The sequence below is a fragment of the Streptomyces sp. SL06 genome (assembly GCF_058244745.1).
Map to the genome: position 1 here is coordinate 2,972,278 of NZ_JBSYOT010000002.1, position 457,670 is coordinate 3,429,947.

The window sequence follows — 457,670 nt, forward strand, 5'->3', positions numbered from 1 at the left end:
GGACCAGGCCGCCGTAGCCGGAGGTGTCGCCGCCGTTGTTGGCGCCGAACATGCCGCGCTGGACGCGGATCTCCTCGCCGCCCCGGCCGCGCTGGCCCGGGAGGTTCTCGGCGGAGAGGTCCTTGTCGGGGTTGACTCCGTCGCCCGCGCCGCCGGTGCCGTTCGCGCCGCTCATCGCAGGAGCCCCTTCATCTCGATGGTGGGCAGGGCCTTGAGTGCCGCTTCCTCCGCCTCGCGGGCCGCCTCCTCGGCGTTCACTCCGAGCTTGGAGTTCTGGATCTTGTGGTGGAGCTTGAGGATGGCGTCCATCAGCATCTCGGGCCGCGGCGGGCAGCCGGGGAGGTAGATGTCGACCGGGACGACGTGGTCGACGCCCTGGACGATGGCGTAGTTGTTGAACATGCCGCCCGAGGAGGCGCAGACCCCCATGGAGATCACCCACTTCGGGTTCGGCATCTGGTCGTAGACCTGCCGCAGCACCGGCGCCATCTTCTGGCTGACCCGGCCCGCGACGATCATCAGGTCCGCCTGCCTCGGAGAGCCACGGAAGACCTCCATGCCGAAGCGCGCCAGGTCGTAGCGGCCGGCGCCGGTGGTCATCATCTCGATGGCACAGCAGGCGAGGCCGAACGTGGCGGGGAAGACGGACGACTTGCGCACCCAGCCCGCGGCCTGCTCGACGGTGGTCAGCAGGAAGCCGCTCGGCAGTTTTTCTTCGAGTCCCATGTCAAAGGCCCCTCAGTCCCATTCCAGGCCGCCGCGCCGCCATACGTACGCGTACGCGACGAAGACGGTGAGCACGAAGAGCAGCATCTCCACGAGCCCGAAAATCCCCAGGGCGTCGAAGGTGACGGCCCAGGGGTAGAGGAAGACGATCTCGATATCGAAGATGATGAAGAGCATCGCCGTCAGGTAGTACTTGATGGGGAAGCGCCCGCCGCCGGCCGGCGTGGGGGTCGGCTCGATGCCGCACTCGTAGGCCTCGAGCTTCGCCCGGTTGTACCGCTTCGGACCGATCAGCGTGGCCATGACCACGGAGAAGATCGCAAAGCCTGCCCCGAGGGCTCCCAGTACGAGGATGGGCGCATACGCGTTCACCGCTCCTCGCTCCTCTCAGTCGGCACTGACTGCTGGCGGTTGCACTGGACTCACAGCCGCCCCGGCAGACCCACGAACCTCGCTGGTCCGGCGAAGATCGCGAACATGTGAAGCGGGTCACAAGCCCAACTGCCTCGCATCCTATGCCTGTCGCTCTGTGATCTGCGACACGGGGTATTGCTCAAGCTTTGTGATCTCCACCACCTGACGAACGATCATGAAGTCGGATGAGCGGTGATCTTCACACAAGAAGCGTTCAGGTGATCACCAGAGGTGACATTTTCGCTCGTCGCCGCTGGCCAGAGGGCATGGACGGAAGGCGTCTCCATATCAAGATGCTTCCCTTGCATGCAAATTGGTGCTGGACACGATCCCTTGATAGAGGACGCGTTCACACATCGGGGGGAAGATCGGGGTGCGATGTGGACACGTGCACGCGTTCACGAGCGCCGCGGGTGACGCGGGCGCCGACGCAACCGTTCCGTGACCTGCACCACATCCGCGAGAGCGTCCGAGAACCGGGCTTGGCCAACCGTCCCAACCAGTGGTAAGCGCGGGGCAATTCGGGCGTAACGATCAAAGTACGTGATCACAGGCCGATTACAGCGCGTCCGCAATGTCCGTTACGGCGTCAATAAAGAGCGACACGCCCGGGATTCGTAGATCCGATTGAACAACTGTGGCACAGCACACGTTTCTTGAAGGTATGGAGGAGCTACTGATACCGGTTGTCCCTATGTCCCACACCGCTCACATACGCAGCCACCGGAAGCCCCGCCGCAGCGCGTCGACCATCGCGATGCGGGCCGGAGTTGCCGGTGGCGTCCTCAGCACCCTGGCAGTGGCCGGTGCGGCGGGTTCGGCCAGCGCGGCCGAGCCGGTCACGCAGACCCTCGAACTGCCCACCCTGACGACCGACCTGGCCGCTCAGGTCGCCCAGTCCGCGGACGTCACCCAGCAGGCGGCGGCGAGCTACCAGCTCCAGGCCGAGCGCGACGCCGCGGCCACGAAGGCCGCCAAGCAGGCCAAGTCGGACCTCGCCGAGGCCAAGAAGAAGGCCGCGGCCAAGAAGAAGGCCCAGGAGACCGCGCGCAAGGCCGCCGCCGAGCGCGCCTCGCGCACCGCCGAACGCACCGCCCTCACCGCCTCGGTGAACACCGGCTCGTCCGGCGGCACGGGCGGCGGCGTCAGCGCCGACACGTCCGCGTCCACCGCTCCGTCCACGTCCACGGCCACCGGTTCGGCCGCCGCGGTCGTCTCCTTCGTGCAGGCCCAGGTCGGCAAGGCGTACGTCTCGGGTGCCACCGGCCCCTCCGCCTACGACTGCTCCGGTCTGGTGCAGGCCGCCTTCAAGCAGGTGGGCATCAGCCTCCCCCGGGTCTCCCAGGACCAGTCCACCGCCGGCACCCAGGTGTCGCTGAGCAATCTCCAGCCGGGCGACATCCTGTACTGGGGCGGCGCGGGCAGCGCGTACCACGTGGGCGTCTACGTCGGCGACGGCATGTTCGTCGGCGCGCAGAACTCCTCCACCGGCGTGGTCATGAAGCCCCTGTCGTACGACCCGCCGAGCGGTGCGGTGCGCGTGCTGTAGTCCACGCCCACGCACAACACGGACACTTCGGTACGAACGGACACTTCCGTACGAAGGGCCGCGACCGCTCGGGGGGCTGCGGCCCTTCGGTCTCTCCTGGCATGCTCGGCGCGGGCCGGTCTCCCACCGGCCCGGCCACGAGCCCGAGGAGAGAACGTCATGCCCAGTGTGTTCGTACAGGGACGGCCCGCCGCCGCGTATCCCCCGCTCGCGCCCGAGGCCCGGCGCGGGTCGGTGCGGCGTGTCACCGAGGTGGGCGAGGAAGTGCTGCACCGGCCGTGCCGGGACGTCACCGAGTTCGGACCCGACCTCGCCGCGCTCATCGACGACATGTTCCGCACGATGTACGTCGCGGAGGGGGCCGGGCTGGCGGCGAATCAGGTAGGCGTCGACCTGCGCCTGTTCGTCTACGACTGCCCCGACGACGACGGTGTCCGACATGTCGGGCACATCGCCAACCCGGTCATCGAACCCCTCGACCCGGCCGGGCGGCGGCTGCTCGACGAGGGCGAGGGGTGCCTGTCGGTGCCGGGCGCCGTCATGGCCGTACCGCGGCCCGACCGGGCCGTCGTGCGCGGCCTCGACAAGGACGGCGAGCCGCTTCTCGTCGAGGGCACCGGCTACTTCGCGCGCTGCCTCGCCCACGAGACCGACCACGTGAACGGGCACGTCTACCTGGACCGGCTCTCCGCGCGCGACCGGAAGGCGGCGCTGCGGCAGTCGGCGGACCGGCGCGAGGAGGTCTTCGCGCGCCGGTCCGCCAGAGCCGCGGCCCTCGCCTGATCAGGCCTTCGGCGCGACCTTGCTCAGTCCGTTGATGATGCGGTCCATCGCGTCGCCGCCCGTCGGGTCCGTCAGGTTGGCGAGCATCTTCAGGGTGAACTTCATCAGGATGGGGTGGGTCAGGCCGCGCTGGGTGGCGATCTGCATGACCTTCGGGTTGCCGATGAGCTTCACGAAGGCGCGGCCCAGCGTGTAGTAGCCGCCGTAGGTGTCCTTGAGGACGCGCGGGTAGCGCTGCAGGGCGATCTCGCGCTGGGCCGGCGTGGCCCGCGCGTGCGCCTGGACGAGGACGTTGGCGGCGATCTGGCCGGATTCCATGGCGTAGGCGATGCCTTCGCCGTTGAAGGGGTTCACCAGGCCGCCGGCGTCGCCGACGAGGAGCAGGCCCTTGGTGTAGTGCGGCTGGCGGTTGAAGGCCATGGGCAGGGCGGCGCCGCGGATCGGTCCCGTCATGTTGTCCGGGGTGTAGCCCCAGTCCTCCGGCATGGACGCGCACCAGGCCTTGAGGATCTCGCGCCAGTCGAGTTCCTTGAAGGCGGCGGAGGTGTTCAGCACGCCCAGGCCGACGTTCGAGGTGCCGTCGCCCATGCCGAAGATCCAGCCGTAGCCCGGCAGCAGGCGGTCCTGGGCGCCGCGCCGGTCCCACAGTTCCAGCCAGGACTCCAGGTAGTCGTCGTCGTGGCGGGGCGAGGTGAAGTACGTGCGGACCGCGACGCCCATCGGACGGTCCTCGCGGCGGTGCAGGCCCATCGCCAGGGACAGCCGCGTGGAGTTGCCGTCGGCGGCCACGACCAGCGGGGCGCGGAAGGTGACCTCCTGCTTGTCCTCCCCCAGCCTGGCGTGCACACCGGTGATGCGGCCGGTGTGGTCGTCGACGACCGGGGCGCCGACGTTGCAGCGCTCGTACAGGCGCGCGCCCGCCTTCTGGGCCTGCCGGGCGAGCTGCTCGTCGAAGTCGTCGCGTTTGCGGACGAGTCCGTAGTCCGGGAAGGAGGCGAGATCCGGCCAGTCGAGCTGGAGGCGGGAGCCGCCGCCGATGATGCGCAGGCCCTTGTTGCGCAGCCAGCCGGCCTCCTCGGAGATGTCGATGCCCATGGCCACGAGCTGTTTGACCGCACGCGGGGTCAGACCGTCACCGCAGACCTTCTCCCGGGGGAAGGCGGTCTTCTCCAGCAGGAGGACGTTCGAGCCCTGCCTTGGCCAGGTGGTAGGCGGTGGTGGAGCCGGCTGGCCCCGCGCCCACGACGATCACATCGGCGGTGTTGTCGGAGAGGGGCTCGGTCACGGCGGGATCTCCCCAGAGTTCGAAATGTGCGTGCCGACGGGCACTGGACATGGGCAGTCTATTCAGCGTCACCGATCACCCGGCTGAAGGGCTGCCCCGTGAACCGACCTCTCCCCGTTGTGCGGTTGCGCGTCCCCACCGACGAGGACGCCGTCGCCTGGCACCGGATCTTCGACGACCCGGACGTCATGGAGTTCCACGGCGGAAGGCCCGCGGAGCTGTCCGTCTACGAGGAGCTGACCGCCCGGCAGCGCCGGCACGACGCCGAGCACGGCTTCTGCCTGTGGACCATGGTGGACGAGTCCGGACAGGTGGTGGGCTTCACCGGCGCCCAGCCCTGGCCGCGGGACTGGGGCCCCAAGGGGGAGATCGAGATCGGCTGGCGCCTCGGGCGGGCGCACTGGGGCAAGGGGTACGTCACGGCGGCGGCCCGGCAGACCCTGGAGCGAGTGCGTGCCTCGGGCGTGGCGGAGGTGGTCGCGATGGTCGACGCCCGCAACACCCGGTCCATAGCGGTCACTCAACGGCTGGGCATGCGGCTCGCCGAGGTCTTCACGATCCCCTCCGCCGAGCAGCTGGGGCACTGCTACCGGCTCTCCCTGCCCGCTTCGTGACGCACCCGCCGTGACGGGGAGCCGCCCGGCCGCGCCGCGCCCGCTCAGCCGGTCTTGAACCCCCGGTGCAGCGTCACCACTCCGCCGGTCAGATTGCGCCACGCCACCTTGGACCAGCCGGCCCCGCCCAGCCGCTTCGCGAGCGCCGGCTGGTCGGGCCAGGCGCGGATGGACTCGGCGAGATAGACGTACGCGTCGGGGTTGGACGAGACCGCGCGGGCCACCGGCGGCAGGGCGCGCATCAGGTACTCGGTGTAGACGGTCCTGAACGGCGCCCAGGTCGGGTGCGAGAACTCGCAGATGACGACCCGGCCGCCGGGCCGCGTCACCCGGTGCATCTCGCGCAGCGCAGCGTCCGTGTCCTGTACGTTGCGCAGCCCGAAGGAGATGGTGACGGCGTCGAAGACATCGTCCTTGAAGGGCAGCCGGGTCGCGTCGCCCGCGGTGAACGGCAGCCAGGAGTGCCGCTCCTTGCCGACCTGGAGCATGCCGAGGGAGAAGTCGCAGGGGACGACGTAGGCGCCGGTGCGGGCGAAGGGCAGGGAGGAGGTGGCCGTGCCCGCCGCGAGGTCCAGGATCTTCTGCGCGGGGCGGGCGTCGACGGCTCGGGCGACCTCCTTGCGCCATGCCCGGTCCTGGCCGAGCGACAGCACGGCGTTCGTCAGGTCGTACCGTTGCGCGACGTGGTCGAACATCGAGGCGACTTCGTGCGGCTGCTTGTTCAGGGAGGCGCGGGTCACCGGCCCATTGTTGCAGCACCGGTCCACGGCGGCGGGCACGGCCTCTTCCGCACGGCGGCACGAACGCCGCCCGCGCCCGGTGGGAGGGGGAGCATCATGGGTCCGACGACGAGAACGGGAGCGTGTTCGATGAGCACTGTCCGCAGGCCGGTGGCCCACCTCGCCCTGCTGCTCGCGGCCCTGGTGACCGCGGGATGTGCCGGGCAGGACGGCGGCACGGCGGACGCGGCGCCCCCCTCGTCCGCGTCCGCCGCGCCGGGCGGCACCGCGTACGCCCCCTACGTCAGCGCCACCACGGCGTCCGCGAGCGACACGGCGGGCTCCCCGGCGGCGTACAACCTGGCGTTCGTCATCGCCTCCGGCGACGACTGCGTCCCGAGCTGGAACGGCGTCCAGGACATCGGCGACGCCTCCGTCGCCTCGCGCGCCGAGCGGCTCGGGAAGTCCGGCGCCGCCGTCCGCGTCTCCTTCGGCGGCGCCTTTGGAACGGAGCTGGCGGCGGCCTGCGACAGCGCCTCGGAACTGGCCGCGGCGTACGGCGAGGCGCTGGACGCGGCCGGCTCCGCGCGGGCGGACTTCGACGTTGAGGGCGAGGAGTTGGCCGACGCGGACTCCGTCGCCCGGCGCTCGGAGGCGATCGCGCTGCTCCAGAAGCAACGGAGCGACCTCGACGTCACCTTCACCCTCCCGGTCATGCCCTCCGGCCTGGACGGCGCCGGTCTGGCGCTGCTGGCGTCCGCCAACGACCACGCCGTACAGGTCTCCACGGTCAACCTCATGACCATGAACTACGGCGAGTCCTACACCGCAGACATGGGCGAGTACGCGCTCACCTCGGCGAAGGCCGCGCACACCCAGCTGAGGAAGGTCTTCGGGACCTCGGCCGCGGACGCCTGGCGGGGCATGGCGCTGACGTCGATGCTCGGCGTCAACGACGTCGCCGGCGAGACGTTCACCCTCGCGGACGCGGCCGAGGTCCGGGCGTTCGCCGAGGAGAAGGGGATCGCCTGGGTGTCGATGTGGGCGGCCTTCCGGGACCGGCAGTGCGCCCAAGACGCCTCGGCGGACGCCGCGTCGACCGAGTGCAGCGGGGTCGAGCAGGAACCCGGCGCGTTCGCGAAGGCGTTCGGGGCGTAGGGCCGTTCAGCGCCGCCGGTACACGAGTCGGCCCGCGACGACGGTCGCCACGCAGGTGCCGGCCCCCGCCTCGGCGAGCGCGCTCTCGTGCGGGACGTCGAAGACCGCGAACCGGGCGGCGGAGCCGGGCTGCCTCGGCGGCGCGAAGGTCACCGGCCGCCCGGAGGCGTACGGGTCGAGCGAGGGCACCCCGTCGGGACGCCCGAGCCGGCCCACCACCCCCACACCGGAGCGGCGTACGGCGTCCCGCACGGCGCGGACGCGCAGTTCCCCGCAGGCCACCGCCACCGTGCCGTGCGCCAGCATGCGTTGCAGCCCGCGCCGGGCACTCGCGCCCCGGCGCGCCTCGTCCGGTGCCAGGGCCGCGAGCGCGTCTCCGGTCAGCGGCTCGGTGCCGAGCGCGTCGGCCTCGCGCGGATCGGGGTGGTAGGACTCCTCAAGCAACTCGTCGCCGTACATGTTGACCAGGCCCGGCGTGAGGATGCCGGGCCACTGCCGCAGCCGGGCGCGCGGATGGGCCGCCGTGAGGTCCTCCAACGGGCCCGCCGCGCGGATCCGTTCGCCCTCGACGGCGAACGCCCGGTCCCTGGAGTCGGCGTGGATCGTGAGCACGGGCCGGTCAGTTGGAGGTGAGGAGCTTCAGCTCGGGATGCGCGGTGCCGCCCTCGATCGCCGTGGACGAGATGTGGGAGACGACCCGCTCGTCGACCGGGTCGTTCGCCGGGTCGTCGTGCACGACGAGGTGCTCGTACGTCGTGGCGCGCTGCGCCGGGACGCGTCCGGCCCTGCGGATCAGGTCGATGATCTCCAGCCGGTTGGAGCGGTGCTTGGCACCGGCCGAGGACACCACGTTCTCCTCCAGCATGATCGAGCCGAGGTCGTCGGCGCCGTAGTGCAGGGAGAGCTGGCCGACCTCCTTGCCCGTCGTCAGCCAGGAGCCCTGGATGTGGGCCACGTTGTCGAGGAAGACACGGGCGATGGCGATCATCCGCAGGTACTCGAAGAGCGTGGCCTGGGTGCGGCCCTTCAGGTGGTTGTTCTCGGGCTGGTAGGTGTACGGGATGAAGGCGCGGAAGCCGCCGGTGCGGTCCTGCACGTCCCGGATCATGCGCAGGTGCTCGATGCGCTCGGCGTTGGTCTCGCCGGTGCCCATGAGCATGGTGGAGGTCGACTCCACGCCCAGGCCGTGCGCGATCTCCATGATCTCCAGCCAGCGCTCGCCGGACTCCTTCAGCGGCGCGATGGCCTTGCGGGGGCGGGCGGGCAGGAGTTCCGCGCCCGCGCCGGCGAAGGAGTCGAGACCGGCCTCGTGGATGCGGCGGATCGCCTCGTCCACGGACACCTTCGAGATCCGGGCCATGTGCTCGACCTCGCTCGCCCCCAGGCTGTGGATGACGAGCTGCGGGAACTCCTTCTTGATGGCGGCGAAGTGCCTCTCGTAGTACTCGACGCCGAAGTCCGGGTGGTGGCCGCCCTGGAACATGATCTGCGTGCCGCCCAGCTCGACCGTCTCCGCGCAGCGGCGCAGGATGTCGGCGAGGTCGCGGGTCCAGCCCTTGGCGGTGTCCTTGGGCGCGGCGTAGAAGGCGCAGAACCGGCACGCCGTGACGCACACGTTCGTGTAGTTGATGTTGCGCTCGATGATGTACGTGGCGATGTGCTCGGTACCGGCGTACCTGCGCCTGCGTACGGCGTCGGCGGCGGCGCCCAGCGCGTGCAGCGGGGCGTCGCGGTAGAGGTCGAGCGCCTCTTCGGGGGTGATCCGCCCACCGGCGGCGGCGCGGTCGAGGATGGGCTGAAGGTCGGCCTTCTCGGTCACCGGCGTCCCTTTCGCAAGCTTCGTAAGGGTTGTGGACGGACCGCACCAGCCTACGCCAGCGGTTTTCCCCCGTGGCCGTCAGGCCGCGCAGGCCCCCGCGAGGACACCGAGGAACGCGCCCGCGACGAGGAACGGCCCGAACGGGATCGCGGTCTTGCGCCCCGCCCGGCGGGCGACGACGAGTGCGCCGCCGTAGAGCGCACCCAGCAGGAACCCGGCGAAGGTGCCCAGCATCACCGTCGGCCAGCCGTACCAGCCCAGTACGGCACCGGCGCCGAGGGCCAGTTTGACGTCGCCGAAGCCCATGCCGGCGGGGTTGACGAGGAACAGCACGAGATGGCCGGCGCCGAGCGCGAGGGCGCCCAGCAGGGAGGTGGTCCACCGCCCGGCGTGCTCGGGCACGAGCGCGGCGAGGCCGAGCAGCACGAGCGCGGCGCCGGCCAGCGGCAGGGTCAGGGGGTCGGGCAGCCGCCGTACCCGCAGGTCGACGGCGGCCAGCAGCACCCCGACCGGCGCGAGCAGCAGCCAGACGGCCAGCTCCGGGCGGGTCCCGGTCGCGGCGGCGAGGGCGGCGCACACGAGGGCGGTGACGGCGGCGAGGGCGCCGGCACGGGGACCGTACGGGGCGGCGCCGGACGCGCACCGCCCGCACCTGGCCCGGCCGAGCCAGCCCCGGACCGGATGCTCCCGGGGGCACCGCTCGCGCCACGCCTCGCCCGACGGGGCGGAGAACCGGTAGACCGCGCGGGGCAGCAGCGCGCCCGCCGCCGCGCCCCAGAGCGCGGCGGCGAGGACGACCAGCAGGTCGGGGCTCATCCGGCAGCCCGGATCAGCCCGCTGCCGCGACGCCGTCGCGCCAGGTCGGCAGCAGTTCGTCGAGCAGGGCCTCGGTGCGCGGGGGCAGACCGCGCGCGCCGCTGCGGCCGATGAGGTCGGCGGCGAGGGTGCGGAGCCGGTCGGCGTCGTCCGTGGCGTGCGTGGCGCGCAGCAGCTCGTGCCACAGGCGTTCGTCGGCGGGGGCCGTGCGCAGCGCCGCGTCGAGCGCCTCGATGGCCTTCTCCGCGCGGTTCTTCTCCAGGTGGAACTCGCAGAGCGCCAGGCCGGTGTCCGCGACGAGCAGCGGGAGCTGGGCGTCGATGATCTCGTGGGTGAGCCAGCGGTAGCGCCCCTCGGGCCGGTCGGCGAGCAGCGGCCCGCGCACCAGCACCAGCGCGTCGGTGAGCAGCCGCCCGCGCACCTGGCGGCTGTCGACGCCCCGGCCCTGCGTGGCCTCGTAGTACAGGGAGCGCAGTACGTCGAGGTCGGAGACGACGGACTTGGCGAGCGTGAGCCGTCCGGTGGCGTCGGTGCCGAGCCTCGGCGTGCCGTCGGCGTCGGTGCCGAGCCAGGCCCGCAGCCGTTCGAGCAGCGCGTCGCGCACGTCCGCCGTCGCACCGCGCGGCCACAGCGCGGAGGAGAGCACGCGCGGGTGGACGCCCTCGCGGTGCAGCAGGAGCAGCGCCAGCGCCTCGTGGAGCTGGGCGCTGCGCTCGCCGTCGGGGGCGTCCAGGCCGATGATCTCGTACGACCCGACGAGGCGGGCGTAGACCGCGGGCCGTCCCTGCTCGCTGATGTCGACGAGGAACGGCGGGGTGTTGGCCGGTGCGCCGGGCCCGCGCTCGGGGTCGGCGTCGGTGAACAGCTCGACGACGGCCCGCTGTTGCGCCGTCGGCAGCAACTGGGCGTCCAGTTCGAGGCCGAGGAGCGGGGCGAGCAGCTTGCCCTCGCCGGTGATCTCCATCTCCCAGGCGGCGCCGGGCAGATCGGTGCCCTCGGTGCCGACGAGGTAGCCGATGCCCAGGCGGCCCGCGTCGGCGGCGAGTTCGGCGAGGCGGAGCGCGTCCTCGTCGGAGGGCTGGGCGGCGAGCAGCACGAGGTGCGGGGCCCAACGCGTGTGCTGGGCGGGCCCGGTGCGGCCGGTGAGCACGGAGTCGTGCCCGGCGGCCCCGAGCGCGCCGCGGCGCTGCCGGGTCTCGGCGGACATGGTCTCGAAGAGGTCCTCGAACCCGTCGAGGTGGCGGATCCGGTTGGGCGCGAGGGGCGTGAGGTCGTCGCCGAACCCGACCAGGGTGATGGTCATGCGGTCCGACCAGCCGTTGGTGGCCAGTTCGGCGGCGACCGACGCGAACACGGCGGCCCGGTCGGCCTCGGTGCCGCTGAGCGAGACGAGGCCGGGCACGGCCTCCAGGTTGAGCAGCAGCCGGGAGTCGTCCATGGTGCCGAGGCTGACGAGACCGGGGTACGGCGCGGCGGTGTCGGCGTCCTCGTACCGCTCGGCGTCGGCGCGGGCCAGCATCCAGAAGGTCTGGTCCTGCCCGACCTGCCAGGGGGCCGGCGGTTTCCCGGCGGGCTGGGCCAGTTGCAGGTGCAGGTCGCCGTTGCCGCTCATCCAGGCCGCGTAGACGACGGGCAGCGCGCGCGACTCGGCGGTGAGGGAGGAGGCGAGCCCGCGCAGCGACCGGTCGAGCAGGCGTACGCCGTCGGGGTCGGCGCCGACGAGCAGCGCGTCGTGCACGTCCTGGGCGTCGCCGGCCGGTGTGGGCGGCTCCATGCCGCGCCGGCCGCCGACGGCTCCGAGCGCCGACTGCCACAGGGCCTGCCGGCGCCGGCGGCCGAGGGCGCCGAGGAGACCGGCGGCGAGGAGAGGGGCGGCGAGCAGGGCCTCGGGGAGCCCGAGGGCGTGTCCCGACTGAGCGGGGGCGGCATGCTCCTGGCCGGGGCCGGTCGTGGCGCCGGGGGCCGGGGTCGCGGGGGCGGGCCGCTGCTCGGGCAGGGAGACGTGGGCGTCGCCCTGTGCTCCGCCGCCGCCCCGCGCCTGGTCGCCGGTCCGGGCGTAGTCGTGTATCTGCTGTTGCACCTGCTCGGAGACGCTCGGCGCCTCGTCGGGCATCTCGACGAGTTCGCCGCCGCGGGCGTCGCCGGGCATCTCCATGATCCAGCCGGGCCGGATGAGGCTGGCCTCGGACAGCCGGGAGCCGTCGGGCTGCACGCGGTCCTTGTTGAGTTCGAAGATCTCCTTGTACCGGCGTCCGTCGCCGAGGTGCCGCTCGGCGACCTCCCAGAGGGAGTCGTGGTGACGCCCCTCGGGCGGCTGGATCCGGTAGTACTTCGTGTCGCCGTGCTGTGCGGGGCCGCTCTCCGCCCGGCCCGCGGCCTGCCCGGCCTGTCCGGCCTGCTCGGCGAGGGCGCCCGCGGTGGCGGCGGCCTGCTCCTGCTGCTGGGCGAAGATCCCCGGCGTCTGCTGGGCGGCGGCGACGGACGGCCGCTGGTTGCCCTCCAGGTTCTGCCCGAGCTGCGACAGTCCCGGTGTGAGGCTCGCCGCGGTGGCGCCGACGAGCAGCAGGGCGGCGACGAGCTGCCGGGCCAGCAACTGGCTGGGCCCGGATCCGGGCACCCGTCCCGGCACCCCGACGCCGGACAGCGCGGCCTTGACCTCGACGAGCACGCAGGCGGTGAACTGGGCCCAGGCGAGCCAGACGATGACGGTGAGGATGTGCAGGAAGGTCTGCACGGTGATCTCGCGCTGCAGCCAGTCGAGGCCGGGCGCGCCGTGGGGCAGCGGCCAGCCGATCTGGGTGGCCAGCGCGAGCGGCACGCCGAGGACCAGTCCGGCCAGCACGACGAAGGCCAGGAGCGCCTTGACGAAGTCCCCGAACGACCGCCGCCGCACCCGCACCGGCTGGGGCGTCCGGTTCCTCGGTGCCGAGGGAGCCGTCGAGCTTGCGGAGCTTGAGGTGCGGCGTCGCGGCATGGGCGGAGTCCTGGGTCGTGTGTCGTGTGCGGGCCGGTACGAGGGGTGTGCTGAGCCTACCGAGATCTTATGGACTCCGACCGACAGCGGCGAAGGCACCGGGCTGTCCCGTCTCACAACTCCCGCCCGCTTCACGCCCTTTGCCCGCTTCTGCCGCCCGCCCCTTCACACCCCGCACACAATCCCCGAAAACCGGCCAGAGCGCGTGCACGGGCCCCTGATAACTTCGTCTCCCGTCGCACACGCCGCACTTCGGGGGAACACCAGTGGCCCGCAGCACCCTCACGATGACCGCCGCCACCTTCACCACCACGGCGGCCCTCCTCCTGACCGCCTGCGGCGACGACTCGTCGCCGGACGACATCAAGGGGGCGGGGGCGGGGGCGAGCAGTCCGTCCGCCACGGCGTCGGACGCGTCCGACGCGGACCGGCCGGATGTGAGCCTGCCCGCGGACCTGAAGCTGGTCTTCGACTTCGAGAAGCCGGGGGACCCGGATGCTTCTGCCGCGCTGGACGACGCCGCCAACTACATCAGGGCGTTGAACCACGGCGTCACCGAGCAGGACGCGAAAGACCCGGCGTACGGCTTCTACTCGGCATCCGGGGCAGCCCGGTACGCCGAGTCGCAGATCAAGGAGTACATGGACGGCGGCTGGACCCTCACGGGTGAGGACCGGTACTACCGGGCGGGCACCAGCCCGGTCGGCGAGGCGAAGACGGCCAAGTCGATTCTCGTCACGTTCTGCGAGGACCAGTCCAAGGTGTACGGCAAGGAAGTGAAGACCGGCAAGGTCCACCGCACCGAGGAAAGCCTGGCCAGTTACCAGAAGTTCAGCATCCTCATGGCCTCGCAGCAGGACTCGCCGGTGTGGCGGGCTCAGCAGATCACCGTCGAGGGGAAGGCCGCGGAATGCCGAGGCTGATCGCTCCCTGCCGTGCGAAGTGGGCCGTGGCACTGGCCGCGTGTTCGTTGCTGTGGACCGCGGGAGTGGCTCACGCCGACAAACCCGTGGGCGGCACCACTCCGTCAGCGGGCGGCAGCGACGATCAGAAGGGCGGAGCGGACGGCAGCACCCTGCTGGCCTCGGTGTCACGATCCAGGATCCAGATCACCTACCCCGGCGGCCGGACCGCCACCGCCTCCATGGAGGACCTGACCTCGGTGGACCCCAACTGGGAGCCGCCCGTCTGCTGGTACGAGCCGGTGTTCACTCCGGAGGCGCTCAAGTCGGCGGTCGCCGACCTGAAGAAGAACGGCGGCCTGGGCGCCGTGAACGCCCACGAGTGGTGGACCTCGGGACTCTTCGTGGACCACTACGAGGAGGGCGAGGACCAGGACAACTTCGACATCAACGCGTCCAGGAACACCACGGCCAAGGGCTACGAGGACTACAACACCGGCAAGGACGGGATGTTCTGGCGCAGCGTGGTCCGCAAGGGCCACGAGAACGACTCCAAGGCCTGGGACTGCGGCCGCATCATGTTCTGGCAGGACGCCGGCACGATCCCGGACGACGAACACGCCCCGACCCCCGAGACGCTGGCCGCCTACGCGTACGACCAGATCGACGTGCCCAAGACCGAGGTCGAACTGAAGCCCCAGGCAAGGTCCACGGTGAACCTGCCGACCTGGGTCTGGCTGGACAAGGGCACCTTCAAGGAGGTCGAGGTCCGTGCCGAGTTGCCCGGGACGGGGCTGTGGGCGGAGACGACCGCGAAGCCCGTCGCCCTCCATCTGGAGCCCGGCACCGCCGACGCGGAGACCTTCCCCGCCTCCGGCGACTGCGAGATCAACGCCGACGGCTCCATCGGCACGCCGTACGCCAGGGGCAGGGCCGACCAGACCCCGCCCTGCGGCATCCGCTACCTCCGCGCATCGAGCGGCGAGCCGTACCGGCTCAAGGCCTCGCTCACCTGGGACATCTCCTGGGAGGGCACGGACGGCGCCCAGGGGGACCTCCCGGACGGCACGTTCGAGACGACCCAGGACATGGACGTCCAGGAGATCCAGTCCATCAACCGCTGACCCGCCCCCGGCCGCGCACGCCGATTCCCCGCGGGGCCTCAGCCACACCCTTCGGCGAACAGGTCCTCCGCGCGCCTGACCTGAACCGCCCGCTGGGACCAGACCTTGAGCTGCTCCAGATCAGTGCAGGCAAGCACCCGCTCCCGCACGGCGCCGGACACCGGGATGCCGCGCCACTCCAGGATCTCCAGGGTGATCTGGGAGCGGTCCTCGGCCCGCCCTTCCTCACGACCCTCCTCACGCACCTTCTCGGCCACCGGATTGTTGAAGAAGTAGCGGATCTCCGACATCAGGTCCCTCCAGATCTCCTTGGCCCGGGAATCGCCCAGGCACGATTCGATGAGCTGCCCGAACACCGCCGCGCTCTCGCCGTCGATGGTTCGCAGAGCGAAAGCCAACGGTTCCAGTATGGCGGGGGCGTGTGCGCCCCGCCCGTGTGTCATGGCCGAAAGGACGGCAAGCGGGACATCCCTCTCGGCCTCCCGCTCACTCGTGACCACCGGCACGTTGTCCGGGCCGATCACCAGGGGTCGCACAGTGAGCGAATCCCAGCCGGGCAGCCCCCGCCGGATGGGCTGCGCCGCCCAGCGTGCCGTCGCGCTGCTCTGCGTGATCACGACGAGCACCGGCTCGCACCGGTACTTCGCATAGAGATACGAGAGGTAGTACGGCCAACTCGCCCGCTTGTCGTCGTCCTTCTTCCCCTGCGCCTCGACAACGAGGAGGTACGCCCCTTCGTCCGTCTCCACCCGCATCAACGTGTCCACACGCCGTTCGACGGGCTCGATCTCCGTGACGTCGGTGTTCAGGACCGCGAAGTCACGCGGTTCCGGGAACGGAACACGCAGCACGTTCTGGAACGCCCGCGTCAGCAGTGCGGGGTCCTTCTGGAAGACCCAGTGCAGCGCCTCATGCGACGAGCCGACCATCAGCTCTCCCTCCTGTACGACGTGATCAACGAGCTACGCCGCCACAAGGTCACACCACACGTACTTGCCGCGGTTCCCGTCCCTGGCCAGCGGCTGCCAGCCCCACAGGTCGGCGCAGGCTCGCACCAGCGCGAGCCCTCGTCCTTCCTCCGCCTCGTCGAGCGCCTCGAACTTCCCGGGCGGCTCGGGCGGTTCCGGGTCGGCGTCCCACGCGCCGACCCGCAGCACCCCTGCCGCCCACCGCACCCGCAGCGCGGCGGGGCCCTTGGTGTGGCGTACGGCGTTCGAGATCAGCTCGGTCGCGAGCAGTTCGGCGGTGTCCACGAGGCGGATGAGGCCGTGCATGGTGAGGATCAGCCGCAGGGTGCGGCGGCAGACGGTGACGGCGCGCAGGTCGTTCGGGATGTAGAGGGTGTATTCCCATGAGGTCGTCGGGGCGACGGGTTCGCTTTCGGGCATGGGTGAACTCCACTTGGAGAGGGGGACGTTGACCGGTGGCATCGCCGCAGCCGTCATGGACGGACGGCACGGTGCACTTCCAGACCGTGCGAACACAGGGTGTGCGTCGCATTACTGAAGGTAGAGCAAAAATTTTTGCCCGCGCAAGTCACTGCTCTAATCTGACCCCGTAAGCGGTACAACGGCGGATGAGTTGAGGTCCGGAGGGGACACGTGGCGCCAAGGAGCCGGCCGACGGCGCGGCAGGTACGTCTGGGCACGGAGTTGCGCAGACTGCGGGAAGCCGCCGGGCTGAAGGCCCGTGAGGTAGCGGGACTCCTCAGCTCGACTTCGGCGCAGATGAGTCAGGTGGAGGCCGGATTCGCCGGAGCGAGCGAAGAGCGCGTGCGCCGACTGGCCGCGCACTACGCCTGCGCCGACGAGGCCCTTGTCGATGCCCTGGTGGCGATGTCCACCGACCGCACGACGGGTTGGTGGGAGGAGTTCCGGGGAGTCCTTCCTCCGGTGTTCCTGGACGTCGCGGAACTGGAGCACCACGCGACGTTCCTGCACGAAGTCGTGATCACGCACGTGCCGGGACTGTTGCAGACTCCCGACTACGCCCGCGCGGTCTTCGGCTACATGGTGCCGGAGTTGCCCGACAGCGAGCTGACACCGAGGGTGGAACACCGCCTGAGACGCCGAGTCGTCATCGAGCGCGATCCGCCAATCCCGTACGAGACCGTCGTCCATGAGGCCGCGCTCCGCATCCGCGTGGGTGACCGCAAAGTGACCCGGGCACAACTCCACAGAATCCTGGACGAGTCGGAAAGGAAACACGTCACGGTACGGGTCATCCCGTTCGACACCGACCATTTCGCCGGTGCCAGCGCCGCCATGATGCACATGGGCGGGCCCGTGCCCCGGCTGGACACCGTGCTCCGCGACTCCCCCAGCGGCACGGCCTTCCTGGACGCCCAATCTCAACTGGACCGCTTCCGGACCCTGTTCCTTAAGGTGAAGAAGGCGTCACTCGACCCCACCCGGACGCGGGACTTCATCCACCATTTGGCCAAGGAACTGTGAGGCACGCGGCGTGACCGGAAGCATCCACTGGCGGAAGTCCTCGTACTCGGAGGGCGGTGACGGCAACACCTGCGTGGAGATAGCCCCGCTGCACTGCCAAGTGGCGATACGCGACTCGAAGGCCCCGGCCCACGGCACGGTGACCGTTCCGCTCGGCGCCTTCACCGCCCTCGTCCGGAGTCTCAAGGCGACCTCCGTCCGACCGGCGGCGCAGTCGCTCGTGCGATAAATTCGTACGCGCGTTCCGGGCGAGGGCATCGCGGGTGTACGAGGGGGAGCACGGTGTCGCACAGGCCAACGGACTGGCACGTACTCGATCTGGACAAGGACCCGACGCCGGGTGATCCGGACCGCATTCGCAAACTCGCCGGTACCCTGCACGACTTCGCCGACGACGTGTCCGACGTGCTGCGCGATCTGAAGGGCATCGCCAAGGAGGACGAGATCCTCTCCTGGGCGGGCAAGACGGCGGACGTGTTCGCCGAGGAGTTCGAGGACGCCCCGAAGAAGCTGCGGAAGCTGCGGAAGTCGTACGACCTGGCGGGCGACGCGCTGGCCACCTTCTGGCCGGATCTCCGGGACGCCCAGGAGAAGGCCGACAAGGCGCTGCGCGACGGCCGCAAGGCACGCGAGGAACTCACCACTGCCCAGACCGCGTTGACCGGGGCCGACGACTGGGTCCGCAGGGCGACCGAGAAGGCCGACTCGTACGACCCGGCCAAGAACGGCGGCAAGGACGTACCCCAGCCCGATGAGGACGACGTTCGCCGTGCCACCCGCGACGCCCAGCACGCGAAGGCCCGCCAGGCCGCGGCGGCGCGGGAGGTCGGTACCGCGCAGAGTGCCCTCGACGCGGCCAGGCGGCTTGCCGGGCAGGCGAAGGGCCTGCGCGAGGAGGCCGCCCGACGGACGGTGACCAAGCTCCACGAGGCCTCCGACGCCGGTATCCCGAACCGGCACTGGTGGGAGGAGATCGGCGACTGGGTCTCCGACCACTGGGACGAGATCGTCACCGTCTGCAAGTGGGTCGTGACCGTCGTCGGCATCATCGTGATGATCGTCGGCGGCCCGCTGGGCTGGCTGGTCTTCGCGGCGGCGCTTGTCGTGATGGCCGACACGACAAGAAAGGTCATCAAGGGAGAGGCCGGCTGGGGCGATCTCTTATGGGCCGCACTGGACTGCATACCCGCCACCAAGGGCTTCACCAGCCTCGCCAAACTCGGCAAGCTCTGGAAGGCGGGCGGCCTCAAGGCTCTCGGCGCCGGGTTCATGGGCGGCATCGGGGGTGGCCTCAAAGGGCTCGCCAGTGGCATCCGCTCCGGATCTGCCAATATTGCCTCAGTCGTCAAAGGGCTTGGGGCCCGCGGCAACAAACCACTTTCATTCAAGATTGAACCTTTCAAGGACGGCCGCCCCGGCATGCTGGTATTCAAGCCGGGAGACCCTCTACTCAAGAGCATGAATCGAGTGAAAAACAATGGGACCTTCGACGTGGGAATCCACGGAACACCCCACTCGGTGGGCTACCAAGTGAAGGACGGCGCCGCCCATCTGGCCGAGAACTGGCACAGCTTCAATCATCGCGAGATAGCCTCACTGATGCGTGCACAGGGATGGAACGGAGAACCCGTGAGGCTGCTGTCCTGTCAGACCGGCATGAAATCGGACGGATTCGCACAGAACTTGGCAAATACTCTCGGCGTAAAGGTCGAGGCCCCTAACGATTTTCTTTGGGTCTGGCCCAACGGAAAGACAGCCGTGGCCCCCTTCAATGATGCCGGAACGTACATGCACTCGAACATTCGCGGCGCATTCGAGACATTCACCCCCAATGGAGGCGCGTAACAAATGGCCAAGGTCCCTGTACCTCACCGCGTCGGTGAGCCTCAACTGGAGGCCGACTTCACCCCCGGCACGCTCGACGAGGAAGTGGCCGATCGGCTTTCCAGCTTCCTTGAAGAGGCGGAGCCCGTACTCTTCTCGCCCGGGACTGTCCCGGACCCCTTCTCCGATTCGTCGGACATGCATGTGCGTGTTGGAGTCATGACCGATGGAACATGGGTCTGGCAGCTCGCATGGGCCGACTACGTCAAATATCATCGGGTGGCTCCGCCGCGCGAGTTCGTCGAGCATGCGGCTTCACTCGAATTCACCGCACCAGAGGTCAGCGTCGAGCGAGCGCTTGAAATCGCCGAGTCCGAGGGCATCCCCCTGCCCGATTAGAGAAAGCAATAAGCCGTGTGTACCGGATCAGGTTGGACGATGTGAATCATGAGCGAGGCACAGTCAGCAGGCGCAGAGCACCAGGACGCTCCGTTCGGCGTATCGGTCTCCGTACCTGAGTCGTGGTGGGAGTTCGAGGTCCGCCCGGAAGGCCGCGAGGGAGCCATCCGATCCCTGGTGAACGAGCGGATCCGGGCCGTGCCCGAGCTGGCCCCCTACCGCGCCGACCTGACCGCCATGCTCCGCAAGATGGCCAAGGACGCCCACGACTCCGGTGCGCTGTACCTGGGTTGCATGGCCGAGAACTTCGACGGTGTGCCGCTCTCCGCGACCGTCACCGTGTCCGTTCTCGGTGCCAGGAACAGGCAGGGGGTTGTGCTGTCCACCGACCCCCGGGCCATCGCCGACAGCCTGCGTACGATCACCGCGCGGCGGGAGGGCGACGCCTGGCGCGAGGTGACGACCGTCGACATCCCCGAAGTGGGCCCGGCCGCGCGGACGTACGGCGTGGAGGACGTGCCCGTCGCGCACGGCGACAGCCGTACCCTTCGTATGGTGCTGACGCAGACGTACATCCCCGTCCCGGGAACCGCCGACCAGGTCGTCCTCGTCTCCGGAGCCAGCCCCGTGCTGGATCTCGCCGAGGCGTTCCACGACATCTTCGACGCTGTGACCGGCACCTTCCGTTTCGTCTGATCCGCAGAGAGGACTTCGGGCCATGTCCAAGAGCGACCTCGCACTGCCGCTGACCGAACTGGAGGACTACGGGCGCCGACTGCGGTCGCTCAAGACGCGGCTGAACCACACCAAGAAGCTCTTCGCGTCGTACAAGGACGACATCGGCGACGGCAGCGTCAACGACGCGCTGGACGACTTCGAGTCCAACTGGGAGGACGGCCGCGAGGACATCACCCAGCAGCTCGACGCCCTCGCCAGCATGTCGGACGCCGTCGTGCGCGAGTTCAAGAAGCTCGACGACGAACTCACCCGGCAGGTCAACAAGGCCGTCAAGACGCAGGACAAGCGCAAGGGCGAAAAGGGCGGCGGCGACAAGTAGGCCGTCAGGACGGCTGGACCCGGTCGAAGACGGCGAGGGCCTGGGCCGGGTCCGGGCTCACGAGGCGTTCCAGGCCGGCCGTCGTGATCTCCGCCCACCTGGTGGCCCGTGCCCACATGCGTTCCTCGAAGGCGCGGACGGTCTCGTCCGGGTCCGCGGAGCCGGTGGCGAGGGACTCGGCGAGTTCGGCGCCCTCCAGCATCGCGAGGTTCGCGCCCGCCCCCAACGGCGGCATCAGATGGGCGGCGTCGCCCAGGAGCGTCACCCCGGGGACGTGCGTCCAGGTGTGGGACACCGGCAGAACGTAGAGCGGGCGGTGGGCGAACTCGCCGCCCCGGCGCAGCAGTTCGAGGACGGGAGCGGCCCAGCCCGCGAACAGGGCCGGCAGGCTCGCTCGCACCGCCTCGGCGTCGGCCAGGTCCAGGCCGAGGTCCGTGTGCCAGTCCAGCGGCGCGCGGAACTGGGCGTACACCTTGACGTGGCCGCCGCTGCCGCGCTGGGCGACGACGGCGCGGTGCACGCCGTACACGGCCACGGAACCGCCGCCGATCAGCCGGGCGAGGTCGGGGTGGCGGGTGTCGACGTCGTCCAGGGAGGTCTCGACCAGGGTGACGCCGGTGTAGTGCGGCGTCACCGGCGAGAGGGCCGCGCGGGTCCGGGACCAGGCGCCGTCCGCGCCGACCACGAGGTCGTACGTCTCCTGCCGCCCGTCGGCGAAGTGGACCCGTACGCCGTCCCGGGCCCCCGGCACCACCCGTGTCACGCCGCGCCCCCACCGTACGTCGAGCGGGCCGAGCAGCAGGTCACGGAGTTGCCCGCGGTCGATCTCGGGGTTGGCCCGCTCGTCCGGAGCGGGCCGCCAGTCCCGCAGAACGCTCCCGGCCGGGTCCAGGATGCGCATGGCCTGCCCCTCGGGACGGGACAGCTCATGGAACCGATCCAGCAACCCGGCCTTTTCCAGGGCGAGTTGGCCCATCCCTTCCTGCAGGTCGAGCGTGCCGCCCGGCGGGCGGGCGTCGGGGGCGGCATCGCGTTCGAGGACGGTGACGGGGTGGCCGTGGCGGTGCAGGACACGGGCGAGGGTGAGGCCGGCGGGGCCGCCACCGACCACGGCGATACGTAGTCTCATATCGATACACTGTATTTCCCTGCCGCTGCGGACCGCAACAGTACGGTTGGACCATGACTGTGTGGGACCGGCCGCAGCCGCCGACTCGACCCGTGCCGCTCGACCGGGAGCGGATCGTCGCCGCCGCCATCGCGCTGGCCGACGAGGGCGGTCTCGATGCGGTGTCGGTGCGCAAGGTCGCCGCCCGGCTGAACGCCGGCCCGATGCGGCTGTACGGGTACTTCGCCACCAAGGAGGAGCTGTTCGACCTCATGGTGGACGAGGTCCAGGCCGAGATCCTCCCCGAGGAGCCGCCCGCCGACTGGCGCGAGGCGCTGCGCGGGCTCGCCGAGCGCACCCGGCAGGCCGCGCTGCGGCACGAGTGGCTGGCCGACCTGCTCGGCGGCCGTCCGGCCCTGGGTCCGAACGGCCTCGCCGTGGCCGAGTCCACGCTGTCCGCCCTGGACGGCGTCGCCGGCCTCGACACCGCCGTGCGCGCCGTGGAGACGGTCAGCGCCTACGTCACCGGCGCGGTCAGGCGCGAGATCGCGAATCTGCGGGCCGAGCGCGCCACGGGCCTGTCCAAGCGCGAATGGCAGCGCGCCTCCGGCCCGTACGTGACGAGAATGCTGGACACGGGCCGTTTCCCGGCGCTGTCCAGGTTCGTGCACGACGGCACGGACGTGGACGCCGGGACATCCTTCGCGACCGGCCTGGACTGGGTCCTGGACGCCGTGGCCGCCAGACTCGCCGGGCCGCCGGCCTGACGTTCGGCGCGGTCGTCCCGTCCCGCGTCACAGGTGCAGGGTTCGCGCGATGCCGTCCACGATGTTCTCCAGGGGTTCGTCCAGCACCGGTTCGGTCCAGGAGACCAGCAGGGTGACGGCGATGTCCGTCGCCGGCGGGCGGACGCCGTAGAAGAGGGTGTGGATCACCGGGCGGGGGCCGAGGAGGCGCTTCTTCTCCTCGACGAGGTTCTGGCGGATGCGGACCGCGTCGCCCAGGGGCAGCCGTACCTCGCGGACATCCGGTTCGCCGAAGTCCCGCGCCGTCATGTGCTCGGTGAGCAGCGGCAGGGTGACCTCGGGGAACGTGTCGTCCGGATGGATCGCGTCGAGTTCCAGGATTGCCGCGACCGTCTGGTGGCCGCTGACGTACCAGCCGAAGGCGCCGAGGGGTTCGCGCGTACGGCTGTCGGCCGCCGCGCGTTTGAGGTCGCGGGCCAGCAGGCGGGCGCTGCCCTTCTCCCCGTCGCGCGCGTACCGTTCGACAAGGTCCTCCGCCTGGTGCCGGGCCCAGTAGTCCAGGTCCAGGGTCCCGGCGACGGGGAACGGCACCCAGTCCTCCGAGCACTCGAGACCGAGGTTCGACAGATCGTCGGTGGTCATGTCCGTGGTCACTCCGTCCCTGTCGACGAACAGCGGTTCGCCGCGTAGAGGTTGTCGGCTCCGTGGCCTTCCCTGTGCCGCGCGGCGAGCCGTTCCGGGTCCGGCGGTTCCGCTAGTCGTGCCATGTCAGCGAGCCGGCGATGGCGTCGAAGAGGCTGGTCATCGCGTCGGCGATCGGTTCCAGGGGGGTGGAGAAGGTGAGCAGGAGGTACGCCGTCGTGCCGGGCACGGGCAGGTGGTACTCGACCAGGGCGGAGGTGTGGTCCGGGTCCGGGCCGTTCTCGCCCGGCTGGCGCGCAAGTCGGCGGACCCGCACCGCTGTTCCCGCCGCCAGTTCCTCGACGGTGACCTCCGGTACTCCGCCCGGGGCCGCGTCGTCCGCGTCCTCGGCGAGGGAGCGTGCCAGGTCCTCCGGCGGCAGCGGCTCCGGGTGGCGCAGCGGTGCGAGCGTGACGAGGAGGGAGGCGGGAACGGTGAAGGGCCCCACGGCCTGGAGGCTGAGGTACAGCTCGATGCCGCCGTTGCGGTACGCCTTGGCGGCGCGGCGGCGCAGGTCCCCGCGCAGCTCCTCCTTGAGGTGCGGGGCATTGTCGACGCCGTGGAACTGCCGCTCCACCAGAGCGTCGACGGACCTGTCCCGCCGGTCGGGTTCCAGGAGGATCCGGAACCAGCCCTCGGGCAGCAGCAGACGGTAGTCGGCGGGGGGCGCGGGGTTCTCGGTCGGGTTCACTTGGCATCCTCCCGGGATGTGGGTTCCGGGGCCGGCCGGTCGAGCCGGAGGCGGCCGCGCAGTTGGTGCACCGCGTACGGCGTGCCCTGGAGGACCAGGCCGAGCGCCCCCATGAGCACCGCGGCGAGCGCCGGGCCGGGGTGTTCGTCGGTGATCCGCAGGCCCTGGACCACGGAGAAGACGGAACCGAAGGCCATGACGGCGGTGGACGAGACCCCTGCGATCGTGCCGGGGAAGCGCGACATCCGGCGGGCCGCCGCACCGGACTCCGGCAGCAGGAGCAGGCCCAGCACCGGTCCCTTGGGCCAGGTCGCCTTTCCGCTCAGCCGGCGTTCGGCCACCGGCAGCCCGGCCGCGCGGCGCAGCCGTGACCACCCGTCGGCGCCCTGCTCGCCGCCGAACCAGAGGTCCCACGGGAACACGGCCCGCAGCTGCTCCCCCGGCCCCCGCAGTTCCACCCCGAGCACGGCGCCCGTGCGGTCGCTCACCCGGACCAGCGAGTCCACGGCGTGCGCGCCGGCCAGCGGGAACCAGTACTCCTGCCCGCCCAGGTCCCGCAGGACCAGGTCGCGGTCCTGGACCCGCACCTCGGTGTCCCGGCAGAACCGGACCGTCGCGCCGAGGCCCTTCGCCGGCGAGGGACGCACGCGCTCACGGACGACGGGCTCGTGACGTCCGAGGCGCAGCCGGGTCCGGGCCCGCAGCGCCAGCCGCGCCACGGGGGCCGTGAGGGCGAACACGGCCAGCGCCAGGACGGCCCAGGGCGCCGTCGTGTCGGAGAAGACGACGGCCGTGAACGCGGCGAACCACGCGCCGCCGGCGACGGCGCGGACACCCCAGTACCAGTACGGAAAGGCGCCGCCCGGCCCGAGCGCGGCGCCCTTGCCGCCCGGAGCCACCAGCGGATCGTTTCTGTCCCGCACCACGTGCAGGGGGACACCCGCCGCCTTGAGCAGGGCCGCCACCCCCGAGCGGCCGAGGAGCTGCTCGCCCCGGACGGACCGTTTGGGCAGCGCGGACGACTCGGGCAGCCAGTCCTCGATGTCGAACCGGCCGATCAACGCGCCTTGCCCGTCCTGCAGTTGCACCTCTCCCCAGGAGCCGGGGAGGGCCGGGCCCATGCGCTCCCGGTCCTCGCCGGGCACGTCGACGAACACGGCGCGGGCGATGCCGTTCGCGCCCACCGCGAAGCGGTCGGTGCGGCGGCGGGTGCGCAGCACGAGGGCGCCGTCCTCGGCGTAGAGCCGGGCGGAGCGGCACCGTTCGAGGCCGGGGCCGCGCGAGGCGGCCGGCCGGAGTGCGGGCTCGGGGGGCGCGGTCATCCCGTGGCCCCGTCGTACAGGGAGGTGACGGTCCCGTAGGCCCCCTCGGCGCCCGCGACCACCCCGGTGCCGGTGGCGCCGGCCCAGACATTGGTCTGCCCGGAGAAGTTGCTCAGCGCGCCGCTGACCGCGGGCATCCGCGTCGCGGCCGGAGCGATGCCGTCGAGGTCGGCGGCGGCCCTCGCCAGGTCGGGGTCGAGCGTGCCCGCCGAACGGGGCGCGGCCATCCCCTTGAGGCCGTCCCGCCAGCCCTGTCTGGAGAACGCGTTGGAGATCGACTTCACCCCGTCGACGCTATCGCGGTACATGGACACGGGGCTGAAGCCTTCCTTGATGTTGCTCCAGGTGGGCAGCTTCCCCTTGGGCATGTTCGCCATCGCCCGCGCCGCGTCCTTGCCCCGAACGGTCCCCTGGGCACCCCGGTTGGCGAGGTTCCAGGCCTTGTTCGTCTTCATGCCGGAGGCGACGGCGTTCTTGTAGAGGCCGCTCCGGGCGAGCGCCTTGCTGCCGGCGGCCGTGCCCTTGGCACCCGCCATCGCCGCCCGGCCGAGGCCGAAGGTGGCGACACCCACTGCGTCCAGGATCACCGACTTCCAGCTGCCCTCGCCGCCCAGCGCCAGCACCAGGTCCGTGGCGAGCGCGACCACGCTGGCCAGCAGGGCGACCACGTTGGCGACGGCGGCGATGGCCTGTCCGATGACGGGAATCCAGCCCAGGGCGAGCGCCGCGACCCCCGCCCACAGGGCGATGCGCCCCGCCCATTTGGAGATCTGCGTGAGCCAGCCCGCGTTCTCGTGGACCCAGTTCTTGAACTTGTCCTTCCAGCCGTCCTTGAGCCCGTCGTTCTCGATGACGTCGTGGATCGCGTCGGCCGCCCGGCGCGCGGCAGCGTCCCGGATCTCCTTGGCGGCCTGGAGCGCGCCCCTGGCCGCGGACAGGGCCGACGACGCGTTCTCCTTCCGCTCCTTGTACTTCTTGGTGTCCGGGTCGTCCTTCGGGGTGTCGTCGGGCTGCCCGTCCAACGACCGCTGGGCGGAACCGAGATCGTCGTCCGCCGCCTCCGCGTCGCGCAGCGCCTGGTCCGCCATCTGCTGCGCCCGGTGCAGCTCCGAGGCGAACTCCGTGCCGCACACCCCGTCCACGACCCGGGTGCCGAGCGCGTCGGCCGCCTCGTCGTACCGCTTGAACGCCTTGCGGAGTTTGTCGCCCGCGCCTTCGGCGGCTCCCCGGAACTCGGTGGCGGCCTTGCCCTTCCAGTTCTCGACGGAGGCCAGCTCCTTGATCTCGCGGGCCTCCTTCTCGATGGCCTCGGCGGTCCTGCGCAGTTGCCGGCCGAGCCTCGCGACCTCTTCCGGGTCGCCGGGCACCGGGTCGGAACTCTCGTCGAGCACCGCCCAGCGATGGGCCGCGGGACGGGTCATTCGCCTGCCCCTTTCTTCCCGGACTTCCCCTGCCCGTCCGAGCGCCTGAGCGCCTCGGCCAGTTCGTGGTCGATCTTGTCGTACGAGTCGGCCGCGGCCTTGGTGATCCCGTGCAGCTTCTCCAACTCGTCCGTCAGCTGCCTGCGGTGGATCTTCCAATTGCTGCCGAACTTGTCGAAGGCGTCGAGGATCTTCTGCGAGCCGATCTCGCCGACACCGTATCCCTCGGCCGGATTGGCCCGCTCCGCGAAGGTGCCCCGGATCCGCTTCAGCGCCCGCGCGCTCTCCCTGATCCGTTCGATGTCCGCTTCCTGGTCGCCCATGGCCGCGTCCTCCTGCCCGCTCGTGCGTCGTGTCCGCCTGCTGCGCCGGGGGTGGTCCTCACCCCACCTCGTTCTCCGCCACCGCCCGGCCGTGGACCACCACGTCGCCGCCGTAGAACAGGCCCGTGAAGACCGGGGCGTAGGTGAGCTGGACCTCGACCTCCACCTGTGCGGCGTCGGCCGTGACGCAGTGGGTGGCGGCGATGTCCCGGCCGGTCATGTCCATCTCGGCGGCGAAGGCCTTGACCCTCGCGTCGCAGTTCTCGTAGTTGATGGGGGCGGGGCCGCCCACGTCGTCGTAGAGGGCCTCGCGGTCGATGTCCTGGGCGGCGTAGCGGGCGGCCTGTTCGGCGATGTCCGCGGCGCGTTCCCGCTTGGAGATGGACATGCCGCCGTCGATGACGAAGGCCGAGAGGGAGAGGAAGACCAGGGCGAAGACGATGACCGCGCCGGCGCCGGAGCCGCGGTCGTCCAGACGCGCGCGCCGGTGCGCGAGCCCACCCGCGAGCCGGTCCGCACAGCGCCCCACGCGCTGCTGCCCTACGGAAGATCTCACGCCGTCCTCCGGTACGGGTCCAGCGGGGAGCTGAAGCTCGCCGACAGCGTCGTCGGGATGTTCAGGCCGATCGAGGCCAGGCCGCGCACCTGGCAGCTCACCTCGACCGTGAAGAGGGTGTCCGGTTCGAAGCCGGCGCTCTTCTGGACGACCGAGACCGGTCCCGAGCAGACGTCCGCGAGGTTGGACTCGGCCGCCTTCCTCGCCTCCGCCATGGCCGTGCCGTGGTCCTTCTGGATCGAGCCCGCGCGGGCCGCGTCCCTGGCCGCGCCGTCCAGGGCGCCCCGGCCGTCGACCAGTTGGCCGAAGGCCACCAGGACGAGGATGAAGAGGATCATCACGGGGGCCAGGATGACCACCTCGACGGTGGACAGGCCCGCGTCGCCCGCGGCGGGCCGGTCGCGCTCGCTCGCGACGCCGGAGAGGTCCATCTAGTTCTCCCCCTCCGGCACGAACCGCTCCACGGGGCCCGCCGACCGCGCGTGCACCGTCAGGTCCAGGCCCGGGAACACCGTCGGGATCCGTGCCGTGATCTCCACCCCGACCGTGCCCTGCTCCGGCTGGAGCGTCTTCACATCGGGCGACAGGACCAGTTGCGGGCCGAGTTGGCGGATGTAGCTGTCGACCACGTCCCGCGCCTCGCCGCGCCACGCGCCCGGCCGGGCGTCGGCCGTCGCACGGGCCTTGCGCGCGCCCGCCTGGGCCGCGGCCTGCGCCACGTGGTCGGCGAAGAAGTAGAGCCCGAACTGCACCGTCGCGAAGATCATGAAGAACAGGACCGGTGTCAGCAGCACGAACTCGATCGCGGTCATGCCGGAGTCGTCGCCGTGGGTGGCCGCGGCCCTGCGCGCGGCCTCCACCCTGCGGCGCACCCGTCCGATCACACCGCGCACGCCGGCCGGCATCCCCGTCAGTCCCGTCACGTCATCCCCGTAAGCGCCGTACGTACGGCCGGTCAGCAGGTCTTGCCCGCGTCCGCGCCCTTGATGCAGTCGCCGACCTTGTTGGCGCCCTCGCTGAGCGCGGCGTTGATGATGGCGGCCACCACGCCGACGATCGCGACGACGACCGCGGAGATGATGACCCACTCGACCGCGGACGCGCCACGGTCCAGTTCGCCGGAGCGGGCGCGCTCCACCCGGGCCCGAAGGAAGGTGATCAGGAAGTCCACGGGCACGATGCCCGTGGTGCCGGTGCGGAAGTTCCGTCCGTTCATGGTGAGTTCTGTCCTCTCGTGTCAGTTCTGGGAGCGAAACGGCTCGGAGCGGTCGGATTCGAAGCTGCTCTCTCGAAGCCGAGAGGGCCACGTCATACGCGTCATGCGCGTCGTACACATCAATCGCGTCACACCTGAAACACCCGCATCGCCGCCGGATAGATCAGGAACACCAGGAACCCCGCGCACAGCAGGAGTTGGGCCACGAGCATCGACTGGGACTTCTCCCCCGCGCTGCCCTCGATCTCGGCGAGTTCGCGGTGCCGCATGGTCTCGGCGCGGGAGGCGAGGGACTCGCGGACCTTGGCACCGTCGTCCGCCACCAGGGCGAGCGAGGCGGAGAGGTCCTTCAGTTCCTCGACACCGAGGTCCTCGCCGAGCTGGCCCAGCGCCTGCCACTGGCTGATGCCCGTGATGCGCGCGTCGGCCAGGGCGTTGCGGATGCGGTGGGTGGCCCAGCCGTCCGACACCTCGGCCGCCGCCATCAGGGCCTCGGGCAGACCGCGTCCGCCGGCCAGGCTCATGGACACCAGGTCCAGATAGGCGCCGATCACACGCCGCAGGTCACGGCGCTTCTCGGCAGCGTCCCTGCGCACCTCAAGGTCGGGCAGGAAGAAGAAGAGCACCGCGCACAGCAGCGCCAGCCAGACCGGGATGATCGGGCCGGAGCCGAAGCCGAGCTGCCAGACGATCGCGAACAGGAACGGGCCGAAGAACAGCCCGCCCGCGGCCAGCAGCGCCTTCGTCGCCAGGAAGTTCTCCCAGCTGCGGTCGAGCACCGCCAGATCCGCGCGCAACGACCGCTGCTCCCAGCCCTGTTGCAGATACAGCTCGGCGACCCGCGCGCCGACCCGGGCGCGCAGCGTGCCCAGGCGGCTGGTGTCCTTCGCCGCCCGGGACGACTCGTACGCCGCCCCGCGCGCCCGCATCGCGTCGATCCGGGCGACCTGCTGGATCGGGCTGCGCCTGCTCGGCATCAGGGCGCGGACCAGCGCGTAGATTCCCAGGCCGATGACCGCGCCGACCAGGACCGGCATCGTCAGGTTCATCGTCGTACCCCCTCGTCCCCAGACGCCTGCGACGGCTGGGACGGTTGCGGCAGACGCTGAGCGGGCTGCCCGGGGTGGCCGGGCTGACCCGGTGTGCGGGGGCGCACGAACTGGACGCCGGCGCCGTCCCGGACCAGGAAGCGTTCCGGCGTCTCGATGGTCGACAGCTTGCGCAGCCACCAGAAGCCCAGCGCGAACAGGCCGCACACGCAGGCCAGTACGAGCTGGCCGACGGGCGAGCCGTACGGCTCCACGAAGTCCCGGTTGAAGATGGACAGGCCGAGCACGAACAGCACCGACACCGCCACGACGATCTGCACCGACCGGCGGGTCGAGGCGCGTTGCGCCATCACGCGCTGACGCATGTCGACCTCCTCGCGGGCCGACTTGGCGAGCGCGCCGAGCACCTGGCGCAGCCCCGGGCCGCGCAGCCGCGCGTTGAGGATCAGCGCGGCCACGATGATGTCGGCGGACGCGTCGTCGATCTCGTCGGCGAGGTGCTGGAGCGCGTCGGGCAGCGGGGTGCGCGAGCGCAGCCGGTCGACCAGCGCGTCCAGATGCGGGCGCAGTACGGGGGCGGCGGCGCGGGCGGAGGCGGGGATGGCCTGCTCCAGGCCGACCGCGCCGGCGATGGTGTCGCGCAGTGACTCCGTCCAGGAGGCGAGCGCCTCGACCCGCTTCATGGCGGCGCGTTCCTCGGAGGCGCCGCCGAAGAGGCGGTCCCAGAAGAACACGAGGATGCCGGCCGCGATGCCCAGCACCGCCCAGCGGGTCAGGAGCAGGACGACGAGTCCGACGATGGCGGCGAGCGAGCCGCGCCGGCCCGCCCAGCGGATCAGTTCGCTCGCCCGCTCGCCCGCCTGCCGCTTCTCGTGCTCCGGCTTGGCGGGCAGTCCGCGTACGGCGACGAGGAACAGGGCGAGGCCGCCGCCGACGGCGACACCGCACACGAGCGCGTACAGCACCGTGGTGGAGAACAGGCCGCCCATGGAGCCTGCCGACTCCAGTGCCGCGAGCGGCACTTGCGGGGTGTATGTGGTCATGTCCCTCACCCCCACATTCCGTTGGGCCGGTAGCCGTAGGCGATGAGTTCCTCCAGGCAGGCGATGGGGGCGTGCGGGACGATCTGGCCGTCGGGCGTCTCGGCGAACACCTCGCTGGACAGCACGCGTCCGTCGACGCCGTTGACCTCGCGGACCGAGGTGACCGTGCGCTGGAGCCGGCCGCCGCTCTGGAAGTCGTTGCGCCGCTGGACGAAGACGACGAAGTTGACGGCGCCGGCCACCAGCATCTGGCTGGCCTCGATCGGCAGCCGCTCCGTCGCCTGGAGGGCGTAGGTGGAGATGCGGTTGAAGACCTCGTGCGAGCTGTTGGCGTGGATCGTGGAGAGCGAGCCGTCGTTGCCCTGCGACATCGCGTTGAGCATGGTCACGATCTCGTCGCCGAGCACCTCGCCGACGATGACGCGGGAGGGGTTCATGCGCAGGGAGCGGCGGACCAGCTCCGCCATGCTGATGGCGCCCTGGCCCTCCGAGTTGGGCAGCCGCTCCTCGAACGCCACCACGTTGGGGTGGAGGTCGGGGAAGGTGTCGAGGCCCAGTTCGAGTGCCCGCTCGACGGTGATCAGGCGCTCCTGCGGCGGGATCTCGTTGGCGAGGGCGCGCAGCAGCGTCGTCTTGCCCGCGTTGGTGGCCCCGGCGATCATGATGTTCTTGCGGGCACGGACCGCGCAGGCCAGGAAGTGGCCCAGTTCGGGGGTGAGGGTGCCGTTGCCGACCAGGTCGGAGATGAAGACCTTGCCCATGCGGGCGCGGCGGATGGACAGCGCCGGGCGGCGGGCGACGTCCATGACCGCCGACAGTCGCGAACCGTCCGGGAGTCTGAGGTCCAGCTGCGGGTTGGCGGAGTCGAAGGGGCGGGAGGACAGGCCCGAGTAGGCGCCGAGGATCTGGATCAGCTCGATGAGTTCCTCGTCGGTCTCGGCGACCGGCTCGCCGCGTGCCTCGCGCCCGTCGGAGTAGCCGACGAAGACGTGGTCGCAGCCGTTGATGTCGATGTTCTCGACCTCGGGGTCGTCCAGGAGCGGCTGGAGCCGTCCGACGCCGAACAGCGCGGCGTGCACGGCGGCGGCGTACGCCTCCTCCGTCTCCGCGTCCAGCGGCGTACGCCCGGCGTTGATCTCGGCGCGGGCGTACTCCTCAAGTATCTGCGCGATGACGGCGCGCGCGTAGTGCCGTTCGTCCTCGGTGGACATCGGCGTGACGCCGCCGGCCTGGTCCTGGCGGCGCTGCTCGGCGATGCGGTCGCCGGCCTCCTGCCGGAACCGCTTGACCAACGAGTGGTCGACAGCGGTCATCTCCCGGCCCCCGCGCGGCCGGCCAGACCGGCGCCGCCGTCGGGCCCGGCGGCTCCGCCGAGTCCGGTGGGTACGGTCCAGGCGGCGCCGAACTGCTTGTACAGGTCCGAAGTGACCTTGCGGGCCGAGCGGATGAGCAGCGACTTCTCCAGACGCCCGCGTCTGCGTCCGGCCAACTGCTCGGCGCCGGCCGGGTCGTCGGCGATCGTGCCGACCACGCGGGCGCCCGTCTGGGCGTGCACCAGCATGTCGTCGACCTGGCCGGAGAGCTTGGCGGCGGTGTTCGTGTCGGTGACCAGGACGACACCGATCAGCGGTGTGCCGGGGCTCCCGGCGCCGCGCGGGCCGCCGTGCAGCCTGGTCGACAGGGCGGCGGCGCGGTCCCGGACGCGGGCGATGGCCTCCGGTTCGGTACGGGAGATCAGCAGCACCAGGGCGGCGTGCGGGAACAGCTCGGTGGCCGGGGTGTCCCCGCTGACGCGGCCGCAGTCGGCGATGACGTCGGCGGGCGCGTGCGGGGAGTCGGCGAGGGAGGCGAAGGCCCGGCCGAGGGTGGGCCACAGGCCCGCGAGTCCGGCGGCCTGCTCGGCGATGCCGAGGCCGACGAGGACTTCGAGGCCGCCGCTGAGCGGCTGTACGTGGTCCCAGAGCTGGTCGGGTACGAGGCCGCGGCGGGCGGTGGCGGCGATCGACAGCATGCCGGTGTTCGGGTTCAGCGGACCGCCGTGCGCGGCGGCCGACCGGTACACGAGGTCGCCGCCGGCCGGGTCGGTCTCGGCGAGCAGGACGCGGCGCGGCCAGACCGCCGCGAGGGCGACGGCGGCGGTGGTGACGCCGGGGGAACCCTTGTCGGCGGCGAGGGCGATGAGGGCCATGGCTTGGGGGCCGCCTTCTACTTGCCGGGGATCAGTACGACGGCGACCTCGCCGGCGGCCGCGGCCTGCGCCAGCGCCGGGGCCTCGGCGGCGTCGACGGTCAGCGTGACGGGGAGGTTGGTGCTGCTGATGGTGTCACCGCCGGCCGGCCGGGCGGACTCGACGACCGCGCGCTCGACCAGCAGGGAGTTGTCGGCGCCGGCCGAACCGGAGGTGCCGTCCTGGTCGCCGCCGGAGGTCTTGCTGCCGACGCGGTAGACGGCGACGTTGTCACCGGCGTCCAGACCGGCGGGGTACTGGCCCTCCTTGAGGGCGACGCCGACGGTGGCCTTGCCCTGCTCCATGCCGGACTTGTCGGCGAACATCTCACCGACGACGACGGTGCCGGAGTAGAGGGTGGACTTGGCCTGGAGCTTCATCAGGCCCTCGCGCTGGGACCAGGCGACGAAGTTGGCGCCGGAGTCGTCGTTCACCATGACGGACTTGATGTTGTCCTTGGTGATGGACTCGCCGGCCTTGACGTCGGCCGTCAACTGGATGGCCTCCACCCGGTCCCCGGCCCGCAGCACCAGCATGGTCGCGCCCAGCGCGCCGACCAGGATCAACAGCACCGCCAGCGCGGCCAGCGCCGGTTTGCGCTCGCGCGGGGGGCTGGGAAGCCGGTCACCGACCGGCGGCTGAGCCGGAGCCGCGGAACGTCCCGCGCCCGCCCCCGTACGCTCCTGGATCTTCACGCAACCGCTCCCCGTACACCCAAGAAATTGTCTGCCACGTCTGCTGTCTGCCGACTCGGGCACGCACTGTCCAAGTACACGCCGAGTACCCGCCAAGTACGCGAATCATCCGCACATTCGGACACTCCACCCGTGCCCGCCCGATCTGGGCATATAGCCAGCGGCGAGGCGGGTGTCAAGCCATGGCACCGTATCAGCCGCACATAAGCCCCTCAAGGCGCCTTCGCCCCTCGCCCGCTCACCCCGTGCGGCGTTACTCATCTGCAACTTCGGGACCGCGCAACCCTCTTGAGCACGCCTCCGTGAACGGGGGAGGAACAGCTGCGGGGAGGGGAGGCGCTGGAGTACGTCAGGACGCTGGAGGCGGCACGGGGGGGGCGGGGCACCGGTGCCGGAGTTGTCGCCGCAGCTGCGCAAACTGGCCAACGACGACCGACATCCAGGCACCGGCTTCGGAGAACAGGCTGATTCGAGCCGGTTCTCGAAGTGGTTCGCTCTGGTGAAACCGAGAACGCCACAGATACCGTCAGTGCCTTCGACCGCACCTCTGTCTCACGGGGAGTTCACTGTGAAGCGCCGCTCTTTGCCCGTTGCTGCCGCGCTCGCCGCCTCAGCAGCCTTGATGCTGACGGCTTGCGGCGGCGACAAGTCCGAGGACAACGACAAGATCGCCGGCGCCGATCAGGGCTCGGAGACGGCGAAGGAGTCGGCGACACCCTCGGGGGCGTCGGCGGAGGATAAACCGGACGGTGTGGACCTTTCCCTTCCCAAGGACATGAACCTGGTCTTCGACTGGGACGAGTCGACGGACAAGAATGAAGCGGCCGCCATGGATGACGCCGCGAACTACCTCCGCGCCATCTACCGCGGCGTCGACAAGCGCACGTCCAAGGATGCTGCCGTGGCCGCGTACGCCACGGGCGAGGGACTGACCTACGCGAAGACTCAGATCGACAGCAGAATCGACGGCGGCTGGACCGCGACCGGCACCCGGCGCCACTATCAGGCCACCACCCGGTCAGCGTCGAACGGCAACTCGGTGGAGGTCGCGTTCTGTGTGGACTCCAGCAAGTTCTACGGCAAGGAGGTCAAGACCGGGAAGGTCCTGAAGAGCGAGCCCAGCATCGCGGACTTCGACTACTTCAAGATCATCATGGTCAAGTACCCAACCGCCGAGAGCCTGTGGCAGGCCTCCAAGGTGTTCGTCGAGACGAAGGCGGAGAAGTGCCGGTGAACGGGGCACGACGTACGGCACTCGGTAGCGCCGCTGCCACCCTGACGCTCGCCTTCGGCATCGTCACCGTGGCGACGCCGGCCCACGCGGCAGAACCGACGGCCAACGACAAGGGTGCCAGCACGGAGCAGGAGGGCGGCGGCGACAGCACCGGCATCTACGCCACCGCCCGCATCCAGTACTCCGGATCCGTCGCCCCGAACGGCGGCAAGGGAAACGTGACGTTCCGCAGACGTCAACTGGAGTCCCCCGCCCTGCTGGTACGCCCCTTACCTCGGCGCCAAGGATTTCAAGAAGAAGATGTCCGCCGACATCGAGAAAGCCGCGACCGCACCCGGCATGACAGGCACTCCCTCGGCGGCGATCGGCCAGACGAAGGCCCACTACGAAGACGACTTCGGCTGGGAGGACCACCCCGGCTACAAGGACTACAACGTCGAAAAGGACGGCGAAGGGATGTTCTGGGCCGGTGTCGAGAATCCCGACGAGCCCGACGTACTCAAGCGGAGTTCCTGCACCGAGCTGCCCTTCTGGGTCGACAACGGTGAGGCGCCACCGCCCCAGTACGAGCAGGCCATCACCCCGGAGATACTCGCCGCCCTCGCCTACCAGCACATGGAACTCCCCGACACCGAGGTCACCCTCGCCCCGGCGCAGACCACGAAGGTGAACCTGCCGACCTGGGCCTGGCTCGACAAGGCCGACTTCCACGAGGTCCAGGCCACGGCGGCGATCAACGCCCCGGGCTTCGCCCTCCAGGCCACCACGACCGCGAAGCCCGTGTCCCTCAAGCTGGAGCCGGGAACCAAGGACGCCGAGACCTACCCGGCATCCGGCGCGTGCGTCATCGACGCCGACGGTTCCATCGGGGAGCCCTACGCCAAGGGCAAGGCCGACCGGACTCCGCCCTGCGGAATCAAGTACCTCCGCTCGTCCGGCGACGACACCTACGATCTCCGGGCCACCATCACCTGGGAGATCGCCTGGACCGGCACCGGCGGCGCAGGCGGGGACCTGCCCGACGGGACGTTCGGGACCACGCAGGCGGTCACCGTCCAGGAGATTCAGGCTGTCAACCGCTGATGGGACACGCCGGCCTCGCAAGAACGCGTCGCCGCTCACGGACTGGACCAGCTCTTCGACGGGGACTGGGCGGCGGCCGGGCGGTTCCTGGTGCGTTGGTACGGGCACTCGTCGCACCCCGAACGTCTGCTGGTACTGACACCGGACCGCATCGTGCCGGCCGCTCCTCCCAAACGGGTGTCCGTCCGGCGGACGGAGCGCATGGTGGTCGTTGCCGCGATTCCCGCGTCACAGGCCCGCGTGGAGGACCCGCTGCTCGGCGTCCACCCCAGTGACAGGCTCCGCGTCGTGTTCTCCGACGGGTCCTGGCTGACTGTCGTCACCGAAGAAAAGCGCAGCGAGATCCACAAGCATCCGATGCGGCTGCCCCCGTCCTGACCTGTTCGCGCTGGCGAAAGTCGGCAACTGGTCGATACGGTCGGTGAGCTTGCCCCAATGCCCGGAGGGAACCGGAACGCCGCATGAGCGACCTGACACTCGACGACACCATCTTCCAGCACCTGAAGGAGACGTTCTCCTCCATCAGCGACCGCATGGAAGCAACGCGCCGCACCTTGCGCGGCACCGACGCCTCGGCCGTCGGAGAACCCGGGCTCGTCGAGGACGTACAGGACTTCGCCGATGAATGGGGCTACGGCGTCAAGCAGTTGGGCAAGCACACACAGGGCGCCGTGAAGATGATCAACCACATCGGCGACACCTTCGGCAAGCTCGACCTGGAACTGGCCGAGTCCCTCAAGACCGCCAGGGCGAAGAAGGGCAAGTAGACGTGGCCGGTACGCGCCCCGCGTTCCCCAACATCGGCTGGGATCCCACCCCGGGAGACGTCGAGGACACCCGCGGCCTCGCCAAGAAGCTCGGCAGCCTGGCCAGTGACCTGGGCACCGCGGTGCGGGAACTCGAGCGCATCGAGTGCGGCGCCTGGAAGGGCAAGACCGCGGTCGCCTTCACGGAGTACATCGGCGAGGACGTCACCCCGCTCATCCGCAAGAGCTTCGAGTCCTTCGACAAGGCCTCACGCGCACTCCACCGCTGGTCCGACGAGCTGAAGGATTTCCAGGACGAGGCGAACCGGCTGGAGAAGTCGGCCGGGGAGAAGCTCGACGAGAGGGCCGACGCCGAGGCGAAGGCGGAGGGCAAGGGCAGCAAGGAACTCGGCGAGGCGTCCAGCGCGGTCGACGGGGTCGTCCAGAAGGTTCACGACCTTGAGGAGCGCTTCAAGGAGGCGGCCCGCCGCATCGGCAAGGAACTGGACAAGGCCGCCGGCCTCGCCCCCGACGAGCCCGGCTTCTGGGACAAGCTCGGCAAGGGCATCGCCGACGCCTGGGACGCCACCGGCGACTGGCTGAAGGAACACGCCGATCTGATCAAGGCGATCGGTGACCTGCTCAGCGACATCACGGCGGTGCTGGGCATGCTGGCCATCGTCACCCTCCCGTTCCCGCCCCTGGCGGCGATCTTCGGCACGGCCGCTCTCATCGGCGCCGGGTTGTCACTGGCAACCCACGCAGTGGCGAAGGCAGCGGGCGCCAACGTCGGCTGGGCACAGCTCGGACTCGACGCCGTGGGGCTGCTGCCGGGCATCGGCATGTTCGGCAAGGGCGTGAAGGTGATCGGCGCGGCCAAGGCGGCCACCACCGCAGGCAGACTGGGCAAGGGGTTCCAGGCCACCGGCGTCGGACGTGCCCGCATCATGCTCTCCTTCGGCGAGGAATCAGCCAATATCGCCGGCGGCCTGGGGAAGGCGGGCCTGGTGAAGATCGGCGGGATGTCCGACAACGTCTACGAAGTCGCCCACGCGACCAGCGGCCTGATGTCACGGATGGGTGGTCTCTCCGTCGCGGGTTACCACCAGGGGCAGTTGATCGGGACCAAGGGCGCCAACCTCATCCCTGGGGTGAGCATGAATCCGTTCGGCGCCACCGGCATAGCCCTGGATGCCGGACTCAAGGTCGCGCCGAAGATCTACGGACATGTGACCGCCGACTGAATCTTCTGCAGGAGAACATCACTCTCGTGTCCGCCGCGAAGGAAGACCCACACCCATGAAGCTCTGGCTGCCCCCATCGGGTGAGACGCTCCTCGCCCGTGCCCCTGTCGTGTTCGCCTCGGGTGCGGCCATGCGCGTCAAGGGAATGCGCTGGTTTCGCGACACAGAACGGCACGACATCCAGGACCGGCTGGAACAGGCCGGCTGGCCGCAGGGACCGACGTACACGGCCCGCTCCGTACCGGGAGCGGCAGCACTGAACACCCTCAAGGGCACGGCCATCGCCGCGGGGGCCCTGATCTGGGGCGCGCTCTCCTCCCAGGGCGGCAGCGTCGGCGGCCCGTCGGGGCGTGCCGGTTCGGACGTCCCTCTCGACCGGGCGGACGAGGTGGAGGACTTCCCGGTCGTCTGGGCCGCTCCGGGTACGACGGCCCGCACCCTGCCCTGGCAGTTGGACCCGGCCCGTTCCTCCTCGGACGACTACCGCACCCACGCGGTCGTCACCGACCGCCGACTGGTCGTCGTGGGTTTTCCGTACGTGAAGGGAAACGACTCGCTCATCGAGGACGAGCACCTGTGGGAGGTCCCCCGGTCCGCCATCGCGAACGTGGAGTTGCGTGATTTCAAGACCGGTCAGGACGTCAAGGTCGTCTTCACGGACGGCTCCTGGACCAGGCTCAGCAGCACCAATCGGGAGAGACTCACCCGCTACCTGATCGAACCCCCCGATTTCATTCCGCTGGAGTCGCTGACGCCCGCTCAGCGGGAGACGGCGGAGCGGTTCGCCTCGGCACAAGCACCGGACGCGCGGCCACCGCTCGTCAAGTCGCATCCCTGCGGCTGTTACCGCGTCGAGGTCCTGGCTCCGAGCACGATCCACGCATTCTTCGGGCACTCCGGTCTTCACACCGTCATGAACGGCGACGGCGTCGAACTCAAGCTGACCGAGTATCACCCGGACGACTTCCTGACCTGACATCTGCTTCGCACCGGACGAGAACGGCCCACGACGTCACATGACCTCTGCCACACCCACTCCGCACGCCGTCTTCGCGGCCGACGGCCTTCCGCCCCTCTGGTTCATCGCCCCGGAAGGGCTCTTCGCCCTCCCGCTGGCCGCCACCCCCGAGGAGCGAAGCCGGGCAGCCTCGGCATTCGTGCGGGAGCTGTACTCACGGGGCGACGAGCGCATCTGGGATCCCGCCGCTCCCTACTACGCGGCCATAGCGGAGATGATGGGGAACGCGGGTCTCTCCTACGCCGCGTTGGGCCTGTTCTCCACCGCGGAGGACGACGGCGCCTCAAGTGCCGATGTGAATCGCCACGAACCCGCCGAAGGCGTTGCGCAGTGCGCCTTCACGGTGGGAATCGTCCCCACGGACCAGGCCGCGGGCGACACGGACATCGTGGCGCAGGGAATTCTCGCGACCCTGGCCGCCGACCCGTACAACGACGTCATCTGGGTCGATCTTCCCTGCGGGCCCGCAGTGTCCTGCGTCACCCTTCGGGAGTACACCTTCGGCCCGGACGTGACCGCCAACTCCGAAGAGGTGAAACTCCTCACCGGCCAGATACAGGCGCACGTCCCTTTTCCCACGGGGCCGTACACCGCGGTGTTCACCCTCCACACGGCGTCCATGGACCACTGGAGCGACATCTACCACCTGATGTCGGCCATTCTCCGGACGCTCTCCTTTCATGACCCTGCCGAGGCGGCCGGAGAACAACCAGAAGCCGGCCGGCCATGAAACCCGGAGGACCCGGCGTCCGCCCGGCGCGCGCGGTAGTTTCGGCGTGCCGGGCGAACCGTCGTACGTCCGGCCCTACTTGCTCCGCGCCTGCTTGGCCAGTTCCTCGTCGATCTGTTCGAACTTGTCGGCGGCCGTGGTGAGGTAGTCGCCCATGCCGTCGAGGCCGTCGAGGGTTTCCTTCGCGCCCTTGGTGAAATCGTCGAAGTTCTCGTCGAAGGCCTTCGAGGAGGACTTCGTGACATAGCCCCCCTCGACCAGGTTGGCGATGTACTTGCGGAGGCCGTCGAGCTTCTCCTGGAGCTTTTCCTTCTCCTTCACGACATGCTTGGCAGCTTCCCGCATGTCCTGGTATGTGATGTCAAGGTCCTTGGCCATGAAGCCGCTTCCTCTCACAACGCCGCAGGGCCAACCCCCGTGGCTCCTTGTTTGCGGACCGAACCGACGCACCGGTCAAACCGGGCGCACCCGACGACCGGTGTGATCGTCCGCTCTTGAGGCAGCAGCTTACGGGGGTGACTTCTGGTGTCACATCCCCGCGTTGCCATCGGGAACGTCCGGTCACCGCCCTGTTGCCCGACCGCGACACCCAACGGATATCGTCGCCTGGGACTGTGCGCCGCGTTGCGGAAGCGGACACGGGGGCCGCCTGGGGGAGGACAAGCGTGCGACTGACTCTGACCGTCGTCGACCCGTTCGGCGGGGGCGCCGCCGACGTCGTGCTCGACGCCGATCCCGAGTCCACCGTGGGGGACATCGCCGAGGAACTGGCCAAGCAGGTCGGGGTATCGGGCGCGCAGGTCATCCCCATCGGACAGCAGCGCCGGGCACCCGCGGGCAACGCGCCCCTCGTCTACGTCGACGGGTACGCCGTCGATCCGTCCGCCACGGTCGTCGGGTCGCCGTTGCGGGAGGGGGCCGTCGTCTCCCTCCAGGATCCGTCCGGTTGCCTGCCCGGGGAGCCCACCGGACTCGTGGAGCTGCGGGTCGTCGGCGGGCCCGGCGCCGGGTTCGTGCACCGGCTCGGCGTGGGCAAGTACGACATCGGCAGCGGACCCGCGGCATACGTCCGTATCGACGATCCGGAGGTCGACGCCCGCGCCCTGACCCTCTCCGTGTCCACCGACGGCACCTGCGAGGTCGCCGTGCACGCCGACAAGGAGGGCGTCACCCTCGACGGCGAGAGCGTGAAGGACCGGGACGGCGACGAGTGGCCGCTCGGCGCGCAGATCGGCGTCGGCAACTCACTGGTCGAACTGGCCCGGTACGCGCCTCCCAACGCCGCGCTCAAGTGGTCCGAGGACGGGGTCGGGCTGGACTACAACCGGCCGCCCCGGCTGCGCCCGCCGCAGCGGCAGACCAACTTCCGGCTGCCGTCGCCGCCCCGCGAGTACGAGGCCCGGCCGCTGCCCTGGCTGATGGCGCTGACCCCGCTGGTCGGCTCCGTCGTGGCCGTGCTGGTCTTCCAGCGCTGGTACTACCTGATCATGGCGGGCCTCAGCCCGATCCTGCTCTTCGCCAACTACTTCAACGACAAGAAGCACGGGCGCAAGTCCCATGCCAAGCAGGTCAAGGAGTACGAGGAGCAGAAGACGCGGATCGAGAAGGACGCGCAGGACGCGCTGGTCGCCGAACGCGACGACCGGCGGCACGCGATACCCGACCCGGCGACCGTGCTCTCGGTGGCGACCGGGCCCCGCACCCGGCTGTGGGAGCGGCGCCGCACGGACCGCGACCACCTGCTGCTGCGCGTCGGCACCGGCCAACTGCCCTCCGAGGTCGTGCTCGACGACCCCGAGCAGGACGACCACCGCAGGCAGGTCACCTGGAAGATCGAGGACGCGCCCGTCGCGCTCAACCTGCGTTCGCTCGGCGTCGTCGGCATCGCGGGCCCCGGCGACAGCGCACGGTCCCTCGGCCGGTGGGCCGTCGCCCAGACCGCCGCGCTGCACAGCCCCATGGACGTGCAGTTCTACGTGCTCAGCGAGAACTCCGCCCAGCCCGAGTGGGACTGGGTCCGCTGGCTGCCGCACTCCCGGCCCTCCGGCGGCCAGGACGTCAACGTCCTCATCGGCACCGACGCCGAGACGGTCGGCGCCCGCGTCGGCGAACTCACGCAGCTCCTCGACGCGCGCAAGAAGGCCGCGGAGCAGAAGGGCGGCGGGCAGGCGTCGAGCTTCAGCGACCCGGACATCGTCGTCGTATGGGACGGGTCGCGGCGGCTGCGGTCGCTGCCGGGTGTCGTGCGGCTGCTGCGCGAGGGGCCGTCGGTGTCCATCTTCGCCGTCTGCCTCGACGCCGAGGAGCGCTTCCTGCCCGGCGAGTGCCAGGCCTTCGTCGTCGCCGAGCCCAAGGCCGAGGAGACCGGGCAGCGGCAGAACGAGCAGCGGCCCCAGCAGGTCTCCGGCGGGTTCCCGTCCTTCCAGGCCTGGCACACCGGTGCCACCGTGGAGAGCGAACAGCGGGCGCCCACCGAGAAGTTGCGGCTGCGCGTCGAGGAGGCGGGCGCCGAGCGGATCGCGGACGTACGGCCCGACCTCGTCACCCCCGCCTGGTGTCTGCGCCTGGCGCGCGCGATGTCCGCGCTGCGCGACATCAGCGGCGAGACCGAGGACTCCGCGCTGCCCGGCTCCAGCCGGCTCCTCGACGTGCTCCAGCTGGAGCCGCCGACGGCCGACGCGATCAGCGCCCGGTGGCGGATGGGCGGGCAGTCGACGATGGCCGTCATCGGTGAGTCCTACGACGGTCCCTTCGGCATCGACATGCGCAAGGACGGCCCGCACGGGCTCATCGCCGGTACGACCGGTTCCGGCAAGTCCGAGCTGCTGCAGACCATCGTGGCGGCCCTGGCGGTCGCCAACACGCCCGAGAACATGACCTTCGTCCTCGTCGACTACAAGGGCGGCTCCGCGTTCAAGGACTGTGTGAAGCTGCCGCACACCGTCGGCATGGTCACCGACCTCGACGCGCATCTCGTCGAACGGGCCCTGGAGTCGCTGGGCGCCGAGCTGAAGCGGCGCGAGCACATCCTCGCCGCCGCCGACGCCAAGGACATCGAGGACTACCAGGATCTGGTCAGGAGGGATCCCTCGCACGTCTCCGTGCCGCGACTGCTCATCGTCATCGACGAGTTCGCGTCCATGGTGCGCGACCTGCCCGACTTCGTGACCGGCCTCGTCAACATCGCCCAGCGGGGCCGTTCCCTCGGCATCCACCTGCTGCTGGCCACCCAGCGGCCCAGCGGTGTCGTCTCCCCCGAGATCCGCGCCAACACCAACCTGCGGATCGCGCTGCGCGTGACCGACGGCAGCGAGTCGAGCGACGTCATCGACTCCCCGGAGGCCGGTCACATCTCCAAGAGCACCCCCGGCCGCGCCTACGTCCGCCTCGGCCACTCCTCCCTGGTCCCCTTCCAGTCGGGCCGGGTGGGAGGCCGCAGGCCGGGTGCCGCCGACCCCGCCGCGCTCGCCCCCTGGGTGGGCCCGCTGGACTGGGCGGACCTCGGCCGGGCCGCGCTGGCCAAGCCGAAGTCCGAGTCCCGCGAGGACGACGAGATCACCGACCTCAAGGTGCTCGTGGACGCCGTGCGCGACGCCAACCGGTCGCTCGGCATCCCCGCCCAGCACAGCCCCTGGCTGCCGGCGCTCGACGAGACGCTGCTGCTGGACGAGATCGAGGTCCCGGCCCTCTCCGGCGCCGCCCCGGGCAAGCTGCCGCCCGCCCCGTACGGCATCGAGGACCTGCCCTCCGACCAGGCCCGCCGCCCGGTCGTCGTCGACTTCGCGAGCTTCGGCCATCTGATGATCGGCGGCGCCCCGCGCAGCGGCCGGTCCCAGGTGCTGCGCACCATCGCGGGCTCGCTGGCCCGCACCCACTCCGTCGCCGACGTCCACCTGTACGGCATCGACTGCGGCAACGGCGCGCTCAACGCGCTGACCCGGCTGCCGCACTGCGGCGCGGTCGTCGGCCGCAACCAGACCGAGCGCGTGGTACGGCTCGTCAACCGGCTCAAGGGCGAACTCTCGCGCCGCCAGGATCTGTTGGCCGACAAGGGCTATGCCGACATCGGCGAGCAGCGGGCGGCGGCCGGCGAGGACGAGCGGCTGCCGCACATCGTCGTCCTGCTGGACCGCTGGGAGGGCTGGGTGCCCACCCTCGGCGAGGTCGACCACGGCTCGCTGACCGACGAGTTGCAGACGATGATGCGCGAGGGCGCCAGCGTCGGCATCCACCTGGTCCTCACCGGTGACCGCACCCTCCTCGTCGGCCGCATCGCGACCCTCACCGAGGACAAGTACGGCCTGCGCCTTGCCGACCGCAGCGACTTCTCCTCCCTCGGCATCCCGACCCGCAAGGTGCCCGAGGAGATCCCGCCGGGCCGCGCTTTTCGCAACGAGGCCGGTACGGAGACCCAGTTCGCGCTGCTCGCCGAGGACACCACCGGGCAGGGCCAGGCGGCCGCGCTGACCGCGATCGGCGAGGCCGCGGCGGTGCGCGACGCCGAAGTGCCGCGCGCCCGGCGCCCGTTCCGCGTCGACAGCCTGCCCAGCCGGATCTCCTTCACCGAGGCGTGGGAGCTGCGCGACCCGGAGGCGTCCCGCTCCAGGCTGTGGGCGCTGGTGGGCATCGGCGGCGACGAGATCGTCGGCTTCGGCCCCGATCTCGCGGACGGCGTACCGGCGTTCGTCATCGCGGGTCCGGCCAAGTCGGGCCGCTCCACGGTGCTGATGAACGTCGCGAACTCCTTCCTCACCCAGGGCACCCGCCTCGTCGTCGCCGCGCCCCGGCAGTCGCCGTTGCGTCGACTGGACGGCGCGGACGGCGTGCTGAAGGTCTTCACCGGCGACGACATCGACGAGGACGAGTTCGAGGAACTCATCGACGGGGCGAGCCCGCAGGAGCCGATCGCCGTCCTGGTCGACGACGGCGAGATCCTGGAGGACTGCGATGCCGAGAGCCAGCTGAAGAAGATCGTCTCCCGGGGTGCCGAACGCGGCCTCGCCCTCGTCATCGCCGGTGACGAGGAGGACGTGTGCAGCGGCTTCTCCGGCTGGCAGGTGGACGCGAAGAAGGCCCGCCGGGGCATCCTGCTCTCCCCGCAGGAGTCCTCCAGCGGCGACCTCATCGGCCTGCGCGTCTCCCGCGGCATGGTCGGCGGCCAGATCACCCCCGGCAAGGGCATGCTGCACCTCGGGGACGGAGAGCTGCGCACCGTCGTCGTGCCGGGGTGAGCGGGGGATCGGCACGGCCGAAGCGACGGAAGGCGATGGGGCCCGCCCCGCGCTACGAGCACCGGCCCGGCCGGCCGCGCAACGCCGGGCCTCCCGACACCAGCCGCCGGGACCGGGTGTTGGGACGCCGACCGCCACCGCGTGGGCGAGGCCCGCTGGGTGCACGAGGCTTCCCGGGTCTGTCGGGCGTCGGCGTGCTCGCCACCGTGGCCGTGGCCGCCGTACTGATCACCCTGCTGGTGAGGCACCTCTCCCGGCGCGAGGCGGAGGAGGCCGAGGAGGCCGCTCCGCCGGCTACTTGATCTTCGACAACCGTGCCTCGGGCCGTCCCGACTCCTCGCTGTCGGAGGCGTAGTCGAGGTCGTCCCCGACCGGGGTGAAACGGACGGTCGTGAGCGCAGGGTTGCAGCCGTCGTGGTTGCCCTTCGCGCCGACGGACGCGGCGACGATCTGCTTGCCGGTGACCTTCTTCAGCGTCAGTACGTCGACACAGACGCCGCCCAGTACGTCGGTCTCGTGCAGTCTGCCCAGCTCCTGGCCGATGTCCGCCTGTTTGATCGTGATGCGGAAGGTGCCCAGCGGCAGCTTGCCGTCCAGGGCGGCGGCCCGGCCCTCCCAGGTGCCGAGGTAGCGCTCGGGCACGCGGCCGGGGGTGGACGGCGCGTGCGTGGCGGCGTCGCCGGCGCCGGGGGTGCCCTCACCGCTCTCGCCCGGCAGCAGGTCCATGAGGAACACCGAGCCGACGGTCACCACCGCCAGCGCTCCCGCCACCGCGAGTGCCACGGTGCAGCTGAGCCGCCGCCCACGGCCACCGGCGCCCCGCGTGGACGCCGCCGCCACGGACAGGGCGAGCCCGCCCGGCGGGCGACCACCGTCCCGCGGTCCGGGCACGGGCGCGGGAGCCGCCCCGGATGCCGGCGCCACGCCCGGCGGCGGCATCACCGGTGGTGGTCCGAAGGTGCCCGCGAGGGGTGCCGGGGTGCTCTCGCCGGGCGCTGTGACGGACGGCCGGCTGAATCCGACCGGGCCCGAAGCCGGCTCCTGCGAGGCCTCGGCGCCCGGGGCCGACCGCGCGGCGTCCAGGTTCAGCAGGTGTACGGCGCTCCGGCTGACCCGCTCCACCAGCGCCCCCGGCAGCCAGCCGCCGCTCACCAGTCGCGCCGCGCCCTCGGGAGCGAGCCGCCGGGCCGCCTCGCCGGGGGCCGGGCGGGCGGCCGGGTCCTTCGCGAGGCAGGCCGCGACCAGCTCGCGCAGCTCCCCGTCCAGGCCGTCGAGCCGGGGCTCCTCGTGGACGACCTTGTAGAGCAGCGCGGCCGAGGAGTCCCCGGCGAAGGGCGGGCGCCCCGTCGTCGCGTACGCCAGCACCGCGCCCAGCGAGAAACGTCCGCCGCGCCCGTGACGCCCCGGCCGAGGATCTGCTCGGGCGACATGTAGCCGGGTGAGCCGATGGAGACGCCCGTCGAGGTCAGGGAGGCGGTGCCGTCGGTGGCGCGGGCGATGCCGAAGTCGATCAGGAGGGGGCCGTCGAGGGTGAGCAGGACGTTGGACGGCTTGACGTCCCGGTGGACGAGGCCCAGCTCGTGGACCGCGGCCAGCGCCTCGCCGAGGCCCGCGCCGAGTGCCCGTACCGAGTGGACGGGCAGCGGGCCGTCGTCCGCGACGGCCCCGGTCAGGGACGGTCCGGCCGCGTACGCCGTGGCGACCCACGGCACCCGTGCCCCGGGGTCCGCGTCCAGGACGGGGGCGGTCCAGGCGCCGCCCACCCGGCGCGCGGCGTCCACCTCCCGGCGGAACCGGGCCCGGAACTCCTCGTCCAGCGCGAAGTGCGGGTGCACGATCTTCACCGCGACCGTGCGGCCCCCGGCGCTGCGTCCCAGGTAGACCCGGCCCATCCCGCCGGAGCCCAGTCGGCCGAGCAGCCGGTAGGGCCCCACGACGGTGGGTTCGTCGACTTCGAGCGGCCGCATGGCGTCCACCCCTCCCCCGTACGCCGGTACCTGCCAGCAGGGTAGTGGGCCGCCCGCGAAAGGCCCGCGGCGCGGATCAGGGCCGGAGCAGCTCGACCCGCACGTCCGCCGGGAATCCGGTGGTGGGGCCGACGCGGCGGGCGAACTCGGCGACCGCCTTCAGTTGCGGGGCGCCGAAGCGGAAGTCGAGGGTGGTGAAGTAGCGGGCGAGGGTCTGCTCGTCGAAGGCCTCCCAGCGGGCCGCCTGCTCGGCGACCTTCTCCACCTCTTCAAGGGAGAGGTTGCGGGAGGCGAGGAAGGCCTCGTGCACCTTGCGGGTGATGACCGGCTCGCGCTCCGCGTAGTCGCGCCGGGCCGCCCAGACCGCGAAGACGAACGGCAGGCCGGTCCACTCCTTCCACAGCGTGCCCAGGTCGTGCACGTCGAGGCCGTAGCGCGGGCCGTCGATCAGGTTGGCGCGCAGGGCCGCGTCGCCGATGAGGACGGCCGCGTCGGCCTCCTGCATCATCAGGCTCAGGTCCGGCGGGCAGGTGTAGTAGTCCGGCTGGACGCCGAAGCGGTCGGCGAGCAGCAGCTGGGCCAGCCGCACGGAGGTGCGCGAGGTCGACCCGAGGGCGACCCGGGCGCCGTCCAGCCGGTCCAGCGGGACCTGCGAGACGATCACGCAGGACATCACCGGGCCGTCGCAGCCGACGGCGATGTCGGGGAAGGCGACCAGGTCGTCGGCGTTCTTGAGGAATTCGACCAGGGTGACGGGACCGATGTCGAGATCGCCGCGCACCAGTTGCTCGCTGAGCCTCTCCGGGGTGTCCTTCGTCAGCTCGAAGTCGAGAAGCGTGCCTGTTCTCGCGAGCCCCCAGTACAGGGGCAGGCAGTTCAGGAACTGGATGTGGCCGACGCGCGGCCGGTTGCGAGAATTGTCCACATCGCGAGGCTAGCCCTCCCCCGGTATCCGCCCGGCGCCGACCCCCGCCGTCGGCCGAACGGCGCAGACGTTCAAACGTCCGGGTGAAGTGATCTTGACCTCTGTTGCGCCCGGGGGCCTGCGTGCTAGGCTCACAGCAAGTTGCAGTTTGGTTTCCCTTGCAGTACAGAGCCTGCGGAGCATGTGACCGCGGGCTCTCGTCGTTCTCAGACATATGCAGTTGTGCAGCATTCCAGTCTTCACACTTGCTGGTTCTGGAGCAGGGCAACCCTTTGGGCCCAAGGAGGGCTTATGGCTACCGGAACCGTGAAGTGGTTCAACGCCGAAAAGGGCTTTGGTTTCATCGCCCAGGAAGGCGGCGGCCCCGACGTCTTCGTCCACTACTCCGCGATCAACGCGACCGGCTTCCGGTCCCTTGAGGAGAACCAGCAGGTGAACTTCGACGTCACGCAGGGCCCGAAGGGCCCGCAGGCGGAGAATGTCACTCCTGTCTGATTGACAGCAGTACCCAAGGAGCCCCGCGCCATCTTCGGCGACGGGGCTCCTGCCCTTTTGCTCCCCGGCGGAGACCGGCTGTCGGTGCCCGCCGCTAGGGTCCCCGCCATGACCGACGCCACTGGACACGACACCGCACACGACACCGGCTTCCTGGACGCCACCCGGACCTTCTACGACACCATCGCCGAGGACTACGCCGACCGCTTCGGCTCCCTCGGCGCGGGCACCGCGCTGGACCGGGCCCTGATGGGCGCCTTCGCCGAGCTGGTGGGGCCGCACGGGCAGGTGGCCGACCTGGGCTGCGGGCCCGGCCGGGTCACCGCGCATCTCGCCTCCCTGGGGCTGCGGGTCTTCGGCGTCGACCTCTCCGCCGCCATGCTCGCGATCGCACGCCGCGAGAATCCCGGCCTCCGGTTCGAGGCGGGCTCCATGCTGGAGCTGGACCTGCCCGACGGCGCCCTCGCGGGGGCCGTCTCCTGGTACTCGTCGATCCACACGCCGTGGGGGCGGCTGCCGGACCTCTTCGCGGAGTTCCACCGCGTGCTGGCCCCGGGCGGGCATCTGCTCCTCGCCTTCCAGGTCGGCGACGAGCCGCTGCGCCTCGATGGGCCCTTCGGCCACCGGGTCGCCCTGGACTTCGAGCGGCGGCGGCCCGAGCCGATGGCGGAGCTGCTGGCGGCGGCCGGGTTCACGGTGCTGTCCCGGACGGTGCGGGCGCAGGAGGCGGACACCTCCTCGAAGGTCCCGCAGGCCTGCCTCGTCGCCCGCCGCTGAGCGCCCGTACCCGTACCCCGGGCTATGTCTCGTACAGCGCCTCCACCGCTCCCGCGAAGTCCCGCATGATCGCCGCGCGGCGCAGCTTCATGGAGGGGGTCAGATGGCCCTCCCGCTCCGTGAAGTCCCGGGGCAGGACGGCGAAGCGGCGGATGGACTCCGGGCGGGAGACCAGCTTGTTGGCCTCGTCGACGGCCCGCTGGAGCACGGCCAGGATCTCGGCGTCCTCGGCCAGCAGCTCCGGCGGCACCGGGTGCTTGCCGTTCATGCGGCGCCAGTGGTCCACGCCGTCGGCGTCGAGGGTGAACAGGGCCGAGACATAGGGGCGGCGGTCGCCCACGACGATGCACTGGGAGATCAGGGGGTGGGAGCGCAGCCAGTTCTCCAGCGGGGCCGGGGCCACGCTCTTGCCGCCCGCGGTGATCAGCAGCTCCTTCTTGCGGCCGGTGATCGTCAGATACCCCTCGTCGTCCAGGCTGCCGATGTCGCCGGTGGGGAACCAGCCGTCGGAGGTGGCGGGGACGATGCCGCCCGCCTGCGGATCCCAGTAGCCGTGCAGGAGCTGGCCGCCGGCGATGAGGATCTCGCCGTCGGCGGCTGTCCGGATGCGGGTGCCGGGCAGGGGCCAGCCGACCGTGCCGAGGCGCGGCTTCAGCGGGGGCGTCACCGTGGCGGCGGCCGTCGTCTCGGTGAGGCCGTAGCCCTCGAAGATCTCGATTCCGGCGCCTGCGTAGAAGGCGGCCAGGCGGCGGCCGAGCGGGGAGCCGCCGCAGATGGCGTACTTGACCCGGCCGCCCATGGCGCGCCGGATCTTGCGGTAGACGAGGGGGTCGTAGAAGGAGCGGGCGGTCCGCAGGCCGCGGCCGGGGCCGCCGCCCGTGCCCGTCTGGCGGGCCTCCAGGGCCTCGCCGTAGCGCACCGCGACCGAGGCGGCGCGGTCGAAGGACGAGGCCCGGCCGCCCGACTCGGCCTTGGCGCGGGCGGTGTTGAAGACCTTCTCCAGCATGTACGGGATGGTCAGCAGGCAGGTCGGCCTAAAGGCGGCGAGGTCGGGCAGCAGGTCCGCCGGTTTCAGGCTCGGCGCGTGGCCGAGGCGGACCCGGGCGCGGACGCAGGCCACGGCGACCATGCGGCCGAAGACGTGGGACATGGGCAGGAAGAGCAGGATGGAGGGCTCCACGCCCGTCTCCGCCTTGAAGACGGGGTAGAGCAGCTCGATCGCGTTGTCGACCTCGGCGAAGAAGTTGCCGTGGGTGAGCACGCAGCCCTTCGGGCGGCCGGTGGTGCCCGAGGTGTAGATCACGGTGGCGAGGGTGCTCGGGCCGAGCATGCCCCGGCGCACCTCCACCTCCGCGTCCGCGGTCCGCATGCCCAGCTCCGCCAGCCGGTCCACATGGCCCTTCTCCATGACCCACAGGTGCTTGAGGTCGGGGATGCGGTCCAGCTCGGGGCCAAGGGCCGCGGCCTGCGCGGCGGTCTCGGTGACCAGGGCGACCGCGCCGGAGTCCTGGAGGATCCAGCGGGTCTGGAAGAGGGAGGAGGTCGGGTAGACGGGGACGGTGACCAGGCCGGCCGCCCAGGCGGCGAAGTCGAGCAGCGTCCACTCGTACGTCGTCCGCGCCATGATCGCGACGCGGTCGCCCGGCGTCAGGCCCTCGGAGATCAGGCCCTTGGCCACCGCGAGCACCTGTCCGGCGAAGGCGGCCGCCGTCACGTCGGACCAGTCCCCGTCCGGCGATCTGCGGCTGAGGACCACCCGGTCCCCGGCCGCCGCCGCGTTGTCGAAGGGCAGGTCGGCCAGGGAGCCGCGCCGCACCGGCGGGGCGAGCGGCGGTACGTACGCCTCCCGTACGGCCCCGTCCAGCCGCCGTGTCTCGGGCGCCACCAGGGTGGGGCCGGGCGAGTCCGCGTAGGCGGCGGACGCCGCGAAGGAGGGAAGGGGGGTGGACACGGGGCGGCTCCTGGGACCGTGCGGCGGCGAGGTCGCTGCTGTCACTGCTTGCCGCATGACGTACGTGCCTCGGGCGCCGAGGCGTTCAGCGCCGGGTTCCGCGGACCTGGGTCACCGGCGGTCGGTCCCGGGATCGTACGGCGCCCGCGTGGGGAGTTGGTGCGTGTTCGGGGATGGTCCCGCGCCGGGGGTGTGCAGTGTCGGCGGCTGCTCGGGCGCGGGTCACGTTCGTTCCAGTACGGCCGTGACGCCCTGACCGCCGGCCGCGCACACGGAGATCGGTCCGCGCCCCGGCCCCCGCGCTCGGCGAGCAGCTTGGCCAGGGTCGCCACGATCCGGGCGCCGGTCGCCGCGAAGGGGTGGCCGGTGGCGAGGGAGGAGCCCGCCGCGTTGAGGCGGGCGCGGTCCACCGGGGCGAGGCCGCGCTTCTCCCAGGCCGCCGGCGTGGCCGGCACCTGGGAGGCGAAGGCCTCGTGGATCTCGACGAGGTCGAAGTCCTCGATGCCGGGCCCGGCCCGCCCGAGCATGCGCGGGACCGCGTACGCCGGGGCCATCAGCAGCCCGTCCTCGCCGTCGGCCACGTCACCGCCGGCGAAGTCGACCGCCGCCGTCTCGTACGCCGTCAGATACGCCGGCGGCTCCAGCCCCCGCCCCTCGGCCCACTCCCCGCTCGCAAGGAGCACCGTCGCCGCGCCGTCGTCCGTCAGCGGCGTCGAATTGCCCGCCGTCATCGTGGGGTCGGCACCGGACAGGCCGAACACCGGTTTCAGGGCGGCCAGTTGCTCCGCCGTCGATCCCGGGCGCAGGTTCTGGTCGCGGGCCAGGCCCCGGAAGGGGACCACGAGATCCCGGAGGAGGCCGCGTTCACAGGCCGCCGCGAGCCGCCGGTGGCTGGTCGCCGCCAACGCGTCCTGTTCCTCGCGGGTGATGCCCCGGGCGCGGGCGGTGACCGCGGCGTGCTCGCCCATCGACAGGCCGGTGCGGGGCTCGGCGTTGCGCGGGATGTCGGGGACCGGGTGACTCGGGCGGACCTTGGCCGGCGCCTTCGCCCGGCCGCCGGGGGACTTCGCCCGGCGGGCCGCCGGCAGGATGCGGCGCGGGCGGTCGTTGACGCCGAGCGGGGCGTCGCTCGCCGTGTCGGCGCCGCCCGCGATCGCCGACTCGGTCTGGCCGAGGGCGATCTTGTTGGCGGCGGCGATCACGGCCTGGAGCCCGGTGCCGCAGGCCTGCTGGATGTCGTGGGCGGGGGTGCGCGGGTCCAGTGCCGAGCCGAGGACCGTCTCGCGGGCGAGGTTGAAGTCGCGGCTGTGCTTGAGGACCGCGCCGGCGACGAACTCGCCGACCGCGCCCGGGTCCTGGAGGCCGTGGCGCTCGGTCAGGGCGTCGAGGGCGGCGGTGAGCACTCCTGGTTGGAGGCGGAGGCGTACGGCCCGTCGGAGCGGGCGAAGGGGATGCGTGCGCCGTCCAGGACCGCGACGCGCCGCACCTGCGACGGCCTCGCGGGTGTCGTGGGGCTCATGGGGCTCATGGGTCTCATGGGGACCTCACCTCGACCTGCTCCTCGCCCGTGACATAGGCTTACCTCCGGTAACCTTACTCCAGAGTAAACAAGTGTGGGCATCGTCCGGAGTCTCATACGGAGCTGGGAGAGTCACCCATGGCCGACCGCTATCTGCGCTTCACCGGCACCGCGCCCGGCCGCTTCCTGACCCGCCGGCTCGGCCTGCCGCAGCCGGTCGGGCTGGTCCGCCGCTCGGCGCGGCACCCGCGCCTCACCGGAGGGCTGCTGAGTCTGACGGCCGGCCCCACCGACCTGGACCTGGCACCCGTCCTCGCCCGCACCGGCCTCGGCCCGGACGACGAGGGCCGCCCCGCAGCGGTCGTCCTCGACGCCACCGGGGTCCGCGACGTCGACGCCCTCGCCGGGGTGCACGCCGCGCTGCACCCCGTCGTACGGTCCGTCGCGGTGAGCGGCCGGGTGGTGGTGCTCGGCGCGCCGCCCGACCCCGCCGACCACCATCAGGCCGCCGCCCAGCAGGCGTTGGAGGGCTTCACGCGCTCGCTCGGCAAGGAGATCGGGCGCGGCAGGACGGTCAACCTCGTACGCCTCACCGACGCCCCCGCCGCCGAGTCCACCCTGCGCTTCCTCCTCTCGCCCGCCTCCGCGTACGTCAGCGGCCAGGTGATCGAGGTCGGGGGCGGGAGCGGGAGCGGGGCCGGGGTCCGCGTCCCCGACGACTGGGACCGCCCCCTCGCCGGGCGCACCGCGCTGGTCACCGGCGCCGCGCGGGGCATCGGCGCGGCGGTCGCCGAGACGCTGGCCGGGCAGGGCGCCGAGGTCGTCGTCCTCGACGTGCCGCGGGCGGAGCAGGACGCGCGCGGGGTCGCCGAGCGCATCGGCGGCAGCGCGCTCACGCTCGACATCACGGCCGCCGACGCGGGCGGGCGCATCGCCGCCGCGCTGCCCGGCGGACTCGACGTACTGATCCACAACGCGGGCGTCACCCGTGACCGGCGCCTGGTCAACATGCCCGCCGACCACTGGAGTTCGGTGCTCGAACGTCAACCTCGCGAGCGTCCTGCGCAGCACGGACGCGCTGCTGGCCGCGGGTGCGGTGAACCGGGGCGGCCGGATCGTGGCAACCGCCTCGATCTCCGGGCTCGCGGGCAACGCGGGGCAGACCAACTACGGCGCGAGCAAGGCGGGCGTCGTCGGCCTGGTCCGTTCCCTCGCGCCGCGCGCGCTCGCCGAACACGGGGTGACGGTGAACGCGGTCGCGCCGGGGTTCATCGAGACCAGGATGACCGCGGCGGTGCCGCTGTTCATCCGCGAGGCCGGCCGCCGCATGAACTCCCTCGCCCAGGGCGGCCTGCCGGTCGACGTGGCCGAGACGAGCGCCTGGCTCGCGCATCCGGCCTCGGGCGCGGTCAACGGCCAGGTCGTACGGGTCTGCGGCCAGAGCCTGCTGGGGGCGTGATGAGCACCGCGTCCACGACGACCGCCCTGACCGGCGTCCCCACGCTGCCGCCGCTCCTCGCGCGCGGCGCGCTGCTGTCGCCCCTGAAGCGGCCCCGCCCCAACGCCGGCTTCCCGCGCACCCGGCTGGTGCTGCCCGGCCTGCGGGTGGACCTCGCGCGGCTGGCGGCGTACGAGCGGGTGTGCGGGTTCGCCACCGGGGCCGACGCGCTCCCGGTGACGTATCCGCACGTGCTGGGCTTCCCGATGGCCATGCGCCTGATGAGCGGCCGGGACTTCCCGCTGCCCCTGCTCGGGCTCGTCCACACGTCGGTAGACATCACCCGGCGGGCGGCCATGCCGGCGACCGCCGGGTACGAACTCACCGCGTACGTCGAGGGCCTGGCCCCGCACCGGCGCGGCACCGAGGCCACGGTGGTGACGGAGGTACGGGCCGGGAGCGGCCTCGTGTGGGACTCCCGCAGCACCTACCTGGCCCGCCACCGCACACCGGCCGCCGCCACCGCCCCCGCCCTCGGCCCGGACGGCGGCCCGGACGGCAGCGGCCCGGACGGCGGCGGCCCGGTGTCGTCCGGCCCGCCGTCCGAGGGCGCCGCGCCCCTCCCCGCCCGCGCCGAATGGCGGCTCGCCGCGGACCTCGGGCGGCGGTACGGTGCCGTGTCGGGGGACCGCAACCCGATCCATCTGCATCCGCTCACCGCCCGCCTGTTCGGCTTCCCGCGGGCCATCGCGCACGGCATGTGGACCGTGGCCCGGTGCCTCGCCGAGCACGGGACACCGGAGGCGGCCGTGGTGCGGGCGGAGTTCCGGGCGCCGGTGCCGCTGCCGGGGAAGGTGACGTACGGGGCCGCGGACGGCCGCTTCGAGCTGCGCGGCGACGAGGGGCGCCGGCCGCACCTGTCGGGCGGGGTCGGGCCCTACCCGGCGGCCTGAACAGGGGCGGCCCGCGCCACCCGTGGCCCCGGGCCCGGCACGGGCTCCCGTGCGTCCGGCTCGGGCTCCGGCGGCTCGGAGTCCTGCGGTGGGGACCACGGGCGGCCCGTCATCAGATTGCCCAGGCCCGCCCAGGCGAAGTTCATCAGGGTCGCCGCCGCCTGTTTCGCGGTGACGCCCTCGGTGGTGCCCGCCCAGTCGGCGAGCGACTCCGCCGCGCCGACCAGCGCCTCGGCCAGCCCGGCGACCTCGCCCTCGGGCAGGTGCGGGTCCTGGTGCGCGTCCCGCGCCGCCGCGACGATCAGCTGCGTCACGAACGCGACGATCTCCGCGCGCATCGCCGCCACCTCGACCGCGAACCGCTCGCCGTGGATGCGGGCCTGGAGGTGCAGCACCCGCCAGGCGTCCGGGTTGCGCGCGGTGTGCGTGAAGAACGCCCGCAGCCCCGACCAGAGTTGCCCGTCGGCGGACAGTCCCGGGCGCACCCCCGCCCGGACCGCCTCGGTGAGGGCCCGTGCCTCGCGGCGGATGCAGGCGGTGAACAGGTCGTCCTTGGAGTTCAGGTAGAGGTACACCAGCGGCTTGGAGACACCCGCCAGTTCGGCGATCTCGTCCATCGAGGCCGCCATGTACCCGCGTTGCCCGAAGATGCGCACGGCGGCGTCCAGCATCTGCTGCTCACGGACCGCTCGCGGCATCCGCTTGGTCTTCCCAGCACCCATGCGGATCAGCGTACGGTCCGTACGACCGTACGCAGGCCGAGCCACAACGATCAGTTGTACGGGCCTAGGATGAGCCCGTGGACACCGAGGCGTTGCGATCGTTCGTCCGGGCGGCCGAACTCGGACAGTTGCGGCACGCGGCCGATGAGCTGGGCGTGACCCAGCAGGCGGTCTCCAAGCGGATCGCCGCCCTGGAGCGCGAGTTGGAGGTCCGGCTGTTCACACGGACCGCCCGCGGGGTCGAGCTGACGCTCGACGGTCAGGCCTTCCTGCCCCACGCGCGAGGCGTGGTCGCCGGTCTCGACCGCGCCGTCACCGCGGTCAGGCCGGGCTCCCGGGCCCTGCGGATCGACGTTCTCGGCCTGCGGAGCGCGCAGGCCGTCGTCCTGCACGACTACTGGCGGTCGCGTCCCGGGACCGACCTCGACGTGGTGACCCTCCGGGTCGCGGATCCACGCGTGGCCGTCGCCGCGGTCGAGGCGGGCGATGTCGACGCCTCGTTCCGCACCGTCACCGACCCGGCCGCGCTGCCGCCCGGCGTGCGCATGATCCACGCGTTCGACTCGCCGCTGGAACTCCTCGTCGGCCCCGGGCATCCGCTCGCCGCCGCGCGGAGCGTGACACCGGCGCGGCTGCGCGGGCACCGGATCTGGGTGCCCGGCATCGCGCCCCGCAGCGAGTGGGCGGAGTTCTACGAACAGCTCGCCGCCGGCTTCGGGCTGCGCGTCGACTCGACGGGCCCGCACTTCGGGGACGAAGTGCTCCTGGACACCCTCGCGGACTCCGCGGACGTGGCCACCCTGGTCGGGGCGCGCGACCGGTACCTCTGGCCCGCGACCCACGACCTGCGCCGCATCCCGGTCGTGAACCCGACCCTCGCCTACCCGCTCTCGCTGCTCCTCCCCCGTACGAATCCGCATCCGGGGCTCCGGGGGATCATCGCCCACCTCGGGAACCTGCCGGGGCCGACCGGGACGGTCTGGCTCCCGTCCTGGGCGACGGCGGCGGGAACCGCCCGCGGTTCGTCCACGTCGAGGGGGGCCGACGAGAAGAACGCGGGGAGGCAAAGGCCTTAGCACCCAGACTTTGATAGGCAGGAGGGGACTACTGCCCGTAAAACGCAAAGGACCCCGGTTTCCGGGGAATTCGGAAACCGGGGTGCGTGCAGGCGTGACGGACGTTACGAGGTCTGGCCCCGCGCCCGTGCCGCGTCGTCGGCGACATCCTCCTGGCCGCGGTTGGCCTCCAGGTTGGACTTCATGCGGTCCACGCGCCGCACGACCTGCATCGAGGCCCGGTCCCGCTCCTTGCGCAGCGCGACATAGCTGATGGGGGCCGAGATCACCAGGGAGAGCAGAAGGATCCACATGCCGTTGGAGTCGCCGAGACCGCGCGGGAAGACGCCGGCGTAGACGAGCCCCCAGACGGCCACGAGGCAGGCCACGAAGATCCCGAGGCGCATCAGCGTGTAGCGGAGCATCTCAATCCACTCTTCCGTTTCTGGCACAAAGAGGCACCGTCCAGTGAAACATGCCCGGACGCCGGTCCCGGCGGCGGGGGTCGGGCCCCGGCCGCGCGGGGCGGGCTCAGGCCAGCGGCAGCAGCATGAAGATGTCGTCCCGGTCGTCACCCGGCGCCACCCGGATCGCGCCGGGCACCCGGCCGACCTCCTTGTAGCCGCAGGACTCGTAGAACCGTTCGAGGCCGAGGCCGCCCCGGCAGGTCAGCCGGATCGCCTCGACGCCCTCGCAGGTGCGGGCCGCGTCCGCGGCGGCGGCCATCAGCTCCCGGCCGCGGCCCCGGCCCTGGTGGCGCGGGTGGACCATCACCGTGTTGAGCCACAGCCAGTGGATCATCAGCCGGTGCGTGTTGAGGGTGAGGAACGCGGTGGCGGCCACCCGCCCCTCCTCGTCGTGGCCGACCAGCAGGCGGGTGCGGCCCTCGGCCATGGCGACCATGTGCTTGACCAGCTCGGGACGCACGTCCTCCCTCGTCACGGGCGGTACGAAGCCCACGGAGCCGCCCGCGTTGGAGACGTCGGTCCACAGGTCGAGGACGCCGTCACGCAGTGCGGGGGTGACGGGCGGTTCGAAAGTGAAGGTAAGGGACACGGTGCCATCGTAATCCTTACGCGAGGACCCGTGCGGCCACTTTCAGGTCCGCGACCAGTCCCCGGTACGCCTCCTCCCGGTCCTCGGCACGCAGCACGGCGGACGGATGCACGGTCGGTACGAGCCGTTCGGGGTGCCCGTGGATCCGCTCCTCAAGGATCGTGCCGCGCACCCCAGTGACCCGGAACGACGATCCGAGCAGGGCCTTTCCGGCCGTGGCGCCGAGTACGACGATCAGTTCGGGCCGTACGCGGTCCAGCTCGGCGGCCAGCCAGGGGCCGCAGGCGGCCGTCTCGCGCAGGGTGGGCGCCTTGTGGATACGGCGCTTGCGGGGCTCGGCCCGGGTGAACTTGAAGTGCTTGACGGCGTTGGTCACATAGGCCTCGCCGGCCTCGATGCCGGAATCCGCGAGCGCGCGGTCCAGCAGCCGGCCGGCCGGTCCGACGAAGGGCTCGCCCTGCCGGTCCTCCTGGTCGCCGGGCTGCTCACCGACGAGCATGACGCGGGCGGTCGCCGGGCCGGCCCCGAAGACCGTCTGGGTGGCGTTCCTGTGCAGGGGGCAGCCGCGGCAGCCGGCGGCGGCTTCGCGCAGGGCGGGGAGGCCGCCGCGCCGGGGTACGAAGGGTTCGGCGGTGTAGGCGTCCTCGGGTGCGGGAGTGGACATGCGGGCCGGGTACCCACCGTGGGGGCCGTTCGCGCAGACGTGCACCGGACGCCCCCGAAAGGGGCGCGGGGAACTGCGCGACCGGCCACAGACCACCCGCACCCGGCGAACAACCGAAAAAATCACACCCGCATCGGCTGCGGCGACTCCCGGCGCGCCGGGTCGGGGCCCTCGTACTCCCGAAGGATCTCGTACCGCGTGTTCCGCTCGACCGGCCGGAACCCGGCGTCGCGGATGAGGTCGAGCAGATCCTCACGCGTGAGCTTGTTCGGCGTGCCGAAATCGTCCGCGTCGTGCGTGATCTTGTACTCGACGACCGACCCGTCCATGTCGTCCGCGCCGTGCTGAAGCGCGAGCTGCGCGGTCTGCACGCCGTGCATGACCCAGAAGACCTTGACGTGCGGGACGTTGTCGAACAGCAGCCGCGACACCGCGAAGGTCTTCAGCGCCTCCGCGCCGGTCGCCATCTGGGTCCGCGCCTGGAGCCGGTTGCGGACCTTGCCGTCCTTCATGTCCACGAAGTCGTGCTGGTAGCGCAGCGGGATGAAGACCTGGAAGCCGCCCGTCTCGTCCTGGAGTTCACGCAGGCGCAGCACGTGGTCCACGCGGTGGCGGGGCTCCTCGATGTGGCCGTAGAGCATGGTGCACGGGGTCTTGAGCCCCTTCTCGTGCGCCAGGCGGTGGATGCGGGACCAGTCCTCCCAGTGGGTGCGGTGGTCGACGATGTGCTGCCGCACCTCCCAGTCGAAGATCTCGGCGCCGCCGCCGGTCAGCGACTCCAGGCCGGCGTCGATCAGCTCGTCGAGGATGTCGGAGGCGGACATCCCGGAGATGGTCTCGAAGTGGTGGATCTCGGTGGCGGTGAACGCCTTCAGGGACACGTCCGGCAGCGCGGCCTTCAGCTCCCGCAGCGAGCGCGGGTAGTAGCGCCACGGCAGGTTCGGGTGCAGGCCGTTGACGATGTGCAGCTCGGTGAGGTTCTCGCCCTCCATCGCCTTGGCGAGCTTCACCGCCTCCTCGATGCGCATCGTGTACGCGTCCTTCTCCCCCGGCTTGCGCTGGAAGGAGCAGTACGCGCAGGAGGCGGTGCACACATTGGTCATGTTGAGGTGGCGGTTGACGTTGAAGTGGACGACGTCGCCGTTCTTCCGCGTCCGCACCTCGTGTGCCAGCCCGCCCAGCCAGGCCAGATCGTCCGACTCGTACAGCGCGATGCCGTCCTCGCGGGTCAGCCGCTCCCCGGAGCGGACCTTCTGCTCCAGCTCCCGCTTGAGCCCGGCGTCCATGCGATACCTCTTTCTCGGTTTCCCCGGTTCTCCGGCCGACCCGTCAGACTCCGTAAACCGTACGCCCCGGCGGCTACGCCTCTTCCGGCAGCTCGCCCACCCGGTTCTCCCACTTGGTGGAGAGCACGATGGTGGTACGGGTGCGGGAGACGCCCTTGGTGCCGGAGAGCCGGCGGATGATGCTCTCCAGGCCGTCCACGTCGGTCGCGCGCACCTTGAGCATGAAGGAGTCGTCGCCGGCGATGAACCAGCAGTCCTCGATCTCCCGCAGCTCCTTCAGCCGCTGTGCCACGTCCTCGTGGTCGGCGGCGTCGGAGAGCGAGACGCCGATCAGGGCGGTGACGCCGAGGCCGAGCGAGGCGGCGTCCACGGTGGCCCGGTAACCGGTGATGACGCCGGCCGCCTCCAGCCGGTTGATGCGGTCGGTGACACTGGGTCCCGAGAGTCCGACGAGGCGCCCCAGCTCCGCGTAGGAGGCCCGGCCGTTCTCTCTCAGGGCCTGGATGAGCTGCCTGTCCACCGCGTCCATGCGATCGAAGCCTTCCACTGAAGAGTTCTGAAGATGTGGGGTAACAAACGTGTGGGGAGGGGTGGTGCTCAGGTGGTGGGGCGCGCCCCGCCGAGGTCGCCGCGCCAGCGGCGGTAGAGACCGTGCTCGACGCCCACCGCGTCGAGCACGCGTCCGGCGACGAAGTCCACCAGGTCCTGGATGTGCGTCGCCCCCGCGTAGAAGGCCGGCGAGGCGGGCACCACGGTCGCGCCCGCGTCGTCCAGGGTCACCAGGTGCCGCAGTGTCCGGCCGTCCAGCGGGGTCTCCCGTACGGCCACGACCAGTCTGCGGCGCTCCTTCAGGGTCACGCTCGCCGACCGCTGCAACAGGTCCTTCGACAGCCCGAGCGCGACACCGGCCACGCAGGCCGTGGACGCGGGCACGATCAGCATGCCCTTGGCCGGGTACGACCCCGAGGACGGCCCCGCCGCGAGGTCGCCCGCGCTCCAGTGCCGTACGCCCTCCAGGTCGACGTCGAAGGTGCCGGGCTTGCCGTCGGCGCCCCGGGACAGCCAGGCGCGCAGGTCGGTACGCCAGTGGGCGTCCCGGAAGGAGACGCCGGTCTCGTCGAGCAGGGTGAGCCGCGAGGCCCGGCTGACCACCAGGTCGACGCTCTCTCCGGCGGCGAGCAGCGCCCGCAGCACGGCGGCGGCGTATGGAGTGCCGGATGCTCCGGAAACCCCCACGATCCAAGGCGCGCGCTGCGTTTCTCCTGGGTTCACATCTTGAGCCTATCCGGCCGCCCCCAGTGGGCGTCGGGCGGCCGGACAGCGGCACCCGCGTGTGCGGGGAGCGGGGCCGAGCAAGGCCCGGTCAACGTCCGAGCCTCCGGCGGGCGGGCACCGCGAATCCGCCGATATCACCCGAAGGAGCTAGACCGTGAGCCCCCGCACCAGCAGATCGATCAGCGCGCAGACGAACAGGCTGATCCCGATGAAGCCGTTGACCGAGAAGAACGCCCTGTTCAGGCGGGTCAGGTCGTGGGGGCGGACGATGGTGTGCTCGTAGGCGAAGGCGCCCGCGACGATCAGCAGGCCGAGCCAGAAGAAGGCGCCGGCGCCGGTGGCCACGGCGTACCAGACGAACAGGGCCGTGGTGATCGTGTGGCAGGCGCGGGCGCCCCGGACCGCGGCCGGGACGCCGAAGCGGGCCGGGACGGACTTGACGCCGACCTCGCGGTCGGTCTCCACGTCCTGGCAGGCGTAGATCAGGTCGAAGCCGCCGATCCAGATGCCGACCGCGAGGCCGAGGATCACCGCGTCCCAGGACCAGCTTCCGGTGATCGCCAGCCAGCCGCCGATCGGCCCCATCGCCTGGGCGAGCCCCAGGATGGCCTGCGGGAAGTTCGTGAACCGCTTGCCGTAGGGGTAGACCACCATCGGGATCACCGCGACGGGGGCGAGGGCGAGGCAGAGCGGGTTGAGCAGGGCCGCCGCGCCGAGGAAGACGACGAGGGCGACCACCGCGCCGGTCCAGGCGTGCCGGACCGACATGGCGCCGGTGACCAGCTCGCGGTGGGCGGTGCGGGGGTTGCGGGCGTCGATCTCGCGGTCGATGATCCGGTTGACGGCCATCGCGAAGGTCCGCAGGCCGACCATGGCGACGGTGACCAGGAGCAGCCGGCCCCAGTGGATGTTCTCGTCCCACTCGTACATCGCGGTCAGCGCGGCGATGTAGGCGAAGGGCAGCGCGAAGACCGAGTGCTCGATCATCACCAGGCGCAGAAACGCCCTGGTGCGCCCCGGCTGCTGCGGCAGGGCGGCGGAAGCCGACGTCACAGTCCGTACTCCTTCCAGCGGCGGTCGACCTTCGCCGCCGTCTCGGGGTCGGACAGCACCATGTCCGGCCAGCCCCCGTCGCGCGTATACCCCTCCTCGGGCAGTTTCCGCGTCGCGTCGATGCCCGCCTTGCCTCCCCAGAACTGCTGGTAGGAGGCGTGGTCGAGGTGGTCGACCGGGCCTTCCACGACGGTCAGGTCGCGGGCGTAGTCGGTGTTGCCGAGCGCGCGCCAGGCGACCTCGTGCAGGTCGTGGACGTCGCAGTCGGCGTCGACGACCACGATGAGCTTGGTCAGGGACATCATGTGCGCGCCCCAGACGGCGTGCATCACCTTCTGCGCGTGCTTGGGGTACTTCTTGTCGATCGAGACGATCGCGCAGTTGTGGAAGCCGCCCGCCTCGGGGAGGTGGTAGTCCACGATGTCCGGGACGATGATCTTGAGCAGGGGCAGGAAGAAGCGCTCCGTCGCGCGGGCCAGCGGGCCGTCCTCGGTCGGGGGGCGGCCGACCACGATGGACTGGAGCAGCGGGCGCCTGCGCATCGTCACGCAGTCGATCTTCAGGGCCGGGAAGGGCTCCTGCGGTGTGTAGAAACCGGTGTGGTCGCCGAAGGGGCCCTCGGGGAGCAGCTCGCCGGGCTCCAGCCAGCCCTCGACGACGACCTCGGCCTGCGCGGGCACCTGGAGCGGGACCGTCTTGCAGTCGACCATCTCGATCCGCCTGCCCTGCACGAACCCGGCGAACAGGTACTCGTCGATGTCGCCGGGCAGCGGCGCGGTGGAGGCGTAGGTCACCGCGGGCGGGCAGCCGAAGGCGATCGCGACCGGCAGGCGCTCGCCACGCCGGGCGGCGACCTGGTAGTGGTTGCGGCTGTCCTTGTGGATCTGCCAGTGCATGCCGATGGTGCGCCGGTCGTGGCGCTGGAGCCGGTACAGGCCCAGGTTGCGAATGCCCGTCTCCGGGTCCTTGGTGTGGGTGAGGCCCAGGTTGAAGAAGGAGCCGCCGTCGTGCGGCCAGGTGAAGAGCGCGGGGAGCCGGTCCAGGTCCACGTCGTCGCCGCGCAGGACGACCTCCTGGACGGGCGCGCTGTCGGACTTCACCTTCTTCGGCGGTACGTGCGTCATCGCGCCGAGCTTGCCGAAGGCCTCGCGCAATCCGACGAAGCCCTGCGGCAGTTCGGGCCGCAGCAGTCCGCCGATCCTGTCGGAGATGTCGTCGTACGACTTCAGGCCGAGGGCCTTGAGCAGGCGGCGGTCGGTGCCGAAGACGTTCATCGCGAGGGGCAGGTCGGAGCCCTTCACGTTCTCGAACAGCAGCGCGGGGCCGCCGCTCTTGTTCACCCGGTCGACGATCTCCCCGACCTCCAGGTGCGGATCCACCTCGGCCTTGATGCGCTTGAGGTCGCCCTCGCGCTCCAGTGCCCTGAGCAGCGAGCGAAGATCGTCGTAAGCCATGCCGTCCAGTATCCCCGAGCGGCTACCCTGGCCCTGTACCTGGGGGCCGTGACGCGTCCCCACCCCCGCTTCCGCTGGAGAAGAGGCCCCATGCTCCGGGTGCTGATGTTCCTCGTGCCACTGGCGTTGAGCGTCTACGCGTTCATCGACTGCATCAGCACGAAGGACGCCGACATCCGCCATATGCCCAAGCCGCTGTGGGCGATCCTCGTGCTGCTCTTTCCGCTGGTCGGATCGATCTCCTGGATCATCGCCGGCAAGAAGCGGGCGGCGGTCGGCGCGGCCCCCTGGCAGGGCGGCGGACGGCGGCAGTGGGTCGCGCCGGACGACAATCCCGACTTCCTGAAGTCCCTCGGCAAGGACGGGGACCAGGGCGAGGAGGACCGGCGGGACCGCAGTCCCGACGGCGAGAAGGACGGGGACGACCAGCCCGGGGGCGGGCGCGGCGGAGCCTGACCGGCCTCACGTCAGCATTCTGATCCCGGCTTCGTCCAGGGCCCGGTCGAAGGCCCGTACGTCCCTGATGTCGCCGGGGAAGAAGTCCCGGGGCTCGCCGCCGTAGGTCGCCCGGCCGATCATGAGGGGGCCGCCGGCGGGGGTGGGGTTGGTGTCCTCAACGTCGGCCTCCCGTACGCCGTCGACGTAGAGGCGCAGTCTGCGGGCCTGGCCGTCGCAGACGCCGGCCAGGTGGGTCCAGGCGTTCGCGGCGGGCTCGGTGCGGCCGACGGCGCGCAGGTCGGGGCGGGCGAAGGCCCAGCGCCTCTCGGTGGCGGCGTACTGGAGGTAGAAGCCGCTGACCGACTCCCCCTCCTGGCTGACCGCGGTGGCGAAGGCGCCGGGCAGGACGGCCGGGCGGACCCAGGCCGCGACGGTGAAGCTCCGGCCGGCCTCGGTCGCCAGCACCGGTCCCAGGGTCACTATCCGGCTGCCGGCCCCGTCGAAGGCGGCCCCGTCCGCGCCGCCGTGCCAGGCGACGCCGGTCGCGGTGCCGTCGTTGCCGCCGACGGTGTCCCGGGCGGTCTCACCCTCCGTCTCGTCGAGCGGCCAGTGCCCGACGGGCCGCGGGGGCTCCGGAGGCAGCGGGGTGCCTCGCGGGGCCGTGGGCGCGGGCGCCGCCGCGGGCGTGGCGCGCGGCTCCCTCGGGGCGGCCGACCGGGTGAGGAGGAACCCCGTCTCGACACCGAGTGCGACGACCGCGCCGGCGCCGGAGAGCAGGAAGGCCCGCCGGCCGCTGTCGTCCGGGGCACCGTCCGGCTCCGTCGCTGACACAGCTGCCTCCCGGTGTGCGCTCCCCGCCCGCTCTCTCCGTACGGGCGGGCCAAGCATATGGGCAGCCGCGCACCGGTGTTGAGGCTCCGTCCGTCCCTCCGGCGAGCTACGGGCGGGTGTCCACCACGGGGTGACGATCCGGAGCCGCGGCGTCCCTAGAGTTCTCATCAGTCGCCGGGCGGCAGCACCGGCGGGAAAGCCCCCGAGACTCCGCGCCTCAGCCCACCCACGCCTTCTGGAGGCCCTCATGTTCCGCACCCTCGTCAAGGCGACGGCCGTCGCCGCCGTCGTCTGCACCGTGGCCGGCGCGGGACTCGTCCTCAACGAGGAGTACGCCAGGACGGGTTCCGGCCCGACGGACTCGGTCACGGCCGTGGGCGCCTCCCTGGGCGACCCGTTCACCGGCACGAAGAAGATCCGGGTCGACGGCCACTCGGTCAACGTCTCCTGTTCCGGCCGCGCCTCGGCACCCGGCCCGCTCGTCATGCTGATGGCCGGCGGCGGCGAGGGCCTGGACAACATGGCCCCGCTCCAGAAGTCCCTGAGCGAGAAGTCCCGGGTCTGCTCCTACGACCGGCTCGGCGAGGGCGCGAGCGACGCGCCCGAGGGCCTCCAGACCGTCGACGACAGCGGCAGGATCCTCACCTCCGTCCTCGACCGCCTCGCCGGTGACCGCCCCGTGGTCCTGGCCGGCCACTCCCTGGGCGGTTACATCGCCGCCCGGTACGCCCCCGACCACCGGGACCGGATCAAGGGCCTGGTCCTGCTGGACGCCACCGTCCCGACGCTGACCGCCGGCATCTCCAAGGCGGTCCCCGCGTCCGCCACCGGTATGGCGGCCGAGCTGCGCGACGGGGCGATCGCGGTCAACCAGGGCCAGAACCCTGAGCAGTTCGTCATCGCCGACGGCAGGGTCCGCTCCGCGGGGAACATCCCCGTGGAGATCCTCAAGCACGAGTCCCAGTACGCCGAGGTCCCCGAGTACGGCCCCGCCCTGGAGCGGATGTGGACCGAGGGCCAGCGGAAGTGGCGCGCGCTGTCCCACCGCAGCACGCTCGCCACCGCCCCCGGCAGCGGCCACTACATCCACGTCGACCGCCCCGACCTCGCCCTCGACGCCGTCCGGAAGGTCACCGCCCGCGTCACCCACCGGCACTGACCGACCCCACGAACCGGCTCCGGGCCGCGGCTTCCCCCGCCGCGGCCCGGGGCCTTCGCCGTCGTTCCGGATCCGGGCCGTCCGACCGGGCCGGCGGGCGCCGCAGTGGTGCGTATCGGCGTTCGAGAGGCCATCCGTTCCGTTGAACCGTGCCGACACACCAGGTGCGCGGTCGCGGACACGGCATTCCCTTGGTCGGGTCTGCTACATCTGCGAACGGAGACCCCCCTCGTGCGAATGACCGACATCCAACGCTGCGAGATCCGGCCCGGACGCCTCGTCGAATGGACGCTCAGTCCCCGGACCCTCGACATCGCGGCGGCGCTGCCCGAGGACGCGCGGCCTCCGGCGTACATCCAGGAGTCGCACATCCGGACGGCCCGGTCGGTCCGCGAGAGCGGGCTGTTCGTGCCGACCTGGCTCGGCGCGGCCTTCGACATCCCGGGCCGGGTCGACCTCGACGTGCTCCAGGAGGCGCTGCGTGCCTGGACGTTGCGGCACGAGACGCTGCGCAGCGGCTTCCGCTGGAGCGGCGAGAGCGGTGACACCATGCGCCGGTTCACCCTGGACGCGGACTCGGTGGCCCTCCAGCGCGAGGACGTGGGCGACTTCCCGGACGCGGCCGATCTGGCCCGCCATCTGCAGAACCGCTTCGACAGCGTCGCGGACGCGCTGCGCTGGCCCAACCTGATCTACACGGCGGTCGTCCGCGACGACGGCGTCAGCGTCTACATGGCCTTCGACCACAGCAACGTCGACGCGTACTCCATCTACCGCATCCCCGCCGAGATCGGCGAGCTGTACACCGCCGGGATCGAGGGCCGGACCGTCGAGGGGCCCCGGGTGGGCAGCTACGTCGACTTCTGCGAGGCCGAGCGCGCGGACGCGGACCGGATCGACGGCGCCCACGACATCGTGGCCCGGTGGCGGGAGTTCATCCGGCGGTGCGACGGCCGGCTGCCCACCTTCCCGGTCGACCTCGGCGTCGAGCGCGGCGGCCCGCTGCCCGAGCAACGGCTGCTGCGCGAGCCGCTGGTGGACGCGGCCGACGCCGCCGCCTTCGAGGCGTACTGCCGTCCCTACGGCGGCAGCCTGGTCGGCGTCCTGGCCGCCACCGCGCTCATCGTCCACGAGATCGGCGGGGAGCCCGTCTACCGTACGGTCGTGCCGTTCCACACCAGGTCGCGGTCCCAGTGGTCGGAGTCCGTGGGCTGGTACGTGGGCGGCGCGCCCCTTGAGGTGCCGGTGAGCGGCGCCCACGACTTCCCGGGCGCCCTGCGCACCGTGCGCGCCGAACTCCAGGCCAACCGGCGGCTGTCCCGCATGCCGATCGACCGGGTGCTGCGCCTGCTCGGCACGGACTTCCGCCCCGACTCGCCCGACCTGTACTCGATCGTGTCCTACGTCGACGCCCGCGGCGTACCCGGCTCCGGGCAGTGGCCGGACCAGAGGGCGTACGCCATGCTCCGGGTGTCGTACGGCGACCAGGTGTGCGCGTGGGTCACCCGGCTCCCGGAGGGCCTGTGGTTCGCGAGCCGCTACCCGGACACGGACGTCGCGCACAAGAACCTGCGGCTGTACGTCGAGCGGCTGCGGGACATCGTCACGAGCGTCGCCCGCCCGGACTCCGCGGCCGGTTGACCCCCCTCAGAAACCGACCGACCGCAGGACGCCCAGGCCCACGTCCGCGTAGGAGTGCTTGCCGGAGATGAAGATGTTGACGCCGTAGTAGTTGAACAGCCAGCATCCGAAGGCGGCCAGTGCCAGGTAGGCGGCCCTGCGGCCCTTCCAGCCGGCGGTGGCGCGGGCGTGCAGATAGCCGGCGTAGGCGACCCAGGTGATGAAGGACCAGGTCTCCTTGGGGTCCCAGCCCCAGTAGCGGCCCCAGGCGTCGCCCGCCCAGATCGCGCCCGCGATGATCGTGAACGTCCACAGCGGGAAGACGGCGGCGTTGACCCGGTAGGCGAACTTGTCGAGGGAGGCGGCCGCGGGCAGCCGGTCCAGGACCGAGTTGGCGAAGCGGCCGGGCCTGCCGCCGCTCGCGAGCTTGTTCTCGAAGCTGTCCTTGAACAGGTACAGGACCGCGGCGACCGCGCCGACGTAGAACACCGCGCCGCAGAAGATCGCGGTGGAGACGTGGATGTACAGCCAGTACGAGTGCAGGGCCGGTACCAACTGGTCGCTGGCCGTGTACAGGACCGTGACGGCGAGGCCGAGGTCGAGCAGGACCGTGGTGATCAGGGGGAGCCCGAGCCAGCGGACGTTCTTCCGCAGCGCCAGCAGCACCAGGTACACGCCGACGGCGACCGTCGTGAACGTGAGGTTGAACTCGTACATGTTGCCCCACGGCGCCCGCTTCACCGACAGGGCGCGGGCGAGCACACCGCCCGCCTCGATGGCGAAGGCGAGCACGGTGAGCGAGATGGCGATCCGCCCGTACAGGTCCCCCTGCACGGTGCCGCCGTGCGCGCCGGGACCGTCCGGCACGTCGCGGGAGCCGGAGGCCGCGCGCACGACGACCTTCGGCCGCTCCAGTACGGCGGTGGCGCCGGCCTTGTTCACGGTGACCGCAGGCCCGGACCTCGCCCCGCCGCCCGCGGTGAGCGCGGCCGCGGTGCGGCCCACCTTGCTGCGGCTGCCGAAGAGCCACTCGGCGATGTAGGCGAAGAACGCCAGGGTGTACACGGCCATCGCGGAGTAGATCAGCGTGTTGCTGAGATTCGCGAGATGCTCGTTGGTCGCGGCGGCCAGATCGGTTGCGGCGGCGAGAGTCACTTCTCAGACCCTTCGGCAGGTACGACGTGGGTGTCGGGGGAATCGGGGGTGTCGTCGTTCTTCGGCGCGTCGGGCGCCTGCTCGTACAGGATCCCGGCGAGGTCGCCGAGTTCTTCGGGGACCTTCGCGGACTCGCTGCGCCCGAGGCCGGCCATCTCGACGACCGTGACCCCGTCCTCGCCCTCGACGGCCCGCACCCAGACGCGGCGGCGCTGGATGAACAGGGAGCCGGCCAGGCCGAGGACGGCGGCGACGGCGCCGGCCAGCGCCCAGCCGCTTGCGGGCTGCTCGGTGACCTGGAAGCCGGCCCACTCCTTGATGCCGTCGAAGGTGACCGTGCCGGCGCCGTTCGGGAGCGTCATGGTCTCGCCGACCTTGAGCTGCTTCTTGAACAGCTCGCCGTCGGAGTCCTTGAACTCCTTCAGGTTGGTCCTGTCGAGCTGGTAGATGCTCTTGGCGAAGCCCGCGTCCACGCCGAGGTCGCCGTGGTAGGCGGAGAGCGCGAGCATCGGGTTCAGCAACGCGGGGAAGGTCGACAGCATCGTGCTGCCCTCGCCGCCGTAGGCCGGCAGGAAGAAGGCGTTGAAGCCGAGCTGTTCCTTCTCGCCCGCGGCGTTGCGGTAGCCGTCGCGGACCATGACGGCGCCGGACGAGGTGACGTTGGAGTCCAGCGGCAGCAGGGCGGTCGCCTCGTGGTCCATGACGACCTTGCCCCGGGCGTCCTTGACGGTGAGGATCGGCGCGTAGCCGTGGCTGACGAGGTAGACCTTCGAACCGTCGATCTCCAGCGGCTTGTTGACCTTGATGGTCTTCGTCCGCTCGGTGCCGTAGGCGCCCTCGCTGTAGGCGACCTCGGCCTCGTAGACGCGCGGGGTGCCGCGGTTGGGGCCGGTCGCCTCGTAGGTGCCGTGGAAGTCCTTCAGGGTGAAGCTGAAGGGGGCCAGGTCGTGGTCCGGGTCGAAGAGGTTGCCGGACTTGAAGTCGTCGTACTGGGTGAGCGTGTTGGAGAAGCCGTCGCCCTCCAGGATCAGCTTGTTGCCCTCGTACTTGAACAGCTGGCCCCAGGCGAACGAGGTCAGCATCACGATCAGCGCGATGTGGAAGGCCAGGTTGCCGGCCTCGCGCAGATAGCCCTTCTCGGCGGCCACGGCGTCACCGACGACATGGGCGCGGAAGCGGCGCTTGCGCAGCAGGGCGAGCGCGGCCTCGCGGACCTGCTCGGGCTCGGCCCCGGTCCGCCAGGTGGTGTGGGCGGGCAGCCGGTTCAGGCGCCGCGGTGCGCCGGGCGGACGGCCGCGCAGTTGGCCGACGAACTGCCAGGTGCGCGGGACGATGCAGCCGATGAGCGAGACGAACAGCAGGATGTAGACGGCGGAGAACCACACCGAGCTGTAGACGTGGAAGAGGCCGAGCTTGTCGTAGAGCGGCCCGAGGACCTCGTGGCCGGCGCGGAACTCCTCGACCTTCGTCTCGTCGACACCGCTCTGCGGGATCAGCGAGCCGGGGATCGCGCCCAGCGACAGCAGCAGGAGCAGCAGCAGCGCCACCCGCATCGAGGTGAGCTGCCGCCAGAACCAGCGGGTCCAGCCGATGACGCCGAGGGCGGGGAGGTTGGGCGGCTCTTCCCGGGGGGCGGTGGAGAGCTGGGAGCCTGCGGCGCCCAGTTCCCGCTCCTCGGCGGCCGTCGGGGTCTCGCCCGTGGTGGTGTTGCTCATCGGTCAGATCCCTACAGTGAAGCCGTTGGACCAGGTCTGCATGTCCTGCACGATGCTGTCCCAGGCGCCGGTCAGCAGCAGCAGGCCGGTCGCGATCATCATGACCCCGCCGACGCGCATCACCCACACGTAGTGGCGCTTGACCCAGCCGAAGGCGCCGAGTGCCTTGCGGAAGGCGACGGCGGCGAGCACGAAGGGGACGCCGAGGCCGAGGCAGTAGGCGACGGTCAGTACGGCGCCGCGGCCAGCGGTGCCCTGGTCGGCGGAGAGCGCCAGCACGGAGGCGAGGGTCGGGCCGATGCAGGGCGTCCAGCCGATGCCGAACAGGGCGCCCAGGACGGGGGCGCCGGCCAGGCCGTTCACGGGCCTCTTGTGGAAGCGGAACTCGCGCTGGGTGAGCCAGGGCATCAGGCCCATGAAGAAGACACCCATGAGGATCATGAACACGCCCAGCACCTTGGTCAGCACGCCCCGGTTGGCCTGGAGCGTGTCGCCGAAGTAGCCGAACAGCGCGCCGCTGGAGACGAAGACGACGGTGAAGCCGAGGACGAAGAGGGAGGCGCCGGCGACCATCCGGCCGCGCCGGGCCTCGCCGAGGTCGGTGCCGGTGACCCCGGTCACGTACGACAGGTATCCGGGGACCAGCGGCAGGACGCAGGGCGAGAAGAAGGAGACGAGGCCGCCGAGCAGGGCGACGGGCAGCGCCACCAGCAGGGCGCCGTTGAGCACCGTGCCGTTGTAGCCCTCCGCGGCGAGCGTGGTCACTGCGGACACGTCACTTCTCCGGCCCGGCCGACGCGCCCGGCTTGCCCGCCGCGCCCGGCTTGCCCGGCTCGTCGGTGAGGTACGGCGCCAGCATCTTGCGGAGCTTCTCCTCGCTCAGCGCCTGGAGGGTGCGGGCGGCGACCCTGCCCTCCCGGTCGATGACGAGCGTGGAGGGGATGGCCTGCGGGTTGAGCGTGCCCTTCTCGAAGCGGAGCATCAGCTTGCCGGTCGGGTCGTACAGGCTCGGGTAGCTGACCCCGAACTCCTCCTCGAAGGCGCGGGCCGGCCCGGTGGACGTGTCGCGGGTGTTGATGCCGACGAACTGGACGCCCTGGTCCTTGACGTCCTGGTAGACCTTCTCGAAGTTCTTGGCCTCGGCACGGCAGGGCGGACACCACGAGCCCCACACGTTGAGGACGACGACCTTGCCCCTGTAGTCGCCGACGTCGAGCCGTCCGCCGTCGACCGTCTCGCCCGACAGGTCGGGGGCGTCGGCCCGCGCGCCCTTGTCGGCGGTGGAGATGCCGTCCGCGCCGGTGACGAAGCCGGTGTTGCCGCCGCCGCCCGAGGTGCCGCCCGATCCGCACGCGGTGGCGAACAGCGCGACCGCGACGGCGCCGGCGGCCAGGACGCCACGGCGACGGGCGCGGGCGGTGGTGCTGGCGCGGTTCGAGTGGTCAAAGCGGTTCGAGCGGTTCGAGCGCAGGGGGGCGCGGCTGGCGGCACTCATGTGAAAAGTTTCGCATGTCCGTTCCGGGGATCTTGCGCGCCCCCCTCACGGGCGGAAACCCCCATTTCAGGCGGCATTTCCGGAGACCGTGGAGGTGCCCGTCGGAGTGTCCGCCGGGGTGTCCGTGCCGGTCTCCTTGAGGAAGGCGTGCCAGCCGCCGGCCGGCCGCTGCCCCACCTCGACGGTCTGGAGCCTGGCCAGCGTCTGCGGCCTCTGCGCGTCCAGCCAGTCGGTGAACTGGCGGAAGGAGACGAGCCGGATGTCCTCGCCCTTCTCCTTCTCCCGCGCGATGTGCTTGAGGGCCTCCTCGACGGCGTCCATGTAGATGCCGCCGTTCCACTGCTCGAAGTGGTTGCCGATGAAGAAGGGCGCCCGGTTCGACTCGTATGCCCGCTTGAAGCCGGATATGTACGCCTGGGTGGCCTGTTCGCGCCAGCCCGGGTAGTTGTGGGCGGGGGCGTTGGTCGAGTTGACCGACTGGTTGGCGAGGATGTTGTAGTCCATCGAGAGGACCTCGAAGGAGTGTCCGGGGAAAGGTATCTGCTGCAACGGCAGGTCCCAGATCCCGTTCCTCTTCACCGGCCACACCTGACGGCCGCCGGGCGAGGAGGCGTCGTAGCGCCAGCCCAGCTCGCGGGCGGTGGGCAGCAGGTTGTCCTGGCCGAGCAGACAGGGTGTGCGGCCGCCGACGAGTTCCTTGTCGTAGTCGAAGGGCAGGGACGGCAGGTCGGTCCAGCCGCTGTTGGTCCGCCACTCCTTCACGAAGGACTTCGCCTGGTCGATCTCGCTGCGCCACTGCGCCGGGGTCCAGTTGCCGACCGTGCCGCCGCCCGAGCAGAAGTGCCCGTTGAAGTGGGTGCCGATCTCATGGCCGGCCAGCCAGGCCCGGCGGACGTTCTGGAGGGTGTCCTTGATGTGGGCGTCGGTGAGGTAGCCGATGTCGGAGGCGCCGCGCGGGTTGTTCGGCGGTTCGTAGCAGCGCTTCTTCGACTCGGGCAGCAGGTACAGGCCCGACAGGAAGAAGGTCATGTGCGCGCCGTGCTCCTCGGCGAGGTCGAGGAAGCGCGGGAAGAGCCCGTTGCCGACCTCCCCCGCCCCGTCCCAGGAGAAGACGACGAACTGCGGCGGGGTCTGGCCGGGCTCCAGCGGCACGGGTGCGTCCGGCTGGTGCGGCTGCTTGCCGGTGTACGCCGTGGAGCCGTCGCCGATGGGCCGGGCCGAGGGCCCGCCGCCGGAGGGCGAGGGCTTCGTGGAACCGCCGGCCTGCCGCGAGCCGTCCGACGACGTGTGGGAGCCGTCCGATGCCGGGTGGGAGCCGGTGCCGCAACCCGCGAGCCCGGCTGCGGCCGCGGCACCCGCGCCGAGTCCGAGCATCCCCCTGCGGGTGAGAGTGCGGTTGGAAGTGCGCATCGCAACCTCGTTCGTCGCGTCCTTCGATGGTCACTGGGTCAGAGGACGCGACGAACGAGCGGGTTCCGGAAATTTGTGCGGATTAAGTAACGAGCACCGCAAAACATCGGGGCGGGCGGGCGTCGGGCCGTACGTCTGCGGGCACCGGCCGCCCGGCCGTCTCAGGCCCCGTACGCCTTGCCCTGCCCCTTGGCCGGCCGGGCCCCCGCGAGCAGGTGGGCCGGCACGAGGTCGCGGGCGGGCTCGCTGTAGCCGACGGAGACGATCCGGTCGCCCCGGTACGTGAACGTCGTCAGGGACGCCAGCGTGCACTGCCGGTTGCGCGGGTCGTGCCACAGCCGCCGCCGCTCGACGTACGACCGCAGGATCCAGATCGGCAGCTGGTGGCTGACCATCACGGCCTCGTGCCCGCGGGCCCGGTCCCGGGCCGCGTCCAGCGCGCCCTTCATCCGCACGACCTGGTCGACGTACGGCTCGCCCCAGGACGGCTTGAACGGGTTGACCACGTGCTTCCAGTTGGCGGGCCGGCGCAGCGCGCCGTCCCCCATGCCGAAGGTCTTGCCCTGGAAGACGTTCTCCGCCTCGATGAGGCGCCCGTCGGTGGCGAGGTCGAGCCCGTGCGCCTTGGCGATCGGTGCCGCCGTCTCCTGCGCCCGCTCCAGCGGGGAGGCCACGACATACGTCACGTCACGGGGGGCGAGGTACTCGGCGACCCGGTCGGCCATGCGCCGGCCCAGCTCGGAGAGGTGGAAGCCGGGCAGCCGGCCGTAGAGGACGCCGGTGGGGTTGTCCACCTCGCCGTGCCGCATGACGTGGACGACGGTCAGCTCTTCGTCGCTCTCGTGGCTCATGCCGTCGCCTCCGCCGCCGCGCGGGCCGCCGCCGGGAGGGCGTCTGCGATGCGCTCGACGGCCCGCTCGTCGTGGGCCGTGGACACGAACCAGGACTCGAAGGAGGACGGCGGCAGGTAGACGCCGTTCGCGAGCAGCGAGTGGAAGAAGGCGGTGAACCGGAAGGACTCCTGGGCCCTCGCCCCGTCGTAGTCGGTGACCGGCCGGTCGGTGAAGAACACGGAGAACATGTTGGAGGCGCTCTGCACCGTGTGCGCGACGCCCTCCTTGGTGAGCGCCTCGGTGACCAGGCCCTGGATCCGCGCGGACACGGCGTCGAGGGTCTCGTACGCGGCGTCGTCGAGGAGCCGCAGCTGGGCGAGGCCGGCGGCGGTGGCGACCGGGTTCCCGGAGAGGGTGCCGGCCTGGTAGACGGGCCCGGCCGGGGCGAGGTGCGCCATGACGTCGGCGCGCCCGCCGAACGCGGCGGCGGGGAACCCACCGCCCATGACCTTCCCGAAGGTCATCAGGTCGGGAACGACCCCTTCCACCCCGTACCAACCGGCGCGGCTGGTGCGGAAGCCGGTCATGACCTCGTCGGAGACGAACAGCGCGCCGTCGGCGGCGCAGGCGTCCTTGAGGCCCTGGTTGAACCCGGGCAGCGGCGGCACGACGCCCATGTTGCCGGGGGACGCCTCGGTGATCACGCAGGCGATCTCGCCGGGGTGGGCGGCGAAGGCGGCGTGCACGGCCGCCAGGTCGTTGTACGGCAGCACGATCGTGTCGCTCGCCTGGGCGCCGGTGACACCGGGGGTGTCGGGCAGCGCGAAGGTGGCGACGCCGGAGCCGGCGGCGGCCAGCAGCGAGTCGACGTGACCGTGGTAACACCCGGCGAACTTGATCACCTTGGTGCGCCGCGTGAACCCGCGGGCGAGCCGGATCGCCGACATCGTGGCCTCGGTCCCGCTGGAGACCAGCCGCACCTGCTCCAGCGGGGCGACCCGCTCGGCCATCGCCTCCGCGAGGGCGACCTCGCCCTCGCCGGGCGTGCCGAAGGACGTGCCGCGCGCGACCGCGTCCTGCACGGCGGCGATCACCTCGGGGTGGGCGTGCCCGAGGATCATGGGCCCCCAGGAGCAGACCAGGTCGACGTACTCGCGCCCGTCGGCGTCCGTCAGAAAGGGCCCGGCGCCCGACACCATGAACCGGGGCGTGCCGCCCACGGCGCGGAAGGCCCGCACCGGGGAGTTCACGCCGCCGGGTGTGACGGCCGCCGCACGGTCGAACAGAGCCTGCGAGGCCGGTGCTTCGTGTGGATATTCCAGTTCGCTCATGACCTGCGACTACTCCGACCTTCTCGACCTTCTCCGACGTATCGGACTCTGCTCGGGTCCCGCTCGCCCTCTGGTTGCCCAGGGTGGCCTCATCAGGGTAGACAACCGCCCCGATCGCCGTGCGGTCTGCCAGACTGGAGGCCGTCCACGCAGCTCACGCGTACCACGCGGACACGGGCTGCAGGCGTCCCGCGGACATATGTCTCACCGCACGTTTCGGCGAGCGACCGTGGGGGAGGTCACTGACACGATGATCGGGTTGCGCGGCGGGGGCCGCGCGTCCTAGAAAAGCAGTCGGGTGGAGATATGCATCGCGGTGGCGGACTGGGCGAGGGGACCGATGACCTGGGTCCTCGACGTGCCCGGCGGGGAAGGCACCGACGCGAGGCGGAGGAAGCGACCGAAGCACGTCAGGGACACGGCACACCGGGAGAGCCCGAAGGGCTCGGCGGGCGTGCCGACCGGCTGGGGGCGGGGAGCAGGAATGGTGGTCGGGTGGGGGTGACCTACAAGTACTTCGGCGCGCCCGACGGCGCGACCGCGGCCCGCGTCCCGATCTCGATGCGCCCCGAGGAACTGGGCGGTGACGAGCTGGGGATGAACGGCATGTTCACCAAGATCAAGCCGGAGACCATGGCCGCCATGGTCCTCACCGGCATAGAGGGCGTCCCCCTGCACAAGGTCCCGCCCCTGGAACTGGTCGTCCTGCACCCCGACTACGCGGTCGTGAAACTCCCGATGACCGTCGTCGACCCGCTGCGCGGCATAGGCGAGGAGGCGGTCGGCGCGGCAGCCTTCATCTGGTCGACGGTCCCGGACCGGGGCGGGCCTCGGGATGCGTTCAATGTGTACCAGTTGCTGCACGAGTGGCAGGACTTCAGCCATCGGTTGCATGAGGCGGGGCATCAGCCTTATTGCCTTGTTTGGCCCTGAGTCTGGGGTTTCGGTGGTGACACGGGCGGGGCCTTGGGGCCTCGCCCTTTTCCGTGCCGGAGGGAGCCGCGGGGGAGGGTTGAGGGCGCGTTGGTTTCGCTGGAAGTGCTGATGTGCCCTGGGCGCCGGGTGGGCCGCCTTCCGTCTCGGCTTCCGTGACGTCGACCGCCTTGCGGGTGCGAGGATCGCCGGACGGCAGCAGGTGCGGGTACGTCCGGCCCTTCAGGGTCTGCAGCCTCAGCTCGCGCCATCGGTCGTCAAAGTCGTGGCCAGCTGCTCCGGATCTCCGCCGTAGACGAGGACGTCCTCACCCTCGGCCGGGGTTTCGAAGCGGGCGAAGAAGTCGTCGAGGGCCTCCGGGGTGACAGTGAGGGCGTTGGCGTCCTCACGCTGGTTGCGTTCGGCCAGGCGCTGGAGCAGTACGTCGCGGTCGGCCGGGAGGTGGACGACCCGCGGGTGTCCGCCGGCCTGGCGGGCTGCTTCCCGCCAGGCGTCGCGTTCGTCGCGACTCCAGAGCCCGTGGTCGAGGACCACGTCGTTTCCGGCGTGCAGTTCCTTGATGAAGCAGGCCCGGATCGCCTCGACGATGGGGCGTTCACGCTCGAAGTAGGTGTGCTCGGGGTAGTCCACGCCGTAGCGGCCGTGCAGACGGTGGACTTCCTCGTCGACGGAGAGCCGGGTGAAGCCGTGCGCCGAGAGAGCTTGGGCAACGGTGGTCTTCCCGGAACCGGTCAGCCCGGTCAGGAGAACGGCGAGGGGCACGGGGCGTCCCTTCTGTGGCGCGTGTGCGCAAGCGGGCATTGTCCCTGACCGCGGTGGGCTCTCGCGTGTGGCGGTCACCCGGCGGAAGGCGAACCGCGGGTCACTGGGAGTCGCGGTCTTCTGCAATACGCCCACAGCAGGGCCAGGGGGCTTTGGGCTCGCTGGGTGCGCTGATGCGTCGGCGGGTGCGGGGTTCGCCGGGCGGCGATGACGATTCAGGGTTTTCTGAATTCAGGAATCCCTGTACTGTCGTGCCGTGCTGACTGTTGCTTCCGACATCGAGGTGCTCGTCCGGTTCGGTCGGGCGCTTGCCGATCCGATTCGCTGCCGGATTCTGCTTGCTCTGCGGGAGGAGCCCGCCTACCCGGCGGACCTCGCCGACGGGCTCGGGATCTCGCGTACGCGGCTGTCCAATCATCTGGCGTGTCTGCGGGACTGCGGGCTGGTCGTCAGCGTGCCCGACGGCCGCCGCACCCGGTACGAGCTGGCCGACGACCGGCTCGGCCATGCCCTGGACGATCTGCGTACCGCCGTCGTGGCCGTCGAGACCGACCGCACCTGTGTGGACGCCGACGAGAAGGGGTGCTGCTGATGGCCGCCGAGGTGGCGATGCCCCTCGGGCCGGGGCCTGCCCGCCGGGAGGCGCTTGCCCGGCGGATCCGCCTGCTGGTCGCCGCCACCATCACGTACAACGTGGTCGAGGCGGTCGTCGCGGTCACCGCCGGCACGATGGCCTCCTCCACCGCTCTGATCGGCTTCGGGCTCGACTCGGTCATCGAGGTCTCCTCGGCCGCCGCCGTCGCCTGGCAGTTCTCCGCCCGTGAGCACGCCGTGCGCGAGGCCCGGGAGAAGGCGGCCCTGCGGATCATCGCGGTCTCCTTCTTCGCGCTCGCCGCCTACGTCGCCTTCGATGCCGTACGCGCCCTGACCGGCACGGGCGAGGCCGAGCGTTCCATCCCCGGCATCGTCATCGCCGCGCTCTCCCTGGCGATCATGCCGTTCCTGTCCGCCGCCCAGCGCAGGGCCGGGCGCGAACTCGGCTCCGCCAGCGCCGTGGCGGACTCCAAGCAGACCCTGCTGTGCACGTACCTGTCCGCCGTGCTCCTGGTCGGCCTGGTCCTGAACGCCACCCTCGGCTGGTCCTGGGCCGATCCCGTCGCCGCCCTCGTCATCGCTGCCATCGCCGTCAAGGAGGGCCGCGACGCCTGGCAGGGCAAGGGGTGCTGCGCGGTCCCGGCCGCCGGTGACGACACGGACGCCTGCGGTTGCCGTACCGGCTGCGACTGCTGCGGCTGACCGGGTATCCCGGGTCCCGCGGCATCGCCCTCACCCGGCCCGCGGAGCGTCGTAGGAGAACCTGTAGCCGGTGAAGTCGGCGATACGGGCGTAACCGATGCGCCGGTAGAGGGCGTTGCTGGTGGGGTTGTCCGGGTCCGTGAACAGCACGACGTCCGTCGCGCCCTCGGTCAGCGCGGCCCTGCTCGCCGCTGCCGTCACGGCTCCCGCGTAGCCCCGGCCGCGGAGGTGGGGCGGGGTGTACACCGGGTCCACCCGGACCATGCCGCCGACGACCGGGGTCGCTGCCGCCATCGAGACGGGGGTGCCGTCCGGGGTCTCCCAGAACGTGAAGTGCCTGTCGCCGAACCGCGAGTCGTCCCAACGGCCGGTGTCGATCAGGTCGATGGAGGGCCGTTCCCCGACCTCGACACAGAACTCACGGCACCAGCGCACGACTTGCTCACGGTCGCTACCGCGCGTCATACGCCCCTGTCCCGCTGGGCGCGGCTGCGGTGCGGTGAGCGTGCCGAGGCGGTGGAGATGCGTCCGCCAGAACCGTACCGGCGTCGCGCCCACGTGCCGCTGCCATGACTTGGCGAAGGCGCCGGCGGTGTCGTGGTCCGCGACGACGTTGGAAGGGGCACGGCCGAGGTCTGCCAGGTGGGCGGCGAGGGTGTCGGTCTGCTCGGCGGCGAGCGGCGTGAGGCCCAGGCGGCCACGCGGGGTGAGATAGAAGATCCCGCGAACCTCTCCCCCTGACTCCAGTCGGCCGAAAACGGCGGCTTCGGCGTCGCATTCGACCGCCCCGCGTAGCCGCAGTGTCTCGATGTCCGTGAGTGGGGTGTTGTGCAGCGCGGGGCGCGAGCACAGGAAGTCCCCGGCTCGGACGAGGAATTCGTCGATCTCTTGGGTGAGGTGCCAGTCGTCCGGGAGCATGCCTCATGGTCCCGGATGTTCCGGGCCGCCGCTCGGGCCCTGCCAAGCAGGGTTGGGGCAACCGAGTGGTTCGCGGGGGCCGATGCCGCCAGTCTGCGGTCGGTCAGGTCGAACAGGAAGTCGATCCAGTGGGACAGGGGGGCGCAGTGCCGAGGGCTCCCGCCGTACGGGAGCCCGTACCTGTAGGTCTCGAAGCACGGCCGCGAGGTCCGCTGCCAGCAGGGTGACGACCGACGGCGTATCCGCCCAGGCGTGCAGGGCCTCCGCCGCCCGCCGCGACAAGGTCCAGATCCCAACGGGCCGCGATTTAACGGACCTTGGCGCGACGCAGGCCAGCTCTCTCATCACGCCCCCGCGGGCAGTCGATGCAGCGCCCGCGCACCCTACGAGTGCCGGCGAGTCGACGCCGCCCCGCCCGTCAGGAACCCGCGCATGTAGCCCGCCACCGTGTCCAGGTGGCTTTCGAGGAGGAAGTGGCCCGCTCCCGGGATCAGGTGGATCTCCGCGTCCGGCAGGTCCCTGGTGAAGGCGTGTGCTCCGGGCGGGCCGAAGATCTCGTCGGCCGCGCCCCAGACGGCGAGGAGGGGGACGCGGCGGTCGCGGAAGTAGGCGTGCACCCGGGGGTAGAGGGGCGGGTTGGAGGCGTAGTCGCGGAACAGGGCCAGCTGCACGAGGTCGTTGCCCGGTCGGTTGACCTCGCGGTGGTCGGCGGCCCAGGTGTCGGGGTCGACCAGCTCGGGCCGGTCCACTCCGTGCAGGTACTGCCAACGGATGGCGTCGAGGGAGAGGGCGGCGCGGACGGCCGGCTCGGTCTGCGGGCCCGGGTTCTCGGCGTACGCCCATACGGGCTTCCAGAACTCCGGTACGAAGCCCTCCTCGTAGGCGTTGCCGTTCTGCGTGATCACGGCGGTGATCGCGTCCGGGGTGCGCAGGGCCAGCCGCCAGCCGATGGGTGCGCCGTAGTCCTGGACGTACACGGCGTAGCGGCCGACGCCGAGCCGGGCCAGGAGGGCTTCGGTGATGTCGGTCAGGGAGTCGAAGGTGTAGGTGAACGCGTCCGCGGGCGGGGCGTCGGAGTTGCCGAAGCCGAGGTGGTCGGGGGCGATGACGTGGAATCGGTCGGCCAGCGCCGGGATGAGGTGGCGGAACATGCGTGAGCTGGTGGGGAAGCCGTGCAGGAGTACGAGTGCGGGGGCTCCGGGGGCGCCTGCCTCGCGGTAGAAGACGCGATGTCCCCGCACGGTCGCGTAGCGGTGGTGGACCTCAACCATGGCTAACCCCTTCAGTGGCGCGTGACGGTTATCCCTCGGGGTCCAGTAGACGACCCTTGGGGTAACCTGTCAAACCACTTGATGCAGTTAGCTGGAAGGTGAGGTCCGTGCTGGACGACCAGGCCCTCGTGCAGGCGCTGAACAGCACCCCTGTCGTGGACGGCCGACGCCGGGACCTGTGGCGTGACGACGACCGGGTGGACGCGTGGGCGCGGGAGCACGGGGGTGCCGGCGGCGAGGACGAGCGCCGGTGGCTGCGTACCGCCCGGGACGCGCTCCAGGCGGTGGAGTCGGGCAGGCAGGCCGAACCCCGGCTGCGCCGGGTCCTCGCAGGTGTGCGCAAGGTCCCGCGGCCCGACCCGGCGGGCGTCGACTGGCACCTGGAGGTGCCGCCGGAGCGCGCGCTCGCCGTGGCACTCGTGCTCGCGTGGGCGGACGTCAAGGAGCGGATGCCCGGCCGTCTGCGGCCGTGCGAGAACCCCGAATGCCGCCTCTTCCTGCTGGACCGCAGCCGTGCCAACACCGCGCGGTGGTGCTCGATGAAGACCTGCGGGAACCGGCTCAAAGCCCGTCGGCATCAGGCTCGGACCCGGGAGACCCCCCGAACCGAGCGGCCCGGGTAACGCGCGAGGCGGCGGCTCCCGTTGGAACCACCGCCTCCCGACCGTCCGTTCAGCCCGGCTCGGCTCAGTTCAGTGAGCCGTACAGCCAGTTGCCGGCCGCGTCCGCCTCGGGGCTCACGTAGTACTGGCGGACGGCGGCGAGGAGTTCGTCGACGCTCAGTTTTCCGTTGCCGTCGGTGTCCAGTTTCCGGAAGGCGTCGGCCCGGTCCTCGGGTGCGGTGCGGAACACCTCCTGCCAGGCGGTGAACTCCCGTTCGTCCACCTCGCCGTCCCCGTCGGTGTCGAGGAGCCCGCACACCGCCTGCGCCAGGGGGCGGAAGGAGGTGTCGAAGCCTTCGGGCGCGTCGATGAAGGCCCCGGTCATGCAGTTCCGGTATTCCTCGGGGGACAGCCGCCCGTCCCCGTCCTGGTCGGCGGCGACGACGAGGGCGTCCCAGAAGCGGGCCATCCCGTCCATCAGCGCGGTCCCCTTGGGAGAGGTGGCGGGCTCCCCGAACCTCGACAGCAGTTGGGCGCCGAGGGTCAGCAGGTCCTCGCGGTCGATGGAGCCGTCGTCGTCGGTGTCGAAGTGCCCGAAACAGAGATCGATCTTGCGGTGGAGCAGGGGCGTGCCCGAAAGCGTGGTCACAGGTCGGCCTTTCTGGTGGTGCCGGACTGCTCCGGCAGGATCTTGGTGGGAGGCGCGGCCGGCCCGGCGTCCGCGGGGAGCCCGGCGGCGGCGAGGTGGTCGAAGGGGGCCGTGGTTCCGGTGCCGAGGCTGATCCCCTGGAGGCGGGTGGTCCGCAGGAAGGGGATGTTGGCCTCGCCGAACACTCCGCCCGAGAGCCCCGTGCCTCCGACGATGGGCAGGACGGGCAGGGTTCCGATGTGGCTGTCGTTGACCTTCAGCACACCGCCGTTGCTCACCTCGTCCGTGAACCGGTGGATGACGTGCGGATCGCGTGCCCACAGCGAATTGCGCAGCCCGTACGGATTGGCGTCGACGAACGCGAGGACCGAGTCCAGCACCTCCTCGTCGGCGGCCGGTGCGGGCGCGTTGCCTGCGGCCACGACCACGCACATCAGTGGAAAGAACGTCTCCTCGGTGACCGCGCGCATCGACGCCGCGGCCTCCAGGCTCCCCACCCGCAGCAGGGCGGGCCGGATGAAGGGGCCCCGGAGCGACGGGCGGTCGCGTACGTCGACCAGCTCTCCGCCGCAGAGCAGCTCGGCGCCCTGGGCCACGGCCTCGTCGAGGACTTCCTTGCAGTGGGAGCGTTTGATCACCGGCGTGAGGACGACCTCGGGGTCCTCGGGCGGTCCCACCCGCAGTGCGGCCACCCGGCGGTGCAGCCGCTCGGTGAACTCGTCGGCGACGGCGGGGTGGACCAGGGCGAACTTCGGTGCGAGGCACAGCTGTCCGGAACCGAGATAGCGCTCAAGTGCCGCTTCCACCGCCCCTTCGAGGTCGGCGTCCCGCCAGACCACCAGGGCGTCGTTCCCGGCCAGCTCCATGATGGGCTTCTTGCCGTGCTCCAGGCAGGCCCGGGTGAGTTCGGCGCCCTGGGCGGCGCCGCCGAAGAAGAAGATGTCGTCGCAGTGGGGCGAGGCGAGCCAGGTGCGCAGCATCGGGCGGGCCGGGGCGCAGAGCACGCTCAGGGTGCCGGGCGGGGCGCCGTGCCGGGTCAGCAGCGGGGCGACCAGTTCGTGGAAGAGGTGGGCGACGCCCAGCGGGACCGTCGGCGGGACGTTGACCACGAGGGCGTTTCCCGCCGCGAGTGTCGGGACCCCGGCCAGGGCGGTGAGCATCGGGGCGTTCCGCGCCGGGTCGAGGCACACGACCCCGTCGGGCTTGCGCACCAGGCGCACCAGCCGGCCCGCCTGGTGGCCCTCCCAGGCCATGGCCGCGTGGGCGTGGTCGACCGAGTCGGGGTGGGTGAGGTTCAGCGCCGCGGACAGGGCCCACCGCGCCACCCGCACCGGATGTCCCTCGGCGACGAGGACCGCGAGGACCTCGTCGGCCCGCTCCCGCAGGAGGTGGTGGAAGGCGCGGACGAAGTCCAGCCGCCGGGCGAGCGGGACCCGCGCCCAGGCCGGCTGTGCCTCGCGGGCCGAGGCGAGCGCCGCGAGGGCCTGCTCCGCGGTGGACCGGGCCACCCGTCCGGACAACCGGGGGTCCGCGTGGTCCTCCGGATTCTCCCGGGCGTGGTCCAGGCGGGCCTTGAGGGCGAGGACCTCGTAGGTGTCGTCGAGCATGGCGCTGCTTCGGGGCCAGTGCACCCAGCTCTCGCCGGGCCTCGGCTCTCCGGCCAGCAGGACCGGGTAACTGCGGGACAGGACCCCGGAAGTACGGTTCACGCTCCGTATTCTTCGCACCCGGCGGCGGATCCATCCGCCGCCGGGCGGCTTCCGACCTGAACAGGTGATGTCCTCTCATATCCGGTCGGAACAGCAGTGGTTCATGCTAGTGCGGTGATCGCACCGGTCCGGTGCGGCCGTGGGGCCTCACTCGTGTTCGCGCGGGAAACGGTTCCGGTGGGAGTGGGCACGGCGGCCGGACTCGGGCAGGGCCCGGGTGGCGGCGGCCTCGACGGGCGGGCCGTCGGCGGACGGGTCCATCCGCCGGCGGTCCCGGCGGACCAGGACCGCCGTGTTCAGCGCCACGATCGCCAGGACCACCACGAGGGGGCCGAGGAAGTAGACCATCACTGCTCCGTTCCGCCGGCGGCGTGCCGGGCTTGGGGACTGGCCATGAGATGGCGGGGGTCGGCGGCGCGGGTGATGGCCGACTCGACGGCGGCGACCCGGTCGGCGAGCAGGCCCAGGGCGGCGACGGCGCGCACGAGCGGGTCGTCCTCGGGGCCGCCGAGGGTGCGGGCGCGCACGTGGGTGGTGCGCACCTCGGCCCAGCGGTCGGCCTGTTCGGGGGTGAGCGTGCCGCGCAGCTCGGCGAGCTTGAGGAGGTTGGCCTCGGCTCCGTGGGCCAGGGCCTGGGCCTCGGCGGTGTAGTGGTCGTCGAGTACGGCGTCGCGCTCGCCGTCGTTCATGACCGGGCGGATGCGCTGGGCGATCTTGTTCATGTTGCGGTAGGAACCCTGGAGTTGGAAGGGCGGCTCGGTACGGGTGGCGTCCGCCTGGGCCGCGGAGGCGATGTAGGCGGCGTTGACGGCGAGCACCGTCTCGCGGGCCGCGATGAGGTGGCGCAGGACGGAGAGGACGCGCTCCAGTTCGGCGGGCGGGCAGGCGTGGGTGAGGCGGTCGGCGTGGGCGGTGGGGTCGCCGGTGGCCAGGCGTACCAGCAGTTCCAGGTCGGCCCGGTCGCGGCCGGCGAGCGGGGCCAGGACCGGGTTCGCGGTGAGCGCGTTCTCCAGGAAGCTGAGGGCGAAGGCCTCCTCCTTGCCGGTCAGTACGTCGCCGAGGTTCCAGAACGTCGGCCCGGTTGGCGAGCATGTCGGGTACCCGGAAGCGGGCGCCGGCCTCGGTGTAGGGGTTGCCCGCCATGCAGACGGCGAAGCGCTTGCCGCGCAGGTCGTAGGTGCGCGGGCGGCCGTCCCGGACGCCGTCGACGCGGCGGGTGGCGTCGCACAACGGGATGAACTTCTGGAGGAGTTCGGGGGAGGTGTGCTGGATGTCGTCGAGGTGGAGGAGGGTGTTGTTCGCGGCGGCCAGCGCGAAGTTGATCTTCTCTATCTCCTGGCGCGCGGTGGCGTTCGGGGCGTCGGCCGGGTCGAGTGAGGTGACGCCGTGGCCGAGCGCGGGGCCGCTGATCCGCACCAGCATCAGGCCGAGGCGGTCGGCGACGTACTCGACCAGGGTCGTCTTGCCGTAGCCGGGCGGGGAGAGCAGCAGCAGGAGGCCGCCGGTGTCGGTGCGCTTGGTCCCGCCGGTGGTGCCGAGCTGTTTGGCCAGGCTGTCGCCGATGAGCGGGAGGTACACCTCGTCGACGAGCCGGTTGCGGACGAAGGCGGACATCACGCGCGGGCGGTGGTCGTCCAGGCGCAGGCGGGTGCGTTCGGCCGTCACCAGGGCCGTACGGCTGTGCTGGTAGGCGCGGAACGCGGGTACGTCCCGGGTCGCGAAGCGCGCGGTGCGGGCGAGGAACTCGTCCAGGCGCAGGGGCAGTCGGCCCGCGGTGATGCGCGGGTGGGCGCCCAGCAGGCCTTCGGCCGTGGCCGTCGGCGCGGTGTCGCCGTCGTAGCGGGGCAGGTCCGGGCAGAGTTCGGCGGCGACCGCCTCGGCCAGGTCGCCGGGGGTGAGGTCGGTGCCGGTCGCGGCGGCGTACGACGACAGCCACGCCTCGGCGAGTTGCCGGCGGGCGGCCAGGTCGTCGAGGGCGGCCAGGTCCTCGTCGTAGGCCGGGGTGCCCACGGTGCGGCGGAACTTCTCCAGGAGCGTGCGCGTGCCCGCGCCGAGCACGAAGCCGTCGGGGGCGGTGGTCAGTTCGTGGAAGAGGTACGAGGCGGCGGCGCCGGCACCGGCCGTGTCGGCGGCGGAGTCGGCCGCCGCCCCGCCGGAACCGGCCGCACCCGTGACGGCGCCGGGCACCGCAACCGCGGCCCCGGCCGCCCCGTTCGCGCCTCCGACGGCACCGACCGGGTCCCCCGCGGCGCCGTTCGCACCGGCGGCGGCACCAAACGACGGCCCCCCGGCACCGTTCGCACCCCCACCGACGCCGACCGGGACCCCCGCGAAGCCGACCGCGCTCCCACCGGCACCGGCCCCGCCCCCCGCGCCACCGACCGGAACCCCCGTGGCACCGACCGGGCCCCCCGCCGCGCCGGTCACCGCCCCCGGCGCACCATGCCCGCCCCCGGCCCGGCCCCACGCCTCGACGGCATGTGCCAGTTCCTCCTCCAGGTCCCGGATCGCCGAGGTGAGGCCGAACGTGTCGCGGGCGCGGGCCAGGGACGCCGCGCGTCGGGTCCAGGTCTGGCGTGCCTCGGGGGTGGTGCCGTGGGACCAGAAGAGCTGGGCGGCGGCGCGGGCGGCCGGCTCGTGGCGCAGGGTGCCGGCCTGCTCGTACAGGGGCAGCAGCGTGGTGAGGAGGACCGTCGCGTCGTGGTCGTGCACGCCCCGCTCGTAGCCCTCGTCGTACGCCTCCCGCGCCGCCTCGCGGACGAGTCCTGGCAGGTCGGCCGAGGCGAGGGCGCCGGGGCCGTGTTCGCGCAGCAGCCGGCCGGCGAGGTGCTCGGCGCGGTAGACCTCGGGCGACTCCGAGGGCAGGGAGCGGTCCCAGTACGGGCGGGTGGCCGCGAAGCCGGGATCGGTGACCGGCGCGCGGTAGTCGGTGCCGGTGAGGGCGAAGGCGAGTCCGTCGCCGTCCGGGACGAGGGTGAGGTCGAGGGGCTGGGTGTTGACGGCGAAGCGGTGGGTGCCCAGGCGCAGGGTGCGGCCGTCGTCGGCGTACAGGTCGGTGCGGTCGCGCAGGGCGCGGGAGGCCTCCTGGCGGGCCGACTTGAGGCGGCCGTCGAGTTCCTCGGCCCGTACGGTGTCGCCCAGGGCGCGCAGTTCCCCGGCGGTGCGGCGGACCTTGGTGACCATGGGGTCGGAGGCGAAGTAGGTGCTGACCGCGTCGGTGTCGGCGAGCGTGGCGCAGCGCCTGGTGATCGTCTCCAGGATCCGGGCGGCGGAGGCGGCGAGTTGTTCGGCGCGGCGGGCCCGGGTGTCGGCGAGGGACTGTTTGCGGGCGGCGAGCGCCTCGTAGATCTCGGCGCGTTTGTCCGCGAGTTCGCCGAGGAAGGCGTCGAACTCCGCGAAGCGGGACTCCAGATCCTCAAGGCGGGCCATGAGCCCGGCCAGTTGGTCGTCGCAGCGCTCGGGGGTGTCCGCGGCGGCGAGCGCGGCGGTGACCGCCTGGCCGAGCAGGGCGGTCTCGGCCGCGAACTCGGCGCGTCCCTCGTGGTCGAGGAGGGCACGGCGGCGGGCGTCGAGGGTGGCGCGGGCGCGGTTGACCCCGCCGAGTACGGCGGCGACGCGCTCCAGCAGGGAGGTGCGGACCGTGGCGTCGCCCATGTCGAGTTCGGCGACGACATCGGTCACCGTGCGCAGCCCGTCGGCGAGTTCGTCGAGCCGGGCGGCGACGGGTCCGGCCTCGGCGACGGTGCCGATGGCCTGCGCGTCGGCGACGAGCCGTTCGGCCTCCTCGCGCTGGGCGTCGAAGGCGTCCTCGCGGGCGAGGAAGGTCACGGCGCGCCGGGCGAGGTCGGCGAGGGAGGCCTCCGCCTGCTCGGCGAGGGCGTCGATGCCGGGGCCGTCGGCGTACCGCATCTCCTTGACGTTCAGCAGGTGCCCGTGGGCGTGCCGGAGTTCGGTGAGGCCCCGGACCCAGGCGGCGGCCTCCCGCGGTGCCTCGCCGCGCAGCCGGCGGACCACGGCGGCGGCGCGCTCGGCGGCCTCGTCGCGGGCCTCGGCCGCCCGCCGGGTCAGGGTGCGCACGGTCTCGAACTCGGCGAGTACCTGCTCGGCGGTCTCCCGTACCGCCGCCAGGGTGCCGGCCAGGTCGCCGAGGTCGTCCTCGCCCAGCCAGTGGTGGCCGTCGGCCGCGCGCACGCAGGCGGCGGCCAGCGCCCGGTAGCCCTCGGCCGTCGTGATCCCCTCGCCGACGGCGCCGGCGACGGACAGACAGGCGGAGATGCCGCGTACGAGGTCGGCGTTGCCGACGCGGGCCAGCGGGCCGGTGCCGGTGGGCGCGGCGGCGGCGTGGGTGTCGCAGGCGTAGGGCGAGTGCCACAGCTGCACCGGATGCACCTGGGCCGGTTCGTCGCCGTCGGCGCGCAGCACCGCGAAGGTGCCGTCGCCTGCCAGCGCCCAGCCCCGGCACGGCAGCGGGTTCGCGACCTCCTTGCGGATCGTGTTGTACGACAGCAGCAGGCCCCGGCTCTCGCCGCGCGCGTGGAAGGCGTACAGCACGTCCTCGCCGTTGGGCGAGCGCACCTCCCGCTCGAACTCCAGCCCGTCGGCGTCGAGTTCGTACGCCTTGTGGGTGCCCGTGGCCAGGCAGTAGCCGCCGGGGAAGACGATGCCCTGGTCGTCGGGCAGGCGGCGGCAGGCGAGGCCGATGCCGTCGAGGCGTACCACCGCCCTGGTCAGGGTGTTGAACACCAGGTAGCGGTCGGTGTCCTCCTTGTAGGGCCGTACCCGCAGCAGGACCAGGGCCCCGACCCGGGCGTGCGCGATGTCCGCGTCGGCAAGCGCCTGCAAGGGCTCGTCGACGGGTTCGCTGTGGATGCCCTCGGGCGTCTCGGTGTCGTTGTCCAGTTTGACGGTGAGGGCGCCGCCGACGGCGGTGACGAAGAACTCGCCGCGGACGGCCACGTGCGGATGCCGGCCGAGGACGTGGTCCTCGCGGGTCGCCTCGGTCCACTCGAAGTCGTGGGACGGGGGGAAGACGTCGTCGCGTTCGCCCCGCGCGTCCAGGAAGGCCGCCTGCCCGTCCTCGGTGAGCGTCCAGCGCAGTACGCGGATGTCGTCGGCCTTCTCGCCGGTGCGGAAGACGGCCAGCAGCCTGCCGTCGACGGGGCGCAGCCGCAGCAGCCGGGCCTGCCGGTAGTAGCGGTGCAGTTCCGCGAACTCCCGTACGAAGGAGGGGTCGTCGAGCAGTCCGGGGACGGCCGAGGCGGGCAGCCGGTTCAGTTCGCGGTCGTACAGCGTGAACACGTCGGCCACCGCGGTCTCGCCGCGCGGGCCCGGCCGGCCGGTGGAGCCCAGGAGCAGGGCGTGGTCCCCGACGGCGGCGATGTCGCACGGCACCCCGGGGTGCTCCGTGCGCAGCCGCTCGGTGCCGGCCAGTTCGAGCCGTGCGGTGCCGAACTCCGTCACCCGGCGGGTGTTGAGGAGTTCGGTGCGCCGGGTCAGCTCGGCGGCCTGCGCGGCGAGCCGGTCGCGCAGCACCTCGTAGGCGCCGGCGTCGGCGGCGTCGTACGTACCCGTCTCCTGGGCGGTGGCCATGAGAGGTTCATCCCTTCGAGAAGCCGGGTGCCGAAGCCGCCGTCCCCTGTGCGGCGGCTTCGGCACCCGGTGGTGATCAGACCCGGGCCGTGCCGTTCAGGGCGGTGAGCGGCGTGTCGGCCAGGCCCAGTTCGCCCGCCCGGTCCAGGAGCCGCTGCACCTGTCCGGAGTCGGTGGTGCCCGACTTCATCAGCTTCATCAGCAGCGCGGAGACCGTCAGGTTCTGCACGTCGGCCGTGGAGAGCGAGCCGAGGACGCGGGTCAGGTCGTCGGTGAAGCTGGACGAGCCGTCCAGCCAGGGTCCGGCGAGGGCCTGGGCGGTCTCGGAGTGCTTCATGAATCCGTCGACGCCCTTGCCGAGCGCCACCGAGGACATCAGGCGGTCGAAGAACACCGTGTCGCCGCCCACGATGTCGATGTCGGCGTTCTCCAGACCGGTGGCGAGCACCGTGGCCTGGGCCTCGGCGACCTGCCGCTGCACGTCCAGGCCGGCCAGCCGGATGTCCTTCTCGGCCTCCAGGCGCAGCCGGTACTCCTCGTGGCCGCGCGAGGCGTCGTCCAGGGCTGCCATCGCCGCGGCCTTCTCGGTCAGTCCGGCGGCCTCCGCCTTCAGCTTGCCGCCGATGGCCTCGGCCTCGGCCAGCGCCTTGGCCCGCGCGCCCTCGGCCTCGGCGCGCATCCGGGCCTCGGTCGCGCCGGCCTCGGCGCGGCCGGCCTTCTCGATGACCTCGGCCTCCTTGTCGCGGACCTGCACCGCCGCGAGGCCCTCCGCCGCGGCCTCGGCCTGGAGTCCCTCGGCCATCCGCAGCTTGGCCCGCGCGTCGAGGTCGGCGCTCTTCAACCGGGCCTCGGCCAGGGTCAGTTCCTCGGCGGCGCGGTGGGTGGCCGACTGCTCGGCGGCCTCGGCGGCCTTGATGTCCTTGACGAGCCGCTCCTGTGCCTCGGCCTCGGCGGCGATGACGACGGCCTGCCGCTGCCGCTCGGCCTCCTCCACGGTCCGCAGCTTCTTGATGGACTCCTCCTGCTCGGCGACCGTGCGGTCCACGGCGACCCGCTCGCGGATGACCTCGGCGATGTCCCGCCGCTCCGCCTCGACCTCCTTCTCGGCGGCGATCCGGGTCAGTTCGGTCTCCCGCTCGCGGCCGATGACCTCCAGCATGCGGTCCTTCTCGATGCGCTCGTTCTCGACGGCGATGACCCGCTCGCGGTTCTTCGCGGCGACCGCGACCTCACGGGCCTGGTTCTCGCGCTGCACACCGAGCTGCTCCTCCGTGCGCAGGAAGGCCGCCTGCGCCCGCAGCCGCTCCTCCTCCATCACCCGTGCCGTCTCGGCCTCCTCGCGGGCCCGGGTCGTGTCGATCTCGCGCTTCTGCTTGATCTCGGCGTCCGCCTGACGGCGCTCCAGCTCCAGTACGGCCTCGCGCGCGTCGACGTTCTGCCGGGTGATCTCCTTCTCCTCGGTGCGCCGGGCCTCGTTGGTGCGTACGTGCTCCACGGCCGTCAGCTCGGTGATCTTCCGGATGCCCTGGGCGTCGAGGACGTTCGCCGGGTCCAGCTGGGTGAGCGGCGTCTGCTCCAGGTAGTCGATCGCCGCGTCCTCCAGGTGGTACCCGCTGAGGTCGACGCCGATGACCTCGATGATCCGGTACCGCAGCTCCTCGCGCTTGGTGTAGAGGTCGGTGAAGTCCATCTGCTTGCCGACGGTCTTCAGCGCCTCGGAGAACTTCGCGTGGAACAGCTCCTGCAAGGTGTTCCGGTCGCTGGCCCGCGCCGTGCCGACCGCCTGGGCGACCTTGACGACATCCTCGACGGTCTTGCTGACCTTGACGAAGAAGGAGATGCGGATGTCCGCCCGGATGTTGTCCCGGCAGATCAGCCCTTCCTTGCCGGCCCGCGTGATCTCGATCGTCTTCACCGAGATGTCCATCACCTCGGCCTTGTGCAGCACCGGCAGCACCACCTGGCCGGTGAAGGTCACGTCCACCTTGCGCATCTTCGAGACGATCAGCGCCTTGCCCTGCTCCACCTTGCGGAAGAGCCGCGAGACGGCGAAGAGCGCTACGGCGACGACGAGCAGACAGACGACGGCGAGGACACCGATGACTTCCATGGCATACGTCCTTACGGCATGAGACGGCGTGGGACGGCACAAGTCGGTCGCGGCTGCGGCTTGTTGCGGCAACGAGCGGTGGGTCGCGACTGTGCGCGGTCACGGCGGTGACTGATTACGGCGGTGACTGATTACGGCAGTGACTGGCTTACGGCGGTAACTGGCTTACGGCGGTGGGGCGGTCGCGGCAGGCGCGGCGGCGGGCCGCGGTCGTGCCGCGTCGGCCGGGAGTCCGGCCGGGGTGAGGTGCGGGGTCAGACGGCGCGGCGGCGGTGTGCCGCGGCGCGGTCGCCTTCGGGGGCGCGGCCGGGTTCGTCCGGGCGGAGCCGGTGCAGTGGGCGGACGAACAGCAGGTTCGTCGACATCTTCCGCCCCCTCCCGTGCACGGCCGCTGTGAACGGGACACTCCCGGCGGGCCCGGTCCGATGCCGGACGCCCGCGGCAGTGCTCCCCGTGCCCCCATGATGAACGATCGTGCCGGTGTCGCGCATTGCCGGTTTCCGGCAACGTTCACCGGGGTTTGCATGCCGGACGGCCCCCGGGAACACGGCAGTTGGGCCGGGAACCCGCTGTCCGGGGCGGCGGGTCAGTGGTGCGCGTGGACGACGGCGTGCCCCTTGCCGCGGCCGATCATCCACTTGTTGACCGGGGTGGTGAGGACGAAGGCGACGGCGAGTCCGCCGAGCAGGGTGGCCCAGAACAGACCGTCCGACAACTGCGCGTCCATCGCGCCCGGCGTGAGGGCGACGATTCCGTTGTCGACCAGTTCCATCACCACGATGGAGACGGTGTCGGCGGCCAGCGCGACCCTGATCGCCGGCCCGAGGCCCAGGCCGGCCCGGATCACCGCGGACAGCGTCAGCGAGTAGCCGAAGAGGAAGGCGAGGGCGATCGCCAGGGCCGTGGTCGGCACGTTGCCCCAGCCCAGGGCGGTGCCGATCACCATGCCGAGGATCTCGCCGACGGCGCAGCCGGTCAGGCAGTGCAGGGTGGCCTGCGCCGCCATGCCCCAGGACGCCGGGCCGTGCGCGGACCCGCCGTGCCCGCCGTGCCCGCCGTGTCCTTCGTCTCCCGCGTGCGGGACGTGGTCGTCCATGCCGCTCGTCCCCGTTCCCGTTCGGTGGCGCCTCGGTCTGCTACGCGTCGGCCACCCTATACCCCTAGGGGGTACATCGAACCGTCGTCGGGATCAGCACGCGGCGAGCACCGGGCAACGGACCCGCCCCCACGCTCAGCCCGAGTCGCCGGCCGACGGTTCGTCCGGTGCCGGTCCGCCCACCGTGAACCCGATCACCGAGCCGCCCCCGTCGCGCCGGCCGGCGAACGGCGCTCCCCCGTGTTCGAGCGCCACCTCCCGCACGATGGACAGGCCAAGGCCCGAGCCGGGCCGGGAGCGGGCGTCGGCGGCGCGGTAGAAGCGGTCGAAGACCCGGGCCAGGTCGGCTTCGGAGATGCCGGGGCCGCGGTCCAGGACCTCGACCCGGACCGGTCCCGGCAGGTCGGGCCCGGTGACGGCGACCTCGATGGGCGCGGTGCCGCCGGGGTCGAACTTCGCGGCGTTCTCGACCAGGTTGGAGATCGCGCGGGTCAGCATCGCGGGCCGCCCGTCGGTCACCGTCTCGCCGTGGGCCCGTACGTCGATCTCCCGCCCGGTACGGCGCCGGGCCAGGGCCGCCACGTCGTGCGCGATCTCGGTCAGGTCGACCGGCTGCGGGGGCTCACCCGCCGACTGCCCGGCCGCCAGCTCGACCAGTTCATTGACCAGGTCGGTCAGCTCACGGGCCTCCTGCCCCAGGTCGGCGACGAGTTCCTCGCGGGCGGCGGGCGGCAGTTCGTCGATCCGGCGCAGCAGCGAGATGTTGGTCCGCAGCGAGGTGAGCGGCGTACGCAGCTCGTGGCCCGCGTCCTGGACCAGGCGCCGCTGGTCCTCCTCGGACTGGGCGAGGCGGCCCAGCATGAGGTCGAAGGCGCGGCCGAGGCGGCCCACCTCGTCCGGGCCGGTGACCGGGACCTGGATGCCGAGCCTGCGGGTGCGGGCGACGTTCTCGGCGGCCGAGGTGAGGACGACCAGGCGGCGGGTGATGCGGCGGGCCAGCCACCAGCCGAACAGGCCCGCTGCGGTCACCACCGCGGCCATCAGGACCAGCGTGCGCCGTTGCAGGGCCCGCAGCAGATCCTCGGTGTCGCTGAACTCCTGCGCCACCTGCACCGCGCCCCGGCCGCCGCCGAGCGAGACGGTGGCGACCCGGAAGACGTCGTGGCCGACATCCACGTCCTCGTGCTGGACCAGCAGCCCCGCCCGGCCCGCGCCCGCGGTCCGCCGGTCGGCGTCGGTGACCGGCAGCCGGGGCCCCTCCGGGTCGAAGACCGCGCCGTCCGGCCCGAGCACCTGTACGTCGGTACGGGCCGGGCGCACGATGTCGTGGCCGGGCGCGGCGGAGGAGAAGTCGCCGGGCGACAGCCGCTGCCGGCGCACCTCGGACCGCAGATCCTGCACGACCTGCGCGAAGACGGATTCCTGGTCGACCCGGACCAGCCGGGCGGCGGCGTTGTAGGACAGCACCCCGACCAGGACGGTGACCACGGCGGTGATCGTCGCGAACGACACGGCGAACGTCGTGCGCAGCGACAGCAGCCGGGGCCGGTGCCCGAGCGGGGAGGCGCCCACTCAGTCGGCCCGCAGGACGTAACCCACCCCGCGCACGGTCTGGATCAGCTGCGGGGCGCCCGGCTGGTCGAGCTTGCGGCGCAGATAGCCGACGTACACGGCGAGGTTCTTGGAGCCGGGCCCGAAGTCGTAGCCCCAGATGCGGTCGTAGATCGTGGAGTGGTCGAGGACGATGCCGGCGTTGCGGACCAGCAGTTCGAGCAGCTCGAACTCGGTGCGGGTCAGTTCCAGCTCGCGTCCGCCGCGCCAGGCACGGCGGGCCCGCGGATCCATGCGCAGCCCGGCGGCCTCCAGATACCGGCCGTCCTCGTCCTCCGGCTCGGCGCCCTGATCGGCGGCGTCGGGTTCCGCGCGGCCGGTGCGGCGCAGCAGGGCGCGCAGCCGGGCGAAGACCTCCTCGACGTCGAAGGGCTTCACGACGTAGTCGTCGGCGCCCGCGTCCAGGCCCGCGATGCGGTCGGCGGTCTCCACCAGCGCGGTCAGCATCAGGATCGGCGTGGGGTCGCCCTCGGCGCGCAGCACCCGGCAGACCTGGAGGCCGTCGACGCCCGGCATCATCACGTCGAGGACGAGGACGTCCGGGCGGCTGCGGTGGGCCTGGGCCAGCGCCTCGACGCCGTCGGCGACCGCGGTGACCCGGTATCCCTCCAGGGTGAGGGCGCGCTCCAGGGCATGCCGGATGGCGCGGTCGTCTTCGGCGAGCAGAACAGTGCGGGCCACGGGGCCCAGTCTGCCAAGCCGGCCGGGGTCCCGGCCCGACGGCCCGGCTTCTTACCCACATCTCACCCGCGGGGCCGCGGCGCGGCGCGCCGCTCCTCGAAGGGGGTGACCTCCGCGAAGGAGTCCCGCCGGGGCCGCGGTCGGGCCGTGGACCGGCCCGCCATCAGGGCCGCCAGCTCGCCCGCGGCGCGCTCCACGCGGGCGTCGAGCCCTTCGGCGCCCCAGTCCTCGGGGGCGGCGTACACGCCGGTGGGGACGACGACGGCCTTCGGGTGGGCGAAGAGCGGGCGCAGCGCGTGGTCCAGCACCAGGGAGTGCCGGGCGGTGCCGCCGGTCGCGGCGATCAGCACCGGCTTCCCGGCGAGGGCGTCCGCGTCGCTCACGCTCGGCGCGTCGAAGAACGACTTGAACAGCCCGCTGTACGACGCCGAGGCCGCGTCGAGGCGCGCCTCCGGCACGACCGGCGTGACCACGATCAGCCGTCGGCCGCCGCGACCTGGTCGAACGCGTCGGCCGGCTGCCGGGCCGGGAACCCGTTGGTGAAGGTGTGCGCGATGTCGACGGCGAGATCGCGCAGCTCGATCACCCGGACCTCGGCGGGAGCAGGCTCGGGGGCGGTGGCGGCCGGGGCGGCGACCGCGGCGAGGCGGTCGGCGAGGCGGTCGGCGAGCGGCCGGGTGGAGGACGGGCCGCTCAGTCCCGCGCAGACGACGAGTTTCCTGCGCGGGCTCCTTCCTGGGCGGTGTCCCGGGCCGTGTCCTGCCGGCCGGCCAGCAGGGAGGCGTGGGTGGGCTCGTCCGGCACGTGCGCCGGGCGGTTCTTGGCGAACTCCTCGCGCAGCACCGGTACGACCTCCTCGCCGAGCAGGTCGAGCTGTTCGAGGACGGTCTTCAGGGGCAGCCCGGCGTGGTCCATCAGGAACAGCTGGCGCTGGTAGTCGCCGGCGTACTCGCGGAAGGCCAGCGTCTTCTCGATCACCTGCTGCGGCGAGCCGACGGTCAGCGGGGTCTGCTCGGTGAACTCCTCCAGCGAGGGACCGTGTCCGTAGACCGGCGCGACATCGAAGTAGGGGCGGAACTCACGTACCGCGTCCTGCGAGTTGCGCCGCATGAACACCTGGCCGCCGAGGCCGACGATCGCCTGCTCGGGCGTACCGTGGCCGTAGTGGGCGTACCGGTCGCGGTACAGCTCGATCATGCGCTTGGTGTGGTCGGCGGGCCAGAAGATGTTGTTGTGGAAGAAGCCGTCGCCGTAGTACGCGGCCTGCTCGGCGATCTCCGGGGAGCGGATCGAGCCGTGCCAGACGAAGGGCGCGACGCCGTCCAGCGGGCGGGGCGTGGACGTGAAGCCCTGGAGGGGGGTGCGGAACCGGCCCTCCCAGTTCACCACCTCCTCGCGCCACAGGCGGTGCAGCAGAGCGTAGTTCTCGACGGCGAGGTTGATGCCCTCGCGGATGTCCTTGCCGAACCAGGGGTAGACGGGGCCGGTGTTGCCGCGCCCCATCATCAGGTCCACCCGGCCGTCGGCCAGGTGCTGGAGCATCGCGAAGTCCTCGGCGATCTTCACCGGGTCGTTGGTGGTGATGAGGGTGGTGGAGGTGGAGAGGATCAGCCGCTCGGTGCGGGCCGCGACATAGCCGAGCATCGTGGTCGGCGAGGAGGGCACGAAGGGCGGGTTGTGGTGCTCCCCGGTCGCGAAGACATCGAGGCCGATCTCCTCGGCCTTGAGCGCGATGGCGACCATGGCCTTGATGCGCTCACGCTCGGTCGGCGTACGGCCCGTGGTCGGGTCCGGCGTGACATCGCCGACGGTGAAGATGCCGAACTGCATGATCGCTCAACCTCCGGGTTGTTTACTGTTCAACTATATCCGGAAACGGAGGTTCCCCCGTCGTTATTCCACGGGGGTGTGAAGGGCGCGCTCGCCCGGCCGTGATCACGCGGGCGCCGCGCGCCGGGGGCTGACTACCCTGGGCACGACCAGTGGTACCGACCAAGGAGCAGCTCATGGCCACCGCAGCCGCCTCGTCCGCCGCCTCCCGCATCGCCGTCGTCACCGGTGCGAGCAGCGGCATCGGCGCCGCCACGGCCCGGCAGCTCGCCGCGGCCGGATACCGCGTCGTGCTCACCGCCCGCCGCAAGGACCGCATCGAGGCGCTGGCGCGGGAGATCGAGGCGGCCGGCCACAAGGCGACGGCGTACCCCCTGGACGTCACCGACCGCGAGGCGGTCGACGAGTTCGCGACCGCGTTCAAGACGGTCGGCGTCCTCGTCAACAACGCGGGCGGCGCGCTCGGCGCCGACCCGGTGGCCACCGGCGACCCGGCCGACTGGCGCCGCATGTACGAGACGAACGTCATCGGCACCCTCAACCTCACCCAGGCCCTGCTCCCCAAGCTGGAGGCGAGCGGCGACGGCACGGTGGTGGTCGTCTCCTCCACCGCCGGCCACGGCACCTACGAGGGCGGCGCGGGCTATGTCGCCGCCAAGCACGGCGAACACGTCCTCGCCGAGACCCTCCGCCTGGAGATCGTCGGCCGCCCGGTCCGCGTCGTCGAGATCGCCCCCGGCATGGTCAAGACCGACGAGTTCGCCCTGACCCGCTTCAACGGCGACCAGGACAGGGCGGCCAAGGTCTACCAGGGCGTCGCCGCCCCGCTCACCGCCGACGACGTGGCCGACACCATCACCTGGGCGATCACCCGCCCCTCCCACGTCAACATCGACCTGCTGATCGTCCGCCCCCGCGCCCAGGCCTCCAACACGAAGGTGCACCGCGAGGGCTGAGCGGCACCGCGCGCGCATGTCCGGACCGGTGGCCCGCCGGACGCGCTAGGCGGGGGCGAGCCGGCCGGCCAGGTCGGTCAGGTCGGCGGCGTACAGGTCGAATCCGTCCGAGGGGGCGGGCGGGTCGCCGACGGGGCGGGCGACGTAGGCGGTGCGCAGGCCGAGGCGCTGGGCTCCGCGCAGGTCCCAGGCGTGGGCGGCGACCATCAGGAGCCGCTCGGGCGGGCATCCGGAGACGGTGACGGCCAGTTGGTAGACCGCCGGGTCCGGCTTGCAGGTCCGGGCGTCCTCGGCGGACAGGGCCTGGTGCCAGCGCAGCCCGGCGTGGGCGTTGAGCCCCAGCAGCGCCGTCCGGCTCGCGTTGGAGAGTCCGATCAGCGGGAACCGTTCGGCGAGCCGGGCGAGCCCCGCCACGGTGTCGGGCCACGGCGGGAGCCTGCGGCCCGACCGGGCCAGCGCCGCCACGGCGGCCGGGTCATCGGTCCCGGCGGCGCCGGCGACGGTCCCGGCGGCCTCCAGGTCGAGGACATCGCTGGTGACGTAGGGCCTGGCGCCGTCCAGGATGCGACGCTGCTCGCCCTCGATGTGCCGCTGCCACAGCGACAACAGCCGCTCGACCCCGGGTTCGCCGAGCGACGGGTCGAGTGCGCGGATGCCGGCGCGGATACCCGCGGGTTCGTCGACGAGCGTACCGAGCACGTCGAACACGAGGGCGTCGATCTCGGGCTGGGGCATGGGAGGGCCTCCTGGTTCCGCCCGCGATCCGTCGGACGGGAGTCGGTCGGACGGACGTCAGGGGTGCAGCACGATCTTTCCCACGTGCCGCCTGCGGGAGAGTTCCTCCTGCGCCCGCGCGGCCTCGTCCAGCGGGAAGACCGCGGCGACGACGGGGTGGACCTCGGCCCGCCGGGCCAGGTCCACGAGGAGGGCGAAGTGGGCGGGCGTGTGCATCGAGGACCCGATGACCTGGGCGTTGTGCAGGTACAGCCGGCGCACGTCGAAGGTCACGCCGTATCCGCCGAGTGCGCCGGCGACGACCCACCGGCCCCCTTCGCGCAGCAGCGGCAGCCCCTCACTCAGCAGGTCCCCGGCCACGACGTCGAGGGCCACGTCGATGCCCTCGGGGGCGGCGGCGCGGATCTGCTCGGTGACATCCCCCGCGCGGTCGACGACTTCGTGCGCGCCCGCCTCGCGCACCGCGTCCGCCTTGGGTCCGCCGCTGACGGCGAGCACCCTCGCGCCGCGCGCCCGTGCGATCTGCACCAGCGCGAGGCCGACGCCGCCGGACGCCCCCGAGACCAGGGCCGTCTCCCCCTTCCGCAGCCGGCCCCGCTCGATCATGCCCAGCGCGGTGCCGTAGGCGGTCGGCAGCGCCGCGAGCTGGTCGTCCGTGAGCGGGGACCGCGTCACGTCGTGCACGCGCTCGGCGGGCGCCGTCACGTACTCGGCGTATCCGCCGTCGCGTTCGCTCCCCATCAGGCCCACGGGGTTGGCGTCCGGCCCCTCGCCGTCGTAGATCGCGGGGTCGACTACCACGCGGCGTCCGACGAGACTCCCCTCCACCCCGGGCCCGACGGCCACGACCCGGCCCGCCACGTCGGCGCCCTGGATACGCGGGAAGTCGATCGGTCCGCGCCAGCCCGAGAGCGCCTTCGGGTCTCCCGGACGGCCGTAGGCGCCCTCCCGGGTCCACAGGTCCGTGTTGTTCAGGGCCACCGCGCCGACCCGTACCAGCGCCTCCCCCGCCCGTGGCACCGGGACGGGGACCTCCACCGGCTCAAGGACTTCCGGCCCTCCGTGCCCTGTGACGCGCACCGCTCGCATGGACTCGGACACGCTCATCCCCCTGAAACCCCCAGTAGGTATACTGATCGGTGAACATCTGCCACCGTACACCGTCCAGTACACCGATCAGTGAAGGAGCCCGCAGTGCAGGAAGCGCGGCCTTTGACGCCGGCCGGCCGCCGCATCGTGGCGACTGCGGAGGAGTTGTTCTACGAGCGCGGGATCACGGCGGTCGGCGTGGATCTGATAGCCGAGCACTCCGGGGTGACCAAGCGGACCCTGTACAACCAGTTCGGTTCGAAGGACCACCTGGTGGCGGCCTGTCTCACCGCCCGCGACCAGCGCTGGCGGTCAGTCGTCCGGGCCGCCGTCGACGACTGCGGCACTCCCGCCGAGGCCGTCACCGCGCCCTTCGAGGCGCTGCGGACCTGGAGCGGGACCAACACCCGCGGATGCGCCTTCATCAACGCGCTCGCCGAACTCCCGGACCCCTCGCACCCCGCGCACCGCGTCGCCACGGACCAGAAGCGCTGGCTGCTGAACCTGTTCGGGGAACTCGCCGAAGCGGCGGGCTGCCCGCACCCGGCCGCCCTCGCCACCCGGCTCCTCGTGCTGCACGAGGGCGCCGTCGCCACCCGGCCCCTCCCGTTCGACACCCTCACGCAGAGCGTCGAGCTGGCGCGGGCCCTGGTCCGGGCCGGCACGTCGCCCGGTCACCGGAGCGCTCCCCAACCGCCCCCGCGCTCCTCGCTCAGCCCTTCACACACACCACCTGCTTCAGCCTCGCCACCACCTCCACGAGGTCGCGCTGCTGGTCGATGACCTGGTCGATCGGCTTGTAGGCGCCCGGGATCTCGTCCACGACACCCGAGTCCTTGCGGCACTCCACGCCCCGCGTCTGCTCCTGAAGGTCCTTCGCGGAGAAGCGGCGCCTGGCCGCGTTCCGGCTCATGCGCCGGCCCGCGCCGTGGGAGGCGGAGTTGAAGGACTCGGCGTTGCCGAGGCCCTTGACGATGTACGAACCCGTGCCCATGGAGCCCGGGATGATCCCGTACTCCCCCGCACCCGCGCGGATCGCGCCCTTGCGGGTCACCAGCAGGTCCACGCCCTCGTAGCGCTCCTGCGCCACGTAGTTGTGGTGGCAGGAGATCTCCCGCTCGAAGAGCGGCCGGGCCTTTTGGAACTCCTTGCGGACCACGTCCTTGAGAAGCCCCATCATGAGGGTGCGGTTGTACTTCGCGTACTCCTGCGCCCAGAACAGGTCGTTGCGGTACGCCGCCATCTGCGGGGTGTCCGCGACGAACACCGCGAGGTCGCGGTCGATCAAGCCCTGGTTGTGCGGGAGCTTCTGGGCGACGCCGATGTGGTGCTCGGCCAGTTCCTTGCCGATGTTGCGGGAACCGGAGTGCAGCATCAGCCACACGGAACCGGTGGTGTCCGTGCACACCTCGACGAAGTGGTTGCCGCTTCCGAGCGTTCCCATCTGCTTTCCGGCCCGCTCGCGGCGGAACCTCACCGCCTCCGCCACCCCGTCGAACCGCCCCCAGAAGTCGTCCCACCCGGCCGTCGCCAGCCCGTGGACGCGGCCCGGCTCGACCGGGCTGCCGTGCATCCCCCGCCCCACCGGAATCGCCTGCTCGATCTTCGAGCGCAGCCGCGACAGGTCGCCCGGGAGGTCGTTCGCCGTCAGGGACGTGCGCACCGCCGACATCCCGCAGCCGATGTCGACGCCCACCGCCGCCGGGCACACCGCGCCCCGCATCGCGATCACGGAGCCGACCGTCGCGCCCTTGCCGTAGTGCACGTCCGGCATGACCGCCAGGCCCTCGATCCACGGCAGGGTCGCGACGTTGCGCAACTGCTGGAGCGCGACCTCCTCGACCGTCGCCGGGTCGGTCCACATCCGGATCGGTATCCGCGCGCCCGGCATCTCCACATACGACATGTCGCCCTCATTCCCCCGGAAAACAAACAGAAGCCTCGAAACGCACAACCGGCGCACAAGCCGACCAAAGAGACAGTCGACCGGCGTTCACGGCAGCGTGTGCGGTACACATTGTCTGCGGCGGGCGCCCCCGTGCGGCAAGCGAATAACCAGCGGGGACACTGGAGTCCCGAACCACAGCCACCCCGGCGAGAGGAGCCGCACCGTGCAGCGGAAGGCCTACGTACCCGGCGTCGCCGCCCTTCTGGCGGCGTTGCTGGCCGGCTGCACCGGCGGCTCCGGCAACGGCGCCACGGCGGACGACTCCAACCCCGGGCAGCCCGGCGCGGCCACCGAGGCGGCCCAGCCCGGCAAGTACCGCACCCTGCCGGAGCCGTGCGGCGCGGTCGGCCACAAGACGCTCGACTCGCTCCTGCCCGGCATCCAGGAGATGCCGGACGAGCAGCAGCGCGAGAAGGCGTACGCGGGCGAGGCGACGCTCGCGTACGACACCGACCGCAAGGTCGGCTGCCGTTGGAAGGTCGAGTCGGCGGACGCCACCGACCATCTCCTCGTCGACTTCGAGCGGGTGGTGTCGTACGACAACTCCGTGAGCGACGACAGCCAGGCCCAGCAGCTCTTCGCGCGGCAGGTGGACGCGGCCGACCTGCCCGAACCGCTCGTCTCGGGGTCGGCCTCGGCGTCCGGTTCCGCGTCGGATGCCGCGTCCCCCTCCGAGAGCGCGTCGGCCGGTGCGCCCTCCGCCCCGGCCTCCGGTGCCGCGTCGTCCACCGCCCCCTCGTCGAGCCCGTCCTCCGACGCCCCGGCCGCCGAGGTGCAGCCCCGCCTCCTCGACGGTCTGGGCGACGAGGCGTTCGTGGACGACCGGCTGAGCAGCTCCGGTTCGACGGCGAAGCGGCGCACGGTGACTGTGGCGTTCCGCACGTCGAACGTCGTGGTGACCATCGAGTACGCGGAGCAGTCGGCGACGCTCGGAGTGGTGCCGGACAGCGAGGAAATGCAGGACATGGCGCGGAAACTGGCGTCCCAGCTCGCGAATTCGCTCGGCGGCTGACCCCTCCCCGGGCTCCCCGGCGCCCTCGCGCGAAGCGCCCGAAGCGGGGCCGCGCGGTTTTCCCACCGCGTACCGTGGCCCCTCGGACCCGTTCCGACCGCAGGAACCACGAGTGCCATGAGTGAAGGAACCATGCAGCGACGAGCCCAGCGTGATCAGCGAGAGCAGCGAGCGAAGCGACTCACCCGCGTCCTTGTCTGCGCGGCCGCCGTACCCGTGATGCTGGTGGCGGCCGGCTGCTCCTCGGACTCCGGCGACGGCAAGGACAGGGCCGCCGACGAGACCTCCGCTTCCGCGTCCGCGAGCCCCTCACCGACCGTGCAGGCGGCGGCGTTCCGGAAGCTCCCCGAGTCGTGCGCGGTGCTGTCGAAGAAGACGCTGAAGGACCTGGTGCCCAAGGGCGGATCCGGCGACGAGGGCGCCTCCGACGACACGGCCAGGCGCGCCAGTTGCTCCTGGGACAGCCTGGACGACAACGGTGTGAAGGGCTCTCAGTTCCGCTGGCTGAGCGTGTCGATGCTGCGCTTCGAGTCGGACGTGACGCGCGGCGCGGGCGACAAGCTGGCGCGCGACCACTACACGAAGCAGCTGCGGGACACCCAGGCCGTCCAGGGCGCCAAGAGCCTCACGACCACGCCGCTCTCCGGCACGGGCGACGAGGCCGCCGTCGTGCGCTACGACCTGAAGAAGAAGGAAGGCACCTTCAAGCAGCAGACGGTCGTCGCACGCGTCGAGAACGTCGTCGTCACCGTCGACTACAACGGCGCCGGGCTGGCGGGCGACAAGACGCCGGACGCCGACGACCTGGTGAAGGACGCGCAGAAGGCGGCCAAGGAGGCGGTGGCCGCGGTGACGGCCGCCAACGGCGGTGCGGCGGGCGGCGCCACTGGGAGCGGCTCGCCGTCGCCCTCCGGGTCGGAGTCCGGATCGGGGTCCGGACAGAAGCTCGATTCGCCCTCGGAGTCGCCGTCCGAGGCGGCGTCGAAGGCGGCCTGACGCATCTCACCGGCCTCCGGCCACCCGTCCCCCGTACACATGTGCCACTCTATTGCGCGCAACAACAGGCACTGGGAGGGGAGTACGGGTGGCCGCGCCACTACAGCTGACACGGACGCATCGCGTTCTCATCGGCATGGTCGTCTTCGGTGCCGTGATCATCGCCGGGATCGGCTTCGCGGGTTCGTATGCGGCGGTGCGCGAACTGGCCCTGCAGAAGGGCTTCGGGAACTTCAGCTACGTCTTCCCGATAGGCATCGACGCGGGCATCTGCGTACTGCTCGCCCTGGACCTGCTGCTGACCTGGATCCGCATCCCCTTCCCGCTGCTGCGGCAGACGGCCTGGCTGCTGACGGCGGCCACGATCGCGTTCAACGGCGCGGCGGCCTGGCCCGACCCGCTGGGCGTGAGCATGCACGGCGTGATCCCGATCCTCTTCGTGGTCTCCGTCGAGGCCGCCCGGCACGCGACCGGCCGCATAGCCGACATCACCGCCGACAAGCACATGGAGGGCGTCCGGCTCACCCGCTGGCTGCTCTCGCCGCTGCCGACGTTCCTGCTGTGGCGCCGCATGAAGCTGTGGGAGCTGCGCTCCTACGACCAGGTCATCAAGTTGGAGCAGGAGCGGCTGGTGTACCAGGCCAGGCTGCGTTCCCGCTTCGGCCGTGCCTGGCGCCGCAAGGCTCCCGTCGAGTCCTTGATGCCGCTGCGGCTGGCCCGCTACGGCGTCCCGCTCGCGCAGACGGCCCCGGCGGGCCTGGCGGCGGCGGGCATCGAACCGGCGCTGCTGCCGCCCGCCCCGCGGCCGGAAGCGGTCGAGCAGGGCGCGGCGGCGGCCGGTACGGCGCCCTCCCCGCGGCCGGCGGAGCCCGCCGCGGAGCAGCGCCCCCAGCTGCCGGGGAACCGGGAGCCCGAGCCGGTGCGGGAGGAGCCCGCGGTGGAGCAGAACCCGTGGCTGCACGCCCGGGATCCGCAGTCCGTCGAGTACCACGGCGACTACGACCCCGGGTACGACCCGGACGAGTACGAGCGGTGGATCGCGGAGCAGCAGCAGGCCGACGAGTACCGCCAGCAGTTCGAGGAGGTGCCGCCCGTCCAGGAGCCCGCTCCGGAGGACACCGGCAGCTTCCCCATCCCGGTCGGCCCGCGCCGCACCCGGGAACTGGGCGAGGGCGGCGGCGTCCCGGAGCCCGAGGCGCCGGGCGAGGAGGCCTACTACCAGGTCTTCAAGCAGTCGATAAACGACAGCTTCCCGACCCCGCGCGAGTTCGGCGAGAACATCGAGGCGACCTTCGGACTCTCCCTCCCGGACGCCGAGGCCAAGCGCATGGTCGCCCGCCTGTCCAACCGCTTCAACGCGGAGCTGGAGGAGAACCACATCGCGTGAACGCGGACGGTGACCGGCGCCGCCGGGAGGTGCCGGCGGCGCCGCGTCCCGCGGGGCCTACTCCCCGAGCAGGGTCCGTACCCGGTCCTGTCCCACCGCCAGCAGCAGCGTGGGCAGGCGGGGACCCGTGTCGCGGCCGACGAGCAGGTGGTACAGGAGCGCGAAGAAGGTCCGCTGGGCGGTCTTGATCTCCGGCGGCAGCTCCTTGGGCGTCGCGTCGGCCGAGAAGCCGGCCTGCACCTTGGGCACGCCGTAGACGAGGTGGCTGAGCCCGTCCAGGGACCAGTGGCCGGCCAGTCCGTCGAGCAGCAGCCGCAACGACTGCCGATCCGACTCGCCGAGGGACTTCAGCAGCTCGGCGTCGGCCTCCTCGCGCACGATGGTCCGCTGGTCGGCGGGGACATGGGTGTTGATCCACGCCTCGGCCTTGTCGTACCGCGGCCGGGCCTCGTCCAGCGACCGCAGCGGGTCGGCCGGGTCCAGCTCGCTGAGGATCCGCAACGCCTGGTCCTCGTGGCCGGCGGTGATGTCGGCCACGGACGCGAGCGTCCGGTACGGCAGCGGCCTGGGCGTCCGCGGCAGCTCACCGGCGGCCGTGCGCACGGCACGCGAGTGCGCGGCGATGTCGGCGGGCAGCGCCTCGCCCCCGGTCACCTTGGCGTCGAGGCGGTCCCACTCGTCGTACAGCCGCTGGATCTCCTGGTCGAAGGCGATCTTGAACGACTGGTTGGGCCGGCGCCTGGCGTACAGCCAGCGCAGCAGCTGCGGCTCCATGATCCTGAGCGCGTCGGCCGGGGTGGGCACACCGCCCTTGGACGAGGACATCTTGGCCATGCCGCTGATGCCCACGAACGCGTACATCGGACCGATCGGCTGCTTGCCGTCGAAGATGCCGACGATCTGCCCGCCCACCTGGAACGACGACCCCGGCGACGAGTGGTCGACACCGCTGGGCTCGAAGACGACCCCCTCGTAGGCCCAGCGCATCGGCCAGTCGACCTTCCAGACCAGCTTGCCCCGGTTGAACTCGCTCAGCCGGACCGTCTCGGAGAAGCCGCAGCCGGCGCAGGCGTACGTCAGCTCGGTGGAGTCGTCGTCGTAGGCGGTGACCGTCGTCAGGTCCTTCTCGCAGTTGCCGCAGTACGGCTTGTACGGGAAGTACCCGGCGGAGCCCGAGCCGTCGTCCTCGGCCGCCGCGCCGGAGCCCTCGGCGGCCTCCAGCTCGGCCTCGTCGACGGGCTTCTGCGACTTCTTCGCGGGCGCGGGAGCCTTCCTCGTCCGGTACTGGGCGAGGATCGCGTCGATGTCCTGCCGGTGCCTCATGGCGTGCAGAATCTGCTCGCGGTAGACACCGGAGGTGTACTGCGCCGTCTGGCTGATCCCGTCGAACTCGACGCCCAGCTCGGCGAGCGAGGCGACCATCGCGGCCTTGAAGTGCTCGGCCCAGTTCGGGTACGAGGAGCCCTTCGGGGCCGGCACCGAGGTCAGCGGCTTGCCGATGTGCTCGGCCCAGCTCTCGTCCACCCCGGCGACCCCGGCGGGCACCTTGCGGTAGCGGTCGTAGTCGTCCCAGGAGATCAGGTGCCGGACCCGATGGCCCCGGCGGCGCACCTCGTCGGCGACCAGGTGCGGGGTCATGACCTCGCGCAGATTGCCGAGGTGGATGGGGCCGGACGGGGAGAGCCCGGACGCGACGACGACCGGTTTGCCCGGGGCACGACGCTCCGACTCTGCGATGACCTCGTCCGCGAAACGGGAGACCCAGTCGGTGGTCTCTGTGCTCTGAGCCACGATCGGCACGTCCTCTTTCCCTGATTTCCCTGAGAATTGCGCTGAGCAGCCGGCCCGGTCGCACGGCTGGCCACTCCATTCTCCCAGCCCGGCCCGTATCCGCGAAAACCGCTTTTCACCGCGTGGGATACTCGGCTTCTGCAGTACTCCAGGAACCCGAGCAGAACGGCAGCCACTCCATGGCCTCGGTCACGTCCCTCAGCGACTCCGTCCAGCAGCACCTCGCGTCCGCCCTCACGGCCACCCGGCCGGAGGCCGCCGGCGCGGACCCGCTGCTGCGACGAAGCGACCGGGCGGACTACCAGGCCAACGGCATCCTCGCGCTGGCCAAGAAGGCGAAGTCGAACCCCCGGGAGCTGGCGGCCGAGGTCGTCTCGCACCTCGTCACCGGTGAACTGATCAAGGACATCGAGGTCTCCGGACCCGGCTTCCTGAACATCACCGTCGGCGACCGGGCGATCACCGAGAACCTCGCCGCGCGGTACGCGGACGACACCGGCCGCCTCGGCGTCCCGCTCGCCGCGCACCCGGGCACCACGGTGATCGACTACGCCCAGCCGAACGTGGCCAAGGAGATGCACGTCGGCCATCTGCGCTCCGCGGTGATCGGCGACTCCCTCGTCCAACTGCTGGAGTTCACCGGCGAGACGGTCGTGCGCCGCCACCACATCGGCGACTGGGGCACCCAGTTCGGCATGCTCATCCAGTACCTGGACGAGCACCCTCACGAGCTGGACCACCGGGCCGACGAGGTGAGCGGCGAGGAGGCGATGTCCAACCTGGGCCGCCTCTACAAGGCCGCGCGCGGACTCTTCGACTCCGACGAGGAGTTCAAGACGCGGGCCCGGCGCCGGGTGGTCGACCTCCAGGCCGGGGACCCGAAGACGCTCGCGGCATGGCAGAAGTTCGTCGACGAGTCGAAGATCTACTTCTTCTCCGTCTTCGAGAAGCTGGACATGGAGATCCGCGACCCCGACATCGTCGGCGAGTCCGGCTACAACGACATGCTCGCCGAGACCTGCCGCCTGCTGGAGGAGTCCGGCGTCGCGGTCCGCTCCGAGGGCGCGCTGTGCGTCTTCTTCGACAACGTCAGGGGCCCGGACGGCAACCCGGTCCCGCTGATCGTGCAGAAGTCGGACGGCGGCTACGGCTACGCGGCCACCGACCTGTCCGCGATCCGCGACCGCGTCTTCAACCTGAAGGCGAACACGCTCCTGTACGTCGTGGACGCCCGCCAGTCCCTGCACTTCAAGATGGTCTTCGAGACCGCCCGCAGGGCCGGCTGGCTGAACGACGACGTGACGGCGCGCCAGCTCGCCTTCGGTACGGTCCTCGGCAAGGACGGCAAGCCGTTCAAGACCCGGGAGGGCGAGACGGTGCGCCTGGTCGACCTCCTCGACGAGGCGATCGACCGCGCGTCCGCCGTCGTGCGGGAGAAGGCGCGGGACCTCTCCGAGGAGGAGATCGCCGAGCGCGGCACCCAGGTGGGCATCGGCGCGGTGAAGTACGCGGACCTGTCGACATCGGCGAACCGGGACTACAAGTTCGACCTGGACCAGATGGTCTCGCTGAACGGCGACACGTCCGTCTACCTCCAGTACGCCTACGCCCGGATCCGCTCCATCCTGCGCAAGTCCGGCGACGTACGCCCGGTCGCGCACCCCGAGTTGGAGCTGGCCGAGGCCGAGCGGGCGCTGGGCCTGCATGTGGACGCGTTCGCGGAGACGGTGGCGGAGGCGGCGAAGGAGTACGCCCCGCACAAGCTGACGGCGTACCTGTACCAGGTGGCTTCCCTGTACACGTCCTTCTACGACAAGTGCCCGGTCCTGAAGGCCGAGACGCCCGAGCAGGTGGAGAACCGCCTGTTCCTGTGCGACGTCACGGCCCGCACCCTGCACCGGGGCATGTCCCTGCTGGGCATCCGGACGCCCGAGCGGCTCTGAGGCGTCCGCCCTCGGACCCGGCCCGCGGTCCGTCCCCTCCCCCGAGCGGGGACGGACCGCGGCGGGTTCGTACGCCCGCCGGACTAGCTGGGGTTGCCGTTGGCGAACCGCTTGAAGGCGGCCTGGGTTCCCGAGCCGGCAATGCCGTCGATCGCACCGGTGTAGCCCCAGTGCGCCTTGAGCAGCCGCTGGAGAGCCTTCACCGTGTTGGGCCCGACGATGCCGTCGATCGCGTCGTTGTAGCCCCAGTACACCTTGAGGCCGCGCTGGAACGCCTTCCAGCTCTCGGGGCCGAGCGCTCCGTCCCGTGCGCCGGTGTAACCCCAGTGCTGCCGCAGCCAGTCCTGGACCTTCTGGGCCTCGGCGGTGCTCAGGCCGAGGTTGACCACCGCGAGCGTGCCGACATCGGCGCTCGCCACCGCCTTCGTCTCCTGCGCCGGTGCCGCGACGGCGGTACCCGTGGTCGCCAGGCCTCCGGCGGCGATCCCCACGGCGGTGCCGACACTCACGAGTGTCTTGGTCAGAGTGCGCATTCTGTCCCCTCCGATGGTGCTGATGACGATGCCCCCGATGGGCGGTCCGACCGCACCGGCCGGCTCCGCTACGAGACTGCGGCTGCGGCGCGCCGGGACGCCACAGTTGACGCAGAAGTGACGTCATCGCGGGACGACCCCCACACTGACCTGCTGGGATGCCACCGGCCGAGTCCCTGCGGCGGGACGGCCGACGTAGCGGGATGGCCGATTCCACCCCGGTGGGCGGACCGGCTCCCGGTAAGGCTGTTGACCCCTGATGCAGAATGACCGCGGGGGAACACGCCCGAAACAGCCGGCCCGAACGCGAGTGGGGGAAACATGTCGCGTTGGAGAGAGCTGCCCACCGAACTGCATCCACACGTACGCCGGTTGATCGTGGACCTGCGCAGGCTCAAGGACCACGGCGGACTGAGCACGCGGCAACTGGCCGCGAAGACCGGGTACAGCGAGAAGTCCTGGCACCGGTATCTGAACGGCAGGGCACTGCCGCCCCGGGAGGCCGTCGAGGCGATGGCCCGCATCGGGGGCGCCGACCCGACCCGGCTGCTGGCGTTGTACGAGGTCGCCGCGGAGCGGTGGGACAGGCCCTCCGGTGAGGCGCCCGCCGACGCGGACACCGACACCGGGCCCGGCCCGTCGTCCGTTGCGGAACGGGAACCCGGGACCGGACCTGAGCCCGTGCGACGGACCCGCTGGGCACGCGCGAAAAGGCGTGTGCGCCAACGGGGCCCGCGCGTCGCGATCATGGCCGGGACGGTGGCCGCGGTGCTGGCGGTGTCCGCGGCGCTGCTGCTGACCGCACGGTTCACCGGCACGTCGGGCGAGGGCGACCGCGCCGCCGACTCGACGGCCCCGCTGGCCCCGGCCGCCGAGTCCTCGACCTGGCCGACGGGCCCGTACGCCTGCCGCCCGGAGCGGACCGGAGGCCTCTGGTACGCGGGGTACAGCCGCACCCGCGACGCCATCGTGGCCTACGGCCACGGCGGTCCCGAGGTGGTCGAGGCGCAGTGTCTGCTGCGGCGTGCGGGCATTCCGCCCGGCGACATCGACGGGATCTACGGTCCGCGCACGCAGCGCGCGGTCATCCGCTTCCAGGAGCAGGCCGAACTGGTCGCGGACGGCATCGTCGGCCCGCACACCTGGAAGGCCTTGCGGGGATGAGACCGGAGCACCCCCGACTCGTCGTCGTCCTCCGTGAGTTGAGGTCCCGCACGGGGCTGAGCCTGGCGGCGCTGGCGGCCCGGACGGCGTACAGCAAGTCGTCGTGGGAGCGGTATCTCAACGGCAAGGCCCTGCCGCCGAAGGAGGCGGTGCGGGACCTGTGCCGGCTGGCCGGTGAACGGGACGAGCGGTGCCTGGCGCTGTGGGAGATCGCGGAGTCGGAGTGGAGCGGGCGCGCGGCGACGGCATCCGCGTCCGCACCGGCCCCGGCGCCCGGGGCGGTCTCCTCCGGCGCGGACGTGGACGTGGGTGCCGGGAGCGTCCCCGAGGCCTCTCCACCGTCCGGAACGGCGTCCTCCAAGGCCGCGTTGTCCAAGGCTTCTCCGCCTTCCAGGGTCCCTCCGTCCCCCGAGGCCGCGCGGTCGGCCGGGACCCCGGCGCCGGGGCGTGGTGCCGTGCTCGCGGCCGTGCTCGCGGCGGTGTGCACCGTGGGGGCGGGCGGCGTCGCGGCGGCGCTGCTCCTGCTGCCGGACCGGCACGGCTCCCCTCCCCCTGGCCGCTCCGCCGCCACGCTCCCGCACACCGAGCCCTCCGCCGGCGCCCTGTGCCACCGGGCCGGCTGCGAGGGCCTGGACCCGATGCACATGGTCTGCGGCAACGCGCCCTCCACCCTCGCCCGGCACCGCACCACCACGGGGGCCGAGGTGGAACTGCGCTACAGCGAGCAGTGCGGCGCCGGTTGGGCCCGGATGTGGCACACGGACATCGGCGACCGGCTGGAGCTGACGGCGGACGGCCCCACTTACGACACGCGGGTCGCGGACGAGATCGACGAAGAGATCTACGTCTACACCGTCATGACCGCGGCCGGCCCCGGCACCGTCCTCCGGGCGTGCTTCCGCCCCGCGGCCGAAGGCGAACAGGAGTGCGTCGACGCCCGGGTGGACGAGGCGGCCACCACGTCCCGCACGCTGTCGCCCCAGCAGCCCGCGCCGGGCACTGGCACCCGTACCTCCCCCGGCCGCTACCGCAGCCCCGCCCCCAGCCTCCGCAGCCCCTCCGCGATCTCGTCCGGCGTCTGGGTGACGAAGCACAGCCGCAGCGTGGCGCGGTCGGGCTCACCGGCGTAGAAGGGCGCCCCGGGCACGTACGCCACGTCGTGCCGGACGATGTCGGGAAGGAGGGCGGTGGTGTCGTACGAGCCGGGCAGGCGGACCCACAGGAACATGCCGCCCTCGGGGCGGGTCCACGTCGAACCCGCCGGGAGCGCGTCCGCCAGGCCCGCGAGCATGGCGTCCCGCCGGGCACCGTAGACCGCGGCGACCCGCGCGACGTGCGCGTCCAGGTCCCGGTCGGCCAGGTACCGGGCGGCGGCGAGCTGGTTGACGGTCGGGGTGTGCAGGTCGGCGGCCTGCTTGGCGACCGCGCAGGCGCGGCGCAGTTCGGCGGGGCCCCGCAGCCAGCCCAGGCGCAGGCCGGGAGCCATGACCTTGGAGAAGGAGCCCAGCAGTACGGTGCGGTCGCGGGCGCCGTCGTAGGAGGCGAGCCACGGCACCCGCTCGCCCTCGAAGCGCAGCTCCCCGTACGGGTCGTCCTCGACGATCCACAGCCCGCACCGGCCGGCGGCCTCGGCCACCGCGGCGCGGCGGGCGGCGGGCATGGTGCGGCCGGTGGGGTTCTGGAAGGTGGGCACGGTGTAGAGCAGCTTGGGGCGCTCGCGCACCACCAGTTCCTCAAGGGCCGCGGGGTCGATCCCGTCCTCGTCCCCGGGCACGGCGACGACCCGGGCGCCCGCGAGGCCGAAGGCCTGGAGCGCGGCCAGGTAGCAGGGGCTCTCGACGAGGACGGTGTCGCCGGGTTCGAGCAGGGCGGTGGCGAGGAGCGAGAGGGCCTGCTGGGAGCCGGTGGTGACGAGGAAGTCGTCGGGGTCGCAGGCCAGCCCGCGTGCCGAGGTGCGGACGGCGAGCGCGGACCGCAGGGCGGGTTCGCCCTCGGTGGTGGAGTACTGCAGGGCCCGCGCGGGCGCCTCGGCGAGTACGTCCCGGTACGCGGCGGCGATGCCCTCGGCGTCGAACAGCTCGGGGGCCGGCAGCCCGCCCGCGAAGTTGATCACCTCGGGGCGGGCGGTGACGGCGAGGATGTCCCGTACCGGCGAACCGCCGATCGACCGGGCACGCGCGGCGAGCGGGGGCAAAGGGGCGGTGTCGGCGGACGCGGTCTCAGTCACGGTCATGTGCGCAGCCTAGGGAAGTACCTGCCGCGTACAGGCGGGTTTCCGGGATGCGGGCAGCGCGTCGACCGGCTCCCGGTCCTACCGTTCGTTCTCGACCAGCTCCCAGGCGTCGCTGCCGAGCGGGTACGCGTAGTAGGAGTCGTCCCGGGAGGCGCTGGTGCGGAACGGCTTGCCGTGGTCGTCGACGCGCGTCGTGCCGCTCCGGCCGCCGCTGGACCACTCCAGCTCCAGGTACCAGCTGACGTCGTGGCCACTGGTGTGCGCGTTGACGTAGAAGACCTCGGGGTCGGACTCGCTGACGCTGTACGGGAAGTCCCGCTGTCCCCCGATCGGCGTCGCCGTGGGGGTGCCCAGGTCGAGCGAGAACGTCGAAGGCCTTGGTGTCCACCTGGCCGCCGCAGCCGTTGCCCATCACGTACTGGTTCCAGTCCAGCGCGGGACCGCTGCTCACCACCCGCACGTGCAGGTCCTTCAGGACCACCGTCTCCGGCCCGGTGCCCTGCACGGTGAGGACGGCCGTCTGGCGGTTGGCGGAGACCGCCCGGAGAGGAGTGGCCCAGCCGACGGCGTCCTGCCGGGCGGGCGGCTCGGGCACGTTCCGCGGGCTGCGGTCGACCAGGAAGGCGTGGTCGCAGGGGAGGTCCCAGTAGTACGGGGTGGTCGACACGGTGAGCACGGGTCCGGCGGCGGGTGCCTCGCGGGTCGGCGTGGCGGTGCCCGGCCCCGGCGGGGAGGGGGAGGGGGAGAGGGACACGGGCGGCGACGAGGAGAGGGACGGTGACGGGGAGACGCCGCCGCTCGGGGACGCCGGGGCGCCGGCCGTGCCGGACACCGGCGCGGAGGTCTGCGCGACGGCACCGGCCGGACCGTGCCGGCCGTCGTCGCCCGTACCCGACACGAGGTTGGCCACGAGCGCCACGGCGGCACTGACGGCGACGACACCGGTCACGGCGTAGAGCGCGGCGCGCGGGACGCGACGGCGGGGCGGGGCGGGTTGGCTGGTGGCGGATGAGGTGCCCGGGGTGCCCGGGGTGCCCGGGACGGGCGTCGCGGGCGGTGCGTGCGGCGTGCCTTCCGCCGCGGCAGGAGCGGCGGCCTCCCCCTGCTCCTTCTCCCCGGCCCCCTCCTTCTTCAGGCCGCGCAGCGCGTCCGCGCGGATCCAGCGGCGGTGGAGTTCGAGCAGTTCCTCCGGCGTCGCCCGGCACACGCGGGCGAGGCGTTCGACGGAGGCGAACTCGACCGGAACCACCTCTCCGCTGACGTACCGGTGCAAGGTCGAGCCGCTCATGTGCAGCCGTTTGCCGAGTGCCCCGTAGCTGAGTCCGGACCGCTCCTTCAGCTCCCGCAGCAGTCCGGCGAAGTCGTCCCCCGCCACCGTTCCTCCCTCTCCTCGCGTCCCCGCACACCATCCCAGAGGAACTCTGTTCCCGCAGCTCAGAGCGTTCCTGGCGTCCCATCGTCCCGCATGTTCCCCCGTCGCCGGCGGCCGGGACGGACACGACCGCAAGCTGTGGTCATCCAAGCAGCCGCTCCCGGTGAACGGTCGAGCGGCTCACCCCGCTCCCACATCCGAAGGGGAACTTCCATGTCCGCACGCACCACCCGTGCCCGCCTGCTCGCCGCCACCACGATCGCGCTGGCCGCGCTGTCGCTGACGGCCTGCGAGGGCGACGGGTCCGACACGGGCGCCTCGACGGCGTCCTCCACCGCCTCGGCCGCCGAGAACAGCCCGCCGTCGGCCGACCGGGGCACGGCGGGCGACGCGAAGGGCGACGGCGAGGAAGGAACCACGGGTTCGAACGGTTCCGCAGGCAACGACAACGCGTCGGCCTCCGGCGCGGGAGCCGGGGACGGGTCCGACGCGGACCTGCCCGGCAAGTGCTCCGCGTCCGACGTGCGGATCACCGCGGCCGACGCGCCCCGCCCGATCAACCACCTGCTGCTGACCGCCACCAACACCGGCTCGAAGACGTGCGCGCTGCCGCCGTACCCGGCGGCGCGGTTCGGCGAGGCCCAGTCGGTGCCGCCGGTCGCGGAGAGCAGCAGGCCGCAGGCGCTGACGACGCTGGCCCCCGGCGAGTCCGGCTACGCGGGCGTGCGCCTGTCGTCCGGCGACGGCAGCGGCGAGAACGGCTACCGGACGAGCGCCCTCACGATCCCCTTCGAGGACGGCTCCATCGCCAAGGTCACCCTGCCCGCCGGCGGTGTGTACGTCGACACCGCGCTGACGGTCACCTACTGGCAGACCAGCGCGGCGAACGCGCTCGAATACTGAAGGAGGGGTCCGCGGACACGCGGCCCCTGCGTGCGGGGCCGGCCCAGGTCGCTCAGCGCAGCGTGCGGGCGACCTCGGTCGCCCAGTACGTCAGGATGTTGCGCGCGCCGGCCCGCTTGATCCCGGTGAGCGTCTCCAGGATGGCCCGGTCGCGGTCGATCCAGCCCTTCTCGGCGGCGGCCTCGATCATCGAGTACTCGCCGGAGATCTGGTAGGCGGCGACGGGCACGTCCGAGGCCTCGGCGACCTTGGCGAGAATGTCGAGGTAGGGGCCGGCCGGCTTGACCATCACCATGTCGGCGCCCTCCTCAAGGTCCAGCGCCAACTCCCGCAGCGACTCCCGCGCGTTGGGGGCGTCCTGCTGATAGGTCTTGCGGTCCCCCTTGAGCGAGGAACCGACGGCCTCGCGGAAGGGCCCGTAGAAGGCGGAGGCGTACTTGGCGGTGTACGCGAGGATCGCGACATCCTCCCGCCCGATCTGGTCGAGCGCGTCCCGGACGACGCCGATCTGCCCGTCCATCATCCCGCTGGGGCCGACCACATGGGCGCCCGCGTCGGCCTGGACCTGCGCCATCTCGGCGTACCGCTCCAGCGTGGCGTCGTTGTCGACCCGCCCCTGGGCGTCGAGCACACCGCAGTGCCCGTGGTCGGTGAACTCGTCGAGGCAAAGGTCGGACATGACGAGCAGCTCGTCCCCGACCTCGGCGCGTACGTCCCGCAGCGCGACCTGCAAGATCCCGTCCGGATCGGTACCGGCCGTCCCGGCCGCGTCCTTCTTCTCCTCCTCCGGCACGCCGAACAGCATGATGCCGGAGATCCCGGCCTCGACCGCCTCGGCAGCGGCCTTCTTCAGCGTGTCCCGGGTGTGCTGGACGACGCCGGGCATCGCCGCGATCGACACCGGCTCGCGCACGCCCTCGCGCACGAAGGCGGGGAGGATGAAGTCGGCGGGGTGCAGCCGGGTCTCGGCGACCATCCGACGCATCACGGGGGTGGTCCGCAGCCGCCGCGGCCGGGTGCCGGGAAAGGATCCGTACGTCGTCATACCACTACGCTACGCCCGCCTCAGCGCCGCCTTTGCCGACGTGGAGTCGGCCCGCGCGGCACCGGCGCCCCGGTGACGGAGCGCGTCCCGGCCTGGCGCGCCCCGTCATGCGAGGGCCTCTCAGCGGACCCAGACCTCCCAGACCGGGGCGTTCCAGCGGCACTGGAACTCCCGGTACAGGCCCTCGTCGAGGAGGGCCTTCCCCTCGACCTGGCACACGTGGTGGTCCGTGAACCCACCGACCCGGTTGAACCCGTCGGGGTCGGCGGCGGACGCCGATCCCGCGGTCAGCGGAATGGCCACGGCCGCGGCGCCTGCGACGACGACGGCGGTGACACGGGAACGCCAGGACTTCATCTACGTCTCCTTATGGACTGCGGTGGGAACTCGATGGACAGCAAACCATCAACTGCCTTGCTTCGTAGGCAAGTTGGCCAATGCTTCACGCTCCGTGTCCGAAGCCCGGCGTCGGGCCGCGGGTCGTGCCGTTCAGCTGAAGGGGACGGCGTCGGTCGGGGCGGTGTGCCAGTTGGTGACGACCGGCTTGTCGACGGTGATGGTGTCGACCTTGAGGGAGACCGGGTCGGGATCTTCGTCACCGACACTGAGGATGATGAAGTCCAGTTCCTTGCCACCGTCGGTGTTGGTGGTCTTCGGGTTCACTCCGGCATACGCGACCTTGCTGCCACTCAGCTCGATCTCGTCGCCCACCGACTGCTCCGCGGGACCCGCCTGAGTGCCGTCGGAACCGAAGGACACGGTCGGAAGCGCGGCGGGCAGGGTGCAGGTGATCCCCGACTTCGCCCTGGCCATGACCAGGACGTAGCCGCCGGCCTGGCTCTCGGACCTGGAACTCCAGGAGATGTCGTTGGCGCCGCAGACCTGCCCGACCGGCGCCCGCCCGCCGTCCCCCGTGTCGGCGCCGGAGCCGTCCGCCTCCCCGGAGTCCTCACCCGGGCCGGCATCCTCGCCGCCGCTCTGGTCGTCGCCCGCGGCCGACGGAGCGGAGGCCGCGGGCGACGGGGAGTCCGCGGCGTCCACGTCCCCGTCCTCGCACGCGGTCATCAGCAGCGCGCCGCTCACCACGGCTGCGGAGACGAGTAAGGCCTTGCGACGGTTGCTGAACATGAAAGCCCCTCAGTGCAAAGGTAGTTGGTGCCGCGGAGCCCCGCGGCGGCTTCTTGATCACTATGACGGGCCCCGGAGCCGGAGGGTCACCGGCGTCGCGACTCCAGGACCACGCCGTCACCAACCGGTGACATGGCCACGAAGACCGTCGCCGTCCTAGGGCGCGGGCGGCGGCCAGGGCACGTCCGCCAGCAACGGGAGCAGCGCCTCCTCCTCGTGGTCGAGGTGTGCGCCGAGCCGGGAGGACATCTCCGTCAGTTCGGCGCGGAAGCGCTCCGGATCGGCGACGGCGATACCGGCCGGCAGGGCCGCCAGCTCCTCCTGGATGCGGGCGATCGTGCGGTGTTCGTCGCCGAGCCGGTCGAAGACGTTGGTCAGGTGGGGGTGGTGGCGGGCGATCCCGGGGAACAGGTGCCCGTCCTCACTCATGTGATGGAACTCCAGCGCCTGGCAGAACGCGAGGCAGCGCTGCCGGATCTGGAGCCCGAGACCCGGCGGCGTACCGGCGCCCCCGACCGCGAAGTGGGCCTCGGTCCCTCCCACCCCTCGGGCTCGGCCCGCTCCAGCACCACGACCGGCAGCGGCCTGCCGGCCCGCGCCTGGTAGTCGGCGTAACCGGGCGCCGCCCGCACGACGTGCGCGAACAGCTCCTCGCGCCGAGCCCCTTCGGCGGGGACGGCCAGCGCCCGGAAGCTCGACGTACCCACCTCCACCCGGACGACGGGATGGGCGAGCAGGTTGTGATACCAGCCGGGGTGACGCGGCGCCCCGAGGTTGGACCCGACGACGAGAAGGGAGTCCCCGTGGCGGACATGGCCGAGCGGGGTGGTCCGCGAGGCTCCCGTCCGGGCGCCGGTGGTGGTCAGCAGGAGCAGGTCCCCGCCTTCGAAGGGACCGCCGACCTTCCCTCCGTTGGCGCGGAACTCGTCGATGACGGACTGATGGAAAGACGTGGGCATACGGTTCTGTGTCTCCATGACGGCAGACCTGCGGCAGGCGCCGCGGTGCCGGAAAAGGTGAGGCGAGGGGAAGGACGACGTGCGGACGCGCTACGTCGTGTCAGGGCGCGGAGTGGGAACTCATCACGTACCCCTTGGGTGCAGGGCGCTCGCCCGATCGCCGGCCGGCCCACTGCTCTTTGACCGGCGCCACGCGGCACCGCCCTCATTACACGCACCCGCCCACGGGGCTGTCAACGCCCGCCGTCTTCCCGCCCCCTGCCCCCTGCCCCCGGGCGACCAGTCGAGCGGAGCCGAAGCGTTCACGGGCGGTACGCGCCCACCAGCAGGCTGTCGGCCGAGCGGGGACCCCGGCCGCCGGGCAGTACGTCGACGGTGATCCGGGTGAAACCCGCCTCGTCGAGCAGCTTGGTCCACACCTGTTCCCGAAGCACCCACCGGCGCATCGTGGCCGCTTCCCCGTCCGGCGTTCTCGCCGGGATGTCGGCGTGCCGTGCGTCGGGCCGCGCGGGCTCGCCGTCGAGGTAGTGGCCGAGGGTGGAGAACACCAGCCGTCCACCGGCCCGCAGCGCGGCGTACGCCGTCGGCAGGAGTTCGCGGGGCTCGGTGAAGTCCACCGCCCCGAACACGCTGTACAGCACGTCGTACGTCCCGCGCCCCGCACGGAGATGGCTCACCGCGACGACTTGGGCCGGCCGGTGACGGGTGGTCAGGTGCGCGGCATGCCGAGCGGCCCCGGCACCGAGATCACCGACACGGAGCCCGCTCAGGTCACCCAGGACACCGGCGCCCGGCCCGCCGTCCTGGTCCCGGCTCCAGCCAAAGCCGCCGGGCACGGACCGGTCGGTGGCGTGGCGCGCGCGGCCGTAGTGATGCCAGAGGTCTGCGGGGGAGGTGGTCACCCGCGCCATCCTGACGAGCACGGTGGGGCCACGGGCCTGTTCGGCCGGATCTCACCCGATCGCCTCGGGGCCCGGACCGACGGCTGCCGAGTCCCCGGCACCGTGGGCAACCGTCACGGGACGAGCCCCAGCTCCGCCCACACGGTCTTCGACGGCGCCGGCCCGCACCGCACACCCCACCGGTCCGCCAACTCCTCGACGAGCAGCAGCCCGTATCCCGACTCCGCGGGCCGGTCGGGGGTGGTCCGGGGGCCGGTCGGCAGCCGGTCGCCTCGGGTGTCGGTCAGCTCGATGCGGAGGGTGGCCGGCGGGAGCACGGAAAGGGCGAGGCGGAAGCTCCGGCCGGGGACACGGCCGTGGAGCGCGGCGTTCGCCGCCAGCTCGGCCACGATCAGCCTGGCCGGGTCCAACGGCAGACCCCACGCCTCCAGTTGCTCGACCGCGAGCAGCCGGGCCAGCCGGGCGCCACGGCGCGTGGCCGACAGGGGCACGGAGAACTGGTGCAGCGGAACGCGGTGGGTGGAGATTCCCTGATTCATGTGACCCAGCGTGTTCATGCGTGCCTACGCTGTGAAGACGGTCAGCCCGTGCGGGCACCGGCTGTCCGCCTCCCGCACGGTTCCGTCCGGGTTGCCCGGGGTGACCGGTCAAGGACACCGGAGGTTTGCCGGAAAGGAGAGGACTGCGGACATGAACGAGTGGGAAGCGGGCCCGGACGACGAGGAGGCCGGGGCGGTGATGCGGGCCGTCGTACGGCAGTTGAAGCTGTGGCGCGAGTCGGCCGGCCTCACCCAGGCGGAGTTCGGAGCGGCCATCGGCTACGGAGAGGAACTGGTCTCCTCGGTGGAACGGGGCCGCCGGATCCCCCGCCCCGAGTACCTGGACGCGGCCGACGAGGCATTGAACGCGGGCGGGAGGATCGCGGCGATGAAGGGGGACGTGGCGGAGGCCCGGTACCCGAAGAAGGTCCGCGACGTGAAGCGCCTGGAGGCGGAAGCCGTCGAGATCTGCTCCTACAACAACTCCGTGATCGACGGGCTGTTGCAGACCGAGACATATGCGCGGGCCGTGTTCAGCTCACGTCGGCCGCAGTTCACGGAGGAGGAGCTGGAACGGCGGGTGGCCGCTCGGCTGGCCCGCCAGGAAATCCTCTGCGCGCCAACAGGGCGCCCGCTCCTCAGCTTTGTGCTGTGCGAGGCGACGCTGCGTCGCATGATCGGGGGCAATATGGTGATGCGTGATCAGATCGAACGGTTGTTGGAAGTGGCCCGGCTGCGAAACGTCGATCTCCAAGTGCTGCCACTGAGCCGGGAAGAGAACTCCGGTCTCGGCGGACCCTTCCGACTGCTCAAGCTCAAGGATGGGATGGCGGTGGGTCTGAACGAAGTGCAGCTGACCAACCGCGTGATCATCGAGCCGAAAGAGACCACGGTCCTCGACATGCGCTATGGGATCATCCGCGCGCAGGCTCTCACGCCCCGAGAGTCGCTGGCCTTCATCGAGACAGTGCTGGGAGAGTCATGACCCTCAAGCCCTCTGCCGGAGCCGATGGCACCCCGGAGTGGATAAAGAGCAGTTACAGCTCGGACGACGGTCCTTCTTGCGTCGAGGTCGCCAACACTCTGGCGGCCGTCCTCGTCCGCGACTCCAAGAACCCGTCCGGCCCCCGCCTCACCCTCGCCCCCGCCACCTGGGCGGCGTTCGTCGAAACGACCGCGGGGCGCCCCGCACAGGGCGCCCCGTCTCACCTCACGTAGAAGACCGCCGCCTGCGCGACCCCGGTCGCCGTTCGCTCGGCCGGGTCACCGGGTCCCCGGCCTCGATGGCCGCCGCGCGGCGGCGCAGGCCGAAGTCGGCGAGGGCCTCCGCCAGCCTCAGTGCGGACGGTTCGGGGGCCATGACGTCGACGCGCAGGCCGTGTTCCTCGGCCGTCTTGGCCGTCGCCGGGCCGATGCACGCGATCACCGTGACGTTGTGCGGCTTGCCCGCGATGCCGACCAGGTTGCGGACCGTGGACGACGACGTGAAGAGCACCGCGTCGAAGCCGCCGCCCTTGATGGCCTCCCGGGTCGTGGCCGGGGGCGGCGAGGCGCGCACCGTGCGGTAGGCGGTGACGTTGTCGACCTCCCAGCCCAGCTCGATCAGACCGGCGACCAGGGTCTCCGTGGCGATGTCGGCACGGGGCAGGAAGACCCGGTCGATCGGGTCGAAGACCGGGTCGTAGGGGGGCCAGTCCTCCAGCAGACCGGCGGCGGACTGCTCACCGCTCGGCACCAGGTCCGGCTTCACACCGAAGGCGATCAGGGCCTTGGCCGTCTGCTCGCCCACCGCGGCGACCTTGATGCCCGCGAAGGCACGGGCGTCGAGACCGTACTCCTCGAACTTCTCCCGGACCGCCTTGACCGCGTTGACCGACGTGAACGCGATCCACTCGTAGCGGCCGGTCACCAGGCCCTTGACCGCCCGCTCCATCTGCTGGGGCGTGCGCGGCGGCTCGACCGCGATGGTCGGCACCTCGCTCGGCACGGCCCCGTACGACCGCAGTTGGTCGGAGAGCGACGCCGCCTGCTCCTTCGTACGCGGCACGAGGACCTTCCAGCCGAACAGCGGTTTGGACTCGAACCACGACAGCTGGTCGCGCCGGGCGGAGGCGGAACGCTCGCCGACCACGGCTATCACCGGACGGTCGCCGTCCGGGGACGGCAGCACCTTCGCCTGCTTCAGGGTCTGCGCGACCGTGCCGAGCGTCGCCTCCCAGGTGCGCTGCCGCGTCGTCGTACCGGCGATCGTGACCGTCATCGGGGTGTCCGGCTTGCGGCCCGCCGACACCAGCTCACCGGCGGCCGCGGCCACCGAGTCCAGCGTCGTCGACACGACGACCGTCCCGTCGGAGGCGCCCACCTCGGTCCAGCAGCGGTTCGACGCCGTACGGGCGTCCACGAACCGCACATCGGCGCCCTCGGCGTCCCGCAGCGGTACACCGGCGTACGCGGGCACGCCCACGGCGTTCGCGATACCGGGGACGACCTCGAAGGGCACCCCGGCCGCGGCGCACGCCAGCATCTCCCCGGCGGCGTACGCGTCGAGCCCGGGATCCCCGGTCACCGCACGCACGACCCGCCTGCCGCCCCGCGCGGCCTCCATGACAAGATGTGCGGCATCCCGCACAGCGGGGACGCCCACGGTTGTTGACGCACCGTCAACAACCGTCAGCTGGGGCGCGCCTGTGCCCGGATCCGACGGATCGGCATCCGTGTGCACTTCCGACACGCCCTGCCGCGCATGCGTGCGTACGACGTCGAGCACCTCGTGCTCGGCGACGAGAACGTCCGCGTGCGCCAGCGCCTCCACGGCGCGCAGAGTCAGCAGTCCCGGATCTCCGGGTCCGGCACCCAGGAAGGTGACGTGCCCGTGTTCCGGACCGGCGGGAAAGGTGGTGGGGCTCAATGTGCTCGCTCCCCCATCAGACCGGCCGCGCCCTGGGCGAGCATCTCGGTGGCGAGTTCGCGACCGAGTGCCAGCGCCGCCTCGTGCGTCTCGGGCACGGGACCGGTGGTGGACAGCTGCACCAGCGTCGAGCCGTCGGTCGTGCCGACGACGCCGCGCAGGCGCATTTCCTTGACAGTCTGCCCGTCGGCCAGAAGGTCGGCCAGCGCGCCCACAGGTGCGCTGCAACCGGCCTCCAGGGCGGCGAGCAGTGACCGCTCGGCCGTTGTGGCGACCCGCGTGAACGGGTCGTCGAGTTCGGCGAGCGCGGCGGTCAGTTCCGCGTTGTCCGCGGGACATTCGACCGCCAGTGCCCCCTGGCCGGGGGCCGGCAAAACCGTGTCGACCGACAGGAAGTCGGTCACCTCGTCGATGCGACCGACCCGGTTGAGTCCGGCGGCGGCCAGCACGACGGCGTCCAGCTCACCGCCGCGGACGTATCCGATGCGCGTGTCGACGTTGCCCCGGATCGGGACCGTCTCGATCTCCAGCCCGTGGGTGCGGGCGTACGCGTTGAGCTGCGCCATGCGACGCGGCGCGCCCGTGCCGACGCGCGCCCCGCGGGGCAGGTCGGTGAACTTGCGCGCGTCCCGGGCGACGAGCACGTCCCGCGGGTCCTCGCGCACCGGCACGGCGGCCACCACCAGTGCCTCGTGCCGCGCGGTGGGGAGGTCCTTGAGCGAGTGAACCGCGAAGTCCACCTCCCCCCGCAGCAGCGCGTCGCGCAGCGCGGCCACGAACACGCCCGTGCCGCCGATCTGCGCCAGATGCTCTCGCGACGTGTCGCCGTACGTGGTGATCTCGACCAGCTCAACGGGCCGACCGGTCACCTGGCTCACGGCGTCCGCCACCTGGCCGGACTGGGCCATGGCGAGCTTGCTCCGCCTGGTCCCCAGCCTCAGTGCCTTCTCAGTCATGCCGGCCCTCGGTTCTTCTCAGTGCTGTTCCCGGCGCGGGAGACGGAGGCCACCGTCTCCTGGTCGAGGTCGAACAGGGTGCGCAGCGCGTCCGCGTACCCGGCACCGCCGGGTTCCGCGGCGAGCTGCTTGACCCGCACCGTCGGCGCGTGCAGCAGCTTGTCGACCACACGCTTGACGGTCTGGGTGATCTCGGCGCGGTGCTTGTCGTCGAGGCCGGGCAGCCGCCCCTCAAGCCGGGCGATCTCGCCGGCCACGACATCGGCGGCCTTGCTGCGCAGCGCGACGACGGTGGGCGTGATGTGCGCGGCCCGCTGGGCGGCGCCGAACGCGGCGACCTCGTCGGCGACGATCCGGCGGACGGTCTCGACGTCGGAGGCCATGGGCGCGTCGGCCGACGCGTCGGCGAGCGACTCGATGTCCACCAGCCGCACTCCGGCCAGCCGGTGCACCGCGGTGTCGATGTCGCGCGGCATGGCGAGGTCGAGGAGGAAGAGCACGGGCTGCGGGCGCGGCACCTCGGCGACCGGCTCGGGCCGGCGGCGCTCGGGGATCCGGCCGGCGCTCACGGCGGTCGCGGCGAGCGCGCCGATCAGCTCGGCGTCCGCCTCGGCGCCCGGCCGCCCGCTCTCGCGCGCGCGGTCCACGGCCGTGCCGCCCGCCGCCCAGGCCCCGTGCTGCTCCAGCGTCGCCGCGTCCATGCCCGCCACGGCGGCCTCTCCCATGACGGAGAAGCCGGAGGGCACCGAGGACAGGTCCAGGGGGCAGTTCTCGTCGCCGCCGGTGCCCGGCGCGGACGTCTCGGCGCTCCGCGTCGTGTCCGGTACGCCGGTGCCGCGGCCCTCGGCGGTACCCGCCCCGCCGGTCTCGGCGACGGGGGCGCCGGTACGGCCCTGGACCGTCGCCGCCACGGCGTCGGCCGTGAGGACGAGACCGGTCGCACCGGTGCAGGAGACGGCCACGTCGGCACGTGTCAGCTCGTCCGGCACCGAGTCCATCGGTACCGCGCGGGCCAGCACGTCCGTGTCGTCGCCCTCGGAAAGGATCTGCGCGAGGCGCTCGGCGCGCTCGAAGGTGCGGTTGGCGACCACGATCTCGCAGACACCGGACCGCGCCAGCGTGGCGGCGGCCAGCGAGGACATCGAACCGGCGCCGATGACCAGGGCCCTCTTGCCCCGCGCCCACTTCTGGACGCCGGCTCTCGCGGACAGCTGTTCCAGTCCGAAGGTGACCAGGGACTGCCCGGCGCGGTCGATGCCGGTCTCGGAGTGGGCCCGCTTGCCGACCCGCAGCGCCTGCTGGAACAGGTCGTTGAGCAGCCGCCCGGCGGTGTGCAGGTCCTGCGCCCTGGCCAGGGAGTCCTTCATCTGGCCGAGGATCTGCCCCTCGCCCACCACCATCGAATCGAGCCCGCACGCCACCGAGAACAGGTGGTGGACGGCCCGGTCCTCGTAGTGCACGTAGAGATGGGGGGTGAGTTCCTCCAGGCCGACCCCGCTGTGCTGGGCGAGCAGCGTGGACAGCTCGGCGACACCGGCGTGGAACTTGTCCACGTCGGCGTACAGCTCGATGCGGTTGCAGGTGGCCAGCACCGCGGCCTCGGCGGCCGGTTCGGCGGCGACCGTGTCCTGGAGCAGCTTGAGCTGGGCCTCCGCGCTCAGCGAGGCGCGCTCAAGGACGCTGACGGGGGCGCTGCGGTGGCTCAGCCCGACGACGAGAAGGGTCATGCCGGCATCACGGCGGGTACGTCCCCCTCCGGTCCCTTGTCGGTGGGGTGCTGCTTGCGGGCGGCGGGCGGCGCGACCCCCTCGGCCGCGGCCTCCTCGCCGGCCTTGCGCTGCTCGTGGAAGGCGAGGATCTGCAGCTCGATGGAGAGGTCGACCTTGCGCACGTCGACGCCCTCGGGGACGTTCAGCACGGTCGGCGCGAAGTTCAGGATGGAGGTGACACCGGCGGCCACGAGCCGGTCGCAGACCTGCTGGGCGGCGCCGGCGGGGGTCGCGATCACGCCGATGGAGACGCCGTCGTCCTGGATGATCTTCTCCAGCTCGTCGGTGTGCTGCACCGGGATGCCGGCGACGGGCTTTCCGGCCATCCCCGGATCGGCGTCGATGAGCGCGGCGACCCGGAATCCGCGGGAGGCGAAGCCGCCGTAGTTGGCGAGCGCGGCACCGAGGTTGCCGATTCCCACGATCACAACCGGCCAGTCCTGGGTGAGGCCGAGTTCGCGGGAGATCTGGTAGACGAGATACTCGACGTTGTAGCCGACGCCCCGGGTGCCGTAGGAGCCGAGGTAGGAGAAGTCCTTGCGCAGCTTCGCGGAGTTGACTCCCGCCGCGGCCGCCAGCTCCTCGGAGGAGACCGTGGGCACCGAGCGCTCGGAGAGCGCGGTGAGGGCGCGGAGGTACAGCGGAAGCCTGGCGACGGTGGCCTCGGGAATCCCTCGGCTGCGGGTCGCCGGTCGATGTGTTCGGCCAGTTGCCACGGTGCTCCTGCGGGTAGAGCGGGGCTGTAGGCGGTCATACGTCCCTACATGACCGCCCCGTCGAATGCAGGCTATGTCTTTGTGAACGCGTGCACAAAGATGGTGTCCGATTTGCCCGGCCAACGTGACCGGGGTCACGCGCCCCCGGCGCACGGGTCGGGAACCGGCGCATACGCACGCACGTTCCTCACTCATTGGGGGCAAAGCCGTACACGCTCCTCACGATCAACGCCCCCGAGACCTGGTCACCATCGATCCTAAGCGACCATACGGACTACTTGGACTGGTCGGTCAGTACCTTGCGCAGTCTTTCCTCGTTCACACGCCAGAAGGTGTGCTGCCTGCCGTCGACGAGGACGACCGGGATCTGCTCCCAGTACTCGTCGTAAAGCCGGCGGTCCTGGGTGATGTCCTTCCCCTCCCAGGGGACACCGAGGTCGCCGCACACCTTCTCGACGACGAGCTGTGCGTCATCACACAGATGACAGCCGGGTTTGCGGATGAGGGTGACGAGATGGTTCTCGGAGTGCTCGGGGGACTGCGCGGGCCGCGGGGCCCCGGAGGTCTGCGCGGGCTTCCGGCGGAAGAGGGGACTCATGCCGGCCATTCTCGCGCGCGGGGCGGCGCGGGCCGACCCCTCGGCGGCGGGCGGATCGCCTGCCGGACCGGCGGGCCGGCGCGCCCGCGGGGGCGGTCCTTTAACGACCCGGTCGCCGAGAGTTCACAGCCCGCGAACCTCTCGGCTCCGAAGCCTCCGAACAAACTGGCTATGCTCACGGGCATGGCCGCTCTTCGATGGCTCACCCCCCGCAGGCGCTCAGCCACCGCGCGGAGCGTGTTGGCAGGCGAGGCCTCGGCGGAGGCCGCCCGCAAATCCGCCCAGGACACCGCCCCTGCCGACCCGGGCGAGGAACCGGAGTTCCCGGTCCACGGCGACGACCGGGCCGCCGCCTTCTTCGACCTGGACAACACCGTGATGCAGGGCGCCGCGATCTTCCACTTCGGGCGCGGCCTGTACAAGCGGAAGTTCTTCGAGACCCGCGACCTGGCCCGGTTCGCCTGGCAGCAGGCGTGGTTCCGGCTCGCCGGGTTCGAGGACCCCGAACACATGCAGGACGCCCGCGACTCCGCGCTGTCCATCGTCAAGGGCCACCGCGTCTCCGAGCTGAAGTCGATCGGCGAGGAGATCTACGACGAGTACATGGCCGAGCGGATCTGGCCGGGCACCCGCGCCCTCGCGCAGGCCCACCTGGACGCGGGGCAGCGGGTCTGGCTGGTCACGGCGGCCCCGGTGGAGATCGCCCAGGTGATCGCCCGCCGCCTCGGACTGACCGGCGCGCTCGGCACGGTGGCCGAGTCGATCGGCGGCGTCTACACCGGCAAGCTGGTCGGCGAACCGCTGCACGGCCCCGCGAAGGCCGAGGCGGTGCGGGCGCTGGCCGCGGCGGAGGACCTGGACCTGTCCCGCTGCGCCGCCTACAGCGACTCCCACAACGACATCCCGATGCTGTCGCTGGTCGGGCATCCGTACGCGATCAACCCGGACTCCAAGCTGCGCAAGCACGCCCGGGAGCTGGAGTGGCGCCTGCGCGACTACCGCACCGGCCGCAAGGCGGCCAAGGTCGGCATCCCGGCGGCCGCGGGCGTCGGGGCGGTGGCCGGCGGCACCGCGGCGGCCATCGCGCTGCACCGCCGCCGCCGGTGACCCAATCGGGGTGACGTACCCGCGGGACACCCCCTCCAGTCCCCATGGCCCACATCGAGCACAACACGCTCTGTAGTCACCAAGATTCCGAACCGTTCCGGTCATCAAGCGATCACTCTGTCGCACCTGATCGAGCGTCAATCGGGCACAGAAGCGACGTAATCGATGATTTGAGCAACTGGGCGTAGCGGCGTCTGCACGAAGCGTTATTCTCCTCAGACGCATTCCGGTGCCCCACCTTCGCTACGACGGGTGAATGGTTCCGTACTGCACGTGATGGAAGCTCTGCCTCTGGGAGTCCCGTGTACCCACACGTCGGGGTTGACGCCTCGGGCCTGGCTACGCTGCGCGCAACGGTCAAATCAGCCCAAGACCTCTTGCGCGGCTTCGTCCCCACCGCCGCGTATGCCGTCCCCGCCCTTGCCATCGCCCCCGTCGGCCCGTGCTACGCGCTGGCCGAAGGGAGCGCCGCCGTCGGCCGACGCGCGCGGTCGTCCTCGTCCGGGGCCGCCACCACCCACCGCCGCCCCGCCGCGGACAGCGACAGCGCCCGCATGATGGACCTGGTCGAACGCGCCCAGGCCGGCGAGGCCGACGCCTTCGGCCGGCTCTACGACCAGTACAGCGACACCGTCTACCGCTACATCTACTACCGCGTGGGCGGCAAGGCGACCGCCGAGGACCTCACCAGCGAGACCTTTCTGCGGGCCCTGCGGCGCATCGGCACCTTCACCTGGCAGGGCCGCGACTTCGGCGCCTGGCTCGTGACCATCGCCCGCAATCTGGTCGCCGACCACTTCAAGTCCAGCCGCTTCCGGCTGGAGGTCACCACCGGCGAGATGCTCGACGCCAACGAGGTCGAGCGGTCCCCCGAGGACTCCGTCCTCGAATCGCTCTCCAACGCCGCCCTGCTGGACGCCGTACGACGGCTCAACCCGCAGCAGCAGGAGTGCGTCACCCTGCGCTTCCTCCAGGGCCTCTCGGTCGCCGAGACCGCCCGCGTCATGGGCAAGAACGAGGGCGCCATCAAGACGCTCCAGTACCGGGCCGTACGCACCCTCGCCCGGCTGCTCCCGGACGACGTTCGCTGATCTTCCGGCACCCCCGGGGCGCCGCAACCCTCCGCATTCCCCAAGTCACCACCGGTGAGAGTCTGTTGAGTCCGCGGTCCGATCATCCACCATCCGTAACCCAAGTGCCGCGCCGCTCGTTGTGCGGGATGCAGGCTCCCTGTGGTCACTCCCTGGCCGACTCCGATCACACGATCGGATGGTTCCGATCAGGGCGTGCAACCCTCAGGACCCCCTGGGGAGTCGACCGTCATGACGAGAGGAGGTGCCGCCAGTGATCGCGAACGTATCGGCACACCGGCGGGCGAACGCCTTCGCCCAGGCTCTGGAGGAGCAGCCCGATCCCGGGGCGGCGGCCGAGCAGTCCGGAGGACCGGCCACCGCCGGGGCCATCGCGGAACCGACCGAGCGGGGTCGTCTGACGACCCTCGCCCGCGGTCTGGAGTCGCTGCCCCGGCCTCAGCTGGATCCCGAGGTCAAGGTCGTCCAGCGGGCCCAGCTCGTGGCCGCCTTCGAGGCCATGCTGCAAGAGGGCACCGCGGGCGGCGGGGCGACGGACACGTCGGTACCGGAACAGCGCCGGGCGCGCGGCACCCACCGGGCGGCCCCACTGCGCAGGTTCCGGCCCCGCTCGCGGCTGGCCAAGGGCCTCACCGCGGGCGGACTGAGCGTGAGCGTGGCCGCCGGAGCCTTCGGCGGAGTCGCCGCCGCCAGTTCGGACGCCCTGCCCGGCGACTCGCTCTACGGCCTCAAGCGCGGCATAGAGGACTTCCGCCTCGGCCTCACCGACGGGGACGACGAGCGCGGCCGGGCCTATCTGGACCTGGCCTCGACCCGGCTGAGCGAGGCACGCCGGCTGATGGAGCGCGGCCGCAGCGGGCCCCTCGACCACGAGTCCCTCGGCGAGGTCCGCCGCGCCCTGTCCGGCATGCGGCACGACGCGTCCGAGGGCCACCGCCTGCTCAGCGCGGTCTACGCCCACGACCCCGAGTCGCTGGCACCCATGCAGGCCCTCTCCACCTTCTCCCGCTCCCACCGGGACACCTGGGGAGCACTGCGCGAGCAGTTGCCCGTGCAGCTGGGGGACGTCAGTGAGCAGGTGTCGTCGGTGTTCGACGCCATAGACGACGACGTGGCCCCGCTGCGCTCCATGCTGCCGCAGCCACCGTCCCGGGACGACGACAAGGGAGACGGCGGCCGGCCCGGCGGCTCCGAGTCGGCGACCACCGACACCCCCGGCTCCGACCGTCCGTCGGCGCCCGGCACCGGCAGTGACGGCACGTCCGAGCGCGGGCGCACCGACAGCGGCAGCCCCAGTGAGTCGGCCGACACCGGCCAGGAGCACGAGGGCCTGCTCGGCGGCGGCACCGGCGGCCTGCTCGACCCGCCGAAGAACACGGGCAACGCCTCTCCGTCGACGGGCGACAACACCCCGCCCACACGGCCGGACGTCACCCTCCCGCCCCTGCTCCCTGGTCTCCTGCCCGGCCTGGGCATCGACGCGGAGGACGCGGACTGAGCCGACGACGGCATACGACGGTGGGTGCTCCTTGCGCAGGGGGCACCCACCGTCGTACCGCGTCGCACCTCGGAAGAAGGCAGGCCGTCAGAAGAACACCGACCGGCGCTGCACCAGCAACTTGTAGAGCGTGTGCTGGATCTGCTCCCGCACCTGGTCCGTCAGGTTGAACATCAGCATCGGATCCTCGGCCGCCTCCGGTGCGTAGCCGTCCGTCGGAATCGGCTCCCCGAACTGGATCGTCCACTTCGTCGGCAGCGGCACCGCGCCCAGCGGACCCAGCCAGGGAAAGGTCGGCGTGAGCGGGAAGTACGGGAAGCCGAGCAGCCGCGCCAGCGTCTTGGAGTTGCCGATCATCGGGTAGATCTCCTCCGCCCCCACGATCGAGCACGGAATGATCGGCGCGCCCTGCCGCAGCGCCGTGGACACGAAGCCGCCGCGCCCGAACCGCTGGAGCTTGTAGCGCTCGCCGAACGGCTTGCCGATGCCCTTGAATCCCTCCGGCATCACCCCGACCAGTTCCCCCTGCGCGAGCAGCCGTTCGGCGTCCTCCGCACAGGCCAGCGTGTGGCCGAGCTTGCGGGCCAGCTCGTTGACCACCGGCAGCACGAACACCAGGTCCGCCGCCAGCAGCCGCAGATGCCGGTCGGCCGGATGGTGGTCGTGCACGGCGACCTGCATCATCAGGCCGTCGAGCGGCAGCGTCCCGGAGTGGTTGGCGACGATCAGCGCACCGCCCCGCGCCGGGATGTTCTCCACGCCCTTCACCTCGACCCGGAAGTACTTCTCGTACATCGGGCGCAGCAGGGACATCAGCACCTGGTCGGTCAGTTCGGCGTCGTAGCCGAAGTCGTCGACCTCGTACTCACCGGTGAGGCGCCGGCGCAGGAAGGCAAGGCCGCTCGCGACCCGCCGCTCCAGACCGCCGTCCGCGCCGTCCGCGTCCTGCGGCCCCACCCCGGACGCCCCGGACGCGTCATCGGTCGCGGGGACATCGTCGTGCGCGGCCCCGCGCGTGGGCAGCGGCTGTACCTCGCGTACCGGCACGGACTCGGCCGCGCCCTTGCGCCGGCTCCCCGCGCCACGGCGCCGCGACGGGCGCTGTGCCGCGCTGCCGCCGCTCGTGCCGCTCCCCCGCGACCGGTCGTCGTCGAACGGAATGACCTTGGCGTCCGCCATCGTTGATGCGCTCCTCAGTTGGCGCTCTGCGTCGGGAGGTGGCCACTGTCCCGCAGGGACAGCTCCGCGATCCGGTCGACGGCCCCCGCGAGGGCCTCGGGCGGCAGCAGGCCGGCACCGCGGCCGCGCGCGAACTCCGCGAACGCCCCGGCCGTCGTGTACTTCGGCCGGAAACCGAGGGTCTCGCGCATCTGCGTGGTGTCCACCACCCGTCCGTGGGTGAGCAGCCGGATCTGCTCCGGGGAGAAGTCCGTCATCCCCAGCGTACGCACGAGCGAGCCCGCCCAGGTGACCGCGGGCAGCAGCAGCGGCACCGTCGGGCGGCCCAGCCGGCGCGAGCACTGGGAGAGCAGCAGCACACCGTCGCCCGCGATGTTGAAGGTCCCGCTGTTCAGCGTGCCCCGGCGCGGCTCGTGCGAGGAGAGCCGCAGCACCTCGATCACGTCGTCCTCGTGCACGAACTGCAGCCGCGGGTCGTAGCCGAACACCGTCGGCAGCACCGGCAGCGCCAGATACGAGGCGAGCGGCGTGTCCGCGGCCGGGCCGAGGATGTTGGCGAACCGCAGCACGGTCACCGCGACATCGGGCCGACGGCGCGCGAAGCCCCGTACATACCCCTCGACCTCGACGGCGTCCTTGGCGAAGCCGCCGCTGGGCAGGGACTTGGGCGCGGTGGTCTCGGTGCAGACGGCCGGGTCGCGGGGCGCGGACCCGTAGACGTTCGTACTGGACTTCACCACGAGCCGCCGCACGGTCGGCGACTTCTGGCAGGCACCGAGCAACTGCATCGTGCCGATGACGTTGGTCTCCTTGACCGACGTACGGCTGCCGCTGCCCAACGGCGTGCCCGTGACGTCCATGTGGACGACCGTGTCGGCGCCCGACTCGGCGAGCACCCGCCCGATGGCCGACTGCCGGATGTCGGCCCGGACGAACTCGGCGCCGCCCAGATGGTGCTGGGGCGCGACCGCGTCCACGCCGACGACCCGGTCCACGTCGGGATCACGCTGGACGCGCCGCACGAAGCGGCCTCCCAGCGGACGGGCCACTCCGGTCACGAGCACGACCTTGCCCAAGATCAGCGCCTTCCTTCCGCCCCGCTCCGTACCTGCCGCGTTCCCCGTCTGCGGGCCAACTTAGCCGGTCGGTGTTGCGCGGTGACGACCCTCGGGCGCGCCAGGTGACGGAAAAACGCGGCCGAACGACCGCGGCCCCCCACCGGACGCGGTGGGGGGCCACAGGACACGCTGACGGCGCGGCGTCGCCTACTTCTTGTTGCGACGCTGAACGCGCGTGCGCTTCAGCAGCTTGCGGTGCTTCTTCTTGGCCATCCGCTTGCGCCGCTTCTTGATAACAGAGCCCACGACTACCCTCGCTCACTTCTCATCACTCGGTTGTTGGGCGCCATGGGCCCACACGACCTACGAGGGGCCAGCCTACCCGCCCGAGCGCTGAGGTCGTAATCGAGGGATGTCAGGCCGTTTCCACCCCCACGTAACTCTCGCGGAGGTACTCGTGAACCGCTTGCTCCGGGACACGGAACGACCGTCCCACCCGGATCGCGGGCAGATGACCGCTGTGCACCAACCGGTACACGGTCATCTTGGACACGCGCATCACCGAGGCGACTTCCGCCACGGTAAGGAACTGAACCTCGTTCAGAGGCCTTTCGCCAGCTGCAGCCATGACACACCTGCACCTTCCGCACTCGACGGCCACCGGCTTCCCCTTCCGGTGACTCTTCGTCGCTGCGTGCTCACTCCCCAATGTAGGGGCGGGTGATGCGAATGGGGAAGAGGTGCACCCATCGCCTCCCTACCGTGACAGACACGCCCGATTGAGTACGTAGCGGGTAAGCGGCCGGTAGTACTCGGACCGCACGGCGTCATCAAGTGGAACGGCGACGGACACGAGCCCCTCGGCCTCACCCACGAAGAGCGCGGGATCGTCGGTATCGGCCGGACCGATGGCCTCGAACCCCAGCTGACCTGCTCCGCAGACCCAGCCGTGATCCCCGATCACCAGCTCGGGCAACGGCCCGCCCGCCGCCGCGGCGGCGGCCAGCGCGGTCCGAACCGGCAGCGGAGAGTGCGTGTGCGCGCCGGGCTCACCACCGGCGTGCCCGGCGCCGGGTTCCCGCACCAACCCGACTCCCCGGACGTAGTCGAGGTTGTACGTGCGTAGACCGAACCGGGTCGTTATGTCGATACGGCGACCCTGCGCCGGGCGGAGGACAGTACATCCCGCCGCCGACAGCGCACCGGCCAAGGTGGCGTAGAACCCGAGCAGCCGGTGGGGATGTCCGGTGCCGAGGAGGACGGGACCGCGACGCTGAGCGACGGCGGCGAGCCGGTCGGCGAAGGCGTCCAGGGCCGCGAGCGTCCGGTCCGGGTCGATCACGTCCTGGCCCGAATTGTCGCGCGGATCGGCCGAAACGCCACACCTCTCGGCCATCAGCCCGAGCAGCTCCCGGTGCCCCCAGTCACCTTCCGGGTCGATCCCGAGCATCACCCGCGGATCCCGCGCCGCGAACAGCCGGTAACTCCGCAGACTCACCTCCCGGGCGGTCGCCACCACCCCGGCAAGCCGAACATCCAGAAGATGAGCCCGAAGAGCCCCACGGTTCAGCACACCCCGATGCTGCCGGGCCGAACGCCAGGACACCGGGGAACACGAAAACTACCCACACTCGGCGCACGCCCGCCGAGCCGCGACACCCACCCCCGGACCGCCCGGCACCGGCTCAACTGCAAACAAGCCCCACACCAACCCCGGTCACGGCAAAAGCCCCCGCAACGGAAACACCGCCCGCCGAGCCGCCACCACCGCCTGATCCAACCGGTCCGCAGGGTCGTACCCCGCCTCCCACTCCGCCCACGACACCGGCCACCGCCCGTCAGTCATCCGCTGCGGCCCAAGCTCCCGCGTCCACGCGTACGCCTCCTGCCGCCACCCCTCGGGAATCACCGTCTCCGGCTCCACCGGCCGCCCCACCGCGATCCCCACCAGATGCGTCCACGACCGCGGCACCACCTCCACCACGGCGTATCCACCCCCGCCCAGCGCCACCCAACGCCCCTCGGCGTACTCGTGCGCCAGCTCGTGGCACGCCACCTGCACCGCCCGCTGCGCGTCCAAGGACACCGCCAGATGCGCCAGCGGATCCTCGAAGTGCGTGTCCGCCCCGTGCTGCGTCACCAACACCTGCGGCCGAAAGTCCGCGACCAGCTCCGGCACCACCGCGTGGAACGCCCGCACCCAGCCCGCGTCCCCCGTCCCGGCCGGAAGCGGCACGTTCACCGCCGTACCCTCCGCACCGTCGGCGCCCGTCTCCTCGGGCCACCCGGTTCCCGGGAACAGCGTCCGCGGATGCTCGTGCAGCGAGACCGTGAGAACCCGCGGGTCCTCCCAGAACGCCGCCTGCACCCCGTCCCCGTGATGCACGTCGACATCCACATAGGCGACCCGCTCGGCCCCCAGCTCCAGCAGCCGCGCGATCGCCAGCGCCGCGTCGTTGTAGACGCAGAAACCCGAAGCCGCGCCCGGCATCGCGTGGTGCAGCCCGCCCGCGAAGTTCACCGCGTGCAGCGCGTCCCCGCGCCAGACCGCCTCCGCCGCCCCCACCGACTGCCCGGCGATCAGCGCGGACACCTCGTGCATCCCCGCGAAGGCCGGATCGTCGATGGTCCCGAGCCCGTACGACACGTCCGCCGCGCGCGGATTCACCGACGCCGCCTTCACCGCGTCGATGTAGTCCTCCCGGTGGACGAGCCGCAGCGTCGACTCCCCGGCCGACCGCGCCGCGACGACATCCACCCCCCGGTCCAGCCCCAGGGCACCGACCAGACTTCGCGTCAGGGCGAGCCGGACCGGATCCATCGGATGGTCCGGCCCGAAGTCATAGCCCGTTACCGCCTCGTCCCACATCAGCTGTGCGCGACCGCTCATGCCCGCCACCGTATCGGTCCGGCCCAGCCTCGAACGATCTGGCGTACACGACCGTCACCAGCACCAACACCATCGGCACAAGCATCGCCCCGCGGTAGCTCCAGGCGTCCCCGAGCGCTCCCACCAACGGCGAGCCGATCAGAAACCCGACGTAGTTGAAGACGTTGAGCCGCGCCACCGCCGCGTCGGAGGCCCCGGGGCGCCCGTCCCGCTCGGCGGCGAGCCGCCCCGCAGCCGCGAACGTCTGCGGCACCAGCACACACAGCCCCAGCCCCAGCAGGGTGAACCCGAGCATCCCCACCCACGCCCCGGGCGCCCCCGCCACCACGGCGAACCCGCCCGCCGCGACGACCGCCCCGCTCCGCACCACCGCCACGGCCCCGAACCTCCGCACCCCGAAGTCCCCCAGGGCCCGCCCCACCAGCGTGGTCACCATGTACACGTTGTACGGCACGGTGGCCAGCTGCTCCGAACTCCCCAGCACGTCCTGGAGGTACTTCGCACTCCAGTTGGAGACGGTCGAGTCCCCGATGTACGCGAACGTCATCACCAGACACAGCGGCAACAGCACCTTGAAGGCGATCCCCGCACCGCCACCGCCCTCCCGCGACGCCTCCGCCGCGTCGGCCTCACCGGCGCGGTCCCCGTCGACGTACCACCGGCTCCCCACCAGCGCGGCCGGCAACAGCACGACGACCGGCAGATACGACACCCACAGCGCGAGATCCCAGTGCGCCCCCACCCAGGCCAGCGAGGCCCCCAGAATCCCGCCCAGGCTGTACGCCGCGTGGAACCCCAGCATGATGCTGCGCCCGTACGACCGTTGCAGGCTCACCCCGAGCATGTTCATCGACGCGTCCAGCGCGCCCACGGCCAGCCCGAAGACGGCCAGCGCGACGGCCAGCACGGCCACCCGGTCCCCCGCCCCGACGCCGAGCAGGGCCAGGAGCACCACCGGCTGGGACCAGCGCAGCAGGCTGCTCGGCCGCACCCGCCGCACCAGACGCTCGGTCACCACACTCCCGACGCCGGCCAGGATCGGCACGGCGGCCAGGAAGACGGGCAGCAGCGCGTCGGAGATCCCGTACCGGTCCTGGATGGCGGGGATGCGCGTGACAAGCAGCGCGAAGGCGACGCCCTGGGCGAGGAAGCCGAACGCGAGCGAGGCCCTGCCGCGCCGCAGCACATCAGTCATGGCGGCGAGCGTAGGGCCCCGGCTTACCCGTGGGTAGATCCAGCCAAAGATGAATTCTTCTCAGCTTCCCGGGCGTCGCGGCACAGCCGGTCCGATGTCAGTCCGCCAGCAGACCGGCCAGTTCCCCCATGTCGCCGAACAGCCGAGTGGCCCCGGACAGTTTCGCCGCCGGTGTCATCGCGGTGAACCCGTACACGTCCATCCCGGCCGCGACTGCGGCCCGCACACCGAGCGGGCTGTCCTCGATCACGACGCACACCTCCGGCGGAACACCCATCCGCTCGGCCGCGTACAGGAAGAGGTCCGGCGCCGGCTTGCCCCGGCCCACGTCCTGGGAGCTGAAGATCCGCCCGTCGTCGAACCACCGGTCGAGCCCGGTCTTGCGGTGCCCCACCCGAATCCGCTCGTGGCTCCCCGACGACGCCACGCAGTACGCCACCTCGTCCGCCGCGAGCTTCTCCAGCACGTCGACGGCCCCGGGCACGGGCTCCAGGTCCCGTTCGAAGGCGGCGAACACCCGCGCGTGGAAGACATCGTCGAAGTCCTCGGGCAGCCGCCGCCCGGTCCGCTCCAGGACGAGGTCGTGCACCCGGTGCAGGGCCGCACCCATGTAGTCCCGCAGGGAGTCCTCGTACGACGTTGGGTGCCCCAGCTCGGTCAGCCAGCCGGCGAGGAGCCGGTTGGAGATCGGCTCGCTGTCGACGAGGACGCCGTCGTTGTCGAAGATAACCAGGTCGTAGCGCATACAAAGACAGTAAACGCAGAAAACCCCGCACCGTTTCCGGTGCGGGGTTTCCTCGCAATAATTGTTCGGCGGCGTCCTACTCTCCCACAGGGTCCCCCCTGCAGTACCATCGGCGCTGTAAGGCTTAGCTTCCGGGTTCGAAATGTAACCGGGCGTTTCCCCTACGCCATGACCACCGAAACACTATGAAACAGACAACCAACCGGTGACCAACACAGTCAGATTGTTCGTGGTTTCAGAACCAACACAGTGGACGCGAGCAACTGAGGACAAGCCCTCGGCCTATTAGTACCGGTCACCTCCACACCTCACGGTGCTTCCAGATCCGGCCTATCAACCCAGTCGTCTACTGGGAGCCTTACCCCATCAAGTGGGTGGGAGCCCTCATCTCGAAGCAGGCTTCCCGCTTAGATGCTTTCAGCGGTTATCCCTCCCGAACGTAGCCAACCAGCCATGCCCTTGGCAGGACAACTGGCACACCAGAGGTTCGTCCGTCCCGGTCCTCTCGTACTAGGGACAGCCCTTCTCAAGACTCCTACGCGCACAGCGGATAGGGACCGAACTGTCTCACGACGTTCTAAACCCAGCTCGCGTACCGCTTTAATGGGCGAACAGCCCAACCCTTGGGACCGACTCCAGCCCCAGGATGCGACGAGCCGACATCGAGGTGCCAAACCATCCCGTCGATATGGACTCTTGGGGAAGATCAGCCTGTTATCCCCGGGGTACCTTTTATCCGTTGAGCGACGGCGCTTCCACAAGCCACCGCCGGATCACTAGTCCCGACTTTCGTCCCTGCTCGACCCGTCGGTCTCACAGTCAAGCTCCCTTGTGCACTTACACTCAACACCTGATTACCAACCAGGCTGAGGGAACCTTTGGGCGCCTCCGTTACTCTTTAGGAGGCAACCGCCCCAGTTAAACTACCCATCAGACACTGTCCCTGATCCGGATCACGGACCCAGGTTAGACATCCAGCACGACCAGACTGGTATTTCAACGACGACTCCCCCTGAACTGGCGTCCAAAGTTCACAGTCTCCCAGCTATCCTACACAAGCCGAACCGAACACCAATATCAAACTGTAGTAAAGGTCCCGGGGTCTTTCCGTCCTGCTGCGCGAAACGAGCATCTTTACTCGTAGTGCAATTTCACCGGGCCTATGGTTGAGACAGTCGAGAAGTCGTTACGCCATTCGTGCAGGTCGGAACTTACCCGACAAGGAATTTCGCTACCTTAGGATGGTTATAGTTACCACCGCCGTTTACTGGCGCTTAAGTTCTCAGCTTCGCCACACCGAAATATGACTAACCGGTCCCCTTAACGTTCCAGCACCGGGCAGGCGTCAGTCCGTATACATCGCCTTACGGCTTCGCACGGACCTGTGTTTTTAGTAAACAGTCGCTTCTCGCTGGTCTCTGCGGCCACCCCCAGCTCAGACCGTAAAGATCATCACCAGGTGTGGCCCCCCTTCTCCCGAAGTTACGGGGGCATTTTGCCGAGTTCCTTAACCATAGTTCACCCGAACGCCTCGGTATTCTCTACCTGACCACCTGAGTCGGTTTAGGGTACGGGCCGCCATAAAACTCGCTAGAGGCTTTTCTCGACAGCATAGGATCATCCACTTCACCACAATCGGCTCGGCATCAGGTCTCACCCACATGCCACCCGGATTTACCTGGATGACGGGCTACACCCTTACCCCGGGACAACCACCGCCCGGGATGGACTACCTTCCTGCGTCACCCCATCACTCACCTACTAACCGCTCGGTTCAGCGGCTCCACCACTCCCCTTCACCCGAAGGCTCCAGGGCGGCTTCACGGCCTTAGCATCACGATGCTCGATGTTTGACGCTCTACAGCGGGTACCGGAATATCAACCGGTTATCCATCGACTACGCCTGTCGGCCTCGCCTTAGGTCCCGACTTACCCTGGGCAGATCAGCTTGACCCAGGAACCCTTAGTCAATCGGCGCAAACGTTTCTCACGTTTGTATCGCTACTCATGCCTGCATTCTCACTCGTGAACCGTCCACAACTCGCTTCCACGGCTGCTTCACCCGGCACACGACGCTCCCCTACCCATCACAGCCAGCGTTAGCCGTATTGCTGCAATGACACGACTTCGGCGGTACGCTTGAGCCCCGCTACATTGTCGGCGCGGAATCACTAGACCAGTGAGCTATTACGCACTCTTTCAAGGATGGCTGCTTCTAAGCCAACCTCCTGGTTGTCTGTGCGACTCCACATCCTTTCCCACTTAGCGTACGCTTAGGGGCCTTAGTCGATGCTCTGGGCTGTTTCCCTCTCGACCATGGAGCTTATCCCCCACAGTCTCACTGCCGCGCTCTCACTTACCGGCATTCGGAGTTTGGCTAAGGTCAGTAACCCGGTAGGGCCCATCGCCTATCCAGTGCTCTACCTCCGGCAAGAAACACACGACGCTGCACCTAAATGCATTTCGGGGAGAACCAGCTATCACGGAGTTTGATTGGCCTTTCACCCCTAACCACAGGTCATCCCCCAGGTTTTCAACCCTGGTGGGTTCGGTCCTCCACGACCTCTTACAGCCGCTTCAACCTGCCCATGGCTAGATCACTCCGCTTCGGGTCTTGAGCGTGCTACTCAAACGCCCTCTTAGGACTCGCTTTCGCTACGGCTACCCCACCCGGGTTAACCTCGCAACACACCGCAAACTCGCAGGCTCATTCTTCAAAAGGCACGCAGTCACGAGACACCAAGCAAGCTTGACGTTCCGACGCTCCCACGGCTTGTAGGCACACGGTTTCAGGTACTATTTCACTCCGCTCCCGCGGTACTTTTCACCATTCCCTCACGGTACTATCCGCTATCGGTCACCAGGGAATATTTAGGCTTAACGGGTGGTCCCGCCAGATTCACACGGGATTTCTCGGGCCCCGTGCTACTTGGGTGTCTCTCAAACGAGCCGCTCATGTTTCGACTACGGGGGTCTTACCCTCTACGCCGGACCTTTCGCATGTCCTTCGCCTACATCAACGGTTTCTGACTCGTCTCACGGCCGGCAGACCGTAAAAGAGAGATCCCACAACCCCGCACACGCAACCCCTGCCGGGTCTCACACGCATACGGTTTGGCCTCATCCGGTTTCGCTCGCCACTACTCCCGGAATCACGGTTGTTTTCTCTTCCTGCGGGTACTGAGATGTTTCACTTCCCCGCGTTCCCTCCACACTGCCTATGTGTTCAGCAGCGGGTGACAGCCCATGACGACTGCCGGGTTTCCCCATTCGGACACCCCCGGATCAAAGCCTGGTTGACGACTCCCCGGGGCCTATCGTGGCCTCCCACGTCCTTCATCGGTTCCTGGTGCCAAGGCATCCACCGTGCGCCCTTAAAAACTTGGCCACAGATGCTCGCGTCCACTGTGCAGTTCTCAAACAACGACCAACCACCCATCACCCTGCCACTCACGGCAAGTTCACTGGGGCCGGCAACTGAGGCAGCCTCACGGCCATACCCTCAGACACCCAACAGCGTGCCCGACACCGGCCGTCCTCCAGAGTCACGTTCCACGCCGAAGCAGTACTAGTGATCCTTCAAACCGACCGTGCCGAATAGTCAACGTTCCACCCATGAGCAACCGTGCAAGACATGCGCTTGCAGTCGGCCATGTGCTCCTTAGAAAGGAGGTGATCCAGCCGCACCTTCCGGTACGGCTACCTTGTTACGACTTCGTCCCAATCGCCAGTCCCACCTTCGACAGCTCCCTCCCACAAGGGGTTGGGCCACCGGCTTCGGGTGTTACCGACTTTCGTGACGTGACGGGCGGTGTGTACAAGGCCCGGGAACGTATTCACCGCAGCAATGCTGATCTGCGATTACTAGCGACTCCGACTTCATGGGGTCGAGTTGCAGACCCCAATCCGAACTGAGACCGGCTTTTTGAGATTCGCTCCACCTCACGGTATCGCAGCTCATTGTACCGGCCATTGTAGCACGTGTGCAGCCCAAGACATAAGGGGCATGATGACTTGACGTTGTCCCCACCTTCCTCCGAGTTGACCCCGGCGGTCTCCCGTGAGTCCCCAACACCCCGAAGGGCTTGCTGGCAACACGGGACAAGGGTTGCGCTCGTTGCGGGACTTAACCCAACATCTCACGACACGAGCTGACGACAGCCATGCACCACCTGTACACCGACCACAAGGGGGCGACCATCTCTGGCCGTTTCCGGTGTATGTCAAGCCTTGGTAAGGTTCTTCGCGTTGCGTCGAATTAAGCCACATGCTCCGCCGCTTGTGCGGGCCCCCGTCAATTCCTTTGAGTTTTAGCCTTGCGGCCGTACTCCCCAGGCGGGGCACTTAATGCGTTAGCTGCGGCACGGACAACGTGGAATGTTGCCCACACCTAGTGCCCACCGTTTACGGCGTGGACTACCAGGGTATCTAATCCTGTTCGCTCCCCACGCTTTCGCTCCTCAGCGTCAGTATCGGCCCAGAGATCCGCCTTCGCCACCGGTGTTCCTCCTGATATCTGCGCATTTCACCGCTACACCAGGAATTCCGATCTCCCCTACCGAACTCTAGCCTGCCCGTATCGACTGCAGACCCGGGGTTAAGCCCCGGGCTTTCACAACCGACGCGACAAGCCGCCTACGAGCTCTTTACGCCCAATAATTCCGGACAACGCTTGCGCCCTACGTATTACCGCGGCTGCTGGCACGTAGTTAGCCGGCGCTTCTTCTGCAGGTACCGTCACTTTCGCTTCTTCCCTGCTGAAAGAGGTTTACAACCCGAAGGCCGTCATCCCTCACGCGGCGTCGCTGCATCAGGCTTCCGCCCATTGTGCAATATTCCCCACTGCTGCCTCCCGTAGGAGTCTGGGCCGTGTCTCAGTCCCAGTGTGGCCGGTCGCCCTCTCAGGCCGGCTACCCGTCGTCGCCTTGGTGAGCCATTACCTCACCAACAAGCTGATAGGCCGCGGGCTCATCCTGCACCGCCGGAGCTTTCGACCCCCACAGATGCCCGTGGAGGTCAGTATCCGGTATTAGACCCCGTTTCCAGGGCTTGTCCCAGAGTGCAGGGCAGATTGCCCACGTGTTACTCACCCGTTCGCCACTAATCCCCACCGAAGTGGTTCATCGTTCGACTTGCATGTGTTAAGCACGCCGCCAGCGTTCGTCCTGAGCCAGGATCAAACTCTCCGTGAATGCTTTCCAACATCACGGGAGCGGAACAGTCGGAGGAATAATCCGACCGTTCACAGCGTCCTCGCTGTTGTATTTCAAAGGAACCTCAACCCGATCGGATCAACCGATACAGGTCGGGGTATCAACATATCTGGCGTTGACTTTTGGCACGCTGTTGAGTTCTCAAGGAACGGACGCTTCCTTTGTACTCACCCGAGAAACTCTCTCAGGCTTTCCTCCGGGCGCTTCCCTTCGGTCTTGCGTTTCCGACTCTATCAGATCCTTTCGGGCTCTGATTCCCCGTCAGAAAGGGGGTTGCCGTCCCGGCTGTTGGGCCGTTTCAACGAGATGAGACTCTAGCGGATTCCTGACTCCCGAGCTAATCGGGAGTCGCGTTCTTTCGAACATGGATTCCTCATTCCGCGAATACACGCACCGACACGACGACGAAGCCGACAACGCGACTGTTCGTCGAAGAGTGGTGGGTACTTGCGGAATCGCTGCCCGGGGACCGACCGGAGTCGGCGCTCACGTCGGACAACTCGGAGAACAGTACGAGTGCGGGTCCGGCCTGTCAAATCCAGGGCCGCGAGGCTCGTCAGTCCTTGGTGCCGGAGGCCAGTTCGCGGCTGCGGTCGCGGGCTGCTTCCAGGGCCGCGATGAGGGCGGCGCGGACGCCGTGGCTCTCCAGTTCGCGGATGGCGTTGATGGTGGTGCCGGCCGGGGACGTGACGTTCTCGCGGAGCTTGACCGGGTGCTCGCCGCTGTCGCGGAGCATCTTCGCGGCGCCGATCGCGGACTGGACGATCAGGTCGTGGGCCTTGTCGCGGGGCAGTCCGAGGAGGATGCCGGCGTCGGTCATGGCCTCGACCAGGTAGTAGAAGTACGCCGGTCCCGAGCCGGACAGTGCGGTGCAGGCGTCCTGCTGGGACTCGGGGACGCGGAGCGTCTTGCCGACGGCGCCGAAGATCTCCTCGGCGTGGGCGAGGTGGGCCGCGGTGGCGTGGGTGCCGGCGGAGATGACGGACATGGCCTCGTCGACGAGGGCGGGCGTGTTCGTCATGACGCGGACCACCGGGGTGCCGGCGGCGAGGCGGTCCTCGAAGAAGGCGGTCGGAATGCCCGCGGCGCCGCTGATGACCAGGCGGTCGGCGGGGAGGTGCGGGGCGAGTTCGTCGAGGAGGGCGCCCATGTCCTGCGGCTTGACCGTGAGGATCAGGGTGTCGGCGGTCTTGCCGGCCTCGGCGTTGGTGACCGGGGTGACTCCGTGGCGGGTGCGGAGTTCGTCGGCCCGCTCCTGGCGGCGGGTGGTGACCAGGAGGTCGGCGGGTGACCAGCCGGCTCCGATCATTCCGCTGAGCAGGGCTTCGCCGATCTTGCCGGTGCCGAGGACTGCGACTTTCTGGGTCATGGGTTTTCGGTGCCCTCCGGTGCCCTGTCTGGGGTGCGTCGTCCGTCGTCGTCATCCTCGCACTCCGGGGACGGGCGGGGCCGACGCGTCCAGTGGGCGGAACGTGCAGGCCCGCTACGCCGTACGGCGTCTGAGGGTGGCCGCGCCCAGGGCGAGGACGAGGAGTGCGCAGCCGGCGACGACCAGGGCGTCCCGTACGAAGGTGGCGGTCGTCTCGGTGTGGCGGAGGACCTCGTTCATGCCGTCGACCGCGTAGGACATGGGCAGGACGTCGGAGACGGCCTCCAGGGCCGGGTGCATGGTGTCGCGCGGGGCGAAGAGGCCGCACAGGAGGAGCTGGGGGAAGATCACGGCCGGCATGAACTGCACCGCCTGGAACTCGGAGGCCGCGAAGGCCGAGACGAAGAGGCCGAGAGCGGTGCCGAGAAGGGCGTCGAGCAGCGCGACCAGGAGCAGCAGCCAGGGGCTGCCCGTCACGTCCAGGCCGAGGAACCAGACCGCGAGGCCGGTGGCGAGGGCGGACTGGACGATGGCGAGGGCTCCGAAGGCGAGGGCGTAGCCGGCGATCAGGTCCCCCTTGCCGAGCGGCATGGCGAGGAGGCGTTCGAGGGTGCCCGAGGTGCGTTCGCGCAGGGTCGCGATGGAGGTGACCAGGAACATCGTGATCAGCGGGAAGATCCCGAGGAGCGAGGCGCCGATGTCGTCGAAGGTGCGCGGGCTGCCGTCGAAGACGTAGCGCAGCAGGAACAGCATCACGCAGGGGATCAGCATCAGCAGCGCGATGGTGCGGGGGTCGTGGCCGAGTTGGCGCAGGACGCGGGTCGCGGTGGCCGTGGTGCGGGAGAGGCTCAGGGCGCGGGTGGGGGCCGGGTCGAGTGGGGTGGGGGTCATCGGGAGGTCTCCTTGGTGCGGGCCGCCGCCGTGGCCTCGTCGACCAGGTGCAGGAAGGCCTCCTCGACGGTCGCGGAGCCGGTGCGGGTGCGCAGGGCGTCGGGGGTGTCGGCGGCGAGGATCCGGCCCTCGCGCATCAGGAGGAGGCGGTGGCAGCGCTCGGCCTCGTCCATGACGTGGGAGGAGACGAGCAGGGTGGCGCCGCGGTCGGCGGCGAGGGAGTGGAAGAGGCCCCACAGGTCGCGGCGGAGGACGGGGTCGAGGCCGACCGTCGGTTCGTCGAGGACCAGGAGTTCGGGGGCGCCCAGGAGGGCCACGGCGAGGGAGACGCGGCTGCGCTGGCCGCCGGAGAGATTGCCGGCGAGGGCGTCGGAGTGGCTGGTGAGGTCGACGTCGGTGATGACCCGGGTGACGTTCTCGCGGCGGCGGTCGGAGGCGGCGCGGCCGGGGGCGAGGATCGCGGCGAAGTAGTCGAGGTTCTGACGGACGGTCAGGTCGTCGAAGACGGAGGGGGCCTGGGTGACGTAGCCGATGCGGGTGCGCAGGGCCGGGTGGCCGGCCGGGCGGCCGAGGACGTCCAGGGTGCCGGTGACCTTGGCCTGGGTGCCGACGATCGCGCGCATGAGGGTCGACTTGCCGCAGCCGGAGGGGCCGAGGAGGCCGGTGATCCGGCCGCGCGCGACGGTGAAGTCGAGGCCGCGCAGGACGGTGCGGGGGCCGCGGGTGACGGTGAGGGCCTCGGCGCGGACGGCTGGTGGGGCGGGGTCGTCGCCCTGTTCCTCGGGTTGTTCTTCGGGAGGCCGGGGGGAGTAATTCATCATGTGATGAATACTCCTCCCGGGCGTGGGTCGCGTCAAGCGGCCGGGGTCCGCGGCGTTGTCGGTGTCGCCGGTGTTGTCGGTGCTGCCGGTGCCGTCGCGAGCAGGAGGCGGACCTCGTACGTCTCCTCGACGATCCCGTCCGGGAAGACGGCCAGGATGTGGCGGCGCTCCGCTGCCAGGAAGGCCTCGCGGCGTTCCTCGGTGTCGGTGAGGAAGACCGAGTGGCTGCCGAGGTTGGCGAGGTGGGTGTCGAGGGGGACGCGGCGGCTCCAGCGCACGTCGCGGTGGGTGAAGTCGAGGCGTCCTGTGGGGTCGACGGCGCGGGCGTCGAGGTTCCGTTTCTCGGCGGAGAGCTGCGCCCCGAAGTGCCGGTCGGCGCGTTCGGCCGCCGCCGCGATCCAGGGCACGTCGAGGGCGCTGGTGTTCCACCACAGCGCGAGCGCGCCGCCCGGACGCAGTACGCGCAGCGCCTCCGGGACCGCCTGGGCGGGGTCGGTCCAGTGCCAGGCCTGGGCGTAGGTGAGGAGGTCGGCGCAGTGGTCGGTGAGGGGGAGCGCGTTGCCGTTGCCCCGGACCACCGGCACGTCGGGGAGTGTGCGGCGGAACTCGGCTGCCATGCCTGCGCCGGGTTCGACGGCGATCACGTCGGCGCCGCGCGCGTGCAGGCGGGCGGTCGAGATGCCCGTACCGGCGCCAACGTCCACGACGCGGGAACTGGCCAGGGGGCGGCCGGTCAGCTCCTCCAGCGTGTCGAAGAGGGCGGGCGGGTACGAGGGGCGGTTGGCGGCGTACTGGGCCGCGGCGGCGTTGAAGGAGCGGGCTCGGGCGGCGCGGGTGGCCGGCGCGCGGGACGGAGTGGCCTCGGGTGTCGGAGGTGTCGGAGGTGTCGGAGGTGTCGTCATACGGCCATGGTGGCCGGTTCGGCGCGGTGCCCAGAAATCTCGGGGCGGGGTTCCGGGGCGGGCGCACCGGGGGCGCGACGGAGTGCCCAGGCCGATCGGGGCGTCCGGATCGCGCCTACCGTGCCTCCCTGCGGCGGCGTTTCTTCGTCGGGTTGCCCGAGCGGCGGGTGGTGCGCTTCTCGTACTCCGTGCGGGCCTTCTCGTACTCCGCGCGGTGCAGTGTCTCGCCCGGGGCCTCGGTGAAGGTGCGCAGGAAGTAGGCGAGGAGGGAGCCGACGAAGCCGATGGCGAGCAGGCCGCGCAGGGAGGCCTGGCGGTCGGGGTCGGGGCGGCTGGTGAAGCCGGACCAGGTGTGCCGGAAGGCCAGGGCGCTGCAGACCGCGAACATCACGACCATCAGCAGCGAGACGAAGCCGCCGATGTCGGCGATCTGAAGGCCCTGGTAGGCGATGCGCAGGACGAGGCAGGCGGCTGCCGCGGCGACGAGGGAGCCCGCGGCCGCGGCGGCGCGGCGGCCGGTGTAACCGCCGGAGTGGTCGACCCAGGTGGTGCCGAAGAAGCGGATGGGCTCGGGCCGAGGACCGGCGGGGGCGCCCGGGGTGCCGTTCGTTTCGTTCTCTGCTGCGCTCACGCGTCGATTGTGGCTCCTCCCCCGCGTGAACGCGGGAGCGCCCCCGCTGCGCCGGCGCCCTCCGGTCTTCCCTCTCGTACCCGGTCCCCGTCGCGGGTGGACCGAGCCTGCCCGTGCCCCGGGGCTCAGGACGAAGCCCCGGGACGCGGTCGAACGGCGACAGCTCAGCGGATCTCTTCGACGGCGTACCCGACGAACGTCCCCCAGGCGGTCCGGCCGACAGCCGGCCCTGGACGGGCGACATCCTTGGAGTCCCGTACCCGGACCGCGTGAGAACAGGCGGCGAGCAGGATGTGTTCCAACTGCCCTCGATGGACCTCCGCTCCGCCGACGGGGCGGCGCAGCACGGCCTCCTCGATCACGAAGCTCAGCAGCGGCGCGGGCCGTCGCGAGAGGATCTCCTGCCTGCGCAGCCGGGCGGCCAACCGCTGCTCGACCGCCTCCGCCTCCAACCGGGCCGTGTCCCGGAAGAACGCCGGGAACTCCGAGGGGGTCCTGTGCCTGTTCGCTCATCCGACCGCTCCCCTCCGCCGTCCACTGACAACTGCCGGTCGTGCCACGTCGGATCACGCCCGGCGGGGGTCACACTGGGAAGCACGGAGGTTCCCGCCACCGACGATTCCCGGGAGTTCACCGGAACGGGCGGGCGGCACCGGGCCGGCGTGAACGGTCGGGCGCCCGGCTAGCAGGGCGGAGCCACGTAGCCGTCGCTGCCGGTGTAGACGTACGTGTCGGAGACGTACTGGCCGCTGCCGATGCAGTCCCAGATGGTCGATGTGCCGTACGGGCCCGTCACCCGCTGCCCCGGGCGCTGGCAGCTGATGGTGACCTTGGCGCCCAGGGGCAGGACCCGTACGACGGAGTAGTTGGTGCCCGGACCGCTGCGGACGTTCAGCCGGTAGCCCGGCGCGACCGGGTAGGCCGCCGTGGTGACGGCCTTCGCGACCGCCGTCTCGTCGCCGCCGCCCTCGATGCCCGGAATCTGCTCGACAGACATGGAAAAACCTCCCCCGTTGCACCCCACGACTTCCGTGGGATCACGTTGATTCCCCAGAAACAAGCCACGAAACACCGGTTCGCGCCTCGCACCCGACGGCTGGCAGGCCGCCTCGGTCCCGTACAAGCCATCGACTAGGCTCCGAGCGTCGCGCGCGCGGACGAACAGCACGGGGGTGGTTCCATGGCGCCACAGGGGAACACCGGAGCGGGCGCGGAAGCGGAATTTCCCGAGTACGCCGGTCACTACCGTCTGGAGTCCTGCCTGGGCTCGGGTGGCATGGGCGTCGTGCATGTGGCGCGCAGTACCTCGGGCATGAAGCTCGCGGTGAAGGTCGTACACGCCCCGTATGCCAAGGACCCCGAGTTCAGGGGCCGTTTCCGGCAGGAGGTGGCCGCGGCGCGGCGGGTGAGCGGGGCCTTCACGGCGCCGGTCGTCGATGCCGATCCGGAGGCCGGGCGGCCCTGGATGGCCACCCTGTTCATCCCCGGTCCCACGCTCTCGGAGCATGTTAAGCGGAACGGTCCCATGGACGCGGAGCAGTTGCGTCGGCTGATGGCCGGGCTGGCCGAGGCGCTGCGCGACATCCACCGGGTCGGGGTCGTGCACCGGGATCTGAAGCCGAGCAACGTCCTGCTCGCCGAGGACGGGCCGAAGGTCATCGACTTCGGCATCTCGCGGCCGAAAGACAGCGAACTGCGCACCGAGACCGGAAAGTTGATCGGGACGCCGCCGTTCATGGCGCCCGAGCAGTTCCGGCGGCCCCGCGAGGTCGGTCCCGCGGCCAACGTCTTCGCGCTCGGGTCGCTCATGGTGCACGCGGCGACCGGACGCGGGCCGTTCGACTCCGACAGCCCGTACGTCGTCGCCTACCAGGTCGTGCACGACGAGCCCGACCTGACCGGCGTACCGGAGACGCTCGCGCCGCTGGTGCTGCGGTGTCTCGCCAAGGAGCCCGAGGACCGGCCCACGCCGGACGAGCTGATGCGGCAACTGCGGTCGGTGGCGGCGGCGTACGACACTCAGGTGTTCATACCGGCGCAGCGGACGCAGGAGGAGGGCCCCGAGGAGACGCCGGAGCCCGGGGCGGACGCTCCCGCTCGGCGGCCGGCGCGGCGGATCGGCGGGCGGGCGGTCCTGGCGGCCGGCGCGGTCTGCCTCACGGTGATCGGCGGGCTCGCCTCGGCCCGGCTCTTCGACGGTGGCGACGCCGCCGGACCGGCGCGGGAGGCGACCGCCGCGCGGAGCACGCCGGGAGGCTTCGGCGCGTGGGAGGCGGTGTCCGCGCCGAAGGAGGGTGGCATGCCCCAGTGCGCGTACGCGGCGCCGCGGCTGCTGTGTACGCGACCCGGTGTGGTCTTCGCCCTCGATCCGGCCGACGGCAAGACGCTGTGGCGGCACGAGGTCCCGGAGACGACCGCGAGCGAGCCGCCGGTCGTCTCGGGCGGCCTCGTCCAGCCCTCCCTCGCCCTGATCGGCGACCAGGAGGGGCTCGACCCCGCCACGGGCGAGCCGGTGTGGCACGAGGAGATGCCCGAGTACGAGGGGCTGCGGTGCGCGGGCGACATGCTGCTGCTCACCGGCGCCGACGGGACGGTCACCGGTGTGGACAGCTCCTCGGGGGCGACCAGGTGGTCCCACCGGATCGCGGGGCAGGCCGTGCCGTACTTCACCTCCTTCGCCGGGGATCCGTCGGCGTACACGACGAGTGAGTCCGGGGACGGCACCCGTACCCGGGTGACCTCGGTGGACCCGGTGACGGGGGACGTGCGGTGGGACGCGGAGCTGGACGGGGCGCTGACGCCGGTGGGGTCGGCGGACGGGTCGGTGTACCTGCTCGCCGGCGGTGACTCCTACGGGGACGCGAAGGCCGTGCTCCGCTACACGCCCGGCACCGGGGAGACCCGCCGGGTGAGGCTGCCGGTGCCGGTCTCGCAGGCGGTGGCCGGGGTACGCGGGGACACCGTGTATCTCATGGGCGGGGGCGGCTCGCTGGTGGCCGTGGACATGGCGGCGGGCAAGCAGGTGTGGCGGCTGGAGACGGGCGTGAGCCGGGGCTCGGCACCCGTCTCGGACGGCCGGCGCGTGTACGTCACCGCTCCCGACGGGCGGCTGCTGGGCGTCGACGCCCGCGAGGGCAGGCTCCTCGGGCAGACCCGGCCGCGGCTCGGCACCGACTCCGACCGCGTCCCCGCCTCGCTCCCCGCGCCCGTGCTCGCGGGCGGCCACGTCTACGCCGGGGCACCCGACGGAACCGTGTTCGGAGTCGCGGGCCGGGACCCGGCCACCTGGTAGCCCCCGCCGGCGGAGACAGCCTCCCCCGGCAGACGGAACAACGGCACGGCCCCGACCCCGCCGGACGCACCGGGCTCAGCCCAGCCCGGTGCCGCCCGGTAGCCCCGCCCGCGAAACCAGACGCCCCGGACAGAGCGGCCACAACACGGCACCGCCCCCGACCGGACCGAGGCACCCGACCTGACCGGACCCGGCCGTCTGGCAACCCCGACCCCGCCGAAGGCGGACGTGCCGGGCTCAGCCCAGCTTGCTGACGTCCCGTACCGCGCCCTTGTCCGCGCTCGTCGCCATCGCGGCGTATGCCTTCAGCGCGGCGGAGACCTTGCGGTCGCGGTTCTTGGGGGCGTACACGCCGTTGAGGGCCTGCTCGCGGCGGGTCAGCTCGGCGTCCTCGACCAGGAGGTCGATGGAGCGGTTCGGGATGTCGATGCGGACCCGGTCGCCGTCCTGGACGAGGGCGATGGCGCCGCCGGAGGCCGCCTCGGGAGAGGCGTGGCCGATGGACAGGCCCGAGGTGCCGCCGGAGAAGCGGCCGTCGGTGACCAGGGCGCAGGTCTTGCCGAGGCCGCGGCCCTTCAGGTAGGAGGTCGGGTAGAGCATCTCCTGCATGCCGGGGCCGCCCTTGGGGCCCTCGTAGCGGATGACGACAACGTCGCCCTCCTTGACCTGTTTGGTGAGGATCTTCTCGACGGCCTCCTCCTGCGACTCGCAGACGACCGCCGGGCCCTCGAAGGTCCAGATGGACTCGTCGACGCCGGCCGTCTTCACGACGCAGCCGTCGACCGCCAGATTGCCGCGCAGGACCGCGAGGCCGCCGTCCTTGGAGTAGGCGTGCTCGATGGAGCGGATGCAGCCGCCCTCGGCGTCGTCGTCCAGGGTGTCCCAGCGCTCGGACTGGGAGAACGCCTCCGCGGAGCGCACGCAGCCGGGGGCCGCGTGCCACAGCTCGACGGCCTCCTGGGACGGGGAGCCGCCGCGCACGTCCCAGGTCTTGAGCCAGTCGGCCAGCGACGGGCTGTGCACGGAGTGCACGTCCTCGTTGAGCAGGCCGGCGCGGTGCAGTTCGCCGAGGAGGGCGGGGATGCCGCCGGCCCGGTGCACGTCCTCCATGTAGTACGTACGGTCCTTGGCGACGTTGGGCGCCACCTTCGCCAGGCACGGGACGCGGCGCGAGAGGGCGTCCATCTCGGTGAGGCCGAAGGGGACCTCGGCCTCCTGGGCGGCGGCCAGCAGGTGCAGGATCGTGTTGGTCGAGCCGCCCATCGCGATGTCGAGGGCCATGGCGTTCGCGAAGGCCGCGGCGGTGGCGATGCTGCGCGGCAGGACCGTGTCGTCGTCCTGCTCGTAGTAGCGGCGGGTGAGGTCGAGCACCGTGCGCGCGGCGTTCTCGTAGAGCGCCTTGCGGGCGGTGTGGGTGGCCAGGACCGAGCCGTTGCCGGGCAGGGAGAGGCCGATGGCCTCGGTGAGGCAGTTCATCGAGTTGGCGGTGAACATGCCGGAGCAGGAGCCGCAGGTGGGACAGGCGTTCTCCTCGATCCGGAGGATGTCCGCGTCGGAGATCTTGTCGTTGACCGCCTCCGCCATCGCGTCGACCAGGTCCAGGGTGCGGACCGTGCCGTCGACCAGCGTGGCGCGGCCGGACTCCATGGGGCCGCCGGAGACGAAGACCGTGGGGATGTTCAGCCGCAGGGCGGCGTTGAGCATGCCCGGGGTGATCTTGTCGCAGTTGGAGATGCAGATCAGGGCGTCGGCGCAGTGCGCCTCGACCATGTACTCCACGCTGTCCGCGATCAGGTCGCGGGAGGGCAGGGAGTAGAGCATGCCGCCGTGGCCCATCGCGATGCCGTCGTCCACGGCGATCGTGTTGAACTCGCGCGGGATGCCGCCGGCCGCGACGACCGCCTCGCCGACGATCCGGCCGACCGGGGCGAGGTGCGTGTGGCCCGGCACGAACTCCGTGAAGCTGTTGGCGATCGCGATGATCGGCTTTCGGCCGATGTCCGCACCGGGTACACCGGAGGCACGCATCAGGGCGCGGGCGCCCGCCATGTTGCGGCCGTGGGTGACTGTGCGGGACCTCAGCTCAGGCATCGTCGCTCGCTCCTTCGGAAAACAATGACTGCCGTCGAGCGTACGCCGGTCATCCAGGGGTCGGGACGAGGTGTCCGGAATGCGGGATGCGCGTCTCGCCCGCGAAACCCCCGGCCGCCCGGCTCAGGGGCCGGTGAGGTGGCCCTGTACGACCGGTGCCAGGCGCGCGATGATCCGCTCCGGGTCCGCCGAGGCCAGCGGCTCCGCCTTGATCACGTACCGGAGCACCGCGCATCCCACCAGTTGCGCCGCCGCCAGCTCGGCGCGCAGCGCCGCGTCGGGCGGGTCCAGCCGGGCGGCGATGCGCTGGAGCAGCTGGGTGGCGATCAGGCGGCGGAGGATGGCGGCGGCGGTGTCGTTGTTCACGGCGGAGCGGACGACGGCCAGCAGCGGGGTGCGGGTGGCCGGGTTCTCCCAGAGGCCGAAGAAGAAGCGGGTGAGCCGCTCGCCGACCCCGTCGAGGGGGCCGTCGCCGATCGCGTCCGGGGCTCTGAGGGCGGGTGCGAAGGCGACCTCGATCGCCGCCTCGAAGACCTGTTCCTTGGTGCCGAAGTAGTGGTGCACGAGCGCCGGGTCCACGCCGGCCGCCTTGGCGATGCCGCGCACCGACGTCTGCTCGTAGCCGTGCTCGGAGAACTCCTCGCGGGCCGTGGTGAGGATGCGGTCGCGGGTGCCGGCGGATTCCGTACGCGGAGGGCGGCCGCGGCGGCGGTTCCGCCCGGCGGCCTCGCTCACCGCCGGCGCGCCTTCGCCGCCGGGGCCGGCGACGCCAGGTGGCGGCGGGCGAAGGCCAGCGCCTCGGCGAGATCGGCCTCGCGTTCGGCGCCGGACATCGCGCGGCGGGTGTTGACCTCGATGACGACGTGGCCGTCGAAGCCGGTGTGCGCGAGGTGTTCGAGCACCTCGGCGCAGGGCTGGTTGCCACGGCCGGGAACGAGGTGCTCGTCCTTGGCGGACCCCTTGCCGTCGGCGAGGTGGACGTGGCCGAGGCGGTCGCTCATGCGGTCGATCATGTCGAGGGCGTCGGTGCGGGAGGTGGCGGCGTGGCTGAGGTCGATCGTGAAGTGGCGGTAGTCGTCCTTCGTCACGTCCCAGTCGGGGGCGTACGCCTGCATCTCGCGGTCGCGGTAGCGCCAGGGGTACATGTTCTCGACGGCGAACCGCACGTCGGTCTCGTCCGCCATCCGCCAGACGCCCCTGACGAAGTCCCGGGCGTACTGCCGCTGCCAGCGGAACGGCGGGTGGACGACGACGGCGGACGCGCCGAGCTTCTCGGCGGCGGCGCGGGCGCGCTGGAGCTTGACCCAGGGGTCGGTGGACCAGACGCGCTGGGTGATGAGCAGGCAGGGCGCGTGCACGGCGAGTATCGGCATGCGGTGGTAGTCGCTGAGTCTGCGCAGCGCGTCGAGGTCCTGGCTGACCGGGTCGGTCCACACCATGACCTCGACCCCGTCGTATCCGAGGCGTGCGGCGATCTCGAAGGCCGTCGCCGTCGACTCCGGATAGACGGAAGCCGTCGACAGGGCGATCTTCGCGTCCGGGGTGCGGACTGCGTCCCTTGGTTCTGCCACGGGGGTCAGGTTACGGGGTGGGGTCGGGTGGGTGCGGGGTCGCTGGTCGCCGTTGTGGTGAGTGCCATACCTGGCGGGGGCGGGTCCGTCGTGGTCGCTCGCGCCGTCCCTCGCCGCTCGGGGGCGCTATCCCTGGCCCATGCCGTCCAGGCGGCGCAGGATGACGCCCTCCCTGAGCGCCCACGGGCAGATCTCCAGGCTCTCCACACGCAGGAGGTCCATCGCGGCCTCGGCGACCAGGGCGCCGGCCAGGAGCTGGTTCGCGCGGTTCTCGCTGACGCCGGGGAGTTCGGCGCGCTCGGCGCTGGTCATGGCGGCAAGCCGGGGGACCCAGGCCTCCAGGGAGGCCCGTTTCAGTTCGCGCTGGACGTAGAGGCCCTCGGCGGAGCGGGCGGCGCCGGTGATGCGGGCCAGTTGCCGGAAGGTCTTGGAGGTGGCGACGACGTGGTCGGGGGCGCCGAAGCGGCTGAACTCGCCGACCGTGCGGGCGATCTCGGTGCGCACATGGCGGCGCAGCGCCCTGACGTCGTCCGGGTCGGGCGGGTCGCCGGGCAGCCGGGCGGCGGTCAGCCGGCCCGCGCCGAGCGGCAGGGACACGGCGGCGTCGGGCTCCTCGTCCATGCCGTAGGCGATCTCCAGGGAGCCGCCGCCGATGTCGAGGACCAGCAGCTTGCCCGCGGACCAGCCGAACCAGCGGCGGACGGCGAGGAAGGTGAGCCGGGCCTCCTCGGCGCCGGCGAGGACGGTCAGCTCGATGCCGGTCTCGGCCCGCACGCGCGCGAGGACGTCGTCGGCGTTGGTCGCCTCGCGCACGGCGGAGGTGGCGAACGGCAGGAGGTCCTCGACGCCCTTGTCCTCGGCCGCCTGGAGCGCCTCCCGGACGACCCCGACCAGCCGGTCCACGCCGTCGGGGCCGATCGCCCCGTCGTCGTCGAGGAGCTGGGCGAGGCGCAGTTCCGCCTTGTGCGAATGGGCGGGCTGCGGGCGCGCGCCGGGGTGTGCGTCCACCACCAGCAGATGCACCGTGTTCGAACCCACGTCGAGGACACCGAGTCTCATGTACGGAACGCTACTGCCGGCGGGAGGCGTGCGGCGGTGCCGTCTTCCGGTCCGGGCGACTTACCCTGGTTCCGTGCCAAAGACGAAAAAGGCGAAGGACGAAAAGCCGGCCAAGAAGGACAAGAAGAACAAGGGGGGCGTGCTGGTCGCTCTGGCGGCCCCGGGTTCTTCGGCGGGCGACGAGAAGGGCCTCGACTTCGCGCGCGCGTGGGTGGAGTTTCCGGATCCGGCGGACGACGAGCAGGTCTTCCGGTGCGACCTGACCTGGCTGACCTCCCGTTGGAACTGCATCTTCGGCAGCGGCTGCCAGGGCATCCAGGCGGGCCGCGCGGACGACGGGTGCTGTTCGCTGGGCGCCCACTTCTCCGACGAGGACGACGAGAAGCGGGTCGCCGAGCACGTGGCGAGGCTCACTCCGGACGTCTGGCAGCACCACGCCGAGGGCACGGAGCACGGCTGGGTCTCCGAGGACGAGGAGGGCTCCCGGCAGACCCGGCCCTTCCAGGGCTCGTGCATCTTCCAGAACCGGCCGGGCTTCGCCGGGGGCGCGGGCTGCTCACTGCACATCCTGGCCCTGAAGGAGGGCCGGGAGCCGCTGGAGACCAAGCCGGACGTGTGCTGGCAGCTGCCGGTGCGGCGGACGTACGAGTGGATCGACCGGCCCGACGACACGCGCGTGCTCCAGGTGTCGATCGGTGAGTACGACCGGCGCGGCTGGGGTCCGGGCGGGCACGACCTGCACTGGTGGTGCACGTCGGCTTCCTCGGCGCACGGCGGGGGCGAGGCGGTGTACGTCTCCTACCGGCCGGAGCTGATCGAGCTGATGGGCAAGGCGGGCTACGACCGGCTGGTCGAGCTGTGCGAGGAGCGGCTGGCCTCGCGGATGCCGTTGCCGGCACCGCATCCGGCGGACCCCGCGCGCTGAGGCGACCGACCGCTACGAGGTGGTCGGACTCGGGTCGCCGCTGCCGCTCGGTGGCGGCGACGAGCCGTCCGGGCCGCCGGTCGGGGACGGCTCGGTGGCTGTCGGGTCCGGGTCGGGCGACGTGGGCGGCGGGTCGTCGGTGGGTGTCGGGTCGGGGGACGGTTCCGAAGTGGTCGGGGACGGGCCCGGGTGCGACGGGGACGGCGTGCCGCCGGTGGGCCCGGGGCGCGGGCCCGGATGGGAGGGGCCAGGCGCGGTGCCGTAGCCCCTGATGGATACGACGGCGCCGGCGGGCGCGACGGCCACCCGGGCGGTCCAGTGGCCGGACGGCTCGCGCAGATGGTCGACGTACACCTTGACGGTCAGGGTCTCGCCGGGCCGCAGGGTGCCCGACGACTGGCTCAGATAGAGCCAGGGGGCGCCGGCGGACGCGGACCAGCGCACCGGGGTGTCGCCGGTCGAGGCCAGGGTGAGCAGCGTGGTGTCCCCGTCGTGGCCGGCCGCCACCGCGAGGTGTCCGGCGCCCTTGTCTCCGGTGCCGGGGACGCCGACGACCTCCACGGAGACGTCGGCACCGCCGTTGCCGCCGAAGCCGGTGCCGGGGGTGGTGCTCGCGTTGCCGGCGTTCTCGTACCCCTGGCCGCCGTCCGTCCGCTCGCCGGCCGGGCCGTCGGGGCTCTGCGCTTCGCTGGTGGTGGCCGAGCGGCCGTCCTCGCCCTCACCGGCCGGGGTGCCGCGGTGGGCCGCCCACAGGGCGAGCACGGGGGCCGCGACGACGGTGGCGACGACCGTGGTGGTGACGGCACGCGCGCGGATGCGGTCCCGCCGGGCGGCCCGGTCCTTGGGGTCCATCGGGAAGCCGCGCCGGTCGAAGCGGGGTGCGGTGCCCCCCGCGCGCGGGAGATGCGCCATGGCGGCGTGCAGCGCCGCGCGGGGTGCCTCCAGGACGGGCAGTTCGACCGGGGTGACGCTGGTGCCGGGCCAGCGGCCGGGGATCGCGCGCTCGGCGGCCCGGCGGCAGCGCGGGCAGTCGTCCACGTGCCGGACCAGCTCGCGGCGCAGGGTGGTGCTCAGCACATAGCGGTTGTCGCCGGTGAGACGGGCGACGCCGGAGCACGTGCCGGTCTCGACGACGGCCAGGGCGGCGCGGGTGCGTTCGACCTCGCAGGCGGCGGAGGCGAGCAGTTCCCGGGCGGCGGGCGGGTCCATGCCGAGGACGGCGGCGACCTCGTGGGGGGCGAGGCGGTGGCGCACGGCCAGTTCGAGGGCCTCGCGCTGCTCGGGGGTGGTGCCCGCGGCCTCCGGCCAGGCGAGGAGGGCGAGTTCGCCGCGGTCGCGCTGCCGGGCGGCGTCGGTCCCGGCGGTACCGGCGGTCCCCGCGGGGGCGGTGGGCCGGGGCGCGGGCCGCCGCCGTGCGGTGCGCGGGCGGCCGGTGTCGGGGCGGCCCGCCGCGTGGGCGCTCGGACGTTTCTGCCTGGCCTCGGCCAGCTTGCGCAGGCACGCCCAGCGGGCCAGCGCGTACAGCCAGGCCCTGCGGTCCCCGGCGGCCCCGGGACCGCGGTGGCCGCGCCGCTCGGCGAGCGCGAGGACATCGCCCAGGGCGGCGGTCGCGGCGTCGCGGTCGCAGAGCACGGACAGGCAGTAGGTGAACAGGCCGTCCAGATACGCGTCGTACGCGGCGTGGCGCGCGGGCGGCCGTTGGGCCGGCGGGCGCGCAGCGGTTCGGTCGCGCGCTTCCCGGTGCGCCCGGTGTGCGCCGGTCGTGCGGGTCGTGGTCTCCGGACTGCTCCTCATCACTCGGCGACCGTAGGGTGCCATGGGTGGCGCGAACTGGCGCGTTGGCCACTTTTAATTCGTACGGGTGAAACGATCCCTCATAAGGGGACAGGAAGCCCTGATTCCGCCGCCGGTACGGGTCGGACGGAGCCGGATCCACAGGGGTGCCGGGGCCGTGGCGCCCGTTGTCAGTGGTGACGGCTACGGTTCGTGCATGGCTGCCCGTGCGAAGTCCACCAAGGAACGGCCGTCCTACCGCTGCACCGAGTGCGGCTGGCAGACGGCCAAGTGGCTCGGCCGCTGCCCCGAGTGCCAGGCCTGGGGCACGGTCGAGGAGTACGGCGCGCCCGCGGTCCGCACGACGACGCCGGGGCGCGTCACCACCTCCGCGCTGCCCATCGGCCAGGTCGACGGCCGTCAGGCCACCGCCCGCCCCACCGGCGTGCCCGAGCTGGACCGGGTGCTCGGCGGCGGTCTGGTGCCCGGCGCGGTGGCGCTCGTCGCGGGCGAACCGGGCGTCGGCAAGTCCACGCTGCTCCTCGACGTGGCGGCCAAGTCGGCCAGCGAGGAGCACAAGACCCTCTACATCACCGGTGAGGAGTCGGCCAGTCAGGTGCGGCTGCGCGCCGACCGCATCAAGGCCATCGACGACCACCTTTATCTGGCCGCCGAGACCGACCTCGCCGCGGTCCTCGGGCATCTGGACGCGGTCAAGCCGTCCCTGCTGGTCCTGGACTCCGTGCAGACCGTGGCCTCCCCGGAGATCGACGGCGCCCCCGGCGGCATGGCGCAGGTGCGGGAGGTGGCGGGCGCGCTGATCCGCGCCTCCAAGGAGCGCGGCATGTCCACCCTGCTCGTGGGCCACGTCACCAAGGACGGCGCCATCGCGGGACCCCGCCTGCTCGAACACCTCGTGGATGTCGTCCTGCACTTCGAGGGCGACCGGCACGCCCGTCTCAGACTCGTGCGCGGCGTCAAGAACCGCTACGGCACCACCGACGAGGTCGGCTGCTTCGAGCTGCACGACGAGGGCATCACGGGCCTGACCGACCCCAGCGGACTGTTCCTCACCCGCCGCGCGGAGCCCGTGCCCGGCACCTGTCTGACCGTCACCCTGGAGGGCCGCCGCCCGCTGGTGGCCGAGGTGCAGGCGCTCACCGTCGACTCCCAGATCCCCTCCCCGCGGCGCACCACCTCCGGCCTGGAGACCTCCCGGGTGTCCATGATGCTGGCCGTCCTGGAGCAGCGCGGGCGCATCAGCGCCCTGGGCAAGCGGGACATCTACTCCGCGACGGTCGGCGGTGTGAAGCTCTCCGAGCCGGCCGCCGACCTCGCCATCGCGCTCGCGCTGGCGAGTGCGGCGAGCGACACCCCGCTGCCCAAGAACCTCGTCGCGATCGGCGAGGTCGGCCTCGCCGGTGAGGTGAGACGGGTCACGGGCGTGCAGCGCAGGCTCTCCGAGGCGCACCGCCTGGGCTTCACCCACGCCCTGGTACCGACCGATCCCGGCAGGGTCCCCGACGGCATGAAGGTCCTGGAAGTCGCGGACATGGGGGCCGCCCTGCGGGTGCTTCCGCGCTCGCGTCGGCGAGAGGCCCCACGGGAGGACGAGGACCGCCGGTAGACTTTGCCCTGGTCTCGCCCGTCCGTACGACCGAGTGTGCGACACGGGAGCGCCTGAAGAACCTGCGACCGGAGGAGTGCAGTGGCAGCCAACGACCGGGCAGCAGCTCCCGGAAAGTCCGGTGGGAGTGCCGGTGCCGATGGCCTGATGCGCGCCTCGCTGAGCGCCGTGGCGCCCGGCACGCCCCTGCGGGACGGCCTTGAGCGCGTTCTCCGCGGCAACACCGGCGGTCTGATGGTGCTGGGCTCGGACAAGACCGTCGAGTCGATGTGCACCGGCGGCTTCGTGCTGGACGTCGAGTTCACCGCGACCCGGCTGCGCGAGCTGTGCAAGCTCGACGGCGGCATCGTGCTGTCCTCCGACCTGTCCAAGATCCTGCGGGCGGGCGTGCAACTGCTCCCGGACCCGACGATCCCCACGGAGGAGACCGGCACCCGGCACCGTACGGCGGACCGGGTCAGCAAGCAGGTCGGCTTCCCCGTCGTCTCCGTCTCCCAGTCCATGCGGCTCATCGCCCTCTACGTCGACGGCCAGCGCCGCGTCCTGGAGGACTCCGCGGCGATCCTGTCCCGGGCCAACCAGGCCCTGGCCACCCTGGAGCGCTACAAGCTCCGCCTCGACGAGGTCGCGGGCACGCTGTCGGCGCTGGAGATCGAGGACCTGGTCACCGTCCGGGACGTCTCGGCGGTCTCCCAGCGCCTGGAGATGGTCCGCCGCATCGCGACCGAGATCGCCGAGTATGTGGTGGAGCTGGGCACGGACGGGCGTCTGCTCGCCCTCCAGCTGGACGAGTTGATCGCCGGTGTGGAGCCGGAGCGCGAGCTGGTCGTACGGGACTATGTGCCCGAGCCGACGGCCAAGCGCTCCCGCACGGTCGACGAGGCGCTCGCCGAGCTGGACAAGCTCAGCCACGCCGAGCTGCTCGAACTGTCCACGGTGGCCCGCGCGTTGGGCTACACCGGCTCTCCGGAGACGCTGGACTCGGCGGTGTCGCCGCGCGGCTTCCGGCTGCTGGCGAAGGTGCCGCGGCTGCCGGGCGCGATCATCGACCGGCTGGTGGAGCACTTCGGCGGCCTGCAGAAGCTGCTCGCCGCCAGTGTGGACGACCTCCAGACGGTGGACGGCGTCGGCGAGGCGCGGGCGCGCAGCGTGCGGGAGGGCCTGTCACGGCTGGCGGAGTCGTCGATCCTGGAGCGCTACGTCTGACCGGCGCCGTCCGCCCCGGAACACCGCGTCCGGCCGACGGCTGTCCGGCCCGCGTCAGTCGCTCTCCAGCACGAAGGACGTCCGTACCTTCTCGAACCCGGCCGCCTTGGCCTCCACCAGATAGGTCCCGGCCTTGGCCGAACCCGCCGGGGGCGTCCCGCACTCGGGGGCGCTCGGCTTGCGGTCCCACTTCGCGGTGTAGGCGATGCCGCTGCCCGCGGCCACCCGGTACGGCAGGCTGCCGGTGCCCTTGACGCAGTCGTCCGAGGACCAGTACGCGTCGTCGGCGCCGGTCGGAGTGATCGTCAACACCGCGTGCTTGGGGCCGAGATCGACCTTGCAGTCGCTGCCCGAGGTGTTCCGCGCGGTCAGTTCGAAGGTGGGGGTCTGTCCGGGCGAGTAGGTGTTGCGGACGCTGCGCAGGCTCAACTTCACCGCGCCCGGTGTGCAGTTGGGCAGACTCGACCCGCCCGGCAGCGCGTCGCCCGCGCCCACGCCGGTCGCCGCACCTCCCGCGGAGCCCCCGCCGCCGGCACTGCCCGAGCCACCGGACCCGGCACCGTCACCCGACTCGCCGCCGCCGGAACCGGAACCGTCGCCGGACCCCTCGTCCGAACCGTCACCGCCGCCGGAGCCCGACCCCGGACCGCTGGACTCCCCGCTCCCCGACTCGTCGCGCCCGCCCGGCGCCTGACTGATCGCCGGCCCGGAGTCCGAGGGACCCGGAGTGATCGACGGCGCGGGATTCTTGCCGTTGGCGCCGTCCTGGCGGCCCTGCCCCCCGCCCCCGCCGCCGGAGACCACGATCCACGTGATCAGCAGCGCCAACAGGGCGAACAGGGACAGCAGTACGGCCCTCCTTCGCCAGTAGATGGAGGAGGGAAGCGGCCCGACCGGATTGCGCAGAGATCCCACGGCGCAAACTGTACGAGAGATCCGCGCGTTCCCTTGTCCCACCCGCCGTTCAAGCCCGCAACTTTTACGGATCATCATTCCGGAGCCGGCCCGGACCCCCTGCCGATCGCCGGGTGACCCACGTGCCGATCGCAGGGCGTGACCGTATCGGCCGATCGCCTACCGTCCGTGAGTACGAGACACCGATCTGGGTTCGACCCCGTGCGGCCCTCGGATGTTCGCGATCGCGGCCCTTGCACCTGTGGCCATGGCTGCGGCTCGCGGGCACGCGGACGGTGTCACCGGGTGGCGATGCGCCCGTGGGGCGGTCCCGCCGTGGGAGGATCGCAGGGTCATGACTGTGCCCACGAAGCCCCCGCACAACGACGGCCCCTCCGACCCCACCCCCACCGCGCCCTCGGCCACCGCCGCCGTGTCCGGTGTGCCGCTGCACGCTCCCGTCATCGACTGGTTCGACGAGCACGCCCGCGATCTTCCGTGGCGGCGCCCGGAGGCCGGCGCGTGGGGCGTGATGGTCAGTGAGTTCATGCTCCAGCAGACACCGGTGAGCCGCGTCCTGCCCGTCTACGAGCAGTGGCTCGCCCGCTGGCCGCGCCCCGCCGACCTCGCCGCCGAGGCCCCCGGTGAGGCCGTCCGCGCCTGGGGCCGGCTCGGCTATCCGCGCCGCGCCCTGCGACTGCACGGCGCCGCTGCGGCCATAGCGGAGCGGCACGGCGGCGACGTACCGGCGGACCACGCCCAGTTGCTCGCGCTGCCCGGCATCGGCGAGTACACGGCCGCCGCGGTCGCCTCCTTCGCCTACGGCCAGCGGCACGCCGTACTGGACACCAACGTCCGCCGGGTGTTCGCCCGCGCGGTCAACGGCGCGCAGTACCCGCCGAACGCCACGACCGCCGCCGAACGGAAGCTGGCGCGTGCGCTGCTGCCCGAGGACGAGGCGAGCGCCGCCCGCTGGGCCGCCGCCTCGATGGAGCTGGGCGCGCTGATCTGCACGGCGAAGAACGAGTCGTGCCACCGCTGTCCGATCGCGGCCCAGTGCGCCTGGCGGCTGGCCGGCAAGCCCGCGCACGACGGACCGCCGCGGCGCGGCCAGACCTACGCGGGCACCGACCGGCAGGTGCGGGGCCGGCTGCTCGCGGTGCTGCGGGAGTCGCACGGGCCGGTGCCGCAGGCCGCCCTCGACCAGGTGTGGCACGAACCGGTCCAGCGCGCCCGCGCCCTGGACGGCCTCGTCGCCGACGGTCTGGTGGAGCCGCTGGCGGACGGGCTGTACCGGCTGCCGCTGAGCTGACGTACAGCCGGAGTACAGCGACGGCGGCGCGTCCGTGACAGTCCACCTGTCGGGCAAATCATCCCTTACCATCCCCAAGTGGTCCGTCGTTTTACCCGGTTCCTCCTTCCGTTACACAACCGACGGACAGCCGAGGGTTGGCCGCAGGCTGCTTCGCACAGCGCCGTGACAACGCTTCCCTACCTTCGTTCACGTGCCCCGCGGGCACAGCACGAGCAGGACCACAGACAGTGGGCCGGCGGCGGTCGAGCCGTCGGAATACGGGGATCGGAAGGCGGTCGACCATGGCGCAGGGCGAGGTGCTCGAATTCGAGGAGTACGTCCGCACCCGGCAGGACGCGCTGCTGCGCAGCGCCCGCCGTCTGGTCCCGGACCCCGTCGACGCCCAGGACCTCTTGCAGACGGCGCTGGCGCGGACGTACCGCCGCTGGGAGACCATCGAGGACAAGCGGCTGGCCGACGCCTACCTGCGCCGGGTGATGATCAACACGCGGACCGAGTGGTGGCGGGCGCGCAAGCTGGAGGAGGTGCCGACCGAGCAGCTCCCGGAGCCCTGCGTGGAGGACGCCGCCGAGCAGCACGCGGACCGCGCCCTGCTGATGGACGTGATGAAGGTGCTCGCCCCCAAGCAGCGCAGCGTCGTCGTGCTGCGACACTGGGAGCAGATGTCGACGGAGGAGACGGCCGCCGCCCTCGGCATGTCGGCCGGAACCGTCAAGAGCACGCTGCACCGGGCGCTCGCCCGGCTCCGTGAGGAGCTGGTCGCCCGCGATCTGGACGCACGGGCGCTGGAGCGTGAGGAGCGGGAGCGTTGCGCGGCCTGACCGGCGGCCGGACACCCGGAGGAAACCGGGCGACCGGGGGGACCCGGAGAAGCACGCGGGCGGCGAGTACGGCGGTGGCCGTGTTCGCCGCCGTCGGCGTCTGCCTCTCCGGCTGCGGGACCGGCGGCACCGGCGCCCGTGACGAGGGGCCGGCCCACGCCGAGGCGGTGGGCGGCGTCGCCGCCGCCTCCTCGCCCGCGGCCTCCCCCTCGCAGGCCCCCGCCCGCGTGGACCCGGTGCGGCTCGTCAAGGCCGACCCCGCCGTCTCCGCCGAGGTCAAGCGCGAGCTGAAGCCGTGCGTCGCCGACGAGTACCCCGTCGACGTGTCGTACGGGGAGCTGACCGGCGGATCGGCGCAGGACGTCGTCGTCAACGTGCTGACGTGCGGTGACGCGGTGGGTGTGGGGAGTTACGTGTACCGCGAGGAGGGCGGCGCGTACCAGAATGTGTTCAAGGCCGAGGAGCCTCCGGTCTACGCGGAGATCGACCGCGGCGACCTGGTGGTGACCAAGCAGGTGTACGAGAGGGGCGACCCGGTGTCCAGTCCGTCCGGCGAGAACGTGATCACGTACCGCTGGGCGACGGCCGGGTTCGTCGAGAAGTACCGCACCCACAACGACTACAGCAACGCCGTGGGCACCGCGCCGACGCCGGTGCCCGCGCCGGGCACCTGACGCGCGGGGCCGGCGTGCACGGCGCGTGAACCGATCGGGCCGCCCGTACCGACGGCCCGCTGAACGCGGTGCGCGCTCCCGGCGTCTGCCCAGGAGGACGCGGGTGAGTGCCGCCGCGTCCGGCGATCGCACCCGACCATCACCACGAGGACTGAGAGCACCGGGATGGCAGACCAGACCCACGTCCTGTTCGTCGAGGACGACAACGTCATCCGCGAGGCGACCCAGCTCGCCCTGGAGCGGGACGGCTTCGCGGTGACCGCGATGCCCGACGGGCTGTCCGGCCTGGAGTCGTTCCGGGCCGACCGCCCCGACATCGCGCTCCTCGACGTGATGGTCCCCGGCCTCGACGGCGTCAGCCTGTGCCGCCGGATCCGGGACGAGTCCACGGTGCCGGTGATCATGCTGTCGGCGCGGGCGGACTCCATCGAACGTCGTACTGGGCCTGGAGGCCGGCGCCGACGACTACGTCACCAAGCCGTTCGACGGGGCCGTCCTCGTCGCCCGGATCCGGGCGGTGCTGCGGCGCTTCGGCCACGCCGGGGGCGGTGACCGGACGGAGGGGCCGGGCGGCGCGGACACCGGGGGTGTGCTCACCTTCGGCGAGCTGGAGGTCGACACCGACGGCATGGAGGTGCACCGGGCCGGGCGGCCGGTGGCACTCACCCCGACCGAGATGCGGCTGCTGCTGGAGTTCTCCTCCGCGCCGGGCACGGTGCTCTCGCGCGACCGGCTCCTGGAGCGCGTGTGGGACTACGGCTGGGGCGGAGACACCCGCGTCGTCGACGTGCATGTGCAGCGGCTGCGCACCAAGATCGGCCAGGACCGTATCGAGACGGTCCGCGGCTTCGGCTACAAGTTGAAGGCCTGAGCGGGGACACGGGGACATGCGGGGGTACTTCCGACGCCTGACCGCCTCGCCACCGGGGCGGTGGAGCATCCGTACCGGGCTGCGCTGGAAGCTCAGCGCGGCCATCGCGCTGGTCGGCGCGCTGGTGGCGGTGGCGCTGAGCCTGGTGGTGCACAACGCGGCCCGGGTGTCGATGCTGGACAACGCCCGTGACCTCGCCGACGACCGGGTCCTGATCGCCCAGCGCAACTACGAGCTGTCCGGGCGGCTGAACTTCCCCAACACCCGGATCGACGACCCCGAGCTGCCGGCCGAGCTGCGCCGCAAGGTCGAGGCGGGGCGGCGGGCGACGTACGTCACCGAGCGGCGGAACGGGGTGACGGACATCTGGGCGGCCGTGCCGCTCAAGGACGGGCACGTGATGTCCCTGCACTCAGGCTTCACCGACCGCAGCGCGGACATCCTCGGCGATCTCGACCAGGCCCTGGTCATCGGCTCCATCGCGGTCGTCCTCGGCGGCAGCGCGCTGGGCGTGCTGATCGGCGGGCAGTTCTCGCGCCGGCTGCGCAAGGCCGCGAGCGCCGCGAACCAGGTCGCCAACGGCGAGCACGACATCCGGGTGCGGGACGCCATCGGCGGCGTCCTGCGGGACGAGACGGACGATCTCGCGAGCGCGGTGGACGCGATGGCGGACGCGTTGCAGCAGCGGCTGGAGGCCGAGCGGCGGGTGACCGCCGACATCGCGCACGAGCTGCGCACCCCGGTGACCGGACTGCTGACCGCCGCCGAGCTGCTGCCGCCGGGCCGGCCGACCGAGCTGGTGCTCGACCGGGCGAAGGCGATGCGCACGCTCGTCGAGGACGTGCTGGAGGTGGCCCGGCTGGACGGGGCCTCGGAGCGGGCCGAGTTGCAGGACATCATGCTGGGCGGCTTCGTGAGCCGGCGGGTGGCGGCCAGGGACCCGGCCGTCGAGGTGCGGGTGGTCCACGAGTCGGAGGTCACCACCGATCCGCGCCGGCTGGAGCGCGTGCTGTTCAACCTGCTCGCCAACGCCGCCCGGCACGGCCGGCCGCCCGTCGAGGTGAGCGTCGAGGGCCGGGTGATCCGGGTCCGCGACCACGGGCCGGGCTTCCCCGAGGATCTCCTCGCCGACGGCCCGAGCCGCTTCCGCACCGGCAGCACGGACCGGGCGGGCCGCGGACACGGGCTGGGCCTGACCATCGCGGCCGGCCAGGCGCGGGTCCTGGGCGCCCGGCTCACCTTCCGCAACGTACGCCCCGCCGGGGCCCCCGGCCATGTACCGGCCAAGGGCGCGGTCGCCGTCCTGTGGCTCCCGGAGCACGCTCCGACGAACACGGGGAGCTATCCGATGATGCCGGACAGGTCGTCCAGGGGAGAGCCCTGACGGCCGAGGCCCGCAGCGGCGGCGCGCTTCCGGGGCCGGGCCTGCGCGGGTCGCCCACGTCCCCTCTCATGGCCCGCAGGACTGCTCGGGGTCGGCACCCGCAGGCGGGGCGGCACCGACGCCCTCGCCGCGGCCCGTACGACGACGCGGCCGACCCCCGCGCGGGCAGGCCACCGACCGGTCGACGACGATCCCGGCCCTCTCGCGTCCCACCCGGGCGGACGACAACGACGAGGGCCCCCGGGGAGCACCCCCAAAGGCCCTACGCCCACGCACCGCAGGTCACCAGCCCCTTCACCGCAGCCCGCCACCTCACCACCCGCCGCCGAGACATCCCCCGCCTGCGAGCCCGGCGACCAACGACAAGGGCCTCCGGGGGAAGCACCCCCAAAGGCCCCACGCCCACGCGACGCGCCGCACCGGCATCACACCGACTCGGTCACCGGTGCCTTCGCCGTGGCCGCGTCGCCGTCGTCGCCGGTCGGGGCGTCCTTCGTCTGCGGGCTCGCGCCCTTCAGCGGCACCTCCTTCACGAAGACCGCCGCGACCAGCGCGAGCACCGCCACCGCCGAGCCCAGCAGGAAGGCTCCGTGGGTGCCGGAGGAGACCGCGTGCTGGTAGGCCTCGCGGGCCGCGTCCGGCAGCTTGGCCAGGCTCGCCGCGTCCAGCTGCGCCGACTTCTCGGTCACCCGGGAGCCCAGCGCGCCCGCCTGCTCGGTCATGGCGGCCTGGACGCGGTGGTTGAAGAGCGCGCCCATGATCGCGACGCCGAAGGAGGAGCCGAGGGTGCGGAAGAGGGTGGTGGACGAGGACGCGACGCCCATGTCCTTCGGCTCCACGCTGTTCTGCGCCACCAGCATGGTGATCTGCATCAGACAGCCCATGCCGAGACCGACGACCGCCATGTACAGCCCGGAGGTGAGGCGGCTGGTGTCCGTGTCCATCAGGGACAGCAGGAACAGCCCCACCGTCATCAGCAGGCCGCCAGCCACCGGGAAGACCTTGTAGCGGCCGGTGTTGGTGGTGACCCGCCCGGCGACCATCGACGTGACGAGCATCGCGCCCAGCATCGGCAGGAGCAGCAGCCCGGAGTTGGTGGCGGACGCGCCCTGCACCGCCTGCTGGTACAGCGGCAGGAAGAGGGTGGCGCCGAACATCACGAAGCCGACGATGAAGCCGATCAGGGACATCAGCGTGAAGTTGCGGCTGCGGAAGATGTGCAGCGGCACGATCGGCTCGGCCGCCCTGGTCTGCCAGAACACGAACCCGACCAGCGCGGCGACGCCGATGCCGATCAGCTCCATGATCCGCGCGGAGGTCCAGGCGTACTCGGTGCCGCCCCAGGTGGTGACGAGCACGATGGCCGTGATGCCGACGGTCAGCAGCGCGGCGCCCAGATAGTCGATCCGCGCCTGGCTGCGCTTCTTCGGCAGGTGCAGTACGACGCTGATGGCGATGAGCGCGATGGCGCCGAGCGGCAGGTTGATGTAGAAGGACCAGCGCCAGCCCCAGTGGTCGGTGATGGTGCCGCCGACCAGCGGGCCGCCGATCATCGCCAGCGCCATGACGCCGGCCATCATGCCCTGGTACTTGCCGCGCTCCCTGGGCGGGATCAGATCGCCGATGATCGCCATGACGCCGACCATCAGACCGCCGGCGCCCAGGCCCTGGACGGCGCGGAAGCCGATGAGCTGGCCCATGTCCTGGGCCATGCCGCTGAGCGCGGAGCCAGCCAGGAAGATCACGATCGAGGCCATGAACGAGCCCTTGCGGCCGTACATGTCGCCGAGCTTGCCCCACAGCGGGGTGGAGGCCGCGGTCGCGAGGGTGTAGGAGGTGACCACCCAGGACAGGTGCTCCAGGCCACCCAGTTCACCCACGATCGTCGGCATCGCGGTGCCGATGATCATGTTGTCGAGCATCGCGAGCATCATCGCGATCATGAGGGCGAGCAGGACGACCCGCACGCTCCTCGGCTGCTTGCCGGCACCGGCGTCGCCGGTCGCCGCCTCCACTGTGTCCGCCATTGCTCCTGCTCCCCCAGCTACCGCTGTTTCCGCCGCCTACTTACTTGCCGCCCGGCAAGTTGACTACACTCGGGAAGGTAGACGCGTAACTAGCCGGGCGTCAAGTAAGTTTTTCGGAAAGCGCGGGGACCAGGCAAAGTACGGGACACCAGGCAAAGTGCGCGGAGCAGGAGGTGTGCGGGAGGATGGGCGGCACGATGAACGGCACCAAGCAGCAGCGACGCCGGGGTGACACCCGCCAGCGCATCCAGGACGTGGCACTCGAACTCTTCGCCGAGCAGGGGTACGAGAAGACCTCGCTGCGCGAGATCGCCGAGCGCCTGGACGTCACCAAGGCCGCGCTGTACTACCACTTCAAGACCAAGGAAGAGATCCTCGTCAGCATCTTCGAGGACCTCTCACGGCCGATGGAGAACCTGATCACCTGGGCGCGGGAGCAGCCGCACTCCCTGGAGACGAAGCAGGAGATCATCCGCCGCTACAGCGAGGCGCTGGCGGGCGCGGCGCCCCTGTTCCGCTTCATGCAGGAGAACCAGGCGACGATCCGGGACCTGCGCATCGGCGAGATGTTCAAGACCCGCATGCTCGGCCTGCGCGACGCCCTGATCGACCCGGAAGCGGACCTGGTGGACCAGGTCCGCTGTGTGAGTGCGCTGTTCACGCTGCACGCCGGGATGTTCGTCCTGCGGGATCTGGAGGGCGACCCCGAGGAACAGCGCGCGGCCGTTCTCGAGGTCGCCACCGACCTGGTGACCCAGGCCCACCGGGGCGCGGGCGGCTCCTAGACCCCCCGGCCGTCACCGTCAGACGGTGACGCCCTTGGCGCGCAGGAAGGCGACCGGGTCGATGGCCGAGCCGTAGTTCGCGGTGGTGCGGATCTCGAAGTGCAGGTGCGGGCCGCTGGAGTTTCCGGTGTTGCCGGACTTGGCTATGGACTGGCCGGTCTTCACGATCTGGCCGATCTTCACGTTGACCTTCGACAGGTGGGCGTACTGGGAGTACGTGCCGCTGCCGTGCTTGATGACGATCGCGTTGCCGTAGGCGGGGCCGTCACCGGCGCCGTTGCCGCCGGCCTTGACGACGGTGCCGCCGTGGGCGGCGACCACGTTGGTGCCGACCGGCACGGCGAAGTCCTGGCCGCTGTGCTTGTGCGCCCACATGCCGCCGCTCTGGGCGAAGCCGGCGCTGAGCGAGTACTTCTTCACCGGGTCCACCCAGGAGACGGCCTTCTTGGTGGCCGCCTTCTTCGCGGTGGCGGTGCCCTTCGTGCTCGTGGCGGCCTTCTCGGCCTTCGCCGCCTTGGCCTGCGCCGCGGCCTGGGCCTCGACGGCGGTGGCGGCGGTGGTGGTGCTGGAGGCCGCCGTGGTGCCAGTGGCGGCCGCGACCCCGGCTCCCAGTGCGACCGAGGCTCCGAGGCCGGCGGCCATCACCGCGGCGCGAGTGCGGAGGGTCGTACGGGAAGAACGGGACGTGACACGCGAGAACATTCGAACCTCATGGGGACGGGGACAGAGGGATGCCCCTCCGGCGGGACGCACAAGGCGCTCGTCGGGCGGGCTCCACCTTGGTAACGCGATGACCCCGAACCACACAAAGGTGTGACCTACGACCGTATTTAGTACTTCAACGGGATACTTTCCGAGCCACAACAGAGGCGCCATTTTGGACAAAACCTGCTCAGGAACCCGGAAACCGGCCCTCTCGACGTAGAGATATGTCCGTTTTCGCACTTCTTGCGGCTTCCACTATTCCCCGTAGTACAGGGCGAACGGCCTGTGCGGCATGTCACCGGCGGCCATGGTCGAAGGGCCGGTGAATGTGACCGGGGCTACTCCCGTCCCGGCTAACCGGCCCCCCGCGCAAGGGGGTTCACCTAGGCTCGGAGCATGGTCGACGTCACAGCACTCGGGGCCCGTGTGGCGTCCAGCGCGGTCGCGCCACTGGTCCGCAGCCTCTTCGTCCGGGACGGGCCGGGAGCGGGGCTCGTGGACCGGCCGGTGCGGATATCGGCGCTGGTGTCCTTCCGGGGCGAGAAGCGCAGCGTCACCCCCAAGGACGTCGACAGGATCGCCGAGGAGCTGGTCCGCAGGGCGCTGGCGGCGGCAGGCCCCGGGGAGCTGCCCGTCAACGTCGCCGAGGCACCGGCCGTCAAGCACGCCCTGGCCCGCACCCTCGCCCGGCTCGGCGAGACCACCGTCGAGGACTACGAGGCCGTCGGACTCGGACCCGAGGGCTTCGCCCGCCGGCTGCGCGCCAACGTGTCCCTGTCCCCGTACGGCCTGAGCGAGGACGGCCTGCTGCTGTACGAGCGGCTGCTGCACACCGCCTCGCTGCACATCCTGAACTTCCTCACCCAGCGCTCCACCTACGTCGCCCGCCAGCAGACCGTCCAGACCCGGCAGCTGGCCCGGCTGGTCCGGGCCGTCGACGTACTGCTGGAACGCCTGCCGGCCCAGTCGGCCGAGGACGCCGGGTTCGAGGAGCGCTACGCGGACCACATCGCCGCCCGCCACGGCACGCTCACCATCTACGGGCTGGACGCCGGGACCCGCGAGTGGCCGCTGGACACCGCCTATCTGAGCCTGGAGGCGACCCGGCCGCCGTCGGGGCGTGCCGACGGCGGCCGGGACCCGGAGCACCCGACCGTGGCCGCCGAGCAGGTGCTCGCCGGTCACGACCAGGTCTTCCTGCGCGGCGTCGCCGGATCCGGCAAGACGACCCTCGTGCAGTGGCTCGCCGTGACCACCGCGAGCCGCGCCTACGACCACGGGCTGACCCACCTCGTCGGCCGGGTGCCGTTCGTGCTGCCGATGCGCCGCATCGTCCGGCCCGGTGCCGAGCTGCCCCTTCCCGGCGACTTCCTGCGCGCGGTCGGCTGCCCCGTCGCCGGGGAGCAGCCGCCGGGCTGGGTGGAGCGCGTCCTGCGGGCCCGGCGCGGGGTGCTGCTGGTCGACGGCATCGACGAGATCGCCGGCGAGCGCCGCGCCGCCGCCCGGCGCTGGCTGCGCGAGCTGGTGCGGGCCTTCCCCGGCAACCTGTGGCTGGTCACCTCGCGCCCCTCGGCCGTGCCGGAGGACTGGCTGGCCGCGGAGGGCTTCGGCGAGCGCGTGCTCGCCCGGATGTCGCAGGACGACGTGGCCACCTTCGTACGGCGCTGGCACCGCGCGGCCGGCGCGGACCCGGCCACCGGCGAGGCCCTGCTGCGGTCCGTGCGGACCACCGCCGAGCTGAACCGGCTGGCCACCAATCCGCTCATGTGCGGCATGCTCTGCGCCCTGCACCGCGACCGGCGCGGCTTTCTGCCCCAGGACCGCAGATCCCTGTACGAGGCGGCCCTGACCATGCTCCTCGAACGCCGGGACCGGGAGCGGGAGCTGCACGACCCCGACGGCGCGCGGCTGCCGTACGCGACCCAGGTGCAGCTGTTGCAGAAGCTGGCGTGGTGGCTGATCCGCAACAGCCGCCTGGAGATGGACCGGACCGAGGCCCTGCAGATCATCGGCCGTGCGCTGCCCGCACTGGACCTGGCGGACACCGGAGAGGAGCCCGTCTACCGCTCGCTGCTGGTGCGCTCGGGGCTGCTGCGCGAGCCCGCCGAGGGCCGGGTGGACTTCCTCCACCGCACCTTCCAGGACTATCTGGGCGCCCGGCTGGCCGTGCAGGACATGGACTTCGACCTGCTGGTCAACCACGCCGGCGACGACACCTGGGAGGACGTGATCCTGCTCGCCCTCGCGCACGCCCGGCCCAGGGAGGCGGAGCACATGCTGCGCCGGCTGACGGACCCGGGAGCGCCTCGCGGCACCCTGCTGGCGGCGGCCGGGCTGCGGTACGCGGCGGAGGTGGAGCCGCGGGTGCGCAAGCGGGTGGAGGAGGGGCTGGCGCGGCATGTGCCGCCGGCCGGCTCCGCGGCGGTGCGTGAGGTGGCGCGGGCCGGCGGGGACCTGGTGCTGGGGCTGCTGCCGGGGCCGGGGGCGGCCGACTCCGCCACCGCCGCGTCCGTGGTGAGCACGGCCGTCGAGGTGGGCAGCGAGGCGGCCCTGCACTTCCTGGCCCGCTTCCGGGACCATCCCGACCACCGCGTCCAGCAGCTCCTGGCCGCCGCCTGGCGCCGGTTCGACCGCGACCTGTACGCCCACGAGGTCCTCGCCCACCTGCCCGAGCAGTGGCAGGTCGAGGTGGCCGCGGCCGACGACCTGCGGGCGCTGCGCGCGCTGGGCGGCTGGAAGCGCATCCTGGTGCTCGGCGCCTACCGAGCCGAGGACCTGACGGAACTGATCGTGCCCGAACGCCTGGTCCACCTCTCGCTGGACGCCCCGCACCCGGTCGAGGGACTGACCTGGCTGTCCGCCTTTCCCGCGCTGCGGACGGTCACCGTGTACACGGACGTGGACGCGGACGTGGCCCGGCAGCTGCCCGCCGGAGTGGAACTGCGCGGTCCGGCGCCCCGCGAGCACTCAGACCACCAGGGGTGAGCCGCCTCCATGGATACCGTCGTCCACACGCCCTCCGACCTCGCCGCGCCCCTCGTCCGCAGACTCTTCCGCGTCCCCGGCCGACCGCCCACCGGCCCCCGGCCGATCCCGGCCCTGACCACCTGGCGGGGTCCCGCGGACGACGTGCACCGCACCGCCGCCGACCTGGTGCACCTCGCCGCCGAGCGGCACACCGCGCCCACCGCCGAACTGACCCCGGTCGTCGACGTGCTGGCCCGCACCCTGCTCGCGATCGCCGAGGTCGACGTCACCGACGCCGACGCGGTGCGGCTCGGGCCGCAGGACTACGCGCGGCGGCTGCGGGGCGCGGTGCAGGGCGCGGACCGCGAACTGTCGCCGGACGCCGCCTGGTTCCACGACGCGCTGCTGGTCTCCGTGTGCCTGCACGTGCTGCACCATCTGGTGCGGCGCTCCCCCTACCTCCAGCGCCAACTGCCGGGCCGGGCCAGCCGGATCGCCCAGCTGGTGGACCTCGGCGACGCGGAGGCGGCGGCCCGGCAGCCCGAACGGTCCGCCGAGGACGCGGCGTTCGAGGCCGAGTACGCCCAGTGGGTGGCCCGGCGGCACGGCTGGCTGACCATCGTCGGCGTGGACTTCCCCAACGCGCCCGACCGTTGGCCGCTGGAGGAGACCTACCTCAGCCTGGAGGCGGAGGAGCGCAGCGGGGGCGTGGGCGGCGCCGAGGACGAGCAGCGCACCGTACTGCTCGCGGACCGCGCCCTGGAGGACCACGAGCGGGTACTGCTGCGCGGCGGCGCGGGCTCCGGCAAGACGACCCTGGTCCAGTGGCTCGCCGTGGCCGCCGCCCGGGAGGGCTCCCGGGTCCCCTTCGTGCTCCCGGTACGCCGCTTCGCCCGGGAGGGCTTTCCGGCACCCGACGACCTGCTGCACGCGGTCCGGCACCCGCTCGCCGACCGGGCGCCGGAGGGGTGGGTGGTGCGCACGCTGCTCGCGGGCCGCGCCCTGCTGCTGGTCGACGGCGTCGACGAGGCGCCGGAGAAGACGCGCGGCGAACTGCGCGACCGGCTGCGCCGGCTGCTGCGCGTCTTCTCCGGCAACGGCTGCCTGGTCACCTCCCGGCCCTCCGCGGTGTCCGACGGCTGGCTCTCGGGGGGCGGGCTGGCCGAGGAGGACTTCGTCGAGCTGTCCCTCGCGCCGATGTCGCGGGAGCAGGTGACGCGGTTCATCCGGGACTGGCACTCGGCGGCCCGGCTGGACGAGCAGAGCCGGTCGCGGGGGCCGCGCGAGCTGGGCGCGCTGGACGAGTACGAGCAACGGCTGCTGCACTCCGTACGGATCTACCGCGAACTGCGCCAGCTCGCCACCAACCCCCTGATGTGCGGCCTGATATGCGCTCTGAACCGGGACCGGGCCGGCTCCCTGCCCAGCGGCCGCAAGGAGCTGTACGACGCCGCCCTGGAGATGCTGCTCCAGCGCCGCGACCCCGAACGGGACGTGCTCTACGCCGACGACGTGCGGCTCCAGCAGAGCACCCGGGAACGGCTGTTGCAGAAGCTCGCCCACGCCATGCTGGAGGAGGACGCCTCCGAGCTGACCCGCGAGCGGGCGGTCGGCATACTGGACGCCGCGCTGCCCGCCATGCCCGCCGCCCGCGCGCAGGGGGACGGCGCGAAGATCTTCCGCCATCTGCTGCACCGCACCGGCCTGTTGCGCGAACGGTCGGGCGAGTCGGTCGACTTCGTCCACCGCACCTTCCAGGACTACCTGGCCGCCAAGGAGATCGTGGCGCGCGGCCGGTTCCCCACGCTGGTGGACCACGCCCACCAGTCCGAGTGGGAGGAGGTCATCCGCATGGCCGCCGCGCACGCCCGTCCCGAGGAGTGCGCCCAGTTCCTGGAGCGGCTGCTCGCGGCGGCGCCCGGACTGCGCCGCCCGCAGATCAACCACCGCCGGCTGATGGCCGCGGCCTGCCTGGACCACGTCACCGAACTCGACCCGTCCGTCCAGCGGCTCGTCCACGACCGTACGAAGAACCTGGTACGCCCCACCACCGAGCCGGCCGCCCGGGGGCTGGGCTGGGTGGGTCCCATCGTCCTCGAACTGCTGCCCGACCCGGGGCAGGTCCCGGACGACCGGCAGGCGCTGCTGCTCGCCATCACCGCCACTCGGGTCCAGGACGACGCGGCGATCGACTACCTGGTCCGCCTGCGGTCCCGCACCGCCCTGCCGGTCCGTACCGAACTCGCCCGTGGCTGGCGGCACTTCGACACCGAGCGATACGCCCAGGAGATCATCGCCCACCTGGACCCGGACGGCCTCTACTTCCCGGTCTCCGACGCGGCCGAACTGGCGGCGCTGCGCGAACTCGGCGGTCGTCCCCGCATCCAGGTGGCCGGTGTGATGCGCGCGGAGGAACTGCTCGCGGGTCTGATCCCCGGTCAGCTGACCCACCTCTGGCTCAACGCGGAGCTGCCCGACACGGATGTCTCCTGGCTCGCCGGCTTCCCCCGGCTGCGGGTGCTGCGGGTCAACCCGCGCCTGCCGCGGGTGCGGAACGTGCCGAACGGGGTGGAGATCACGGCGTGACGGCGGCGGTACCGAGCTGACTACTGCCCAGTAACCCAATCGTTGCCGTCCGGCCACTTGTTGGGGCAAGCATGCACGCGACAACTTTGGTGCCGTCAGGCATCCGCGCAGGCATGAGAGGACCTTGACCCCCCCCATGACCGAACAGACCGGACCGAGCAGGCGCCGTACCTGGACGTGTGCCCTCGGCACCGCCGCCGTCACCGCCGCGGCGCTCACGGCGACGCTCACGCCGGCCGCCGCCGCCCCGGCCGAGACACCGCGCACCGCCGTGACGGCGGCCCCAGCCGCGGCCGCGAACGTCGACTACGACACCTGGCAGCGGGACTGCCGGGCCGTGATGGACGGAGCGCTGCCGTATCTGAGGCAGCGGATCGCCGACGCCCGCCCCGGCGAGAAGCAGGCGATCGTCCTCGACATCGACAACACCGCTCTGGAGACCGACTTCGGCTTCCGCTACCCGCAGCCCGCCAACCGGCCGGTCCTGGAGGCCGCCGAGTATGCCCAGGAGCACGGTGTCGCCCTGTTCTTCGTGACCGCCCGGCCCGGCATCGTCGGGGCGCCCACCGAGTGGAACCTCGCCCACGCCGGCTACCGGTCCTCCGGCCTCTACGTCCGCGGCCTCCTCGACCTGTTCCGGAACGTCGCCGAGTACAAGACCGCACAGCGCGCCACGATCGAGTCCAACGGCTACACGATCATCGCGAACATCGGCAACAGCGCCACGGACCTGTCCGGCGGCCACGCCGAGAAGACCTTCAAACTCCCGGACTACGACGGTCAGTTGTCCTGACGCCGGACAGGCTCCCGTGGACGGCGGCCGACCACGGGGGTAGCGCATGGACCCGGCGGTACTCGGCGGGAAGTTGGCGTCCGGCCTGGTCGCCCCGCTGGTGAGGAAGCTGTTCGCGCCGGGCGGTCCGGGCGCCGGGCTGGTCGACCGGCCGGTGCGGCTGGACCGCCTGGTGTCCTTCCGGGGCGAGCGGCGCCATCTCGGCGGGGCGGAGGTGCTGAGGCTCGCCGAGCGGCTGGTGGGGGCCTGGTCCTCGCCGACGGCCTGGACGAGATCCCCGCCGCCGAACGGCACCGCACCCGCGACTGGCTCCTGGCCCTGATCCGCGCCTTCCCCGGCAACCGCCGGCTGCTCATCTCCCGCCCCACCGCCGTACGCCCCGACTGGCTGGCCGCCGAGGGCTTCCGGGACTGCCTCGATGCGGCAGTCGCCCTCCCCCAGGTCGTGGAGCCCCGTCTCGACGTACACCCGGTTCCAGGCCCTCTTCCCGGATGCCGACGTGCGTCTGCACACGGGCTGAAGAGGGCAGAGAAAAGGGCCGGCCCGGGACCGAAGTCCCGGGCCGGCCCTTTTCCGGGCTCACCCCGCAGGGCTACGCCTCCTTGCTCAGATTCGGGCCGGGGCCGCCGGCCGCCTGCTCGATCGGCGGAGCGTCGGGGAGGGCCGACTTCTCCTCACCCCGGAAGGTGAAGATCTTGGCCTCGCCCTCGCCCTCGGTGTCCACGACCACGATGTGACCGGGGCGCAGCTCGCCGAAGAGGATCTTCTCCGAGAGCGTGTCCTCGACCTCGCGCTGGATCGTGCGACGCAGCGGACGCGCGCCCAGCACCGGGTCGTAGCCCTTCTGGGACAGCAGCTCCTTGGCGGACGAGGACAGCTCGATGCCCATGTCCCGGTCCTTGAGGCGCTCGTCGACCTTGTCGATCATCAGGTCGACGATCCGCAGGATGTCCGCCTGGCTCAGCTGCGGGAAGACGACCACGTCGTCGACGCGGTTGAGGAACTCGGGCCGGAAGTGCTGCTTCAGCTCGTCCTGGACCTTGTTCTTCATGCGCTCGTAGTTGGTCTTCGTGTCACCCGCGGCGGCGAAGCCGAGGTTGAAGCCCTTGGAGATGTCCCGGGTGCCGAGGTTGGTCGTCATGATGATGACCGTGTTCTTGAAGTCCACGACCCGGCCCTGGGAGTCGGTCAGGCGACCGTCCTCCAGGATCTGCAGCAGCGAGTTGAAGATGTCCGGGTGGGCCTTCTCGACCTCGTCGAAGAGGACGACCGAGAACGGCTTGCGGCGCACCTTCTCCGTCAGCTGACCGCCCTCCTCGTAGCCCACGTAACCGGGGGGCGAACCGAAGAGACGGGAGACCGTGTGCTTCTCGCTGAACTCCGACATGTCGAGGGAGATCAGCGCGTCCTCGTCACCGAAGAGGAACTCCGCCAGCGCCTTGGACAGCTCGGTCTTACCGACACCGGAGGGACCGGCGAAGATGAACGAGCCACCCGGACGCTTCGGGTCCTTCAGGCCGGCACGGGTACGGCGGATCGCCTTGGACAGCGCCTTGACGGCGTCGACCTGGCCGATGACCCGCTTGTGGAGTTCGTCCTCCATGCGCAGCAGGCGGGACGACTCCTCCTCCGTGAGCTTGAAGACCGGGATGCCCGTCGCCGTGGCGAGAACCTCGGCGATCAGCTCGCCGTCGACCTCGGCGACAACGTCCATGTCGCCGGCCTTCCACTCCTTCTCGCGCTTGGCCTTGGCGGCCAGGAGCTGCTTCTCCTTGTCGCGCAGGGAGGCGGCCTTCTCGAAGTCCTGCGAGTCGATCGCGGACTCCTTGTCGCGGCGGACACCGGCGATCTTCTCGTCGAACTCGCGCAGGTCCGGCGGCGCGGTCATCCGGCGGATGCGCATCCGCGATCCGGCCTCGTCGATCAGGTCGATCGCCTTGTCCGGCAGGAAGCGGTCCGAGATGTAGCGGTCGGCGAGCGTCGCCGCCTGGACGAGGGCCTCGTCCGTGATGGAGACACGGTGGTGGGCCTCGTAGCGGTCCCGCAGGCCCTTGAGGATCTCGATGGTGTGCGGCAGCGAGGGCTCCGCGACCTGGATCGGCTGGAAGCGGCGCTCAAGGGCCGCGTCCTTCTCCAGGTGCTTGCGGTACTCGTCCAGCGTGGTGGCGCCGATGGTCTGCAGCTCGCCGCGGGCCAGCATCGGCTTAAGGATCGACGCGGCGTCGATGGCGCCCTCGGCGGCACCCGCACCGACCAGCGTGTGCAGCTCGTCGATGAACAGGATGATGTCGCCGCGGGTGCGGATCTCCTTGAGCACCTTCTTCAGGCGCTCCTCGAAGTCACCGCGGTAGCGGGAGCCGGCGACCAGCGCGCCGAGGTCCAGGGTGTAGAGGTGCTTGTCCTTGAGGGTCTCGGGCACCTCGCCCTTGACGATGGCCTGCGCGAGGCCCTCGACGACGGCGGTCTTGCCGACGCCGGGCTCACCGATCAGCACCGGGTTGTTCTTGGTGCGGCGGGACAGCACCTGCATGACCCGCTCGATCTCCTTCTCGCGCCCGATGACCGGGTCGAGCTTGGACTCACGAGCGGCCTGGGTGAGGTTCCGGCCGAACTGGTCGAGGACCAGGGACGTGGAGGGCGTGCCCTCCGCAGGACCGCCGGCGGTGGCGGTCTCCTTGCCCTGGTAACCGGAGAGCAGCTGGATGACCTGCTGCCGCACCCGGTTGAGGTCGGCGCCCAGCTTGACCAGGACCTGGGCGGCGACGCCCTCGCCCTCACGGATCAGGCCGAGCAGGATGTGCTCCGTGCCGATGTAGTTGTGGCCCAGCTGAAGGGCCTCGCGGAGCGACAGCTCCAGGACCTTCTTGGCACGGGGGGTGAAGGGGATGTGACCCGACGGGGCCTGCTGGCCCTGCCCGATGATCTCCTCCACCTGCTGGCGGACCGCCTCGAGCGAAATCCCGAGGCTCTCAAGGGCCTTGGCGGCGACACCCTCACCCTCGTGGATCAGGCCCAGGAGGATGTGCTCGGTGCCGATGTAGTTGTGGTTGAGCATCCGGGCTTCTTCCTGAGCCAGGACGACAACCCGCCGCGCGCGGTCGGTGAACCTCTCGAACATCGTTAATCGCTCCTCAGAGCGGTCAGGCAGTAAGGGGAACTTCCCCTCCCTGTCCTTCCGCAGCTTAGTCCCGCAAGCGGGGACCGCTCATTCCAACTGCCGACACCGTCGATGGCCTCCTGACCCCTGACGCCGACATCTGCCACAACCCGATGGTGCGAGACGATGTTCCCGCAGGCCAGGCACTTACCCCACTCGCCAGTACGCCGATGGCGAACGTAAGACGGCCGGATCTGCGTGTCGCCCCCTCCCACTAGGGATGTCTTACCCGCTGGGACCGACACTCCATGCCGCGCGCACCGATTCCCTCCGCTACGGGCGAACAACCTTGCGCCACGCCGCACCCCCGCGCGCTCCCATTTTCCGTACTGTGCGCATCCATCGCGCCACCCAGCGTAACTCTGGTGCGCTTTCGGCTGTTGCACTTGGCATGGTCGGCGCCCCGCCCTCGGTTCCCGTCGTTCCCCTCCCCCGTCGGCCGCCCGGTACGGACGGTACGGACGGTGCGTGGGAGCGGCTGCGGGGCTGGTACGAGAACGCGCTCGGCTGGCCGACGGCGCCCGGGACTCCGGTACGGCTGCGCACGGGCGTCCGCTTCGAACGTCCTGGACGTCCCGGCCGAGGCCGGTCACACGGCGCTGGAGCGGCTGGCCCGGCCCGAGCCGCCCCGCTTCCCGGTCGCCGTCCGGGGCGAGCGGATACTGCTGCTCGTGGCGGCGGGCGGCGCGCAGGAGCTGCCCGGACTGCTGGAGTGGCTGGAGTGGGGCTCGCTGCCGCTCGACCTGACGGCGGCCGGCGCGGGCGGCCTGCTGGACGCGCCCCTGACCGCGGAGCCCGGTTCGGCCGGGACACCGCCGCGTCCCCGGCGTCCCCCGGGGCACGACGGCCCGCGGGGTACCGCCGTATGGCTGCGGCCACCGCAGCCGGGGTGCGAGGTCGAGGCCTCGCTGCCGGCGCTGTCGGCCCTGGGGAGCGCCGGCACCGCCCCCGATCTCGCACGGCTGGTGCACACCCTGGCGACGCAGTGCCACCGGGTCCGGCTGCGCGCCGGCGCGGCCCGTGGCGGCGCGGGTCGGGTGGTCAGCCGTTGGCCTTCTCGTACGCCTCACGAATGATCGCGGGCACACGGCCGCGGTCGTTGACCTCGTAGCCGTTCTCCTTCGCCCAGGCGCGGATCGCCGCGGTGTCCTGGCTGCCGCCGGAAGAGGCGCGCGCCTTGCCGCGACCGCCCGAAGCACGGCCCCCGGTACGGCGGCCACCCTTCACGTAGGGCTCGAGAAGACCGCGGAGCTTGTCCGCATTGGCAGTGGTGAGATCGATCTCGTACGTCTTGCCGTCGAGCGCGAACGTCACGGTCTCGTCTGCCTCGCCGCCGTCGAGGTCATCGACAAGAAGGACCTGAACCTTCTGTGCCACCGGATTTCCTTTCATCGATAACTTCAGGGCCGGAGGTCCGCCGGCGTCCGCCGTATCGCCGCCCCTTGTTATATGCAGTACTGCAGTACGCCGGAAAGCAAACCGCTTTTGCCGGAAAAACACAAACCCTCGGCCGAGACCGGCAGCCGGTCTCCGGGCCGGAAACATGCGCGTATCGGACATAGGGCACCGTCGAACGGCCCGTCGTTGGAATAAACCTCGCGAAGGACTGCGGATGCCTGCCGCTGTCCGGGGATCACAGATGCAGAAGCATCCGGCTGTTGCCCAAGGTGTTCGGTTTCACCCGTTCGAGACCCAGGAACTCTGCTACGCCCTCGTCATAGGAACGCAGCAGCTCCGCGTAGACATCGGTGTCGACCGGCGTCTCCCCGATCTCCACGAAGCCGTGCTTGCCGAAGAAGTCCACTTCGAAGGTCAGGCAGAAAACCCGGCGAACACCGAGCCAGCGCGCGGTGTCCAGCAACTTCTCCAGCAGCCGATGTCCGACGCCCGCGCCCTTCAGGCCGGGCTTCACCGCGAGAGTCCGGACTTCCGCGAGGTCTTCCCACATCACGTGCAGGGCACCGCAGCCGACCACCTCGGCGTTGTCGTCCCGTTCCGCGACCCAGAACTCCTGGATGCTCTCGTAAAGCGTCACCATCGCTTTGTCGAGCAGGATACGGTCGCGGACGTACGTGTCGAGGAGCCGGCGTACGTCCGGGACATCCCTGGTACGGGCCCGCCGGACGGTGATGGCATTTGACATGTGGGGACGCTATCGCTCGCCGTGGTCCGGTACCGAGCCGGGGTTGGGCGCCGGGGTTTCCGGTCCCTGCGCGATGCGGATGGCGTCTCTGAGTGCCTGCCGCTGTTCCTCGCTCATCATGCCGAAGAAGGCGATGAGGGCGGCGGCGGGGTTGTCGCTCTGGGACCAGGCGTCGTTCATCAGCGCGGCGGCGTAGGCGGCGCGGGTGGAGACCGCCTCATATCGATAGGCCCGGCCTTCCGCCTCGCGGCGCACCCAGCCCTTCTGATGGAGATTGTCCAAAACGGTCATCACCGTGGTGTACGCGATCGACCGTTCCTGCCGCAGATCTTCCAGGACTTCTCGAACGGTCACGGGGCGGTTCCACTTCCACACCCGCGTCATGACCGCGTCTTCGAGTTCTCCCAATGGGCGAGGCACGCTCCGAACGATAGTGGGAGATACGGTTGATCGCGTGCCAGAGGGCCCGCTTGCTGGCAAACGGGCCCAAAAGGGGTGTACGGCTCGTTGTGGTGCCGGGGGTGTGGCGCCGCCGGGTCGGTCAGGCCTCCGGGTGCGGGGGCGTCTGGCGGGCGCCCTCCGCCCGCGCGAGGGCGGCGTCGACGGCCGCGTCCTCCTTGGCCTTGTTGGCGCCGCCCTGGGTCTTCACGATCACCCTGATCACACCGATGAAGAACACGGCCATGACGGCCGGGGGCACGAGCGCGGAGACGTATTCCATGCGCCCAGGGTAGCCAGGCCCCGTCAGCCGGCGGCGAGGTGGTGCCGGGAGCCGGGGGCGGGCGGGGCCGGCTTGCGGCGGGGGAAGACCTCGCCCGGGGTGGGGACCGGGCGCCTGGGGGCGGCGGGGGCGGGGCGCGGGGCCGGTTTCTGGGCCGGCTTCTGCGCGGGCTGCTTGTCGGGCTGCTGGCCGCCGGGAAGGGCGTGCAGGCGGGTGCGGGCGGCGGGGAGCGTGACCGTGACCGTCGTTCCCGTTGCCGTCGTTCCCGTCGTCGCCGTCGTGGGGCGCGCGGGTGCGCAGCGGGCCAGGAGGGCGGCCGCGGCGGGGTTGCCGCGCAGGGCGCCCAGGGCGGCGAGGTCGTCCGCGTCCGGGCGGTGCCCGGCACCCAGCGCCTCGTCCAGGAGTGCGAGGTAGCCGGTGGCGGTGCCGGGGAGGGCGGCGCGGTACCGGGCCAGGTCGGCCACCAGGAAGGCGCGCAGCCGGGCGCTCTCCCGCATCGCCTCGTCGAGCGACTCTGCCAGGCGGAGGCAGTCGTGGGCCTCCTCCGCCGAGACGGGGCTGGGGTTCAGGGCGAGGGCGAGGGCGCGCCGGAGCACACGCAGCTCCTGAGCACCGAACGCCATGCCGCCGCGGGATCCGTAGGGCGTGGGCATACCGCGACGATACGCGCTAATCAGACAAACTCGGCATAGCGGGTGGGTGTGGCGTGGGGGCTTACCCGTATGCCGGTGCCTCCGGCGGTTTCGCGCGGGTGCCGGGTGCCTGCGGCGGCCTGTGCGGGTTCGGTGGGGGTACGCGTAGCGCGTTCGGTTCGGTGGGGGGGTCGGGGGCGTGCCGGGGGGGGTGTCCGTCCTCGGAACGGCGCGGAATCGGTCACTTACGGAGGCGCGGGGCGCGGACGCGCCAACCGCTGCGGGCGAACACCCCCCCCGACCCACCCCCTCCTCGCCGTACGCGGCTGTCCGTCGCCCCGGGCCGCTCCCCACTCCCGCCGTACGCGGCTGCCGGTCCGTCGCCGCGCCCCCCGGCCCGCACCCACGCCGGGTGCCTCTGCGGCGCCGGACCGCTACATGCGGGAGATGTTGCGTTCGTAGACCAGGCGGAGCCCTATCAGGGTCAGCCACGGCTCGTGTTCGTCGATGACCGAGGACTCGCCCAGGACCATCGGCGCGAGCCCGCCCGTGGCGATGACCGTGACGTCGTCGGGGTCGGTGGCCAGTTCGCGGGCCATGCGGTGGACGACCCCGTCGACCTGGCCGGCGAATCCGTACACGATGCCGGACTGCATCGCCTCGACCGTGTTCTTGCCGATCACGCTCCGCGGACGGGCCACCTCGATCTTGCGGAGCTGCGCGCCCTTGACGCCGAGTGCCTCGACCGAGATCTCGATGCCGGGGGCGATGACCCCGCCGACGTACTCCCCGCGCGCGCTGACCGCGTCGAACGTCGTCGCCGTGCCGAAGTCCACGACGATCGCCGGACCGCCGTACAGCTGCACCGCGGCGACCGCGTTGATGATGCGGTCGGCGCCGACCTCCTTGGGGTGGTCGGTGAGGATCGGGACGCCGGTCTTGACGCCCGGTTCGACCAGGACCGCGGGTACGTCGCCGTAGTAGCGGCGGGTGACCTCGCGCAGTTCGTGCAGGACCGAGGGGACGGTGGCGCAGATGGCGATGCCGTCGATGCCGTCGCCCAGTTCCTCGCCGAGCAGCGGGTGCATGCCCATCAGGCCCTGGAGGAGGACCGCCAGTTCGTCGGCCGTGCGGCGCGAGTCGGTGGAGATGCGCCAGTGCTCGACGATGTCCTCGCCGTCGAAGAGGCCCAGGACGGTGTGTGTGTTGCCCACGTCGATCGTCAGCAGCATCGCTCTACTCCGCCGCTCGCAGGTCCAGGCCGATGTCCAGGATCGGGGAGCTGTGGGTGAGGGCGCCCACCGCCAGGTAGTCGACGCCCGTGCCGGCGTACGCCTTGGCGTTGGTGAGGCTCAGGCGGCCCGAGGCCTCCAGCGCGGCGCGGCCGGCGACCAGGGCGACCGCCTCCTCGCACTCGGACGGGGTGAAGTTGTCCAGGAGGATCAGGTCGGCGCCCGCGTCCAGGACCTCGCGGAGCTGGTGCAGGGTGTCGACCTCGACCTCGATGGGCACGTCCGGGAAGCGTTCCCGGACGGCCTCGAAGGCCTGCGCGACGCCGCCCGCGGCCACCACGTGGTTGTCCTTGACCAGGGCCGCGTCCGAGAGGGACATACGGTGGTTGACGCCGCCGCCGCAGCGGACCGCGAACTTCTCCAGGGCGCGCAGACCTGGCGTCGTCTTGCGGGTGTCGCGGACCTTGGCCTTCGTGCCGTCCACGACGTCCACCCACGCGCGCGTGGCGGTCGCGATGCCGGACAGGCGGCACAGCAGGTTCAGCGCGCTGCGCTCCGCGGTCAGGATGTCGCGGGTGCGGGTGGTGACGGACAGGAGCTTCTGGCCGGCTTCCACGCGGTCGCCGTCCTCGACATGCCGCTCCACCTCGAACTCGTCCGCGCAGACGATCGACATGACCGCCTCGGCGACCCGGAGACCCGCCACCACGCCCCCCTCGCGCGCGGTGAAGTCGGCGGTGGCCACGGCGTCCTCGGGGATGGTGGCGACGGTCGTCACGTCCTCGCCGCCCGCCAGGTCCTCCTGGACGGCGACGTTCGCGATGTCCTCGACCTCCACCGGGTCGAGGCCCGAGTCGAGCAGGAGTGCCGCGAGCGCGGGGTCGAGGCCGCACTCCATGTAGGTCTCTTCGTCGGTCTCCGCGCCACAGGCGCAGCCGTCGCCGCAGCCTCCGGCGGAGGCGAGGGGAAGGTCGGGGGAGTTCACTGCTGTCACTGCTCCTGGGGACGCTGCGTCGGCTGAGGACTGGGGCTCGTCGGGGGAAAATCCGGGGTGTCCGAGGTGTGCACGGCGAGGGAACGGTCCGGGTTCAGGCGTACGACGATGTGGCGGCGCCATGCCGTGTCGTCCCGGTCCGCGTGGTCCTCGCGCCAGTGGCAGCCCCGAGTCTCCTCGCGCCGCGCCGCCGCGGCCACCAGGACGCGGGCCACGCACAGGAGGTTGGTGGCCTCCCAGGCGTCGACGCCGGGCTCGGCCGTCTTGCCGTGCTCGTGCAGGGCGTCGCGGGCCTCCGTGTGCAGGCGGTGGAGCCGGTCGGCGGCCCGGGTGAGGGAGTCGGCCGAGCGCAGGACGCCGGCGCCCTCGGTCATGATCCGCTGGACCGTGAGGCGGGCCTCGGGCGGGAGGAGGGGGTACGCCGGCTTCTCCGGGTGCTCCAGAGGTGCGGGCACGCGCGCGTGGAGGGTGCCGTCCGCGTGGCTCGCCGCGATGTCGGCCGCGATGCGTTCGGCGTAGACGAGGCCTTCGAGGAGCGAGTTGGAGGCCAGGCGGTTGGCGCCGTGCACGCCTGTGCAGGCCACCTCGCCGCACGCGTACAGCCCGGGGACCGTGGTGCGGCCGCGGGCGTCGGTGCGCACGCCCCCGGAGGCGTAGTGGGCGGCCGGGGCGACCGGGACCGGCTCGGTGACCGGGTCGATGCCGTGCGCGCGGCAGGCGGCGAGGATGGTCGGGAAGCGGTGCGCCCACATGTCGGCGCCGAAGTGCCGGGCGTCCAGGTACATGTGCTCGGCGCCCTGCTCCTGCATGCGGCGCGTGATCCCCTTGGCGACGATGTCCCGGGGCGCCAGTTCGGCCAGCTCGTGCCGGCCCACCATGAAGCGCACGCCGTCCGCGTCCACCAGGTGGGCGCCCTCGCCGCGTACCGCCTCCGAGACCAGGGGCTGCTGGCCCTCGGCGTCCGGGCCCAGGAAGAGGACGGTGGGGTGGAACTGGACGAACTCCAGGTCGCTCACCTCTGCGCCCGCGCGCAGGGCGAGTGCCACGCCGTCGCCCGTGGAGACGGCCGGGTTGGTCGTCGCCGAGAAGACCTGGCCCATGCCGCCGGTCGCCAGGACGACGGCCGGCGCGTGGACCGCGCCCACGCCGTCGTGCTGGCCCTCGCCCATGACGTGCAGGGTGACACCGGCGGTGCGGCCCTCGGCGTCGGTGAGGAGGTCGAGGACGAGGGCGTTCTCGACGGTGCGCACTCCACGCGCGCGTACCGCCTCGACCAGGGCGCGGGAGATCTCCGCGCCCGTGGCGTCGCCGCCGGCGTGGGCGATGCGGCGGCGGTGGTGGCCGCCCTCGCGGGTGAGTTCCAGGCCGCCCTCGGCGGACTCGTCGAAGTGCGCGCCGGTGGCGATGAGCCGTCGTACGGCGTCGGGGCCCTCGGTGACCAGGATGCGGACCGCTTCCTCGTCGCACAGGCCCGCGCCGGCGACCAGGGTGTCGTCCAGGTGCTGTTCGGGGGTGTCGCCCTCGCCGAGGGCCGCGGCGATGCCGCCCTGCGCCCAGCGGGTGGAGCCGTCGTCGAGGCGGGCCTTGGTGACGACGACCGTCGTCAGGCCGGCCGCCTCGCAGCGCAGGGCGGCGGTGAGACCGGCGACGCCGGAGCCGACGACCACCACGTCCGCGGCGAGGGCCCAGCCGGGCGCGGGGGCGTGCAGTCGTATGCCTGTGCTGGTCACGAGGCGGCTCCGAAGGTGAGGGGGATGTTGTCGATCAACCGGGTCGCGCCGACCCGGGCGGCGACGGCGAGCACGGCCTCGCCGGTGTGGTCGTCGCCGATCTCGGTGAAGTCGGCCGGGTCGACCAGGGCGAGGTAGTCCAGCTCCAGCGGCGGATCGGCGCGCGCCGCGTCGTCCAGCACCAGGCGCGCGGCGGCCCTCACCGCCGTGGCGCTGCCCGGGGCGGACGTGGCGACGGCGTGGGCGTCGGCCGCCGCGCGGGACTCGCCGAGGGCGCTGAGCGCCTCGGCCCGCGCCCGGGTGGCGGGCACCTCTCGGGCCCGCGCGCACAGTGCCTCCTGCGCGGCATGCCGGTCCAGGCCGGCGAACAGCGCCTGGGAGAGCGCGAGGGCGGTACGGCGTTCCCGGGCCGAGAGGAAGCGGTTGCGGCTGGACAGGGCCAGGCCGTCCGCCTCGCGCACGGTGGGTACGCCGACGATCTCCACGCCGAAGTTCAGGTCGCGGACCATACGGCGGATCAGGGCGAGTTGCTGGGCGTCCTTCTGGCCGTAGAGGGCGAGGTCGGGGCGGGTGAGGTGGAGCAGCTTGGCGACGACGGTGAGCATGCCGTCGAAGTGGCCGGGGCGGGAGGCGCCCTCCAGGCGTTCGCCCATGGGGCCCGCCGTGACGCGCACCTGGGGTTCGCCGCCCGGGTAGACCTCGTCGACGGAGGGCGCGAAGACGGCGTCGGCGCCCGCCTGCCCGGCGACCTTCAGGTCGGTGTCCAGGGTGCGCGGGTAGCGGTCGAGGTCCTCGCCTGCGCCGAACTGCAGCGGGTTGACGAAGACGGTCGCGACGACCTCACCGTCCGGGCCGACGATCCCCCGCGCCGTGCGGATCAGGCTGGCGTGCCCCTCGTGCAGAGCACCCATCGTCATCACAACGGCCCGCCGCCCACGCCCCACGCGCGCGTGCAACTCATCGGCGGTGCGCAGGAGGACGGGGAGGGATGGGGTGACGGTCATCATCGAGCATCTCCGTCGGGGGCGTCGGGGGTGGCGGGGCCGTCGGGGGTGGCGGGTTCATCGGGGGCGGTGCCGTCGGGGCCGCCGGTGTCCGTGACCCGATCGCTCTCCCCGGGACCCGCGACATCCCGGGGGCCGACGGCTCCGGCGGGACCGGTGGCCCCGGTAGGCCCAGCAGTTCCGCGAGGGCCTGTGGGTCCTCCGGAGTCGCCGGTGCCCGTGGCCCGATCGCTGTCCTCGGGGCCAGCAGGACCGCCACGGCCGCCGGTCCCGCCGGAGCCGTCGGTGTCCGGGGTGTCGTCGGGGTCCTCCGGGGCGGCGGATCCCTCGGGGCCTGGGATGTCGCGGGCACCGAGGGTGTCCGCGGCCCTCGTGCGGGCCCCCGTGTCGGTTTCGGCGGCGAGTGCGACCAAGAGGTTCTCGGCGAGGTCGGGCTTGAGCAGGCCGTGGGACAGGGCCCGGTCGGCGGTCGCGCGGGCCATTGCCAGGTAGCCGGCGACGGACTGCGGGGCGTGCTCGCGCAGTTCCGCGATGTGCGCGGCGACGGTGCCCGCGTCCCCGCGCGCGACGGGGCCGGTGAGGGCCGCGTCGCCGGAGCGCAGGGCGTTGTCGAGGGAGGCGCCGAGGAGCGGGCCGAGCATCCGGTCGGGGGCCTCGACACCGGCCGTGCGCAGCAGCTCCATGGCCTGGGCGACCAGCGTGATCAGGTGGTTGGAGCCCAGGGCCAGCGCCGCGTGGTACAGCGGACGCCTGTCCTCGGCGATCCACTCCGGTTCGCCGCCCATCTCGATGACCAGGGCCTCGGCGGCCAGCCGCAGTTCCTCGGGCGAGGTGACGCCGAAGGAGCAGCCGGCCAGGCGCTGGACGTCCACGGGCGTGCCGGTGAAGGTCATCGCCGGGTGCAGGGCCAGCGGCAGGGCGCCGGCCCGCAGCGCGGGGTCCAGGACCTTCGCGCCGTACCGTCCGGAGGTGTGCACGAGCAGTTGGCCCGGCCGCACCGCCCCGGTCTCGGCGAGCCCGGTCACCAGGCCGGGCAGGGCGTCGTCGGGGACGGTCAGCAGGACCAGCTCGGCGCGTCGCAGCACCTCGGCGGGCGCCACGAGCGGCACGCCGGGGAGCAGCGCGGCGGCCCGCCGCCGGGAGGCGTCGGAGACCCCCGAGACGGCCACCGGACGGTGCCCGGCGAGCTGGAGGGACGCGGCCAGCGCGGGGCCCACGCGTCCGGCGCCGACAACACCCACGGTGAGCCGCGCGGGGCGGTCCCTGGGGTCTGGCTGTGAGGTTGTGTTCACGCGACGACGGCCTTCCCGTTCCAGTCCGCTCGGGGTACCGGACGATTTCTCGTCATGTTAACGCGATTGGTCCGAGGGGCGTCCGGCTGTCCACAGGCTGTGGGTACCGTGCGGCGCCGGAGCACACGCGCGGAAAAACCCGGATGCCCTCCGCGACACCCGCACGGCATGATCCGCACATGAGCGATACGGCGGGACAGGCGGAGCAGCCGGAACCGGACGGGCGGCCGGCCGGGGACGCGGCGGAGTCGGCGCAGGAGCGGCACCGCCGGCTGCGTCGGCGACGCGTGGCCGTACACCGCGGCGCACGGCGCCTGCTCGCGCACCCGGCTCACCTCACCACCCTGCGCGAGCGCGTCGCCCTGCTGGACGGGGCGGCCGACCTGTACGACCTCGACGAACCGTCCGACGTGTACGGAAACGGCATCGTGGAGGCCCTGGAGGAGAAGGTCGCCGCCCTGCTCGGCACCGAGGCCGCCGCCTTCTTCCCGACCGGCACGATGGCCCAGCAGGTGGCCCTGCGCTGCTGGGCGGGCCGCACCGGCGACCCGGCCGTCGCCCTGCACGGACTCGGCCACCCCGTGACGCACGAGCGCGACGCCTTCGGCCGGGTCGGCGGGCTGCGCCCGGTACGGCTGACCGGCGAACCCCGGCCGCCGACCGCCGACGAGGTGCGCGGCTTCGAGGAGCCGTTCGGGGCGCTGATGCTGGAGCTGCCGCTCAGGGACGCCGGCTTTCTGCTGCCCACCTGGGAGGAACTCACCGAGGTCGTGGAGGCGGCACGGGAGCGCGACGCGGTGGTCCACTTCGACGGGGCCCGTCTGTGGGAGTGCACCGTCCACTTCGGCCACCCCCTGGCCGAGATCGCGGGCCTCGCGGACAGCGTCTACGTCTCGTTCTACAAGTCCCTCAAGGGCTACGGCGGCGCCGCCCTGGCCGGCCCCCGGACGCTGATCGAGGAGGCCAGGGCCTGGCGGCACCGGTACGGCGGCCTGGTGTTCCAGCAGTTCCCCACCGTGCTGTCGGCGCTGGCCGGCCTGGAGCGCGAGCTGCCCCGGCTGCCGGAGTACGTCGCCCACGCGCGCGTGGTGGCCGCCGCGCTGCGCGAGGGCTTCGCGGCGGCCGGGCTGCCCTGGGCGCGGGTGCACCCGGAGGTGCCGCACACCCACGAGTTCCAGGTCTGGCTGCCCTGCGACCCCGACGCCGCGGGCGAGGCCGCGCTCCGGCAGGGCGAGGAGACCGGGACGGTGCTCTTCTGCCGCCCGTGGGGCACCGGCGGCCCCGGAATCGCCGTCACCGAGGTCGGGGTGGAGGCGCCGGGCCTGGAGTGGACGGCGGACGACGTACGGGCGGCGGTCGCCGATTTCGCCGCCAGGCTGCCGGGCTGACCGGCCGCGCACCGGCCGCCGGGGTCAGCCGAGGCCGCGCGCCCGCCACCGGCGCAGGGCCCGCCGTACCCGGCCGTGCGCCGGGCGGGCGGCGAGAGCGGCCTGGAGCCGGCGCCGGTCGCGCCACTCGCGGACGACCTGCCAGTCGTGGGCGCCGGGCGCGGGCGGCGCCGGCTCGCCGAGCCGCCGGGTGCGGTAGGTGTCGAGGAGGTACTGCTGCGTGATGCTCATGCGGATCGCCTTCTCGGGGGAGACGCGGGCGGGGAGACGTAGGAGTGGGAACGGGCTCCGCGGCGGCCCGGCGGGTTCCAGACTGCTGCGGTACGACCGCGCGGTCGCGCCGATTGACGGCGGTGGTCAATCGGCGGCGGCGTTGTCGGTGGTGGCGTGCACCATGGGGTCATGAGCGTGCGCATCGACATCGCGGGGCTGCGGCCGGAGCGGGTCGCCGTCGTGCCCTCGCCCCTGGCCGAGCTGGGCATGGCGCTGCACGCGCTGTCCGAGCCGGGGCACCATCCGGGGCTGCAGGGCTGGGCGACGGGCGTGACCGCCCGGCTCGACCCGCATCTGGCCGACCGGATGTGCGACGCCGACTTCCTGTGGCGCACGACCTTCTCGGACCTGTTCATGCCGTTCGCGGGCGTGCCGGGCCGCAGCACGCTGCCCGGCGCCACTCTCGCCGACGACCTGGACCTGCTCGACAAGCTGTCCGACGAGCAGTTCGTGGACGCGGCACTGGAGTTCACCTGCGCGCTGCCGTACAGCACCGGCGGGGTCTGCGCGCTCGTGGACCCCGAGGTGCGCCGGCGCGTGCTGGACCTGGCCGCCGCGCGCGGGCCGCGGCAACTGCGGTTCACCGAGCGGCTGCTGGCCGACCCGCCGTGGATCCGGAGCTGGCTGCGGCGGTTCGCGCACGACTGCGACGAGGCGTTCTTCGCGGAGGCCTGGTCCCGGCTGCGCCACCAGCTCGCCGCGGACGCCCGCCACAAGACGGACCTGCTGCGCCGCAGGGGTCTCGCCGAGGCGCTGGCCGCCGTGTCACCGGCGGTGGCGCTGGACGAGGGCGCCGCGCGGATCACGGTCGACAAGCTGGGCGAGGGCCGCTCGGCGACGGCGGACGGCGGCCTCCTGCTGGTCCCGACCAGCCTGGGCCGGCCGCACCTGATGGTCCTGCACCGGCACGACTGGCAGCCCGTGCTGCACTACCCGGTCGGCTCCCCCGAACCGGCCGCGCCGCCCTCGGTCGAGCAGCTCACGCTGCGGATGACGGCGCTGTCCCACCCGGTCCGGATGCGGATCTGCCGGTATCTGGCCCGCAGCGCGTACACCACGAGCGAGCTGTCGCAGGCGCACGGCATGACGGCCCCGGAGATATCCCGGCACCTGGGCGTGCTGAAGAAGGCGGGCCTGATCACCACCCGTCGCCGCGGGCGCTACGTACTGCACCAGCTGGACGTGACGGCGGTGGCCCGGCTGGGCAGCGACTTCCTGGAGGGAATCCTCCGGTAGCCGCCCCCGTGCGACCGGCCCCGACGGGCCCCGACCGGCCCCCGGCCGCCCCGGCGGGTCAGTCGGCCCTGATGTGCCGCAGGCCGACCCCCACCTGACGCAGCCGGGTGCGCAGCGCGCCCTCGTTGTTGGGCTTGAGGGTGAGTCCCGACAGGACGGCGATCCGGTCCGCGGTCTTCGGGACGGTCGTGTGGTCCGTCCACAGGTGCTCGGCGAACTCCGGCTCCGCCAGCCGCTCCAGGCAGTGGTCGAGCTGTCGTACGGCCCAGCTCTCGCGGCGCAGCCGGGACTCCTTCCCGCGGACGTACCGCAGGAGGTGGCCGAGACCGCGTTCGCGCAGCCGCCGCAGGACGGTGTCGCGTTCGGCGAGGAGGGCGAAGTGGCGTACGTCGTGGCCCAGTTCGCGCAGCCGGCCGACGGTCTCGGCGAAGTAGCGGGAGTCGGTGACCGTCATGGGCGCGATCACCACGCCGTCGTGCCGGGTGAGGGCCAGGTCCAGGACCTCCACGACACCCTGCCGCCAGGCGGCCAGGTCCTGGAAGTCTCCCCGCAGCTCGGGCGGCAGCATGCGGCGCAGGCCGAACCCCGCGTCCTCGGGATCGCAGATGACGCTGCCGGGCAGCCGGCGCCGTATCTCGTGCGCGGTCTGTGTCTTGCCGCCCCCGAAGGGGCCGTTGATCCACAGGAGCATGCGCAGACCCTACCGACGCGGGGCCCGTGCCGGGGCCGGGTCAGCCCGGTCCGCCGCCGGCCCGCACCAGCCCGGTCTCGTAGGCCAGCACCACCACCTGCACCCGGTCGCGCAGGCCCAGCTTGGTCAGGATGCGGCCCACGTGCGTCTTCACGGTCGCCTCCGACAGCACGAGCCGCGCCGCGATCTCGCCGTTGGACATGCCCTGCGCGACCAGTCCCATCACCTCGCGCTCCCGCTCGGTGAGCCGCCCGAGTTCGCTGTGCCGGGGCTCCTGGCCGGTGTCGGGCAGCATCGGCGCGAAGCGGTCCAGCAGCCGGCGGGTGGTCGAGGGGGCGACCACCGCGTCGCCGCTGTGCACGGAGCGGATCGCGGCGAGCAGCTCGCCGGGCGGCACGTCCTTGAGCATGAAGCCGGAGGCGCCCGCCTTCAGCGCCGAGAAGGCGTACTCGTCGAGGTCGAAGGTGGTCAGGATCAGCACCTTCGGCGCGTCCGGGTCCGCGCAGATCCGGCTGGTGGTCTCGACGCCGTCGAGCTTGGGCATGCGGACGTCCATCAGGACAACGTCCACGGCGGTGGAGCGCAGCACCTGGAGGGCCTCGACGCCGTCGCCCGCCTCCGCGACGACCTCCATGTCCGGCTGGGCCGCCAGCACCATCCGGAACCCGGTGCGCAGCAGCACCTGGTCGTCGACGAGCATTACGCGGATCGCCATCGGCCCTCTTCCGTTCTCCGGCAGTCCAGGTCTGCCGGGTTGTTCCGCCGGTTGTCCGCCGGAGGTCCCGCCGGATGTGACAGGTGTCAACGTCGTGCGTGCGTGCGAGCGCCGTCGTCAGTGTGCGGGCTTCAACGGCAGCAGCGCGCTGATGCGGAATCCTCCGCCCGGACGCGGGCCCGCGTCCAGGGTTCCGCCGACCATGCCGATGCGCTCGCGCATGCCGATCAGGCCGTGGCCCTGGCCGTCGAAGCCGCCCTCCTCGTACAGCTCGTGCGGGGCGCCCTTGCCGTCGTCCTCGATGAGCAGCCCGAGCCCGTCGTCGAAGTAGACCAGGCGCACGCTCGCGCCCGCGTTGGGGCCGCCGTGCTTGCGTGTGTTGGTCAGCGCCTCCTGCACGATGCGGTACGCGGTCAGCTCCACGCCGCTGGGCAGTTGCCGGGGGGTGCCCTCGACCTTGAAGTCGACGGGCAGCCCGGAGGTGCGGCACTGCGCGACGAGGTCCTCGATCTGCTGGACGTCGGGCTGCGGGACGTACTCGCCGGCCTCCTTGTGCTCGCCGGTGCGCAGCACGCCGAGCAGGCGGCGCATCTCCGCGAGCGCCTGGCGGCCGGTGGAGGAGATGGTCTCCAGGGCGTTCTTCGCCTGGTCGGGGGCCGCGTCCAGGACGTAGGCGGCGCCGTCGGCCTGGACCACCATGACGGAGACGTTGTGCGCGACGACATCGTGCAGCTCGCGTGCGATCCGGGCGCGCTCGGCGGCGACCGCGACCTTGGCCTGCGCCTCGCGCTCCTTCTCCAGCCGGGCGGCCCGCTCCTCCAGCTGCGCGAAGTAGGCGCGGCGGGTGCGGACGGAGTCGCCGAGCACCCAGGCGAGGGCGAAGGGCACGGCCTGGAAGACCGTCACGGCGATGACGGTCCCCAGGCCCAGTTCGCTGTCGGACCAGCGCAGCTGGGCGAGGGGCGACGCGCACAGGCCGGTGGCCAGCGCGGTCCGGGAGGCCCAGCGGGCGCCGGTCGCGGCCACGGTGTAGATGATCACCAGGAAGGCGAAGTCGGCGGGCATCGTCGAGACGTCGAGGACCAGTTGCCCCACGCCGAGTGCGACGGCGAGCAGCAGCATCTTCTCCGGCGTCCGCTGGCGCAGCGCGATCACGACGCTGAGCAGCACCACGAAGGGGAGGATCAGCGCCATGCGGTCCGTTCCGTCCACCCGCGTCCCCGGGTTCGCCGCGGACACCACGGAGAGACCGAGCACGACGAGGGCCCAGAAGGAGTCGACCCCGGTCGGGTGTCTGCGGAGGAAATCGTAGAGGCGCTGCACGTAACCCAGCGTAGGGAAGCGGAATAGGTGCAGGGGTCAACCGGAGGGCCGATCCGCGTCCCCCGCGCATACTCCGCAAGGTGGAGGCCCCGATCTTCTGTGCGCCTAGCCTGGGCCTGTGATGCCAGGGACGCCAGGGACAACAGGAACAACAGGGACGAGCGGGGCGGCAGAGGCGGATGGGGGCCGGCAGGGCTGGAGGGCGGCCATGCGGGAGGCCCTCTACGGACCGGCGGGGTTCTACCGCGGCGGGTCCGCGGGCCCGGCCGGTCACTTCCGCACGTCCGTGCACGCCTCGCCGCTGTTCGCCGGGGCCGTGGCCCGGCTGCTGTGCCGGGTCGACGCGGCGCTGGGGCGGCCCGCGCAGCTGGAATTCGTGGACATGGCGGCCGGACGGGGCGAACTGGCCAGTGGGGTGCTGGGCGCGCTGCCCGCCGACGTGGCCGCCCGCACGCGCGCGTACGCCGTCGAGGTCGCCGACCGCCCCGAGGGGCTGGACCGCCGGATCCAGTGGCTCGCCGAGCCGCCGGGCGGCGTCACCGGGCTGCTGTTCGCCAACGAGTGGCTGGACAACGTACCGGTGGAGGTGGCGGAAGTGGACCGCGCGGGCGTGGCGCGCAGGGTGCTCGTCCGCGCCGACGGGAGCGAGCGGCTCGGGGAGCCGGTGGCCGGGGCGGAGGCCGAGTGGCTGGCCCGGTGGTGGCCGCTGCCCGGCGAGGAGGGGCTGCGGGCCGAGATCGGGCTGACCCGCGACGACGCCTGGGCGTCCGCCGTTGCGGCGCTGGACGGCGGGCTCGCGGTGGCCGTCGACTACGCGCACACCGCGGCCGCCCGCCCGCCGTTCGGGACGCTCACCGGGTTCCGGGAGGGGCGGGAGAGACCGCCGGTGCCGGACGGGTCGTGCGACATCACCGCGCATGTGGCGCTGGACGCGTGCGCGGCGGCCCTCACCGCGAGGTGCGCGCCGCAGCGCACGCCCCACAATGCCCTTCTGCGCCCCCAGCGCGAGGCCCTGCGCGCCCTCGGTGTCACGGGCGCACGCCCCCCGCTCGCGCTGGCCGCCACGGACCCGGCGGCGTACGTGCGCGCTCTCGCGGGCGCCTCGCAGGCCGCCGAGCTGACCGCGCCGGGCGGGCTGGGCGACTTCGTGTGGCTGCTCCAGCCGGTGGGCTCGGTGGACGCCGCCGCGCTACTTGTCGATGTCCCCGACCACGAAGAACAGTGACCCCAGGATCGCCACCATGTCCGAGACCAGCGTCCCGGGCAGCAGCTCCGCGAGCGCCTGGATGTTGTTGTAGGAGGCCGAGCGCAGCTTGAGCCGGTACGGGGTCTTCTCGCCCTTGCTGACCAGGTAGTAGCCGTTGATGCCGAGCGGGTTCTCGGTCCACGCGTACGTGTGGCCCTCGGGCGCCTTCAGCACCTTCGGGAGCCGCTGGTTGACCGGACCCGGCGGCAGCTCGGCCAGGCGGTCCAGACAGGCGTCGGCGAGGTCGAGGGCGTTGTGCGTCTGCTCAAGGAGGACCTCGAAGCGGGCGAGACAGTCGCCCTCGGTCCGGGTGACGACCCGCAGGGTGTCCTGGAGTTCGCCGTAGGCGAGGTACGGCTCGTCGCGGCGCAGGTCGAAGTCGACGCCCGAGGCGCGCGCGATCGGACCGCTGACGCCGTAGGCGTGCACGGCCTCGGGGGACAGGGCGCCCACGCCCCGCGTACGCCCCCGGAAGATCTCGTTGCCGAGCACCAGGTCGTCGAAGACGCCCATGCGCGAGCGCACGGCGGCGACGGCGGCACGCGCGCGCGTGGCCCAGCCGGCCGGTAGATCCTCCTTGAGGCCGCCGACGCGGTTGAACATGTAGTGCATACGCCCGCCGGAGACCTCCTCCATGACGTTCTGGAGGACCTCCCGCTCCCGGAAGGCGTGGAAGACCGGCGTGATGCCGCCCAGCTCCAGCGGGTACGACCCCAGGAACATCAGGTGGTTGAGCACCCGGTTCAGCTCCGCCAGCAGCGTGCGCGTCCACACCGCGCGCGGGGGGACCTCCATGCCGAGCATCCGCTCGACGGCGAAGACCACGCCCAGCTCGTTGGAGAACGCCGACAGCCAGTCGTGGCGGTTGGCGAGCACGATGATCTGACGGTAGTCACGGGCTTCGAACAGCTTCTCCGCGCCGCGGTGCATATAGCCGATCACCGGCTCCGCGCTGGTGATGCGCTCGCCGTCCAGGACGAGCCGCAGCCGCAGCACACCGTGCGTGGACGGATGCTGGGGCCCGATGTTGAGCACCATGTCGGTGCTCTCCGCGGCACCGCCGATACCGACCGTGGTCTCCGTCGTGGGAGTCATGAACACAGTCTCCCCTACGTACGCTGGCCCCATGGAGACGGGGAGCCCTGACGACACGGGCAACGCCGGGGCGACAGAGGCGACGCCGCACGAGCCGGTGTGGACCGGGCTGCCGCCGGGGCTGCTGCGGATGCGGCGGCTGTTGCTGGTGGTGTGGCTGGGACTGCTCACGCCGGCCGCGGGAGTGCTGCCCGGCCTGTTCCTCGGCCCCTTCTGGGCGGCCCTTGCCCTGCTGCCGCTGGCCCTTGCGGTCTGGGGCTGGGTGATGCTGGGGCGCAACTGGCGCTCCTGGCGGTACGCCGAGCGCGCCGACGACCTGCTGATCAGCCGGGGTGTGCTGTGGCGGGAGGAGACCGTCGTCCCGTACGGGCGCATGCAACTGGTCGAGGTGACCTCCGGGCCGGTCGAGCGGCACTTCGGCCTGGCCAGCGTGCAACTGCACACGGCCGCCGCCGCGACCGACGCGACCATCCCGGGCCTCGACCCCGGCGAGGCGGAACGCCTCCGCGACCGGCTCACCGAGCTGGGCGAGGCCCGATCGGCGGGCTTGTGACCACGCCCGGGGCGGAGGGCGGCACGTCGCGCGGCGGTGGCGGCGGGGCGACGGGCTCGGAGAACGACACGAACACACGCGGAAACGGCACCGCCGGGAACGGAGACGGCCCCGTCCGGAACGAAGACAGCCCCGTCCGGCATGAGGGCAGTACCGCCCGCACCGGCGACGATGCCGCCCGCAACGGCTCCGCCCCGGCCGAGGCCAAGCCCGGGAGCGGCGGCGTCCCGGCAGTGGACGTCCCGCCCGGCACCGGACCCACCCCGCCGGGCGCCCGGCACGACACGGCCGAGGCCGCGGACCGCCCGGCGGAACCCGGGCCACGGAACGGCGCCGCGGGCACCGAGCAGGACAGCGCCCCGGACGCCGGACGTGCCGGATCCCCGGCCGATGACGGTGTCGTCGAGCGGCGCCTGCATCCCATCACGCCCTTGCGGCGGGCCTGGGCGCCGGTCGCCGTGCTCGTCGGGTGGGCCGTGCACGATCCCGACCAGGCGCAGCGCCAGCTGACCCGGCTGACCACCACCCACCTGCTGATCGGCCTCGCCGTACTGATCCCGGCCGCCGCCCTCTACGGCTTCATGACCTGGTGGTTCACCCACTTCGCGGTGACCGACACGGAACTGCGCATCCGTACCGGACTGCTGTTCCGACGCACCGCGCACATCCGGCTGGAACGCATTCAGGCCATCAACGTCACACAGCCGCTGCTCGCCCGGGTCGCGGGGGTCGCCAAGCTCAAACTCGAGGTCATAGGCACCGGCAAGAAGGACGAACTGGCCTTCCTGGGCGCCGGCGAGGCACGTGCGCTGCGGGCCGAGTTGCTCGCACGCGCGGCCGGCTTCGCGCCGGAGACCGCGCACGAGGTCGGCGAGGCACCCTCCCGGCAACTGCTGCGCGTGCCGCCCGGCGTCCTCGCCGTCTCCCTGCTGCTGACCGGCGCGACCTGGGGCACGCTGATCGGCGCCGTCGTCGTACCGACACTGCTGTGGCTGGCCACCCACAACGTGTGGTCGGTGCTGGCGACCGCCCTGCCCCTGCTGGGCGCCGCGGGCGCGAGCAGCGCGGGCCGGTTCGTCGGGGAGTACGACTGGACGGTGGCCGAGTCCCCGGACGGGCTCCGCATCGACCACGGCCTGCTGGACCGCACCCACGAGACCGTGCCGCCCGGCCGGGTGCAGACCGTGCGGCTCGTGGAGCCGCTGCTGTGGCGAAGGCGCGGCTGGGTCCGGGTGGAGCTGGACGTGGCCGGGTCGTCGAACTCCGTGCTGCTTCCGGTCGCCCCGCGCGACATCGCCGAGTCGGTCGTCGCGCGGGTGCTGCCCGGGGTGACCGTGCCGACGGGCGCGGCGCTGATCCGCCCGCCGAGGCGGGCGGGGCGGTGCAGGCCGCTGTGGTGGCGCGGCTACGGGCTCACCGTCACGGACGCGGTCTTCGCCGCCCGGTACGGACTGCTGCGCCGCAGCCTCGCGCTCGTGCCGCACGCCAAGGTCCAGAGCGTCCGCCTGACGCGGGGGCCCTGGCAGCGGGCGCTGCGGCTGGCCGACGTACGGGTGGACACCGGGGCGAACAAGACGGTGACCGCGCGGCTGCGGGACGCCGACGAGGCGGCCGGGCTGCTGCGGAGCCAGGCGGAACGGTCCAGGACCGGGCGCCGGGACGCGCTGCCTGACCGCTGGATGGCCTGATCCCGTCGCAGGGGTCAGGACACCGCGCTGCGCAGCCCCTCCATGTCGATGCGCTCGGTCTCGTCGTGGGCCGTCAGGTCGATCACCTGGCCCACGCCCCGGGACTCCGCGCCGGCCGGCTTGAAGGAGGCCTCGGCCTCGGCCTTGTGCAGGGCGAGGGCCTCCTGGCCGACCACGTCGGCGAGGTCCTCGTTCTGCACGGCGTCCAGCGTCTCGGGCGAGGAGGCTCTCTCGGAGCCGTCCTTCGTGCCGAAGAAGTCGAAACCGCCCTCGACCAGTGGACGCCGTACCGGGGTCGCCGGTGCGACGGCCACCGCGGTCGGCACCGTGAAGTGCCCGGAGGCGTGCCGGGTGGACTGGCTGGGCTGGGCGGGCCGTTCGGACGGAGCCGCCGCCGGGGAGGCGGCTTCGGTGCGCTCGTGCCCGTCGGCCGCCTCGGGCTGCCCCGACGCCTCGTCCTCCCGCGCGGCCTCGGCCGCCGTGTCGCTCTCACCGCCGCCGCTGCCACCGCCGTTGCCGCCGCCGTCCCCGTCGTCGCCGCCGTCGTCGTCGGATCCGTCGGAATCGTCGGCGTCGTCGGCGTCGTCGGCGTCGCTGCCCGCGTCGCGGTCGTCGTCGTCCGGGCCGGCGGGCTCTTCCTCGTCGAGGCGTGCCAGTGCCGCGTTCGCACGCAGGAACAGCCGGGAACCCTCGGGCGAGAAGACGGCGGTGGCCTCCTCGGACGCCTCGGTGTCCTCGTCGGTCCCGGTGTCCTCGGCGGCGGTCTCCTGCGAGGTCTCCTCGGCCGCCGGCTCCTCGCCGGTGTCCTCGGCCGCCGTCTCCTGCGCCGGGGCCGTGCGTGCCGCCGGCAGTGCGGGCGCCTGCGGCACCGCCTCTATCTCCAGCAGGCGGCGGCCCTCCAGCGCGCTGGCGCGCTCGGTCTCCGCGGTGGCGTAGCGCCGCAGCAGCGAGGCGTGCTCGTTGCGCAGCCCCGCCAGCTCGGTGCGCTTCGCCCGCAGCCGCTGTTCCAGCTTCACGCGCAGCTCGCGCGACTCCTCCAGGTCGGACTCCAGTTCGGCGACCCGTTCCTCGGAACGCCACTCGTCGCTCACCCGCGCGCGCGTGAGGTCGGCGACGCGCCTGCCCGCCTGTACGTCCCAGTGACGCATGACGACCGCGCCGACGAGAGCCGTCACCGCGGCGGCCGCGGCGAGTACGCGAAGGATCACGGTTTCGCTGAACACCCAGGGGCCGAGGGCGCAGACGACGGAGACGCCTGCGATCGCCGACGGAGGAAGCAGCCTGTGCAGAGGCGGGGAATGGCGGTGACGTCCACGTGGCATGGCCAGAAACTTACCGCGCGTAGGCGAATCTTGGCGCCCCGCCCCGTAAAATCAAAGCCATCTCCGAAGCGTTCACACGGCATCAGGAATCCACACGCGTGACGGCGGGGGAATTACTTCAAGATCATTTCCGGTGCCCGGCCGTCAACCCGCCGGTCACCGCCCGCCGGGCCGCCTCGCCGGGCCGCCCGCCGGGCCGCTCGGCGAGGCGGTCGCCGAGCCACTCCAGCGCCGCGGGAATCTCACGCCGCCAGGTATTGAAGTTGTGTCCGCCGCTTTCCAGGATGATCGACGAGATCCGCGTCGGCCTCTTGCCCTTCACCCGGTCAATGAACCTCAGTGTGTCCTTGTAGTTCGTTTCGCCGGACTCGCTGCTGGTGACGAGCAGTGAAGTGTCGGGCGCCGGCATGTGGTCGAGACACCACCACAGGTCGGCGCGGTTCTCACGTCCCTTGTCGCCCCGGAAGAGGTCGCCCGTGGTGGGGTCGCTGGGCGCGTCGTAGTACGCGGAAAGGCCGGCCCCGGCGGCGTACACCTCCGGGTGGTGCACGGCGAGCTTCAGAGCGCAGTAGCCGCCGGTCGAGTTGCCGACGACACCCCAGCTCCCCGGCCCGGTGGCCACCCGGTAGCGAGCGGTCACCGCCTCGGGAAGGTCCCTGGCGAAGAACGACTCCGCCTGCGGCCCGCCCGGCACGTCCACGCACTCCGTGTCGCGCGGCGGCGCCACCGTGGGCCGCAGCATGACCAGGATCGTGGGCCGCATCCGGCCCGCCCTGGCCAGCTCCAGTGCCGTGCGCGGGTAACGGAGCCCGTCCACCAGGGCCTCGGCGGTGCCCGGGTACCCGGTCAGGACGACGGCCGCCGGGAACGTACGCGTGCGGTGCCGCGGCTGGAAGTACTCCGGCGGCAGATACACGTACGCGGGTGCCGTGATCCCCGTCGTACGGCCGACGACCCTCGTTTCCCGGACGCGGCCGGTGAGTTCCGGCCGACTCCCGCCCGCCGAGTGGTCGACGACCACACCCCGGCCGTTCTCCAGGCCGAACAGGTCGGCCCAACTGCCGTAGAACCCGAAGGACTGGTTGGCGGCGAGGCCCACCGCGGCGAACAGCGCCAACTGGGTGGCCAGCAGCAGGCCGACCCGCCCGAGGACGGCCCGCGTGCTCCGCCGGGCCAGCCGCGGCCACAGCCACACCGTGCCGCCGAACAGCAGCACGCCGGAAAGGACCGCCGACGCCAGCACCTCGTTGCTCGTGAGACCCATGCCCCTGCTACCCGCCCGCGCTCTCCATGGGTCCGTGAGGACCATCCGTTCGCACCGTCCGCCCGCACCGTCCGTCCGGTCCCCTTCGGGCTTTCCGATCGGGGGAGTGAACCTCTCCCTCCGAGACGGCGTCCTAGAAGGCGCAATGTCGCCGGATGCCCGAAAGGATCCGGGCACACGGTCTCTCGCAGAACTACGGGTGCGATGTCTGTCAGGACAGATGAGGAAATGTCGGGTGTGGTTCCGGCCAAGCCCACCGGCGTACGCCGGGTGCCGCACGGTCCTCGTCCGGAGCACGTGCCGCTCCTCGTCGGCCGCGCCTGCGCGCTCGTCGGCCTCCTGGACATCGCCGCCGGCGTCTTCCCGCGCTTCCGGCACAGCCGTATGCACGCCCTCGCCGAGGTACTGCCCGGCGCGTTCGGCCCGTTCGCCGCGGCGCTCTCGCTCAGCGCCGGCGTCCTGCTCCTGCTGCTCGCGCACGGTCTCAAACGCCGCAAGCGCCGGGCGTGGCGGGCGGCCGTGGCACTGCTGCCGTTCGGCGCCCTCGCCCAGTTCGGCTACCGGCACTCCCTGGCCGGAGCCCTGATCTCGCTCGCGCTGCTCGTGCCCCTGCTGCGTCACCGGGGCCAGTTCGCCGCGCTGCCCGACCCGCGCAGCCGTTGGCGGGCGCTGGCCAACTTCGTGCTCATGAGCGCCGGTTCGCTCGCCCTCGGACTGGTCGTCGTCAGCGCCCACCCGCACCGCACGATCGGCGACCCGAGCCTGGCCGACCGCATCACGCACGTGCTGTGCGGCCTGTTCGGCGTCGTGGGCCCGGTCGACTACCAGGGCAACACCTCCTGGACGGTCGCCTTCTCCCTGGGCGCCCTCGGCCTGCTGACCGCCATCACCACCGTCTACCTGGCCTTCCGCCCCGAACACCCCGCCGCCCGGCTCACCGAGGACGACGAGGTACGGCTGCGCGCCCTGCTGGCCCGGCACGGTGGCCGGGACTCCCTGGGCCACTTCGCGCTGCGCCGCGACAAGGCCGTCGTCTTCTCCCCCAGCGGCAAGGCGGCCGTGACCTACCGCGTCGTCTCCGGCGTGATGCTGGCCAGCGGCGACCCGATCGGCGACGTCGAGGCCTGGCCGGGAGCCATCGAACGCTTCATGGACGAGGCCCGCGCCCACTCCTGGACGCCCGCCGTCATGGGCTGCTCCGAGACCGGCGGCGAGGTGTGGACCCGCGAGACCGGGCTCGACGCCCTCGAACTCGGCGACGAGGCGGTGGTGGACGTCGCGGATTTCTCCCTGGCCGGCCGCGCGATGCGCAATGTGCGCCAGATGGTCAAGCGCATCGAACGGGCCGGTTACGAGACCCGGGTACGGCGCGTGGCCGACCTCGGGGACGCCGAGCTGGAGCGCGTGCGCCGGGCCGCCGACGACTGGCGGGGCACGGACACCGAGCGCGGTTTCTCCATGGCGCTGGGCCGCATCGGCGACCCCGCCGACGGTGACTGCCTGGTCGCGACCGCGCACAAGCGGGACGCCGAGCCCGGCGAGTACGGCGACCTGAAGGCGATCCTGCACTTCGTGCCGTGGGGCACCGACGGCGTGTCGCTCGACCTGATGCGGCGCGACCGCTCGGCCGACCCCGGCATGAACGAACTGCTGATCGTGGCCGCGCTCCAGGCCGCCCCGAAGCTGGGCATCACGCGCGTCTCCCTGAACTTCGCCATGTTCCGCGCGGCACTGGCACGCGGCGAGAAGATCGGCGCGGGGCCGGTGCTGCGGGCCTGGCGGGGGCTGCTGGTGTTTCTCTCCCGCTGGTTCCAGATCGAGTCGCTGTACAAGTTCAACGCCAAGTTCCGCCCACGCTGGGAACCCCGCTTCGTCGTCTACCGCGCCTCCGCCGACCTTCCGCGCATCGGCTTCGCCGCCATGCAGGCCGAGGGTTTCGTCACCCTCGCCCCGCCCCTGACCCGCTTCCTGCGCCGCCGCCCCAAGCCCCGCCGCCCGTGCGGGCACGGACGGACGGAACCGGACGCGCGCGCGGCGTGACGCCGTGGACCACCGCCCGGCTCCCCCGGGGCCCACGGACACCCCCGCTATCTGGGCCTAGGCTGAACACATGAGCAAGCAGACCGGCCGCCGCCACCCGGCGGGACTGACCGCATGGGACCGCTGCGCGGTGATGGGGGTCGTCAACGTGACCCCCGACTCCTTCTCCGACGGCGGCCGCTTCTTCGACACCACGTCGGCCATCAAGCACGGCCTCGACCTGGTCGCCGAGGGTGCCGACCTGGTGGATGTCGGCGGCGAGTCCACCCGCCCCGGCGCGACCCGCGTCGACGAGGACGAGGAACTCAGGCGCGTGGTCCCGGTCGTCCGCGGCCTCGCCTCCGAGGGCGTCCCGGTCTCCGTCGACACCATGCGGGCCTCGGTCGCCGAACAGGCGCTCACGGCCGGCGCCGTCCTCGTCAACAACGTCAGCGGCGGCCTCGCCGACCCCCGGATGATCCCGGTCGTCGCCGACGCCGGCGCCCCCTTCGTCGTCATGCACTGGCGCGGCCTCCTGGAGGGCGGCAACATCCGGGGCGTCTACGACGATGTGGTCACCGAGGTCGTCGACGAGCTGCACGCGCGCGTGGAGGCCGTCGTCGAGGGCGGCATCGCCCCCGACCGCGTGATCGTCGACCCCGGGCTCGGCTTCTCCAAGGACGCCGAGCACGACCTCGTGCTCCTGGCCCACCTGGACCGCCTCCTGAGCCTCGGCCACCCCCTCCTCGTCGCCGCCTCCCGCAAGCGGTTCCTCGGCCGGGTGCTGGCCGGCCCCGGGGCCGCCCCGCCCCCCGCGCGCGAGCGCGACGCGGCCACCGCCGCCGTCTCCGCCCTCGCGGCGCACGCCGGCGCGTGGGCCGTGCGCGTGCACGAGGTACGCGCCACCGCCGACGCCGTACGCGTCGCCCGCGCCGTCGAAGGAGCGCGCACACCGGACACGCCGCCCGCACCGGAGCCGCGGTCCGGCCCGGAAGGAGTCCGGTGAGCGCGCCGCACCTCAACGTCGAACAGGTCGAGACCGCCAACACCGCCTTCTACGAGGCGGTGGAGCAGGGCGATTTCGAGAAGGTCTCCCAGTTCTGGCTCACCCCGTCCGACCTGGGCGTCGACGAGACCTACCACGACCCGGCCGACGCCGGCGTGGTCTCCTGCGTGCACCCGGGCTGGCCGGTGCTCACCGGCCGCGGCGAGGTTCTGAGGTCGTACGCGCTGATCATGGCGAACACCGACTACATCCAGTTCTTCCTCACCGACGTGCATGTCTCCGTCACCGGTGACACCGCCCTGGTCACCTGCACCGAGAACATCCTCAGCGGCGGCCCGGCCCCCGAGGACGGCGACGGACCCGGCCCGCTGGTCGGCCAGCTCGTGGTCGCCACCAACGCCTTCCGGCGCACGCCGGCCGGCTGGAAGCTCTGGTCGCACCACGCCTCCCCCGTGCTCGCCGAGACCGACGACGAGGAGGGCGAGGACTCGCCTTCCTGAGAAGCGGTTGGAACCACGGGCCGCCGGGTAGGGGCGGCTATCAACCCGTGATCCACCGGGGCCGCCGGGGAAAGCGCACGGTGAGACCTCCTGGCCTCCGCCCGGCCCCACACCCCCTGGCCCGGCGCCGTCGGTGCCCGCGGGTAGATTCGACCGAGGCCGCCGTACCGCCCGCACGCGGTGGGGACCGGCCGAGACCGACGACGGCAGGAGTGATTCGCGTGGATCGTGTCGCGCTGCGCGGCCTGAAGGCCCGTGGGCACCACGGTGTCTTCCCCAGGGAACGCGAGGACGGCCAGACCTTCCTCGTGGACATCGTCCTCGGCCTGGACACCCGAGCGGCCGCGGCCGACGACGACCTGGCGAAGACCGTGCACTACGGCATCGTGGCCGAGGAGGTGGTGGCCGTCGTCGAGGGCGAGCCGGTCAACCTCGTCGAGACGCTCGCCGAACGCATCGCCCGGGTCTGTCTGAAGCACGAAGGGGTCGAGGAGGTCGAGGTCTGCGTCCACAAGCCGGACGCGCCGATCACCGTCCCCTTCGACGACGTGACCGTCACCATCATCCGGAGCCGTGCATGAGCGCCCCCTTCACCGAGGGTCCGAGCGACCCGACCGTCCAGCCGGTGCCCGCCTCCGTCATCGAGCAGGTCGACGCCGCGGACATCACCCTGTCCAACCCCAAGCGCGCCGTGATCGCCCTCGGCGCCAACCTGGGCAACCGGCTGGAGACCCTCCAGGGCGCCGTCGACGCCCTGGAGGACACCCCGGGCGTGCGCGTCAAGGGGGTCTCGCGGGTGTACGAGACGGAGCCGTGGGGCGTGGACCCGGGCAGCCAGCCGTCGTACTTCAACGCGGTCGTGGTCCTGAAGACCACCCTGCCCCCGTCCTCCCTGCTGGAGCGGGCGCACGCGGTCGAGGAGGCCTTCCACCGCGTCCGCGACGAGCACTGGGGCCCCCGCACCCTCAACGTCGACATCGTCGCCTACGCCGAGGTCGTCTCCGACGACCCGCGGCTCACCCTCCCGCACCCGCGCGCCCACGAGCGGGCCTTCGTGCTCGCCCCCTGGCTGGACGTGGACCCCGAGGCCCGGCTGCCCGGCCGGGGCACCGTCGCCGACCTGCTCGACTCCGTCGGCCGCGACGGCATCACGCCCCGCGCCGACCTGGAACTACGGCTGCCCGAGTAGTCGTTAAGGTCGACAGGGTCGGACGGCCACGCAGGGGAATCGAAGGGACACCGTGAAAGAGCTGCGCATCAGGGTGCTGGCCGGCGTGTTCGTCGTCGCCGCAGTCCTGTCCTGGGCGGGCGCCCGCCTGTGGAACTCGATCGGGACCCTGCCGAGCGTCCCCCTGGCCGCCCCGGTCGTCCTCGCCCTGATCGCGGTGATCCTGCTGGCCACGGCACTGTCGATCCGCGCCCGGCTGAAGGCGCAGCGCGAGCGCGAGCCCGGCGCCAAGGGCGTCGACCCGATGATGGCGGCCCGCGCGGTCGTCTTCGGCCAGGCCAGCGCCCTGGTGGCCGCCCTCGTCGCCGGTATGTACGGCGGCACCGGAGTCTTCCTGCTGGAGTACCTCGACATCCCGGCCCGCCGCGACCAGGCCATCTACGCCGGATCCTCGGTCGTGGCGGGCATCGCGGTGATAGCGGCCGCGGTCTTCATGGAGCGGGTCTGCAAGCTCCCGGAGGACGAGGACGACGACCACCCCGGCGCGGCCTCGGCGGCCTGACCCGCCGCCGGGCAGGCGTCAGCGCGCCATGATCAGGCTCATCGCCTCGTTGCGCGTGGCGACATCGCGGAGCTGGCCGCGCACCGCCGACGTGAGGGTCTTCGCGCCGGGCTTGCGGATGCCCCGCATCGACATGCACATGTGCTCGCACTCGACGACGACGATCACCCCGCGCGGCTCCAGGATCTCCATCAGGGAGTCCGCGATCTGCGTGGTGAGACGTTCCTGCACCTGGGGGCGGCGCGCGTACACGTCCACGAGGCGGGCGAGCTTGGACAGCCCGGTGATCTTTCCGTTGCCGGCCGGGATGTAGCCGACGTGGGCGACCCCGCGAAACGGCACCAGGTGGTGCTCGCAGGTCGAGAACACCTCGATGTCCTTCACCAGGACCATCTCGTCGTGCCCGAGGTCGAACGTCGTCGTCAGCACGTCCTGCGGCTCCTGCCACAGGCCGGCGAATATCTCCTTGTACGCCCGCGCCACCCGCGCCGGAGTCTCCCTGAGCCCCTCGCGGTCCGGGTCCTCGCCGACCGCGATGAGCAGTTCGCGTACGGCGTTCTCGGCGCGCTTCTCGTCGAACTCGCCGATCTCGCCCTCGCCGTCCAGCGTCACGGGGTCGGTCATGTCGTGCCTCGTTCCTGATCCGTCCTGCGGTTCGGCATACGAAAATGCCGCACCCCCCAAGGCTAGAACCTGGGGGGCGCGGCATACATTCCGGGCCTGGTGGGGCCGCCGGGAGGGCCGGGTCAGCTCTCGGGGCGGTCCTCCGGGGCTCGTTCCGGTGCCGGGGCGGGCTCCACCGTGGTGCTCTTGGCGGTGGAGATCGCCGCCGTCGTGCCGTTCGCCCCGTTCGTCAGGGCAAGCTCCTTGGGGGAGAGCACCGGCGGACGGGTCGAGGGCGTACGGCGGGAGGAACCGGTCCAGGCGGGCCGGGCCGGACGCTTGACGATCTGGGCGAAGACCTCGGCGATCTCCTCCTTGCCGAGCGTCTCCTTCTCCAGCAGGGCGAGGACGAGGTTGTCGAGGACGTCGCGGTTCTCGACCAGGATCTCCCAGGCCTCGTTGTGCGCCGTCTCGATGAGCTTCTTGACCTCTTCGTCGACCAGCGCGGCGACCTCTTCCGAGTAGTCGCGCTGGTGCGACATCTCACGCCCGACGAACGGCTCGGTGTTGTCGCCACCGAACTTGATCGCGCCGAGGCGCTCGGTCATGCCGTACTGCGTGACCATCGCACGGGCCAGGCCGGTGGCCTTCTCGATGTCGTTGGCCGCGCCCGTCGTCGGGTCGTGGAAGACCAGTTCCTCGGCCGCGCGGCCACCCAGCATGTAGGCGAGCTGGTCGAGCATCTCGTTGCGCGTGGTCGAGTACTTGTCCTCGTCCGGGAGCACCATCGTGTAACCGAGGGCCCGGCCTCTCGACAGGATCGTGATCTTGTGGACCGGGTCGGAGTTCGGTGAGGCCGCCGCGACCAGGGCGTGTCCGCCCTCGTGGTACGCGGTGATCTTCTTCTCCTTGTCCGACATGATCCGGGTCCGCTTCTGCGGGCCCGCGACCACCCGGTCGATCGCCTCGTCCAGCATGTGGTTGTCGATCAGCTTCTGGTCGCTGCGGGCCGTCAGCAGGGCGGCTTCGTTCAGCACGTTGGCCAGATCGGCACCGGTCATGCCGGGCGTACGGCGGGCGACTGCCGACAGGTCGACGTCGGGGGCGACCGGCTTGCCCTTCTGGTGGACCTTGAGGATCTCCAGACGGCCCTGCATGTCCGGGCGGTCCACGGCGATCTGCCGGTCGAACCGGCCGGGGCGCAGCAGCGCCGGGTCGAGGATGTCGGGCCGGTTCGTCGCGGCGATGAGGATCACGCCGCCCTTGACGTCGAAGCCGTCCATCTCGACGAGCAGTTGGTTCAGCGTCTGCTCTCGCTCGTCGTGGCCGCCGCCGAGGCCGGCGCCGCGATGGCGGCCGACCGCGTCGATCTCGTCGACGAAGACGATCGCCGGGGCGTTCGCCTTGGCCTGCTCGAACAGGTCACGGACCCGGGAGGCACCGACACCGACGAACATCTCGACGAAGTCGGAACCGGAGATCGAGTAGAACGGCACGCCCGCCTCGCCCGCGACGGCGCGCGCGAGCAGGGTTTTGCCGGTGCCGGGCGGGCCGTACAGCAGCACGCCCTTGGGAATCTTGGCGCCGACGGCCTGGAACTTGGCCGGCTCCTGGAGGAACTCCTTGATCTCGTGGAGTTCCTCGACGGCCTCGTCCGATCCCGCGACGTCCGAGAACGTCGTCTTCGGGGTGTCCTTGGTGATGAGCTTCGCCTTGGACTTGCCGAAGTTCATGACCCGGGAGCCGCCGCCCTGCATCTGATTCATCAGGAACAGGAAGACGACCACGATCAGGACGAACGGGAGCAGGGAGAGCAGAATGCCGACGAACGGGTTCTGCTTGGACGGCGACACGGTGTAGCCGTCGGGGATCTGCTTGTCCTGGTACTTGTTCTGCAGCGTGTTGGCGAGGGTCACGCCCTGGTCGCCGATGTAGCTCGCCTGGATCTTCGAGCTGCCCTCGACCTTTTCGCCGTCCTTGAGCTGAGCCTTGACGGTCTGCTCGTCGCCGGTGGTCAGCTTGACCGACTCGACCCTGTTGTCGTTGATCGCCTGGACGACCTGGCCAGTGTCCACCGTCTTGTAGCCGCCGGACGAGCCGACGACCTGCATCAACACGACCACGGCAAGGACGGCCAGCACGATCCACATGACCGGCCCACGGAAGTATCGCTTCACGTCCATCCACACGGAGCGGTGCCGCCCCGTCCCTCCTGCCATAGTGAGTTTGATAAGACAGTTCTTCCGACGGTACCCCAGCCCGGCGGCCGTCAGCCGCACGGGACCGCTGGCGTCTCGTCTGCATGCTCCAACGGCGTGGGGTGCTCCGGGGTTCCCGGGCGGCCCCCCGAACGCCGTGAAGTGCGCTACAGGGCGGGTCAGCCGCCGTAGACGTGGGGCGCGAGGGTACCGACGAACGGGAGATTGCGGTACTTCTCGGCGTAGTCGAGGCCGTAACCGACGACGAACTCGTTGGGAATGTCGAAGCCGACCCACTCCACGTCGATGGCCACCTTCGCCGCGTCGGGCTTGCGCAGCAGCGTGCACACCTTGAGGGAGGCGGGCTCGCGCGAGCCGAGGTTGGAGATCAGCCAGGACAGGGTCAGGCCGGAGTCGATGATGTCCTCGACGATCAGGACGTGCCTGCCCTTGATGTCGGTGTCGAGGTCCTTGAGGATCCGCACCACGCCGGAGGACTGGGTGCCGGCGCCGTACGAGGACACCGCCATCCAGTCCATCGTGACGGGGGTGGACAGCGACCGCGCGAGGTCGGCCATGACCATCACGGCGCCCTTGAGGACGCCGACGATGAGCAGGTCCTTGCCCGCGTACTCCGCGTCGATCTTCGCGGCCAGCTCGGTCAGCTTCGCGTCGATCTCTTCTTTGGTGATGAGTACCTTCTCGAGGTCGGCACCCATGTCGTTCGCGTCCACCCGCATCACTTTCGGTCGTCCCACCGGCCATTCCGGAGTGTCCCGGCGATCCGTGCGCGGATCGGGGAAGGGTCCGGATTCAGCCTTGCCGAATCACCAGTCTGCCACCCTGCCGCTGGGCGACGACCTTGCCGGGGAGGTTGATGGCCCGCTGACCCCGCCAGCCGGTGATCAGCCGGTCGACCTCCTCGATGTGGCGGGCGAACAGCGCGCCGGCGGGCGCACCGGCGTCGATGGCGGCGCGGCGCAGGATCCGGCGGCGCACGGCGGGCGGGAGGGCGTAGAGCTTGGCGCACTCCAGTACGCCGGTGGCGTCGCGGACGCCGGCCTCGGCCTGGCGGGCCCAGGTGTCGAGGGCGTCGGCGTCGTCCCGGGAGAGCTGGGCCGTACGGGCGAGGGCCTCGACGACGCCTTTGCCGAGGGCCTTCTCCAGGGCGGGCAGGCCCTCGTGGCGCAGCCGGGAGCGGGTGTAGGCCGGGTCGGCGTTGTGCGGGTCGTCCCAGACGGGCAGGGACTGGACCATGCAGGCCTTGCGGGCGGTCTGCCGGTCGACCTGGAGGAAGGGGCGCCGGTAACGGCCGCCGGCCCCCGAGACCGCGGCCATGCCCGACAGGGAGCGGATGCCGGAGCCGCGGGCGAGGCCCAGCAGGACGGTCTCGGCCTGGTCGTCGCGGGTGTGGCCGAGCAGGACGGCGGCGGCGCCGTGGCGGGCGGCGGCCGCGTCCAGCGCGGCGTAGCGGGCGTCGCGGGCGGCGGCTTCGGGGCCTCCCCCGCGGCCGACGGTCACGGCGGTGGCCTCCACGGGGTCGAGGCCGAGTTCGCGCAGGCGCAGGACGACCTCTTCGGCGCGCAGGTCGGAGCCGTTCTGCAGGCCGTGGTCGACGGTGACGCCGCCGGCGCGGACGCCGAGGCGGGGGGCCTCGAAGGCGAGCGCGGAGGCGAGGGCCATGGAGTCGGCGCCGCCGGAGCAGGCCACGAGCACGAGCGGTGGGGGCGTGCGCTCGGGTGGGCGCTCAGGCGTGCGCCGGGCGGCCGTCGCGGCGGGGACGCCTGCCGTGGTGTTCAGTTCGGTGAGGATGTCGTGGAGGACGCGGCGGACCGCCAGGCGTATCGCCGCGACCGCAGGATGGGGACCCATGTCCGGTGCCCTTCATGAAGTTTTCGGGAGTGAGCCCGAGGTTCGGTCACGCAGAGTGTGTAGATGGTGACAGAAGCGGGCCGTTCCCCGAGCATCGCACGCCTACTGCACGCTCACGGTCCCTCGGACGGGTGATTGAGGGTCGTTCGCCTGCCGTCGGCCGGAATCGTTTCACGCCCCGTTCGCGAAACTCACGACTCCGGCTTGCGCTGCACCCGCGCGATCCAGTCCGCCGGTTTGGCGATCTCCGACTTGGTGGGGAGGGTGTTGGGCGAGGTCCAGACGCGGTTGAAGCCGTCCATGCCGCACTCGTCGACGACGGCCCGAACGAAGCGTTCGCCGTCCCGGTACTGGCGGAGCTTGGCGTCCAGGCCGAGCAGCTTGCGCAGCGCCATGTCGAGGCGGGAGGCGCCCTTGGCGCGACGCTGCTGGAACTTCTCGCGGATCTCCCCGACGCTCGGCACGACCTGCGGGCCGACCCCGTCCATCACGAAGTCGGCGTGGCCCTCCAGCAGGGACATCACGGCGGTGAGGCGGCCGAGGACCTCCCGCTGGGCGGGGGTCTGCACCAGCTCCACCAGGGACCTGCCGCCCCCGTCGGCCTCGTCGGCCTCGTCCGCCTCCGCCTCGGGCCGGCCCCCGGCGAGCGTCTGGGCGGCCTCGCGGACCCGCTCCAGGACGGTCATGGGGTCGACGTCGGTCTCGGCGAGGAACGACTGGATTTCGCCCTCCAGGTGGGCGCGCAGCCAGGGCACGGCGGTGAACTGCGTGCGGTGCGTCTCCTCGTGCAGACACACCCACAGGCGGAAGTCGTGCGGGTGAACGTCGAGTTCGCGCTCCACGTGGACGATGTTCGGCGCGACCAGCAGCAGCCGGCCGCCGCCGTTCGCACCGGCGGGGAGTTCGCGGGTGGCCGGGGCGAAGGTCTCGTACTGGCCGAGGACGCGGGAGGACAGGAAGGACAGCAGCATGCCCAGTTCCACGCCGGTGACCTTGCCGCCGACGGCGCCGAGGACGGCGCCGCCCGGTGTGCCGCCGCGGCGTTCCTGCATCTTGTCCAGCAGGGGTTTGAGGATCTCCCGGAACCCGGCGACGTTCGCCCGCACCCAGCCGGGGCGGTCGACGACCAGGACGGGGGTGTCGTGGGCCTCGTCGGTGGCCATGCCGGTGAAGCCCCGGACGTGTTCCTCCGAGACCTTGGCATGGCGGCGGAGTTCCGCGACGACGGCCCTGGCCTCGTCGCGGCTCACCTCGGGGCCCGGCCGTACGAGCCGGGTCGCGGTCGCCACCGCGAGGTTCCAGTCGACCATGCCGGAATGTGCGCCGATGCTCGTCATGCGTCAACGGTACGGGAGCGCTGCCGCTGGGGGCAGGCTGTGACGGGCGCCGGGGTGGGGACGGGGCCCTGCGGGCGCCGGATCCGGCGTCGCGGGCCGGCGCCACGGGGAGCGCTGCCGCTGGGCACAGACTGCGCCGGGCGCCGGAGTGGCGACACGGGCCCCACGCGGGCCGGAACCGGCATCGCGAGCCGACCCTACGGGAGCGCTGCCGCCCGGGGCAGGCAGTGACGGACGCCGAGGCCGGAACGGGGCCCCTGCGGACGCCGGGGCCGGATCCGGCCACGCAGGCCGACGGCACGGGGGCGCCGCCCCTCGACCTGGCTTCGGCGGGCGGCAGAGTGGGGACGCACGGTCCTGCGCGGACCGCCGGAACGGAAGTACTGCCGCTGGCGGCAGGCCACGCCGGGCGCCGGAGTGGCGACACGGGCCCCACCCGGGCCGCATCCCGCATCGCGAGCCGACCGTACGGGAGCGCTGCCGCCCGGGGCAGGCAGTGACGGACGCCGAGGCCGGAACGGGGCCCCTGCGGACGCCGAGGCCGGATCCGGCCACGCAGGCCGACGGCACGGGGGCGCCGCCCCTCGACGCAGGCTTCGCCGGGCGGCAGAGTGGGGACGCACGCCCCCGCGCAGGCCCGATCCGGCCGTACGGCGGGGCTGCCGCCCAGGGCAGGCTGCGGTGGGCCGGGACGCCGGCCCTGCCGGGGGCGGCGTCCGTGTCGTGGGGCGGCGTCCGTGTCGTGGGGCGGCGTCCGTGTCGTGGGGCGGCTATCTGCAGCCGCAGGTCGCCAGGCTCGATGCCGCTCGGTCCAGGGCCGACTGGGCCGCGCGAGCGTCCGTCGTGTCGTGGGCCAGGAAGGCGAAGCCCAGGAGGCGGCCGTCGGTGGTGACCACCGTGCCCGCGAGGGTGTTCACGCCCGTCAGGGTGCCCGTCTTGGCCCGTACGAGACCGGCCGCGCCGTCCGTGTAGCGGCCGGTCAGCGTGCCGGTGAAGCCGGCGACGGGGAGACCGGTGAGGACCGGGCGCAGTTGCGGAAGGGCCGGGTCGGCCGCCTTGGCCAGCAGGGCGGTGAGGAGGTCGGCGGTGACCAGGTCGGTGCGGTCCAGGCCGCTGCCGTCGTGGAACCGCGCACCGCGCACGGGCACGCCGAGCCCCTTCAGGCGGGCCGTGACGGCCGCGGAGGCCCCGGCGAAGTCGGCCGGCTTCCCGCTCGCCAGGGCGGTGTGGCGGGCGAGGGCCTCGGCGATGTCGTTGTCGCTGTTGGTCAGCATCCGCTCGACCAGGTCCGACAGCGGGGGCGAGGAGACGGTGGCGAGGGTGCCGGCGCGCTCCGTGGCCTTGGAGGTGCCGGGGGCCGACGCGGTGATGCCGCGCTGCTTCAGGAAGCCCGCGAAGGCGTCGGCGGCCTCGGCTGCCGGGTCGGGCACGCGCGGGGCCGGGCCGCTGGTGGAGTCGTCCGTGCGGCCCTCGTCGGCCATCAGGGGGGTGATGCGGGCCAGGTTCTCGTTGACGCCGATCGGGTGCGTCTGCGCACCGGCGTAGAGCGTCGTGTCGTACGACAGCGTCACCCGGCGCACGTCCCGCTTCTTCAGGGCCGCGGCGGTCTTGTCGGCGAGGGCGCGCAGGCTCGCGAGACCGTGGGCATCCGCACGCGCGGTCAGGGTGGGGTCGCCGCCGCCGACCAGGACGAGTTCGCCGGTGCCGGCCTCCAGCGCGGTGCGGGTGGTGAGGCGGTGGTCGGGGCCGAGGGCGGTGAGCGCGGCGACTGCGGTGGCGATCTTGGTGGTGGAGGCGGGCGTGAGCGGGTCGCCGGTGCCGGTGCCGTAGAGGCGCTTGCCGGTGGTGAGGTCGACGACGGCCGCCGCGCCGCGCGGACCGAGCGCCGGGTCCTCCAGCAGCGGCCCGAGCACGTCCGCGAGGGCCTTGCCGCCCGGTACCGCCTTGGCGCCGCCCGGTGCGGAGGCGCTCCCGACACCGGCCAGTACGGCCCCGGCGCTGGGCGCGGGACGGGGTGTCCCGGACGCCGTGGCGGAGCCGTCGGATCCGTCGCCGTGATCTGCGCCACCCGTGTGTTCCAGGGCGACGGCCCGGTCCCGCTCGGCCGTACGCTGACCCGTGGAGTCCCACGGCCCGGCGGCGGTCACCACACCGGCGGCGAGTGCCAGCCCGGCGGTGGCGGCACCGGCGGTGTACTGCCAGGTCTTCGGCCTCGTCATCCGGGCGAGCCCCGGCCTCGTGGCCCGTGCGAACCGCGCGACCCGCGGTTCGACGGCCCGTACGGCGCGTGCCAGACGGGGACGTACGGCGTCCGCGGCCCGCACCACGTGCGGTCTCGCGGCCCGCCATGGCCGCAGCTCCGGCACTATCACCAGCCCCTTTCGCGATCACACACCTGCGTGAGGGACACTTAACCACCAGAACTGTGTGCTGATCATGGAGGAGCGTCCGGTGGAGTTCAACGTCACGATCGAGATCCCGAAGGGTTCGCGGAACAAGTACGAGGTGGACCACGAGACCGGCCGTATCCGCCTGGACCGCCGTCTGTTCACCTCGACCGCCTACCCGACCGACTACGGCTTCGTCGAGAACACCCTCGGCGAGGACGGCGACCCGCTGGACGCGCTGGTCATCCTGGACGAGCCGACCTTCCCGGGCTGCCTCATCCGGTGCCGCGCGATCGGCATGTTCCGGATGACGGACGAGGCCGGCGGCGACGACAAGCTGCTGTGCGTGCCGTCGACCGACCCGCGTGTGGAGCACCTGCGGGACATCCACCACGTGTCGGAGTTCGACCGCCTGGAGATCCAGCACTTCTTCGAGGTCTACAAGGACCTGGAGCCCGGCAAGTCCGTCGAGGGCGCCGACTGGGTCGGCCGCACCGACGCCGAGGCCGAGATCGAGCGGTCCTACAAGCGTTTCAAGGACCAGGGCGGCCACTGAGCACCCGCCACCCCGTCCTCTCCCGCAACGGGCCTCACGCACACGCGTGCGGCCCGTTCGCGTTCGGTTGCGCATACTGAGGGCTAAAGGCAGGGGGGTGTGTTCGGACAAGGGAGCGTTGCGCAGGTGACGGAGGCGGAGGAGCCCAAGCCGCAGTCGGACGAGGCCCGCAGTGCCTTCCGGCCTCCGGGCGGGGTGGTGGCACCGGCCGACGGCGAGTCGTCGACGACATCCGAGTTCGAGATCCCGCGGGGACTGGCCGTCTCCCGGCACACCGTCACGGAGTCCGAGACGACCTCCGAGTTCGCGCTCCCCGACGGACTGGACGCCCCGCCGGCCGCGCCCGTGGAGAGCGAGGGGTCGGCGTTCACCAAGCCGAGCACCTACAGCGCGTGGACCGCGCCGACCGCCTTCACCCCGGCGAGCGGCTTCCCGGTGATCAGCCTCACGGACGTGCCGTGGCAGGACCGGATGCGCGCGATGCTGCGGATGCCGGTGGCCGAGCGGCCCGCGCCCGAGACGGCGCAGCGGCACGACGACGACACCGGCCCCGCCGTGCCGCGCGTGCTCGACCTGACCCTGCGCATCGGGGAGCTGCTGCTGGCGGGCGGTGAGGGCGCGGAGGACGTGGAGGCGGCGATGTTCGCCGTCTGCCGGTCCTACGGCCTGGACCGCTGCGAGCCGAACGTCACCTTCACCCTGCTGTCGATCTCCCACCAGCCGTCCCTGGTCGAGGACCCGGTGACGGCGTCGCGGACGGTACGCCGCCGGGGCACCGACTACACCCGGCTCGCGGCCGTCTTCCGGCTGGTGGACGACCTCAGCGACCCGGACGCGCACATCTCCCTCGAGGACGCCTACCGGCGCCTCGCGGAGATCCGCCGCAACCGGCACCCGTACCCCACCTGGGTCCTGACCACGGCGAGCGGTCTGCTGGCGGGCGGGGCCTCGCTCCTCGTCGGCGGTGACGTGATCGTGTTCGTCGCCGCCATGCTCGGCGCGATGCTCGGTGACCGGCTGGCGTGGCTGTGCGCGGGGCGCGGACTGCCGGAGTTCTACCAGTTCGCCGTGGCCGCGATGCCGCCGGCCGCGATGGGCATCATGCTGACGCTGGTCCACGTGGACGTGAAGGCCTCCGCGGTCATCACCGGTGGCCTGTTCGCGCTGCTGCCTGGGCGGGCCCTGGTCGCGGGGGTGCAGGACGGTCTGACCGGCTTCTACATCACCGCCGCCGCGCGCCTGCTGGAGGTCATGTACTTCTTCGTCAGCATCGTCGGCGGGGTGCTGATCGTGCTGTACTTCGGCGTCCAGCTGGGCGCCAAGCTCAACCCGGACGCGGCGCTGGGCTCGGGCGACGAACCGGTCGTGCAGATCTGCGCCTCGATGCTCCTGTCGCTGGCCTTCGCGATCCTGCTCCAGCAGGAACGATCCACCGTGCTGGTGGTGACCCTGAACGGGGGCGTCGCCTGGTGCGTGTACGGCGCCATGCACCTGGCCGGCGGTATCTCGCCGGTGGCCTCCACGGCCGCCGCGGCGGGTCTTGTGGGCCTGTTCGGGCAGCTGATGTCGCGGTACCGGTTCGCGTCGGCGCTGCCGTACACGACCGCGGCGATCGGGCCGCTGCTGCCCGGTTCGGCGACGTACTTCGGACTGCTGGCGATCGCCCAGAGCAAGGTCGACGCGGGGCTCCTGTCGCTGTCGAAGGCCGTGGCGCTCGCCATGGCCATCGCCATCGGGGTGAACCTCGGCGGGGAGATCTCGCGGCTGTTCCTGAAGATGCCCGGCGCCGCGAGTGCGGCGGGGCGCCGGGCGGCGAAGCGGACGCGTGGGTTCTAGAGTTCTGGACGCTCTTCGGGGCTTCAGCGGCCCTGGTTGTACGGGTACTGGTCGCCGTGGTTGCGCGGGTACTGCTGGGCGTACGGCGGCTGCTGCCGGCCGTAGTCCTGGTCGCCGTAGCCCTGATTGCCGTAGCCCTGATTGCCGTACCCCTGGTCGCCGTAGCCGGGGTTGCCGTAGCCCTGGTCGTACCCCTGCTGCTGCGGCTGCGGCTGCGGCTGCTCGTACGGGTCCACGCGGCGGAGCTGGGTCGTGGCGTCGTCCATGGGCTGATACGGGTCCTGGGGCTGCTGCGGGTCCACCGGCGGCTGCGGCCCGGCCGCGGCGGCGCGCTTCTTCTTGCCGCGCTCACGGAAGTACTCGATGGCGATCGGGACGACCGAGACCAGGACGATCAGGACGAGGATGACCTCGACGTTGGTCCGGATCAGCTCGATCTGGCCGAGCCAGTAGCCCGCGAGGGTGACGCCGGTGCCCCAGGCCACACCGCCGATGACGTTGTACGTGAGGAAGGTGTGGTACTTCATGCGGCCGGCGCCCGCCACGATGGGGGCGAAGGTGCGCACGATCGGCACGAAGCGGGCCAGGACGATCGCCTTGGGGCCGTACTTCTCCATGAACTCGTGGGCCTTGTCCAGGTTCTCCTGTTTGAAGAGCTTGGAATTGGGCCGGCTGAAGAGCCTGGGACCGAAGAACTTGCCGATCATGTAGCCCACTTGGTCACCGAGCACGGCGGCGGCCACGATCAGGGTGCACACCAGCCAGAGCGGCTGGCTGATGTACTGCCCCTGAGCGACGAAGAGGCCCGCGGTGAACAGCAGCGAGTCGCCGGGCAGGAACGCGAAGAGTCCGGACTCGGCGAAGACGATGAGCAGGATGCCCGGCAGACTGAACGTCTCGATCAGATAGTCCGGGCTGATCCACTCGGGACCGAGCGCAAGGGTGGTCACGGGATTGTGGCTCCTGCTGCTGGGGGAGGCGGGCTGGACCTGGCTGCCCAAACGTACAACGCAGCCGTGGTGTTCGAGGTTCCAAGGGGTTGCCGGGGGTGCGCTGTGACACCGCCCGGGGAAACCTGTGGACCGTGGGTACTGAAGAATACGGCGGCGGGGCTCAGGGGGTGTGCCGCACGGCGTTCGCGAGGATCGCCTCGCGGAGGTAGGCGGCGAGGCCCGTCCTGGCCCGGTCGATGTTCCGGGTGAACCGCTCGTCCGCGACGTACATCTCGCCCAGGCAGGTGTGCGTCTCGTACCCGCAGTCGTAGTGGCCCCGGGAGATCCACCGGCGGTGCTCCTCGGCGGCGTCCATCGCGGCCTCGGAGTCGGCCGGCACCCCGTCGTCCATCAGGGTGACGAAGCGCCGGTTGATCTCTTCGGCCTCGCGCTGGACGCGCAGCCAGTCCTCCTTGGTGTACGAGGCCGCGCGCCGCCGCGACTCGCGGTAGGCGTCGGTGCCGCCCCAGCGCTCCGCGGCCTCCTCCTGGTACTGCTCCGGGTCGAGGTCCCCGAAGACCTCGAACCTCTCCTCCGGCGTGAGATCGATGCCCATGCTGCGTGCCTCCATGGCCTGCTCCACGGCCGCCGCCATCTTCTCCAGCCTCTCGATCCGGGCGGTCAGCAACTCGTGCCGGCGGCGCAGATGCGCGCGCGGGTCCGCGGCCGGATCGTCGAGCAGGGCGGCGACCTCGTCGAGCGGGAAGCCGAGCTCCCGGTAGAACAGGATCCGCTGCAACCGGTCGAGGTCGGCGTCGCTGTAGCGCCGGTGGCCCGCGCGGCTGCGCTCGCCGGGGGCGAGCAGACCGATGTCGTCGTAGTGGTGCAGGGTGCGCACCGTCACTCCGGCGAAGCCGGCGACCTGTCCCACGGAGTAGCTCACTTCCGCTCCCTTCTCTGACGCCCGTCACGCTGCCACCTCACGCGACGTGAGGTGCAAGCCCGGCGCACGGCCGACCGAACCCGGTCAGTGGGCGTCCCCCGAGTGGGGCCGGTCCGTCGCGAACGGGTTCTCCTGGCCGTCGGCCAGGACACCGACGAAGGGATCCCCCTCGCCGGCGAAGGTGTACGCGCCGCCCCGGACGCGCTCGATCAGCCCCCGCGTCCACTCGGCGCCGGAGTCGGCCGAGTGGACCCAGAAGTTCATGATCTCGCCGATGTGTCCGAGCTGGCCGGGACCGTCCTCCGGTGTGTAGTCCTCGATGACGGCGGCCCGCCACTCCTCGATCTTCCGCACCCGCTCCTCCAGGAGCGCGAGGACCTCCTCGCGCGGGAGGTCGACCATGAAACCGAGCGCCGCGGTGAGCACGTCGGGCCGCTGGTCGTAGGCGGTGAGATACGCGCGCAGCAGGGTGAGGTACTCCTCGGTGCCCCGCTCGGTGATCTCGTACTCCACCCGCGGCGGACCGCCCACCGTGGACGGCGCGACCTCGTGCGCGAGCAGCAGGCCCTGTTTCGCCATCTGCTTCAGTGCGTGGTAGATCGAGCCGGGCTTGGCGTTGGACCACTCGTGCGCGCCCCAGTACTCCAGGTCGTTGCGCACCTGGTAGCCGTGGGCCCGCCCGTGCTGGCGGACCGCGCCGAGCACCAGGAGACGGATCGCTGACATGGGGTCCAGATTAGAAGGAAGCGCCCCGCTCCCCCGCCACCAGGTCCCGGGCCGCGGATGCGCCACCGGCCGCGCTTGAGCCGCCGGTGGTCGATTCCCCAGGCGCGGGAGCCTTCCGGCCGCGGGTTTCCCGCGAGCTGATCGGTGGCGTGCAGGAGATCGTCAACCCCTGCGGGGTCACCTTTGAGGTGCCCCGTGGCCGCGTCCAGGGCAGCCGGCCCCCAGACGACCTGCCAGGTCACTCCTCCCCCCGCCCGGCCGCCTCCAACAAGACGCCGCGCGCCTGGGCGTGCGGGTCAGAACGGGAACCCGCTGCGCCCGTGCTGTACCGAGATCCACTTCTGGGTCGTGAAGGCGTCCAGCATGGTGTCGCCGTTGAGGCGGCCGATGCCGGACTGCTTCTCGCCCCCGAAGGGGACGATCGGCTCGTCGTGCACGGTGCCGTCGTTCACGTGGAACATGCCGGTGTCGATCCGCTTGGCGAACGCGACGCCCCGTTCGATGTCCGCCGTGTGCACGGCGCCGCTCAGCCCGTAGGGGGTGTCGTTGACGAGGCGTACGGCCTCCTCCTCGCCGTCGAACGGGACGAGGAAGGCGACCGGCCCGAAGACCTCCTGCCTCAGCAGCGCGGAGTCGGCGGGCAGGTCGGTCAGGACCGACGGCTCGACGAGGTTGTCCGTGGTCGTGCCGTGCACCAGGGCGGTGGCGCCCTCGGCGAGGGCCTGCTCGACCACGCCGGAGATGGCGTCCGCCTGCGAGGAGTTGATCACCGGGCCGATGACGGTCGACGGGTCGCGCGGGTCGCCGGCCTTGAGGGTCTTCACCTTGGCGACGAACTTCTCGGTGAACTCGTCGGCGACCGAGCGGTCGACCAGCACACGGTTGGCGGCCATGCAGACCTGCCCCTGGTGCACGTACCGGCTGAAGACGGCGGCGTCGACCGCGTAGTCGACATCGGCGTCGTCGAGGACCACCAGGGCGCTGTTGCCGCCGAGTTCGAGAACCGAGTGCTTGAAGTTGGCGGCGCAGACCGTCGCCACGTGGCGGCCGACCTTGTCCGAACCGGTGAAGGAGATCACCTTCGGCACCGGGTGCTCCAGGAAGGCGTCGCCGATCTCCGCGATGTCGGTGACCACGACGTTGAGCAGACCGCCCGGCAGGCCGGCGTCCTCCAGGAGCTTCGCGACCAGCGTGCCGCCGACGATCGGGGTGTTCTGGTGCGGCTTGAGGACGACGCCGTTGCCCAGGGCGAGGGCGGGGGCGACCGACTTCAGGGAGAGGAGGAAGGGGAAGTTGAAGGGGCTGATGACGCCCACGACGCCGACCGGCACCCGGTAGACGCGGTTCTCCTTGCCCTCGACCGGCGAGGGGATGATCCGGCCCTCGGGGCGCAGCGCCAGGTGGACCGCCTCGCGCAGGAACTCCTTGGCGAGGTGCAGCTCGAAGGCGGCCTTCAGACGCGTGCCGCCCAGCTCGGCGACGATGGCGTCACTGATCTCCGCCTCGCGCTCCTCGACCAGGCGCAGGGCCTTCTCGAACACCGCGCGGCGGGCGTACGGGTTCGTCGTGGCCCACTGCTTCTGGGCGCGCTCGGCGGCCCGGTAGGCCGTGTCGACCTCGTCGACCGTGGCTATGGTGATCGAGGCGAGCTTCTCGTTGTCGTACGGGTTGAAGTCGATGATGTCCCAGGAACCGGTGCCCGAGCGCCACTCGCCGTCGATGTACTGCTGGGCGAGGTCGGTGAAGTACGACGACATGTGTTCCCTCAATCCGCTTAGCTGCCGCAGCTGCCGCGAGCGAGCCGCCTGACTGCGGGTCATCGTACTGATGTTTCAAAGGAGTTGGAGGAGCCCTCGCAGAAGGCCCCGGCTCTCGTCCGGCCCCGGGCTGTCCTGCTGCAGTTCCTTCAGCGCCGTCTCGTACTGGATGACGTCCTCGGACTTGTCCAGATACAGCGCGCTGGTGAGCTGCTCCAGATAGACGACGTCCGACAGGTCGGACTCGGGGAAGCTGAGGATCGTGAACGCGCCGCTCTCGCCGGAGTGCCCGCCGAAGCCGAACGGCATGATCTGCAGCCGCACATTGGGGCGTTCGGACATGTCGATCAGGTGCTGGAGCTGGCCGCGCATCACCTCGCGGTCGCCGTACGGACGGCGCAGCGCGGCCTCGTCCAGGACGATGTGGAACTCGGGGGCGCTCTCGGCGACGAGGTGCTTCTGCCGCTCCAGGCGCAGCGCCACGCGCCGTTCGACGTCCGCCTCGCCCGCGCCCTTCATGCCGCGCCGGACGACCGCGCGGGCGTACTCCTCGGTCTGCAGCAGTCCGTGCACGAACTGCACCTCGTAGACCCGGATCAGCGAGGCGGCGCCCTCCAGGCCCACATAGGTGGGGAACCAGTTGGGCAGCACGTCGGAGTAACTGTGCCACCAGCCCGCGACGTTGGCCTCCTTGGCCAGGGAGAGCAGGGAGGCGCGCTCCTGCCCGTCCGTGATGCCGTACAGGGTCAGCAGGTCCTCGACGTCCCTGGTCTTGAAGCTCACCCGGCCCAGCTCCATCCGGCTGATCTTCGATTCGGAGGCGCGGATCGAGTAGCCCGCCGCCTCTCGCGTGATCCCGCGCGTCTCGCGCAGTCGCCTGAGTTGTGATCCGAGCAGCATGCGCCGCACCACCGATCCGGGCTCTCCCGCGCTCACGTCCGCCAGCCTCCCCAACCGTCTTCAGGGGCCGAAGTCTGCCACTAAAACACTCCGAGCAGTACTCGTCCGGTTACGGAAACGGAATCGAGCCAACGGAAACGCTCGGGATCATGCACGGAGCGGGCGGAACCAGCCGTCTCGGAGGGTGAAGAGCAGCCGAAGATGACGGAAAAATTGCCCAACAAGCGGTACGGGCAGGCCTATTTCGGTCACGTGCACGTGCATCTGCCCTTGCATCTGCGGTACGCATCCGAAACCATGGTCCCGCACCACCGCGCCGCATCGCTACGACCGCGAATCACCGGGAGTGCCTCGCATGGGGACGAATGGATCGACCATGCTCGAGCCGTTAAGGCAGGGCCTTCCGCCACTCGACCCCGCGGCCGTGTCCAACGCCGCCTCCTGCGCCCTGCCCGCGCGCTACGAAGCGGTGCGCGAGGCACGGAGGTTCACCCGCAGGACGCTTGAGGGCTGGGACACCGGCGACCGCTTCGACGACATCTGCCTGGTGGTCTCCGAACTCGTCACCAACGCCCTGCGGCACGCGCTGCCCGCCGACGTTCCCCGGCACACGGAGCAGAACGGTCCCGTCCGGCTGCATCTGATGCGCTGGACCGAGCGGGTGGTGTGCGCGGTGCGTGATCCCAGTCACGACAGCCCGGTGGCCCGGGATACGGACGACGACTCCTCGGCGGAGTCGGGCCGGGGCCTGTTCCTCGTCGACTCCTTCAGCGACAGCTGGGGCTGGCACCCGCTCGCCGGGACGCTCAACGGCAAGGTCGTCTGGGCCCTGTTCCGGCTCCAGCAGCACGGCGACAGACCGGACCGGCCCTACGAGTGACGAACCGCGGCGCCTACGTGTGCCGCGGTTCTACGCGTGTCCACGGGCGGAAAGAGGCGCCGGCGACACGTCCGCGGCGCGTGGGACGGCGTCCGGTCAGCTCGCGATCAGGTGGTCGAACTCGCCGTCCTTGACGCCCAGCAGCATGGCCTCGATCTCGGCCCGCGTGTAGACGAGCGCGGGGCCGTCGGGGAAGCGGGAGTTGCGTACCGCGACCGCGCCGCCGGGCAGCCGCGCGAACTCCACGCAGGATCCCTGCGAGTTGCTGTGCCGGCTCTTCTGCCAGGCCACGTCGTGCAGGTGCGTGGCGGCCATACCGTTGTACGCGCCGGACGCGTCGTCAGCGGCGTACACGTCGTACACGTCGTGGTCCACAGGTCGCTCCCCGGTGGTGCACTGGCTGATGTGGCCATTGGTGCAGTGGTCAACTGATCCGGATCATAACCCTGTTCACGTGCCGATGCATGAGCAAATGCACGTGCACGCGCGGTGTTCCCGCGGTTACAGCTTTGACGACCGCTTTACCGAACCCTGCCCTCTTTGACGCCCACTCCGTAGAAGTCGTTCCCGCGTGTGCCCCCGGAATCGAAGAAGATGCACCAGCATGAAACAGGACCGGGGACCCGCTCGTGGAAGCGGGTCCCCGGTACGTGGCCGATGCGGGCCGGTGCGCGGCGCTGCTCAGCGCGTGGCGTACGGCAGCAGGGCCATCTCGCGGGCGTTCTTGATCGCCTTGGCCAACTGCCGCTGCTGCTGGGACGTCACACGTGTGACGCGGCGGCTGCGGATCTTGCCGCGGTCGGAGATGAACTTCCGCAACAGGTCGGTGTCCTTGTAGTCGATGTACGTCACTTTGGCCTGGTCCAGCGGGTTGGGCCGCTGCTTGACGGGCTTGCGTTCGCTCTTGCGGGGCATGGGGTCAGACCTCCAGGAGGGTGTCGAAGGCGGTCGGCAGCCGTTCCCAGGCGCCCTGGCCCGCGGCGTACTCGGCGTCGGTCAGCAGGCAGGACTCCAGGAGCCCCGCCAGGCCGTCGCTGTCGAGTCCGGGCGAGGTGAAGACCAGGTGCTGGCACCGGTCGCCGTGCTCGGGGTGCCAGTCCAGCGCGGCGGCGGCGCGGCGCACGGGCGGGACGAGGTCCCAGGCGGCGTCGGGCAGCGACGCGAGCCACGGTCCCGCGCTCTCCACGCACAGGGCCCCGCCGGCGGCGTCCCAGTGCAGCAGGGTGTCCGCCTTGCCGGCGAGCCAGAACCGGCCCCGGCTGCGGGCGGCGGCGCAGGTCAGGTCCTCCAGCGCCGCGTACAGCCGGTCCGGGTGGAAGGGGCGGCGGCGACGCCAGACCAGGGTGGTGACGCCGTGCGCGTCGGCCTCGGCGGGCAGCAGGGCGCAGGCCGGGTGCTGGGCGGCGGCCGCGGCCTCCACGTCGAAGCCCGCGAGGGCGGCCCGCGCCAGCTCGGAGGACTCGGGTGCTGCGCCCGCCGGGTCACCGTGGCCGATCGGGACCCGGCGGGCTGTCGGATGGAGCTGGGTGAGCAGCTCACGGTCCTCGTCGTCGGCCTCCGGGGAGCCGGGGGGCGAGTCGGCGAGGGCGAGGACGGGGGCGTACTCCAACTGGCGCGCGAAGGTGTCGGCGACGGTGCGCTGGTCGGTGGCCGCGGCGGCGAGGCCGCGCTCGGCGAGGTCGTCGCCGTTGCCGAGGTAGGGCAGCACCAGGGCCGGGTCGACGGCGGTGATCACGCCGGTGACGGTGAAGCCGCCGGCCGTCACCACCTCCGCCATGGCCTTGGGCTCGACGGAGTCCCACAGCTCGACCACGGCCAGCGGGGTGCCTCCGGCGTCCGCGAGCCGTGCCAGCTCGGGGACGAGGTCCTCGCGCAGCGCGCAGCAGGCGCAGTCGTTGACGAGGGGCGCCTCGCCGGCGGCCAGGATGCCGGTGGCGTCCCGGACGGTCCGCACGACCGTGCCCGCGGTGGCCGTGGCGAGGTCGTGGTGGAGTACGACGCTGCCGGGCACGTCGGCCAGCAGCCGTGCCACGGCCGCCCGGCGGGCGTCGGCGTGCAGGCCGCCGACGATCACGACCGGCAGTCCGGGGCGGCCCGGGTGGCTCATGCCCCGCCCTGCTTTCCGTACCGCCGCTCGAAGCGCTCCACGCGGCCCGCGGTGTCCAGGACGCGGGCGGTGCCGGTGTAGAAGGGGTGGCTGACGTGGGAGATCTCGACGTCGACTACCGGGTAGGTGTTGCCGTCCTCCCACTCGACGGTGCGCTCGCTGGTCATGGTCGAGCGGGTGAGGAAGGCGTAGTCCGCCGCGCGGTCGCGGAAGACTACCGGGCGGTACTCGGGGTGGATTCCCTTGCGCATGACGGCTCAGCGCTCCTCTCGGAAGTCGACGTGGCGGCGGACGACCGGGTCGTACTTGCGCAGGGTCAGCCGGTCCGGGTCGTTGCGGCGGTTCTTGCGGGTGACGTAGGTGAAGCCGGTCCCGGCGGTGGAGCGGAGTTTGACGACCGGACGGAGTTCGTTGCGTGCCATGCTGCTATCTTACTGAAAATGAATTCCATTAACAGCATCGACCGTACGGTCTGAAGGAGAGGTACGTCACCGTGTCCGCCCACTGCATGCTGACCGGCACCCGGCCCGGCTTCGGCAACCGCATCTCCCACTCCCACCGGCGGACCTCCCGCCGCTTCGACCCCAACATCCAGACCAAGCGCTACTGGCTGGCGAGCGAGAGCCGGCACGTACGGCTGCGGCTGTCCACGAAGGCGATCAAGACGGTCGACGCGATCGGCGTCGAGGCGGCGGTGGCGCGCATCCGTGCCCGGGGAGTGAAGGTCTGATGGCGAAGAAGAGCAAGATCGCGAAGAACGAGCAGCGCCAGGAGATCGTCGCGCGGTACGCCGCGCGGCGGGCCGAGCTGAAGGAGATCATCCGCCGGCCGTCCTCGACGGAGGCCGAACGGCTCGCCGCCCAGCGGGAACTGCGCGCCCAGCCGCGCGACGCGAGCCCGACGCGGGTGCGCAACCGCGACCAGATCGACGGACGCCCGCGCGGCTACTTCCGCGTCTTCGGGCTGTCCAGGGTGAACCTGCGCGGGCAGGCCCACGCCGGACATCTGCCCGGAGTCCGCAAGTCGTCCTGGTAGCTTGCGGCTGTCTTGGGGCCGACCCGGCCGTCCGGCTACAGCTTGGAGCTTCCGGTGACGTTGGTGACTGCGGAGAATGCGGCGAGTACGGGGAATACGGCGAGTACGGCGAGCACGGTCGGCACGGCGCGTGGGCGGGGGGCGGGGCGGCGGTCCGTGCGGGCCGCGGCCGTGGGTCTCGGGCTGGTGGGCGCGCTGGCGCTGACCGCGTGCACCGACGGCGGCGGCTCCGAGGACGGCGGTTCGGGCGACGGCTCGGGCGGCGGTGACCGGTCCTCGGCGGCGCCCGGCGCGTCCGCGAGCGCGGAGACGGGCGGCGGCGACGGGCCGGCGTCCGCCGCCGGCGAGTTGGAGGGCAGTTGGCTGGCCACCGCCGACGGCCAGGCCGTCGCGCTGATGGTCACCGGCGACCAGGCCGCCCTCTTCGCCACCGGCGGAACCGTGTGCACCGGCACCGCGGGCGAGGACTCCGGCACCCGGACGATCCGGCTGAAGTGCACCGGCGGCAACGACGACCGGACCACCGGCACGGTCGGGTCGGTCGACCGGACCTCGCTCAAGGTGACCTGGCAGGGCGGCCTCGGCGAGGAGACGTACACCAGGTCCGAGGGCGGCTCGCTGCCGCCCGGACTGCCGACGGAGGGCCTCGGCTCCTGAGCCCTTCCAGCGGGCGCCCGGCGGTCACGGCAGTGGGCGTCGGCGGCCGACCTCGGCGCGGTCGGCGGCGCGGGTTCCCTCCGTCCAGCCGGCCGTGTCGCCCGCGCCGCGCAGCCGGGTCGTGGTCGTCCGCGGGAACATGCGCTCCAGTCGGTCGGTGACCGCGACCTCGCGGGAGGCCAGCACCGGCAGGAGATCCACGCCCGACCCCGTACCGGTGTCGGCGGTGGCCGCCTGCGTCGCGGCCCGCAGCCGACTCCCCGCGCGGTGGGCGTAGGCGGCGAGGAACGACTGCCGGAAGGTCTTGGTCCGCCCCCGCCCGCCGGCCCGCTGGGCGGCCTCGGCCCGCGTCATCGCGGCTTCGGCCTGCACCAGCAGCGAGGTGTGGAGGAGTTCGACCGCCTCCAGGTCGGCCTCGAAGCCGACGACGGTCGAGAAGCCGAGGGGCTCGTTCCACACGGCCCGGCAGTGGTTGGCGTCGGCCACCGCGTCCAGCAGCACCGCCTTGGCCTGCTCGTACGGCGGATCCACCCCGATCCGGCAGGCGCCGGGGGCGTCTGGCGCGGGCGCGTGCGCCGACAGCAGGGCCTCGTCGAGGCTGTGCCGGGCCATCAGCTCCTGCGCCTTGGCGCTGAGCGCCTCCGCCTCCTGCGGATACCCGGTCGCCTCCGCCTTGGCGAGCAGCGCGCGGATGCGGGCGAGGGCGCGGGACTCGGGCCGGCCCTCCCGCCTCTCCCCCGCGTCCAGCGGCTCCAGCGTGGGCAGCCGCAGCAGCAGGCGGTACAGCTCCAGTACGGCGGTGGCGCGCGAGAAGCGGTCGGTGCGCGATGGTGCCTGGTCCGCCGGCACTCCGTCGAGCTGGGCGGCCCAGCGGGGCCCTCGCGGACGGTCGTGCGGCGCCTGGGCGCGGATCAGCGCCGCCACCAGCCGTACGTGTACGTCGTCCAGTTCCCGCCGCACGATCCGTACGAGGTCGGCGGGCTGCCAGCCGCGCCGCCAGGCCGCGGCCACGAACTCATCACCGCGCCGGGCGAGTTCCGCGTCGGCCGCCGGGTCGGCCGCGAGCAGCGAGGCGGCGCCGTCCAGGGCGTCGTCGGCGGCGGCGTACAGGGCGCTCTCGAAGGCACGGTCGACGGTGCGGGGCGTACTCACCCGGCGATGGTGCCACGGCCCGCCTCACTCCATGACGCTCACCGCGGCCATGAAGGAAGGTGTCAACCGGCAGTTGACGCTCCCAGGGGCGCAACCTACGGTTGACACATGGCGACCAACCCGAGTCCCACCGCATCCGTACGTCTCGACGAACTCATCACCGCGATCAAGAAGGTGCATCCCGAGCCCCTGGAGCAGCTCCAGGACGCCGTCCTCGCCGGCGAGCACCTCGGCGAGGTGGCGGACCACCTCATCGGCCACTTCGTGGACCAGGCCCGGCGCTCCGGCGCGTCCTGGACCGACATCGGCAGGAGCATGGGCGTCACCCGGCAGGCGGCGCAGAAGCGCTTCGTGCCCAAGGAGTCGGCCGACCTCGACCCGAGCCAGGGCTTCAGCCGCTACACACGCCGCGCGCGCCAGGCCGTCATGGCGGCCCACGACGCGGCCAAGGCAGCCGGCAGCACGGAGGTCCTGCCCGAGCACCTCGTCCTCGGCCTGGTCACCGAAGGCGAGAGCCTCTCCGCCGAGGCGATCGCCGCGCAGGGCGTGACCCCCGACGCGATCCGCGAGGCGGCGTCCACGGCGCTCCCGCCGGCCGCCGCCGAGGTCCCGGAGCCGGTGCCCTACGGCCCCGCGGCCATCAAGGTCCTCGAACTCACCTTCCGCGAGGCCCTGCGCCTCGGCCACAACTACATCGGCACCGAGCACATCCTGCTCGCCCTGCTGGAGCACGAGCACGGCGAGGGCGTACTCAGTGGTCTCGGCCTCGACAAGGAGGCCGCCGAGCGCTACGTCACCGAGACCCTGGCGGAGTTCATCCAACTGACCAAGGGGACGGAGACCGGGAGCGAAGAGGGCTGAGGCCCGGCCCGAGAGGGGCCGGCGTGCGGGCACGGCGGGGGCCGTTGTCAGACCCTCCTGCGACACTCACGTCATGGCCGACCGGTGGGTGCTCGCCGTGGCCGAGGGCGGTGGCGCGGAGGTCGCTCCCCTCGGTCCCGAAGGGCTGCCCGCGGGACCGGTGAGGCGGGAGCCCGACCTCGCCGAGGCCGTGCGGAGCAGGCCGGGCGTCACGCGCTGGGTGTGGCGGTCCACCGCCGAGGTCGTCCCGCACCTGCTCGCCACGGGGGTGCGAGTGGAGCGGTGCTACGACATGGAGGCCGCCGAGACCCTCCTGCTCGGCCACGAGGGGCGGTACGGGGAGCCACGCTCGACGGCGGCGGCCCTGGCCCGGCTGCGCGGCAGCCCCGTACCGCCCGATCCGCCGCCGCGCTCCGCCGAGCCGGGCGCGCAGTCCTCACTGTTCGAGCCCCAGGTCGTCCACCTGCCCCTGGAGGACCTGCTCGCCGTCTACGCCGAGCAGCAGCGGCGCCACGACCGGTCCGCGCACCCCGACCGGATGCGGCTGCTGACGGCGGCCGAGTCGGCGGGGATGCTGGTGGCCGCCGAGCTGAACCGCGCCGGGCTGCCCTGGCGGGCCGACGTGCACCGCGAGGTCCTGCGCGACCTGCTGGGCGAGCGGTATGCGGGCGGGGGCGAGCCGCGCCGCCTGGCCGAGCTGGCGGAGGAGGTGTCCGCGGCGTTCGGCCGGCGGGTACGGCCCGACCTGCCCGCCGATGTCGTCAAGGCCTTCGGGCAGGCGGGCGTCAAGGTCGGCTCCACCCGCCGCTGGGAGCTGGAGTCGGTCGACCACCCGGCCGTGAAGCCGCTCATCGAGTACAAGAAGCTGTACCGGATCTGGGTCGCGCACGGCTGGTCGTGGCTCCAGGACTGGGTGCGGGACGGGCGGTTCCGCCCCGAGTTCCTGGCCGGCGGCACCGTCACCGGACGCTGGGTGACCCACGGCGGGGGCGCTCTGCAGATCCCCAAGGTGATCCGGCGGGCCGTCGTCGCCGACCCTGGCTGGCGGCTGGTCGTCGCCGACGCCGACCAGATGGAGCCGCGCGTGCTGGCGGCGATCTCCCGCGACCCGGGTCTGATGGAGGTGGCCGGCCGGCAGAGCGACCTCTACCAGTCGGTGTCCGACCGCGCCTTCTCCGGCGACCGCGCCCAGGCGAAGCTCGCCGTGCTCGGCGCGGTGTACGGCCAGACCTCCGGCGACGGCCTGAAGAACCTCGCCGCGCTCAGACGCCGCTTCCCGAGGGCGGTGGCGTACGTCGACGACGCGGCCCGCGCGGGTGAGGAGGGCCGGCTCGTGCGCACCTGGCTGGGCCGCACCTGCCCACCGGCGGCCGGCGCGGCCGACGGCGCCGAGGAAGCGGGCCTCCCGCAGGACGACCCCGCCGACTCCGGGGCCCGCCCACAGGACTGGGTCCCCGGCCACGCCTCCACCGACGCCCGCGCCCGGGGCCGCTTCGCCCGCAACTTCGTCGTCCAGGGCAGTGCCGCCGACTGGGCCCTGCTGCTGCTCGCCGCGCTGCGCCAGGCCTGCGCGGGGATGGCGGCGGAACTGGTGTTCTTCCAGCACGACGAGGTGATCGTGCACTGTCCGCGCGAGGAGGCCGACACCGTCGTCACGGCGATCCGCGAGGCGGCGGAGCTGGCGGGGCGGCTGACGTTCGGGCGGACGCCGGTGCGGTTTCCGTTCACCACGGCGGTGGTGGAGTGCTACGCGGACGCCAAGTGAGGGGCCGTCGCCCGGATGCCGGGTGGCCGGCGGGCAGTCGGCGGTGCCTCCCCCGTCAGGCGGGGCCGGCCGGGTCCGAGGAGGGGGCCCGTCCCAGCAGTTCCTCCGAGCGCTCCCACAGCCGGCGGGCCAGTTCGGGGTCGGCGGCCTGGCGGTTGGTGCGGGCGGGCCTGCGCTTCTCGTAGTAGACGCCGGACTCCCAGTCGACGCCCGGCCGGCCCTCGGCCAGCCAGGTCAGATGCTCGGCGCCCTTCTCGGGGGAGATGAGCATGGCGCGGGTGAATCGGTTGGTGGCGATGAACCGCATCAGGCCGCTCTCGGACCGGGTGCCGAAGCTCGTCGCCACATTGCCGGGGTGGAAGGCGGCGGCGGAGAGGCCCTGCGCGTGGTGGCGCCGGTGCAGTTCCTTGGTGAACAGGATGTTCTCCAGCTTCGCGGCCCCGTAGGCCCGGATCGGGCTGAAGTTCCGGTCGAGGTCGAGATCGCCGGTGTCGAGCCTTCCGGCCGTCCGGGCGCCGACGCTGGAGGTCTGGAGCACCGACGCACCGGACGCGATCAGCTTGTCCATCAGCAGGCCGGTGAGCAGGAACGGCGCCAGGTGGTTGATCTGGAAGGTCCTCTCGAATCCGTCCACGGTCTTCGCGGGGTCGCCGAAGACGCCGCCCGCGTTGTTGGCGAGCACATCGATACGCGGGTAGGCGGCGTCCAGCCGGGCTGCCAGAGCGCGCACTTCGTCGAGGCGGGTGAAGTCGGCGACGCAGCTGTCGGCGCCGATCTCGTCGGCGACGCTCTTCGTCCTGCCCGGGGAGCGGCCGACGACCACGACCTGGTGGCCGCCGCGGTGCAGTTGACGTGCCGCCGCGGCGCCGATGCCGTCGCTCGCGCCGGTGATGACGATGGTCTTGCCGGGGGCCATGAGAGGACTCCTCCGATGAGATGCGGGGTCACTGTGACTGGCACCCTACGCCACTTCTGACAGTCACTGACGGATTCGTCGGCAGTCGTTACTCTGGTCGCACTATGAGCGACAAGCAGCAGACCGGCCTCCGTGAGCGCACCCGTCGCGCCGTCCGGGGGGAGATCGCCGAGGCCGCGAAGACGCTGTTCGTGGAGCGCGGCTTCGAGGCGACGACGATCGACGACATCGCGAACGCCGTGGGCATGTCCCAGCGGAGCGTCTTCCGGTACTTCGCCAGCAAGGAGGAGATCGTCCTCGGCAAGTTCGACCTCGTCGTGGACGACATGCTGGCCGAACTGCGCGCCCGGCCGATCGCCGAACCGCTCTGGACGTTGCTGCACCGCACCTTCGGCGTGCTGGCGTCCATGGCCGAGGAGCCGCCGCACACGGAACTGGCGGAGCCGATCCACCGGGTCGTCTTCCAGACGCCCGCGCTGCTCGCCGGGTACCTCCAGCGCCTCCAGCGGATGCAGGAGGCCGTCGTGGCCGAGCTGCTGGCCCGCGCGAGGACGGCGGGCGCGCCCTACGCCGACGACGACCCTGCGCCGCGTGCCGTCACGGCGGCGGCCTTCGGCTGCCTCGTCGCCGCCCAGCACTCCTGGCTGGCCTCGGGCCCCGAGGGCTCCTTCGCCTCCGCCCTCGACCGCGCCATGGCGACCGTCGGCCCGCGCGTCTGACCGGCGGCGAGCCGCTCGGGCGCCGTCCAAGCCGTCCAAGCCGTCCCACCGGTCCGCCGCCGGGAGGTCGCGGATACCGGGATTGGCAAAGTGGTTTCGGGGAAGCCCCCCGGTCCCCGCTTGCATCGGCCACCCGCGGCTCGCACGGTGGGTGAGGTGGTGGAAACGCGGACTTCCTTCGGTGCGGTCCGACGCCACCTTGCCTTCCCGTACCTGTCTCCTTGAGGAGCGGCCATGAAGATCGGCATCGTCGGCGCCGGCAACATCGGTGGAACCCTGACGAAGCGGCTCTCCGCCGTCGGGCACGACGTTTCGGTGGCCAACTCCCGGGATCCACGCACCCTCGCCGACCTGGTGGAAGGCACCGGTGCGCACGCCGTCCGGGCCACGGAGGTCGCGCGCGGGGCCGATGTCGTGGTCGTGACGGTTCCGGAGATCAGCGTCCCGGACCTGCCCGACAACCTCTTCGGGGGCGCCGCCGACCACCTGGTGGTGGTCGACACGTGCAACTACTACCCCCGGCAGCGGGACGGCCGTATCGACGCGATCGAGCAGGGCACGCCGGAGAGCCGGTGGGTCGAGACCCGGCTGGGCCGCCCGGTGATCAAGGCGTTCAACAACATCTTCGCGCCCCACCTGCTGGACAAGGGGCTGCCCGCCGGAACGGCCGGGCGTATCGCGCTGCCGGTGGCCGGCGACGACGCGGCGGCCAAAGAAGTGGTGATGCGCCTCGTGGACGAGATCGGTTTCGACCCGATCGACGCGGGCGGCATCGAGGACTCCTGGCGCCAGCAGCCCGGTACGCCCGTGTACACCACGGACAAGGACGCCGAGGGCGTGCAGAAGGCACTCGCGGAGGCGAGCCCCGAGCGGGCTCCGCAGTGGCGGGCCACCACCGACAGCCCCGGCAGCTTCACCGACCCCGCCTGAGCATCGGGAGCGCCCACAGCTCTCGGGGCCCCGGAACACCGACCCGAGCCGCGAAGGGAAACACGACGTGACAGGCGACGGCAGGACAATGCGCGCGTGGCAGGTCCGTCGGCCCGCGCCGATCGAGCAGGAGCCCCTGGTCTACGTCGAGAAGCCGATCGCGGAACCCGCCCCGGGCGAACTGCTGGTGCATGTGCGCACCTGCGGCGTCTGCCGGACCGACCTGCACGTCAGCGAGGGCGACCTGCCGGTGCACCGGGACCGTGTGACGCCCGGTCACGAGGTCGTCGGCGTGGTGGCGGCGCTCGGCGAGGGCGCGGCCGGCTTCGAGGTCGGCGACCGGGTGGGGGTGGCCTGGCTGCGGCACACCGACGGCACGTGCGCCTACTGCCGCCGCGGGCTGGAGAACCTCTGCCCGAACTCGCTGTACACCGGCTGGGACGCCGACGGCGGGTACGCGGAGTACACCACCGTGCCCGCCGCGTTCGCCTACCGGCTGCCCGACGGGGTCGCCGACACGGCGCTCTCCCCGCTGCTGTGCGCGGGCATCATCGGCTACCACGCGCTGCAACGCGCCGAGTTGCCCAAGGGCGGCCGGCTCGGGCTGTACGGCTTCGGCGGCAGCGCGCACCTGTGCCTCCAGGTCGCCCTGGCGCAGGGGGCGCGGGTGCACGTGCTCACCCGGGGCGACGCCGACCGGCGGCTGGCCCTGGAACTCGGCGCCGCCTCCGCGCACGGTGCCTACGACCAGCCGCCGGAGCCGCTGGACAGCGCGATCCTGTTCGCACCCGTCGGTGACCTGGTACCGGTCGCCATGCGGGCACTGGACCGGGGCGGCACCCTGTCGATCGCGGGCATCCACCTGACCGACACCCCGCCGCTGAACTACGAGCGCGAGCTGTTCTACGAGCGGCAGCTTCGCAGCGTCACGTCCAACACCCGTGACGACGGACGGGAGTTCCTGGAACTCGCGGCCCGCCACGACGTACGCGCGACCACGCACAGCTACCCGCTGTCCGAGGCGCAGCGCGCCCTCCAGGACCTCGACGCGGGGCGCTTCGACGGCGCGGCCGTGCTCGTCAACGACGTCTCCACCGGCGTAGGAGCGCCGCCCGTGTCACCCGCCTGCCGGCCGGTCGCCGGCCACGGGAACGCGGCCAGGAGACAGGAAAGGAGCTTTCGCGTGGATGTGCGGAGCCGGTCGGGCCGAGGAAGGTCGGTATGAACGACGTACAAGAGACCGTTGTCGCGGGCATTTTGAAGGAGTCGGCACCCAGCGAGGCCAGGGTGGCGCTGACACCGCAGGGACTGCACCGCCTCACGGCGAAGGGCATCTCCGTGGTCGTCGAGACGGGCGCGGGATCGAAGGCCTCCTACTCCGACGACGCCTACGAGGAGGCCGGAGCCAAGATCCTTCCGGTCGGTGAGATCGTCGCGCGCTCCGACGCGCTGCTCGGCGTCGACGCGCCCTCCCAGGATCTGATCGAGCGGCTGCGGCCGGGACAGTTCCTGTTCGGGATGCTCCAGGCCCGTACCTCGTCCCAGCTCGTCGACTCCCTGAAGAAGAAGGGAGTCGTGGCGGTGAGCCTGGACATGATCCCGCGCACGCTGAGCAGTGCCCAGTCCATGGACGCGCTGACCTCGCAGGCCAATGTGGCCGGGTACAAGTCGGTGCTCGTCGCGGCGGACACCTACACGCGCTACCTGCCGATGCTGATGACCGCCGCCGGAACGGTGCGGCCGGCCAAGGTACTGGTCCTGGGGGCCGGCGTCGCCGGGCTCCAGGCGATCGGCACGGCACACCGGCTGGGCGCGGTGGTCTCCGGATACGACGTGCGTCCCGCGACCCGCGGCGACGTTCGAGTCGCTGGGTGCCACCTTCCTCGATCTGGGACCGGCCTCGGGCGAGGGGGAGGGCGGCTACGCGCGGCAGCTCACGCCCGAGGAGCAGGAGGCGCAGCAGCGGGCCCTGCGCGAGCAGATAGCGCAGCAGGACATCGTGATCACCACGGCGCAGGTGCCGGGCCACAAACCGCCCCTGCTGGTCACGCAGGAGGCGCTGGACGCCATGCGTGCGGGCTCGGTGGTGGTGGACCTGGGGGCGAGCGAACTGGGCGGCAACGTCGCCGGCTCGGTCCCCGACAAGCGGATCGTCACCGACAACGGGGTGACCGTGATCGGCGCGCCGCACCTGCCCGCCGAGGTGCCGAGCGCGGCCTCCGAGGCGTACGCGCGCAACATCTCCGACCTTCTCCTGCACTTCCTGCGGGACGGGTCCCTCTCGGTCGACCCGGCGGACGAGATCGACTCCCACGTCGTGGTCGCCGGCCTGCCGGACCGTCCCGCGACCGCGCAGGCAGCGGAATCCGACTCCGGCGGCAAGCCCGCCTCGCCCACCCCGGGGAGCCAGTCATGAGCATGGGACTTCTCACCGACATCACCGTCTTCGTCCTGAGCCTGTTGGTCGGAATCGAAGTGATCAGCAAGGTTCCGGCGACGCTCCACACCCCGCTGATGTCCGCGGCGAACGCCATCCACGGCGTCGTCCTGGTGGGCGTCATCATCGTCGCCGGTCACGCCCACGGCCCGACCAGCTACGTGTTCGTCGCCCTCGCGTCGATGTTCGCGGCGATGAACGTCGTCGGCGGGTTCACCGTCACCGACCGGATGCTGGAGATGTTCCGGCAGCCGGCGAAACCCGGCGCCGAGCAGGGCGGTGGAGCCGGCGGCAAGGCCGGTGGCCCGCAGGAGAGGAGCGTGGCGCGGTGAGTACCTATGACACGGTGACCTGGTTCCTCTACCTCGCCTGCGCGGTCTGCTTCGTCGGCGGACTGCACCTGATGAACTCCCCGCGCACCGCCCGTCGCGGCAACCTGCTGTCGGCCGGCGCGATGGTCGTGGCGATTGCCGTCGCCATCGCCGGTGCCGTACGCGACAGCCGGGCCAGCACGATCGGCACGATCCTGGTGATCGTCGGCGCCCTGGCCGGCGCGTGCGTCGGCGTGCTGTTCGCCCGCCGGGTCAAGATGACCGCGATGCCGCAACTGGTCAGCATCTTCAACGCGGTCGGCGGCGGCGCCGCCCTGCTGATCGCGATGACGGACGCGGTGACCGGCCGCGGCTCGAACCTGTCCGACCGGGTGACCGTCCCCGTGGTGCTGGGCGTCGTGATCGGAGGCGTCACCCTCAGCGGATCGGTGATCGCGGCCGGGAAGCTCCAGGGCCTCGTCTCCGGCAAGCCGATCGCCATCCCGGGCCGGCACATCCTGGACGTCGTCGCCGCGCTCCTCGTCATCGCCTCGGCAGTCTGGTACGTCGCCCGGCCCGACAACCTGACGCCCATCGCGATCCTGGGCGGCGTCGGCCTGGCGTTCGGCATACTGCTGGCGCTGCCGATCGGCGGCGCGGACATGCCCGTGGTGATCTCCCTGCTCAACGCGTTCACCGGGATCGCCGTGGCCATGGCCGGGTTCGTGATCGACAACGTCATCCTGATCATCGCCGGTGCCCTGGTCGGTGCCGCGGGCTCGATCCTCACCGGACTGATGGCCCGTGCGATGAACCGGTCGGTCGGCGCGATCATCGCCGGCGGCTTCGGCACCGGCGACAGCGCGGGCACCGCCCAGGCCGGAGCCGGCGGCGGGGCGGTGCACACCACCGAGGCGGACGACGTGGCGATCCAACTCGCCTACGCCCACAAGGTGATCATCGTTCCCGGATACGGGCTGGCCGCCGCGCACGCCGAGCACGAGGTCGCCGACCTCGCCTCCTTCCTCCAGGGACGCGGCATCGACGTGAGCTTCGCCATCCACCCGGTCGCCGGCCGGATGCCCGGCCACATGAACGTGCTGCTCGCCGACGCGAACGTCCCGTACGACGAACTCCTTGACCTGGACGAGGCCAACCCGCAGTTCGCCCAGGCGGACGTCGCCCTCGTCATCGGCGCCAACGACGTGACCAACCCGGCCGCCCGCCGCCCCGGCACGGCCGTGTCCGGGATGCCGATCCTCAACGTGGACCAGGCCAAGAGCGTCGTGGTGATCAAGCGCTCGATGGGGCACGGCTACGCCGGGATCGACAACGAGCTGTACACCAACCCGAAGACCAGCATGTTCTTCACCGACGCGAAGGAGGGGCTGACCTCGCTGCTGAGCGCGGTGAAGACCCTCGTCGCGTGAGGGGCCCGGAGCAGAAGGACCGGAAAGCGCAAGGAAGAAAGACGCAAGGAAGAAAGAGGAGAGAACCACCATGGCGTACCAGACCGTCAACCCGTACACCAACCAGACCGAGGCCACGTTCCCGGACCTGACCGACAAGCAGGTGGACGAGCTGCTGGACACCGCCCAGAGCACGTTCGAGTCGTGGAACGCGCTGTCCTTCGACGAGCGCAAGGCCGTGTGCAAGCGGGCCGCCGAGATCCTCCGGGAGCGTCCGCAGGAGTTCGCCCGGTACCTGACGCTGGAGATGGGCAAGCTGGCCGCGGAGAGCCTCGCCGAGGTGGAGCTGACCGCTTCGATCATCGACTACTACGCCGAGGGGGCCGAGGAGTTCCTGGCGCCCAGGTCCCTGCACCCCGCCGATCCCTCCGAGGGCGATCCCGTGGTGGTCAGCACCCCGCTGGGCGTGCTGCTGGGCGTGCAGCCCTGGAACTTCCCCTACTACCAGCTCGCGCGGGTCGCGGCACCGAACCTGATGGCCGGCAACGTCCTCATGGTCAAGCACGCCTCGATCGTGCCGCAGTCGGCCGCCGCCTTCGAGCGGTTGTTCGAGGAGGCCGGTGCGCCGAAGGGCGCGTACACGAACCTGTACGCCACCAGGGACCAGATCAACCGGCTGATCGACGACCCCCGGATCCGCGGGGTCGCGCTGACCGGAAGCGAGGAGGCGGGGGCGGCCGTCGCGGCCCGTGCCGGGCGCGCCCTCAAGAAGACCACGATGGAACTGGGCGGAAGCGACCCGCTGATCGTCCTGGCGGACGCCGACCTCGACAAGACCGTCGAGTGGGCGCTGTGGGGGCGGATGAACAACGGCGGCCAGTGCTGTGTGGCCTCCAAGCGGCTGATCCTGGTCGACGAGATCGCCGACGCCTTCCTCGAACGGTTCAGCGCCGCGGTCTCGAACCTCCGCGCCGGGGACCCGGCCGACCCGAACACCACGCTGCCGCCGATGTCGTCGCAGTCCGCGGCGGACAAGCTCAACGACCAGGTGCGGGCGGCGGTCGAGGCGGGCGCGGAGGCGACCCCGCTCGGCGACCCGGTCCCGACCACCGGCGCCTTCGTGCAGCCCACGCTGCTGACCGGCATCACGCCCGACAACCCCGCCTACGACCAGGAGTTCTTCGGCCCGGTCGCGCTGATCTTCCGCGTCAAGGACGAGGACGAGGCGATCCGGGTCGCCAACGACTCCCGCTACGGGCTGGGCGGCTCCGTCTTCACCCAGGACGAGGAGCACGGGGCCGAGGTGGCGCGGAAGATCGACACCGGCATGGTGTTCGTCAACCACCCGACCTGGACCAAGGCCGACCTCCCGTTCGGCGGCGTGAAGATGTCCGGCTACGGACACGAACTGGCGGGCCTGGGCATCCAGGAGTTCGTGTCCAAGAAGCTGATCAACGTCGTGCCGATCGACGCACCGGCCTGACGGTCACGCGTGCAACGCCCTGCCGTGGCCGGCCGCCCGTAGTGGCCGCGCGGCAGCAGGAAGGAGCGAGATGAACAGCACTGCGGATCAGAAGGTGGCGCTCGTCACCGGGGCCGGTCAGGGGATCGGCGCCGCGATCGCCCGGCGGCTGAGTTCCGACGGCTTCGCCGTCGCGGTCGTGGACATGGTCAGCGACAACGCCGCGCGGGTGGCCGACTCGATCGCCGCCGCCGGCGGCAGGAGCGTGAGCGTGACGGCCGATGTCACCGACCGGGACCAGGTGTTCGCGGCCGTGGACCAGGCGGCCTCGGAACTCGGCAACCTGCACGTGGTGGTCAACAACGCGGGCATCGCCCCCGTCAAGCCACTGCTGGACGTTCCGCAAGCAGGACGTGGAGAAGGTCTTCGCCGTCAACGTGATGGGCACGCTGTGGGGGATACAGGCCGCCGCGGCGAAGTTCCGCGCCCTCGGCCACGGCGGAAAGATCGTCAACGCGTCCTCGCAGGCGGGCCACGCGGGCGACCCCAGCCTGCCGATCTACGCCACGTCGAAGTTCGCCGTCCGAGGACTCACCCAGTCCGCGGCCATGGCCCTGGCGGACTACGGCATCACGGTCAACGCCTACTGCCCCGGCATCGTCGAGACACCGATGTGGGCGGGCATCGACAGCGAGATCTCCCGGGCCAGTGGCCGCGAACAGGGGGAGAGCACCGAGGACTACGCGAAGAAGATCGCACTCGGACGCCTGGAGAAGCCCGAGGACGTGGCCGCCTTCGTGTCGTTCCTCGCGGGGCCCGACTCCGACTACATGACCGGGCAGTCGCCGCTCATCGACGGCGGCATGGTCTACCGCTAGGCCCGGCCTTCGACGGGTGCCGCATCGGCAAAGAGTGCTCCCGACCGGAAGGGAGCACTCTTTCGCCCACCCGCTTACGAGTTGCCCGGCCCTGCCGAGGCCGAGCTGCCGGTGCTCGACGCAAGGCGGCGTCCTCGCTCGTCTTCCCACACGCGCAGGAGGACTTGCGGGTCCGCGCCGCAAGTCCGAGCGTATTGGAGGATGAAGCGCTTCGGCGGGAAGACAGCGCCGGTGAGGACACCGGTCAGGTATGTGTGGCCGACTCCGATCCTGTCCGCCAGGACCGCGTGGTCGATGCCCGCTTGCCGGCGTATCAGTTCGAGGACGAGCGCGATGTGTGTGAAGTACGACTGGGGACGGCTGGGAGCGGGCCCGGGAGAACAGCCCGGTTTACGGCGACGCCGCCACGGGGAGGGGGTCAACGCGATCTCCTCGGAGAGTCGTGGCACAGGCCCCGGTGGAGGACGCCAATCAACTGCCGGGGCACTGTTGCCGCTCGGCGCTGATGACCGAGCGGGTACGACGGTAGGCGCTCAGTAGTCCCCCGCTCTTCCCCTCCCGGCCGGGGAAACCACAGAGGTGCCTCTTGAAGACGGCCTCCCCGCAAGCAACTTGAGGATGGGAAACCGCGCGCCGTTCGAAGCGGCATTTGACATGGGCATTATCCGCCTGGCGAAATTCCCCTGACCGGACCGTCCGCGGCCGTGGAGTACCGCCGGTCCGTACGAGCTGTGTACGAATTGCACGTCACCAGCGACAGGGCCCCACGACAACCGGTGCGACAGTGCGATGAACCGGCAGTCCCACTGATTGCACTTGCACGCCTCGACGGGCTGAATCCAGACATTGTTGCCCCAAGCATGCATACATCACCGATAAAGGGGCGATCCTCAACTGGTCGGGCGAGATGCAATTGCATCTCGACAACGGGGTGTTCGTTCACCGCAGGAGGTAGTCCGGTGAGGAAGCCGACGCACACGTCACGCCAGGACGCCGACCAGGCCGGCGCGGTCTGGCGGAAGAGTTCGCACAGCAATCCGGAAGGAGAATGCGTCGAGGTCGCACAGCCGCCGGGCGGGGCGGTTCTGTTCGACGACTCCAAGCGGCACAACGGGACCGTAGTGGAGGTTTCAGCCGCCGCCGCGCGGACCTTCGTGGTCGCCGTGAAGCGGGGACGCCTCTGAACGGCTCGGGGTCTTCGCCGGACGCACCCCCCGCATCTGCAAATGGTGCGTCCGGCACGACCGGCCCGCCCGCTCCGCACCCGGCACAACCCGAGGGCAGGCCGGGCCCGAAACTTTTCCGACTGCACGTCGGCGATATCGAGCAGCTCTGGACATCGTCGGTAACCGGCCAGTATCTATAGAGATAATGCAAGTGCATCCGGCCGTTGACGTGGGCGGATTCGGCGGAAACCTGGGGGTGTGCCGTGGGAGAGCAGCCTGCGCCTGGACAAGGACAGGGCGGCGCGACATCGGACTTAGGGCAGGACAAGGCCCATAGTGCACGCATGTACGACTATTACCTCGGCGGGAAAACGAACTACGCCGTGGACCGGGAAGCCGCCACACAGGTGATTCGGGTATTCCCGGCGATCGAGACCGTGGCCAGGGTGAATCGGGCCTACATGCATCGAGCCGTCCGCTACCTGGCCAATAAGGGAATCCGTCAATTCATCGATGTGGGCACCGGTATCCCCACCGCACCCAACCTTCACGATGTGGCGCAGGAAGTCGCACCCGAGTGCCGAGTCGTCTACGTCGACATCGACCCCATCGTCCTCGTCTACGCGGACGAACTCCTCGACGGATCTCCTCAAGGGCGCACCGGCTATGTCCAGGCCGACGCCACCAGACCGGAGGAGGTCTGGGCCGCCGTCGAGGAACGGGACATCCTCGACCTGAACCGCCCGGTCGCCCTCAGCCTGCACGCCCTCCTGCACTTCGTCGTCGACGCGCAACAGCCGTACGACATCGTCGGACGCCTGCTGGATCCCCTGCCCTCGGGTTCCTATCTGAGCATGAGCCACTGCACGGGGGAGTTCGACCCCGAGGCGTGGCAGGCCATCACGGACACCTACATACAGCGAGGGACCCCGGTCCAGGTGCGGACGCGGCCGGAGGTCCAACGGTTCTTCGACGAGCACGGTCTCCAGTTGGAGGAGCCGGGAGTGGTTCTGGCCCACCAGTGGCATCCGGAGGCCGGAAGCGGGCCCGGCATACTGACCGAACGGCAGGTGTCCCTCTACGCCGGCGTCGCACGCAAGCCCTGACGGGGACGGGCGCGTCCACCGGTCAGCGCCGCTTGGACGAATGGTAATGGTGGGCCAGGTGCTGGAGCTTGCGCCGTGTCGCGTCGGGCCCCAGCGAGCGAGCGCGCAGCTGGTCGAAAAGGATCTCGCGGTAGTCGACCAGCTCCTCGTCCTGGACGAACAGTCCACCGTCCACGCTTTCCTGGTAAGCGACCTTGGGCACCCGCCCCTCGAAGTCGAATATCGTCGTGGTGCCCAGCTCGACCGGCAGGTTGAACCGCCCCTGCTCCGCCAGGCGCAGCTGGAATTTGCGCCCGCTGGACAGGTTGACCAGATGGTCCATCTGATCGGCCATGATCTCCGGATCACCCACTCCGTGCCGAAGCGCGGCCTCGTACATCACGGCTATGAGGACCTTGTCCGGCGCGGCGGCAAACCGTTCCTGACGCTCCTTGCGCAACTCCAACAGGGCATCGTGGACGTCGCTTTCGCCCCGCCCGCGCCGGATCAGCGCCTCGGCATACGCGGGCGTCTGCAGCAGACCGTGCAGCACATGAGCACTGCTCACCTTGATCCGGCTCGCCATGTCCTCGAAGCTGATCACTGCCTGCAAGTAGGGCTGGGTGGCGGTCGACCACTTCTGCCACCACGTCGGCTGGTTGGCCATCTCGGCCAGGGCGAGCAGATGCTGCTGCTGCTCACCGTCCCCGATCTCGTACACGGCGAAGAACTGCAACAGGTCCTTCTCCTTGAAGGCGTGATGCCCGTTCTCGATCCGGCTCAGTTTCGAGCCGGAGCAGCCCATCCGGGCGGCAACGTCCTGCAACTTCAGGCACAGGGTCGTGCGCCTGCTGCGCAGGGCTTCCCCGAGCAGCAACCGCGGCGCAGAGGGAACCGCTTCGTCCTTCAGATAACGAACCGTGCCTCGGCGCCCCGCCTTCTCTCCCCCACCCTCGCCCCCACCGAGCGCCCGGGTCCACGCTGTCTGCCTACTCAACCCGCACTCCTTGAATCCGCGACCAGAACTGACCGTGACCCCCCGCCCACACATAGTGCACAGGAATGGGCGCCCCGGAGGGCGAATCGCAAGAAAGTCCAAATCGGCGCACATGTCCAACGGGGCACCGGCTCACAGAGCCCCTCATCAGAGGTAGGCGAGAATCAGCTGCGGTTCAACATGGCGCCGCGTGGCGGGAGTTGGCGAACAAGCCCACGCAGGGCCGGCTCGCCCCGCCGTCGGTGAGTGCGAGCCATGTTCGGGGCGTCTTGCCGACGTAGCCCTTGCGGACCGCGACGTAGCCCATGTCCTCGAGGGCGGAGACGTTCTTGGAGAGGTTCGAGGGCGAGAGGCCGCAGTACTCCTGGACGGCGCGGAACTCCGCTTCGTCGCAACCGGAGAGGAACGCCGCGATCCGGATGCGGGTGACCGTTCGGAACACGTCGTTCAGCTCGGCCGTCATGCGCGGACCTGCTTCCGCGGCACGAACCAGGTGTAGAGGAACACAGCCAGGCCCAGCCCGGCCCAGACCCAACGGAGGTCCGGGCCGACAGCAAGTGCGCAGATCAACATGGCCGCGCAGGCGTTGACGGTGCGCCCGCGCTTCTCACGCGCGGGACCGCGCAGGCCGGTGACGCCCTGCCGGGCCCGGATGCGGGTCGGGATCCGATCAGCCGCCAGGGCAAGGAGGACGCCCCCGGCGATGGCCAACGCCTTCAGCCAGAGAGGCGAGGGACTCGATCCGCCCAGCCCCAGAACGAGACCGTCGGCCCCTTCCTGGCGAAGCCCGGCCTCGTGACGCACCCTAATCAAGTTTGACTAACTCGCCCGAGACGACGTTAACTGTCCCGAGTAAGAAGTAGTCAAGTTTGACTATGCTATCCGGAGGAGACGCATGGCCGACGGGATCGTCGTCGAGGGCGTGCGCAAGCGATACGGCGAGAAGGCCGCCCTGGACGGGCTGGACCTGCGGGTGGAGTGCGGCACCGTGCACGGACTGCTCGGTCCGAACGGCGCGGGCAAGACCACCGCGGTACGGGTGCTGACCACCCTGCTGCGGCCGGACGCGGGCCGCGTGGAAGTGGCCGGGTACAACGTCCTGAAGCGGGCCGGCCGGGTGCGTGCCCGCATCGGTCTGCTCGGCCAGCACGCCGCGCTCGACGAGGAACTCGGTGGCCGGCAGAACCTGGAGATGTTCGGGCGGCTCTACCACCTCGGCGCCCGGCGTGCCCGCACCCGCGCCGACGAACTGCTGGAGCGCTTCGGCCTCACGGACACCGGCGGCAAGCAGGTCAAGCGGTACAGCGGTGGCATGCGGCGGCGGCTCGACCTGGCCGCCTCGCTGATCACCGAGCCGGAGGTGCTGTTCCTGGACGAACCGACGACCGGACTCGACCCGCGCAGCCGGGCCGAGGTGTGGGCCTCGGTGCGCTCCCTGGTCGGCGGCGGCACCACCGTGCTGCTCACCACCCAGTACCTGGAGGAGGCCGACCAACTGGCCGACCGCATCTCGGTGGTCGACCGGGGGCGGGTCATCGCCGACGGCACCGCCGACGACCTGAAGGCCCGTATCGGCGGTGACCGTATCGACGTGGTCCTGCGCGACGCCGGGCAGTTGGGCGCCGCGGTGGCCCTGCTGCCGTTCGATGCCGAGGACATCTCGGTGGACGTCGACCGCCGGCGGTTCAGCGCTCCGGTCGCCGACCGGATGAGTGCGCTCACCCAGGTCGTGCGGGCCCTGGAGACGGCGGACATCGAGGCGGAGGACATCGCGCTGCGCAGGCCCACCCTGGACGAGGTGTTCCTGCGGCTGACGGGGCGCTCCGAGGAGACGGCGGAGTCGGACGTGGCTCAGGCCAAGGAGGCGGTGTGAGCGCGGTGAGCGGCACGAACGCGGTGCGTGAGGGGGGCGGGCCCGCCCGCTTCCTGAGCGACTCCTGGACCATGACCCGGCGGGAACTCTCCCACGGGGGGCGGCAGCCGGTGCGGGTGGTCGTCGGGGTGATCTTCCCCGTGATGATCCTGCTGATGTTCGGCTATCTGATCGGCGGCGGGCGGGAGGTCGGCGGCGACTACATCGACTACCTGGTGCCCGGAGCATTGGCGCTGACCATGGCCTTCGGCCTGGAGGGCACGGTGATCGCGGTCACCCAGGACCTCAACAAGGGCGTGATCGACCGCTTCCGGTCCATGCCGATGGCCAACGGCGCCATTCTGGTGGGCCGTTCGGCGGCGGACATGCTGCAGTCGGCGCTGAGCCTGGCCCTGATGATCGGTGTCGGGTACGCGATCGGCTGGCGGCCCCACACGACGGCGGGCGAGTTCCTGGGCGCCGTGGGGCTGCTGTTGCTGTTCCGGTTCGCGATGCTGTGGATCGGCATTTACCTGGCGCTGGTGGCCGGGAAACCGGAACTCGTGCAAGCCGTGCAGATCCTGGTCTGGCCGGTGGGCTTCCTGTCCAACGCCATCGCGGCCCCCGAGTCCATGCCGGACTGGCTGGGCACGGTGGTCCAGTGGAACCCCATGTCCCAGACCGCGACGGCGGTACGGGACCTGACCGGCGGCGTCGGCGGCGAGCCCGGTCACGTCTGGGCCTCCGTGCTCTGGCCGCTGGCCCTGCTGGCGCTGTTCTTCCCGCTCGCCCTGCGCCGGTTCGCGAAGCTCAGCCACTGAAGCCTGTCCGACTCCCGCGTCGGAACCCGCGTCAACCCCTGACCCCACCGTGGACCGGCCCTTCGCCGGACCCCGGTGGCGGCGTCCCTGCCCCCGTCAGGGATGCGGCCACCTGCGTGACCACGGTGGTGTTTCCCGGTGCTCCTGCCATCGGCGGACGGGAGCCAGCCGCAGCGACGCGTACCACATGACCGGACTGCGCCCCGACGGCCGCGAGATGGCCGAGGCGATCAGGATCGAGCTCGACGAGGCGCGGCTCGACCGCACCCCGTCGACTACGTCAACGCGCACGGCTCCGGCACACGGCAGAACGACCGGCACGAGGCGGCTGCATTCAAGCGCGGCCTCGGCAGCCACGCCCACAACGTCCCGGTCAGCTCCATCAAGTCGATGATCGGCCACTCACCGGACGCGATCGGCTCGCCGGAGGTGGCCGCCGGCGCGCAGGCCATCACCCACAACACCGTGCCGCCGACGACCAATCCGCACGCTCCCGATCCGGAGTGCGACCTGGACTACGCCCCGCACACCGCCCGCACACAGCGCACAGCGCACCGTGCTCAGCGTCGGCAGCGGCTTCGGCGGCTTCCAGAGCGCCATCGTCCTCACCCGCCCGCGGCCGGCGGAGGCCGCATGACCGCGACGGCGGTGGTGACCGGGATCGGCGTCGCCGCGCCCAACGGCCTCGGCACGGCGGCCTGGTGGGCGGCCGCACTGCGCGGGGAACGCGGCACCGGTCCCGTCACCCGGTTCGACGCCTCCGGCTACCCGGTCCGACTCACCGGCGAGGTACCCGACTTCGTCGCCGAGGACCATGTGCCCAGCCGGCTGCTGCCGCAGACCGACCGGGTGACCAGGCTGTCGCTGGCCGCGACCAAGGAGGCCCTCGACCTGGATCCTCCAGGCTCGCCCGGTGACCAGCGCCCTCCCCGCCAGGTCGGCGGCCCCGCCGGACGCCACCGGGGAGAGCAACGTTCGCACGGGTACGCCCGGAAGTTCCTGCTCCGCCGCTGAACCGGCCCGCGTGGTAGTCGGCCCCAGCGATTTCCCACGCGTGCGGCCCGGCGACGTACTCGTGTGCAGGACCACGGACCCTGCGTGGACCCCGCTGTTCGGTGTCATTGCCGGGGTTGTCACCGAGACCGGTGGCACGCTCTCCCACGCCGCGATCGTGGCACGGGAGCAGGGACTCCCGGCCGTCATGGCAATTCCGGACGCGACGACGGTCCTGCGCGACGGCGCGATGGTCGAGGTGGACGGAGACACTGGCCGGGTCGTGCTCCTCGGTTACCGGTGAGCTGGTCCGGAGATCCTGTCGCAGATGACCCGGACTGCCGGGCCGGGCCCGGTCCGGCGGTCGGCTCGGCCAGCAAGTCCTGGCCCGGTGCCGTGCCGCACGTGGTCGAAGCTGTGGCGCTCGGGCACTGCGGGCTGCATCGGCGGCCCCCGTACGGTCCGCTCCAACGCCGGGACGGCGTCCAAGCGTTGGCACGGACCGACCGACGGAACCGGACAACCCGTCGATCATGCGCGCCCCGTCTACGCCTCGTCAGTGAGTCTCCCCGAATCCGCGCTCTCACGCTGCCCGCGTCCTTCGAGGGCGCCGCCCTCGGCCACGGCGTGGCCGGCGCCGCGTCCGTCCGCGCGTGCCACGATCAGCCCGTCGCGCACCCGGATCGCGACCTCGGTGTGATCGTCGGCCGAGTCCCGGCCGACGGCCGCGGAAACCGTGCCGCCGTCGTCGAACACGATGCGCAGCCGCGGTAGTTCCCCGGCCGCGAACACCCGTCGTAGACAGCCGACGAGATCGACGATCCGAAGCCGGGCCAGTCGGCCGACCTCGGCGGGATCGTCCGTCACCACGACGAGTGTCACCTCGTCACACAACCGCGCCGACCGCACCGCCTCCACGGCTGCGGACAAACGTCTCACGCCCAGCACGACCACCACGCCGTCGTCGTCCAGGTCGACCTGACGGCCGGTGACCTCGTCGCGCAGTCCCTGCGGCGCTGCCCACTGGTCTTCCGCCGGCTGTGCCGGGGCGACGAAGGACAGGTGTGGCGGCTCCGAATCGTCGATCAGGGTGATCTCGGCCAGGTGCTCGGCGGCGCGGGCCAGGTCGAACGGGTCGCCGACCCCGGAGGCGTTCTCCGCGAGAGCGGCCGCGCCGTGGAGCAGGGTCAGCGCCAGCCCGGCCAGTCGCACCGTCCGGGCGCGCACGGCGGTACGTGGCTCGACTGCCAGAGCGAGCAGCAGGGCTTCGAACCGGACGAGTTCGGCCAACGCGGCCCGGGTCGGCTCAGTGTCGAGCACTCCGGACAGCGAGCTGAGCTGAAGATGTCCGGAGCCCGGTGTGTCGCCGGTGAAGGGCAGCCGTTCGAGCCAGACTCGGGCGAATGCCCCGAGTGCCCTTCCGGGTGAGTCGGGCGATTCCAGCGGTGGTTCGGCGCAGGCTCGGGCGTGTTCGGCGGCTTCAGCGAGCACGGCGAGGTAGAGCGCGCGCTTGCCGGTGAAGTTGGAGTAGACCGCGCCCCTGGTCAGTTCGGCCCTCTCGGCGATCCTGTCGATCTTGGCCTCGCCGAAGCCGTGCTCGGCGAACTCCTGCCGGGCCGCGGCCAGCACCACCGCACGGGTCCGTTCCTGCTGTTGTGCGCGGGTCAGCCTCGCCATCGTCTCCCCTTCTGTGCCGCTTCCGCTTCCGCCGTGCCATGATACAGACGGCATCCAGATGTTGATGCCATCAGAAAACAGTGAACATCGGAGGTTGATCGTGGGTGACCTGGGGTTCGAGGTCGACGGACTGGTCAAGAGGTTCGGCCGGACGACCGCGGTCGACGGAGTGAGCCTCGTGGCTCCGCGCGGACAGGTGCTGGGACTGCTGGGGCCCAACGGCGCCGGCAAGACGACCGTCATCCGGGTGCTGGCGACCCTGCTGCGCCCCGACGCGGGCCAGGTGCGCGTGGCGGGGATCGACGTCCGGCAGGATCCGGCTCGGGTTCGCCGGCGCATCGCGCTGTCGGGGCAGCACACGAGCGTCGACGACGAGCTGTCCGGACGGTCCAACCTGGTCATGATCGGCCGGCTCCTGGACCTCGGGCGGCCCGACGCCCGTCGGCGGGCCGGTGAGTTGCTGTCCCGCTTCGGCCTCGACGATGCGGCCGACCGGCCCGTCGCCACCTATTCGGGCGGGATGCGACGCCGGCTCGACCTCGCCGCCAGCCTGGTGGGGCGGCCCGAGGTGGTGTTCCTCGACGAGCCGTCGGTCGGGCTGGACCCCGGAAAGCGCGATGAGGTGTGGCAGATGATCCGCGGGCTCGCCCAGGACGGCGTCACGGTCCTGCTCACGACGCAGTACCTCGAAGAGGCCGACGCCCTGGCCGACGCGATCACCGTCATCAACCACGGACGGGTCATCGCGTCCGGCACACCCGCCGATCTCAAGCGCGAGGTCGGCGGGCACACGATCGTTCTGCGACCGTCCGATCTCGGCGACCTCGACCCCGCCGCCGCGATCGTCGCCCAGGTCGCGGGACGGGAGCCCGACAGGTCACGCCGCCACGAACTCATCGTGCCGGTCGCCGGCGACGCGGAGTTCTTCGAGATCACCGCCCAGCTCCTGGGTCACGGCATCAACGTCAGTGAGTTCGCGTTCCGCCTTCCCAGCCTCGACGAGGTCTTCCTGTCCTTGACCGGGGCTCCCACCACCGAAGCCAAGGACGCAGCATGACCACATCCCTCTCCGAGACTCCCAGGCCCCCACGCTTCGGCACCCTCCGGCACAGTGCGGTCCTCGCCCGGCGCAGCCTCGCCAAGACCAGCCGGAACCCCGGCCCCATCATGAACGGCATCGTCACCCCCGCACTGTTCATGGTCCTGTTTCTCTACCTGTTCGGCCGCCCGGTCGCCGGCACCACCGCCGAGTACCTCCAGTACCTGTTCCCCGGAATCCTCGTCATGGGCGCCGGGCTTGCGGGCATGATCTCCACCGGCTCGGCCATCAATCTCGATCTGAAGAACGGCGTCACCGACCGCTTCCGCAGCCTTCCGATCAGCCGTACGGCTCCGCTGCTCGGCTCCGTGCTGGCGGACATCCTCCGTTATCTGATCGCCGTGGCGGTCTTGTTCGGCATCGGCGCACTGCTCGGGTTCCGCGTCCAGGGCGGCGCCCTCGCCGCACTGGGGGCGGCCGGACTCGCCATGATGTTCGGGTTCTGCCTGAGCTGGCTCATGGTGTTCATCGGTGTCCTCGTCAAGAGCGCCGACGTCGTACTGTCGTTGAGCTTCATCGCCTTCCTGCCGCTCCAGTTGGGCAGCAGCCTGGCCGCCCCGATCGACACCCTGCCCGGATGGCTGCACGCCTGGGCGGACATCAACCCCGTCACCCACGTCATGAATGCCTGCCGCGCTCTGCTGAACGGGACACCGGACAACGGAAGCATCGGCGTCACTCTGCTGTGGTCGGCCATCCTGTTCGTCGTCTTCTGCCCACTCGCGGTCCGCGCCTACGGCCGCCAGGAGTGACGGCACCGACCGACGACAGCCTTGCCAACCGAACCGCACACCGGGGGCCCAGAACACGAAAGTGTCCGAAGCCCACGTGCCGGACATCAGCCCGCCGGTGCCACACCCCCTGCGCTGCGCAGGCACCGCCGGTCCCGTCACGCACATGTCCGGCGAACTACCCGGTTGGCGACTCACGGACGCCGCATCGCATCGTCCGAGATCGCCGACGCCTTCACCCGGGGCTCGACGCCTGCCCCGGTGTCGCGACCGGTAGCGGGGCGGCCACGACGGACGGAGCGGTACACATGGCCCGGGAAGCCCGGTCATCCTGATACGCCCAGGGACCTACCCGAACAACATGCGCTGCCTTACCGCCGCCACCGGTGTCGTCACCACTCCTGGCGGCCCGGCCCAGCCATGCCGCAGCCGTGGCGCGAGCTATGGTCGGTCAAGAACGACCTGCGAGTGTCCTGGTTCACCCTGGAGACGCTCAGCGCCGCGACCGGGACCTCATCGTCATCGACGACATCGGCCTGCCGCCAGTCGGAGAAGACGCAGCCGAGGCGTTCTGCCGAATCTTGCCAGTGGTGTTCCAGCAGGTGGGGGCGGTTCAAGGGGCACACACCTGGGTTTGTGATGACCACCACCCCGGGCATCTCAGGCTCTTCGGCACTTTCGGGCCTTGCCCCCGAGGAGTGGGCACCTGTTCGTACTGTTATGCGGCAAATATCAGGGTAACTGACTGTTGTTCGTATGTGATCGGTGCCTGCTGTCCGTTCGCTGAGTGTCGTCGGCGAGTGCCACGAAGCGTCTCGCGTTTTAAGGGACTGCGCCCTTCACCTACTCATGCTGGTGGGGGGCGTCGGTGAGACCACTACGTCGACGAGGTGACGCGGCTGATCGTAGTCTCAGCCCATGAGTAGCGACCGTGAGCGAGTTACCGACGAGATCATCAGTGAGCCTCTTTCATCCTCCGTATCCGCAGATCAGGAGGGTGTGGACGGCGGCGACGATGCGTCCGATGCGGTTGGTCGAGCATCGGGCTCGACGAAGGAGGCGCCACGTTTTCAGCTGTGCGAAGGCGCGTTCGCCCGGGGCGCGTAGTCGGGCGTGGTCCGGGTTGTACTGCTGGTAGTGATCGGGCAGTTCGTGGTGGTGGTAGTAGGGGGTGCGGACGGTAGCGCCGGCGCCCTGGTAGGCACGGTCGGCCAGGACGGGGATCTCCCGCGTGTGGCAGTTCTCGATCACTCCGTGAGCGCGGGGGGCGGTCAGGTCGTGGGTGCGTCCGGGCAGGGCCCGCGAGAACCACAGGGGGGTGCCGTCGGGTGCGGCGACGACCTGCACGTTCATGCCGTGCTTCTTGTGCTTTTGGGAGTAGTACGGCTCGTCCGCCGCGACCCGGTCGGTGGGGATCAGGGTGCCGTCCAGGACCACGGAGTCGTCCTCGCCGCGGCCGGTCAGGGCCTCGCGCAGGCCGGGCGCCCAGGCGGCGAGGACGTCGGCCGTCTCGTCCACGTACCGCCAGGCCGTCACTTCGGAGACGCCGAACCCTGCGCCGAGCCGGGCGAGCGTCTCGTTCTTGCGCAGGTGGGCAAGGGCGAGCTGTGCCTGACGCAAGCAGCTCAACCTGCGCCGGCGAGCGTGGCGTTCACACCTTCGGGCGTAGATGAGCCATGAGACATGCTCGACCAGCTCGTGCGGGACATCGAGCGTGGAAGGATACGGAACCAACGAAGCCCCCCGGCCGTCGGCGTGTTGAGTGAGATCACCACACCAACGACGAGGGGCTTCGCCACGTCACCGCCCCTGACCAGCCTGGTTCACCCGACAGCACAGGATGAAAGAGATTCACTGAGCCGTTTCCAACCTGACGGGAGGTTGGGCGGATGACCCCGGCGGCGGGCAGGAAGAAAGCTCCTGGTAGACGGGTTCACGACCAAGATCACCAGTCCGCCAGGAGCTTTCGCGTGCTTGTCTACCCGTCCGGTATCGAACTGTCCAGCCGAGCCCTGCAACACCTCTCCGGTCTCCTCGCAGGTCACCGCCGTCGGATCGGCTCCCGGTGGCGTCGCCTGACCTGCGGTCGGCAGACCCTGCCCGTCCTGGCCCACCTGCGCTGCGGCGACACCTACGCTCGCCTCGCAGCGGGTTTCCGCGTCGGGGTCGCGACGGTCTACCGGTATATACGCGAGGCCGTCGATCTCCTGGCCGCTCTGGCGCCCACGCTGGAGCAGGCGATGCAGACCGTGCGGAAGAAGGCGTACGTGATCCTCGACGGCACCGTGCCGCCGATCGACCGCGTTGCCGCCGACCAGCCGTACTACTCGGGGAAGAAGAAGCACCACGGGATGAACGTGCAGGTCCTCGCGGATCCAGCCGGCCGTCTGATCTGGGCCTCGGACGCGCTACCCGGAGCCGTGCACGACCTGACCGCGGCCCGGACCCACGGCATTCCCGCCGGTCTCGCTGCCGACGACATCAAGTGCTGGGCGGACAAGGCGTATCAGGGTGCAGGCCCTGCTGTCCGCGTCCCGTTCCGGGGCAAGAATCTGCGCGGCTGGCGCCGGCGTCACAACCGCGATCACGCCAAGATCCGCAGCCTCGGCGAACGCGCCATGGCCACCCTCAAATGCTGGCGGCTCCTGCGGAAGCTCCGCTGCAGCACCACCCGGATCACCGCCGTCGTCCGTGCCGTCGTCGCCCTCGAACTCACCACCTGATCAAGATGGAAAAGGCTCACTGATGAAGACTTCCTGCATCTGGGGGTGCAGGTGGGCTTCGGGTTCCTCAATGAAGAACAACTGCAGGGCCGGCCGGGGCTTCAAGCGCAGGCAGGCGTGGTAAAAGCCGATGACCTGGACCACGGTGCTGATGAGCTTGCTGTAGCCGAGGCCGTTGTGGCCCTCAGGCAGCGGATGGTCGCTCCCAGGCGAGGCGTACTGGATGCGGGTGCTGCCGCGGAGAATATCCCCAGACTCGATCAGCGAGATGATCTCCGGCGTTTGCAGCGGAGCGATAGTGCCCACGCCGAAGGTGCGCAGTTCGTCGAGGATGGGTCGGAACAACAGGTCGTAGTTGGTGTCGATGCTCTTCGAAGCGACGGCCAGCGCCTGCTCGATTTCCTCGACGTTCTGATTGCGTTCCTCGTCGGCGCTGTTCGCTTTGTAGAAGGTCTCGATCCACACTTCGCTAAAAGCGAATCATTCGTTCGATTAATCAGGTGCTTCACCCGGACTGAAGCCGGTGGGCGGAGGCCGGTGCAACTGCGGCGGCGGAGCCATGCCTTAGTGCCCAGACGATGGGCCGCCCGCCGTAACAGACGCGGGAGAGCCATAGAGATCAAGGGGGCGGGCGGACTCGTACGACGCAGCGGTCGGCGGCGCACTTCACTGCGGGAGGGTATGGCACGGGCAGCTGTCAGAACGGCACAAGCCCGAGATCGCCAAGCCCAGGTCATGGACAACCCAACTTGCCCCAGGACTCGGACGCCCCGCAAGAATTCTGACGTTTCATCACGCACAGCTGTCCACCGGCTGTCCACCGGAAACATCTCGCACCAGATGAATTCCGCAGCACGGCCGATCAAAACAGCAGGTCACAGCCTTGCTACCACCCATCGGCGACTGCGAGTAAACCTGCGACCTACGCATTGCGATGCGTAGACCACACATGCCCGATTCACCCGGAATTCAAGGTCAACCAAAACAAGAAACCCCAGGTCAGAGGCCTGATTTGGGGTTTACCTTGGAGCCGCCTTCGGGATTCGAACCCGAGACCTACGCATTACGAGACCATGAGCGTTCATATTGCCTCGTGCCCCGTCGTGCTCCGTGGTGACGTTCTACCTGATCAGAGCACGTGCGGCAGGTTGGCTGGTGCCACCCCGTGATGCACGGTCCCAAGGCGTCTGTCCACCGGCTGTCCACCGACGAGGTTGTCGCTGGCTCACCAGCGAGACTGGAGCTGGGCTCCCGACGACGCTGCCGACCTGTCGGAGAGTCGAACGGAAGCCGCTGCAGGACCTCCACAAGCGTCCCCTCGGTGGGGTTCCGGCATCGTGCCCCCCCTGCTCAGGTGCCCGACGCCGTAGCCGCGAAGGAGCCCGCGCCAGTTGGCGCTCAGGTCGACACGGCCGACTGGGTCATCTCTCTTCGAGCCATTCATCGAGGATCTCGGCGGCCCAGGCACGCAACCGTCGGCGCATGTCCTCCACCTGGCCGCCATCGACGCCGTATGCCTCGTACTCCCGGTCCGGCCAACGGTCGACAGCTCGCAGCGCTTGGGCGAAGTAACGCGGATCGAACCCCGGCGTCGTGCTCCGACGCCAGCTGCAACAGCCGGCCACCCGAGTACCGCCCGGAGGCGAGCGCGGCATTCACGTCGAGGTAATCCCGTGGCGCGGCCCGTCCGAACAGCGTGGTCACCTTGTTGGCTACCGCATCATCGGGGTGGAGGACCGGGCCAATCTCCAGCACGGCAGGCGGGCGAGCCCGCCAGTCGCACCCGAGCTCCACCTTCGTTGTGTGCCCCTGTTCATCGACAACCGCGAACCGTGCGAACACCCCACCGGACTTCTCCACCTCAACGGCGAAGTCCGCCGCCCGGTAGGCGGCCGCCATCGTATCGACGGCCTCGGAGAAGGCGACTGGGTCCGCGATGTCCGTGAAGAGGTCAACGTCATCCGACAGCCGTTCCAGGAACCCGTGCGCCTGAACCGCGTACCCGCCGGCCAGGACAAAACCGTATCCCGCGGCGGCCCCAAGACCGATACAGGCGAGTCGGGCGTGAAAGGGGTCCATACAGGTGGATACTACGCAGCCCTGCGGACCAGTTGCGGTAATCGCCCTTCCCACATCAACCGCGCGCGCGGCGGAAGCCACAGCCTCTGCCACACGGCCGAGAGCAGCAGGGGGTCCAGGAACTTCCGCAGCTCCTCCACACGCATGGCCTCACGGATGACCGTCTCATAAAGCATCCGCAGGTCAACGTCGTCCGACAGGTCGTAGACGCGCTTCGGCGTCCAGTCCAGCACAGTCGGCAGAACCACCACCTCGGCTGCCGGACCGGCCAGCTCCTCCAGCGTCTCCGGAACCGTGTAGGGCCGGATCTCCGCATACCGCACCCGAGACTCCATGCGCCCAGTATGCCCCCGTGCGAGCGCTGTCCGCCGGTCGCTGTGGTGTCCGTCAGAGACATCGGCGACGCCTCGATCCGCAACCAGACACCGGAGCTGCGCGCCGCCACCCGCCCGCGGGGGCTGCGAAGGCCGCCCCTGAGCCGACCACAAGAACCACCGTCGTCCCGATCACCGTGACCGCCCTGGACCCGCCCCAGCGCAACGCATGCCCGTGGACTCAGAGTCCGTTCAGCCGGAGAACCGCCCTGCCCCCGGTACCCGAGCTGGCAGCACTGCCCCGATCTCGGCCGCGAACCTCACCAGCTCCTGATGCTCGGGAAGCTCCCACAGGGCCTCGCCCACCAGGGCGCGGGCCCGGTCCAGGTCGCCCCCAGGCATGACTGGCCTGGAACGGCAGCGAATCGGCACCGGCGAGGGCAGGGTGCGCAGCCGGCGCGGCGCTAACGTTCCGAGGCTGAGGAGTCATAACCGTAGACCCGCTTCGCTCGGGCAGGATCCGGCTCAACCAGCCGCTCGAGTGCCTCCAGGTACCCGCCTGGCCCAGGCCACCCAGGCATCCGGTCGGCCAGCAGGCGTCGAGCATCGAGGCGAGCGAGGTCTCACGCTCGCTCGCCGCGCCGCACCCGGTCCGCGTCCAGAGTGCGGTGACGGCGTCGGAGACGACGAACCGCGCCACCTCCATCGGATCCTCGGAGCGGCAACAGTCGTAGCCCTTCACGTAACAGGCCAGATCGACCAGCGTCTCCATCGCCTCCTCAGCCGGGCGCGAGTCCGGTGCCGCGAGGCCATGGGCGAACTACGCCGGGCATTGGCTTCCCGCGCAAGGAGCAGGAGGGCGAGCGGCTGCTCAGCCCGCGACCCGGGGTCCGTGACCTGGACCCCATTTCGGCGCGAGTCCCCGCCGCGAGGCTGACCGTGATCTACCGGACCGTGGGCGATCTCGACGCGCCGGGCAGCGGTGTCCAGCTCGCGCCTCCAGCCGGGCGCTGAAAGCCACCACCGCCTTCGCCCCGCCGAGCAGCCGAGCCAGCCGTTCCCTCGGTGCCGCCACCACACGCCTGCCGTCCGGCCCCTGCGGGCCCCCGTCGTTCTCGGCCCGATCTGAACCCTACGGCACCGCCGGGACCGTAACCGTGGATAGTCCCCGAACGAGGGATCACGTCCAGGTCCCGTGAGATGAGCCGCAGCGCACGGCAGTAGTCTGCACGGCCGTGAGCGAGTACCAGTACTACGAGTTCCAGGCCATCGACCGACCGTTGACGAACGACGAGCTCGAAGGGGTTCGGGCGTTGTCGAGCCGGGCCCGGATCAGCGCGACCCACTTCGTCAACGAGTACCACTACGGCAACTTCCGCGGCGATGAGCGCAGACTGATGGAGCAGGTGTACGACGCCCATCTGTACTTCGCCAACTGGGGTTCGCGGCATCTGCTGCTTCGACTGCCCACAACACTGCTGCCCGCCCGCAGCACCGAGCCGTACTGCGCGGAAGACGCCTTGACCTGCTGGACCAGGAAAGGGCATTTGCTGCTCGACTTCTCCTACGAGGCCGAGGACGGCGGCGAGTGGGACTTCGAGACCTCCTTCACCCTCGCCTCGTTCACCACCCTGCGTACCGAACTCGCCGCGGGCGACCTGCGCCCCCTCTATCTGGCCTGGCTTTCCGGGCTCACCCGCTGGGAGCTGGAGGAGGACGTCGACGAGGACGAGTACACCTCCACCGTCGAGCCGCCCGTACCTGCCGGGCTTGCCCGACTCACCGGCCCGCAGCAGGCATTGGCCGACTTCCTGAACATCGACCCGCACCTGCTCACCGCTGCTGCCCGCGCGAGCGCTGCCGCCCCTTCCCAGGCGATCGACAAGGACGCGCTCGCCGCCTGGATCCGCGCCCTGCCACCACGTGAGAAGGACACCCTGCTGCTGGACGCAGCCCTGGGCACCGCCCCGCAACCGGGCGCCACTCTGCTGGCCCGACACCGCGCCGCGTCCCGTGGTACGGCCGGACCGTCCACCACCACCCGGCGCCGCTCGGCCGCGGAACTCCTCGACGCCGCCCACGAGGTGCGCAGCGAGCACACCCGGCAGCAAGACCAGGCCCGCACCCGGGCCCGCCGAGCCGAACAGCGCGCTCGCGAGAGCCACCTGGACCGCCTGGCCGAGAACGCCGAGCAAGCCTGGCAGGACATCGCCCACCTGATCGGGCAGAAGCAGCCCGGCCCCTACGACACCGCCGTCACCCTCCTGGAGGATCTCCGCGAGGTGGCCGACCGGGCAGGCACCTCCGAGGAGTTCGCCCGACGCCTGCACGACCTGCGCGAACAGCACCGCGGCAAACCCTCGCTGATGCGGCGCCTCATCGACGCCGGCCTGACAGCCCGCTGATGCACGCTCAGACGCGGTCGCGCGGCCCCTCGGCCAGGAGGCGGAGCGCGGCGAGGGCGGCAGGGCGGCCGGTGGCAGAAAGGGAGATCGGGGCGTCGATGGACCGTTCCGGCTCGAGGTAGCCGAGTTCGCGGCCGGTGTGCCAGAACCTCCACAGCAGCCGCTCGGTGTCCTGCCTCTCCATCGCGGTGCCGTCGCCGTGCGTGAAGCCTGCAGCAAGCACAGGATGGATGGCATCGCGCAGGTCCTCGCGGAGCCGGGGCTCCGCCCACAGCGCGCCCAAGGCGCACTCGGTCACCTGCCGATCCGCTGCGGTGGTGCCGAGCCAGGCCAGCGCGGCCGTGTGCTGGCGCAACTGGTGGTCCTTCAGCTGAGCATGGCCGGCAGCCGAGAGCTTGAGCGTACGAAGGCGCTTGGTCACCAATCGGTGAGTGCGGGCGAGTTCGTGCAGGCCGGCCAGCTGGAACAAATCCGACTCGGAGCGCGGCCCCTTGCCGATCGGGTACCAGTGCGGGTAGTGGGCAAACGCGGCTGCCACCACTTCCCGCGGCAGGTAGCCGGCCTGGGTCAGGGTGACGCCGTCACCGATCTGCTCCAGCAGCCACCGCAGCGGCTCAGCCGTGTCCACGGGTGCCGCGGCCGACTCCTCCAGGGAAGGCAGCACACCGGCGAGCAGGGCGCGACGCTCAGCCGGGGGCGCCTCGGCCCACAACTCGCATCGCTCGCGGCGGACGGCCTCCAGCGGGGCGCGCCCCTCAAACACGGGCTGCACGGTGGTGATCCAGTGCTGGACGAGCCGTCGGCGCGCGACCGGGAACGCACGCGCGTTCGGGTCGAACTCGCCCTTGTCCAGAGCCTGCTCCAGTCGACGTTCGAGGTTGGCACGGGCCAGCGCTTCCTGGATGCCCATGACCTGCCCCCAGCTCAGCTCGGGTACGTCCGGCGGGGTCGTGGGCGAGGCGGCCACGGCCTTGCGGTAGGCCGCGAAACCCGTCTCCTCGGAGCACTGCCAGGCCGCCAGCACCTGGGCGGTGGTTTCGCTCGTGCACACCGCGGCGGCCCGAACGCGGCCGATCGAGGTCAGCAGGTCGGCCAGGACGGCGACAGCCCGCCGCTGCTCAGGGGCGTCCGCGTGCCACTTGCGGGGCAGCTCGTACCAGCAGAAGCGTTCAACCTCGGCCGCCGAGAGCGCGACTAGCGGGTCACCGCCGGGCACCAGCCAACCCAGCAGGCGCTGGGCCATCGTCTCGTCCGCCACCAACGCTGCCGCCTCCGCCACACTCCGACCTACCTGCCGATCCTCCCACGGACGAGGAGTCCCGTCCGTGGGCGACGCCGCGGCAGGAACCTCACCGGTGACGTCGCCCCTCGGCAGCCAGCGTCTCCCCCGCCTGTCGGAACAACACAAGCCCTACGCCGCCGACCACCATTCCCAAGGCACCCGAAACCCTCGGCTCCCCCAGGGGCGGCGAGGCGTTTCTGACGAACCGTCGCGCACGCTTGTCCACCGACTGTCCAACGGAGCGTTTGCCTGCACAGACAACCGAAGGACCAAATGCACCAAACCCGCTGGTCAGAGCCTTGTCACGGCCTGCCAGCAACAGCGAGCGAATCCGTGACCTACGCATTGCGATGCACAGGCCAAAAGTGTCCGACCTGCCCGAGTTCCAAGGTCAAAGAAAACAAGAAACCCCAGGTCAGAGGCTTGACCTGGGGTTCAGCACAGAGCCGCCTTCGGGATTCGAACCCGAGACCTACGCATTACGAGACCAGGAGCGATCGTGTTGCGTGGTGACTCGTCGTACTGTCCGGTGCCGTTTTTCCTGATCAGTGCACGTGCAACAGGTTGACCCGTGCCACCCCGTGATGCACCGTCCACAGGCGTCTGTCCACCGACTGTCCACCGGTGGGGCTCTCACCGGCCCGCCAGCAAGACTGCCGCCGGGCTGCCGGCGATGCTGTCGAGCGGTCGGAGAGACGAGCGGAGGTCACTGTGGGACCTCTACAAGCCATCCGCCAGTGGGTTCCTCCACGGATGCCTCCCCGGTAGCGCCTCACCCCAGCTGCTACCTGCCCGGTCCTGGCACGGATGTGTTCCGCCGGGGTTGCCGTCGGGGTGCTGGTTGATCCGGCCCAGGCCGCCGATGTCGAGTCGGTGGCGGGCGCGGGTGACAGCGACGTAGGCGAGGCGGGCCTCGACGTCGTCGATGTCGCCGGGCAAGGGGTCACCGTTCTCGTCCGTCTCCTCATGGTCCACCGGCTCGGTGAAATCCGAGCCGATGCGGACGGAAGCCCATTCTCGAAACCCTTGGCCTTGTGGGCGGTGGAGATCACGACCTCAGCGCCCCGCTCGACCGAGAGTTTGCCCACCGCGACGGCGGCTCGCCACGTCGTGAAGGCCGCGGAGGACGTGCTGGCGACGATCATCGCGGTGACGGTGACGACGACGGTCATCGCGGGCAGCTGACGGCAGGACGGCGAAGCGGCGCCGCCGTCCTGGTCCGTCGGGCACGGTGGCGTCTCCCGCGCCGGGTTCCCCTGTGGGGCGTCACCCTGGAGGGTGCTGTAGGGGCCGCCCGCGGCGGTGCACAGGGTGCGGTGCAGGTGGGCAAGGGACAGCCGAAGCGTCAGGTCGCCGTAGCTGCTGACCAGACGCAGAGTGGCACCGAGCAGGCGCCCGCAGCGAGGCGCCTCAACGCAGGTACTGGATGGGACTGCAGCCGCTGTGCGGGGTCTCGGTGTCGCGGCAGATCTTCACCCAGGTCGTCCCCAGACCGCCCGGCTTCTCAAGACGGACCGGGATCGATCCGGCACCGCACTGCGTACCCATCTTGAACGGCGGCCCCATGGTCAGGCCCATCGTCCACTGGATCCAGACCGAATAGCACTCGGAACCGGTGTTGCGCAGTTCGCCCTCGACAGCGAAGTTCGAGCCGAACACGCTCCCGCTGTCCACAGCCCGAGTCGTACCCGACGCGCTGGCCGTTCCGTGGGAAACGGACCATGCGGCAACGCCTGCGCTCTCCCCGCCCACCGTCTCTTCGTTCCGGCTGTCCGCGACGGCTGACGAGCCGTAGGCCACGAGAGCCAGGGAGAGAAGAGAAGCTCCTGCAAGAGACCTCATCGTGCGTGACATGTGCCCTGCCCCTTTCTGGTGAGTTGTTTGGTTCCGGCGCGGTCCCTGTGGGCTGTCCTCGATGACCCCCGAGGTCGTGGTCCCTGAAGAGCGGAAGAGCCGTCCTCGGTGAGAGTTTCCGCCGGCCGGTCGCAGTAGTGGCGCAGGTCCTCGTGCCAGCCGACGAACGAGGAGAAGTCCCGCATGTGGACGGCCAGTCGAAGGGTGGCCGCGCGTGCGGTGCCGCGCGGGACGGCGGCGGTGCCGTCGCTGCCGGTGCAACCGGAGAGATGACCGCGTCACCCTGTCAGGCGTCGTCTTATTCCTCGGAGTTCTCCTCACTCCGGCGCGAGGGCGATGCGACCGGCCGCAAGGCCGTCGAGCGTCTGGTGCATGTGAGACCGGACTCCACGGAGGCAGCCCACGGCGGCACGGCAAGGGCTTCACCAGCCGCGGCCGAAAGCCTCCCTCGCCACCGAGCTGGTCCAGCGCGACTTCACCGCGAGTGCCCCGAACCGGCTGTGGATCACCGACCTCACGATGATCCCCACCAACGAAGGGCCGCTGTGGCTGTCGGCCATCCGAGACGCCTTCTCCCGCCATGTGGCGGCCTGGGAAACCTCTGCCCGTGCGGATGCCGACCTTGGCCCTGTCCTCGCTGGAATACGCCCTGGCCAGCCGCGAAGTAGAGCCTGGACAGGCCCCTCGCTCCGATCGACCCCAGCCTGCCTGGCCCAGCGCCGCAGACCCTTCGGAACTCACCCTGAACTCCCGCGCGACCTCCGACACCATCCGCTCGGAGGAACGGACGAGATCAACGGCATCCTTCTTGGACTCCGCCGTGTACCGCTTGCTCGTGTTGCTCTTCCTATTCACTACCTGGACTACTTCCTCCGGGACCCATACGTCCCGGTATTAGGCTGTCCGGACATCGGGGGACTTCACTGCTCGGTTCAGCCACCGGTGAGGACAACTCGTCCGACCGTGAGCCGATCAGGCAGGAAGGTCAGACGGAACGCCGCCCAGGCACCAGACCATTGAGGCGCGACTGCGTGAGTGTGCGTGCCTCGTCCCTGGCGCGGCTGCTGCCGGGAACGCGGACAGGCCCACCGACACCTGCCCGCGTGCGCATGGTCTGACGTATAGCCTGCAGTTGCAGATAGGAATCGCCCAGAGCGCCCTTCAACTGGTTTATCTGATTGCGGAGTTCGGCCTCTCGATTGGCCTGCTGATCCGAGGTCGCATCGAGTCCGCCGCAGCCTGCCTCGATGAAGCGGCGCTTCCAGTTGCTGATGGCCTGCCCGCTGACTCCCGCAGACCGGGCGGCCTCGGCAGCGGTGATGTCGCCCGACAGGATCGACAGGACAATGGCGGCCTTCTGATCAGACGGCATGGCTGGAGGACGGGGCACGATTCTTCTCCCTTGTGGCGTTCGCTTTCGTGGTGACCCGCCGACAGCGGGCACAAAGGGCGGCTGCCCTCACGGTCATCGCGTATGGGTGCAATGCGCCGCACTCCCTGTGCGGTCACATCACTGCACGGTGGAACCGTGTCAGTTCGAGGTACGGGTCCAACCGCGCAGGATGGACTGAGCAAGCGCCTCGTCCACTGCGGCGGTCACTTCGGACGGCGACGCTTCCGGCAGCGGGGTGAGGACCAGCGTTGCGGCAGTGGGCGTGCATTCCAGTTGGGCGCACGTCCACCGGGCGGGCAACAGGGCGATCAGCCGGACCGCAGCGAGTTCTGATGCGGCGCCGTACGGGACGTCAGCCGTGGCTACGATCCGCACGCGGTATTGAGCAGACATTGACGGATCCTCGTAACGGGGCGGGGTGAGCGGCGGTCAGAAAGGCATGCACGCGGTGTGACCGTTACTTTCGGCATCCTCGATTGCGGACGGCGGTTGCGCGGTCGTCCACTCGCCGTTCATCGGGTCCCCGCCTCGCCACTGGCGCAGCCGTCGAGGCCCGTGCGCTCATCCCCAGTCGTGGAAATCGAGCCCGAGCACGTCGTCGAGCAGCGGGAACACCTCGTCGAGCATGTGCCCCGGAAGGGAGGATGCGGCTGGCGGAACGGGGGACGTTGCCGACTCGTCGGCCCGCGCCGTACCGACGGTACAGAGGCTGAGGAAGACCGCTCCGATCAGCGAACAGGACACGGTGCGAGGGATGTTGCCTGCCCGGCGGGCGGCCGACTTCGAACGGATGATGTGGCGCATCGTTTCTCCCCGTGGCGTAGAAATCACTTGATGGATCTCGCCTTGCGGAGACAACTGTGCCAATTCCGGTCCCTCTGTTCGAGATCCGTGGTGCGCACACTCCTGCACCTGGTGGTGCCACATGCTGCACCGCCGATCAGTGGCTGCAGGGGACCGGGCGCTCAACTCTCCCGGTTGTTGAAAGGTGCAGGCGGTCCACCCGCCGCCTCACCCGGGATTTGACCCGCCGCAGACGCGGATGGCCGATTCTTGCCCATCAATGGCCTCTGAGCCATGTTCCGACAGGTCCCGCCGGCCATCTCCCGCACGGGCACCCGGACATCAAGGACAGTGAAATCCAAGGTCAACTTTCGGGTTCACTTTCCTTTTCTGCGCGAACAGACTGGTCAGCCGCCTTGTCGGCGCAACGGCCCGGCAGTTCGCGCATCGACGCAGCCGCCGGGCCGATGTTCAACTCCTCTCACAACAACACCGACCGGTGAGGTTGCAGGGAACGTGTCCTTCACGGGGCACAGCACATAGGGAGATTTCCATGAACGAGAAGCTGATCGCCGGCTACGCCGCCTACACCGACGCCGACGAGTACGGCGCGACCGCCCTCAATGACGCCCCCGGCTCCGCCGAGTCGGCCAGCTGGGTCATCACGGCGGCGTCGGTCGGCGCCAGCGTCGCGGCCACCTGGGACAAGGGTTGCTGATCAGGCACACCGGATAACGGTGCGATGCTCATGCAGGGGCATATGCCGTGTGGAGGGTGGCGGCGAATGAAGGGATTCATTACGTCGTACTTTCCCCCGGACAGCTCGGGCCTGCGTGCTAAGGCCAGACCCTCCGTCTGCAGGCGCAATGTCAGGACCAACCACCCGCCATATCCCGTCCATGTTGACGTTCGCACTCCGGTGCGGCTCTAAGAGGGAATCGCACCGCGGAATTTCCCAACGCCGTTCCTCACTCTGCGGAACGGATCACGAGAAAAGGATCACCTCATGAACGAGAATCTCATTGCCGGATACGCCGCCTACACCGACGCCGAAGAGTACAGCTCCGACGCTCTGGGTGAGGCTCCCGGTTCGATCGAGGTCTCCGTCAGCATCGCGTCGTTCGTGGCATCGGCCACGACGTACAACATCAAGTGCTGATCAGATGACCTCATCTCAACGGGGTGCCGCCCCTGCCGGGGGTGGCACCCCGTTGGGGCATCAGCACCGGCTCGCCTCGCCGCTCAGGCGTGGCGAGCAGCACTGTCAGCGATCCCTTGCAATGCGGCCATGTGACTGACCAGGGCACTTCGCCCGCCGTCAGTGAGTGTGAGCCATGTTCGGGGCGTCTTGCCGACGTAGCCCTTGCGGACCGCGACGTAGCCCATGTCCTCAAGGGCGGAGACGTTCTTGGAGAGGTTCGAGGGCGAGAGGCCGCAGTACTCCTGGACGGCGCGGAACTCCGCTTCGTCGCAGCCGGAGAGGAACGCCGCGATCCGGATGCGGGTGACCGTTCGGAACGCGTCGTTCAGCTCGGCAGTCATGCGCGGACCTGCTTCTGCAGCACGAACCAGGTGTAGAGGAACACAGCCAGGCCCAGCCCGGCCCAGACCCAACGGAGGTCCGGGCTGACAGCCAGTGCACAGATCAGGATGACCGCGCAGGCATTGACTGTGCGGCTGCGCTTCTCACGTGCGGGACCGCGCAGGCCGGTGACGCCCTGCCGGGTCCGGATGCGGGTCAGTATCTGATCAGCCGCCAGGGCAAGGAGGACGCCCCCGGCGATGGCCAACGCCTTCAGCCAGAGAGGCGAGGGACTGAATCCGCCCAGCGCTATGGCGGCACCCACGAGGAAACCGCAGGTGGGCGGCGCCCACGCAGGCAGCCGGGGTTCGACGGAGGCCCGGTAGGACTGACGGGCTTGCTCGAGATCGTTTCGTGCTTGTTCAGCGTCCATGGTTGCCATACTGGCATTCACTTTCCTAATTTTCAAGTGCTAGATTCCAGGAAAGCACTGTGCGCCGCGTCTCAAGGGGTCCGGCTCAGTCCCCCTGGCAGCCCCGTCGATCGCAGCGCTCACCCTGCCGCTGCCCCGCCCAGACCCAGAAAGAGAGAACGGATGTGAATCCCTTGGAGATCGACTCCCTCTCGAAGAGCTACGGAACGCGTCAGGCACTCGACGCGCTCTCCTTCACCGTGTCGCCCGGCGAGATCTTCGGCTTCGTGGGCAGCAACGGGGCCGGGAAGACCACCACGATGCGCATCGCGGTAGGTGTGCTCACCGCAGATCAGGGCGAGGTTCGCTGGGGCGACACTCCCGTGAGCGTGCACGACACCGCACGCTTCGGGTACATGCCGGAAGAGCGCGGCCTGTATCCGAAGATGACGGTGGCCAAGCACCTCATCTACCTCGGTCGGCTTCATGGCCTGTCGGCGTCCGAGGGGCGCGCCGCCATGCTGGACTGGACCGAGCGCCTGCACCTGGCGGAGTACCGGGACAACACCATCGAGTCCCTGAGCCTCGGCAACCGGCAGCGGGTGCAGCTGGCAGCGGCTCTCGTCCACGACCCCGACGTGCTCATCCTCGACGAGCCGTTCTCCGGGCTCGACCCCTTCGCCGTGCAGGACATGAGCACAGTCCTGAAGGAGAAGGCGGCACAGGGAACCCCCGTGCTCTTCTCCAGTCACCAGTTGGAGCTGGTGGAAAGGCTCTGCGACCGCGTCGCCGTGGTCCGCCAGGGCAGGCTCGCCGCGTGCGGAAGCCTCGACGAACTGCGCTTCGAAGCACCGGCCCGCCTCCACCTGGAGGTCGAGGGCGCCGACGGCGACTGGCCGAAGGACGTGGACGCCGTCGCCTCCTATGAACGGCTCCACGACGGGGTGCTGTTGGAACTGGCCGGCGCGCACACCGAGAACGACGTGCTGCTGGCGGCCATGCGGCACGGAACCGTCCGCCGCATGGCCTGGCACCAACCGACGCTCACCGACATGTTCTGCGACCTGATCGAATCGCCGGAAGGTACCGACCGATGACTTCGGACTCACGCACACACCGCTCCCGGCCGTGGCAGGACATCCTGCTGGTCTACCGACGGGAAGTCAGTTCGCGCCTCGCGACCAAGGGCTACTTCGCAGGAATGGCGATCATGGTCGCTGTGGTCGGCGCACTGGTGGTCGGGCTCTCCTACATGGGCGAGACCAAGTCGTTCACCATCGCAGCGTGCGGTGCACCGCAATCCCAGTTCGGGACCACGGTGAAGGAGGTGCGGGTGCGGTCCTGCTCGGGTCTCGATCAGGCGCGGGAGCAGACCGACAGTAAAAAGGTAGACGCCGCGGTCGTGGTCACCGACGGCAGCGTGTCGGTCCTGGTGCGCGGAAACACCGACCCGCAGGCACAGCAGGCAGCCGTCGTCATGAGCCGCACCTGGGCCATGTCCCGGGCCCTGGAGGCCCAGCATGTCGACCAGCCGCGTCTCGATGCCGCCGTCGCCCACACGGCACCCGAGATCGTCACCATTGAGGTTCCCCCGAGATGCGGGGAAAGGTGACAGCAGGTCAGATGGGTCTCATGAGAGGAGCCCAGACGATGCCTGCCCCGAGGAAGTACCCGCTGGAGTTGCGTGAGCGTGCGGTGCGGATGTACCGGACGGCCGAGCCGGAGCCCGTGATCCGCCGCATGGCCGAGGAACTCGGCGTGCATCACGAAGCCCTGCGCAACTGGATCCGGCAGGCCGAGGCCAACGTCGGCGAGCGGGATGACCTGCTCACTACCGAGGAGAAGGAAGAGCTCGCCCAGCTGCGGCGCGAGGTGCGGGACCTGCGCCGGGCGAACGAGGTCCTGCGGACAGCCTCGGCTTTTTTCGCCGCGCAGCTCGACCCGACCCGGCCCAGGTGAGAGCGCTCCTCGATGAGCACCCGCACCTGGAGGTCGAGCCTGTATTGCGGGAACTGCACATCCCCTCCTCCACCTACTACCGCTGGCGCCAGGCCGGGAAGGACCCCTGCGAACGGATCCGCCAGGACACCGGGCTGACCGGGCAGATCCGGCAGATCCATCAGGACTCCGGCGGGATCTACGGATCGCCCAGGATCCATGCCGTCCTGAAGCGCGAGGGCGTCCATGTCGGCCGCAAGCGGGTCGAGCGGCTCATGCGGCAGGCCGGCCTGGCCGGGATCAGCCCCCGCAGGAGCAAGAGCTTCACCCGCCGCGACCCGGACGCCGACCACGCCCCTGACCTGGTGCAACGCGACTTCACGGCACCCGCGCGGAACCGGCTGTGGGTCACCGGCCTGACCATGATCCCCACTCTGGAGGGGCCACTGTGGCTGTCGGCGGTCCGCGACGCCTTCTCCCGCAGAGTCGTGGCCTGGGAGACCTCCGCCCGCGCGGACGCCGGCCTGGTTCTCACCTCCCCTGAGTACGCGCTGGCCAGCCGCGAGGTCACCCCCGGCGAACTCGTCCACCATGCCGACCACGGCACGCAATACACGTCCATCAAGCTCACAGCACGTCTGGTCAGAGCAGGAGTCCAAGCGTCCATGGGCTCGGTCGGCGACTCCTTCGACAACGCCCTGGCGGAGAACCTGTGGATGCTGATCAAGACCGAGTGCATCCGCGGACGGACCTTCGACACCAGAGCCGAGGCGAATCTCGCGCTCTTCGAGTACATCGACGGCTTCTATAACCCCCCATTACCGTTTTGGTAGCCCGCAATGGGGCGCCTGGCCTTCGGAGTTGGCATGACTTTCTCTCCCTGTCGATCGCATGTCCTGGGGGGTGGTGTCACCGGCTCCGAAGGCATCGACAGACCGCTGATTAGGGGCATGACCACCGGCTTCTTCGCAGGCCGGGAGGCTCTTCGTAATGTGGATGTGGCGATCGGTGCCGTGGGACGGCCGGGCGAGGACGACCGAAGGACGCACGTGATCGAACGTCAGTGACATCGGCGCCTTCCTCGGCCTGGATGTCGGCAAAGGCGAACACCACGCCACCGCCGTCACCCCGGCCGGGAAGAAGGCCTTCGACAAGCGGCTGCCCAACAGCGAACCCAAGCTTCGCGAAGTGTTCGGCAAACTGCAGGCCAAGCACGGGACCGTGCTCGTGGTGGTCGACCAGCCGGCCTCCATCGGCGCCCTGCCGCTGGCCGTGGCCCGGGACATGGGCTGCCCGGTCGCCTATCTGCCCGGCCTGACGATGCGACGGATCGCCGACCTCTATCCCGGCGAGGCCAAGACAGATGCCCGCGACGCGTTCGTCATCCCGGACGCGGCCCGCGTCATGCCGCACACGCTCCGCTCGGTCGACCTCCAGGACGAGACCATCGCCGAGCTGGAGATGATCGTCGGCTTCGACGACGACCTGGCCGGCGAAGCAACCCGCATCAGCAACCGCCTGCGCGGCCTGCTCACCCAGATCCACCCGTCGCTGGAACACGTCCTGGGCCCACGCGTCCAGCACCCGGCCGTGCTCACGCTCCTCGACCAGTTCGGCTCCCCGGCCCAGATCCGCAAAGCCGGACACCGACGGCTCATCACGCTGATACGCCCGAAGGCACCGCGGATGGCCGAGCGCCTCGTCGACGACATCTTCACCGCCCTGGACGAACAGACCGTCGTCGTCCCGGGCACCGCCGCGGCCGCTCTGATCATCCCCAGCCTCGCCAACTCGCTCCGAGCAGTGCTCGACCAGCGGAAACTCCTGGCCACCCGAATCGAGGAACTGCTGGAGAACCACCCTCTTTCGAAGGTCCTGACGTCCATGCCGGGGACCGGCGTCAGGACCGGAGCCCGCATCCTCATCAACGTCGGTGACGGCCGTTCGTTCCCGACCGCCGCCCACCTCGCCGCCTACGCCGGCCTTGCCCCCACCACCCGCAGTTCCGGCTCCTCGATCCGAGGCGAACAACCGTCCCGCCGCGGAAACAAGCAGCTCAAACGGGCCTTCTTCCTGTCCGCGTCCGCGGCTCTGGCCGACCCGGCCTCCCGGACCTACTACGACAAGAAGATCAGCCAGGGAAAACACCACACCCAGGCCCTCCTCTGCCTCGCCAGACGACGAGCCGACGTGCTCTTCGCCATGCTCCGCGACGGCACCTTCTACGCCCTACAGCCCGTCCCACCAGCCTGACGAAACCCATAGGGGCACCCCCCGCCGCATCCAAAAGCGCCTCGGCTACCTCAGCCCTATTGAGTTCGAAGAGAAGCACTACGCCGACCAGGCAGCGGCCGAACCAGTGAACCTGAAACCACGTCAACCCGCCCTGACCTGCTAGTCAGACACTCCCGCGCAGCGGGGGAACCTCACATAGGCAGCAGCCCGCCCACCAAGGAGACCGCTACCGCCGTCAGTCTGGTGATCGTCCTGTTCATGCAGATCGTCGGGCAGGGCTCGCTCATCGCTCAGGGTGTTGTGGAGGAGAAGTCCACCCGCATCGTCGAGGTCCTGCTCTCCACGCTCACCCCGCTGCGGCTGATGGTCGGCAAGGTCGCCGGAATCGGAACAGCCGCCGTCCTGCAGATCGGTGTGCTGGTCGGCGCCATGATGGGTGCCAACGCCGTCATCGGCGGCCCCTCCACCTCTCTGCCCGACACCACGGCCATGGTGTCCCTCCTGGTGTGGTTCCTGCTCTCCGTCGCGTTGTTCGCCGGTCTCTTCGCGGCGGCCGGATCACTGGTCTCACGGCCCGAGGAACTGCAGTCGGTGCTCATGCCCGTGATGGTGCTCGCACTCGTCCCGGTGGGTGTCGTGGCCGCCGCCGCAGGCGACCTGTCCGCTTGCTGGGTGGGCATCGTGCAGTACATCCCACCGTTCTCCGGCATCTTGATTCCGCTGCAGGCCAGTGTCGGAGCCGTGTCGATCGTGCAGCAGCTACTTGCTGCCGCCGTAATGCTGCTAGTGTCCTGAGTCGATAGTTTGCTTGCGGTTATAGGGTGGGGTGATGCCTGGTCCGAAACCGTTGCCGCTGGAGTTGTCCGATCACGAACGCAGGGTGTTGCGGGGCTGGTTGCGTAAGCAGACGGCGTCGCAGGCGCTGGTGTTGCGGTCGCGGATCGTGCTGGCGTGTGCGGAGGGCTTGCCGAACGCGCGGGTCGCGGATGACCTGGGTGTCTCGCGGGAGACGGTGCGCAAGTGGCGGTCCCGGTTCGTCACGGACCGCCTGGAGGGCCTGGTGGACCGGCCTCGCTCGGGGGCTCCGCGCAGGATCACGGACGAGCAGGTCGAGGCCCTGGTCGCCAGGACACTCGGCCAGACGCCGCCGACCGGCGATTCGCACTGGTCGACGCGTTCGATGGCCGAGGCCGAGGGCATGTCGCAGTCGGCGGTCTCGCGGATCTGGCGGGCGTTCGGCCTCAAGTCCCACATCGTGGAGACCTGGAAGCTGTCGACCGACCCGCAGTTCGTGACCAAGGTCCGTGACGTGGTGGGTATTTACCTGACACCGCCGGAAAACGCCCTGGTCCTGGCGGTGGGCGAGAAGTCGCAGATACAGGCCCTGGACCGGACCCAGCCCGTGCTGCCGATGGCGCCGACCACGCCGGCGAAGATGACCCACGACTACGTCCGGCACGGCACCACCAGCCTGTTCGCCGCCCTGGACATCGCCTCCGGCTCCGTCATAGCCCAGCACTACCGCCGCCACCGCCACCAGGAGTTCCTCCGCTTCCTGAAGCTCATCGACACCGCCGTCCCCAAGAACCTCGAACTCCACCTCGTCCTGGACAACTACGCCACCCACAAGACCGAACCGGTCAAGAAATGGCTGCTGCGACACCCCCGCTTCCACCTCCACTTCACCCCCACCTCCGCGTCCTGGCTCAACCTCGTCGAACGCTGGTTCGCCGAGCTGACCTCCCGCAAATTCCGCCGCTCCACCCACCGCAGCGTCGCCGAACTCGAACGGGACATCCGCGGCTGGACCAACGAATGGAACAAGGACCCCAAGCCGTTCGTCTGGACGAAACCCGCCGACGACATCCTCGACACACTCGCCGCATACTGCACAGGAATTAACGACTCAGGACACTAGACGATGCCGTAGAATCCCGTTTTCGCTGGTCAGAGACTTGTAGGCGCGATCTTCGTGACAGCCGGTCCACCCCCGTGCCGCCCAGTCCGCTCACGCAGCGCTCACGCAAGCAGGTCGTCCGACAACCGCAAACCCACAGGTCTCCGGTGCTGCCGGAAGCGACCACCCGTACGAGTCATTGCCCCAGGCCCGGCTCCGGGGTGAGCTGTTTCCATGCATCGCTGGTCTCCTCTGAACGAACGGCAGCTCGCCCTGCTCGGCCGGCTCGCGAACGGCGAGCAGTCCGAGGAGCCCTGGGACCCCGGCGAGTTCCGCACCGCATACGCGCTGCGCGACCGAGGGCTGGTGACGATCAAACGCAGCGGGAGTGAGGTGGATGCCGAGGTCACCGAGGCAGGCACCTTTTACATCCAGCACGGCCACCACCCGGACGATCCCGCGCACGCCAAGGAAGAGAAGGCTGCCAAGGGGAAGGCGGCAAGCGGCACCCGCTCCGCGTCCTACACCGACAGGCCAGTGGCACTCGCCCGTCGGACGAAGGCAAAGGAGCTCATCGAACGACTCGTCACGGACAGGCGGGTCACCTTCACCAAGCCCAACGACGCCATGGTGACGGAGTGGCGACGCGTGATCGACTACGTGAAGCGCCACGGCCTCGTCCCTGAGGGCAAGCGCATCGAGAGTCTCCGCATGTGGAATCGCAACCTGCAGATCTCTCTGGTCGAGGGACCACACCCCAACTCACTGCGACAGAGGCCGGACGAGGCGCCGCCCGTCCACGTACCCGCTCAGTTGCGCTCTCCGCATCCGGACGTGGCCGCACTGAGAGACGACGAGGGCCGACTGGTCATGCCCGCCCCGCTGCGCCGCCGATCGTTGCTGCTTCTCCAGGGCCTCGCCGCCGAGGCAGTACGTCGAGGGCACAAGGTGGAGGAGCATGAAGTCTCCTCCCGCCGGCGCAGCCGTGCCTACACGTACAACGGGCGTCACTACCCCTCCAGCTACTCCCTCCGTGAGGGCGAGCTGGACCTGGTCGTGAACGGCTTCACCTACACCGTCACGATCCAGCAGGAGTCTCCCCAGTCCACCGACCCAAAGCGCTCGAATAGCCTCGTGATCGAACTCGGTTACAGCCGATCCAGCCGGCAGTCCCGCTGGGCCGATCGCAAACGCTGGGTGCTGGAGGACATCCTGGGAGCCGTACTCCGGGAGATCGAGACTCGTGCCGTAGAAGACGCCCAACAGAAGGCGGACGAGGAGCGCGCGAAGGCCGAACGCGAGGTCCGCTGGCGGGCGGCCGTGGAGAAGGCAAAGGAGGTGGCTGTTCAGGAGCAATACGCCGAGATACTCCGTGCGCAGACCAGCCAGTGGCAGGAAGCGGCAAGGCTGAGCGCGTACTGCGACGCCCTGGAGCGTCGGCTGGAGGAGGCTGCCGGAGAAGACGAGACGGCGGTGGCTTCGGCACGAGGGTGGCTAGCCTGGGCACGCCGCTACGTTCAGAGCCTCAACCCGCTGACGCGCCTACCCGCGATGCCCGCAGCTCGCCAGTCGAAGCCCGAGGAACTGGCACCGTATCTCAACGGCTGGAGCCCGCACGGTCCTGAGGCGCACTCGGGATGGAGACAATAGCCACATATCGGAAATAAGCCGAATAACGCTTGCTGCGCTGACGTCAGAGACGATCTCGACCTACACTAACGTCCCATGTCACTCACCCGCAACGTCGTCAACTCGGATTGTTTTAACCCGGCACCGACTCTGCCGTATCAGCTGCGGACCATCGACTTTCAGTCAGCCATGCAGGACGTATACGACTTCTTTCACGACGTGAACGTGAACCTGCACGAAAAGGGCCTCCGTCGATTTGAAGACATGCTACGGCCCGCATCATGCTCCGGCCTAATCTCCGACATGCTCACGTCTAGTCTCGCGAAGCACTCACGGACACTTTGTGAGAATCAGTATTTCAACGGCCACCCCGATCTCATCGTCCATGGAATCTATCCGAATGATTCAGTCAAGGCCGGCGAAAAAGGGGTGGAGATCAAAAGTACGGTGAAGGCTGGCGGGGCTGTAGATACCCACGGCGCCAGGACACAGTGGCTCTGCGTTTTCGTCTACAAAGTAGACAGCGAGACGCAACCAGTATGGAGTCGAGCACCGATGAAGTTCACCGAGGTCTACCTCGGGTACGTCGAGGAAGACGACTTCCGGAGTAATGCGCGCGGACGGCTCGGAACCCGCACGGCAACACTGGACAGGGATGGAATCGCTAAACTTCGCGAGAAGTGGATTTACTTGGACCGGGGTCCTTCTTAGTCAGCGAACTTGGCTTAATCTCGACCAGCTGCGGCACCGCTTCGCGCGCGATTTCGATATAAGCGCTATCAAGCTCTACGCCAACGCTTGCATATCCGACAGCTTCTGCCGCAGCAAGAGTCGAACCTGAACCGCAAAACGGATCCAAAACGACTCCTTCCCCCAGAGGAAGGATAGCCCGAACGACTTGCCGAAGGAATTCCTGTGGCTTCAGGCTGGGGTGGTTAGCAATCTTCCGCTCCTTGGCCCGTGTGGGCGCGGACTTAATGACATCACCGAACGGCTGATCATCGCTGATTCGCCGAAGCCCCCCAGCCTTCCACTTCCTCAGATTATCCGCGATGGTACCTTCTGGATGTTTCCGAAAGAGTAGCCAAGGCTCCCATTGTGACCGCGGCATAACGCTTACATCTGAGAATTCCTCGTGAGCATTCTTAGGGCGATCCCCGCCGCGCATCGTCTGCACAAGACGTACAATTTCACCTCGGCGTTCCAGGCCCGCCTTGTATAGCGCTACGCTAACGAGGTGCGAAACGAGCGGGTTAGCGGCAACCATCAGATGGCCACCGGGAACGAGCACTCTCTTTAGTTCCTCGCCCCACTGTTCGAAGAAGCGCTGCAAATGCTCCAGGTCAGCGCTAGTGAGAGTCGTGAACCGCGGCAATGGTGATCGTGTATGCCCGTCGTAGGATGGCGGAATCCGCCAGACACCCCCCTTCCTTGACCTTAGTTTCTTCTGCTCGTGCGCCGTGTACTCCACAAGCCCGTAGGGGGGATCGGTGACACAACCATGGATGCTGTTCTCAGGCTGACTAGCGAGCCAGTCAAGGCAGTCCCCTTGGTAAATCTTTGTCTGCCCATGCGTAAACACGGGCATGGGGAAAATGCTGTCTTGCAAAGCGGTAACGGTTTCGGTCACTTCGAGCTCAATTTGTAGCGGCCGCGGCCAGTCCGAACGAAGAGCCCTGGAGTATTTAGCCTGAGATAGGATCTGACCGAGGACGCTGGAACCTCGCTGCCTACACCGGCAATCACGGCAGCATGAATGTCACGAACGTCCCGAGCTTCAGGATGCGCGCTTCGTAGATAGGCCGTGATCGCGTCACGCACCACGCCGGGACTTCGCCGCTCCGTCATTTGCACCCCTCTAAGACGTTTAAACGTCAGGACGGTACATGACGGGCCGACTGTCTGTCCAATACCTTGCGCTCCTCTCCAAGGGTTCGTGCGGCTACAACTCACGTAGGCGGTAAGAACCTGCACCATCACCAGTAGCGTGATCTCCGACCCATCGCCGGCGTGGCCAGTGGTCTCTTCCTTGGGTTGCGTTGGAACCGTGAGGTGGGCCGTCGGGCGAGGTGACAGCTGAGCTGTTCCTTTTCCCGACGGCCTCCTCCCGAACCCGTCGTGCGGCGTTAACCGCAACGGGCTCTCCAGTGACTGTCGTGAACTGCGGTTTCGGCCGTCGTGGATGTTCTCACGGCAGGTCGGGCAGACCACGAGGGTCTTGCGTCGTTTCCTGGCCATGAGGGTGGCCCAGTCGGGTCGTGTGTCCCCGAACCGGTCGAGGTCGGCGAGTCTGCGGACCTGGTGGACCTGTGTCGGTGCGGTCTGTCCGCACAGCTCGCAGAGTCCGGCCAGTATCCGACTCGTCAACTCGCGTCGCCGGGGCTGACGTAGAGCGGGGTCACGGTCTGTCAGGACTGTAGCCTTGCTTCGCTTGAGTGGAATTCCACCGGATTGCGCCACCAACGGTTTCCTGCCTGGGAGTTGGGTGCTGACCTGGAGGCACTTACGTGGCCCGGCCGGGGTGTCGACGGTGACCTTGAGCCGTTTCCAACCTGACGGGAGGTTGGGCGGATGACCCCGGCGGCGGGCAGGAAGAAAGCTCCTGGTAGACGGGTTCACGACCAAGATCACCAGTCCGCCAGGAGCTTTCGCGTGCTTGTCTACCCGTCCGGTATCGAACTGTCCAGCCGAGCCCTGCAACACCTCTCCGGTCTCCTCGCAGGTCACCGCCGTCGGATCGGCTCCCGGTGGCGTCGCCTGACCTGCGGTCGGCAGACCCTGCCCGTCCTGGCCCACCTGCGCTGCGGCGACACCTACGCTCGCCTCGCAGCGGGTTTCCGCGTCGGGGTCGCGACGGTCTACCGGTATATACGCGAGGCCGTCGATCTCCTGGCCGCTCTGGCGCCCACGCTGGAGCAGGCGATGCAGACCGTGCGGAAGAAGGCGTACGTGATCCTCGACGGCACCGTGCCGCCGATCGACCGCGTTGCCGCCGACCAGCCGTACTACTCGGGGAAGAAGAAGCACCACGGGATGAACGTGCAGGTCCTCGCGGATCCAGCCGGCCGTCTGATCTGGGCCTCGGACGCGCTACCCGGAGCCGTGCACGACCTGACCGCGGCCCGGACCCACGGCATTCCCGCCGGTCTCGCTGCCGACGACATCAAGTGCTGGGCGGACAAGGCGTATCAGGGTGCAGGCCCTGCTGTCCGCGTCCCGTTCCGGGGCAAGAATCTGCGCGGCTGGCGCCGGCGTCACAACCGCGATCACGCCAAGATCCGCAGCCTCGGCGAACGCGCCATGGCCACCCTCAAATGCTGGCGGCTCCTGCGGAAGCTCCGCTGCAGCACCACCCGGATCACCGCCGTCGTCCGTGCCGTCGTCGCCCTCGAACTCACCACCTGATCAAGATGGAAAAGGCTCCTTGTACTTGCGGGCCATCTTCGACATGGCCGAGCGATGCTTGTCCGCCGGGGAGCACAGCAGCGAGGACTGCATGACCAAGTGCAGCCGGTTCAGTTTGAAGACGTCGCCGGCCAGCAGGCAGTAGTTCACGATTCCGCGGTACCTGGCGCCGTAGATGCTGACGATGGTGTGGTCGTCGTAGTTGAGCATCGGGGTCTGGCGGGCGGGTTTTCCGCGTTCCAGGTATGGGGCGCATTTGGCCTTGCTCACGTCCTTGGGGACGTGCAGTGCGACGGTTCCGTTGGTCGACCGGCGCTGACGTCCGCGACCCCGTTTCCGTTCTGCCCTGCGGTCGTCCTTCTGGATGGCGATCTCATAGCCGAGGAATCGTGCCGCGCCGGTTCTGGCGTGGGTGACCAGCGTCTTGTCCTGAGACAGTTCCAGTTTGAGGTCTTCTTGCAGGAACCGGGTCAGGCGCTGTTTGATTTCTTCGGCTTCGGCCTTGGGTCCGGTGAACCCGATAAGGGTGTCGTCGGCGTATCGGACGTAGCGCAGACGGCGGTATCCCGGGTCGGACATTTCCTGGCTCGGGAGGCTGTGCAGCCGCCTGCGGAGGGTGCGTACTTCCGCACGGTCTCCGCGTGTGCGTGCCCGCTTAATTGCCTTTTCGATCCTTCGGTACTCAGGATTCCTTGCCCTGAGTTTTCCACGAGTGTATTCCGGCATGAGTACTGTCTCGACGAAGGTGTCCAGCTTATGCAGGTAGATGTTGGACAGGACCGGGGAAAGGACCCCGCCTTGCGGCGCGCCACTGAGTGTCGCGTTCCATTTCCAGTCTTGCAGGTATCCGGCTTGGAGCATGTTGCGCACGAGCCGCAGGAACCGGTTGTCGTGGATCTTTTCGCTCAGGATGTCGAGCATCACTCGGTGGTCGAGTGCGTCGAAGCACCTGGCGATGTCACCTTCGACGAACCATGTTGTCCCGGTCCAGGTTCGGGCCACCTCGCCGAGGGCGGTGTGGCATCCCCGTCGGGGACGGAAACCGTGGGAGTGGTCGGAGGACTGGGGCTCGAAGTATGCCTCCAGGAGGAGACGCATCACCTCGCCCGCCAGCTTGTCCGACCAGGGCGGCACGCCCAGGGGCCTCATCTTCCCGTTCTTCTTCGGGATGAGGACCCGTTTCACCGGGCTGGACCGGTAGCGCTCGTGGCGCAGCGCATCGATGATGCGTCCGATCTTCTCCAGCGACATACCGTCCGCGGTTTCCCCCGTGGCTCCGGGTGTCATCGCTCCATGGTTGGAGTAGATGCGTCCGTGGGCCATGAGATACAGCTGCGGGTTGAACATCTGTCGATATACCTCATTGCGCGGAAGTTCCCGCCTTCCGCGTTCACGGAGGATTTCAAGTACCGCTTCGGCACTTTGCATTACGCATACCTTCCGGCCTTGTTGATTCGTTGTCACCTGTGTCCCTTCGCCCTCGTTCCGGCTCTCCCGGACTCCATGGCAGGTCGTTACTCCTGCGACTACTACGGACACTCCGTCACCAGGGTCATTGCATGATTGAGATCTGTCTGGGTTCGTCACGTGAGACCGAGGGCTCGTAGGGGCCGGTGATAGTCGCGGCCGGTGTGGCGGAGGGCGGCGGCGATGTTGGTCTGGCCGTCCTGGCGGAAGAGGCTGATGGCGAGGTTGCGCAGGGAGGCCGTGGCGCGGGGCAGGTGGCCGGTGCGGACTTTTGAGTCGTCCTCGCGGAACGTGCGGTCCCGCACGTGGTGCAGGAGGTTCTCGATGCCCCAGTGGCCTCTGATCCAGGTGGCGAGTTCGGTGTAGGTGGCGTCGAAGACGCTCAGGCTGGTGATCAGGTAGACGCGTTCAGGCCGCGGCGGCGAGGGGGCGCCCGCCCCATCGGATGCCCTTCTCGCTGCGGATGCGGGCGCGTTCCTTACGTTCGGCGGCCAGGACGCCCGGCTGGCGGGCGTTGGCGTTGCGCCAGCGCAGGTAGGCGTGCAGGGCCCGGGTCTGGACGGTGTGGTTGGGGTGGTGGTGAACTGCCTCAGCGGTCCGAAGTGCGCCTCGATGGGGTTCGCCGAGGAGGCGTAGGTCTGGGTGAAGCACAACTCGACCTTGTTCTTCTTCGCCCAGCGGCAGGTGTCGGCGCTCTTGTGGGCGGACAGGTTGTCCAGGATCACGTAGATCGGTGCGCCGTCGGGCCGGGCGGCGCGGATCGACTTCAGCGTGGCCAGCGTGTTCACGGCACCTTTCTTGCGGCGGTTGACGCCCCACAGGGTGTCGTCGCCGACCGAGTAGCAGCCGTGGAAGTACCGGACTCCGTGAGTGCGGTGGTAGGTGGCCGGCCAGGGGCATTGCGTGATTGGGATTGGTCCGGTTCGTCGGTCTCGTGAGTGACGCGGCGTCATGTCCGTTGTGCAGCAAGGGGTCCGGGAGAGCAGAGCAGGCACGGTGCTGGTGATCATGTGGTTGTCGAGACCCATGAGAACCGAGCGAGGCCGTGCCTGCCCGAACATCATCGCCCATTCCTTCCACACCGGGGAAAATGGGCTCCCCGACTGCTCCCCTCACCTCAAGCGATGTCGCTGACCTGCGGCGTTTCCTGATCCTGGTCGCCGATCCCCGCGATGCGCGAGGACTGCGGTATCCAGCTCTCGCGTTGCTGTGCGCAGCCGTTTCGGCGGTACTGACCGGGGCCCGCTCACTCATCGCGGTCAGCGAGTGGATCACAGATGCCCCGCAGCATGTGCTGGGCATCCCCGGCTTCGCTGCCGGTCCACTCACCGGTCTGCGGCCGGTGCCCCACGCCGCAACCGTGCGCCGCCTGCTGCAGCGTGTGGACGGTGACGCGCTGGACGCGGCGATCAGCGCGTATCTGCAGGCCAGAACGCCATCCCCGGTCGTGCCGGGAGCGGAGAAAGGGCCAGCGCGACGGGTGATCGCGGTCGACGGCAAGGTGGTCCGCGGATCACGAACCGCAACGGCCGCGGCCATCCAGTTGCCGGCGGCGATGGATCACCACGGCGTGGTCCTGGCCCAGCGGCAGGCCGCCTCCAAAAGCAACGAGATCCCTTCCTTCGCGCCGTTGCTGGACGGCCTTGAGCTGGAGAACACAGTGGTGACCGCCGGCGCCCTGCACACCCAGCACAACCACGGGGCCTGTCTGACCAGTCGCGGCGCGCACTACGTGGCCGTCGTGAAGAAGAACCATCCGGGCCTGTATGCCAAGGTCAGGAAGCTGCCCTGGTGGGACATCCCGCTCGGGCACCGCACCCGCGACAACGCCCACCACCGCGAGGAGATCCGCCGGCTCAAGGTCACCGCGTTCAGCCACCTCGACTACCCCGGCGCCCGCCAGGCGATCCAAGCCGTACGGTGGCGACGCGGCCTGAGCACCGGGAAGCTGTCCATCGAGCGCGTCTACCTGATCACCAGCCTGAGCGTCTTCGACGCCACCTACACCGAACTCGCCACCTGGATCAGAGGCCACTGGGGCATCGAGAACCTCCTGCACCACGTGCGGGACCGCACGTTCCGCGAGGACGACTCAAAAGTCCGCACCGGCCACCTGCCCCGCGCCACGGCCTCCCTGCGCAACCTCGCCATCAGCCTCTTCCGCCAGGACGGCCAGACCAACATCGCCGCCGCCCTCCGCCACACCGGCCGCGACTATCACCGGCCCCTACGAGCCCTCGGTCTCACGTGACGAACCCAGACAGATCTCGATCATGCAATGACCCTGCTACACGGCACGTGCCGAAGTCGCTGCCAGTGGCGTCGCTCGCCGCGACGGCTGGGAGAGCGAACTCGACGCTCTCGATCGGGCCGCCCAAGCCAGCCTCGACGGTCTCGTCGAGGAAGTGATGCGGCGGTCGTGGAAGCCGAGTTCCGGCGCCGATGAACTTCAGGCCGAGATTCAGCGCACGCTCGACGAGTGGTTCACCAAACACGATGTCCGCCTCCAGCGGTTGCAGCAGTCGATCCGCAAGACCAAGGAGCGAGAGCGCGCCCGACCCTCCTGGGCCGGCTTTGCTTCGCTGGTCGCGATGCTCGGGTCCGGGGAGGATGCCTCCACGACCCCGGCAGGGCCCGGCGGTGCCGCAGAACATGTCGAGACGGTCGGGACCATGTTGATCGGTATGTTGAAGGCCGCGAACAACGCACCCGGGCCGATCGCCGGCGGGAAGGCCAGTTCGGTGAAGGCGGCTGGGGACCTGGGACGGCACATCGGCATCGCCGAAGCCGCGCTTCCCCTTGCCGTCTACCTTGCGAAAGTCGTCGAAGAGCAGGGAGCGGATCGCGCGCGCCTGAACCAGGACGAGGCGACGGCCGAGAAGCGCCAACAGGTCGTCACTGAGTGCACGCAGCGCACTCGCGACGCCTGGCAGCCGTTCGTCGACGACGTGCGTGAAGCGATCGTCGCGGAGACGAGAGACCAGGTCGACCTCGACGCGAGCCTGCGCCAACTCGTCGAGCAACTGCAAGAAGCTGTGACGGAAGGCGAGGGTCTCTTTCGAGCGGGTACCGTGCCGCTGCTCGAGACAGAGGCGTAAGCGAGTGGGCCACTGTGGCCCGACTTCAGGGAACAGGTCATTTCTACAGCACAGCCCTCGCCAACGGCTGGCCGATTGCTACCGGCGCGGTCGAGGGCGTCTGCCGCCACCTGACCGCCGACCGCCTCGACATCACCGGCGCCCTCTGGGGCCTACCCGGAGTCGAAGCCGTCCTCCGGCTCCGTGCCGTGGTCGCCAACGGCGACCTCTACTGGCACTTCCACACCCGCCAAGAGCACCAACGCATCTACCTCGAACCCTGCCCGCAGAAGTTGGCCTCACTGCTTGATCAACGTCGTCCCTCGAAACGAACCGCACCCAGCTCAGTTCGGCCGGCTCAGGGCGGCACCGAAAGAACTCTCGTCCAGGCGCTTTGTAGGAACCCGACAGCAACTCAGCCCGCTCCACACGCACCCCGGCCACCGCCGCTGCACGCCCGCTGCACAAATGGCCACCGCTCGGCCACCGGAGGCCCCTGCATGCTGCCCCGCGAAGAGGCCAAGGGCAGCCCAGAGACCGCAGAAAAGGAAAAACCCCAGGTCACGGCGAGTGAGTCCCAGGGTTTTCCGGAGCCGCCTTCGGGATTCGAACCCGAGACCTACGCATTACGAGTGCGTTGCTCTGGCCATCTGAGCTAAGGCGGCGCGCCGCGCACCTGTGGTGCGATCAGCAACGTCCGTAAGTCTACACAGTTTCCGGAGGTGGTCCGTACCCGCCCCGGAGGTGGGGGTTCCGGGGCGGGTGGGGTGGCTATGAGCAGCGCTTTCCGTTCGTGGGCGGGGTGCCGCGCAGCAGGTAGGTGTTGATCGCGGAGTCGATGCAGGTGCTGCCGCGGCCGTAGGCGGTGTGGCCGTCGCCCTCGTAGGTCAGGAGGTGGCCGGAGGAGAGCTGGTCGGCCAGGGCCTCGGCCCAGCGGTACGGGGTGGCCGGGTCGCGGGTGGTGCCGACCACGACGATCGGGGTGGCGCCCGCGGCCTCGATGCGGTGCGGCTCGCCCGAGGGCTGGACGGGCCAGTAGGCGCAGTTCAGAGAGGCCCAGGCGAGGCCCTCGCCGAAGACCGGGGATGCCTTCTCGAAGTCGGGGAGGGACTCGCGCACCGCGTCCGGGGTGGAGAAGGCCGCGGGGAGGTCGAGGCAGTTCACGGCGGCGTTGGCGAACATCAGGTTGCTGTAGCCGCCGTCGGCCTCGCGCTCGTAGTAGCTGTCGGACAGGACCACCAGGCCGGCGCCGTCGTTCTCCTTCATCGCCGAGGTCAGCGACTCGCGCAGTTGCTGCCAGGCGCCCTCGTCGTACATCGCCGCGATCACGCCGGTGGTGGCCAGGGACTCGGTGAGTCTGCGGCCGTCGGCGTCGCCGGTCGGAATGGGCTTGGCGTCCAGCCTGCCGAAGAAGGCCTTCAGATTCTTGCCGACCTGCTCGGGGGGCGTGCCGGGGCCGCCGAGCGGGCAGTCGGACTGCCGTACGCAGTCCTTCGCGAAGGACTGGAACGCCGTCTCGAAGCCCGCCGTCTGCTCCAGGTTCAGCCGGCGTGCGGGCAGCGACGGGTCCATCGCGCCGTCCAGGACCAGGCGGCCCGCGCGGTCCGGGAACAGGCCCGCGTACGTCGCCCCGAGGAACGTGCCGTACGAGGCTCCGACGTAGTTCAGCTTCTCGTCGCCCAGGACCGCCCTCAGTACGTCCATGTCCCGGGCCGCCTCGACCGTCGAGACATGCCGCAGAAGCTTCGGCGCGTCCGCTCCGCAGCCCTCCGCGAACCCCTTGTAGGCGTCGACCAGCCGGTCCGTCTCGCCCTCGTCGTCCGGGGTGACGTCCGTCTGCGTGAACGCGTCCATCGCGGGGCCGTCCAGGCACTTGACGGGCTCGCTGCGGGCCACGCCCCGCGGGTCGACCGCCACCATGTCGTACTGGGCGCGGACCTGCTCCGGGTAGCCGATGCCCGCGTACTGCTGGAGGTAGCCGATCGCCGAGCCGCCCGGTCCGCCCGGGTTCACCAGCAGCGAGCCGAGCCGCTTGCCCGAGCCGGTGGCCTTCTTGCGGGCCACGGCGAGCCGGATGTCCCCGTCGGCCGGCTTCGCGTAGTCGAGCGGGGCCTTCATGGTGGCGCACTGGAAGCCGGGCACTCCGCAGTCGCGCCAGCCGAGCTTCTGCTCGTAGTACGGCGACAGCGCGGCGGGCGTGGCCTTCGGCAGCGGGGCCAGCGACGCCTTCGCCACCTCCGTGGATCCTGCCGCCTCGGCCGCGGCCGGACCGGCGGAGGTCGACGCGCCCCCGGCCGAGCAGGCGGTGGCGAGCAGCGCGGCGGCGAGGAGCGTGGCCCGGACACGGGTGCCGCCGATACGGGTCCTGCGGTGAGTGCGCCTTGTGTGCATTCAGCGAGCGTAACTCTCCGCTACGACTTCACCGCCCTGCGTGGTCGACGTGCCTCGTACGAATTACGCCGTCAACCGTGCCCGGCCTCCGCGTCCGTCCGCCCCGTCGGCCCGGGAGCCCGGCGGCTCAGCCCGCTCTGAGCGCCATCGTCATCGCCTCCACCGCGAGCAGCGGCGGCACATTGCGGTCGAGGGCCTCCCCGCAGGCGGCGATGGCCTCGATGCGGCGGAGCGTGGCCTCGGGTGGACCGGCGTGGGCCAGGCGCTCCAGGGCGTCCTGCGCGTCGGCGTTGGCGATCGCCACGCGGGAGCCGAGCTGGAGGGCGAGGACATCCCGGTAGAAGGCGGTCAGCTCGGTCAGGGCGAGGTCCAGGCTGTCGCGCTGCGTGCGGGTCCTGCGGCGCTTCTGCTTGTCCTCCAGCTCCTTCATCACGCCCGCCGTGCCGCGCGGCAGCCGGCCGCCCTGGGCCGCGCCCAGCGCAGCCTTCAGTTCCTCGGTCTCCTTGGCGTCCGTCTCCTCGGCGAGTTGTCTGGCGTCCGCGGCCGCCGCGTCGACCAGCTCCTGGGCGGCCTTGAGGGCGCTGCCGACATCCTCGACCCGCAGCGGCAGCTTCAGCACGGCGGCCCTGCGGTCCCGGGCGGCCGCGTCGGTGGCCAGCCGGCGGGCCCGCTCGACGTGACCCTGGGTGGCGCGGGCCGCCGCGGCGGCGACGCCCGGTTCGATGCCCTCGCGCCGTACGAGCATGTCGGCGACGGCCTCGACGGACGGTGTGCGCAGGTTCAGATGGCGGCAGCGCGAGCGGATCGTGGGCAGGACATCCTCGACGGAGGGCGCGCAGAGCATCCAGACGGTCCGCGGGGCGGGCTCCTCGACCGCCTTGAGGACGGCGTTGGCCGACTTCTCGTTCAGCCGCTCGGCGTCCTCGACGAGGATGATCTGCCAGCGTCCGGTCGCCGGTGAGGTGAACGACTTGCGGACCGTGTCCCGCATGTCCTTCACCAGGATCTCGGCGCCCACGGCGGCCACCGTGCTGACATCCGCGTGGGTCCCGACGAGTGCCGTGTGGCATCCGTCGCAGAAGCCGCAGCCGGGGACACCGCCGAGTGCGCGGTCGGGGCTCACGCACTGCAGCGCCGCGGCGAAGGCCCGTGCCGTCTGCCTCACGCCCGCGCCGGGCGGCCCGGTGAACAGCCACGCGTGCGTCATGCTCAACGTCTCCGGGAGTGGTCCCGAGGCCGCCGCGGCGGTGACGAAGGCGTCGGCGTCCCGGGCAGCGGCGGCGAGCTGCTCGCTCACCTTCTCCTGCCCGACGAGGTCGTCCCACACGGTCATGGGTCACGCCGTCCTTCCGTCACACTCCGCCGCACCGCTCGCGCACCGCGTTCCGTACTCCGCGTCGCGCCCTCCATTGTGCGGGGCCCCACTGACAACGGGCGCCGGGTGCCCGGTGGAGCGGGGGCGGGGCGGTCGGCCCCACCCCGTCAGCGTCGTCCCCGGCCCTTCCCCCTGCGGCCCTTGTCCGCGTCCCGGCCGTCGTCCGGGCCTCCGTCGCCTCGACCGTCGCTCGCACGGCCGTCGTCGTCCCAGCCGCCGTCCTCGTGCGGGCCCAGCAGTTCGTCTGCCAGTGTCGGCAGGTCGTCCAGCGGGGTCTCCTCGGCCCAGTCGGAGCGGCGCCTGCGGGGCGGCGCCTGGTCGGGGTCGATCTGGGGCAGCTCGCGCGTGCTGTCCTGGGGTTCCCCGGTCCGGTCGGCACCGGAGGCGGGGCGCTCTTCCCGGAAGTAGCCCGGCGGGACCCGGTCGGCGGGATCGTCCCCGCGTACGGGAGGCAGCACCGCCGTCTCGTCGGCGGCTCCGGGCGTCACCGGCGGCAGCACCGCCGTCTCGTCGGCGGCCCCCGGCCTCACGGGCGGCAGCACCGCCGTCTCGTCCATGGCCCGCGGGTCCACCGCCGGCAGTACCGCGGTCTCGTCCGCCGCGCCCGACGGCGTCTCCGTCACGGGAAGCTCGGTCGTCACCTCGGCCTCGGACTCGGACGACCCGGAGCCTCTGGCCGATCCGCCCTCGTCGCCCCCGGTGTCGCCCCGGTCGTCGTCCCGCGTGTCCCGCACCGGACGCAGTACCGCCGTGTCCTCCACCGGTCCGCCGGAGGTGTTCGTCGGGGTCACGACCGGCGTCGGCACGGTCAACGCGTCCGAGGGGGGCGAGGCGGCCGGCTTCGGCCGGGGCGTCTGCGCCGCCGGAGGCGCCGTCCGCTTCGGGCCCGCGGCGGCCGCGGTCGCCGCCCGCTCCGCCGCCCGGCGTGCCTCCTCGGCACGCATCAGGGCCTCCTCGGCCTTGCGCTGCTTCTCCAGGCGCCGGGCCTCGGCCTCGGCCCGCAGCCGCTCCTCCTCCTCGGCCTGCTTGCGGCGCCGCTCCTCCTCGGCCCGCTGCCGTGCTTCCTCCTCGGCCCGTGCCTTCTCCTCCGCGAGGAGTCGGACCCGCTCCTCCTCGGCCTTCCGACGCGCTTCCTCGGCCCGCTGCCGGGCCTCCTCCGCCTGCCGCTCGGCCTCGCGCCGCTGCGCCTCCTCCAGCTCGCGCCGCTTGCGCTCCTCCTCCTCGACGCGCAGCCGCTCCAGCTGTTCGAGGCGCTCGCGCTCCAGGCGCTCCTCCTCGGCCTTGCGCGCGGCCTCTTCCTCGGCCTTGCGACGCGCTTCCTCCTCGGCCTTGCGGCGTGCTTCCTCCCGGGCCTTGATCTCGGCCTCGGACAGCGGCAGCACCTGGTCGAGCCGGTGGCGTACGACGGTGGTGACGGCCTCGGGCTCCTGGCCCGCGTCCACGACGAGGTAGCGCCCGGGGTCGGCGGCGGCCAGGGTGAGGAAACCGGAGCGCACGCGCGCGTGGAACTCGGCAGGCTCCGACTCCAGCCGGTCCGGCGCCTCCGTGAACCGCTCGCGCGCCGTCTCCGGCGGGAACGTCCAGCAGGACGGTCAGGTGCGGTACGAGCCCGTCGGTCGCCCAGCGGTTGATGCGGGCGATCTCGGTCGGCGACAGGTCGCGCCCGGCGCCCTGGTAGGCGACGGAGGAGTCGATGTACCGGTCGGAGACGACCACGGCGCCGCGTTCCAGGGCGGGCCGCACCACGGTGTCGACGTGCTCCGCGCGGTCGGCGGCGTACAGCAGCGCCTCCGCGCGGTGCGACAGACCGGCGCTGGAGACGTCCAGCAGGATGGAGCGCAGGCGCTTGCCGACCGGGGTCGCGCCGGGCTCGCGGGTGAGCACGACCTCGTGCCCCTTGCCCCTGATCCACTCGGCGAGGGCCTCGGCCTGGGTGGACTTCCCGGCGCCGTCGCCGCCCTCCAGGGCGATGAAGAAGCCGCCGGCCGCGGGCGTCGGCGCCGGGTCGTCGCCACCGAGCAGCGCGTCCCGCAGGTCGTGCCGCAGCGGCACGCCGGAACGGTCGTCGACCTTGGCCAGCACCAGCGCGGCCACCGGCAGCAGCAGCGCGCCGACCAGCATCAGCACGAAGGCCGCGCCGCCGTGGGCGAAGACGAACTTGCCGCTCTCCAGCCGGTGCGGGCCGATCGACGCCGCCACCACGGGCGCGAGGACCGCGCCGAGTGCCACACCGACCCGGACGACCGCGTGCAGGTGCTCGGTCGTCCGCGTCCGGCGGGCGTCCTCGGTCTCCTGGTCGAGCAGCGTGTGCCCGGTGTTGGCGGCCACTCCCGCGCCGACACCGGCCAGCGCGAGGAGCAGCAGCACCATGGTGTCGTCCGGGACGAGTCCGGTGGCCAGCAGGGCGACGCCGACGAAGGCGATCGCCAGGGCCAGCAGACGGCGCCGCGACAGGGAGGGCAGCAGGGCGGGGGCCGTACGGATGCCGACGACGACGCCGCCGGTCAGCGCGCCCACCATCAGCCCGTACAGCACGGGGCCGCCGCCCAGGTCCTTGGCGTGCAGCACCGCAACGGCGACGGCGGCGGCCACCACCGCGGCGAGGGCCGCGCAGGTGACCACCAGCAGGGGCAGGGCGCCGGTGCGGCCCTTGTCGACGCTCCCGTCGCTCTTCGGACGGCGCATGCCCTCGAGCGGCGACCGCGCGCGCGGGGTGCGGACGCCGGGCAGCTCCAGGAAGGTCACCACGGACAGGGACGCGGCGAACAGTCCGGCCGCGCCGTACGAGCCGAGGGCCGCCTGGTGCTCGGCGAACCAGTCGATACCGGCGCCCAGGAGGTTGTTCAGCAGCCCCGCGACGACCAGTGCGGCACCGGCCAGGGGGACCACCACGAAGCTCGTGCGCAGCGACAGGCGGCGCAGCGCGTCCATGTGGTCCGGCAGCGGTCGTACCGTCGCGCCCTCCGGGGGCGGCGCGGGCAGCAGGGCGGGGGCCGCGCTCTCCCGGCACACCGTCCAGAAGCGCTCGGCGACGCCGGCGACGAAGACGGACACCAGGAGGTAGGCGAGCGCGTCGTCCGGCAGCCAGTCGATCCACAGCGGCGCGACGATCAGCAGCGCGGCCCGCAGCCCGTCGGCGCCCACCATGGTCCAGCGCCGGTCGAGGGGACCGTCCTGCGAGGTGAGTGAGGTGAGGGGGCCGAGCAGCACGGCGCCGAAGAGCAGCGTCGCCAGGATGCGTACGCCGAAAACGGTCGCCACTGCGAACGCCACGCCCCGGTAGCCGCCCCCGAACGAGCCCGCGCCGATGGCGGCCTGGACGGTCAGGAGGACCAGCACCAGGAGGGCGAGGATGTCGCCGACACCCCCCACGAGCTGTGCGCTCCACAACCGCCTCAGCTGCGGTCGGCGCAGCAGGGCGCGGACGGCGCGCTCGCGGGAGTCCGCGACCAGGTCGTCGTCCGGGGCTGGGTGAGTGGCCGTTGGCTGCTCGGCTCGCGTCATGCGTTCAGCCTATCGGTCGGCACCGACAGTCCGGCGTGCCCGGCCGGGCGTACGCCCGCCCCGACATCGAAATGATGCCGGGGCGTTCTTTTCGCGAAGAGCGTGTGAAGCGCGGGGCGTGGGATGCGGAGGACGCGTGAAGGGTCCGCCGCTTCCTGAGCCGGGCTCAGTCCTCCGACGCGTTCGAGGCGGTGGCCCTCTTGGCGGCCGTCTTGGTGGCCGTCTTCTTCGCCGTGCTCTTGGCGGCGGTCTTCTTGGCCGCGGTGGTCTTCGCGGCCACGGTCTTCTTGGCCGCCGCCTTCTTGGCCGGGGCCTTCTTGGCGGCCGTCTTCTTCGTGGCCTTCTTGGCCGTCTTCTTGGCGGGCCCCTTGGCGCGCTTCTCGGCGAGCAGTTCGTAGCCGCGCTCCGGCGTGATCTCCTCGACGCTGTCGCCGGAGCGCAGGGTCGCGTTGGTCTCGCCGTCGGTGACGTACGGGCCGAAGCGGCCGTCCTTGACGACGACCGGCTTCTCGCTGACCGGGTCGGTGCCCAGCTCCTTGAGCGGCGGCTTGGCCGCGGCCCGGCCACGCTGCTTGGGCTGGGCGTAGATCGCCAGCGCCTCTTCCAGCGTGATCGTGAAGAGCTGCTCCTCGGAGGTCAGGGACCGCGAGTCGGTGCCCTTCTTCAGGTACGGGCCGTAGCGGCCGTTCTGCGCGGTGATCTCGACGCCCTCGGCGTCGGTGCCGACGACACGCGGCAGCGACATGAGCTTCAGGGCGTCGTCCAGGGTGACCGTGTCCAGCGCCATCGACTTGAACAGCGAGGCCGTCCGCGGCTTCACGGCGTTCTTGCCGGTCTTCGGGGTGCCCTCGGGGAGCACCTCGGTGACGTAGGGGCCGTAGCGGCCGTCCTTGGCGACGATGGCGTGGCCGGTGGCCGGGTCGGTGCCCAGCTCGAAGTCGCCGCTCGGCTTGGCGAGCAGCTCCTCCGCCAGCTCGACGGACAGCTCGTCCGGCGCCAGGTCCTCGGGGACGTCGGCGCGCTGGTGGTTCTCGGAGTCCTTCTCGCCGCGCTCGACGTAGGGGCCGTAGCGCCCGACGCGCAGCACGATGCCGTCGCCGACGGGGAAGGACGACACCTCGCGCGCGTCGATGGCGCCGAGGTCGGTCACCAGCTCCTTGAGACCGCCGAGGTGGTCCCCGTCGCCGTTTCCGGCGTCGGCCGCGCCGCCGTTTCCGGCGCCTTCGCCGAAGTAGAAGCGCCGCAGCCACGGCACCGACTGGGCCTCGCCGCGGGCGATGGCGTCGAGGTCGTCCTCCATCTTGGCGGTGAAGTCGTAGTCGACGAGCCGCCCGAAGTGCTTCTCCAGGAGGTTGACGACGGCGAAGGAGAGGAAGGACGGGACGAGTGCCGTGCCCTTCTTGAAGACGTAGCCGCGGTCCAGGATGGTGCCGATGATCGACGCGTACGTCGACGGGCGTCCGATCTCGCGCTCCTCCAGCTCCTTGACCAGCGACGCCTCCGTGTAGCGGGCCGGGGGCTTGGTGGCGTGGCCGTCGACCGTGAGTTCCTCGGCGGTCAGGGCGTCGCCCTCGCGGACCTGGGGCAGCCGGCGCTCGCGGTCGTCCAGCTCGGCGTTCGGGTCGTCGGCGCCCTCGACGTAGGCCTTGAGGAAGCCGTGGAAGGTGATGGTCTTGCCGGAGGCGCTGAACTCAACGTCCCGGCCGTCGGCAGCCGTGCCACCGATCTTCACCGTGACGCTGTTGCCGGTCGCGTCCTTCATCTGGGAGGCGACGGTCCGCTTCCAGATCAGCTCGTAGAGCTTGAACTGATCGCCGGTGAGGCCGGTCTCGGCGGGCGTGCGGAAGCGGTCGCCGGAGGGGCGGATCGCCTCGTGCGCCTCCTGCGCGTTCTTGACCTTGCCGGCGTACGTCCGCGGCTGCGCCGGCAGGTAGTCGGCGCCGTACAGCTGTGTGACCTGGGCGCGGGCGGCGGTGATCGCCGTGTCGCTCAGGGTCGTCGAGTCCGTACGCATGTAGGTGATGTAGCCGTTCTCGTACAGCTTCTGGGCAACCTGCATGGTCGCCTTGGCGCCGAAGCCGAGCTTGCGGCTCGCCTCCTGCTGGAGCGTCGTCGTACGGAACGGGGCGTACGGCGAGCGGCGGTACGGCTTGGACTCGACGGAGCGGACCGCGAAGCGCGTGTTCTCCAGCGCGGCGGCGAGGGCGCGGGCGTTCGCCTCGTCGAGGTGGAGGGTGTTCGCGCCCTTGAGCCGGCCCAGGGAGTCGAAGTCACGGCCCTGCGCCACCCGTCTGCCGTCGACCGCCTGCAGCCGGGCGACCAGCGACGACGGGTCGGAGGCGTCTCCCGCGCGGCCGGTCGCGAAGGTGCCCGTCAGGTCCCAGTACTCCGCGGAGCGGAACGCGATGCGCTCGCGCTCCCGCTCGACCACGAGGCGGGTCGCGACGGACTGGACGCGGCCCGCCGACAGCTTCGGCATGACCTTCTTCCACAGGACCGGCGAGACCTCGTAGCCGTAGAGGCGGTCGAGGATGCGGCGGGTCTCCTGGGCGTCGACGAGCTTCTGGTTGAGCTGGCGCGGGTTGGCGACGGCGGCCCGGATGGCGTCCTTGGTGATCTCGTGGAACACCATGCGCTTGACCGGGATCTTCGGCTTGAGGACTTCCTGGAGGTGCCAGGCGATGGCCTCGCCTTCGCGGTCCTCATCGGTGGCGAGGAAGAGTTCGTCGGAGTCCTTGAGCAGGTCCTTGAGCTTCTTGACCTGCGCCCGCTTGTCCGCGTTGACCACATAGATCGGCTGGAAGTCGTGTTCGACGTCGACACCGAGGCGGCGGACCTCGCCGGTGTACTTCTCGGGCACCTCGGCGGCGCCGCTGGGAAGGTCGCGAATGTGCCCGACGCTCGCCTCGACGACGTAGCCAGGGCCGAGATAGCCCTTGATCGTCTTCGCCTTGGCAGGCGACTCGACGATGACGAGTCGGCGGCCGCCCTTCGCGGTCTCGCTGGTCGGGGACAACTTCGCTCTTCTCTCCGGTCGACGCTGGGCCTCCCCAGGCCGTGGTCCCGGGTCGGGTCGTTTCGTGTTTCGATCGTGACGCTGCGGAGTGTGACGGTACCTCCCGCCCCCGTGTCAAACGGGAAAAGCCCGCAACGGCCACTCGAACGGTAACCCGACGAACCCCGTTCCTGCCGCCCGGAGTGTCCACCGACCCTGACGTGTGTATCCGGAGCGCGATCCCCCGATTACCCGGAGGGGGATGCGGCCGGGGGCCGGAACCGGCCGCTCAGACCTGCGTGAGGCACCATGCCCCGAGGGCGAGCGCGACCACGGCGGCGACGCTCGCGACGGTCGCCGATGCGACGGGGCTCACACCGTGCGCGACGGGCCGGCCGTGCCGCAGCCTCGTCGTGGTCCACACCAGAAGCACGCCCCCGAACAGGACGAACACCGTTCCCGCGAAGTTCGCCGATCCGCTCTCCATGGTCCCGTGCCCCTTTTCTCCAGCTCGCGAGTGCCCAGCCTCCGGGAGGCTGCCACCCGCGGGCGGCCGACAGGCGAACCCGAGGTGAACGCGGGCCCGCCGAATCGGCGGGCCCGGCCCGGGGCGGCTCGTTCCTCCGGTACGGAGACCGGTGCGCAGACCGGCACCGAGACCGGTACGGAGAGGGGCGCGGCGGCCGAGCCGGGCGGCGCGCGGCGCCGGGGCGCCGCTACGCCGGTTCGAGGAAGCCCTGCTCCACCAGCAGCCGGATCTGCGCGGGCGTGCGGTCGCGCAGCGCCACCGGGTCCTCGCCCACCAGCTGGGCGATGGCGTCCAGGATGCGGCCCGCGCTCATGGTGCCGTCGCAGACGCCCGCGAAACCGGCGCCCACGGTGTCGACCCGGGTGGCCCGGCGCATGCCGCGGTGCTGGCGCAGCACGACGTGCTCGGGGTCCTCGGCGCCGGGCAGTCCGACCTGCTCCTGGACGACCTCGCCGGCCAGTGTGAAGTGCGCTTCGAGCAGGGCCGCGTCGTCGTGGGCGCGCAGGTAGTCGATCCGGTCGAAGTGCGCGCGCACGGTCTCGCCGAGCGGCTGCTCGACCGGGTGCGGCCACTCCTCGACGACGACCGAGGGCTCTGCGGCCCCGGTGCGGCGCAGGGTGATCCAGCCGAAGCCGACGGCCCTGACCTTGCGCGCCTCGAACTCGTCCAGCCACGCGTCGTACCGCGCCTGGTACTCGGCGGTGTCACCGCGGTGGTCGCCGGCGTCCCGGAGCCACAGCTCGGCGTACTGCGTGACGTCCTGCACCTCGCGCTGCACGATCCAGGCGTCGCAGCCGCGCGGCACCCAGGAGCGCAGCCGGTCCGTCCACTCCTCCCCCTCCACGTGCTGCCAGTTGGCGAGGAAGTGCGCGAACCCGCCCTCGTTCAGGCGCTCCCCCGTCTGCTGAACGAGCGAGCGGCACAGATCGTCCCCGCCCATCCCGCCGTCGCGGTAGGTGAGCCGGGCGCCCGGCGAGATCACGAAGGGCGGGTTGGACACGATCAGGTCGTACGTCTCGCCCTCGCCGACCGACTCGTAGAGCGAGCCCTCGCGCAGTTCGGCGCCCGGCGCCCCGGACAGGGCGAGGGTGAGCGCGGCGATGTGCAGCGCGCGCGGGTTGACGTCGGTCGCCGTCACGCGCGTGGCGTGCGCGGACGCGTGCAGTGCCTGGATGCCGGAGCCGGTACCGAGGTCGAGGGCGGCGGAGACGGGCGTACGGACGGTGAGCCCGGCGAGGGTCGTGGAGGCACCGCCGACGCCGAGGACGACCCCCGGGGCGTGGTTGCCGATGCCGCCGGCGCCGCCGACCGCGCAGCCCAGGTCGGAGACGATGAACCAGTCCTCGCCGCCGGGCCCGCCGTACGGCCGTACGTCCACGGCGGCGGCCACCTCGTCGTCGCTCGCACGCACGAGCCAGCCGCTCTCCAGGCAGGCGTCGACGGGCAGAACGTCCGCCACGCGCGCGTGGAGCACGGGTTGCTGGAGCAGGAAGAGCCGCACGAGCAGTTCCAGCGGCGTGTCGCCACGGGTGGCCCGGAGCGCGGGCACGGTCTCACTGCGCGACAGCGCCGCGTAGGCGGGGGCGCCGAGCAGCTCCAGCAGTCCATCGGCGGTGAAGGAGGCCCCGAGCAGGGCCTCGCGCAGCCGGGCGGTGGCATCGGGGCGGTCGGCGAAGGGCAGGGGGGACAGGCTGGCGTTACTCACACCCCCATTGTGGCCCGCCCTTCGTCCCGCGCCTGCGAAGCCGTCGTCGGTCGCGGGCCGGTCCCGGTCAGCTCTTGGCCGCCGACGCCGAGGGGGTCGCCGACTTGCAGCTGGGCTGCCTGGCCATCGCCTGGCCGACGTCGCCCTCCTCCAGGGCCTTCAGCGCGTCGCTGCCGCTCTTGCCGAGCTTGTTCAGCTCGGTGGCGATGCCCTTGAGGCCGTCGGCGAACTTCGCCTGGTCCTTGGTGTCGAGGTCCTCCACCTGCTTGCGCAGGGACGCGTACGACGAGGAGAGGCCGTTCAGCTCGGTGACGGCGTCCTTCTGCTTCTTCTCGCCGTCGTCGACGTTCGGCGCGCCGGCCTTCTGGACGGTGGCGCCCATCGCCTTGTAGGCGTCGGACATGTCCTGGAACGCCGTCGCGTCGGTCTTCTGGACCGCTGCCGGTGTGCTGTTGTCCGAGGTCTCCTTCTGGATCGCCGCGTTGGCCGCCGCGATCTTCCTCGCCTGCGGCTGCACCCCGTCGCAGACCTGCTTCGCCCAGGAGTCCAGCTTCTCGTTGTCGTCGCTGCTGCTGCATCCCGTCAGCGCCAGTACCAGTACCGCACCGCCGGACAGCGCGGCCGCGAGCTTCTCGTTCACCGGATTGGTCCCTTCCATGGCTCTCGGCCCCGGAACATACACGCCGGATGGGGGACACCCACCGGACGAACATCCGTTAAGACCGTATTGAAGCCATTTGCACCAAGAGAGATAAGGCTCACGGTGAGGGCGTGCGCATGCGCGAGGCGGGCGGGCGACGCGTCAATGCGCGCCGTCCGCCCGCCTGTTGAGCTGCGCCTCGGCCGAGGCTCCGGGACCGTGTCTACGAAACCACCGCCGGATCCGCCGACTTGGGATCCCGGTCGGCGTCGTCTTCGTCACCCATGGCGATCCCGCGCCGCTTGGACACGTAGACGGCCGCGGCGATGACGACGAACGCGACGACGGCGATCAGCACCCGCACGGCGATGCTCTCGTCGGCGCCGTAGGAGAACTTGATGACCGCCGGCGCGATGAGCAGCGCCACCAGGTTCATCACCTTCAGCAACGGGTTGATCGCCGGACCTGCGGTGTCCTTGAAGGGGTCGCCGACCGTGTCGCCGATCACGGTGGCGGCGTGGGCGTCGCTGCCCTTGCCGCCGTAGTGACCGTCCTCGACGAGTTTCTTGGCGTTGTCCCAGGCACCACCGGAGTTGGCGAGGAACACCGCCATCAGCGTGCCCGCTCCGATCGCGCCCGCCAGGAACGCTCCGAGCGCGCCCACGCCGAGCGTGAACCCGATGAAGATGGGCGCCATCACGGCGAGCAGTCCGGGCGTGGCCAGTTCCCGCAGGGCGTCCCTGGTGCATATGTCGACGACCTTGCCGTACTCGGGCTTCTCGCTGTAGTCCATGATCCCGGGCTTCTCCCGGAACTGCCGCCGCACCTCGTAGACGACCGCACCCGCCGACCGCGACACGGCGTTGATCGCCAGGCCCGAGAAGAGGAAGACGACCGCCGCGCCCGCGATGAGGCCGACGAGGTTGTTGGGCTGCGAGATGTCCATCATCAGGCTCATCGGCGCGCCCTCGCCGCTGAGTCTCTCGCCCACCTCCGCCGCGCCGGTGGTGATGGCGTCGCGGTAGGACCCGAAGAGGGCCGCCGCCGCGAGGACGGCGGTGGCGATCGCGATGCCCTTGGTGATGGCCTTGGTGGTGTTGCCGACCGCGTCCAGGTCGGTGAGGACCTGGGCGCCGGCGCCCTCGACGTCGCCGGACATCTCGGCTATGCCCTGGGCGTTGTCGGAGACCGGCCCGAAGGTGTCCATCGCGACGATCACGCCGACCGTGGTGAGCAGCCCGGTGCCGGCCAGCGCCACCGCGAACAGCGCCAGCATGATCGACGCACCGCCGAGCAGGAAGGCCCCGTAGACGCCGAGGCCGATCAACAGGGCAGTGTAGACGGCGGATTCGAGGCCGAGCGAGATACCGGCGAGGACGACGGTGGCGGGCCCGGTGAGCGAGGACCTGCCGATGTCCTTGACGGGGCGTCGGGTGGTCTCGGTGAAGTAGCCGGTGAGCTGCTGGATCAGGGCGGCGAGCACGATGCCGATCGCCACCGCGACGAGCGCGAGGATCCGCGGGTCGCCGCCGCGGCCCGAGATCGCCGCGTCGGTGACGCCGTCCAGCTCGGAGTACTTCCCGGGCAGGTAGACGAAGACGGCCACGGCCACCAGCACCAGCGAGATCACCGCGGAGACGAAGAAGCCCCGGTTGATCGCGCTCATGCCGCTGCGGTCGGACCGCCGGGGCGCCACCGCGAAGATGCCGATCATGGCGGTGATCACACCGATCGCCGGCACCAGCAGCGGGAACGCCAGTCCGGAGTCGCCGAAGGCCACCTTGCCGAGGATCAGCGCGGCCACCAGGGTCACGGCGTACGACTCGAAGAGGTCGGCGGCCATGCCCGCGCAGTCGCCGACGTTGTCGCCCACATTGTCGGCGATGGTCGCGGCATTGCGCGGATCGTCCTCCGGAATGCCCTGCTCGACCTTGCCGACCAGGTCGGCGCCAACGTCGGCGGCCTTGGTGAAGATGCCGCCGCCGACCCGCATGAACATCGCGATCAGCGCGGCACCGAGGCCGAAGCCCTCCAGGACCTTCGGCGCGTCGGCCGCGTACACCAGCACCACGCAGCAGGCGCCCAGCAGGCCGAGCCCCACCGTGAACATGCCGACCACGCCGCCCGTACGAAATGCGATCTTCGTCGCTCGGTGCGCGACGAGAGTGAGATCCTTTTCCGGTTCGCCGGGGGCCGGTGCCGCTTCCCGCGCCGCCGCGGCGACGCGCACATTACTGCGTACGGCGAGCCACATGCCGATATATCCGGTGCCCGCCGAGAACGCCGCGCCGATCAGAAAGAAGATCGACCGTCCGGCACGCTGATTCCAGTCGTCTGCGGGCAGCAGCAGGAGCAGAAAGAACACGACGACGGCGAATACGCCGAGCGTGCGCAGTTGCCTGGCCAGATAGGCGTTCGCGCCTTCCTGGACGGCCGCCGCGATCTTCTTCATGCTGTCGGTGCCCTCGCCCGCCGCGAGCACCTGGCGCACCAGGATGCCCGCGAGCACCAGCGCGGCCAGCGCCACGACCGCGATGACCGCGACCAGGACGCGGTTTCCGTCGGTCAGCACGGCGGCTGCGATGGTCGATGCGAGGGTCGAGGGGTCGCCCAACTGATGAGGGGTGGAAAGCTCCGCCATTCGTCCTCCTTGACGCTTGGGCTGAAGCTCAAGATGTGGACGGGATTGTAGGTACCGGAACCTGATCAAAACAGTGCACGACAAAGAGAATTGGCCTGTCAACCACGAAGGCACCGGAAGTAGTAATGCCCCTCCGGCATTAATTCCGTGATCCTTTTCCCACCCGATCGGTCGTGAATGAATTCACTTAATGCCGCACGGACCACCCTATCCGCGGCTCTCACCCTCCACATATGCCGAAGGGCCCTACCTGGTAGGGCCCTTCGGGTGACGCGGCTGCTACGGGTGATGCGGTTGACAGGGATGTCAGACGGGCGGCAGCACCGCGGGTGCGGTCGGCCAGGTCATGCGGATCAGTCCTCCGTCCTCGCCTGCCGAGACCTCCACGTCGTCGACGAGTCCGCTGATGACCGCGAGGCCCATCTCGTCCTCCTCGGCCTCCAGATCGTCGGCGGCGGAACCCGAGGTCCTGTCCCCGGGTACCGCGTGCGGCGCCTCGTCGCCGACCTCGATGGAGAACTGCTTCTCCTCCTCGATCAGCGACACCTTGACCGGCGCCGTGATGCCGACGTGCTGATGCAGGCCGACGGCCCGGGTACAGGCCTCGCCGACGGCGAGCCTGACCTCGTCGAGGACGGCCTCGTCCACTCCGGCCCTGCGTGCCACCGCCGCCGCCACCAGACGGGCGGTACGGACATGCTCGGGCAGCGCGCTGAAGCGGAGTTCGACGGTGGCCATGCATCCCCCTCTGAACTACGGGCGTGCTTTCGAGGGTCCGGGCCGCCGACAGCCCGGACCCCCCTTGTTCTACTGCCGTCCCGGGCCCGGGGGCCCGGAACCGGTCGTCAGTCGGTGGCCGCCACCGCTTCCTCGACCGAGGTGTGAATGGGGAACACCTTGGTGAGGCCGGTGATACGGAAGATCTTGAGAATGCGCTCCTGGTTGCAGACGAGGCGCAGCGAACCCTCATGGGCACGCACCCGCTTCAGTCCGCCGACCAGCACGCCGAGCCCGGTGGAGTCGAGGAAATCCACGCCCTCCATGTCGACGACGAGGTGGAAACTCCCGTCGTTCACGAGCTCGACCAGCTGCTCACGCAGCTTGGGCGCGGTGTATACGTCAATTTCGCCACCGACCTCGACGACCGTACGATCGCCGACGGTACGGGTCGACAGGGACAGGTCCACGGATCCTCCAGCACCTTGCTATCGAGCGGTCGTCCCTCGGGACACCTCGGCTTGAAGCCCCCAGGACGGTTCGCCAGCCGCGATGGCATTCAATCACTTACCGGCGGGCGTGCACGACGCCTTGGTCCCATTGTCCGTCACGCCAGTGACAGACTCGGTGCCGATGGCCAAGAATCACCGATCCGATCGACCCCCGGCGGAGCCCGGCTCCCGGCCGGAACCAGGCATGCTCCTGGACCGGCTCACCGCGGGACCGAACCGGGCTACGCGCATCACTCATACGGAGCACTTGCCCCCGCGCGCGGGCCGTCATGCCGTGTGGCCCGATCGGATTCGGCCAGAGGTGATCTCCGCGGTACGGGCCGCGGGCATCGAGCACCCCTGGGCCCACCAGGCACGCGTGGCCGAGCACGCCCTGGACGGCGACTCGGTGGTCGTCGCCACCGGCACCGCCTCCGGCAAGTCCCTGGCGTACCTGGTACCGGTGCTGTCCACGCTCCTGGACGGCTCCGAGGCCCCGAACGGGCGTGGCGCCACCGCCCTCTACCTGGCCCCGACGAAGGCGCTCGCCGCCGACCAGTGCCGGTCCGTGAAGGAACTCTCACAACCTCTCGGCACATCAGTTCGGACGGCCGTGTACGACGGCGACACGCCGTTCGAGGAACGCGAGTGGATCCGCCAGTACGGCACCTACGTACTGACCAACCCGGACATGCTGCACCGCGGCATCCTGCCGTCCCACCACCGCTGGTCCTCCTTCCTGAAATCGCTGAAATACGTGGTCGTCGACGAGTGCCACGCCTACCGCGGCGTCTTCGGCTCCCATGTCGCCCAGGTGCTGCGCAGATTGCGCCGACTGTGTTCCCGCTACGGCGCGTCGCCCGTGTTCCTGCTCGCCTCGGCCACCGCCGCCGAGCCCTCGGTCGCGGCCGGCCGGCTCACCGGGCTGCCGGTGGTCGAGGTGGCCGACGACGCCTCCCCGCGCGGCGAACTGGTGTTCGCCCTCTGGGAGCCGCCGCTGACCGCGATGGAGGGCGAGAAGGGCGCGCCGGTCCGCCGCACGGCCACCGCCGAGGCCGCCGACCTGCTCACCGACCTCACCGTGCAGGGTGTGCGTTCGATCACCTTCGTACGCTCCCGGCGCGGCGCCGAGCTGATCTCGGTGATCGCCCAGGAGCGGCTGGCCGAGGTCGACCGCTCGCTGGTCCCGCGCGTGGCGGCGTACCGCGGCGGCTACCTCCCCGAGGAGCGCCGCGCCCTCGAGCGCGCCCTGCACTCCGGCGAACTCCTCGGCCTCGCGGCGACCAACGCCCTCGAACTCGGCCTCGACATCTCCGGTCTGGACGCCGTGGTGATCGCCGGCTATCCGGGCACGCGGGCCTCGCTGTGGCAGCAGGCGGGCCGCGCCGGACGGGCCGGGCAGGGGGCACTGGCGGTGCTGGTCGCCCGGGACGACCCGCTGGACACCTTCCTGGTCCATCACCCGGAGGCGCTGTTCGACCGGCCCGTCGAGTCCACCGTCCTCGACCCCGACAACCCGTACGTCCTCGCCCCCCACCTGTGCGCGGCGGCGGCCGAGCTGCCCCTGACGGACGAGGACCTCAAGCTCTTCGGCCCCACCTGCGAGGAGCTGCTGCCCCAGCTGGAGGCGGCCAGGCTGCTGCGCCGGCGGACCCGCGCGTGGCACTGGACGCGCCGTGAGCGGGCCGCCGACCTGACCGACATCCGCGGGGAGGGCGGACGCCCGGTCCAGGTCGTGGAGGCCGACACGGGCCGGCTGCTGGGCACGGTGGACGCCGGCGCCGCCCACACGAGCGTCCACGAGGGCGCCGTGCACCTCCACCAGGGCCGGACGTATCTCGTCCGCTCGCTGGACCTGGAGGACTCCGTCGCGCTCGTCGAGCAGGCCCGTCCTTCGTACTCGACGGTCGCCCGCGACACGACGGCGATCTCGGTCCTGGAGACCGACATCGAGGTCCCCTGGGGCGAGGGACGCCTGTGCTACGGCTCCGTCGAGGTCACCAACCAAGTGGTCTCCTTCCTGCGCCGGCGGCTCATCACCGGCGAAGTCCTGGGCGAGACGAAGCTCGACCTCCCTCCCCGGACCCTGCGCACCCGCGCGGTGTGGTGGACGGTCACCGAGGACCAGCTGGACCAGGCCCGGATCAACCCGGAGATCCTCGGCGGGGCCCTGCACGCCGCCGAGCACGCGTCGATCGGCATACTGCCCCTGTTCGCGACCTGCGACCGCTGGGACATCGGCGGCGTGTCGATCCCGCTGCACCCGGACACGCTGCTGCCGACCGTCTTCGTGTACGACGGCCACCCGGGCGGCGCGGGCTTCGCCGAGCGTGCCTTCCACACGGCCCGCGAGTGGCTCACGGCCACCCGGGAGGCCATCGCCTCCTGCGAGTGCGACGCCGGCTGCCCGTCCTGCATCCAGTCCCCCAAGTGCGGCAACGGCAACGAGCCACTGCACAAGCGGGGGGCCGTACGGCTGCTCACGGTGCTGCTGCGGGGGGCCGCGGAGGCGGAACCGGCACCTCCGCCGCCGGGCCCGCCCTCGACCGGATCTCCGCCCTGAACGGCCCCCGGCCCGAGGCCGCGGTCACGTCCGAGACCTGACCGGTGAGCACGCACCGCACGAGCCTCACCCCCTGTGCCTTCGCGACCCGCTCGGCCCTGGCACAGGCCGCCGTACCGCCCCGTGCCCAGTGGTCCGCCGCCGCCAATGCCGCGAGATCGGCGCCACCGGCCGCGCGATGCCGGGCCACCACGGCCTGCCCCAGGGCCAGCACGATGCCGAACACCAGGCAGAGAACGGCGACGGCACCGACGCTCCACACCGTGGCGGAACCTTGATCGGAGCTGGGGCCGGAGCCGACGCCGGTGCGGCCGGGGCCGACACCGGGGCCGGGGCCGACACCGGGGCCGGGGCCGACACCGGGGCGGAGGGCGGGGCCCGAGCGGGAGCCGGGGCCCGAGCGAAGGGCTGGACCCGAGCGGGAGCCAGGGCGGGGACGGAGGGCTGACCCCGAGCCGAAGCCGGACCCGAAGCCGGACCCGGAGCCGGACCCGGGGTCCCGGTCGGGCGTCGGGCGAAGGGGCGTGCCGTCGCTCATGGCTCCACCCCCGCCGCCTGCTCCGTCGATGCCACGGCCTCCTCCGCCGCTGCCACGGCCTCCTCCCGTACCTCGAAGGGCAGTCCGTGCAACATCGGTGGTTCGGCCACCACGACCACACGGACCAGGTCCGCGTCCCGGCCGACCGTGACGCGCGCACCGCGCGGTGCCGCCTCTCGGGCGACCTTCACGACCGCGTCGGCCGAGTCCTGACGGGCCGCCGCGCGGGCCCCCGTCCGGGCCGCGTCCGCGCACTGGATCTGAGCGGCGACCACGAGCAGTCCCCACACCAGCGCCATCGCGAACACCACCAGCACCGGCAGCACCACAGCCGTCTCCGCCGTCACGAACCCACTGTCGGCCCCTCTGCCGGGGCGGCCGTCGCACACGCCGCGGACGCTCGCCCCCGCTGTCCCCTCACATCCGCGCATCGAGGGCCCGCTTCACGATGCCCTGAAGCTCCGCGCTGACCGCGCCGCTCGTCACCACCTTGTAGAGAACCACGGCGAACGCCACCGCCGCCACGATCCCCATCGCGTACTCGGAAGTGACCATTCCCGCGTCCCGCCGCGCGGCCCACCGCCGCGGCGTCGTACGTACTCCGCACACCAGGGCACCCAGTCGTGCCCTTACCGCCTGATACATCGCAACCCCCGTAAGGTTCGATCCCGTTGTTCACTCGCTCGTCCGTCGGTCACTCACTCGCCGGCTCCGCGCCGGACCGCTCAGCCCCCGTCAGCCACCACCTCCTCCGTCGCCCAGCACCCCGCCGGCGAGCCCGATGACCACCGGCAGTACGCCCACCGCGATGAACGCGGGCAGGAAGCACAGTCCCACCGGAGCGGTGACCATGACCGCCGCACGCCGGGCCCCGGCCGTCGTGGCGCGTGCCCGGTCGGCGCGTGCCTGGGCGGCGAGCCGGGCGACCGGACCGGCCGCGGGCAGACCGGACACGTCGGCCCGTTCCAACAGCCGCGCCAAAGGCCCGGCACCCGGGATCCGGGCCAACCCGCTCCAGGCACCGCCCGGTTCGCCGCCGAGCCGCACCTCCGCGGCGCCGCGCCCCAGCGCGTCTCCGACCGTGCCGCCCAGCGCGTCGCCCACCGCCCGCGCCGCGGCCACCGGGCTCGCGCCCGCGGCGATACAGGCCGCCAGCAGGTCGGCCGCCAGCGGCAGTTGGCGGGCCGCCTCCGCGGCAAGGGTCTCCGCCTCGGCCGTACCGGCCGCCAAGCGTCGGGAACGCCAACGCCACAGCGCGACCGCGCCCGCCAGTCCCACCACGACGCCGACGACTCCCCCGATCACGGCCCATCCGGCGCCCACCATGCCCGCCAGTGGCAGCCATGCGCGGAGCGCTCCCAGCGTCTCGGCGCCTCGCGGGCCGGCGCGCTCCGGCTCCCGTGTCAGCAGACCCGTGAGCCGTCTGCGTACCGTTCGCTCGCGCCGCTCGGCTCCCCACCCCCGTGCCAGCCATCCGGCGACCAGCACCGTCCCCACCACTGCCCCCAGCCTGTGGACAACGTCTCCGTTCACGACTCCGCCTCCGCTCCCCGCACGATCCGCGCCACCCACCACACGCCCAGGCCCTCCAGAAGCCCGCCGGCCAGCAGACAGCCGAACCCCGCTCCGGTGTGCAGCAGCACGTGCAACGGGTCGGCCCCGAGGGCCACACCGAGCAGCAGGCCGAGGACCGGCAGTCCGGCGAGCATCACCGCTGTGGCGCGTGCTCCCGCCAACTGGGCACGCAGGTCGCAGCGCTGGTCCCGTTCGGCGCGCAGAGCGCCCTCCAGCCGGTCGAGCCCGGCCGCGAGCCCCGCACCCTGGTCGACGGCGACCCGCCAGCACGCGGCGAGACCCCGCAGCCCTTCGGCACCCGGCTGCCGCGCCGCCCCCGCGAGCGCCTCCGGAACGTCCCCGCCGAACCGGGCCGCCGCCAGCACCGCCGCCTGCGCGTCACCGAGCCCCCCGGAGTCGTGCGCGGCGCACAGCAGCGCCTCGCCCGGCTGCCGCCCCGCCCGCACCTCCCCGGCGAGCGTCCCGCACAGCGCGATCACCGCGTCCTGCCGGTGCTCCCTGGCCCGCCTCTCCCGGCCGGCCAGCCGTGTCCGCCGCCACAGCGGCACCCCGACAGCCCCCGCCACGACCGGCAGCACCGAGTCGCCCAGCAGCGCCAGCACCAGCCCGACGGCCAACGACCACCACTCGGCCCGCAGCCGGCCACGGACCCGTCGCAGTCCGCCGGTCACCCGGCGCGCCGGGGGCGGCCCGGTCCCGGCCGTCCCGCCCTGGGCGAGCACCAGCCGCGCCCGCCGTACACCGGAATGCCGGCCGGCCGCCGGCCACGCGGCCACCCCCAGACCCACCAGGGCCACGCCCGTCGACAGCTCCCACGCCCCCATCACCCGCACGCCCCCCGTCCGGCGGCTCGCGCTCCGCGCCCGTCACCGCGCAGCCGCTCCCGCAGCCGCTCCCAACCGCGCTCTGCCACGAAGGACTCCGCGCCCCACCGCAGCGCCGGCACGGTGCGCACCAGCCCCGACGGGTCCCGTTCCAGTACGTGCACCTCGGCGATCCGGCGCCGTCCGGTCCGGTCGCGGACCAGGTGCAGGACGACCGAGAGGGCCGCCGCGAGCTGGCTGTGCAGGGCCGCGCGATCCAGGCCGGCGGCCGTGCCGAGCGCCTCCAGGCGGGCCGGCACATCGCCGGCCGCGTTGGCGTGCACGGTCCCGCAGCCTCCCTCGTGGCCGGTGTTCAGGGCCGCGAGCAGGTGAACTACTTCGGAGCCTCGGACCTCGCCGACGACCAGTCGGTCGGGCCGCATGCGCAGCGCCTGGCGCACCAGGTCCTCCAGGGTGACCAGGCCCGCTGCCTCCTGGTTGGCGGGTCTGGTCTCCAGGCGGACGACGTGGGGGTGGTCCGGCCGCAGCTCCGCCGAGTCCTCGGCGAGCACGATGCGTTCGTCCGGCCCCACCAGCCCGAGCAACGCGCTGAGCAAGGTCGTCTTGCCGCTGCCCGTGCCGCCGCTGACGAGGAAGGACAGCCGGGCCCGCAGCAGCGCGCGCAGGACGCGGTCGCCGCCGGGCGGCACGGTGCCCGCCACCACCAGCTCGTCGAGCGTGAAGGCGCGCGGCCGCACCACTCGCAGCGACAGGCAGGTGCAGCCGACGGCGACCGGGGGCAGCACCGCGTGCAGACGGGTGCCGTCGGGCAGCCGGGCGTCCACCCACGGTCTGGCGTCGTCCAGCCGGCGCCCGGCGACGGTGGCGAGACGCTGCGCGAGTCGTCGTACCGCACCCGCGTCCGGGAAGGAGACCGGCGCCAGCTCCAGGCCGCCGCCCCGGTCCACCCAGACCCGGTCAGGGGCGGACACCAGCACGTCGGTCACCGAGGGGTCGGCGAGCAGCGGTTCCAGTGGTCCGCTTCCGACGAGTTCCGACCTGAGCTGTTCGGCGGCGCCGAGGATCTCGGTGTCCCCGAGCACCCGCCCCTGCTCCCGCAGGGCCTGCGCCACGCGCGCGGGTGTCGGCTCCGCCCCGCTCTCGGCCAGCCACCGCCGCACCCCGTCGAGCATCCCGGGAAGCGCGCCCAGGCCTCCCGGAGAAGCCGTTGCCCCCCGAGGAGCCGCTGCCGGGGACTGCCCGGACATGGGCGCCGGAAGCCGCCCGGAAGCCGAGCCCGGGGACCCCCCGGGAGCCGCCGGTACGCGGGACCGCCCAGGACCCGGAACCGCGGAGCTGCCGGGATCCGGTGCCGAGGACCAGTCGGAAGCCGGTGCCAGGGACCGCCCGTCGGCCGACCCGAGGCTCCTCTCAGGAGGCGCCTCCTCCGCCCCGGGAAACACCCCCACCGCCCCGCCAGGACCCCGCCCCGCGCCGCTCGCGGGCGCTGCCGCTCCCAGGGGCTCTCCGGACGCCGTCCAAGCCCCTCCGGACACCGCTCCCGTGGACGTCCGGGCGGCCCAGCCCGGTACCGTCCGCCCGACCGGCCCGCCGGACGACACCGGTACCGCCCTCATGCCGCCCCCTCCGTCTCCATCAGCGCCCGCTCCCAGAACTCTCGGCAGAAGCGCGCCAGCGGCCCGCGGGCGGACGAGCCGGGAGGGCGCCTGCTCTCGGTGGCGCGCAGGAGGCCGGACTCGACGGGCACCTCCCCGGCCAGGGGCAGGCCCAGCACCCGGGCCACCTCGCGGTCGTCGAGCCCCGAGGCGTACGGGCCGCGTACCGCCACCCGGAGGTCGCGCAGGACCATGCCGACCGCCGCGGCCGCCCGGCCCGCCGCCGCGACGGCCCGCAGCTCGGCCGGGACGACGAGGAGCCCGACGTCGAGCTGCGCGAGCACCTCGGCGACGCCGTCGTCGATGCGGCGCGGCAGGTCCACGACGACCGTGCCGCCCCTGCGCCGGGCCGCCGCGAGCACCGCGCGTACGGCCTGCGGCGGCACGGTGACGCAGTCGCCCCGGTCCCAGCTGAGCACCCGCAGCGAATGCAGCTCGGGCAGCGACTCCTCCAGGGCACCCCCGCCGACCCGCCCGCGTGAGGCCGCGAACGCCGGCCATCGCAGGCCTTCGGCCGTCTCGCCACCGAGGAGGATGTCGAGGCCGCCGCCCAGCGGGTCGGCGTCCACCAGCAGACTGCGCAGCCCCTGGCGCGCGGAGGTGACGGCGAGCGCGCAGGCCAGCGTGGACGCTCCCGCGCCGCCCCGGCCGCCGATGACTCCGACGGTCAGAGCCGGTCGGCCGACGCCCTCGGCCACGTCGGCGATGCGGTCGACCAGCCACTGTTCGCCGTCGGGCAGCATCAGGACGTGATCGGCACCGATCTCGACGGCACGGCGCCAGATCCCCGAGTCGTCCTGGTCGCGGCCCACGAGGACCACTCCCCGTCTCCGCACGGCTCCGCGCACGCGCCGTGCGGCATCGTCGCCGACGAGGACGAGTGGCGCGGCCTCCCAGCCGGTCCGCTGCCCCGATGCCGAGGGTGTCGCGGGCACCGAGTGGTGCACCACCGGCGTGGCACCGGCCGCCGCGCACAACCGCAGCAGGTCGTCGAGGAGTCCGGTGTCCTCGGTGACGATCAGGGGCCCGCTCTGCCGCCCTCCGGTGCCGGGCGGCGGATCATGGGTGATGGTTCCGGTCATGGCTTGCTTCCCCCTTCGCCGCGGCTCGACTCCCGTGGTCGCGCCCGGCGGCTCGTGACTTCTCGCGCGGCCCCTTCGGCCCCGCGATTCCCGACCGTGCGAAGAGTCGGAAACCGCTCCCCGCACGAACGCTCGGCATGGCACGTCCGGCAAAGAGAACCGGCCGCAGAAGTCGGCGCGGCCCGGACGCATGGCATTCACGGTGCAGCGATCAGGGAAATCGTGTGGATCTTGGTCCAAAACTGTGGACAACTCGACGATCCGTGAATATCGCCGTCACTCAAACCAGTGAGCCCCGAGCCACCCCGCTCCGCCCTGTGTACGACTTCCGCAGGGCAGCCCCGCGACTACACTGCGTAGCCGATGAGAGGCAGGGCGAAGCAGGGCCCCGCGCCTGCGCGGCACGAGGCCCTGATCACGAGAAGAGGGAAGAAAACCCACCCGGACATGCGACGACCCCCGCCGGGGGGGAGAGCGGGGGTCGTCTCCACGGCCGACTCGGGGGGGAGGAGTCGGACCGGGTTAGCACGGTCGCGAACGATCCGTGACTTCCATGGTGTACCCGAGAGCCTTCTCAGGCAAACCCACGCGCCACAGCTTACGCCGAATGGGCTCCGCCTATGCTCGGGGTCGTGGAAAACCACTCCTTGCCTCACTCCATGCCCCGCACAGCGGCCTTCTTTGACCTGGACAAGACGGTCATTGCGAAGTCGAGCACACTGACGTTCAGCAAGTCGTTCTACCAAGGCGGGCTGATCAACCGCAGGGCCGTCCTGCGTACCGCGTACGCCCAGTTCGTCTTCCTCGCCGGCGGAGCCGACCACGACCAGATGGAGCGGATGCGCGAGTACCTCTCCGCGCTCTGCCGCGGCTGGAACGTCCAGTTGGTCAGGGAACTGGTCGCCGAGACCCTGCACGACCTGATCGACCCGATCATCTACGACGAGGCCGCCTCCCTGATCGAGGAGCACCACACCGCGGGCCGCGACGTGGTGATCGTCTCCACGTCGGGCGCCGAGGTCGTCGAGCCGATCGGTGAACTGCTCGGCGCGGACCGGGTGGTGGCGACGCGCATGATCGTGGGCGACGACGGCTGCTTCACCGGGGAGGTGGAGTACTACGCGTACGGCCCGACCAAGGCGGAGGCGATCCGGGAGCTGGCCGAGTCCGAGGGGTACGACCTGTCCCGCTGCTACGCGTACAGCGACTCGGCGACCGACCTGCCGATGCTGGAGGCCGTCGGCCACCCCCACGCGGTGAACCCGGACCGGGCGCTGCGCCGCGAGGCTCTCGCGCGCGAGTGGCCGATTCTCGATTTCCATCGTCCGGTACGGCTCAAGCAGCGGGTTCGGGGATTCTCGGTACCGCCGCGGCCGGCGCTCGTCGCCGCCGCCGCGATAGGCGCCGCCGCGGCCACCGCAGGCCTCGTCTGGTACGCGAACCGGCGACGGTCGGCGGCGGCCTGATCCGGTCGGCGGCTGCCCGGCGCACTCTTTCACTCATGCGAGTGCACCCTTTCACCCATGTATGAGCGCAAAAGTAAAGAAGTGCGGCGGGCACTTCCGCTCGCTCCGCCTCGGGAGTACAAAGGAGTCAACGGCCCGCGAGACCAAGGACATCCGAGAGGATCACCTTAGAACCGCATTTGGCCCCACGGACCGAGCACGGACACCGAGCACCCACGCGACGTCGACCCGTCGATTACGGGCCAGCCGCACCAGGTGACGGGCGAAGTCCCGACCTGATGGGCGACACCACGAGGACGCCTGGTAACCCGGTGGTCGTGCCAGCGGCGGTACGAGGACTCGTACCGCCGCATTTCTGTCATTTCCGTCGCCCCGTTCGGCGACCCCCGGCCCGTCCGTCCTACGCGGCCCCGCGCTGGAGCGCCTCGCACACCGCGGTCGACTCGCGCGCGCCCAGTGCGACCGCCCTGCCGCAGTGGGTGATCCAGGCGGCCATGCCTTCAGGGGTTCCGGAGACATAGCCGTCGAGCGCCGCCAGGTAGGCCGCGCGTCCCAGTTCGGCGTGGCCGACCTCGGCCGGGCAGACCGACTTGGGGTCCAGACCGCTGCCGACCAGGACGACGCGCTCGGCCGCGCGCGCGACCAGGCCGTTGTGCGAGGTGAAGGGGCGCAGCGCCAGCAGTTCGCCGTGCACGACGGCGGCCGTCACCAGCGCGGGCGCGGAGCCCCCCGCGACGACCAGGTCGGCCAGCCCGTCCAGGCGGCCGTGCGCCTCCGCGGCACCGGGCAGCGGCAGTTCGACCAGCGGCTCGTCGACCGACTCGCCCTCCTGGCGGGGCCGCCCCACCTGGCCGGCCTTGTCCGCGGCGGCCACCAGGTGCAGCCGGGCCAGCACCCGCAGCGGCGACTGACGCCAGATGGACAGCAGTTGCCCCGCCTCGGCCGTCAGCCGCAGAGCCGCGCCCACCGCGCGGGCCTCGTCGTCGACACTGAAGTCGGTCCGCCTGCGCACCTCCTCCAGGGCCCAGTCCGCCCCGGACAGCGCCGCCGAGCCCCGGGCGCCGCGCAGGGCCGCCTCGGAGGTGATCTCGTTGCTGCGGCGCCGCATGATCCGGTGGCCGTAGACCCGGTCCACGGCCTTGCGTACGGACTCCACGGACTCGGTCACGCCGGGCAGTGCGCCCAGGGCCGCGAGCGGATCGGCGGCCGCGCCTGTCGTACTCATGAGTACGACCCTACGCATCCCGGCGCCGCACCCCACGAATGAGTGGTCTTCTTCACGTACCTCCGGGCCCGCATGCCACGTACAGCTGTCCGGACACTACGCTTGGTGAACATGAAAATTGCTTTCGCCGGGAAGGGCGGCAGCGGCAAGACCACCCTGTCCTCCCTGTTCGTCCGCCATCTCGCCGCCACCGGTGCGCCGGTCGTCGCGATCGACGCCGACATCAACCAGCACCTGGGGGCCGCGCTCGGCCTGGACGAGGCGGAGGCGGCCGGACTGCCCGCCATGGGCGAGCATCTCCCGCTGATCAAGGACCATCTGCGCGGCACCAACCCGCGTATCCCCTCCGCCGAGAAGATGATCAAAACGACTCCGCCCGGCGAGGGCTCGCGCCTGCTGCGGGTGCGCGAGGACAACCCGGTCTACGACGCGTGCGCCCGGCCGGTGGAACTCGACGCCGGGACCGTCCGTTTGATGGTCACCGGGCCCTTCACGGACGCCGACCTGGGAGTCGCCTGCTACCACTCCAAGACGGGAGCGGTGGAGCTGTGCCTCAATCACCTGGTCGACGGCCGTGACGAGTATGTCGTGGTGGACATGACCGCGGGCTCGGACTCGTTCGCCTCCGGCATGTTCACCCGCTTCGACATCACGTTCCTCGTCGCCGAGCCGACGCGGAAGGCAGTCTCCGTCTACCGCCAGTACAAGGAGTACGCCCGCGACTTCGGCGTCGCTCTGAAGGTCGTCGGCAACAAGGTGCGCGAGCAGGACGACCTCGACTTCCTGCGCGAAGAGGTCGGGGACGACCTGCTGGTCACCGTCGGGCAGTCGGACTGGGTGCGCGCCATGGAGAAGGGCCGGCCGCCCCGGTTCGACCTCCTGGAGGATCCCAACCGGCGTGCGCTGCGTGCCCTGCACACCGCCGCCGACTCGACGTACGCGCTGCGGGACCGGGAGCGCTACACGCGTCAGATGGTCCACTTCCATCTGAAGAACGCCCACAGCTGGGGCAATGAGCGCACCGGGGCCGACCTGGCGGCGCAGGTCGACCCCGGCTTCGTCCTCGGCGAGGAGGTCGCCGCCCCCGCGTGACGGCGTTCGGGAGGGTGGACGCTACTGCTTGGCGGCCGGCGCCCCGGGCACGCCCTTCGGCGCCGGTGCCGGCGCGGCCGACAGGAGGGACGCCCAGCCCTGCTTGGGGGCCTCACCGACACCCAGGGTGCGCAGTTGTTTCAGGACCTTCGGGTCCTGGGCGTCCAGCCAGTCCGCCAGCTGGCGGAAGGAGACGCAGCGCACCTCCTTCTTGGTGCAGACCCCCTTGACGACCTGCTCGACGGCGCGCATGTAGGTGCCGCCGTTCCAGGACTCGAAGTGGTTGCCGATGATCAGGGGTGCGCGGTTGCCGTCGTAGGCCCGCTGGAAGCCCTGGAGCAGGCTGTCGCGCATCTGGTCGCCCCAGGCCTCGCGCTTGGCGGGGTCGCCCTGGGTGGCGGTGCCCGACTGGTTGACCATGAAGTTGTAGTCCATGGTGAGCTGCTCGAAGGTGTGCCCGGGGAACGGCACGAGCTGCATCGACAGGTCCCACAGCCCCTGCTTCTTCTCCGGCCAGACCTGGTTGTTCACGCCACTGCTGTCGTAGCGGAAGCCCATCTCGCTCGCGGCCTTCACGAAGTTCTGCTGGCCCTCCAGGCACGGAGTGCGGGCGCCGATCAGTTCCTTGTCGTAGTCGAAGGGCAGAGGCGACGCGTTCTTCATGCCGGTGTTGGTCTTCCAGGTCTTCACGAACTGCTTGGCCTGGCTGATCTCCTCCTTCCACTCCGCGACGGACCACTCGCCGACCCCGCCGCCGCTGCCGCAGAAGTGGCCGTTGAAGTGGGTGCCGATCTCGTTGCCCTCCTGCCACGCCAGCCGCAGTTGCTTGACGGTGTCGGAGATGCCCTGCTCGTCGTTGAAGCCGATGTCCGAGCGGCCCGGGGAGTGCTGCGGCGGCTTGTACAGGTCGCTCTTCTCCTTGGGCAGCATGTACACGCCGCTCAGGAAGTACGTCATCGTGGCGTTGTTCTCCTTGGCCACTTCACGGAAGTGGGAGAACAGCTTCTGGCTGTCCTCGCCCGCGCCGTCCCAGGAGAACACCACGAACTGCGGGGGCTTCTGACCGGGCTTGAGCCGTTCGGGCCGGGGCAGGTGCGGCTGGGCACCGGTGTACGCGGTGGAACCGTCACCGATCAGCCGGACCGCGTTCTTCGGCGCGGGCGCCGCTTTCCCCTTCTCCTTCTGCGGAGCGTGCGTCCCTTCGTCGGAACCGGTGCCGCTGTCGATCGCGCAACCGGCGAGCGACGCGGCACAGACCGCGGCGATCACGGCGCGCGCGGCCATCCTGTGGGTGGCGGCCATGTTCCGCCCACCTTCTTCCTTCTCTCGGGCCAACGCCGACGAGGCGATGTCGGGTGCTGAGCCGGGACGAGCGGTCAGCGCCGTCAAGGTGGCACGAGGCCGAAAAGGAATTAGTAAGACAAGCCGATGAAATTCGGCATTCACTCGCGTGAGCGGCCCATTGCTCCATTTGCGCGAAAAGTCTATGCCTCTTCTTTACTCTGAATTACTCTCTGTTTACTGAGCGCGACAATTCGGAGCGCTCGGGCATCCCGCCGCTGTACGCCGTGACCCACTGCCGCGCAGCCCCGGAGGAGACGGGAAAAATGTCTGCCTGCGTCCCCGCCCGCGCCGATTCGGGCCTTACCAAGCACGTCCATCCACGCCACAGCCCGCCGCCCGGCGGTCCCCGGCGCTTCCCTGTCGCGGGCGCCGACCTGTCGGCCTCGATCGCGGTCTTCCTGATCGCCCTGCCGCTCTCCCTGGGCATCGCCCTGGCCACCGGTGCCCCGCTCCAGGCCGGCCTCGTCGCGGCCGCCGTGGGCGGGATCGTCGCCGGCCGGCTCGGCGGCTCCCCGCTCCAGGTCAGCGGCCCCGCCGCCGGCCTCACCGTGGTCACCGCCGACCTCATCCAGCGCTACGGATGGCGTACGACCTGCGCCGTCACCGTTCTCGCCGGACTCGCCCAACTCGGCCTCGGCTGCCTGCGCGTGGCGCGCTCGGCCCTCGCCGTGAGCCCCGCCGTCGTGCACGGCATGCTCGCCGGCATCGGCGTCACCATCGCCGTCGCCCAGCTGCACATCGTCCTCGGCGGCACCCCGCAGAGTTCCGTGCCCGACAACCTGCGTGCGCTGCCCGCCCAGTTGGCCAGTCCGAGACCGGCCGACCTGGCGGCGAGCGTGCTGACCCTGAGTCTGCTGCTGCTCTGGCCGTGCCTGCCCGGCCGGACGGGACGGCTTGTGGGCAAGGTCCCCGCCGCCCTGGTCGCCGTCGCCTGCGCCACCGCGGTCGCCGCCCTCGCCGGGCTCCGCCTGCCCAAGGTCGACCTGCCGTCCTGGAGCAGCCACGCCCTGGCCGCACTGCCCGAGGGCCCGGCCCTGGGCCTGGTCGCCGCGGTCCTCACCACCACGCTGGTGTGCAGCGTGCAGTCCCTGCTCGGCGCGGTCGCCGTGGACAGGCTGGTCGCCGCCCGGCCGGACCCGACCCCTCGTGTCAAGCGCTCCGACCTCGACCGCGAGCTGCTGGGCCAGGGCGCCGCCAACATCGTCTCCGGCTCACTGGGCGGGCTGCCCATCGCCGGTGTCGCCGTGCGCAGTTCGGCGAATGTGGCGGCGGGCGCCGTCAGCCGGAACTCCACGATGCTGCACGGCGTTCTCGTAGTGATCGCCGCGCTGCTGATGGTCCCGGCCCTCGAACTCGTCCCGCTCGCCTCGCTGGCCGCCCTGGTCATGGCCGTCGGCCTCAAGATGGTGTCCCTGAACCACATTCGCACGGTGACCCGCCACCGTGAGGTGCTGGTCTACGCGGCCACCACCGGCGGTGTGGTCCTCCTCGGCGTCCTGGAGGGCGTCGCCCTGGGCGTCGCGGTCGCCGTCGGCGTCGCCCTGCACCGGCTGACCCGCACCCGCATCAAGCACGACGAGACGGAAGGAGTCCATCACGTACATGTCCGAGGGCAGTTGACCTTTCTCGCGGTGCCACGGCTCAGCCGGGTCCTGCATCAGGTGCCCCCCGGCGCGGACGCCGTCGTGGAACTGGACGGATCGTTCATGGACCACGCGGCGTACGAGACGCTGCAGGACTGGCAGAAGACGCACACCGCGCAGGGCGGCTCCGTCGACATCGCCGGACGCCGGCCCGGCATCCGTATCTCCGAACCGACCGAACAGGACGGCTGCCGCTGCCGCCCCTGGACACCCTGGCGCAACCACCAGTGCGAACGCCCCCGGCCGGCGCCCCCACCCGGAGCCGACCCATGGGACGGCTCCGGCGAGGCCCTCCACGGCGCCCGCGCGACGACCGGCACGGGTGAACCTTCCGGGACGACCGGACCCGACGGAGCGGCCGGACGGGCCGGAGCGAGCGGACCCGCCGGAGCGACCTGGCCCGACCGACCGCCCGGACCCCAGGGACCGCCCGGCCCCGAGGGACCGCCCGGCCCCGAGGGGCCGACCAGACCCGACGGACCGAGCGGCCACCGGAGGCCCAAGGCGCGGTCCGGCAGACCGAGCGGGTCCAGCGGACGGGCACTGGCGCGCGGTATCAGCGCGTTCCAGCGCAACACCGCCCCGCTGGTGCGCGGCGAGCTGGCCCGGCTCGCCCGAGAGGGACAGCAGCCCTCCCACCTGTTCCTGACCTGCGCCGACTCCCGGGTGGTCACCTCCATGATCACTTCCAGCGGCCCCGGCGACCTCTTCGTGGTGCGCAATGTGGGCAACTTCGTCCCGCCGCCCGGCGAGGAGAGCGGCGACGACTCGGTGGCCGCCGCGATCGAGTACGCGGTGGAGGTGCTGGGGGTGCGGTCCATCACGGTGTGCGGACACTCCGGGTGCGGAGCCATGCAGGCGCTGCTCAGCTCCGAGCCCGGGGGTGCGCGGACCCCGCTCAAGCGGTGGCTGCGGCACGGGCTGCCGAGCCTTGAGCGCGTGTCCGAGGCGGCCGGGGACCGCGAGGGCGGGGACTCCCGGCCCCGGCCGGCCGGACGCCGGCCGGCCGACGTGGCCGAGCGGCTCTGCCTGGCCAACGTGGTCCAGCAGTTGGAGCACCTGCGCGCCCACGAGTCGGTGTCCCGGGCACTGGCCGCCGGGGACCTGGAACTGCACGGCATGTACTTCCACGTGGGCGAGGCCCAGGCGTACCTGCTCTCCGAGGAAGCCGGCGACGGCGTGTTCGAGCTGGTGCTGGAGACCGACCTGACAGCCTGAGCGATACGGGGCCGAGGCACGGGGCGGTGTGAGCAGCGTTACGGACACTGAACCCGGCGCCGTCGGCGTCCGTGGGTACGGATGACCACTGACCACGAGGACAGGCGACCGACGGACAGGTCTAAACCACTTGTCCGCCGACCCTTGTCATCGGCCCCCCGGGTCTGATGAGCTGTGGCCTGGGACACAACGGACAACCCTGAGAAAGGGAGATGTCGTGAGCAACGAATCCTTGGCCAACCTGCTCAAGGAAGAACGCAGGTTCGCGCCCCCCGCCGACCTGGCCGCGAACGCCAACGTCACGGCGGAGGCGTACGAACAGGCCAAGGCTGACAGGCTCGGTTTCTGGGCCGAGCAGGCCCGTCGCCTGAGCTGGGACCAGGAGCCGGCCGAGACGCTCGACTGGTCGAATCCGCCGTTCGCCAAGTGGTTCAAGGACGGCACGCTGAACGTCGCCTACAACTGCGTGGACCGGCACGTGGAGGCGGGCAACGGCGACCGCGTCGCCATCCACTTCGAGGGCGAGCCCGGCGACAGCCGCTCCATCACCTACGCCCAGCTCAAGGACGAGGTCTCCAGGGCCGCCAACGCCCTGCTGGAGCTGGGCGTGCGCAAGGGCGACCGGGTCGCCGTCTACATGCCGATGATCCCCGAGACGGCGATCGCGATGCTGGCCTGCGCCCGTATCGGCGCCGCGCACTCGGTCGTCTTCGGGGGCTTCTCCTCCGACGCCCTCGCGACCCGCATCCAGGACGCCGACGCCCGGGTCGTCATCACCGCCGACGGCGGCTACCGGCGCGGCAAGCCGTCCGCGCTCAAGCCGGCCGTCGACGAGGCCGCCGACCGCGCCGGCATCGTCGAGCACGTGCTCGTCGTGCGCCGCACCGGCCAGGACGTGGCCTGGGACGACTCCCGCGACAAGTGGTGGCACGACACCGTCGACCGGCAGTCCGCCGAGCACACGCCGGAGGCGTTCGAGGCCGAGCACCCGCTGTTCATCCTGTACACGTCCGGCACGACGGGCAAGCCCAAGGGCATCCTGCACACCTCCGGCGGCTACCTCACGCAGACGGCGTACACGCACTGGGCGGTCTTCGACCTCAAGCCGGAGACCGACGTGTACTGGTGCACCGCCGACGTCGGCTGGGTCACCGGGCACTCGTACATCGTCTACGGCCCGCTCGCCAACGGCGCGACGCAGGTCATGTACGAGGGCACCCCGGACACCCCGCACCAGGGGCGGTTCTGGGAGATCGTGCAGAAGTACGGCGTGACGATCCTGTACACCGCGCCCACCGCGATCCGGACGTTCATGAAGTGGGGCGACGACATCCCCGCGAAGTTCGACCTGTCCTCGCTGCGGGTCCTCGGCTCGGTGGGCGAGCCGATCAACCCCGAGGCCTGGATCTGGTACCGCAAGAACATCGGCGCCGACCGCACCCCGGTCGTCGACACCTGGTGGCAGACCGAGACCGGCGCCATGATGATCACGCCGCTGCCGGGCGTCACCCACACCAAGCCCGGCTCCGCCCAGCGCGCGCTGCCCGGCATCTCCGCCACCGTCGTCGACGACGAGGCCAATGAGGTGCCCAACGGCGGTGGCGGCTATCTGGTCCTCACCGAGCCGTGGCCGTCGATGCTGCGCACCATCTGGGGCGACGACCAGCGGTTCATCGACACGTACTGGTCGCGCTTCGAGGGCAAGTACTTCGCCGGCGACGGCGCCAAGAAGGACGAGGACGGCGACATCTGGCTGCTGGGCCGCGTCGACGACGTGATGCTCGTCTCCGGCCACAACATCTCCACCACCGAGGTCGAGTCGGCCCTCGTCTCCCACCCCTCGGTCGCCGAGGCGGCCGTGGTCGGCGCGGCGGACGAGACGACCGGACAGGCCATCGTGGCCTTCGTGATCCTGCGCGGCACCGCGGCGGAGACCGAGACCCTGGTCACCGAACTGCGCAACCACGTCGGCACCACGCTCGGCGCCATCGCCAAGCCCAAGCGGATCCTGCCGGTGGCCGAGCTGCCGAAGACCCGCTCCGGCAAGATCATGCGGCGTCTGCTGCGCGACGTGGCGGAGAACCGGCAGCTCGGGGACGTCACGACCCTGACCGACTCCACCGTCATGGACCTCATCCAGACGAAGCTTCCGGCGGCGACCAGCGAGGACTGAGCCGTCCGCTGCCCAGGGCACCCGGCGGGAACACGCCGGGTGCCCTTCGCGTGTCCCGTATCCCCGTCGTGCCCCGTGTGCAGCGGCCCCCGTCGCTCCCCGGGCACCGCCACCGTTACGGAGATCACCCGGCCTTCCCGCCCAAGCTGGGTAGGCTGAGCAGCAGGTAGGAGCCTCGACAGGCTGCTCAGGGTGCGCCGGGAAGTCTGGTCGGCATGTGTTCCGTGCTGCCCACTTGTCGGAGGTTCCCCCCGTGACCGCGCCCCGCTCCCCCCGCAAGGCCTTCGGACGTCTGTCCCTCCCGGAGCGGAACCATGTCGCGGAAGCGCTGCGCACCGAGACCGTCGGCGGGGTCCTGCTGCTCGTCGCCGCGGTCGCCGCGCTGATCTGGGCGAACACACCGGCCCTGCGCGACAGCTACGCGAGCGTCAGCCACTTCCACTTCGGCCCCGGGACCCTCGGCCTGGACCTGTCGGTCGCGCACTGGGCCGCCGACGGATTCCTCGCGCTCTTCTTCTTCGTCGCCGGTGTGGAACTCAAACGCGAACTCGTCGCCGGTGACCTGAGAGACCCGAAGGCCGCCGCGCTCCCGGTGGTGGCGGCGCTGTGCGGCATGGCCGTACCGGCGCTCGTCTACACGCTCACCAACACCGCGGGCGGCGGCTCCCTGGCCGGCTGGGCCGTGCCCACCGCCACCGACATCGCCTTCGCGCTCGCCGTACTCGCCGTCATCGGCACGTCGTTGCCGAGCGCCCTGCGCGCCTTCCTGCTGACGCTCGCCGTCGTCGACGACCTGTTCGCGATCCTGATCATTGCCCTCTTCTTCACCGACAGCCTCGACTTCGCCGCGCTCGGCGGCGCGGCCGTCGGCCTCGTCCTCTTCTGGCTGCTGCTGCGCGGCGGCGTGCGCGGCTGGTACGTGTACGTCCCGCTCGGCCTCGTGATCTGGGCCCTGATGTACAACAGCGGCGTCCACGCCACCATCGCCGGTGTCGCGATGGGCCTGATGCTGCGCTGCCACCGCCGCGAGGGCGAGGAGCACTCGCCGGGCGAGCGGGTCGAGCACCTTGTGCGCCCGCTGTCGGCGGGCCTGGCCGTTCCGCTGTTCGCGTTGTTCAGCGCGGGCGTGGGCATCTCGGGCGAGGCGCTGGCCGAGGTGTTCACCATGCCGGAGACCCTCGGTGTCGTGCTCGGGCTCGTCGTCGGCAAGACGCTCGGCATCTTCGGCGGCACCTGGCTGACGTCCCGCTTCACCCGGGCCTCGCTCAGCGACGAACTCCGGTGGGCCGACGTGTTCGCGGTGGCGACGCTGGCCGGCATCGGCTTCACGGTCTCGCTGCTCATCGGCGAACTCGCCTTCCAGGGCGACGCGGCGATGGCGGAGCGGGTGAAGGCCTCCGTCCTGACCGGCTCGCTCATCGCGACGGCCCTCGCGGCGGTGCTGCTGAGGATGCGGAACGCCAAGTACCGAAGGATGATCGCGGACGAGGAGCGCGACGAGGACCTCAGCGGCGTCCCGGACGTTTACGAGCAGGACGACCCCGCGTACCACCTGCGCATGGCCGCCATCCATGAGAGGAAGGCCACCGAGCACCGCCGGATCGCCGAGGAGATCGAGTCGGCGCGGCTTGCCGAAGTGCCGGGCGGGGCAGGCGACGAGGGCGGCGGTCCGGCATGATCTGACGAGACGGTACAAAAGAACGGGACCGTACGCGGTCGTACCGAAGCCGGTCGGACCGAAGAGGCCGGGCCGGGGACGACGCCACGGAACCGTACACAGATGAGCCAGCAGAAAAGGGAGACCGCGATGAGCGCACCCGACGGCAGCCCGGTCGGCACCGAACGCAGCATCGGCCGGCTGTTCGCCTCGGCGACCACCGAATTGTCGGCGCTCGTGCACGACGAGATCGCGCTGGCCAAGGCGCAGCTGAGGCAGGAACGTCAAGCGGGGGGCGACCAGCGGCGGCGTGTTCTCGGTGGCGGGCCTGCTCCTGCTGTTCTCGCTGCCGATGCTGAGCTTCGCGCTGGCCTACGGCATCAGGACTTGGAGCGACTGGAATCTCGCGGTCTGCTTCCTGCTGTCCTTCGCGGCAAACGTCCTCGTCGCCGGCCTCCTCGCGCTGATCGGCCTCGTCTTCGCCAAGAAGGCCAAGAAGGGCCGCGGTCCGCAGAAGGTCGCCGCCTCGGTGAAGGAGTCGGCGGGCGTGCTCCAGAACGCCAAGCCGCACCCGCGTCCGGAACTCCCCGCGGACCGGTCCCCCGAAGCCATCGAGGCTGTGGCACGCTCGTCCTCATGACGGACCCCGCCACACCATCGGCGCAACACCCTTCCTCGGTCGTTCGGCCGGCCATCCCCGGCGGGCGCGAGGTGACCCACCGGGACGTCGCCGCCAACGGCGCCCGCTTCCACATCGCCGAGCTGGGTGACGGGCCGCTGGTGCTGCTGCTGCACGGCTTCCCGCAGTTCTGGTGGACGTGGCGGCACCAACTGGTGGCGCTCGCCGACGCCGGATTCCGCGCGGTCGCCATGGACCTGCGGGGCGTCGGCGGCAGCGACCGCACCCCGCGCGGCTACGACCCGGCCGGCCTCGCCCTCGACATCACCGGCGTGATCCGCTCGCTCGGCGAGCCCGACGCCGCGCTGGTCGGCCACGACCTGGGCGGCTATCTGGCCTGGACGGCCGCCGCGATGCGGCCCAAGCTCGTACGGCGGCTCGCGGTGTCCTCGATGCCGCACCCGCGGCGCTGGCGCTCGGCCATGCTCGGGGATGTCCGCCAGAGCCGGGCCGGCTCCTACATCTGGGGCTTCCAGCGTCCCTGGATCCCCGAGCGTCAACTCACCGCGGACGACGGCGCGCTGGTCGGCAGGCTGATCCAGGAGTGGTCCGGGCCCCGGCCGCTGGACGAGGAGGCGGTGACGGCGTACCGCCGCGCCATGTGCGTCCCCTCGACGGCGCACTGCTCCGTCGAGCCGTACCGCTGGATGGTGCGTTCCCTGGCCCGTCCGGACGGCATCCAGTTCTACCGGCGCATGAAGCGGCCGATGCGCGTGCCGACCCTGCATCTGCACGGCTCGCTCGACCCCGTGATGCGCACCCGGAGCGCGGCCGGGTCCGGGCAGTACGTCGAAGCGCCGTACCGCTGGCGGCTGTTCGACGGGCTCGGGCACTTCCCGCACGAAGAGGATCCGGTCGCTTTCTCGACCGAACTGATCAATTGGCTGAAGGATCCCGAACCCGATCGGTGACCGAACGGACGCGTCCGGTACGCGAACCGGAATGCCCGTCCCATGAACGGCCACTTGCCCGGTGCATAGGCCAATTGGGGACCTCGAGAACGGTTATCGACCTTGGGACGGGGGCACACGTCCGGGTATGGGCTGGACGCACGACTACAGTGACGTAGCACGCGACGGCCGCTCCACGAGCGGCGTGAGCACCCACCGGCGAGGTGGCACCCCGCGACTGGCGGGTGCGGATCTACGGGTGGGCATCCCGCGCATCCTGCGCCGCCGGGCCCGCTGGGTCACCGTGCGCCTGCGCCATCCACGCGGCTGACCCTCGGCCGGCCCCGGCCGCCCGCGTCCTCCGCGATCTCTAGAGGGCACACCTGTCGCTGTCCACCTGCTGGTTGGCGGTACGGCCCTTGGTGATGTCCTCGCGGATCTCGTCCACGGCGAGCGCGTAGCCCGTCTCGGGGTCGTCGAGGGACTTGGCGAAGACCACGCCGTACACCTCGCCGCCGGGCGTCAGCAGCGGGCCGCCCGAGTTGCCCTGACGGACGGTCGCGTAGAGCGAGTAGACGTCCCGGCGGACGGTGTCGCGGTGGTAGATGTCCGGGCCGCTGGCCATGATGCGCCCGCGCACCCGGGCGGCGCGGACGTCGTAGGCCCCGTTCTCCGGGAAGCCCGCGACGATCGCGTCGTCGTAGCGGCTCGCGTCCCGGTCGGCGAACCGCAGCACGGGCGCGTCCAGTTCCGGCACGTCCAGTACGGCGATGTCGCGCCGCCAGTCGTAGAGGACGACCGTCGCGTCGTACTTCCTGCCCTCGCCGCCTATCTGCACCGTGGGCTCGTCGACGCCGCCCACGACATGGGCGTTGGTCATGACCCGGCGGTTGTCGAAGACGAAGCCGGTGCCCTCAAGGACCTTGCCGCAGTCGGGGGCGGTGCCCATGACCTTGACGATGGAACGCTTGGCGCGCAGGGCGACGGGGCTGCCCGCCAGCGCCGGGTCGGGCGCCTGGACCTCGGGGATCTGCTCGCTGGCGAACGGGTTGAAGACCTGCGGGAAGCCGTTCTGCGCGAGGATGGAGGTGAAGCCGTCGAACCAGGTGGTGGCCTGATCGGGCATCACCTCCTGCATGCCCAGCATCAGCTTGGACTGCCGCACTTCCTTGCCGACCGTCGGCATCGTGGTCTGGGCGAGCGCGGAGCCGATCAGCCAGGCGACCAGGAGCATGGCCACGACGTTGACCAGGGCGCCGCCGGTGGCGTCCAGGGCGCGGGCCGGGGACCAGGTGATGTGCCGGCGCAGCTTGTTGCCGAGGTGGGTGGTCAGGGCCTGGCCGACGGAGGCGCAGACGATGACGATGACGACCGCGACGACGGCGGCGGTCGTGCTCACCTCCGCGTTGTCCGTCAGGGCGTCCCAGAGGACCGGGAGCAGATAGACGGCGACGAGACCGCCGCCGAGGAAACCGATCACCGACAGGATGCCGACGACGAAGCCCTGGCGGAAACCGACGATCGCGAACCAGACGGCGGCCAGCAGCAACAGGATGTCCAGCACGTTCACCGATTCAGGCCCCGCCTTGTCGTCCTACGCTCACACCGGTCACCCTGTCATGACCGCCAGTCCAGCGGGACCTGCTTCTCTCTGTCCCAGGGCCGCTCCCAGCCCGCGAAGTGCAGCAGCCGGTCGATGATGCCGGCGGTGAAGCCCCACACGAGTGCCGATTCGACCAGGAATGCCGGGCCCCGGTGGCCCCGGGGGTGGACGGCCGTGACCCTGTTGGCGGGGTCCGTGAGATCCGCCACGGGGACGGTGAAGACCCGCGCGGTCTCATTGGGATCGACGACGCCGACCGGGGTGGGCTCGCGCCACCAGGCCAGCACCGGTGTGACGACGAAGCCGCTGACCGGGATGTAGAGCTTGGGCAGGACGCCGAAGAGCTGCACACCGGCCGGGTCGAGACCGGTCTCCTCCTCGGCCTCGCGCAGGGCGGCCCGCAGCGGCCCGTCGCCCAGTGGGTCGCCGTCCTCGGGGTCGAGGGCGCCGCCCGGGAAGGCCGGCTGGCCGGCGTGCGAGCGCAGCGAGCCGGCCCGCTCCATGAGCAGCAGCTCGGGGCCGCGGCCGGCCGCCGCCTGGCCGTCCTCGCCCCCGCCGAAGAGGATCAGGACGGCGGACTGGCGGCCGGCTCCGTCCTCGGGCGGCAGAAAGCGGCTCAGCTGGTCGGGCCGCACCTTCTCGACGGCCCGCGTCACCGGCTCCAGCCAGCCCGGCAGGCCCTCCTTGCTGAGGATCCCGCCCCGTGTGTCGCTCGCCCGCGTCATAGCCGCCCCCGTTCTGCCGATTCCAACGCCCTACGCCCCCGAGATCGTTCCGTCACCCGGCACCCAGCGGGGGCGCCGGGATGCCGCCCGCGTCCAGGTAGGCCTGCGGGGGCTTGAGACGCTGGCCGGGGAAGCCGCCCTTCTCGTACTTCAGCAGCTTCTTCGCCTTCTCCGGGTCGGTCTCGCCCTCGCCGTACGCCGGGCAGAGCGGGGTGATGGGGCAGGCCCCGCAGGCGGGTTTGCGGGCGTGGCAGATCCGGCGGCCGTGCCAGATCACGTGGTGGGAGAGGTCCGTCCAGTCGCTCTTGGGGAAGAGCGCGCCCACGGCGGCCTCGATCTTGTCCGGGTCCTTCTCGGCGGTCCACTGCCAGCGGTGCACCAGGCGCTGGAAGTGCGTGTCCACGGTGATGCCGGGGCGGCCGAACGCGTTGCCGAGCACGACGAAGGCGGTCTTGCGGCCGACGCCGGGCAGCTTGACCAGGTCTTCGAGGCGCCCGGGGACCTCGCCGCCGAAGTCCTCCGCCAGGGCCTTGGACAGCCCTATGACCGACCTGGTCTTGGCCCGGAAGAAGCCGGTCGGGCGCAGGATCTCCTCGACCTCCTCCGGGTCGGCGGCGGCCAGGTCCTCGGGGGTGGGGTACTTGGCGAAGAGCGCGGGGGTCGTCTGGTTGACCCGCAGGTCGGTGGTCTGGGCGGACAGCACGGTGGCCACGACCAGCTGGAACGGGTTCTCGAAGTCCAGCTCAGGGTGGGCGTACGGGTAGACCTCCGCGAGTTCGCGGTCGATGCGGCGGGCGCGGCGGACCAGCGCGGTGCGGGACTCGCCGCCCGGCGGCTTCGGGGCGACGGTCTTCGCCGGGGCGACGCCCTTGACGGCGACGGTGGCCCTCTCCGGGGCGATCGCGGGCTTCTTGGCGGGCGCCTGCCGCTTGAGGGGCGCCTCGGCCCTCTTGGCCGACGCGGACTTCCTGGCGGGGGCCGCCCTCTTCGCGGGGGCCGCCCTCTTCGCCGGTGCGGCCTTCTTCGCCGACGCCGTCTTCTTCGTGGGCGCCGGGCTCTTCTCGGCGTTCTTCCGCACGGCACCCTTCTCCGCGGTCACCCTCTTGGCAGGCGCCGCCCTCTTTGTTGCTTTCGCCGTTTTCCTACCGCCATCGGGGCCTTGTTCGCCCACAGCGGAATCGCGACGTACACTCACCCGCGCAGCCCCCTAGGCCTGTGCTCTCACCGGCGATTTGGACACCCGGCCAGCCTACGGCCCGGCACGGACATCCGCCCCGGACCACGAAGATCGGCGTCCAATTGGACCCCTGCCGCGTACCCCAGGACACCAGTGCGGCATCCTTGTGACAGATCACACTGTTTGGACTGTCCGGCAAAATGGGCACCACGGACCCCTGGTACACCGGGGGAACAAGATCCTCTGAGCCGGTCGACAAGGAGAGAACTCGTGGACGACGTTCTGCGGCGCAACCCGCTCTTCGCGGCGCTCGACGACGAGCAATCCGCGGAGCTTCGCGCCTCCATGAGTGAGGTGACCCTCGCCCGCGGCGACACCCTGTTCCACGAGGGCGACCCGGGAGACCGCCTCTACGTGGTCACGGAAGGCAAGGTCAAGCTCCACCGCACGTCCCCCGACGGCCGCGAGAACATGCTGGCCGTCGTCGGCCCCAGCGAGCTGATCGGTGAGCTGTCGCTCTTCGACCCGGGCCCGCGCACGGCGACCGGCACCGCGCTGACCGAGGTCAAGCTGCTCGCCCTCGGCCACGGCGACCTCCAGCCCTGGCTGAACGTCCGCCCCGAGGTGGCCACCGCGCTGCTGCGCGCCGTCGCGCGCCGCCTGCGCAAGACCAACGACGCCATGTCCGACCTCGTCTTCTCGGACGTGCCCGGCCGGGTCGCCCGCGCCCTGCTGGACCTCTCCCGCCGCTTCGGCGTGCAGTCCGAGGAGGGCATCCACGTGGTGCACGACCTGACGCAGGAGGAGCTGGCCCAACTGGTCGGCGCGTCCCGCGAGACGGTCAACAAGGCGCTGGCGGACTTCGCCCAGCGCGGCTGGCTGCGCCTTGAGGCCCGCGCGGTGATCCTGCTGGACGTGGAGCGGCTCGCCAAGCGCTCCCGCTGACTCCGTCCGCCCTACTCGGGCGCCCACTGGATGAGCCCGTGCTCGTCCAGGTACTGAAGCTGCGCCCGCACCGACAGTTCCGCCGCGGGCCACAGGGAGCGGTCGACATCCGCGTACACATGGGCGACGACCTCGCCCGGTGTGCGGTGGCCGTCCTCCACCGCCGTCTCGATCTGGGCGAGGCGGTGGGCGCGATGGGCCAGGTAGTACTCCACGGCACCCTGGGCGTCCTCCAGGACGGGCCCGTGGCCCGGGAGCACCGTGCGCACCCCGTCGTCGACCGTGAGCGACCTGAGCCGGCGCAGGGAGTCCAGGTAGTCGCCGAGTCGGCCGTCCGGGTGAGCCACCACCGTCGTACCGCGGCCCAGGATCGTGTCGCCCGTCAGGACCGCCCCGTCGGCCGGGAGATGGAAGCACAGGGAGTCGGCCGTGTGCCCGGGGGTCGGTACGACCCTCAGTTCCAGGCCGCCGACCCCGATCACGTCCCCCGCGGCCAGCCCCTCGTCGCCCAGCCGCAGCGCCGGGTCCAGGGCCCGTATGTTCGTGCGCGTCAGCTCGGCGAACCGGGCGGCGCCCTCCGCGTGGTCAGGATGGCCGTGTGTCAGGAGCGTCAGCGCGACGCGCCTGCCCGCCCGCTCGGCCATGTCGACGACGTGCCGCAGATGGCTGTCGTCCAGCGGGCCCGGGTCGACCACGACGGCCAGGTCGGAGTCGGGTTCGGCGAGGATCCAGGTGTTCGTGCCGTCCAGGGTCATCGCGGAGGCGTTGGGCGCCAGAACGTTCACCGCGCGCGCGGTGGCCGGGCCCGACAGGACACGGCCCCTGGGCTGGCCCGGCAGGGCGGCCGCGTCCGTCATGCGGGGCCTCCGGTCGGGTCGGAAGGCATCGGGGCCGCCGGCGCCGGTGCCGCGCTCGGCACGTGCTTGGTGAACTCCTCGTGCCCCGGCCAGGAGAGCACGACCTCGCCGTCGGCGAGCCGGGCCCTGGCCAGCACGGGCGTCATGTCGCGGCCCGGAGCCGACGCGAGCGCCTCGGCCGCCGCACCGCATGCCGCGAGACCGCGCAGGGTCGCGACGGTCGGCGGCATCATCAGCAGCTCGCCCCTGTCGTACCCGGCCGCAGCCTCCACCGGGGTGATCCACACGGCGCGGTCGGCCTCGGTGGAGGCGTTGCGGGTGCGCTGGCCCTCGGGGAGCGCGGCCACGAAGAACCAGGTGTCGTAGCGCCGGGCCTCGAACTCCGGGGTGATCCAGCGGGCCCAGGCGCCCAGCAGGTCGGAGCGCAGGACGAGGCCCCTGCGGTCCAGGAACTCCGCGAAGGACAGCTCACGGCCGACCAGGGCGGCCCGGTCCGCCTCCCAGTGCGGTCCCGTCGTGTCGCCGACCACCGAGTCGCCCCTCGGACCGGCAAGCAGGACGCCCGCCTCCTCAAAGGTCTCCCGTACGGCCGCGCAGACGATCGCCTGAGCGTCCGCCTCGCCGACGCCGAGCCGATTCGCCCACCACGCGCGCGTGGGGCCCGCCCAGCCGATGTCGCGGTCGTCGTCGCGCGGGTCGACCCCGCCGCCGGGGTAGGCGTACGCACCCCCGGCGAACGCCATGGAGGTACGGCGGCGCAGCATGTGGACGGCGGGGCCGGTGCCGGTGTCTCTCAGGAGCATGACGGTGGCCGCGCGCTTCGGGGCGACCGGGGTGAGGGTGCCGTCCGCCAGCGCGCGGATGCGGTCCGGCCACTCCGGTGGGTACCACTGGCCGTTCGCCTGCCGATTCGCCATGGCCGGAGGCTATCCGGTGACGGGCGGATGTTCGAGTGGTCCCCGGGGCGGAGCGACGGGGGCGGGTCGGTCGCCGGCCCGGCAACGCGGGCCCCGGCGGCCGCCCTCCTCCTACGCCTCCGGGACGAGTTCCACCTGGACCTCGACCTCCACCGGCGCGTCCAGCGGCAGTACCGCCACGCCGACCGCGCTGCGGGCGTGGACGCCCTTGTCGCCGAGAACCTCGCCGAGGAGTTCGCTGGCGCCGTTGATCACACCGGGCTGGCCGGTGAAGTCGGTCGCGGAGGCGACGAAGCCGACGACCTTCACCACGCGCGCGACGCGGTCGAGGTCACCGGCGACGGACTTCACGGCGGCCAGGGCGTTCAGCGCGCAGGTGCGGGCCAGGTCCTTGGCCTCCTCCGGGGTGACCTCGCCGCCCACCTTGCCGGTGACCGGAAGCTTGCCGTCCACCATGGGGAGCTGGCCGGAGGTGTAGACGTACGGGCCGGACCGCACGGCCGGCTGGTACGCGGCCAGCGGCGGGACGACCTCGGGCAGCGTCAGGCCCAGCTCGGCGAGCCTCGCCTCGACGGCACTCATGCCTTCTCCCGCTTCAGGTAGGCCACGAGCTGCTCGGGGTTCGGTCCCGGCACGACCTGGACCAGCTCCCAGCCGTCCTCGCCCCAGGTGTCCAGAATCTGCTTCGTGGCATGGACGAGCAGCGGCACGGTTGCGTATTCCCACTTGGTCATGCGGCCGACTCTAGCCGTTGCCGGGCACCCCCTCGGCGGGCCGGCCGCGACGACGTTGTCCACAGCCTCCGGGGTACTCGGCGCGCGGACTGGTTACGCTCGAATACGTGAGCAGGCTCCAGGTCGTCAGCGGCAAGGGCGGAACCGGCAAGACCACGGTGGCCGCGGCCCTCGCGCTGGCCCTGGCCACCGAGGGGAAGCGCGCGCTTCTCGTCGAGGTCGAGGGTCGCCAGGGCATCGCGCAGCTCTTCGAAACGGAGGCGCTGCCTTATGAGGAGCGGAAGATCGCCGTCGCTCCAGGGGGCGGGGAGGTGTACGCCCTCGCCATCGACGCCGAACTGGCGCTGCTGGACTACCTCCAGATGTTCTACAAGCTGGGCAGCGCCGGCCGGGCCCTGAAGAAGCTCGGCGCGATCGACTTCGCGACGACCGTCGCGCCCGGTGTCAGAGACGTCCTGCTGACCGGCAAGGCCTGCGAGGCGGTGCGGCGCAAGGAGAAGAGCGGGCGGTTCGTGTACGACTACGTCGTCATGGACGCCCCGCCCACCGGGCGCATCACGCGGTTCCTCAATGTCAACGACGAGGTGGCCGGGCTCGCCAAGGTCGGCCCCATACACCATCAGGCGCAGGCCGTGATGCGGGTGCTGAAGTCGCGGGAGACCGCCGTGCACCTGGTGACGCTGCTGGAGGAGATGCCGGTCCAGGAGACCGTGGACGGCATCGCCGAGCTGCGGGCGGCCCGGCTCCCGGTGGGGCGGGTCTTCGTCAACATGGTCCGGCCCCGGGTGCTGGACGCCACCGCCCTGGAACTCGTACGGAGCACACCGCGTACGGCACTGGCCCGGTCCCTGTCCGCGGCCGGGCTCGGCGGGGCACGGCGGGGCGGGCTCGCCGAGCGGCTGGTGGACCCGCTGCTCGCGCAGGCCGGGGAGTACGCCGAGCGGCACGCGCTGGAGGAGGAGCAGCGGGGCGTCCTCGGCGGGCTCGGCCTGCCGCTGCACGAACTCCCGCTGCTCGCCGAGGGCATGGACCTGGCGGGCCTGTACGAACTCGCCACCGAGCTGCGGAAGCAGGGGATCGCATGAGTCCGGACCCGGCCCGCCCCCAGGAGGGTGCGCGGCACCTGTCCCCCGCGCGCGTGCTCGACGTCGACCTCCTGCTGGAGGACCCGGAGACCCGCATCGTGGTGTGCTGCGGTTCGGGCGGGGTCGGCAAGACGACCACCGCGGCGGCTCTCGGCCTGCGTGCCGCCGAACGCGGCCGCAAGGTGGTCGTGCTCACCATCGATCCGGCCCGGCGGCTCGCCCAGTCCATGGGCATCGACTCGCTCGACAACACCCCGCGCCGGGTGAAGGGCGTCGACGACTCGGCGGGCGGTGAGCTGCACGCCATGATGCTCGACATGAAGCGCACCTTCGACGAGATCGTCGAGGCGCACGCGGATCCCGACCGGGCGGCGGCGATCCTGGGCAATCCCTTCTACCAGTCGCTCTCGGCGGGCTTCGCGGGCACGCAGGAGTACATGGCGATGGAGAAGCTGGGGCAGTTGCGGGCGAAGGACGAGTGGGACCTCATCGTCGTCGACACGCCGCCGTCCCGGTCCGCGCTGGACTTCCTGGACGCCCCCAAGCGCCTCGGGTCCTTCCTGGACGGCAAGCTGATCCGGGTCCTGCTGGCACCGGCGAAGGTCGGCGGCCGGGCCGGCATGAAGTTCCTGAACGTCGGCATGTCGATGATGACGGGCATCCTGGGGAAGGTGCTGGGCGGGCAGTTCCTCAAGGACGTGCAGACCTTCGTGGCCGCGATGGACTCGATGTTCGGCGGCTTCCGCACCCGCGCGGACGCGACGTACAAGCTGCTCCAGGCGCCCGGGACGGCGTTCCTGGTGGTCGCGGCCCCGGAGCGGGACGCGCTGCGCGAGGCCGCGTACTTCGTGGAGCGGCTGGCGGCCGAGGACATGCCGCTCGCCGGTCTGGTGCTCAACCGGGTCCACGGCAGCGGCGCCGGCCGGCTGTCGGCCGAACGGGCGCTCGCCGCCGCGGAAAATCTTGAGGATCCCCGCATTGTGGATCAGGACGGCGGGAAAGCTGGAGTTCGTAACTCCCCCGACATGTACGGAAGTTCAAGTTTTACCGAGTCTTCGTCCGATCCCTCGTCCGATCTCACGTCCGAGTCCTCGCCCGGCACCTCGTCGGGGCCTTCTCCCGAGCCCTCTCCCGAGGCTTTCGACCCGTCCGACCCGTCGGACGACGACACGGACACGCCTGAGCGGTCCGCCGACCGGCTCGCCGCGGGTCTGCTGAGGCTGCACGCGGAGCGGATGCACCTGCTCGACCGCGAGCAGCGCACACGTGACCGCTTCACCGCGCGTCATCCCGAGGTGGCGGTCACCGAAGTGGCCGCGCTCCCCGGCGACGTGCACGACCTCGCCGGGCTGCGGGACATCGGGGTCCGTCTCGCGACGGCGCGGCCCGAGCTGCCCGAGGCGGACGCCTGACCCGACCGGGGCACACCCGACCGGGGCGTCCGAGGAACCCCCGGTCGGCTCAGCCCACGGCCGCGTAGTTCTCGTAGACCTCTTCGTCGTCGAGAGGCACGATGCCGACCCCTCGTTCGTACTCCGTCCGCGCCGTCTCCAGCAGCCTGCGCCAGGAGGTCACGGTGGGCCGTCGGCGCAGCAGTGCGCGGCGCTCCCGCTCCGTCATGCCTCCCCACACGCCGAACTCGACGCGGTTGTCGAGCGCGTCGGCCAGGCACTCGGTACGCACCGGACATCCGGTGCACACCGCCTTGGCCCTGTTCTGCGCTGCTCCCTGAACGAACAGTTCGTCCGGATCGGTAGTGCGGCAGGCGGCCTGCGCACTCCAGTCGGTTACCCAGCCCATACCGGCGCCGTCCTCTCCCGAATCGAGGCTCCCCCACGGCGGCAGCGGCATATTCACCGCCGCCAGTTGAGGACGTTACGGAAGGCGGGCACAGCGCAACACCCCCTTCGGGCCCAATCTTGAATGGCCCGAACGGACTATGGGTAAGCGGCAGATCACCCGGGGGAGTGAGCTGGCGACATGCGTGATGATCCCGGCAATCAGGTCATCTCCATTGCGCCACAACGGACACCGATTGACACACAAGGCGGATTCGGACACGTATCCCACACGCCGTGGCACGCGCCGGTGCACACCAACACGCCCCCCAGCGAGGCCCCTCGGAAAAAATTCGAGCGGATCCGGAACGATTCGGGGTCGCCGGACGTATTGATACGTGACCTCACTGCTGTGACAGTTGAGTGCAGCTTAGGCCAAGGCCTATACGCGTGTCCGGCGAATGAGAACGTAGGCTGCCTCCATGCCAAAGAAGCGCTCGGGCGGTGGTCTGTCGCCAACGCAGCAGGCCGCCAAGTTCCTCGGTGTCAGTGTGCTCGCGGGAGCAGTGCTGGCCGGTCTCGCACTGCCCGCGGTGGGCGCGCTGGGGCTGGCCGCCAAGGGGTCGGTGGAGAGCTTCGACGCGCTCCCGGCCAGCCTGAAGACTCCCCCGCTGAGCCAGCGCACCGCCATCCTCGACGCCGACGGCGGCACCATCGCCACGGTGTACTCGCGCGACCGCACGGTGGTCCCGCTGAAGGACATCTCGCCGTACATGCAGAAGGCGCTCGTCGCGATCGAGGACTCCCGGTTCTACGAACACGGCGCGGTCGACCTCAAGGGCGTGCTGCGCGCGGTCAACAAGAACGCGCGCAGCGGCGGGGTCTCCGAGGGCGCCTCCACGCTCACGCAGCAGTACGTCAAGAACGTCTTCGTGGAGGAGGCCGGCGACGACCCGACGAAGGTCGCCCAGGCCACCCAGCAGACCATCGGCCGCAAGATCCAGGAGCTGAAGCTCGCCATCCAGGTCGAGGAGGAGCTGGGCAAGAAGAAGATCCTCGAGAACTATCTGAACATCACGTTCTTCGGCCAGCAGGCCTACGGCGTGGAGGCGGCCGCCCAGCGCTACTTCTCCAAGTCCGCCAAGGACCTCAACGTCCAGGAGGCCGCCCTCCTGGCCGGCATCGTCCAGTCGCCCACCCGGTACGACCCGGTCAACGACGAGGCCGAGGCCACCAAGCGGCGCAATGTCGTCCTCCAGCGCATGGCCGAGGTGGGCGACATCTCGCGGGCGGAGGCGGCCGAGGCGCAGAAGGCACCGCTCGGGCTGAAGGTCAGCCAGCCCAAGAACGGGTGCATCACGGCCGCGAAGGACGCCGCCTTCTTCTGCGACTACGTGCGCGAGGTGTTCCTGAACGACTCGGTCTTCGGCAAGACCCGCGCCGACCGGGCCAAGATCTGGAACCAGGGCGGCCTGACGATCCGTACGACGCTCGACCCGCAGGCCCAGGAGTCGGTGCAGGAGTCCCTGAAGAACCACGTCTACAAGGCGGACTCGGTGGCCGCGGCGGTCACCATGGTCGAACCGGGCACCGGCAAGATCGTCGGCATGGGCCAGTCCAAGCCGTACGGCTACGGCAAGAACGAGACCGAGTACAACTACTCGGTCGACGCGGCCTACGGCGGCTCCAACTACGGCTTCCCGACGGGTTCGACGTTCAAGCCCTTCCTGGCGGCCGCGGCCCTGGAGGAGAACGTACCGGCGACCAAGGAGTACTCGTCGCCGTACGACATGGACTACCCGAGCCCCATCCAGACCTGTGACAAGCCCTGGATCAACGACCAGGACTACCGCGTGGAGAACGAGAACGAGTCGGAGGTCGGCCCGTACCGGCTGAAGGAGGCGATGGCCAAGTCGGTCAACACCTACTTCGTGCAGATGCTCTCCGACATCGGACTGTGCCCGGTGTCCACCATGGCGGACAAGCTCCACGTCCACCAGGGCAACGGCGACAAGCTGCCGCAGAACCCGTCCGCGCTGGCTCTCGGTTCGGTCGGCATGTCGCCCCTGACGATGGCGAGCGCGTACGCGACCTTCGCCTCGCGCGGCATGTACTGCACGCCGGTCGCGATCGAGTCGATCACGCAGAAGGTCGGCAACAAGCAGAAGTCGCTCAAGGTGCCGCAGTCGACGTGCTCGCGTGCCATCGAGGAGAAGACCGCGGACACCGTGAACACGCTGCTGCGCGGTGTGGTCGACTCCGGTACGGGTACGGAGGCCGGTCTGAGCGACCGCGACAACGCCGGTAAGACGGGTACGACCGACGAGCGGAAGAACGCCTGGTTCGTCGGCTACACGCCGAACATGTCGGGCGCCGTCTGGGTCGGCAGCGCCACCCAGAAGGTCGAGATGAAGAACATCACGATCGGCGGCGTCTACCACCCGCTCGTCTTCGGCGGCGCGGTCCCCGGCCCCATCTGGAAGGACGCCATGACGGGCGCCCTGTCGGGCAAGGACACCCCGTCCTTCAACCTCGTCGACATCCCGGACCCCGAGAAGGACAGGGGCGACAAAGGTGGGGACAAGGGCCGCGGCGAGGACAAGGGCCGGGACGACGGGAGCAACGGCGACGAGGGCGTCATCGGCGGCCTGATCGACGGCGGCACCGGCAACGGCGGCTCGGACGGCGACGGGGACGGGGACGGCGACGACGGTTCGGACAACGGCGGCAGGGACAACGGCAACTCGGGCGGCCGCTTCGGCAACCTCATCCAGGGCGCGGGCAACGGTCCCGGCGGACGCCGCTGACGAGCCGCGGCGGCCCGAGTCTTCCGCAACGGGTGAGGGCGTTCTCCACAGTCTGTGGAGAACGCCCTCACCCGTTGCTCACGCCGGCGGTGCCGTCAGCCGGCCAGCAGCTTCTTGACCGCGGCGGCGACCCGGCCGCCCTCGGCCTGCCCGGCCACCTTCGGGTTCACGATCTTCATGACGGCGCCCATGGCGCGCGGCCCCTCGGCACCGGCCGCCTTCGCCTCCTCGACGGCCTGCGCGACGATGGTGTTCAGCTCGTCGTCGGACAGCTGCTTCGGCAGGTAGGCGGCGAGCACCTCGCCCTCCGCCTTCTCCCGCTCGGCCTGCTCGGGGCGGCCGCCCTGCGCGAAGGCCTCGGCGGCCTCGCGGCGCTTCTTCGCCTCGCGGGTGATCACCTTCTGCACCTCGTCGTCGGACAGCTCCCGCTTCTCCTTCCCGGCGACCTCCTCCTTGGTGATCGCGGCGAGCGTCAGCCGGAGGGTGGCGGAGCGCAGCTCGTCGCGCTCCTTGATCGCGGAGTTGAGGTCGTCGTGCAGCTTCGACTTGAGCGTGGTCATGGGTCCGATTGTCGCAGGTGCGCGAGGACCGGCGCCCGGGGATTTGCGGGAGCCCGGCCGGACCGCACGCGGTCGGCCCCCCGCCACCGATTCTGAGACGATGGACGTATGCGCGCGCGATACGGAGTACCCCTGGGAATCACGGCGGTTGGCGCCGCCGGTCTGGTCTACGCGGCGGGGTTCGAGGCCCGCTCGTTCCGCCTGCGACGGGTGACGGTCCCCGTCCTGCCCGCCGGGATGCGTCCGCTGCGCGTACTCCAGGTCTCCGACATCCACATGGTCGGCGGCCAGCGCAAGAAGCAGCGCTGGCTGCGCTCGCTGGCCGGTCTGCGTCCCGACTTCGTGATCAACACCGGCGACAACCTGTCCGACCCGGAGGGCGTCCCGGAGGTCCTGGACGCCCTGGGCCCCCTGATGGAGTTCCCGGGCGCCTATGTCTTCGGCTCCAACGACTACTACGGCCCCAAGCTCCGCAACCCCGCCCGGTACCTGATGGAGAAGGCCCAGGGCCGCCACGGCCTGAACGGCAACGCGCCCGCCGTCGGCGTCGTCCACAACCCCTGGGAAGACCTCCGGGACGGCTTCGACGCCGCGGGCTGGCAGAACCTCACGAACACGCGGGGCACGCTCAAGATCGAGGGCGTGTCCGTCGAGCTGACGGGACTGGACGACCCGCACATCAAGCGGGACCGGTACGCGCAGGTGGCGGGCGGCCCGTCGGACACGGCGGACTTCTCGATGGGCGTGGTCCACGCGCCGTACCTGCGCGTCCTGGACGCCTTCACGGCGGACGGCTACCCGCTGCTGCTCGCCGGCCACACCCATGGCGGGCAGCTGTGCATCCCCTTCTACGGCGCCCTGGTCACCAACTGCGACCTGGACACGGGGCGCGTGAAGGGCCTGTCCACACACACGTCGGAGGGGCGTACGGCCCACCTCCACGTGTCGGCGGGCTGCGGTACGAACCGGTACACACCGGTACGTTTCGCTTGCCCGCCGGAGGTGACGTTGCTGACGCTGGTGGGGCGGGAGGGGTAGGGGCGGTTTGCGGGGTGGGGGTGGGCGGGGGCCCGGGTGAGCTTGGGAGGCTGAGGCGGGGTGAGCCTTCCGGAGCTGAGGTGGCTGGGGATGGGGCGGGGCGGGTGGAGGGCGGCGGTGGGCTCGCGGGGCGGGGCGGGGCGGCGGGATGGGATTGGCCGACTGGCCGGCCGAACCGGACCGGGATGGTCTGACCTGGACCGGGACCTGGATTGCACCTGGATTGGACCTTGGCCTGGACCGGGATGGGATGATCCGGCCTGATCCGGGCCGCGTAACCCACACGGCCCACCCACATAGCTCGACATATCCGCCATACCTACCTTGGGGCCATGACAGCCCCGATACCCAGGGACCTCCCGGACATCCCCGCACTCCCGGTTCGGCCCAGCCTGCTGCCCTCCCCCGTCCCGGCGACGGCGGTCCTGCCCCCCGTACGCCGTCCCCTGGTCGCGGTCTTCCGCCTCCTCACCGCGCTGCTGGCACTGACGGGCGTGACGATCGAGCTGTTGGCGGGCGGTCCGCTCACGAGAACCCTGAGCCACTTCACGGTCCAGAGCGGCATCCTGCTGGCGCTGGTGACGCTCGCCTCCGCCCGCTGTGCCTGGTCCGCGCACAACCCCCTGCCGGGGGCCCTGACGGGCGCGGCCCTGTTCTACGCCGTCGCGGCCGGCCTCGTGCACCACCTGCTCCTGGCCAACGCGGCGAGCCCGTTCGCCGCGGCGTCGGAAACCGGCGCGGGCTGGCAGGGCACCGCGACCGGGATCCTGCACACGGCGGTCCCCGTCGCCGCGGCCCTGGACTGGCTCCTCCTCACCGCCCCCGGCCGTCTGCACCTGCGCCACACCACCACGTGGCTGCTCTTCCCCCTGGCCTACCTGGCCTTCTCCCTGGCCCGCGGCGAGCTGCTCCTGCCCGGCAGCCAGGACCGCTATCTCTACCCCTTCCTGGACGTGGACCAGCACGGCTTCCGGGGCGTCCTGGGCAACGCCCTGCTGATCGGCCTGGCCCTCTACGCCCTCGCTGCCCTCCTGGTAGCCCTGGACCACATCCGCCCGAACCTGGTCCGCCGCCGCTGGTAAACCGGATTTCGCCTCCGGCCACCGGTGGGCTAAAGTAAACGACGTCGCCGCGACGAGCAGCGACAATCGGGGTGTGGCGCAGCTTGGTAGCGCGCTTCGTTCGGGACGAAGAGGTCGTGGGTTCAAATCCCGCCACCCCGACAGAGAAGTACCAGGTCAGGGGCCCGATCCGCATGGCGGATCGGGCCCCTGACTCGTTCCTGGAGATCGTTTGGGAGCAATCTGGGAGAAGATCTTGGTGGGCTTCTCCCAGCGGACGATCGCCCGGCATGGGGCACGCCTCCTATGCGTCCGCTCGTACCTGCGCGTGCGCAAACTCCAGTCGCCTACTCGGCCCGAGGACAGCCTGTGGACTACGGCTTCGGCAGCACCAACGACGCCGACAACAGCGCCTCCGAGCAAAGGGGGCGCCCGTGCGCGGTCTGCGGCACGGTGATGGAGTATTGGCGCCCGCGCAGCCAGAAGTACTGCTCCGATCCTTGTCGCACCTCGGCTGCGAAGAGGCAGCGGGTCGAACGCCCGAAGGACGCGCCGAAGGTGCGGCGCCCGAAGCAGACGCTCACGCCGGGGGCACCTCCGGTGCCCGACCTCGCCAGGACCCGCAAGGTTCCTGGTGATCCTTACTGGAACCCAATCCTTGCGGCTGCGGAACGTGCCACGGGCGGCGAACCTTGCCGGATCTGCGGCGAGCCCGTGCCAAAGAGCGCGCACTGGGAGCACCGTGATCGGCATGTCTGCTCAGGTCGATGCAACACCACTCTCAAACGGCGCACGAAGGCGCGGATCGCGAAGGGTGAAATCGACTTGGCCGCCATCCCGGATCGAGGTGACCGGTCCTCCGCCGGTGCCGACCAGCGCGCTCGGTTCGGGGCGGCACGGGAACCGCAGGTCTTCGGCACCAGGACGGCCGGCGACGACTTCCCCTATGAGTTCTACGGGTTGAGCCCCATCGAGGGCGATGTCATTGAGCGGCACGGCTCCATCACGATGTATGCCACCGCCACCTCCCTGGGGGCCGTCGATCTCGTCGCCCTGGTGCGTGCCAACTCCGAACCCGACGCCGAGCCGATGGTCGCGATCCACCAGCAGACCGGCGCACTCCTCGCGTACACGGATCGGGTCCTCTGGTGGACCAAAGTGCCCGGCCAGGAGCACCCCATGGTCCAGCAGACGTTGTTTGAGGGGGACGACGGGCAGTGGTGGTACTGGCAGAACGAAGTCTTCCGCGACGTGGACGAGGACGGGAAGACTTATGACTGGGAAGCCTGGGTCTGCGTCGCCGAGCCGACGCCCATCCTCTGGACCCCGGCGTACACCGCCCGCTCCGAAAAGCAGCGGCGCTCCACTCGGGCCCGCAACAGCTACCAGGCCCGCATGCGCGGCTACGGCGCTCTCAACGCAGGTGCTGATCAAGTGGACCCGTTTGACATCTACGAACGCGACCAATGGGTCTGTCAGTTGTGTCAGCGCCCGATGAATCCTGCCGTCGAATGGCCCGACCTGTGGTCCTCCACCCTCGACCACGTCAAGCCTGTTGCTGAGGGTGGGGCGCATACGGCCGAGAATCTGCAGGCAGTCCATTGGATCTGCAACATCCGCAAGGGAGACACCTGGGGGCCTGGCGAAACCCAGCGCTCTTAGCCTCGCGCTTTCGCGAGGTGGGTTGTCCGATGCTTGATCAAATAAGCAGAGAGTGCTCCTGACCTGCAACGATGGGACTTGTCTAGGGTCCTGTTAGCTGCACGGGAAGGAGCACTCTCCAGGTGAGTAAGCGTATCGGGTTGTACCCGCGTGTCCGCGTCGAGGGCGGTGGACGTGGGACGGTCTCGCAGGCCGGGGCGGTACTGCTGGCCGAGACGGTCCGCAAGTCCGGTCTGGATACAGCGATATCGACGACGCTGGCGCCCTGGCGCAAGCCACGGGCGGTCCACGACCCGGGCAAGATCCTGCTGGATGTCGCACTCGCTACGGCCTTGGGCGGGGACTGCCTCGCCGATGTCGCCATGCTGCGGGCCGAACCGGCCGTCTTCGGCCCGGTGGCATCCGACCCCACGGTCTCCCGGCTCATCGACGCCCTCGCCGCAGCCGGACCGAAGGCACTCACCGCGATCCGCACGGCGCGGGCCGAAGCACGCTCGCGGGTCTGGGCACTGGCCGGGGCGAATGCTCCGGCCGCCGACGGATTGGTAACTGTGGACATCGACGGCGTGCTCGTCCTTGCGCACTCCGAGAAGCAGGACGCCACTGCGACCTGGAAGAAGACCTTTGGCCATCATCCGCTCGTCGCGTTCGTCGACCACGGCCAGGCCGGCTCCGGAGAGCCGGTGGCCGCCCTGCTGCGGCCCGGCAACGCGGGATCCAACACCGCGAGCGACCACATTCAGACAGCCCAACTCGCCCTGGCCCAACTTCCCAAGCATCTGCGACGGGGCCGGAAGACACTGATCCGCACCGACTCCGCAGGCGGGACCCATGCCTTCCTCGACTGGCTCACCAGGCCGGGCCGGTGGCTGTCCTATTCCGTCGGAATGACCATCACCGAAGCCATCCATCAGGCCGTCTTGAAGATCCCGAAGAAGGCATGGACACCGGCCTACGACTCCGGCGGCACCGAGCGGCCCGGCGCCTGGGTCGCGGAGATCACCGACATACCCGACCTGACCACCTGGCCCAAGGGCATGCGGCTGATCGTCCGCAAGGAACGGCCACACCCCGGAGCCCAGTTGACATTCACCGACCTCGACGGACTACGGCTCACCTGTTTCGCGACCAACACCCAAGGCGGCCAGCTCGCCGACCTGGAACTACGTCACCGCCGCCGGGCCCGCTGCGAGGACCGCATCCGGAACGCCCGCGACACCGGCCTGCGCAATCTGCCCCTGCACGACACCGCCCAGAACCGGATCTGGCTGGAGATCGTCTCCCTCGCACTCGACCTCCTCGCCTGGATGCCGATGCTCGCCATGACCGCAGAAACCCGCCGCTGGGAACCCAAACGGCTTCGCCTGCGGCTGTTCTCCACCGCCACCCAGCTGGTCACCACCGGCCGCCGCCGCCGGCTCCGCTTCACCGCCCAATGGCCATGGACCCATGTGATCACCCGAGCGATCCAGCGACTCACAGCCCTACCGAACCCCGGCTGACCAGCAACTCCGACCGCCCCGACGAGCCATCGCAACATCCCGGAGCCGTGGAACCCGACGCCCACCCGACGCGACAGCCGGACCGCCAACCTGCCCCCACCACACGAAACCCCGCACCTCACAACCACAGAGCCCCCGTCAGCGAACCGACGAGGACTCATGAACGATCGAGGCTAGGCTCCGGATCATGACCAGAGATGGGCAGGCGGTAGACGCGGTGGGGAAGAGTCGGCCGGGCTGGCGCCCGGACAGGTTGAGGCAGCAACGCGAAGCCCACGGCCTGACGCTGGAGGGCGCGGGCGAGCAGCTACGTGAGGTGGCCCGGGCCGCCGGACTCGCGGTGCCGGCCGCCAACTTCCGGACGCTGTGGCAGCACGAGCAGGGCGAGATCTATCCCGGACCGCACTACCGCCGCGCGTACTGCCTGTTGTAGCGCGCGACCGAGCCCGAACTCGGCTTCCGTAATGCCCTGCCCGACGAGGCCAGGAAGCTCAAGTTCACTGCGTCGAGCGAACCGCACAACGGGGCCCACGTGCTGGCGGTGGAGCGCGCGTTGCTCCAGCTATCGCCGGGTACGGAGGAAACCGACGGGCAAGGGGTACAGCAGCCAATCCTTGACGCCTGGAAGCGCCGTCACACCGGCGGCGACCCGAACAAACCGACACTGCTGATGGTCGGCGGCTACGCCAGCAGCGGGAAGTCGGAGTTCGCCCGCTTCATATCCCAGCTCACTGGTTGGCCGGTTCTCGACAAGGATCCGATCACGCGTCGCCTCGTCGAGCGCCTTCTAATAGAAATGGGCAGTGACCCCAACGACCGGCACACCGACCTCTACCGGGAGAAGGTTCGCCCGCTGGAATACCAGTGCCTGCTGGAGACCGCGTACGCGAATATCGACTGCTCGATCAGCACGGTCCTGAGCGCACCGTCCATCTCCGAGTCCACCGACCCTCGGTGGATGGGCCGCCTGATCAATCGCTGCGAAGCGCGCGGCGTCACCGTGGCCGTCGTCTGGATCCAGTGCGACCTCGACACGATGCACGAGTACATCACCTTCCGGTCCGCCGCCCGGGACAGCTGGAAGCTCCAGAACTGGGACACGTACGCCGCCGGGATCGACCTCGAACTACGGCCCGTAGTACCGCACTTGGTCGTCGACAACCGGCTCGGCGCTACGGTATCCCTCACGGACCAGGTGCGCCAAGTCTTCGGCACGGTGTTCCAGTGAGGCGAGGCATCCTGCTGTACGGGCCGCCAGCGGCGGGCAAGGACACGATCACGGCAGCACTGACCGAACTCGACGAACGTTACGTGCCGTTCACCCGTATGAAGATCGGGACCGGGAAGACCCAGGGCTACCGAATGGCCACACCGGAGCAGCTGGCCGCCCAGGAAGCACGCGGCGACGTCATCTACCGCAACGACCGGTATGGCAACGTCTACGTCGTCGACCGCCCCGGCCTCGACCAGGCCATGGAGGGCAGAAGGACTCCCGTCGTCCACCTCGGCCAGATTGCGGGGATGGAGCAGGTGACCGCCCTCTTCCCGGCACAATGGGTGCGCGTCCTGCTGTGGTGCTCCAAGGAGACCACCGCCCGGCGCTCACCGCAGCGGGGGGACACGGACACGGCGGCTCGGCTGGCCGCGTGGGACGCCACACGGGCCGATCTCGTGAGTCATCCGCAGGCTCACTGGGAGTTGCGCGTGGACACGGATGTGACGGCGCCTCGTGAGGCCGCGCAAAGGATCGACGACATCGTCTGCGCCACATCACCTCGTTCCTGACGGCCAGGAGGGTAGCGAACTGACGCACGCTCGCCGCTCAACTCGGGCTGTTCAGGTCGCCTTCGACGCGCAAGGCTTCCAGCGCCTCGGCGATGCCCAGGCGCTCGTCTCTGCTGCCGTCCCATCGGGCGAGTGCGGCGGCAGCGGCGCGCATGAGTTCGTCGGGCAACCCGACATCACTGAGCAGAGCCGCCGCGTCCTCAAGCTCCGGGCCCCAACGCCAGGCGCGGGCGGCGGACTTGGGGATGTAGTCGGTCTCCACGAGGTAGCTGCGGGTGCGCTTGGCCGCGATCTCCAGCAGCTCGTCCGCGACACCGTACGAGTCCGCCGCCCCATACGCGACAGCGGCCAGCACGCGGGAGACCTTCTGGTAGCTGGAGTACGCGAGCTTGAGTGCGGAGGCTTTCCCGATGCTGTCGCCCAGGACGTGAGACCGCACATCGGTGCCGACAAAGAGTTCAGCGATCAGGTCGGGCTGTTTACCAGGGCCGGACAGATAGAGAGTGGGGTACTTGCCGCCCACCGGAGGCGATCCGACCACGGCGGCGTCGACGACCGGCATCGGGGTCAGACGGTCAGCGATGCGCTGCACGCGCGAAGGCGAGACGGCGTTGGCTTCAACGTAGATCGCGCCCACGCCGACCACACCGAGCCCGGCCACCTGAGCAGCAGTCTCCTCCGCTGCAGCAGGAGGGCATAGAGAGAGCAGCACGTCGGAGCGGGAGATGAGCTCTGGCAGCGCCTCGGCTTCGAGGCCCGCATGCTCGGCCCGGCGGCGGGTTGCGTCGCTGCGTCCGTCAGGACACCACAGGACGATGTGGCCGCGGGCGCGCAGTTGGGCGCCGAAGGCTGATCCCATGCTGCCGGGGTGCAACAGCCCGATGGTGTGCTTCATGTCGTGGTCCTCGTGTTGCCTGCGGAGTGCTGAAGCAGCAGGTCGATGGCAGCACGTGCATGCGGCACCGTGTGGTCCGGCCCGGAATCTTCCATCGGCCAGGAACGGTCGTTGCCGATCCAGATGGTGCTCAGCCCCGCGGAGCGTCCGCCGCCGATGTCGTTTACGGGGTTGTCACCGACCATCCAGCCGCCGTCGCCCGGCACGGCGCCACAGCGGGCCGCCGCCAAGGCGAAGTACCGGATCTGCGGTTTACGCGTGTCGGCCTCATCGGAGATGAAGACGCCGTCCACGCGCTCGGCGATCCAGGTGGCCTGCAGCTTGGTGCGTTGGATTTCCACTGCACCGTTGGTCGCCACTCCCACCCGCCGGCCGACCGCACGCAGCTCGTCCAAGCCGTCGAGAACCTCGGCCTGGCCGACACCAAGGCCCCGATATTGGTGCAATACGCGCGCCACAATTCCGTGGTCGAGATAGGCAGCCGATAGCGGGTGCGGATCATGTCGAAGGTTGACGGATAGGCCTGGTCAGCCACCATGTCCAGGACGTGGGACTGCTCCTCGTCTTCCAGACCGTGCCGAGTGGCGAACTCGGCGACCCAGTCGGCAAGTGCTCCCTTTCGGTCCACGAGGGTGTTGTCGAGGTCGAAGAGAACGAAGAGGCGCTGCACATCTCGCAGCCTAATGCGCGGCGGTCAGCTCTCGTGGAGAGCGAGGCGGTCCGCGGCCTGGGCGGAGCTCAGATACGGCAGGACGACGGCGGGGGCCATTCAGTCAGGATCTGCAGTGGCTGGCGGTACCGCCCATACCTCGGCAACGGGCACCTCTCACCCCACCGCTGCTACGGTCGCGTCCATGACGCTCTCGGTCTCCACGGGTCAGGCTGTCGACCTACGCGTACAGCCGGTTGACGAGGTTCTTGATCGCGTCGAGCGGTCTCTCCGAGTGGGGCTGCTCCCGGACACGATGGTGCGCAAGCGCCGGTCCGTGGGGGCCAGAACAGACCGCGACACTTGGGTACGGATCGAGCGGCGCCTGCTCGACAAGATCTCCGACCAGGGCTGGAACGGGACTGAAAGTGCTGCCCACCTGAAGGACATCGCCCAGCCCGAATGGCACGGATGTGTGGTCTGGCGGGCCACGGACGCGCCGGTGATGTGGCGAGCCGACGAAACCGAGCTCCTGCCAGGGGCTCCTGTCGGAAGCGCCATCCTGAGTGAAGCCCCGGAGCTGCCGGATGACTGGTGGGGGGCATTGAACGCGTCGTTGGACGCGCTGGCGACCCAGAGCACAAGGCGGGTCGCCACACCGGACACCGAGACCATCACCCAGGCCCTGGTCACCGAGTCCGTCCGCGGTGTTTTCTCCGGCGATTTCGATACGGCCATCGAGCGGTGGGTGCCGGCCCACACGGATCTGAACTGGGCCAACATGACTGCTCCGGTGTTCAGTCTCTTCGACTGGGAGGACTGGGGTAACGCGCCGCGGGGGGCTGGATGCGGCCTCGTTGTGGGCGAGTTCCCTTGCTGTCCCGGCTCTGGCCGATCGGGTATGGCACGAGCGCCGGTCGGACTTTGAGAGCCGGGACGGCAAGGTGATGACGCTGTTTGCCTGTTCGAAGATCCTCGGGCCGTACGCGCACCCGGAAGACCCTCGGCTGGAACCTGCCCGGCGCATGGCCGAGCAGGTCATCAAGGAGCTTCAGGCCGGCTGATCGTGTGAACGGTCTCGCAGAAGACTCCGGTACTCCTGGACTGTTCGTTCCTCGACCTCACCGACCAGGGCGCCGACGAGTTCGCCGAGATGGGCGGGCGCATCAGTGCCCGCCACCATAGTGCCGACCCTCGGCAGGTGATAGGCGGCTATGAACGCCGCCTGCACACGCGAGAGTTGGCGGCTGTCACCGAGGAAGACACGGGGGTCGATCTTGGCCCACACCGAGTCGCTGGTGCTGCCGCCGAAGGGGCTCATGCCCCATGCCTCGCTGGGGCCCAGGTCCGACGCCTTGATGAGGGCGTCCGTGGCGTCCAGCGTTCTGACTCCGACGAGCAAGCCGGCGCGGACCATGAGGGTCGCTGGCCTCGGTACGGCCGGGCTGATCAGTCCTACCAGGGGTGATGGATCTCAGGACGCGATGTCCCAGGCGGCGCACAGGCCCTTGCTCTTGGCGTCATCGAGGGCAGCGCATGCTTCTGCCAGCACCTCCTGGCCATGAGGGGCGGCCTCGCGGAGCGAGTGTTCCGGGTTGTGCAGGAACACCAGATCCGGCTCCTGCCCTAGGGGGTGTCTGACAAATGGTCTTGGCGCGGTTCGCGGAGCCAGAGGATGAGTGCTGCGAGGTGGAGTCCGGCCCGGTAGCGGGCGGCGAGTTTGTCGAAGCGGGTCGCGATGGCCCGGAACTGCTTGAGCCGGTTGAAGCAGCGTTCGACGACGTTGCGAGCTTTGTAGAGACCACGGTCGAAGGCCGGTGGCCTGCCGCCGGCCCGGCCGCGCCGCATCCGGTTGGCCTTCTGGTCAGCCCTTTCCGGGATCACCGCCCGGATGCCCCGGCGACGCAGCGTCCGGCGGATCGCCCGTGACGAATACGCCTTGTCGGCGATGACCGCGTCGGGTCTGCGACGCGGCCGCCCGACGCCGGTCCGGGGCACTCTCACCGCGTCCAGGACCGCCTCGAAGGCTGTCGAGTCGTTGACGTTGCCGGGTGTGACGAGGACGGCCAGAGGCAGGCCCCGGCCGTCGCAGGCGAGGTGAACCTTGGTGGTCAGCCCACCGCGGGACCGACCGAGCGCCTGACGATCCGCCTCGCGTTCCGGATCTTCCAGTTCGTCCCCCGCCGACGCCCCTTTTTGCGGGCGCCGGCTGCATGCTGGTGGGCCCGACTGATCGTGGAGTCGACCGAGACCGTCCATTCCACGGCCCCGACCGAGTCGTCGCGGACCTGGACCTCTTCGAGCAGGCGCGCCCAGGTCCCGTCCGCCTCCCAGCGGGCGAACCGTTCATAGACCGTCTGCCACGGCCCGAAGCGCTCTGGCAGGTCACGCCACGGACCACCCGTCCGCAACCGCCACAACACCCCGTTGATCACCTGCCGATGATCCCGCCACGGACGCCCCCGCCCGTCAACACCCGGCAACAGCGGCGCTATCCGCTCCCACGCCACATCCGTCAGCTCACCACGACCCACCACAAGACCAATTATCAGACACGACCTAGGTCCCCGGCCGCCTGTTCCACGGCCGCGTGCAGCCGTACGGGGTCCAAGGAATGCTCCGTCCCGCCCGGTCCCGGAAAGTAGCCCACCTTCGTGGAGACGGTGAACTTGGGCAGCAGGTCGCCGGCCGTCTGCGCGAGGACCTGATGCGAGCAGAAGCCGAGGTAGTTGGTGCTGGTGTCGAGTGCTGTGACGCCGAGGTCGAGCACCCCGGTCAGGAGCCGGCGTTCGTGACGAGACCGGTGTAGCCCGAGGACAACTCGCGGGTCAGTACCGCGCACAGCTCCTCCTTCACCAGGATCTCGGCGACCTCCGCCACCTCGGCCCCGGCGATGGCCGCGGCCTGTTCCAGCGCGACCGGCTTGCCGCTGAGCAGCAGACGTAGGGCGGGCAGGGCCTTGGCCGCGAGGGTGAGCTTCTTTCCCGAGGCCACGATGTCGACGGTCTCTCCGCGCTCTTGAAGCTGGGGCGGGAAATGGGTGGTGCACACCACGGCGTCGAGCAGCCCGAGTATGTCGAGGAACGGCACGTGCCGAGGCAGGGTCGTCGCCTGCTCGTATGCGTCCAGGAAGTCGGCCGGCGGGCGCTCGCTGACCAGTTGGGTTGCGGCCTCGGTCAGGGCGTCGGTGCCGGTTCCCTGCCAGCGGTCGAGGTCGTGGCGGAAGACCTCGCGTTCGCGGCACCAGTCGGCCAGCCACGCGAGCCAGCTCGCCCCTGTGCGCTTGGTGATGCCGAACGTGACGTGAAGGCTCTTGCCGGAGCCGCTGCCGGTTCGTGTCGCCTGGTGCCAGTGGCCCCGGGGGATGTGCATGACGTCGCCGGTCCGCATCAGACCGGACCAGATGATCTCGTCGCTCGGAGTGCTGTTGGGGTCGGCGTCCCGGTACATCGGGACCGCGCGGGAGGTGGCGCGGACCTCCCACTCCTTCTCTCCTGCGAGCTGGACGATGACGACATCGTGGTCGTCCCAGTGCAGGGGGAAGCCGGAGGCGTCGTTCGTCGTCAGGTACGCGTTGACCTGGACTCGCTCGCGGGACCACCATTGCAGGGCCCGGCAGGCGACCTCCATCGTCGGGTCGAAGACGTTGGCCTGGTCCATGATCACCGTCGCGCCTTCGCCCAGGAGCCTGCCCAGGCTGCGCATGTTGACCATGGAGATGCTCTGGCCGCGGGGGCTGACGCTGTCGGTGTAGTAGATGGCCGGATGGACCTCCTCGCCCTTCTGGAAGCACCGGAACTGCGGGCGGTTCAGGCTCCTGCGCATCGCGATGTCGAGCAGGCGGTTCGGGGTCATGATGCGGGAGACGAGTGCGGGATCGTTCATGCTCCCGCGTACGAAGCCCGTGCCGAGTTCCTCGGCTCCACTCCAGCCGAGCGCTGCCTCGATAGCGCTGATCAACCGATGTTCCATCGTGCGTCCTCCATGGGTTCGGCCACTGATGCGGACACGGTGAGGGCCGACGCGGCCGACCACGCCGGCCCTCACCGCTTGGTGCCTACTCGCTGTCGTGCAGGTTGCCGTCGCCACCCGGCCACGGCGCGTCGCCGGAACTGCCCTGGTTGTCCGACCGGAGGCTGTCGTAGCGGTCGTGGACGGCGGTCAGCTCTTTCACAGCCACCAGGAGGCTGCTCCGGGCCGGAGGCGGTGTCGTGGGCTCTGTCACCTCGTGCTCCTTCCTTCGGTTCTCCCGCTGGGATTCCGACGGGAGGTCGATGGCCGCCCCGCGGCCGTGGGAGGAAGGGGTTGCCGTGGGGCAGCGGTCATTGGGCGCGCGATGAGCTGCAGCCCAGCGCCAGGGACAGGGCAGGTCAGCGGTGAATCGGCAGACCGTCGGCGTCCTCGCGCATGTTGATCTCCAGAACGCGCTGGTCCAGTTCGTACAGACAGGCACGGCAGGCGTAGAGGGCCGCGTGCATGCCGCTCGACCGGACGGGCCCGATCCACGTCACCTCGACGTCGTCACGTCCGCACCACAGCCAGCACTTGCCGCATGCCTGCCATTCGTGGCAGTCCCATAGCGCGTAGTCAGTGGGCTCCCTGGTGACGGGGTCGATGTCGCGGCGGGTGGGCCGGAAGACCACGTCGGGATCAGGAAGCGGATTCGCTCGTAAGGCGTGCCGTCCCATCACACGACTGCCAGGTTCAGCGACTCAGGCTCGGCTACCACGACGTGCTTCGGCCGTAGCGCGAACAACCTGCGCAGTACGGCTGCTCGGATGGCGGGCGCCGCCTGGGGAAGCGCGATCTCCGCCCATACGCGCTTCCCCATGGCCGGCAGGCTCCCAGGCACACCGCGAAGCGAGAAGCTCGACCAGTGCCAGGCCGCGCCCACTCTCGGCGTCGGCTCGGGCACAACTCCTCTGCGAGGCCGAGGGATTGGCGTCGAGGACATCGATCACCAGGCGACCGGGCCGGTGGTACAGCGTGACGGTGACGGGCCCATCCCCGTGGACCAGTACCGGTAGGCCACTGGCGAGGTTCCTGCTGTGTTGCAGGCCCTTTTCCAGTGGCCCCCGGCCCGAACCCGCCGTGCACCGTTTCGGTGCAGCGGGCTCTCCAGTGATTACTGCGTGATTCTGATCCTGGTCCCGGCTATGCATGGATGCCTTCGTGGCAGGGTGCGCAGACCACGAGGGTTCTGCGCCGTTTCTTGACCATCAGCTGCATCCACGCGGGCTGTTCTTTCCGCGCCTGGAGTTCTGCGAGGTGGCGGACCTGGTGGACTTGCACTTCGGTTCGCCTGCCGCAGAGTTCGCACCATCCCTTGCGGAGCCGGTCGATGAGCTGGCTTCCGCGTGGACGGCTGCGGGGGGTGAACTGGGTGGGCGGAAGGTCGTCGATCACGGCCTTCCGCTGCCGGATCAGGGGAATGCCACCGAACCGTGCGATCAGTGGCTTCCTGCCCTCGCGTTCGATCCTGGCCTCGAAGCACCTGCGTGGTCCGACGGGTGTCCGGACAGCCGTTTTGTACTTGTTGGCCATCGTGGTCACCCGTGACCGGTGCCTGGCGGCCAGGGTCTTGAGCATGGAGGTCAGCATGACCCCCTTGAGCCGGTCGAGTTTCCAGAACGTCGCCGGCCGGCAGGTAGTACTGAACGATGCCCCGGTACTGGGCTCCGTAGATGCTGACGATCTCGAAGGGTGTGCAGTTCGTCAGCTGGGGCAGGTGCGCGGGTTTTCCGCGCCGGAGGAACGGGGCGCATTTGGCCTTGATCACATCGTTGGGCACGCAGAGCCGGATCTTCCCGTTGATGGAGCGCAGGCCGCGGTTGATGCGGCCTCCTCGGGAGACTTTGGTATCGGCGTGCTGGACGGTGATCTCGTAGCCGAGAAAGCGGGCCGCTTGGGTACGGCCGTGGGTGATCAGCGTCTTGTTCTGGTTCAGTTCCGGCTTGAGTTCGTCGCGCAGGAATGTGGCCAGGCGCTTTTTGATCGTCTCGGCTTCGGCCTTGGGTCCGATGAACCCGAGGAGGTGATCGTCGGCATAGCGGATGTAGTGCAGTCGCCGGTAGCCCGGATCGTGTGGATCGCCGACCGGGTGGCGGCGCAGCTCTTTACGCCATTGGCGGACCTGGGTGGACTCGGTGGGTTCCTTTCTTCTTGCGAGTCGCTGCCGGGCAGCCCAGATCATGTTTTCCAGCTTCCTGTAAGCCGGATTCTTTCGCCGGGTTGTCCCTCGGGTGTATTCCGGAATGAGAACTGTCTCGACGAATGTGTCCAGCCGGTCCATGTAGATGTTGGACAGGAGAGGGGAAAGGATGCCGCCTTGCGGGGAGCCCGACAGGGTGGCATGCCATTTCCAGTCTTCCAGGTATCCCGCCTTCAGCATCTGGTGGATGAGGCGGAGGAACCGGTTGTCGCGGATTTTCTCCGACAGGATCGTCAGCAGGACCTCGTGGTCGAGTGTGCCGAAGCAGTCGGAGATGTCTCCTTCGATGAACCAGGTGGTTCCGGTCCAGTTGTGTGCCACTTCGGACAGTGCCGTGTGGCAGCCCCGGCCGGGACGGAAACCGTGGGAGCGGCCGGAGAACCGTGGCTCGTAATACGCCTCCAGCAGGAGGCGGATCACTTCACCGACGAGTTTGTCCGACCAGGACGGCAGGCCGAGCGGGCGTGTCTTCCCGTTGGATTTCGGGATGTGGACGCGCCGTACCGGGCGGAAGCGGTAACGCTCGTGGCGTATCGCTTCGATAATGCGTCCGATTTTCGCTTCAGACATGCCGTCCGCGGTTTCCCCGCAGGCCCCGGGTGTCATCGCGCCCTGGTTGGCGTAGATGCGTCCGTAGGCCAGTAGATACAGGTTCGGGTTGAACAGCTGCCGATACAGTTCATTGCACGGCAGGCTCCGCCTGCCGCGTTCACGCAGGACATCAAGTACCGCTTCGGCGCTCTGCATTACGCATACCTCCCAGCATCGTGATGTCCGAATCACCTGGCCCCCTTCGCCCGATGTGGACGGCTTTCCCGTCCTCCCTGGCAGGTCGTTACTCCTGCGACTACTATGGGGCCTCCGTCACCTTGGGGCTCGCGCCCTTTAGGTGATCCCATGTTCGTCTCTGTTGTACGTATCTAGCGCGACTTAGGCGCCCCACTCATCCCCTTGAATTCCCTCACTGGGAATCATCCCGCGCCCCGAAGGGTGCGATGGATACGCAGTTACTCCACCGCAGGGTGCGGCGCCGGTGTCACGTGCAGATTTCCGGCGGATGTGTGCCATTTCATCCTTTGGGGATTGGAGTTCAGGCAGTACAGCTTTCGCCATATCGCGCGGGTCCCTCAGTGCCTCGCTTCCGCACGTGAACACGAGCACTGATTTCCTGGCATGCTGCTGTCCCCTTCACCTCTCGGATCCAGGTAAGCCATCAGACCCAGGAACCTCCCTTCAGTTCCTCCCGGTTGAACCGGGGATACAACAGAGCGCCTCATGGCGCACCGGCGTTGGTGATGAGCTCGGAGGCGACGAGACGGACTGCGTCAGCCGTCTCGTCGTCCAACGGCACACCCCACGCACGCACCTTGTCGACGACCGTGCGCCGGGCAAGGGAGACTTCCCTTTCCTCACCCGCGAGGACGAACCGATGGACGAGCGTGGGCATGGCGGACGCCTCCGAGGAGTTGGAGAGCGGCTCCGTCCCCGACGGGGAAACAGGGGCGGAGCCGCCGATCTGGGAGCCGATCCGGGAGCGCGGTCGCGATGCGCGAGCTCCGTGAACGGCTGATATTCAGTCAACGGCCCCAGCCAGCAAGACGGAACGTTTCTAGGGGGTTCCTCATGGGGACGCCCTCCCCGTACGCGGCCACGCGAAGTAGCCTCCCCACTACGCCGCGAGGGGGATGACGGGAGTGATGACATGCCTGGTGAACCGTTGGCGGTCCACCCGCTGAGCTTCCTCCGCCAGACGCGCGGATGGGGCAAGGCCGAGTTCGCCCGGCTCATGCAGGCGCACGGGCGGTCGCTCGGAATCCCGCTGGCGACCAACCGGACCACCGTATGGAAGTGGGAGCAGGGGCAGGCGCCGGATGCGGACGCCCAGCGCGTCCTCGCCGACCTGCTGCGAGTCCCGTACGAGCAGGCCCGGAAGGAAGGTTGGCCCCGGTGGCTACCAGTCTGGGAGGTCACGGGACTCACCGCCCCGTGGACCGAGGCCGGTACCGTTGAGGCGTTGTCCGAACTCGTGGGAAGTGGCCGAATGGATCGCCGGGGTTTCTCACCATCACCGGCGTCGCCCTGACGGGCCTCGCGGCGAGCTGGGTGGACGCACCGTCCGCCTTCGCCTCGGCCCTGGGCGGGGATCAGGTCACGGACACGATGGTCTCGACGATCGAGCAGCGCATCAGCACGCTCCGCACCCTCGACGACCAACTCGGCGGCGCCACAATCCTGGAGCAGGCGCGCGGCGATCTCGCCCTCGTCACCGGCCTCCTCAGCACCGGCAGGTACACGGAGAGCATCCGACTCCGCCTCTACGCCCTGGCAGCCCGGGTGTCGCACCTGACCGGCTGGATGGCCTACGACGCGGGACTACGATCCGCCGGCCAGCGCTACTACGTCGGGGCCCTGCGCAGCGCCCGTACCGCTGGAGACGACGCGTTCGGTGCCTTCATCCTCGCGGAGATGGGAGTTCACGTCTCCGAGGCCGGACGGACCGCCGAGCGCGTCGCCCTCATCTCGACCGCCATCGACAACGCCCCTCGCACGCTGTCGCCGCACACCCAGTCCTCCCTCTACCTGCACAAGGCCGAAGCACTGTCGCGCGACGGCGACCACCGGAACGCCGGAACAGCGCTCAACCGCGCCGTGTCCCACTGGGAGCGCCACACGACGGAGGAAAACCCGGACTGGCTCAACTGGTTCGGCGAGGCGCAGTTGAAGTCGACCGAGGGCAAGGTCCTGCTGCGGTCCGGGCAAGTGGCGCGCGCCACAGGCTCCCTGGAGACCTCCGTGAAGAGCGCGGCTCCTCGGGACAAGGCCGTGCGCTCCAGCCGCTTGGCCGAGGCCCGGCTCGCCGGCGGCGACCTGGACGGGGCGCTCGACGCCGCGAACTACGGCACCGAACTCCTGGAGAGCAGTGTCAGTTCCGTACGGGCCCTGGACCGCTTGAAGGAGTTCTCCGCACACCTCGAACCGCGCAAGTCCGTCCCCGCTGTCCGCGGGTTCCGCGAGCGCCTGCAGGCCGTGCCCATCGCGGCATGACCGTTACCGTCCCGGACTTCGAGGCCGAACCCACCCTCTCGAAGCACGCAGTCCGAATGCCAGGATGGACGGCATGACGACGATCCACGGTGAGGTCGCAGCTGGGTTCGAACCGGTGCGTGAGGCGTTCGCTGCAAACTTCGCCCAACACGGCGACATCGGCGCGGCGGTGTGCGTGTACCAGTACGGCCGGCCAGTGGTGGACCTGTGGGGAGGCATCGCCGACCCCGAGACCGGTCGGCCGTGGACACGGGACACCCTGCAACTCGTCTACTCGGCGACCAAGGGGGCGACCGCGACCGCGGCACACATGCTGGCCGAGCGCGGTGCACTGGACCTGGACGCGCCGGTGGCGAAGTACTGGCCGGAGTTCGCCGCGAACGGCAAGGCGGACATCCCGGTGCGCTGGCTGCTGTCCCACCAGGCCGGCCTGATCACACTGGACCGACCTGTCCCGCTGAACGAGGCGTTGGCCTGGCACCCGATGACGGCAGCACTTGCCGCGCAGCGTCCACAGTAGACTCCGGGCACGGCGCACGGCTACCACGGGCGGACCTGGGGCTGGCTCGTCGGCGAGGTGATCCGCCGGGTGTCCGGCCAGACCCCGGGCCGCTTCTTCGCCGACGAGATTGCCGCCCCCCTCGAACTGGACTTCTTCATCGGACTGCCGGCTCATGAACGCGACCGGGTGAGCCGCATGGTGTACCAGCGCCCGGCCGTCGACCTCACCACAGTGCCCGCCGAGTCGGTTCCTGAGGAACTCCGCGAGCAGGTTGCCGCGTGGCGGGATCCGAAGTCATTCAGCAACAGGGCGTACGCGGTCACCGACCCTGCCGCGATCGACTTCGACTCACCCGAGGTGCAGGGCGCAGAACTCCCCGCTTCTAACGGCATCGGCACCGCACACGGCCTGGCGCGCATGTACGCCGCGCTGATCGGCGAGGTGGACGGTACGCGCCTGGTTGCTCCGGAGACCCTGCAGTCAGCGACCAAGGAGCAGGCCAGCGGGAAGGACCAGGTGATGCTGATCCCGAGCCGATTCAGCGCCGGATACATGTTGCCTACCGAGACCAACCCGATGATTGGGGCAGGCTCTTTCGGCCACACGGGACGAGGCGGCTCGCTCGGCTTCGCCGACTTGGAGCACGGCGTTGCCTTCGGTTATGCGATGAACAACGTCATCGGGGGAGCTGACGATATGCGTGCGCACGCGCTGGTAGACGCGATGCGAAGGTCGCTCACCTAGGTGCACGTTGTCTGGAAGCAGGCGCTATCCCCGCACGCATCCGAGCCAACCCGCTCGGCCACCAGGCCCAGGACGTGCGCCTGCTCCTCGTCCTCCAGACCATGCCGGACTGTGAACGCGTTGGCCCAGTCGGCGAGCGTTCCCCGTCGGTCCACGAGTGTGTTGTCGAGGTCGAGGAGAACCATAGGGCGTCGCACATCTCGCACCATAGTGCTGCAGCGTGTTAGTTCTTCAAGGTCAAGTCCCCTGTAGTGGCGTAATCGCGCCTTCTACGGCTGACTCGGCCGATCATGTGGCTTCTGCGGAGTCCCTATTCGAGCCCGAAAATGTGTGGCGGCGCGCCCGTGCAGCCGGGAGGCCCGGCCCGAAAGACACGTCACCGCTACTGATCCAGTCGAGGACGAGGACACACGCACCCCGTGGGTGGAAAATAGATCGTCCGGGACTCAGCGGGGGGAAGACACGCGTGCACGCGCAGGAGACCACATTCAACGAACTCGTCCAGGGCGAGAAGCTACCAAGTGCCGCTCTATCAGCGCACCTACAGCTGGCAGCGGGATGAGCTGCGGCAACTCTGGGACGATGTTCAGGAGTTGGTCGAGGAGCACTTGGAAGGACGGCCCCCTGCCGCGCACTTCCTCGGCTCCGTGGTGCTGGCACCGGGCCGGATCACCGCTGGCGGCATGCAGCGTTGGCTTGTTGTCGACGGCCAGCAGCGGCTCACCACCCTCATGCTGGCCTTCACGGCGTTGCGCGACCGCCACCGAGAACGCGGCGCGGAGCAGAAGGCCGAGCGCATCCATGACCTCGTGCTCGTCAACAAATACCGAAGCGGCGACGACCACTACCGGCTTCTGCCCACGCAAGCGGACCGCGACGCCTTCACTGCCTGTGTCGAGAGTTCACCCAGGGCAGGCGGCCCCGGCAACGTGGGCGCTGCCTACCGGTTCTTCCTGGGCGCCCTCGCAGAAAGCGAGGAAAACGCCGGTGAGACGTGGACGGACGCGGTGGAGACCGTGCTGAGCGGTCTGCTGTCGATCGTGGAGATCACCGCGTCGGAGGGCGACAACGTCTACCGGATCTTCGAGTCGATCAACAACACGGGGGTCGGACTCAGCCAGAGCGACCTCCTGCGCAACTACCTCTTCATGTGTCTGCCGACCCGGGGCGAGTCCGTCTACCAGAATCTGTGGCTGCCTATGCAGGAACGGCTGGGCCCCGCCAACCTCGAACTCCTCGTCTGGCTCGACCTGGTGGTGGCCGGCAACAGCCGGGCGAAACAGAGCGAGATCTACCGGGACCAGAAGAAGCGCCTGGAGCCCTTGAGTTCTGACGAAGCGGCCCTGGAGGCCGAGATCGCCTCCCTCGCCCGCCGGGCGGAGCGTCTGATGCGGATCCTGGAACCCGAGAGGGAGCCCGACCCGGAGCTGCGCGAAGTTCTGGAGAGGCTCTCCCGGTGGGGCGGCCAGACCCACTACCCGCTGGCACTCCACCTGCTCGACCGCGTGGACGACGGGCAGGCCACACCCCACCAGGCCGCTCGGGCACTGGCGTACGCCGAGAGTTACATGGTGCGGCGCCTGTTCACGGGACACTCCACCACGGGCAGCAACCGGGTGTTCATGGAGATGGCCAAGGAGATGGAGAAGGACGACGACCCGGCCGGGGCCGTAAGCCGCTTCCTGTCGAAGAGCAAGACGGGTGCCCGTGTCTGGCCCGACGACGACGCCGTCCGCGAGGCGATCCGCACCCGGCCCTTCTACAAGGCGGGCCGCAGCAACCAGCGGTTCCAGGTGCTGCGCAGGCTGGAGGAGAGCTACGGAGCCAGCGAACCGGTCGACTACGCCAAGGCGCATCTGACCGTCGAGCATGTGCTGCCGCAGAGCCCCGCGCACCAGTGGCTGGACCTGCTGGCCGAGGAGACCGAGGACGGACAGGGCGCCGAGGAACTCCACGCCCTACTGGTCCACACGCTGGGCAACCTGACACTCTCGGCTGACAACGCGAAGCTCTCGAACCATCCGTTCCGCCGCAAGCAGGAAATCCTGGACTTCAGCTCCCTGCGGATGAACCAGGAGATCGCAGGGCGGGAGCGCTGGGGGAAGACGGAGATCCTCGACCGCGCCGCCGCCCTCGCCGATCGGGTGGTACGGCTGTGGCCCGGTCCTGTCGCGGGCACGGTCCCGGTGGACGACGAGTGGTCAGGCTGGAAGGAGCTGCGGGCCGCGCTTCTCGCCATGCCGGCCGGGACGTGGACGACGTACGGTGACGTCGCGGCGCTCATCGGCACCCACGCCGTCCCGGTCGGCCAGCATCTGGCGTCCAAGGTGGGCCTGCACGGCGCCTACCGGGTGCTGACGGCGGACGGCCGCGTTTCGGCGGGCTTCAGGTGGCCGGACGGCCAGGACCTCGGTGATGTGCGAACCCGTCTGGAGGCCGAGGGAGTTTCCTTCGACGACGCGGGCCGGGCCCGCCGATCCCACCGGCTGACCACCTCCGACCTGGCGGCCCTGCTGGGCAAGGACGTCGCCGATGAGGCCGAGCCGTCACCGCGGGCCGACGGCGATGAGCAGCTGTCAGCTGCCGGCCGGTTCGAAACGCAGCTGCGCGACAACCAGACCGAGGAGACCGTCGACGGCGTCCTGGGCGCCCTGCGCTTCTGGGAGCAGCAGGGCGGCCATCTCGCCTACGGCCGAGCAAGCGAGACCAGTTGCTTCCCCACAGTGCGTTTCGGCAACGCCCCCGCTTCCCGAAAGCTGTGGCCCCTGGCCCTCTACCCGGTCTCCGGCACCGTCGAGGTCGTATTCCAGTATCTGAAGAAGCGTCCCCCGTTCGATGACGAGCCCCTGCGGCGCGAGCTGATGAACCGCCTGAACGGGATCGATGGCATCGACCTGGCCGAGGCGAAACTGGACCTTCGCCCGTCCTTCGCGGTGGAGGTCTTCGCCGCGCACAGCGAGGAGATCTGCGCGGTGCTGGAGTGGTTCGCGCACACGGCGGCCCTGGCGGAGGCCCGCCGTATGGTGGACGAGAACCCGGACACTCCCTGACACCCTCCGTGCCCCCTCCAGCGGAGTGGGGCGACAGCACCCTGCTGGCCCACGCACGTCACCCATGGGCCAGCAGCCATGGCGTGCGGGACCTATGAACACTACGGGCGCGGGTTGACGACCGGCGCCAGGAACGGGCTCGGCGCCCCGTGCCAGGACACCCGCAGCGCCTCGCGCGCCCGCGTGCACGCCACGAATAGCAGGTTCAGCTCGCCGTTCAGGTCCTCCTGGTGCTGCTGGGCGTCGACCTCGACCGCGGTGACGGCCGACTTCATCGGCACGATGCCGTCATTCACCCCGGCGACGGCGACGCAGCGGAACTCCAGCCCCTTCATCCGGTGCATGGTGCCGATCCGGACACCGGCGCCACCGCGCCCGGCACCGAGCACGCACGCGGCGAGGCCGGCCTGCTCCAGTGCCTGAGCGATGTCCCGCCCCAGCTGGACGTATCGCACCGCCACCCCGATGTCCTCCGCCTGCACCCCTGCGTCGGTCCAGTCCCGCACACGGGCCACCAGCGCCTCGATCTCCTCAGGCTTCGTGGCATATCCGGCCGTCTCCGGCCGTTCTCCGTGCATGGTGGAGCGGTATCCCGCCAGCGTCTCGTTCCCGCCGTCCATGTCGTCCGGCTCCTCACCGGTCAGCAGTGAGGCCGACCAGGCCAGGATTTCCTGCGTGGTGCGGTAGTTGATCCGGAGTCGGTGCGAGCGGCCGACGACCTGGACGCCGAGCGAGCGCAGCGACACCCGGTTCCCGTAGATCCGCTGGTAAGTGTCACCAGCGAGGAACAGATCGTCCTGACCGGGAGCGACCAGGGCCCGCAGGAACCGCCACTGCGCAGGGTGCAGGTCTTGGGCCTCGTCGATCACGACATGGTGGTACGGCCGCTGTTCCCTGCCGTCCACGACACGTGCCGCCTCCGCACACACCTGAAGGAACGTCCACTCGCCGGCCTGACGCAACTGCTCCTCGAAAGCGGAGACGGCCCGCCACACCTGAAGGCGTTTCAGTGGTGGGAGCGCGGTGCCGCGGCCGGTGCGCGGCGCCTTCAGGTACTCCTCCGGTTCGGTCAGAGCCTGCGCAAGGACGATCTGACGCCACTCCTGGTCGAGGAAGACGTCCGTGAAGTCGATCCCCAACCGCTGCGCGATGCGCGTCCAGCGGGCGGTGATCTCCTTCTGGTCGAAGACCAGTTTCAGTGGGGCGCCGCCACGCTCCCCCCGGACGATCTCGTTGGCCAGGGCGTCGACGTTGACCACCCGGATCTTCGCTCGGACGTTCTCCTCCTCGACCAGCAGCGTCAGACAGCGCTCCAGCTCGGCCGCAAGATCCCTGGTGAAGGTGGTGAGCAGAACGCATCCGTGGGGGGCCTCCTCGGGCAGTTGCCGGGCCAGGTGGTACGCCCGGTGCAGGGCGACCACCGTCTTGCCCGTGCCCGGCCCGCCGGTGACCCGGGCCGGCCCGGCGTAGCCCTCGTGGTACGCCACCCGGTACTGGCTCGGGTGCAGAAAGACCCGCCAGGCGTCGAACGGCCGCTCCAGGATTCCCTGCAGTTCGACGGGGCCCGACACGAGCGCGACCCTGCCGCGGGAACGGGCCATCGCGGTGCCCAGTTCGTCACCCTCGTCGGCCGCGGGGGTCCGCGCTGCGGTCCGGGCGTACGCCTGCACCAGTTCCCGGTCGATCGCCTCGGGCTTCATGCCGGTCGCGAGTCCCAGCAGTACGTCGTACTGATGCTCCGGCAGCACCTTGTGCAGTGCCTCCAGATGATCCTCGTCCGGGATCAGCCGGATGATCGGCAGGATCTCCTCGTCCACACCGAGGCTGCGCAGCACCTTGTCCGGGTAGTCGGAGGCGGGGAACAGGCGGGTCGGTTCCTCGGCGGCCAGCGCACGCAGCCCCGCCGTGGCCCGTTCCAGGGCCACGTCGTTGCGTATCTCAATGCCTTGCGTCGCCTCGTTCACCGACGCGCGGTGCTTGGCGGCCCAGTCGTTGGCCTTGTCATGGGGAAGCACCTTGAGCAACAGGTAACTGTCGCCCGACTCGCCCTTGAGGACGACACCGCGCCAGAAGCCGGTGATGCGGATGGTCCGCAGCCGCGGATCTTTCTGGTGAGTCAGCTTCTCCAGGTGCAGCCCAGTGTGCGTGGCTGCCGCGAACTTCTCGAACACCTCGAAGACCCGCTTCTGGACTGGTTTCTCCAACGCCGCGAACTCCAGCAGGAAGTCCCGGTGCATCCCCAGCGTCGCCATCCGCGCCCCCTCCAGAAGACTACGATCACCTTACTGACCGGCTCCGATTCGCGAGACCGGTCCGTACGTACCAGGACAGCCGGATCGCCTCGATCGCCGTCCGCCTGCGGCGCGGGTCAGTTGACTCGGCGGTTGCCGGGCGGAACCTCGCTCCGGTGCATCCCCACGACGACGGAGCCCGGCCCGTTGGCGGACAGGCTCTCGCGTATTAGGTCGATGACGTAGTCCCAGCCGGTGCCGCGCGTGCCGATCCATCCGTCCCTGAGCAGCGTGGTGAAGGTGGTGTTGTTCAGGTACCGGGGAACCGACTCCTCGACGATGCGTGTCCCGCCGGACGGCCCGTCGGCCTCGGGGCGTTGAAGCAGTTCCTGGAAGTGCTCCCGCGTCAGATACATGCCGGGGATGAGGGCGGCGGAGTTCATCATGAAGGGAGTGGTTCGGCACAGTTTGACCATGCTGGGCGTGGGGACCAGGCGTGGATCCCCCAGCGTCGTCGGCCCCTCCTGGCTGGTCCGAGCCCACTCGTCCTCGGCCTTGCACTGGTCGTCGACGGTCTCCATCCGCTTCAACTCCCGCTCGCCGGTGGCGTCGTGCCAGTACACCCAGCCGGGCCCGCTCTGACGCATCCGCTTGTACTGGACCATGGCCACGCTTCGGGCGTGCTCGTTCACGTAGATCATGTCGACGCCCATGACAGTCTCGGCGTTCGTGCGGTTGGCGTTGTACACGAACAGCCGATGGTGGGACTCGGAGTTACGACGGTAGATCCGCCAGCCGACCTGCACGGCGTCCTCGCCCTCCATGCCAGGGAAGCGCAGGTAGTCGTGGACGATCTGCTGGTCCTCGATCTGCCGGAGGTCGGGCATCCCTTCGATGAAGGGGACGGATCGGGAGCGAGGATCGTCGCCGCTGAGCGGCTGCTGCCACGCTTCGAGTGGATCGCGGTCCGCGCCGAACGTCTCCATGACGGTGCCCATCGCGTCCTTCTCAAAGCTCCGCTGTTCTCCCTCCCGACCTGTAGGAGGATTGGCCCCCAGGCTGTTCTCCAGGCCATCCAGCGTCTCGTTCAGTTCCGGCCGCAGATGCCGGATGGCGGCGAGCAGGTTGTCGCCGGCCGCGGGTGACAAACGACCGTCGTCCTTGAGGAATCGGCGGCTGGCCCCCATCGCGCCCTCAAGGTCGACGAGCGGCAGCGGAACACGGAGTGCGGTGAAGTCGCGGGCGAGCAGGGCGCGTTCGTAGGTACCCGACCGCCTGCCCGGGAAGACGCCGCCCACCCCGATGATCCTGCGCTGCTCATAGCGGGTGTGACGGTCCGTGAAGAAAGCGAGGCACCAGACGCGCGGCTTCCTCCAGTCTTTGTACGGATACGCGAAGGTCCGCTCACCGCGGGTCAGCCATGCCGGAGGCTTTTCGGGGAGCCGCTCCGTCATCAGCGCGGTGCTGTGCACCAGAGCGACGGCGACCATTTGTGACCTCCTGCATCATGTGAAACCGGAGGCTCAATTGTTGGCCAGGTTCCGGCCGTCAGGGCTAAGTGGCCGTCAACCGGCCATGCAAATGGCAATGATTCGACGGTGACGGGACTTCATCAGGCGCCTGACCACCGTGCGAGAACCCCTCGGCGCTGCAACTCCCTTATGTGTTCCGCCATCCGTCCCGGCATGGGACCGCCGTTCAGCAGCACACCTGCCTCGATGTTGCGCTCGGCGCCGGCCGCCGTGAGGTTGGCGCTGGAAAGAAAGAGGATCCGGTCGTCGGCCACCGCCAGCTTCGCGTGCAACCGGCTTCCGGGAGTGGGGCGTTGACCCGTCGGCCAGTGCCAGAGCCGCAGGCCCGGTACACGAGAGAAGGCATCGGCCGGCTCACGCCCGGAGAGTAGCCCGCCCGCGCCTTCCAGCGTCTCCACGACGATGTCCACTGTGACGCCCCGGGCCACGGCCTCGGACAGCGCTGCGGTCAGCGGTGCGTACGAGCGGGCCGAGTAGGTCACGGCGACGAGCCGGTGCTCTGCGGCGCCTACCACCTCCGTCAGCACCTGGGCGGTGGCGCGGCTGGGTGTCCCAGGCGTGGAAGGGCCGCTCCACACCGCACGGGCCTCGGTGTCCTCGCGCTGCCGGGTCCAGGCCGCCGCGTAACCCCGCAGATACGCCGCCGTCTCCGCCGAAGGAACGCCGTCCTCCGTCATTGACGCCAGCAACGCCGATACGGCTTCCAGCGCGTCCGGCGTCTGGAGCCTGCCGAGGATGTACGCCGGGGAGCGGCCCTGGGAGAGGAGCGTGGCCAGCGCCTTAGTCCGTGTGGGCCCGAGCGAGGCGGCGGCCGTCGCTGCCGCCGCCTCGAAGCGTCTGCGGCTCACCGGGTCGATCCGCTCACCCGAAGTCCGGGATGAGGGCCAGCGTTTTCGGGTCGCCTGCCAGGTGGGTGATGAACCGCCGGTCCAGGAACCGGTTGCCGCGCTCGCACGTCGTCTCGGACACGAACAGGCAGGAGTGGCAGGCGGCACCGTGCAGGAAGTCCTCCGGCGCCTTGGGAAGACGCTCGCCGCACAGCGGGTCCGAGGAGCACCGCCCCGCCTTGTACAGCGCCGTCCGCACGATCCTGGCCAGCCGGTTCTCACCGGTGCTCGGGTCCTGATCGGCGAGGGAGACCAGCCCGCCGAGCGTGCCCTCCGAGTCCGGGACGGCCGTGTAGATGAGGATGCCGGTCCGCCGTTCCTCGGCGTCGCCGCTGTAGATCCGCTCGGCCAGACTCGCCGAGTTGTAGCCGCACTCCATCGCGATGGTGCGGATGAGCAGATGGGAGAGCGTGTGAAGGGCGATGTAGCGACTGCCCGGCCAGCCTTGCATCAGGTCGGAGCCGTCCTGGATCCGCTCCGACCTGCGGTGCTCACGGAACCGGCCGAAAGCCGCGGCATGTGCGGCGAGGGCGTCGCTCGACGCGACCCGCTGCTCCCACTGCTCGATCAGGTGATCGTCCACCCTCAGAAACAGCCCCTCGCCACGCACCTCGCTGGCCGGCACCCAGTCGCGCTCGCGCCGCCCCAGGTCGACGCGGGTGACCAGGCCGGGGTCCTCGGGATCGGGGGCGTCCAGCCGGGTGAAGCCGATGAGGGCCCGCACCTCGCGTAGCCGCTCCACCTGCCGCACCTGGGAGAAGACGGTGGACAGCGGCCCACTGAGCGAGGCGTCCACGAGTGCGAAGTCCTCGGTCGGGTCGGCGGTCTTCGCCGCGGACAGCACCTGCCACTCGGGGGTCAGCAGGTCCGGAGGGCCCGGCGGCTGCTCGGTGGCGCCCGCATCACCCGACAGGGCCGCGCGGTAGGCGGAGATGGCCTGCCAGACCTGTGCGGGCTCATAGTCGCGAAGGTAGCGGTGGTGCTTCGACTTCTTGGCGAACATGGCGATCTCCGCCTCGTCCTCGAAGTCCTCCAGGTCCGGCCAGCGTTCCTCGACGAGCTTGCGCAGTGAGTCGGTCCCGGTGTCGGGCAGTGCCAGTGCGCTGAGCGTCACGGGGAACCACTGGTTGGACGCGCCCACGACCAGCAGATACGGCGTCTCGTCGCAGGTGTCGTAGATGCCGTCCCACTGCGGGTGCCGACCACGGCAGCGGGGCAGGTTCTCGCGGCCCTTGTCGCCCATCGCGTCCCGGATGTTGCGTTTGGCCTTCTTGCACACGAGGCATTCGAGGGAGACGTTGGCCGCGAGGTTGCCGCCGTTGTCGCGCATCCGCAGCGTCGGGTACGTCGTGTCGGGGCAGGCGCGACCCTCGTGCACGAACTCCGTGTACGGGAACTCGTCGAGGTGGCCCTTGGTACAGGCGAGCGCGAAGCGGGCGGCCACGGCGAGGGGCTTGCGGCCCTTCTTCTTCCGGTAGCAGTTCTCATGGTAGAACCGCGCCTCGTCGGGGCGGCGGGCGTTGTTGTTCTCGAACCCCCACTTGCCCGAACCCAGGGAGGCCAGCTCATTGCACGCCGTACAGCGCAGCCACTGCGGGAAAGGGGTCACGGGCACGCCGATCCGTGCCGCGTTCCCCTTCGGGTCTGTGTCGGTGCCGGGGATCCACGGGGCGGCGCGCAACTCGCCCACCTGGTTCGGGCCGTAGCGCCGCAGGGCCCGGTTGACGGCCCCGCGGAGCCGAGGCTCCTCGATCACCGGGTCGGGCACACCGGCATAGCTCCAGTGGTCGAGCCCCTTGACCATGACGGAGAAGTTGGGCAGGTCGACTAGGGCGCCGACGCCGCCGGTGAACATGAGGTGGCTCGGCCGTACCGCCCCCACCCGCCTGAAGTATCCGCCGCCGCTCATGACCGCCGCCCCCTGGCCGTGCCGTTGTCGTCGCCGTTCCCGTCCGGGTCCGGCATCTCGCCGTGCTCGTCGCCGCTCGCTGTGTCCGGGCCGTCTCCGCCCTCGGCGGGCGGTCCGAACTCCCAGGGGTTCCCGGCCGGGGCCGACAGCACGGTGTCGGCGGACAACAGCATGTTGATCTCGTTCTCCGTCTCGCGCATCGACTGCGGGACGGTGAGCACGTCCCATCCGCTGCCGTCCGCGTTGCGCAGCAGACCCAGCACCGTCTGCTTCTGCCGGGTCTGGCCCCGGTAGCCGAGCCGGCCTTGCTCACCTTTCTTGGCTGTCCAGGCGTCGCGCAGGGCGTCGATGCGCTCGGCGAGGTAGCCGCGCGCCCGATCCCCGTCCACGGCCTCCGCGCGCGCCAGCAGCCGCCGCTCGAACGTCCCGCACCCGCGGGTCGTCGAGGTCCACCCCCTCCGCGTCCACGTTGTCGGAGAACTCGTCGCACGCCTGCCGCACGGCGGAGACATACGTGGCGGTGGTGCCCCGGTCGAGCGCCCGCCGCGTGAACGGGGTCACCGACAGCGCTTCGACCTGCCGGTAGAACGTCGCGTGGTAGTGCTCGAAATCCTCGAAGTGGGCGAGATCCCGGGGCCGTGCCCAGTTGTAGAGCGTGATCACGATGCCCGGCCGCTTGGCCTGACGTTCCGACACGGGAGGACGCCTGAATGTATTCGGCGGTGTTCTTCGGCTGCCCGGTGACGACCATCAGGCCGAAGCGGGAGACGTCCACGCCCACCTGGAGCATCGACGTGGCCAGCACGTGGTCGACCGGCCTGCGGTGCAGTGGGGCGGGCAGGACCCGCGGCTCACGGGCCCTCCCGGCATCCCTGAGCTCGTCGACAATCGCCTTCTTACGCACCGACGTGTCGTGCTCCGGGTTGAACCCGATCTCCAGCCGCTTGAGGGTGGCGCTGATCTCCGCCGACGAGATACGGGAGGTCAGCTCCTGGAGGTTGAGCATGTCGGTGTCGCGCAGCAGACGGTTGGCGATGCCCCGGCGGCGTCCGTTGGCACGCAGCCGGCTCGGCACGTCGTCGTCCAGGACGCGCCGCATGCCGGCGAGTTCCTTGGTCGCGTTGAAGTACCCGACCACCGTCATGTACGGATCGGCGGGAGCGCCGTAGAGGTCGAACATGTGCTGCCCGGCGAGCAGGAGGATCTCTGCGACACGGATCTCGGCGGCCTTCATACGCACCCCGTGCGCGCAGACGCCGTAGTAACGCCGCCCGGGGTTGTCACGGGTGACGTTGACCTGTTGGGAAAAGAAGGTGTCACCGACGTCGACCACCTGCGGCGGGAAGATCGCCAGGTCCCGGGCGAACACGCCAAGCACCTGCGCACGGGCATTGCGAGTGGTGGCTGTCGACGCGACGATCTTCGGCCCGGTGTCCCGGAGCTGCCCGTGGGAGTCCTTCGCCCGCCACGTGCACAGCTGGTCGACGGCCGACTCGAACAGCCCCACTGTGGTGCCCAGCGCCCCGGAGATCAGGTGCAGCTCGTCCTGGATGATGAGATCCGGGGGCCGCAGCCGCCGCGGCATCGGCCGACTGGTCACGGCCTTGTGCCTGTCCTTGGCGTTGTGCCGGGATCCACAGCCGATCTCCTCATCGAGGTCATCGTGGCGGTAACCGTGCCTCTCGCAGTAGGCGCTCACGCGCCCGAACAGCATTCCCGCGTAGCCGCGCCACGGCAGCTGGGCGAGCTTGTCCACGGTCGCGATCAGCAGGCTCGGCACCAGCCGGTAGATCTCCTCGTCGACCGTGAGGATCGGCAGCCCCTCACCCCGCGCCCGCATCCGGGAGAACGGGCAGGGGTCCGCGTCCTCCCCTCGCGGGCAGTACACGATGACGCGCCGTCGTACGTCGTCCGGTGCCACGTCCCGCCACGCGCGCAGCTCCTCGCCGCACCACGGGCAGGACAACACCTGCAGGACGTTCGCATGCCGCCCCGAGGCGGACTCGTTGGCCTCGGCGATCTGCTGCGCCGCGTCGCCGTACCAGTTCGGCGAGACCCCGGCACCGACCCACAGCCCGATACGGAACGGCCTACGGCCCCAGACCTCCTCGTCCTCCCTGCGGAGCACCTCCGTCGCGCACACGAGGGCGGAGGCCCGCTGGAACTGCTGCGCCGTCAGCAGCCGCAGGGTGTACCGCATCAGTACAGCGACGCCGTCCCGCCCCTCGCGGGCGTCCTCGCCCTCCCCGACAACCTTCTGCAGCCGCCGGATGGCGAACGTGTAGGCCGTGAGACCGAGATACGCCTCCGTCTTACCGCCACCGGTCGGGAAGAACAGGAGGTCAACCGTGGCGGTGCTGTCCGCCCTGCGCTCCTTGTGCGCGGGGGCGGTGAGGGAGCACAGGTTGAGCAGCACGAACGCCAGCTGGAAGGGGTACCAACTCGCGGCCACAGGACCGCGCGCATCGACCTCGGCGTAGGCCGCAGCGTAGGTGGGCGGCTTCTCACCGCCCTCGGCCCGCAGCGCGGCCGTCGCCGTGGCCCGCCGCTGCATGGCCATAGCCCGGTTGGCGAACCGGAACGCCCGCAGCGCGTCGCGGTCGGTGTGCAGCAGCTCGATGCCGAGGGCGATCCGGCCGCACGCGTCGCGGGCCTCGTCGACTGCCCGCGGCGCGGTGGTCCGCAGTTCGCCCGACAGCAACTCCGCCTTGGCGGCCTGCTGTTGCAACCAGCCGTCGTAGCCGTCGGCCAGCGGCTGCAGGGCCTTCAACAGCTCGTCGCGCCGCTCCCAGACGGCCAGTTCGGCGAGCTTGTCCATGCTCACCTCAAGACCGGCGAGCAGCGGCTGCCGAGCCGTGTTCGGCGCGACCGTGGCCGGCACGTCCTTCACCGGCAGCCAGGTCGTCTCCAGCTTGACCGCACGGCGTCCCTTCGGCAGGACCCTCGCGTGCACGGCGACGTTCCGCCCGTGAGCGTGCTTCAACTCCTGCCGGTACAGCAGCCGCAGATGCTGCTCTTCAGGGTTCTCCAGGATGTGGCCCGGCTCATCGGACAGCGGATCGTCGATCGGCAGGAAGACACTGGACTGCCCGTCGAATGACGTGACTTCCAGCTTCGTCTGGAACAGCCACTGCCCGTCCCGCAGTTCACGGGACTCCTCCAGAGAGTTGATCAGCGACACGTCGACGAAGCGTAGGTTGTCCGCACCGTCGACCGTGCCTGGGCGCTCCCGCACATGCACGTCGAGCCGGATGCAAGGAAGGTCCGGGTCGGTGTCGTCGATACCCTCCAGAACCTTGCGGACGGTGCCCGGCGAGTCGACGGGAATGTCCACCTCGTACCGGATGGGCTCCCGCGACCACTTGCGTACCGCCCGGCCGTCGTCGGTCTTGCTGTCGCTCTGCCGGTACCGGCCCCAAGAGGCGACGACACTGAGCATGCCCACATCGGCCGGCACCAGGAAGCTCAGCCCCATGGACGACGCCCACAGCCGTCCGGCGGCCTGCGGGGTGAGCCGCTCTGCGAGCTCCGGGTCCCGCCCGTCCCCCTCAGCGCTGACCTCGGTCTCCGCCTGACCCGCCGCGACCTTCACGGGAGCGTTGGTCGGCGCGGGCCGGGGCCCCAGAAGCCCGACGAGGTACCGGTCACGGGGCCCCGCGCTGTGCGGCGCCAGCGCCTCGGTCTCGTCCCCCCACGGCCCCAGCAGATCCCGTGAAATCAGCTTGCCGAGCTCCTCCCGGACGTCGTACGACGTACCGGACTGGAAGGTCTGCGGGACCTCGTCCACGGGGTGGGGAACGCCCGGCTCCGGAACGGGGGCGTTCTGTGGTGACGACGGCATGCGCGTATCCCTCCCTGGGTGCGGACCGGCAACCGCGAACAACGATAGAGCGGCCCACTGACAGAGAGGGGTCACGGCAGAGAAGGCAGCCCAGTATGACGCGCTACGCACGCAGTGCCGGAGCTACTCAGAGACGACCGTGCTCTTTCAGCTACACCCCAGCACACTCCGCTGAGAGTTGAGGAACTCAGACTAGGGGACAAGCGATCAGCGGTTGGGTTCGTGAGCGCATTGAGCGGTACGGCGTGAGCGGGAGCAGACGATCGCGTTGCTTGCCCCAAAGGCACGCGACAGCGTTCTCGTTCCCCAGTGACGGCTGGAAAGGCTCCTCGTATTGCAGCCGGGTGGGATGCTCAGGCTCGTGCTTCCTGTCGGCACGACAGGCACTGCTTCGTTGCCTTCCGCCCCTTGGGCCGTGATGCGCCAGGGTCAGCTCCTGGAAGGTCATGTACGACCACGTGAACACGATCGTCCCCGATGGCCGCGTACCCGGCTGTGGTCGCTGGAGAGGCGTGGCGCATCAAGCGCTGAGTCATGAGCAGATCTCTGCCGGACGAGCGGTAAACCATCGTTCCGTATCGGTGTCTCAGCTGGTGGTACCGCATGCGGATGCCGATCTTGGCCGCGATACCGGCGACAGTACGGGAGACTGATTCAGGACGTGTACCTTCCCAGAATCTGCCGTTTCCTGTCATATCGAGTGCCTTCATAACGACCGGCGGTACAGGGATAGTGTCCGTGCGTCCACCCTTTCCTGTGACGCGGAGAATTGCTGTGCCATCATCGAGGACAGAGATGTCGCCCCGGGCAAGCTTGGCTGTTTCGTGCGCACGAAGCCCGCAGAAGGCTCCCAGCAGCACCCACACCTTGGGCACACCTTGTGTGTAGCTCATGATCCGGGTGAGATCTTCCTCCGGTAGCGGATGCGGCGTAGATCGCGGAATGGCAGGTTTGCGTATTCCTGCTATCAGATCAGCCCCGAGCCATTTCCCGAATGCCTGGAGGTGGTTCAGGTAGGTTCTACGCGACCACGGACGCAATGGGCGTGTTGCGAAGTAGGCGATGACGTGATCGACCTTCAGCAGCTCGACGGCTACGTCGGCGAAGCGAGCGATGGCCTTGATGCATCGCACACGGGCCCCGATGGTGCTGGCCGAATAGCCGTCTGCACGCTGCGCCTCGATGAACCTGTCGAGTGTCATGTAGAGATTTGTTCTGCCGGAGGCGCTACCGCTAACGTGGCGAGTAGAGCTTGGCTGATTTTATTCGAGAGCCGTCCGGAATCGCCTCCTTTCCGAATTCGCCGCTCGCCTGATATAGCACGTCTTTCGCCCTCATTGGGCTGAAATGTCGAGAAAATCGGCTACTCGGAAGTTTTTTCTCGGGTAGAGAGGGACGTGAAGCCCGAGAGGCTCAAGAACAACCGCAAGGTGCGACGTGAGAGGTGGTGGCAGTATGCCGAGCGGGCCCCCAGGCTGTACCAGGCCATTGGGGCAATGGATCGCATCCTGGTGGTAGCGCTCGTCAGTCGAACGATCATGCCTGTCGCCGTTCCAACGGGACAGACCTTTTCCCATATGCTCGGCATCTTCGCTTCGCCAGATCCCGCACATGCCGCACTGCTCAGCAGCGGAGTCCATCAGGCGTGGGCTATCGCCCGAGGATCAAGCCTCAAGGGCGACCTGCGCTACACACCTTCTGATGTATATGAGACGTTGCCGCAACCGCAGGCAACGGGTCGGATGAAGAGTGCGGGTCAGGCGTTGGAAAAAATGCGTGATGTGATCATGATGGAGCGAAAGGTGGGTCTGACAAAGCTCTACAGCCTATTCCATGATGCGTCTGTCCGCGACAGCGACATCGCCGCTTTGAGAGATGTTCATCGCGAGATCGACGAGGCAGTAATAGAAGCGTATGGATGGCAAGATCTCAACCTTTCATGCGAATTCTACTCGACACGGCAAGGTGAACGGTTCACAGTCGTCCCTCCCGTTCGGTCAGAAATTCTAGACAGACTCCTGGAGCTCAATCACGCATGCCATCGTGCTGAATCTCATGCACTCCCCCCGGTGACCAAATCCTCAAAGATTGCAGGCCAGGGGGACACAGGTGACGTTTTGTTTTAATTTGGAAATCAGAACAAAGTATTTGAGGTTGATTCTGATACTGCTTTCTTTCGTGAAGGTTGCGCTTGCTGCATAGACTTTCTCTGCGTCAATCCCTGTGCCATTTCATGATTCAGGGCGAGCAGGAAGTCGAGCGCTTCAGTTATCCATGCTGGCGCAATACCGAAACGGACACCCTGTCGGGTTTCATGAAATCCATGATCGAGGTTCGCGTTAGGCATTCCGTATGCCTCGGCGACCGCTTCATCAATAGTTCGATGAACTTCGCGAATGCTTTCAATGTCGCCATCTTTCACGTTCGGGTCGTGAATCAGGTTGTAGAGTTTCGTTAGTCCCAGGTGGCGCTTTCCCATGACCAGCGATCGCCTCCCGTTGAGCTTCTCTCCGAGATTCCCCAGGGCAGAGAATTCTTCCGGCATTGGGAAGGTCTCGAAGCAATCAGAGGGAGTGTATTGCAAATCAGATTTCAGTGTCGCCGAGTGCTTCCATGCCCATTGGGTGTGAATGTTCGAGTTCAGCAATGCCAGCCACTTGAGATCGTCGGTCGCGAACACCACGATCTTCTCGTTCAGCACCTGACCTGTGTGAACCATCGTCGCGGCAGCGGTTCGGCTCACGCGTGCTACCACCAGGATGCGATCCATTGCCCCAATGGCCTGGTACAGCCTGGGGGCCCGCTCGGCATACTGCCACCACCTCTCACGTCGCACCTTGCGGTTGTTCTTGAGCCTCTCGGGCTTCACGTCCCTCTCTACCCGAGAAAAAACTTCCGAGTAACTCCGGGCCCGCTCCTCGCTCCAGTCATGGAAGTTGATCACCCAGCGGCTGGCCGAGCAGTCCGGGCGGGAGTTGAGGTCCTCGCCGTTGAGGTAGGGGAAGAGGACGTCCTTGTTGCGGGGGTCGCGCTGGATGAGGTCGTGGGCCTGTTCGGTGGTAAGGATGAACCCCTTTCCCAGTACGTTGGACCCCTGGAACGACTTGCCCTTGTTGGCAGCCAGACGGTACGGCCGCCCCGAAACCCGAGAGCGCGGATCAAGCGACGAAGTGATACCCCGGACTACGACGTCGTCCAGCACACGAGTTGCCTCAGCGCCCAGGCTCGGCCTGGTAGTCCACACAGCGCAGTACTCCAGCGCAGCAGACCTCGAAGGCCAGCGCGCGCTCTTCACCGCTCGGCGTACCTCGATGCCGTCGTCGAGTAGCTGGTCGAGTCCGACCTCCCGAGTGTCGCCCTGGGCAAGGGTGTTGGTAGCGATCAGACCCGTCTGACCGCGCTCGCTGAGTAGCTGGTGGGCCCGGAGCTCGAAGTACGCAACAAGGTCCGCACTACCCCGCTGCCCTCGCCCCAGCCCGAGCACCAGGTACTCGCGGTACGCCTGCCCCAGGGTCCCTGTCAGCTTCTGGCCGCCGAGGAAAGGTGGGTTGCCGATGATCGCGTCGAAGCCGCCCTGCTCACCCTCGAAGACCTCGGGGAAAACGAGAGGCCAGTGCACGGGCAGACGGACGAAGCCGTCCGCAGGCAGGTCTTTGCTCAACCAGTCCAGGGCGCGCTTTCGCGCATCGTGAATCACTGGGTCGGAGTCGCGGACCGACTCAGAGGCGACCATGCCAGCCAACTCCGCAGCCTGGATGTAGGTAGCGCTCTGCAATGAGTCACCGCCACCCGCAGAGGCGAGGCCCGCCCCCGTCGTCAGGTCGCCGATCAGCCGCAGGCGTTGCAGGTGCTCGTTGGTAGCCGCGAGCAGGCGTCGCTTCTCATCGAGGTCGGCGATGGAGTCGCTGTGGATGCCTGCGATGGCCTGCCGGTTGCCTGCCGCGCCGTGGACACGAGCGCGCGCCCGCTCGGTCCACCCCTCTTCGAAGGTTCCCCGATGGAGTTTGCGCCCCGCCGCCGGATCGAGATGCACGCTCTCGATCTGCTCCAGATTGGCGATCCCCAGCAACGAGTCCCCCGCCACCAACCGGTCGTCCAGAAACGTGAACGGGCGTTCCGGGTCCATGGAGATCAGCCACAGCGACAGCTTGGCCATCTCCACCGCCATGGGGTTGATGTCCACCCCGTACAGGCAGTGCTCGATGATCAGGCGCCGGGCGCGGACCATCACCGGGTCGCTTTCCGCGTCCGCCGCCGTCATCGCGCCCGTCTGGTCGCGGTGGCTGCCGCGGAAGGCCAGGGCCTCCTCGTCCTCTGCCTCGACCCAGGCATCGACCAGTCGGTCCGCGAGGTAGCGGCAGGCGGCGACAAGGAAGGCGGCCGAACCCATCGCGATGTCGGCGACCTTGAGCTTCAGGATGTCGTCCGCGCCGATGAGCTTCCACTGCTTGTCGTCCGCAGTCTGGAGCGGGCCCGGACGGTAGACGAGTGGCTCCAGTGCTCCCACGGCGACCTGCTGGGCCAGGACACGCGGCGTGTAATGGGTGCCGGTGTTCTTGCGGAGGCGGGACTCCGTGACGTACAAGCCGTCCTCCGGGATCACCACCGGCAGACCGCGAAGGTCGTCGCGGAGGAGACCGTGGAAGGGGAGGATACGCTCGGCCAGGTCGCGGTCGTTCTCGGTGACCGCGAGCAGGCGGTGGACGGCCTTGCCTCGCGCCTGGTCGTCGCCGGGGGCGAGCAGCTTCTCCATCTTCGACGCCGCGGCTGGCGGCCTGGGGTCTTTCAAGTGCTCGTACAGCTTTTTCGAAAGGCCAGGGAGGTTGGGCTTCTGGCCGGAGACGGCGGATGCGCCCAATCCGAACGGGGCGGCCAGTTCCTCCAGCTCTGTCAGGCTCACCTCGTGTTCCAGGCCGGGCTTGCCGATGAGCCCGAGCACGGCGTCCTGGGCGCGCTTGCCGTCGTACGAGAGGAGGCCCTCGTACACGTAGCCGATCTGCTCAACGTCGAGGGCGCGGAAAGTCAGCCGGCGCCGCTCCCTGTTGACGACGACGAACTGCACAGAGTCAAGGACGTGCAGGACAGTGCGGTCATCGATCGGGAGGAGGGAGGTGTGGCCGTCTGCGGCCCGCGTGGCGTCGTCGTCCGTGGCGTCTGCGCCCTCCGGCACTGCCTCCAGCCAGGGGAAGCGCTTCGGGTCGAAGATCGAGCCGTCGTACGCGGGCAATGTGAGCAGCGGGTGGTCCACTCCACCGTGGACGGCGTGGAAGAGGGCGATCAGCCGGTGCCAGGCAGCGGTGGTGTGGTCCAGGGAGTCCTCGCCGTCCGCGCGGCGGCGTTTGTCCAACGTCTCGTATAGTCGCCCGGCCGAGTACGCCTCCGCGTACAGCTCGTTGTCCGCGGGCAGCAGGCCCCGTTCCTCGGCGAAAAGGAGGAAGACGACGCGCATCATGACCGCGACGGCGCCCCGGTAGACCTCGCTCGCCGGTACGCCTGACAATCCCTTGCCGCCGCGTTTTACCATCCGGGCCTCGGCGCGGCCGATGGAGTCCACCAGGAGTTCGACGGCCTGACGGACCTGGATGCCGAGCGCCTCGGTGACGTCTTCCTGGCCGTCCAGGCTCTCGCGCAGCAGCGCAGGGAGGAGCTCGTCCACCGGGCGTCCGAAGAACCGGCCACGGCGGAGGAGGGACACCCAGGCGCGGACCGCCACCAGGTCGGCCGCCTCGTTCCAGGCGATGGTGTCGAAGGTGGCGCTCGTCGTGACGCCGCCGGGCGGTGCCCAGACCAGGGACCACCAACGGCCGTCGGTGACCAGCCCCAGCTCGACGCCATGGTGGCGCAGGACGTGGGCGAGCCGGTCGACTCCGCTCGCCGCCCAGGAGTCGTCCCTGATACGGCGGGTCGGCACGGTGTCGGGCGGGAGGACCAGGCCGAGGATCGGTACGTGCTGGGCGGTGCCAGCAGTATCCGGTTCGGCGGTGGGGTCGGTTCCGGGGCGGACGAGCGCGAAGTCGGGGCGGACGGTGGTGTCGGCCCCGGGCGGGCTGACGGCGAACCGGTCCAGCAGCGTGTCGTCCTCGGCCAGGCTTTCGCCGCCGTCGCCGAACTGTCCGGCGCCCTCCCGCAGATGCAGGGCGTCGTCCCATTCCAGCAGGGTGCACAGCTGGAAACCGATCCAGTCGAGGCGGCCGGCGCCCTTGCGGTCGTCCTGCCAGATGCCGTGGTGGAGGCGGATGTCGGCGCGGCGCCCGCTGGGCACACCTTCCAGCTGTGGCCAGCTGCGCAGCAGGACCGGCAGGGTGAGAAACGGGCCGGACACCTCTACGAGGTTCAGCCAGTCCAGGTGCTGCTGCTTGCCGTCGGACGCCTTGGCCGCACGGATCGCGGCGGCGGAGGGGCGGCGGCCTCCGGAACGGGGCGCGGGGGTCATCAGTAAGCCTCCTTGGCAGGGATGACGAAGACGACGGCGACAGGGAAGAGATGATCTTGCGGCTCGCGGTAGCGGGCGGCGATCGCGGCGAGTTCACGCTCGCGTTCGTCCTCCACGCCGTCGAGCCGGGCCCGCCAGCGTTTGCGGTCGTCGGCGAGCTGGCGGCGTTCGTCGGGATCCTTCAGCTCGTCCAGGGCGAAGAGCGTGTCCATCCCGGCCGTCGGGGAGGCCGCCGTGGCGGAGGTGGTCTCGCCGAGCCGGTTCCGCAGAGTGCGCTGGAGACGGTCGAGGGTGGCGTTGATGCGCTGCTCCTCATCGGCCTGGCGCTCGGCCAGCCGGTCCATCAGGGACGCCTTGCGTTCCTTGCCGCGCGCGTCGACGGACTGGGTGAGGCCCTCGTACGTTTTCGGCCAGCTCTGCTGGAGGCGGTGGAGCAGGCGCTCTTTGGCGGGGCGACTCTCGGTGAGCGCACGGTCCAGGATCGAGGCGACCGCCTCCACGCCGCGCAGCCGTCGCTGCCAGCCGTTGTCGCCAAGCCAGCCGCCCGCGTGCAGGATCTCCTCGTGGAGGCGCTGCCCGTCCGTGCCGACCAGCACGAAGCGGGCGTACGCTCCGACGAAAGTGGTCTCCAGGGCCGGGTCGTCGCTGACGACGGCCGTGATCCGGCGCAGGTCGACGTTGTCCGCGTTCCATACGGCCGCGCGCAGGAGCCGCGTCGACATGGCGACGAGCGGATGGTTCAGATGAGCCAGCACGATGTCGGGGCGTCCCGAGGCCGCCTGCGCATCGAAGGTGACCGGGCGCAGGACGTTGGGGCGGAGCTTGTCGGGCAGGCCGCGGGTGGCGCGCTCCCAGGAGCCGGTCAGCGGCGGCACGGTGTACAGGCCCTGCCGGAAGTCGTCCTCGGACGGCGCGTTCTCGTCGAGGCACGGCACGAGGGGCTGCTGGCGGGCCAGGTTGAGCGCAGTGTTCACCACGCGGGCGACCCGGTCCGGGGTGATGCCGAGTTCTACGGTCGTCTGCTTCAGCTGGGCGCTGAGCCGTCGCACCTGCTCAGTGACGTTCCGTTCGGCGTCCACCTTGCCGCCCGTGGGACGGCCCTTGATCTTCTTCGCGCGGGCGTGCTCGATGTCGAAGTCGTTGAGCTGACCCGTCATCCGCAGCTGGACCTTCTCGGCGAGCACGGCGTTGACCTCGCCGAGGTCCTCCTCCATCTGCGCGACCTTCCGCGCGATACGGGCGAGGAACTCCAGGTCGGCCTCGTACACGTCCGTCCTGGCCTTGTCCCAGGCGGCGCCGACGAAGTGCATGATCTGTGGGTTGTATCGCTGGCCGTAGCGGTCGATGCGGCCTATGCGCTGTTCAAGCTTGTTGGGGTTGAACGGGATGTCGTAGTTGATCAGGTATCGGCAATGATCTTGGAGGTCAATTCCTTCGCTGGCGGCGTCAGTCGCGATAAGGATGCGTACCGTGCCCTCAGGACTGGTGGGCTGCTCCTGGAATGCGAGCCGGATCTGCTCGCGCTCTTCGGCGTTCTTCCCGCCGTGGAGGGTGAGGACGCGGCCCTCCTGGGCCAGGCCCTCCTGCTGGAGCAGGTTCAGCAGCCAGTCCTGGGTGTCGCGGTACTCGGTGAACACGACGACCCGCTCGTTCCCCCAGCTCCCGCCGGTGAGACAGATGGCCTTAAGGGTCTTGACGAGCTCCTTGGCCTTGGCGTCAGGGGACGCCTGGTGGGCCTGGCCCCAGCGGGCCATCCGCTCCAGCAGCTCGGCCTCTTCCTCGGACGATCCCGGAGTGACCGTGGCGGCACGGGTGATCGCGTCGTGCTCGGCCTCGGCCAGCTCCTCGTCGTCGAGCTCGGCGGCGTAGTCCTCGTACTGCGTGATCCACAGCGGGGTCTCGACCGGGGCCGGAACGTCCTTGTTCCCGCCTGACTTCGCCTTAGCGCGTACCGATTCGAGGTGGACGCCGACGGTGTGCGCGAAGGCGGCGGGTGAGGAGAACAGCCGCTTCTTCAGCAGCAGGGTGACCAGGTCGACGGCCTTCCGGCCGCCGCGCCGGTCGGGCGTGACCCGCTTCTTGCGCAGTTCTGCGTAGCGGGTGAGGAGGGCGTGGATCTCGCGCTCGGTGTCGGGGTACTCGACGGGAAGCGCTTTCGACTCGCGGACGTGGAAGCGGGGGTTGCCCTCCTCGTCGGTCACGGAGGTCTTCAGACGTTGTACGACGGTGTCGTCGAGGGCGGCCTTGTCCGGCTCGCCGCCGCGGAAGAAGCGCTGGTTGTCGATCAGTTCCAGCAGAGCCGTGTACGACTCCTGGTAGCCGTTGTGCGGGGTTGCGGAGAGGAAGAGTCGGTGCTCGAAGTGGGGGGCGAGACGCCGGATCAGCTTGGTCTGCTGGGAGTCGACGGCGTAGATCTGCTTGGGCGCACTCGGGGCGACATGGTGTGCCTCGTCAAGGATCAACAAATCGAAGGTACGGCGTCCGGGGCGGCCTGGCAGCTCCGTCGACCCGCCCGGAGGCAGCACCTCGTCGATGAGCCGCTGCGCCTTGGGCGTGCGCAGCCAGGGGAGGCTGACGATGGTCAACGGGAACACCCGGAACGGGTTGGCGGCGCTACTGTGCGTGCGGCGCAGCTCGGCGCAGCAGGCTGAGTCGACCACGGTGAAGTCTAGGCCGAACTTGTCGGCCATCTCGTCGCGCCACTTGAGGGTGAGCCCCGCCGGGCAGACGACCATGACGCGGTGGGCCCGGCCGCGCAGCCGCAGCTCCTCGGCGACCAGTCCGGCCTCCACGGTCTTGCCGAGACCGACGTTGTCGGCGAGCAGCAGATTGACGCGGGGGGCACCGACGGCGCGGGCGACCGGTTCCAGCTGGTACGGCTCGATGGCCACCCCTGACCGGAAGGGGGCCTGGAGCGTTTTCACGTCGGCGGAAGCGACGGCGGACCAGCGGACGGCGTCGAGGAAGGCCGCGAGCTGCTCCGGCGGGTCGAACGCTCCGGTGGAGGCGTCGGGGAGGGAGCCGGCGGGGAGGACGCGGCGCCCCGGCTCGACCTCCCATATCACGGAGAGGGTGTCGCCGTAGCGGCCATCGGCGACGGACTGTAGATGCACCACGGTGACATCGCCGGCGGGGGCGGCTTCGACTCCGGACACCACCCAGTTCTGGCCGCGTACCTGGACGAGAGCGTTCTCCTTGGGCGGCGCGACGATTGCGGAGGCTTCGGAAGTACGGGTGGTTCCGGGCATGCGGACATCCTCCACTATCACTCTCGGCGAGACGGCGGTGCCTACCGGAGTGCCTCATATTGACAAGCGATTCGTTCGTTGACCTAGATCACATACTTTCTCCCCTGGTTGTGGACGGGGCGTCGGCGGGAGGCGGAGCGCGCGGGTCAGTCTGCCCAGGCGGCTGATCAGACGCTCCACCTCGGCATGGGCGGGATTGTCGGGAGGCAGCACGGTCCGTTGGTCGTCGGCGAGGTGGCGCAGAGCCTCCAGGGCTTCACCGGCCGAGCCTGAGCCCGCCAGGAGGGTGGCGATGTCCCGGCGGGTCTCCAACACCTCCGGATCCAGCGGGGGAAGCACCTCCTTCTGGAGATCGAATGCCTCGCGAAGCTCCAGGAGGGCGGCGGAGTTGTGCCCGAGCCGGCCAAGGCAGCGGGCCGCCATCACCCGGCAAGCCGCGAGGTCCGCGTCCGGCGCGGAACGGGTCGACACGAGGGTTTCCGCGAGCTCCAGGCAGCCCTCGCGTGCCGCTTGCAGTTCCTGCCCTTCGAACTGCAACCGGAGGATGGCCAGTCGGCGGGAGGCGACCTCCGGATGGGAGGAGTCGAAACGGGGCAGCACCTCGTTGAGATCCCTGCCCAGCAGCTCCAGTGCCTGTGACAACCGTCCGTCGGCCGCAAGGCGTTGCGCGCGCTCGCGCAGGTCCGCCGACTCCGCGGGCGACCCGGCCCCGGAGGCGGACGGCGGTTGCGCTGGCCGAACGGAAGGTTGTGCAGTTGCGAGCGGGGCTGGGGCGTGCTCCGGAACGGATGCGTGTGCTTTGTCCGAAGGAGGATCGTTCGGAAGGTCGCTGCCATCGTGCGGCAGGCGCGCGGTGGCCTTGCCGGGCCTCGGCATTCCGGCGCGGGCGGCCTTCGGCACCGCCTGCTCGGCCCAGGGCGCGAGAGCCTCCCGGACTTCGGCTGCGTCCGCCGGCCGATCCTCCGGGCGCTTCGCAAGTAAGCGGGAGACCAGGTCGCACAGGTCGGCTGGTGCGTCGTCACGCAGCCGTTCCAGTGGTATTGGAGTATCGGCGATGTGCTGGACCACCAGGGCCAGCGGCTCGTCGGCCGTGAACGGCGGTCGTCCGCCCAGTATCTCGTACAGCACGCACCCCAGTGCGTACAGATCACTGAGGGGAGTGGCCGCCTGCCCCTTGCCTTGCTCTGGAGAGATGAAGCCCGGAGTTCCGGCCACCATGCCCGCGTCGGTCAACCGTGGCCCGTCCGGTGGTTGCAGGGCGGTGGCGATACCGAAGTCGAGGACGCGTACCGTGCCGTCTGTCGTGAGCATCACGTTGCGGGGCGTCAGATCCCGGTGGACGAAGCCGCGTCCGTGAGCCTGGACCAGCACGGAGCACACCTGGGCGCCCACCGCGGCGGCCCACTCCACGGGAAAAGGTCCGCGCTGGGCCACCAGCCGGTCCAGCGTGTGTCCGTACACGCGCTGCATGACCAGATAGAGCCGACTCGCTCGATGAGTGCCCGCATCATGGATGACCGGTACATACGGATGCTCCAGCTTGGCCATCAGTCGTGCTTCTCTGGTGAAGCGGACGACGGCGGGGTCCTGCGGATCGAGCTTGCGCGGCATCTTGGAGACAGCCGTCCGTGGTGTCAGCAGTTTCACCGCCACAGACCGGTCCAGCCGCTGATCGTACGCCGCCCACACCTCGCCCATGCCACCTCTGCCGAGCAGCTCCGCCAGCTCGTAGCGGCCGTCGATCAGTTCGCCCCTCGTCAGGTGCTGGTCCCTCATCGTCTTCCCCGCGCCCTTTTGTCGCCCCGGGTTGCCGGTGGTCGCGGAGAGGCCGAGCCATACGGGGCCTCCCCAAGGTGTGTACGCACCCGGTCCGCCTCGAACCATCACGGTGGGTTCATGGTCGCTAACGATCCTAGGTCAACACGAGAGGAACGGGGAGCGGACGAGTAAACCGAGGGTCTCGAAGCTACCGAAATCCTTCACCGGCGCCCCGCTCCACGAGAGTTCCCTGCACTCAGGAGCGGTGTACGACTCACGGTGCTACGCCTCAAGGGGACGGGACAGAGTGCTGGGGACTTTCATAGACGCGCCGCATGTACGGGTTCGGGGCAGGTCGCGGGCTGGCGAGATTGGCCCTTGCGTCGTGTGCCCTGTTGTCCGTGCTCTCTACAGTGCGGCTCCTGACCACGTATCAAATCGGGAACCTCCGGCTGTCAGCTCCAGACGACACCAGTCGTCTGAAGGCCGCTTGCGGTCCAGGTCCGGTCACAAGTCGTCATCCGGCACACGGGCAGCCGGCACACGGGGCGGCCACGCCAGCATGGATTCCACAGTCGTGCACGAGAACACGGTGCAGCGAAGGGTGAAGCCATGGCCAAGCTCACGGAGGAGCAGAAGCGGCAACGAGCCGCCAAGCGTGCTCTGCGCTCGGCCCTCGAAGCCGAAGCGGATGACCGGCGACGCCAGGAGCGGGATGAGCAGTGGGAGCGAGAAGGTACACGCCTCAGCTGGGCGGAGTACGTGGCTGGTGAGCCCTGCCGCGGTTGCGGACTGCCCATGACGGATGAGCTGGGGAGCTGGCCACCCCTCCTGAAGTTGTCCGAGGCGGAGAAGCTCGAATACGAGGAAGCCAACCAGAAGTTCCGGGACCGGCACGTCGACTGCCGGGACGCCCGGTGGACCGTCAGCGGTTCTCGGGTAACCCACTGCTGTTTCTGCTGCCCGCCACCGCCGATGGGGCCGAAGCAGGTGGAAAAGCTCGCCAAGCTGTTCGCTTCCTGGCCCTCACGGGAGGAACGCAAGAAGGACCTCGATAGTTGGGATCTCACTCTTCGTTGCGACCACGTGGTGCCTTACATTCAGCATCGCGAGAACACCCGCGTCTCCGCCCGCGTCGTCGACTGTCCAGAGTGCGGAGAGCGTCGCGGCGTAGTGAGCAGTGAGCGAGTAGGGCCCGCGTACCGCGATGACGGGACCATCCGTGAGCGGGCGGCAGCTGATCGGGAGCGGCTCGCCCGGGAACTGGCAATCGCCGAGGCGAAGCTGACCCGTCAGCAGAAGAACGCGGCGGTAACTCAACAACGCATCGCCGAGCTCCGGGAAGAGCTCGGCAGTGAGTCTTGATGGGACGAAGCGCAGGCAGCGATGCCAGGTCATTCCCCGCATCGATTCCGATGGGTTACTGGCCGGGAGCCCTCGTGTATCGAGGTGTCAGGACTCAGCGGTCGAATCGCGCCCCGGCCAGTGCTTCGGCTGGGCGACAGCCGGGTCCGTGATCTGGAGGCGCTTCTGCCGGGTCGGGTCGATCAACGTCAGAGAGACGAGACGCTGGCCGTCAGCTGCTTCGAGTTCGGACAGGGCGTGAGGAAGGGCCGCGCAGACAGTGGCGATCGCCGTGCCCAGGCCTATCAGGCCACCGTGCTTGTTGTTCTGGCGGTACTCGATGCGATGCAGGCCCGACTGTGCGATGGCCGCCACTTCGAGTGGCCGGCTGAGCTGCTTGGTGTCGTTGGTGATGACGACCTCGAAGCCGTCGGTCTTGGCCTTGGCATACAGCTCGATGTCCTTCGTGCCCGTCCAGCCCTTGAGCTCGTGGACGTGGACGACTTCATGTGCCTTCAGCAGGATGCGCACGATCTCGGCCATGGGGCGCGGCACGTTCTCGTCGAGCAGCAGTTTCAAGCGACGACCTGCCGGGGCTCGCTGCCGCCATAGCTGTCGACGTACTCGCTGAAGTCGGCGGCGTCCCGGGCGGCCTCGGCCGTCACGCCTGGGTAGAACTCACCGATCTGATCCGGCGGGATGCCGTCTCTTACGAGGGCAGCGACATCTGACGCTGGGATCCTGGTGCCTTGGATGACCGGTTCGCCGCCGCGGACCGACTCATCGACCGCGACGTGCTCACGGGGGGTGAGCAGAGCGGGAATGCTGCGGCCGTCCTTATAGAAGGGCGCGAGAACATCCACCATCTGGTGGATGACCACATTGCCCCCCTTGATCAGGTCTACGGCGTGTTCGGGTTCAGCCAGATAGATCGTGTCCGGGCCCGCGACGAGTTTGTACGAGGAGAGGTGCTCCCACTCGCCGAGGTCTTCCCTGAGCGTATTCAGCGCACGGCGGATCTTCTGCAACGAAGCCTCTTCGCGCAGCTGCACACAGATGCGGAGTGCGACAACGTCGCGGAACGAGTAGAGGATCGGCCTCTCGCTGGAGATCTCGGGCACGAGCACGGCGCCCTTGGGCCCGGAGGCTCGGCGCCAGTGGGACAGCTGGCGCAGCGTCGCGCCGGAAAGAGCCGCGGCGAGTTTGGGTTCGTACGACACCGCGTGCCTCCTTCCGTCTTCCGCCCCCATCGATATCGGCCTGAACGTACCCCATTCTCCTGGAGGCCACTCAGCACAGAAACCGAAGGGCCCATTCAGGGTGAGCCGGGACGCCGGACGCCTACATGCCCCACACGCCGCTCCCGCGGGATTCGCCACAGGCCAGCACACGTCCGTGGCATTTTCGGCCACCCACCGGCGGCGCCCGTATGCGCCGCGTAACCTCACGGGCATGGGGGCATCAGCATCCGGTGCAGGTCAGGACGCCGACGAGGAGGCGCGGCGGCGGCTGAACGCGTACACGTACCTCAGCGCGCCCGAGCGGCTGGAGCACGTCGCGATCATGCGGGTCTTCTGCGGAACGCTGCTGGCGGATCTCGCCGTCCCGGACATCCTGGCGAAACTGCGTCAGGCCGGCGCTTCCGCCGCGGGACTCGACGCCGACACCCTCACGGCCCGACTGGAACAGCTGGTGCAGTGGGGGAACCTGCTGCGCAGCAGCCACACAGTGAACGCGTCCAGCATCAGCGAGTACCAGCGTTCCCGCTCGCGCTACCAGTTGTCGAAACTGGGCGAACGTATCCAGCGTGACGCCGACGGAGTCCTGGCCGAGGCCGACGCCGCCCGCGAGGTGAGCAACGAACTGTTGGCACTGGTCGAGCGCGGGCTGCGCGAGCTGGCCGGCCTCGTGACCGCGCCGGGCGGCATCGAGCCGCAGGACGGACTGGAGCGGATCAGCACGCTGTTCGTGCAGTTCACCGAGTTCGCAGACTCCATACGGGACTTCTACGCCTACCTCGGCCAGGTGCTGACCCGCTATGACCTCGACAGTGCCGAGTACCAGGGCTTCAAGGAGCTGCTCCTGGACTACGTCGAGGCGATCACGGACGACGTGGCGTTCCGCGCGCCCCGCATCTCGGGAGCACTGGACACCCTGTGGCCACACGTGCCGGCCCTGCTGGACCGGCTGGACACTCACGCCCAGGGCCTCGCCGGACTGTCTCCGCAGGACGGGAGCCGCACGGAGGTCCGAGTGCAGCGCAGCCGGGGCCGCGATCTCGCGGACTGGTACGGCCTGCGCGGCTGGTTCAGCAACACCGACGGCCAGGGCAGCCAGGTCGACCAGCTACGCGATGCCACTCTGCGCGCGTTGCAGTCGCTGCTCGCCAACGCCAAGCGAATGCTGCGGTCGGCCACCGGGGAGATGTCCCGGCGCAAGGATCTGCTGCGGTTGGCCCGCTGGTTCGACGAAGCGGCGCCGCGGGACGCACACGACATCGCCGTCGCCGCCTTCGGGCTGTACGGCGCCCGCCATCTGGGCATACCTCCGGCCGCCGACGAGGTGGTGCCCGCCTACACAAGCTGGTGGACCGGTCCGGTGGTCGAGGTGCCGGTGGCCCTGCGGGAAAGGGGCAGCCGCGCCCAGCGGGGCCGGGCCTCCGCGGTGGAGGACCACTCCGCGCAGAAGCAGCTGCTGAGGGAGGCCGCACGGCAGCGGGCAGCGGCCAGAGCAGCGGCGGCCGACGAACTGCGCAGTGCGTCCGGCCGGTTCGGCGAGGTACGCCTCACGTCAGCGGCGCTCGGCCTGCTCCTGGAGCTGCTGGCCACAGCGCTCGGAAACGCACAGCTCAGCACGCCCGTCAGCACGGGCGGAGAGAGGACGGCGGGGTTCGACCTCGACTCGGCCAGCAGTGAAGACGCCGAACTGCGTATTCGCCTCACCGTGCGCCGGACGGCGGGCACGCGAACGGTGCTGTACTCGGCCGACGGCGACCTGCTGCTGGACGACCTGGAGCTGGACATCGGTCGCACCTCTGCCGCGGTAGACGGCGCAGCGGAGGCGAGCGTGTCATGACCCTCCCCTCGGCTCACGACGTGGCCCTGGCAGCCGAGCGCCGCACCGCCGCCCGACTGCTGCTCGCCCACCCACTGGTCGCGTCGGATGGCCCTCACGCCGACCTCTTCCCGCTGATCCGCAGGCACGCCGACTGGCTGGGCAAACGGTTCCAGCAGGTGCTCGGCTACCGCCTGCTGGTCGACAGCTCCTACGCCCGGCTGTTCAAGGCGGGGCTGGGGGCGGGTTCGGGTCATCGGCTGGAGCGCTCCACCGGCACCCCGTTCACCCCACACACGTACGCCTGCCTCGCGCTGGCCCTGTCCGTGCTGGTGACGGCGCCCGAGCAGATGCTGCTGTCACACCTGGTCGCCGATATCAGGGCTGCCGCAGCCGACGCCGGGATTGAGCTGGAGGAAACGGGCCGGGCGGCCGGGAAGCGGACCCTGGTAGCGGCTCTGCGCCAGCTCGTCGACTGGGGCGTGCTCATCGAGACCGAGGGCCATGTGGCCGCGCTTGCGCAGGAGGCGGGCGGAGAAGCCCTGATCACGATAGATCGGGAGCTGGCACGCGTGGTTGTCGCCGGCCCGCTCTCCCAAGCACGGGACAGCGCCGACCTGGTCCGGCGGGCTGCGGACCCGGGCTTCGGCGGACCACGCACCTACGTGCGCCGGATGCTCGTCGAGACATCCGTCGTCCACCTCGACGAGCTGACGGACGCCGAGCGTGACTGGCTGCGCACCCGGCAGCGCCGGGAGGCCCAGGCTTTCTCCGAACTCCTTGGTCTGGAGATGGAGATCCGTGCCGAGGGCGTGGCGCTGGTGGACCCCGAGGAGGAGCTCACGGATCTGCACCTGCCGGGCACCGGGACCGTCGCACAGGCCGCGCTGCTGCTGGCGGAACGGCTCGTGGAACGGCTTCGGCCGCAGGAGCCGGGGCATCCGGCGACCGGCGGGACGCTCGTCATCGGGGTGGCCGTACCGGACGGCCTGGTGGACGAGGTGCTCGCCGAGCTCATCGCCGAGTACGGGCAGCGCAGCAACTGGCAACGCGGCTACCTGGAGGACCTTCCCTCCCTGCGAGAGGCCGTACTGGACCTGCTGGTCCGCATGCGGCTGATGGCCCGCGCGGGCCGGCTGCGCGCCGAGGGCGAAGGACTGCCGGAGGGTTACGTCGAAGAGGCGTCGGAAGGACGCACGGTGACCGATGTCCATGGCGCACGGCCCGGCGGCGACGGCTGGGTGCTGCTGGCCGCAGCGGCCCGCTACGCCACCCAAGTCACGGTGCGCCCGGCCACCGCAGCCGGCAAAGGCACGGACGTTCAAGAGGAGTTGCCGCTATGACCACCGACGCGCGTGGCCTCGTTCCGCTGCCGCGCTCCGGCCCCGCGACGGCCACCGGCGCGCGCTTCCGGCTGCACCGGGCGGGCATCCAGAACGTCTGGCAGTACGACGAGCAGGAGTTCTCCTTCGGCGACGGACGGCTGCTGCTGCGTGGCAAGAACGGCGCGGGCAAGTCCAAGGCCCTGGAGATGCTGCTCCCGTATCTTCTGGACGGCGACTCCCGGGCACTGGACGCGACAGGCACCGGCCGCACCACACTTGCCTGGCTGATGCTGGACGGGTTCGAGCAGACCAACCGTCTCGGGTATCTGTGGGTGGAGTTCCGGGGCACGGCCGACGACGGCGGTCAGCGCCACGTGACGCTCGGTGCCGCCATCCGCGCCTCGAAGTCGACGCAGAAGGCGCTGCCGACGTTCTTCGTCACCCCGCTGCGGATCGGCGAGGATCTGCACCTGGTCGAGGGCGGAAAGCCGCTACCAGTCGACCGGCTCAAGGAGATCGTCGGCTCCGACAACACGACCGACCGTGCGGTCCAGCACCGTGCGCGTGTGGCCCGGGAACTGTTCGGCATCACCGACGCGACGCGCTATCGCAACCTCACCCAGCTCCTTCACCGGCTGCGGCGCCCGACGGTCGGTGACCGTATCGAACACGGGGGCTTGGTCTCCCTGCTGAGCGAGACCCTGCCGGGGCTCGACGAGGACGTGGTCGAGAAGGTGGCCCGCAACCTCCACGACCTCGACGCCGTACGCGACGAACTCGGCCGCCTGGAACGCACCGACGCGGCCTTGCGCACGTTCCTCACCAGTTACCGCGGCTACCTGGCCGGGGTCCTGCACGCCTCCGCCCAGAGAGTGAGCCACGAACTGGGCGTCCTCGCTCAGCGGCGCCGGGCGGCCGGAGACGCCGCACAGCGGACGAGCGACCTGAGGACGCAGGAGAAGGAGTCGGAGGGCCGACTGGAGACCCTGCGCGACGAGGAACAGAACGCCCGGACCGACCTGGCCGCCCTACACGCCAGTCACGCCTACCGCAGCCTGCGCGAACTGTCGGAGCGCCGCGGCACGGTGGAGGCGCTGCACACCGCCGCCGTGGCCGCGTTCACCACCTTGCGCAACGCCCACGACGCGGAGGAGGGCTCGGCGGAGCGGCTGGCCGAAGGTGTCGAACACCTCGGAAGCCGACTGGCCGAGCTGGGAACCGAACATCGGGAGTTGCTGACACAGGCGGAAAAGGCCGGGCTTCCTACCGGCCATCTCGGCGAGGCGGTGGCTCTGCCGCGCACGGTTCTCGCCCAGGCCACCGAGACCGAACTGACGACTCCGGACGGGGAGACGCGTACCTTACGGCGCCGGTCGGTGGCCCGTGTGGACACGGTCACGGCGCAGGAAGGGCTGCGGTCCTGGCAGACCCAGTTGGAGGACGCCGAGGCGGTCGCGAGAAACCGGGCCCGGATGGCTCAGGAGGTAACCCGCCTCATCTCACGGGCGAACGAGGCCCGGGCCGGGGCAGCTCAGGCCGATGCCGAGCGGGAACGGCTGGAGGGCGAGGTGGAAGAGGCCGCCGGCCATGTCGAGGGCAGCCGCCAGAAGGTCGCCGAGGAGAGCGGCGCCTACTCCGGTCAAGTCGCCGAGTGGGCGGCGCGCACGCGGAATGCGCTGGGTGCCGACTGCCCGCCGCTTGACGCCGTCCAAGCCGTCGTCGGCCTCGAGACTTCTACCGATGCGCCGTTCGCGGACCGCACGCTGCCGCCCGATATCGACAGCCAGGCGTGGCTGACCGCTCAGGCCGCGTTGGAGCCGTACGGCGAGAAACTCACCGAACGCCGAGACGCCCTAGTGCTCGGCGTCAGCCGACTCGGCGAGGAACTCGACCGCCTGGCGGAGCAGAAGCGGGACTGGGAGCAACGTACCGACCCCGAGCCACCGGCCCCGCACCATCGCGCCGCCGCGAGAACGCCGGGTAGTGGAGCCCCTTTCTACCGGCTCGTGGACTTCGCGGACGACCAGGCTCCGGCCGACCGAGCCGGTCTGGAAGGGGCGCTGGAGGCGAGCGGAATCCTGGATGCGTGGGTGAGTGCGGACGGCGTCCTTCTCAATCCACGCACCCAGGACACCCTTCTCCAGCCGGGTCCCGTGCTATCCGACGGGCCGACTCTCGCCTCGGCCCTGCGCCCAGCCCCTGAACCGGATTGCGGCGTCACCTCCGAGCAGGTGGGGAGTCTCCTGGCCACCATCGCACTCGCATCGGCACAGGAGACCTCCGCGCACAACGCGGTCTTCTACGACGGCAGTTGGCGTCTGGGCGTACTCAGCGGTCGTCATGACAAGGACGCCACCGAGTACGTGGGGGCCGCCGTACGCGCCGAGACCCGGCGACGCATCCTCGCCGAGCTGGAGGAGCGGATCACGCATACGGAACAACGGCTGGCAGATGTCCGCAAGGAACTCGCCGTAGCCGATGCCATGCGTCGGGCTCTCACGCTCGCGGAACGGGATTTCCCCAGGGCACGGAATCTCGCGGACGCGTGGAGCAGGACTGAATCAGCCGAGCGGACCCTGCGCGACCTGACCGCCAAGGCGGCCCGGGCGGCGCGGCTGGCCGAGGAGACACGCGCTCTCGCGGTATCGGCGCGGACCGAGGCGGATGCCACCGCGACCGCCCACGACCTGCCCGGCGACCCCGCCTCCCTGGACCGTGTGCGCACCGCACTGGCTGGTCTGCTGAGCGGTATCGGACATTTGCGCAGGGCCGTCAGCGGCACGGGCGAGCGGCTCGGTACGAACCAGGCCGATGCCGACCGGTACGGACGCGCCCGCGAGGATCGCCTGGCCGCGGAAGAGAGCTACCGAGTCCACCTCACCGGCCTGCGCACCGCCGAGCAGGACCTGCGCACCCGCGAGGAGGCCATCGGGTCGTCCGAGGAGGAGATCCTCTCCCGCGAGCAGGAGACCAAGCAGCGCATCGCGAACGCCCTCCAAGCGCTCCCCGCCGCACAACGAGCTCGCGACGATTTCCACGACCTACGCGTACGCGCGGAAGAGGACGAAAAGCGCCTGCGCGGAAGCCTGGTGGATCAGGAGACCGCGGTCATCGACGTCGGCAGCGCTCTTCGCGGTGCTCTCAGCCGACCCGAGGTGGTGCGCGGCGCCGAGCTTGACCGGGCTTCGCTGCCCGAGTACGTGTCGGACGATCCCGGCACGGACGTCCGCAGCCGTCTGCGCGCACTGCGGGCCCTCGCCGAAGCCGTGGAACAGGCCCTCGGCCGCCCGAAGGGCGAGGTGTCGGACAGCACCCTGCTCAACCGCCACACCGATCTGCGCGACCAACTGGCCGGCGGATTCGACGCGCAGCTGGAGGAGCGCGACGGGATCAAGGTGTGCCGCCTGGTCGACGACCACGGGTCCCATGATGTCGCGGCCGTGGGCGAGCGAATCGCGGTTCGGGCCGCGGAGGCCCGGGGACGGCTCACCGAGCGCGAACGCGAGGTCTTCCAGCGGTTCCTGACCGGCGAGCTCGGCGACCACCTCTCGGCGCAGGTCATCACCGCGGCGAACCTAGTCGCCGCTCTCAACGACACCCTGCGGACCGTGCGCACCTCCCACGGCCTCGGTGTCGAGCTGCTGTGGAAGCTGGACGAGGACGTGGACGCGGATGTGCGCGCGGCCGTCGAGCTGCTGCGCAGTCCGTCGAGCCTCAGGACGCGCGACCAGACCGAGCAGCTGCGCGAGGTGCTGCAACGCCGAATCGAGGACGCCCGCCGTGCCGACCCGTCAGCCGGTTACGCCGTCCATCTGCGGACCGCGCTGGACTACCGCGACTGGTTCCGCTTCCACACCTTTGTGGTCGAGGACGCGGCTCCGGGCCGCCGTAGGAAACTGACCGGCCGGACCGGTCTCAGCCAGGGCGAACAACGGGTTCTCTCCTACCTCGTGCTCTTCGCCGCGGCAGCCGCCCACTTCACCAGCCTCGCCGAGTCGGCACCGCATGCACCACGCCTGATTCTCCTGGACGACGCCTTCGCGAAGGTCGACGAACCCACCCACGGCCGGCTGGGCCGTATCCTCGTCGACCTCGATCTCGACTTCGTCCTCACCAGCGAGCGGCTCATGGGCAACTGGTCCGAGGTTCCGTCCCTGCACATCTACGAGTGCCTCCGCGATCCCCACGTACGCGGGGTGGCCACCCTTCACTACACCTGGAACGGCCGACACCGGCGTCTGGTGTCCGTATGAGCGGGCTGCCCGCCGCGACGCGCGACTGGCTGGCGGGACCTGGACTCACCCGGCTCTGGCAGGGGGCACGCAAACGCCTGGAGAGCAACGGCGTACAGGCCATGGGTTCGCTCCGACTGACCGCGATGAACGCCCGGGAACGCAACGACCTGTCTCTCCTGCTGGGCAAACCCCTCACAGGTGCCGCCGTGACCATACGGCTCGACGTGCTCGACGCACGGCTACGCGCCTCGGCCGCCGGACTCGGCCTCAGACAGACCCTGGAGGAACTCGGCCCGCCACTCACCGACCGCCGTGCCGCCCGCGCGGACGTGGCGGCACGGCGGGAACAGGTGTGGTCGTCTCTTGCTTCGTCACTGGACGCCTCCCCACTCGCCGACCAGGAATGGCCCCGGCAGTGGTACGACCTGCTGCGCCGTTCCGGTGTTCCGAGAGGAGTGACGCCCGAAGCGGCGATATGGACACTCCAGCAGGCGGTCCAAGTCCTCACCGCTCTCCTCGGACCCGACGGACCTGAACGCAACGGCACACGCGGGCGAGGAGAACTCGCCGCCATGACGACCGGCTCCGCGCACGGCCTGGACGACGGCACCTGGCTCGCACGCCTCGTCCAACGCGGGGTCGCCCTCGCCCACGGCACCGAGTTCCCCGACGACGCGGCCGGCCGACGCGCTCTGTGGCGTCTGGTGTCCGTCACACCGGACGAGGTCTCCAGCACGGTGCTGACGTACGGACTGCGACCCGACGGCGAGGGCTGGCGGGAGCGTGCTCTGCGGGAGCGAGCCGACCATCACGCCGAAGTGCACGTCACACCACGCGACCTGCATGGCCTCCGGCTGCAGCTCCCCGCCGGAACGCTCATCCACATCTGTGAGAACCCGCGCGTGGTGGAAGCCGCGGCGGACGCGGCCTGCGTCCAGCCCCTGGTGTGCACCTCCGGCAGCGCGGCCACCGTGGTCTTCACTCTTCTCGACGCCCTCGCCGCCACGGGTTGCCGCTTCGCGTACCACGGCGACTTCGACTGGCCGGGGATCGCTCTGGCCAACCGGGTCATCCGCCGCTACGAAGCCCGGCCGTGGCGCATGGGCACCGCGGATTACGAGCACCTGGCCGCTCGCAGTCAGGCCGAGGGCATCCCTCAACTGGCCCTCGACGGCCAGCCGGTCGACGCGGACTGGGACCCGGATCTCGCCCCTGCCATGACCGCCCTCGGCGTCGCGCTCCATGAGGAGGCGACTCTCGACCTCCTGGTGGACGACCTGTCACGCCGGGCATAGGGACGCCGACGCCTCCGTGTCGGGTTCTGGGAGCCACCTGGGAGCCGACCCGCTCTCCAAGCCCCTTCCACACCACCCGAGACCGCCCCACCCCAACGCCCCGACCAGGCAAAACATCAAACCACCCGGTGTCGATCTTGGCGGAACCTCATTCGGGACGAAGAGGTCGTGGGTTCAAATCCCGCCACCCCGACAGTGAAGTACCAGGTCAGGGGCCTGATCCGCATTGCGGGTCAGGCCCTTCCTGCGTCTCCGGAGATCGTTTGGGAGAAACCTGGGAGAAGATCTTGGTCGGCTTCTCCCCGACGGTCCTGCATCTCGAAGCCCGCGACCAGCAGCCATCACGCGGCTGACCCTGTGCACTCGTCAATCGGCGTCCATAGTGCCCGGCGGCTGAAGCGGCCAGAGACGGGCCGCCGACGCGCTATTCCCTCGCCCCTCCGATCGCACTTATCCTCGCGATCACGCAACCAGGGGGTGGGCATGGCTGCTGAGGCAACGAGCTGGCAGAAGGAACAAGTCAGTCGCGCGTACGTGCATGCCTTAGCAACGCAAGGTGGATACACGATCTGCGACTGGAACGTGGACAAAGACGGGGTCGACGTCACGCTCCGCTCGCGCGGCCTCATGGTCGATATCCAGCTCAAGTGCACGCAGAACCCACGCACCATCAGAAGCGGCTACAGCTTCGACCTGGACATCGAGACCTACGACAAGTTGCGTGACCCAGAGCGCTCAGCACCTGGTCACAGGCACGCTCGCCCGAGGACATCTACTCACCCCGGCAGAATCACATCGACGTTCAGATCGAGGAGACTCTCTTTGACCGCCGGGTGACGGCCACGATGTCTCGCGCGCTCGGCGTGCTGGAAGAAATGGCAGGCGCCGAACACGCGCCCACCGCAAGCGAGATCAACGACTCCATCGGTGAAGGAGTCTCCTACGAGCTATGCCAGGCTCTCGCCAAGGTCGTGAATACAGAGTCCGTCAACGCGCTCGACGTTGCTTTCAACTGGTCCCGCGTGGCTGCGCCACCTCCGGGTACGCCAGCACATGTTGAGTTCAACCGCGATGCGATCGAGATCGTGGACTTGGTGTCCGAACAGCTGAAGACCAAGGTCTACACGCGAGAGCACCTGATCTACGGCGTGGTCACAGACCTCAGTCGCCACCCCGATGACGACACCGGCCGAGTCGGAGTCCAGACGCTCATCCAGCGCCGCAGCCGCACGGTATGGATGGACCTTGCCGACAGGGACTATCACGCAGCCGTGCACTGTCACGATGCCGGAATACCGGTGCGCGTGAGCGGCACGCTGACCAGCCCACCCGGTGGACTCGCCCGCATGGTCGTCACTGCCTTCGGCCCTGACCCCTCGCTGGGAGCAGACGACTAGGTCGTTTCTGATGGCTCTTGGACGGTGTCGGGGAGCCAGATGACGATCGCGGTCACGGTGAGGGTGCCGTTGAAGATGTAGTCGCGCTTGTCATACCTCGTGGCCACGGCTCGGAACTGTTTCCACTTGTTCACGCACCGCTCGACTGCGTTGCGGCGGCGGTACTGGGCCTTGTCGAAGGCCGGGGGCCGGCCACCGGCTCGTCCCCGGCGTGCGCGGTGGGCCCGCTGGTCGTCGGGCTGAGCGATGGTGGCCTTGATTCCGCGCCGCCGCAGGTAGGCGCGGTTGTCGCGGCTTGAGTACGCCTTGTCGCCGCGCACCCGGTCCGGCCGGCTGCGCGGGCGGCCGGGACCGCGGCGCCGGATGCGCAAGCCGTCCAGCACCGGGGCGAACACCGGGCTGTCCCCCCGCTGACCGGGCGAGGCCAGCCAGTGCAGCGGGCGGGCCCGGTCGTCGGAGAGCAGATGGACCTTGCTGGTCAGCCCGCCCCGCGAGCGCCCCAGCACCTCGCGCCCATCTGCCTCCTCACGCACCCCGCTCCCTTTTGCTGATGGTCGGCCGGAGGCTTGCGGGGCGCCCCGGCCGCATGCTGATGCGCACGGCAGGACGTTGAATCGATGTTCACGGCCCACTCCTGGCGGGTGAGCGCCACGTCCGGATCGCCGGCGTCCGCCTCGATCTGCAACTCATCGAGGACGGCCTGCCAGGTGCCGTCGGCCGACCAGCGGCGATGACGCTCGTAGACGGTCTGCCAGGGCCCGTACCGCTCCGGCAGGTCAGGCCAGGGCGCACCCCGGTCCGGGCCCGGAACAGCACCCCGTTGATCACCCTGCGATGATCCGCCCACTGCCCACCCGGCCTGCCGTTGCCCGGCAGGAGGGATTCGATCATCTGCCACTGCGCGTCCGTGAGCTCGTGTCGCCGCACCATATGGGCGTCCTGCCCGGCCAGCCACGAGATCCACCCAGCTCACCAAGAGCCATCAGAAACGGCCTAGTCGCGGACCTCAACCTGCACGTCAAGCAGGCCGACAGGCTCGGCCGCGCCCCCGAGAAGCACGTATGGCACTGCTCGGTCCGCGCCGCCGAGACCGACCGGACCCTGAGTGACGAGGAGTGGGCGGACATCGCCCGCCGTATCGTCGCCGCCACCGGCATCGCCCCCGACGGTGATCCGGACGGCTGCCGCTGGGTCGCCGTCCGCCACGCGCCGGACCATATCCACATCGCCGCCACCAAGGTACGGGCCGACCTGCGCACCGCACGCCACTGGAACGACTACCTCCTTGCCGACCGCGAACTCGCCGCCATCGAGACGGAATACGACCTCTTCCAGGTCGTACGCGGCGACCGCACCGCAGCCAAACGACCCACCCGCGCCGAGCAGGAGAAGGCCAAGCGCGCCGGCCAGGCCCGCACCGCCCGCGAACGCCTGCGCACCACGGTGCGTACCGCCGTGGCCGCCGCAACCAGCACTGAGGAGTTCATCAGCCTGCTCCAGCACACCGACCACATCATGGTCGACGTCAAGCAGTTCCCGTCCGGCGACGTACGCGGCCACACCGTCGCTCTCAAAGGCGACACCAACGCCCAGCAGGAACCGATCTGGTACTCCGGCTCCGCCCTAGCCCCCGGACCTGTCCCTCCCCAAGATCCGAAAGCGCCTCGACGCCACCGAACCACAGAACAGCCCCCGCATCACCAACTCATGGCACCAGGCCACCGCCGCTACGGAACGCATCCCCCACCGCCTCGCACACGCTGAGGACGCGGCAGCCCAGGCCCACCTGACCGCCTTCGGCGAAGCCCTCGACGCCTTGTCCCTCCGCGCACCCCAGACCATTCGCCCCCAGCTGAGGCAGGCGGCCGAGGCATTCGAACGCGCCACCCGCTCCCGCGTCCAAGCCGAGCACCAGCACGCCCGCGCCCTACGCGGCGCCGTGCGCTCCATGATCCGCGAACCCGCCCCCAAGGACGGCGCCCTGTTGGCGATGTTCCTCGACGCCGCGATCCTCGTCGTCATCGCCGCCGCCCGCTGGCACCAGCTCCGCCACCACGACCAGCAGGTGGCGGCAGCCCATCAGACCCTCATCCACCTGCAAGCCGCCTACGAGCACACAGCCGTCGCACCACTGACCGCACTCGCCCAGCGCCGGCCACCCCAGCAAGTGGTGCAGCGCCACATCCTCCTCATCCACCAGATCATGCCGGACCATGCCAAGCAGGTGGCCGAAGACCCATCCTTCGACGCACTCACGGCCGCGCTCGCGGCCGCCGAGAAGGCCGGACACGATCCGAAGAAACTGCTCCAACAGGCCACCGACGAACGGGCACTCCACGACGCCCGAAACCCCGCACGGGTGCTGACCTGGCGCGTCGAGCGACTCAGCGCCAGGTCGGTTCCGAGTGAGCGTGCACGTGTGGCACGGATACGGAGTGCGATGCGGTGGTCGGTCGCGCCGGTCCGACCGACAACGGTTGCGCCGACCTCCCAGCCGCAGCCTCCACAGGCACGTCGACGTTGACTCCACCCGCTTCGTGTCGGTCACACCCGCTTCCGTACCCGAAGCGGGTGTCAGGCCGCGCTCCCCAGCGCATCGTGGGCGAACGCGAGAGCCCGGAACCGGGCTCCCACAGCGTCGGGGCCGCGGAAGGCCAACGCCCGCAGAGCACTGACCTGTCGCCCCGAGGCCCACAGACCAGTGGCCGGCGAGAGAAACGGGACGACGGCTACGCCCAGCTCGGTGAAGGGGGCATGGTCCAGGTAGGTCATGCCGCCGGTACCGCACAGATACGCGCGTGCGCCAGTGGCGTCGGCCAGGTCGGCCAGCCGCTCGGACCGACCCGTGCGTGCAGGCAGGGCGCTGCTGGTGAAGATCTGCCCCCGCCAGCCGAGCAGTTCGAGCAGGGCGCGAGTCGAGGCCGTGGCGACCGGCGCGACCCTTCCTGTGTCGAATGCATTCCAGACCGGCTGAAGGGCACGGTCGAGTGCGGGCCAGTGAGGACTGATCCCGTACTGCTGGCGCAGGATCGATGAGGCTCTACGTCGGGCCGCGGCAGGGTTGGCGATCAGGGTGTCTCTGATGAGGGTGGCGCGCCCGGAGGGGCGGTGGGTGGGGATGGTCAGCCACCGGTTCGGGCCGAGGCCGTCGAGTGTGGCGATGCGGGCGCGGTGCTGGTAGTCGCGGCGGGCGAACTGCACGTCGTCCAGGACGATCCAGTGGTCCGCCGCGAACAACTTGGCCAGCGTGGTCAGCCGGGGCATGAAGTTGGGCTGGTGGATGGCGCACAGGCTGCCCGGGGAGGAGAGTTCAGGAAGCGATGAGGCGGCTGGTGAAACCGGCGTGGATGAGGGATTCGTACGCAGCATGCACGTCCTCCGGGACCTCCTGCTCGATGGCGAACCCGAGCTTCGGATAGTCGATCACCCGCTGGAGGTCGCCGACGAGCATGTCCACCACGAGCTTCTCGTCGCCGATGGACTTGAGGTAGTCGTCGAACTCCAGGGTTTCCGAGGCGCACACCATCTCGGCCTCGGGCCACAGCTTGCGGGCGGTGGCGTACGACCGCCGTTCCATGTAGGGCTTGGAGACCAGCAGCACCTTCTCCGGGGTGATGCCGGCGTCGGCCAGGACCTCGCGGGCGAGGGTGATGTTCTGCCCGGTGTTCGCGGCGTGGGGCTCCAGAAGAATCGCGGAGGCGGGGACGCCGAGGTCGATGGCGTGCTCGCGGAAGTGGACCGCTTCGCCGCGTGGGAAGACCTTGGCGGTGGTCGGGCTGTTGCCGCCGGTGAAGACCAGCGTGGGGAAGAGACCCGCGTGGTACAGCTCGGCGGCGCGCGTGGCCACCCCCAGATCGTGGCTGCCCAGGCCGATCGCCACGTCCACGGGGTGGGCCTGGTGGTGCATCTGGTGGTAGTCCCAGATCGCCTTGGCCTGGTGCCACTGGTCTTCGCTGATGGCCTGCTGGTTGTCACTCACGCGTTCGTCTCCCTGATCACCGTCGGCGAGGCCCCGGGTGGCCCCTCACTGCTGGCCTTGACGCTCTCGATACTGCGCATCTGGTGTACGAGGCCGTACTGCGCGGCCATCCGAGCGGCCTGGCCGAGAACGCGTAGCCCATCATCGCGGGTCGCCGCGTCGGACAGCAGGATGTGGCCGTGAGCGGTGTCCAGTCGTACGCGTTGCATCGGTGAGTCGGTGCTCCCGCTGCTTCGGGCGATGTCGATGAAGTGCAGGGCCTGGGTGAGGTCTCCGACGCCCCGGCGGGCCAGGGCGAGCTTCTGATGGGCCACCGACCAGTCGTCGGGTTCGGTGAGGTCTTCGAATGCACGGGTCGCGGCCTGCATCACGCGGGTCGCATAGTCGTGGTTGCCGTCCTTGCTGAGTGCGGTGCCCACCCACAGGCGGGCTCTGGCCCGGTCACGGCGAGAGAGCCTGTCGTCGACGGCGAGCGTCCCGTACGTACGGGCCGAACGTCTCCAGGTCACCGGACATCTCCGCGACGACCGCGAGGGACAGATCGAGCTGGGCGACACGGCGGGGAATGTCGAGCTGGGTGAAGATCGAGCGCGCGCCCGCGTAGGAGTGGCGTGCGGACAGTGGTCCGAGCACGGCGCCCTGATCGCGCTTGAGGTCTCCGAGTAACGCGGTGGAGCGGGCGTAGAGGTACAGGCCCTTGTCGTCGAGTTCGGCGGCCGTGAAACGGTTGAGCCATCGGCCCAGCAGGCTGTCGGCGAAGGTGAAGTTCTGCCGGGACAAGGCGACGACGGCACGGTCCAGGTCGTCGGTCCACGACTCGTACTCCCAGGCTCTGGGCCCGGCAGCCGTCACCCGGCGTCCGGCTGCCACCTGCCCGGGGCCGGCCATCTCCGACAGAAGCGTTTCGAAGCGCAGGTGCACAGAGGCATCGGCGCGACCGAGCGCGGTGTCGAGAATGGCCTGCGTGTCGGGGCGGGGCTCGGTCGCGGACCGGAGCTTTTCCCACTTCGAGATGGTCGCGACGGCGAGACCGAGGCGCTCGGCGAAAGCCCGCACACTCAGGCGTAGGGCGAGCCGTAACGCTCTGGCCTCCAGGCCGGTCCAATGGTGCACGGTCGCCACGCGTCGCTCCCTTCCACCAGCCATGGAAGCAGAAGCGTGCGGCCGGTGGGGCGGAAGTGGAGCGCAAGTGGAACAGCCGGTGATTCCCTGCGCGTTGGGGTACGGCGACGCTCAAGGGGTCACTCTTTCGCCGAGTCCCTTGGACGGTCACCAGCATGGAACTCCTTACCGAGCACCGCCCGGTCAACGGGCCCGTCGTCTACGGCTTCCTGCGGCTGGTCGGCGTCTCCGTAGCCCGTCAAACGGCGTTACGGGCGTCTCTGACGGAGTACTGCCGGATCCATGAGCTGCAGCTCTCCGGCGTCTTCAAGGACAGGCGCGCGACGACCGACCCGACTTCCACCGCCTTCACCGGTCTGCTGGACGCGCTGGCCCTTCCCGACGTTTACGGCGTCATCGCCCCCGCCCTGTCCCACCTGGGGCCGAAGCACCTCGCCGCCGAACGCACGCGCCGTATCGAGGCCACCGGCGCCCGCCTGCTGCTGGCCCGCCACCCCCGCATCGGACCCGTCCACGTACCTCGCCACCAGATCGCCCACCGCCGCTTCCCCGCACCACTTCGCCCCCTGAGCACGGAGTCATGAGGCACCCCATGCCCGAGTCGCTTCAGCAGTTCTTCGACGCTCGACACCAGTCCGTCCGCAAGGCAAGGGAGTTCGCCACCCGGGCGCTGGACGGCTGGGGCCTGACGAGCCGCACCGAGGACATCCGCCTGTGCGTCTCCGAACTCGCCACGAACGCCGTCGTCCACGGCACCACCCGCGGGCACGGCTTCCTCGTCCGGCTCGACATCGACGACAACTGCGTACGCCTGGAAGTGCACGACAGCCGTCGCCAGCAGCCTGTCGTACGCGAGCCGGCTGTCACAGACATCTCCGGGAGGGGCCTGATGTTGGTGGCCGCGCTCTCCGACGAGTGGGGAGTGAAGGACCGTACCCCGCTCGGAAAGGTCATCTGGTCCTGCTTCAAGACCGCGGGCGACGAAGCAACCCCGATCAGCCCTTCCGGCTCAGGCCGCGACGACCGCCCTGTGGAGGTCCGATGACCGCAACCGACACACCGGATCGGGCTGCGCCTGCCGCATCAAGCACGCGTCTCGTGGCCAGCCCGTTCCTCGCCCAGCACCTCCTTCTTCAGCCAGGCCGTACGGTCGGTGTGCGCATTCCTGGGATCCGCTACGAGGAGCTGCGCGCCGCGAGCCACGAGGGAGACCCCCTGCCTGCCTGGCTTGCCGATGCCGCGCGGCAGGCGTGGGGCATCGAACTGCCTGACGGGCCGGTCGGCGATTTCGTCCTCGTCCGCGAGCGATCGCCGTACGGGTACGCGAAGGCATCCTGGGAGATCAACCTCGGCTGCGACTACGACTGCGAGTTCTGCTACCTCGGCGAGAAGCGCTTCGAGGGCCTGGACTGGGCGGGCAAACGGCAGCTCCTGCGGACGATGCGCGACGCGGGCGTGCTCTGGCTGCAGATCACGGGCGGCGAGGCACTGATCGACCGCGAGTTCGGCGCGGCATACGAGTACGCCCACCAGCTCGGGATGATGGTGCAGGTCTCCTCGAACGGCTCGTCCCTGCGCAAGCCGCCGATCCGCGGGCTGTTCGCACGCCGTCGCCCCTACCGGCTCACCCTCAGCGTCTACGGCGCGACCGCGGGTACGTACGACAAGGTCACCCGCAACCGCGGCGCGTTCGGCCGGTTCATCCAGGGGCTGGACGCGGCCCACCAGGACCGGCTGCCGGTCCGGCTGAACGTGATCGTGTCGGACGACAACGCTCACGAACTCGACGCGATGGTGACTCTGTGCGCGCGCTACGGCTTCCCGCACCAGGTCTTCACGAACATGTCGCCGACGATCGACGGCGAGGCGAACCCGCTGGCGGCGCAGGCCGAGGGCCACATCAAGGCCCGGAGCGTCTTCACCGGCTGCAATGCCGGCCGGACGTTCTTCCACGTCAACCCACACGGCATCGCATCCGTTTGCAAGGTCGGCCGCGACCCGAGCGTGAACCTCGTGACCGAGGGCGTCGCCGCCCTCACCCGGCTCGGCGCCATCGCCGAGTCCCTACAGCTCCGCACCGGTGGATGCTCCGGCTGCACGAAGGTCGGCACCTGCCGTACCTGTCGGCCGCTGGCCAAGCTCTACCAGGAGGCGGGGGACCGACGAGAGCTCTACTGCCAACACGGAGGCTACGGATCATGACCCCACCCACCACAACCGTCACCCCGCCGCGCGAACCGGTGCTGCTCACCGTCGGACGGCGCCCCACCGATGGTGCAACCGGCACCCTGCCCGTGCCACTGTCGGCCGGGGCCATCCGCGACGACGAGGTCCAGATCATCACCGACCTGGACGAGGCCGCCGAGGGCGCCGAGTGCAGCTGCTCGGCCGGCGACGACCAGCCGTACTAGATACACCGCAGGCGGGCGCCGCACCGCTCGCGTACGCGCCCCATGAGTGCCGCCCCGGTCGTACCCTGGCCGGGGCGGCACTCCCTTGTCTCCGAGCCCCATGAGGAACCGCGCGTGTCCATGTCTCGCATTCCCTTCGATCAGCTCCCCGCCGACGTCCGCCAGGCTGTCACTGACAAGACCGGCCCCGTGCATCAGGCGGTGACCATGACCGGCGGCATGAACTCCGGTGTCGCCTCCGTCCTGGAGACCGAGAGCGGCAGCGTTTTCGTGAAGGGCATCGCGAGTGATCATTCGCAGGTCGCAGCACAGCGCCGCGAGGCGGAGATCGCCCCCCACCTGCCCACGTCCTGCCCCCGCCTGTACTGGCACCTGGAAGTCGGTGGATGGAGCCTTCTCGGATACGAGGTCCTCAGCGGTCGCCACGCCGACTACAGCCCCGGCTCCGCCGACTTGGAGCTCGTAGAAGCCGCGCTCACCGAACTGCAACGGATCACCGCTCCGGCCGACATCGAGATCAAGGACGCGGTGGACCGCTGGGCGGACTACGCTCCGCCCGGAACGCTCCAGCACTTCAGCGGCAACACCCTGCTGCACACCGACTTCGCACCGCACAACGTCCTGATCGCCGACGGGCGTGCCCGCCTCATCGACTGGGCGTGGCCAACGCGCGGTGCGGCGTGGATCGATCCAGGCGCGCTGGCGCTGAGGCTCATGGACGCCGGCCACCCGGCGGAGGACGCGATCGTGTTCGCAGGCCGCTTCCCGTCGTGGCGGAACACCGATCCGGAGGCACTGGGGGCATTCGGTTCCGCATCTGCGGCGCTGTGGCGGGAGATCGCCGAGGAGGATCCAACGCCGTGGAAGCAGGGGATGGCCAAGCGGGCCGCTGAGTTCAGGCTCGCACTCCGCAGAGGGTCCACGCCCGCCGTCGGATCTACCTCGTCTTAAACTCGATCTTTCCGGTACTCATACGGAAGTTCCCACTCGAGTACAGCGTGGGTCGGGCCTCAACGTGGTTGCCGCTGTACTTCTCCACATGCCGGATCTCCACACCGCCTGGAACATTGAAGTCGATCAGGGCAATGGCGACCCAGTAGGACAGGTTGCGATTGTTGAACAAGGGCACCGTCACCGTGGACCCGCGCCCATCCGTGACTACCACCTGAGCGCCGTACGACTTGAAAGAACCTGTTCCGTTCTCCACCGCGCTGTAAGCGCATAGCAGGACGTAGCCCTGGAGGTCTGGGCGACCGATGGTGATCGTCTCGCGACCCGGCACTTTGGAGTCGCCGTCCAGCGCGATGTAGGGGGGCGCTACTGACGATCCGAGTTGCCGGTAGTAAACGGCCTGGTCCGTCTTGACCGGGCGCTGCCCGGGTGGGGTGACCAGACTCCGGGGGACGTAGAGGGCGTAGAGGTCCAGGTCTGCCCCGGCCCTTCTTCGTGCTGCACTTCCGCCGTTCCACTCGAGAGTGGCTGTCACTACAAGGCTCGGGTCGTCCTTACGCATGTCGATGGTCGCCTGGCCGGCCTTGGTGAGGAGTACTTTGCCCAACGGCGCAGGGAGCCGGGCAGGTGTTGTCACCGGCCTCGGCGGCGACGCCCCAGGTGACAGCTGTCGGCTTCGCGCGGGTGTGACGGTTGGAGGGGTCGCTGCGGTAGGGCCCGGGTCATCTACAACGATGCCGAAGTCCGACGCAAACCCCGTTGTGGACCCCGCCAAGTTCGACTTCTACGCGATGGACTGCTACCGCCTGGTCGGCGAGGACAGGCTCGCCCGGACGCTTGCCGAGGAAGTCCTGCGAGTCGGCACAGACTTTGACGGACACGAACGCTCGCCCATGCGCAACGCGGAGGCTCGCGTCACGCTGGGCGTCGCGGCAGCACGGGAAGGCGACTTGGAACAGGCCCTGACAATGGGAAAGCGCGCTCTCGAAGGGGACCGTCAGTCAGTGCCATCGCTCATCATGACCAGCCGGGAGCTTGCAGCCGAGATGCGACGCCGCTACGCCACGGAGCCGGCCGCGCAGGACTACCTCAACCGGCTCCACTCACTGGCGCAAGCAAAGCCCGGCTTTCTGCCACAGTGAGGATCGACCGAAAAGGATCTAGCCCGGGGCTATTTCTTTTCCCGAAACAATGGAATCACTCCGGCATCGAGATGATCCCGATTTTCCATTGGTTGAGCCTCAAGGAATAGGTCTTCGCGCACTGGGACCCTAGCTGTGACAGTGCGGAAAAGTCCCGGCGTTACTCGGGCCTCCCTAGCCAAAGACATCTCACTCAACCCGACACCGGAAAGGATTTCCACAGCTCGCGGATACAAAGATGGCTGTTCCACGGCCGGCATTTCGCCAGGCTCCCGCCTCCGCCAACCCTTCGATGACAAGTAAGTGATCGCATTGCGGTAGGTTACGTCGCTCATGACACCGAGCGCCCTAGCGCGGTAAAGCAATGCTTGAAGGCTGACACCGTACGTTTCCTTCAGGGCTGCCAGGACTCTCCAATCTGCCTTACTGGGCAGAACATCCCTCAACTCATCTTCTGGCAGCAAGAGTTCAGCGGCAAATCGGTGAGCCTGATTCTCTACAATTTTGCTTCCCGGTTCAGCATCTACGTGCATCACCAGGTGCCCGAGTTCGTGAGAAACGTCAAACCGCTGACGATAGTAATCTTCCTTGGCCGGGTTCAATACTATTGTCGGCCGGTATCCGTCATCGAATGAGTAGGCGTCAACTGCCGCGGTCTGTGCGGGACTGAAGACGACCACGACACCATTGTTCTCCGCGAGGCGAACCAGGTGGCCGACTGGGCCGACCTTGATGTCCCAGTCCTTGCGCAGTAGTCTGGCCGCCTCTTCAGGCAGGGTGCTTGCTTCGTCGTCGATGTCAACGCTCAGCCTTGGGATGTTCGACTCAGGGAACTCGACATGCCGCTCAAGAACGGCACCGACATCCCCAGTGATCATCCCGTAGGCAAACGCTTGATCGCGCGCTAGCTGCGTTGTAGAACGCAGGGACCGAAAATGCGGAATCGTGTTGCCGACAGCAGGCTGATGGGGGCCGGGCAGAAAGAAACTCGGCTCCACACCAAGCGTTAGACACAACTGAGCAACCGTCGCCGGAGCAGGTCGCTTGGTGTTGTTTTCGTATGCCGCAACGGCAGTTGCGCTTTTGTCGATTTTCGCCGCAAGTGCGTTCTTTCGAAGACCGACCAACTGCCGTGCCAGCGTCAAGCGTTGTCCGTCAAAGAGGCGAGAGGCGTCACCCACCTGCACTTCGGTGCGGCGCGAGGATTCCATGACCATCCACTCGTTTCATTACTCGTCGTTCCCCTCCCGCGTCTCGCGGCGGAGACGAACAGGTGCATCCTGCACACCGGGCGCTCCGGGACGGGGGCGGGGAGAAGCAGGAATCGTTCCCGTACTGGGAGTTCCGAAGTCGGTAGCAAGTAGATCATGCTTCCAGTACCAAGCTTCCCCTCCCCCACGGTTCAAACGAGAGCGTCCTAGGTAAAGTTCTCGGACACCCACCTCAAGTTCCACACTGTGGGCGGCAATGAGCGACGTAAGGTCCAAGTCCTCCCCTTCCTCGCTCATCGCCTGAATGATGGAGGCAAGGGACGGGTCAAACTCATCGCCGAACGGGAGCATGGGGTGCGGGTCGACATACCCGTCGGGCTTGCCCTGCGCCGCAACCCGTCGCTTGGTGGGGCTCTTTCGAGGCCAAGGGATCCGGTTGCTCTCCCCGTAGACGAACGAGGCAAGGAGGATGCGCCACCTCCCGCACCGCCACCCTGGCGACTGATTGAGATCCGACCACGTGACCACGCCGGGAGCGATGATCGGCATCTTGCGGTACTCACCGGGAAACAAGCCGGCCGCCACGGCATCTAGACCCGCGCTCGCAGCCTCGGGTGCGTCCACGGCGTACTTGCCCGTGGAGAAGACCCTGTGCAGGCGATCACAGAAGAGCCTGTGGGCAGTCGTTCCGACCCAACCCTGATCATGACCCGTTTCGGGATCGTAGTCCTCCATCGTGCGCCTGTAAGCCGACGTATCAGCCCAGGCGAGGGCGGAGAGCACACCACTGGACCCAAGGTCCTCAAGCGCATCTTCCTGCTCGCTCATGGCACGAGACTATACACCTCAATCCAGTAATCCGCGCATGGAACTGAACCAGGAGAGAATCCTGGCGCTCTCTCGTGAACCGAACATATGAGCTATTCACGGGGCGAACTTACCGCGCGGAGCGATGCAGCGCCACAGATTCGCCCCAATGCATGGACAACCGGCCCCCGTTGACCTTTGGGTTCTCAGATGTTCACCCGCGCCGTCGGGCCCATGCCTCACGATGAGAAGCAAGCTGTCGCCTCTGGCCGACGCCTAGCAGGCCACCGCCACTTGAGAACGGAGTCTGATGATCCCGTCCGACGGAACGCACTATGTCCACTACGAGGCCAGCAAAGGTCAACCTGCCCGCGTGCTGCCTGTCATTGCCTGGGGCGACGACGGCGCTCCCCTCGTTCCCGGCAAAAAGGCACTCTGCAAGGCATACGAGCTGGGCGCCGTCGCGCGTATCAAACGGGATAGCCCGGCCGTTGTGGGAGCGGTGCACGGTGGCGGTTGGCTCATCGACTGCAAGGACAGCGAAGGTAACTCCTGGACTACGCCAATCCTGGCGTGGACCGTACACGCCGATGGCTCAGCCATCCCGATCACCTCGGACAGTGACGGTTTCACGACCGACGCAACAAGTGGCCTCGACAGCTACCGCGTCTACCACCCAGACGCTACGGACGTGCGGAGCCCAGCAGCGGAGTGATTGGCGTTCGGCTGGACGCTCCGCTGGGTCTGATGGGGGCCAAACGGGGGGCCAAACGTCGCAGCCGCACAAGTACCGCGACGGACTCTGGTGGACAGTCACGAAGCCGAACGAGCAGCCCTGATACCGCCGTTGCAACGTCACAAAGGCCCTGTACCGCGTTCGGGGCGAAGAGGTCGCGGGTTCGAATCCCGCCACCCCAACAGTGAGGTCAGGATGGCGTCCCGTGGTGTGGTGTAGGGGATCTTGGCGGGAATGTGCGCCTGTTCTGAGCCGTCGTGTGCGTCGACTGCCTGCGAGTGCTCCCTGAACACGAGGGCGGCCACCGTGTAACTGTCCTGGGTGAACGGGCAGTTCGACCCAAGGGGGTACACGGTGGCCTTGTCCCAGCATGACCTACTTCGCCTGCTGGAGTCACTGCGTTCGGCGGATGGTCTTGAACTCGTGCGCGAAGTCGCCGAGCGGTTGTTGCAGGAGTTGATCGAGGCCGAGGCCACCGCGCACATCGGCGCCGAGTGGAACGAGCAGACGGCCACGCGGACCGGCTACCGCAACGGGGACCGGGACAAGACGGTGACCACACAGGCCGGCGACCTCGAGCTCGCGATCCCGAAACTGCGGGCCGGGACCTTCTTCCCCAGCCTGCTCGAACGCCGGCGCCGCATCGATCAGACCCTCTACGCCGTCGTCATGGAGGCCTACGTCCACGGGGTCTCCACCCGCAGCGTCGATGACCTGGTCAAGGCGCTCGGTTCGGACACCGGCATATCGAAGAGCGAGGTCTCCAGGATCTGCGGCGATCTCGACGAACAGCTCGACGCGTTCCGCACCCGGCCGCTGGACCACACCCGCTTTCCTTACGTGTATCTCGACGCGACCTACGTCAAGGCCCGCATGGACCACCGGATCGTCTCCCAGGCCGTGGTCATCGCCACCGGTGTCACCGAGGACGGCGGCCGCGAGGTCCTGGGCGTCATGGTCGGCGACAGCGAGACCGAGGCCTTCTGGGCCACCTTCCTGCGCTCGTTGCGGGACCGCGGCCTGAGCGGCGTCCGCCTGGTCATCTCCGACAGCCACAGCGGCCTGGTCAAAGCCATCCGCAAGGTCATGCTCGGCGCCGCCTGGCAGCGCTGCCGGGTTCACTTCGTCCGTAACGTCTTCTCCGCGATCCCCAAGGGCGCCGCGGAGATGGTCGCCGCGACGATCCGCACTCTCTTCGCTCAGCCCACCGCCGAAACCGTCCGGGCTCATCTTGACACTGTCGCGGACATGCTCGGCGAACAGTTCCCCAAGGTCCAAGAGATGCTCCTGCACGCGAAGGAGGACCTGACCGCCTTCGCGGACTTCCCTCACCAGCACTGGAAGAAGATCCAGTCGACCAACCCGCTCGAACGGCTGAACCGGGAGATCAAGCGCCGGTCCGAACGTCGTCCAGGTCTTCCCTAACACCGCAGCCGTCAACCGGCTCGCCACCGCCGTCCTCGCCGAACTCCACGACGAGTGGATCGCCTTCCCCCGCCGCTACCTCTCCACCGAGAGCATGGACAGCCTCTATCCGGACACCACAACCCTCCTGCCCGGCACAACCGAGTGATCGCCTACACCACGCCACGGGACATGACCCCGCACCACCACGGTCGGTTGACCCCACCCCCACGAGGGTTGCGGGCCCCGGACGAGGGGCTACGCAGCGGCGTCACCTCCGTTCGCCCGCCGACCCGTGACCCCAGCGCCGGCGCCCCGATTGGCTAGAGGACGCCTCCGTTGGCACGAATGTTCTGGCCCGTCACCCATCGTCCGTCCGGGCCCGCGAGGAAGGCGACCACGTCTGCCAGATCCTCTGGGCGGCCGAGGCGTCCGAGTGAGGTCATTCCGATGGTCATCGCCAGCTTTTCCGGCTCGTTGGCCGCGTTCAGGAGATCAGTGTCCGTGGCGCCGGGCGATACGGCGTTGACCGTGATGCCGCGTGCGCCCAGCTCGCGTGAGGCCACCAGGGTCAGCTGTTCCAGGGCCCCCTTGCCGGCTGCGTAGGGGGCGTTGCCGGGTGCGGGGAAGACGGTGTTGAGGGTGGAGATGTTCACGATCCGCCCGCCGTCCCGCATGTGCCGTGCGGCGTAACGCACAGTGAGAAACACCGACTTCGCGTTGACGGTCATCACTCTGTCGAAATCGGCCTCGGTCGTCTGCGCGATGGGCACGACCTCGGTATGCACAGCCGCGTTGTTGACCAGGATGTCCAGGCCATCGAGCCGGCGTTCGGCCGTGGCCAACAGCTCCTCGGCCGAGCCGGGTTCGGCCAGATCCAGCTGGAGCGCAATGACTTTCCCGCCGGCCTTCTCGGCCTGCCGCACGACCTCGTCCGCGGCGTCCCGGTTCTGCGCGTAGTTGAAGACCACAGCCGCGCCGTCCCGCGCGAGGCGCAGCACGATCGCCCGGCCGATCCCCCGTGAGCCTCCGGTGACGACAGCTGCCTTGCCGGTGAGCACCGCCATGTTCTCTCCCGCCTTGATGGCTCGTCCGTCGCGAGCACCCATACCCACCCAGCGGCCCCAAAAGAGCAAAGGCCCCGTGGCACACCGACCGATGGAGCGCCTCGCTCCTGGCCGGGACGTACTCCTGCGCAGGGCCGGTGAGGCGTGCGGCGCTGCGGATTCCCGTCGGTGACCGGTGTCCGAACGGTACGAGGCCGCGGTCGGCGCCGGCCTCGACGTACCGCCGTCCGCCGCCGTGAACGCGTGTGCCGTGTCGCCGGGAGAGATGACGCGTTGGAACGAACGGGTTCGGCAGTGACCGAAGCAGGGAGATCGTCCACCGGGTCGACTCCGGCAGCAAGCACGTGAGGTGAGTGGGACTGTGAAAGTGGAGCGCTGCGAGGAGTGCGGCGGCCGGGTCGTCATCGGGCTCGGGTGCGACTGCCCGCCGGGCTCGCCCGGTTCGGCGACCCCCCGTTCGGTGAAGGCGTCCGTGAAGAGGGAGTGGCGGGCTCATCCGGATGACACGATCCTGATCTCCTCGGGGCAGTGCGCGCACCTGCCCGGCTGGTGCGACCACATGACCGAGGACGACGTACGGCCCCCGGGATGGGGGTGGATCCCGAATCCTCCGCGCGGGCTCTGGGAGCGGTTGAGCAGTACGTTTCCGGCGACCGCGACCGAGGGCAATCCGAAGCGGACGGCCGTGCGGCGGTGCTCCACCTGTGTGGCGAACCTCGCCCAGGGCTGACCACCGCCCTCCAGCACCGCTGTGCTCCCGCTTCAGTGGACGCGGCCGTACCTGTCGACAGCCGTGCCCGCCTGCGCCGGCATCAGCAGGGTCAGTAGGCGATGATGAGCCGCGCAGACGGCCGGTCGATCACAGCTGCGTCGGCGAGGTCGCTGTCCGGAGTGCGTCCGCGGGTTGGCGCGGGTTGGGCGGTGATCCCAGGCTCGACGGTCCGGGGGACTCCAGGCACGGATCTGCGTGCAGATCCGCTCCATAGTGAGGTAGGCGATGGAGTCGCCCCTCGACGAGGGCGGGGCTCAGGGCGGGTGAAGCTGGGGCGGTGGAGGCCGGTCTCCATCGCTGCGGCCTTCGCGGTGATACGGCAGGTCGCTCGTTCGGTGGCGCTCAGACGCAGCCAGAAGCCGTCGAAAGACTCGCCGGAGCCGGCCGTCTCGTCGGTCCAGACGACCGACTTCGGCCAGGTGAGGGCGTCGCACAGCAGCTCTGGGGCGATGGGCTGGTCCTCGTCCCAGGAGAGCCTGACGAGTCGGTTGTCGTCGATGTAGGCGTTCCGCTCGCCGTCCTGGCCGATCACCGGGAGGAAAATCCTCCTACGCCTCGCCCGCCACTGAATCAGCGCCCTCTTCGCCACGCTCCGCGACAGAACCTTCCGCGAGCCCAGAAACCGACGAACTGCCTGACGAAGAGCATGGGGCCCTCCTCGGTTGTCACCAGCGGCGAGCCGTTCCCAGGACAGCATCCGGCTTCCCTTCAGAAAGACACGATCCCGGGCAAGCACTGACAGCTCCTCCCTACGAGAGGGCCGCCCCGGCCGCCTGGGGAACGGAGCACAGCTCCACCGCTTGCGCTCCACCTCGTTCCGCACCAAGGTCGGCTTGACCGCGCGGCTCAGCCTGGACAGCCAGCCAGCGATCGACGCTCTGCGCTGAGGTCATGGCACCGAGACTCGGCATGATGTGTTTCTGGCTCAGGTGATGCAGTTACCGACAGTGCATGCCTGCCGTCGCGGCTGACTGTCGTCGGTCGAAGCACTGACGATCTTCGAAACCAGGCACCAATGGCACTCACGAAGGGCGCTCCATGTCCTTGACCTGGTCATTGAGACCCAGCCGGAGGCCGCCGCCGACCTCGTGCATGCCCTACGGTTGCTCCTCGGAGCAACGTCACACCCATTTTCAGAGGAGCAGACAGTGAGCCCCTGGGCTGTCGCACTTATCATCTATTCTTCTCTCGCACTATTGTCCTTTTTGCCAGTCCTGCGCGTTCTCATCAGATGGGTTAATCTCAACCCCGGCGGCCCGTCATTTGATCAATCGCCACATTTCTCCGAGGACGGAAAGGCCCTGCTAGAACAGAACTTTGAACGCATGCAAGGGACTCTTATATTCTGGAAGACACAAGCTGAACGCTATCGGACGTTTCATATTTACTCGCTATCCTGGATCAGCCTCTCCACGGTCGGCGTCCCCCTACTGGCGCAGGCCACTACCGAAGACCCCTGGTCTAAGTGGCTGCTGACAGTGGTAGCGACTCACTCGGCCGTACTGCTCGCCGTATCACGCGCTTTCCGAGTGGAAGCGCACTACAAGGCCTTCAGGAGTGGGGAATCAGAGTTCTACGACCTGTATCGCCGAATGCTTGACCGACCGAGAGTTTTCGGGCAGGAGCAGAGTGAACAAATTGACAAATACTTTGAAAATGTGGAAACGGTACGGAAGGTAGTCCGCAATGCGGAAACCGATAACTTTCCGTCAGTAGAAGATGCGCAAGGGATTGTCGTGTTGCGCAGCGATTCCCCGTCCGGTACCCGTCAGCCCTAACACAGCGAAGGCCGGTTTCCATACGATGCTTCTCGCAGCACCGGTCGAGCGGTTGGGCCGCGCCTCAACGACAGTTCGATATGTGTCCGTACCTCCGGTCACGTTGTTCAAGGCGGGCACCTCTGCGGTGAGGGCCGGGTTGTGCAGCCGGGCGATGCCGGACTCCGTGAAGGCCCGGCAGTCGTTGCGGCTGCCGGGCAGCGGTAGACCGATGATCACGACCAGGCGGCTGTTGGCGTCGATGACGACCCACAGGCTGGTCGAGTACCGGTAGTTCTTGCCGGATGCGGCGACACCGCGGTCGCGGGTGGGCACCAGGATGCCGTCGACGATGCAGACGGTGTCCTTGCGCGGTCGGCGCGCGGGCGAGACGGCCAACAGCGGTGCGAGATGGTCCAAGACTCGGTCGGCCGCGGACTTCGAGCAACGGCGCCACCAGTACGAGGTTGGTTGCGGGCCGTCCGTCTTGTGATGGCCTCTGTCTCCAACGGGTCTTCAAGTTGCTGGCCGTATCAGGTGAGGAAGGTATTGAAGCCTCTCGCTGCCGGCTGCCCGCCTCGGGCCTTGGAATCGACGTTGCCGTGACGTTTGGGCCGCAGAAAGTGAGGAACCACGACAACTGCACGAGGAGCGAAGGGTTCGAGGATGTCGGCCATCGTCGCGATCACTCGCTGACCGGGGCGTCGCGCCAGGTCAGTGGCGTGGCCGTCTTGAGCCACGAGGACGATCGTGCCGCCGTCGGCCACCAGTGAGTAGTTGGACGGGTGCTCGGCTTCCCCGGTCTTCTTCAGGCCGGCCAGAGCCTTGCGGATCATCTGGAGGTTGCCCGACCGTTGCTCCGGAGAGAGCCGCGGTCATACGGGGCGAGCACGCCGTCCACTCCTTCCAAACCCCTGGTTGCACCCTTCCGCACTGTATAGACGCCGTCATCCCATTCTTCTGCTTGAGGGCGCTAAAGATCGCAGAAGCGAACACTGAGACACCCGTCCTTTGGCGTTGGTCTGGTAGCAACTGAGCCGTCCCCTCAGTCTCCGTACGCCTGCCTCCAGCGTCTTCGATGCCGGGTGTCGCCCTGGCCCGTGCCGTTGATCCGGGACAGGGCGGGGAGGGTGGCTCCGGCGTTCCAGGCGCCCAGGTGGTCGCGGTGTATGGCGAGGATGCCGTGCTGGACCGCGAAGCGTTCCGAGGGGCGGCTGAAGCGGGTGGTCGTGACGAACACGGCCATGTCGGCGTCGAAGTGCACTCTGGCTCCCAGCAGGTCGCGGAGTTCGCGGCCGGCGATGGTGCTGGTCGGGGTGTAGCGCTTGCACTGGATCACCATGGTGCGGCCGTCCGGGAGGCGGCCGAGGACATCGGCTCCGTTGTCGTTCGCGCCGCCCACCCTGCGTACCTCCGTGCACCCGTCCCGTCGGCACAGGCTCGCGACCAGTTCCTCGAACTCCGTGCCGGTCATCGCGTCCACCTCGGTCAGCGTCCGTCGCCCGGCGGCGAGCGCGTCCGCCTGCCGCCACACCTGGTCCCGCCCGCGTACCAGCCGGTCCGTGCGCCACAGCCACCACGCCGCCGTCCCCACCGCGGCCAGCAGTACGGCCCCTGTCGCATAGGGCCAGACCACCGACCAGAACATCACCACCAGGACCGTCGCGACGGCAGCGCCCGCCGCCGCCCGTTTCAGCCGGGCCGCCCTCCGCCTTCTCGCGGCGGCACCTCGTCCGCGCCGGGTTGCCATCCGTGCCTCCCCTCCCCCAGCACAGGAGTCTCGCCAACGAGGATCGGCACGAGTAGAGCGCGCGGTCGGCCATTGGCCGGATCCCGCGCCGTGCTCCGGGCTCAGTCCCTCGGCTCGTCGGCCACGGCGATCTCCGCCCACACCGTCTTGCCCACCGGGCGGCGGGGCTCCCAGCCCCAGCGCACCGACAGCACGTCCACCAGGAACAGGCCACGGCCCGACTCCCCTTCGGGGCAGGTGGGCGGTGAGCCGGCCGCGGGACGTTTCGCGCTGGCCGCGTCCGCGACCTCGACGCGGATCAGGGCCGCCGCCTCGTCCAGCGCGAGTCGCAGACCGAAGGTATGGCCCGGTACGTGGCCGTGCCGGACCGCGTTCGCGGTCAGCTCCCCCACCACCAGGGCCACCGCGCACGACGTGTCCGACGACCTCGCGTGCCCCCATTCCTCCATCCGCCGTACGGCCAGACGCCGGGCGAGGCGGGCTCCTCGCGGTGACGATGCGAACTGCGCCTTGAACGAGGGGGGCGTTCCTGTCAGCACGGCTGGTTACGTCCTTGTCTTTCGTCCGAGGAGTCGAGCGGCAAGTGCTCGTTTCGTTACGTTCCGCACTCAAGGGTCGGTCCGTCGTCCTACGCTCGGAAGGTGACGCGGCATTACCTCTCAGGCCGTAAGGAACGGAAGTGACGCCTTGGCCAAAGAAATTGATCCCGGTGAGTCCTTCGCCGCCCTCTTCGGTGCGCGGGTACGCAGGCTGCGTACCTCGGCCGGCTTGGCCCAGGCCGAACTCGGGGCCAAGGCCCACGTGGTGAGTACCCGGATCACGCAGATCGAGCGGGCCTCCGGGGCGAAGCCCACGCTGGAGCTGGCACGTGCGCTCGATTCCATCCTCGGCGCGGAGAATCTGCTGGTCGAGCTGTGGCCGTACGTGTATCGGGAGGCCTTCCCCGACTGGTCCCGCGCGTTCATCCGTCATTCGGAACGGGCCATTTCCGTCCGGGAGTACGCCGCCCATGTGGTGCCGGGTTTGTTGCAGACGGAGGAGTACGCACGGGCGGTACTGAGTCTGGACACGCTGGTCGACAGCAAAGAGGAACTGGAGGAGCGGGTCGCGGCCCGGATGGGGCGGCAGCAACGTCTGATTCCGCCCGGCCATCCGGAGTTGTGGGTGGTCCTGGACGAGGCGGTACTGGAACGTTCGATCGGCGATCTGGACGTGATGCGGAGGCAGTTGCGGCGCTTGCTCGACGCGTCCGCCGAGCCGCACATCACTGTCCAGGTGATGCCGTTCGACCAGGGCGGGCACGAGGCGATGGGCGGGTCACTGACCGTCCTGACGCTTCCGGACGGCTTGGAAGTCGCTTACGCAGAGGGGTCGGACTACGGCCGGCTCACGGAAGAACCGGCCAACGTCCGTCACTACAAGGCGATGTACGATCAATTGCGGGCGGCAGCCCTGCCTCCTCTCATGTCGCTCGACATGATCCAATCCGTGATGGAGGACAGCTATCGTGGCGCGAATGTCCCATCCCGTTCCGAACGACGCCGCCTGGCGCAGAAGCAGTTACAGCAATCAAGCGGGGGGCGACTGCGTGGAAGTCGCCGACGGATTCCGGGCCGTCGTCCCCGTCCGTGACAGCAAGGTCCCGACCGGACCCGTGCTCTCCTTCGAGTGCGACTCCTGGATTGCGTTCATAGGCCAGCTCAAAGCCATCCCGCACCGTCCCTGAGCCGACCGGCCCACTGGTACGCCGTAACACATGTTCCGATCCGAGACGGAGGGCTACCACCGTGAAACGAATGTCCCTTCCCGATCCGAACGACGCCTCCTGGCGCAGAAGCAGCCACAGCAACCAGGCAGGAGGCAACTGCGTGGAAGTCGCCGACGGATTCGCGGCCGTCGTCCCCGTCCGTGACAGCAAAGCCCCCGACGGCCCCGTGCTCCACTTCGACCGCGACTCCTGGACCGCGTTCATGGGCGAACTCAAAACCGACCCGCACCGCCCCTGAACCGACCATCCCACCGGTACGTCGTACGACATGATCCGATCCGAGACGGAGGGCTACACCGTGAAACGAATATCCCTTCCCGATCCGAACGACGCCTCCTGGCGCAAGAGCAGCCACAGCAACCAGGAGGGCGGCAACTGCGTAGAGGTCGCCGACGCATTCCAGCGCGTCGTCCCCGTCCGTGACAGCAAAGCCCCCGACGGCCCCGTGCTCGCCTTCGACCGCGACTCCTGGACCGCGTTCATGGGCGAACTCAAGACCGACCCGCACCGCCCCTGAGCCGACCGGCACGCTGGCGCCGCGGTCCTCGATTTGTCATGTGCGCGTAGTGTACGCACCGCCTCACTGTCTCGACCTCCGACCTGGTTGGCGCGTTTTCGCCGACGGCGCTCTATGGTGTCTCGGGTTGTCCAAGGAAAAGCCTGGGTCGAAACAGGGGGCCAGTCGTGGGTGCTGCGCGTACGAGCAGGACGCCGTTGCCGGGGATCGGGGTGCGGTACGACCTGGTCACCCGCGAGCGGCGTCAGCTGTCGGTGGTGGCGGAGCGGGACGGGGCGCGGACGCTGAGCGCGTACCGCACGGATGATCCGGACGACTGCGCGCTGTCCGTGAGGTTGACCACGGAAGAGGCGGCGCTGGTCATCGACGCGCTGATGCCCGCCCATCACAGTCCCAGCCTGCTGTCGACGACCGAGCTGGGCCTGGTCGCGGAGCGGGTCGGGCTGTCGGCGACGTCCTACTGGAACGGACGCGTGCTCGGCGACACCCGGATGCGTACGGAGACCGGCGTGTCGATCGTGGCGGTGCTGCGGCGGGCCGAGGCGATCCCGTCACCGGGGCCGGACTTCCGGCTGGCCGGCGGGGACACGCTGATCGTGATCGGTACCCGCGAGGGCGTCGACGCGGCCGCGGAGGTCCTCGGCCGGGAGTGAGCGGCACGGCCCTCACAGCGGCCTGGTCGGCCAGTCGAGCAGGCGGGCGCCGATGACCGCGGTCTGCAACGTGTAGCGGTGCGCGGGGTCGGCGGGATCGGTGCCGGTGAGCGTGCGGACGCGTTGCAGCCGGTACGTCAGCGCCCGCACACTCAGTGTGAGCCGGCGGGCGGCTTCGGCGGCCACGCAGCCGGTGTCGAAGTAGACGGTCAGGGTGTCGAGGAGGGGCTGGGCTCCGCCGCGCGCCTGCTCCAGCGGGCCGAGGGTGGCCTCCACGAGGTCCATCAGGGCCTGCCGGTCGCGGGCGAGGACCGGGAAGATCAGCAGGTCGGCGGCGCGCAGCAGCGGGTCGTCGAAGCCCATGCGCTGGGCTGTGTCCAGGGCGTTGAGGGCCTCCTCGTAGGAGTGCCCGATCCCGGTGGAGCCGGGCCGGGGGCGGCCGACGGCGACCTGGCCGCCGTCGGTGGCGGCGTGGGCGTGCTTGGCGAAGTGGAGCAGTACGTCGTCCTGGTCGCCGGGCGCGATGCATATCATGCGGCCGTCCTTGGCGGTGAGCAGGATGCGGCGGTTCTCGAAGCGGGCGAACAGGGTGTCCGCCACCTGCCTAAAGGCGGAGTCGGTCTCGACGTACTTGTCCGCGCCCTCGGCGACCGCCACCGCGTGGGCGCGGGAGAGCCGCAGCCCGAAGCGTTCCGCACGCGCGGCGAGGTGTCCGGGGTCGCCGCCCCCGTTGAGCAGGTCGTCGATGAACCCGCGACGGGCCTCTTCCTCCTGCCGTATGACCAGGCGCTGGGCCCGCTCGTAGCCGTCCGCGAAGGCGTCCAAGGCCTGTTCGACCACGGACAGCACGTCGCGCGGGTCGGCCTTGTCGGGCCAGGCGGCACGCCCGGCCGCGAGGTGTTCGCGCACCAGCACGCGCCATCCGTGGCCGGACATCGCGGCCCTCGCGCCCAGCTCGCGGCGCGAGTCGCGCTCCTGGGGGGTGAGGCCGCGGCCGGTGGCGGAGGCGTCCGCCACGATCCGGGCGTAGCCGTCGAGGAACTCGCCAGGCCTGTCGTGCACGGGGTCGTCCATCCCTCCTGCCGTGGCGGGCCGAGGGGCCCGGCGCGTTCTCAGACGTTGATGTGCGGGGAGTCCGCGGTGGGCTCCGCGCCGGTGGCGGCGGACCCCGGGGCCGGTGCGGTGGGCCGGCGGGTGACGCGGCGCGCGATCGGCTCGGTGAAGCGGGCGGTGAGGGGGCCGAGGACGACCAGGATGAGGACGTACGCGGTGGCCAGCGGGCCGATACGGGGCTCCACGCCCACGGCGAGTCCGGCGATGACGATGGAGAACTCGCCGCGGGCGACCAGGGTGCCGCCCGCCCGCCAGCGGCCCGCGCCCTGGATGCCGGCGCGGCGCGCGGCGTACCAGCCGGTGGCGACCTTCGTGAGAGCGGTGACGGCGGCGAGGAGCAGGGCGGGGACGAGGACGGGCGGGATGTCGGCGGGGTCGGTGGACAGGCCGAAGAAGACGAAGAAGACGGCGGCGAACAGGTCGCGCAGCGGGGTGAGGAGGCTGCTGGCGCCCTCGGCGACCTCACCGGACAGGGCGATGCCGACGAGGAAGGCGCCGACGGCCGCGGAGACCTGGAGTTCCTGGGCGAGCCCGGCGACGAGAAGGGTGAGGCCGAGGACGACCAGCAGCAGCATCTCGGCGTTGTCCGAGGAGACCGCGCGGCTGATCAGGCGCCCGTGGCGGAGCGCGACGTAGAGGACGGCGCCGACGGTGCCCAGGGAGATCAGCAGGGTGACGCTGCCGCCGGCCAGGCTGACGCCGGCCAGCAGGGCGGTCAGGATCGGCAGGTAGACGGCCATGGCGAGGTCCTCGATGACGAGGACGCCGAGGACGACGGGGGTCTCGCGGTTGCCCAGCCGGCCGAGGTCGCCGAGTACCTTGGCGATCACTCCGGAGGACGAGATCCAGGTGACGCCGGCGAGTGCCACGGCGGCCACCGGGCCCCAGCCCAGAATCAGCGCCGCCACGGCGCCGGGGACGGCGTTGAGGACGAAGTCGACCAGGCCGGAGGGGTACTGGGTCTTGAGGTTGGTGACCAGTTCGGAGGCGCTGTACTCCAGGCCGAGCAGGAGCAGCAGCAGGATGACGCCGATCTCCGCGCCGGTGGCGACGAACTCCTCGCTGGCCTGGAGCGGCAGGATGCCGCCGTGGCCGAAGGCGAGGCCGGCCAGCAGGTAGAGGGGGATGGGGGAGAACCCCACCCGGCCCGCGAGGCGGCCCAGGAGCCCCAGGGCGAGGATGATCGCTCCCAGTTCGATCAGCATGGCGGTCGTGTCATGCACGGGCGACTGTCCTCCGGTTCGGGTTCGGTGGCGGCGTCTGTGCCTTCTCGGGCTTCTCGGCCTTCTCGGTCAAGGGCGCGGTGGGTCGGCGCAGCCGAGGGTGGCGTGGTGTGCGGGGCCGGTCCGGGTCGGTCGGGCCGGGGCGGCGCACTGGCGCGGCGGGGGTGGGGTGAGGGTGGGGTAGGGCCGGGGGTGGCGGGATGTGGCCGTTCGGCGGCGGACGGTCGGCGTTGGGCGTTCGGGTGCGACGTGCGGCGTTCGGCTTCGGCGTTCAGCAGGTGCGTCGGGCCGGGTGCGGGGCCGGGAGGTCAGGCGCCGAGGCGGGCCGCGTTCGCATCAGGAACGCTGTCACGGGCGGTGTTGTCGATACGCACGGTCCTGACGGCCGGGACGGCTCGATCCATGTCGCGTCCCCTCAGTCGTCTCGAATTCCGTCGTCAACACACCACGAGCGGTACGGACACGGTCGGCATGGGCCGAGTATCGCGAATGCCGAGTGTCGCACCGCAAAATGAGCACCCAATCACTCAAGGGAGCGTCACGGCTCGGTAAAGAAGTTTACCGCACGACTTTTTACGCACTGTGGTGCGTTCCATCACATATGCGAATGAAATGGTGTGCGGTTCACGGTGATTCATCGAGCACGCAGGGGACCGCGGGGCGGTCGGCCGACGGGGGCCGCGCGGCGGGCCGGCCCGGGGTTGCCGACGAGGGGGCCGTACAGGCGGCCGGAGACGATGCCGCCGGCGCTCGGCGCACCCGGGGCGGCGACACCGGCCGTGCCCGGCGGTACGGGCCGGTCGCGGCCGGGGCGACATGCCGCTGCGCCGCGATGCCGGGGCGGCCGGCAACGGGCTGGCGGAGCGGGTGGGGCGGGGCGCCGGCGGGGGCGGGGGCGGGGCCGGGCTGGTCGGCGGTGGTGGCCTGGGCCGGAGCCGAGCGCGGAGCCAGGGGCAGGGACAGGGCCACGGGCGAGGCCGGGAGCATGGGCGGGGTCATGCTCCCGGGGTCGGGCTGCGGGGTTTCCGTTCGCGGCGGTCGGGGTCGAGGAGTTCGCCGGCCACTCCGGCGAAGACCAGGCCGGCGGCGATGAGCAGGCCGTGGGCGATGACCACGCCGATGACCAGTGCGCCCAGGGCCACGGCGAGCAGCAGCCAGGCCCGGCGGGAGCGGTACTCGCGCGGTCGGCAGGGGCGGCCGTCGGCGAGGCCGCGGGCGAACCGGGGGTCCTCACGGTGCAGGCCGTTCTCGATCTCGCTGAGCTTCTGGTTGTAGGGGACGGGCATGGTGTCCTCCTCCCGGCGCGGGGCCCTGGGCGGGCGACGCGGTCAGTGGGGCGGGCCATGTGCTCTCCTCACGGGGTGGGACAGCACGATCACGCCAAAACGGAGCGGCACGTCCACGCGTACGCGGCCGTCCACGCGGGGACGACGGTGGTACCGATCGGTCCGTGGCCCGCAAGGCCTCCCGCGACCGGCAGGGATGCGGCCGACCCCGGCGGTGCGGTCCGGTCGTGTCGCTGCGTTCATCGGCGCGGGCTCCTCTCGTGGTCGGACGGCCCGTGGCCGGGGCCTTGGCGGGCCCGGCGCGTCCTTCGCGGTACGAGCGCCGCCGACCGGCCGGTGCCGCCGTCGAGTGCGGCGGCCTCTGGGGCCGATGAAGGGGAGTTGCTTCCAGCGTCCCCCACCCGGGGTGACGGCACCATCCGGGGCGGTACCCAAATACGCCCGCGTGCGGTGTGTAGGCGTGTATGGGGCCCGCGTCACGCCCCCGGGACCCCTGGCCCGCCCCGGAGGGCCGGCCGGCCCCCGGGTCCGTGCGATCTTGCCGTGCCTGCCGCCCCGCGTGCCGGGGCGGCCCGATGCCGATCGTCGCCGCCGTCGACGTGATGCCGGCCAAGCGCGGGACGTCCGTGGACGAACCCGCCGACCGCCTCGGAACCACCCCCGCCGACCCGGCGGTGCACTCTGGGACTCTGGGAGAAGATCCGTGTGCCCCTCGCGCCCGCGGGGACCGACCCGAGAAGGACCACCTCGTGATCATCTTCGGCACCAAGAGATACGTGTACCAGCTCGCGATACTGACGCTGGTGTGCGGCCGGTGCGGCAACCCCGCCGCGCACACGCTCAGGAAGCGCGTCACGAAGTTCACGCTGTTCTTCGTGCCGCTGTTCCCGTTCTCCACGAAGTACGCGACGCAGTGCACCTTCTGCGGCGCCGAACAGCAACTGCCCAAGGAGCAGGCGGAGCGGCTCCGGTCCCAGGCGGGCGGCACGCCGGGCGGCCCCGGCGGTCCGTCGTACGGGCAGCCGCAGCAGCAGCCGTACCGGCAGCCGTGACGACCGCCCGCGTCGCCGAGCTGACGTACTACCCCGTCAAAGGGTGCGCCGGGGTCCGGGCGCGCGAGGCGACGCTGACGCCCGCGGGACTCGCGCACGACCGCAGTTTCATGGTCGTCGGCGACGACGGCGTCTTCCGCACACAGCGACGGGACCCGCGGCTGGCCGTGATCCGGCCGGAGATCAGCGCCGACGGCCTGCGACTCACCCTCCGCGCGCCGGGCGACAGGGGGAACGGGGGCGGCGACCGCATCAACGTCGAGGTGGACACGACCGGCCCCCGGCGGCCCGTCGAGCTGTTCGGGACGCCGTACCGCGGCATCGACCAGGGCGACGCGGTGGCCAAGTGGCTCTCGGACCTGCTCGGCACGCCCAGCAGGCTGGTCCGCGTGCCGCCGGAACACGACCGGGTGACGGACGGCAGGACGCCGGGCACCTCCGGCTACGCCGACAGCGGCGCCGTGCACGTCCTCTCCCGCTCCAGCCTGGACGAACTGTGCCGCAGGCTGGCCGAGCGCGGCGAACCCCCGCTGCCGATGAACCGCTTCCGCCCGAACATCGTCGTCGACGGCTGGGACGCACCGCACACCGAGGACCGCGCCCATCACCTCACCCTCGGCACGGCCGAACTGGGCTACGCCAAGCTCGCCGTCCGCTGCGCCGTCACCATGGTCGAGCAGGAGTCCGGCACACCCTCGGGCCCCGAACCGCTGCGCACCCTCGCCGGCTACCGCAGGGCCGCCCGGGGCGGCATCGCCTTCGGCACGAAGTTCTCCGTGCTGCGACCCGGCACGCTCCGCGTCGGGGACGACGTGACCGTCGGGCAGTGGGGGGAGTCCGAGCTGCGGGCCGGACGGTAGCGGGGGCCGTCGTCGGGACCCGGGACAGGGCCGGCCCGCCCAGGAGGTCTGGGCGGGCCGGTCTCCGGACGGGGTCCGTCGGACGGGGTGTCAGTCGGTGATCTCCACCTTGCCGTTGGCCGGGCGGGCGGGCTGGTCCGTCGTGTCCGTCGGGCGCAGCGGCTTCGGGTTCTGGCCGATGATGTTCTTCAGCAGGGCCGCGAGGTCGACGCCCGTGGTGGAGCCGAGCAGTTCCATGCCCTGGGCCACGTTGTCGGCGACCGTGCGGGACAGTTGGCTCGCGCCGTCCGTCGAGATGACCGTCATCTTGTCCACGGCCGAGAGCGGCTCGGACGCCTTGGCCACCACCTGCGGCAGCACCTCGACCAGCATCTGCAGCACGGCCGCCTCGCCGTACTGCCCGAAGGCGTCGGCCTTCTGACGCATCGCCTCGGCCTCGGCCGAGCCCTTGGCGCCGATCGCGGCGGCCTCCGCCTCGCCCTCGAGCCGTACGGCCTCGGCGATCGCCGCACGCCGGGAACGCTCGGCCTCACCCTGCTTGAGGCCCTCGATGGCCTCGGCCTCGGCCAGCGCGCCGCGCCGCTGCTTCTCGCCCTCACCGGTGAGCCGGGCCCGCTCGGCCTCGGCCTGGGCCGCGGCGATCTCCGCCGAGCGCTCGGCCTCCGCCTGCTTGACCCGCGCCACCCGGCGGGCCTCCGACTCCTGCTCGGCCGCGTACCGCTTGGCGTCGGCGGGCTTGCGCACCTCGGTGTCGAGCTGGCGGTCCTTCAGGGCGGCCTGCCGCTCGGCGACCTTCTCCTGCTCGGCGAGGATGTCCTGCTCCCGGGCCGCCTCGGCGAGCGGGCCCGCGGCGTTGGCGCGGGCCGACGCCTGGTCGGTCTCGGCCTTGATCTCGGCCTGCTTCAGGTAGAGGGTCCGCTGCGCGACCGCGATCTCCTCCTCGGCCTTCAGCCGCGCCTGCTCGGCGGCCCGCCGGGCCACGGCCTCGGCGATGTCGGCCTCCTGCTTGGCCCGCGCCGCCTCGGGGCGGCCGAGGTCCTCCAGGTAGGAGCCCTCGGTGGTGATGTCCTGGATCTGGAAGGCGTCCAGCACCAGGCCCTGCCCGGACAGGCTCGCCTCCGCCTCCTCGGCGACCTGCCCGGCGAACGCGGCCCGGTCCCGGATGACGTCCTCCACGGACATCCGCCCGACGATCGCGCGCAGTGCGCCGGACAGCACCTCCTGGGTGAAGCCGACGATGCCGTCCTGCTGCATCAGGAACCGCTGGGCGGCGGCGCGGATGGCGTCCTCGGTGCCGCCGACCTTGACGATCGCGACGCCTTCGAGGTTGGCCTTCACTCCGCGCAGCGTCACCGCGCCGCGCACGGCGACCGGGATGTGCCGCGAGGAGAGGTCGAGCGTGAACTTCTGCTGCACGAACGGCACGACGAACACGCCACCGCCGACCACGACCTTCTGGCCGCTGTTGTCGGTGAAGACGCGCCCCGTCTCGGGATCGGTGGACTTCTTGCCACGCCGTCCCGTGACAATGAACGCCTCGCTCGGGCCGGCCACCTTGTAGCGGCTGACCACCACCAGCGCGAGCAGCACCAGGAGTACGACGACTCCCACCACCGCGATGACAACTGGACTCATGACAACGCCCCCGAATCACAGAACACAGAGAGGAACAACGGAACACAGGAAGAGACAGAAATACGGAAGAAGAAAGGCGAGTGAAAGACAGAAGTGAGAGACAGAACAGAGAGAACGGCCAGAAGTGCCGGAGGGGAAGCAGTCAACGGTCGACGGGGCGGACCACGACGGACGTGCCCGTCGGTACCGACTCGACCCACACCTCCGCACCGCGCGCCACCGGCTCCGCGCTTCGGGCCGCGCACTTCAACGGCTGACCGCCCAGCCGGAGCAGCACCTCGCCGTAGCCGTCCGCCGGAATGGCGGTCACGACCTTGCCGGAGGTGCCGAGAAGGTCGTTCGTGCGGGGCGTGACGGCGGTCTGGTCCCGCATCAGCGCGCGGCTGAAGCGGTACGTCAGCCAGCCCGCCGCCACTCCGGCGGCCACACCCACCCCGGTGGCGCCCACGGGGCCGGTCCAGCCGGTGCCGAGGGCGATGGCGCCGCCGAAGCCGGTCATCGCCAGGAACCCGGCGACCACCGGCAGCGACAGCCACCCCTCCAGGACGCCGTCCAGCACCCCGTCGAACACGCCCTCCAGCACTCCGTCGAAGATCAGCGCCAGGGCGAGCAGCACGACCCCCGTGATACCCAGCCCGAGAAACCAAGCCATGCGCGCTTCCCCCTCCCGACCGTCGCCGAGCCACGGTGAAACGAATCATCACATGCGGCGCTCCGGCATGTCATTGCCGTGTCCCGGCAATCTTCACCCGCCCTCGATGCCGTCCCCGTTCTCTTCCGGCTCTCGTGGAACCGCACCCGCCGCCTGTACTGTCTTTTGACAAATGGGGACACATACGGGGAGCGTTCCGAACCAGGTTCCGCAGGGTGACACCTACGCGCACATGGTGGTGTGCGGAGACGACGGGCTGGCGCATCGCCTGGCGGCCGAACTGCGCGGTGTCTACCGCGAACAGGTCACCCTCGTCGTCCCGCCCTCCGGGGGCCGGGTGCGCCAGCCGGTGGTGGGCCGGGCCCGCGCGGCCTCGGCGGCGCTGCTGGACATGGTCAACGCGGCCGTCAGCCGGACCGGCAACGGCGACCAGGGCGGCACCAGTCGTGAACTGGAGGCCGCCGAGCCGACCGAGGAGGTGCTCACGGAGGCCGGCGTGGACCGGGCCACCGCGCTGGCCCTCGTGTACGACGACGACGAGACCAACATCCGCGCGGCCCTGACCGCCCGCCGGCTCAATCCGCGGCTGCGGCTGGTCCTGCGCCTGTACAACCGGCGTCTGGGCCAGCACATCGAGGAACTCCTCGACCAGAGCGCCGCGCTGGCGATCGGCGCCGGACGGGCGGGCGGGCCCGGCGGCGCCGAGTCCTCGACGACCGTGCTGTCCGACGCCGACACGGCCGCGCCGGCGCTCGCGGCCACCGCCCTCGTCGGCACCAGCAAGGTCGTGGAGACCGACGGTCTGCTGCTGCGCGCGGTGGAACGGCACCCGCCGCGCCCCGGTGAGGTGGCCGACCCCGGGCTGTGCACCCTCGCGCTGCTGTCCGCGACGAGCAACGACCCGGCCGGGGCCGACGGTTCCGAGGACAGCGGCGACCAGGGGCCGCAACTGCTGCCCGACGCGGCGGCGGTGGCGGCGGCGACCGGGCGGGGGACGGTGGCCCTGGAGCAGGTGTCGTACTCCGGGCCGCCGCTGCCGGCCCGGCGCGCCGTCGTGCCGCCGTTCAGCGAGCTGTTCTCCCTGCGGCTGCGGTGGTCGCTGGCCGGTCTGGCGGCGTGCGTGGTGGCGCTGGCCGTGGCGCTGATGGTGGTCACGGGCGACCATCCGCTGCACGCGACGTATGTGACGCTGCTGGACCTGTTCTCCATCAACGAGCCCGCGCACAACGACGACGTGGGCCGCCAGATTCTGCAACTGCTCTCCGGGTTCGTGGGCCTGCTGCTGCTGCCGGTGCTGCTGGCGGCCGTGCTGGAGGCCCTCGGGACGTTCCGCAGCGCGTCGGCCCTGCGCAAGCCGCCGCGCGGGCTCGGCGGGCATGTCGTCCTGCTCGGCCTCGGCAAGATCGGCACGCGGGTGCTGACCCGGCTGCGGGAGATGGACATCCCCGTGGTGTGCGTCGAGGCCGACCCCGAGGCGCGGGGCATGGCGACCGCGCGGCGGCTGCGGGTGCCGGTGGTGCTCGGGGACGTCACCCAGGAGGGCGTCCTGGAGGCCGCCAAGGTCCATCGCGCGCACTCGCTGCTCGCGCTGACCAGCGTGGACACGACCAACCTGGAGGCGGTGCTGTACGCGCGGTCCGTGCGGTCGCAGTTGCGGGTGGTGCTGCGGCTGTACGACGACGACTTCGCGACCGCCGTGTACCGCACCCTGCGGGCCGCGCACCCGGACGCGCTGACCCGCAGCCGCAGTGTGACGCACCTGGCGGCGCCGTCGTTCGCCGGGGCGATGATGGGGCGGCAGATCCTCGGGGCGATCCCCGTCGAACGGCGGGTGCTGCTGTTCGCGGCGGTGGAGGTGGCGGGGCATCCGCAGCTGGAGGGCCGGACGGTCGGGGAGACCTTTCGGCCGGGGGCCTGGCGGGTGTTGGCGCTCGAGGTCTCCGAGGGGGAGCGGGGGGACCCGGGTGCCGGGGCGGGCGCGGATCCGCAGGGCGCGGGCGCGCAGGGTGCGCGGGAGTCCCGGTTGGTGTGGGAGGTGCCCGACACGTATGTCCTCCGGGGCGCGGACCGGGTGGTGCTGGCGGCCACCCGGCGGGGGCTCGCGGAGTTACTGGGGCGGCGGTCGCGGCAGCGGTCGGACGTGTAGGGGGCGGCGCCCCCCACACCCCCGGCCGGCGGCGGTGGGGAGGCTACGGCCGAGGCAGGTGCCTTGCCGCGAAGTCGAGTTCCAGGCGGAGCTGCTTGATGCGTTCGTCCACGACCAGGGAGCCGTGTCCCGCGTCGTAGCGGTAGACCTCGTGGGTGGCGCCGCGGGCCTCCAGGCGTTGTACGTAGTTCTCCACCTGGCGGATGGGGCAGCGCGGGTCGTTGACCCCGGCGGAGATGTAGACCGGGGCCTTGACCCGGTCGACGTAGGTCAGGGGCGAGGAGGCCTCGAAGCGCTCGGGGACCTCTTCGGGGGTGCCGCCGAGCAGGGTGCGGTCGAGGGCCTTCAGGCCCTCCATCTCGTCGTGGTACGCGGTGACGTAGTCGGCGACCGGCACGGCGGCGATGCCCAGCGTCCACGCGTCGGGCTGGGTGCCGACACCGAGGAGGGTGAGGTAGCCGCCCCAGGAACCGCCGGTGAGGATCAGCCGGCCGGGGTCCGCGAGGCCCGAGGCGACCGCCCACTCGCGCACCGCCGCGATGTCCTCCAGCTCAATGAGACCCACCCGGTGCTTGAGGGCGTCGGTCCAGGCGCGGCCGTACCCGGTGGAGCCCCGGTAGTTGACGCGGACCACCGCATACCCGTGGTCGACCCAGGCGGCGGGGCCCGCGGCGAAGGAGTCGCTGTCGTGCCAGGTCGGGCCGCCGTGGATGTCGAAGACCGTCGGGAGCGGGCCCGCCGCACCGGCCGGCTTCTGGACCAGGGCGTGGATGCGGCCCCCCGGTCCCTCCACCCACACGTCCTCCACCGGGACCGAGCGGGGCGACTTCATGCCGGGCGGGTCCAGGACGACCCGGCCGGTGGTGGAGCGGACGGCCGACGGCTCGGCGGACGACGACCACAGGTACTCCACGGTGCCGTCGGGGCGGGCCGTCGCCCCGGAGACGGTGCCCGCGGGGGTGTCGATCTCCAGCAGCTCGCGCTCCGCGAAGTCGTAGCGGAACAGCTCGCTGCGGGCCTCGAAGCCGTGCACGAGCAGCAGGCCGCCGCCGTCCGGATACCACTCGGCGCTGACGTCGCCGGGCAGCTCCAGGGCGAGGTCGGTCTGCTCCCCCGTGGCCACGTCCCACACCAGCGGCTCCCAGCGGCCCCGGCGCTGGTGCCCGATGAGCAGGCGGGTGTCGCCGCCGACCGGCGCGAAGCCCAGGACCTCCAGGCCCAGCTCCTCCCGGCCGCCCTTGGTGTCGTCCAGCTCGGCGACCGTCGTGCCGTCGGGGCGCAGGACGCGCAGCGCCGAGTGCATGGCGTCGCCGTGCTCGGTGTGCTCGATCGCGATCAGCGTGCCGTCGTGGGAGAGGTCGCCGACGCCCGCGGACTCGCGGTGCCGGTAGATCTCCACCGGGGCGGCGCCGTCGCCGCGGGTGAGGTGGATCGTCGTACCGTCCTCGTCGGTCGAGCGGCCGACCACGGCCGTGCGCCCGTCCCTGCCGAGGGCGAGGCCCGCCGGGTAGGAGTGGCCGAGGCCCGGCACCGCGACCTCGTCCGGGCCGCCCGTGAAGGGCTGGCGGCGCCAGACGCCGAACTCGTCGCCGTCCTTGTCGTCGAACCACCACACCCACTCGCCGTCCGGCGAGAGCACCCCGTCCGTGGTGCCGTTGGGCCGGTCCGTGACCTGGCGCTGCTCGCCGGTCGCCCGGTCCCAGGCGTACAGCTCGTAGGTCCCCGTCGCGTTGGACACGAACAGGGAGCGGTCCGGGGCGTCCTCGGCCCAGTCGGGCAGTGACACTCTCGGCGCCCGGAACCGCTTCTCCCAGTCGGGCATCTGCTCGCCCTGCGTCTGCCGCTCGTCCGCCGGCCCGGACCCGTTGCTCTCAGTCATGGCCCCATACTGCCCAACCCGGGGACGGCGCGCAGACAAGATCCCCAGCCTGTGGAAAACCTTGCCCGTCCGCTTGCCCTCCGCCACGTTTTCCACAGCCCCGCGGCAGGGCCGCACGGCCGCGCCCCGTACCGTGGAGGGCGTGTACCGGTTTCTGCTGACGCCCCGATGGTGGGGGATCAACGTCTTCGTCGTCCTCGCCATCCCCTTCTGCGTCTTCATGGGTTCCTGGCAACTGGGCCGGTTCGAGGACCGGGTGCAGGACCACGAGACCGCGTCCACACAGCACGAGGCGGCCCGCCGGGAAGCCGCGCGGCCACTGGCCGAGCTGCTGCCCGTGGACCAGACGACGGTCGGCAAGCAGACCACCGTGACGGGCCGGTACGACGATCAGCTGCTCGTCCCGGACCGGAAGCTGGACGACCGGGACGGCTTCTACGTCCTCACCCTGCTGCGCACCGACGGCGGCAAGGCCCTGCCGGTCGTCCGCGGCTGGCTGCCCGGCGCCCCCGACCCGGCCAGGGCCCCGGCTCCGCCCACCGGCGAGGTCACCGTCACCGGTGCGCTCCAGGCCGCCGAGTCGCCCGGCGCGAACGGCGTCAGCGGACGCTCCGGGTGGCCCGCGGGACAGACCGGCGCGATCAGCGCGGCGACCCTGCTGAACCTGGTGCCGTACAACGTCTACGACGCGTGGGTCACGCTCAACGAGGGCGACTCCGGGATGCGGGCCGTGCCCGTCAGCGCGCCGCAGAACACGGGGCTCGACCTGAAGGCGTTCCAGAACCTCGGCTACACCGCCGAGTGGTTCGCCTTCGTGGGCTTCGTCGTCTTCATGTGGTTCCGGCTGCTGCGCCGCGAGGTCGAACTCGCCCGGGACGCGGAACTGGGCCTCGCGCCGGAGGACGAGCCCGAGCCGCAGCCCAGCCCGTCCGGCGTCTGACGCCGGGCTCGCCCGCTTTCCCCGGGCCCCGGGCCGCACCGCCGCGGGCGCTACGTACCCGCCAGCACGCCCGTCCAGTACACGGTCCCCGCGCACGCGCCGGCCACCGTGGCCGTGGCCGACTCCGAGCCGCCCTCCGGGGTGTATGTCACCGACACGCTTCCCTCGGCCGGGCCGTCCTCGGTGACCAGCTGGGTCGTGGCGCCGGTGTCGCCGCCGCCCGTGGTGGTGCCGCCCGCGGCGGTCGTGTCCCCGGAGGGCGTGGGGTCGGGCGAGGACCCGCCGGTGCCGCCGCCCGTGCCACCGCCGGTGACGGGACAGGTCTCCGAGGGCACCCAGGCGAACCGCACCTCGTACCCGGAGTCCGGGGCCAGCGTCAGCGAGGCGGCCTCCAGGGACGGATCGGGCAGCCCGGCCGCGGCGTCCCCGGGGGAGTGCCGTGCGGTGCCGATCCTGCCGACGTCCGCCGCTCCCAGCGAGGTGGTGACCACGTTGCCGGGACCGGTGACGGCGCAGGCGTCCGAGGAGGCGTTGGTGACGCGGAACGAGCCGTAGACGACGCCCGCGGAGTCGGGCTCGGCGATGCTCGCGACGACGACCGGCCCGAAGTGCCCGGCCGTGCACGGGGGGATGTCGGCGGCGGTGCTGGCGGAGGGGGCGGCACCCGGGGCCGAGCCCGTCGCGGCGCCGCTCTCCCTGCCGTCGGGCGTCGCGTCGGCGCCGGTGCTGTCCGTGCCCTCGGCGGTGCCCGCCGCGCCGGTGCCGCCGCTCCGGCCGCCGCCCGGGTCCCTGCCCTGGGAGGAACCGCCGTGCGCCTGCGAGGCGCTGCCCGCGACGGACGGGTCGGCGCCGGGGCCGGTGGAGTTGGAGACGTGCACGAGGGCCGGGACCGCCGTGCCGATGAAGAGGGCGGCGGCCGCCACGCCGACGGCGGCCTGGCGCCTGCGGGCCCGTCGGGCGGGTACCGCGCGGCGCAGGTGCTCCAGGGTGCCGTCGCTCGGCCGTACGTCCTGGACCGCGTGGTGCATCATCCGGCGCAGTGCCGGCTCGTCGGAGTCGAGCCCGTCGGGCCCCTGCGTGTCGGGGCCCTGGTCGGCGGGGCCGTGGTTCACAGTTCCGTTCCCAGCGTGCGTGTGCTTCGGCTGCTCTTGCCCGTTCGGATCGGCCGGACCGGCCGGCGGGGGCCCCTGCGGGGAGCCGTCCCGGGGCTCGTCCCCGTCGTCCTCCCCGTGTCCGTCGTGTCCCTCGTGCCCGTGTCCGTCGTGGACGTGGCGCCGCGGCTCGTTGCCCCCGCTCATGCCGGCGCCTCCATGGCGACCCTGAGCGCCGCGATGCCGCGCGAGCCGTACGCCTTGACCGAGCCCAGCGATATGCCGAGCGTCTGGGCGACCTGTGCCTCGGTCATGTCGGCGAAGTAGCGCAGCACCAGCACCTCGCGCTGGCGGCGCTGGAGTCCCTTCATCGCCTTGATCAGGGAGTCGCGCTCCAACTGGTCGTAGGCGCCCTCCTCCGCGCTCGCCATGTCCGGCATGGGCTTGGAGAGCAGCTTGAGGCCGATGATGCGGCGGCGCAGCGCCGAGCGGGAGAGGTTGACGACGGTCTGCCGCAGATACGCGAGGGTCTTCTCGGGGTCCCGGACGCGTTTGCGCGCCGAGTGGACGCGGATGAAGGCCTCCTGGACGACGTCCTCGCAGGAGGCGGTGTCGTCCAGGAGCAGGGCCGCGAGGCCGAGCAGCGACCGGTAGTGCGTCCGGTAGGTCTCGGTGAGGTGGTCGACGGTGGTACCGGCCGCCACCGTGTCCTCCGCGCCCTCGCGCTGGTTCGGCATGCGGGCGGGCCGCGCTGCGGGCATGGGCGCGATCACCGGCATGCCACCGGCCGGACCGGCCGCACGGGGCCGGACCGGCGGGCGCACGGCTGAGCCGAGAGCAAGGGAGAATTCGAGTACCTCTGCCACGCCAGTTGGACACGCCCGCCCCCATGAGGGTTGTACGTGCCGGGCGTCACGTTCCCGCGCCGCTCGGGCAACCGCCGGATGGACGGTGCGTCATAGGCCCTCATCGTCCCGCTCTTCCCTATGTCCCATACGAACGGGCGTCCCCACGCCCGCTCCCGGCGTCCCCACGCCGACGCACGCCCCCGCGCCCTGAAACGGGTGACCGCAAAGACGCTCCCCGCCCTTCGCACGGTTGCGGAGGGCGGGGAGGAAATCCTCTGATGCCACGGGTCCCGGGTACAAGTGGTCCGGACCGCCTTACGGATCACATCTCGTCGACGGATCCCGGCGGCGAACGCCTCGGCGGCCGTGGAGTCCTGCCCGGCCGATCCGTCCTCAGCCGAACTCGGCCGCCACCAACTCCGCGATCTGCGCGGTGTTCAGCGCGGCTCCCTTGCGCAGATTGTCCCCGCAGACGAAGAGTTCGAGCGCCGTCGGATCGTCCAGGGCCCGCCGCACCCGGCCGACCCAGGTCGGGTCGGTGCCGACCACGTCGGCGGGGGTCGGGAACTCCCCCGCGGCCGGGTTGTCGAAGAGGACGACGCCGGGCGCGGTGGCCAGGATCTCCCGGGCCCGGTCGACGGTGACCTCGTCCTCGAAGCGGGCGTGCACGGTCAGCGAGTGCGTGGTAATCACCGGCACGCGTACGCACGTCACGGCGACCGGAAGCCGCGGCAGCCCGAGGATCTTGCGGGACTCGTCCCGTACCTTCATCTCCTCCGAGGACCAGCCGTCCTCCCGGAGCGATCCGGCCCACGGCACGACGTTCAGCGCGACCGGCTCGGGGAAGGGCCCGGTGTCGTCGCCGACGGCCCGCCGTACGTCGCCGGGCGCGGTCCCCAGCTCGGACCCGGCCACCAGGGACAGCTGCCGGCGCAGCGTCTGCACGCCGTCCCGGCCGGCCCCGCTCACCGCCTGGTACGAGGAGACGACCAGCTCGCGCAGCCCGAACTCGGCGTGCAGCGCGCCCATCGCCACGATCATGGACAGCGTCGTGCAGTTGGGGTTGGCGACGATCCCGCGCGGCCGCATCCGCACGGCGTGCGGATTGACCTCGGGCACGACGAGCGGCACGTCCGGATCCAGGCGGAACGCGCCGGAGTTGTCGACCACCACCGCGCCCCCGGCGGCGGCGAGCGGCGCCCACTGGGCGGCGACCTCGTCGGGTACGTCGAACATGGCGACGTCCACCCCGTCGAAGGCCTCCTCGGTGAGCGCCACCACCTCGACCTCCTCGCCCCGCACGGTCAGCTTGCGGCCGGCCGAGCGGGGCGAGGCGATCAGGCGGATGTCGCCCCGAGACGTCCGCGTGCTGGGACAGGATCTGGAGCATGACCGGGCCGACGGCACCGGTCGCCCCGACGACGGCCAGCGTCGGCCGTCCGGTGCGCCCGGCGCACGGGATGTCGGACATCAGCGCCCGGTGCCTCCGTAGACGACGGCCTCGTCGCTGTCGGAGTCCAGCCCGAAGGCGGTGTGCACGGCGCGCACGGCGTCGTTCACCACGTCCTTGCGGGTGACGACCGAGATGCGGATCTCGGAGGTCGAGATCAGCTCGATGTTGACGCCGGCGTCGGACAGCGCGGTGAAGAAGTCGGCGGTGACGCCGGGGTGGCTCTTCATCCCGGCGCCGACCAGCGAGATCTTGCCGATCTGGTCGTCGTAGCGCAGCGAGTCGAAGCCGATGCCGGAGCGGTTCTTCTCCAGCGCGTCGATGGCCTTGGGGCCCTCGGACTTCGGCAGGGTGAAGGAGATGTCCGTCAGGCCCGTGGCGGCCGCGGACACATTCTGCACGACCATGTCGATGTTGACCTGGGCGTCGGCGATCGTCCGGAAGATCCCGGCGGCCTCGCCCGGCTTGTCCGGCACACCGACGACGGTGATCTTGGCCTCCGAGGTGTCGTGCGCGACACCGGAGATGATGGCCTGCTCCACCTGCTCTACCCCTTGCCCTTGCTTGATCGGCTCGCTGCTGACCCAGGTGCCCTGCAGTCCGCTGAAGCTGGACCGGACGTGGATCGGGATGTCGTACCGGCGGGCGTACTCCACGCAGCGGTGGAGGAGCACCTTGGAACCGGAGGCCGCGAGTTCCAGCATGTCCTCGAAGGAGATCCAGTCGATCTTCTTCGCCTTCGGCACCACGCGCGGGTCGGCGGTGAACACGCCGTCCACGTCGGTGTAGATCTCGCAGACATCCGCGTCCAGGGCCGCGGCGAGGGCGACGGCCGTGGTGTCGGATCCGCCGCGGCCCAGCGTGGTGATGTCCTTGCTGTCCTGGCTGACGCCCTGGAAGCCGGCCACGATGGCGACATTGCCCTCGTCCACCGAGGTCCGGATGCGCCCCGGCGTCACGTCGATGATCCGGGCCTTGTTGTGCACCGAGTCGGTGATGACCCCGGCCTGGCTGCCGGTGAACGACTGGGCCTCGTGGCCCAGGTTTTTGATCGCCATGGCCAGCAGCGCCATGGAGATGCGCTCTCCGGCGGTCAGCAGCATGTCGAGTTCCCGCCCGGCAGGGATCGGGGATACCTGCTCGGCGAGATCGATCAGCTCGTCCGTCGTGTCGCCCATCGCGGAAACGACGGCGACCACCTGGTTGCCGTTCTTCTTCGCTTCCACGATCCGCTTGGCGACGCGCTTGATGCCCTCGGCATCGGCTACGGAGGAGCCTCCGTACTTCTGCACGACAAGGCCCACGTGCGCTCCTCGCTCAATCCGTCTCTTTCCGCACGTACATATATGTACTGCGGTCGGCTCATTTTACCGAGCGTCCGGTTTTCCCCCCTGCGGTATCGCATGGTGAGACCTCCGGGCGCCCCTTGCTCGGGGTGGCTCATGCCCAGGAGCACGGGGGTCACTCGGAAAAGTGCCGTGAGTCACACGTTCACAAGCGGGGCCCGCTCAGGGGACTACCGCACCGGGCGCAGACCCAGCGGGCCCGCGATCTCCTCCACCATGACCTTGCCGGCCTCCGTCTCCAGGGTCTCGTCGCCGAGTTCCTGGTCGGTGTCGAGGCCGTCCAGTTCCTCAAGGGGCTGGTTCAGGCGGACGTGGGCGACGACCGACTGGAGGGCGCGCAGGGTCGCGGAGGCCGTGGAGCCCCAGTTGGAGAAGTAGGAGAACTGCCACCACCACAGGGCCTCCGTGGTGCGGCCCGCCTTGTAGTGGACCATGCCGTGGCGGAGGTCGGTGATGACGTCGGTGAGGTCGTCGGAGATACGGGCCGGCACCCGGGCCCGGCGCGGCTCGTAGGGGTCGAAGACCTCGGAGTAGACGTCGACCGGCTCAAGGATGCGGGCCAGGTTCTCGCGCAGGGAGTCCACGTCCAGCTCGGGGCCCGGGTCGGGCTCGTAGCGCTCGTCCGGGACGATGTCCTCGTGGGCGCCCAGACGGCCGCCGGCCAGCATCAGCTGGGAGACCTCCAGGAGGAGGAAGGGGACCGCCGAGTCCGGTTCGTCGCCCTTGGCGACCTCGGTGACGGCGACCAGGAAGCTCTCGATCTGGTCCGCGATCTGGACCGCGAAGTCGTCCGGATTCTGGTTGGTCGCGTGCAGCGTGGCGTCAGACATCTAGGAGTCGTCTCCCCTCGAAGGCGCGGCCGAGGGTCACCTCGTCCGCGTATTCCAGGTCTCCGCCCACCGGGAGGCCGCTGGCCAGGCGGGTGACCTTGAGGCCCATGGGCTTGATCATGCGGGCGAGGTACGTGGCCGTGGCCTCGCCCTCCAGATTCGGGTCCGTGGCCAGGATCAGTTCGGTGACCGCGCCGTCCGCGAGGCGGGCGAGCAGTTCACGGATACGGAGATCGTCGGGGCCGACTCCGTCGATCGGGCTGATCGCGCCGCCGAGCACGTGGTAGCACCCGCGGAACTCGCGGGTGCGCTCGATGGCGACGACGTCCTTCGGCTCCTCCACGACGCAGATGACGGACGGGTCGCGGCGCGGGTCGCGGCAGATGTTGCACCGCTCCTCCTGCGCGACATTGCCGCAGGTCGCACAGAAGCGGACCTTCGCCTTCACCTCCATCAGGGCGTGGGCGAGGCGCCGTACGTCCGTCGGTTCCGCCTGGAGGATGTGGAAGGCGATCCGCTGCGCGCTCTTGGGACCGACGCCGGGCAGCCGCCCGAGTTCGTCGATGAGGTCCTGGACCACGCCTTCGTACAACGGACTGCCGTCCTTCCTGGGTGAGGTTCCTGCACTACGTACGGTAGAGGGCCGCGCCCGGTCTGAGAAAGGCGAGCGGGGAGGGCGGGCTCAGAAAGGCAGGCCCGGGATGCCACCGCCGCCGAGGCCCTGGGCGAGCGGGCCCAGCTTCTCCTGCTGGAGGTTCTGCGCGTTCTCGGTGGCCGCCTGGACCGCGGCGACGATCAGGTCGGCGAGGGTCTCGGTGTCCTCCGGGTCCACCGCCTTCGGGTCGATCCGCAGACCGCGCAGCTCGCCGGAGCCGGTGACCGTGGCCTTCACCAGGCCGCCGCCCGCCTGCCCGTCGACCTCGGTCCTCGCCAGCTCCTCCTGGGCCTGGGCGAGATCCTGCTGCATCTTCTGGGCCTGCTGAAGCAGCTGCTGCATGTTGGGCTGGCCACCACCGGGGATCACGTTCAGCTCCTGTCTGCGCCGTCACCTGTCACCGCGGGGTCGCCGCGGGTTTTGCCGTTCGGCACGAGCCTACGTGGTCCGCGCGGCCCTCGCCCCAGCACTCTTTCGAGTGATGTCGGGCGGGCCCTATACCTGATCAACGCCCTCTTCCGGACGGAAAAGCGGCGGAACCCGCTGTTCCGCCACCCGTTGGGCGGTAGGAAGGGACCCGGCGCATGAGGTCTTCACGGACGGTGAGCAGTAGGGAGTGCCGGGTGGGTCAGCCGGAGATGCAGCCCGAGGGGCCGCCGCACGACGGGCGGGGCGGCGAGGGGGCGGCCGGGCTGCGGCCGGGCGACCTGGGCGGGCGGGCGTTTCCGCTCGGCGACTGGGCCCTGCCCGCGGAACGGCTGGACGAGCTGTACCGGTGGGTGGAGCGGGGCGCGCTGGACACCGCGGCCTGGTATCTGGCGGACCGGGTGGGCAAGCGGCGGGGTGCCGTGGCGCTGCGGGCCGGGGCCGCGGTGGGAGCGGTCGCCGGGGCCGCGCTGCCGCTGCTGGACATGTCGGGCGTGGTGGGCGGGGTCGCTCCCTGGGGCTATCTGGCGCTGCTCCTCGCGGTGGCGTGCGTGGCCGGGGACCGGTACTTCGGGGTCACGTCCGGGTGGATGCGGGACGTGGCCACGGCGCAGGCGGTGCAGCGGCGGCTTCAGGCGCTCCAGTTCGACTGGGCCTCGGAGAGCGTGCGGGAGGTGCTGGGCCCCGCGGACGGCACGGCGAGCGAGGCGGCGGAGCGGTGCCTGCTGGTGCTGCGGCGGTTCTCGGAGGACGTGACGGAGCTGGTGCGGGCGGAGACGGCGGACTGGATGGTGGGGTTCCGGGGCGGCGGCGCCCCACTGGGGTTGCAGGTTCCGGCGTCCGGCGGTGGGCGCGCGGAGCCGGGGACCGGGGGCTCGGCCCGCTTCTCGGTGCCGTCGAACGGGGCCCGGCCGAACATGCCCCGACAGCGACCGCCCGAGCCGCGGTGACCTGCGGTCGGCGGGCGGGGCGGCGGCGCGGTCACCGGCGGGTGTAGGTCAGTCTTTCGTCGGTGTTCGTGTTGGTGCGTTCCAGGGTGCCGTTCGCCAGAAGGGTGATCCGGGTGGGGTCGCCCGGCGAGCAGGAGGCGGGGGAGCCGGACCGCACGGTGGAGGGGCCGATGTTCAGGGGGCCGTCGGGGCCCGGGGCGTCGGTGAGGGTGCCCTGGAAGACGCAGCGGTAGGTGCCGCTGCCCGCGGGGCCCTGGGCGACCAGGGAGAGGACCGTGTCGCCCACCTCGCCCTGCCGGATGGTCAGGCGGCGGGTGTGGACACCGGAGGCGTTGTCGATGGTCGTGGACCATGTGCCGAGGTAGGCCGACGGGATCGTGCCCTCCTGGGCCGACCGGGACGGGGACGGGGACGGCCGGTCCACGTCGACCGTCGGAGTCGAGCCGCCCGTATCCGGTCCCGGGTGCTGGGACGCGCCGGCCGTCGGACTGCTCGTGGAGTCGCCGCCGGCCAGGTCTGCGTCGTCGCCCCCGCTCATCAGCGCGTAGACCGCGCCGCCCGCGCCCAGCGCGACGACCAGGGCGACGACGATCAGCAGCACGGTGGAACGGCGGCCGTGGGACGGCCCCCGCGGCAGGCCGTACGGCGGCGGGGGCCCGTAGGGCGGGGTCGAGCCGAGGCCGCCGCCTCCGTACGGCTGGTATCCGGGCGGCGCGGACCAGGCGGGGGGCAGGGCCGGGGTCGGGGCCGGGGCGTAGCCGTGGGCGGGTGGCTGGGGCGCCGGGGGGATCTGGCCCGCGACCAGGGTGGGGAGGTGGTTGAGGGGGGTGCCGTCGCCGCCGTCGCCGCCGGTGCCGGGCTCGCGCGGTGCCGGGGGGCCGTCCGGGGCCGGGGACGGGCTCAGGGCCGGTGGCCCGGACAGGTTCGGTGCCGGGTACGGGTTCGGCGCCCCGGACGGGCTTGGGGCCTGGTACGGGTTCGCGGCGGCCGGGTTCTCGGTGGGGACCGTGCCGTCGGCCGGCGCTCCCGGCGTACCCGGTGATTCGGGGTTCTCCGTGTCCAGCAGCCGTACCGCGTGCCGGCCGAGCTGGGCCACCAGGGCGCCGGGCAGCCACGGCTCGCGGGAGCGGCCGTAGGTGACCGTGTCCTGCGCGCCCGTGCGCTCCAGGACGTTGGCGAGGGTGGGGCGCGCGGCGGGGTCCTTCCGCAGGCAGTCGCGCACGAGGCCGGCGATGCCCTCGGGCACCCCCGCCAGGTCGGGTTCCTCCTGCGCGATGCGGAACATCAGCGCGTGCACGCCGCTGTTGGCGGTGCCGAAGGGCAGGTCGCCGGTGGCCGCGTAGGCGAGGACCGAGCCGAGGCAGAACACGTCGCACGCGGGCGTGATCCGGTCGCCGCGCACCTGCTCCGGCGCCATGAAGCCGGGCGAGCCCACCACCGCGCCAGTGCGGGTGAGACCGCCGTCGGTCACCGTCTCCAGGGCCCGCGCGATACCGAAGTCGATGACCCGGGGGCCGTCGATGGTCACGAGCACGTTGGACGGCTTGAGGTCGCGGTGGACGATCCCGGCGGCGTGGATGTCCTGGAGCGCGTGGGCGAGCCCGGCGGCCAGAATCCGTACCGAACGCTCCGGCAGGGCGCCGTGGTCGTGCCCGACGACCTGCTGGAGGCTGGGACCGGCGACATACCCGGTGGCGACCCACGGCACGGCGGCCTCGGTGTCGGCGTCCAGCACGGGCGCCGTCCAGTGGCCGCCGACCCGCCGCGCGGACTCGACCTCCTGCCGGAACCGCTCCCGGAACTCCTCGATCGCGGCCAGCTCCTCGCGCACCAGCTTGACGGCGACGGTGCGTCCGCGGTCCGATCTGGCCAGATAGACGTGGCCCATACCGCCCGCACCGAGCCGTCCCAGCAGCCGGTAGACACCGGTGTGCTGCGGATCCCCGTCCCCGAGCTTCTGCATGTTGCGCCGCCTTCCCCCCGCACCTGGGCAACAGCCCGAGGATAGTGCGGGGCTGCCACGCGTCGACCCGGTCTTGTCCACGGTTGCGTAACAGGCGGGCCACCGGACTCCCAGCGCCTTCGACAGGTGTTCGAGGACCGCCGGAGCGCCGAGGTGTCGACAACCTGTCGTGGAAAGCCCCGGACCGCAGACAGGACGCCGATTCCGTTTCCGCATCGCGGACATCTACGCTCGGCCGCATGACTCCTCAGCCCTCTCTCCAGGCCGGCGCCGCCGTGAAGGCCGCGGACCGCGCGCACGTCTTCCACTCCTGGTCCGCGCAGGAGCTGATCGACCCGCTCGCCGTGGCAGGCGCCGAGGGGTCGTACTTCTGGGACTACGAGGGCAAGCGCTACCTCGACTTCTCCAGCGGGCTCGTCTACACCAACATCGGCTACCAGCACCCCGAGGTCGTCGCCGCGATCCAGGAGCAGGCGGCGCGGATGACGACGTTCGCGCCCGCGTTCGCGGTCGAGGCGCGTTCGGAGGCGGCGCGGCTGATCGCCGAGCGGACCCCCGGCGACCTGGACAAGATCTTCTTCACCAACGGTGGCGCGGACGCCGTGGAGCACGCCGTGCGGATGGCGCGGCTGCACACCGGGCGGCCGAAGGTGCTGTCGGCGTACCGCTCGTACCACGGCGGCACCCAGCAGGCGATCAACCTCACCGGCGACCCGCGCCGCTGGGCCTCGGACAGCGGCGCGGCCGGTGTCGTGCACTTCTGGGCGCCCTTCCTGTACCGCTCGCGCTTCTACGCCGAGACCGAGGAGCAGGAGTGCGCGCGGGCGCTGGAGCACCTGGAGACGACGATCGCCTTCGAGGGCCCGGGGACCGTCGCCGCGATCGTTCTGGAGACGATCCCGGGCACGGCGGGGATCATGATGCCGCCGGCCGGTTACCTGGCCGGGGTCCGCGAGATCTGCGACAAGTACGGGATCGTCTTCGTCCTGGACGAGGTCATGGCCGGGTTCGGGCGGACCGGCACGTGGTTCGCGGCGGACCTGTACGACGTGGTGCCCGACCTGATGACCTTCGCCAAGGGCGTGAACTCGGGCTATGTGCCGCTGGGCGGCGTCGCGATCTCCGCGCGGATCGCCGAGACGTTCGCCGAGCGGCCCTACCCCGGCGGGCTGACCTACTCCGGGCACCCGCTGGCCTGCGCCGCCGCCGTCGCCACGATCGGCGTGATGGCGCGGGAGGGCATCGTCGAGCAGGCGGCGCGGCTCGGTGCGGATGTCGTCGGGCCGACGCTGCGGGAGCTGGCCGAGCGGCACCCGAGCGTGGGCGACGTGCGCGGGACCGGCATGTTCTGGGCGCTGGAGCTGGTGCGCAACCGGGAGACCCGGGAGCCGCTGGTGCCCTACAACGCGACCGGGCAGGCGGCCACCCCGATGTCCGCGTTCGCCGCCTCCGCCAAGGCCCACGGCCTGTGGCCGTTCGTGAACATGAACCGCACCCACGTGGTACCGCCCTGCAACACCTCCGAGGCCGAACTGAAGGAGGGCCTGGCAGCCCTGGACACGGCACTCTCGGTGGCGGACGAGTACACCGAGTAGGCCCCGGTGGGGGGCGTACGGCGGGCGGGGGCCCGCGCGCCGGCGGGCCCCCCTGGCCTACCGGCCGGGGCACCGCCCCGGGAGCGTAGGGTGGCGGGCTCGTGCACGGTAGACGTGTGCGAGTACGCCCCCGTACGCGACGAGGAGACGCCCGACCATGCCCGGCCCCAGCCGCACCGGTGCCGTCAAGCGCAGCACCCTGCGGCAGCAGATCGCCGACGCTCTCCGTGACGAGGTTCTGGCCGGACGGCTCCAGCCGGGGCAGGAGTTCACGGTCAAGGAGATCGCCGAGCAGTACGGGGTGTCCGCGACCCCGGTGCGCGAGGCCCTGGTCGACCTGTCCGCGCAGGGACTCCTCGACGCCGACCAGCACCGCGGCTTCCGCGTGCACGAGTACTCGGTGGACGACTTCCGCGGCATGGTCGCGGCCCGCAGCCTCGTGACCGACGGGATGTTCCTCGCCCTCACCGGGGGGCAGCGGCGCGGCCCGAGCGTCGAGGACCCGCGCGTCGCCGCCGGTCTCGCCGGGGTCCGCCGGCGCGGCGAGGAGGCCCAGCGCGCCGCCGAGGCCGGGGACCTGACCGTCCTCATCGGCTACGACCTGCGCTACTGGCGCGAGCTTGCCGCCCTCTTCGGCAACCCCTACCTCTCCGACTTCCTGCACCGGCTGCGCGTGCAGAGCTGGGTGTGCACGGTGCAGCACCTGCGCCGGCTCAGCGACCTGCGCGGCGCGCTGTGGTCCGGGCACACCGAACTGGTCGACGCCCTCACCCGCCGCGACGCCCGCGGCGCGCGCTCACTCGTCGACGCGTACAACGCCCACTCGCTCGCCCTCATCGAACGGCTCACCGGCGGATGACCAACCCCGCGCGTGTCGTGGTCCGGCGCCAGATGGGTATGGGACCTGCACGCGACCCGCACCGACTACGCTTCCTGATCACCCCGCCCGTCCGCCGACCCTGACCGCCGTGCTGTGTGAGGAGCCCTCTTTTGGCCTGTGACCTGTGGCTGGTACCGCTCGTCGACGTCTTGTGCCACACGCCGGACAATCCGTTCGCCGAGGAACTCGCGCAATACGACAAGGTGCTCGCCGAGGCCGGGCTACCGCCGGTACCGGTGTACCAGTACATGCCGGGGCTCTCCGGCGAGGTCGCCCCGGTGGCCGGTTTCGACTACGACGCGCTGCACTTCCTGCGCCGCGCCTATCTGCTCCAGGTGTGCGGGCTGCCGGTGACGCCGGTGGACGACCTCGGCGGCGACTACGAGCAGCTGCTGGAGATGTTCGAGTCGACGGCCCAGCAGTCGCACCTGGTCTGGCACTACGACCACGCGGGCGCCTACGTCCCGGTCGACTTCCCGCACCCGCTCTCCAGCGACGAACTCCTGGCGGGCGGCGGACCGCTGGGCTCCTCGCACACCCTGCTGCGCGAGCTGGAAGCCGTCGCCCCCGCCCTCGGCATCGACCCGGCCAACCCGCCGGCCCCGCCGCAGCCCCCGCCCGCTCCGACGGAACTGGAGGAGCCGGCCGTGCCCGCGCCGTACGACTCCAGCCCCTTCGCCCGGGAGCGCCACGTCTGGCTGGGGCTGCACTCGGCGGCGACGCGGAGCCTGGCGCAGGGTTCGATGATCGTCTTCAGCTGAGCCTCGGTCCGGGACCGCGAGGTCCAGTCCGGTCAGCCGTTCCGGTTCCGCGATCACGTCGATGCCGTTCATGCGGCCGTCGTCCGCGAAGGTGAGCGGAGCACCACGCGCAGCCGGCCGTCCTGGGCCGTCGCCCCCCCTGGCCACGCGCTCCACGCCGGTGACGGAGAAGGGCTCGGGCGCCGGCGCCTAGGACGACATCCGGGTGGGGCAGGGCGACCAGCGCGTCGAAGTCGCCGCCGAGGGTGGCCGCCGGATGGGCGTCGGCCGCGGGGCGCCGGCGGGGCAGGCCGGCGGCGGGCGCGGGGACGGCCCGGACCCGCCGGCGGGCGCGGCCGGCCGGTCGGCGGCCGGCCGCGGGGTCTTGTCGAGCGTCGCGGCGATGTCGTCGAAGGGCACGTCGAACATGTCGTGCAGGACGAACGCCAGCCGCTCGGCGGGCCCCAGGGTGTCCAGGACGATCAGCAGCGCCGTACCGACCGACTCGGCGAGCTGTGCCTCCTCCTCCGGGTCGGCGGCGGATCCGGCGAGGGCGGCGGGCCCGTGGTCCGCCGCCCTCGTCGAGGCGCTGCTCGCGGCGGGTCTCCCGGGCGCGCAGCATGTTGAGGCAGACCCGGGCCACGACGGTGGTGAGCCGGCCGGAGAGGTTCGCCACGTCGGAGGTGTCCGCGCGGTCGGCGCGCAGCCAGGCGTCCTGGAGGGCGTCGTCGGCCTCGCCGGGCGAGCCCGGGATCCGGTGGGCGACCGCCCGCAGCCGGGGCCGGTCCAGCTCGAACCGGCGCGCCATCGCGGCGGATCGTCCGGGCGCCGTGGGGGGCTCCCTTCCGCGTCCCCGAACCCCTGGGGCGAGCACTCCGGTGAATCACCCCGGGCGGCTCACCTGATGAGGGAGATCCCCGGCGGCCACAGCACCCCGTCCGCCAGCAGCAGGGACGGCCCCAGATGTACGGGGCACACCCGCAGCGGCGGCCTCAGATGCCGGGCAACCTCGAATCGGGCCGGGTCGCCGCAGCCCCCGGTGCCGGTCGCGCCGCCGTAGGGACCCGGGCAGGAGGCGGGGCGGTCACGGTCGGTCATGTCCCCGATCCGACACCACACCCCGCGCCGACGCCCGGCGAAGGGGGCCGGACGGAGGGGTCACAGGGTGTCGGCCTCGTCCAGGCCGATGCACTTGCGCTCCTGCGGGAGCCACTTCACGGCCGGGTTCAGCGCGGTGAGGATGCCGCCGACCTCCTCGCGCGGACCGCGGTAGGTGAACTCCACGGCCGGTGAGCGGCCGTACGTCCGCACCACGCTCACACCGTCGCGCTTGAGCCGCGCCTCGTCCAGGACCCAGTCGACGCCGTCCGCGGTGACACACAGGTTGATGTTCGGCTGCAGTTCCTCGGCGCCGCAGCGGAACACCGCCTTCTGGCCGCCCCAGGACGCGACGCCGTGTCCGAGGGCCCAGTCGCGGGAGGCGCCGGGTATGTCGTTCGGCAGGCGGGAGACCACCTTGTCGCACTTGGGGTCGTCGGCGTGCGGGGCGGCGGAGACGCGGTGGCCGTCGACGTAGAGGAGCGCGGCCACGACCGCGACCACGGCGACGGTCGGCCAGATCCAGGTCCGGAGGGTGGGCCTGCGACGCGGACCGACGGGCAGGGGGTTACCGATCCGCATGTTCCGATCCGCTCCGCGCTGTCCGTCCGCCGCTGGCACCGCCAGCGTATCCGGCCCCCGGCGCGGGGCGGCCGGGACCCCGCTCGGGGTCCCGGCCGCCGGCTCGCCCGCGGGTCCTACAGGAACGAGTTGATCTCGATCGTCTCGTCGCGGCCCGGACCCACGCCGATCGCGGAGACCGGGGCGCCGGACAGCTCCTCCAGCGCCTTGACGTACGCCTGGGCGTTCTTCGGCAGGTCGGAGAAGGACTTCGCCTTGGTGATGTCCTCGCTCCAGCCGGGCAGCGTCTCGTAGACCGGCTTCGCGTGGTGGAAGTCGGACTGCGAGTACGGCAGCTCCTCGACGCGCCTGCCGTCGATCTCGTACGCCACGCAGACCGGGATCCGCTCCCAGCCGGTGAGGACGTCGAGCTTGGTGAGGAAGAAGTCGGTGAGGCCGTTGACCCGGGTGGCGTAGCGGGCGATCACCGCGTCGAACCAGCCGCAGCGGCGGTCGCGGCCCGTGGTCACGCCCCGCTCGCCGCCGATGCGGCGCAGGGCCTCGCCGTCCTCGTCGAACAGCTCGGTGGGGAACGGACCGGCGCCGACGCGGGTCGTGTACGCCTTCAGGATGCCGATCACCCGGCTGATCTTCGTCGGGCCCACACCGGTGCCGGTGCAGGCGCCGCCCGCGGTCGGGTTGGACGAGGTGACGAAGGGGTACGTGCCGTGGTCGATGTCGAGCAGCGTGCCCTGGCCGCCCTCGAAGAGGACCACCTTGTCGTCGTCCAGGGCCTGGTTGAGGACCAGGACGGTGTCGGCGACGTAGGGCGCGAGCCGGTCCGCGTGGCCCAGCAGTTCCTCGACCACCTGTCCGACGGCGATCGCGCGCCGGTTGTAGAGCTTGGTGAGCATCTGGTTCTTGACGTCGAGCGCGGCTTCGACCTTCTGGGTGAGGATCGACTCGTCGTAGAGGTCCTGGACCCGGATGCCGACGCGGTTGATCTTGTCGGCGTAGGTCGGGCCGATGCCGCGGCCGGTGGTGCCGATCTTGCGCTTGCCGAGGAAGCGTTCCGTCACCTTGTCGACGGTCACGTTGTACGGCGTGATGATGTGCGCGTTTCCGCTGATCAGGAGCTTGGACGTGTCGACGCCGCGTTCGTTCAGTCCGCTCAGCTCGGAGAACAGGACCGACGGGTCGACCACGACGCCGTTGCCGATGACCGGCGTGCAGCCGGGAGACAGGATTCCGGAAGGGAGCAGGTGCAGGGCGTACTTCTGGTCGCCCACGACCACCGTGTGGCCGGCGTTGTTGCCGCCCTGGTAGCGCACCACATAGTCGACGGAGCCACCGAGCAGGTCCGTCGCCTTTCCCTTGCCTTCGTCACCCCACTGAGCACCGAGCAGCACAAGTGCGGGCACGCGCGTACACCCCTTCCGGGCGGGGCATGTCCAAGGTCGAGGGCGTACGCGGAGGGTATGCAGCCGCGTACACCGCGACCGTCGTTGGCCGCCAACCGTCGGACCGGATGCCCCGGAATAGACGAAGCCCCTGGGCGCGACAGCGCAAGGGGCTCTTGCACAAAGATGCTACCCGAGGAAGCGAGGCACGGCCGAGGTGGCGACTTCCGCGACGCCCGATCAGCTCCTGGTGGTCATCGATCCGCGCGCCCGACGATTGGACGGGGAGTCCGTCAGGATCGCGAAAGACGTGCTCAACGCGGGTGCGTCGCACACGAAGGTGTGTCTGCCCGACAGCCCGGAGGAGTTCGCGCGGGCGCTGCGGCGACGCGGCTCGCGGCGGCCCGTCGTGGTCGGCGACGACCGCGCGCTGCTGCGGGCCGTCGCCCTGCTGCATCAGCAGCGGGAGCTGGCGGGCTGCGCGTTGTCGGTGGTGCCGGTGGGGTCGGTGCTCGGCCTGGCCCGGTCCCTGGGGCTGCCGACCGGGGCGGTGGCCGCCGCGCGGGCGGTGCTGGACGGGACGGAACGGCGCCTCGACCTGCTCGTCGACGACAGCGACGGGGTGGTGCTCGGGGCGGTGGGGATTCCGCCGGTGCCGCCGCACGAGGGCGCGGACGGCGAGTCCGCTGCCGGGGACGGGCCGGCGCACCCGGCCCACCCCTGGCTGCGGACCTGCCAGTCCCTGGTACGGACGCTGGCGTCCTCGCGTCCGGCCCGGGTCGCGTCCGCTCCGGGGGCGTCCGGGCCGGCCCGGCTGCGGGTGGAGGTCGACGGGCGGACGCTGGTCGACCTGGACCAGCCGGTCGAGGCGGTGTCGCTGACACCGGGCGCCGGAGGGGTGGCCCTGGTGGAGGTGCGGCCCCTGTCGGTGGGCGCGGAGGCGTCCCGTCTGACGGCGAGCGGACGGACGGTGACCGTCTCGGGGGCGCACTTCCGCTACCGCGCCGACTCGGTGGTCTCGGGACCGGTACTGACCCGGACCTGGACGGTACGGGAGGGGGCCTGGGGACTCACGCTGCCGGCCCGGTGAGGGGGTCAGCCGGCGCCGAAGGACTTTTCGCGGTGGTCCCGCCAGCGTTCCATCATCGCCGCGATCTCCCCGTCGACGAATTCGAAGAAGGCGAGCGTCTCGGCCATGCGGTGACCCGCCGGGGTGTCGGCGCCGAGGCTGGCGACACCCTCGCGCAGGGCGCGCTCCCAGCGCTTGATGACGGCCTCGCGGTTGGTGAGCGCCTCGTACCACTGGTTGCTGTGCACCCGGTACCGCTCCCGCCGCGAGCCCGGCTCGCGCTCGCGCGACACCATGTGCTGCTGCGCGAGGTAGCGCACGGCGCCGGAGACGGCGGCCGGGCTGACCCGGAGCCGGTCGCCGAGTTCGGCGGAGGTCAGTGAACCCGGGTCGGAGGCCAGCAGCGCGGTGAAGACCCGGGCCGGCATCCGCGGCATCCCGGCCTCGACGAGCTGGGCCGCGAAGCCCTCCACGAACCTCGACACCGCCTCGGGGTCGCGCCCCGCCTCCGCCCGATCCGCTGGTTGCCTCATCCCACGATCATCCCTCACTCTTGACTCTTCCTTAACTTCACAAATTTCTGAAAGAAGCGTACTTTCCAAAATATGACGAAGGCAATCAGTGTCTCCGGCCTCCACAAGGCGTTCGGACGCACGCGCGCCCTGGACGGGCTCGACCTGGAGGTCGAGACCGGCGAGGTGCACGGCTTCCTCGGCCCCAACGGCGCCGGCAAGTCCACCGCCATCCGCGTCCTGCTGGGCCTGCTGCGCGCCGACGCGGGCACCGCCCGGATACTCGGCCGCGACCCCTGGGCGGACGCGGTGGAGGCGCACCGCCGGATCGCGTACGTCCCGGGCGACGTGACGCTGTGGCGCAACCTCTCCGGCGGCGAGGTCATCGACCTCTACGGCCGTCTGCGCGGCGGCCTGGACACGAGGCGCCGGGCCGAGCTGATCGAGCGGTTCGAACTCGACCCGACCAAGAAGGGCCGCACCTACTCCAAGGGCAACCGGCAGAAGGTCGCGCTGGTCGCCGCCTTCGCCGCCGACGTCGACCTGCTGATCCTCGACGAACCCACCTCCGGACTGGACCCGCTGATGGAGGAGGTCTTCCAGCGGTGCGTGGAGGAGGAGCGCGAGCGCGGCCGGACGGTACTGCTCTCCTCCCACATCTTCAGCGAGGTCGAGGAGCTGTGCGACCGGGTCAGCATCATCCGCAAGGGGCGGACGGTCGAGAGCGGCTCGCTCGCCGAGCTGCGCCATCTGACCCGGACCAGTGTGAGCGCCGAACTCGTGGGCGCCCCCGGTGGACTGGCCCGCCTGCCGGGCGTGCACGACCTCAACGTACAGGGCCGCCGGGTCCGCTTCCAGGTGGACACCGACCAGCTGGACGCCGTACTCGGATCGCTGAGCGAGTCGGGCGTGCGGTCCCTGACGTCGAGGCCGCCGACGCTGGAGGAACTGTTCCTGCGGCACTACCGGCCGGAGACCGCCGAGCCCGGTGCGGCGGCGGCGCGATGACCACCACCACCGCCACCAGCGCGGCCCCGGCGGTCCGGCCCGGGGGCTCGCGCCAACTGGCCGGCACCGGCACACTGCTGCGCTTCGCCCTGCGCCGCGACCGGGTGATGATCCCGGTCTGGGTCACGGTGAACGCGCTCATCGTGCTGTCCATGCCGGGCGCCCTGAAGAGCCTGTACGGCACCCCCGCCGAACGCGCCGGCCTGATGCGGCAGATGGAGGCCAACTCCTCCCTGCGCGCGATGGTCGGACCCGTCTTCGACGACAGCCTCGGCGCGCTCACGGCCTGGCGCGTCGGCGTGTACGCCGCCGTGCTCGCCGCCGTGATGAGCCTGCTGATCGTCGTACGGCACACCCGCGACGAGGAGGAGAGCGGCCGGCAGGAGGTGGTCGCCTCCGGGATGGTCGGCCGCCGGGCCCCGCTGACCGCCGCCCTGCTCACGGCGGCGGTCGCCAACGGCGTCCTCGCACTGCTGGTGTTCGCCGGACTGGCGGGGCAGGGGGCGGCCGGCGCGGCGGCGCTCGCGCTCGGGATCGCGGGGGTCGGGATGGTCTTCGCGACCGCGGCGGCGATCGTCGCCCAGCTGACCGAGAGCGCGCGACTGGCACGGGGGCTGACCGCGGCGGTACTGGGCGGGGCGTTCGTCCTGCGCGCGGCCGGCGACTCGGCCACGACGGACGGTTCGTCCGTGCTGACGCGGGTGTCGCCGCTGGGGTGGCTGGAGAACCTGCGGGCCTTCGCCGGCGAACGCTGGTGGGTGCTGCCGCTGATCGCCGGTGCGGCTGTCGCACAGGGCGCGGTGGCGTACCGGCTCGCCGGGCGCCGGGACCTCGGCATGAGCTTCCTGCCGACCCGGCCCGGACCGGCCGCCGGGCGGCTGGCGACGGCCGGTGCGCTGGCCTGGCGGTTGCAGCGGGGCGCCGTCCTCGGGTGGGGGGCCGGCTTCTTCCTGGCCGGGGTCGCGTACGGCGGGATGACCGAGGGCGCGGCAGGTCTGGTCGGGGACAGCCCGCAGGCCCGCGAGGTCATCGAGCGGATGGGCGGGCAGGCCGGGCTGACCGATGCCTTCGTGTCGGCGATGATCGGCATACTCGGGACGGTCGCCGCCCTGTACGCGGTGGCGTCGGTGCTGCGGCTGAACGGCGAGGAGACCTCCGGACGCGCGGAGCCGGTGCTCGCGGGTGCGGTGGGGCGGCTGCGGTGGGCCGCGGGACATCTCGTCATCGCCTTCGGCGGCGCGGCGCTCATCATGCTGCTCGCCGGGGCCGGTTTCGCGGCCGGGTACGGGCGGGACGCCGGGGCGATCCTGGGCGCGTGTCTGGTGCAGTTGCCGGCGGTGTGGGTGATCGGCGGGGCGGCGGTGCTGTTACACGGGGTGCTGCCTCGGGGCGCGGTGGCCGCCTGGGGTGTCGCGGGGGCGGCGCTGCTGCTCGGCTGGGTCGGGCCGGCGCTGGATGTGCCGCAGGGCGTGCTGGACGCGTCCCCGTTCGCACATCTGCCGAAGCTGCCGGGCGAGGAGATGAACTGGCCGCCGGTACTGGTGCTGACGCTGATCGCGGCCGTGCTGGTGGGAGTGGGGCTGGCGGGACTGCGGCGGCGGGACCTGACGGTGTGAGCGGCGGGGACCGGAACGGGCGGCGACGCGGGCCCAGGTGGAGGCGGGGCGGCGAACCGGGGGGCGGGCGGGGGCGTCCTGACAGGCATGGGGCGAGACGCGGTGACGTGCGGTGGGTGTCTGGTGTCGGCGGCGGGGGCCGTGGGAGCCGTATGGCTGTGGGGGGCCTCCGACCGGACCCAGCGGCATCTCGGCAACGGGTTCGAGAACAACGGGCAGGACTTCGGCGCCGTGCTCACCGAACTGCCCCTCGTCGTCCTCGGCGGCACACTGCTGCCCGCGCTGGGGTGGGCGCTGGGCGCCTGGCTGCTGGCCCGGCGCCGGCGCTCAGACCTCCACCCGTAGCTCCGTCAGCCCCCGCATCACGAAGTTCGGCCGCCGCTGCGGTTCCGCCGCCGCCCGCAGCGTCGGCGCCTGCTCCAGCAGGGAGGTCATGGACGCCGCCAGTTCGATACGGGCCAGCGGGGCGCCGATGCAGTAGTGGATGCCGGCACTGAAGGAGATGTGGGGGTTGTCCCGGCGGGTGAGGTCGAGGCGGTCCGGGGCGGTGAAGACCGCCGGGTCGTGGTTGGCGGAGCCGAAGAGCATCGCCACCTCCGCGCCCCTCGGCAGCACCGTGCCGTCGATCTCGATCTCGTCCAGCACCCAGCGCTCGAAGAGCTGGAGCGGGGTGTCGTAGCGCATCAGCTCCTCCACGGCGGACGGGATCAGGCGGTGGTCGGCGCGCAGGGCCGCCAGCTGGTCCGGGTGCTGGAAGAGGGCCAGCCAGCCGTTGGTCGTGGCGTTCACCGTGGCCTCGTGACCGGCGTTCAGGAGCAGCACGCAGGTCGAGATCATCTCCTGCTCGGTGAGCCGGTCGTCGTCCTCGTCGTGGGCCGCGATCAGGCCCGAGACCAGGTCGTCGCCCGGCTCCTTGCGGCGGGCCGCGATCAGTGCGCGCAGGTACTGCGTGAACTCGACCGACGCGCGCACCGCCTTGGCCGCCGTCTCCTCGGACGGGTTCAGCTCGTACATCCCGCAGATGTCCGCCGACCAGGGCCGCAGCGGGGCACGCTCGGACTCCGGGATGCCCAGCATCTCGGCGATCACGGCGACCGGGAGCGGTTCGGCCACGTCCCGCAGCAGATCGCCGCCGCCCGCCGCGACCAGCCTGGAGACCAGGTCGTCGGCGAGCCTTCGCACATACGGCCGCAGCCTCTCCACCGTGCGGGGCGTGAACGCCTTCGACACCAGCCGCCGGATCCGGGTGTGGTCCGGGGGCTCCAGGTCGAGCATCCCGTGGTCGTTGAGCGTGTGGAAGGGCTCGTGCTCCGGCGGGGGCGGGGTGCGGCCGAACTCCTCGTGGGTGAAGCGGTGCCGGTGGGTCCGGCCCAGGCGGCGGTCCCGCAGCAGCGCCGAGACATCCGCGTGGTGCGGGACCAGCCACTGGTCGGTGGGCTCGTAGTAGTGCACCCGGCCCCGGGCCCGCAGCTCGGCGAAGGCGGGGTAGGGGTCGGCCACGAACGCCGGGTCCCACGGGTCGAAGGTGTCGATGGCTGCCATGGACGGACGCTAGCCGGTGACGCCGCCGCTGACCAGGGGCTCAGGAACCCCGGGCACCGCTCAGCCCGGGGTGACGAGCCGGGCCTCGTAGGCGAAGACCGCCGCCTGGGTGCGGTCGCGCAGCCCCAGTTTCACCAGGATCCGGCTGACATGCGTCTTGATCGTCGACTCGGCGACCACCAGCCGTCCGGCGATCTCCGCGTTCGACAGGCCCTGCGCGATCAGCACCAGCACCTCGGTCTCCCGCTCGGTCAGGTCGCCGTACGCCCCGTGGGCCGAGGTCATCGTGCGCGGGCCGTCGGACAGCTTGGAGAACTCGGTGATCAGGCGCTTGGTGATCGAGGGCGCCAGGAGCGCGTCCCCGGCCGCCACCACCCGTACCCCGTCCGCGAGCCGGCGGGCCGAGGCGTCCTTGAGCAGGAAGCCGGAGGCGCCCGCGCGCAACGCCTGGTACACGTACTCGTCCAGGTCGAAGGTGGTGAGGACGAGGACCTTCGCCGCGGCGTCGGCGGCGACGATCTCCCGCGTCGCCTCGATGCCGTTCAGCTCGGGCATGCGGATGTCCATCAGGACCACGTCCGGGGCGAGTTCACGGACCTTGCGCACGGCCTCGCGGCCGTTCACCGCCTCGCCGACGACCTCGATGCCGGGCATCGCGTTGAGCAGGACCGAGAAGCCCTCGCGCACCATCATCTGGTCGTCGGCGATCAGTACCCGAATGGTCATGCGTCCCCCTCGCTCACCGCGGTGACCGGAAGGAACACCGCCACCTCGTAGCCGCCGTCGCCGGTCGGTCCCGCCGTCATCCCGCCGTTCAGCATCGAGACGCGCTCGCGCATGCCGGTGATGCCGTGGCCGGCCCCGGGCGAGGGCTTGACCAGGGAGGTCTCGGGGATCGAGCCGTTGACGACTCGCAGGCCCAGGCCGCCCAGCACATAGGAGACCTCGACCCGGGCGGTGGCCCCCGGCGCGTGCCGCAGCGAGTTGCTCAGCGCCTCCTGCACGATCCGGTACGCCGACAGCTCCACGCCGGGCGGCAGCTCGCGCACCGCGCCGGTCACCGCCTTCGTCACGTCCAGGCCGGCCTCGCGCACATTGGCGAGCAGGGCGTCCAGGTCGGCGAGGGTGGGCTGCGGGGCGTCCGGGGCCTCGTAGTCCTCGGCGCGCACGACGCCGAGGACGCGGCGCAGCTCGGTCAGGGCGGCCACCGCGTTCTCCCGGATGGTGGCGAAGGCCCGCTCCAGTTCCTCCGGCGGGTTCTCCACCCGGTAGGGCGCGGCCTCGGCCTGGATGGCGACGACCGACATGTGGTGGGCGACCACGTCGTGCAGCTCGCGGGCGATGGTCGTGCGCTCCTCCAGCAGGGCGCGCCGGGACCGCTCGTGCGCGGTGACCGTCTCCTGCGCGGTCACCTGCCGCCGGGCGTCGCGGCGGATGTGCCACAGGGAGACCAGGAGAAGCGCGAGGGCGGTGAGAACCAGCAGCGGGGCGGAGTTGCCGCCGCTTTGGCCCGCGCCCCAGAAGGACTCGGTGACGAAGCTGTACGCGGCGGTCAGGGCCCACATCCAGGCGGCCGTCCGGGGCCGGGTGCGTATCGCCACGATCACCAGCACCGCCGTGTGGCACAGGAACGCGCCGACCGGCCACGGCCAGTCCTCCCAGCCGCCGAGCAGCACGGCCACGGGGGCCGCCGCCATGGACAGCCAGAAGGCGCCGACCGGCCTGACCAGCGTGGCCAGCACCGGGACCGCGCACACCAGCCCGCTCAGCAGGGCCGCCGCGCCGTAGTCGGCGCCGCTGACCAGGCCGCCGTAGAAGCAGAGCAGCGCGACAAGCGTCACCGCCGCGTGCGGGATGCGCGCCGAGTGGCGCCGCAGCCGGGCGGGAAGGCACCGGGCCAGCGGGCCGTCCGCGGCGGCGGGGGGCAGCGGACGGTAGGCGAAGGCCTCGTGGAACAGGTCCTCGCGCAGGCCGCTCAGGGTGTTCACGGCCAGCCGGTACTCGGGGCTGCGCGCCGCGCCCGCGTTCGAGGAGGGCGCGGTCCGCGTCTGGGTCGTCTCGGTCACGGGAGCAACGGTAGGCCGCCCCGGGGGCGCGGTCGTCACCAGCGAGGGGGGTCCTTCGGTATCCCTCTCAGGTACTACGCGCCCCGCCCGGCCGGGATCCGCGTGTTCACCAGGCCAGCTGGGCGATCTCCTCCGCCACCACCGCGCACGCGTCCGCCGCCGGGTCGATCAGCGGGTAGTGGCCGACATCCTCCAGCAGCGTCACGCCCACCACCTCACCGGCCTTCGCCGCCGCGTCGGCGTACGCCTCGGCGACCGCCTGCGGAACGTCCACGTCGGCGCGGCCCTGGACGAGGGTCGTCGCGATGCCGGTGGGCAGCAGCAGGGCGGGGTCGGCGTAGCGGCGGCGTTCCGCGAACAGCTCGGCCCCGCCGAGGAGTTGCCGGGTGGCGCCACCGCACACGCCGAGCTTGTCGGCGACCTCGAAGTCGGCGATCGGGGCGAGCGCGACCACCCCGCGCAGGGGCGCCGGACGGTCGATGCGCCAAGGGGCGTCGGCGGGCAGCAGGTGCCGGGCGGCCGCCCACAGCGCGAGGTGGCCGCCGGCGGAGTGGCCGGTGAGCACCACACGGCGCGCGTCGGCCTCCGGCAGATGCCGGCGCACCAGGGCGGGCAGCGCGTCCAGCGCCGCGGCCACGTCGTCGAAGGTGTCGGGCCAGCGGCCCGCGACGGGGGCACCGTCCGGGCCCCCGGCCCGCCCGCCGGAGGCCTGCGCCCCGCGCCGGTACTCCACGTTGGCCACGGCGAACCCCCGCCGGGCGAGGAACCCGGCGAACGGGCCGACGTGCCGGCGGTCGTACGGTGCCCGCCACGCGCCTCCGTGCAGGACCGCCACGACGGGGGCGGCGCCGCCCGGTCCCGGCGCTCCGCGCGGCGCGAAGAAGTCGATCACCTGGTCGGGGTGGTCGCCGTAGCCGGCGGTGCTGTCGGGCTCGACCGCCGGGTGCGAGAAGGCCGATTTCTCCTCCGCGGCGTTCCTCGCGGCAGCGGTGCCCGGTTCTGCGTCGGCATCCGACATGCTCAACCTCTCAGCGACGAAACGGTGTTGGCGGACCGGGGGAAGGAAATCGGCCGTTGGCGGGACGGTATCAGGCCGGTGACGTGCGCCGACATGGGGATGTGACGCTGGGTGAGGACCGGACGATTCGTCCGGCCCCGTCCCGCGGTTCACCCCGGAATTCCCCCGCGGCTCGACCCGCGGCTCAGCCCGCCAGCGTCCCCGCCAGCACCCGGGCCGCCCGCTCCGCGTCCGCGAAGCCGACGTACAGCGGCGTGAAGCCGAAGCGCAGCACGTCCGGGGCCCGGAAGTCCCCGACCACCCCGCGTTCGATCAGCCGCTTCATCACCTCGCCCGCCTCGGGACAGCGCAACGCGACCTGGCTGCCCCGCTCGGCGTGTGCCGCCGGGGTCAGGGAGCCCACCCGGCCGCCCGGGACGTACTCCCCGACGCAGCGCAGGAAGAAGTCCGTCAGCGCCAGGGACTTGGCGCGCACCGCCGCCACCGAGACCCCGTCCTCGTCCCACACGTCGAGGGCCGCCTCCAGGGCGAGCAGGGAGAGGATGTCCGGGGTGCCGACCCTGCCGCGCACCGCGCCGGACGCGGGGGTGTACCCGGGCCGCATGCCGAACGGCTCGGCGTGCGAGTTCCAGCCCGGCAGCGGGGAGTCGAAGCGGTCCTGGAGGTCGCGGCGCACATACAGGTAGGCGGGCGAACCGGGGCCGCCGTTGAGGTACTTGTAGGTGCAGCCGACGGCCAGGTCGACGCCGTGCTCGTCGAGCCCGACCGGCAGGGCGCCCGCGCTGTGGCACAGGTCCCAGACCGTGTACGCCCCCGCCGCGTGCACCGCGGCCGTCAGCGCGGGCAGGTCGTGCAGCCGGCCCGTGCGGTAGTCGACGTGGTTGAGCAGCACGGCGGCACTGCGCTCGCCCAGCGCCGACGGCACCTCGGCCGGGGCGACCGGACGCAGGGCGCAGCCGGTCATCCGGGCCGCCGACTCGGCGATGTACCCGTCCGTGGGGAAGGTGGTGGCGTCGACGAGGATCTCGTCCCGGCCCGCGCCGTCCTCCTGGGCCATGCGCACGGCGGCGACGAGCGCCTTGAAGACGTTCACGCTGGTGGAGTCGCCGGCCACGACCTGCCCGGCGCCCGCCCCGACCAGCGGGGCGATCCGGTCGCCGATCCGCTCGGGCGCGGTCCACCAGCCGCTCTCCTCCCAGGACCGGATGCGCAGCCCGCCCCACTGGCGCCGTACGACATCCGCCACGCGCTCGGGGACGTGCGCCGGGAGGGCGCCGAGCGAGTTGCCGTCCAGGTAGGTCACGTCGTCCAGGACGAACCGTTCGCGCAGCGCCGCAAGGCGGTCGGCGGCGTCCAGCCGCTCCGCCTCGCCCGCGAGACCCGCCGGCTCAGACATGGGACCGCGCCGTCCACAGCTCGGGAAACACATTGCCCCGGGCCCGCTTCTCCAGCCAGGCCACCCCGGCGGAGCCGCCGGTGCCGGTCTTGGAGCCCATCGCGCGCCGGGTGGCGACCAGGTGGTCGTTGCGCCAGCGCCACACCAGCTCGGCGACATCGGTGAGCGCCTCGCCGAGGCGGGCCGGCTCGCTGTTCTGGTCGCCGGAGTAGACGGCCGTCCAGGCGGCCTCCACCTCGGGCGAGGCCTCGTACCTGCGGGTGACGTCGCGCTGGAGCACGGCGTCCGGGATGTCGTACCCGCGCCGGGCGAGCAGCCGGACCACCTCGTCGTACAGACTCGGCTCGTGCAGCGCCTTCTCCAGCTCCGCGTGGACGCGGGGGGCGCCGCGGTGCGGGACGAGCATGGACGCGGACTTGTCGCCGAGCAGGAACTCCAGGCGGCGGTACATCGCGGACTGGAAGCCCGAGCCCTCGCCGAGGGCGCCGCGGTAGGAGTTGAACTGGGCCGGGGTGAGCTGCCCGAGCGGCGTCCAGGAGGCGTTGAGCGCCTCCAGCTCCCGCACCGAGCGCTTGAGCGCGTCGGTCGCCACCTGGATCCGGTCCTCGCGCAGGGCGTGCGCGGCGGTCTCCCACTCGTGGACGACGACGGTGAACCACAGCTCCATGACCTGGGTCGTGACCAGGAAGACCATCTCGCCGGGATCGTCGGAGAGGGTGCGCTGGAGGTGGGTGAGCACGTCCGCCTTGACGTAGTCCTCGTACGGCGTGCTGCCCTCGAAGTCGAGATTCGGGGCTTCGTCGTGGGACATCGCTGTCTCCTGATGTGCACGGGTAGCGGTCCGCCCTGCCGTTACCGGCACGGGGCCCCGGTCCCCAACGGCATCCTCCGCAATCGTCGCAGCAAACCGCAAGGCCCGCCCGTCGCGGGCCTTGCGGAGCGGTCGGTCAGCCCAGCACCTCGGCGGCGGTGGGCGAGGAGTCCTTCAGGAACTGGCCGCAGCGCTCGTACTCCTCCTTCTCGCCGATCGCCTGGGCGGCGCGGGCGAGGGCGTGCAGGGCGCGCAGGAAGCCACGGTTCGGCTCGTGCTCCCAGGGCACCGGCCCGTGCCCCTTCCAACCGCTGCGGCGCAGCGAGTCGAGGCCGCGGTGGTAGCCGGTACGGGCGTACGCGTACGACTCCACGACGCTGCCCCGCTCGAACGCCTCGTCGGCCAGCCGGGCCCAGGCGAGCGAGGAGGTCGGGTACTTCGCGGCGACATCGGCGGCCGACGTGCCGGCGGCGAGCAGCTCGCGCGGGCCCGGGTCGTCGGGGAGCTGGGTCGGGGGCGGTCCCCCGAGGAGGTTCTCGTGAATGGACATGGGACAAGTCTGCGCCATGCGCACGGTTGCGCCGCACGGGTCACCGGGCCGCCCCGCGCCCCCGGTCGCCCTCCAGCGGCGGTGCCAGGACCGAGCCGTGGGTGCGGCACTCGGGACGGCGGCAGTCCGGCGCCGGGCGGCGCACCGTCGTGAAGGCGAGCACGGAGCCCGCCACCAGGATCCCCGCGCAGATCAGCATCGCCGGTCCGAAGGCGTCGTCGAAGGCCCGCGGCGACCGGTAGGCCCCCTCCCCCATACCGGTGAGCAGGGGCAGCGCGGCCACCGCGACGAGCCCCGCCGCACGGGCCGCCGCGTTGTTGACGCCGCTGGCCAGCCCGGCCCGCGAGGTGTCCACGGCGGCCAGCACACTCGCCGTCAGCGGGGCCACCAGCGTGACCATGCCGAGGCCGAGCACCAGCAGGGCGGGCAGCACGTCGGCGGCGTAGGAGGCGCCGGGACCGACCCGCAGCATCAGCACCATCCCGGCCGCGCACAGCAGCGGACCGGCGGTGAGCTGGAGGCGCGGCCCGACGCGCTCGGCGAGTTCGCCCGAGCGGGCGGAGAGCAGCAGCATCAGGACGGTGGTCGGCAGCAGGGCGGTACCGGCGGCCAGCGCGGACCAGCCGACGACGACCTGGAGCTGGAGCGCGGTGAGGAAGAAGAAACCGCCGAAGGCCGCGTACACGCACAGCGTGACCAGGTTGACGGCCGTGAACTGGCGGGAGGCGAAGATGTCGAGCGGCATCATCGGGTCCCTGCCGCGCCGCTCCACGACGACGAAGGCCACCGCGGCCGCCGCCCCGGCCACCGCGCTCGACGCGACCGTCCAGGACGCCCCGCGCGCCTCGATCAGCGCGTAGGTGAGCAGCGCGAGGGCCGCCGCGCCGAGGACCGCGCCGAGCACGTCGAAACGGGTGTGGGCGCGCTCGTCCGAGGACTCGGGCACGTGCCGCAGCGCGACCGGCGCGCACAGCAGGGCCAGCGGGACGTTGAGCAGGAACACCCAGCGCCAGCCCGCCCCGTCCACCAGCCAGCCCCCGAGGAACGGCCCCACCGCGGCCCCGACGCCCCCGAACCCCGACCACAGGCCCACCGCCCTGCCCCGGTCGTCGGCGTGGAAGGAGGCCTGGATGAGGGCGAGGGAACCGGGTGTGAGCAGCGCCCCGCCGATGCCCTGGAGGGCGCGGGCGGCGATCAGGACGCCGGCGTTCGGCGCGAGGCCGCACAGCAGGGAGGCGCCGGCGAACCACAGGACGCCGAGGACGAAGACCCGGCGGCGGCCGAACCGGTCGCCGAGGGCGCCGCCGAGGAGGATCAGACCGGCCAGCGTGACCAGGTAGGCGTTGACCGTCCACTGCAGGGCCGCGAGGTCCACGTCGAGGTCGCGGCCGATGCGGGGCAGCGCGACATTGACGACGGTCGAGTCCAGCAGGGCCATGCCGGAACCGAGGACGGTGGTCAGCAGGATCCATCTGCCCTGCGACGAGGCCAGCCGGACATCGGGCATGCCCCAGGTATACAGCGAGCCCGGCGCGCAGGCGCCGGGCTCGTGGCTGCGGCCGGGTGGCCGGGGGCCCTACTTGAGCTTCGTGCCGGCCGACCGCAGATGGCCGCAGGCCTCGACGACACGCGCGGCCATGCCGCCCTCGGCCAGCTTGCCCCAGGTGCGCGGGTCGTAGGTCTTCTTGTTGCCGACCTCGCCGTCGACCTTCAGGACGCCGTCGTAGTTGGTGAACATGTGGGCGGCGACCGGACGGGTGAAGGCGTACTGGGTGTCCGTGTCGATGTTCATCTTGACCACGCCGTTCTCCAGGGCGGTCGCGATCTCCTCGGCGGAGGAGCCGGAGCCGCCGTGGAAGACGAAGTTGAACGGCTTGCTGCCGGCCGGCCGGCCGTACTTGGCGGCGACGCCCTCGTTCAGCTCCTTCAGCAGCTCGGGGCGGAGCACGACGTTGCCCGGCTTGTACACGCCGTGCACATTGCCGAAGGAGGCGGCGAGCAGGTAGCGGCCCTTCTCGCCCAGGCCGAGGGCCTCGACGGTGCGGACCGCGTCGTCGACCGTCGTGTAGAGGGAGTCGTTGATCTCGTGGGAGACGCCGTCCTCCTCGCCGCCGGTCGGGGTGATCTCGACCTCAAGGATGATCTTGGCGGCGCGGGCGCGCTCCAGCAGCTCCTCGGCGATGGAGAGGTTGTCGGCCAGCGTCTCGGCCGAGCCGTCCCACATGTGGGACTGGAACAGCGGGTTCCGGCCGGACTTGACGCGCTCCTCGGAGACCGCCAGCAGCGGACGGACGTACCCGTCGAGCTTGTCCTTGGGGCAGTGGTCCGTGTGCAGGGCGACGGTGACGTCGTACTTCTCGGCGACGATGTGCGCGAACTCGGCGAGGGCGACGGCCCCGGTCACCATGTCCTTGTTGTGCTGGCCGCCCAGGAACTCGGCGCCGCCGGTGGAGATCTGGACGATGCCGTCGCTCTCCGCCTCCGCGAAACCGCGCAGGGCCGCGTGCAGCGTCTGGGAAGAGGTCACGTTGATGGCCGGGTAGGCGAACTTTCCTGCCTTCGCCCGGTCCAGCATCTCGTTGTAGACCTCGGGAGTTGCGATGGGCATCTGTCCGCTCCTTGTATGTGCGGGTCGGCGTGCTGCTGGTGGCCCTGACCTAGGACTGGGGGCGACGTCATCGTCGGCCCCATCCTTCCAGACGAAACGGGATACTCCGAGTGGATCTCGGTCCGCTTCGCCGGGTGCTCAGTCCAGGCCCAGCTCGTCCTTGCCGTACACGTACCGGTAGGGGACTCCCGCGCCGTCCTGGATCTTCTCGGCGGCGCCCGTCGCGCGGTCCACGATCGTGGCGACGGCGACGACTTCGGCACCGGCCTCGCGCACGGCCTCGACGGCGGTGAGCGGGGAGCCGCCGGTGGTGGAGGTGTCCTCGACGACCAGGACGCGGCGGCCCTCGATGTCCGGGCCCTCGACGCGGCGCTGGAGGCCGTGCGCCTTGGCGGCCTTGCGGACGACGAACGCGTCCAGGCGCTTCCCGCGCGCGGCGGCCGCGTGCAGCATGCTCGCGGCGACCGGGTCGGCGCCCATGGTCAGCCCGCCCACGGCGTCGAACTCCAGGTCGGCGGTGAGGTCCAGCAGCACCTGCCCGACCAGCGGCGCGGCCTCTCCGTCCAGGGTGACGCGGCGCAGGTCGACGTAGTAGTCGGCCTCCAGGCCCGAGGAGAGGGTCACCCTGCCGTGCACCACGGCCTTGTCCTTGATCTGCTGCAGCAGCTCGCCGCGTACGTCCGTCATGTACGCCAGCTTAGAGGCGGCGCCAGGTCCAGGTGGTGCCGGCCTCCAGCGGCTCCAGGGGCGTGACCAGGCGCGGGAGGGTGTTCAGGCCGTTGGGCGGGCCGGTCTGCGGCTCCACGCAGACGGCGGCCTCCTGCTCGTCGTACACGACGGCCCACTGCTGCGGGCTCGTCACCCTCAGCTCCAGCCGCCGTGGCCAGGTGAGCGTGACGTTGACGCCGTCCGGCATGCCGAAGCAGTCGTCCCACGGGCCCGGCTTCGGCTCGACGCGGTTGCCGGTGGGCAGGTGGTCGTCGCCGCGCTCCTCCTGCCAGGCGGGGTCGAAGTCGATGGCGACACCCGCGCCGTCCGCGCCGCCGAGGGTGCGGTTGAACCACGGGTGCCAGCCGATCTGCGCCGGGAACGACGACTCGTACGTCTCCACGGACATCGTCAGCGTCAGCGCGTGCTCGGCGAGCGCGACCACCTGGGTGACGCGGCCGGTGTAGGGCCAGGGGTCGGTGAGGTCGTACGTGATCACGGCCTCGTCCGCGGTGACGCGGGCGGTGTGCCAGGCGGCGTCGCGGGCGGTCCCGTGGATGGCGTGCGGCGGGGAGTTGAGCGGCATCCGGTGGACGGCGGCGCCGTCCCGGAAGCGGCCCTCGCGGATGCGCCCGCACCAGGGGACCATCGGGAAGCAGCCGTAGCGCTCGCCCTGCCGGAGCAGTTCCGTGCCGCCGACGCGGAGCCCGCCGATCCGGCCGCCGTTGCCCGGCAGCACGGTCGCCTCCGCGTCACCCGCGGTCAGCGTGATGGGTTCGTTGCTCACGCCACGACCCTACTGGGGCGATCAAGGGCGCCCCACCGCCGCCGTTCAGCGGCGCCTGCGCAGCGCGCGGCCCACCACGATCGCGGACGCCACGACCAGGGCCGCCGCGGGGGCGGCCCAGCGCAGCGAGGCGCCGGCCGGGTGCGCCTGGGGCACGGGGACGGGGGCGTACCGGCCGCGCGGCGGGGCGTGGTCCACCTCCTCGGCGCTGCGGCCGATCATCGTGCGGCGCGCGTGCGCGGCCTCGGCGGGGGGCACGACGGCCTCGGGGGTGGCGGGGACCTCGGGGAGGTCCAGGTCGTCGGGGTCGTCGGGGGCGTCGGGGTGGTCGGGGTGGTCGGGGTCGTCGGAGTGGTCGGAGTGGTCCAGGTCGTCCGGGCCTTCTTCTGCCTCGTCCTGGGCCTCGTCCTCGGTCCCGGCCTCTTCCCCGTCCTCGGCGCCGGCCTCGGCGCCGTTCGTGAGGGAGGGCGGGGGGATCTCGGGGTCGGAGCCGGAGGCAGGCCGCGGTTCCGCCTCGCCCGGCGGGTCCTCCGTGGCGGGCCGGGGCCCGTCGTCCCGCGCCGCCGTGCCGAGGTTCTGCGCGAACCGGGTCAGCAGCCGGGTCGTGGCCGACGCCACCGACTCGGCCGGCAGCTCCGTGACCCGCCCGCCTGCCGTGGCCGTACCGGCGAAGGCGAGGGCGCAGCCGCCCTCGGCGTCCCGCACGCGGAGGGTGAGCGCGAGCGAGACCTCGCCGGTACCGCGCGACTCGGTGGCGCCGCCCTCGACGGTGTACGTGCCGTCCTCCCGCGCGGACAGGCGCAGGGAGCCCCGGTAGGTGATCGAATGACTGCCGATACGCACCTTCAGCCGTCCCGCGACGGGCTCGGCACCGGCGTCCTGCTGGAGCCCGGGAACCGCACGGGCGACCCCCACGGGGTCGGCCAGCACGTCCCTGAGCCGCTCGGCCGCGACCGGAACGAACACCTCATGCTCCATGTCACCGCACCCTACCCAGCGGGCGCCCGCCGCACCCCCCGTCGGCACAAAGTCACGCCTCTCCCGCGCTCCCCGGCACCACCAGTCCCGTCTCGTACGCCACCACCACCGCCTGGGCCCGGCTGGTCAGGCCCAGCTTGGTCATCGTGCGGTTGAGGTGGGTCTTGACCGTGGCCTCGCTGATGAACAGGCGGTCGGCGGCCTCGGCGTTGCTCAGACCCCGGGCCACCAGCCGCAGCACCTCGGACTCACGGGTGGTCAGCGTCGTCAGCTCGGGCGGTGGAGCGGCGTCCGGCGGGTCCGCGCGGCGTGTGTCGGACATCCGTGTGAACGCCTCCACCAGGCGCCGGGTGACCGCGGGGGCGAACAGCGCGTCGCCGCCGTGCACCGCGGC

397 protein-coding genes, 2 tRNA genes, 3 rRNA genes and 35 pseudogenes (2 of these 437 only partly in view) are annotated in these 457,670 nt (G+C 70.8%); 178 read left to right on the forward strand and 259 right to left on the reverse strand.

Features of this window, described 5'->3' with window-relative positions; translation table 11 throughout:
* The 3 genes in view from AC4IHM_RS13465 to AC4IHM_RS13475 are tightly spaced (at most 12 nt apart) and all read right to left on the reverse strand, a layout consistent with a single transcriptional unit that may run on beyond the window.
* A protein-coding gene (locus AC4IHM_RS13465; protein WP_490867283.1) for an NADH-quinone oxidoreductase subunit C crosses the window boundary here: on the reverse strand, positions 1–175 show its 5' end (the start). Its footprint begins 581 nt before the window's first position; only the first 175 of its 756 coding nucleotides appear in the window; the start codon lies at positions 173–175; the stop codon falls past the left edge of the window.
* Positions 172–726, reverse strand: a complete 555-nt coding sequence (locus AC4IHM_RS13470; protein ID WP_161166212.1) for a NuoB/complex I 20 kDa subunit family protein — start codon at positions 724–726, stop codon at positions 172–174. Before AC4IHM_RS13470 ends, AC4IHM_RS13465 begins: the two co-directional genes overlap by 4 nt.
* Before the next feature lie 12 nt (positions 727–738).
* Complete coding sequence (locus tag AC4IHM_RS13475) at positions 739–1,098, reverse strand: NADH-quinone oxidoreductase subunit A (protein ID WP_003974383.1); 360 nt, start codon at positions 1,096–1,098, stop codon at positions 739–741.
* Between the two features lie 736 nt (positions 1,099–1,834).
* On the opposite strand from AC4IHM_RS13475, the gene AC4IHM_RS13480 reads away from it, so the two are divergent.
* Together AC4IHM_RS13480 and def are read left to right on the forward strand one after the other, a co-directional pair.
* Positions 1,835–2,689, forward strand: coding sequence for a C40 family peptidase (locus AC4IHM_RS13480; protein WP_490867284.1), 855 nt, complete (start codon positions 1,835–1,837; stop codon positions 2,687–2,689).
* A gap of 159 nt (positions 2,690–2,848) precedes the next feature.
* A complete protein-coding gene (gene def, locus AC4IHM_RS13485) occupies positions 2,849–3,472 on the forward strand; it encodes a peptide deformylase (RefSeq protein ID WP_490867285.1) in 624 nt (207 codons plus the stop codon).
* On the opposite strand, the pseudogene AC4IHM_RS13490 reads toward def, so the two are convergent.
* A pseudogene (locus AC4IHM_RS13490) lies at positions 3,473–4,757 on the reverse strand (geranylgeranyl reductase family protein).
* Positions 4,758–4,855: 98 nt separating this feature from the next.
* On the opposite strand from AC4IHM_RS13490, the gene AC4IHM_RS13495 reads away from it, so the two are divergent.
* Positions 4,856–5,371 (forward strand): GNAT family N-acetyltransferase, encoded by a 516-nt coding sequence (locus tag AC4IHM_RS13495; protein ID WP_490867286.1) that lies wholly within the window; start codon positions 4,856–4,858, stop codon positions 5,369–5,371.
* Positions 5,372–5,415: 44 nt separating this feature from the next.
* Here the strand turns inward: AC4IHM_RS13495 and AC4IHM_RS13500 are convergent, their stop codons facing one another.
* Positions 5,416–6,111 carry a demethylmenaquinone methyltransferase gene (locus AC4IHM_RS13500; protein WP_490867287.1) on the reverse strand — a complete coding sequence of 232 codons (696 nt, stop codon included), beginning with the start codon at positions 6,109–6,111 and terminating at the stop codon, positions 5,416–5,418.
* Between the two features lie 129 nt (positions 6,112–6,240).
* Between AC4IHM_RS13500 and AC4IHM_RS13505 the strand changes: the two genes are divergently transcribed.
* Positions 6,241–7,248: a chitinase gene (locus AC4IHM_RS13505; RefSeq protein ID WP_490867288.1), complete on the forward strand. Its 1,008-nt coding sequence runs from the start codon at positions 6,241–6,243 to the stop codon at positions 7,246–7,248.
* A gap of 6 nt (positions 7,249–7,254) precedes the next feature.
* Here the strand turns inward: AC4IHM_RS13505 and AC4IHM_RS13510 are convergent, their stop codons facing one another.
* From AC4IHM_RS13510 to AC4IHM_RS13525, 4 genes are all read right to left on the reverse strand, one after another.
* On the reverse strand, positions 7,255–7,860 hold the full coding sequence (locus tag AC4IHM_RS13510) for an imidazolonepropionase-like domain-containing protein (RefSeq protein WP_490867289.1): 606 nt from the start codon (positions 7,858–7,860) through the stop codon (positions 7,255–7,257).
* Between the two features lie 7 nt (positions 7,861–7,867).
* The gene (gene mqnC, locus AC4IHM_RS13515) at positions 7,868–9,067 is read right to left on the reverse strand and encodes a cyclic dehypoxanthinyl futalosine synthase (RefSeq protein ID WP_490867290.1); all 1,200 of its coding nucleotides are present in this window, start codon (positions 9,065–9,067) and stop codon (positions 7,868–7,870) included.
* A gap of 78 nt (positions 9,068–9,145) precedes the next feature.
* Positions 9,146–9,883, reverse strand: a complete 738-nt coding sequence (locus AC4IHM_RS13520; protein ID WP_490867291.1) for a prepilin peptidase — start codon at positions 9,881–9,883, stop codon at positions 9,146–9,148.
* 13 nt (positions 9,884–9,896) lie between these two features.
* Positions 9,897–12,857, reverse strand: coding sequence for a BTAD domain-containing putative transcriptional regulator (locus tag AC4IHM_RS13525; RefSeq protein WP_490867292.1), 2,961 nt, complete (start codon positions 12,855–12,857; stop codon positions 9,897–9,899).
* 266 nt (positions 12,858–13,123) lie between these two features.
* Between AC4IHM_RS13525 and AC4IHM_RS13530 the strand changes: the two genes are divergently transcribed.
* Together AC4IHM_RS13530 and AC4IHM_RS13535 are read left to right on the forward strand one after the other, a co-directional pair.
* Entirely contained in the window at positions 13,124–13,780 is a 657-nt protein-coding gene (locus tag AC4IHM_RS13530) for a hypothetical protein (protein WP_490867293.1), read from the forward strand.
* Positions 13,777–14,883, forward strand: coding sequence for a hypothetical protein (locus tag AC4IHM_RS13535; protein WP_490870826.1), 1,107 nt, complete (start codon positions 13,777–13,779; stop codon positions 14,881–14,883). Before AC4IHM_RS13530 ends, AC4IHM_RS13535 begins: the two co-directional genes overlap by 4 nt.
* Before the next feature lie 38 nt (positions 14,884–14,921).
* Here AC4IHM_RS13535 and AC4IHM_RS13540 read toward each other — a convergent pair whose 3' ends face one another.
* Positions 14,922–15,812, reverse strand: coding sequence for a hypothetical protein (locus tag AC4IHM_RS13540; RefSeq protein ID WP_490867294.1), 891 nt, complete (start codon positions 15,810–15,812; stop codon positions 14,922–14,924).
* Positions 15,813–15,845: 33 nt separating this feature from the next.
* On the reverse strand, positions 15,846–16,271 hold the full coding sequence (locus AC4IHM_RS13545; RefSeq protein ID WP_490867295.1) for an ATP-binding protein: 426 nt from the start codon (positions 16,269–16,271) through the stop codon (positions 15,846–15,848).
* Between the two features lie 213 nt (positions 16,272–16,484).
* Here AC4IHM_RS13545 and AC4IHM_RS13550 point away from each other — a divergent pair, with 213 nt between their 5' ends.
* The 6 genes from AC4IHM_RS13550 to AC4IHM_RS13575 are packed head-to-tail and all read left to right on the forward strand — an operon-like array spanning position 16,485 to position 20,616.
* The gene (locus AC4IHM_RS13550; RefSeq protein WP_490867296.1) at positions 16,485–17,336 is read left to right on the forward strand and encodes a helix-turn-helix domain-containing protein; all 852 of its coding nucleotides are present in this window, start codon (positions 16,485–16,487) and stop codon (positions 17,334–17,336) included.
* A 10-nt stretch (positions 17,337–17,346) separates the two neighbouring features.
* Entirely contained in the window at positions 17,347–17,565 is a 219-nt protein-coding gene (locus AC4IHM_RS13555; RefSeq protein WP_490867297.1) for a DUF397 domain-containing protein, read from the forward strand.
* Positions 17,566–17,618: 53 nt separating this feature from the next.
* Positions 17,619–19,181 carry a WXG100 family type VII secretion target gene (locus AC4IHM_RS13560; protein ID WP_490867298.1) on the forward strand — a complete coding sequence of 521 codons (1,563 nt, stop codon included), beginning with the start codon at positions 17,619–17,621 and terminating at the stop codon, positions 19,179–19,181.
* A gap of 3 nt (positions 19,182–19,184) precedes the next feature.
* Positions 19,185–19,559 (forward strand): hypothetical protein, encoded by a 375-nt coding sequence (locus tag AC4IHM_RS13565; protein WP_490867299.1) that lies wholly within the window; start codon positions 19,185–19,187, stop codon positions 19,557–19,559.
* 48 nt (positions 19,560–19,607) lie between these two features.
* Positions 19,608–20,255, forward strand: a complete 648-nt coding sequence (locus AC4IHM_RS13570) for a hypothetical protein (protein WP_490867300.1) — start codon at positions 19,608–19,610, stop codon at positions 20,253–20,255.
* A 22-nt stretch (positions 20,256–20,277) separates the two neighbouring features.
* On the forward strand, positions 20,278–20,616 hold the full coding sequence (locus AC4IHM_RS13575; RefSeq protein ID WP_490867301.1) for a hypothetical protein: 339 nt from the start codon (positions 20,278–20,280) through the stop codon (positions 20,614–20,616).
* A gap of 4 nt (positions 20,617–20,620) precedes the next feature.
* Here AC4IHM_RS13575 and AC4IHM_RS13580 read toward each other — a convergent pair whose 3' ends face one another.
* Positions 20,621–21,745 (reverse strand): FAD-dependent oxidoreductase, encoded by a 1,125-nt coding sequence (locus tag AC4IHM_RS13580; protein ID WP_490867302.1) that lies wholly within the window; start codon positions 21,743–21,745, stop codon positions 20,621–20,623.
* A 53-nt stretch (positions 21,746–21,798) separates the two neighbouring features.
* Between AC4IHM_RS13580 and AC4IHM_RS13585 the strand changes: the two genes are divergently transcribed.
* Positions 21,799–22,491 carry a TetR/AcrR family transcriptional regulator gene (locus AC4IHM_RS13585; protein ID WP_490867303.1) on the forward strand — a complete coding sequence of 231 codons (693 nt, stop codon included), beginning with the start codon at positions 21,799–21,801 and terminating at the stop codon, positions 22,489–22,491.
* Positions 22,492–22,518: 27 nt separating this feature from the next.
* Here the strand turns inward: AC4IHM_RS13585 and AC4IHM_RS13590 are convergent, their stop codons facing one another.
* The 14 genes from AC4IHM_RS13590 to AC4IHM_RS13655 form a co-directional block, all read right to left on the reverse strand.
* The gene (locus AC4IHM_RS13590; protein ID WP_490867304.1) at positions 22,519–23,112 is read right to left on the reverse strand and encodes a hypothetical protein; all 594 of its coding nucleotides are present in this window, start codon (positions 23,110–23,112) and stop codon (positions 22,519–22,521) included.
* 112 nt (positions 23,113–23,224) lie between these two features.
* Entirely contained in the window at positions 23,225–23,842 is a 618-nt protein-coding gene (locus tag AC4IHM_RS13595) for a hypothetical protein (protein ID WP_490867305.1), read from the reverse strand.
* Positions 23,839–25,164, reverse strand: coding sequence for a hypothetical protein (locus AC4IHM_RS13600; protein ID WP_490867306.1), 1,326 nt, complete (start codon positions 25,162–25,164; stop codon positions 23,839–23,841). Before AC4IHM_RS13600 ends, AC4IHM_RS13595 begins: the two co-directional genes overlap by 4 nt.
* Positions 25,161–26,585: a putative T7SS-secreted protein gene (locus tag AC4IHM_RS13605; protein ID WP_490867307.1), complete on the reverse strand. Its 1,425-nt coding sequence runs from the start codon at positions 26,583–26,585 to the stop codon at positions 25,161–25,163. The genes AC4IHM_RS13600 and AC4IHM_RS13605 overlap by 4 nt, the downstream gene beginning before the upstream one ends.
* Complete coding sequence (locus tag AC4IHM_RS13610) at positions 26,582–26,908, reverse strand: hypothetical protein (RefSeq protein ID WP_490867308.1); 327 nt, start codon at positions 26,906–26,908, stop codon at positions 26,582–26,584. The genes AC4IHM_RS13605 and AC4IHM_RS13610 overlap by 4 nt, the downstream gene beginning before the upstream one ends.
* A gap of 58 nt (positions 26,909–26,966) precedes the next feature.
* On the reverse strand, positions 26,967–27,437 hold the full coding sequence (locus tag AC4IHM_RS13615; protein WP_490870827.1) for a pilus assembly protein TadG-related protein: 471 nt from the start codon (positions 27,435–27,437) through the stop codon (positions 26,967–26,969).
* A gap of 23 nt (positions 27,438–27,460) precedes the next feature.
* Entirely contained in the window at positions 27,461–27,895 is a 435-nt protein-coding gene (locus AC4IHM_RS13620) for a TadE/TadG family type IV pilus assembly protein (protein WP_490867309.1), read from the reverse strand.
* The gene (locus AC4IHM_RS13625; RefSeq protein ID WP_490870828.1) at positions 27,896–28,369 is read right to left on the reverse strand and encodes a TadE family protein; all 474 of its coding nucleotides are present in this window, start codon (positions 28,367–28,369) and stop codon (positions 27,896–27,898) included. It lies immediately after the preceding gene.
* A 50-nt stretch (positions 28,370–28,419) separates the two neighbouring features.
* Positions 28,420–28,680 carry a hypothetical protein gene (locus AC4IHM_RS13630; RefSeq protein ID WP_393801624.1) on the reverse strand — a complete coding sequence of 87 codons (261 nt, stop codon included), beginning with the start codon at positions 28,678–28,680 and terminating at the stop codon, positions 28,420–28,422.
* Positions 28,681–28,808: 128 nt separating this feature from the next.
* Positions 28,809–29,729: a type II secretion system F family protein gene (locus tag AC4IHM_RS13635; protein ID WP_490867310.1), complete on the reverse strand. Its 921-nt coding sequence runs from the start codon at positions 29,727–29,729 to the stop codon at positions 28,809–28,811.
* Positions 29,726–30,772, reverse strand: a complete 1,047-nt coding sequence (locus tag AC4IHM_RS13640; protein WP_490867311.1) for a type II secretion system F family protein — start codon at positions 30,770–30,772, stop codon at positions 29,726–29,728. The genes AC4IHM_RS13635 and AC4IHM_RS13640 overlap by 4 nt, the downstream gene beginning before the upstream one ends.
* Before the next feature lie 5 nt (positions 30,773–30,777).
* Positions 30,778–32,085, reverse strand: coding sequence for a TadA family conjugal transfer-associated ATPase (locus AC4IHM_RS13645; RefSeq protein WP_490867312.1), 1,308 nt, complete (start codon positions 32,083–32,085; stop codon positions 30,778–30,780).
* A complete protein-coding gene (locus AC4IHM_RS13650; protein ID WP_490867313.1) occupies positions 32,082–32,960 on the reverse strand; it encodes a hypothetical protein in 879 nt (292 codons plus the stop codon). Before AC4IHM_RS13650 ends, AC4IHM_RS13645 begins: the two co-directional genes overlap by 4 nt.
* Positions 32,961–32,977: 17 nt before the next feature.
* A complete protein-coding gene (locus tag AC4IHM_RS13655) occupies positions 32,978–33,694 on the reverse strand; it encodes a hypothetical protein (protein ID WP_490867314.1) in 717 nt (238 codons plus the stop codon).
* A gap of 568 nt (positions 33,695–34,262) precedes the next feature.
* Here AC4IHM_RS13655 and AC4IHM_RS13660 point away from each other — a divergent pair.
* The 7 genes and pseudogenes from AC4IHM_RS13660 to AC4IHM_RS13690 all read left to right on the forward strand — a co-directional run bounded on the left by AC4IHM_RS13660 (position 34,263) and on the right by AC4IHM_RS13690 (position 39,749).
* A complete protein-coding gene (locus tag AC4IHM_RS13660; RefSeq protein WP_490867315.1) occupies positions 34,263–34,928 on the forward strand; it encodes a hypothetical protein in 666 nt (221 codons plus the stop codon).
* Positions 34,925–36,011, forward strand: a pseudogene (locus AC4IHM_RS13665) (hypothetical protein). The gene AC4IHM_RS13660 and the pseudogene AC4IHM_RS13665 overlap by 4 nt, the downstream one beginning before the upstream one ends.
* A 201-nt stretch (positions 36,012–36,212) precedes the next feature.
* Positions 36,213–36,389, forward strand: a complete 177-nt coding sequence (locus tag AC4IHM_RS13670) for a hypothetical protein (protein WP_490867316.1) — start codon at positions 36,213–36,215, stop codon at positions 36,387–36,389.
* Between the two features lie 83 nt (positions 36,390–36,472).
* On the forward strand, positions 36,473–36,778 hold the full coding sequence (locus AC4IHM_RS13675; protein ID WP_490867317.1) for a hypothetical protein: 306 nt from the start codon (positions 36,473–36,475) through the stop codon (positions 36,776–36,778).
* A 2-nt stretch (positions 36,779–36,780) separates the two neighbouring features.
* On the forward strand, positions 36,781–38,001 hold the full coding sequence (locus tag AC4IHM_RS13680) for an enoyl-CoA hydratase/isomerase family protein (RefSeq protein WP_490867318.1): 1,221 nt from the start codon (positions 36,781–36,783) through the stop codon (positions 37,999–38,001).
* Positions 38,002–38,056: 55 nt separating this feature from the next.
* The gene (locus AC4IHM_RS13685; RefSeq protein ID WP_490867319.1) at positions 38,057–38,977 is read left to right on the forward strand and encodes a hypothetical protein; all 921 of its coding nucleotides are present in this window, start codon (positions 38,057–38,059) and stop codon (positions 38,975–38,977) included.
* A 40-nt stretch (positions 38,978–39,017) separates the two neighbouring features.
* Positions 39,018–39,749, forward strand: a complete 732-nt coding sequence (locus AC4IHM_RS13690; protein WP_490867320.1) for a hypothetical protein — start codon at positions 39,018–39,020, stop codon at positions 39,747–39,749.
* Between the two features lie 75 nt (positions 39,750–39,824).
* Here the strand turns inward: AC4IHM_RS13690 and AC4IHM_RS13695 are convergent, their stop codons facing one another.
* On the reverse strand, positions 39,825–40,127 hold the full coding sequence (locus tag AC4IHM_RS13695; RefSeq protein ID WP_490867321.1) for a WXG100 family type VII secretion target: 303 nt from the start codon (positions 40,125–40,127) through the stop codon (positions 39,825–39,827).
* Between the two features lie 287 nt (positions 40,128–40,414).
* On the opposite strand from AC4IHM_RS13695, the gene AC4IHM_RS13700 reads away from it, so the two are divergent.
* Positions 40,415–44,980 carry a type VII secretion EssC family protein gene (locus AC4IHM_RS13700; RefSeq protein ID WP_490867322.1) on the forward strand — a complete coding sequence of 1,522 codons (4,566 nt, stop codon included), beginning with the start codon at positions 40,415–40,417 and terminating at the stop codon, positions 44,978–44,980.
* A 294-nt stretch (positions 44,981–45,274) separates the two neighbouring features.
* On the opposite strand, the pseudogene AC4IHM_RS13705 reads toward AC4IHM_RS13700, so the two are convergent.
* Together AC4IHM_RS13705 and AC4IHM_RS13710 are read right to left on the reverse strand one after the other, a co-directional pair.
* Positions 45,275–46,947 (reverse strand): annotated as a pseudogene (locus tag AC4IHM_RS13705) (serine/threonine-protein kinase).
* 76 nt (positions 46,948–47,023) lie between these two features.
* On the reverse strand, positions 47,024–47,872 hold the full coding sequence (locus AC4IHM_RS13710; RefSeq protein ID WP_490867323.1) for a menaquinone biosynthetic enzyme MqnA/MqnD family protein: 849 nt from the start codon (positions 47,870–47,872) through the stop codon (positions 47,024–47,026).
* Positions 47,873–48,163: 291 nt separating this feature from the next.
* Here AC4IHM_RS13710 and AC4IHM_RS13715 point away from each other — a divergent pair, with 291 nt between their 5' ends.
* The gene (locus AC4IHM_RS13715; protein WP_030813734.1) at positions 48,164–48,367 is read left to right on the forward strand and encodes a cold-shock protein; all 204 of its coding nucleotides are present in this window, start codon (positions 48,164–48,166) and stop codon (positions 48,365–48,367) included.
* Positions 48,368–48,475: 108 nt separating this feature from the next.
* Entirely contained in the window at positions 48,476–49,144 is a 669-nt protein-coding gene (locus AC4IHM_RS13720) for a class I SAM-dependent DNA methyltransferase (protein ID WP_490867324.1), read from the forward strand.
* A gap of 22 nt (positions 49,145–49,166) precedes the next feature.
* Here the strand turns inward: AC4IHM_RS13720 and AC4IHM_RS13725 are convergent, their stop codons facing one another.
* Together AC4IHM_RS13725 and AC4IHM_RS13730 are read right to left on the reverse strand one after the other, a co-directional pair.
* Entirely contained in the window at positions 49,167–51,095 is a 1,929-nt protein-coding gene (locus AC4IHM_RS13725; RefSeq protein ID WP_490867325.1) for an AMP-dependent synthetase/ligase, read from the reverse strand.
* 222 nt (positions 51,096–51,317) lie between these two features.
* Positions 51,318–52,614 (reverse strand): annotated as a pseudogene (locus tag AC4IHM_RS13730) (acetyl-CoA C-acetyltransferase).
* Positions 52,615–52,752: 138 nt separating this feature from the next.
* On the opposite strand from AC4IHM_RS13730, the pseudogene AC4IHM_RS13735 reads away from it, so the two are divergent.
* Both AC4IHM_RS13735 and AC4IHM_RS13740 read left to right on the forward strand, forming a co-directional pair.
* Positions 52,753–54,073: pseudogene (locus AC4IHM_RS13735) on the forward strand (3-oxoacyl-ACP reductase).
* The gene (locus AC4IHM_RS13740) at positions 54,073–55,005 is read left to right on the forward strand and encodes a MaoC family dehydratase (RefSeq protein ID WP_490867326.1); all 933 of its coding nucleotides are present in this window, start codon (positions 54,073–54,075) and stop codon (positions 55,003–55,005) included. The pseudogene AC4IHM_RS13735 and the gene AC4IHM_RS13740 overlap by 1 nt, the downstream one beginning before the upstream one ends.
* Here the strand turns inward: AC4IHM_RS13740 and AC4IHM_RS13745 are convergent.
* Positions 54,990–55,727 (reverse strand): TetR/AcrR family transcriptional regulator, encoded by a 738-nt coding sequence (locus AC4IHM_RS13745; RefSeq protein WP_490867327.1) that lies wholly within the window; start codon positions 55,725–55,727, stop codon positions 54,990–54,992. The genes AC4IHM_RS13740 and AC4IHM_RS13745 overlap by 16 nt on opposite strands.
* A gap of 77 nt (positions 55,728–55,804) precedes the next feature.
* Between AC4IHM_RS13745 and AC4IHM_RS13750 the strand changes: the two genes are divergently transcribed.
* The gene (locus AC4IHM_RS13750; protein WP_490867328.1) at positions 55,805–56,803 is read left to right on the forward strand and encodes a LysR family transcriptional regulator; all 999 of its coding nucleotides are present in this window, start codon (positions 55,805–55,807) and stop codon (positions 56,801–56,803) included.
* Positions 56,804–56,907: 104 nt separating this feature from the next.
* Here the strand turns inward: AC4IHM_RS13750 and AC4IHM_RS13755 are convergent, their stop codons facing one another.
* The 8 genes from AC4IHM_RS13755 to AC4IHM_RS13790 form a co-directional block, all read right to left on the reverse strand.
* Complete coding sequence (locus tag AC4IHM_RS13755) at positions 56,908–57,207, reverse strand: DUF4229 domain-containing protein (RefSeq protein ID WP_490867329.1); 300 nt, start codon at positions 57,205–57,207, stop codon at positions 56,908–56,910.
* A 106-nt stretch (positions 57,208–57,313) separates the two neighbouring features.
* Positions 57,314–57,838, reverse strand: a complete 525-nt coding sequence (locus tag AC4IHM_RS13760; protein WP_490867330.1) for a GNAT family N-acetyltransferase — start codon at positions 57,836–57,838, stop codon at positions 57,314–57,316.
* Between the two features lie 16 nt (positions 57,839–57,854).
* Positions 57,855–58,502, reverse strand: a complete 648-nt coding sequence (locus AC4IHM_RS13765; protein ID WP_490867331.1) for a UdgX family uracil-DNA binding protein — start codon at positions 58,500–58,502, stop codon at positions 57,855–57,857.
* 122 nt (positions 58,503–58,624) lie between these two features.
* On the reverse strand, positions 58,625–59,788 hold the full coding sequence (gene mqnE, locus AC4IHM_RS13770) for an aminofutalosine synthase MqnE (protein ID WP_087789939.1): 1,164 nt from the start codon (positions 59,786–59,788) through the stop codon (positions 58,625–58,627).
* Between the two features lie 73 nt (positions 59,789–59,861).
* Positions 59,862–60,317, reverse strand: coding sequence for an Lrp/AsnC family transcriptional regulator (locus AC4IHM_RS13775; RefSeq protein ID WP_490867332.1), 456 nt, complete (start codon positions 60,315–60,317; stop codon positions 59,862–59,864).
* Positions 60,318–60,385: 68 nt separating this feature from the next.
* Positions 60,386–61,060: a UbiX family flavin prenyltransferase gene (locus AC4IHM_RS13780; protein WP_490867333.1), complete on the reverse strand. Its 675-nt coding sequence runs from the start codon at positions 61,058–61,060 to the stop codon at positions 60,386–60,388.
* A 150-nt stretch (positions 61,061–61,210) separates the two neighbouring features.
* A complete protein-coding gene (mqnP, locus tag AC4IHM_RS13785; protein WP_490867334.1) occupies positions 61,211–62,116 on the reverse strand; it encodes a menaquinone biosynthesis prenyltransferase MqnP in 906 nt (301 codons plus the stop codon).
* Positions 62,113–63,570, reverse strand: a complete 1,458-nt coding sequence (locus AC4IHM_RS13790; RefSeq protein ID WP_490867335.1) for a menaquinone biosynthesis decarboxylase — start codon at positions 63,568–63,570, stop codon at positions 62,113–62,115. The genes mqnP and AC4IHM_RS13790 overlap by 4 nt, the downstream gene beginning before the upstream one ends.
* A 90-nt stretch (positions 63,571–63,660) precedes the next feature.
* Here AC4IHM_RS13790 and AC4IHM_RS13795 point away from each other — a divergent pair, with 90 nt between their 5' ends.
* Positions 63,661–64,026 (forward strand): PLD nuclease N-terminal domain-containing protein, encoded by a 366-nt coding sequence (locus tag AC4IHM_RS13795; RefSeq protein WP_490867336.1) that lies wholly within the window; start codon positions 63,661–63,663, stop codon positions 64,024–64,026.
* Positions 64,027–64,032: 6 nt separating this feature from the next.
* On the opposite strand, the gene AC4IHM_RS13800 is transcribed toward AC4IHM_RS13795, so the two are convergent.
* Positions 64,033–64,839 (reverse strand): LamG domain-containing protein, encoded by an 807-nt coding sequence (locus AC4IHM_RS13800; RefSeq protein ID WP_490867337.1) that lies wholly within the window; start codon positions 64,837–64,839, stop codon positions 64,033–64,035.
* Between the two features lie 247 nt (positions 64,840–65,086).
* On the opposite strand from AC4IHM_RS13800, the gene AC4IHM_RS13805 reads away from it, so the two are divergent.
* Together AC4IHM_RS13805 and AC4IHM_RS13810 are read left to right on the forward strand one after the other, a co-directional pair.
* A complete protein-coding gene (locus AC4IHM_RS13805) occupies positions 65,087–65,998 on the forward strand; it encodes an alpha/beta fold hydrolase (RefSeq protein ID WP_490867338.1) in 912 nt (303 codons plus the stop codon).
* Positions 65,999–66,229: 231 nt separating this feature from the next.
* Positions 66,230–67,639, forward strand: coding sequence for a condensation domain-containing protein (locus tag AC4IHM_RS13810; protein ID WP_490867339.1), 1,410 nt, complete (start codon positions 66,230–66,232; stop codon positions 67,637–67,639).
* Positions 67,640–67,645: 6 nt separating this feature from the next.
* On the opposite strand, the gene ccsB is transcribed toward AC4IHM_RS13810, so the two are convergent.
* From ccsB to hemL, 7 genes are all read right to left on the reverse strand, one after another.
* Positions 67,646–68,773, reverse strand: coding sequence for a c-type cytochrome biogenesis protein CcsB (ccsB, locus tag AC4IHM_RS13815; RefSeq protein WP_490867340.1), 1,128 nt, complete (start codon positions 68,771–68,773; stop codon positions 67,646–67,648).
* Positions 68,770–70,488, reverse strand: coding sequence for a cytochrome c biogenesis protein ResB (gene resB / locus AC4IHM_RS13820; RefSeq protein WP_490867341.1), 1,719 nt, complete (start codon positions 70,486–70,488; stop codon positions 68,770–68,772). Before resB ends, ccsB begins: the two co-directional genes overlap by 4 nt.
* A gap of 3 nt (positions 70,489–70,491) precedes the next feature.
* Entirely contained in the window at positions 70,492–71,262 is a 771-nt protein-coding gene (locus tag AC4IHM_RS13825; protein WP_490867342.1) for a cytochrome c biogenesis CcdA family protein, read from the reverse strand.
* A gap of 1 nt (position 71,263) precedes the next feature.
* Complete coding sequence (locus AC4IHM_RS13830) at positions 71,264–71,983, reverse strand: TlpA family protein disulfide reductase (RefSeq protein ID WP_490867343.1); 720 nt, start codon at positions 71,981–71,983, stop codon at positions 71,264–71,266.
* A 66-nt stretch (positions 71,984–72,049) separates the two neighbouring features.
* Positions 72,050–73,393 carry a polysaccharide deacetylase family protein gene (locus AC4IHM_RS13835; protein WP_490867344.1) on the reverse strand — a complete coding sequence of 448 codons (1,344 nt, stop codon included), beginning with the start codon at positions 73,391–73,393 and terminating at the stop codon, positions 72,050–72,052.
* A gap of 161 nt (positions 73,394–73,554) precedes the next feature.
* Positions 73,555–74,244 carry a histidine phosphatase family protein gene (locus AC4IHM_RS13840; RefSeq protein WP_490867345.1) on the reverse strand — a complete coding sequence of 230 codons (690 nt, stop codon included), beginning with the start codon at positions 74,242–74,244 and terminating at the stop codon, positions 73,555–73,557.
* Positions 74,241–75,557, reverse strand: a complete 1,317-nt coding sequence (gene hemL, locus AC4IHM_RS13845; RefSeq protein ID WP_490867346.1) for a glutamate-1-semialdehyde 2,1-aminomutase — start codon at positions 75,555–75,557, stop codon at positions 74,241–74,243. The genes AC4IHM_RS13840 and hemL overlap by 4 nt, the downstream gene beginning before the upstream one ends.
* A 306-nt stretch (positions 75,558–75,863) precedes the next feature.
* On the opposite strand from hemL, the gene AC4IHM_RS13850 reads away from it, so the two are divergent.
* Positions 75,864–76,490, forward strand: a complete 627-nt coding sequence (locus tag AC4IHM_RS13850; RefSeq protein WP_490867347.1) for a hypothetical protein — start codon at positions 75,864–75,866, stop codon at positions 76,488–76,490.
* Between the two features lie 237 nt (positions 76,491–76,727).
* On the opposite strand, the gene AC4IHM_RS13855 is transcribed toward AC4IHM_RS13850, so the two are convergent.
* On the reverse strand, positions 76,728–77,252 hold the full coding sequence (locus AC4IHM_RS13855) for a P-loop nucleotide/nucleoside kinase family protein (RefSeq protein WP_490867348.1): 525 nt from the start codon (positions 77,250–77,252) through the stop codon (positions 76,728–76,730).
* Between the two features lie 256 nt (positions 77,253–77,508).
* Here AC4IHM_RS13855 and AC4IHM_RS13860 point away from each other — a divergent pair, with 256 nt between their 5' ends.
* Together AC4IHM_RS13860 and AC4IHM_RS13865 are read left to right on the forward strand one after the other, a co-directional pair.
* Positions 77,509–77,844 (forward strand): ArsR/SmtB family transcription factor, encoded by a 336-nt coding sequence (locus tag AC4IHM_RS13860; protein WP_490867349.1) that lies wholly within the window; start codon positions 77,509–77,511, stop codon positions 77,842–77,844.
* Positions 77,844–78,548, forward strand: coding sequence for a cation efflux transmembrane domain-containing protein (locus tag AC4IHM_RS13865; protein WP_490867350.1), 705 nt, complete (start codon positions 77,844–77,846; stop codon positions 78,546–78,548). The genes AC4IHM_RS13860 and AC4IHM_RS13865 overlap by 1 nt, the downstream gene beginning before the upstream one ends.
* Before the next feature lie 30 nt (positions 78,549–78,578).
* Here AC4IHM_RS13865 and AC4IHM_RS13870 read toward each other — a convergent pair whose 3' ends face one another.
* Positions 78,579–79,466, reverse strand: coding sequence for a GNAT family N-acetyltransferase (locus tag AC4IHM_RS13870; RefSeq protein WP_490867351.1), 888 nt, complete (start codon positions 79,464–79,466; stop codon positions 78,579–78,581).
* Between the two features lie 383 nt (positions 79,467–79,849).
* The gene (locus AC4IHM_RS13875) at positions 79,850–80,737 is read right to left on the reverse strand and encodes an alpha/beta fold hydrolase (protein WP_490867352.1); all 888 of its coding nucleotides are present in this window, start codon (positions 80,735–80,737) and stop codon (positions 79,850–79,852) included.
* A 107-nt stretch (positions 80,738–80,844) separates the two neighbouring features.
* Between AC4IHM_RS13875 and AC4IHM_RS13880 the strand changes: the two genes are divergently transcribed.
* On the forward strand, positions 80,845–81,360 hold the full coding sequence (locus AC4IHM_RS13880; RefSeq protein ID WP_490867353.1) for a CGNR zinc finger domain-containing protein: 516 nt from the start codon (positions 80,845–80,847) through the stop codon (positions 81,358–81,360).
* A gap of 64 nt (positions 81,361–81,424) precedes the next feature.
* On the opposite strand, the gene AC4IHM_RS13885 is transcribed toward AC4IHM_RS13880, so the two are convergent.
* The 9 genes and pseudogenes from AC4IHM_RS13885 to AC4IHM_RS13925 form a co-directional block, all read right to left on the reverse strand.
* A complete protein-coding gene (locus AC4IHM_RS13885; RefSeq protein WP_490867354.1) occupies positions 81,425–81,988 on the reverse strand; it encodes an EF-hand domain-containing protein in 564 nt (187 codons plus the stop codon).
* Entirely contained in the window at positions 81,985–83,697 is a 1,713-nt protein-coding gene (locus tag AC4IHM_RS13890) for an aldehyde dehydrogenase family protein (protein ID WP_490867355.1), read from the reverse strand. Before AC4IHM_RS13890 ends, AC4IHM_RS13885 begins: the two co-directional genes overlap by 4 nt.
* Before the next feature lie 147 nt (positions 83,698–83,844).
* Complete coding sequence (locus AC4IHM_RS13895) at positions 83,845–89,286, reverse strand: DNA repair ATPase (RefSeq protein WP_490867356.1); 5,442 nt, start codon at positions 89,284–89,286, stop codon at positions 83,845–83,847.
* Positions 89,287–89,362: 76 nt separating this feature from the next.
* Complete coding sequence (locus tag AC4IHM_RS13900; RefSeq protein WP_490867357.1) at positions 89,363–91,396, reverse strand: flotillin family protein; 2,034 nt, start codon at positions 91,394–91,396, stop codon at positions 89,363–89,365.
* Positions 91,397–91,982: 586 nt separating this feature from the next.
* Entirely contained in the window at positions 91,983–92,492 is a 510-nt protein-coding gene (locus AC4IHM_RS13905) for a DUF4396 domain-containing protein (RefSeq protein ID WP_490867358.1), read from the reverse strand.
* A 135-nt stretch (positions 92,493–92,627) separates the two neighbouring features.
* Complete coding sequence (locus AC4IHM_RS13910; RefSeq protein ID WP_490867359.1) at positions 92,628–94,064, reverse strand: sensor histidine kinase; 1,437 nt, start codon at positions 94,062–94,064, stop codon at positions 92,628–92,630.
* Positions 94,065–94,784, reverse strand: coding sequence for a response regulator transcription factor (locus AC4IHM_RS13915; RefSeq protein WP_490867360.1), 720 nt, complete (start codon positions 94,782–94,784; stop codon positions 94,065–94,067).
* A gap of 62 nt (positions 94,785–94,846) precedes the next feature.
* Positions 94,847–95,481: pseudogene (locus AC4IHM_RS13920) on the reverse strand (CE1759 family FMN reductase).
* On the reverse strand, positions 95,478–96,614 hold the full coding sequence (locus tag AC4IHM_RS13925) for an LLM class flavin-dependent oxidoreductase (protein ID WP_490867361.1): 1,137 nt from the start codon (positions 96,612–96,614) through the stop codon (positions 95,478–95,480). Before AC4IHM_RS13925 ends, AC4IHM_RS13920 begins: the two are co-directional and overlap by 4 nt.
* Positions 96,615–96,790: 176 nt before the next feature.
* On the opposite strand from AC4IHM_RS13925, the gene AC4IHM_RS13930 reads away from it, so the two are divergent.
* Positions 96,791–97,570: an SDR family NAD(P)-dependent oxidoreductase gene (locus tag AC4IHM_RS13930; RefSeq protein WP_490867362.1), complete on the forward strand. Its 780-nt coding sequence runs from the start codon at positions 96,791–96,793 to the stop codon at positions 97,568–97,570.
* A 45-nt stretch (positions 97,571–97,615) separates the two neighbouring features.
* Here AC4IHM_RS13930 and AC4IHM_RS13935 read toward each other — a convergent pair whose 3' ends face one another.
* Positions 97,616–98,305: a haloacid dehalogenase type II gene (locus AC4IHM_RS13935; RefSeq protein ID WP_490867363.1), complete on the reverse strand. Its 690-nt coding sequence runs from the start codon at positions 98,303–98,305 to the stop codon at positions 97,616–97,618.
* Positions 98,306–98,362: 57 nt separating this feature from the next.
* Positions 98,363–99,412, reverse strand: coding sequence for a zinc-binding dehydrogenase (locus tag AC4IHM_RS13940; protein ID WP_490867364.1), 1,050 nt, complete (start codon positions 99,410–99,412; stop codon positions 98,363–98,365).
* Positions 99,413–99,517: 105 nt separating this feature from the next.
* Here AC4IHM_RS13940 and AC4IHM_RS13945 point away from each other — a divergent pair.
* A pseudogene (locus AC4IHM_RS13945) lies at positions 99,518–100,063 on the forward strand (TetR/AcrR family transcriptional regulator); the annotation flags it as partial.
* A 43-nt stretch (positions 100,064–100,106) separates the two neighbouring features.
* Here the strand turns inward: AC4IHM_RS13945 and AC4IHM_RS13950 are convergent.
* Entirely contained in the window at positions 100,107–101,300 is a 1,194-nt protein-coding gene (locus AC4IHM_RS13950; RefSeq protein ID WP_490867365.1) for an RtcB family protein, read from the reverse strand.
* 205 nt (positions 101,301–101,505) lie between these two features.
* On the opposite strand from AC4IHM_RS13950, the gene AC4IHM_RS13955 reads away from it, so the two are divergent.
* From AC4IHM_RS13955 to AC4IHM_RS13965, 3 genes are all read left to right on the forward strand, one after another.
* Positions 101,506–102,354, forward strand: a complete 849-nt coding sequence (locus AC4IHM_RS13955; RefSeq protein ID WP_490867366.1) for a DUF3558 domain-containing protein — start codon at positions 101,506–101,508, stop codon at positions 102,352–102,354.
* Between the two features lie 117 nt (positions 102,355–102,471).
* Positions 102,472–103,350 (forward strand): DUF3558 family protein, encoded by an 879-nt coding sequence (locus AC4IHM_RS13960; RefSeq protein ID WP_490867367.1) that lies wholly within the window; start codon positions 102,472–102,474, stop codon positions 103,348–103,350.
* Between the two features lie 88 nt (positions 103,351–103,438).
* Complete coding sequence (locus tag AC4IHM_RS13965; RefSeq protein ID WP_490867368.1) at positions 103,439–104,737, forward strand: DUF2637 domain-containing protein; 1,299 nt, start codon at positions 103,439–103,441, stop codon at positions 104,735–104,737.
* A gap of 57 nt (positions 104,738–104,794) precedes the next feature.
* Here the strand turns inward: AC4IHM_RS13965 and lysS are convergent, their stop codons facing one another.
* Positions 104,795–106,537, reverse strand: coding sequence for a lysine--tRNA ligase (lysS, locus tag AC4IHM_RS13970; protein ID WP_490867369.1), 1,743 nt, complete (start codon positions 106,535–106,537; stop codon positions 104,795–104,797).
* Positions 106,538–106,707: 170 nt separating this feature from the next.
* Here lysS and argS point away from each other — a divergent pair, with 170 nt between their 5' ends.
* A complete protein-coding gene (gene argS, locus AC4IHM_RS13975) occupies positions 106,708–108,471 on the forward strand; it encodes an arginine--tRNA ligase (RefSeq protein ID WP_490867370.1) in 1,764 nt (587 codons plus the stop codon).
* Between the two features lie 83 nt (positions 108,472–108,554).
* Here the strand turns inward: argS and AC4IHM_RS13980 are convergent, their stop codons facing one another.
* Positions 108,555–109,004 carry a peptidoglycan-binding domain-containing protein gene (locus AC4IHM_RS13980; RefSeq protein ID WP_490867371.1) on the reverse strand — a complete coding sequence of 150 codons (450 nt, stop codon included), beginning with the start codon at positions 109,002–109,004 and terminating at the stop codon, positions 108,555–108,557.
* A gap of 321 nt (positions 109,005–109,325) precedes the next feature.
* Here AC4IHM_RS13980 and AC4IHM_RS13985 point away from each other — a divergent pair, with 321 nt between their 5' ends.
* Both AC4IHM_RS13985 and AC4IHM_RS13990 read left to right on the forward strand, forming a co-directional pair.
* On the forward strand, positions 109,326–110,168 hold the full coding sequence (locus AC4IHM_RS13985; RefSeq protein ID WP_490867372.1) for a peptidoglycan-binding protein: 843 nt from the start codon (positions 109,326–109,328) through the stop codon (positions 110,166–110,168).
* Positions 110,165–111,298 (forward strand): helix-turn-helix domain-containing protein, encoded by a 1,134-nt coding sequence (locus AC4IHM_RS13990; protein WP_490867373.1) that lies wholly within the window; start codon positions 110,165–110,167, stop codon positions 111,296–111,298. The genes AC4IHM_RS13985 and AC4IHM_RS13990 overlap by 4 nt, the downstream gene beginning before the upstream one ends.
* Here AC4IHM_RS13990 and AC4IHM_RS13995 read toward each other — a convergent pair.
* Complete coding sequence (locus AC4IHM_RS13995) at positions 111,193–112,401, reverse strand: aminotransferase-like domain-containing protein (RefSeq protein ID WP_490867374.1); 1,209 nt, start codon at positions 112,399–112,401, stop codon at positions 111,193–111,195. The two genes, AC4IHM_RS13990 and AC4IHM_RS13995, sit on opposite strands and share 106 nt — an antisense overlap.
* Positions 112,402–112,479: 78 nt before the next feature.
* A pseudogene (locus tag AC4IHM_RS14000) lies at positions 112,480–113,776 on the reverse strand (helix-turn-helix domain-containing protein).
* A gap of 210 nt (positions 113,777–113,986) precedes the next feature.
* Between AC4IHM_RS14000 and AC4IHM_RS14005 the strand changes: the two are divergent.
* Positions 113,987–114,676, forward strand: coding sequence for a DUF4232 domain-containing protein (locus tag AC4IHM_RS14005; RefSeq protein ID WP_490867375.1), 690 nt, complete (start codon positions 113,987–113,989; stop codon positions 114,674–114,676).
* A 52-nt stretch (positions 114,677–114,728) separates the two neighbouring features.
* On the opposite strand, the gene hemB is transcribed toward AC4IHM_RS14005, so the two are convergent.
* The 6 genes and pseudogenes from hemB to AC4IHM_RS14035 all read right to left on the reverse strand — a co-directional run bounded on the left by hemB (position 114,729) and on the right by AC4IHM_RS14035 (position 119,249).
* The gene (gene hemB, locus AC4IHM_RS14010; protein ID WP_490867376.1) at positions 114,729–115,721 is read right to left on the reverse strand and encodes a porphobilinogen synthase; all 993 of its coding nucleotides are present in this window, start codon (positions 115,719–115,721) and stop codon (positions 114,729–114,731) included.
* 120 nt (positions 115,722–115,841) lie between these two features.
* Positions 115,842–116,078 (reverse strand): hypothetical protein, encoded by a 237-nt coding sequence (locus AC4IHM_RS14015; RefSeq protein ID WP_490867377.1) that lies wholly within the window; start codon positions 116,076–116,078, stop codon positions 115,842–115,844.
* Positions 116,079–116,210: 132 nt separating this feature from the next.
* A complete protein-coding gene (locus AC4IHM_RS14020; protein WP_490867378.1) occupies positions 116,211–116,849 on the reverse strand; it encodes a DUF4232 domain-containing protein in 639 nt (212 codons plus the stop codon).
* A gap of 156 nt (positions 116,850–117,005) precedes the next feature.
* Positions 117,006–117,808: pseudogene (locus AC4IHM_RS14025) on the reverse strand (nitroreductase/quinone reductase family protein).
* A gap of 302 nt (positions 117,809–118,110) precedes the next feature.
* Positions 118,111–118,719, reverse strand: coding sequence for a class I SAM-dependent methyltransferase (locus AC4IHM_RS14030; protein WP_490867379.1), 609 nt, complete (start codon positions 118,717–118,719; stop codon positions 118,111–118,113).
* Positions 118,720–118,823: 104 nt separating this feature from the next.
* Positions 118,824–119,249, reverse strand: coding sequence for an ATP-binding protein (locus AC4IHM_RS14035; protein ID WP_490867380.1), 426 nt, complete (start codon positions 119,247–119,249; stop codon positions 118,824–118,826).
* A 151-nt stretch (positions 119,250–119,400) separates the two neighbouring features.
* Here AC4IHM_RS14035 and AC4IHM_RS14040 point away from each other — a divergent pair, with 151 nt between their 5' ends.
* A complete protein-coding gene (locus AC4IHM_RS14040; RefSeq protein WP_490867381.1) occupies positions 119,401–120,234 on the forward strand; it encodes a helix-turn-helix domain-containing protein in 834 nt (277 codons plus the stop codon).
* Positions 120,231–120,467 carry a DUF397 domain-containing protein gene (locus AC4IHM_RS14045; RefSeq protein WP_490867382.1) on the forward strand — a complete coding sequence of 79 codons (237 nt, stop codon included), beginning with the start codon at positions 120,231–120,233 and terminating at the stop codon, positions 120,465–120,467. The genes AC4IHM_RS14040 and AC4IHM_RS14045 overlap by 4 nt, the downstream gene beginning before the upstream one ends.
* On the opposite strand, the gene AC4IHM_RS14050 is transcribed toward AC4IHM_RS14045, so the two are convergent.
* The 5 genes from AC4IHM_RS14050 to AC4IHM_RS14070 all read right to left on the reverse strand — a co-directional run bounded on the left by AC4IHM_RS14050 (position 120,460) and on the right by AC4IHM_RS14070 (position 126,205).
* Entirely contained in the window at positions 120,460–122,157 is a 1,698-nt protein-coding gene (locus AC4IHM_RS14050; RefSeq protein ID WP_490867383.1) for a bifunctional uroporphyrinogen-III C-methyltransferase/uroporphyrinogen-III synthase, read from the reverse strand. The two genes, AC4IHM_RS14045 and AC4IHM_RS14050, sit on opposite strands and share 8 nt — an antisense overlap.
* Positions 122,154–123,113 carry a hydroxymethylbilane synthase gene (hemC, locus tag AC4IHM_RS14055; RefSeq protein ID WP_490867384.1) on the reverse strand — a complete coding sequence of 320 codons (960 nt, stop codon included), beginning with the start codon at positions 123,111–123,113 and terminating at the stop codon, positions 122,154–122,156. The genes AC4IHM_RS14050 and hemC overlap by 4 nt, the downstream gene beginning before the upstream one ends.
* Positions 123,110–124,840 carry a glutamyl-tRNA reductase gene (locus tag AC4IHM_RS14060; RefSeq protein WP_490867385.1) on the reverse strand — a complete coding sequence of 577 codons (1,731 nt, stop codon included), beginning with the start codon at positions 124,838–124,840 and terminating at the stop codon, positions 123,110–123,112. Before AC4IHM_RS14060 ends, hemC begins: the two co-directional genes overlap by 4 nt.
* Positions 124,837–125,598 carry a redox-sensing transcriptional repressor Rex gene (locus AC4IHM_RS14065; protein ID WP_490867386.1) on the reverse strand — a complete coding sequence of 254 codons (762 nt, stop codon included), beginning with the start codon at positions 125,596–125,598 and terminating at the stop codon, positions 124,837–124,839. Before AC4IHM_RS14065 ends, AC4IHM_RS14060 begins: the two co-directional genes overlap by 4 nt.
* Before the next feature lie 274 nt (positions 125,599–125,872).
* On the reverse strand, positions 125,873–126,205 hold the full coding sequence (locus AC4IHM_RS14070) for a glutaredoxin family protein (RefSeq protein WP_490867387.1): 333 nt from the start codon (positions 126,203–126,205) through the stop codon (positions 125,873–125,875).
* A 174-nt stretch (positions 126,206–126,379) separates the two neighbouring features.
* Here AC4IHM_RS14070 and AC4IHM_RS14075 point away from each other — a divergent pair, with 174 nt between their 5' ends.
* The 3 genes from AC4IHM_RS14075 (at position 126,380) to AC4IHM_RS14085 (ending at position 129,892) form a co-directional block, all read left to right on the forward strand.
* Positions 126,380–127,303 (forward strand): HAD family hydrolase, encoded by a 924-nt coding sequence (locus tag AC4IHM_RS14075; RefSeq protein ID WP_490867388.1) that lies wholly within the window; start codon positions 126,380–126,382, stop codon positions 127,301–127,303.
* Between the two features lie 302 nt (positions 127,304–127,605).
* A complete protein-coding gene (locus AC4IHM_RS14080; RefSeq protein ID WP_490867389.1) occupies positions 127,606–128,394 on the forward strand; it encodes an ECF subfamily RNA polymerase sigma factor, BldN family in 789 nt (262 codons plus the stop codon).
* A 253-nt stretch (positions 128,395–128,647) separates the two neighbouring features.
* Positions 128,648–129,892, forward strand: a complete 1,245-nt coding sequence (locus AC4IHM_RS14085; RefSeq protein ID WP_490867390.1) for a DUF5667 domain-containing protein — start codon at positions 128,648–128,650, stop codon at positions 129,890–129,892.
* Between the two features lie 87 nt (positions 129,893–129,979).
* On the opposite strand, the gene AC4IHM_RS14090 is transcribed toward AC4IHM_RS14085, so the two are convergent.
* The 18 genes and pseudogenes from AC4IHM_RS14090 to AC4IHM_RS14175 all read right to left on the reverse strand — a co-directional run bounded on the left by AC4IHM_RS14090 (position 129,980) and on the right by AC4IHM_RS14175 (position 147,783).
* Positions 129,980–131,071 carry a lysophospholipid acyltransferase family protein gene (locus AC4IHM_RS14090; protein WP_490867391.1) on the reverse strand — a complete coding sequence of 364 codons (1,092 nt, stop codon included), beginning with the start codon at positions 131,069–131,071 and terminating at the stop codon, positions 129,980–129,982.
* 14 nt (positions 131,072–131,085) lie between these two features.
* Positions 131,086–132,147 (reverse strand): NAD-dependent epimerase/dehydratase family protein, encoded by a 1,062-nt coding sequence (locus AC4IHM_RS14095; RefSeq protein ID WP_490867392.1) that lies wholly within the window; start codon positions 132,145–132,147, stop codon positions 131,086–131,088.
* A 189-nt stretch (positions 132,148–132,336) separates the two neighbouring features.
* Positions 132,337–132,435, reverse strand: a complete 99-nt coding sequence (locus AC4IHM_RS14100) for a 30S ribosomal protein bS22 (RefSeq protein ID WP_003948845.1) — start codon at positions 132,433–132,435, stop codon at positions 132,337–132,339.
* Positions 132,436–132,544: 109 nt separating this feature from the next.
* A complete protein-coding gene (locus AC4IHM_RS14105; protein WP_004984898.1) occupies positions 132,545–132,757 on the reverse strand; it encodes a helix-turn-helix domain-containing protein in 213 nt (70 codons plus the stop codon).
* 129 nt (positions 132,758–132,886) lie between these two features.
* Positions 132,887–133,702, reverse strand: a complete 816-nt coding sequence (locus tag AC4IHM_RS14110; RefSeq protein ID WP_490867393.1) for a phosphatase — start codon at positions 133,700–133,702, stop codon at positions 132,887–132,889.
* Positions 133,703–133,846: 144 nt separating this feature from the next.
* Positions 133,847–135,019 carry an acetoin utilization protein AcuC gene (locus AC4IHM_RS14115; protein ID WP_490867394.1) on the reverse strand — a complete coding sequence of 391 codons (1,173 nt, stop codon included), beginning with the start codon at positions 135,017–135,019 and terminating at the stop codon, positions 133,847–133,849.
* Positions 134,970–136,214: an MFS transporter gene (locus AC4IHM_RS14120; protein WP_490867395.1), complete on the reverse strand. Its 1,245-nt coding sequence runs from the start codon at positions 136,212–136,214 to the stop codon at positions 134,970–134,972. Before AC4IHM_RS14120 ends, AC4IHM_RS14115 begins: the two co-directional genes overlap by 50 nt.
* 97 nt (positions 136,215–136,311) lie before the next feature.
* A complete protein-coding gene (locus AC4IHM_RS14125) occupies positions 136,312–136,959 on the reverse strand; it encodes an HAD family hydrolase (RefSeq protein WP_490867396.1) in 648 nt (215 codons plus the stop codon).
* A gap of 63 nt (positions 136,960–137,022) precedes the next feature.
* A 5S ribosomal RNA gene (rrf, locus tag AC4IHM_RS14130) occupies positions 137,023–137,139 on the reverse strand.
* An 85-nt stretch (positions 137,140–137,224) separates the two neighbouring features.
* Positions 137,225–140,347, reverse strand: a 23S ribosomal RNA gene (locus AC4IHM_RS14135).
* A 277-nt stretch (positions 140,348–140,624) separates the two neighbouring features.
* Positions 140,625–142,151, reverse strand: a 16S ribosomal RNA gene (locus tag AC4IHM_RS14140).
* The 16S, 23S and 5S rRNA genes sit together here, the layout of an rRNA operon.
* Before the next feature lie 577 nt (positions 142,152–142,728).
* A complete protein-coding gene (gene proC / locus AC4IHM_RS14145; protein WP_490867397.1) occupies positions 142,729–143,541 on the reverse strand; it encodes a pyrroline-5-carboxylate reductase in 813 nt (270 codons plus the stop codon).
* A gap of 114 nt (positions 143,542–143,655) precedes the next feature.
* A complete protein-coding gene (locus tag AC4IHM_RS14150) occupies positions 143,656–144,432 on the reverse strand; it encodes an ABC transporter permease (RefSeq protein WP_490867398.1) in 777 nt (258 codons plus the stop codon).
* On the reverse strand, positions 144,429–145,253 hold the full coding sequence (locus tag AC4IHM_RS14155; RefSeq protein WP_490867399.1) for an ABC transporter ATP-binding protein: 825 nt from the start codon (positions 145,251–145,253) through the stop codon (positions 144,429–144,431). The genes AC4IHM_RS14150 and AC4IHM_RS14155 overlap by 4 nt, the downstream gene beginning before the upstream one ends.
* A gap of 32 nt (positions 145,254–145,285) precedes the next feature.
* On the reverse strand, positions 145,286–146,155 hold the full coding sequence (locus AC4IHM_RS14160) for a class I SAM-dependent methyltransferase (protein WP_490867400.1): 870 nt from the start codon (positions 146,153–146,155) through the stop codon (positions 145,286–145,288).
* A gap of 115 nt (positions 146,156–146,270) precedes the next feature.
* Positions 146,271–146,786, reverse strand: coding sequence for an EamA/RhaT family transporter (locus AC4IHM_RS14165; protein WP_490867401.1), 516 nt, complete (start codon positions 146,784–146,786; stop codon positions 146,271–146,273).
* 164 nt (positions 146,787–146,950) lie between these two features.
* Positions 146,951–147,274, reverse strand: a pseudogene (locus AC4IHM_RS14170) (Scr1 family TA system antitoxin-like transcriptional regulator); the annotation flags it as partial.
* Positions 147,275–147,468: 194 nt separating this feature from the next.
* Positions 147,469–147,783: an SH3 domain-containing protein gene (locus AC4IHM_RS14175; RefSeq protein ID WP_490867402.1), complete on the reverse strand. Its 315-nt coding sequence runs from the start codon at positions 147,781–147,783 to the stop codon at positions 147,469–147,471.
* Between the two features lie 183 nt (positions 147,784–147,966).
* Between AC4IHM_RS14175 and AC4IHM_RS14180 the strand changes: the two genes are divergently transcribed.
* Complete coding sequence (locus tag AC4IHM_RS14180) at positions 147,967–150,078, forward strand: protein kinase domain-containing protein (protein WP_490867403.1); 2,112 nt, start codon at positions 147,967–147,969, stop codon at positions 150,076–150,078.
* Positions 150,079–150,315: 237 nt separating this feature from the next.
* On the opposite strand, the gene ilvD is transcribed toward AC4IHM_RS14180, so the two are convergent.
* The 4 genes from ilvD to AC4IHM_RS14200 all read right to left on the reverse strand — a co-directional run bounded on the left by ilvD (position 150,316) and on the right by AC4IHM_RS14200 (position 154,799).
* Entirely contained in the window at positions 150,316–152,169 is a 1,854-nt protein-coding gene (gene ilvD, locus AC4IHM_RS14185; RefSeq protein WP_490867404.1) for a dihydroxy-acid dehydratase, read from the reverse strand.
* A gap of 123 nt (positions 152,170–152,292) precedes the next feature.
* Positions 152,293–152,904 (reverse strand): TetR/AcrR family transcriptional regulator, encoded by a 612-nt coding sequence (locus tag AC4IHM_RS14190; protein WP_490867405.1) that lies wholly within the window; start codon positions 152,902–152,904, stop codon positions 152,293–152,295.
* Complete coding sequence (locus tag AC4IHM_RS14195; RefSeq protein ID WP_490867406.1) at positions 152,901–153,740, reverse strand: sugar phosphate isomerase/epimerase family protein; 840 nt, start codon at positions 153,738–153,740, stop codon at positions 152,901–152,903. Before AC4IHM_RS14195 ends, AC4IHM_RS14190 begins: the two co-directional genes overlap by 4 nt.
* A 126-nt stretch (positions 153,741–153,866) precedes the next feature.
* The gene (locus tag AC4IHM_RS14200; RefSeq protein WP_490867407.1) at positions 153,867–154,799 is read right to left on the reverse strand and encodes a Ppx/GppA family phosphatase; all 933 of its coding nucleotides are present in this window, start codon (positions 154,797–154,799) and stop codon (positions 153,867–153,869) included.
* Between the two features lie 73 nt (positions 154,800–154,872).
* Here AC4IHM_RS14200 and AC4IHM_RS14205 point away from each other — a divergent pair, with 73 nt between their 5' ends.
* Positions 154,873–155,724: a DUF3109 family protein gene (locus tag AC4IHM_RS14205; protein WP_490867408.1), complete on the forward strand. Its 852-nt coding sequence runs from the start codon at positions 154,873–154,875 to the stop codon at positions 155,722–155,724.
* Between the two features lie 12 nt (positions 155,725–155,736).
* Here the strand turns inward: AC4IHM_RS14205 and AC4IHM_RS14210 are convergent, their stop codons facing one another.
* On the reverse strand, positions 155,737–157,518 hold the full coding sequence (locus AC4IHM_RS14210; RefSeq protein WP_490867409.1) for a BACON domain-containing protein: 1,782 nt from the start codon (positions 157,516–157,518) through the stop codon (positions 155,737–155,739).
* A gap of 196 nt (positions 157,519–157,714) precedes the next feature.
* On the opposite strand from AC4IHM_RS14210, the gene radA reads away from it, so the two are divergent.
* Positions 157,715–159,124 carry a DNA repair protein RadA gene (gene radA / locus AC4IHM_RS14215; RefSeq protein ID WP_490867410.1) on the forward strand — a complete coding sequence of 470 codons (1,410 nt, stop codon included), beginning with the start codon at positions 157,715–157,717 and terminating at the stop codon, positions 159,122–159,124.
* An 81-nt stretch (positions 159,125–159,205) separates the two neighbouring features.
* Positions 159,206–160,330 (forward strand): DNA integrity scanning diadenylate cyclase DisA, encoded by a 1,125-nt coding sequence (gene disA, locus AC4IHM_RS14220; protein ID WP_161166833.1) that lies wholly within the window; start codon positions 159,206–159,208, stop codon positions 160,328–160,330.
* Between the two features lie 54 nt (positions 160,331–160,384).
* On the opposite strand, the gene AC4IHM_RS14225 is transcribed toward disA, so the two are convergent.
* Positions 160,385–161,245 (reverse strand): hypothetical protein, encoded by an 861-nt coding sequence (locus AC4IHM_RS14225; protein ID WP_490867411.1) that lies wholly within the window; start codon positions 161,243–161,245, stop codon positions 160,385–160,387.
* A gap of 334 nt (positions 161,246–161,579) precedes the next feature.
* Between AC4IHM_RS14225 and AC4IHM_RS14230 the strand changes: the two genes are divergently transcribed.
* From AC4IHM_RS14230 to cseC, 5 genes and pseudogenes are all read left to right on the forward strand, one after another.
* Positions 161,580–162,536 (forward strand): HhH-GPD family protein, encoded by a 957-nt coding sequence (locus tag AC4IHM_RS14230; protein WP_490867412.1) that lies wholly within the window; start codon positions 161,580–161,582, stop codon positions 162,534–162,536.
* A gap of 284 nt (positions 162,537–162,820) precedes the next feature.
* The gene (locus AC4IHM_RS14235) at positions 162,821–163,360 is read left to right on the forward strand and encodes a SigE family RNA polymerase sigma factor (RefSeq protein ID WP_490867413.1); all 540 of its coding nucleotides are present in this window, start codon (positions 162,821–162,823) and stop codon (positions 163,358–163,360) included.
* Positions 163,348–164,034, forward strand: a complete 687-nt coding sequence (locus AC4IHM_RS14240) for a hypothetical protein (RefSeq protein ID WP_490867414.1) — start codon at positions 163,348–163,350, stop codon at positions 164,032–164,034. Before AC4IHM_RS14235 ends, AC4IHM_RS14240 begins: the two co-directional genes overlap by 13 nt.
* Positions 164,035–164,199: 165 nt before the next feature.
* Positions 164,200–164,905 (forward strand): annotated as a pseudogene (cseB, locus tag AC4IHM_RS14245) (two-component system response regulator CseB).
* A gap of 16 nt (positions 164,906–164,921) precedes the next feature.
* Entirely contained in the window at positions 164,922–166,289 is a 1,368-nt protein-coding gene (gene cseC, locus AC4IHM_RS14250) for a two-component system sensor histidine kinase CseC (protein ID WP_490867415.1), read from the forward strand.
* A gap of 425 nt (positions 166,290–166,714) precedes the next feature.
* Here the strand turns inward: cseC and AC4IHM_RS14255 are convergent, their stop codons facing one another.
* Positions 166,715–168,316 carry an MDR family MFS transporter gene (locus AC4IHM_RS14255; RefSeq protein WP_490867416.1) on the reverse strand — a complete coding sequence of 534 codons (1,602 nt, stop codon included), beginning with the start codon at positions 168,314–168,316 and terminating at the stop codon, positions 166,715–166,717.
* A 197-nt stretch (positions 168,317–168,513) separates the two neighbouring features.
* Between AC4IHM_RS14255 and AC4IHM_RS14260 the strand changes: the two genes are divergently transcribed.
* On the forward strand, positions 168,514–169,101 hold the full coding sequence (locus AC4IHM_RS14260; protein ID WP_490867417.1) for a TetR/AcrR family transcriptional regulator: 588 nt from the start codon (positions 168,514–168,516) through the stop codon (positions 169,099–169,101).
* Between the two features lie 18 nt (positions 169,102–169,119).
* Here the strand turns inward: AC4IHM_RS14260 and AC4IHM_RS14265 are convergent, their stop codons facing one another.
* Positions 169,120–169,803 carry a M23 family metallopeptidase gene (locus AC4IHM_RS14265; RefSeq protein ID WP_490867418.1) on the reverse strand — a complete coding sequence of 228 codons (684 nt, stop codon included), beginning with the start codon at positions 169,801–169,803 and terminating at the stop codon, positions 169,120–169,122.
* Positions 169,804–170,202: 399 nt separating this feature from the next.
* On the opposite strand from AC4IHM_RS14265, the gene AC4IHM_RS14270 reads away from it, so the two are divergent.
* From AC4IHM_RS14270 to AC4IHM_RS14285, 4 genes and pseudogenes are all read left to right on the forward strand, one after another.
* Positions 170,203–172,791, forward strand: a complete 2,589-nt coding sequence (locus AC4IHM_RS14270) for an NACHT domain-containing protein (RefSeq protein WP_490867419.1) — start codon at positions 170,203–170,205, stop codon at positions 172,789–172,791.
* 9 nt (positions 172,792–172,800) lie between these two features.
* Entirely contained in the window at positions 172,801–175,359 is a 2,559-nt protein-coding gene (locus AC4IHM_RS14275) for an NACHT domain-containing protein (protein WP_490867420.1), read from the forward strand.
* A gap of 136 nt (positions 175,360–175,495) precedes the next feature.
* Positions 175,496–176,152 (forward strand): HAD family acid phosphatase, encoded by a 657-nt coding sequence (locus AC4IHM_RS14280; protein WP_490867421.1) that lies wholly within the window; start codon positions 175,496–175,498, stop codon positions 176,150–176,152.
* A gap of 46 nt (positions 176,153–176,198) precedes the next feature.
* Positions 176,199–176,399 (forward strand): annotated as a pseudogene (locus tag AC4IHM_RS14285) (NACHT N-terminal Helical domain 1-containing protein); the annotation flags it as partial.
* Positions 176,400–176,744: 345 nt separating this feature from the next.
* Here AC4IHM_RS14285 and AC4IHM_RS14290 read toward each other — a convergent pair.
* On the reverse strand, positions 176,745–179,270 hold the full coding sequence (locus AC4IHM_RS14290) for an ATP-dependent Clp protease ATP-binding subunit (RefSeq protein WP_490867422.1): 2,526 nt from the start codon (positions 179,268–179,270) through the stop codon (positions 176,745–176,747).
* A 430-nt stretch (positions 179,271–179,700) separates the two neighbouring features.
* Here AC4IHM_RS14290 and AC4IHM_RS14295 point away from each other — a divergent pair.
* Positions 179,701–180,385, forward strand: a pseudogene (locus tag AC4IHM_RS14295) (SCO3374 family protein).
* On the opposite strand, the gene AC4IHM_RS14300 reads toward AC4IHM_RS14295, so the two are convergent.
* The 10 genes from AC4IHM_RS14300 to AC4IHM_RS14345 form a co-directional block, all read right to left on the reverse strand.
* Positions 180,351–180,686: a histone-like nucleoid-structuring protein Lsr2 gene (locus AC4IHM_RS14300; RefSeq protein ID WP_043371913.1), complete on the reverse strand. Its 336-nt coding sequence runs from the start codon at positions 180,684–180,686 to the stop codon at positions 180,351–180,353. The pseudogene AC4IHM_RS14295 and the gene AC4IHM_RS14300 sit on opposite strands and share 35 nt — an antisense overlap.
* A gap of 256 nt (positions 180,687–180,942) precedes the next feature.
* A complete protein-coding gene (locus tag AC4IHM_RS14305; RefSeq protein WP_490867423.1) occupies positions 180,943–181,452 on the reverse strand; it encodes an amino-acid N-acetyltransferase in 510 nt (169 codons plus the stop codon).
* 9 nt (positions 181,453–181,461) lie between these two features.
* Positions 181,462–181,836 (reverse strand): BlaI/MecI/CopY family transcriptional regulator, encoded by a 375-nt coding sequence (locus tag AC4IHM_RS14310; RefSeq protein WP_490870829.1) that lies wholly within the window; start codon positions 181,834–181,836, stop codon positions 181,462–181,464.
* A gap of 157 nt (positions 181,837–181,993) precedes the next feature.
* On the reverse strand, positions 181,994–182,173 hold the full coding sequence (locus AC4IHM_RS14315; protein ID WP_490867424.1) for a hypothetical protein: 180 nt from the start codon (positions 182,171–182,173) through the stop codon (positions 181,994–181,996).
* A 23-nt stretch (positions 182,174–182,196) separates the two neighbouring features.
* Positions 182,197–182,826 (reverse strand): hypothetical protein, encoded by a 630-nt coding sequence (locus AC4IHM_RS14320; RefSeq protein WP_490867425.1) that lies wholly within the window; start codon positions 182,824–182,826, stop codon positions 182,197–182,199.
* A gap of 413 nt (positions 182,827–183,239) precedes the next feature.
* Positions 183,240–184,037: a type III pantothenate kinase gene (locus tag AC4IHM_RS14325; protein ID WP_490867426.1), complete on the reverse strand. Its 798-nt coding sequence runs from the start codon at positions 184,035–184,037 to the stop codon at positions 183,240–183,242.
* Positions 184,038–184,041: 4 nt separating this feature from the next.
* Positions 184,042–185,022: a carboxylating nicotinate-nucleotide diphosphorylase gene (gene nadC, locus AC4IHM_RS14330; RefSeq protein ID WP_490870830.1), complete on the reverse strand. Its 981-nt coding sequence runs from the start codon at positions 185,020–185,022 to the stop codon at positions 184,042–184,044.
* A gap of 5 nt (positions 185,023–185,027) precedes the next feature.
* Positions 185,028–186,761, reverse strand: a complete 1,734-nt coding sequence (locus AC4IHM_RS14335) for an L-aspartate oxidase (protein WP_490867427.1) — start codon at positions 186,759–186,761, stop codon at positions 185,028–185,030.
* Positions 186,758–187,765 carry a pantoate--beta-alanine ligase gene (gene panC, locus AC4IHM_RS14340; RefSeq protein WP_490867428.1) on the reverse strand — a complete coding sequence of 336 codons (1,008 nt, stop codon included), beginning with the start codon at positions 187,763–187,765 and terminating at the stop codon, positions 186,758–186,760. Before panC ends, AC4IHM_RS14335 begins: the two co-directional genes overlap by 4 nt.
* Positions 187,765–189,057, reverse strand: coding sequence for a Rossmann-like and DUF2520 domain-containing protein (locus tag AC4IHM_RS14345; protein ID WP_490867429.1), 1,293 nt, complete (start codon positions 189,055–189,057; stop codon positions 187,765–187,767). The genes panC and AC4IHM_RS14345 overlap by 1 nt, the downstream gene beginning before the upstream one ends.
* Before the next feature lie 179 nt (positions 189,058–189,236).
* Between AC4IHM_RS14345 and AC4IHM_RS14350 the strand changes: the two genes are divergently transcribed.
* Complete coding sequence (locus tag AC4IHM_RS14350; protein ID WP_490867430.1) at positions 189,237–190,445, forward strand: threonine aldolase family protein; 1,209 nt, start codon at positions 189,237–189,239, stop codon at positions 190,443–190,445.
* A 24-nt stretch (positions 190,446–190,469) separates the two neighbouring features.
* On the opposite strand, the gene AC4IHM_RS14355 is transcribed toward AC4IHM_RS14350, so the two are convergent.
* Positions 190,470–190,676, reverse strand: coding sequence for a hypothetical protein (locus AC4IHM_RS14355; protein WP_490867431.1), 207 nt, complete (start codon positions 190,674–190,676; stop codon positions 190,470–190,472).
* 171 nt (positions 190,677–190,847) lie between these two features.
* Here AC4IHM_RS14355 and AC4IHM_RS14360 point away from each other — a divergent pair, with 171 nt between their 5' ends.
* Complete coding sequence (locus tag AC4IHM_RS14360) at positions 190,848–191,954, forward strand: DUF5937 family protein (protein ID WP_490867432.1); 1,107 nt, start codon at positions 190,848–190,850, stop codon at positions 191,952–191,954.
* A gap of 58 nt (positions 191,955–192,012) precedes the next feature.
* On the opposite strand, the gene AC4IHM_RS14365 is transcribed toward AC4IHM_RS14360, so the two are convergent.
* The 3 genes from AC4IHM_RS14365 to AC4IHM_RS14375 form a co-directional block, all read right to left on the reverse strand.
* Entirely contained in the window at positions 192,013–192,645 is a 633-nt protein-coding gene (locus AC4IHM_RS14365) for an AAA family ATPase (RefSeq protein ID WP_490867433.1), read from the reverse strand.
* Between the two features lie 40 nt (positions 192,646–192,685).
* Positions 192,686–193,360, reverse strand: a complete 675-nt coding sequence (locus AC4IHM_RS14370; RefSeq protein ID WP_490867434.1) for a response regulator — start codon at positions 193,358–193,360, stop codon at positions 192,686–192,688.
* Positions 193,361–193,477: 117 nt separating this feature from the next.
* Positions 193,478–194,683: a sensor histidine kinase gene (locus tag AC4IHM_RS14375; protein WP_490867435.1), complete on the reverse strand. Its 1,206-nt coding sequence runs from the start codon at positions 194,681–194,683 to the stop codon at positions 193,478–193,480.
* Positions 194,684–194,804: 121 nt separating this feature from the next.
* Here AC4IHM_RS14375 and AC4IHM_RS14380 point away from each other — a divergent pair, with 121 nt between their 5' ends.
* Positions 194,805–195,908, forward strand: coding sequence for an SAM-dependent methyltransferase (locus tag AC4IHM_RS14380; RefSeq protein ID WP_490867436.1), 1,104 nt, complete (start codon positions 194,805–194,807; stop codon positions 195,906–195,908).
* On the opposite strand, the gene AC4IHM_RS14385 is transcribed toward AC4IHM_RS14380, so the two are convergent.
* Positions 195,873–197,024 (reverse strand): NADH-quinone oxidoreductase subunit D, encoded by a 1,152-nt coding sequence (locus AC4IHM_RS14385; RefSeq protein WP_490867437.1) that lies wholly within the window; start codon positions 197,022–197,024, stop codon positions 195,873–195,875. The two genes, AC4IHM_RS14380 and AC4IHM_RS14385, sit on opposite strands and share 36 nt — an antisense overlap.
* Positions 197,025–197,055: 31 nt before the next feature.
* Here AC4IHM_RS14385 and AC4IHM_RS14390 point away from each other — a divergent pair, with 31 nt between their 5' ends.
* Both AC4IHM_RS14390 and AC4IHM_RS14395 read left to right on the forward strand, forming a co-directional pair.
* Positions 197,056–197,577 carry a PH domain-containing protein gene (locus AC4IHM_RS14390; RefSeq protein WP_490867438.1) on the forward strand — a complete coding sequence of 174 codons (522 nt, stop codon included), beginning with the start codon at positions 197,056–197,058 and terminating at the stop codon, positions 197,575–197,577.
* Between the two features lie 413 nt (positions 197,578–197,990).
* Entirely contained in the window at positions 197,991–199,265 is a 1,275-nt protein-coding gene (locus tag AC4IHM_RS14395; RefSeq protein WP_490870831.1) for a PH domain-containing protein, read from the forward strand.
* A gap of 14 nt (positions 199,266–199,279) precedes the next feature.
* Here AC4IHM_RS14395 and AC4IHM_RS14400 read toward each other — a convergent pair whose 3' ends face one another.
* On the reverse strand, positions 199,280–200,587 hold the full coding sequence (locus tag AC4IHM_RS14400; RefSeq protein WP_490867439.1) for a hypothetical protein: 1,308 nt from the start codon (positions 200,585–200,587) through the stop codon (positions 199,280–199,282).
* Positions 200,588–200,711: 124 nt separating this feature from the next.
* On the reverse strand, positions 200,712–201,851 hold the full coding sequence (locus tag AC4IHM_RS14405; RefSeq protein ID WP_490867440.1) for an alpha/beta hydrolase: 1,140 nt from the start codon (positions 201,849–201,851) through the stop codon (positions 200,712–200,714).
* Between the two features lie 228 nt (positions 201,852–202,079).
* Between AC4IHM_RS14405 and AC4IHM_RS14410 the strand changes: the two genes are divergently transcribed.
* From AC4IHM_RS14410 to AC4IHM_RS14435, 6 genes are all read left to right on the forward strand, one after another.
* The gene (locus AC4IHM_RS14410; RefSeq protein ID WP_490867441.1) at positions 202,080–203,891 is read left to right on the forward strand and encodes a phosphatidylglycerol lysyltransferase domain-containing protein; all 1,812 of its coding nucleotides are present in this window, start codon (positions 202,080–202,082) and stop codon (positions 203,889–203,891) included.
* A 70-nt stretch (positions 203,892–203,961) separates the two neighbouring features.
* Complete coding sequence (folP, locus tag AC4IHM_RS14415; protein WP_490867442.1) at positions 203,962–204,876, forward strand: dihydropteroate synthase; 915 nt, start codon at positions 203,962–203,964, stop codon at positions 204,874–204,876.
* Entirely contained in the window at positions 204,873–205,376 is a 504-nt protein-coding gene (locus AC4IHM_RS14420) for a nuclear transport factor 2 family protein (RefSeq protein ID WP_490867443.1), read from the forward strand. The genes folP and AC4IHM_RS14420 overlap by 4 nt, the downstream gene beginning before the upstream one ends.
* Before the next feature lie 221 nt (positions 205,377–205,597).
* Positions 205,598–205,957, forward strand: coding sequence for a dihydroneopterin aldolase (folB, locus tag AC4IHM_RS14425; RefSeq protein ID WP_490867444.1), 360 nt, complete (start codon positions 205,598–205,600; stop codon positions 205,955–205,957).
* Positions 205,954–206,565 (forward strand): 2-amino-4-hydroxy-6-hydroxymethyldihydropteridine diphosphokinase, encoded by a 612-nt coding sequence (gene folK / locus AC4IHM_RS14430; RefSeq protein WP_490867445.1) that lies wholly within the window; start codon positions 205,954–205,956, stop codon positions 206,563–206,565. Before folB ends, folK begins: the two co-directional genes overlap by 4 nt.
* Before the next feature lie 52 nt (positions 206,566–206,617).
* Complete coding sequence (locus AC4IHM_RS14435; RefSeq protein ID WP_490867446.1) at positions 206,618–207,106, forward strand: DUF3180 domain-containing protein; 489 nt, start codon at positions 206,618–206,620, stop codon at positions 207,104–207,106.
* Between the two features lie 18 nt (positions 207,107–207,124).
* Here the strand turns inward: AC4IHM_RS14435 and folE are convergent, their stop codons facing one another.
* The 6 genes from folE to dacB all read right to left on the reverse strand — a co-directional run bounded on the left by folE (position 207,125) and on the right by dacB (position 215,488).
* Positions 207,125–207,730 (reverse strand): GTP cyclohydrolase I FolE, encoded by a 606-nt coding sequence (gene folE, locus AC4IHM_RS14440; protein ID WP_490867447.1) that lies wholly within the window; start codon positions 207,728–207,730, stop codon positions 207,125–207,127.
* A gap of 122 nt (positions 207,731–207,852) precedes the next feature.
* A complete protein-coding gene (gene ftsH / locus AC4IHM_RS14445) occupies positions 207,853–209,892 on the reverse strand; it encodes an ATP-dependent zinc metalloprotease FtsH (RefSeq protein ID WP_490870832.1) in 2,040 nt (679 codons plus the stop codon).
* Positions 209,893–210,086: 194 nt separating this feature from the next.
* On the reverse strand, positions 210,087–210,647 hold the full coding sequence (gene hpt / locus AC4IHM_RS14450; RefSeq protein ID WP_490870833.1) for a hypoxanthine phosphoribosyltransferase: 561 nt from the start codon (positions 210,645–210,647) through the stop codon (positions 210,087–210,089).
* A gap of 73 nt (positions 210,648–210,720) precedes the next feature.
* Positions 210,721–211,779 (reverse strand): tRNA lysidine(34) synthetase TilS, encoded by a 1,059-nt coding sequence (gene tilS / locus AC4IHM_RS14455; RefSeq protein WP_490867448.1) that lies wholly within the window; start codon positions 211,777–211,779, stop codon positions 210,721–210,723.
* Positions 211,780–211,970: 191 nt separating this feature from the next.
* Complete coding sequence (locus tag AC4IHM_RS14460; protein WP_490867449.1) at positions 211,971–213,116, reverse strand: zinc-dependent metalloprotease; 1,146 nt, start codon at positions 213,114–213,116, stop codon at positions 211,971–211,973.
* 770 nt (positions 213,117–213,886) lie between these two features.
* Positions 213,887–215,488: a D-alanyl-D-alanine carboxypeptidase/D-alanyl-D-alanine endopeptidase gene (gene dacB, locus AC4IHM_RS14465; RefSeq protein WP_490867450.1), complete on the reverse strand. Its 1,602-nt coding sequence runs from the start codon at positions 215,486–215,488 to the stop codon at positions 213,887–213,889.
* 79 nt (positions 215,489–215,567) lie between these two features.
* Between dacB and AC4IHM_RS14470 the strand changes: the two genes are divergently transcribed.
* Together AC4IHM_RS14470 and AC4IHM_RS14475 are read left to right on the forward strand one after the other, a co-directional pair.
* Positions 215,568–216,059 carry an inorganic diphosphatase gene (locus AC4IHM_RS14470; protein WP_490870834.1) on the forward strand — a complete coding sequence of 164 codons (492 nt, stop codon included), beginning with the start codon at positions 215,568–215,570 and terminating at the stop codon, positions 216,057–216,059.
* A 126-nt stretch (positions 216,060–216,185) separates the two neighbouring features.
* On the forward strand, positions 216,186–217,895 hold the full coding sequence (locus tag AC4IHM_RS14475) for a threonine/serine exporter family protein (protein WP_490867451.1): 1,710 nt from the start codon (positions 216,186–216,188) through the stop codon (positions 217,893–217,895).
* 23 nt (positions 217,896–217,918) lie between these two features.
* Here the strand turns inward: AC4IHM_RS14475 and AC4IHM_RS14480 are convergent, their stop codons facing one another.
* The 5 genes from AC4IHM_RS14480 to AC4IHM_RS14500 form a co-directional block, all read right to left on the reverse strand.
* Positions 217,919–218,845 (reverse strand): DedA family protein, encoded by a 927-nt coding sequence (locus tag AC4IHM_RS14480; RefSeq protein WP_490867452.1) that lies wholly within the window; start codon positions 218,843–218,845, stop codon positions 217,919–217,921.
* 163 nt (positions 218,846–219,008) lie between these two features.
* Entirely contained in the window at positions 219,009–219,770 is a 762-nt protein-coding gene (locus AC4IHM_RS14485) for a MerR family transcriptional regulator (protein ID WP_490867453.1), read from the reverse strand.
* Between the two features lie 84 nt (positions 219,771–219,854).
* A complete protein-coding gene (locus tag AC4IHM_RS14490; RefSeq protein ID WP_490867454.1) occupies positions 219,855–220,496 on the reverse strand; it encodes a PadR family transcriptional regulator in 642 nt (213 codons plus the stop codon).
* 296 nt (positions 220,497–220,792) lie between these two features.
* Positions 220,793–222,253, reverse strand: coding sequence for an aldehyde dehydrogenase family protein (locus AC4IHM_RS14495; protein ID WP_490867455.1), 1,461 nt, complete (start codon positions 222,251–222,253; stop codon positions 220,793–220,795).
* A 75-nt stretch (positions 222,254–222,328) separates the two neighbouring features.
* Positions 222,329–223,165, reverse strand: coding sequence for a Sco1979 family transcriptional regulator (locus tag AC4IHM_RS14500; RefSeq protein ID WP_490870835.1), 837 nt, complete (start codon positions 223,163–223,165; stop codon positions 222,329–222,331).
* A 343-nt stretch (positions 223,166–223,508) separates the two neighbouring features.
* Between AC4IHM_RS14500 and AC4IHM_RS14505 the strand changes: the two genes are divergently transcribed.
* Positions 223,509–224,033 carry an ATP-binding protein gene (locus AC4IHM_RS14505; RefSeq protein WP_490867456.1) on the forward strand — a complete coding sequence of 175 codons (525 nt, stop codon included), beginning with the start codon at positions 223,509–223,511 and terminating at the stop codon, positions 224,031–224,033.
* 96 nt (positions 224,034–224,129) lie between these two features.
* Here AC4IHM_RS14505 and AC4IHM_RS14510 read toward each other — a convergent pair whose 3' ends face one another.
* From AC4IHM_RS14510 to rpmG, 5 genes are all read right to left on the reverse strand, one after another.
* Positions 224,130–224,408 carry a DUF397 domain-containing protein gene (locus AC4IHM_RS14510; RefSeq protein ID WP_490867457.1) on the reverse strand — a complete coding sequence of 93 codons (279 nt, stop codon included), beginning with the start codon at positions 224,406–224,408 and terminating at the stop codon, positions 224,130–224,132.
* Between the two features lie 306 nt (positions 224,409–224,714).
* Complete coding sequence (rpsR, locus tag AC4IHM_RS14515) at positions 224,715–224,948, reverse strand: 30S ribosomal protein S18 (RefSeq protein WP_490867458.1); 234 nt, start codon at positions 224,946–224,948, stop codon at positions 224,715–224,717.
* A gap of 4 nt (positions 224,949–224,952) precedes the next feature.
* Positions 224,953–226,140, reverse strand: coding sequence for a CobW family GTP-binding protein (locus tag AC4IHM_RS14520; RefSeq protein WP_490867459.1), 1,188 nt, complete (start codon positions 226,138–226,140; stop codon positions 224,953–224,955).
* Entirely contained in the window at positions 226,137–226,391 is a 255-nt protein-coding gene (locus tag AC4IHM_RS14525) for a type B 50S ribosomal protein L31 (protein WP_490867460.1), read from the reverse strand. Before AC4IHM_RS14525 ends, AC4IHM_RS14520 begins: the two co-directional genes overlap by 4 nt.
* 6 nt (positions 226,392–226,397) lie before the next feature.
* The gene (gene rpmG / locus AC4IHM_RS14530) at positions 226,398–226,562 is read right to left on the reverse strand and encodes a 50S ribosomal protein L33 (protein ID WP_490867461.1); all 165 of its coding nucleotides are present in this window, start codon (positions 226,560–226,562) and stop codon (positions 226,398–226,400) included.
* A 71-nt stretch (positions 226,563–226,633) separates the two neighbouring features.
* Here rpmG and rpmB point away from each other — a divergent pair, with 71 nt between their 5' ends.
* The 3 genes from rpmB to AC4IHM_RS14545 all read left to right on the forward strand — a co-directional run bounded on the left by rpmB (position 226,634) and on the right by AC4IHM_RS14545 (position 227,832).
* A complete protein-coding gene (gene rpmB, locus AC4IHM_RS14535) occupies positions 226,634–226,870 on the forward strand; it encodes a 50S ribosomal protein L28 (protein ID WP_490867462.1) in 237 nt (78 codons plus the stop codon).
* Positions 226,870–227,175 (forward strand): 30S ribosomal protein S14, encoded by a 306-nt coding sequence (rpsN, locus tag AC4IHM_RS14540; protein WP_490867463.1) that lies wholly within the window; start codon positions 226,870–226,872, stop codon positions 227,173–227,175. Before rpmB ends, rpsN begins: the two co-directional genes overlap by 1 nt.
* Positions 227,176–227,346: 171 nt before the next feature.
* Positions 227,347–227,832, forward strand: coding sequence for a hypothetical protein (locus AC4IHM_RS14545; RefSeq protein WP_490867464.1), 486 nt, complete (start codon positions 227,347–227,349; stop codon positions 227,830–227,832).
* Between the two features lie 24 nt (positions 227,833–227,856).
* On the opposite strand, the gene AC4IHM_RS14550 is transcribed toward AC4IHM_RS14545, so the two are convergent.
* The gene (locus AC4IHM_RS14550; protein ID WP_490867465.1) at positions 227,857–228,984 is read right to left on the reverse strand and encodes a DUF2786 domain-containing protein; all 1,128 of its coding nucleotides are present in this window, start codon (positions 228,982–228,984) and stop codon (positions 227,857–227,859) included.
* A 108-nt stretch (positions 228,985–229,092) separates the two neighbouring features.
* Between AC4IHM_RS14550 and AC4IHM_RS14555 the strand changes: the two genes are divergently transcribed.
* Both AC4IHM_RS14555 and AC4IHM_RS14560 read left to right on the forward strand, forming a co-directional pair.
* Positions 229,093–229,845 (forward strand): Clp protease N-terminal domain-containing protein, encoded by a 753-nt coding sequence (locus AC4IHM_RS14555; RefSeq protein WP_490867466.1) that lies wholly within the window; start codon positions 229,093–229,095, stop codon positions 229,843–229,845.
* Between the two features lie 73 nt (positions 229,846–229,918).
* The gene (locus AC4IHM_RS14560) at positions 229,919–231,610 is read left to right on the forward strand and encodes a bifunctional 3'-5' exonuclease/DNA polymerase (RefSeq protein WP_490867467.1); all 1,692 of its coding nucleotides are present in this window, start codon (positions 229,919–229,921) and stop codon (positions 231,608–231,610) included.
* A 55-nt stretch (positions 231,611–231,665) separates the two neighbouring features.
* On the opposite strand, the gene AC4IHM_RS14565 is transcribed toward AC4IHM_RS14560, so the two are convergent.
* Positions 231,666–232,526: an SDR family NAD(P)-dependent oxidoreductase gene (locus AC4IHM_RS14565; protein WP_490867468.1), complete on the reverse strand. Its 861-nt coding sequence runs from the start codon at positions 232,524–232,526 to the stop codon at positions 231,666–231,668.
* Between the two features lie 104 nt (positions 232,527–232,630).
* Between AC4IHM_RS14565 and AC4IHM_RS14570 the strand changes: the two genes are divergently transcribed.
* The 10 genes and pseudogenes from AC4IHM_RS14570 (at position 232,631) to AC4IHM_RS14615 (ending at position 240,672) form a co-directional block, all read left to right on the forward strand.
* Positions 232,631–233,245 (forward strand): TetR family transcriptional regulator, encoded by a 615-nt coding sequence (locus AC4IHM_RS14570; protein WP_490867469.1) that lies wholly within the window; start codon positions 232,631–232,633, stop codon positions 233,243–233,245.
* A 234-nt stretch (positions 233,246–233,479) separates the two neighbouring features.
* Positions 233,480–234,175 (forward strand): NADPH-dependent F420 reductase, encoded by a 696-nt coding sequence (locus AC4IHM_RS14575; protein WP_490867470.1) that lies wholly within the window; start codon positions 233,480–233,482, stop codon positions 234,173–234,175.
* 88 nt (positions 234,176–234,263) lie between these two features.
* Positions 234,264–235,400 carry a zinc-binding alcohol dehydrogenase family protein gene (locus AC4IHM_RS14580; protein ID WP_490867471.1) on the forward strand — a complete coding sequence of 379 codons (1,137 nt, stop codon included), beginning with the start codon at positions 234,264–234,266 and terminating at the stop codon, positions 235,398–235,400.
* A pseudogene (locus tag AC4IHM_RS14585) lies at positions 235,397–235,975 on the forward strand (Rossmann-fold NAD(P)-binding domain-containing protein); the annotation flags it as partial. The gene AC4IHM_RS14580 and the pseudogene AC4IHM_RS14585, both read left to right, overlap by 4 nt.
* Before the next feature lie 88 nt (positions 235,976–236,063).
* On the forward strand, positions 236,064–236,591 hold the full coding sequence (locus AC4IHM_RS14590) for a Rossmann-fold NAD(P)-binding domain-containing protein (protein WP_490870836.1): 528 nt from the start codon (positions 236,064–236,066) through the stop codon (positions 236,589–236,591).
* A complete protein-coding gene (locus tag AC4IHM_RS14595) occupies positions 236,588–236,944 on the forward strand; it encodes an NAD(P) transhydrogenase subunit alpha part 2 (RefSeq protein WP_490870837.1) in 357 nt (118 codons plus the stop codon). The genes AC4IHM_RS14590 and AC4IHM_RS14595 overlap by 4 nt, the downstream gene beginning before the upstream one ends.
* Complete coding sequence (locus AC4IHM_RS14600) at positions 236,941–238,353, forward strand: NAD(P)(+) transhydrogenase (Re/Si-specific) subunit beta (protein WP_490867472.1); 1,413 nt, start codon at positions 236,941–236,943, stop codon at positions 238,351–238,353. The genes AC4IHM_RS14595 and AC4IHM_RS14600 overlap by 4 nt, the downstream gene beginning before the upstream one ends.
* 70 nt (positions 238,354–238,423) lie before the next feature.
* Positions 238,424–239,815, forward strand: a complete 1,392-nt coding sequence (locus tag AC4IHM_RS14605) for an NAD-dependent succinate-semialdehyde dehydrogenase (protein ID WP_490867473.1) — start codon at positions 238,424–238,426, stop codon at positions 239,813–239,815.
* Between the two features lie 70 nt (positions 239,816–239,885).
* Positions 239,886–240,131: pseudogene (locus tag AC4IHM_RS14610) on the forward strand (SDR family NAD(P)-dependent oxidoreductase); the annotation flags it as partial.
* Between the two features lie 76 nt (positions 240,132–240,207).
* Positions 240,208–240,672, forward strand: coding sequence for an SDR family oxidoreductase (locus AC4IHM_RS14615; RefSeq protein WP_490867474.1), 465 nt, complete (start codon positions 240,208–240,210; stop codon positions 240,670–240,672).
* A gap of 74 nt (positions 240,673–240,746) precedes the next feature.
* Here the strand turns inward: AC4IHM_RS14615 and AC4IHM_RS14620 are convergent, their stop codons facing one another.
* Positions 240,747–241,121 (reverse strand): helix-turn-helix domain-containing protein, encoded by a 375-nt coding sequence (locus AC4IHM_RS14620; RefSeq protein ID WP_490867475.1) that lies wholly within the window; start codon positions 241,119–241,121, stop codon positions 240,747–240,749.
* A gap of 510 nt (positions 241,122–241,631) precedes the next feature.
* Here AC4IHM_RS14620 and AC4IHM_RS14625 point away from each other — a divergent pair.
* On the forward strand, positions 241,632–241,856 hold the full coding sequence (locus tag AC4IHM_RS14625; protein WP_490867476.1) for a DUF397 domain-containing protein: 225 nt from the start codon (positions 241,632–241,634) through the stop codon (positions 241,854–241,856).
* Positions 241,857–242,101: 245 nt separating this feature from the next.
* Entirely contained in the window at positions 242,102–242,944 is an 843-nt protein-coding gene (locus AC4IHM_RS14630) for an SAM-dependent methyltransferase (RefSeq protein WP_490867477.1), read from the forward strand.
* 22 nt (positions 242,945–242,966) lie between these two features.
* Here the strand turns inward: AC4IHM_RS14630 and AC4IHM_RS14635 are convergent, their stop codons facing one another.
* The 3 genes from AC4IHM_RS14635 to AC4IHM_RS14645 all read right to left on the reverse strand — a co-directional run bounded on the left by AC4IHM_RS14635 (position 242,967) and on the right by AC4IHM_RS14645 (position 244,724).
* Entirely contained in the window at positions 242,967–243,920 is a 954-nt protein-coding gene (locus AC4IHM_RS14635) for a helix-turn-helix domain-containing protein (RefSeq protein ID WP_490867478.1), read from the reverse strand.
* 175 nt (positions 243,921–244,095) lie between these two features.
* Entirely contained in the window at positions 244,096–244,383 is a 288-nt protein-coding gene (locus tag AC4IHM_RS14640) for a transcriptional regulator (RefSeq protein WP_490867479.1), read from the reverse strand.
* Positions 244,380–244,724 (reverse strand): hypothetical protein, encoded by a 345-nt coding sequence (locus AC4IHM_RS14645; protein WP_490867480.1) that lies wholly within the window; start codon positions 244,722–244,724, stop codon positions 244,380–244,382. The genes AC4IHM_RS14640 and AC4IHM_RS14645 overlap by 4 nt, the downstream gene beginning before the upstream one ends.
* A 91-nt stretch (positions 244,725–244,815) precedes the next feature.
* Here AC4IHM_RS14645 and AC4IHM_RS14650 point away from each other — a divergent pair, with 91 nt between their 5' ends.
* The 5 genes and pseudogenes from AC4IHM_RS14650 to AC4IHM_RS14670 all read left to right on the forward strand — a co-directional run bounded on the left by AC4IHM_RS14650 (position 244,816) and on the right by AC4IHM_RS14670 (position 247,890).
* On the forward strand, positions 244,816–245,793 hold the full coding sequence (locus AC4IHM_RS14650; protein WP_490867481.1) for an ATP-binding cassette domain-containing protein: 978 nt from the start codon (positions 244,816–244,818) through the stop codon (positions 245,791–245,793).
* A 71-nt stretch (positions 245,794–245,864) separates the two neighbouring features.
* Positions 245,865–246,593, forward strand: coding sequence for an ABC transporter permease (locus AC4IHM_RS14655; protein WP_490870838.1), 729 nt, complete (start codon positions 245,865–245,867; stop codon positions 246,591–246,593).
* Positions 246,594–246,756: 163 nt separating this feature from the next.
* Positions 246,757–247,230 (forward strand): annotated as a pseudogene (locus tag AC4IHM_RS14660) (beta-ACP synthase); the annotation flags it as partial.
* Between the two features lie 23 nt (positions 247,231–247,253).
* Positions 247,254–247,607 (forward strand): annotated as a pseudogene (locus tag AC4IHM_RS14665) (hypothetical protein); the annotation flags it as partial.
* 40 nt (positions 247,608–247,647) lie between these two features.
* Positions 247,648–247,890, forward strand: a complete 243-nt coding sequence (locus AC4IHM_RS14670) for a PEP-utilizing enzyme (RefSeq protein WP_490867482.1) — start codon at positions 247,648–247,650, stop codon at positions 247,888–247,890.
* A 242-nt stretch (positions 247,891–248,132) separates the two neighbouring features.
* Here AC4IHM_RS14670 and AC4IHM_RS14675 read toward each other — a convergent pair whose 3' ends face one another.
* The gene (locus AC4IHM_RS14675; RefSeq protein WP_490867483.1) at positions 248,133–249,263 is read right to left on the reverse strand and encodes a TetR family transcriptional regulator; all 1,131 of its coding nucleotides are present in this window, start codon (positions 249,261–249,263) and stop codon (positions 248,133–248,135) included.
* A 100-nt stretch (positions 249,264–249,363) separates the two neighbouring features.
* Between AC4IHM_RS14675 and AC4IHM_RS14680 the strand changes: the two genes are divergently transcribed.
* Both AC4IHM_RS14680 and AC4IHM_RS14685 read left to right on the forward strand, forming a co-directional pair.
* Complete coding sequence (locus tag AC4IHM_RS14680) at positions 249,364–250,320, forward strand: ATP-binding cassette domain-containing protein (protein WP_490867484.1); 957 nt, start codon at positions 249,364–249,366, stop codon at positions 250,318–250,320.
* Positions 250,317–251,114, forward strand: coding sequence for an ABC transporter permease (locus AC4IHM_RS14685; protein ID WP_490867485.1), 798 nt, complete (start codon positions 250,317–250,319; stop codon positions 251,112–251,114). Before AC4IHM_RS14680 ends, AC4IHM_RS14685 begins: the two co-directional genes overlap by 4 nt.
* 371 nt (positions 251,115–251,485) lie before the next feature.
* On the opposite strand, the gene AC4IHM_RS14690 is transcribed toward AC4IHM_RS14685, so the two are convergent.
* The gene (locus AC4IHM_RS14690) at positions 251,486–251,710 is read right to left on the reverse strand and encodes a hypothetical protein (RefSeq protein ID WP_490867486.1); all 225 of its coding nucleotides are present in this window, start codon (positions 251,708–251,710) and stop codon (positions 251,486–251,488) included.
* Between the two features lie 352 nt (positions 251,711–252,062).
* A pseudogene (locus AC4IHM_RS14695) lies at positions 252,063–252,868 on the reverse strand (transposase family protein).
* A 195-nt stretch (positions 252,869–253,063) separates the two neighbouring features.
* Between AC4IHM_RS14695 and AC4IHM_RS14700 the strand changes: the two are divergent.
* Positions 253,064–253,816, forward strand: coding sequence for a transposase family protein (locus tag AC4IHM_RS14700; RefSeq protein ID WP_490867487.1), 753 nt, complete (start codon positions 253,064–253,066; stop codon positions 253,814–253,816).
* Here the strand turns inward: AC4IHM_RS14700 and AC4IHM_RS14705 are convergent, their stop codons facing one another.
* The 4 genes from AC4IHM_RS14705 to AC4IHM_RS14720 form a co-directional block, all read right to left on the reverse strand.
* Positions 253,817–254,281: an AAA family ATPase gene (locus tag AC4IHM_RS14705; protein ID WP_490867488.1), complete on the reverse strand. Its 465-nt coding sequence runs from the start codon at positions 254,279–254,281 to the stop codon at positions 253,817–253,819.
* A gap of 975 nt (positions 254,282–255,256) precedes the next feature.
* Positions 255,257–255,895, reverse strand: coding sequence for a nucleotidyl transferase AbiEii/AbiGii toxin family protein (locus AC4IHM_RS14710; protein WP_490867489.1), 639 nt, complete (start codon positions 255,893–255,895; stop codon positions 255,257–255,259).
* An 11-nt stretch (positions 255,896–255,906) separates the two neighbouring features.
* Entirely contained in the window at positions 255,907–256,230 is a 324-nt protein-coding gene (locus tag AC4IHM_RS14715; RefSeq protein ID WP_490867490.1) for a hypothetical protein, read from the reverse strand.
* A 231-nt stretch (positions 256,231–256,461) separates the two neighbouring features.
* The gene (locus AC4IHM_RS14720) at positions 256,462–256,611 is read right to left on the reverse strand and encodes a hypothetical protein (RefSeq protein ID WP_490867491.1); all 150 of its coding nucleotides are present in this window, start codon (positions 256,609–256,611) and stop codon (positions 256,462–256,464) included.
* Between the two features lie 833 nt (positions 256,612–257,444).
* On the opposite strand from AC4IHM_RS14720, the gene AC4IHM_RS14725 reads away from it, so the two are divergent.
* The gene (locus tag AC4IHM_RS14725; protein ID WP_490867492.1) at positions 257,445–258,614 is read left to right on the forward strand and encodes a hypothetical protein; all 1,170 of its coding nucleotides are present in this window, start codon (positions 257,445–257,447) and stop codon (positions 258,612–258,614) included.
* Positions 258,615–258,621: 7 nt separating this feature from the next.
* Here the strand turns inward: AC4IHM_RS14725 and AC4IHM_RS14730 are convergent, their stop codons facing one another.
* A complete protein-coding gene (locus tag AC4IHM_RS14730; RefSeq protein ID WP_490867493.1) occupies positions 258,622–259,893 on the reverse strand; it encodes a hypothetical protein in 1,272 nt (423 codons plus the stop codon).
* Between the two features lie 837 nt (positions 259,894–260,730).
* Here AC4IHM_RS14730 and AC4IHM_RS14735 point away from each other — a divergent pair.
* Complete coding sequence (locus AC4IHM_RS14735) at positions 260,731–261,081, forward strand: hypothetical protein (RefSeq protein ID WP_490867494.1); 351 nt, start codon at positions 260,731–260,733, stop codon at positions 261,079–261,081.
* 225 nt (positions 261,082–261,306) lie between these two features.
* On the opposite strand, the gene AC4IHM_RS14740 is transcribed toward AC4IHM_RS14735, so the two are convergent.
* The 4 genes from AC4IHM_RS14740 to AC4IHM_RS14755 form a co-directional block, all read right to left on the reverse strand.
* Positions 261,307–261,570, reverse strand: coding sequence for a hypothetical protein (locus AC4IHM_RS14740; RefSeq protein WP_490867495.1), 264 nt, complete (start codon positions 261,568–261,570; stop codon positions 261,307–261,309).
* A gap of 1,165 nt (positions 261,571–262,735) precedes the next feature.
* A complete protein-coding gene (locus AC4IHM_RS14745; RefSeq protein ID WP_490867496.1) occupies positions 262,736–263,122 on the reverse strand; it encodes a transposase in 387 nt (128 codons plus the stop codon).
* A 159-nt stretch (positions 263,123–263,281) separates the two neighbouring features.
* Positions 263,282–263,536 (reverse strand): hypothetical protein, encoded by a 255-nt coding sequence (locus AC4IHM_RS14750; RefSeq protein WP_490867497.1) that lies wholly within the window; start codon positions 263,534–263,536, stop codon positions 263,282–263,284.
* A gap of 168 nt (positions 263,537–263,704) precedes the next feature.
* Positions 263,705–264,010 (reverse strand): hypothetical protein, encoded by a 306-nt coding sequence (locus AC4IHM_RS14755; protein ID WP_490867498.1) that lies wholly within the window; start codon positions 264,008–264,010, stop codon positions 263,705–263,707.
* Between the two features lie 469 nt (positions 264,011–264,479).
* Here AC4IHM_RS14755 and AC4IHM_RS14760 point away from each other — a divergent pair, with 469 nt between their 5' ends.
* Together AC4IHM_RS14760 and AC4IHM_RS14765 are read left to right on the forward strand one after the other, a co-directional pair.
* A complete protein-coding gene (locus tag AC4IHM_RS14760) occupies positions 264,480–264,644 on the forward strand; it encodes an LxmA leader domain family RiPP (RefSeq protein ID WP_490867499.1) in 165 nt (54 codons plus the stop codon).
* Positions 264,645–264,932: 288 nt separating this feature from the next.
* Positions 264,933–265,085, forward strand: coding sequence for an LxmA leader domain family RiPP (locus tag AC4IHM_RS14765; RefSeq protein WP_490867500.1), 153 nt, complete (start codon positions 264,933–264,935; stop codon positions 265,083–265,085).
* An 83-nt stretch (positions 265,086–265,168) separates the two neighbouring features.
* Here the strand turns inward: AC4IHM_RS14765 and AC4IHM_RS14770 are convergent, their stop codons facing one another.
* Positions 265,169–265,468, reverse strand: a complete 300-nt coding sequence (locus AC4IHM_RS14770) for a transcriptional regulator (RefSeq protein ID WP_490867501.1) — start codon at positions 265,466–265,468, stop codon at positions 265,169–265,171.
* Positions 265,465–265,881 carry a hypothetical protein gene (locus AC4IHM_RS14775; RefSeq protein WP_490867502.1) on the reverse strand — a complete coding sequence of 139 codons (417 nt, stop codon included), beginning with the start codon at positions 265,879–265,881 and terminating at the stop codon, positions 265,465–265,467. The genes AC4IHM_RS14770 and AC4IHM_RS14775 overlap by 4 nt, the downstream gene beginning before the upstream one ends.
* Positions 265,882–266,054: 173 nt before the next feature.
* On the opposite strand from AC4IHM_RS14775, the gene AC4IHM_RS14780 reads away from it, so the two are divergent.
* The 9 genes from AC4IHM_RS14780 (at position 266,055) to AC4IHM_RS14820 (ending at position 274,270) form a co-directional block, all read left to right on the forward strand.
* Complete coding sequence (locus AC4IHM_RS14780) at positions 266,055–266,957, forward strand: ABC transporter ATP-binding protein (protein WP_490867503.1); 903 nt, start codon at positions 266,055–266,057, stop codon at positions 266,955–266,957.
* Positions 266,954–267,472: a hypothetical protein gene (locus tag AC4IHM_RS14785; protein ID WP_490867504.1), complete on the forward strand. Its 519-nt coding sequence runs from the start codon at positions 266,954–266,956 to the stop codon at positions 267,470–267,472. The genes AC4IHM_RS14780 and AC4IHM_RS14785 overlap by 4 nt, the downstream gene beginning before the upstream one ends.
* A gap of 38 nt (positions 267,473–267,510) precedes the next feature.
* On the forward strand, positions 267,511–267,819 hold the full coding sequence (locus AC4IHM_RS14790; RefSeq protein WP_490867505.1) for a transposase: 309 nt from the start codon (positions 267,511–267,513) through the stop codon (positions 267,817–267,819).
* Positions 267,816–268,631, forward strand: a complete 816-nt coding sequence (locus tag AC4IHM_RS14795) for an IS3 family transposase (protein WP_490867506.1) — start codon at positions 267,816–267,818, stop codon at positions 268,629–268,631. The genes AC4IHM_RS14790 and AC4IHM_RS14795 overlap by 4 nt, the downstream gene beginning before the upstream one ends.
* A 235-nt stretch (positions 268,632–268,866) precedes the next feature.
* Positions 268,867–270,051: an IS110 family RNA-guided transposase gene (locus AC4IHM_RS14800; RefSeq protein WP_490870839.1), complete on the forward strand. Its 1,185-nt coding sequence runs from the start codon at positions 268,867–268,869 to the stop codon at positions 270,049–270,051.
* Between the two features lie 225 nt (positions 270,052–270,276).
* Complete coding sequence (locus AC4IHM_RS14805; protein WP_490867507.1) at positions 270,277–270,828, forward strand: ABC transporter permease; 552 nt, start codon at positions 270,277–270,279, stop codon at positions 270,826–270,828.
* A 34-nt stretch (positions 270,829–270,862) separates the two neighbouring features.
* Positions 270,863–271,951, forward strand: coding sequence for an IS630 family transposase (locus tag AC4IHM_RS14810; RefSeq protein WP_490867508.1), 1,089 nt, complete (start codon positions 270,863–270,865; stop codon positions 271,949–271,951).
* A gap of 213 nt (positions 271,952–272,164) precedes the next feature.
* Complete coding sequence (locus tag AC4IHM_RS14815; protein ID WP_490867509.1) at positions 272,165–273,580, forward strand: hypothetical protein; 1,416 nt, start codon at positions 272,165–272,167, stop codon at positions 273,578–273,580.
* A gap of 75 nt (positions 273,581–273,655) precedes the next feature.
* The gene (locus tag AC4IHM_RS14820; protein WP_490867510.1) at positions 273,656–274,270 is read left to right on the forward strand and encodes a hypothetical protein; all 615 of its coding nucleotides are present in this window, start codon (positions 273,656–273,658) and stop codon (positions 274,268–274,270) included.
* On the opposite strand, the gene AC4IHM_RS14825 is transcribed toward AC4IHM_RS14820, so the two are convergent.
* Both AC4IHM_RS14825 and AC4IHM_RS14830 read right to left on the reverse strand, forming a co-directional pair.
* Positions 274,224–275,189: a DNA-methyltransferase gene (locus AC4IHM_RS14825; protein WP_490867511.1), complete on the reverse strand. Its 966-nt coding sequence runs from the start codon at positions 275,187–275,189 to the stop codon at positions 274,224–274,226. The two genes, AC4IHM_RS14820 and AC4IHM_RS14825, sit on opposite strands and share 47 nt — an antisense overlap.
* Positions 275,186–276,286 (reverse strand): HNH endonuclease, encoded by a 1,101-nt coding sequence (locus tag AC4IHM_RS14830; RefSeq protein WP_490867512.1) that lies wholly within the window; start codon positions 276,284–276,286, stop codon positions 275,186–275,188. The genes AC4IHM_RS14825 and AC4IHM_RS14830 overlap by 4 nt, the downstream gene beginning before the upstream one ends.
* Here AC4IHM_RS14830 and AC4IHM_RS14835 point away from each other — a divergent pair.
* The gene (locus AC4IHM_RS14835) at positions 276,212–276,964 is read left to right on the forward strand and encodes a transposase family protein (protein WP_490867487.1); all 753 of its coding nucleotides are present in this window, start codon (positions 276,212–276,214) and stop codon (positions 276,962–276,964) included. The two genes, AC4IHM_RS14830 and AC4IHM_RS14835, sit on opposite strands and share 75 nt — an antisense overlap.
* 18 nt (positions 276,965–276,982) lie before the next feature.
* Here the strand turns inward: AC4IHM_RS14835 and AC4IHM_RS14840 are convergent.
* The 3 genes and pseudogenes from AC4IHM_RS14840 to AC4IHM_RS14850 all read right to left on the reverse strand — a co-directional run.
* Positions 276,983–278,392 (reverse strand): annotated as a pseudogene (locus tag AC4IHM_RS14840) (reverse transcriptase/maturase family protein); the annotation flags it as partial.
* Positions 278,393–278,547: 155 nt separating this feature from the next.
* A complete protein-coding gene (locus AC4IHM_RS14845) occupies positions 278,548–278,736 on the reverse strand; it encodes a hypothetical protein (protein ID WP_490867513.1) in 189 nt (62 codons plus the stop codon).
* Positions 278,737–278,839: 103 nt separating this feature from the next.
* Positions 278,840–279,321: pseudogene (locus AC4IHM_RS14850) on the reverse strand (transposase); the annotation flags it as partial.
* 200 nt (positions 279,322–279,521) lie between these two features.
* Here AC4IHM_RS14850 and AC4IHM_RS14855 point away from each other — a divergent pair.
* The 3 genes and pseudogenes from AC4IHM_RS14855 to AC4IHM_RS14865 form a co-directional block, all read left to right on the forward strand.
* The gene (locus tag AC4IHM_RS14855; protein ID WP_490867514.1) at positions 279,522–280,682 is read left to right on the forward strand and encodes an ISAs1 family transposase; all 1,161 of its coding nucleotides are present in this window, start codon (positions 279,522–279,524) and stop codon (positions 280,680–280,682) included.
* Positions 280,683–280,839: 157 nt separating this feature from the next.
* Positions 280,840–281,529 (forward strand): hypothetical protein, encoded by a 690-nt coding sequence (locus AC4IHM_RS14860; protein WP_490867515.1) that lies wholly within the window; start codon positions 280,840–280,842, stop codon positions 281,527–281,529.
* A 62-nt stretch (positions 281,530–281,591) separates the two neighbouring features.
* Positions 281,592–281,774: pseudogene (locus AC4IHM_RS14865) on the forward strand (ISKra4 family transposase); the annotation flags it as partial.
* 325 nt (positions 281,775–282,099) lie between these two features.
* On the opposite strand, the gene AC4IHM_RS14870 reads toward AC4IHM_RS14865, so the two are convergent.
* The 11 genes and pseudogenes from AC4IHM_RS14870 to bldG all read right to left on the reverse strand — a co-directional run bounded on the left by AC4IHM_RS14870 (position 282,100) and on the right by bldG (position 298,475).
* Positions 282,100–282,173 (reverse strand) — tRNA-Thr (locus AC4IHM_RS14870).
* Positions 282,174–282,279: 106 nt separating this feature from the next.
* Positions 282,280–283,899, reverse strand: a complete 1,620-nt coding sequence (locus AC4IHM_RS14875; RefSeq protein ID WP_490867516.1) for an alpha/beta hydrolase — start codon at positions 283,897–283,899, stop codon at positions 282,280–282,282.
* A 127-nt stretch (positions 283,900–284,026) separates the two neighbouring features.
* On the reverse strand, positions 284,027–285,232 hold the full coding sequence (locus tag AC4IHM_RS14880) for a DNA polymerase III subunit delta' (protein WP_490867517.1): 1,206 nt from the start codon (positions 285,230–285,232) through the stop codon (positions 284,027–284,029).
* A gap of 149 nt (positions 285,233–285,381) precedes the next feature.
* Positions 285,382–288,778 (reverse strand): annotated as a pseudogene (tmk, locus tag AC4IHM_RS14885) (dTMP kinase).
* Positions 288,779–288,944: 166 nt separating this feature from the next.
* Complete coding sequence (gene topA / locus AC4IHM_RS14890; protein WP_490867518.1) at positions 288,945–291,794, reverse strand: type I DNA topoisomerase; 2,850 nt, start codon at positions 291,792–291,794, stop codon at positions 288,945–288,947.
* Positions 291,795–292,062: 268 nt separating this feature from the next.
* Positions 292,063–292,260 (reverse strand): hypothetical protein, encoded by a 198-nt coding sequence (locus AC4IHM_RS14895; protein WP_490867519.1) that lies wholly within the window; start codon positions 292,258–292,260, stop codon positions 292,063–292,065.
* Between the two features lie 229 nt (positions 292,261–292,489).
* Positions 292,490–294,007: a DUF7059 domain-containing protein gene (locus AC4IHM_RS14900; RefSeq protein ID WP_490867520.1), complete on the reverse strand. Its 1,518-nt coding sequence runs from the start codon at positions 294,005–294,007 to the stop codon at positions 292,490–292,492.
* A gap of 67 nt (positions 294,008–294,074) precedes the next feature.
* Entirely contained in the window at positions 294,075–294,665 is a 591-nt protein-coding gene (locus AC4IHM_RS14905; RefSeq protein ID WP_490867521.1) for a small secreted protein, read from the reverse strand.
* A 205-nt stretch (positions 294,666–294,870) separates the two neighbouring features.
* Positions 294,871–297,288 (reverse strand): sodium-translocating pyrophosphatase, encoded by a 2,418-nt coding sequence (locus AC4IHM_RS14910; RefSeq protein ID WP_490867522.1) that lies wholly within the window; start codon positions 297,286–297,288, stop codon positions 294,871–294,873.
* Positions 297,289–297,594: 306 nt separating this feature from the next.
* On the reverse strand, positions 297,595–298,026 hold the full coding sequence (locus tag AC4IHM_RS14915; RefSeq protein WP_490867523.1) for an ATP-binding protein: 432 nt from the start codon (positions 298,024–298,026) through the stop codon (positions 297,595–297,597).
* A 107-nt stretch (positions 298,027–298,133) separates the two neighbouring features.
* A complete protein-coding gene (gene bldG, locus AC4IHM_RS14920; protein WP_003975386.1) occupies positions 298,134–298,475 on the reverse strand; it encodes an anti-sigma factor antagonist BldG in 342 nt (113 codons plus the stop codon).
* An 82-nt stretch (positions 298,476–298,557) separates the two neighbouring features.
* On the opposite strand from bldG, the gene AC4IHM_RS14925 reads away from it, so the two are divergent.
* A complete protein-coding gene (locus AC4IHM_RS14925; RefSeq protein ID WP_490867524.1) occupies positions 298,558–301,059 on the forward strand; it encodes a DEAD/DEAH box helicase in 2,502 nt (833 codons plus the stop codon).
* On the opposite strand, the gene AC4IHM_RS14930 is transcribed toward AC4IHM_RS14925, so the two are convergent.
* The 7 genes from AC4IHM_RS14930 to ssd all read right to left on the reverse strand — a co-directional run bounded on the left by AC4IHM_RS14930 (position 300,977) and on the right by ssd (position 306,733).
* On the reverse strand, positions 300,977–301,321 hold the full coding sequence (locus tag AC4IHM_RS14930) for an Rv3654c family TadE-like protein (RefSeq protein ID WP_490867525.1): 345 nt from the start codon (positions 301,319–301,321) through the stop codon (positions 300,977–300,979). The genes AC4IHM_RS14925 and AC4IHM_RS14930 overlap by 83 nt on opposite strands.
* 272 nt (positions 301,322–301,593) lie before the next feature.
* Positions 301,594–302,028, reverse strand: coding sequence for a TadE family type IV pilus minor pilin (locus AC4IHM_RS14935; protein WP_490867526.1), 435 nt, complete (start codon positions 302,026–302,028; stop codon positions 301,594–301,596).
* Positions 302,015–302,242 (reverse strand): DUF4244 domain-containing protein, encoded by a 228-nt coding sequence (locus tag AC4IHM_RS14940; protein ID WP_490867527.1) that lies wholly within the window; start codon positions 302,240–302,242, stop codon positions 302,015–302,017. Before AC4IHM_RS14940 ends, AC4IHM_RS14935 begins: the two co-directional genes overlap by 14 nt.
* A gap of 90 nt (positions 302,243–302,332) precedes the next feature.
* Positions 302,333–303,130, reverse strand: a complete 798-nt coding sequence (locus AC4IHM_RS14945) for a type II secretion system F family protein (RefSeq protein WP_490867528.1) — start codon at positions 303,128–303,130, stop codon at positions 302,333–302,335.
* Positions 303,127–303,996, reverse strand: coding sequence for a type II secretion system F family protein (locus AC4IHM_RS14950; protein WP_490870840.1), 870 nt, complete (start codon positions 303,994–303,996; stop codon positions 303,127–303,129). Before AC4IHM_RS14950 ends, AC4IHM_RS14945 begins: the two co-directional genes overlap by 4 nt.
* Positions 303,996–305,168, reverse strand: coding sequence for a TadA family conjugal transfer-associated ATPase (locus AC4IHM_RS14955; RefSeq protein WP_490867529.1), 1,173 nt, complete (start codon positions 305,166–305,168; stop codon positions 303,996–303,998). Before AC4IHM_RS14955 ends, AC4IHM_RS14950 begins: the two co-directional genes overlap by 1 nt.
* Positions 305,169–305,608: 440 nt before the next feature.
* Positions 305,609–306,733, reverse strand: coding sequence for a septum site-determining protein Ssd (gene ssd / locus AC4IHM_RS14960; protein WP_490867530.1), 1,125 nt, complete (start codon positions 306,731–306,733; stop codon positions 305,609–305,611).
* 620 nt (positions 306,734–307,353) lie between these two features.
* Between ssd and AC4IHM_RS14965 the strand changes: the two genes are divergently transcribed.
* Positions 307,354–308,199, forward strand: coding sequence for an HAD family hydrolase (locus AC4IHM_RS14965; protein WP_490867531.1), 846 nt, complete (start codon positions 307,354–307,356; stop codon positions 308,197–308,199).
* A 400-nt stretch (positions 308,200–308,599) separates the two neighbouring features.
* Here the strand turns inward: AC4IHM_RS14965 and AC4IHM_RS14970 are convergent, their stop codons facing one another.
* A complete protein-coding gene (locus AC4IHM_RS14970; protein WP_490867532.1) occupies positions 308,600–309,424 on the reverse strand; it encodes a Fic family protein in 825 nt (274 codons plus the stop codon).
* A 111-nt stretch (positions 309,425–309,535) separates the two neighbouring features.
* Here AC4IHM_RS14970 and AC4IHM_RS14975 point away from each other — a divergent pair, with 111 nt between their 5' ends.
* Positions 309,536–310,516 (forward strand): ATP-binding protein, encoded by a 981-nt coding sequence (locus AC4IHM_RS14975; protein ID WP_490867533.1) that lies wholly within the window; start codon positions 309,536–309,538, stop codon positions 310,514–310,516.
* Between the two features lie 21 nt (positions 310,517–310,537).
* Here the strand turns inward: AC4IHM_RS14975 and AC4IHM_RS14980 are convergent, their stop codons facing one another.
* Positions 310,538–311,818, reverse strand: a complete 1,281-nt coding sequence (locus AC4IHM_RS14980) for a polysaccharide deacetylase family protein (RefSeq protein WP_490867534.1) — start codon at positions 311,816–311,818, stop codon at positions 310,538–310,540.
* A gap of 305 nt (positions 311,819–312,123) precedes the next feature.
* On the opposite strand from AC4IHM_RS14980, the gene AC4IHM_RS14985 reads away from it, so the two are divergent.
* From AC4IHM_RS14985 to AC4IHM_RS15010, 6 genes and pseudogenes are all read left to right on the forward strand, one after another.
* Positions 312,124–314,721, forward strand: a complete 2,598-nt coding sequence (locus tag AC4IHM_RS14985) for a bifunctional SulP family inorganic anion transporter/carbonic anhydrase (RefSeq protein ID WP_490867535.1) — start codon at positions 312,124–312,126, stop codon at positions 314,719–314,721.
* Between the two features lie 217 nt (positions 314,722–314,938).
* Positions 314,939–316,894: an acetate--CoA ligase gene (gene acs, locus AC4IHM_RS14990; RefSeq protein ID WP_490867536.1), complete on the forward strand. Its 1,956-nt coding sequence runs from the start codon at positions 314,939–314,941 to the stop codon at positions 316,892–316,894.
* Between the two features lie 253 nt (positions 316,895–317,147).
* Positions 317,148–318,572: a Na+/H+ antiporter NhaA gene (nhaA, locus tag AC4IHM_RS14995; RefSeq protein WP_490867537.1), complete on the forward strand. Its 1,425-nt coding sequence runs from the start codon at positions 317,148–317,150 to the stop codon at positions 318,570–318,572.
* Between the two features lie 129 nt (positions 318,573–318,701).
* A pseudogene (locus AC4IHM_RS15000) lies at positions 318,702–319,191 on the forward strand (phage holin family protein).
* On the forward strand, positions 319,188–320,141 hold the full coding sequence (locus AC4IHM_RS15005) for an alpha/beta fold hydrolase (RefSeq protein ID WP_490867538.1): 954 nt from the start codon (positions 319,188–319,190) through the stop codon (positions 320,139–320,141). The pseudogene AC4IHM_RS15000 and the gene AC4IHM_RS15005 overlap by 4 nt, the downstream one beginning before the upstream one ends.
* Before the next feature lie 127 nt (positions 320,142–320,268).
* Positions 320,269–320,451 (forward strand): hypothetical protein, encoded by a 183-nt coding sequence (locus AC4IHM_RS15010; protein WP_490867539.1) that lies wholly within the window; start codon positions 320,269–320,271, stop codon positions 320,449–320,451.
* Between the two features lie 39 nt (positions 320,452–320,490).
* Here the strand turns inward: AC4IHM_RS15010 and AC4IHM_RS15015 are convergent, their stop codons facing one another.
* Genes AC4IHM_RS15015 through nth form a run of 3 tightly spaced genes read right to left on the reverse strand, consistent with a single transcriptional unit; the run spans position 320,491 to position 323,526 of the window.
* Positions 320,491–321,690, reverse strand: coding sequence for a MarP family serine protease (locus AC4IHM_RS15015; protein WP_490867540.1), 1,200 nt, complete (start codon positions 321,688–321,690; stop codon positions 320,491–320,493).
* Positions 321,691–321,737: 47 nt separating this feature from the next.
* Positions 321,738–322,448, reverse strand: a complete 711-nt coding sequence (locus AC4IHM_RS15020; RefSeq protein ID WP_490867541.1) for an NUDIX hydrolase — start codon at positions 322,446–322,448, stop codon at positions 321,738–321,740.
* Positions 322,449–322,500: 52 nt separating this feature from the next.
* Positions 322,501–323,526 (reverse strand): endonuclease III, encoded by a 1,026-nt coding sequence (gene nth / locus AC4IHM_RS15025; RefSeq protein WP_490867542.1) that lies wholly within the window; start codon positions 323,524–323,526, stop codon positions 322,501–322,503.
* Positions 323,527–323,895: 369 nt separating this feature from the next.
* On the opposite strand from nth, the gene AC4IHM_RS15030 reads away from it, so the two are divergent.
* Positions 323,896–324,570, forward strand: coding sequence for a Crp/Fnr family transcriptional regulator (locus tag AC4IHM_RS15030; RefSeq protein ID WP_003975365.1), 675 nt, complete (start codon positions 323,896–323,898; stop codon positions 324,568–324,570).
* Positions 324,571–324,581: 11 nt separating this feature from the next.
* Here AC4IHM_RS15030 and AC4IHM_RS15035 read toward each other — a convergent pair whose 3' ends face one another.
* The 4 genes from AC4IHM_RS15035 to sp36 form a co-directional block, all read right to left on the reverse strand.
* Complete coding sequence (locus tag AC4IHM_RS15035; RefSeq protein ID WP_490867543.1) at positions 324,582–325,427, reverse strand: MBL fold metallo-hydrolase; 846 nt, start codon at positions 325,425–325,427, stop codon at positions 324,582–324,584.
* A complete protein-coding gene (locus tag AC4IHM_RS15040; RefSeq protein WP_490867544.1) occupies positions 325,424–326,344 on the reverse strand; it encodes an NUDIX hydrolase in 921 nt (306 codons plus the stop codon). The genes AC4IHM_RS15035 and AC4IHM_RS15040 overlap by 4 nt, the downstream gene beginning before the upstream one ends.
* Before the next feature lie 111 nt (positions 326,345–326,455).
* The gene (locus AC4IHM_RS15045; protein WP_490867545.1) at positions 326,456–326,926 is read right to left on the reverse strand and encodes a RidA family protein; all 471 of its coding nucleotides are present in this window, start codon (positions 326,924–326,926) and stop codon (positions 326,456–326,458) included.
* A complete protein-coding gene (sp36, locus tag AC4IHM_RS15050; protein WP_139131402.1) occupies positions 326,923–327,078 on the reverse strand; it encodes a Sp36 family protein in 156 nt (51 codons plus the stop codon). The genes AC4IHM_RS15045 and sp36 overlap by 4 nt, the downstream gene beginning before the upstream one ends.
* Positions 327,079–327,185: 107 nt before the next feature.
* On the opposite strand from sp36, the gene bagA reads away from it, so the two are divergent.
* Positions 327,186–328,163, forward strand: a complete 978-nt coding sequence (gene bagA, locus AC4IHM_RS15055; RefSeq protein WP_490867546.1) for an ATPase BagA — start codon at positions 327,186–327,188, stop codon at positions 328,161–328,163.
* Positions 328,160–329,575: an ATPase BagB gene (gene bagB / locus AC4IHM_RS15060; RefSeq protein ID WP_490867547.1), complete on the forward strand. Its 1,416-nt coding sequence runs from the start codon at positions 328,160–328,162 to the stop codon at positions 329,573–329,575. Before bagA ends, bagB begins: the two co-directional genes overlap by 4 nt.
* Positions 329,576–329,624: 49 nt before the next feature.
* Here bagB and wblA read toward each other — a convergent pair whose 3' ends face one another.
* Positions 329,625–329,963 carry a transcriptional regulator WblA gene (gene wblA / locus AC4IHM_RS15065; RefSeq protein ID WP_192342007.1) on the reverse strand — a complete coding sequence of 113 codons (339 nt, stop codon included), beginning with the start codon at positions 329,961–329,963 and terminating at the stop codon, positions 329,625–329,627.
* Between the two features lie 460 nt (positions 329,964–330,423).
* On the opposite strand from wblA, the gene AC4IHM_RS15070 reads away from it, so the two are divergent.
* On the forward strand, positions 330,424–332,748 hold the full coding sequence (locus AC4IHM_RS15070) for a transglycosylase domain-containing protein (RefSeq protein WP_490867548.1): 2,325 nt from the start codon (positions 330,424–330,426) through the stop codon (positions 332,746–332,748).
* A gap of 95 nt (positions 332,749–332,843) precedes the next feature.
* On the opposite strand, the gene AC4IHM_RS15075 is transcribed toward AC4IHM_RS15070, so the two are convergent.
* Positions 332,844–333,308 carry a GatB/YqeY domain-containing protein gene (locus tag AC4IHM_RS15075; protein WP_490867549.1) on the reverse strand — a complete coding sequence of 155 codons (465 nt, stop codon included), beginning with the start codon at positions 333,306–333,308 and terminating at the stop codon, positions 332,844–332,846.
* 108 nt (positions 333,309–333,416) lie between these two features.
* On the opposite strand from AC4IHM_RS15075, the gene AC4IHM_RS15080 reads away from it, so the two are divergent.
* From AC4IHM_RS15080 to AC4IHM_RS15115, 8 genes are all read left to right on the forward strand, one after another.
* The gene (locus AC4IHM_RS15080) at positions 333,417–334,346 is read left to right on the forward strand and encodes a metallophosphoesterase (protein ID WP_490867550.1); all 930 of its coding nucleotides are present in this window, start codon (positions 333,417–333,419) and stop codon (positions 334,344–334,346) included.
* Between the two features lie 332 nt (positions 334,347–334,678).
* Positions 334,679–335,428 carry a Pr6Pr family membrane protein gene (locus AC4IHM_RS15085; RefSeq protein WP_490867551.1) on the forward strand — a complete coding sequence of 250 codons (750 nt, stop codon included), beginning with the start codon at positions 334,679–334,681 and terminating at the stop codon, positions 335,426–335,428.
* A 67-nt stretch (positions 335,429–335,495) separates the two neighbouring features.
* A tRNA-Pro gene (locus AC4IHM_RS15090) sits at positions 335,496–335,569 on the forward strand.
* A 207-nt stretch (positions 335,570–335,776) separates the two neighbouring features.
* Positions 335,777–337,069, forward strand: coding sequence for an HNH endonuclease (locus AC4IHM_RS15095; RefSeq protein ID WP_490867552.1), 1,293 nt, complete (start codon positions 335,777–335,779; stop codon positions 337,067–337,069).
* Between the two features lie 122 nt (positions 337,070–337,191).
* Positions 337,192–338,571 carry an IS1380 family transposase gene (locus tag AC4IHM_RS15100; protein WP_490867553.1) on the forward strand — a complete coding sequence of 460 codons (1,380 nt, stop codon included), beginning with the start codon at positions 337,192–337,194 and terminating at the stop codon, positions 338,569–338,571.
* Positions 338,572–338,758: 187 nt separating this feature from the next.
* Positions 338,759–339,004: a hypothetical protein gene (locus AC4IHM_RS15105; RefSeq protein ID WP_490867554.1), complete on the forward strand. Its 246-nt coding sequence runs from the start codon at positions 338,759–338,761 to the stop codon at positions 339,002–339,004.
* A gap of 99 nt (positions 339,005–339,103) precedes the next feature.
* A complete protein-coding gene (locus AC4IHM_RS15110; protein WP_490867555.1) occupies positions 339,104–339,799 on the forward strand; it encodes a P-loop nucleotide/nucleoside kinase family protein in 696 nt (231 codons plus the stop codon).
* Entirely contained in the window at positions 339,796–340,356 is a 561-nt protein-coding gene (locus tag AC4IHM_RS15115; RefSeq protein WP_490867556.1) for a phosphotransferase-like protein, read from the forward strand. The genes AC4IHM_RS15110 and AC4IHM_RS15115 overlap by 4 nt, the downstream gene beginning before the upstream one ends.
* A 37-nt stretch (positions 340,357–340,393) precedes the next feature.
* Here the strand turns inward: AC4IHM_RS15115 and AC4IHM_RS15120 are convergent, their stop codons facing one another.
* Both AC4IHM_RS15120 and AC4IHM_RS15125 read right to left on the reverse strand, forming a co-directional pair.
* Positions 340,394–341,251 (reverse strand): DUF1932 domain-containing protein, encoded by an 858-nt coding sequence (locus AC4IHM_RS15120; RefSeq protein ID WP_490867557.1) that lies wholly within the window; start codon positions 341,249–341,251, stop codon positions 340,394–340,396.
* Positions 341,248–341,709 carry an HAD family hydrolase gene (locus tag AC4IHM_RS15125; protein ID WP_490867558.1) on the reverse strand — a complete coding sequence of 154 codons (462 nt, stop codon included), beginning with the start codon at positions 341,707–341,709 and terminating at the stop codon, positions 341,248–341,250. The genes AC4IHM_RS15120 and AC4IHM_RS15125 overlap by 4 nt, the downstream gene beginning before the upstream one ends.
* A gap of 396 nt (positions 341,710–342,105) precedes the next feature.
* Between AC4IHM_RS15125 and AC4IHM_RS15130 the strand changes: the two are divergent.
* Positions 342,106–342,964 (forward strand): annotated as a pseudogene (locus tag AC4IHM_RS15130) (hypothetical protein).
* Here the strand turns inward: AC4IHM_RS15130 and AC4IHM_RS15135 are convergent.
* The 9 genes and pseudogenes from AC4IHM_RS15135 to AC4IHM_RS15175 all read right to left on the reverse strand — a co-directional run bounded on the left by AC4IHM_RS15135 (position 342,952) and on the right by AC4IHM_RS15175 (position 349,558).
* Complete coding sequence (locus AC4IHM_RS15135) at positions 342,952–343,302, reverse strand: hypothetical protein (protein ID WP_490867559.1); 351 nt, start codon at positions 343,300–343,302, stop codon at positions 342,952–342,954. The pseudogene AC4IHM_RS15130 and the gene AC4IHM_RS15135 overlap by 13 nt on opposite strands.
* 72 nt (positions 343,303–343,374) lie before the next feature.
* A complete protein-coding gene (locus tag AC4IHM_RS15140; protein WP_490867560.1) occupies positions 343,375–343,509 on the reverse strand; it encodes a hypothetical protein in 135 nt (44 codons plus the stop codon).
* A gap of 17 nt (positions 343,510–343,526) precedes the next feature.
* A protein-coding gene (locus tag AC4IHM_RS15145) for an IS5 family transposase (protein WP_490870743.1) occupies positions 343,527–344,434 on the reverse strand; the annotation gives its coding sequence in 2 pieces (ribosomal slippage) (positions 343,527–344,089 and positions 344,089–344,434; 909 coding nt in all).
* Positions 344,435–344,454: 20 nt separating this feature from the next.
* Positions 344,455–344,742, reverse strand: a pseudogene (locus AC4IHM_RS15150) (aldo/keto reductase); the annotation flags it as partial.
* A complete protein-coding gene (locus AC4IHM_RS15155) occupies positions 344,676–345,872 on the reverse strand; it encodes a JmjC domain-containing protein (RefSeq protein ID WP_490867561.1) in 1,197 nt (398 codons plus the stop codon). The gene AC4IHM_RS15155 and the pseudogene AC4IHM_RS15150, both read right to left, overlap by 67 nt.
* Before the next feature lie 85 nt (positions 345,873–345,957).
* A complete protein-coding gene (locus AC4IHM_RS15160; RefSeq protein ID WP_217458995.1) occupies positions 345,958–346,125 on the reverse strand; it encodes a hypothetical protein in 168 nt (55 codons plus the stop codon).
* A 145-nt stretch (positions 346,126–346,270) separates the two neighbouring features.
* Entirely contained in the window at positions 346,271–346,588 is a 318-nt protein-coding gene (locus AC4IHM_RS15165; protein ID WP_490867562.1) for a hypothetical protein, read from the reverse strand.
* Between the two features lie 466 nt (positions 346,589–347,054).
* Positions 347,055–348,858 (reverse strand): annotated as a pseudogene (locus tag AC4IHM_RS15170) (reverse transcriptase/maturase family protein).
* Between the two features lie 526 nt (positions 348,859–349,384).
* On the reverse strand, positions 349,385–349,558 hold the full coding sequence (locus AC4IHM_RS15175) for a hypothetical protein (RefSeq protein WP_490867563.1): 174 nt from the start codon (positions 349,556–349,558) through the stop codon (positions 349,385–349,387).
* 255 nt (positions 349,559–349,813) lie between these two features.
* On the opposite strand from AC4IHM_RS15175, the pseudogene AC4IHM_RS15180 reads away from it, so the two are divergent.
* The 3 genes and pseudogenes from AC4IHM_RS15180 to AC4IHM_RS15190 all read left to right on the forward strand — a co-directional run bounded on the left by AC4IHM_RS15180 (position 349,814) and on the right by AC4IHM_RS15190 (position 355,452).
* A pseudogene (locus tag AC4IHM_RS15180) lies at positions 349,814–351,156 on the forward strand (NsdA family TPR-like regulatory protein).
* Between the two features lie 73 nt (positions 351,157–351,229).
* Positions 351,230–352,402 (forward strand): annotated as a pseudogene (locus AC4IHM_RS15185) (serine hydrolase domain-containing protein).
* 521 nt (positions 352,403–352,923) lie between these two features.
* A complete protein-coding gene (locus tag AC4IHM_RS15190; RefSeq protein ID WP_490867564.1) occupies positions 352,924–355,452 on the forward strand; it encodes a GmrSD restriction endonuclease domain-containing protein in 2,529 nt (842 codons plus the stop codon).
* A 101-nt stretch (positions 355,453–355,553) separates the two neighbouring features.
* Here AC4IHM_RS15190 and AC4IHM_RS15195 read toward each other — a convergent pair whose 3' ends face one another.
* The 6 genes and pseudogenes from AC4IHM_RS15195 to AC4IHM_RS15220 all read right to left on the reverse strand — a co-directional run bounded on the left by AC4IHM_RS15195 (position 355,554) and on the right by AC4IHM_RS15220 (position 367,054).
* Positions 355,554–357,704, reverse strand: coding sequence for a UvrD-helicase domain-containing protein (locus AC4IHM_RS15195; protein WP_490867565.1), 2,151 nt, complete (start codon positions 357,702–357,704; stop codon positions 355,554–355,556).
* 116 nt (positions 357,705–357,820) lie between these two features.
* Complete coding sequence (locus tag AC4IHM_RS15200) at positions 357,821–359,173, reverse strand: hypothetical protein (RefSeq protein WP_052482301.1); 1,353 nt, start codon at positions 359,171–359,173, stop codon at positions 357,821–357,823.
* A 122-nt stretch (positions 359,174–359,295) separates the two neighbouring features.
* Positions 359,296–360,063 (reverse strand): DISARM system phospholipase D-like protein DrmC, encoded by a 768-nt coding sequence (gene drmC, locus AC4IHM_RS15205; protein WP_490867566.1) that lies wholly within the window; start codon positions 360,061–360,063, stop codon positions 359,296–359,298.
* Positions 360,064–360,076: 13 nt separating this feature from the next.
* Positions 360,077–362,011 (reverse strand): DrmB family protein, encoded by a 1,935-nt coding sequence (gene drmB / locus AC4IHM_RS15210; protein ID WP_490867567.1) that lies wholly within the window; start codon positions 362,009–362,011, stop codon positions 360,077–360,079.
* 745 nt (positions 362,012–362,756) lie between these two features.
* A pseudogene (drmA, locus tag AC4IHM_RS15215) lies at positions 362,757–365,852 on the reverse strand (DISARM system helicase DrmA); the annotation flags it as partial.
* A 353-nt stretch (positions 365,853–366,205) separates the two neighbouring features.
* The gene (locus tag AC4IHM_RS15220; protein ID WP_490867568.1) at positions 366,206–367,054 is read right to left on the reverse strand and encodes a tyrosine-type recombinase/integrase; all 849 of its coding nucleotides are present in this window, start codon (positions 367,052–367,054) and stop codon (positions 366,206–366,208) included.
* 195 nt (positions 367,055–367,249) lie between these two features.
* Between AC4IHM_RS15220 and AC4IHM_RS15225 the strand changes: the two genes are divergently transcribed.
* Positions 367,250–367,978, forward strand: a complete 729-nt coding sequence (locus AC4IHM_RS15225; RefSeq protein WP_490867569.1) for a hypothetical protein — start codon at positions 367,250–367,252, stop codon at positions 367,976–367,978.
* 8 nt (positions 367,979–367,986) lie between these two features.
* On the opposite strand, the gene AC4IHM_RS15230 is transcribed toward AC4IHM_RS15225, so the two are convergent.
* From AC4IHM_RS15230 to AC4IHM_RS15240, 3 genes are read right to left on the reverse strand one after another with little or no spacing between them, the layout of a single operon-like run.
* Positions 367,987–372,285: an Eco57I restriction-modification methylase domain-containing protein gene (locus AC4IHM_RS15230; protein ID WP_490867570.1), complete on the reverse strand. Its 4,299-nt coding sequence runs from the start codon at positions 372,283–372,285 to the stop codon at positions 367,987–367,989.
* Positions 372,285–375,533 carry a DISARM system SNF2-like helicase DrmD gene (drmD, locus tag AC4IHM_RS15235; protein WP_490867571.1) on the reverse strand — a complete coding sequence of 1,083 codons (3,249 nt, stop codon included), beginning with the start codon at positions 375,531–375,533 and terminating at the stop codon, positions 372,285–372,287. Before drmD ends, AC4IHM_RS15230 begins: the two co-directional genes overlap by 1 nt.
* 54 nt (positions 375,534–375,587) lie before the next feature.
* Positions 375,588–377,309 carry a serine/threonine-protein kinase gene (locus AC4IHM_RS15240; RefSeq protein ID WP_490867572.1) on the reverse strand — a complete coding sequence of 574 codons (1,722 nt, stop codon included), beginning with the start codon at positions 377,307–377,309 and terminating at the stop codon, positions 375,588–375,590.
* 594 nt (positions 377,310–377,903) lie between these two features.
* On the opposite strand from AC4IHM_RS15240, the gene AC4IHM_RS15245 reads away from it, so the two are divergent.
* On the forward strand, positions 377,904–378,656 hold the full coding sequence (locus AC4IHM_RS15245) for a hypothetical protein (protein ID WP_490867573.1): 753 nt from the start codon (positions 377,904–377,906) through the stop codon (positions 378,654–378,656).
* Between the two features lie 87 nt (positions 378,657–378,743).
* Here the strand turns inward: AC4IHM_RS15245 and AC4IHM_RS15250 are convergent, their stop codons facing one another.
* Together AC4IHM_RS15250 and AC4IHM_RS15255 are read right to left on the reverse strand one after the other, a co-directional pair.
* Positions 378,744–379,214: a DUF5615 family PIN-like protein gene (locus AC4IHM_RS15250; RefSeq protein WP_490867574.1), complete on the reverse strand. Its 471-nt coding sequence runs from the start codon at positions 379,212–379,214 to the stop codon at positions 378,744–378,746.
* Positions 379,211–379,855, reverse strand: coding sequence for a DUF433 domain-containing protein (locus AC4IHM_RS15255; protein WP_490867575.1), 645 nt, complete (start codon positions 379,853–379,855; stop codon positions 379,211–379,213). Before AC4IHM_RS15255 ends, AC4IHM_RS15250 begins: the two co-directional genes overlap by 4 nt.
* Before the next feature lie 232 nt (positions 379,856–380,087).
* Between AC4IHM_RS15255 and AC4IHM_RS15260 the strand changes: the two genes are divergently transcribed.
* The 6 genes from AC4IHM_RS15260 to AC4IHM_RS15285 all read left to right on the forward strand — a co-directional run bounded on the left by AC4IHM_RS15260 (position 380,088) and on the right by AC4IHM_RS15285 (position 389,941).
* Positions 380,088–381,710 carry a TIGR02677 family protein gene (locus tag AC4IHM_RS15260; RefSeq protein WP_490867576.1) on the forward strand — a complete coding sequence of 541 codons (1,623 nt, stop codon included), beginning with the start codon at positions 380,088–380,090 and terminating at the stop codon, positions 381,708–381,710.
* A complete protein-coding gene (locus AC4IHM_RS15265; RefSeq protein ID WP_490867577.1) occupies positions 381,707–383,032 on the forward strand; it encodes a TIGR02678 family protein in 1,326 nt (441 codons plus the stop codon). Before AC4IHM_RS15260 ends, AC4IHM_RS15265 begins: the two co-directional genes overlap by 4 nt.
* Positions 383,029–387,267: a TIGR02680 family protein gene (locus AC4IHM_RS15270; RefSeq protein WP_490867578.1), complete on the forward strand. Its 4,239-nt coding sequence runs from the start codon at positions 383,029–383,031 to the stop codon at positions 387,265–387,267. The genes AC4IHM_RS15265 and AC4IHM_RS15270 overlap by 4 nt, the downstream gene beginning before the upstream one ends.
* The gene (locus tag AC4IHM_RS15275; protein ID WP_490867579.1) at positions 387,264–388,544 is read left to right on the forward strand and encodes a TIGR02679 family protein; all 1,281 of its coding nucleotides are present in this window, start codon (positions 387,264–387,266) and stop codon (positions 388,542–388,544) included. Before AC4IHM_RS15270 ends, AC4IHM_RS15275 begins: the two co-directional genes overlap by 4 nt.
* 483 nt (positions 388,545–389,027) lie before the next feature.
* The gene (locus AC4IHM_RS15280; RefSeq protein WP_490867580.1) at positions 389,028–389,381 is read left to right on the forward strand and encodes a DUF4365 domain-containing protein; all 354 of its coding nucleotides are present in this window, start codon (positions 389,028–389,030) and stop codon (positions 389,379–389,381) included.
* An 8-nt stretch (positions 389,382–389,389) separates the two neighbouring features.
* Entirely contained in the window at positions 389,390–389,941 is a 552-nt protein-coding gene (locus AC4IHM_RS15285) for a hypothetical protein (protein WP_490867581.1), read from the forward strand.
* Here AC4IHM_RS15285 and AC4IHM_RS15290 read toward each other — a convergent pair.
* Positions 389,938–390,871, reverse strand: a pseudogene (locus AC4IHM_RS15290) (IS5 family transposase). The gene AC4IHM_RS15285 and the pseudogene AC4IHM_RS15290 overlap by 4 nt on opposite strands.
* Between AC4IHM_RS15290 and AC4IHM_RS15295 the strand changes: the two are divergent.
* Positions 390,776–392,465, forward strand: a pseudogene (locus AC4IHM_RS15295) (relaxase/mobilization nuclease domain-containing protein). The pseudogenes AC4IHM_RS15290 and AC4IHM_RS15295 overlap by 96 nt on opposite strands.
* Before the next feature lie 50 nt (positions 392,466–392,515).
* Here the strand turns inward: AC4IHM_RS15295 and AC4IHM_RS15300 are convergent.
* The 3 genes and pseudogenes from AC4IHM_RS15300 to AC4IHM_RS15310 form a co-directional block, all read right to left on the reverse strand.
* The gene (locus AC4IHM_RS15300) at positions 392,516–393,205 is read right to left on the reverse strand and encodes a WbqC family protein (protein ID WP_490867582.1); all 690 of its coding nucleotides are present in this window, start codon (positions 393,203–393,205) and stop codon (positions 392,516–392,518) included.
* Between the two features lie 46 nt (positions 393,206–393,251).
* Positions 393,252–393,920: a YdcF family protein gene (locus tag AC4IHM_RS15305; protein ID WP_490867583.1), complete on the reverse strand. Its 669-nt coding sequence runs from the start codon at positions 393,918–393,920 to the stop codon at positions 393,252–393,254.
* Positions 393,917–395,042: pseudogene (locus tag AC4IHM_RS15310) on the reverse strand (helix-turn-helix domain-containing protein). Before AC4IHM_RS15310 ends, AC4IHM_RS15305 begins: the two are co-directional and overlap by 4 nt.
* 155 nt (positions 395,043–395,197) lie before the next feature.
* Here AC4IHM_RS15310 and AC4IHM_RS15315 point away from each other — a divergent pair.
* From AC4IHM_RS15315 to AC4IHM_RS15335, 5 genes are all read left to right on the forward strand, one after another.
* Positions 395,198–395,626, forward strand: a complete 429-nt coding sequence (locus tag AC4IHM_RS15315) for a hypothetical protein (protein ID WP_490867584.1) — start codon at positions 395,198–395,200, stop codon at positions 395,624–395,626.
* A gap of 8 nt (positions 395,627–395,634) precedes the next feature.
* On the forward strand, positions 395,635–396,087 hold the full coding sequence (locus AC4IHM_RS15320) for an ATP-binding protein (protein WP_490867585.1): 453 nt from the start codon (positions 395,635–395,637) through the stop codon (positions 396,085–396,087).
* A gap of 53 nt (positions 396,088–396,140) precedes the next feature.
* The gene (locus tag AC4IHM_RS15325; protein ID WP_490867586.1) at positions 396,141–397,244 is read left to right on the forward strand and encodes a radical SAM protein; all 1,104 of its coding nucleotides are present in this window, start codon (positions 396,141–396,143) and stop codon (positions 397,242–397,244) included.
* Positions 397,241–397,453, forward strand: coding sequence for a hypothetical protein (locus AC4IHM_RS15330; RefSeq protein ID WP_490867587.1), 213 nt, complete (start codon positions 397,241–397,243; stop codon positions 397,451–397,453). Before AC4IHM_RS15325 ends, AC4IHM_RS15330 begins: the two co-directional genes overlap by 4 nt.
* 120 nt (positions 397,454–397,573) lie before the next feature.
* Positions 397,574–398,404 carry a protein kinase family protein gene (locus tag AC4IHM_RS15335; RefSeq protein WP_490867588.1) on the forward strand — a complete coding sequence of 277 codons (831 nt, stop codon included), beginning with the start codon at positions 397,574–397,576 and terminating at the stop codon, positions 398,402–398,404.
* Here the strand turns inward: AC4IHM_RS15335 and AC4IHM_RS15340 are convergent.
* Complete coding sequence (locus AC4IHM_RS15340) at positions 398,391–399,011, reverse strand: hypothetical protein (protein ID WP_490867589.1); 621 nt, start codon at positions 399,009–399,011, stop codon at positions 398,391–398,393. The two genes, AC4IHM_RS15335 and AC4IHM_RS15340, sit on opposite strands and share 14 nt — an antisense overlap.
* Before the next feature lie 127 nt (positions 399,012–399,138).
* Between AC4IHM_RS15340 and AC4IHM_RS15345 the strand changes: the two genes are divergently transcribed.
* A complete protein-coding gene (locus AC4IHM_RS15345; RefSeq protein ID WP_490867590.1) occupies positions 399,139–399,546 on the forward strand; it encodes a hypothetical protein in 408 nt (135 codons plus the stop codon).
* Between the two features lie 29 nt (positions 399,547–399,575).
* On the opposite strand, the gene AC4IHM_RS15350 is transcribed toward AC4IHM_RS15345, so the two are convergent.
* Both AC4IHM_RS15350 and AC4IHM_RS15355 read right to left on the reverse strand, forming a co-directional pair.
* Complete coding sequence (locus AC4IHM_RS15350) at positions 399,576–400,757, reverse strand: helix-turn-helix domain-containing protein (protein ID WP_490867591.1); 1,182 nt, start codon at positions 400,755–400,757, stop codon at positions 399,576–399,578.
* Positions 400,758–400,775: 18 nt separating this feature from the next.
* Positions 400,776–401,585 (reverse strand): hypothetical protein, encoded by an 810-nt coding sequence (locus tag AC4IHM_RS15355; protein ID WP_490867592.1) that lies wholly within the window; start codon positions 401,583–401,585, stop codon positions 400,776–400,778.
* A 289-nt stretch (positions 401,586–401,874) separates the two neighbouring features.
* Here AC4IHM_RS15355 and AC4IHM_RS15360 point away from each other — a divergent pair, with 289 nt between their 5' ends.
* Together AC4IHM_RS15360 and AC4IHM_RS15365 are read left to right on the forward strand one after the other, a co-directional pair.
* Complete coding sequence (locus AC4IHM_RS15360; protein ID WP_490867593.1) at positions 401,875–402,279, forward strand: hypothetical protein; 405 nt, start codon at positions 401,875–401,877, stop codon at positions 402,277–402,279.
* A 375-nt stretch (positions 402,280–402,654) separates the two neighbouring features.
* Positions 402,655–403,873 (forward strand): annotated as a pseudogene (locus tag AC4IHM_RS15365) (IS256 family transposase).
* Positions 403,874–404,027: 154 nt separating this feature from the next.
* Here AC4IHM_RS15365 and AC4IHM_RS15370 read toward each other — a convergent pair.
* Positions 404,028–404,771, reverse strand: coding sequence for an SDR family oxidoreductase (locus tag AC4IHM_RS15370; protein WP_490867594.1), 744 nt, complete (start codon positions 404,769–404,771; stop codon positions 404,028–404,030).
* Between the two features lie 361 nt (positions 404,772–405,132).
* On the opposite strand from AC4IHM_RS15370, the gene AC4IHM_RS15375 reads away from it, so the two are divergent.
* The gene (locus AC4IHM_RS15375) at positions 405,133–405,501 is read left to right on the forward strand and encodes a hypothetical protein (protein WP_490867595.1); all 369 of its coding nucleotides are present in this window, start codon (positions 405,133–405,135) and stop codon (positions 405,499–405,501) included.
* A 91-nt stretch (positions 405,502–405,592) separates the two neighbouring features.
* Here AC4IHM_RS15375 and AC4IHM_RS15380 read toward each other — a convergent pair whose 3' ends face one another.
* The 5 genes and pseudogenes from AC4IHM_RS15380 to AC4IHM_RS15400 form a co-directional block, all read right to left on the reverse strand.
* Complete coding sequence (locus AC4IHM_RS15380; protein WP_490867596.1) at positions 405,593–406,075, reverse strand: hypothetical protein; 483 nt, start codon at positions 406,073–406,075, stop codon at positions 405,593–405,595.
* A 1,399-nt stretch (positions 406,076–407,474) separates the two neighbouring features.
* Positions 407,475–407,744 (reverse strand): annotated as a pseudogene (locus tag AC4IHM_RS15385) (IS5/IS1182 family transposase); the annotation flags it as partial.
* Between the two features lie 89 nt (positions 407,745–407,833).
* A complete protein-coding gene (locus AC4IHM_RS15390) occupies positions 407,834–408,136 on the reverse strand; it encodes a hypothetical protein (protein WP_490867597.1) in 303 nt (100 codons plus the stop codon).
* A gap of 209 nt (positions 408,137–408,345) precedes the next feature.
* A complete protein-coding gene (locus AC4IHM_RS15395) occupies positions 408,346–409,050 on the reverse strand; it encodes a restriction endonuclease (RefSeq protein ID WP_490867598.1) in 705 nt (234 codons plus the stop codon).
* A gap of 101 nt (positions 409,051–409,151) precedes the next feature.
* Positions 409,152–409,589 carry an ATP-binding protein gene (locus AC4IHM_RS15400; RefSeq protein WP_490867599.1) on the reverse strand — a complete coding sequence of 146 codons (438 nt, stop codon included), beginning with the start codon at positions 409,587–409,589 and terminating at the stop codon, positions 409,152–409,154.
* A 148-nt stretch (positions 409,590–409,737) separates the two neighbouring features.
* Between AC4IHM_RS15400 and AC4IHM_RS15405 the strand changes: the two genes are divergently transcribed.
* The 5 genes from AC4IHM_RS15405 to AC4IHM_RS15425 all read left to right on the forward strand — a co-directional run bounded on the left by AC4IHM_RS15405 (position 409,738) and on the right by AC4IHM_RS15425 (position 411,988).
* A complete protein-coding gene (locus tag AC4IHM_RS15405; protein WP_490867600.1) occupies positions 409,738–410,682 on the forward strand; it encodes a helix-turn-helix domain-containing protein in 945 nt (314 codons plus the stop codon).
* A complete protein-coding gene (locus AC4IHM_RS15410) occupies positions 410,639–410,776 on the forward strand; it encodes a DUF397 domain-containing protein (protein ID WP_490867601.1) in 138 nt (45 codons plus the stop codon). The genes AC4IHM_RS15405 and AC4IHM_RS15410 overlap by 44 nt, the downstream gene beginning before the upstream one ends.
* A gap of 70 nt (positions 410,777–410,846) precedes the next feature.
* The gene (locus AC4IHM_RS15415; RefSeq protein ID WP_490867602.1) at positions 410,847–411,056 is read left to right on the forward strand and encodes a DUF397 domain-containing protein; all 210 of its coding nucleotides are present in this window, start codon (positions 410,847–410,849) and stop codon (positions 411,054–411,056) included.
* Between the two features lie 30 nt (positions 411,057–411,086).
* A complete protein-coding gene (locus AC4IHM_RS15420) occupies positions 411,087–411,335 on the forward strand; it encodes a DUF397 domain-containing protein (protein ID WP_490867603.1) in 249 nt (82 codons plus the stop codon).
* Between the two features lie 167 nt (positions 411,336–411,502).
* Positions 411,503–411,988 (forward strand): cation:proton antiporter regulatory subunit, encoded by a 486-nt coding sequence (locus AC4IHM_RS15425; protein ID WP_490867604.1) that lies wholly within the window; start codon positions 411,503–411,505, stop codon positions 411,986–411,988.
* A gap of 12 nt (positions 411,989–412,000) precedes the next feature.
* Here the strand turns inward: AC4IHM_RS15425 and AC4IHM_RS15430 are convergent, their stop codons facing one another.
* The 3 genes from AC4IHM_RS15430 to AC4IHM_RS15440 all read right to left on the reverse strand — a co-directional run bounded on the left by AC4IHM_RS15430 (position 412,001) and on the right by AC4IHM_RS15440 (position 415,610).
* Complete coding sequence (locus AC4IHM_RS15430) at positions 412,001–413,062, reverse strand: PucR family transcriptional regulator (RefSeq protein WP_490867605.1); 1,062 nt, start codon at positions 413,060–413,062, stop codon at positions 412,001–412,003.
* Between the two features lie 38 nt (positions 413,063–413,100).
* Entirely contained in the window at positions 413,101–414,324 is a 1,224-nt protein-coding gene (locus AC4IHM_RS15435) for a cation:proton antiporter (protein ID WP_490867606.1), read from the reverse strand.
* Between the two features lie 995 nt (positions 414,325–415,319).
* A complete protein-coding gene (locus AC4IHM_RS15440; RefSeq protein WP_490867607.1) occupies positions 415,320–415,610 on the reverse strand; it encodes a DUF3040 domain-containing protein in 291 nt (96 codons plus the stop codon).
* Between the two features lie 749 nt (positions 415,611–416,359).
* Between AC4IHM_RS15440 and AC4IHM_RS15445 the strand changes: the two genes are divergently transcribed.
* Together AC4IHM_RS15445 and AC4IHM_RS15450 are read left to right on the forward strand one after the other, a co-directional pair.
* The gene (locus tag AC4IHM_RS15445; protein ID WP_490870841.1) at positions 416,360–416,662 is read left to right on the forward strand and encodes a zinc-ribbon domain-containing protein; all 303 of its coding nucleotides are present in this window, start codon (positions 416,360–416,362) and stop codon (positions 416,660–416,662) included.
* Complete coding sequence (locus AC4IHM_RS15450) at positions 416,659–417,522, forward strand: MOSC domain-containing protein (RefSeq protein ID WP_490867608.1); 864 nt, start codon at positions 416,659–416,661, stop codon at positions 417,520–417,522. The genes AC4IHM_RS15445 and AC4IHM_RS15450 overlap by 4 nt, the downstream gene beginning before the upstream one ends.
* Positions 417,523–417,612: 90 nt before the next feature.
* Here AC4IHM_RS15450 and AC4IHM_RS15455 read toward each other — a convergent pair whose 3' ends face one another.
* Both AC4IHM_RS15455 and AC4IHM_RS15460 read right to left on the reverse strand, forming a co-directional pair.
* Positions 417,613–419,157, reverse strand: coding sequence for a flotillin family protein (locus AC4IHM_RS15455; RefSeq protein ID WP_490867609.1), 1,545 nt, complete (start codon positions 419,155–419,157; stop codon positions 417,613–417,615).
* A 142-nt stretch (positions 419,158–419,299) separates the two neighbouring features.
* Positions 419,300–419,809, reverse strand: a complete 510-nt coding sequence (locus AC4IHM_RS15460) for an NfeD C-terminal domain-containing protein (RefSeq protein WP_490867610.1) — start codon at positions 419,807–419,809, stop codon at positions 419,300–419,302.
* Positions 419,810–420,041: 232 nt separating this feature from the next.
* Between AC4IHM_RS15460 and AC4IHM_RS15465 the strand changes: the two genes are divergently transcribed.
* Positions 420,042–421,955 carry an NAD-binding protein gene (locus AC4IHM_RS15465; protein ID WP_490870842.1) on the forward strand — a complete coding sequence of 638 codons (1,914 nt, stop codon included), beginning with the start codon at positions 420,042–420,044 and terminating at the stop codon, positions 421,953–421,955.
* 43 nt (positions 421,956–421,998) lie between these two features.
* Here the strand turns inward: AC4IHM_RS15465 and AC4IHM_RS15470 are convergent, their stop codons facing one another.
* Positions 421,999–423,834 (reverse strand): S9 family peptidase, encoded by a 1,836-nt coding sequence (locus tag AC4IHM_RS15470; RefSeq protein WP_490867611.1) that lies wholly within the window; start codon positions 423,832–423,834, stop codon positions 421,999–422,001.
* Positions 423,835–423,976: 142 nt separating this feature from the next.
* Here AC4IHM_RS15470 and AC4IHM_RS15475 point away from each other — a divergent pair, with 142 nt between their 5' ends.
* A complete protein-coding gene (locus AC4IHM_RS15475; protein ID WP_490867612.1) occupies positions 423,977–424,774 on the forward strand; it encodes an SURF1 family protein in 798 nt (265 codons plus the stop codon).
* Between the two features lie 50 nt (positions 424,775–424,824).
* Here AC4IHM_RS15475 and AC4IHM_RS15480 read toward each other — a convergent pair whose 3' ends face one another.
* The 7 genes and pseudogenes from AC4IHM_RS15480 to AC4IHM_RS15510 all read right to left on the reverse strand — a co-directional run bounded on the left by AC4IHM_RS15480 (position 424,825) and on the right by AC4IHM_RS15510 (position 431,363).
* Complete coding sequence (locus AC4IHM_RS15480; protein WP_490867613.1) at positions 424,825–426,072, reverse strand: hypothetical protein; 1,248 nt, start codon at positions 426,070–426,072, stop codon at positions 424,825–424,827.
* Positions 426,069–426,644 carry a SigE family RNA polymerase sigma factor gene (locus AC4IHM_RS15485; protein ID WP_490870843.1) on the reverse strand — a complete coding sequence of 192 codons (576 nt, stop codon included), beginning with the start codon at positions 426,642–426,644 and terminating at the stop codon, positions 426,069–426,071. Before AC4IHM_RS15485 ends, AC4IHM_RS15480 begins: the two co-directional genes overlap by 4 nt.
* Before the next feature lie 462 nt (positions 426,645–427,106).
* Positions 427,107–428,184 (reverse strand): annotated as a pseudogene (locus AC4IHM_RS15490) (aspartate-semialdehyde dehydrogenase).
* Positions 428,184–429,467, reverse strand: a complete 1,284-nt coding sequence (locus AC4IHM_RS15495) for an aspartate kinase (RefSeq protein ID WP_490867614.1) — start codon at positions 429,465–429,467, stop codon at positions 428,184–428,186. Before AC4IHM_RS15495 ends, AC4IHM_RS15490 begins: the two are co-directional and overlap by 1 nt.
* A gap of 212 nt (positions 429,468–429,679) precedes the next feature.
* Entirely contained in the window at positions 429,680–430,339 is a 660-nt protein-coding gene (locus AC4IHM_RS15500) for a DUF5063 domain-containing protein (RefSeq protein WP_490867615.1), read from the reverse strand.
* The gene (gene recR, locus AC4IHM_RS15505; protein ID WP_490867616.1) at positions 430,332–430,931 is read right to left on the reverse strand and encodes a recombination mediator RecR; all 600 of its coding nucleotides are present in this window, start codon (positions 430,929–430,931) and stop codon (positions 430,332–430,334) included. The genes AC4IHM_RS15500 and recR overlap by 8 nt, the downstream gene beginning before the upstream one ends.
* A gap of 90 nt (positions 430,932–431,021) precedes the next feature.
* Positions 431,022–431,363, reverse strand: coding sequence for a YbaB/EbfC family nucleoid-associated protein (locus tag AC4IHM_RS15510; RefSeq protein ID WP_490867617.1), 342 nt, complete (start codon positions 431,361–431,363; stop codon positions 431,022–431,024).
* Between the two features lie 254 nt (positions 431,364–431,617).
* Between AC4IHM_RS15510 and AC4IHM_RS15515 the strand changes: the two genes are divergently transcribed.
* Entirely contained in the window at positions 431,618–432,370 is a 753-nt protein-coding gene (locus tag AC4IHM_RS15515; protein ID WP_490867618.1) for an SLATT domain-containing protein, read from the forward strand.
* A 31-nt stretch (positions 432,371–432,401) separates the two neighbouring features.
* Here the strand turns inward: AC4IHM_RS15515 and AC4IHM_RS15520 are convergent, their stop codons facing one another.
* Positions 432,402–434,333, reverse strand: coding sequence for a serine/threonine-protein kinase (locus AC4IHM_RS15520; protein WP_490867619.1), 1,932 nt, complete (start codon positions 434,331–434,333; stop codon positions 432,402–432,404).
* Positions 434,334–434,572: 239 nt separating this feature from the next.
* Here AC4IHM_RS15520 and AC4IHM_RS15525 point away from each other — a divergent pair, with 239 nt between their 5' ends.
* From AC4IHM_RS15525 to AC4IHM_RS15535, 3 genes are all read left to right on the forward strand, one after another.
* On the forward strand, positions 434,573–435,928 hold the full coding sequence (locus AC4IHM_RS15525) for an aspartate aminotransferase family protein (protein WP_490867620.1): 1,356 nt from the start codon (positions 434,573–434,575) through the stop codon (positions 435,926–435,928).
* Between the two features lie 157 nt (positions 435,929–436,085).
* Complete coding sequence (locus AC4IHM_RS15530) at positions 436,086–436,787, forward strand: GntR family transcriptional regulator (RefSeq protein ID WP_490867621.1); 702 nt, start codon at positions 436,086–436,088, stop codon at positions 436,785–436,787.
* A 131-nt stretch (positions 436,788–436,918) separates the two neighbouring features.
* On the forward strand, positions 436,919–437,569 hold the full coding sequence (locus AC4IHM_RS15535; protein WP_490867622.1) for a putative DNA-mimic protein: 651 nt from the start codon (positions 436,919–436,921) through the stop codon (positions 437,567–437,569).
* Here the strand turns inward: AC4IHM_RS15535 and AC4IHM_RS15540 are convergent.
* The 4 genes from AC4IHM_RS15540 to AC4IHM_RS15555 all read right to left on the reverse strand — a co-directional run bounded on the left by AC4IHM_RS15540 (position 437,562) and on the right by AC4IHM_RS15555 (position 440,628).
* Positions 437,562–438,356 (reverse strand): sigma factor, encoded by a 795-nt coding sequence (locus AC4IHM_RS15540; protein ID WP_490867623.1) that lies wholly within the window; start codon positions 438,354–438,356, stop codon positions 437,562–437,564. The genes AC4IHM_RS15535 and AC4IHM_RS15540 overlap by 8 nt on opposite strands.
* 89 nt (positions 438,357–438,445) lie before the next feature.
* A complete protein-coding gene (locus tag AC4IHM_RS15545; RefSeq protein WP_490867624.1) occupies positions 438,446–438,646 on the reverse strand; it encodes a hypothetical protein in 201 nt (66 codons plus the stop codon).
* Positions 438,647–438,706: 60 nt separating this feature from the next.
* A complete protein-coding gene (locus AC4IHM_RS15550) occupies positions 438,707–439,228 on the reverse strand; it encodes a DUF3515 family protein (RefSeq protein WP_490867625.1) in 522 nt (173 codons plus the stop codon).
* A 116-nt stretch (positions 439,229–439,344) separates the two neighbouring features.
* Entirely contained in the window at positions 439,345–440,628 is a 1,284-nt protein-coding gene (locus AC4IHM_RS15555; protein ID WP_490867626.1) for an adenylosuccinate synthase, read from the reverse strand.
* A 196-nt stretch (positions 440,629–440,824) separates the two neighbouring features.
* On the opposite strand from AC4IHM_RS15555, the gene AC4IHM_RS15560 reads away from it, so the two are divergent.
* Complete coding sequence (locus AC4IHM_RS15560) at positions 440,825–441,697, forward strand: diacylglycerol kinase family protein (protein WP_490867627.1); 873 nt, start codon at positions 440,825–440,827, stop codon at positions 441,695–441,697.
* Positions 441,698–441,702: 5 nt separating this feature from the next.
* On the opposite strand, the gene AC4IHM_RS15565 is transcribed toward AC4IHM_RS15560, so the two are convergent.
* Entirely contained in the window at positions 441,703–442,209 is a 507-nt protein-coding gene (locus AC4IHM_RS15565) for a GbsR/MarR family transcriptional regulator (protein WP_490867628.1), read from the reverse strand.
* Positions 442,210–442,281: 72 nt separating this feature from the next.
* On the opposite strand from AC4IHM_RS15565, the gene AC4IHM_RS15570 reads away from it, so the two are divergent.
* The 3 genes from AC4IHM_RS15570 to AC4IHM_RS15580 all read left to right on the forward strand — a co-directional run bounded on the left by AC4IHM_RS15570 (position 442,282) and on the right by AC4IHM_RS15580 (position 445,157).
* On the forward strand, positions 442,282–443,196 hold the full coding sequence (locus tag AC4IHM_RS15570; RefSeq protein ID WP_490867629.1) for an ABC transporter ATP-binding protein: 915 nt from the start codon (positions 442,282–442,284) through the stop codon (positions 443,194–443,196).
* On the forward strand, positions 443,193–444,812 hold the full coding sequence (locus AC4IHM_RS15575; RefSeq protein WP_490867630.1) for an ABC transporter permease: 1,620 nt from the start codon (positions 443,193–443,195) through the stop codon (positions 444,810–444,812). Before AC4IHM_RS15570 ends, AC4IHM_RS15575 begins: the two co-directional genes overlap by 4 nt.
* An 87-nt stretch (positions 444,813–444,899) precedes the next feature.
* On the forward strand, positions 444,900–445,157 hold the full coding sequence (locus AC4IHM_RS15580; protein ID WP_490867631.1) for a hypothetical protein: 258 nt from the start codon (positions 444,900–444,902) through the stop codon (positions 445,155–445,157).
* Here AC4IHM_RS15580 and AC4IHM_RS15585 read toward each other — a convergent pair.
* The 13 genes from AC4IHM_RS15585 to AC4IHM_RS15645 all read right to left on the reverse strand — a co-directional run.
* Positions 445,140–446,354, reverse strand: coding sequence for a cytochrome P450 (locus AC4IHM_RS15585; protein ID WP_490867632.1), 1,215 nt, complete (start codon positions 446,352–446,354; stop codon positions 445,140–445,142). The genes AC4IHM_RS15580 and AC4IHM_RS15585 overlap by 18 nt on opposite strands.
* Before the next feature lie 60 nt (positions 446,355–446,414).
* Complete coding sequence (locus tag AC4IHM_RS15590; RefSeq protein ID WP_490867633.1) at positions 446,415–447,080, reverse strand: response regulator; 666 nt, start codon at positions 447,078–447,080, stop codon at positions 446,415–446,417.
* Complete coding sequence (locus AC4IHM_RS15595) at positions 447,077–448,420, reverse strand: sensor histidine kinase (RefSeq protein WP_490867634.1); 1,344 nt, start codon at positions 448,418–448,420, stop codon at positions 447,077–447,079. Before AC4IHM_RS15595 ends, AC4IHM_RS15590 begins: the two co-directional genes overlap by 4 nt.
* Positions 448,421–448,526: 106 nt before the next feature.
* Entirely contained in the window at positions 448,527–449,438 is a 912-nt protein-coding gene (locus AC4IHM_RS15600; protein WP_490867635.1) for an alpha/beta hydrolase, read from the reverse strand.
* A 184-nt stretch (positions 449,439–449,622) separates the two neighbouring features.
* Positions 449,623–450,834, reverse strand: a complete 1,212-nt coding sequence (gene kynU / locus AC4IHM_RS15605; protein ID WP_490867636.1) for a kynureninase — start codon at positions 450,832–450,834, stop codon at positions 449,623–449,625.
* Entirely contained in the window at positions 450,827–451,645 is an 819-nt protein-coding gene (locus tag AC4IHM_RS15610; RefSeq protein WP_490867637.1) for a tryptophan 2,3-dioxygenase family protein, read from the reverse strand. The genes kynU and AC4IHM_RS15610 overlap by 8 nt, the downstream gene beginning before the upstream one ends.
* Positions 451,646–451,781: 136 nt before the next feature.
* A complete protein-coding gene (locus AC4IHM_RS15615) occupies positions 451,782–452,195 on the reverse strand; it encodes a DUF3151 domain-containing protein (protein WP_490867638.1) in 414 nt (137 codons plus the stop codon).
* Between the two features lie 40 nt (positions 452,196–452,235).
* Positions 452,236–453,702, reverse strand: a complete 1,467-nt coding sequence (locus tag AC4IHM_RS15620) for an MFS transporter (protein WP_490867639.1) — start codon at positions 453,700–453,702, stop codon at positions 452,236–452,238.
* Between the two features lie 69 nt (positions 453,703–453,771).
* Complete coding sequence (gene fbaA, locus AC4IHM_RS15625) at positions 453,772–454,803, reverse strand: class II fructose-bisphosphate aldolase (protein ID WP_490867640.1); 1,032 nt, start codon at positions 454,801–454,803, stop codon at positions 453,772–453,774.
* A 138-nt stretch (positions 454,804–454,941) separates the two neighbouring features.
* Complete coding sequence (pyrE, locus tag AC4IHM_RS15630; RefSeq protein WP_490867641.1) at positions 454,942–455,490, reverse strand: orotate phosphoribosyltransferase; 549 nt, start codon at positions 455,488–455,490, stop codon at positions 454,942–454,944.
* Positions 455,491–455,500: 10 nt separating this feature from the next.
* The gene (locus AC4IHM_RS15635; protein ID WP_490867642.1) at positions 455,501–456,298 is read right to left on the reverse strand and encodes an aldose epimerase family protein; all 798 of its coding nucleotides are present in this window, start codon (positions 456,296–456,298) and stop codon (positions 455,501–455,503) included.
* A gap of 45 nt (positions 456,299–456,343) precedes the next feature.
* Positions 456,344–457,276, reverse strand: a complete 933-nt coding sequence (locus AC4IHM_RS15640; protein ID WP_490867643.1) for an SRPBCC domain-containing protein — start codon at positions 457,274–457,276, stop codon at positions 456,344–456,346.
* 52 nt (positions 457,277–457,328) lie between these two features.
* A protein-coding gene (locus AC4IHM_RS15645) for a response regulator (protein ID WP_490867644.1) crosses the window boundary here: on the reverse strand, positions 457,329–457,670 show its final stretch. The gene runs 405 nt beyond the window's last position; only the last 342 of its 747 coding nucleotides appear in the window; its start codon lies off the right edge, out of view — the gene reads right to left on this strand; the stop codon is at positions 457,329–457,331.

Bases quoted from the DNA above. Each gene is read 5' to 3' on its own strand.
- AC4IHM_RS13470 (WP_161166212.1), bottom strand. From the start codon at position 726: ATGGGACTCGAAGAAAAACTGCCGAGCGGCTTCCTGCTGACCACCGTC.
- AC4IHM_RS13480 (WP_490867284.1), top strand. From the start codon at position 1,835: ATGTCCCACACCGCTCACATACGCAGCCACCGGAAGCCCCGCCGCAGC.
- def (WP_490867285.1), top strand. From the start codon at position 2,849: ATGCCCAGTGTGTTCGTACAGGGACGGCCCGCCGCCGCGTATCCCCCG.
- AC4IHM_RS13505 (WP_490867288.1), top strand. From the start codon at position 6,241: ATGAGCACTGTCCGCAGGCCGGTGGCCCACCTCGCCCTGCTGCTCGCG.
- AC4IHM_RS13520 (WP_490867291.1), bottom strand. From the start codon at position 9,883: ATGAGCCCCGACCTGCTGGTCGTCCTCGCCGCCGCGCTCTGGGGCGCG.
- AC4IHM_RS13525 (WP_490867292.1), bottom strand. From the start codon at position 12,857: ATGCCGCGACGCCGCACCTCAAGCTCCGCAAGCTCGACGGCTCCCTCG.
- AC4IHM_RS13540 (WP_490867294.1), bottom strand. From the start codon at position 15,812: ATGGTCGGCTCGTCGCATGAGGCGCTGCACTGGGTCTTCCAGAAGGAC.
- AC4IHM_RS13545 (WP_490867295.1), bottom strand. From the start codon at position 16,271: ATGCCCGAAAGCGAACCCGTCGCCCCGACGACCTCATGGGAATACACC.
- AC4IHM_RS13565 (WP_490867299.1), top strand. From the start codon at position 19,185: ATGGCCAAGGTCCCTGTACCTCACCGCGTCGGTGAGCCTCAACTGGAG.
- AC4IHM_RS13570 (WP_490867300.1), top strand. From the start codon at position 19,608: ATGAGCGAGGCACAGTCAGCAGGCGCAGAGCACCAGGACGCTCCGTTC.
- AC4IHM_RS13575 (WP_490867301.1), top strand. From the start codon at position 20,278: ATGTCCAAGAGCGACCTCGCACTGCCGCTGACCGAACTGGAGGACTAC.
- AC4IHM_RS13580 (WP_490867302.1), bottom strand. From the start codon at position 21,745: ATGAGACTACGTATCGCCGTGGTCGGTGGCGGCCCCGCCGGCCTCACC.
- AC4IHM_RS13585 (WP_490867303.1), top strand. From the start codon at position 21,799: ATGACTGTGTGGGACCGGCCGCAGCCGCCGACTCGACCCGTGCCGCTC.
- AC4IHM_RS13590 (WP_490867304.1), bottom strand. From the start codon at position 23,112: ATGACCACCGACGATCTGTCGAACCTCGGTCTCGAGTGCTCGGAGGAC.
- AC4IHM_RS13600 (WP_490867306.1), bottom strand. From the start codon at position 25,164: ATGACCGCGCCCCCCGAGCCCGCACTCCGGCCGGCCGCCTCGCGCGGC.
- AC4IHM_RS13605 (WP_490867307.1), bottom strand. From the start codon at position 26,585: ATGACCCGTCCCGCGGCCCATCGCTGGGCGGTGCTCGACGAGAGTTCC.
- AC4IHM_RS13610 (WP_490867308.1), bottom strand. From the start codon at position 26,908: ATGGGCGACCAGGAAGCGGACATCGAACGGATCAGGGAGAGCGCGCGG.
- AC4IHM_RS13620 (WP_490867309.1), bottom strand. From the start codon at position 27,895: ATGGACCTCTCCGGCGTCGCGAGCGAGCGCGACCGGCCCGCCGCGGGC.
- AC4IHM_RS13625 (WP_490870828.1), bottom strand. From the start codon at position 28,369: ATGCCGGCCGGCGTGCGCGGTGTGATCGGACGGGTGCGCCGCAGGGTG.
- AC4IHM_RS13630 (WP_393801624.1), bottom strand. From the start codon at position 28,680: ATGAACGGACGGAACTTCCGCACCGGCACCACGGGCATCGTGCCCGTG.
- AC4IHM_RS13635 (WP_490867310.1), bottom strand. From the start codon at position 29,729: ATGAACCTGACGATGCCGGTCCTGGTCGGCGCGGTCATCGGCCTGGGA.
- AC4IHM_RS13640 (WP_490867311.1), bottom strand. From the start codon at position 30,772: ATGACCACATACACCCCGCAAGTGCCGCTCGCGGCACTGGAGTCGGCA.
- AC4IHM_RS13645 (WP_490867312.1), bottom strand. From the start codon at position 32,085: ATGACCGCTGTCGACCACTCGTTGGTCAAGCGGTTCCGGCAGGAGGCC.
- AC4IHM_RS13650 (WP_490867313.1), bottom strand. From the start codon at position 32,960: ATGGCCCTCATCGCCCTCGCCGCCGACAAGGGTTCCCCCGGCGTCACC.
- AC4IHM_RS13670 (WP_490867316.1), top strand. From the start codon at position 36,213: ATGGTGGTCGTTGCCGCGATTCCCGCGTCACAGGCCCGCGTGGAGGAC.
- AC4IHM_RS13675 (WP_490867317.1), top strand. From the start codon at position 36,473: ATGAGCGACCTGACACTCGACGACACCATCTTCCAGCACCTGAAGGAG.
- AC4IHM_RS13685 (WP_490867319.1), top strand. From the start codon at position 38,057: ATGAAGCTCTGGCTGCCCCCATCGGGTGAGACGCTCCTCGCCCGTGCC.
- AC4IHM_RS13690 (WP_490867320.1), top strand. From the start codon at position 39,018: ATGACCTCTGCCACACCCACTCCGCACGCCGTCTTCGCGGCCGACGGC.
- AC4IHM_RS13695 (WP_490867321.1), bottom strand. From the start codon at position 40,127: ATGGCCAAGGACCTTGACATCACATACCAGGACATGCGGGAAGCTGCC.
- AC4IHM_RS13715 (WP_030813734.1), top strand. From the start codon at position 48,164: ATGGCTACCGGAACCGTGAAGTGGTTCAACGCCGAAAAGGGCTTTGGT.
- AC4IHM_RS13720 (WP_490867324.1), top strand. From the start codon at position 48,476: ATGACCGACGCCACTGGACACGACACCGCACACGACACCGGCTTCCTG.
- AC4IHM_RS13740 (WP_490867326.1), top strand. From the start codon at position 54,073: ATGAGCACCGCGTCCACGACGACCGCCCTGACCGGCGTCCCCACGCTG.
- AC4IHM_RS13745 (WP_490867327.1), bottom strand. From the start codon at position 55,727: ATGGGTGCTGGGAAGACCAAGCGGATGCCGCGAGCGGTCCGTGAGCAG.
- AC4IHM_RS13755 (WP_490867329.1), bottom strand. From the start codon at position 57,207: ATGCTCCGCTACACGCTGATGCGCCTCGGGATCTTCGTGGCCTGCCTC.
- AC4IHM_RS13765 (WP_490867331.1), bottom strand. From the start codon at position 58,502: ATGTCCACTCCCGCACCCGAGGACGCCTACACCGCCGAACCCTTCGTA.
- mqnE (WP_087789939.1), bottom strand. From the start codon at position 59,788: ATGGACGCCGGGCTCAAGCGGGAGCTGGAGCAGAAGGTCCGCTCCGGG.
- AC4IHM_RS13775 (WP_490867332.1), bottom strand. From the start codon at position 60,317: ATGGACGCGGTGGACAGGCAGCTCATCCAGGCCCTGAGAGAGAACGGC.
- AC4IHM_RS13790 (WP_490867335.1), bottom strand. From the start codon at position 63,570: ATGGCTTACGACGATCTTCGCTCGCTGCTCAGGGCACTGGAGCGCGAG.
- AC4IHM_RS13795 (WP_490867336.1), top strand. From the start codon at position 63,661: ATGCTCCGGGTGCTGATGTTCCTCGTGCCACTGGCGTTGAGCGTCTAC.
- AC4IHM_RS13805 (WP_490867338.1), top strand. From the start codon at position 65,087: ATGTTCCGCACCCTCGTCAAGGCGACGGCCGTCGCCGCCGTCGTCTGC.
- resB (WP_490867341.1), bottom strand. From the start codon at position 70,488: ATGAGCAACACCACCACGGGCGAGACCCCGACGGCCGCCGAGGAGCGG.
- AC4IHM_RS13830 (WP_490867343.1), bottom strand. From the start codon at position 71,983: ATGAGTGCCGCCAGCCGCGCCCCCCTGCGCTCGAACCGCTCGAACCGC.
- AC4IHM_RS13835 (WP_490867344.1), bottom strand. From the start codon at position 73,393: ATGCGCACTTCCAACCGCACTCTCACCCGCAGGGGGATGCTCGGACTC.
- AC4IHM_RS13840 (WP_490867345.1), bottom strand. From the start codon at position 74,244: ATGAGCCACGAGAGCGACGAAGAGCTGACCGTCGTCCACGTCATGCGG.
- hemL (WP_490867346.1), bottom strand. From the start codon at position 75,557: ATGAGCGAACTGGAATATCCACACGAAGCACCGGCCTCGCAGGCTCTG.
- AC4IHM_RS13850 (WP_490867347.1), top strand. From the start codon at position 75,864: ATGCATCGCGGTGGCGGACTGGGCGAGGGGACCGATGACCTGGGTCCT.
- AC4IHM_RS13865 (WP_490867350.1), top strand. From the start codon at position 77,844: ATGGCCGCCGAGGTGGCGATGCCCCTCGGGCCGGGGCCTGCCCGCCGG.
- AC4IHM_RS13870 (WP_490867351.1), bottom strand. From the start codon at position 79,466: ATGCTCCCGGACGACTGGCACCTCACCCAAGAGATCGACGAATTCCTC.
- AC4IHM_RS13875 (WP_490867352.1), bottom strand. From the start codon at position 80,737: ATGGTTGAGGTCCACCACCGCTACGCGACCGTGCGGGGACATCGCGTC.
- AC4IHM_RS13895 (WP_490867356.1), bottom strand. From the start codon at position 89,286: ATGGCCACCGCCCAGGAGACGGGTACGTACGACGCCGCCGACGCCGGC.
- AC4IHM_RS13900 (WP_490867357.1), bottom strand. From the start codon at position 91,396: ATGGAAGTCATCGGTGTCCTCGCCGTCGTCTGTCTGCTCGTCGTCGCC.
- AC4IHM_RS13905 (WP_490867358.1), bottom strand. From the start codon at position 92,492: ATGGACGACCACGTCCCGCACGCGGGAGACGAAGGACACGGCGGGCAC.
- AC4IHM_RS13925 (WP_490867361.1), bottom strand. From the start codon at position 96,614: ATGCAGTTCGGCATCTTCACCGTCGGCGATGTCACGCCGGACCCGACC.
- AC4IHM_RS13930 (WP_490867362.1), top strand. From the start codon at position 96,791: ATGGCCACCGCAGCCGCCTCGTCCGCCGCCTCCCGCATCGCCGTCGTC.
- AC4IHM_RS13935 (WP_490867363.1), bottom strand. From the start codon at position 98,305: ATGCCCCAGCCCGAGATCGACGCCCTCGTGTTCGACGTGCTCGGTACG.
- AC4IHM_RS13940 (WP_490867364.1), bottom strand. From the start codon at position 99,412: ATGAGCGTGTCCGAGTCCATGCGAGCGGTGCGCGTCACAGGGCACGGA.
- AC4IHM_RS13950 (WP_490867365.1), bottom strand. From the start codon at position 101,300: ATGTCGTATGTGGAGATGCCGGGCGCGCGGATACCGATCCGGATGTGG.
- AC4IHM_RS13960 (WP_490867367.1), top strand. From the start codon at position 102,472: ATGAGTGAAGGAACCATGCAGCGACGAGCCCAGCGTGATCAGCGAGAG.
- argS (WP_490867370.1), top strand. From the start codon at position 106,708: ATGGCCTCGGTCACGTCCCTCAGCGACTCCGTCCAGCAGCACCTCGCG.
- AC4IHM_RS13980 (WP_490867371.1), bottom strand. From the start codon at position 109,004: ATGCGCACTCTGACCAAGACACTCGTGAGTGTCGGCACCGCCGTGGGG.
- AC4IHM_RS13985 (WP_490867372.1), top strand. From the start codon at position 109,326: ATGTCGCGTTGGAGAGAGCTGCCCACCGAACTGCATCCACACGTACGC.
- AC4IHM_RS13990 (WP_490867373.1), top strand. From the start codon at position 110,165: ATGAGACCGGAGCACCCCCGACTCGTCGTCGTCCTCCGTGAGTTGAGG.
- AC4IHM_RS13995 (WP_490867374.1), bottom strand. From the start codon at position 112,401: ATGACCGTGACTGAGACCGCGTCCGCCGACACCGCCCCTTTGCCCCCG.
- AC4IHM_RS14005 (WP_490867375.1), top strand. From the start codon at position 113,987: ATGTCCGCACGCACCACCCGTGCCCGCCTGCTCGCCGCCACCACGATC.
- hemB (WP_490867376.1), bottom strand. From the start codon at position 115,721: ATGACGACGTACGGATCCTTTCCCGGCACCCGGCCGCGGCGGCTGCGG.
- AC4IHM_RS14015 (WP_490867377.1), bottom strand. From the start codon at position 116,078: ATGAAGTCCTGGCGTTCCCGTGTCACCGCCGTCGTCGTCGCAGGCGCC.
- AC4IHM_RS14020 (WP_490867378.1), bottom strand. From the start codon at position 116,849: ATGTTCAGCAACCGTCGCAAGGCCTTACTCGTCTCCGCAGCCGTGGTG.
- AC4IHM_RS14030 (WP_490867379.1), bottom strand. From the start codon at position 118,719: ATGGCGCGGGTGACCACCTCCCCCGCAGACCTCTGGCATCACTACGGC.
- AC4IHM_RS14035 (WP_490867380.1), bottom strand. From the start codon at position 119,249: ATGAATCAGGGAATCTCCACCCACCGCGTTCCGCTGCACCAGTTCTCC.
- AC4IHM_RS14040 (WP_490867381.1), top strand. From the start codon at position 119,401: ATGAACGAGTGGGAAGCGGGCCCGGACGACGAGGAGGCCGGGGCGGTG.
- AC4IHM_RS14045 (WP_490867382.1), top strand. From the start codon at position 120,231: ATGACCCTCAAGCCCTCTGCCGGAGCCGATGGCACCCCGGAGTGGATA.
- hemC (WP_490867384.1), bottom strand. From the start codon at position 123,113: ATGACTGAGAAGGCACTGAGGCTGGGGACCAGGCGGAGCAAGCTCGCC.
- AC4IHM_RS14060 (WP_490867385.1), bottom strand. From the start codon at position 124,840: ATGACCCTTCTCGTCGTCGGGCTGAGCCACCGCAGCGCCCCCGTCAGC.
- AC4IHM_RS14070 (WP_490867387.1), bottom strand. From the start codon at position 126,205: ATGGCCGGCATGAGTCCCCTCTTCCGCCGGAAGCCCGCGCAGACCTCC.
- AC4IHM_RS14075 (WP_490867388.1), top strand. From the start codon at position 126,380: ATGGCCGCTCTTCGATGGCTCACCCCCCGCAGGCGCTCAGCCACCGCG.
- AC4IHM_RS14090 (WP_490867391.1), bottom strand. From the start codon at position 131,071: ATGGCGGACGCCAAGGTCATTCCGTTCGACGACGACCGGTCGCGGGGG.
- AC4IHM_RS14105 (WP_004984898.1), bottom strand. From the start codon at position 132,757: ATGGCTGCAGCTGGCGAAAGGCCTCTGAACGAGGTTCAGTTCCTTACC.
- AC4IHM_RS14115 (WP_490867394.1), bottom strand. From the start codon at position 135,019: ATGAGCGGTCGCGCACAGCTGATGTGGGACGAGGCGGTAACGGGCTAT.
- AC4IHM_RS14120 (WP_490867395.1), bottom strand. From the start codon at position 136,214: ATGACTGATGTGCTGCGGCGCGGCAGGGCCTCGCTCGCGTTCGGCTTC.
- AC4IHM_RS14125 (WP_490867396.1), bottom strand. From the start codon at position 136,959: ATGCGCTACGACCTGGTTATCTTCGACAACGACGGCGTCCTCGTCGAC.
- proC (WP_490867397.1), bottom strand. From the start codon at position 143,541: ATGACCCAGAAAGTCGCAGTCCTCGGCACCGGCAAGATCGGCGAAGCC.
- AC4IHM_RS14150 (WP_490867398.1), bottom strand. From the start codon at position 144,432: ATGACCCCCACCCCACTCGACCCGGCCCCCACCCGCGCCCTGAGCCTC.
- AC4IHM_RS14155 (WP_490867399.1), bottom strand. From the start codon at position 145,253: ATGATGAATTACTCCCCCCGGCCTCCCGAAGAACAACCCGAGGAACAG.
- AC4IHM_RS14160 (WP_490867400.1), bottom strand. From the start codon at position 146,155: ATGACGACACCTCCGACACCTCCGACACCTCCGACACCCGAGGCCACT.
- AC4IHM_RS14175 (WP_490867402.1), bottom strand. From the start codon at position 147,783: ATGTCTGTCGAGCAGATTCCGGGCATCGAGGGCGGCGGCGACGAGACG.
- AC4IHM_RS14180 (WP_490867403.1), top strand. From the start codon at position 147,967: ATGGCGCCACAGGGGAACACCGGAGCGGGCGCGGAAGCGGAATTTCCC.
- ilvD (WP_490867404.1), bottom strand. From the start codon at position 152,169: ATGCCTGAGCTGAGGTCCCGCACAGTCACCCACGGCCGCAACATGGCG.
- AC4IHM_RS14200 (WP_490867407.1), bottom strand. From the start codon at position 154,799: ATGAGACTCGGTGTCCTCGACGTGGGTTCGAACACGGTGCATCTGCTG.
- AC4IHM_RS14210 (WP_490867409.1), bottom strand. From the start codon at position 157,518: ATGAGGAGCAGTCCGGAGACCACGACCCGCACGACCGGCGCACACCGG.
- radA (WP_490867410.1), top strand. From the start codon at position 157,715: ATGGCTGCCCGTGCGAAGTCCACCAAGGAACGGCCGTCCTACCGCTGC.
- AC4IHM_RS14230 (WP_490867412.1), top strand. From the start codon at position 161,580: ATGACTGTGCCCACGAAGCCCCCGCACAACGACGGCCCCTCCGACCCC.
- AC4IHM_RS14235 (WP_490867413.1), top strand. From the start codon at position 162,821: ATGGCGCAGGGCGAGGTGCTCGAATTCGAGGAGTACGTCCGCACCCGG.
- cseC (WP_490867415.1), top strand. From the start codon at position 164,922: ATGCGGGGGTACTTCCGACGCCTGACCGCCTCGCCACCGGGGCGGTGG.
- AC4IHM_RS14255 (WP_490867416.1), bottom strand. From the start codon at position 168,316: ATGGCGGACACAGTGGAGGCGGCGACCGGCGACGCCGGTGCCGGCAAG.
- AC4IHM_RS14260 (WP_490867417.1), top strand. From the start codon at position 168,514: ATGAACGGCACCAAGCAGCAGCGACGCCGGGGTGACACCCGCCAGCGC.
- AC4IHM_RS14265 (WP_490867418.1), bottom strand. From the start codon at position 169,803: ATGTTCTCGCGTGTCACGTCCCGTTCTTCCCGTACGACCCTCCGCACT.
- AC4IHM_RS14270 (WP_490867419.1), top strand. From the start codon at position 170,203: ATGGTCGACGTCACAGCACTCGGGGCCCGTGTGGCGTCCAGCGCGGTC.
- AC4IHM_RS14275 (WP_490867420.1), top strand. From the start codon at position 172,801: ATGGATACCGTCGTCCACACGCCCTCCGACCTCGCCGCGCCCCTCGTC.
- AC4IHM_RS14280 (WP_490867421.1), top strand. From the start codon at position 175,496: ATGACCGAACAGACCGGACCGAGCAGGCGCCGTACCTGGACGTGTGCC.
- AC4IHM_RS14290 (WP_490867422.1), bottom strand. From the start codon at position 179,270: ATGTTCGAGAGGTTCACCGACCGCGCGCGGCGGGTTGTCGTCCTGGCT.
- AC4IHM_RS14305 (WP_490867423.1), bottom strand. From the start codon at position 181,452: ATGTCAAATGCCATCACCGTCCGGCGGGCCCGTACCAGGGATGTCCCG.
- AC4IHM_RS14310 (WP_490870829.1), bottom strand. From the start codon at position 181,836: ATGACGCGGGTGTGGAAGTGGAACCGCCCCGTGACCGTTCGAGAAGTC.
- AC4IHM_RS14315 (WP_490867424.1), bottom strand. From the start codon at position 182,173: ATGGAATACGTCTCCGCGCTCGTGCCCCCGGCCGTCATGGCCGTGTTC.
- AC4IHM_RS14320 (WP_490867425.1), bottom strand. From the start codon at position 182,826: ATGCCCACGCCCTACGGATCCCGCGGCGGCATGGCGTTCGGTGCTCAG.
- AC4IHM_RS14325 (WP_490867426.1), bottom strand. From the start codon at position 184,037: ATGCTGCTGACGATCGACGTGGGCAACACACACACCGTCCTGGGCCTC.
- panC (WP_490867428.1), bottom strand. From the start codon at position 187,765: ATGACCGTCACCCCATCCCTCCCCGTCCTCCTGCGCACCGCCGATGAG.
- AC4IHM_RS14350 (WP_490867430.1), top strand. From the start codon at position 189,237: ATGAGCGATACGGCGGGACAGGCGGAGCAGCCGGAACCGGACGGGCGG.
- AC4IHM_RS14355 (WP_490867431.1), bottom strand. From the start codon at position 190,676: ATGAGCATCACGCAGCAGTACCTCCTCGACACCTACCGCACCCGGCGG.
- AC4IHM_RS14360 (WP_490867432.1), top strand. From the start codon at position 190,848: ATGAGCGTGCGCATCGACATCGCGGGGCTGCGGCCGGAGCGGGTCGCC.
- AC4IHM_RS14365 (WP_490867433.1), bottom strand. From the start codon at position 192,645: ATGCTCCTGTGGATCAACGGCCCCTTCGGGGGCGGCAAGACACAGACC.
- AC4IHM_RS14370 (WP_490867434.1), bottom strand. From the start codon at position 193,360: ATGGCGATCCGCGTAATGCTCGTCGACGACCAGGTGCTGCTGCGCACC.
- AC4IHM_RS14380 (WP_490867436.1), top strand. From the start codon at position 194,805: ATGCCAGGGACGCCAGGGACAACAGGAACAACAGGGACGAGCGGGGCG.
- AC4IHM_RS14385 (WP_490867437.1), bottom strand. From the start codon at position 197,024: ATGACTCCCACGACGGAGACCACGGTCGGTATCGGCGGTGCCGCGGAG.
- AC4IHM_RS14390 (WP_490867438.1), top strand. From the start codon at position 197,056: ATGGAGACGGGGAGCCCTGACGACACGGGCAACGCCGGGGCGACAGAG.
- AC4IHM_RS14400 (WP_490867439.1), bottom strand. From the start codon at position 200,587: ATGCCACGTGGACGTCACCGCCATTCCCCGCCTCTGCACAGGCTGCTT.
- AC4IHM_RS14405 (WP_490867440.1), bottom strand. From the start codon at position 201,851: ATGGGTCTCACGAGCAACGAGGTGCTGGCGTCGGCGGTCCTTTCCGGC.
- AC4IHM_RS14410 (WP_490867441.1), top strand. From the start codon at position 202,080: ATGTCGGGTGTGGTTCCGGCCAAGCCCACCGGCGTACGCCGGGTGCCG.
- folP (WP_490867442.1), top strand. From the start codon at position 203,962: ATGAGCAAGCAGACCGGCCGCCGCCACCCGGCGGGACTGACCGCATGG.
- folK (WP_490867445.1), top strand. From the start codon at position 205,954: ATGAGCGCCCCCTTCACCGAGGGTCCGAGCGACCCGACCGTCCAGCCG.
- folE (WP_490867447.1), bottom strand. From the start codon at position 207,730: ATGACCGACCCCGTGACGCTGGACGGCGAGGGCGAGATCGGCGAGTTC.
- ftsH (WP_490870832.1), bottom strand. From the start codon at position 209,892: ATGGACGTGAAGCGATACTTCCGTGGGCCGGTCATGTGGATCGTGCTG.
- hpt (WP_490870833.1), bottom strand. From the start codon at position 210,647: ATGCGGGTGGACGCGAACGACATGGGTGCCGACCTCGAGAAGGTACTC.
- tilS (WP_490867448.1), bottom strand. From the start codon at position 211,779: ATGGGTCCCCATCCTGCGGTCGCGGCGATACGCCTGGCGGTCCGCCGC.
- AC4IHM_RS14460 (WP_490867449.1), bottom strand. From the start codon at position 213,116: ATGACGAGCATCGGCGCACATTCCGGCATGGTCGACTGGAACCTCGCG.
- AC4IHM_RS14490 (WP_490867454.1), bottom strand. From the start codon at position 220,496: ATGTCAGCGATCCGTCTCCTGGTGCTCGGCGCGGTCCGCCAGCACGGG.
- AC4IHM_RS14495 (WP_490867455.1), bottom strand. From the start codon at position 222,253: ATGTCGTCGTACTTCACCGACCTCGCCCAGCAGTACATCGACGGCGAG.
- AC4IHM_RS14505 (WP_490867456.1), top strand. From the start codon at position 223,509: ATGGGGACGAATGGATCGACCATGCTCGAGCCGTTAAGGCAGGGCCTT.
- rpsR (WP_490867458.1), bottom strand. From the start codon at position 224,948: ATGCCCCGCAAGAGCGAACGCAAGCCCGTCAAGCAGCGGCCCAACCCG.
- AC4IHM_RS14520 (WP_490867459.1), bottom strand. From the start codon at position 226,140: ATGAGCCACCCGGGCCGCCCCGGACTGCCGGTCGTGATCGTCGGCGGC.
- AC4IHM_RS14525 (WP_490867460.1), bottom strand. From the start codon at position 226,391: ATGCGCAAGGGAATCCACCCCGAGTACCGCCCGGTAGTCTTCCGCGAC.
- rpmG (WP_490867461.1), bottom strand. From the start codon at position 226,562: ATGGCACGCAACGAACTCCGTCCGGTCGTCAAACTCCGCTCCACCGCC.
- rpsN (WP_490867463.1), top strand. From the start codon at position 226,870: ATGGCGAAGAAGAGCAAGATCGCGAAGAACGAGCAGCGCCAGGAGATC.
- AC4IHM_RS14555 (WP_490867466.1), top strand. From the start codon at position 229,093: ATGGCGACCAACCCGAGTCCCACCGCATCCGTACGTCTCGACGAACTC.
- AC4IHM_RS14560 (WP_490867467.1), top strand. From the start codon at position 229,919: ATGGCCGACCGGTGGGTGCTCGCCGTGGCCGAGGGCGGTGGCGCGGAG.
- AC4IHM_RS14565 (WP_490867468.1), bottom strand. From the start codon at position 232,526: ATGGCCCCCGGCAAGACCATCGTCATCACCGGCGCGAGCGACGGCATC.
- AC4IHM_RS14570 (WP_490867469.1), top strand. From the start codon at position 232,631: ATGAGCGACAAGCAGCAGACCGGCCTCCGTGAGCGCACCCGTCGCGCC.
- AC4IHM_RS14575 (WP_490867470.1), top strand. From the start codon at position 233,480: ATGAAGATCGGCATCGTCGGCGCCGGCAACATCGGTGGAACCCTGACG.
- AC4IHM_RS14580 (WP_490867471.1), top strand. From the start codon at position 234,264: ATGCGCGCGTGGCAGGTCCGTCGGCCCGCGCCGATCGAGCAGGAGCCC.
- AC4IHM_RS14595 (WP_490870837.1), top strand. From the start codon at position 236,588: ATGAGCATGGGACTTCTCACCGACATCACCGTCTTCGTCCTGAGCCTG.
- AC4IHM_RS14605 (WP_490867473.1), top strand. From the start codon at position 238,424: ATGGCGTACCAGACCGTCAACCCGTACACCAACCAGACCGAGGCCACG.
- AC4IHM_RS14640 (WP_490867479.1), bottom strand. From the start codon at position 244,383: ATGACGGCCGAGCTGAACGACGTGTTCCGAACGGTCACCCGCATCCGG.
- AC4IHM_RS14650 (WP_490867481.1), top strand. From the start codon at position 244,816: ATGGCCGACGGGATCGTCGTCGAGGGCGTGCGCAAGCGATACGGCGAG.
- AC4IHM_RS14655 (WP_490870838.1), top strand. From the start codon at position 245,865: ATGACCCGGCGGGAACTCTCCCACGGGGGGCGGCAGCCGGTGCGGGTG.
- AC4IHM_RS14675 (WP_490867483.1), bottom strand. From the start codon at position 249,263: ATGGCGAGGCTGACCCGCGCACAACAGCAGGAACGGACCCGTGCGGTG.
- AC4IHM_RS14685 (WP_490867485.1), top strand. From the start codon at position 250,317: ATGACCACATCCCTCTCCGAGACTCCCAGGCCCCCACGCTTCGGCACC.
- AC4IHM_RS14710 (WP_490867489.1), bottom strand. From the start codon at position 255,895: ATGGACCCCTTTCACGCCCGACTCGCCTGTATCGGTCTTGGGGCCGCC.
- AC4IHM_RS14715 (WP_490867490.1), bottom strand. From the start codon at position 256,230: ATGGAGTCTCGGGTGCGGTATGCGGAGATCCGGCCCTACACGGTTCCG.
- AC4IHM_RS14720 (WP_490867491.1), bottom strand. From the start codon at position 256,611: ATGCCTGGGGGCGACCTGGACCGGGCCCGCGCCCTGGTGGGCGAGGCC.
- AC4IHM_RS14745 (WP_490867496.1), bottom strand. From the start codon at position 263,122: ATGCCGTCTGATCAGAAGGCCGCCATTGTCCTGTCGATCCTGTCGGGC.
- AC4IHM_RS14750 (WP_490867497.1), bottom strand. From the start codon at position 263,536: ATGTCTGCTCAATACCGCGTGCGGATCGTAGCCACGGCTGACGTCCCG.
- AC4IHM_RS14760 (WP_490867499.1), top strand. From the start codon at position 264,480: ATGAACGAGAAGCTGATCGCCGGCTACGCCGCCTACACCGACGCCGAC.
- AC4IHM_RS14765 (WP_490867500.1), top strand. From the start codon at position 264,933: ATGAACGAGAATCTCATTGCCGGATACGCCGCCTACACCGACGCCGAA.
- AC4IHM_RS14770 (WP_490867501.1), bottom strand. From the start codon at position 265,468: ATGACTGCCGAGCTGAACGACGCGTTCCGAACGGTCACCCGCATCCGG.
- AC4IHM_RS14775 (WP_490867502.1), bottom strand. From the start codon at position 265,881: ATGGACGCTGAACAAGCACGAAACGATCTCGAGCAAGCCCGTCAGTCC.
- AC4IHM_RS14785 (WP_490867504.1), top strand. From the start codon at position 266,954: ATGACTTCGGACTCACGCACACACCGCTCCCGGCCGTGGCAGGACATC.
- AC4IHM_RS14790 (WP_490867505.1), top strand. From the start codon at position 267,511: ATGCCTGCCCCGAGGAAGTACCCGCTGGAGTTGCGTGAGCGTGCGGTG.
- AC4IHM_RS14810 (WP_490867508.1), top strand. From the start codon at position 270,863: ATGCCTGGTCCGAAACCGTTGCCGCTGGAGTTGTCCGATCACGAACGC.
- AC4IHM_RS14815 (WP_490867509.1), top strand. From the start codon at position 272,165: ATGCATCGCTGGTCTCCTCTGAACGAACGGCAGCTCGCCCTGCTCGGC.
- AC4IHM_RS14820 (WP_490867510.1), top strand. From the start codon at position 273,656: ATGTCACTCACCCGCAACGTCGTCAACTCGGATTGTTTTAACCCGGCA.
- AC4IHM_RS14855 (WP_490867514.1), top strand. From the start codon at position 279,522: ATGGGCTCCCCGACTGCTCCCCTCACCTCAAGCGATGTCGCTGACCTG.
- AC4IHM_RS14860 (WP_490867515.1), top strand. From the start codon at position 280,840: ATGCGGCGGTCGTGGAAGCCGAGTTCCGGCGCCGATGAACTTCAGGCC.
- AC4IHM_RS14875 (WP_490867516.1), bottom strand. From the start codon at position 283,899: ATGCACACAAGGCGCACTCACCGCAGGACCCGTATCGGCGGCACCCGT.
- AC4IHM_RS14880 (WP_490867517.1), bottom strand. From the start codon at position 285,232: ATGACCGTGTGGGACGACCTCGTCGGGCAGGAGAAGGTGAGCGAGCAG.
- AC4IHM_RS14895 (WP_490867519.1), bottom strand. From the start codon at position 292,260: ATGGAGAGCGGATCGGCGAACTTCGCGGGAACGGTGTTCGTCCTGTTC.
- AC4IHM_RS14905 (WP_490867521.1), bottom strand. From the start codon at position 294,665: ATGGAAGGGACCAATCCGGTGAACGAGAAGCTCGCGGCCGCGCTGTCC.
- AC4IHM_RS14910 (WP_490867522.1), bottom strand. From the start codon at position 297,288: ATGGCGGAGCTTTCCACCCCTCATCAGTTGGGCGACCCCTCGACCCTC.
- AC4IHM_RS14915 (WP_490867523.1), bottom strand. From the start codon at position 298,026: ATGGCCACCGTCGAACTCCGCTTCAGCGCGCTGCCCGAGCATGTCCGT.
- AC4IHM_RS14925 (WP_490867524.1), top strand. From the start codon at position 298,558: ATGGCATTCAATCACTTACCGGCGGGCGTGCACGACGCCTTGGTCCCA.
- AC4IHM_RS14935 (WP_490867526.1), bottom strand. From the start codon at position 302,028: ATGCGCGGATGTGAGGGGACAGCGGGGGCGAGCGTCCGCGGCGTGTGC.
- AC4IHM_RS14940 (WP_490867527.1), bottom strand. From the start codon at position 302,242: ATGTATCAGGCGGTAAGGGCACGACTGGGTGCCCTGGTGTGCGGAGTA.
- AC4IHM_RS14950 (WP_490870840.1), bottom strand. From the start codon at position 303,996: ATGGGGGCGTGGGAGCTGTCGACGGGCGTGGCCCTGGTGGGTCTGGGG.
- AC4IHM_RS14955 (WP_490867529.1), bottom strand. From the start codon at position 305,168: ATGCTCGACGGGGTGCGGCGGTGGCTGGCCGAGAGCGGGGCGGAGCCG.
- ssd (WP_490867530.1), bottom strand. From the start codon at position 306,733: ATGACCGGAACCATCACCCATGATCCGCCGCCCGGCACCGGAGGGCGG.
- AC4IHM_RS14965 (WP_490867531.1), top strand. From the start codon at position 307,354: ATGCTCGGGGTCGTGGAAAACCACTCCTTGCCTCACTCCATGCCCCGC.
- AC4IHM_RS14970 (WP_490867532.1), bottom strand. From the start codon at position 309,424: ATGAGTACGACAGGCGCGGCCGCCGATCCGCTCGCGGCCCTGGGCGCA.
- AC4IHM_RS14975 (WP_490867533.1), top strand. From the start codon at position 309,536: ATGAAAATTGCTTTCGCCGGGAAGGGCGGCAGCGGCAAGACCACCCTG.
- AC4IHM_RS14980 (WP_490867534.1), bottom strand. From the start codon at position 311,818: ATGGCCGCCACCCACAGGATGGCCGCGCGCGCCGTGATCGCCGCGGTC.
- AC4IHM_RS14985 (WP_490867535.1), top strand. From the start codon at position 312,124: ATGTCTGCCTGCGTCCCCGCCCGCGCCGATTCGGGCCTTACCAAGCAC.
- AC4IHM_RS15005 (WP_490867538.1), top strand. From the start codon at position 319,188: ATGACGGACCCCGCCACACCATCGGCGCAACACCCTTCCTCGGTCGTT.
- AC4IHM_RS15010 (WP_490867539.1), top strand. From the start codon at position 320,269: ATGGGCTGGACGCACGACTACAGTGACGTAGCACGCGACGGCCGCTCC.
- AC4IHM_RS15020 (WP_490867541.1), bottom strand. From the start codon at position 322,448: ATGACGCGGGCGAGCGACACACGGGGCGGGATCCTCAGCAAGGAGGGC.
- AC4IHM_RS15035 (WP_490867543.1), bottom strand. From the start codon at position 325,427: ATGACGGACGCGGCCGCCCTGCCGGGCCAGCCCAGGGGCCGTGTCCTG.
- AC4IHM_RS15040 (WP_490867544.1), bottom strand. From the start codon at position 326,344: ATGGCGAATCGGCAGGCGAACGGCCAGTGGTACCCACCGGAGTGGCCG.
- AC4IHM_RS15045 (WP_490867545.1), bottom strand. From the start codon at position 326,926: ATGAGTGCCGTCGAGGCGAGGCTCGCCGAGCTGGGCCTGACGCTGCCC.
- sp36 (WP_139131402.1), bottom strand. From the start codon at position 327,078: ATGACCAAGTGGGAATACGCAACCGTGCCGCTGCTCGTCCATGCCACG.
- bagB (WP_490867547.1), top strand. From the start codon at position 328,160: ATGAGTCCGGACCCGGCCCGCCCCCAGGAGGGTGCGCGGCACCTGTCC.
- wblA (WP_192342007.1), bottom strand. From the start codon at position 329,963: ATGGGCTGGGTAACCGACTGGAGTGCGCAGGCCGCCTGCCGCACTACC.
- AC4IHM_RS15070 (WP_490867548.1), top strand. From the start codon at position 330,424: ATGCCAAAGAAGCGCTCGGGCGGTGGTCTGTCGCCAACGCAGCAGGCC.
- AC4IHM_RS15075 (WP_490867549.1), bottom strand. From the start codon at position 333,308: ATGACCACGCTCAAGTCGAAGCTGCACGACGACCTCAACTCCGCGATC.
- AC4IHM_RS15080 (WP_490867550.1), top strand. From the start codon at position 333,417: ATGCGCGCGCGATACGGAGTACCCCTGGGAATCACGGCGGTTGGCGCC.
- AC4IHM_RS15085 (WP_490867551.1), top strand. From the start codon at position 334,679: ATGACAGCCCCGATACCCAGGGACCTCCCGGACATCCCCGCACTCCCG.
- AC4IHM_RS15105 (WP_490867554.1), top strand. From the start codon at position 338,759: ATGACCAGAGATGGGCAGGCGGTAGACGCGGTGGGGAAGAGTCGGCCG.
- AC4IHM_RS15120 (WP_490867557.1), bottom strand. From the start codon at position 341,251: ATGAAGCACACCATCGGGCTGTTGCACCCCGGCAGCATGGGATCAGCC.
- AC4IHM_RS15155 (WP_490867561.1), bottom strand. From the start codon at position 345,872: ATGGAACATCGGTTGATCAGCGCTATCGAGGCAGCGCTCGGCTGGAGT.
- AC4IHM_RS15165 (WP_490867562.1), bottom strand. From the start codon at position 346,588: ATGGGACGGCACGCCTTACGAGCGAATCCGCTTCCTGATCCCGACGTG.
- AC4IHM_RS15175 (WP_490867563.1), bottom strand. From the start codon at position 349,558: ATGCCCACGCTCGTCCATCGGTTCGTCCTCGCGGGTGAGGAAAGGGAA.
- AC4IHM_RS15195 (WP_490867565.1), bottom strand. From the start codon at position 357,704: ATGGCGACGCTGGGGATGCACCGGGACTTCCTGCTGGAGTTCGCGGCG.
- AC4IHM_RS15200 (WP_052482301.1), bottom strand. From the start codon at position 359,173: ATGGTCGCCGTCGCTCTGGTGCACAGCACCGCGCTGATGACGGAGCGG.
- drmB (WP_490867567.1), bottom strand. From the start codon at position 362,011: ATGAGCGGCGGCGGATACTTCAGGCGGGTGGGGGCGGTACGGCCGAGC.
- AC4IHM_RS15220 (WP_490867568.1), bottom strand. From the start codon at position 367,054: ATGACACTCGACAGGTTCATCGAGGCGCAGCGTGCAGACGGCTATTCG.
- AC4IHM_RS15230 (WP_490867570.1), bottom strand. From the start codon at position 372,285: ATGACCCCCGCGCCCCGTTCCGGAGGCCGCCGCCCCTCCGCCGCCGCG.
- drmD (WP_490867571.1), bottom strand. From the start codon at position 375,533: ATGCCCGGAACCACCCGTACTTCCGAAGCCTCCGCAATCGTCGCGCCG.
- AC4IHM_RS15240 (WP_490867572.1), bottom strand. From the start codon at position 377,309: ATGAGGGACCAGCACCTGACGAGGGGCGAACTGATCGACGGCCGCTAC.
- AC4IHM_RS15245 (WP_490867573.1), top strand. From the start codon at position 377,904: ATGGCCAAGCTCACGGAGGAGCAGAAGCGGCAACGAGCCGCCAAGCGT.
- AC4IHM_RS15260 (WP_490867576.1), top strand. From the start codon at position 380,088: ATGGGGGCATCAGCATCCGGTGCAGGTCAGGACGCCGACGAGGAGGCG.
- AC4IHM_RS15265 (WP_490867577.1), top strand. From the start codon at position 381,707: ATGACCCTCCCCTCGGCTCACGACGTGGCCCTGGCAGCCGAGCGCCGC.
- AC4IHM_RS15270 (WP_490867578.1), top strand. From the start codon at position 383,029: ATGACCACCGACGCGCGTGGCCTCGTTCCGCTGCCGCGCTCCGGCCCC.
- AC4IHM_RS15275 (WP_490867579.1), top strand. From the start codon at position 387,264: ATGAGCGGGCTGCCCGCCGCGACGCGCGACTGGCTGGCGGGACCTGGA.
- AC4IHM_RS15280 (WP_490867580.1), top strand. From the start codon at position 389,028: ATGGCTGCTGAGGCAACGAGCTGGCAGAAGGAACAAGTCAGTCGCGCG.
- AC4IHM_RS15285 (WP_490867581.1), top strand. From the start codon at position 389,390: ATGTCTCGCGCGCTCGGCGTGCTGGAAGAAATGGCAGGCGCCGAACAC.
- AC4IHM_RS15300 (WP_490867582.1), bottom strand. From the start codon at position 393,205: ATGCCCCGGCTGACCACGCTGGCCAAGTTGTTCGCGGCGGACCACTGG.
- AC4IHM_RS15315 (WP_490867584.1), top strand. From the start codon at position 395,198: ATGGAACTCCTTACCGAGCACCGCCCGGTCAACGGGCCCGTCGTCTAC.
- AC4IHM_RS15320 (WP_490867585.1), top strand. From the start codon at position 395,635: ATGCCCGAGTCGCTTCAGCAGTTCTTCGACGCTCGACACCAGTCCGTC.
- AC4IHM_RS15330 (WP_490867587.1), top strand. From the start codon at position 397,241: ATGACCCCACCCACCACAACCGTCACCCCGCCGCGCGAACCGGTGCTG.
- AC4IHM_RS15335 (WP_490867588.1), top strand. From the start codon at position 397,574: ATGTCTCGCATTCCCTTCGATCAGCTCCCCGCCGACGTCCGCCAGGCT.
- AC4IHM_RS15345 (WP_490867590.1), top strand. From the start codon at position 399,139: ATGCCGAAGTCCGACGCAAACCCCGTTGTGGACCCCGCCAAGTTCGAC.
- AC4IHM_RS15350 (WP_490867591.1), bottom strand. From the start codon at position 400,757: ATGGAATCCTCGCGCCGCACCGAAGTGCAGGTGGGTGACGCCTCTCGC.
- AC4IHM_RS15355 (WP_490867592.1), bottom strand. From the start codon at position 401,585: ATGAGCGAGCAGGAAGATGCGCTTGAGGACCTTGGGTCCAGTGGTGTG.
- AC4IHM_RS15360 (WP_490867593.1), top strand. From the start codon at position 401,875: ATGATCCCGTCCGACGGAACGCACTATGTCCACTACGAGGCCAGCAAA.
- AC4IHM_RS15370 (WP_490867594.1), bottom strand. From the start codon at position 404,771: ATGGCGGTGCTCACCGGCAAGGCAGCTGTCGTCACCGGAGGCTCACGG.
- AC4IHM_RS15390 (WP_490867597.1), bottom strand. From the start codon at position 408,136: ATGATCCGCAAGGCTCTGGCCGGCCTGAAGAAGACCGGGGAAGCCGAG.
- AC4IHM_RS15395 (WP_490867598.1), bottom strand. From the start codon at position 409,050: ATGGCAACCCGGCGCGGACGAGGTGCCGCCGCGAGAAGGCGGAGGGCG.
- AC4IHM_RS15415 (WP_490867602.1), top strand. From the start codon at position 410,847: ATGTCCCTTCCCGATCCGAACGACGCCTCCTGGCGCAGAAGCAGCCAC.
- AC4IHM_RS15420 (WP_490867603.1), top strand. From the start codon at position 411,087: ATGATCCGATCCGAGACGGAGGGCTACACCGTGAAACGAATATCCCTT.
- AC4IHM_RS15430 (WP_490867605.1), bottom strand. From the start codon at position 413,062: ATGGACGACCCCGTGCACGACAGGCCTGGCGAGTTCCTCGACGGCTAC.
- AC4IHM_RS15440 (WP_490867607.1), bottom strand. From the start codon at position 415,610: ATGCCCGTCCCCTACAACCAGAAGCTCAGCGAGATCGAGAACGGCCTG.
- AC4IHM_RS15455 (WP_490867609.1), bottom strand. From the start codon at position 419,157: ATGAGTCCAGTTGTCATCGCGGTGGTGGGAGTCGTCGTACTCCTGGTG.
- AC4IHM_RS15460 (WP_490867610.1), bottom strand. From the start codon at position 419,809: ATGGCTTGGTTTCTCGGGCTGGGTATCACGGGGGTCGTGCTGCTCGCC.
- AC4IHM_RS15465 (WP_490870842.1), top strand. From the start codon at position 420,042: ATGGTGGTGTGCGGAGACGACGGGCTGGCGCATCGCCTGGCGGCCGAA.
- AC4IHM_RS15470 (WP_490867611.1), bottom strand. From the start codon at position 423,834: ATGACTGAGAGCAACGGGTCCGGGCCGGCGGACGAGCGGCAGACGCAG.
- AC4IHM_RS15480 (WP_490867613.1), bottom strand. From the start codon at position 426,072: ATGAGCGGGGGCAACGAGCCGCGGCGCCACGTCCACGACGGACACGGG.
- AC4IHM_RS15485 (WP_490870843.1), bottom strand. From the start codon at position 426,644: ATGCCGGTGATCGCGCCCATGCCCGCAGCGCGGCCCGCCCGCATGCCG.
- AC4IHM_RS15500 (WP_490867615.1), bottom strand. From the start codon at position 430,339: ATGTCTGACGCCACGCTGCACGCGACCAACCAGAATCCGGACGACTTC.
- AC4IHM_RS15520 (WP_490867619.1), bottom strand. From the start codon at position 434,333: ATGCAGAAGCTCGGGGACGGGGATCCGCAGCACACCGGTGTCTACCGG.
- AC4IHM_RS15525 (WP_490867620.1), top strand. From the start codon at position 434,573: ATGACTCCTCAGCCCTCTCTCCAGGCCGGCGCCGCCGTGAAGGCCGCG.
- AC4IHM_RS15530 (WP_490867621.1), top strand. From the start codon at position 436,086: ATGCCCGGCCCCAGCCGCACCGGTGCCGTCAAGCGCAGCACCCTGCGG.
- AC4IHM_RS15540 (WP_490867623.1), bottom strand. From the start codon at position 438,356: ATGGCGCGCCGGTTCGAGCTGGACCGGCCCCGGCTGCGGGCGGTCGCC.
- AC4IHM_RS15545 (WP_490867624.1), bottom strand. From the start codon at position 438,646: ATGACCGACCGTGACCGCCCCGCCTCCTGCCCGGGTCCCTACGGCGGC.
- AC4IHM_RS15550 (WP_490867625.1), bottom strand. From the start codon at position 439,228: ATGCGGATCGGTAACCCCCTGCCCGTCGGTCCGCGTCGCAGGCCCACC.
- AC4IHM_RS15565 (WP_490867628.1), bottom strand. From the start codon at position 442,209: ATGAGGCAACCAGCGGATCGGGCGGAGGCGGGGCGCGACCCCGAGGCG.
- AC4IHM_RS15570 (WP_490867629.1), top strand. From the start codon at position 442,282: ATGACGAAGGCAATCAGTGTCTCCGGCCTCCACAAGGCGTTCGGACGC.
- AC4IHM_RS15575 (WP_490867630.1), top strand. From the start codon at position 443,193: ATGACCACCACCACCGCCACCAGCGCGGCCCCGGCGGTCCGGCCCGGG.
- AC4IHM_RS15580 (WP_490867631.1), top strand. From the start codon at position 444,900: ATGGGGCGAGACGCGGTGACGTGCGGTGGGTGTCTGGTGTCGGCGGCG.
- AC4IHM_RS15585 (WP_490867632.1), bottom strand. From the start codon at position 446,354: ATGGCAGCCATCGACACCTTCGACCCGTGGGACCCGGCGTTCGTGGCC.
- AC4IHM_RS15590 (WP_490867633.1), bottom strand. From the start codon at position 447,080: ATGACCATTCGGGTACTGATCGCCGACGACCAGATGATGGTGCGCGAG.
- AC4IHM_RS15600 (WP_490867635.1), bottom strand. From the start codon at position 449,438: ATGTCGGATGCCGACGCAGAACCGGGCACCGCTGCCGCGAGGAACGCC.
- kynU (WP_490867636.1), bottom strand. From the start codon at position 450,834: ATGTCTGAGCCGGCGGGTCTCGCGGGCGAGGCGGAGCGGCTGGACGCC.
- AC4IHM_RS15610 (WP_490867637.1), bottom strand. From the start codon at position 451,645: ATGTCCCACGACGAAGCCCCGAATCTCGACTTCGAGGGCAGCACGCCG.
- AC4IHM_RS15615 (WP_490867638.1), bottom strand. From the start codon at position 452,195: ATGTCCATTCACGAGAACCTCCTCGGGGGACCGCCCCCGACCCAGCTC.
- AC4IHM_RS15620 (WP_490867639.1), bottom strand. From the start codon at position 453,702: ATGCCCGATGTCCGGCTGGCCTCGTCGCAGGGCAGATGGATCCTGCTG.
- fbaA (WP_490867640.1), bottom strand. From the start codon at position 454,803: ATGCCCATCGCAACTCCCGAGGTCTACAACGAGATGCTGGACCGGGCG.
- pyrE (WP_490867641.1), bottom strand. From the start codon at position 455,490: ATGACGGACGTACGCGGCGAGCTGCTGCAGCAGATCAAGGACAAGGCC.
- AC4IHM_RS15640 (WP_490867643.1), bottom strand. From the start codon at position 457,276: ATGGAGCATGAGGTGTTCGTTCCGGTCGCGGCCGAGCGGCTCAGGGAC.